Here is a 461373-nt window from a genome sequence, read left to right on the forward strand (position 1 = left end):
ATTGTTGAATACGATACAACATTTGACAATTATTATGAAACAATGGTAGAAGCGATTAATACAGGGGATGGAGAAACTTTAAAAGAAGGGATTACAGATTTGCGAGGTGAAATTCAACAAAATCAAAAGTATGCACAACAACTAATAGAAGAATTAACTAAATTAAGAGACTCTATTGGACATGATGTTAGAGCTTTTGGAAGTAATAAAGAGCTCTTGCAGTCAATTTTAAAAAATCAAGGTGCAGATGTTGATGCCGATCAAAAGCGTCTAGAAGAAGTATTAGGATCAGTAAACTATTATAAACAATTAGAATCTGATGGGTTTAATGTAATGAAGGGTGCTATTTTGGGTCTACCAATAATTGGCGGTATTATAGTCGGAGTAGCAAGGGATAATTTAGGTAAGTTAGAGCCTTTATTAGCAGAATTACGTCAGACCGTGGATTATAAAGTAACCTTAAATCGTGTAGTTGGAGTTGCTTACAGTAATATTAATGAAATGCACAAGGCGCTTGATGATGCTATTAACGCTCTTACTTATATGTCCACGCAGTGGCATGATTTAGATTCTCAATATTCGGGCGTTCTAGGGCATATTGAAAATGCAGCTCAAAAAGCCGATCAAAATAAATTTAAATTCTTAAAGCCTAATTTAAATGCAGCGAAAGACAGTTGGAAAACATTACGAACAGATGCTGTTACATTAAAAGAAGGAATAAAGGAATTAAAAGTGGAAACTGTTACTCCACAAAAATAGGGAAATATTAATTCTGTTGTAAAGTGAACTAAAACATAGAAAGTCTATGATTACACTGTTAAACAGAAAAGTAATAATTGATAAATCCTTATATAACAGAAAGGCGGAGTCTCATTAAAGACTTCGCCTTTCAATTATATATAAGTATGATTCGAATAAAAAATAACCTTGTAGTTTAATTGCTTTTTAAAATTTGCAACAGAATCGGTTAATTTGAAGTAGATTATATACATTTTCTTTAATACTTAATGATTTGAAGGCTGCTAAAGAAAGTTCAAACGATACTGATAAAAGATGTAGAACTCATTTTGAAAGACATCGCTGTTTAATAAGATTAGAACTTGAAACCATACCTTATATAGGAGGAATACGAAATGATGAAAAAAATCCCTAATAAACTACTCGCTGTATCAGCGTTTATAACTATAACAACTACTTATGCAGTCATACCAATAGAAACTTTTGCAATTGAAATTGAACAAACGAACATTGAAAATATATCTCTTTCAGCAAATGAAGAACAGATGAAAAAAGCTTTGCAAGATGCTGGTTTATTTGCAAAAGCTATGAATGAATACTCTTATTTGCTAATTAATAATCCAGATGTGAGTTTTGAAGGAATAACTATTAATGGAAATGCAGATTTACCTAGTAAAATTGTACAAGATCAAAAGAATGCAAGAGCACATGCTGTTACATGGAATACACAAGTAAAAAAACAACTTTTTGATACATTGACAGGCATTATAGAATACGATACAAAATTTGAAAATCATTATGAAACATTAGTAGAGGCGATCAATACTGGAAATGGAGATACTTTAAAAAAAGGGATTAAAGATCTACAGGGAGGAATTCAACAAAATCAAAAGTCTGCAAAAGCATTAATAGAAGAATTAATTCAATTAAAAAATGCTATTGGAGAAGATGTTAGAACATTTGGAAGTCATAAAGAGACATTGCAATCGATTTTAAAAAACCAAGGTGCTGATGTGGAGGCGGACCAAAAGCGTCTAGAGGACCTTTTAGGACAAGTAAAATATCAGAAAGACATAGAATCTAAGGGGTTAGACATGGTGAAAATCCCCTTTATTCCAACCTTGATTGCTGGTGGCATAATGATAGGTGATGCAAGAGGTAAGTTAGGTTGGCTAGAACCTGAATTAGCAAAATTGCGTCAGACTGTAGATTATAAAATAACATTGAATCGTGTAGTTGGAGTTGCATTTCATAATATTAGTGATATGCATAGTATGCTTGATAGTGCTATCACTGCTCTTACTTATATGTCTACGCAATGGGAGGATTTAGATTCTCAATATTCGGGTGTACTGGGACATATTGATAAAGCTGATCAAAAAGCTGATCAAAATAAATATAAATTCTTAACCCCTAGCTTGAATGCAGCGAAAAACAGTTGGAAAACATTAAAAACAGATGTTGTCACTTTGCAAGAAGGGATAAAAATTGCAGAGAAAAAAGAACAGGATTTTTTGAATCAGCTTCGTCCATCAAACGTTTTCTACTTTTATAAAAAAATTCATAACGCATACACTTTTGAAATAAAGACTGGAACAAATGCGCCAAATGCGTCTTATAAAGTTATGAATTTAACGAAAAACACTGTTCATAATATGTGGAGTGGAGGGGCTAATACTAACATGTGGGCTGATTGGCTTTCATTCAATCCAAATGATGAATTTGCGGTAGTAGCAGTAGTGGATGGTAAAGAATATGTTGTGTATAAAGACAAAGTACAAAATATAATGAACTGAATCTGAAAGTAACGAAGTAATTGGAGCTGGAGAATAAACTAGACACCAAGTTAATCGAAAAATCTCCTTATATCCTAGAATATTTTGCTCAAGAAAAAGAATTTGTTCAGCGAAAAAGTAAATATTGAACCAAGGAGTTAGTTGTATTATGTGTATGGTTTTACCGAAAGGTTTCAAGTACATTACCCATACAATTATGTAGTTATCCTGAAGCATCTACAGGTGTTCTTATCGACCTTGAAGAACTACTTAGCTTCCTAAGTGGAGTGATTTTATGCAAAATTAAGTGAACGTTTTTGTACATAGATTAGTTGACATTCATATAGATTTTTTCCATTTTCAAAGATAGTTTTGTTTTTTATGTTATTTTTCAAAAATTACTGCTGAAATTTCTATATTCATGACTCAGCATATAATCATTGTTTGATGAAATGACATACCACGTCCCTTAGAGTTTCATACGTATTACGATAACTTAAAGAAAAAGATAATAGTAGTCAACGGTTACTATTATCTTTTTGAACTATTTTTCATTAAAATATCCCATCTGCTGTGTTCCTTATTTACTTTTCCAGATTTTATCCTAGTTTAAAATTTATGCATTTGAACTGTTTATACAATTTGTAGGATTTTTAGCTTTTTTGTCGAATACACTTAATGCAAGGAGGGACATTACATGATTATTAAAGATTATTTCATCAACCTTTCTATTTTTTCTTTATTAGTTAGCGCAGCAATATTTATTCAAGTGTTTACAATTAATTCTAGTCGATATTTCGAAAAGCTCTATGGAGGGATTATTGCAGTTACGTTAATGTTCTTTTCTTTTCCATACATGGGATTTTCCTACGATCTTCGAGTTGTTCCTCTTATTCTATCTTTTATTTACTTTGGTCGTATTGCTGGTTGGATTACGCTAATTAGCATAATATTAATGCGTATTTTTTACATTGGAGAGTATTGGGAACCTCCTGTGATTGCTTATTTATGTATGGGGATTCTATTTTCTACTTTTAAAATTTATGTAAAAAAACTACATCCTTTTAAAAGTGCATCGCTATATTTTTCTGTTTTTATTGGAATAAAGTGGTTAGTTGGGGTATTATTTAACACTACATTACTTTACACAGGAGGCTTATTATATATAGCGTTAGGACTTTTAATTGGGCTATTTCTTATGGAAGCCTACCAGAGATTGTATTATTTAACACAGGACTTATCTAAAATGAATCGAGAATTAAAAAAATCGAAGCAAGAACTTACAGATACCGTACATGAGCTTCAAGGAGGAATTTTTAAATTTAAAAAAGTGGATAAGCACTTTATACACACTTTATGTGATGGACAGTTTTATTATCAAAACGGATTTTATTCTGAACAGGTGGTAGGAAAAAGCTTACGTACTATTGATGCTTCTATTATTCCTCCACATTTAGTTCCACAATTGATGAAGTACTATCTCCAGGCATGGGAAGGAAAAGAAATTATATTTGAATTACCTTGGCCAAATGATAAAACTATTATTCTTATTGCGCTTAGGCCAATTAAACGAAATGGACAAGTTATTGAAGTTGTTGGTTCTACAGTTGATATAACCGAAAGGAAAAAGGTAGAATCAGAATTAAGCGCTACCAAAGAATTATTAGAATCATTTATAAAGCATAATCTAGATGCTATTACCATTTCTGATCGAGAAGGGCATATTTTACAAGCCAATAAAGCTTATGAAAAGATATTTGGGTGGTCATCACAAGAAATCATAGGTAAGAGATTACCTTGTGTACCGGATTTTTTAATGGAAGAATCGCTTGAAAATATTCAGAAAATTCTAACAGGAGAATCGGTGGTTACTAGATTAGAAACTGTTAGACAACGGAGTGATGGGAGTCTTCTTGATATCAGTCTGACAGTTTCTCCTATACTAGATGTAAGAGGAAATGTGATAGCTTTATCAGCAATATGTAGAGACATCTCTGAAAGAAAACAAGCAGAAAGAGAACGGCATCGATTACACCAGCAATTAAGAGATAGTGAAATGAAGTACCGTGCACTAATCGAACAAGCAACTGATGCGGTATATGTAGTAGAGCTGAATGAAGATAATGCTCCAAGTCGATTTATTGAGGTAAACCCTGTTGGGTGTAGAAGATTTGGATATAGTAGAGAAGAGTTGCTCTCATTATCATTTTCAAATATAGTACCACAAGATTCTCAAATAATCGTAAGGTTATTAGAAAAAATTAAAAAAGGACAAACTTCCTTCACTTTGCAAGATGAATATGTTTTCCCAACAGGAAAAGTAATAACAACTGAGTTTAGTGTTCGTGTTTTTAACTTAAATGGTAAAAAAGTTTTTCTAAGTATTTCTCGTGATATCACTGAACGGCTAAAAACAGAAGAATTATTACGAAAATCTGAAAAACTTGCTGTTGTAGGACAATTAGCGACTGTAATGGCTCATGAGATTAATAATCCATTAACTGCAATGAAAGGGTTCATGCAATTACTAAAATCAACGGAAAATGAGAATAATCAGGGTTATATTAATATAGTATCATCAGAGATTGAGCGTATAGAGAGCATAACAACTGAATTTATGGCGGTAGCCAAACCACAGGTAGTAAAAATGCAACTTAATAACATTAGTGTGCTAATGGATCAAGTTTTAATGCTACTACAACCTCAAGCAATGATGCATAATATAAAATTTAGAATCGATCTTAACCCTGGTATTCCATTGATTTCATGTGAAGGAAATCAATTAAAACAAGTATTTGTTAATATATTAAAAAATGCAATTGAATCTATGCCGATGGGAGGGGAAATTCTGATTCAAATAAATATACTTGATAATAATCAAGTAAGCATTCGTTTTATCGATCAAGGGTGTGGGATTCCAAAAGAACGTATACCATACCTCGGAGAACCTTTTTATAGTATTAAAGAAGAGGGGATTGGCTTAGGATTAATGATCTGTTATAAAATCATTGAAACACATCAGGGAAAGATATTTATTAAGAGTGAAATGAATAAGGGGACTACAGTTGAAGTCACTCTCCCTATTTGTACACTTCAAAATTAAGATATTCTCTTACTGAAATTTTTAAGAAACCATACAGAATGTAATGCCAATGTTACTTAATGAAATAATAAAGAGAAGAACACTGGTAAATGTACCCTATAGAATAGACACTTGAAAAGCCTGTTATAAAAACATCCTTTCTTTAGAACCAAAAGAAAGGATGTTTTTAATATTGTAATTTTTCTTGGAGACATTTTAAATTTTTACTTGTAATACATTTTTAACTAATTTTGGTTAAGTTAGTTAAAAGGCATTATTTTAAGGAGCATATTGACATATAAATATCCTCATTTTTAAAATAGAAATTTCTAAAAACTATATATAGGTTCTTTTTGAAAGGAAGGGTATTATCAATTGAAACCACATGAAAAAGTACCTGTTCACTCTATAAAATCTTTGCAGGAATTAATGCAATTACTAAAAAATCTAAAGATTTTATAACGTTGGAGATCGCTTCAAACAAATCCTCTATAGTCATTTCATATTTTAGAACCTTAATCGATGTAAATATATTTCATGAAGAGGTTTTAACTTATATAAAAGAGAAGAGCTTCGATTCATTACAAGATATTCGGTCTGTCTTACCCTTTGAAAATTCAAAAATAACAAATCAAATGGAAGATATTCAGGATAGTATTTTAAACGGCTATATACTTATTCAGTTCGATACAGATAAATTAAATGGCTTGTTAATCAATGTGGCAAAGAAAGAAAAAAGAGATATTACAAAAGCTGAAATTGAATACAATATCGTGGGTCCACAAATCGCGTTTGTTGAAGATTTAGATGTAAACTTAAATTTAGTACGTAGAAAGCTTCCAACACCTTATTTACAAATGAAGGAATTGAAAGTAGGCTCTCTATCTAACACAACCGTTGCGATTGTATATATTGAGGGAATTGTAAATGATCAAAATCTACAAGAAATTATAAAAAGGGTGAGTCTAATAAAAACAGACCACGTTTTGGATAGCACGTATTTGATGCAGTTAATTGCAGACAACCCGAATTCTATATTTCCTCAATTTTTGAATACAGAACGACCAGACCGTGTAGCAGCTGTATTGGCAGAAGGGAAAATTGCACTTTTTGTAGATGGCTCACCTTATGCAATCACTCTTCCAACAACATTAATTGACTTTTTTTCTACGACAGAAGATTACACCATGCCTTGGATTATTGCCTCTTTTTTTCGTCTATTAAGGCTTTTTGCTTTTATGTTTTCTGTCTTAACGACTCCATTATATGTTGCAATCTTAACATATCATTACGAGCTTATTCCAAAAGAACTTCTTGAAACGTTAATCATATCGAGAAGTAAAGTACCTTTTCCTCCATTAATTGAAGCGCTTTTTTTAGAAATAACGATTGAATTACTGAGAGAAGCGGGGGCACGTTTACCAACTAAAGTGGGTCTAACTGTCGGTATAGTAGGTGGTATTGTAATTGGACAGGCATCTGTAGAGGCAAGCCTTACAAGTAATGTACTTATTATTATTGTTGCACTTTCAGCGCTTAGCTCATTTACAGCACCAATATATCGAATTGGTAATACAATTCGAGTAATTCGTTTTCCTTTTATAATATCTGCACACCTGTTGGGTTTATTAGGAATTGTTTTAACAAGCTCTTTGCTTTTAGCACGTTTATTACGTACAGAATCATTAAGACGTCCTTATTTGTTTCCTTTTTATCCTACACGCCCTACAGATTGGAAAGACAGCATTATCCGTTTGCCGATCTCAGCGATGTTTCGACGTCCTATTTTTTCAAGATCTAAACAGCGTTTTCGTTTTAATCCAGAAGAGGTAGAGAAAAATAAAATTAAATCACGAAATGATTTTGATGATTGAAATTAACAGGGAGGAGCATTATGAAACAGATCCCAATTGAGTATCAAGTCTCTCCATATATGGTGTTTTTTTTAATTATTACTATACAGATGGGGGTTGGTATGCTTGGTTTTGAAAGGATTAGTGCAAAATTAGTTGGAAATGATGCGTGGATTAGTACGCTGCTTTTTGGAATATCTGTTAATCTTATGATTTGGATTATATATCAGATTTTAAATCAGGGTAATGGAGATATCATTGCAATCAATCAAGACGTACTTGGAAAATGGATTGGTGGATTGTTCAACTTCATTTTTTTATCCTATATTGTATTGTTAGGTGCAACAACACTACATACTTATATCGAAGTAGTACATGTTTGGATGTTTCCTTCCATTTCATCTTGGATTATAGCAGGGGCTTTTTTGGGTCTATGTTATTACATTGTGACTGGAGGATTTCGTGTAGTTGCCGGAATTGGCTTCTTTGGAATCGTTATCCCAAGCATTCTAATCTTCACATTTTTTTATCCTTTGCAGTATGCAGATTTTCAGAATTTATTTCCAATTGCACAGCATTCATTCCTAGAAATCATGAAAGGAATGAAAGGAAATATGTTTAGTTTTTTTGGATTTGAAATGTTATTGTTGTACTACCCATTTATTAAAAAGGCAAGAACCTCTCAAAAATATGCGCACTATGCAAATTTAGTAACGACTATTGTCTACACATACCTTATGATTTTAACTCTTGCGTTTTTTAGTGAAAAACAACTAGCGAGCGCGATATGGGCATATTTAAGCATGATTAAAATTATACAATTTCCCTTTATAGAGCGGTTTGAATACATTATTGTTTCTGTTTGGGCTTTTTTTATATTACCCAATGTTTCCTTTACATTATGGGGAGTAAGTCGTGGTATAAAAGAGGCACTGGGAATAAAGCAAAAATATGTTTTGCCAGTTATCATCCTGTTCATCTTTGTTTTATCATTTTTCTTGAATAACCGTAATAAAATTAACTTATTAAATACTTGGACAGGTCAAATTGGCTTTGTATATATATATGTATACCTACCTATATTATGGCTAATTCAAACCGCCAAAATAAAGTTAAGGAGATAAACATGAAGCGATGGATACTTTTCCTTATAGTAAGTGTCTTCTTAATAGGTTGTGCTAAAACGAAAATTGTGGATGACATTGACTTAGTTCAAGTTGCGGCATATGATACCGAAGCAAAAGGTAAGCTAAAAGGAACCTTTGCGATTTCAGCTTATAAAGGAGGCGGGGAAGGTGAAACGAAAATCTATTCAGCATCAGGCCAGACTGGTAGAGAAGTTCTTGCAAGAGCATCCGAAAAATCTTCTGGACCTCTAGAGTTGGGGCAATTGCGTGTTATTATATTTAATGAAAAAATAATTGATAAGGGAATGCAGGAAATTTTAGAGACTTTGAACCGAAATCCTAGTGTAGGAAATGCAATTTATTTAGCAATTACAAATGTAAAAGGGGAATCACTATTAAAGGGGAATTATTCTGAAGAAAAAGAAATTGCTTCCTATCTATCCTCTTTACTGGAGCAAAATATGGATAATGGAACGCAGCCAAAAACAAATTTTTTTATGTTTTTAAACCAACTTAATGATGATGCGAGAGATTCATATTTACCGATAATATCTAAAAAAGGTAATGTGTTGGAGTTAGATGGAATAGCACTTTTTAAAAGATGTAAAATGGTTGATAAAGTAAACCCTAAAGATTTATTTGTATTTAAATTGTTGACAGATAATTTTAAACAAGGTACATACCAATTCAAACTACCTGGTTCCTCAAATACTTACGCCACGATAGAGAATATAAAAGCTAGAACAAAATATAAGATGGAGGGGAATAGTAAGCATCCATTCGTAAATGCTCATATTCAAGTTAAAGCTGAAATTCAAGAATTTACAAAAACAAAAATCTAGATAATCCTAAAGAAATAAAAAATTAGAAAAAATTATGGAAAAAGAAATAGAAAAAAAAGCAACTACATTGATAAAGAGATTTATTAAAAAAGACACAGATCCTATAGGACTTAGAAAGCTTGGTAGAACTCACGTAAGAAAATGGAACAGTCAAGAATGGGAAGAATCCTATAAACATTTACGTTTTCGTGTAACAGCTGATGTAAAAGTAACCCAATCTGGTGTTACAGAATAAATCAAATAAGATATGGTAAATTTCAACAAAAAAATATAGTCTCGCAGGAGATTAGGGAGAAGAGAAACGATTAACAAAGAATTTCATAAACATTAAGATGTTTTGTTAATCGTTTTTATACCTGTAGCTTTATCACTTATAGTAATCATAATTATAATAAAAGAACACCGAAACAAATTCCCGATACCACATAATTATAAGAGGACAATAAAGCATCAAGATATAATGTATGCTTTGTCTGGAAAAAAGAATTTAAGTACTTCAAGGTTAAACACTTAACTTTAAAGTGGTAAATTCGTTGCTTGTAGCACTTCAACTAGACTGTGCCCCCGAAAGTTAGAAAGGTCGGTTTATTAAGTAGCCTCTAGGGAATGAGCCTAGTACAATACTGGATTCATTTCCTTTTATTTTTCCTTGATTTTTCCTTGATTCTTTCATGATTATAGTATTTTATATACTTTGCTAATTCTTGTTTAAATTCTGTTATACTTTCAAATTCTTTCGATACAGAAATAGACATACAAAAACGCCATTCTTTCTTATAAATTTACAGAAAGAATGGCGTATTCTTCAAAAGTGAGTTCCTTTATTGAAAAGTTTTAGTTCTATATGACAGATAAAAGGGCAAGCAACGCTAAAATAGCGAGAAATCCTTGTTTCATGATAATTGATTTATTGGATGTGAAACCTCCGGAAATAGCTGCTACCACTACACAAATGATGAAAAATAATTGAATCATATAACCAATGGGATTGTTTCCAAGTATAAGTCCCCGAGTGAGGCCAGCTGCTAAGAATTCATTATATAAACCGTTTGCAAATTAATTGTCTAAGTATTTCTGAGTTTAAAGAGTACAGTGTCTTCGTTTTTTATTGAATCAACTTTTACATGTTGGTTCAATATTTTCTATTCTCTTGGAACTTAGTTCTCGTTTACTTCTCACAAAAGCAATAAAATCTATTATCTCTTCTGTTGACAGTGCTTCTCCATCTATTAAAAGTGTTGGATCTGGATCGTTTAGGAGTCTTGTAATATCAATTACATCTTTGTTTTGATGTGAATGTTCAATTCGACCTAATATATAATCTACAGATGTATCAAATAAATCGGCTATTTTTGATAAAGATTGTAATGAAGGTAATCTATAACCATTTTCATACCCGGCATAGGTGCTTTTCGCAATCCCAAGTCGATCTGCTGTCTCTTGTAAGGACCATTTTTGATTTTTTCTTAATTTAGATAAACGTTCCAGCATTCGTCTCATACCCCATCTAATTTTATTAAATTAATTATAACATAGAAAAAGAATCAAGAATAGAAAAAAGTACGCGTATTGAATACAAAATCTTGATTAATTCAAATTAAGTTCTATAATGATAAATATAAATACGCATTACGCGAACGATATATCGTTGTTTATTTTATGGAGGGGTTGTGTATGAAGAAAATTTTATTACTTGCAACTGGTGGGACAATTGCATCTGTGGAGGGGAATGAGGGGCTTGTTCCAGGATTGTCCGCTGAGGAATTATTGAATTATTTTTCGAAGTCTTCTCGAAACTTAGAAATAGATTGCAAAATCTTAATGAATATTGATAGTACCAATATGCAACCTGAGCACTGGAAAGAAATAGCTAATGCTGTTTTTAATCACTATGATGACTATGACGGGTTTGTGATTACACATGGAACGGATACGTTAGCTTATACATCTTCTGCGTTATCTTATATGCTGCAAGGTTTAAGAAAACCAGTTGTTTTAACAGGTTCACAAGTACCTATTAGTTTTAAAAAGACAGACGCAAAGAAAAATGTAGCTGATGCTCTTAGGTTTGCCTGTGAGGATGTTGGCGGTGTGTTTATTGTTTTTGATAGTAGGGTGATTATTGGGACGAGAGCAGTTAAAATGCGAACAAAAAGTTATGATGCATTTGAAAGTGTGAATTATCCATATGTTGCTGAGGTAAATGAAGATGAAGTGAAATATCATTGGAAGCCGACTTCCTCACATAGTGAACTTTCAATAAATACTAATTTATGTACGGATGTTTTTCTTATGAAATTGTATCCAGGTACAAAGCCTGAGGTATTTGATTGTTTAAAAGATTTGTATAAAGGGATTATTATTGAAAGTTTTGGAAACGGTGGATTACCTTTTGAAGGAAGGAACTTGCTTTCGAAAATTCAAGAGTTGACTGAAATGGGGATTGCTGTAGTGATTACTACTCAATGCCTGGAAGAAGGAGAAGACATACTTCTCTATGAAGTAGGACGGAAAGTGGCGCAACATCAAGTAATATTGTCTGGAGATATGAATACGGAAGCCATCATAGCAAAATTGATGTGGGCGCTTGGGAAAACTAATAAATTAGAAGAGATTAAAAAAATTATTGAAGAGCCTTTAGCCTACGATTTAACAATAAAATCTGATAAGGATTGGTAATGACTTCATATGATTTATTTAGGTTTTACATTTAATATGGGGGAGAAATTAAAATGGCAATGACAAACAAGAACGTGCGAGTGGAGAATGATTTTTTGGGAGGAAAGGAATTACCTATTGAGGCATATTACGGAATTCAGACTTTACGCGCTGTTGAAAATTTCCCGATTACAGGGTATAAAATTCATGAAAGTTTAATTAGAGCGTTCGCAATTGTAAAAAAAGCAGCAGCGCTTGCGAATACAGATGTAGGAAGATTGGAATTGAACAAGGGCGGCGCGATCGCAGAAGCTGCTCAAGAAATTCTTGATGGAAAATGGCATGATCATTTCATCGTAGATCCAATCCAAGGCGGAGCGGGTACTTCAATGAACATGAATGCAAATGAAGTCATTGCCAATCGTGCGCTTGAATTATTAGGGATGGAAAAGGGAGACTATCATTATATTAGTCCAAATAGTCATGTAAACATGGCGCAATCAACAAACGATGCATTCCCAACGGCGATTCATATCGCAACGTTAAATGCATTAGAAGGCTTATTACAAACGATGGGTTATATGCATGATGTATTTGAATTAAAAGCAGAACAGTTTGACCATGTTATTAAAATGGGTCGTACACATTTACAAGATGCGGTGCCAATCCGTCTTGGACAAGAATTTAAAGCATACTCTCGCGTACTTGAACGTGATATGAAACGAATTCAACAATCGCGTCAACATTTATATGAAGTAAATATGGGGGCAACTGCAGTTGGTACAGGCTTAAATGCAGATCCAGAATACATTGAAGCAGTTGTAAAACATTTAGCTGCAATCAGTGAATTACCGCTTGTTGGTGCAGAAGATTTAGTAGATGCCACGCAAAATACGGATGCTTATACTGAAGTATCTGCAGCACTGAAAGTATGTATGATGAATATGTCTAAAATTGCGAATGACCTTCGCTTAATGGCATCAGGTCCACGTGTTGGTTTAGCAGAAATTATGTTACCAGCTCGTCAACCAGGTTCATCTATTATGCCAGGGAAAGTAAACCCTGTTATGCCAGAAGTTATTAATCAAATTGCGTTCCAAGTAATAGGTAATGATCATACAATTTGCCTTGCTTCAGAAGCAGGGCAATTAGAATTAAACGTGATGGAACCAGTACTTGTTTTCAACTTACTGCAATCGATTAGCATTATGAATAACGGTTTCCGTGCCTTTACAGATAATTGCTTAAAAGGAATTGAAGCGAATGAAGATCGCTTAAAAGAGTATGTTGAGAAAAGTGTAGGAATTATTACAGCCGTGAACCCTCATATCGGTTATGAAGCAGCAGCTCGCGTTGCGAAAGAAGCAATCGCGACAGGGCAATCTGTTCGAGAACTTTGTGTGAAAAATGGTGTATTGTCACAAGAGGACTTAGAGTTAATTCTAGATCCATTCGAAATGACACACCCAGGGATTGCAGGAGCAACTCTTTTAAAGAAAAATTAAAAGAAGAGGGGGGACAAGTCCCTCCTCTTTGTTTACAATATAGGGATTTTATATGTGAATAGAGGTAGGGAGATTATAAGTAAGTAACAGTGGCGTTTAATAGTTCATAGAAACAAAATTAAGAGGAGCAGCAATATAATCAACATCACTTTTAAATAAAGAGGATTTATTAAAACATCTTATCATGTTAACAACAAGTTTACATGAATCTTTATAAATAACTATGACCAACCATGAATCAATAGTTGGCCATAATGATCTTAAAGATCCATATCTTTTAATCCGGGACTATGCTCATTTGGCATTTCAGGAAGTTCTGGTACAGGAAAACCTTTTGGCGGGTCCGTTACTGCTAATGTTCCTTTGTTTCTACTTGGTGATTCACCTTGGAATATTTCTCCCATTCTTGTTGGATCTAAGCTAAAATTAAATTGTGCGTTATGGAATCCCATGTCTACATACTTTCTGCACTCTGGGTATTTATTAATATCATAGTTCGGCACAGGGAAGAGTTTCCCCCATTCAACACCCAATGTCTCTAAAGCCTTTGCGAAAGCATTTTGATGTGCATTATCACGTACAATTAAAAATGCAAGTGTTTCTCTAAAAGTTTGATTGGAACTCATTTCATAAATTCTAGTTTTTTGAAGTACACCTGTAGATTCAAGTACTACGTTATCTAATAAATCGCTAATTAAATTCCCATGGCTATATACCCAAGATCCATTCCATGGGTTGCCAGCTGCATCAACGGGCAATGAACTTTGAGCACCTACAATAAAGTGATGAGGATTGGCATGTTTAACCGCTTCATCAAGTGGTGCTGTGTCAACACCTGCATTTCCTGGTGTAGGTTCACCAGATCCAGTTAATAGTTGATTAATTGTATGTTGTACAAGTTCTACATGGCTTATTTCTTCTAAAAAAACACCTCGAAGTAAATCACGATATTGCTTCTCTTTCCCTCTAAAATTTGAGCTTTGGAAGAAGTATTGCATCATTGTACGCATTTCGCCATAATGCCCACCTAATATTTCTTGTAAAACTTTTGCGGCAGCTGGATCTGGCTTGTCCGGCTTGATAATATTAATCAGTTCTTCTTTATAATAAAACATGAAGTACACCTCTTTTAAGTTAGTTAACATTGTTATCGTGTCCGCTATTTGGTTACTTAATACTTTAATTCATGTTTTTACCAATTATTTATTACCTCAAAATGCAAAGTTTTTGAAAATAACTATTTTAGATGTGAGATGAAAATAGGGATAGATACTTAGCATTTAATAAAAAGATAAGATTACGAAATGTAATCTTATCTTTTTATTAAGAATAATGAATTGTAGCTTTAAGGCTTCAGAATGACTTTTATACAGTCGTCTTCACGATTATTAAAAATCTGATAACCATAACTCGCTTCTTCAAGGGGAATTTTGTGTGTAATAATCTCTTTTGGATCAAATTCTTTATTTGTTATTTTTTCAAATAGTTCCGGCATAAAATGAATGACAGGTGCTTGTCCCATTTTAAGATTAATATTTCTAACCCAAAATGCACCGAGTGGAAAGGCGTTATAATTGCCACCATAAACGCCGGTCATTTGAACCGTTCCATATTTTCTTACGGCTTTCGTAGCGATTTGAATAGGACCGAGAGTTCCACCTTGTAATTTTAATTTTTGTTCCAGAAATTCTAGAGGCGATTTTTTTCCATCCATCCCCACACAATCAATAACTACATCAGCACCGCCACGTGTAATTTCCTTTAAATGTTCTCCCATATCGGGGAATTTTGTAAACTCAAATACCTCAACATTGTTAATCTTTTTTGCATAATTCATCCGATAATCTAAGTAATCCACTGCAATTACACGTTTAGCACCTTGCATCCAAGCGAATTTTTGTGTCATTAATCCAACAGGTCCACAACCAAGGACGATAACAGTATCACCTGGCTTAACGCCTGCGTTTATTACACTCCAATAGGCTGTTGGTAAAACATCTGATAGAAATAGTAGGGATTCATCTTCAAGTTCGCATGATTCCGGTATAACAAATGGAGTGAAATTTCCAAAAGGAACTTTTAAATATTCTGCTTGTCCGCCCGGATGATTACCAAATTTCTCTGTATAACCAAAGTATCCACCAGAATCGTAATGAGGGTTTGAGTTATCACATTGACTTTCCATTTCATGTTGGCAATAGAAACAATGTCCACAAGAAACGTTGAATGGGATGACAACACGATCGCCTTTTTTCACTTTAGTGACATCTGGCCCGACTTCTTCAACGATTCCCATTGGTTCATGGCCGATAATGTATCCTTGAGGTAAGGGCATGTTGCCTTGATATAAATGTAAATCAGAACCGCAAATAGCGGTTGAAGTAATTTTTACAATAATATCATCTTTTTTCTCTAATTTTGCATCATCCACTTGTTTAACCTGTACTTGGTTTGGTCCTTGATAGGTTACAGCTTTCATCTCATATCTCCTTTTGGATTATGTCTCAAAACATAATTTTATTTAATCTCTTGGTGAAATAGAAATCTTTCTTTTGTTTACTGAAGGGAATTAGAAAGTATACATAGTGTTGTTATGAAAGTATGTTATATCAGTTATTCTTTCTTATATGTTTTGCCCTACTTTAAGAAAAAATCAATTTTTATTCATAATCTAATTTCCATAAAAGGATAATTATTATTTCATAATTTGTAGCATATTAAAAACATCGGAGGTGAAACAATATGGGAAAAAATAATAGTGGAAGTCGTAATGAAGTATTAGTTCGAGGCGCTGAACAAGCTCTTGATCAAATGAAATATGAAATTGCACAAGAGTTTGGTGTACAACTTGGTGCAGATACAACAGCTCGTTCAAACGGATCTGTTGGTGGTGAAATTACAAAACGTTTAGTAGCAATGGCAGAACAACAACTTGGTGGTAGAGCTAACCGCTAAGTAAATTGGCTTAAAATATAGCAAATATGTAAATCAATTTCTTTTGTGTATTCATAAAAATAAAAAACCTTATATTAAACAGATTCTCACTCAAAGATTATTGATAATCTTCTTTCATAATCTTTGAGTATTTAATTTGTAAACTACTTTCCTAAACAATAAACACGCAGTGTTGGAAAGGTGTTTTCCATGCATAGTAGAAAATCTTTTGCAGGAAAAAGCATACTTAAAAATTTGATTTCAATATTGAAATCAATATTTATTATGATATTTTCGAAAGGTAGGAATTTAAAAATGGGTATATTAAGTGGAAATCCTCAAAATGAACCTTTACATTACGGAGAAGTATTTGACATTTGGAGTTATCTTCTTGCTGCACAGGGTGCAATTGCAAGCCATCAAGTGTTTATGAATCACACAGGTGATGAAGATTTGAAGAAGTTTTTAGAAGGCTTAATTGAAAATGATATGAATTCGGAAATAGAAGAATTAAAAGCTCTTTTAAAGATTAATGGGGTCGCTTTACCGCCTGCTCCTCCAGAACGACCAGTTGCATCTATCGAAGACATTCCTCCTGGAGCACGTATTAATGATGTTGAAATTGCTGCAGCTGTTTCTACAGGATTAGCAGCTGGACTTGTGACATGTAGTCAAGTAATGGGAAAATGCCTTCGAGAAGATGTAGGTATGCTATTCGGACAATTTCATATGAAAAAAGCGCAGGCAGGTGTAACTCTGCTACGTTTAAGTAAGAAAAAGGGATGGGTAGTTCCACCTCCATTACATGTAAGAAATTCTGACCAAGCGTAATAAACAAAAATAAAAAAGTGGCGTTGGCCACTTTTTTATTTTTTAGGTGTATCCTCAAGCTTGGACTTATTTATTGTGGAAGAATCCATATATTCATCTGATATCTCCATAGCGTATTTATCATGGGGAATATGATTATGTTCTCTTAATTCATTGTCATTACGCAGTACTAACTTCTGCATATAAATGTGGAAGAAAACTTCTATTCCGCCAATAATTAAAGCAGCTAAAAATGAAGAAAATCCAATATTATGAGTAGCATCTAAATTAGTAAACAAGGATGTTAATAACCAAATTCCAAAGAAGCTTAAACCGAAATCTGCCATTGTAGCAATCGCATTTCCGTATTTAGGTAAAATGAAGAGATCTCCGATTAAATAGGCAGTTCCCGTAAGGAAAAGAGAAATTAATAATACTTTAGGAATTGAAATGCCTTGAAAGATACTGAGCATGATTAGCAATACTGCAGTTATCGCTGTGTACTTAATTAATAAGGCAACAATATGTTTCATTATTTTCCTCCATTGTTTAAATGTATATGGAATACAATATTTCATTAAAAACGGATTATGCTTTTATATAGCGTAACCCGTTTTAATCACCCTTTAATGGTAAGAGGTACAACCTGGGTAAGAAGCAGGCTTATACTATGGATAGTATTTGCGGAATATCGAGCTTTATTCACAAAGGATAGTTCCATTCTTATAATAGAGAGGTTGCCTAAGTACAGTTTTTTTCATATTAAACTTAATATTTTTTGGTGTTTTGATTTTGTATCATATTCTGATTCGTTAATATAAAAATAAACAAAGTATTCCCGCGTTTAATGCATCTTTTTATCTATATATTTTCCGTAATCAGGTACAGCAATTTTATCAAATTCTTGAACGAGTGTTTTGAGGCTTGTTGATAGCAATTCACCCGACATCGGTATCCCGTGTCCAGTAACGGCGGTTAGAGGCTTTAACTTTTCTAGCTTAAGAACTGACTCTTTAGCGGCTTTCCAGTCTGTTGTTAAATAACGAGGCGGACCGCTTATTTCCTGTTCTTGAGTTATTACTTTATATAGATACTCCTGTTTCACTGTAACAAAAGCGTCCCCAGCGATTAAAGTTCGGTCTTTTTCTCGGAATAATGAAATATGCCCTGGAGTATGTCCTGGTGTATGAATCCATCTAAACTCTGGCATATGGGGAACAGTTCCATCGGTAGGTAGCGCTTTTACGTTATTTCCTAAGTCAATTGGTTCGTTTGGGAACAGAGGAGACATTTTCGCTACCATACCACCTTCAACTGTAGGGTCTGGTTCTGGATAGCTTTGTTGTCCAGTCAGGAACGGTATCTCCATTTGATGTGCATAGACGTGAACATCCCAATGCTTGATGAGTTCAATTATTCCCCCAACATGATCAAAATGGCCGTGAGTTAAAATAATTGCTTTTGGGCGACTATTGGTACCAAATCGATCCTCAGCGATAGAGATAATTTCATTTGCACATTTAGGCATTCCAGCATCAACTAAAACAAAATCATTGGTCTTAGGATTTCCAACAAAGCATATATTGACGATTTGAATCGTGTAACAAAATAAATCAGGCAATACTTCGATGCCGTGACCACTTTCAATTGAAGTTGCTGGAATAAACTTGTAATCACTTCCATAATTCATTTCATTGTCCAATTTTTCTCCCCCTTAATATATTTTAATACGACATTATAGTTCCCTAATCTTGAAAATTCATTTTGGCGAATTTGAGAAAAGAATTAATGCGGGATTAAAAAACAATAATTTAGTCCTAGAATTAAGAGGATTCATATCAATTTATATAAAGTGCAAACAAAAATATTGCTTTTAAAGTCACAGATTCTACTATTTTTTGAGGCGAATTTATGGCTTAATAAAAGATTTATAAAGATATTACAATATATATTTATATAAAAACACATAACAAATGTCGATAGAAATCCATTATGTCTAATGATTGTTTTTCATAATAAAAGAATGTTTAAGTTTGGTAATGTAATTGAAGTGAATTAGAGGGGAAATAGAAGTGATGATCACTTCCTAACTTAATTATATCATGTAATTTACGTTCGAAATAGACTGTTTCTTCTCATTTACTACTGTTACAATCAAGAACACATGAATAGTAAGGAGAGGTGCCAAATGAGTTCTTTCGTTCTCGATTTTCAGGAAATAGAAAAAACGCAGCTTTTTCTCGTTGGTGGAAAAGGATTGAATTTAGGGGAGTTATCCAATATTCAAGGGATACAAGTGCCAGAAGGGTTTTGTGTTACAACGGTAGGGTATGAACAGGCCATCGGAAAAAATGGAGCGTTTCAAACTTTATTGAATCAATTAGCAATGCTAAAAATTGAGGAACGAGATCGAATTGGTGAAATTAGTAAGAAGATTAGAGAAGTCATTATGGCGGTGGAAATTCCAGTTGATGTAGTGGAATCAGTAGCTCATTATCTCTCGCACTTTGGCGATGAACATGCATATGCAGTGCGTTCGAGTGCTACTGCTGAAGATTTACCGTATGCCTCGTTTGCTGGTCAACAAGATACGTATTTAAATGTTATTGGAAAAGAAAACATTTTGCAGCATATTAAAAAATGCTGGGCTTCTTTGTTTACAGATCGGGCGGTTATATACCGAATGCAAAACGGTTTTGATCATAATCAAGTTTCTATATGTGTTGTCATTCAAAAAATGGTTTTCCCTGAGGCTTCAGGGATTTTATTTACTGCGGATCCGATTACTTCGAATAGGAAGGTGTTGTCAATCGATGCCAGCTTTGGACTTGGCGAGGCGCTAGTATCTGGATTGGTTTCTGCCGATAATTATAAGGTAAAAGAAGACGAAATCGTCGAAAAGGTCATCGCAACGAAAAAATTAGCCATCTATGGACGAAAAGAAGGCGGAACAGAGAGAAAGAAAATTTCTCCTAATCAGCAAAAAGTTCAAACACTTACTGAACAACAAATTTTACAACTAGCACGCATCGGAAGACAAATCGAAGCTTATTTTGGTTGTCCGCAAGATATTGAATGGTGCTTAGTTGATGATACATTTTATATAGTCCAAAGTAGGCCGATTACGACTTTATATCCAATTCCAGAAGTAAATGATGGGGAAAATCACGTATATGTATCGGTCGGTCACCAGCAAATGATGACTGATCCTTTGAAGCCATTAGGAATGTCTTTATTTCAGTTAACATCTTTCGGACCAAGGTTTCAAGCTGGGGGAAGGTTGTTTGTTGATGTTGCACAAAGATTGGCTTCACCTGCAAGTAGGGAGTTTTTATTAAATACAATAGGTGAGTCGGAGCCGCTTATTAAAGATGCATTAATGACTGTAATAGAGCGAGATAATTTTATCAAATTGTTACCGGATGATGAAAAAGAAAATAGTAAGAGAATGCCGCCTGCAGGCTCACAACCACAAATCGAAAATGATCCAGCAATCGTTACGGATTTAATAAAGAATAGTGAAGCATCGATCGAAGGGTTAAAACAAAACATTCAAATGAAATCAGGATCAGATGTACTTAGTTTTATTTTAGAAGATATCCAGCAATTAAAGAAAATATTATTTGATCCGCAAAGTATGGCTGTAATTATGGCAGGTATGAATGCTTTATCATGGATCAATGAAAAAATAGAACAATGGCTAGGGGAAAAGAATGCAGCAGATGTACTTTCACAATCTGTACAACATAATATTACGTCAGAAATGGGGCTAGCGTTATTGGATGTGGCAGATGTGATTCGGCCGTATCCGGAAGTCATTGCGTATTTACAGCATGTAGAAGATGACAGCTTTTTAGATGAATTAATTCAGTTTAAAGGCGGGGAAAAAGTTCGGGATGCAATCGATGCTTTTCTAAATAAATATGGAATGAGATGCAGCGGAGAAATCGACATTACGAAAACGCGCTGGAGTGAACAGCCAGCTACAATTATACCGATGATTTTAAATCATATAAGAGACTTTGAATATGGTGCTAGTAAGCGGAAGTTTGAAGAAGGGCTGCAGGAAGCTTTGAAAAAAGAAAAAGAGTTGTTAGAGCGATTGCAGCACTTGCCGGATGGGGAACAAAAAGTAGAAGAGACGAAGAGAATGATTTGTAACCTCCGCAATTTCATCGGTTATCGTGAATATCCGAAATACGGCATGATTCATCGTTATTTCATATATAAGCAGGCATTACTGAAAGAAGCAGAGAAACTTGTGCAAAATAATGTTCTGGATGAAATAGAAGATATATACTATCTAACTTTTGAAGAACTTCACGAAGTCGTCCGCACAAATAAACTAGATTACAAGATTATTCATAAACAAAAAAATGCGTACAAATTATATGAAAAACTAACACCTCCGCGTGTTATCACGTCTGATGGAGAAATCATTACAGGTAAGTACAAACGCGAAAATCTCCCGGCTGAAGCAATTGTAGGTTTGCCTGTTTCTTCTGGAGTGGTTGAGGGGAGAGCACGCGTTATTTTAAACATGGAAGACGCGAATTTGGAAGATGGAGATATATTAGTTACGGCATTTACCGATCCTGGGTGGACACCTTTGTTTGTTTCTATAAAAGGGTTAGTCACTGAAGTCGGCGGGCTTATGACGCACGGAGCAGTGATTGCACGTGAGTATGGCCTGCCAGCAGTTGTTGGAGTAGAGAACGCTACGAAACTAATAAAAGACGGGCAACGGATTCGGGTACATGGAACAGAAGGATATATTGAAGTGTTGTAGTTGTATTTTAGATAAATAAAGAAATCGTCCACTAAATATAGTGGACGATTTCTTTATGATTTTAATAGTTTTATCAACTTTCATCAATATTTTCTGAAATATTGATGAATCAGAATGTATGTTCATCTAAAACAAAGGATTTTTTCAAAAATATTACAAATTCAGACAATGCATTGATAATTTTCTGAATTTTCCGTAATATATAAACGTTGTATCGTATTTAATATTGGGGAGGAATAGGGATGAAGAAAAAACCTTTTAAAGTGCTGTCTACGCTTGCGGCGGCAGCTGTGCTTAGTTGCACATTTGGGTATGGGGGTCAATCTGTTTATGCGGCAACGCCGTCTAATGGTGGAACTTTAAGTCCGATTGATGAAAATTTAATTCAAGAGGAGCGTTTAGCAGATGCGCTCAAGAAACGCGGTGTAATTAATGAATCTACGTCGAAAGAAGACACATTAAAAGCTGTTGAAAAATACGTAGAGAAGAAAAAAGGAGAAAATGCGGGAAAAGAACCAGCAGCGGGGGATAGTGTTACGAGAGAAGCGGCTGACTTTTTGAAAAAAGTTAAAGATGCAAAAGCAGATGAGAAAGAAAAAGCAGATCAACCTGCTAGTGGTCCAGTAGCGGGACAAGAGCCGGTTAAAGGGGGATTAAACGGCCAAGTACCAACTACTTCAGCGAAGCAAAAACAATATAACGGTGATGTTCGTAAAGATAAAGTTCTCGTATTGCTAGTAGAGTTTGCGGACTTTAAGCATAACAATATTGATCAAGTACCAGGTTATATGTATTCAAATGATTTTAATCCAGAACATTATCAAAAAATGTTATTTGGTAATGAGCCATTTACACTCTTTGATGGTTCAAAAGTACCAACATTTAAACAATATTATGAAGAGCAATCTGGTGGTAGTTATACAGTAGATGGCACAGTAACAAAGTGGTTGACAGTTCCTGGTAATGCGGCAGATTATGGCGCAGATGCAGGAGATGGCGGTCATGATAATATGGGACCAAAAGGACCTCGTGATTTTGTAAAAGAGGCATTAAATGCGGCTGTAGAAAGTGGTATTGATTTATCTGAATTTGACGAATACGATCAATATGACAATAATGGTGATGGCAATAAAAATGAACCAGATGGTCTGATTGATCACTTAATGGTCATTCACGCTGGAGTTGGGCAAGATGGGGGCGGTGGTAGACTAGGTGATGATGCAATTTGGTCACATCGTTGGCACCTTGGAACACCATATCCAATTGAAGGAACAAAAGCAAAAGTTGATAACTGGGGCGGTAAGATGGCAGCATACGACTACACAATTGAGCCAGAAGACGGAGCGGTTGGTGTATTCGCACATGAATTTGGTCATGATTTAGGTCTTCCAGATGAGTATGATACGAAGTACACAGGAGCAGGTGAGCCAATTAACTCCTGGTCTGTTATGAGTGGCGGTAGCTGGGCTGGTAAAATTGCAGGAACAACGCCACCGAGTTTCTCTCCGCAAAACAAAGAGTTCTTTCAAAAGAACATAGGTGGAAACTGGGCCAATATTGTAGAGGTTGACTATAATAAATTAAATCGTGGTATTGGCTATGCGACGTATTTAGATCAAAGTGTAACGAAATCAAATCGTCCTGGTCTGATTCGTGTTAACTTACCAGATAAAGAGGTGAAAGGTATTCAGCCTGCATTCGGTAAGAAGTACTACTATAGTACAAAAGGTGATAACCTTCATACAACATTAGAAACGCCAGTGTTTGATTTAACAAATGCAACAAATGCGAGGTTTGATTATAAATCAATGTATGAAATTGAAACGGATTATGACTTCCTTGAAGTACATGCAGTGAAAGAAGATGGTACGAAAACGTTAGTGGATCGAATTGGTGAAAAAAATGTGAAAAATGGTCTAGACACAACAGATGGTAAATGGGTAGATAAGTCTTATGACTTAAGCAAATTTAAAGGTCAAAAAGTAAAATTAGTATTCGAATACATTACAGATGGTGGTTTAGCGCCGACCGGTTTTACTTTTGATAATGCTACATTAACTGTAGATGGAAATGTTGTGTTCTCTGATGATGCAGAAGGCGAAACGAAATTTAAATTAAATGGTTTTGTTGTAGCAGACGGTTTTGATAAGAAGAAGCATAACTACTATTTAGAGTGGAGAAACTATGCTGGTGCTGATCAAGCGTTAAAATATAGCAGTGGTGTACCATATAATACAGGTCTGCTAGTATGGTATGCAGACTCTAGCTTTACAGATAATTGGGTTGGTTTACATCCAGGTGAAGGTTTCTTAGGAGTTGTTGACTCTCACCCAGAGGCAATTGTTGGAACACTAAACGGCAAACCAACTGTTAAAAATAGTACACGATTCCAAATCGCAGATGCTGCGTTCTCCCTTAACCAAACGCCAGCATGGAAAGTGGTATCTCCAACACGCGGAACATATGATTACAAAGGATTACCAGGTGTAACGAAGTTTGATGACTCTAAATTGTATATAAATGATTTAATCCCAGATGCAGGACGTAAATTACCGAAATTTGGATTGAAATTTGAAGTAGTTGGACAAGCAGATGATAATTCTGCAGGTGCAGTTCGTTTATATCGTTAATAATGTAGAAGCTGTTGAAGGAGAGTCCTTTCAACAGCTTTTTTTACAGAAACATAAATTTCAAGTTATTAATAAAATAATAGAAATTACTAAGCAAGCGGGCTTATTTCTTTAAGCCAGCAGCATAAAAAGGTCCATGAACTGCGATTGTTGATAAAAAGCGAGCAATCTCCTCAGGTGTTTCTTTTTGTCCATTATTTAACCATTGTTGGATGACACCTATATGTGCAGATGCCATATAAGAAGTTAAATATTCGCTTGGAACAAGTAAATTCTCCTTATTAATGAGAGGACCATTCGTATCTTCAAATAATGTTTTCCACATAAAGTCTTTCAGTTTTGTTTGGAAAGATAAATCTCCTTTCGGACTTAGTACAGCTCTCATAAAATCACTATTTTCATTTAGAAATTCAAGAATAGAAGTGATAAGTATAAATGGCATTGTTGGAGAAGGATTTGATCCAAGGTCAGCAATAACTTCCGGGAATTTCTGTTTAGCAATGCTAGAAAACTCGTACATAATGTCTTCTTGGCATTTTGTCATTAAATCAAATTTATCTTGATAGTGCGCATAGAAAGTACCGCGATTAATGTTTGCTTTCGTTGTAATATCTTTCACTGTAATGGCGTCAAAACCTTTTTCTTCAATTAGCTCCACCAATGCATTTCGTATGGCAGTTTTCGTACGAACAACACGCAAATCTAAATTATTATCGCGCAAAGCATATCCCTCCTTAATTTTACTCAACACATTTGGAAAATGTGTCTTATAACCAACACATTCACGATTTTTGATTATTGTATAAGGTTCAACTCGAACATATAATTCAAAATATAAATAAACAACACGTTGTTGGTTATTATAGATCAAATTAAGGGAGGAGAAAAGAAAATGTTTAAAAATAAACTTTTATTTTTATCACCAGTTATTGCACTACTTGTGGTTTTTATTTTTTCATTAACGCTATTTCCAACTGTTCAACCGCAGCCGAAAAACTTGCCAATTGCAATTGTAAATGAGGATCAAGGTGTAGAAATTCCAAATCAACCGAAAATGAATATGGGGCAAACGATCGTTGATAACATGAAAAAAACAGCGAAATCAGAGGAAGAACCCGCAGTGAAGTGGGTAGAAGTAAAAAATAAAGAAGCCGTTCAAAAGGGATTAAACAATAAAGAGTATTACGCGGCATTAGTCATCCCGAAAGAATTTAGCGCAAAACAAGCGTCGTTACGAACACCACAGCCATCTTCACCTGAGATAGAAATATATATTAATCAAGGAATGAATACGGCTGCATCAACTATGGCAGGGCAAATATTACAGGCGATTGTTGATAATATGAACAATACTGTTCGTACACAAATATTAGAAGGGTTGAAAGCAAAAGGAGCTACTGTAACAACAAATCAAGCTGAGAAATTAGTAACACCTATTGTAAAGAACGTGAAAAATGTGAATGAGGTCGGCAAAAATAGTGCGAACGGTAACTCACCAATATCATTATTCCAGCCGTTATGGATTGCAAGTTTAGCTAGTGCAGCGATTATTTTTATTGCGATTAGTAAAATGCCAGTAAGCTCAAGAAAAGAAAACTTTCTGTTAAAAGTAAAACAAATCGTAACAGGAGCTATTGCGACACTTGTAATTGGGTTTGGTCTTACATGGATTGCAGATGGGATGGTAGGGTTAAATATTTCGAACTTCACGGATACAGCTCTATTCTTATCCATTACTTCTTTTAGTTTCTTCTTAATGATATCTGCAGTACTATCATTAGTTGGGTTAAAAGGAATCGGTTTATTCGCTTTATTACTATTCTTCGGGGCACCGTTATTATCATTAGCACCTGAGATGTTGTCTCCGTTTTATCAAGACTGGGTTTACTCATGGTTACCAATGAAATTTATGATTGAAGGCCTAAGAGAAATCTTCTTCTTCGGAAAAGGGTTAAGCTGGAATACACCTGTTACTGTACTCGTTTGGATTGGTATAGTAAGTATGGTTACTATATTAGCAACTGCACTCAAACGTAGTGTAGTAAAAGGGCATAAAACAGAATTGAACGCTTAAAAACAAGCCGTTTCACTAATTAGTGAAACGGCTTGTTTGTGATTTTTTCTCAATGTAAATGCCTGATTGTTGAAAAGTGTAGTGTTTAGAATTAAGGCGAAATCTTTAAAGATCGCGTACGTTCCAAACAATCTCACCACGTTCATCATCCCACGTACTGTGATGTCGCTTAAATCCTATCTTTTCTAGTACCCGGAGGGAAGCGATATTCCAAGCACCTACAGTCGACCAAAGTCTTTGGCGCCCAGTAGCAATCGCCGCGTCCAGTACAACAGATGCGGCCTCAGTCGCATAACCTTTACCATGAGCGCTGCGGAACAACTCGTATGCAATCTCCGGCTCTTCAAGTGTGGAACGACCGATAATTAAGCCACAGTACCCAATGAAATCGCCTTCGTCTCTCCTTCGAATAGTGAGAAGGGAAATACCATTTTCGTCTGCCTTCTTGCGCATCTCAATAAGCCGGTTACGAACGGAATCAACGGCTGGAATGTCCACGCCACGTTCGCCAATTAATTTGCTCAGCCAAACGGAATCGGATTCCTCCCACATACTAAGCTCAAGTCTTTCGGTTTTCAGCTGGAAGGCCATAGTTTTAAATAAAGATGGCATAGTGGTACCTCCTAGTTATATGACTGGATTCATAATAGCTTCGCATCTCAACACCACATCTGGTTGGAAACCTGATTCATTCGCGAATTTATAGCAACAGCGTACAAAAAAATAGTGATATTTTATCCGCTATTTGCCGTGTAGTAAAATCCCCACTGATTATAGTTTCACTTTATGAATAAGCAATTCCTTTACAAAATAGACCCTTTTCTCAAACTTTTCTTTCAATCTAAAGCCGTCCCGTTATATACACAGGCTCCTACTATTTCTAAATGCATAAAATGTTAAGCGAAAGTATGGGGGGATATGATGTATAATTCGAATTATTATGATTGGTATAGGCAGAATGATAAGTTAATTAGTGATATTGAAAAAGCTATAAATGGAGAGTATAGCGCTATAAGCTGCTATGCAAAATTAGCGAATATGGCTCCAAATCAAGTAGAACAAAAACAAATTCTTGAAATTCGTAATGATGAAATAAAGCATTTCCACAACTTTGTACAAATTTATATGAACTTAACTGGTAGGCAGCCAAAACCACAAATTACTGAAGACTGCCCAAATACGTATTTACAAGGATTAGAGTTCGCTATACAAGATGAACAAAAAACAGTAGATTTTTATTTGGAAATTTCAGATGAGACATCGGATGTACATTTGAAAGAGTTGTTACGGAGAATAGCTGCGGATGAACAAAATCATGCAGTATGGTTTTTATATTACTTTGTAAAGTCGAAGTGAGCATTAAGAATGACTGATGTGGTGAATATATTAGAAGTTATTTTAAAACGCAGTGCAACGATTGAATAAGATATGTAAATGTAAGTAGAAGGAAACCGTTTCGCTAGTAGTGGAGCGGTTTTTTTATGATGTACTTATGTATCGACACAATATAGTAATTACATTTCATATATAATGTATAGAACAAAAATAAATAAGCTAGGAGCAGACATATGAAAAGAGGGATTACAGTAGATATTCTAGATGGATATGATAATTTACTTTGGAAAGTATTAAAGCCAATTGATATTACTGTATTTGATTGGCGAGTGAGGGATGAGGAGTCCTACTTAATAGCACGTGGTGAATTGGATGAGGCATTATTTCCAGAAGAACCAAGTGTAGTGGAAGGGTTAGCGTTGAAAAAGTTAGTTAAAGACAACATATATTATCTTATTTTTGCAGATTTAAAAGCATATCCTAAAGGAGAAATAGCGATAGATATTGAAACATACGAAGAGTTTAAGGAAAGCAAGTGTGAGGTAGTTGTATTAGCGGTGGATGCTCAATACATACAAATTTATGCGAAAGATCAAAAATCGATTGAATTAATGTATGAAAACGCAGTGAATCAAGGATTTTATGTAGAATATATTACAGATGAAAATGATGGAAGGACTCGTTTGTCAGTATGGTAGCAATTTGAAAGGGGAAAGGCAATATGGAGAGAAATATAAGTAAAGAATATGCAATTCGAATTGCTACTGAAAATGAAAGTGATAGTATTATCCTTTTATTAAAAGAGGTAGCACAATGGCTACAATATAAAGAAGTGGATCAGTGGCAGTATCTTTTAGGAGAGGAAGCTACGGCTGAAATACTAGAATGTATAAGAGAGAAATATACATATGTTGTTCTGAAAGAAGCTGAAATAGTTGGTACGGTTACAGTTTCTCCTAAACAAAATGAATGGGATGAACATATTTTTGGTAAAGAGGAAGTTTCTAATTCATTATATATTCATAGATTTGCGGTGAAACGGAAGTATAAGGGAAATGGAATAGGAGAATGGATTTTACGGTGGGTAGAAGAGAATGTGCAATGTGATAAAGAGTATTTGAAGTTAGATTGCGTGGGGCATAATCGTACGTTGAATGATTTTTATAAGAAAAATAGTTTTGAATATGTTGGAAGTACGGATGGGCTTAGTAAGTTTCAAAAGAAAAGGAGAATGTGAATGCATCCAATTAACGTAAGTTTAGTTGAAAAGTTAATACAGGAACAGTTTCCTGAATGGGCCCATTTAGAAGTGAAACCTGTAAAGTTTAGTGGGCATGATAATAGGACGTTTCACTTAGGGGATGAGATGAGTGTAAGATTGCCAAGTGATGTGGCATATGCACCGCAAGTAGAGAAAGAAAATAGTTGGCTTCCTATATTAAATAAGGGGCTTTCTTTACCGATTTCTACCCCACTTGCGAAAGGAAATCCGTCTGAAGCGTATCCATTGCCTTGGTCTATTAATAAGTGGATAGAGGGAGAAACAGTTACGAAACAAAACGTTCGGGATTTAAATGAATTTGCGGCGGACTTAGGATCTTTTTTAGTAGAATTGCAATCTATTAATGCGAGTAACGGACCTTTAGCTGGAACACATAATTTTTACCGAGGCGGACTTATATCTGTATATGATGAAGAGGCGAGAGTTGCTATTGAAAATAATAAGGATGTTTTTGACGAGGCATTATTAAAGCACCTTTGGAATGTAGCACTTAGTTCAATATGGGACCGTAAGCCAGTTTGGATTCATGGAGATGTAGCACCGGGGAATTTACTCGTTAAAGATGGAAAACTTTGTGCTGTAATTGATTTTGGTATTTTAGGTGTAGGAGATCCTGCTTGTGATGCAGCGATGGCTTGGACGTTTTTTGATGAAAATAGTAGAAATGTATTTAAAGAAGTATTACGCATGGATGAAGAAACGTGGAATAGAGCGAGAGGATGGGCACTTTGGAAGGCGTTAATTACATATGATACGAATAGGGATAGTAATGAAAAAGTAGCAGAAGAATCTTATCGTATCATTCAAGTGCTTGTGGATGATTATGAGAGGTAATAGAAAAGCCTATTTTAAAATAGGCTTTTTCATATGATTAAATAGTAGAAATGGAAAGAAGGAATACAACATTATTATACAGAATATTTAGATAATAGGAGGTGTCGAATTTTGAGTGAAATTGAATTAAAGAGTAATGTAATTAAGACAGGGCGAGAGAAGGGGATTATTCTTCGGTTTATACTTGCTAGTCTCGTTGGGGTGTTTATGTTTTTCGTTCCTGTTACGATAAATGGTGCATCGTCTATTATGATTGATCATATCGTATCGTGGATTAGGGCTTCGGTTCCTGGCGTAGTACCTTATTATGCATTATTTGTTATGGCGATTGGTGCGATTTATCCATTTTATACGAAGAAATGGAATGCATCTATCGTAGACATTTGTTTTTCTATTTTAAAAGTAGTTGGCGTTGTTTTTGGCATATTATATTGTTTAAAAGTAGGACCAGCTTGGTTCTTTGCGCCAGATGTTGGACCGTTTTTATATGAGAAGCTAGTCATATCAGTAAGTTTGCTCGTTCCAATTGGCTCGGCGTTTTTAGCGTTATTAGTCGGATATGGATTACTTGAATTTATCGGTACATTTTGTCGTCCAATTATGAGGCCATTATGGAATACGCCGGGGAGATCGGCGATTGATGCAGTTGCGTCCTTCGTTGGAAGTTATTCGCTTGCTCTCCTTATTACGAATCGCGTGTATAAAGAAGGAAAGTATACGACAAAAGAAGCGGCGATTATCGCTACAGGATTTTCTACAGTATCCGCTACATTTATGATCATCATCGCAAAAACATTAGATATTATGCATTTATGGAATGTTTATTTTTGGACTACACTTGTTGTAACATTCATCGTGACTGCTATCACCGTAAGAATCCCGCCCCTTAGTAGAAAACCAGATACATATGTAACAGAAGAAGGGTTCCCAGAGCCTGTTTATAAAGAGAAAATGTTAGAACGTGCTTGGGAAGATGCGTTAGAAGTATCAAAGTCTGCACCGAGCATTATGAAAAATATTGCAATGAATTTAAAAGACGGATTTATTATGACAATGGGAATTTTACCATCCATTATGTCAGTAGGATTAATTGGTATCGTCTTAGCGAAGTTCACGCCAACATTTGATTGGATTAGTTATATTTTCTATCCGTTTACATGGCTATTACAATTACCAGAAGCAGACTTAGCTGCTAAAGCCGCATCAGTTGGCATTGCAGAAATGTTTTTACCGTCATTATTAGTAGTAAGTGCACCACTCGTGACAAAGTTTGTTATTGCAGTTGTTTCCGTATCATCTATTTTGTTTTTCTCCGCTTCCATTCCTTGTATATTATCAACAGATATTCCGTTAAAAGTATCTGAACTCATTATTTTATATGTGCAGAGAACGATTTTAACGTTGCTTATTATTACGCCGATTGCTTATTTGTTGCTTTGAAGTTTTAATAAGATAAAGTTAAACAAAAGAAGCCGTCTGTAAAAAGAGGGCTTCTTTTGTTTAAAAGCGGGATATTCTTATTTATTTTTCGTATATGACGTAACGCTTCTTAAGAAGATTCCTAGTCCTGCAAAAAAGAATCCTAAGCATAATAAGCTGCCTGGCGTTCCCCAAGTAATTTGATCTAGCATTTTTTATCCCCTCCCGTTTATCATTATATAGAATTTATTGGAAATTATCAAAAAATTCTATATAATGATTACTGATGAGTCTTCCTACCTTATACGAGAAGAATATATTTGAAAAGAATTCTTTTCTTTATATTTTTTTATTCTTATAATGCGTTTTTGATTCTTATGATATAGTAACAACAAAGGGGGCTTAAAAATGGAAATTATTCACGAAAGAGCAAAGTTGCGGTTAATGGATAATACTGATGTCGAAACTTTGTTTTTGATTGTAGAAGGAAATCGGGATATTTGGGCGTATTTAATCTCTAAAATGGATAGTGTGCAAGATATGCAACAATACGTTCAAAAAGCTATAAAGGGTTACGGAAGAGGTACTCAAATACCTTTCATAGTCGTAGATCAACAGTCGAATAAGATTGTAGGAAGTACACGTTTATATAATATTTCAGTAGAAGATAAGACAGTTGAGTTAGGGCAAACGTGGTATCATCCGAGTGTGCAACGTACGAGTATAAATACAGAGTGTAAGTATATGCTTCTTCAGTATGCTTTTGAAAAATTGCATATGCTGAGAGTGCAAATTAAGACGGATGCAAGAAATGAAAAAGCACAACGAGCAATTGAAAGGTTAGGCGCAGTAAAAGAGGGTGTGCTTCGAAATGAAAGAAAATTACCGAATGGTTATGTGAGAGATGCGGTGGTGTACAGTATTATCTCGAGTGAATGGCCAAGCGTAAAAGAAAAATTGTTAGAAAAATTAGAGTTGTATAAAGAAAAGTTATAATTCGTGTTTTGAAAGGTATATTGTTCGTGAGATATGAAAAATATACCTTTTTTCTTACAAAATGCTACTTTATTTTAATTCCTTTTGTTTCATCGTTCCCTTCTGAGAAAAAATTCGTTACAATGTAGTTGTATGGTAATAAACTTATGAATTTAAAAATGTAATGAAAACCGCAAATGAAAATGAATTGATAATCCTCAATTTTAAATGAAAACCCTTTTATACATAAATAACAAGTAAAGTTCCTTCTTTTAAATAAACTCAAACAAAACGATTTGATATAAATGTTTTTTATAGAAGTATGGATGATGTACGGAGGCAATTACAAATGAAAGAAAATAAGAAGAGTAAGAAAAGACGAATCTTTCAAGTATTTTTACTAATGATTTGTTCTGCTATTTTATATGTAAGTTATGCAGCTTACGATATTTGGAGTTATCGTTTTAAAGCAAATGATGACGTGAAAACGGATGCTGGTATCGTACTAGGAGCAGCTTCATGGAACGGAAAACCATCTCCTGTATTTAAAGAAAGAATTAATCATGCGATTTCTTTATATAAGAACGGAAATATTAAAAAGATTATTTTTACAGGTGGTACAAAGTTCGAGGCAGAACTCGAGGAAGCACGTACTGCAAGAGTATATGCAATGAAACAAGGTGTAAAAGAGGAAGATATTTTAATTGAAACTAAATCCCTTTTCACTGAAGAAAATTTAAAAAATGCGAAGCAAGTTGGAATAGAGAACGGCATACAAACATACACGATTGTAAGTGATCCACTTCATATGAAACGCGCAATGAGAATCGCAAAACATATTAATATTGAAGCGTATGCTTCACCAACGCCGACATCAGCATATAAAACGTTAGATACAGAAATACCATTCTTCTTTAAAGAATTATTCTCGTATATTGGATATGTAACCTCTTTGCCATTAAAAGCATTGAAGGGGGACTAATATAAGAAAAGGATCTATCCTTAAATAGGAACTTTTCTTATTAGTCAAAAACATTGTATTTTTATCGGAATAGTGAAACAATAGAGAGGTAGCTTCATATAATCATAATGACAAAATGAACGGTTTATGAATCGAGCATAAAGGAGATTATAGTATGGCACTCTCATTTGTTGAAACAGAAGAACAGTCTTTAATTATTGAGAAAATAAATAAATTGATTCCGAAGTTCATGGAAAGGGAGCATCAGCTAAGTGAATTAGGATCATTTCCGTATGAAAATATAAATGATTTGAAAGATATCGGATATACGAAATTAACGTTACCGAAGGAATTTGGTGGTAGTGCCATTTCTTTATATGACTTCGTTTTATTTCAAGAGAAAATCGCGGAAGGCTGTGGAGCTACTGCATTATCGATTGGCTGGCATCTTGGCATTGTGAAGGAGCTAGCGGAAAATCGCTCTTGGAATGATGAGATGTTCAAATGGTTTTGCGAAGAAGTACGTAATGGTGCGCTCTTTAACAGGGCAGCAACAGAACCGAAAACAGGGAGTCCGACGCGTGGCGGCAAACCAGAAACAATAGCGGCTCAACAAGGCGAGAAGTGGGTTATAAATGGAAGAAAAACTTTTACAACGATGGCGCCAGTACTTGATTATTTTATTATTTCAGCAAGTATGGAAGGCCGTGAAGAAGTTGGTGAGTTTGTTATTCCAAGAAATACACTCGGTGTATCTATTGAAGAAACGTGGGATAGCGTTGCAATGCGAGGGACTGCTAGCCACGACCTTGTCTTACAAAATGTAGAGATAGACAACCGCTTTTTTACGGATGTAAAAGGCGGGAAAGTGAAACAAAAGGGTATTGGCTGGTTGCTACATATACCAGCATGTTATTTAGGGATTGCACAATCAGCAAGAAATTATGCAGTTCAATTTGCGGAATCATACAAGCCAAATAGTTTAAATCATTCTATTAGTTTATTGCCGAATGTTAGAAAATTAGTTGGAGAGTTAGAACTTGAGCTTATGCAAGCTCGTGTCTTTTTATATCAAATTGCGAAAAAGTACGATGAGGCAGAAGATAAACTATCACTGCAAGCAGAATTAGCAGCTGTGAAATATGCTGTAACAAATGCGGCGATATCTATAGTGGATAAATCGATGCGCATCGTAGGAGCAAAAAGTTTATCAGAAAAAAATCCGCTCCATCGTTACTATTTAAACGTCAGAGCAGGATTACACAATCCACCGATGGATGATGCAACATTGTCTATGCTGGCGGATGCGGCGTTTCGGTCGTGATTTTTGAAGTTTACATTTTATTGTTTATGGATATTATAGTTGTTTTGAAAGCACGGGTTTGATTAGTAATCAAACCCGTGCTTTTTATGTGTATGAAGTACTTAATGGAGATGTAGGTTTTTAATATAAATGATTATCATGGTGTTGTGATTGTTTCTTGTTGAAAAATTCTTATTGTAATGCCAGTTTGGAGGCTGTATAAACATTTTTCGTATTTAATCCCAAATTAAAGGTCTTTCCAAGTTAACCATTCGCAAATATTGTAAAAATTGACCCGCATGGACCGCATCATGATAGGCAATTCGTAATAGCATATCACCTAAATATCGTTGATAGCCAACATCACTTCTATCAATAAGTCTTGAATCTAGCTCGGCTATGCTTATTGATTGAACATATTCTATGAAGTCAGTAAAGTGTGATTGTGCCAATTCAATTTCTTTTTTTACACAAGTAATTGGCTCGTCATCATACGGGGTACGTATGTCGTTTATTGAACCGTTGTTTTTTATAATCATATGATAGTAAAAAGTTGAGCTCCATACGTGACGAATCATTTCACCAAAGGACATAGCCTCAGAATCAGGCTTCCAATTAAGAAAATTATCGGGAAGAGAATTCCATAATTTTTCTGAGCGCCTTCTCGTTTCTTTTAAATTTAATATACTAAGATCAATTGCATTCATAATACATTCTCCTTTACTATTAAACTTAAAATAATTGTATCAATTTAATAGTTAGGGTATCATCGAAATATGAATGTATATCCGAATATCTCATATATAGCTAAACTAATTGCTGAACCTACAAGAGCAATCATCTTAGATTGTCTAATGAATAATCAGGCACTACCTGCTAGTGAATTGGCTTATATGGCAAAAGTGTCACATCCAACAATTAGTTCGCATCTTTCTAAATTAGTAGAAGGGAATTTACTTACAGTTGAACAACATGGTAGACATCGTTACTATCGACTTGCTAATCAAGAAGTTGCAGAAGTGCTTGAAAAGTTAGGGACAATTGCACCAACAGTTCAAGTTCGCTCTTTAAAACAATCAAGCCAACTAAAACAAATTCGTTATGCTCGAACTTGTTATGATCATCTTGCAGGCAAACTCGGTGTAGAGATAACTGAAAAATTACTAGATAGGCAATTTATAATTTTAGAGGATGGAGAATACATTGTAACGGAACAAGGCAAGAAATGGTTTCTGAATTTTGGAATAAATGTTGATGAGGCAGATACAAAAAGGAGGGTATTTGCAAAACCTTGCCTTGATTGGAGTGAACGGTGTTACCATATTTCTGGTTGGTTAGGGTCTGCAATTGCAAAACTGCTTTTTGAACAGGGATGGATTACGAAAACGGATAAGAACCGAGCTGTCCATCTTACAAAGAAAGGTGTAAAGTTATTGGAAGATCAATTAGGCATTGATATGAAAACTGAGGAAAGAAAAGCTTGAAATTAGAAAAATCCGTCAAAATGAAGGGCTTTTTTCATTATGGTAGGAGTGTACATGAATAATAGGATGTTACCAATAATCGTTGCCAATAAAAAATCTTTCTTTTCATTCTTCTTTTTTAAGTTTTAAAGGAGAAAGCTAGGCTTCTTATTTTTACTAATGTTATAATAAGAAAAAAGCACGAAAAGAGGTCATCTCATGCTAGAGGTTATTGCAACATGTTTAGAAGATGTAAAACGAATTGAAAGTGCTGGCGGGAAGCGGATTGAATTAATTTCATCTTATACAGAAGGTGGTTTAACACCGAGTTATGCTTTTATAAAAAAAGCGGTAGAAGTGGTAAGTATACCAATTCATGTTATGATTCGTCCGCATGCGAAGTCTTTTACATATACGGAAGAAGAAATTGAAATGATGAAAGAAGATATTATAGTTGCACAGAAGTTAGGAGCAGCTGGGGTAGTATTAGGCGTATTAAACGAACGAAATGAAGTGGATGAAGAGAAATTAGCGGATTTACTATCTGTTGTAGATGGAATAAATGTAACGTACCACCGTGCGATAGATGATATAAAAAATCCAGTAGAAGCGATGAGCACTTTAAAGAAGTTTCATAAAGTGACTCACGTTTTAACTTCAGGTGGACAAGGAAATATAGTAGAGAATATTCCGGTGCTTACAGAAATGCAAAAGGTAAGTGAGGGTCAAATTCAGCTTGTAGCTGGAGCTGGCGTGACGAAAGAAAATATAAAGCGATTGCTAGATGAAACTGGAATCACGCAGGCGCATGTCGGTACAGCGGTAAGAGAAGGAAAATCATGTTTTTCTGAAATAGATCCTAATTTAGTACAAGAATTAGTTGAAATAATAAAATAAGTGCTTAAGAAAGAGGAGAAACGATGAAGGAAAATACGAAGAAAGAATTATTCTCTTGGGCTAAAACGATAGGTTTTACCCTTGTATTAATTGCTATTATTCGCGGTGTTTTATTTACACCTTCTTTAGTACAAGGTGAATCAATGATGCCCACTTTAAAAAATAACGAAAGAGTTCTCGTGAATAAGATTGGTTATAGTATAAGTGGATTAGATCGCTTTGATATTATCGTCTTCCACGGGAAAGAAGGATACGATTTAGTAAAACGAGTAATTGGTTTGCCAGGCGATACAGTTGAGTATAAAAATGATGTTTTATATGTAAACGGAAAAGCGATGGAAGAACCATATTTAAAACAGTTTAAAGAAAAAGCAGTAGGCCGTGTATTAACTCCAGACTTTACGTTAGAACAAATCACTGGGAAAACGAAAGTGCCAGAAGGCCAAGTATTTGTTTTAGGGGATAATCGTGAAGTTTCTAAGGATGGTCGCATGTTTGGCTTTATTTCAGAAGATGAAATTGTCGGAAAAGGACAAGCTGTTTTCTGGCCGTTGGAACAAGTAAGAGCGTTATAAAGTGTGGTGAAGTATGGGAGAGATATTCTTCCATACTTTTTTATTTGCTTAAAATCTATTGATTGAATTGAAAGAATATTTTATAATTTTAAATTATATGTTTGTTTCGAAAAACGGAATTTAAGTTCCGTAATTCGGAACGAAAGGGAGATAGAATGAGTATAAATAAAACGGCAGTTAAGACAATGGATATTTTGGAGTTGTTTTATGAGCATGAAGAGCTAAGTTTAACAGAGATGGTTCAGCTTACAAATATGCCGAAAACATCTGTTTATCGTTTAATTGGCTCGTTGGAAGAGATGGAGTTTTTACAAAAAAACGAAAAGGGGAAATATCGTTTAGGGGTCGTATTTTTACGGTTCGGTCAACTTGTTTCACAACGATTATCAGTAAGAAATATAGCAATTCCTTATATGAAAGAACTTAGAGATAGTTTAGGACAGGCAGTTAATTTAATAATTCAGGATGGAAATGACGCAATTTATGTTGAAAAAATGGAAGGTGTTCAGCCGGTACGCGTGTATACGGCGGTTGGAAGAAGAGCACCGCTTTATGCTGGCGCATGTCCAAGAATTTTACTATCGTATTTCTCTGAGGAAGAGAAACGGAGATACATAGAGGAAGTGGATTTAAAACAGTTTGCAGATGGAACAATCGTGGATAAGAAACAATTGTTAGAAGTGTTGCAAATGGCAAAAAAGGAAGGCTACACCATTAGTTATTCTGAGTTAGAAAATCATACAGCCGCGATAGCAGCACCCATTTTCGCGAGCGATGGAACGGTTGTAGCAGGCATTAGTATTTCGGGATTAGCAATTGAGTACAACGAAAGTAACATTTCATATTTTATTGCGAAGGTGAAAGAAACAGCGCATCGCATTTCGAAAGAACTCGGCTTTTTGGCATAGAAAGAGGGAGTAGGATGAAATTTTCTGCGTTAGGGGATCAAGCAATTATTGTTACATTTGGTGAAGAAATTAAGAGGGATATATATGAGAAAGTACAGCGGTTATTTCAAGCACTGCAGCAACATCCGTTTGCAGGAATGATAGAGTGCGTTCCGTCGTTTACTTCATTAGCTGTTTACTACAATGTATACGAAGTATGGAAGGGAAATGAGAGAAGTGAAAGGTCACATGATTACGTTCGCCAGTATATAAAGGAGCTGTGTGATTCTTATAAAGAAGAAGTAAAACAGGATGTGAAACATATTTCTATACCAGTGTGCTACGGGGGAGAATATGGACCTGATTTAGAAGAAGTCGCGCATTATCACGGTTTACAAGTAGAAGATGTGATTCGAATACATAGTGAAACTACATATTTTGTATATATGCTAGGTTTTACACCAGGGTTCCCGTATTTAGGAGGACTTTCAAAAGAATTAGAAACACCTAGAAAAGAAACACCACGGTTACAAATCTCTCCTGGTTCAGTAGGTATTGGCGGAAATCAAACAGGTATATATCCGCTTGAAACACCAGGAGGATGGAATATTATCGGCCGAACTCCTATTTCATTATTTAATCCGGAAGAAGAAATACCGACATATATTCAAAGTGGTATGTATTTACGATTTATTCCAATAACGAAGGAAGAGTACGTATCGCTTGAGGGGGCTAAAAAATGGATGTAGAGGTTTTGCATGCGGGAATGTTTACAACAGTCCAAGATTTAGGGCGATCTCATTATCAACAATACGGTGTGCCAGTTGGCGGGGTGATGGATCAAAGTACACTTCGGATGATCAATATGTTAGTTGGTAATGAAGAGAATGAAGCGGGACTCGAAATGACGATTATGGGACCTAAATTGTTAATAAAGAAAACGACTTTACTTGCGATTGGCGGAGCAGATATGGAACCGTTATTGAATGGAGAACGTATCCCCTTATGGCGTCCCATTTTAGCGGAAGAAGGTAGTATGCTTTGTTTTGGAAAAGTGAAAAGTGGTTGCAGAGCGTATGTGACCTTTGCGGGTGGAATACATATTGAGCGTACAATGGGAAGCAAAAGTACGTACATACGTGCTGCGATTGGTGGTATAGAAGGAAGAATGCTGAAAAAGGGTGACTACTTCCAAATTGGTGCACAACCAGAAATGGCGAGTCGTTTCATTCTAGACTTACAAAAAGATGCGAGAATAAAAACGAAATGGGCAATTAGCAACAGCGTACTACCAAAGTATAAGAAACATCCAAAGCTTCGTGTCATAACTGACTTTGAATACGATCAATTTACAGAAGAAAGTAGAAAGGCATTTTTTACGAAAGAGTATAAGGTATCTAATTATGCTGACCGTATGGGCTATAGGGTTGAGGGAGAAGTATTAAATAGGATTGAAGAAAAAGAGATTTTATCGAGTCCTGTTACATTTGGAACCATTCAAGTTCCTAATGGTGGACAGCCGATTATATTAATGGCAGATAGGCAAACGACAGGTGGCTATCCGAGAATGGGAAATATCATTTCAGTAGATTTACCTCTTCTTGCCCAGCTAAAGCCGGGGGACTATGTTTCTTTTGAGAAAATTACGCTTGAAGAAGCGGAACAATTGTACATAGAACAAGAAGTAAATATGAATTTATTAAAGAAATTCATCGCTTTACGAAGCTGAAATTAGGAGGAATACATTATGACTACAATCGATTTAAACTGTGATTTAGGAGAAAGTTTTGGCGCTTATAAAATGGGGAATGATGATGAGATTCTTCCGTTCGTTTCCTCTATAAACGTTGCTTGCGGTTTTCATGCGGGTGATCCGTCTATTATGCGTCAAACTGTTGAAAAAGCTTTGGAGCATAACGTAGCAATAGGGGCGCATCCTGGATTTCCTGATTTAATTGGATTTGGTAGAAGAAACATGAATGTTTCAGCAAGTGAAGTATACGATTATGTTCTATATCAAACAGGCGCATTAGACGCATTTGTGAAAGCGGCAGGCGGGAAAATGCAGCATGTAAAGCCGCACGGTGCCTTATATAATATGGCGGCGTCTAATCCGGAAATTGCAGATGCAATTGCAAAGGCAATTTATCATATAAATCCAAGTCTATTACTTTATGGATTAGCAAATAGCGAGGCGTTTATACAGGCTGCAGAAAAATACAAAGTAACTCTTGTACAAGAGGCTTTTGCGGATCGTACATATAAGCAAGATGGTACATTAACGAGCCGTACAGAAGAAAATGCGCTTATAAAAGATGAAGACGAAGCGATAAAGCAAGTACTTCAAATGGTGAAAGAAGGCTATGTAAATTCGGTGAATGGTGAGAAAGTAGCAGTTCAGGCGCAGACGATTTGTTTACACGGTGATGGGGAAAAAGCAGTACAATTTGCAGAAAGAATATACAGAACATTCAAACTCAATGGTATTTCTATTTGTGCACCGAAATAAAAAATAGGGGGAAGTGCTAGAAATGATTAAATTAATCGGAATACTACTTGTTGCAGTGGGCTTTTTATTTAGATTAAATACACTTTTAGTAGTTATGGTTGCAGGTATTGTTACTGGTATGGTTTCAGGATTAAGTTTTTATGATGTGATCAGCATGTTCGGTAAATTTTTCATAGAGAATAGATATATGTCTATGCCAATTATATTAACTTTACCGGTAATCGGAATTTTAGAGCGTTACGGTTTAAAAGAAAGAGCCGAAGCACTTATAACGAAATCAAAAGGAGCAACAACTGGAAGAGTATTAATGTCATATTTTACGATAAGAGAATCATCAGCAGCACTAGGGCTTAATATTGGTGGGCATGCGCAAACAGTAAGGCCGCTCGTTGCACCGATGGCAGAAGGGGCCGCGCAAGGTAAATACGGTAAACTTCCTGAAAAATTAAGAGAAAAGATTAAAGCAAACGCAGCGGCTGCGGAAAATACAGCTTGGTTTTTCGGAGAAGATATTTTCATCGCAACTGGAGCTATTTTATTAATGAAAGGATTCTTCGATTCAGTAGGTATGCATGTCGGAGTATGGGATATGGCACTTTGGGGCATTCCGACAGCAATATCTGCACTTATTGTAAGCTGGATTAGATTTAGAAGGTTTGATAAATATATAGAGAAAACAATGAAGGCAGAAGGAAAAGAAGAGAAGGAGGCAATCTAATATGAACATCATCACAATGGATACAATCTATTATGTATTAGGGATAATCGTTGCTTTTATCGCTGTTCGTATCGCATTCGATTGTAAACATCCAAACAGATTCGGTTCTAGTTTATTTTGGGCATTGTTTGCAGTTACATTTTTATTTGGAAATGTAATTCCTTCGTTTTACGTTGGCTGTATCGTGCTCGCTATGGTCGTTTTAGCCTCGCTAAATAAAGTAACAAAATCAGAGGAAAAAGAAGTTCCAGTACAAGAACGTGTGAAACATGCTGAGAAATTAAAAAATAAAATTTTTATGCCTGCACTATTAATTCCTATTTTTACAATTATCGGTACGTTGACCTTAGGGAAAATTAAATGGGGAAATGTCTCTCTTGTTGATCCAGATAAAGTAACATTAGTTGCACTAGCGCTTGGTGCATTACTCGCATTTGTTGCGGCGATGCGTATTACAAAATCAAAAATAACAACACCTGTACAAGAAGGAAGCAGACTATTACAAGCTGTTGGCTGGGCTGTAATTTTACCACAAATGTTAGCAGCACTTGGCGGTATATTCGCGAAGTCTGGCGTTGGACAAGTTGTTTCAGACTTAGTCGGACAAGTGCTACCGACAGAGTATCCGTTCGTTGCCGTTATGGCGTACTGTTTAGGCATGATGCTATTTACAGTCGTAATGGGAAATGCATTCGCAGCGTTTGCTGTTATTACTGGCGGAATTGGCTTACCTTTAATAGTTCAAATGCACGGCGGAAACCCAGCAATTATGGCAGCACTCGGTATGTTTGCTGGATATTGCGGAACGCTGCTTACTCCAATGGCAGCAAACTTTAATATCGTACCTGCGATGCTTTTAGAGCTAAAGGATAAAAATGCGGTTATTAAAGCGCAAGTACCAATTGCTCTTTCAATTTTTATCATAAATATGTTTATTATGTACGGCCTAGTATATCGTTTCTAATTAGGAGGATAAAACTATGAAAACAGTATTATTAACAGGGTTTGATCCGTTCGGCGGAGAAAATATCAATCCAGCTTGGGAAGTAGCAAAAGGTTTGCATGAAAAAACAATTGGAGAATACAAGATAATAAGCAAACAAGTACCAACTGTATTTCATAAATCAATAAGCGTATTAAAAGAGTATATAGAAGAACTAGCGCCGGAAATTATTATATGCATTGGACAAGCTGGGGGCAGGCCAGATATTACGATAGAACGTGTCGCAATTAATATTGATGATGCAAGAATTGCTGATAATGAAGGCAATCAGCCGGTAGATGTACCAGTTGTAGAAGAAGGAGTGATTGCATATTGGTCTACACTTCCGATTAAAGCAATCGTGAAAAAACTTCGCGAAGAGGGTATACCGTCATCTGTTTCACAGACGGCAGGCACATTCGTTTGTAATCACTTATTCTATGGACTTATGCATGAACTAGAGAAACATGATAAGAAAATAAAAGGCGGATTCATTCATATTCCGTTTTTACCAGAACAAGCGAGTAATTATCCAGGGCAACCGAGTATGTCACTTTCTACTATTCGTAAGGGGATAGAATTGGCAATCGAAGTAACGACGACAGTTAAGGTAGATATTGTAGAGGTTGGGGGCGCAACGCATTAAGTAAAATGAATTGTACAACACCTCCTGTAAACAACTGGTATAATAAGAATAGGAAAATACATAGAGGTGATTTTTGTGCAACAATTTGAAGAAGTACGTTCAATTTTAGAAAAAGCGAAGAAAATTACAGTATTAACAGGCGCTGGTGCAAGTACGGAAAGTGGTATTCCAGATTTTCGTTCAGCAAATGGATTGTATGCTGATGCGAATGTGGAGATGTACTTATCAAGAGGGTACTATAACCGAAGTCCGAAAGAATTTTGGAAGCATTATAAAGAAATCTTTCAAATTAATACGTTCCATCAATATAAACCAAATCGTGGCCATCGCTTTTTAGCTGAGCTAGAAGAACAAGGGAAAGATATTACGATTTTAACGCAAAATATTGACGGTTTACATCAATTAGGTGGCAGTAAGCATGTCATTGATTTACATGGAACACTTCAAACAGCACATTGTCCAAAATGTAAATCAGGCTATGATTTACAGTATATGATTGATCATGAAGTACCGCGTTGTGAGAAGTGTAATTTCATTTTAAATCCAGACGTTGTTTTATACGGAGATACACTGCCGCAATATCAAAATGCTATCAAACGTTTATATGAAACAGATGTGCTTATCGTTATGGGAACATCACTAAAAGTACAGCCTGTCGCTTCATTCCCGCAAATTGCAAAGAGGGAAGTAGGAGCAACAACTATTTTAGTAAATGAAGAGTTAACAGGACAGGAATATAACTTTGATTTTGTTTTTCAAAATAAGATTGGTGAGTTTGTTGAAGGGTTATCTTCAATGAAATAAGTTATCGAAAAAACTGAGGTATCTGCCTCAGTTTTTTATTTGAGTAATCACTGTTTTAAGCCATATGAAAACATTTTGATAACGTAGTAACAACATCTCTATAATTTATAAAAATCAATTTGCCCCATTTTTCTTTTAGAATAATATTCATGTTATTGTGCATTAAGGGAATGGTAATAAATAGGATGTAAAAACAAAAAACTGAAAATTAAATCTTTTATTTCTTTTATAATTAATATAAAATTCTATATATATCATATAAATAAATTTGATACATAATGATTTTGCGTAGAAATGTTAATAGAATGAAGCGAGGGAGCGAAATGAGACAGAAAAAGGAGCAGAAAAAACAATCGAAAAGAAAAAGACTCATATTCCATTTCGGTTAAATGTACTATTTTTTATTGTCTTTCTTTTATTTTCAGCTATTATAATTCAATTAGGTAAAGTACAAATCATTGATGGAGAAACGTATAGAAATGAAGTAAACAAAAAGGAAGATGTAACGGTAAGTACTCCCGTTCCTAGAGGGAAAATGTTTGATCGGCAAGGTCACGTTATTGTAAATAATAAACCATTACGAACCGTTACATATACGAAAATGAGAGGAGTAGACTCGAAAGAAGTTTTACAAGTAGCAAGAGATTTAGCTAAGCTAATTGAAATGTCGCAAGAGGACATGGATAAGTTAACAGAGACAGATAAGAAAGATTTTTGGATGCAGTTAAATGAAAAGCGGGCAGCGGCGAAAGTAACGAAAGAAGATGAGAGTAAATTTAGAAAGCAAGAAATAGAAGGAAAAGAGTTAGATAAAAAAGTAGAAGAACTGCGCCGGGAAAGAATTACACAAGAAGAACTAAATGAGCTTTCAAAGGAAGATATAGAAGTATTAGTAATTAAAAGCAAAATGAATGCGGGATATAAAATGACGCCGCAAATCGTTAAAAAAGATGTAAGTCAAAATGAATATGCTGTCGTTAGTGAAAGGTTGGCAAGCTTACCAGGGGTAGATACGACAGTAGATTGGGAACGTGAATACCCAAATGATAAAATACTGCGCTCTATACTAGGTAGCGTTTCTAATGAAAATGAAGGATTGCCAAGAGAACAATTAGATTATTATTTAGTTCGTGATTATAATCGAAACGACCGTATTGGTAAAAGTTACATTGAAAAACAATATGAAGATGCACTACATGGAACGAAGGAACAGTCTAAAAATATTATGGATAAAGCAGGGAAGATTGTTCGAACAGAAAAAGTGACTGAAGGAAAAAGTGGAAATAACTTGATGTTAACAGTCGATATGGATTTACAGAAAAGAGTAGAGGGCAGCCTTGAAAAGAATTTACGAGCCTTTCATGCTGCAGAGCCGATGATGGATCGTGCGTTCGTAGTAATGATGAATCCGAAAAACGGTCAAATTTTATCAATGGCAGGAAAGAAAATTGTAAATAAAGATGGCGGTATGCAAATAGAAGATTATGCATTAGGAACGATGACAAGTTCTTATGAGTTAGGGTCAACTGTAAAAGGGGCTACTTTATTAACTGGATATCAAACAGAAGCGATTAAGCCGTATACACATTTCTTTGATGCGCCAATGTATTTTAAAGGAAGTTCTAAGCCGAAGAAATCGTGGAAAGAATTTGGGGATATTGATGATTTAAGAGCTTTGCAAGTGTCATCGAACGTTTATATGTTTAATACGGCTTTAAAAATGGCAGGCATTAATTATGTCCCAAACAATCCATTAGACATTAAACAAGAAACATTTAATAAAATGCGCTACTATTTTAGACAATTTGGCCTAGGTGTGTCGACTGGTATTGACCTGCCAAATGAATCAATTGGTCAAGTAGGTAGAACTGATAACATACCCGGATTTTTACTTGATTACGCGATTGGACAGTATGATACATATACGCCGCTTCAGCTTGCACAATATATTTCAACCATTGCAAATGGCGGTTACCGAATGAAACCACAAATTGTACAAGAAGTTAGAGAGCAACCGAATAGACCAGAGGATGTAGGAAAAGTCGTTCGGTCGATTGAACCAGTTGTATTAAATAGAGTGGATATGGACACTTCGTACATTAATCATGTAAAAGAAGGATTTAGAAGAGTTTTTCAAGAAGCTGACGGAACAGGTACCGGAACGTTTAAAGGTCTACCATATAAACCAGCGGGAAAAACAGGAACAGCTGAGACAGTATATGGTGGAGAAAGTGATATTGGAAGAGATGAGAACAACAACCGAAAAAAATGTTATAATTTAACTCTTGCCGGTTATGCACCATATGATGCTGATCCGGAAGTAGCTTTTTCAGTTGTTGTACCATGGGTGAATGATGATAAATCAGGAATTAATTCTGCGATTGGTAAAGAGATTTTGGATGCGTATTTTGAATTAAAAACAAATAGATCAAATGCAAATTCAATTCCAGTAGAACAACCGAACAAGGCACAGTAAAAATAGTATCACTGCATGGAAACATATTGTGCAGTGATATATTTTTTGAGTTAAAAAGCGCTTTATAAGGTGGGAATGGATATGAAAAAGGAGATTAAGAGAGGCTGGGGAAAGTACATACTATTTATATTGGTGATAGTCATAGGCTACCATTCTTTTACTTTATGTAAGGTGGAAGGGGAATCGATGCAGCCGACTTTATATGAAGAAGACTACGTATTTGTAAATAAAGCGGTAGTACGTCTTTCTAATTTACAACACGGAGAAATTGTCATTATAAAAGAAGAGGATGAATCGAAATATTATGTGAAACGTGTAATAGGGCTTCCTGGTGATGTAATTAACATAACGAACGGAAAGGTATATGTGAACGATAAAAAGCAAGAAGAACCATATACAAACAAAGATTTATTTAACAACACACAAGTGTTTTATAATTTTCAAAAGACAAAAATTCCGCCAAATAAGTTATTTGTAATGGGAGATAACCGCGAAGTAAGTAGAGATAGTCGAAATGGCTTAGGATATATTGAAGAAGATAACATAATAGGCAAGGTGGAATTTGTATATTATCCTTTTTCAAAAATGAAAATGATAGAATAAGTGGGGGATGAGCAAAACCCCACTTATTAAAGTTTCACTTTATTTTCTTTAAAAAACCTTTTGGATTAAATGATATGAAAAATTTATGTTTAGACTCGTCGATTATGAAGTTATTATTTTTAGTTAAAAACTCATCCACAGCTTCCATCGGGCCAGGACCCCAATCGGGAAGAAGCGGATTTCCATTAATGGAGGTATCTTCTACAATCATATAACTGCCAGTAGTGACGATAGATTTATATAGTAATAGTTCTTTGGAAACATGTTCTTTACTATGATCAGAATCTAAAATAACTAAAACCACATCATCAGGTTTGCGCATGCTTACAATTGTTTGGATGGCCTGCACAGAAACAGAAGATGCTGTTAAATACGTAATCCGATTATGTGATGGCCGATTTGGCTGCGGAGTTATATCGATAGTAAGTACGTGACCTTTTCCAATTAAATCTAACATAGAAGCTAAATACAGTGCACTACCACCGTGAAAAGTCCCGCATTCAATAATTAAATCGGGCTTTAATTCATAAATAATTTCTTGATACAAAAAGAGATCAGAGGGAAGTTTACAGATTGGAACCCCGAACCAGTGTGTATCGTTTAACCACACGAGGCTGTTGTAATATTGGTTTAGAAATTCATTGCTTATATTATCGATTTTAAATTCTCCTTTCTAAAAAGGATTCTCTCGTTTGACGTAAAGTGTTTACGCATGAAAGTTGTACTATATATTATGTAGTAAGGAATTGTAAGGCGAGTGTTTTTACTTGAAAATAAGCCAAATAACTCATGTGGAAAATGAAAGGAAATGATCGTATGTACAAATACACAATTTGTTTTATTAGAAAAAGCGATAAAATACTGCTATTAAATAGAAATAAAAAGCCGAATATGGGGATGTGGAATGGTGTTGGAGGAAAAATAGAAGAGAATGAAACGCCATACGAAGGAATAATTAGAGAAACGTTTGAGGAAACGGGTATAGAACTTTCAAGTGTAACGTATAAAGGGACTGTTGTTTTTAAAGGTAAAGATGAGCCCCAGGCTAGTGAAGGAATGTATGTGTTCGTTGCTGATTTTCCAGATGGAATGCAAATGAATACACCATTACGTACGGCTGAAGGATTATTAGAATGGAAAGAAATTGATTGGATATTAGATGGTGATAATAGAGGTGTAGTTAGCAACTTACCAAAATACTTACCGACAGTAATAACAGAAGAAAATAAGTTAAAACATATATTCACGTACGATAACCGGAATATTATTAATTACACAACTGCATGTTTGACAGAAGATGATGCGAACATGCGATATGAAAAACAACTCATTTCTCAATAGAAGAGGATAGTGAAAAATCACGTTTTGTTCTCATTATATATACGAAGTGATTATATGTTTCAGAAATACAATTTATTGGTCAGAATTGTAATATGTATGATATAACTTTTCTTATGGTGAAAGCGTAGAGAACATACGTAAACGGAACAAAAAAGAGGTGGCTTTGCCGCCCCCTTTTTGTTAGCTGTGAATCGCCTTAATCATAAATCGATGTTGCTTCACATCAAAATATCCTTTTTGCAAGATGATTTCATGTATACGATATAGTTCCTTATAATACCTTTCGACAGTAAAATCAGGAATTTGCCACGGAATCGCTTTTAAATAATAGACAATAGCGCCAATATCATAAAAGCGTTGGAAAGGGAATTCTTCTTTTGCATCTAAGATAGTAAATCCATTTTCCTCTAACTCACTACATGCTGCTTCAAGTGACCAACTTGCAAATTCGTTATTTAGCGGTGCGTTAAATTGCTCATTAAGTTCCACACAATCGAGACCACCAACTTGTTGTGTAAGGAAAACGCCATGTGGAGAAAGAATTCGTTTTACCTCAGAGGCAGCATAGGATTCATGTTGATTTATAATGAAATCAAACTGCCCATCTTGAAATGGTAATACAGTATCATTAATCACTTTGACGACTGTAACTCCTAAAGGCTCTAATTTCTTCCGAGCAATTGGCACATTTGGAGCATAACCCTCAGTAGCATAAATAGTTGACGGGAACGGTTGTAACATAGATAAAAACTCTCCGCCGCCAGTACCCATATCGAGCATTGACTTTGCACGTTGCATAAGCAGGAAAGCAATGCTGCCGTACGACCATGATAAAGGCTCGCTCTTCATTCGGCCCGTTTCTGAAATGAAAGAAAAATCCCAACCGCTAAAATGTGTATTTGCACTTTCTAATAAAGTTAAAAATAATGGATCACGTTTCATAATTATGTCCTCCTATTTTTCAATGAATGATATGATGAGAAAGGAGAACGGAGAACGGGAGGACCTCTCATGAAAGAGAAGCGGTTTTACGTTTCGTGTTCGAATAGATTCATATAAATTTGCTCCTTGTGAGAATGGTTATTTATATATTCGGGATAATCGAGTGGGAATCCTTTGAGGGTATAAAAGAAGGCAGTTGTTTAATGAAAAAATAAATTGAGTTATCTAATTTTATAGTGTAATTGTTCATCCATACGCATAAAAAAATTATTCTCTCCATAAAATAGTAAAATTATATTGGAGGTTGAATTATGAAAAATTTAGTGTATTTTCAATAACATTGATGACTTTTGGAATGTTATTATTTGGATTAAATAGGATAATAGATAGCTATTCTGAGCCTATTATCCTATTAGGTATATTTTTTTAATTGGAGTGGTTCTGAGTATTATAGCGATTGCTAGACGTGAAGATGGAAGATTAAAATTCATATCACTTATCTCTTTCTTTGTTCTCCTGTTTTTCATTACTTGGTTTGAGTCGTTTCAGGTACTACGAATTATTACTTGGCTAAAAATATCTATTAAAATTTAAATTGTTGGTAAAAATGGGAAAACTTAAATTTAGGTTTCTTTTATTATATTCGATTATCAATATTAAAACTTATTAGAGCCATTAATAAAAGAAATAGATATATAAACCGAGTGTAAAAATATTTTAATTCTTTGAAAACATTCAGCGATTTAGTATTCTTTATATATGGAATATTTTGTTTATGCGAAAAGAGGGCAAGGTGCTATATGAAAAGAATGAAAAATGTAATGTTACTATTGTTATGTTTCTTATGTTTAAGTGGGTGTAATTATAAAGATGACGATCAGGTGAAAAAATATGTGAAAAAAAAGCACGGAATTGATGTGATTGTAACACATTGGGGTGCTATAAACGAAGGGAATATGGGGCATACATATCATACTGTTCAAGCAAAAAATAACAAAAATATTCAATTTAGAGTAGAGGTAGATGGCTTCTTATATTCAAGAATAAAAGGTGATGAATATCAATACGGAAAAAACATATGAGGAATATAAGAAATTTAAACCAATGCTAGAAGAAATTAAAAATTAGGTTACGTGGAACCTGAAAATAAAAATGTTTTTCAATATATAGTGGATGATGATATAGAGGAGAAACCAACGGATACGTTATTATTAACTTTAAAAACGAGTGACAAGATTGATTACAGTCAATTTGAATCAAAAGAATTAGATCGTTTATATGCTCTAATCCAATTCATTCAGAAGAGTAATAGAAAGATAACAACACTTGAAATTGAGGATTATAATGGTGAATCTATAGGCTTGCCTTTTCAAAATGTGCAAAAAGCTATAACGAAAGAAGAACTGCTTTTAACAATGAAAAACACAGTAAGCGGTTATTGGACATATTTGGTTCAAACTGAAACAAAAGTAGGCGTAAGGTTAAATGAAATTCAAAATGATCGTTTTGAAATTGAGGATATTACTTGTCCACACCCGAAAGACGGCAATTGTCTAGAGTATGAATTGACATTAGTTTTCAATGACAGTGAGATAAAATATAGAAATGATCCATATGTAATAGATGATTTGAGAAAGGTAGTCACTATTCTTAAAGAAGAACTATATAATAAGGAATTTAACATATATTTAAGGAACAAGGATGGAACAAGTTATTCACTCTGGCTATCATCCGAAAAAATTAAGGAAAGTAATAACATAGAAGAGCTAGTAAAATAATGATATAAAGAAGAAATTTAAAGTGCTTTTTACGTTTGTTATTTCTGTATTCAAAAGGAAAACCGCTTATACTTCATTTTTGAAGCATAAGCGGCTTTGTTTAAAATATTTAAAAACAAAAATCTTTTGGTAAATTACCATTTTTAATAACTGTTCTTAACCCATGTTTTATAATCCAAGGATTAATAGGATGCTGTTTATCACGTAATTGCTGTAACCACTGAAAAACGAGTTCTTTATCTTCTTTCGTAATATCGTTAATATGATTGGCTACAGATTTTTGAACATATTTAGAAGGGTCATTCATTAATGGTTCAAGAAGTTGTAAATTGTACTGAAAATCACCTTTTAGAGCTCCTATTTTTTTAGCCCAAGGAAGCCTTGGTCTTGTACCTTCAGAAACTAATCTCCTAATGTGGCTGTTTTCGTCATGAATCCACTGTTGTAATATGTTTAGTGTATCTTCATGGTATGTTTCAAGAAAGGGCCGAATGGCATATTCAGCAGTATTCCTTTTCGTTATTTCATACATTGCATTAAACGAGATTTTAAAATCGTTAAGCCCATATTTTTCAACGTATTTTGCAACAGGCATGTACATATATCCATTTGTAAATGTGCCTACTTCTGTTGTATTTTCTGGTCCTAATGTTTTCAGTAATATATGTATTGCGGCATTAAAATCTTTTTGTAAAGCATTGTGTAATTCATCTGCAATTACTTCAATACGCTGTTTTAACTCTAAATTTTCAACTTTACAAGCTACAGAATCTACAAAGATGCTTTTAGAGAAACAAGGATCGTGTTTACAAATAGAATCAGCTATTTTTTCTGCTAATTCTTCATTAAATAAAAATTTTAACGGAACATATTTACCCATTTTTTCACCTCGGTGGTCAAATGAAAACAATTTTTATTTTTTAATCGACAATCCATAAACCAAAGTCTCACTCGGAGTCGTAATACTAAAACCTGTCGTCTTATAATCAAGCTTCACTGTATCACCAGTGTAGTCTTTCGTAAATGAATCCATTTGTACGATAAGCTCCGCATCTTCATATACAACATCATCTGCGTTAAATGTATCCCAAATTAAATCGACATCAACGAAAATACTACAGGAGTTTGTCATTGTTCCTCTAATGCGAATGATCTTTTTGTCTTCACGTTCTAATCTATGTATAGCTGCTTTTGCTTCATCAGTAATGCGAATGTTCATTGTATCCCAACCTTTTATTTATATTTCTTCTATTATGGCAAAAACAGGAGCAATAGGGAAGGAAAGAGGTTTGCAACAAAAAACGAGCAAACAAATTTGTTTGCTCGTTTCACTTTATTTTAGTTCACATTTATCAAGTGGAATCACTTTTGTTTTTTTCGTAAATTTATATCCTAACCATAGTACTAAGAAGAGTGGTAAACCGATGTAAGAAACGAGTACGCCATTCCAATCGATTGATTCACCCATAAATGCGCCGTAGTTTTGTCCTAAAATTACGATGATACAAAGTGTAAATGCGAAGATTGGACCAAATGGGAACCATTTTGCTCTATATGGTAAGTCATTTAAATCTTTTCCTTGTGCGATATACGCTTTACGGAAACGGTAATGACTAATTGCAATGCCGACCCAAGCGATAAAGCCAGACATTCCTGATGCATTTAATAACCAAATGTATACAACACCGTCACCGAATAAAGAAGCAATGAAAGCGATACTACCGACAATTGATGTTACGATTAATGCGTTAACAGGTACACCGCGGCTATCTAATTTACCAAGAAACTTTGGTGCTTTTCCTTGGCGAGCTAAATCCCAAAGCATACGAGTTGATGCATACATACCAGAGTTACCAGCAGATAGTACTGCCGTTAAAATAACAGCGTTCATAACAGAAGCAGCAAAGGCAACGCCCGCTTTTTCAAAAATAAGTGTAAACGGACTTACTGTAACATCACTTGCAGCAAGGCTTTCAGTTGTATAAGGAATTAATAAACCGATAACGAGAATTGCAAGGATATAGAATAAAAGAATACGCCAAAAGATTGAACGAATCGCTTTCGGAATATTACGCTCTGGATCAGAAGTTTCACCAGCAGCTACTCCTAATAGTTCAGTACCTTGGAATGAGAAACCAGCTGCCATAAACACACCGATAATTGCCATGATACCGCCGTTAAATGGTGCATCTGCAACAGTGAAGTTTTTAAATCCAACCGTTTCACCGCCCATAATTCCAAAAATCATCATGAAACCAACAATTAAAAAGATAATAATCGTAACTACTTTAATAAGTGCGAACCAATATTCAGATTCACCAAACCCTTTAACAGATAAATAGTTTAAAAGGAAAATAATAGCTAAACATAATCCGCTCCAAATAAGAGAAGGGGTATCTGGGAACCAAAATTTCATAATTAATGTTACGGCTGCAAGTTCAGCAGCAATCGTAATTGCCCAGTTATACCAATAGTTCCATCCAAGTGCAAAGCCAAGTGATGGATCAACAAATTTTGTTGCATACGTACTAAAAGATCCAGTAACAGGCATGTAAGCTGCAAGTTCAGCTAAGCTTGTCATTAAAAAATAAACCATAATTCCAATTGCGGCGTATGCAATTAATGCGCCACCAGGTCCAGCTGTATGGATGACACCACCACTGGCAAGAAATAGTCCGGTACCAATTGTACCACCGAGAGAAATCATCGTAAGGTGACGAGATTTTAATCCGCGTTTTAATTCACCTTGTCCTTGTGTAGTTTGCGTTTTAGAGGTAGATTGATTTGTTGCGCTATTCATGTTCAACACTCCTTTTCTTGTAGGTTAGGAAGGAGCGGGGGAGAAAAATACAAAAAACCGCCAAAGGAATTTGGCGGAACGTTTCACAAATAACCACCCCATCATACCCTTCCGTTAAGATAGCACCCCACGTTTACACGGTAATTTTGTAAACGTGACAGTTCTGTTCCTTTCGGAGACAGCCCCAGCTCATATTTCCAGAGAAGAAATATAAACTTCGGCAACTTTTCCTTTCAAACGGAGTCAGCTGACATTCTCTGTGTCTCGTCCGTTTTACTATTAAAAGTCGCAACCTCTACCTCATCGGATTGATGAGGATTTATATATTGCTAAGATTTTTAATATATGGCAATTGTAATGACTTTCTGAATATATTGCAAGATATTTTGTTAGGAAAAGTCAAAAAATATCGGTTATTGTATAGGAAACGCTTGCAAAACTCCACCCGAACCTACTATTATGTAGCAATAAGCAAAGAAAAAATTGTTATACAAATGTTTCGCAAAAAATATTGAAAAACCCTCTAAATTAAAAGAAAATTCAGAAAAATATAATTCGACATTCATAATAAAGTCATATTATTTGTTATAATTAGGGTAACGTTTAAGCAAAAAGGGGAAATCAAAATGAAATTAGAAACAGAAAGGCTCTATATAGTGCCGTGTACAGAAGAGAGGATTCAAGTCGCTAACGAGCAAGGATATAATAGCGGTCCGCATATTGTAGGGCATGTAAAGAATGTAAAAAAAGATGCAACTTTATTACCATGGGGGGCGTGGTATGTTCTTCGAAAAGAAGACGATAGCGTTTTAGGTGATATTGGGTTTAAAGGGAAACCAAACGAGGATCAAACAGTAGAAATTGGCTATGGATTCATTGAGAAATATTGGAATCAGGGCTATGCAACAGAAGCTGTAAAAGAACTAATCGATTGGGCTTTCAAAACAGGTGAGGTAGAAACAATAATTGCAGAGACACTTCTAGATAATTATAGTTCGATGCGTGTTTTAGAAAAGTTACATATGAAGAGAGTAAATGCTACAGAAATGATGATTAATTGGAAAATAGAAAAATAAAAAATACCGCTCTAAATTGAGCGGTATTTTTTATAGTTATGGTAGCATTTGCTTCTGATCATTCGGATACTCAGCCGTTGACGTATTAGGACGATTGGAATGATTACGAACAGCAATGAAAATAGAAATAATAACGACAAGACCAACTGCAACGTAAGAAAGTGAAATAATAGTTGGATCCACTTTAAATGTAGTAAGCAGTGTACGAATGTTTGTAAAGATAATAAGACCACCAACTAATACGCCAAGTAAATGAGAAGGAACGATGCGAACTAGCCATGCCGCGATTGGTGCCGCTACGATACCACCGAGCATGAGAGAAAATACCCAAACCCAGCTTACTTGTTCCCAGCCAAGTGAGATGAAGAAGCCGATTGTTGCAGCGAGTGAAACAGGAAATTCACTCGTATCTACAGATCCAATAACTTTTCTAGCTTCATTTCCTCTTGCTAGAAGAACAGGTGTCGTAATCGGCCCCCAACCACCGCCACCAGTTGAATCAACGAATCCAGCGAATAAACCAAGCGGCACAAGTTGTTTTGCAGACATACGCTTATTTGAAGTGACAATTTGTTTTTGAATGATGAATCGTAATAAAATATAAACCCCTAAAGTAAATAAAAATACGGAAATGTACGGTTTGATTACATCTCCAGGCAAATTACTTAAAAAACATGCCCCAACAAATGCGCCGATTGCCCCAGGTAATGTAAGCCTGGAAACTGTATATTTATCAACGTTTCCAAATTTGATATGAGATGCGCCAGAAGCTGCAGTTGTAACGACTTCAGCTAAATGAACCGATGCGGAAGCTACAGCCGGTGCAATACCAAACATTAATAATAGTGAAGTAGACGTTACCCCATACGCCATTCCGAGTGCTCCATCGATCAGTTGAGCGAAAAATCCAATAATAGCAAAGACAATTAATTTCTGCATAAATAATCCCCCTGTAATAATAAATGAAAAAGACACTTTTCCCGTATGAGAAAAGTGCCTTTGGTTTTTCCAATCAGCAATAATTAAATTTGTTTCATTATAATACATATTAATCGTATAAATCAACTAGGTTTTAAAGTTTTTGAATTGAATGAAAGAAAAATAAAATATACAATAAAAGGATGGAGAGAAAGGGGAGAAAGACATGTTACGATTTGATCATCTTGTTCACGCAGTTCATGGTACACCGGAGGAAGCGGCAAAACAAATGCAGGAACTTGGATTTCATACTGTATTAGGCGGAGAGCATACGAATTGGGGTACTTGGAATAGTTTAAGTTATTTTGATTTATCATATATAGAATTTTTAGCAGTTCAATATGAAGAAAAAGCGAAAGAAGCAGAAAATCCATTAGTACAAGAAACAGTGGTGAAACTACAAAATGGAGAAGGAATGCTACAAATCGCGATCCGAACAGATGCAATTGAGGAGCTAGCAGTTAACTTTAATAAGTACGGCTTACATACGATAGGGCCATTTGAAGGGAAACGCATGAGAAAAGATGGCCGACTTTTAGAATGGAAAATGTTATTCGTTAAGCAAGAAGAGAACGGACCGAAATTACCTTTCTTTATACAGTGGAATGAAACGGACGAAGAAAGAAGAAACGATTTACGTAACAGTGGGATGATCACTGAACATAAAAACAAAGTGCAACAAATTGAAACGATTCATTACGCAGTAAAAAACGTTCGAGAAACAGTACGGAAATGGAAAAAAGTAATGGGACTATCTACAAGCTCAGTTGTGAAAAATGAAAAATGGAATGCTGAGTGTCAAAGTGTAGTATTTGGAGATGTTCATGTGCAGTTTTGTGAACCGAGTGGAGAAGGGCTAGTACTAGAACATTTGAATAAGAATGGCGAATATCCATTTGCAGTAGAGTTTAAAGGTGGAAATAAACGAGAGCATGAAGTGCTAGGTAGTTTGTACATATATTAATAGAGGTGAACGTTGTGAAAGAAATGCTTAGGGAGATAGAGAGAATACTAGAATGGCCTCGTATGTTAAAAGCGACTGTTATTTCAAAAGGCTTTTCATTCGATGAGAAATATAAAATTGAATTAGAGAGTGGGGCCTCGTATTTTATTAAAGTATGCGATTCATCATATTTTGAACGGAAGCAGGAAGAATATGAATATATGCAGCAGCTAGATTCTTTACATATTCCTATGCCAAAATTAATTCATTTTATTAGTCTTACTAAATTCAATAAATGTGTACAAGTTTTTGAATGGATTGATGGATTAGATGGTGAAGATATATTAAGAACGTTGTCTACAGAAGAGCAGTATAGGGCTGGAAAAAAGGCTGGAGAAGTACTAAAAAAGATTCATTTAGTTGAAAAAGAAGATAAAAGTAATTCATGGGAAATCTCTATATGGAGTAAATATGAGAGATACTTAGAAGCGTTGAAAGAATATGAAGTAGACTTTTTTCGTTTAAATACAGTGATAGATTTTGTAGGAAATCATAAAGATTTATTAAAAAATCGTCCCATCGTATTTTTACATGACGATTTTCATCCGGCTAATATAATGATTGACCAAAATGAGTTTCGGGCTGTCATTGATTTTGCTAGATTCGATATTGGTGATCCTATTCATGATTTTTATAAAGTAGCACTATTTACAACGAATATAAGCAAACCATTTGCGGTTGGACAAGTTCACGGTTATTGCGGAGGAGAACCTGATCTACATTTTTGGAAACTGTACTCATTATATGCAGCAATGATATTCCCGGCTGATATCGTATGGACAAACCGAAGCACACCATATTTATTAGATGATATGAAGGAAAGATTAAATGGAATTTTAGAAGATCATAATGATTTTTCATCCTATATTCCAAAATGGTATCAATCAAGCGAATTTAATAAATAAAGGAGTAATTTATATGGATAAAATAGCAGTAATTTCAGATATTCACGGTAATATTCAAGCATTAGAATCCGTGTTGAATGATATTAAATTAAGAGGAATCGAGCGCATTATTTGCCTTGGAGATTTAGTAGGAAAAGGACCTCATTCCAGTGAAGCAATTGAAATCATTCGTAAAGAATGTGAAGTAGTCGTAATGGGAAACTGGGATGATTTTATTACAAAGCCGACTGAATTTGAAGCATTAAAATGGCATCAAAAACAATTATCGGAAGAACAAAATGATTATTTAAGAAGTTTACCATTTTCAATCGAATTTTTTATGAGTGGAAAACTCATTCGTATGTTTCACGCTTCACCGAGAAGTTTATATGAAAGAATTCAACCACACGCTTCAAGAGAAGAACGTATTAGTATGTTCGAAAATAGTGATCTGACAGAAAATATAGAAGGAGAAAGAAAACCAGATGTCGTTTGTTACGGCGATGTTCACCAAGCGTTCGTTCAAAATTTCAGAGGGAAAACGTTATGTAATGCCGGTAGCGTAGGAAACCCACTTGAAATAACGCAAGCTTCCTATTTAATATTTGAAGGAACATATAATGAAAAAGAAGCGGCGAGCTTTTCTATTCAACTTGTACGAGTACCGTATGATATTGAATTAGCTATCAGATTAGCAGAAGAACTCGAAATGCCAGAAATTGAAGAGTATAAGCAAGAGTTACGGACGGCCTTATATCGGGGGTTTAAGGGGAAGTAAGCTAATAATATATCAACGATTTTTCAAATATATCTATCATAACTTAAAATATATCAACGATTTTTTCGATATATCAACGATTCGACAAAGGATATCGATTTACCGACAAATAGTGACATGAATTGTTACTTATAATTATATTATGTAAACTAATTATAAAGGGAGATATCATGAACCGAAAACAACGAATCAAAGAAATTGCAGATCATATTGTAAAGCTAAACTTAACCTATCCAACAAGAGTTGGAGTAAGTGGTATTACAGCATCAGGAAAAACAACATTTGCAAACGAACTAGCGGAAGAAATAAAAAAACGAGGACTACCAGTAACACGCGCCAGCATTGATGATTTTCATAATCCAAGAGTGATTCGCTATGCAAAAGGAAAAGAATCTGCAAGAGGGTATTATGAAGATGCACACGATTATACAGCTTTCAAAGAAAGATTATTAATGCCTTTAGGACCTAACGGGAATTTACAGTATGAAACGATTTCTCATAACTTAATAACGGATATGTCTGTACATAATGAGCCGCTATTGGCCACGCAAAATATGATATTAATAGTAGATGGAACGTTTCTATTGAAAAAAGACGTTGCGTATTTATTTGATTACAAAATCTTTGTAGATACAAATTTTGAGATTGCGAGAAAACGTGGTGCTAAGCGGGAAACTGAAGCTTTTGGAAGTTATGAAGAAGCAGAGAAGATGTTTTTGAACAGATATCATGCGGCCTGTAAGTTGTATATAGATGAGCATAATCCGAAAGAACTTGCAGATGTTTTATTTGAAAATAGTAAATTTGATGATCCAGTAGTTCTATTTAAAAGACATTAATACAGTTTATATAGGGGGAATGAACATTTGTTTAGATGGTTTCAAAAAAATAATAAAGTGAATGAAGAGAAGGATGGACAATATTTAGAAATTAAAAATGAACAGATAAATGAACAGTTAAAACAAAAAATAATGGAACTAGAGAGTATAAGTGAAGACATTTGCAGTAAGTATCAAAAAATATATGAAGAACGTTTTGCGCAAAATGGTAAATTAAATTTGAAGCTGTCAATTAAAAGAGATATAGACGGTGATGAATTAGAAGAACTAACATCTAAGAATTGTTTAGAGTATGAATATAGATCAGAAATTAATTTTGAATATGATGCTTCAAAATCATGGGAAGTCTGTACTATTTCGCTTTGGTATTATTACCAAGGATATCGAAAAAGTAGTAGCATAGGAACACTTTATAGCGGAACGATTAATGAATTAGAAGAAGAAGTTAAAGCAACATTGGAAGAACTGTTACATAGTGAAGATAATTAATGATTCCATTTTATATTGCGTTAAGAATGGGTTTAATTTTATGATACTAATAGGGAATAATTTAGGAAGAGAAATTTAAAGGGGATAAAAAAATGACAGAAGTACTAGAACTAAAAGAAGAACTACTACAAATTAAAAATAATAATTATGCTGTACCAGAAGACGTAGATGCATATCCGTATGCGCAGTGGATGCTAGATTATATCGGATCACCAGATGCTGAATTACGTGATGATTTAATTTATAGTACGCTTCATACATGGATTACAAATGATGTGTTTAGACAAAAAGAATTACGAGGGTTAATGCTACAAGCAATTAGTCCTGATTATTTATTTTATAAAATTGGTGAAAAGGGAACAGACTCTGTATTTAAACGTGCATTCTCCGTATTAATTCCACCACTTATTTTATCTGTTCATGAAAGAGAACCGTTGTTATCGGAAGAACAATTGTACAGTGTGGCAGAACAAGTGTTGGAATATGTATATTTAGAAGAAGATGTAAGGGGCTACGTAGAAGGAAAAGGCTGGGCACACTCTACTGCACATGCAGCAGATGCGCTTGATGCTTTAGCGCGTACAATCCAAAATCGTGAGTTCTCATATGCAATACTAGCTGCCGTTCGTCAGAAGGTACGCTTACATGACTATGTATACATTCACTTTGAGGATGAGAGATTAGTAGCACCAATTATGTCGTTACGTAACCAAAATCTTTTAACTGAAGAAGAGTGGAGCAACTGGTTACATAGTATAGCAATTGTTGAAGACATCCCGCATCCTCAATATGATATTTTAGTACAAAATATTAGAGCTTTCTTAAGAAGTTTATATTTTAGAGTTTTAGAGACAGAGGGTAGCACAGCCTTTACAGATGATATATTGGAGACTTTGAAAGGGTTGCGTAGGTATTAAAAATACGTTTTTCTAAGAGAAAAGTACATAAAACCACTACCTCCCAACCATACTAATAAAATGTGTTGGAGGTGAGTTTAATGGACAAAGAAGACTTTGAAAAAGTATATAATGATTATTTACATCAAGGAGAAGAGCAAGCTCAATTTGAAGTAGGCCATGAAGTCAATACAGGAGCAGAACAAATTGTTGCTGTTCGTAAAAATGATGATGGAGATTTAATAGCGTTTAAAACAAGTAGCGGGAGAGAGTTAGATTATATGACTGCTCTTAATGAAGCAAAATCAGGGAAGTTAGCTCATGTGGACGTATTTCATAAGTATGGCAGAGATATTATACGTAGTGAACCGGATGGAATAAAAGAAAATAACTTAGATAATTTACCTTCATTTTAAACGGGTAAACCTCAAGAAGAGAATGTTCATTACGATATTCTCTTCTTTGTTTTGCGAAGTTTTCCTAGCAAATAGACGATTCATTTTTAAAGTGAGATCATACTTTTAAAGAGTGCTCTAAATTTCTCCTTATCTTCTGCTGTAAATGGTTTCGGTCCTTTTGTACGTTTACCACTTTTTCGAACCATTGCACTTAAATATCGTGTTTGTAACAATTGTTCAATGTTATCATTCGTATACTTATAGCCTTTATGGTGTAGAACGATACAGCCTTTTGCTAAAGCGAGCGAAGCAAGACCGTAATCTTGTGTTACGATTAAATCTTCTTTTTTTGCTAACTGCATAATTCGGTAATCAGCAGCATCTGCTCCGGAATCAACATATATTGTTTCCACACCTTTTGGTTGTTCCGCATTAGAATAATGAGAAAAGCTAGTAACGAGGGTTACAGGGATTTCTGCATTCGTAGCTTCAAAAATAATTACATCTTTTACAGGACAAGCATCTGCATCAACGTAAATTTTCATTTTTATCACTCCTATAACTAGGTTCGTGTTGATAATAATGGTAGATTTTTCTTTTGTCAAACGAGAAAGCTTTATCTCACGTTATTTTTCACAAACCAAAATAGCCTCCCGCAAACGAGAAATACCTTCCTCAATTTGATTAATATTCACTTTTCCATAAGATAAACGTATATAACCATCTTTTGCGCCGAAAATACTACCTGGCATAAAAGCAATTTCTTGTTTTAAACTTTGCATAATAAGTTGCTTTTCGTTTATCGGTTCTTTTAATTTTCCCCATATGTATATTCCACCGGTCGGATTTGAAAAAGAGATTTTATCATGAAGTTGCTCGTTTAGAGCGTGGACGATAACGTCTCTTTTTTCTGCTAGTTGTTTTCGTAACGGTACGATATGCGACTGAAATGGTACAGTTTCAAAAAATTGTTGCATAAGCCACTGCGGGAAAATACTCATTCCTAATTCCATTTGGTGCCTTGCGTCGGATAACCTTTCTACTACAGACTGCGGGGCAACGAGCCAACCAACTCGTAAGCCTGGTGCAATCATTTTTGATAAAGAATGTACATAAATGACAGTTCCATTTTCATCAATTGATTTCAAAGTAGGGCAAGGTTGTTTCTTTTCTAGCGTAAGTAAACTAGACGGATCATCTTCCACAATCGCAATTCGTAAGTCTGCACAAAGTGATAATAGTTTTTTTCTACGGTTTGGATGAAGCATCGTCCCCGTAGGGTTTTGGAAATTTGGATTTAAAAAAATCATTTTAATGCGGTGCTTTCTATATAACTCCTGTACATCATCTGGGTTAATGCCGTGTTCATCAACAGGTAATGGGAAAATACGAATACCTGCTGATTGGAATAGAGGCAGGGAATAACAGTGTGAAGGACTTTCGAAAGCAACAGCATCACCTGGATTTAATAAACATTGCACGATAAGGTGAAGTGCTTGCTGTGCGCCAGATGTAATCATAATGGATTGTTCAGTCGCCTCAACTTTTAAATATTCCTTCATATATTTTACGACCGCTTGTCTTAGCGAGAGATAGCCTTGCGGATGATCGTAACTTAATGAATGCGTTAACGGTTGTTCACGTAAAATCGCTTGTAGTTGATCGTGGGGATAAAGATTACAACCGAGCTCTCCGTTTGCAAAATCAATAATATTTTCATTTTGTTGTACTTCTGCCCGAATATGGCGGAGTAGTGGTAAGTTTGGTAAAAAAGTACCACCTTCTACGAAATTTCTCCAGTTGGGTGTTAATGTTGGAGAAACACCCCACATATGTGTACTCACGCGTGTTCCTTTACCAGTCGTACTCTCTACAATTCCCATAGCACGTAGTTCATTATAAGCAGTCGTTACTGTACTTCTGTTTACATTTAACTGCGTAGCTAATTTCCGTTCTGAAGGGAGGAAGCTTCCTGGAGGAAGTTCTCCATATGTAATACGTTTTTCAATAAAGTCAACAACTTGCTGATAAATAGGGATTTTACTGTCACTATCTAGTTTCCATTCCATAAAAAACGCCTCCGTATCTCTTATATACATCAAGTATAGCAAATTGGCTGGGTAAAAAAACAGCCAATTGGACGGTGTTATATCCAGCCAATTTTACTATGCTAAATAGGGAAGGGGAGATTCGGATGAAACGATGGCAAATGGAATGGCTCCTAGTATCAGTTGCATTAGTATGGGGAGCAAATTATACAATAGGAAAGTATGGAGTGGCATATATGTCATCCATTCAATTTAATAGTTTACGATTTTTAGTAGCATCACCGGTATTATTACTTATTACATTTTTAATGGAACGCTCATTACGTATTGAAAGAAAAGATTGGTTACGATTAGTAGCAGTCGGTATCGTTGGTACGACAATGTATCAAACGATGTTTATGCTATCTGTGAAATATACTTCAGCAACGAACGCCTCATTATTAATTGCGATGTCACCTATTTTTACAGGGATATTAGCAGTATTGCACAAACAAGAACGTTTTTCGATGAAAGTACAAATTGGTTCAATAGTAGCGTTTATTGGTGCAGCATTCGTTTTATTAACAGGACATACAGGAGGAACTACTTACGAATATGCGTGGCTCGGAAACATAATTGGATTAGTCGCAGCGATTGCGTGGGGATGGTATCCAATATTAGCGCAACCTCTTATTACAAAATACTCCGCAATGAGAGTCACATCTTGGTCTACTTTAATTGGAATTGTACCTCTCGTTGTATATTGTTTATTCAACGTAAACACATTAACGTGGCCAGTAGACATGCCAAGTTGGGGGGCACTAGCATATTCAATCGTCTTCGCGACAATCTTCGGACTTGCGATGTGGTATGTCGGTATTAGTCAAATAGGCTCAACGAAAGTAATGGTATATATGTATCTTGTACCGTTGTTCGCAGTTATTTTTGCGGCAGTAACAATAGGGGAGCAAATCAATATGATGCAACTGGTTGGCGGACTTATTATCTTTGTGGGTCTATATGTTGTAAAAAAAGGTGGAATCAAAAAGCCAGCTCTCAATTTGAAAAAAGTAAGTTAACAGTAAAAATGATCTCTTTCATATAGAAGGAGATCATTTTTTGTTTCGTAATAAAAGCGCTTGTTCAACAGCCCATTTTTGATGATCATGAAGTAAATATTCTATAGCATGTAATGGAGACATCCACCGCAAAACATGATCTTCCTCACAGTTTTCAGTTTGTGTCTGCACCATGTTCGCAATATAAAAAAATCCATCGTTTAAATAATATGTATCTTCTTTTTCCGCATAAAAATATCGCATTGCATTACCGATATATTGATTAATTTCAATTGCCCATCCTAATTCCTCTAGTAGTTCACGATGTAAGCATTCATCTTTTGTTTCGGTACCTTCCATACCGCCACCAGGTAAAAAATAACGGTCTCCTTTTTGGATAATAGCAATGTTTGAAGAAGTTGAGTTAAAAATAATTGCATAACAACTAGGCCGTAATACATATTGCTCAGTAGGCTTTTTATAACCAAAAATAAGTTTAGATATCATAAGACACGTCACCTCTCTATAAAATACACAAAAGGAATAATAAGGTAAAAATAGAATTGTATAAGTATAATCTTACGAGATTGGAGTGATAACAAAATGATAAATCGAAAGTGTTCGCGCTGTAAAGAAATTACAGGTACATTGCACGGTGGTAAAAAAATTAAGGAAGAATTTCTATGTGAGGACTGTTTGCAAAAAGGAATTGCGAGTGGGGAAATCGAATTATCACAAGTGGAAGAAAAACAAACTTCATATCTTTCTATAAAAATATTAAAAATAATGAGTGTGATTTATTTAATAGGATCAATTTTAATGGCTTTTTCAACTGGTCCATTTATACATAATCTTGGGTTTGATGAAATATCTATTTCGGGATCGGAATTAGGTTTAATAAGTATTGTTATGTTAGGTTCTATATTTCAGTCAGTTCTTGTATTTTGCGGGATATGGGTATTTATCCTTTTAGTAGAAACAGTCATTAAAATTTATGAAAAAATGAAGTGAGTGAGAGGGAGAAACATATGCGAGTAAGAAACATCCAAGGGGAAGATTATGTAAAGATTCATTCTGTTTTAAATGATTGGTGGGGCGGGAGAGACATGGCTGCCATGTTGCCAAAATTGTTTTTCGTTCACTTTCAAGAAACGAGTTTTATCATTGAAGAAGATGGCGAAACGTTAGGTTTCTTATGCGGATTCTTTTCGCAAACGCATAAAGAGGAAGCGTACGTTCATTTTATCGGGGTAAATCCGAAGTATAGAAGAAGAGGCATTGCATCGACATTGTATTCGTATTTCTTTGATGTCGCACGTGCAAATAATTGTAAAGTTGTAAAAGCAATTACGTCACCAGTTAATAAAAAATCGATACAGTTTCATCAAGAAATCGGTTTTCGAATTGAGGCTGGGGATGATGAGATAGAGGGTGTATCGGTACATACAAATTATGATGGGAACGGCGGTAGTAGAGTTTTATTTTTGAAACATGTGTAAAAGTAGGCTAGCGAAAAGTTAGCCTTTTTGTTGTGAGGAGCTAGAAATATGGAGAGTAAACAAAGTAGAAATGAATACTTACAACGCATTTATAAAGTGCAAGATTATATAGAATCAAACATGAATGATTCACTTTCAATTGAAGAGTTAGCGGATGTAGCAGGATTTTCAAAGTTTCATTTTCATCGGATTTTTAAGGGGATAGTAAACGAGTCATTATCACGGTATGTAAACCGATTGAAGTTAGAAAGGGCAACACATCTACTTACATATCGGACAGATATGACGATTACAGATATTGCGTATCACTTCGGATTCACAGATTCAGCAGTTTTCTCCCGAACATTTAAGAATTATTACGGCGTAAGTCCATCTCAATATCGAAACGACAATAGCAAGAATTGCAAAGACGTAAGAAGAACTTCTCAATACAATGAATGTAAGAAGGTTCGAGGAAATGTTGAAATTGTAACAGCGGACGATATAAACGTCGCATACATAAGACATATCGGTACATATGGAGAGTTAACTATAGCTTTTCCAAAAATGATAGAAAAACTATTTCATTACGCAGCTAAGCAAAACTATCATGTATTTGATGATATTAAAGTATTAACCATTTACCACGATCATCATGAATTTACTGAGGACTATCATTTAAGAACAAGTTTATGTATAACAATTCCGGAGGCGTCCGCAATAGAAACGAACGACATAGGAATAATGGTAATACCTTCAGGCAAGTATGTAGTAGGACATTTTGAAATATTTCAAAATGAATATAAAGGAGCATGGGATTTCTTATACGGTGAATGGCTGCCAAATAGCGGATATAAACCGAGAGACTCGTATCCTTTTGAAGTATATAGAAATGATCCAAAGCAGCACCCGGAAAATAAACATATAGTTGATATATATGTACCTATCGAACCTTTTTAATTATAGGTTAAAGGGGAAGGAATAATGAAAACTGCTGAAAAGTTAGATCAAATTATACAAGAAGAATATAAAAATATGAATGGCATGTTAGTAGTGCAGAAAGGTAATGTTGTTTTTGAAAATTATTATAATGGTTACAGTCCAGATAATGCGTTTCATGTAGCGTCAGTTACAAAAACGATAATCTCTGCGTTAATTGGGATATGTATAGATAAGGGCTATATAAAAAGTGTTGATCAAAAAGTAATAGAATTTTTCCCGGAATATAAATGTAAGGAATCTGAAGTAACCGTACGCCATCTTCTAACAATGACAGCGCCATATCCTTTTGTAGACTGGCAGGAACCGTTAGAAGAACTATGTACACAAGAGGATTGGGTACAGCATACACTTAATAGAATGGGGAACGGTGGAGAAATTGGATCTTTTAAATACTCATCTGCAGGAGCGCATGTACTATCAGCAATTATTACGAATGCAACAGGGAAAAGTGCACGTGAATTTGCGAATGAGTACTTATTTCAACCACTGGGCATGAGCGAAATTCCAAACTACAATACGAAAGCATTTGGGTTCGATGACTTATTCGGAAAAGATGTGAAAGGATGGGTTCACGATCCAAATGGTATTTCGACGGGCGGCTGGGGAGTAACGTTAACGGTTAGGGATATGGCTAAGTTTGGACAGATGTATTTGAATGAAGGTATTCATAATGGAAAACAAGTTCTATCAAAATCATGGATAAAAGAATCGACAGAAATGAACCAAAATCAATATGGTTACTTATGGTGGTTACGAGAAGAAGAGGGTGTCTATTCGTATTGTGCAATGGGTGATGGTGGGAATATGATTTGTTGTATTCCGAAGCAGGATTTGGTTGTAGTAATTGCTTCTGAAATTATGCCGAATGCACGGGATAGATGGGAATTGATTGTGGAATATATTCTTCCTTGTATACGGTTAAATAAATAATTTTAGTAAAAAGATGGTGTGAATTGGAGCTTCATACCATCTTTTTGTTTTATGACGGAAATTTCAGGGGAATGTAAGAATTGCGTGAATAAATGTAAATATTAAACTTTATCGATATATAGTTATTTTTTTTATGTATAATGAGGACAAGGCCTAAAAATACTTAAATATTTAAGTGAATATTTTAAAAAGGGAGATTAAGAATATATGAAAAGCCTACTTCAAAAAACTTTAGCTGTTATAGGATTAACTGCTTCTTTATTAGGTATGGTTTCTTCCGTTTGATTTGCTTCGATTAGTTGGGATAATAATGCAACGTGGACAGGAAGCGGAGCAAAAGCTAAGGCAACTGCCTATACTGCGAAAAAGAACGAACCTCATTTTTACAAGATGACTGTAAGAGCTAGCTTTGATGATGGGACTTCTAAAGAGTTAGCATTGTATGATGCTAAAACTTCAGATCGTATAAACGTTAGCGTTGCATCCAAAGGACCGGTGACCAGAGGTTATTCGGGTCATGAATGGATAATGGTAGGGGATAGTGCGTACACTTCTAAGGAAATGGTAATTAAATAAAAATCAACAAAAACCGTGAAAAAGGATAAATACCATTTTCACGGTTTTTAAAATGAGGAGGATATATGAATCTAGTATTAAAAGAAATAGTGGTGAACAAAACAATATTCATTATGTTATTTATTGGATTTGTATTGACAATATGGCCAATCCTGATTGCAATATCGACGCGAGATTATTATGATGAGAAATTTTATGATAGTAAGAATGGTTATTTTAATTATTACTATTCTGTTCGACTTACTAATATGGGGGAAATCAATTTCGAACAATTTCAGACGTTAGTAGAATCTGATTTTAAAAACGCTAGCGTTATTACAAATGATATTCGTATTACTATTCCGGATATCGGCCACGTAATAATGAATGGTCTCCTTAATAAAAATTGGTCTCCACCTTTACTAAAAGGTTCTCAGATGGGACAAGATGAAAAAAATAGTGTAATAGTGGGGAAGAAAATTTATAAGGATATGGAAACAATAAAATTATTTAATAAGGAATATACAGTTAAAGGCGTAGCTGGAGAAAATACTGGATATGAGTATAATATTAAAATTTACGTCTCTCTAAATGACATGCCAGATGAAGTGAAACAGATGATACAAAAAGATAATACATTCCAAATGATTGTTCGTTCTAACGAAAACCCTATCAAGGAAATAGAAACTTTCATACAGCATATGAAACAGAACAATAAAGATATAAATGCCAAAGTAATTAGTGAAAAAGAGAACTATGAGAAGGAAAAAAACTCAAATGAAGCCGTAGAAGAGTTACTCAGTTTTCCATATAGGCTTTTATGTATAGCTTTCATTACCAGTATAATAGTAAGTTATTATTGGATTTATACGAAGAAAAAAAGTTTGTCGTTAAGGAAAGCTTTGGGAGCAAGTAATGTAAATCTTTTTATTTTTATATTTAGTCAATTATTTTTATGTGCAATCACTGCATCAGCCTGTGCAATATGCATACAATGGATTTTTAGCATTTTGAGTGAAAGTATTATAGAGTTTACAAGCTATAATATTAGTTTACAGTCTACTCATATTGTAATGTGTGTATTTTTTCACTTACTATAGCTTTCATTCTCTCTGTAATACCATTTGTATATGTGCTTAAAAGTGAACCTGCTAAAGCATTAAAGGAGTAAAAACGATGAGAATAAAAAGTGCGTTCCTAGCATTAAAAGAGGTTTCTATTTTCCGTATTTCTTCTAATACAGATTACATTTGGATTAGCAACTATAACGAGTTCAATTAATGTGTTTTATAATTTACACTATCTAAACGATAAATCCAGCTCGGTATTAAATGGGGATAAAACATATTTAGTTACTTTTGAAATGACGACAGATAGATTACAAAGCAATCAATTTAATAAAGAGAAAATTCAAGCGGTTTATAATACAATTTATCAAAATAAAGATGTGATTTCGTATGGTACATACGAGGAGCGAGTTATTGAAATAGAGTCAAGTAATAGACCATTTCAAAACAGTATGATTACTGATTTGAAAAATAAAACGTTTCATGACGAAAGACCTACTATTAAAACAATTTTTGTAGATGAAAATTACTATAAAATGTTACATTTACCTTTAAAACCTGAAGAAGGTTTCGCGCATGATGACTTTCAAAAAATAATGAAGAAAAAACAAAAGTTTTAATGGGTTCTTACTTTAAGAAATATTTTCAAGTTGGGGATACAATTAATAATCAATATACAATTACAGGGTTTTTGCCAGAAAATAAATTTATCGTAAATAATAATACGACGAACACATATTTGAAGTTGGATTACGCAATGATAATGCCTATGTCATTTGATAGATTTGAAAAATATGAAGCAATGTTTTTAAGGCTACATCAAAGTACAGTTTTATATTTACAAAAAGGTGCAGATGTAAAGAAACTAGAAGAATCAATTCAACTTAAAGGAAACGGCGGTACGTTTCATTTAAAAAGTTTAGGTGATGAAATAAATGAAGATGTTACTCTTAACGGCTATTCTGAAATACCTCAACTTATAGTAGGAATCTTATTCATTGTATTCTCGATTGTCGGAATTGTAGTAACGACCATTGTTTCTATCTTGATGAGAAAGCGGGAATTTGGTATAAAAATAGTTTTTGGCGAAAGTAAATTTGGAATGTTTATTCAAATTGTTATAGAAAACATTATTGTAGCAATAGTTGGCTTAGGAATGTCAATAGCTTACTTTTCATGGAGGTATGGGGTTCTATTACAAATGTCGAAGGATTTAAAGGAAGCAACGGTATTAGACTTTAAATTGGATATGCCTATATTGTTTTTAGTATTTCTTTTCTTATTATTGATTATCATTGTCTCGAATGTAATTGTCTTTTTGTTTATTAGAAAGCTCGAACCGAAAACATTAATAGGTGGGATGGAATAATGGGGTTAATTGAACTAAAAGATATTAAGAAGGTGTATAGTAATAAGAATTACAATACGTTCGCGTTAAACGGTATAAATTTAACGATAAATAAGGGCGAAATTATAGCGGTAATGGGGCGATCAGGCTCAGGGAAGAGTACATTACTAAATGTTATCGGGCTAATTGATATGCCAAATGAGGGTGAATATACGTTAAATGGAAAATCATTAACTGAAATTAGAGCAAATAAAGTTCATAAAACAAGAAATGAAATGATCGGATTTATTTTTCAATATTTTGCATTGTTAAAAGAACATACTGTACTGGATAATGTAGTGCTACCACTCACATATAGAAAGTTAAAGCAACGGGAAAGAAAAAATAAGGCGAAGTTCTATTTAGAAAAAGTAGGTTTAAAAGAACATATGCATAAAACACCTGACGAGCTATCAGGTGGACAACAGCAGCGAGTCGCAATTGCAAGAGCGTTAGTAGGTGAACCAGAAATAATTTTGGCTGATGAACCGACAGGGAATTTAGATAGAAAAACAGGAGAAGAAATTATGGATCTATTATTACAACTGAATGAAGAAGGACGAACGATTATTATTGTAACGCATGATATTGAGGTAGCAAATAAGTGTAATAGAATTATTGAGTTAGTTGATGGGGAAGTTGTGCGGAGTTAGTAATTCAATAATTATATCTAATGTAAGAATCCGTATTGATTAATTTTTCAAAATGGATTCTTTTTATTTGTAGGATTAAAGTAAAATAACAAATCCCCCGTAACTTTTTATGATAGAAATTCGTTTAACAAAAGAAAGGGTTTTTAATGATGAATGGGGGAGAACCATGAAAATTCTAATTCTAGGTGGTACACGTTTTTTAGGAAGAGCATTAGTAGAAGAGGCTTTAAAAAGAGGGCATGAAGTTACAATATTTAATCGCGGAACGAACAAAGAAATTTTTCCTGAAGTAGAGCAATTAATCGGTGACAGAAATAACGATGTATCAAGTTTAGAAAATCGAAAATGGGATGTTGTCGTGGATACATGTGGGTTTTCTCCACATCACATTCGGAATATTGGAGATGTCTTAAAAGATAATATAAAACATTATATATTCATCTCAAGCCTTTCCGTATATAAAGATTGGATTCCGCATGACATAAAAGAAGACTATATATTACAACCTGAACCAACGGAAGAGCAAATAAAGGGTGTAGAGAATGGTGAAATATCTCCTTATGAGCATTATGGCGCACTGAAAGTATTATGCGAAAAAGAAGCAGAGAAGTATTGGCCGGGGCGTGTTTTACACGTAAGAGCGGGACTTCTTTCGGGAATGTTTGATTATACGGATCGACTTCCATACTGGATTGGGCGTATAGCAAAGGGAGGAGAAGTGTTAGTTCCAGGAAGAAAAGACCGTCCAGTGCAGATAGTTGATATAAAAGATGTTGCATACTTTGGACTCAACATGGCAGAAAACAATAAAGCAGGTATATTCAATGTAACAGGTCCGAATGATGAATTGACGATGGAAGAGCTATTAAATACGTGTAAAAAGGTTACGAATAGTGATGCTGAATTTGTTTGGGTAGACGAATCGTTTATGAGTGAACATAATGTGCAGCCTTGGACAGAAATGCCTTTGTGGATTCCAGAAACTTTCCCATTAGATGGTGAGACGAAGCCGTGGAGAGGCGGGTTTTCTATTTGTATCGAAAGTGCGGTTAATGAAGGGCTTACTTTTAGAAGAATAGAAGAGACAGTTACAGATGTGTATGAGTGGATGGAGAGTACAGACGAATGGGAATTAAAAGCAGGTATTTCAGGCGAAAGGGAGAAGGAATTGTTAGAAAGATGGTATCAATAAATTTAGCGGAGTTCTTTGAATATGCTTGATTGCACATAAGGAGGAAAAGGTGATGTGGAAAGACACCATTCACAGTATCTCATCAAATTTAAGCTTGAAAAACCCAGCTACGAAGGATGAACTTACTGATATACAAAAATGTTTACATGTGGAGTTACCGAATGATTTATATCAATTATTACAGGAAACAAACGGTATAGAAGGTGAATACGGCGACTTTATATGGTCTGCTTCAAAAATTAAAACTGAAAATATGAATATGAGAAATATAGTTGATTTTAAGGATTTATACATGCCTTTTGACTGTTTATTATTTTTTGCTGATGGGGGAAATGGTGATTTGTTTGGCTATTCTATTTTGAATGGAAAAGTACAAAGAGATGATATATATGTATGGAACCATGAAAATGATAGTAGAACGTGGGTTGCTCCTTCTTTAAAGACTTTTATGGAGTGGTGGGAGAGTGGAAAGATAATAATTTAAATATAGTATCAAAAAAAGTGCCTTGTTACTAAAGAAACAAGGCACTTTTTCACGAATAATTAATCTACCACTCAATTGGTTCTTCCCCATACATCTCCCATAGCTTAGGAAACATCTTTTTTAAACCTTCCTCATCGTCTTCATCCCAATCTAACTCGATATCAACTTCCTCAAACTCTTCATTTGTTAAGACATGGTATAGTGTAAAGTATGTATCATCTTCATCCCCAGTCTTCTCCATGTAAGCTTCTTGCCCGAAATATAGAGTAAGCTCTTCAATCTCTGGAACGTCATACTCACACAAATTTTCTAATACAGAAATTAATCGTTCTGGATCTTCAATACAAGCTTCGTATGTCTCTTTTCCTTGATATAATAACCATCCGCGGAAGTAATCGAAAGTATCATCTGAACAGCCACCCATAATAATATAGGCTGCTGCCCATAAACGGGAGGTATAGGATTCTTTCAAAAGACGGTGCATATGCGTATCAAAAGCTACAATTTCATGTACTGTACGTTTAGCAAGGTGAGAAGTAAGCCATTCTATTTGTTCTTCTTGGTCCTCACCTTTCGTTTTTGCACGATTAAGTAGTTCCCAAAATTCTTCTTCGGTTATCGTTTTTTCTTTTATGTAATCTTCCCCTTGAATAGGGTCTATATATCCTTTTTTACGTTTGGAAGCAACTAGTTTAGTAGCTTCATTCATACATTCTTCTTCTGTTTCAAACTCTTTCGCTTTCACACTGCCAGCTGTGCCAATTTTTCCGTAAAACACAACATAGTCTTTTTCTTTCACAACGATTTTCCAAAACTTATTTGATTTCTCAGTTTGCTGGATTAATAACGTTTCCATTCGTACCCCCATAATGTTTTCTAGTGTGCAATGTGATTGTAACATATGTATATACACTTGTAATGATGGAAAATAATAGTTTAGAAAATTCAAAAACCGTTGAATGGAGTGGATAAATTTAGTAACCTTATTTGTACAGTAATTACATAATTGTTTTGTAATAATTCGATATTTATATAAGGGGGCGTTACGGATGGATCTTACGTTTAAAGTTGAGGAAACATGTTTTAATTACCGCGTTGGAGCAATTTGTAAACAGGATAATAAAATACTTATTCTGCAAGGTGACGGTGAAGATTTTTGGTACGTACCCGGTGGTAGAGTAAAAATGCTAGAGAATAGTGAAGATGCATTAAAACGAGAGCTTGCGGAAGAGATAGGTGTTCCTATTAAAAGGAAAAGGTTAATATGGTCAGTAGAAAATTTCTTTACACTTTCTGAGCGAAAGTTTCATGAAATTAGTTTTTATTATGAAGTAGAGCTACATGAGTTACCTGCGAGTGGAGCGGATCAATATATTTTGGAAGAAGAGGGTAGAACGTATTTGTTTAGATGGGTGCCAGTAGAAGAACTGCATACATATAACTTACAGCCTGCATTTATAAAAGAGAAAGTAAAGGATGTATCAGTTCACACAGAACATATCGTATTACAAAAGTAAATGTATTCGGAGGGGAAAATGGTGAAGGGAACTAAAAAAGAGATACATATAAATGACAAAGTAATTTATTACACACATATCGAAAAAGGTTCTAGTACCGTTTGCTTTATGTTTTCAGGTTCAGGATACAATTATGATAAGCCGTTATTTTATTACGCGACGATGCTTATGCTTGAACATAAAATTGATGTTGTACATATTCATTATTCTTACGACGAACAAGTAATGAATAAACCAATGGAAGAAGTAACGAAAGTAATGATGGATGATATTAATCCGGTAATAAATGAAGTATTAAAAGATGAGCAATACAACGAGACTATGTTTTTAGGGAAGTCACTTGGAACAATTCCGATTGCAAATGATTTAATGAGGAGAGACGATTTTTTACAGTCAAAAATGATAGTACTTACACCTTTACTAACTTTTGATTCCATTTTTGATTCTATTTTACATAGTAGTCACGAAGGGCTTTTAGTAATTGGGGATAAAGATCACCAATACAATGCAGGTCAAATTGATCAGTTATATAAAACGAATTTACAGATTGAAGTTGTCAAAAATGTAAATCATTCTGTAAATGTTGGGGGATATGAAACGGAAAATTCAATTGAGGCTATAGCGAAAATAATAGGAAAACTTAAAGAAGTTGTTAGGACAAACTAACCTATTAATACATGCAAAAGAGGTGCGAATTGCACCTCTTTTACTTTAATAAGCCTTCAAAACATGAAGTAAATAATCCTTACGATTCAGCGGATTATAATCAACACGTTTTCGAGTAGGGAAGGGAGCCATAAGCTTTGTGAAACCAGCTGGCTTCGTTGTAAATATGCCTTCTCCTTCTGTAAATGAATGAAGCATGCGTTTAAAATTCTCTGTTTTCGCAACAGGTAATGATCCTGTTAATTGGTAAGAATCATTATATAATATAGGCTCTGCAAAAGTTGCTGGAATAGTAGCAAGTTTATACATTGCGGTACTAATTGCTTGCTTCGGTACAGTTAATTCAAACTCGTTTACTGGTTCATATACATATGTTTCAGCTTTCTTTAAGGCATCCATTAGTACGAGTGGTGTTAAGTTTCTAAAATCACTCGCTGTTGTAACAGGACTAGCATAACCAGTATGTGTTAACGTGACAGAAATGTCCGTAACTTCCCATCCGTATAAACCTTGTTTTAACGTTTGAAATACAGTATCTTCAATTGCTTTATGAAATGCTAAAGGTAGTGAGCCAAGTTCAACGCCTAATTTATATGTTATGCCAGAATTAAGTTCACCACGTTCGACTTTGAATCCAACTGTTGCGTAAAAAGGATTCGCTTTTTCACCCATGACTTCAACGGAATTCCCAATGCCAATTGGTTTCTCCATACATACAACTCGCGTACTTGAAAAAGTAACCTGCAAATTATATTTCTCATAAAGTGTTGTTTCGATAACCTCTTTTTGTACTTCACCGAAAAGGCGAATATAAAGTTCATTATGAATATCATCTTTCCACACTTTAATGAGCGGATCTTCTTCACATAGTTCCATAAGTGCAGCGTATAAATCATGAATTCGTTCTTTTGGTACTGCATTGATGGCTGCTTCCATTTGTGGTTCGGCAAAGTGAGTATCTTTTATATAATCCGTACGTTCACCGATAATATCACCAATTTTAATATCATTCAGTCCCCACACTTTACAAAATTCACTGCTAGGAACGGTAGTAGTTTGAACGGCATCTCCATTATGAAATATGCACATTTTTTTTATCTTTTCCTTATGTGGTAGAGACTCATCGCGCTGTATATCAACATATTTTCTAACATGTAAGCTACCTGAAAAAACTCTTATATACGCAACCTTTTCTCCAGAAGGTTCACGTTCAATTTTAAAAACAACACCAGATAATGGTTCCTCTTGTGCCGATGTAAGAGCTGGCATTAGGGCCGGAAGTTTTTCAAGTATTTCAGTTACTCCTATACCTGTCATTGCTGAACCGAAAAAGATTGGATACACATTTGCTTGCTGTATTTGTTGTTCTAGTTTTTCTCTTAATAGTGCGTCCGGTATTATTTCGTTATTTACATATGATTCAAGTAACGATTCATTAAATGGTGTTAACAGTTCCATACAATCGTCATATGATTTGTATTCAATGATCCGGGCTTCTTTCGTTCCTTCGTTTAGAACAGAGTAGAAGGGGAATGCTTCATTTGAAAGAACCTCTTTTATTTGTTTCATAACTTTTTCAGTGTTTGCGCCACTACGATCAATTTTATTAACGAATAAAATAGTCGGTATGTTTAGTTTCTGTAATGTTCGCATTAAAATTTTTGTTTGTGCTTGCACACCTTCAACGGCAGAGATAACTAAAATCGCACCGTCTAGAACGCGGAATGATCGCTCCACTTCAGCGATAAAATCAGCGTGTCCAGGTGTATCAATGACATTTACTTTTACATCATCAATAAAGAAAGAAACGACAGATGCTTTAATCGTAATGCCGCGTTGTCTTTCTAATTCCATTGAGTCAGTTTGTGTATTACCACTATCTACTCGGCCAATTTCTTTAATCACATTCGTTTCATAAAGAATACGCTCAGTCAAACTCGTCTTGCCAGCGTCTACGTGCGCGACAATCCCTATATTTATTGTTGTCATTTGTGAATATCCTCATTTCATTTTCCATTTTCATTTCCTCATTTCTATTTGTGTATTGCCGCATTATCAATCACTCTCCAGTCATTTAAATTATTACTATTATAGTGCAATTAACATTATTTGTAACGCTACAAAGCGCCTTAATTTGGAAAAAATAAAATAAAAACAAAATGCTTGCATTCTAAATCGATATAGATTATATTAATTGACATATCAACTATTGATACATCAAATGTTTTTATTTTGATTGTAAAGGAGGGTTAATTTGACAAGTTCATGCTCAAAAGAAGCGATTATTTTATATAAATTACACTTTCTAAATAAAGAAGTAAGTTCGAAATTTGAAGGGTGTACGGGTATGAGCCAGTCTCGATTAGAGCTTATACTTCAATTATTTGAAGTAGGTGAAATTAGTCAAAAAGCACTTCAGCAAGAAGTGAATATTGATAATGCTGCGATAACAAGGCATTTAAAGCAGCTTGAGGCCAATGAAATGATTGTAAGACGTAAAAATCCAGATGATAACAGAATTACGTTAGTTTCTCTTACTGAAGAGGGGCGAAATAAAATTCAGGCGTTTCAAGAAGAAAAAGAACGTTTTGCAGCATCTGCATTTAAAGGATTAAGTGAGGAAGAACGCGATAATCTTTTAAATATGTTAAATCACATTCAAGAAAATATAAAAGAATTATAAAAAAGGGAGAATACAACTATGACTAACTCAGTAAAAACAAATGATTTTAACGAAATTTTAACAGGACGTCGTTCAATTCGTAAGTACGACCCTTCAGTGAAAATTAGCAAAGAAGAAATGACAGAAATTCTTACAGAAGCAACACTTGCACCATCTTCAGTAAACATGCAACCATGGAGATTCGTAGTGATTGAAAGTGACGAAGCGAAAGCAACACTTGCGCCACTTGCGAAATTCAATCAATCTCAAGTAGAAACGTCTTCAGCAATGATTGCTTTATTTGGTGATTTAAACAACTTTGATAACGCAGAAGAAATTTACGGTACAGCAGTAGAGCGTGGACTTATGCCAGCAGAAGTAAAAGAAGATCAAATGAAAAAACTTTCAGCTTACTTCTCTATGGTTACACCAGAAGTAATGAAAGATACGGTATTAATTGACGGTGGTCTTGTAGCAATGCAATTTATGCTAGCAGCTCGTGCGCACGGTTATGACACTTGTCCAATTGGTGGATTTGAGAAAGATCAAATCGCAGAAGCATTTGGACTAGATAAAGAAAGCTACGTACCAGTTATGTTAATTTCAATCGGGAAAGCTGCAGACAGTGGTTACCAATCAGTACGTCTTCCAATTGACAAAGTTGCTGAGTGGAAGTAATCTAATTAGGTCATAGAAATATATGGAATATGAAAGGGGAAACACCATGATTATTATTCACGCAATATTTCAAGTAGACCCAGCAAAACAACAAGCATTTTTAGAAGAAATTCAGCCACTCATTCATGGTTCAAGAGAAGAAAGTGGAAATGTATCTTATGACTTATATAAAGATACAGAAAAAGAAAGTGTTTATACGATGGTAGAAGTATGGAAAGATGAAGCAGCAGTTGCGAGCCATAATACGAGTGAACACTTCACATCTTTCGTTAGTAAAGCAGCACAATTTTTAACTGCTCCGCTTAATATAAAAGCTTATAATGGAGAGTTAGTAAAATAATAAGGTAGAAAAAGATGACTTTAGCATATGGCTGAAGTCATCTTTTTTGTATAAGTAGAATCCATTTTGGACTCAGTTATGTTGATAGATAAGCGTTGCTCGTATCCTCAGTAACAGTGCTGAATTGTATGTTAAATTCGAACATTCGGTTTATTGGGATATTTTTCCGTGGTATAATTTTCTTGTAAATAAAAGGTAGAGAGGAGCAAGTAATGGGAGAATTTCAAAGTAATTTGCATACGGCAACGCAACTTGCAACGAAAATGAGAAATGCTTCAGATAGAATGAAAAGTGCTACTAGTCGCTCTATAAATAAGGCAACGCGTACTACACTATCTGTGAACTTCAAGGCACAAGAAGCAAATCAACAAAATTTACAGATCACGAAACAATTTTGTACTGCTTTTCAACAAACAATTGATAATATCCATTCCGTAGCAAATGAATTTGAGAAAATGGATACAGGACTTCAAAAGACTTTTCAATAATGTAACAACCTACGTAAAGGGGAAAAGGTAGGGGGAAAAGATGAGTCAAGGAATTGAAACGAGAATCAATCAATGTAATCAAAAATTACGAATTATATTTGAAGAACAAAATGAAAACCGAATCGCGCTGCAAAATCAAGAACGAGCTGAGGCTAGTTTTCATGAATGGAAAAATAGAAGTAATCGTTTATTTAACCGAATACTAGAAACTTGGCACGGCGACAAAGAAGTGTTTCACCTTTTTACGAATATGCGGCAAGAAATCGGACAGTATGAAAGAAAACTTACATTCGAATTAGAAAATGAAAAAGAGACGTTGCTTAAAGAAAAACGGCATCTCAGTGAGAAAGAAAACGACCTTTCCTATGAACAGCAGCAACTACAAAGGGAGGCCAATACATGAGTTTAAACATGTATTTGGGAGAAGTACAAAGTCAAACTCAAAGTATGAACGCTATATGTAATGCTACGATTCAAAGTATGGAACAAGTCATTCAATCTATTGATGCCTTTGCGATAGACACAGTATTACAAGGACAAACATACAGTAGTGCAAAATCCTACCTTGTCCAAACATTTCGGCCATTAGCGCAAGGAATTATATGCTTATGTGAAGAATTAATTCGCCAAAACGAAGCATTTCCAAATGAGTTCCAAGCGAAAGTTGCTTCGACAGATGTGATTGAACAAGAAATAAGAGAACAAATAAGGGGAATTAATCAATCGATTACAAGTATAGAAGCAATAGAAGTACTTACACCAATGCCCGGAGTAGGTGCAATTGTAACGGTATTAGGTGCAATGAGAAAAAAACTGGAAGAAAAACTAGAGCATTTATATGAATTCAATCATTCATCCAGCAACAACTACAGCACCGCTCTCCAATTAGCAGCTAGCATCACAGCCGGACTCGCTGAAGTGCAAAGCGGGAAAGGATTTAGTCCTGTGAGTGGGACGTTTAGTACACAAGGGTTGAATATGGATTGGGTGAGTTCGATTCAGGGGATTATAGAAGAACAAGCTCGAAAAAATGATCAGTCAATTAAAGATATAGAAACAAATAACATAATTGAGAAGAAATCTCCGGTTAGAAATGCTTGGGACGATGCGACAGACAGTATAGTTGGCACGTTTGAAACAGCGAAAAAGATGTGGGAAGCTATTCAAAGAGGCTCGGGGAAAGCTATTGGTGATGAAATCGAGTCCGCAATAGCTTTAAGTAATATGGACATAGGAACTTTTATTAATGTAACCTATGCACTTTTCCATTTGGATGAAACTGCAAAAAATATGTGGCATGCATTTTCAAATAAAATAAAACGAGATATGATAGAGGGAGATGCAGAGAGTCGTACAGAATTGACTACCTATGGATTAACACAAATAGCTACCACAATATTAGGCGATAGGGCACTAAATAAAGTAGGCCATATCACAAAAGGAGCAAAAGCATCAAGTGGAGTAAGTACATTTGCTAATGCAGTAAAACTAGCAAAAGAATTGAAGCCTACGCTTGAAATGTTACAATCATTTAAGAGAGAGGCTTCCTATGCATTCTCTAGTGTTGGTGGAACTATCATAACCAAAATACCACAAGGTGAATTGATAGAAGCTTATTATAAGTTTGCGAAGTCTAAAGATGGTGGTAAGGGTACGGTTAAAATTGATTACGATTTAGCTAAAGATTATATTAGAGATGTAGAGTCAAAAACAGGATTGAAGCTTCATAAAAACCAAGTAGAACAATTAAAGGCTGCTCTAAGGGAACATAAGTATGAAAAAATGACGCCATTGGAAACGTTAAAACACAGAAATAAATTTAACAGTGTGAAAAACAAATTGATAAGTGAATGGGAAGAAAAAACAGGGCAAACATGGCCAAGATATACTGAGGAAGTTTATGATAAAAAAGGTAGAGTAGTAAGGGATATTGGGCAACCCTATGATGCGCATCATATTATAGAGAATAATTTTGGTGGGCCTCATGAATGGTGGAATATACATCCAGCTAAATTTCCTGATGAACATCAGGCAGGAATTCATGGTAAAGGGTCACCATCAAATAAATTATTTCCAAGGAGGTAGTTTTAATGGCTACATTTGATTTTATAAGAAATAGTCATCATAAGTTTTTTAAATTACAAGAAAATGAACTTATAGTGGCAGAAGAGAGACTTGGATTTGCATTTCCTAATGAACTTAGAAATTTTTACTTAGAAGTTGGCTATGGTTTCATAAAAGGAAATAATGTGGATGCAATAAATAGAATAATGGATCCAGATACTATAGCAGATATTACATTGAGAGAAGGTATTTACGAGTTTGATCCAGATTTAGAGGGGATATACGAGGAAGAAGATAAATTGGTTTTTTATGAAGTAAACGAGGGTGTATATTTAACACTTGATTTGAATACTCCTCAACAAACTCCTGTATATTTTTTTGAGACTCAAATAGCTGATTCATTGGAGGAATTTATACGAAAAATTAATCAGGATACTGAATACTTTGTGAATATGGTTGATTAATACTCTAGTATAGATTAAAAGTCTACAGTAATAAGTAAACAAACGAGATTGGTTATAGTAACTTTATAAGTATTATAGTCATACTTACTACTCAATGTATACTTTACACACGAGAATGACAAAGTTCGTGGTGCTAAAGTTAAATATACACTGACACATAAGACAAGCAAACGAAAAAGCACTTATTTTTGAAGTGGACAGAAAAAGAATAGGCTGTTAAAAAGTATATACTTCATGATGGTTGTACCATCATAGAGTATTACGTGCAATGATAGAATAGAAAATGAAGTACGAGCTTAGGCGAGAAAACATTTTACTGTGCGACGAATATAAAGACATGGAATGGACATTAAATTAACGAACTCGTACAAACTCGTAAGTTTTAACATAGTAGTTGTCACGACATATAAAAGGTGTCATACTGTTACTATAAAACTTACAAATTTATGCTACTTAAAAACATATGAACTTAAAGCACTTGATTGTCAATTAAAGGCAACAAGTGCTTTTTTGCGTTTTAGGATAGAAATGAGTAGACACATTATAATTTTATAAGTGTGCTAAGTATTAAATTTTTATAGATTGTAATGGTTGTGAACAGGGTACGACGATAGTAGAGGAAAAAATAAAGGGTTGTGTTACTTTTTGAAGTCATCGTAAAGTACGTTTTAACGGATGGACGTTATGCACACGTTATCCGCAAAAAAAACGGGTAAACGTTACATGGATTGTAATTACTGTAACGGGAGAGGACTCAATATGGAAGAGAAAGTAGTTGGTTATGTACGAGTTTCAACAGAAGGGCAAGTACGTGAAGGGTACAGCTTAACATATCAAGTAGAAGAAATTGAACGGTACTGCATTGAAAATGAACTACAACTGCTTCACATATACGAAGATAAAGGAATTAGTGGAGCGACAGTAGATGAAGATGGATTAACAGTTGAACGTGAAGGTTTACAAGAATTATTGTCAGATATGACATATCATCAAGTGAGCCACGTGATTGTACTAAATACATCTCGGTTATGGTGCTCTGATATGGCAAAAGTGTTAATACAACGAGAGCTAAAGAAATACAAGGTAGATGTGAAAGCAATTGAACAACCAAATTACAGTATATACACACATGACCCGAATGACTTTTTAGTAAATGGCATGTTAGAACTACTAGATCAATATCAACGTCTTGAGATTTCATTAAAGCTAAGTCGAGGTAGAAAGAAGAAAGCGGAACAAGGTGGATATGCAGGTGGCGGTGTGATGTTTGGTTACAGGGCAAACAAAGGACAGAAAGTATTAGAAGTAGATGCGGAGAAAGCGGTGGTTGTGCGTAGACTATTTGAGTTACGATACTTTTTTAGGCATTGGTCACTCTCTCAATTGGCAGAACGACTGAATGTAGAGGGTTATCGTACGGAGAAAGGAAAACAATTTACGAAAGTACAAGTGAAACGCATGTTAGACCGAGAGAGTTTTTATCGAGGGATATACACATATGGTCAAATACAGGCAAATGGGAAACATCCAGCAATTATTTTATAAACTCACTTAAAAAATTAGCTCATTTTACTATACATACTACTAGAGTGATGAAAAATGGATAGGCTTGCGTACCTATGCGCATCGGAAGATGAACGCTCGAACTAAGGTTGCCGACATTTTTATATATGACTAAATCATTGAATAGAGGGATGAGTTATGCATAATAGGCAGAACTATTTGTATGTAGGAGTAGATTTACATAAGGAGCATCATACGGCTGTTATTATTAATTGTTGGCAAGAGAAACTAGGAGAAATACAATTTGAGAATAAACCATCTGCATTTTCGAAGTTTTTATTAGAAGTAGAGACATATGTGAGTGATGGATTATCAGTTGTATTTGGTTTAGAAGATGTTGGTGGTTATGGAAGAGCGTTAGCGAAGTATTTAGTAGATCATGAACGAGTGGTGAAAGAAGTAAATCCAGCTTTATCATTTTTAGAACGTAAAAGTGAGGTAATGATTAAAAAGAACGATAGCTGGGATGCAGAATGTGTAGCACGCATATTGGTAAGCAAATTTAATCAACTACCAGATGCAAAGCCGCACGATTTATTTTGGTCGATACAACAACTAGTTTCAAGAAGGAATGCATTAGTAAAAGCACAAGCAGCTTTGAAAAATCAACTACATATTCAATTGAACCACCATTATCCAAGTTATAAAAAGTTTTTCTCAGAGATAGATGGCAAAACGACATTGGCATTTTGGCAGCAATATCCGTCACCTTCTTGTTTAGAGGGGACGAATATAAAGCGATTGACAGCTTTTTTATTAGATGTTAGCAACAATACATGCTCAGTAAAGAAAGCAAGTGACATATTAAAGCTTGTAAAAGAAGATGGACAAACAATGAAGGAGTATCAAGAAACACGAGACTTTTTAGTGAGAAGTATTGTTAGGGACATTGTATTTAAAAAACAGGAAATGAAGTACATTGAGAGAGAACTAAAACAGTTAATGAATGTATTAGATTATCAATTAGACACAATGCCGGGAATAGAACTTGTGACGGCATCAGCATTAATCGCAGAAATTGGGGATGTAAGGCGATTTCCAAATGCCAATAAATTAGCACGGTTTGCGGGGATTGCGCCTGTTTACTTTGGTTCTGGTGGGAAAGGTAAGGCACATAAAAGTAAACAAGGAAACAGGGCGTTACACGCTTTATTTTATAACTTAGCAGTACAGCAAGTACAAGTAGCAAAAGGAAGTAAGATGCCACGAAACCCAGTGTTTCATGCATACTATCAAAAGAAACTTAAAGAGGGGAAAACAAAAGGACAAGCATTGGTATGTATTATGAGAAAACTTGTAAACATTGTTTATGGAATGATGAAACATAAAACAGCATATGAATTGCCGGTAGTACAAGAGAAGGAAGTAGTTTAATAAGGTTTTATATGGTTTGTTTTTTTATTGTGAGAGTTTAAGATTACAACATAGGGTACGGGTGAAACACTATCTAAAAAGAAATCAATACCGGACTTTGTGAAAAAGCAATGGGAAGCAGGGAATAGATTTAATAAGGAAAATCGTCCTCGATATCCTTATAATGAAGTAGAGTTAGAGGCAAAGGAAATCAATGGGAAGAAATATGTTGTAGATTCTTATATTCCGGGTGAAGAAATTGTCTCGAGGAAATTTACCCAATTGGCTGAAGTAAAAGAAAAGACGGCATTAAGTTATCTAAGTGAGTTTACTAAAAAGTATTCTTCCGGTTCAGAAATTTCTTCAGGTAAATTTAATCCTAATGCTTTAAAAGGTGGTCGACTAGATGGAGAGTTAATTTTGGAAATCCCTGTACAAACAAAGCCAGTTCCACAAAAAATTATTGAAGAGGCGAATGAGAAAGGGATTATTATTCGTGATATTAATGGGAAGGTGTATAATTAATGGAAATTTATTATTGTGATAAGTGGTCTAATATAAAAAAGAAGCCTTGGAATATTATTGATGAGAATGCAGCCAAGACACTTCATGAAAATCGTCATTCTTATACTGCTGTTCTTAGTGATGGAGAGCAGCCAAAGTATTTAGTAAATGTCACTGAGAAATGGGTATCGGTAAGTTTTTTGGATGATTTTCTTCGTAAATATTTACACTACGATTTTATTGTTAAAGAAGATAATAGACTATTCCTAAGGACAATAATGTATTGGGAATATGACGGGGATACACAGTTAAAAAGTATGATTTTGGGGTATCAAGAAAATGGTCATATTGCTATGGAGCAAAAAGATTCTAAAACTGGAGAAGTAGAAGAGCGAGAGACAAAAGATGATGTATCTAGAAATTGGGATACATTCCCTGAGTTTGGCCAATACTTATATTTGTGCAAAGAAGAGAGATAATTCTTTTGAATATAAGAACAATAACTAGGCGAGATAGCTATTAGTGAGCTAAGAATATAAATAAATGGAATAAACATGAAACTAATGAATTCCTAAGTTTTAAAGATATTGTAAAGTTAATTGAAAATCCCCTCAAATGATCCTACTTAATAAGCAGATGAACTTAAAGCACTTGATTGCCGACTAAAAGCAACAAGTGCTTTTTATTTCGGAATTACAATATTTGGTGAATTATATATCCAAAAATACCAAAACAAAAGTTTCAAATGATGAAGTGCTTCCACAATTCTCTTTCATGATATGAAGAAGTTTTCAACGACTGGATTATCGTAGCAGAAGTAGGAACTGGGGGGGGAGCGTCACAAATTGTTATTCCATTAGATATAGCAGCAACAGCTACTGGGGCAAGTCTTTTTGTACATGGTGGATTTGTTTGGAATAAATCGATTCAAAATACTAAGGATACTATTCAAAAAATCCAGTCTTCTGGTGGAGGTAAGGGTGCGAGTAATCGAATACCTTCTTATGGAAAAGATTCTGTACCTAAAGGCCCATACCGTGAAGTAAATGGTTATCCAATAAAAGTGAAAGCAGGAGCTCAAGAGAAGCATATTCCCGATACACCGAACTATAAACAAGAATTAGCAAATGGAAAAAATAAGAGCATTTTCTATGGAGATAATAAAATAGCACAAGAATTGCTTGATAAGTTCGCCGGGAAAGGTCAACTACTACCAAACGGTAAAAAAGAAAGAGTAGACTTTGGTAAAACAATTGGAAAATACTATGATCGTGATACTGGTGAATACCTTGAAACTACTAGAGGAATGATTCATTATGGAAAAGACGGAGCACATATAGTGCCTTCAGAACCACTAAAGAAGTAATAAGAGGGGGATATACATGAAATATGATCCTTTAATAAAAACGTTAAAAGAGTATAAAGATAGAGACTTGATAATAGAGTGGGAAAGTGGATTGAAAATTATTGGTGAACCAGACACACTTTTTGAAACAGACAATGGGTTAGATGACGATGATGTGAATTATACCGAATACTATGCCGTTACATTTCAAGTGAATGATATTTTAGCGCATCCTACTAGGGAAGAAAATAGTTTATATAATTGGTTAATACAAAAGAAAGGCTCGTTAGTTGAAATTTCTCTTTATGATGATCCACCAATTGCAGTATTTTTAACTGACGGAAAAAGAGTATGGGAAAGAGAAATATGTAAATAATAGGTGGTATTTAAAATGAGACCTTGATTGGCATATATACCAATCAAGGTTTTTTTCTATGTTTTTACACCTGTAAAGGGTGTTCATCGGTGGTATAAAATTGGCTATAAGAAAAAGAGACGGGTGGGAGTATGAGTGTACTTAGGATATCTAATAAGAAATCTCAATGCCGATTTTGTGAAAAAACAATGAGAAGAACTTAGGGGATTATAGAAGAAACAGCCCAAAAAATGATCAGTCAATTAAAGATATAGAAACAAATAACATAATTGAGGAGAAATCTCCGGTTAGAAATGCTTGGGACGATGTGGCAGACGGTATAGTTGGCACGTTTGAAACAGCGAAAAAGATGTGGGAAGCTATTCAAAGAGGCTCGGGGAAAGCTATTGGTGATGAAATCGAGTCCGCAATAGCTTTAAGTAATATGGACATAGGAACTTTTATTAATGTAACCTATGCACTTTTCCATTTGGATGAAACTGCAAAAAATATGTGGCATGCATTTTCAAATAAAATAAAACGAGATATGATAGAGGGAGATGCAGAGAGTCGTACAGAATTGACTACCTATGGATTAACACAAATAGCTACCACAATATTAGGCGATAGGGCACTAAATAAAGTAGGCCATATCACAAAAGGAGCAAAAGCATCAAGTGGAGTAAGTACATTTGCTAATGCAGTAAAACTAGCAAAAGAATTGAAGCCTACGCTTGAAATGTTACAATCATTTAAGAGAGAGGCTTCCTATGCATTCTCTAGTGTTGGTGGAACTATCATAACCAAAATACCACAAGGTGAATTGATAGAAGCTTATTATAAGTTTGCGAAGTCTAAAGATGGTGGTAAGGGTACAGGTGGATTCAGTAATGGAACTAGTCGGGCTAACAAGGTTAATATACCCGAAAGTAGCATTAAACATTCAAATGTAGGTGACTTTACAACACATCCTAAAACAGGAGATATTTCAAAAATGAAGGGTGGAGGACATGGACAAAGTAATATTGAATTTTTGGAAAAAAATAATGTAGATTATAATATAAATAAAGTATACGAAAACGGTGTTAGGGTAGGTAATGTGCCTGGACACAAGGTGAAAGCAAAAAGAACAGGTTCCAATCAATCATGGTTTCCAGAAAGCTGGACAGAGTCTGATATTACAGCAGCAGGTGCTAAGATTGCTGAATTGCCCGGATTTGCGAATACAGAAAATGGTGTGGCTATTTTTGGAGAGTATAATGGGGTTAGGGTTGGAGTTATAAAAACAAATGGAGAGATAGGGACTATTTTTCCAGATGCGACTAAACAACCGTAGATAGAGTTTGGAGGATTAATATGGATATAGCAAATAAAATGGAAGTTATATTAAATGAAAGAAAAAAATTAAATTTGAATGATGACTATGGGATACAAAAAGTTGGAATGAAATAATAGAAGTTCTCTCAGAAAATGAGGGAAATACTATAAGATATTTAGAGAACTGTAGTAAAGAAGAGTTATATTGGATAAGTGAAGTTTTGGAAGATATAGTAGAAATTATACAAAGTAAAGAACTAATTAATTGCTTAAGAAAATTAGATGGAAAATTTCCAGAATTAGAAATGACAAATGATATTGATATTGCAGAAAGTTATATAGAAAATCCTTAAATTAAAGGAATAGTTGGTGTGCTTAAGTATAGAACCATGGGATATAATGATACTTTCTTGAAATTCATAGATCATGATGGTTGTACCATCATAGAGTGTTATGTGCAATGATAGAAAATAGAAAACGAGGTACGAGCTTAGGCGAGATGACATTTTACTGTACGACGAATATTAAAGACTTGGAATGGGAAAAATTTACAAATTTATGCTACTTAAAAATATATGAACTTAAAGCACTTGGTTGTCTATTTGAGACAATAAGTGCTTTTTTAATTGAAAGGTAAGCTATAAATTTATCGAAATTATTTTTATGAATTAAAACTAACAGAATATGCACATAGGCTTCAATTGCAGGTATATAGTTTGTTTTTCAATGTCAAAAAACATTAATAAAAACAGGGCAAAATTATTAAATAGCCGGGTCCATTGTAGAAATGTTTGAAGGTATCTCGCTCATAGGCGAATCTAATTTCTTAACTATCGTGGCAGAAGTAGGAACTGGTGGGTTAGCATCACCAATTGTTATTCCATTAGATATAGCAGCAACAGCTGCTGGGGCTAGTCTTTTTGCACATGGTGGATTTGTTTGGAATAAATCGATTCAAAATACTAAGGATACTATTCAAAAAATCCAGTCTTCTGGTGGAGGTAAGGGTGCGAGTAATCGAATACCTTCTTATGGAAAAGATTCAGTACCTAAAGGTCTATACCGTGAAGTAAATGGTTATCCAATAAAAGTGAAAGCAGGAGCTCAAGAGAAGCATATTCCCGATACACCGAACTATAAAAAAGAATTAGCAAATGGAAAAAATAAGAGCATTTTCTATGGAGATAATAAAATAGCGCAAGAATTGCTTGATAAGTTCGCCGGGAAAGGTGAACTATTAAAAAACGGTAGAGAAAGAGTAGACTTTGGTGAGCCAATAGGAAAATATTATGACCGCAATACTGGTGAATACTATGAGACTACTAAAGGGTTGATCCATTATGGAAAAGATGGCGCTCATATAGTACCATCAAGACCATAAAAATCATAAGAAAAGAGGATGCAAATGGGGTACGATTCTTTAATTGGAACATTAATAAATTATGAACATAGTGACATGATACTAGAATGGAAAAGTGGATTGAGGATTATTGGAGAACTAGATACAGTTTTTGAAACAGACAATGGACTAGATGAGGATGATATAAATTATACAGAATATGATGCAGCTGTATTTAGAGTAAATAATATTTTATCTCGACCTAATACAAACGAAGGTACTGTATATAATTGGTTAAAACAAGAAAAAAGTTCATTGGTTGAAATTTCTCTCTATGATGATCCGCCAAGTGCAGTGTTTTTAACTGACGGAAAAAGAGTATGGGAAAGAAAAATGTGTAAATAATAGGTGGCATTTAAACTGTTACCTTATTAGTCAAATTAGATCTAGTTAATTTTGATATATGGTTTTTAAAGGAATCAGAACAGGCTACTAACATATACTCTGGTATGAAGAAAAGATATCCTAATCGTAAGCTGATTCCTTTTGCTAAAAGAGTTGATAATGATGATACTGCATGTTTTGAAATCGGCAAAGGAAGTAAAGTTCAACTTATTCATGATTTTGCTTCTGAAGGCTTTGAACAAAGAAAAGATAAGCATCCTATTATTTTAGAAGTTAATACTGAAAAAGCTAGAGAAGAAGGCGTTAAATTTTATTTAGGAAATGAAAAAGTTTGGTTAGCAGATGAGATTCCTAGTGAGTTTATCGCAATTAATAAGAATTAATTGAATCTATTCTACTAGCTTATGAAGGCAGGAAAAATTTTTTCTTTAGGATATATTTGAATGAACCATGTTATCTGTCTTAAAATAAACAAATAAATGGCGAGTTACTTATGGAAAATAATCAACAAGAGAGACTTCACATTTGAGGTCTCTTTTGTTGATTTAAATTGAAAATTATTATTTGAGCGAATGCACTTTCGTACCTTGCATTTCACAGGCACATAGGCTTCAATTGATGCTATATAGTATGTTTTTCAATGTCAAAAAACATTAAAAAAACAGGGCAAAATTATTAAATAGCCGGGTCCATTCTAGAAATGTTTGAAGGTATCTCGCTCATAGGCGGATCTAATTTCTTAACTATCGTGGCAGAAGTAGGAACTGGTGGGTTAGCATCACCAATTGTTATTCCATTAGATATAGCAGCAACAGCTACTGGGGCAAGTCTTTTTGTACATGGTAGATTTATTTGGAATAAATCGATTCAAAATACTAAGGATACTATTCAAGAAATCCAGTCTTCTGGTGGGGGTAAGGGTACAGGTGTTGATGGTCAGGGAGCCAGTGTAGCAGGGAACATTGGAAAAAATGATAAACTAGCAAGTCAAGGGCATGTTGATGCTGGCGTTTCAGGTGCTCCAAAAGTTGATGCAGGAAAACAGGGTAAACATGTTCCTGGTCATGGGAATAATGTCTCAACCAAATCGCAGTGGGGAGGAGGCAAAAATGGAGTAGTAGAGACACAAGAAGCATGGGTGAAAGGAACACCAGTAAAGCCAGACGGAAGTGTTAGAGTGCATGATTTTGGAAAGCCAATAGGTCCAAATGGAGAAACGAGGGTAAAGGTTCATATGGATGGTAAAGGAAATATACATGGGTACCCTGTACAATAAAGGAGAATAATTATGAGTGATGAGATACTAAAAGTTGTTAATAAATTATATAAACAAGGTGATTTCCAATATGTTTTGGGGAAATTTGTTGATAAACATTTTTGGGATGGAGAAATTAATAAAATATCAAATATAAACGTTGATAATATTACTGATTTTAGTTATTCAACATGTTTTTCTTACATTCTTCTACCACTAGATGTGAAATTTCGTTTTGGTAGTGTAGAATTCAGTGAGTACGTTCGGAAGCAATCAGAAATTAATTGTGTAATGCTAATGATTTCGGCAATCGCGCCATATGCAGTGGTTAAATATTTAAGATATAGATATACTAATGGTACAATCGAGCTAGTTGAAGAGTCCTCGCCATACAATGATGAATCTAAGAAAATAGGAAGTAGTATTTTAAAATTATTAGATAGTAACGGAATAAAGAATCTTGATAAAGAAACGTTAAGTATTGAAGTGGAGGATGTTTCGTTAGAGTTAAAGGAAACAGGTGTTACTATATATAATTGTCTATTTGAAGATGAGTATTAAAAGAAACATTAATGATTGTGCAGAAACCAAAGAAGGGATATAAATAATAGAGGTAGATTAGTAGTTGTTAAGAAGTGATTACAGTTCGAAAATGTAGTCTCATTAAAAAGAGTGACCCTCTTTAGAAAACTTTTATGAGTGTACTCCATAGGGTAAATGTCCGAATATTTGCTAAAAATCGTTACGAAAATTACAATTTATGTAATAGGAAGATGAAAGTTAAAAATTTCTAGGGATAAACCAGTTTCAACACTAGGGCAAGTTAAAGGTGGATGTAGCTTCAGATATTAAAAAGATGAAATTAAAGTATACTGTGAAGAACAAGGATTGTACTCGATGTATATTTTTAGAGATAAAGAAATTAATTGCGCAAAAATGAATGAAGAAGCATCAGAAATAGACAGGGTGGGCTTGCGAGAAATGTGGGCTCACCTTTCGTCTGTTCAAATTGATTATGTGGTGGTGCTAAACTAAGTAAAACTAAAGATGGAAGACAAATGTCAAATGATTGGTTGAATGGTGCGAAGACCCGAAAAAGTAGAATATTGAAGGCAGTTGATGGAGATGCAAAATTAGCATCAAAGATTACGAAAGCATTACAAGATCAGGAAGTTGAGAGAGTGTTATCAAAGGTTGATAGTAGTGGAAATGTGAAAACATTTAGAATAGATGCAAAGGGAGACATAATTGGAGAATGGCCATAATTTAAGGAACTAGGAGGAATTGAATAGTATGAGAGATCCTTTATGTATAGAAGAAAAATGTAGAGAAGGAATAGAATATAATAAAGAGTTTATTGAGGAAAATAGAGAGGAGATTAAAAGTTTTGAAGAAGATGAAAGGAATGGTATTCAAAGAAAGGCTAAAGATAATAAAAGTCTTATAGAAGGAAGGTATCTATTAAATTTTAATTATGAGTTAGAGGATATTAACGCAAAATATTCCCTAGGAGAAGCTATCCATACAATAGAAGGAGATTTTGACAAAGCTCTTATTGATTTGAGGCATATAGGGGAAAATGAAGTTGGATATTTAAATCTAATTTGGATGATATCTCTAGGGATTTTATTAGAAACAGATAAAAAGAATCTTGTAAGTTTAGCCAAGCTAGTTGAGAAGGAAAATATGAACGACGCAGTAATCGATTTCCTCTTATGCGCTAGTGATATCGGATACACAAAAATGACGAATGTTTATTTTAAAGAAAATCCATATGCAAAAACGAGAGAGATTATAGAACTTGCACAAACAGATAAAAAAGAAGCGTCTAAAAGATTACAAACGTATATGGAGAAAGAATGGTTTAGAGGCCATTATGATTATGAATGGAAAAATGCACATAAAGAACCTGGATATGTGGGGTATTGGAGCTTTGAGACAGCTGCAATAGTAAAGATACTCGGACTTGATGATACAAGTTTAAAAGATAATAATCATTATCCATATGATTTGGCACATTATAAAAATGAAATGAAATTCAAGCATATAGACCTAAGTGAATATCACTATGAAGATGAGACAGAAGAAATAGAGGATATAGTAGAAGGAATTGAACATAATCCTGCATTGGAAAATATTATTCCGCCAAAATGGCATTCATTGGTCAATGAATTAATACATGATTATGAGAATATGGATGATAGTAGTTTTTATGAAAAATACAAAAAAACAATAGGAATAGGTCAAGTGTGGTTCTTACCACAAGAGTATGAAGAAGAAAATGAGCAAAAAAATCTATTAGGAAGTTTAATTGTGTTTGCCCTGACGGTAAGAGATTATATATTACAACTGGACTATAAAGACGATTTAGAAGACTACATTGATAATCTTAAAAATTTCTGGAATGTTTCAGAAACAAAGTTAGTTCAATTTATATTAGAAAATGATCAAAATTATTATGCATGGGTACCAAAAGAAGCAAGCATCCCAAATATGTATGAAGTGAAGATTGAGAGTGTCGATGTACAGGAAGTTCTATAACGAACAAATCGAAATGGTTTTTATTATATGTAATATTAGAATGCATTTTACTAGTTAATTGAAAACAATGTATGCGTGGGAGTAAAAAGGATGTATTGTTACTAAAAATTAGAGGGAAAGAAGGCTGTTGGATTGAGTTAAGCACCTCATTGTCAATATACGACAATAGGTGCTTTTTTGCGTGCAATGAAGAAAAAATAAAAGATTCATTTTCACTCTATTTCATCTTCGAATTACATGTTATAATTTGGAAAAAGTATATTCTTAATTTTTAGATAATTAAAAGGTGGTAGATACTATATGAGTACATTAAAGAAAATTACTAATAATATTTCGAAGGTTATTATAGGAAAAGACGAATCGATAGAACTAGCAGCCATTGCTCTAATAGCAAGAGGACACATTTTATTAGAGGATGTACCTGGGACAGGAAAAACAACATTAGCGAAAAGTTTGGCTAAAAGTGTGGACGCTAAATTTCAAAGAATACAATTTACAGCGGATACTTTGCCTGGAGATGTTATTGGCCTTGAATATTTTGATGTGAAGGAATCGGATTTTAAAACGAGGTTAGGACCCATTTTTGCAAATATCGTATTAGTGGATGAAATTAATCGAGCTGTACCGAGAACACAATCTTCGTTACTTGAGGTTATGGAAGAGCGTACTGTTACAATTGCGAAACAGACACATTCATTACCAGACCCTTTTTTAGTTATAGCAACGCAAAATCCACTCGAATCAGCGGGCACATTTCCTTTACCAGATGCTCAGTTAGACCGGTTTTTACTCACAATACGCCAAGGTTATCCTACGAGAGAAGCTGAAAAGGAAATGATGAATCGGCTTCAAATGAATGATCCGTTAGAAACGTTACATTCTATTATTTCAAGTGAAGAAATTATTGCGATGCAAAAGCGTGCAAGAGAAGTGTTAGTAGGGAATGATGTGCAAGATTATCTCCTTGAAATTATTGAAGCAACTCGTAACCATGAGTTAATTGAAATTGGTGTAAGCCCTCGGGGAACGTTGGCATTTATGAGAGCAATTCAAGCACGGGCAATATTAAATGAAAGAGATTACTGTACGCCAGATGATATTAAGACGCTGGCTGCATCCGTTTGTGCTCATCGTTTAACGTTAACAATTGAGGGAGAGATGAAAACGACGAAAGAACAAATTATGAAAGAAATTCTTCATACGATTAGTGTGCCAGTGGAGAATGTACGATGAATCAACAGCTTGTGTATACACCTTTAGCGGAGCCTTTCGTAATGGGGGTTATGTCAGTTGTAGCCGTTATTTTAAGTGTATTTTCAAGTAATCTACTGTTTTTATCTCTCGTATTTTTATATGTAATTTTAATAGGTGCTATGCATGTATATATACGTAAAGTATCTCGTGTTGAATGGGAATACAGTCAAGGGAATTCGAATGTTTTTATAGGTGAAACGAATATGTGCAAAATGAAAATTTCAAACAAGTCGATATTTCCTATTCTTAATATCGTATTTCGATTTAAATGTGAAAATAAGCTAACTTGGAATCATGATGAAATAAACAAAAATCATAGTACAGGTTCAAATTATTATATGAATTTTAATTTAAAAGGAAGGGAGTCAGTTTCATTTGATTTGCAAGCTGTAGCGTTAAAAAGAGGCATCGCGAAATGGGAAGAAGTTGAAATTGTTATTACTGATCTCTTTGGATTTATAACGAACCATATAACATATAAACAAGTTGATACGCCCTCTTATTTAGTCTTACCAGCTGTTCCGAAAATACAAGTTCCTGAATTACAAGAATGGTCACGAGGATTTCGAAAAGCGATGTCTTCACCCTTATATGATGAAACGAAAGTAATGGGAGTAAAGTCTTATGAAAATGAAGATTTTCGTTCCATCCACTGGAGTGCAACAGCGAAAACAGGGACGATAATTGCGAAAAAGTATGAGCGAACACAATGTGATAAATACGCGATTTATCTCAACTTGCAAAATAAAAGTGGTGTTTCTTTGCGAAATGATATAGAGGAACTAATTGAATTAACAGCAGGTATATGCAAACAACTTCTTATGCAAAACTGTTCGTTTGAAGTATGGATCAATAGTGTAAAAGATAACGGTTTGCTACATATAAAAAATGGGGATAATCGGAAACATTTGCAAAATGTATTAAGGGTACTTGCCTCGATATCAGACCAAGATACGCCTATATCTTCTTCTTACTTTTACACAGCAGGCTTTCGTCGAAAGGAACTGGATGCGGTTCCTTTAATTATTGGTACTTCACCAAAGAAATACAGTAGAACGAATAAATGGATTGTAATGAAAGAATAAGAAGGGGCTTATGTCATGGTGAATAAAAAGCGACATATGAAAGTGAAGTTATGGAGTGTGAGAACTTTAATCATACTTTTCTTTGCGATTAGTGCGATAACGTTATCACAAGGTATTGTGTATGTACAAGACATAGTAAAAGAGCGTTTTTTCAGTAAGACTAAGACAATATCGGAAAGAAATTATGACTTTACTAGTATAGGTGAAAATTTTGATGATTCCAAAATAGATGAAGATGAATATGAAGAAGTAAAAGATACGGGTATAAGAACGAAAACGGGTAAAAAATTTCAACCTTTCGAAAGAGAAAGTCTATGGAGTGACGTGCTTTCTGTTCTTTCAAATGTATGGATTACTATAGTTTTTTATGTGATAATCGCAATATTAATTATATATGCCATCTACAAGTATATTAGGAACAAATTGATGAGAACAGAAATAGTACAGGAGAAAGAATCGATCACAAAGCAAACTGCGGTAAGAAGCATAAAGAATGAAAAAGTCATTCATCAGTTAGAACGGCCGTTACCGACAGATAAGATAAGAAAAACGTTAGTTGAATGGGAAAGAACATTACCATTTCATGAACAGAGAAGGTCCTATGAAACGATACAACAATGGTTAAAAAGAATTTGTAGAACAAGGGATATTATCTCGTTATATGAGTCTGTTCGTTATGGTGAAAAGACGTATACGGATTTAGATGTGGAAGAAATAATGAAGTGGGTAGAGGGAGACGGGAAGGTGGATACATAAATATCCACCTTTTCTATTTTTATACGGAAATTTGATTAACATGAATTATTTTCTTATATGAAACCGTCTTCAAATAGGTAAACAAAATTAACTTTATTTACTTATACTTCATTACATGTTAACCTATACTTAATTTTTATAAATTATAATTAATTTTGATTTTTAAGGGTGTGAAAATGTAATGAAATCGGTATTAAAAGCATACTTATTTCCTTTGTTTTTCAGCAGTAGGTATGTGTTGGTTACTGTACGTATTATTCAAAGGAGACGGAGACTGGTTATTGTCTTGGATAGGTGTATTAATGGCATATTTATCTTTATATACTTTAATAGATTTATATTGTAAAAATACATACGATAAAAAATAAATAAATGGCTTATAAAAACATCGGTGACTAGTTTTAGTTTTGCTGTATTAGGAATCTCATTTTGTATCATACATGAGCTATTAACACCGTGGAGTCTTAGTTTAATGGTGTGGTATTGGTTGCTAATGTTAGTATTATTTTTAACAACTATAATATCATTAATCAGTTTAGTATTTGTTAATCGTAAAAATCACAATTTCACCGTTGGATATAGAATGCTCATACTTCTAAATATATTTCTTACACTAGGACCAGTATTATGGCCGCTATTACTTTCTATTATTGGAAATGGTATGAATGCTAGTGCGGGCTGGTAAAAGGAATATAAATTAGTTGTGTAAAGAATAGGATGAAAAGTTGATATAGAATTTTAAATGTTTAAGAGAACATGTTTACATAAAAAATGAAAACATGTTCTCTTTTTATTTGCATGCATAACTCTTCCTCAGTTTACCGTATTTAAATTTAAACGTAAGTATTTCGTAAGGAATGGATAAGAAAAAAGAGAGATTTATCATATAGGATGAAAGTATAGCTTGAATCAATCCGATATTAATGGAGGAGAGAAAGCCTTATGAAAAAATGTAATTCAATTAAGTTAGCAAGTTTTGCAGTTTTATTAGCGGGTACTGTTCTATTCACACCTGGTTTTACTGTGACTGCAGAGTCAACTCAAAATATTTCTAGTTCGTCACAAGTACATGATCAAAAGAATCGTAATGGCTGGAAACAAGTAATGCAGGAAACAGTACAGCTTGGTGCTGTAGGAATATTAGCTAAGGCGTCTAACAACGGAAAAACTAGTAGTTTTACTGCTGGCGTGGCGGACTTAAGTACAAAGAAACCGGTGAATTCGGATTATCGCTTTCGGATTGGTAGTGTGACGAAGACGTTTACTGCGACGACTGTGCTTCAATTAGTAGGAGAAAATCGCTTACAACTTGACGATCCAATTGAAAAGTGGCTACCGGGTCTCGTGCAAGGAAATGGGTATGATGGTAATCAAATTACGATACGACAACTTTTGAATCATACGAGTGGTATCGCTGAATACTTAAAGTCAAAAGACGCGGACATAATGAATTCGAAAAAAACGTATACAGCAGAAGAAATAGTGAAAATAGGCCTTTCGCTGCCTCCAGATTTCTCGCCGGGTAAAGATTGGTTGTATTCAAACACAGGATACGTAATACTAGGAATGCTTATTGAAAAAATAACTGGAAATAGTTATGCGGAAGAAATCGAAAAGCGAATTATTGAACCTTTGGATCTATCAAATACGTTTTTACCAGGAAATTCACCCGTCATCCCAGGAAAGAATCATGCTCGTGGATATGTGAAAATGGAAGGGACAGGCGAGTTCAAAGATATTACGTATTATAATCCGAGTTTAGCTAATGCAGCTGGAGATATGATTTCTAATGCGGATGACTTAAATAAGTTCTTTTCATCTTTACTTGGTGGTAAGTTACTGAAGGAACGCGAGCTAAAAGAAATGCTTACTACAGTTCCTATAGAAGGCAAAGGGGTTGGTGACGCATACGGTCTTGGAATCTATGAGACTAAACTTCCAAACGGTGTTTCAGTTTGGGGGCATGGAGGAGGAATTCCTGGATTTGCAACTTTTGCTGGGGGAGTAATTGGAGGCAAACATACATTAGCTATCAGTCTTAACTCAATAGGTGGGGTCGATATTGTTCCACAGTTAAATAAAATGATGCAAATTGAATTTAATAAATAGATGAAAAGAAAATGAATAGAATTTTGTTATAGTTGTATTTAAAAGAGGTGCTTTTTTAAGTTCGCAACTATGGACAGTAGTTGCATTTATGATATGACATCAAGTGTATTCCAAAGTGAAAATCAATCTTAATGCTTACGACAAAATAAAAAGGATGTCAGTTACATGACATTCTTTTTATTTTGGATAAAAGAGGTATGTATATAGTTCTGAAAATTGTTATTTTTAAATTTTTACATATAATGAAGGGTATAGGGGCACCAATAGGGAGTTATGAATGGAAAATACTTTAGTTAGTTAAATATTACTCGTTTTAATCAAAATAATTATGAGTTGATTTGGAGTTGAATACAATGGGGAAAAATCATTATAAATGGAGTAATAAACAATTACGAGAACATGTTGAAGTACTAGATGGTAAGAGAAGCACACACATATTTTTAAAGAATGCAACATATTTAAATTCTTATATGCGCGAGTGGATGACAGCGAATATTTGGATATATAATGATCGAATTGTATACGTAGGGGAGCAGCTGCCAGAGCAATTAACGGAGTGTGAAGTTGTTGATTGCGAAGGAAAGTATGTCGTACCCGGTTACATAGAACCACATGCACATCCGTATCAGTTGTATAACCCAGAGACGCTAGCGAATCATGCGATGCAGTTTGGGACAACAACTTTTATTAATGATAATTTAACTTTATTTTTCACATTAAAGCGTGAAGAAGCATTTCGTTTATTAGATGAATTCAATAAGATTCCAGCAAGTATGTATTGGTGGTGCCGTTTTGATGGACAGACTGAATTGCAAAACGGAGAATCTTTGTTTAATCGTGAAGAAATAATAGAGTGGCTGCAGCATGAAGCGGTTCTTCAAGGCGGCGAGCTAACAGCATGGCCAAAACTATTACATGGCGATGATGAAATGTTAACTTGGGTGCAGGAAACGAAGCGATTGCAAAAGAAAGTAGAAGGACATTTTCCGGGTGCATCTGAAACGACTTTAGCGAAGTTAAAACTGTTAGGTACAGATTGTGATCATGAAGCGATGACAGGGCAGGAAGTTTTCACTCGTCTTATGCAAGGTTACACTGTTTCCCTAAGAAATTCTTCAATCCGCCCAGATTTAGAAGTTTTACTGAAAGAATTGTTGGAACTAGGCGTAAAGCAGTTTGATAGATTCTTTTTTACAACAGACGGCTCACATCCTTCGTTTTATGAGAATGGAATGACAAACGTTATGATTTCTACCGCGATAAAACAAGGAGTGCCAGTAATAGATGCATACGATATGGCAAGTTATAATATTGCTCGCTATTATAATATGGAACATGTACATGGTTCGATTGCGACAGGTAGAATTGCTAATATCAATATTTTAGAAAGTAAAGAAAACCCAGTACCAATCAGTGTCCTTGCAAAGGGGAAATGGGTGAAGCGTGACGGTGTAAATACACATGAAGCATTACATATAGACTGGAGTAAACATAAAGTAACTCTATTATTATTAGATTGGTCAATAGAAAAAGAGGATATGATTTTCTCTAATAAAACGGGGATACACTTATTAAACAACGTTATTACAAAACCATACACTAGTGAAATTAATATAGACTGTGATGAATTGTCCACAGATCATGATGAATGTTTCTTTATGATGATTGCTCGTGATGGCAGTTGGCAAGTGAATATAGCTGTGAAAGGTTTTGCGAAAGAACTAGGTGGGCTTGCTAGCTCTTATTCTGGTACAGGTGACATCATTCTTATCGGAAAAAGAAAAGAAGATATGCTCACAGCTTTTCGTAGAGTAAAAGAGCTCGGTGGTGGAATGGTCGTAGCAGAAAACAATGAAGTGTTACACGAAATAGCATTACCATTGCTCGGGATTATGTCTAATTTAAAAATGAGAGAATTAATACAGGAAGAGAAACAGATGGTGAAATTACTACAAGAGCGTGGCTACGCGCATGATGATCCAGCATTTACAATTTTATTCTTTTCTGCGACGCACTTGCCTTTTATACGAGTAACACCTATAGGATTATATGATGTGAAAAGTAGTAAGGTAGTTGCCCCGCCCGTGAATTTGATAAAGCAATATTAAAAGGAAAGATCCTATAAAAATTTTATAGGATCTTTCTCATTATTAGCATAAGAATATTGTAAGCCTCAAATGATATAGTATCTAAATCATTTGAGGTGATATGTAAATATGAAAAAAATATTTTACATTTTAAGCGTATTTATTCTGTGTGTATCGATACAACACGTTGTACATTCCCAATCAGATGCACCAGAATTATCTTCGGATTGTCTCGAAGAAAGAAAAGTTAGAGATGAAAAGCATGTGAAGAATATAATACAGGACATTAAATCCACATTTAATTTAAATATTGATGAACATAGTTTTTGGGAAGTAAGTAAAAGAAATCTGGAGGCTGCTCATTTGATGTATGGTGGAAAGGAAAATGATTCTTATTATAATTCGCTAACTAAAATTTATGATAGTGGTGGATTTAGCGAACAGCCCAGCTTATTTGTGAGGGCACAAGAAGCATTTTTACTTTATAAAGAAAAAGATAATATCAATGTAATGAAACGCCTAAAACTAGACGTTGAAAAAGGGGAATGGCTCGTTATAAAAACGAAAAAGAAGAAAGGGAAAAAAGTGAAATTCAAGCTGTTGCAATGTGAAAAAGATTATATGAAAAAGAGAAATGAATAACAAAATACTTATTCATACTGTTTTTATTCAACGATATTTTGCTGTTGATGTGAAATAGAAAAGGTAAACGAACATATTAGCTTTATGGAATATGTTTGTTTACCTTTTTGAGAGATTTAATAATTGGGGATTATTTACTGGCTAATGAACTTATAATATTCAATGAATTTGTTCTTCATAAACATTAGATTTTGTGTCAAATGATTTATACATTACCGAACCACCTATGTATATTTTATTCTACAGTATTTATAAAAGAATGTTGGCTATTCATAAGAAATATGATTGGCACGGTTTTTGCTTGTATTACATGTAAGGAAGGAGATTGTATGTAAGGAATCTGTACTCGTAATAGTATAAAACAAGCTACTATTGCATTATTAATCATAGTTGTATTTATAGCGGAACTGTAAATACATACAAATAAGTGGTTTTTTTGAATTTAAAATTCTGAATTTTCTTTTAAGTTATTAGGGGGCAATGGGATGGTTAAATATTCGAAAATTTCTAAGTGGATTCTTGGTGTTGGATTAGTGACAATAACATGTAATGGTTTGCAAATTCAAGCAGAGACAAAAGAGCAAAATGTGAAGAACGTATTACAAATGGAGCCGGTAGGAATACAGAAATCTGTTGATGAATTGGCGCACCCTTCAAAAGTACAAGAAAATGCATCTTTTACAAAACGGTTAAAATTAGCGGATTTATCACAGCGTCCACTAGCACCAACTGATAATATTAAATCGTTAGCTGAAGAAAAAAAGTATTCAATGGCTGAGTTAAATCAATTAAATAATAAACAATTAACTGATCTTCTTGTGACAATTAAATGGTATCAAATTCCGGAATTATTTCAGTTTAATAGTGATAGTCTTAAATTCTATCAAGATGATAGCCGAATGCAAGCAATTATTAATAAACTAGCAGAACAAGGACAAGCTTATACGAAAGATGATTCAAAAGGGATTGAAACATTAGTAGAAGCTCTACGTGCAGCATTTTATTTAGGTTTTTACCATGATGAATTAAGCAAACTAAATGAGCGTAGCTACCATGATAAGTGTTTACCAGCTTTAAAAACAATTGCAAAAAATCCAAATTTCAAACTTGGTACATCAGAACAAAATAAAATAATTGCATCATATGGAAAATTAATTGGAAATGCATCAGCAGATGTTGAAACGGTTTTATATGCAGGTGAAATTTTTAAACAATATAACGATAATCTTGCAACTTTCATTGAAGACCGAACAAAAGGAGACGCTATATATGAGTTGATGAAGGGAATTGACTTTGATATTCAGACGGATATGTACACGACTGGAAAAGAGCCAAAAGATACGATGTGGTTTCGGAATATCGATAACTTTATTAATGAAGTAAATCGTTTTGCACTACTTGGTACAGTAACAAATAAAAACGGATGGTTAATTAATAATGGAATTTATTATGCTGGTCGATTGGGCAAGCTTCATAGCACGCCGACAAAAGGACAACAAGTTGTTACAGATGCAATGCGAATTTACCCATATTTAGGAGAGCAATACTTTGTTGCGGCAGAACAAATTACTACAAATTATGGAGGAATAGATGCGAATGGAAAAACTGTAAATTTAGATCAAATTCGAGAAGAAGGTAAAAAGAAATATTTACCGAAAACGTATACGTTTGATGATGGAGCAATTGTCTTTAAAGCTGGGGATAAAGTTAGCGAAGAGAAAATTAAACGTCTATACTGGGCGGCAAAAGAGGTGCGTTCTCAATTTTATCGTACAGTTGGTAGCGATAAACCACTTGAAAGTGGACATGCTGATGATGTGTTAACGATGGTTATTTATAATAGCCCAGATGAGTATCAATTTAATCGTCAACTGTACGGATATGAAACGAATAATGGTGGGATTTATATTGAAGGGACAGGAACTTTCTTTACATATGAACGTACACCAGAGCAAAGTATTTATAGTCTGGAAGAATTGTTCCGCCATGAATTTACGCACTACTTACAGGGAAGGTACGAAGTTCAGGGATTATGGGGCCAAGGGGAAATGTATCAAAATGAACGTTTAACATGGTTTGAAGAAGGGAATGCAGAGTTCTTTGCAGGTGCAACTCGATTAGATAGTGTAGTACCGCGAAAAAGTATAATTGGCGGGTTATCTAATGATCCTGCAAAACGTTATACAGCATCACAAACGTTAAATGCGAAATATGGAACGTGGGATTTTTATAATTATTCGTTTGCGCTGCAATCATATATGTATAATAAGCGCCCAGAAATGTTCGATAAAGTACATGATTTAATTCGCGCAAATGATGTTTCAAGTTACGATGCATACCGTGCTACATTAAGCAAAGATAATAAGTTAAATGAAGAATATCAATCTTATATGCAAATGCTTATTGATAATCGCGATAAGTATACGATTCCACAAGTATCAGATGAATATTTAACTCAACATGATCCAAAATCGCTTTCGGACGTTACTTCAGATATTACGAATGAAGCGAAATTAAAAGATGTGAAAGTAACAAAGAATAAATCACAATTCTTTAATACATTTACACTACAGGGAACATATACAGGAAGTGTGGCTAAAGGAGAAGTTGAGGACTGGAAAGTGATGAATGAAGCAACAAATGATATGTTGAAACGTCTTTCAGGAAAAGAGTGGACTGGATATAAAACATTGACTGCTTATTTTGTAAATTACCGTGTAAATAATGCTGGGCAATTTGAATATGATGTTGTGTTTAGCGGAGTGAATACGGAAGAAGGTACGGCTGTAGAAAAAGAACCAAATAATTCATTTGAAACAGCAAACCCACTATCTTTGAATATTTTGTTAAGAGGAACCTTGAGCGATCAAGATCAGGGGGATAAATTTGTTATTGATGTAAAGGATCAAAAAGATTTACAAATTTCTGTTACGAACGAACAAAATCTTGGACTGAACTGGGTATTATATTCTGAATCAGATTTAAATAATTATGTAGCTTATGCAACAAAACGTGATGGAAACAAATTGCTTGGAAATTATAATGCAAAGCCAGGGAAATATTACTTAAGTGTATATAAGTATGGTGGTGGAACAGGGAATTATACGGTACAAGTAAAATAGTTTACTATAGTTTGTTTTGAAAGGCTACTTATCGCATTTTTTAGCGAAATAAAGTATGTAATGTTAAACATTAAACTAAGCCAACATATCCCTGTTCTAATTATAGAACAGGGATATGTTAACTTTATATTTTCAAATTAAATAACCTCATTGGATTTTGACAAGAAAATAATTAATATAGATTTGAATTCTCATTCGTAAAGCATGTTTTAATCTTCTTAATGCTCTTTCATTTTTGTCTCAATGCTTGTTTTCAAATCAGTTGATACTTGATTGAAATACCCCAAAACGATCTCCCTAATATCATCGGATATAACTTTCAAATCACTAGCTAAGTTTTCAGCGAGATGTTCTTTTTCTATTGGCTGTAACTTCGTATAAAATTCACCAGCCTGCGTAAAGTCATCCTGTTTCATTATAGAAGTTCTTTCAAGTTTACCTTCAACGTACCTTCCTTCACCGGTTGTAATTTGATTAGCAGGTGTCCAATCTTGCTGCTGGTTAATCGTTAATTTGCGAAATTCTGGACCAATTCTTCTTCTTTGTGAATCACTGTAAATGTTAGCGCGCCCTTGCAGCATTTTATCATCTGATAGTTCTGCACCATCCAGTAAATTAGAAGGAGAGAATGCGACCTTTTCTACTTGTTCCATAAAATTTTCAGGATTTTTATTTAATACCATTTTCCCGACTGGTATGAGAGGATACGTCTGTTCATCCCATACTTTTGTGTCATCTAAAGGATCATAAGAAAGATGCGCTTCATCTTTCGGATCCATGAGCTGGACGTATAAACCATACTCCACTGGTTTACCATTTTCAATTGCATCATATAAATCTTTCCCGCTATAATCAGGATTTTCGGCAGCTAGTTTAATTGCTTCTTTACTAGTAATGTACTGTACACCTTCAAACGGGTACCAATGATACTTTACATACTTTCGATTACCTTCCGCATTTCTCCATACATATGTATTAACACTATGTCCTGGAATGTGGCGAAGACTTTTGGCCGTACCATTATTAGAGTATAAACGGACAACAAAATGAATAGATTCAGGTGCTTTAGCGACAAAACTCCAAAATCTATTAGGGTCTATTAAGTTATTTTTAGGTGAAGGCAATAATGCTTGAATCGTTTCAGGGAAACGCATTGGATCACGGACAGAAAAAACAGGAATGTGATTACATAAAAGGTCAAAAATGCCTTCTTTTGAATAAAATTTTGTGGAAAAACCGCGTACATTTCTAGCAGTATCCGGTGTTCCTTTCGTACTAACAGCTAACGAAAATCGAACCATAACAGGAACTTTCTCATTAGAATTTTGTAAAAAACTTAATTTAGTATGTTCAGACATCGAATATATCGTTTGAAAATAACCGAACGCACCAAATCCTTTTACATGAACAGGTCTTTCTAAAATTTTTTCATGAATAAATTGTTGTAATGACTCATGCAGTACACTATCTTGCTCTAGTACAGGTCCACGTGAACCAACTGTTTGAGAGTGAAATTTAGCTGGTTCAGTAAGTTCTCGATGTTTATTAAAGTCTTCTTCTAATAATTCTTTCCTATGTTTATCATATTTTTCATTCATCGATATAGCCTCCAAATTTTTTCGTCGATTGTTACTAAATATGATTTTATAGTCTCGATTATGTATGACATACAAAGTTCAAAGCAGTAACATACCGCTAGATGAAAAAAACACATATGTAGTGGACCTGTTGAAATAGAAGAAATTATGGAAAAATGAATATCGGGAAGAGAAAGCACACGTTTTAATAAAAAATGTGGAAGAAAACCACTATTAAAATTTCAATCTTAAAACTTAATTTATAAACGATTATATAGAGAATAAACGTTAAAAAGGAAAAATAACTAGGAGGAATTTAACATGTCGGATTGGTTTCAATTAGATAAAGAATATATGATGTCTACATATTGTCGGACAGAGGTTGCAATGGAAAGAGGAGAAGGATGTAAACTATATGATGTAGATGGTAAAGAGTATTTAGATTTATTTTCTGGCGTAGGAGTAAATGTACTAGGATACAATCATCCTAAAATTGTACAAACGACAATGGAGCAAGTTGTGAAATCGTTGCATTTACCGTTTCATTTCTTAAACCCAGTTGCAATTGAGTATGCAAAGAAATTAGTAGAGTGTACTTTAAAAAGCGGAAAAGTCTTTTTTACAAACTCTGGTACGGAAGCGACAGAAACGACATTAAAATTAATTGATAAATATAGATCTATTGCGAATGAAGAGCGTGACGGAGTAGTTGTGTTAAAAGATAGTTTTCACGGGAGGACGTTAGGGGCACTACATTTTACGAGACAAGAAAAGGTATATCAAAATTTCCCTAAAACATCTATTCCTGTATACGAAGTAGAGCGTGAGAATATAGACCAATTAGAGGAGACCATTATTAAAGAAAAACCAATTGCGATTATGCTAGAGCCTGTTTTAGGCAGTGGGGGAATTTATCCTTTATCAAGTAAATATTTGCATGGTGTTCAAAATTTATGTGAAAAATATAATGTACTTCTTGTCGTTGATGAAGTTCAAAGTGGTATGGGTCGAACGGGAAAACTATTTGCTTATCAAAATTTTAATATCACACCGGACATTATTCAAATTGGTAAAGGAGCAGGAGGCGGGATACCGCTAGGAGGGATTATTGTAGGTGAAAAGTTATGTGATGTATTTTCACCAGGAGATCACGGGACAACGTTTGCTCATTCATCAATGGGAACAGCTTTAGGTTTAACGGTATTAAATACATTACTTGATGATGGGTTAATGCAAGAAGCTTATGAAACGTCACTATATTTGAATGGCAAACTGCAAGACATTCAGAAAGAAAATTCTTATTATATACAGGAAGTGCGTCATGCTGGCATGATGTTTGGAATTAGTCTGAATGATACGAATGAAAATGTGAAGAAATTACAGGTTGAGCTAATGAATAAAGGAATGTTAGTCGATGTAACAAAAGGGAATATTATTCGATTACTTCCGCCGTATATTATTACGAAAGAGGAAATTGACGCATTTATGAATCAGTTTATTATTTGTTTAGATAAAGTTGCTGCTGTAGTAAGTGCTTAAAAATTAAAGCTATATTTTATATAAAGTGCACTCTAATTGTTGGGGATAGTTTACAATTGGGGTGCATTTTTATAGTTGAATTTTGTAAAATACAGTCGTTTTTATATGATAACGGAAAAATAGAAGGAATTTCGTTATATTTGAGTGGTGAAGAAAAGGGAAAGTAAGTATAAAGATAGTAGATAAAGCGGGTGGTTTAAATAACTAATGATAGAACGTTTTGAAAATAATAGCATACGAATATATAAATAATAAGAATGAGGTGATATATTGGAAAATAATGATATTCAATTTACTTCTTTACAAATGAGAACGGATAAATATGGTTGGGCTAGTATTCAATATACAAATAAAAAGCAGGCTATCTTATATACTCAAAATAGAGGAGTAGAATGGGATATTGTCAATCCTCTTAATTCAATTGTATTATTTGGGTATCCAATAAACGCTCGAAGCTCTTGGGCATATGGTTTAACAAAAAAGAATGACGATTTATTGCCAGCTATATTTTATACAGTTAATAGAGGAGAAAGGTGGAGTGAGTTTATTTTACCGGTTGAAGAAGATTGGGAGAAATCGACTGATGTTCAAGTACAATTGCATGCTACGAATATGGATAGTATATGGATTGTATTATCTAGAAAGCTTGCATCAAATAAATTTGAACATAATTTATACTATTTGAAAACGAAAGGGAAAGTTTGGAAAGTAATAAAAATATAAGTATTAGTGATAGTATTTCAGGGATAACATTTATAAACGATCTAATTGGGTTTATTTCATTACAAAACATTATGAAACATCAACGGTATTTAAAACAATAAATGGTGGGAAAGTTGGCATCCTACAAAAGATATTCCAAGTATTGAAGGAATTAACAATGGGACTGCTATGGCTTATAAAGCAATCTATAAAAATAACTTATTAGTAATACCAACTAAAAGAATGATGATGTATTTTTAATGAATTACTCATTTGATAAGGGAATTCGTGGCATATTTCAAATAAAACAATAAATACTAGTAAAGTGGCTGTTTCGTTTTTAGTTCCTATTATGGCTGGGTTATAAATAGTGAAAATGGAAGTGTGTATCAAATAATAAAAAAAGCAAAATGGATTAAAGTATCAAGTAATCCATTGTTAAAAATGTATTTTGTTTGCATTTTTAATCGGCGTAAAGGTTGGGCGTGTAATAAAAAAATATTTACTACAAAAGATCGCGGTATAACATGGAAAAGGTAGTATATAAAATTAATAATATTGATAATTTATTTAAAAAGTCCTAAAGAAATTAGGACTTTTTTTTTTATGGTGAGAGTTGTAACAAACAATGATAAGAGAAAGGAGGTAAGTGCAGAATTATATTTTTAAAAATAGACGTTTGTTTTCACACAGTATAATTCACTTTTGAATATGTTAATAAAGTAGCAAATTCATAGGAAATGGTAATACTTAATATTTTATGTCACATGATGTGTAAAGGGGCGTGTAATGAAATCGTTAACGGTTATTATTTTGTACAGTGAAAGAGAGCAAATATTAGAAGAGTCAATTCAATCTATATGGAAGCTAAATCCTCTTGAAATTATAATTTTCGTTCCTAACGATAGAAGTAATTTGTATGAAATAGCAAAGAAACATAAATGTCATATTGTTTTTATGGACAAATATAATAAGCATTATGATGGATATGGAGCTTGTATAAAGGCAGCAAAAGGAGAAGTTTTATTATTTTTAGATGGCAATTTTTCGTTATCCACAAATGAAATGCAGAGATTTATTGAGCCAATTGTTACAAATCAAGCCGATGTAGTTTTAAATAAAATAGATAAATTGATAGAAATAGGTAAATGTCCAAATATGGATATTGTATGGAGAAAAATGTTAAATGAAATTTTAAGTCGACCAGATTTAAAAAGCAATTCAATACTTTCGTTACCATATGCGCTTACGAAAGAAGTAGTGGAAAATATCGGCTTTAATTATATGGAAGATATCGTTCTATCTCATATGAAGATTGTGAATCAAGGGTGGCGGATTAACGATCAATATGCAATCAATACGTTATCTAAAGATGAGACTATAGAGGAAGGAGGATATTTAATAAAAAAAGAGTTATCCAAAAATGAAAAAGAGAAAGTAGAAAGATATTTACGCGGTATAGCTAAATGGATAGAGAAAAAAGGAAGAAGAGTAGGGTTTACTGATGCAGGAAAAAGAAGAGATATTGTTCAAAAACTAGGTGAATGTAAGCGATACCCTTCCTATCATCAAGGGTGGGGAATGCATTCTTCAATTTATGATGGGAAGCAACTTTCTGTCATTATACCAGTACAAAATGAAGAAGAGACTATAGAACAAGTAATACTTGAGGCGAGAAAAATAGAACCACTAGAAATCATCGTCGTTGTAAATGGTTCGACAGATCAAACGGCTAATATTGCTAAAAGACTTGGTGTTACTATTATTGAATATAACGAACGACTTGGTCATAATGTTGGACGTGCTATTGGAGCGCTTGAAGCTACAGGAGATATTCTTTTATTTATTGATGGTGATTTTAGTGTTTCAGGAAGTAATTTGCATCATTTTACAAAAGCAGTTTCAGCTGGTGTAGACATAGCATTAAATGATTTGAATCCGATGTTACACCCTCCGTTTTATGTTGTAGACGTCGTAAAATATATGCTTAATTTAGCATATAATCGTCCAGAATTAAGCAATGGCTCATTAGTAGCAATTCCACATGCTATGAGTAGATCATGTTTAGATGCAATAGGCTGGGAAAGCTTACTATGCCCTAGTCTTGCACAAGTAAAAGCAATATTACAAGGGTATAGAGTAGAATGTGTACATTACGTTGATGTTGTAAAACCGAATAGAATTCGTTTAATGGAGAATGTAAGTCACAATGGGCATCCTCCGGCAGTATTAAGAATCATTGGTGATCACGTTGAAGCTCTCTCTTACTTGATAGAACAACTTGAAATGGATGGAAAGGGTGATTAAACTGTTAGACCAGTATAAAATAATTAACATTTCATATGAACAATTATGGCAAATGGATTTTCAAATTACAGAACCATTTATACTCAAGGTTGATTGGGATAAAGTAACGTATGAATTTTTAATTCGTATTAAGCCCGATGCTTCTAACACTATTGTTTTTGGATCCGGAGCAGGTGGGTTTCAAGAACAGCCAATTGGTCCACCTATTTTTCATCGACATTCTTGGATGGATGAATTTGAAGATACTGTTATATATTATAATGACCCTACGTTATATCTTGGAAAATTATCTTTAGGTTGGGGACAGGGAGAGTTAAATAGATTTTATTTACAAGATATAGCAAATATTTTAGAAATAGTATTTGTAAAGTTAAAAGTTGATTCGAAAAATGTGTTGTTTTATGGCAGCTCTGGGGGAGGATTTATGTCTTTAATTTTAGCTGGATTCGTTAAGGGCTCCACAGCTTTCATTAATAATCCTCAAACAAATTTATTAAAATGGATACCTGTACCAATAAATCTAGTTTTCGATTTGTCTTATCCAAATTTATCAAGAGAAGAAGTTGAAGAGAAATTTGGCGAAAGAATTAATGTTGTGAAATTTTTTAATCACATTAAATATGTACCGAATATTTATTTTTTGCAAAATTTCGCGTGTGAATTTGATGTGCAAAATCATTTGCTACCATTTATTTCCGAATTAGAGCAACTTGATAAAGACACGGAAGTAAATCAAATTATAATTGACTTATATTTTGATAAAAAAGCAGGGCATGCAGCTGTAGGGAAGAGTGAAACAATTGAATATATAAAAAAAGTAAAACCTAATCAGACTGTAAAAGAAGAACAAAAAGAAGTGGACCTATCAGTTGTTATAGTTTTAGGAGAAGAAAAATCAAAATTGAATCAAATTTTAAATAAAGTGCAGCATATAAAACCACTAGAAATTATTATTGTAGCTGATGATAGAATGAGTGCGATACAATCTATACCAACATTTGTTGAAAATAACGTTGTTGTGATTGAGGAGAAAAGTAAATGGAAAGCACCAGTTCATGGGGCAAAAGTCGCCAATGGTGATGTAGTCTTATTTTTAAATGGAGAAGATGTTATTTTTTCGGTAGAATTAGAACGATTTATAGAACCGCTACTAAAAAAGGAACAGGATGTAATTTTAAATAATATAGACTCGTTTTGTTTTGAAAAGATGAGAGTAGAATGGCCAAGCATTGCTATGGTGTATAGAAAAATAGTAAACGATGTATTGGGGCGTATGGATTTAAAATATGATTCGATGTTATCTATGCCATATGCTATTACTAAAAAAGCAATTGAAGACATTGGATATGATATCTTGCAGAATCCTATTCTGTCCCAAGTAACTCTTATTGAGAAAGGGTGGCGACTACAATCCTCGTCAGCCATCACTAACACCTCCTTGAATAATATGCCTGCAAACAAAACCTCTTTCTATAAAAATGGATTAACTAAATTAGAAGTATATGAGATTAAAGAAAATATAAAAGCTTTGGAGAGTTGGTTACAACGAAAAGATGATAGAGGTAATTATACAGATGGAGGAAGAAAAAGAGAAATTATAGAGCAGTTAAAAAACCAAAAGAATTATTCACGTTTCCATAAAGGATGGGGAATGAATTCCTCTATTTATAATGGAAAACAGTTATCAATTATTATACCAGCACAAAATGAAGAATCAACGATTAAAGAAGTTATTCTTGAGGCAAGAAAAATTGAACCGAAAGAAATAATTGTTGTCATTAATGGGTCAACAGATCAAACAGAAGCAATTGCTAAGCAATCAGGGGCAACAGTAATTGTTTATGAAGAAAGATTAGGGCATGATATAGGTCGGGCAATCGGTGCACAAGAAGCGACAGGAGATATACTTCTCTTTATTGATGCTGATTTTGCTATTCCAGCAAAAGATCTTCATCCGTTAACGCAAGCTGTTGCGGATGGTGTTGATATGGTTTTAAATGATTTAAATTTAAATCTTAGATTTCCTCTATATATTGTAAGTTTATATAAATATATGTTGAATATTGCTTGTAACCGTAAAGATTTAGGGGTAGGATCTACAATTGCTGTTCCCCATGCTATTAGTAGAAAATGTTTAGAGGGAATTGGCTGGGACACTCTTCACACAGCGTGTGTTGCACAAGTAAAGGCAATATTAGAAGGGTATAAAGTCGAATGTGTCCATTTTGTAGATGTAATGAAACCAAATCGTATTCGGCCACAAGAGCATTTTGCGACGATAGGACATCCACCAGCTGTATTGAGAATTACTGGGGATCATTTAGAAGGACTTTCATATTTATTGAAGAATAAGGATTTTAAAGATTTATTTTAAAAGGTAAATTTGTCTATTGAATGAGTAACTTAAACATTTCATTTATGCAACTTGACAATATTTAGTATTGCAATGAAACTAAAATCAAAAATTTTTATTATTTTTAGCTCAGGTACAAGTGAAGAGCATGTTTCACTGACTGATAGTAAATGAACAAGTAACTAAAGGTAAAGGCTTCTTTATATATATGAAGAAGCTTTTATCTTTTTATTTTAAGTATGGAAGGTAAAGAGTAAATAAAGTTGTAACGGTATTTTTATTTTTGGATAAATTGATATTAGATATAAGAAAGGAGGAATATCTTGTCTTGCATCAATAAAAGTTGTTTTCATATTTCTTTAGAAACTAAAGTCAATCCAAATGGTGGGGCAGAAATATTCGTAAGGTGCAATGATGAATGTTTATCTAATTTTAATGTAATACCGTTTATTGCATGTGTTTCTATTTCAGTAAAGGATGATTTGAGTTTTTAGTTGATTTAGATAGTTTAATAAAACGTTAATTTTCTATGCAGTTAATAATAAAATAACATCTAATTTATAAGACTTAGTAAGAGAGTCGTGTCCGAATTTAATTAACTGCATATATTGTTAAAAGAAAGGAGGGAGAGTTATGGCATGTACTACGAATAATGTTTGTTTAGATGTGTGTCTTAAAATTACAATTACCCCTGGTAGTGGAATTGATGCAGTAGTCGATTGTGGAGGCACATGTGGGACAAGTCCTACTATTGTAATTAGTCCTAGTGGATCAATTGTTATTACTTTACCATTAGTTGCATGTTTCTCAATTGCACTAAAAGATGATTTAAGTGTTGACTCTTCATTAACAAGCCTCTATTTTCAAACTTCTTAAGAAAGATACAGAAATGAAAAGCCTGCCTGCTACTTTTCTTTTGATCTAATGTAAAAATAAAAAAGATGGTTACAACCATCTTTTTTTATTTTGCTATATATTTAAAATGAATTCATATATTATTTGGTGGTAAGAATATACAATTAAAAGTATTCAGTGTTTCTTTTTTGTTCAATGAGGTAAGAAATTGCTTCTATATGATCACCAATGATTTGTTGCGTTGCTAATGAAAGGTAGCCTTCCTGCGAGAAGTGTTTTTCTGGTCGAACTCGATTTATCTTGTCAACGTCGATAGAATGAACATTTTGTACATGCAATCCTGCTAAAATTGTTTTAACTTGACTTAAGGTTGGTGAAAGAAGAGAATCAAACCCAATTGTATCAATGCATTTTCGACTAAAAGCATGAGGGACAGCAGTTGTGGAGCCCATACCTAAATCTTTTCGATTACATGCTAAATTAACAACATGCTTACATGCAGTTACGATAGTATAAGGAACACGATACATGTAGTAGTGCTCTAATTTATTTAAAGCTAAATCGGTTCCATTTTGAACAGATTGTACAAATGGTAATAAATCAGAACTAGGAATTAAGAAATCACCATCAATAAATAATAATATATCACCTTTTGCAAAATATGCACCAACGGCACGTCCGGTATCAATGCCGAGTGCTTCTTTGTAAGTAATAACTGTTGCACCGCAATTCTTCGCCAATTCCTCTGTTTTATCTGTTGATCCATTAACAATAATGATGATTTCTAAAGGTTTTAATTTCTGCACCTCAAAAATGATAGATTCTATCGTTTTTTCTTCATTTTGAACAGGGATAATGATGGATAATTGTTTATTTCCATAAGTATTTGAATAAAACTTTTTACCTGTAATTATTTTGGGTATAGCTCTTTGTTCGCCGTTTTGAAGTTCTAAAATAATATCTCGCCTTCGATTATTATCAGTATAGTTTCCTCTTGAATTTTGTAATATATTTACCCAATTTTCAATTGCTTCTAGGTGATAACGAATGAGTTGTTTTGAGGGGAAGGAGGGAATTTGCGGTATAGAAATTTTAAAATGATTGCTAATGCGAAATTTATTTTTAATAATTTTCATTTGTGCCAATATCGGATTTAATAAACTTTCTGGAGTAATTGCATCAAGAATCTCTTTTGTTATTGCATAGGGAGGAAATAATAGTGAGTTAACATGTAAATCTGGACGATGAAAAAAATGATTCGTAACCTGCTGCCAAATCATTTCTATAGTTGGCTTTTGCTTTTGATAAAAAAAGTCATCTAAATTGTTTAATACTATGTCAGCTGATTCGTCTAGTAATGGTTGAAGAAATTGTGTAAGTAAGGAAGATTGGATAATGTAATTTGCATCTAAAAATAAGAGGTACTTACCCTTTGCTTTTGTGGCACCAATTACATAACAATTATTTAATTCTGACGGTTCTTCTAATGTGATAATTTTACAATTGTAAGATTGTGCAATATCAATGGAATCATCGATATATCCGTTAATAGTAAGGATGATTTCTAAAGGGTGTAGTTGTTCACAGGCTTTCAAAATTTCAGGTAAAACTTTTATGTTATGCTGTATACGAATAATAATAGAAATCGGATTTTTACACATAAGTAGTCTCCTTTTTAATCAGAGGTAGTTATTAATAAGATTAGATAAAATAGGAGATATATATTTTATTAAATACGTAACGACTATTTAGTTTTCTCAGACTTAGAATTTTCATTACCTGAATTAGTACCTTTATTTATTCCAGAAGCCAGTAAATTATTGAGAACGCTCAGGTCTAATTGCATAGGGATTGAGTTTTCGGATGTAGTTTTCTCATTTTCTTTTTGGTAGTTAATATAGTCTTTATATTTTTATTTCTTTATATTGTTTTAAGGTAATGAAAAATCCAGAAATAATGAAGAGAAAAGAAATAGTAGCAAGTAAAAGTATTATTTCCAACATAAAACACCCTCCTTTAAATCTATAATAATACTATATTTGAATGTAATAAGACAAAATTCGAGCTAATGAGTTCACTTTTTAAATATATGCAAATCTTTAGTAAAAGTTACTAATTTCTAGGTTAAAGGAAGCAATTACAGAAACGTATAGATATAAATAAATTAAAATTTCATTTGTAGTGTAAAGGTATGTGTTATATAAGCTGAACGTCATTCTATAACAAGTTAAACAGGGTTTAATTTTATATAAAAGAGCATTTAATTGGACAAATAATTAATTATGTGAAATAATAATAACAGATAAGGAGACGTTGCTTTTCCTTAAGTGCTTCGAATTAATTTTATTCAATAAGAGAAGGTGTGCTTAAAGAAGTTAAATTAAATAAGGAGCTGTTTTATTATATGCAACAAAATAATGATTTAAATTTTGAACCTCAAGACGTTAATATTGTTAATCCTAAACAAGCCAGGAAAGCAGTAATTGCTACTGGTATAGGGAACGCAATGGAGTGGTTTGACTTCGGATTATACGCGTATTTAGCGGTAATTTTAAGTCAATTATTCTTCTCTGGTGTTGATAATAGTGGATTGCAACTTGTACTTACATTCGGTACATTTGCAGCAGCCTTCCTCGTTCGACCAATCGGAGGTGTATTCTTTGGTAGAATAGGAGATAAGTACGGCCGAAAAATCGTGTTAAGTACTACTATTATTTTAATGGCACTTTCTACATTATTCATCGCATTACTACCAACCTATGAACAAATTGGTGTATGGGCACCAATACTACTTTTAGTTGCCCGAATGATTCAAGGCTTCTCTACAGGCGGCGAATATTCAGGAGCAATGGTTTATATCGCAGAATCTTCTCCAGATAAAAAGCGTGGTATACTCGGTAGTGGTCTTGAAATTGGAACACTCTCAGGTTACATTGCTGCATCGGTAATTGTTACCATTTTGACGTTATTGTTAACAGATGAGCAAATGCTCAGCTGGGGATGGCGTATTCCGTTCTTAATAGCTGCACCAATTGGTTTGGTCGGTTTATACTTACGCCGTCATCTAGATGAATCTCCAATCTTTGAAGAGATGGAAAAAGCACAAGAGGAATCTGAAGACAATGAACAATTTTCATTCATGGATATTATTAAATATCACAAAAAAGACTTCTTATTAAGCACAGTAATTGTCGCCTTCTTTAATATTACAAATTATATGATTCTTTCGTATATTCCTTCTTATCTAACTCAAGTACTTAAAGTCGAAGAAACAACAGGCTTATTAATTATTTCTATTACGATGGCACTTATGATTCCACTAGCACTATATTTCGGTAAATTAAGTGATAAAATTGGTAATAAACGCGTTGTGCAAATTGGTTTACTTGGTTTAACTGTATTTGCAATTCCAGCATTTTTACTAATAGGTAACGGACATATTGCAGCTATATTTGCAGGTATTTTCGTACTAGGTTTCTTCTTAAGTGTATATGAAGGAACATTACCTTCATTATTACCATCACTCTTTTTCACTGATGTACGTTATCGAGCACTTTCGATCTCATTTAATATTTCTGTATCGATATTCGGTGGAACAACACCGCTTGTATGTTCATACTTAGTTCATGCAACTGGTAACCCGCTCGCACCGGCATTTTATTTAGCAGGTGTAAGTATTATTGGATTAGTTGTATTTAGTGTACTATTCGTTACAACTTCAGGGCGTGCGCTAAAAGGTTCATATCCTACAGTAGAAACGAAAAAAGAAGCACACCAAATCGCTAAAGAAGACCCTGAAGAAACACTTTGGTGGCATGAAGAGTCATTAGAAATTGAAGCAGGGAAGAATGCTTCCATTTAAAAAGCAACGTAGAAGTACAAAAAGACTCCTATGAATATAGGAGTCTTTTTGTTACGTTATTTCTTTCGTTTCTTCAAACTTTTTTGATATGCATAAAGCTTATGAATCTCTTCCTTAAATTCATGTAGAAGTACAGTGTTTGCACTATTTGAATAACGCACCGTATTATAAGTATCTATAATAATATCACTTTGAATATTTACATCTTCTTCATCGTTTATTCTTTCTAGCCAAGCCTCAACAGTTTCTCCCCGTTTTCTATTTAAAGGAGGGGTTAACTTACTCTCTAGCTTAAAAATTTCCTTCCGAATTTCGTTATGTGGCGGTTTATTTCGTTTAAAACGATTTTGGCTCATTCCTTCTTTATCAGTAATGATAGTAGATTCGAAGGCGGGCATATTTGGTAAACTTAAATGTTTTCGTTTTTTTACTATTTTCCAAACGACGTAAATAGCGATAGCTGTACAGACTATTATTGTAGTGCTATTTATGAGTATTGGATCAAAATCAGGAATTTTTTTTCCGTCTTCAATTTTTGGTTTTAAGAGATGTCCTTTATTTGCCCAAACATCTTCAGTATCTTTTAATTCCGCTGCTTTAATTAATGGCATTAAAGCATAGCCGAAGCCTAATGCGACTACTTCCGTTATAAAACCAAAAATAAGTCGAATGAAAGGAAATACTTGAACAATTAATATACTCATTAAGCCAATCGTAATGATAGAAGAAAAACGTAATAGTTGTTGTTTGCGATTGGCCCCGGTTAACCAAAATGTAATCATAAGATGCAAGGCTAACATTAATAGTTTCCACAACGGTGGAAAGGGTGCATAAAATATAGCTGAAACGACAAACCATACAATACCACCTAAAGATTTTTGAACTGGATATCCAGGTCCGACCACATGTACGATAAAGAAAAATAGTGGTAATATGATTGTGCCAAATAGAGAAAAAGGTAAAAATAAAGAGAAAAGAACGATTTGAAGAACTAAAAGTATTACAAATCCTGTTGTTTTTTTCTGCATAAATTTATGAATAAGAAATACTCCAATATAGCCTGTTGTTAAAAATATTGCAATACTAATTAGTTCATCTCTTTCTGTTAATAATGAAAGCAGAAGGAGCAGAATGAAATCATGAATGTGATATAGCCAAGTTTTCAACTGGTTCCACCATCCCTTCACTAGTAATGAGAAACGTTGGCTGCGAGAGAAGAGGGAGTTCATTTCTTTGTAAACCAATGTATATCATTGTAGACGATCGTTCTCTTTTTCTCTTTACATAATGAAGGAATCCTTGTTTCGGAAGTAACGTACTATCATCTGAAATACGGGCTAATTCTTCTAAAGCTTTTGCATATTGTGTTTGTCCTTCATTTAACGGTACATGTAATGCACCGCCTTCTGCTAATACACTAATAAACAATTCAAACGGAATGTGGTGCTTCGTTGCATACTGGAAAATGTATGTTGCATATGAAATAAGTTCTTCTACATTATCTTTCCAACCAAATCCACGATCGGCAGCTAAAGAAAGACAAATCGTCCAACTATAATTTTTTACAGGTTCATATTGCTTCGCCTGTAATTGTTGCATTTTAGCAGATGCCTTCCAATGAATAGAGCGGAAAGACTCACGCTCATATCGCTTTACACCGATAATAGATGTTTCATCATTGTAAAAAGAAAAATTCGTTCGATAAGATCCATTCAAAAGTTGCTGAAGTTCTTGCAAACCTGCTACTTCTTTAGGAGAAGGATACACAATAATTTCAGTCCTTAATTTATCAAAAACAGGTAAATGTACAGTTAATAGATGAAATGGATCTTTTAATACACATTCAAATTGTTCAATTTGAAACACGCCACGCTTCGTGGCGGTTAATGTTAACCCCCATTTTTGTGCCGAATGTGCAAGTTGTGAAAATGGGAAAGAGAATAACGTTTTTGATATTTGTTCAATGCCTTGCTCTTTATGCGGTATAAGGGACGAATTTAAATGAAAGTAACAAACACCATTAACGATTGGTATGCTGGCTCCATTTTTTAAATGAATAAAAAACTGTCCAGATTCCTCAGGAAAAATCCGTGTAGTTTGTTTCTCATTTATGATTTGAAACTTCTTCTCTATGAAAGCGACATATTTATAAATAAAAATCGCAAATAAATAATAGAAGAAAAAGAGAAACATAAGCATTCGTTGCGGGAAAAAGAATGTGAAAAGTAATGCGATTGGAACGGTTAGTTGAATAATATGGAGTTGAAAAAATAAAGGCACAGTTACAACACGCTGTCCATTCATGCTTGTTCAATCTCCACAGGTACGTCAACTTCTTTTAAAATACTTTGCATAATATCATTCTTTGTCGTACGCAGGGCACCTTCCATTGATAAGACGATACGGTGATTCCAAACAGAAGGAACTAACAATTGTATATCTTCTGGTGTGCAATATTCTCTCCCGTGTAAAAAGGCTAAAGCTTGAACAGCACGTACTAAAGCTAATGTGGCACGTGGGCTTACACCGTTAGCGATATAATCATGATTTCTTGTAGCATGAGCAAGTTTAATAATGTAATGTTCTAACGGTTCCGAAACAAATATTTCTTTTACTCGTTTTTGAGCTTCTAAAATATCTTCTAATGAGATGACAGATGTGACACTTTCTAATGGTAAATCGTTCCGAAAACGTCGCATCATTTGTAACTCATCTTTAGGAGTTGGATGACCGATTGAAATCGTCATTAAAAAGCGATCAAGCTGTGCATCTGGAAGAGGGAAAGTCCCTTGTGATTCAATTGGGTTTTGCGTCGCAATAACAAAGAACGGTTTCGGAAGAGGAGTTGACTGCTTCTCCAGCGTCACTTGTCGTTCTTCCATCGCTTCTAACAAACTCGACTGCGTTCTCGGCATTGCACGGTTAATTTCATCTGCTAGCAAAATGTTTGTCATAACTGGTCCAATTCTTAATTCGAATTCGCTTGTTTTTGGGTTGAAGTATTCAATACCTGTTACATCACTTGGAAGTACATCAGGGGTAAATTGAACGCGAGAAAAACTACCACCAATACTTTTTGAAATGGTTTTCGCCAGTAACGTTTTCCCAGTACCAGGCACGTCTTCGAGTAGTACATGTCCATCAGCAAGAAGTGAAACGAGCAGTAGATCAATAACATTTTCTTTACCAACAAACACAGATCCGATGTTTTCTTTCAATTTATTTATCATATGTACCATTCCTTTCATTATAAAAGAGCTAATATTTCTATATTTTAACAAATTATTCAGAAAATTGGTATGATTTTTTAATTCAAAGAAATGGATATTTAATTATTAAATTACTCTTGCATATTTTGGAATATAATTATACAATATCGATATACGATGTATCGTGAATCGATATATCATATATCGATGTATCGGAGGTAGTTATAATGAATGCGAAGGCGCAAAAATATATTCCGTTAACTGAGGCGACATATTACATATTATTGTCACTCGTGAAGCCGTTGCATGGCTACGGAATTATGCAAATGGTAGAAGAGATGACAAATGGGGAAGTAAAGCTCGGCCCTGGTACTTTATATGGAAATACGACGAAATTACTAAAAGAGAAGTTAATTGTTGAAGTTGCCTCTACAGACAGAAAGAAGTGCTATGAGTTAACGCCGTTTGGGAGAGAAGTGTTAGAGCTCGAGTATAACAGATTGCAGAGATCTGTAAGGAATGGAAATAGTATATTAGGGGAGTGAATGAGAGATGGAGACAAAGAAGGTATTTAAATTTTTCATGGCATGGAGTTTAGAAAAAGAAGAAGCTTTTTTACGGAAAATGCATCAAAAAGGTTGGGCGTTACAAAGATATAATTTGTTGTATACGTTTAAGAAAACAGAACCGAAAGATGTAATATATAAAGCGGATTTTAGATTGGTTTATAGGGATTCAAAAGAAAAACAACAGGAGTACTTTGAAATATATGAAATGTCTGGTTGGAAACGTGTCACAAGTTTTACAAGATGGAATTATTTTTGTAAGGAAGTAGAGAAGGGAATTGAGTTACCTGACATATATTCAGAGAAGGACACGAAGGTACAAAAAATGAAGGAATTATTACAATTTTTCGCATTGATTTCAATAACTATATTACCCTCAATGTATAGCGTATTTTTAAGTTCAACAGAATCAAGGGTGCCAATTTGGGCGAAAGTTATGACAGGGTTTGTAGGTTGTATGTATGCTTATTTCTTCATGAGGATTTTTTGGAAAATCAAGAAATTGAAAAGTGAAATATTATAATAAAGATTAGACCCTAGAAGAAGATAATGATGACAATGAACAATGACATATTATCTTCTTTAATTTTTATGTAATTCTATTTTGTTAACTATTTTTATATAATAAAACATTATATATTTAAGGCATAGAACTAACAGTTACAAAGATAATACCAGTAACAATACCTAAAAAATCATAAATGAAGAAGTAATTAATAATAACGAACTAGCAATGAATATCACTTTATTAGATTTTTGTTTTTGTAAAGGAAATAAAGTAAAAGACTACAAACAGTAGAAAGTATCCATATAGCTAAACCGTAAGAAGTCGAGATTTTCTTCCAATCGGAAATCCAAAAGTAAAAGCTTATTATGTGACAAGTTAATAGTAGAAATGTTGATGGAAGCATTATCTTTTTATTTAAAATCATTTGTTTCACCTCCCTTATGTAAATATTACTAAAATGGTGTGGATTTTAACATATAATAAGGAAGAAATACATTTTTAATTAACGTATTAAACGAAAAAATCCCTTATAGAAAAATCTATTTCTACAAGGGATAATCATATTTTTATTAGAAAGACTGATTTTGCGCAGGTTTAATAAATTGTTCAGGGTTTTCAACAAGTCCGCATACAGCACATTGGACACGGTATGTAGGTCCTTGATAAGCCATATGAAAAGCATTCATCGTTTCATTTGTGTATTCTTCTTCCACTTGACCAGTTTGTGGATTTATTTTGACTGGTTTTACTTGTTGCTCAAGAATATTAAAGCGAGTACGGTTCGTTTTACAACTTGGACATAGCATTGGTTCCATATGTATACACCTCCATTTGTATCATTTCTTAAAATCTTTAATTTTATGCAAGCAAAAAACTTTCTCAATATAAATAGGTGTTTAATGTATTTAAAATTCAGAAAAAATAAAATATAATAAAAGTACGAACTGGTTATGTCCAAACCAAATCTCCTGTTTTATGCCAATAAGCTGGGGGGCCGAGAAATCGGCCTCATTTTTTTTGCTCATTACTACAAGGAACAATGTTTTATGAGACTTTTGTCGAAATTTTAGGGATAGATACAAAGGGGGATGTAAAATGAATTTGAAAATGAAGTACATCATTTTATATGTAGAAAAGTTTGAGGAATGTTTAAAGTTCTATAAAGATATTTTACAGTTACCTATAAAAGCAGAGCACGGCACATATATTGAATTTAATACTGGAACTACCATTTTAGCGATGAATACGCGGCAAGATGTGAAAGAATTAACAGGACTACCGCTTACAGAAGGTGAATTACAGTCTTCTCATTTCGAGTTAGGATTCGTTGTTGAGAATGTACAAGAAACGATTGAGCAATTTAGAGAGCAAGGTATTAAAATTTTAGTGGAGCCAATTGTAAAACCGTGGGGACAAACAATTGCCTACATTGCTGATCCAGATGGAAATTATATTGAAATTTGCAGTTCATTAGAATAGAGGGAGAAAGAGAGATGGGATTTCCGAAACTAGAAACAGAACGTTTATTCTTAAGAGAACTTACACTATTAGATGCAGAAACGATGTTCCAATATTTTTCGAAAGAATCAGTTATACGTTATTTCGGAATGGATTCTTTCCAAAATATTGAGCAAGCGAAAACAACGATTCAAACGTTCAAAAATCGTTATGAAGAGGGCAGTGTATTTCGCTGGGGAGTCGAGAAAAAAGGGACGGGCCAATTAATCGGAACGTGCGGATTTCATTTAATTAATAATCATCATAAACGAGCTGAAATTGGTTATGAATTAGATGATACATATTGGGGACAAGGATATGCATTGGAAGCATTACAAGCAATTTTAGCTTACGGATTTGAAATACTGCAACTAATAAGAATCGCAGCGGTTGTATATGTAGAAAATAAAGCTTCTCAAAAATTATTAATAAAAGCAGGATTTCAAGAAGAAGGATTACTTCGAAAACATATGATTCAAAATGGAGTTGCTCATGATACCATTTTATATTCTTTATTAAAAGAAGAGTGGAAGAAGTAATGAGTACAAACGAACTTATAACGATTATGAAGAAGCATAGGGAAAATAGATTCATTTTAGGTATAGATGGTTTAAGTCGATCTGGAAAAACAACATTCGTAGCCAATTTAAAAGAAAATATGAAACAAGAAGGCATTCCGTTTCGTATTTTCCATATTGATGATCATATAGTGGAGCGTAATAAACGATATCATACTGGATATGAAGAATGGTATGAGCATTATTATTTACAATGGGACATTGAATGGCTAAGGCGGAAATTTTTTCAAAAGCTACAACATGAAACAAAATTGAAATTACCTTTCTTTCATGAAGAAACAGATATATGTGAAATGGAAAAAGTACAGATTCCTATTGTAGGCGTAATTGTTATTGAAGGAGTTTTTCTGCAGCGAAAAGAATGGAGAGATTTTTTTCATTATATGGTCTATTTGGACTGTCCAAGAGAGACAAGGTTTCTACGTGAGAGTGAAAAAACGCAGAAAAACCTTTCAAAGTTTGAAAATAGGTATTGGAAAGCAGAGGATTATTACTTAAAAACGGAATTGCCGAGGGATAGGGCGGATTTAGTCATTGAATGATTTGAAAATAGAAGGTGAATAGAATGAATATTTTATGGGATTTTGATGGGACGTTATTTGATACGTATCCTGCATATACAATGATGCTTTCTGAAATATTAGGTGATTCAGTAGAAAAACAAGAAATATACAAAAACTTAAAAATATCATACTCTCATGCAATTCAGTATTATAATATTTCATGTGAGCAGGAAGAAAAGATTAAAGTTTTGAAGGGGAAATTCACGCCAAAAGATATGAAACCTTTTGCAGGTGTCGAAGAGGTTTTGAAATTTGCAAATAAAAATGTGATTATGACCCATAAACATAGGGAAGGGGTTATGGGCATTTTAAAATATTACGGCTGGGAAAAATACTTCGTAGATATGGTTACAATTGACGATGGCTTTCCTCGAAAGCCAAACTCTTTAGCTTATAATCATCTGCATAAAAAATACAATATTGATTTAGCTATTGGAAATAGAGAATTAGATTTATTACCTGCAAAAGAATTAGGTATTTCAACATGTATGTTTCAAGGTGATTGTGATGTAGCGGATTATTCTTTATCACATTACTCGGAGTTTTTTAAGATAGTGAGTGATAGAGAGTTTTCTTTATAAAAAAAGTTATTAATAAAGACTGAATCTTTCATTTTAAAGGTACAGTCTTTATTTTTTAGAACTCTTTCATTTTATTCCGCATTAACGGGTAGCCTGATTGGTTCAACTAATAATCAGTGAAGGGTGAACAAAACCTCCACTGATTAAAGTTTCACTTTATTTTCTGTATATAATAATTACTAGAGGTTAAAGAATGATCGTCCATCTTTATTAAGGAAGTAGCCAGGTTAATTGTTAGATAGAAATAAACCGAAAGATAAAGTGATAGCGTCTACTTTATCTTTTTTATATTTTAACCAAATTATGGTTATTCATGTTAATATGAATTCATAGCTATATAGAAGGGGTGGGGTTAGTATGAAAACTGAAATAGTTCCTAAAAAGAAGTACAGTATAATAAGCTATGTATCTTTACTCATCGGCATTTTGTGTTTTCTATTCGTTTTTATAACGCCAACAAGGATAGCCAATGCAGGTAATATAGTTGGAGATTATATTACAATTGCCCTGACAGGTGTAGGTATCATACTTTCAATAATCACAATGACGAAAAGAACAGAGAAGAAGGGAATTGCTATTCTTTCATTAATACTGTCCGCATCATTTTTTATATTTTGGATCATAGCAATTATCCTATTGTTTACTGGTCAAATTAGTTTTGCACCGTAATGTGTAATAAAAAGAGTCCTTCTCGTATGAAGGACTCTTTTTACTCGGTATCTTCAGGTTGATATTCTAAAATATCCCCCGGTTGGCATTCTAATGCTTTACATATTGCTTCTAAAGTTGAAAAACGGACTGCTTTTGCTTTTCCATTTTTCAAGATAGAAAGGTTAGCCATTGTAATTCCAACCTTCTCCGAAAGCTCTGTTACACTCATTTTTCTTTTTGCTAACATTACATCAATATTAATAATAATTGCCATATTATTCACCTCAGACCGTTAAATCATTTTCTGATTTTATATCTATAGCATCTTTTAATAGTCTTTGGAGAACGGCAGCAAAGACCGCGATTACCATTGAAGCAAAAATCATAATCATTCCGATAATAATAATGCCAGGGGCGTCATCTCTCTCTGCCACGAGATAGAAAAGTGGCATACCTAATACATATAATACACTAATTGCCAATGCGCTGTACTTAATATTTTTTAAAGCTTGAACAGATAACTCTGAGAATGCGTTATTTTTATCAATATAGTTTAAAAGCTTAAATGTTTGGTACAGTGCGAAGTAATAAGGTATTGCTGTTGCATATAAATTGATAAATACAAGATATTTAATATATGCAATATCTGGATATAATTCTGCAGCGAAAGCTCCTATTTTAGGGACTAAAAAAATGCACATAGCAAGAACGGGGATTCCGATCAGAATCACAACGGTCTTTAAAAAGAGTGTGGATCCTTGTTTCATAAAAAGCACCTCATTTATTTAATATCTTATTAATTTAACACGAAATTTATTGTTTAACAATAAATTTTTATTTCTTTTGATCGAGGATTTATTGTTAAACAAGTAATTAATGAAAAGGATGTTAAATCTTTTTTATAAGATAGATGATACATACCGATATTTAATAAAGGAAAGAAAGGGAAAGTAACTATTGTTAGCTTTATGAGAATTGGGAACTAATAAAACATATGTAGGTTTTGGTATGGAAAAGGAAATAGTGTGTATTTAAAATGAATGCAAAGTTTATGGAGGAACAATCATGTTGAATTATGGTGTGAAGATGAAAAAGTTGCTATTAGTGGCAGCTATAATAGTAAGCGTATTAAGTACGGAAAGTATGATGAATTATCATGCGGCCAAAGCTAAGGTGAAAAAAGTAGAACATCAGCCTAAAAATATAATTATAATGGTTATGGACGGAACGAGTTCAACGGCGGCAACATTGGCTCGCTGGTATAAAGGGGCACCGCTTACGTTAGATCAAATTGTAACAGGAGGAGTTCGTACGTTTTCGGCGGAATCAGCTATTACAGACTCAGCGCCAGCAGCAACAGCATTAGCAACTGGAAATAAATCAAATTCAGGATATGTAGGTGTATTACCTTCTATTGTAAGTTCGCCTAGCTTAGAGCCAATAAAAGAAGAGGACAAGTTACGGCCGGTCGCAAACGTATTAGAAGGTGCAAAACGTACTGGTCGTGCAACTGGAATTGTTGCTACATCTGAAATTCAGCATGCTACTCCGGCGGGATTCTCGGCTCACCATGTCAATCGCAAGCAATTTGACGTAATTGCGAAGCAGCAAGTATATCAAAATATAGATGTCGTATTAGGCGGGGGAAAAGCAGCGCTGCTACCTATGCAAAGTAATGGAATCCGAAAAGATGGTGAAAATTTAGTGAAGGTGATTCAAGACAAAGGATACGATTTCGTTGAAACGAAAGATGCGTTATTGAACTCCAAATCTAATAAAATTTGGGGCTCTTTCTCACATCATGCTCTTGCGTTTGATATGGATCGTATAGCAACAAACCCAGAACAACCAACACTTTCTCAAATGACAGAAAAAGCAATTCAAACATTATCAAAAGATAAAGATGGCTTCTTTTTATTCATAGAAGGTAGTAAGCCTGATTGGGCAGCCCATGCTAATGACCCAATTGGGATGATTAGTGATATATTGGCATTTGATGAAGCGGTAGCAAAGGCGTTACAATTTGCGAAGAAAGATGGGGATACGATGCTCATCGCTTTAACTGATCATGGTAACAGCGGCATCTCTATAGGGAATAGGAATACGACAAAAGGATACAATACTACACCGGTTTCTGCATACATTGATCCATTGAAAAAGGCGAAAATGACACTTGAAGGAACTATAAATAAACTGAAATCTGATTTATCAAATGTAGAAGATGTAGCTAAACTATATGGTTTGGATAATCTAACTCATGATGAAAAAGAAAAATTAAAAGCGGCAAAAAAGAAAATGGATGTAGGACGAATTCTTACTACATTATTGGCTAATCGTGCAAATATCGGCTTTACGACAGGAGGACATACAGGTGAGGATGTATTCTTACATTCTTATGGACCTCAAAAACCAGAAGGCTTAATCCAAAATACAGACATTGCGAAGACGATGGCGAAAGCGATGGGCTTTAACTTAGAAGAAGTAACGAATAAAATATTTTTAGAGAGTGAACAAGTCTTTAAGAAAATCGGTGCAACTGTAACAGCCGACAAAACCGAAGGAGCAAACCCGTTACTCGTAGTAAAACGTAATAAAGTAGAAGCACAATTATTTGGTAACAAAAATATAATTCGTATCAATGGTAAAGGACATGAATTAAGAAGTATTATTGTAGAGAGTAATGGAAAGTGCTATGTACCAGAAGAAGCAATTCAACTATTTGTAAAGCATTCTCGTTAAAAAATTGCCAACCAGTTAAGCTAACTGGTGGCAATTTTTTGTGTTTATTCTAAATATAAGGGTTCGGATTGTTTTGGAAAGTTTTCCAGATGAGACTTGTATAAATGTGAAAGGGGAGTTATATTTTTTCTTACATTAAAAAATTTCGTTTTGTAGAATAGAGAATTTATACATATAGTAAAGTCTAATGTGTTATCAATTAATATTTACGAAAAATATATTAATACTTTAGAATTTCTTTAATTTTCATTATTTTTATTTAAGGTTATCCGTTATATTTATAATGTATTTATTTCAATTTATTGTATTTCAGCGCAGTTTTATATAATTATAAAGCAATCATCAAAATAAAATCTCCACTAGAGTAAATTTATTATTTTTTTTGCGAAAATTATTATGCAGCTAAGAAAACTGTAGTTTATTGAATTAGAAATATATTAGAATTTAGTTGAAGAAAGAGAGAGGGAATAAAATGAATATAGTGCACTTACGTCCTAAACAGCGGTCTAAGTATCGCATTATGCTAGGGAAGTGGTATTACTCTACAAAGAGGTACATTCAGTGGTTAGCAGACGGAAAAACATATGCAAAAAGGTTCCAACAAGAAAAGCTACCTTGTACAGCAATTCAGCACCAAACGATATTACTTCGTAAGCTTAAAGATGTAGATATGTGGTATCAACAGAATAAGGTTGTTAATTTGAAAATTGCTGTTAAAAAACTAAATGATATCGTCATTAGACCGGGAGAAACATTTTCTTACTGGCGTTTAATAGGTAAGCCAACGAAGAAAAAAGGGTATGTAGAAGGTATGGTATTACACTACGGATCTTTTCAAACAGGTATTGGAGGAGGTCTTTGTCAGCTTTCGAATTTAATATATTGGATGACTTTACATACACCACTGACAGTAACCGAACGATATCGTCATAGCTTTGATGTCTTTCCTGATTCTAGGCGAACTCAACCGTTTGGGAGTGGGGCGACTTGTTCCTATAACTATTTGGATTTACAAATTAAAAATGAAACGGACCAACCGTATCAACTTCACCTTTATATGACAGATGAACATTTAGTTGGTGAATGGAGAACAGTCTATCCGCAACTTTATCAATATGAAGTGTATGAGAAAGAACACTCAATTCAACCTGCATACTGGGGCGGTTATATACGACATAATGTGATTCAACGTAAAGTATATAATCTACAGAAACAGTTAATAGAAGATCAATATGTAACAGAGAATCACGCTATAATGATGTACGAACCACTATTAGCTTGTAATAATGAGAATAGTGAGTAATATGGTAACCCATAGATTAAATAGTATAGAGAATATTTAATTCTTATTTTTACTAAAAAGTTCACTGTTATTTATAGGTGAGTTTGTTTTTCTATCGTATGTATTTCACCCTTCATAAAAAATATTTCTCAACATTTTATTTGTTGAAAAAGATTGAATATTCGTATTATAACGAATATTATGTTGTTATCGGCAAAAAACGATAATTTGCAGACACTGGGGAGGAAATACATTGAAAAAGAAAAAGAAATTAAAACCATTAGCGGTATTAACAACAGCAGCAGTACTAAGTAGTACGTTTGCTTTTGGAGGTCACGCAGCGCATGCTGAGACACCAACATCATCTCTACCAATAGATGAGCACTTAATACCGGAGGAGCGCTTGGCTGAAGCGCTAAAACAACGGGGGGTAATTGATCAATCTGCATCGCAAGCTGAGACGTCAAAGGCTGTCGAAAAATATGTTGAGAAAAAGAAAGGGGAAAACCCTGGGAAAGAAATTTTAACAGGAGATAGTCTTACGCAAGAAGCTTCTGATTTTATGAAAAAAGTAAAAGATGCAAAAATGAAGGAAAATGAACAGGCGCAGCAGCCTGAAGTAGGCCCAGTAGCTGGACAAGGTGCAGCATTGAACCCTGGGAAATTAAATGGAAAAGTACCTACTACATCAGCGAAGCAAGAAGAATACAATGGAGCTGTTCGAAAAGATAAAGTACTTGTTTTACTTGTAGAATTTAGCGATTTTAAGCATAACAATATTGATCAAGAGCCAGGATACATGTATTCTAAAGACTTTAATCGTGAACATTATCAAAAAATGTTATTTGGTGATGAACCATTTACTTTATTTGATGGATCGAAGATTAACACATTTAAGCAATATTATGAAGAACAATCTGGTGGTAGCTACACAGTTGATGGGACTGTAACAGAATGGCTTACTGTTCCAGGAAAAGCATCAGATTATGGTGCTGATGCGGGTACTGGGCATGATAACAAGGGGCCTTTAGGACCAAAAGATTTTGTGAAAGAAGCATTAAAAGCAGCGGTAGCAAAAGGAATCAATTTAGCAGACTATGACCAATTTGATCAATACGATCAAGATGGTGATGGAAATAAAAATGAGCCAGATGGCATTATTGATCATTTAATGGTTGTACATGCTGGCGTTGGTCAAGAAGCTGGCGGCGGTAAATTGAAAGATGATGCGATTTGGTCACATCGTTCAAAACTAGGTTCAAAACCATATGCAATTGATGGCACGAAATCTTCTGTTTCGAACTGGGGCGGAAAGATGGCTGCATATGATTATACAATCGAGCCTGAAGACGGGGCAGTTGGTGTGTTTGCACATGAGTATGGCCATGATTTAGGCTTACCAGATGAATATGATACAAAGTACTCAGGACAAGGTGAACCTGTTGAGTCATGGTCTATTATGAGTGGTGGTAGCTGGGCTGGAAAAATTGCAGGAACAGAGCCAACGAGTTTCTCACCACAAAATAAAGAATTTTTCCAAAAGAATATGAAGGGGAACTGGGCGAATATCCTTGAAGTAGATTATGACAAACTTAGCAAAGGAATCGGTGTTGCGACATATGTAGATCAAAGTACTACAAAATCTAAACGACCTGGAATCGTTCGTGTTAACTTGCCGGACAAAGATATAAAAAATATCGAATCAGCGTTTGGTAAGAAGTTCTATTACAGTACAAAAGGAAATGACATTCATACAACACTTGAGACACCAGTATTTGACTTAACAAATGCAAAGGATGCTAAGTTCGATTATAAGGCATTTTACGAACTTGAAGCGAAGTATGATTTCCTTGACGTATATGCGATTGCAGAAGATGGAACGAAGACACGCATTGATAGAATGGGCGAAAAAGATGTAAAAGGCGGCGCGGATACAACTGATGGTAAGTGGGTTGATAAATCATACGATTTAAGCCAATTCAAAGGAAAAAAAGTAAAACTGCAATTTGAGTACTTAACAGATATTGCAGTAGCTTATAAAGGGTTTGCGTTAGATAATGCAGCATTAACTGTAGATGGAAAAGTTGTTTTCTCTGATGATGCAGAAGGTCAGCCAGCAATGACGTTAAAAGGCTTTACTGTGTCTAACGGATTTGAACAGAAAAAACATAATTACTATGTAGAGTGGAGAAATTACGCTGGTTCTGACACTGCGTTACAACATGCACGTGGCCCAGTATTTAATACAGGAATGGTTGTATGGTATGCGGATCAAAGCTTTACAGATAACTGGGTAGGCGTTCATCCAGGTGAAGGGTTCTTAGGAGTAGTAGATTCTCATCCAGAGGCAATTGTAGGGACATTAAACGGACAACCTACTGTGAAGAGCAGTACGCGTTACCAAATTGCCGATGCGGCATTCTCATTTGATCAAACACCAGCATGGAAAGTAAATTCACCAACTCGCGGTATCTTCGATTATAAAGGATTACCAGGAGTGGCAAAATTTGATGATTCTAAGCAATACATCAACAGCATTATTCCTGATGCAGGACGTAAGTTACCGAAACTAGGACTGAAGTTTGAAGTGGTAGGCCAAGCTGAAGACAAGTCTGCAGGTGCAGTGTGGCTTCATCGATAAAATAAGGTAAAACGAAGAGGAGCTGCGATAAGTCGGTGAAACTGACTTATCGCAGCTTTTTTCTTCTTGTGAAAAAACTTGCTGTTTTTTTATGTACTTATTGGAAAAATTCGAAGTTTCTTTTATAAATAAAATACTCCGCCTGTCCAATTATAGAAGCTATTTTGGGCGTAAGTAATTTGTAAGTAATGAGTAAGAAAAAAGAGATTTTCATAGTATATAATATTTATTATAGCTACTTTTAACACCTGATACTAATAGTATGCTATAATATGAATTAGCAACAAAAAGGAAAGGAATTAGAACAATGACCTTAGAAAATACTAAAAATTTAAAAAAACAAGTTGCTCCTTTTGAAAAATCAACGATTAAAAAAAGTGTTTGGCAACTGATCAACACAATCGTGCCATTTATTATTTTATGGTACCTTGCTTATAAAAGTTTGTCAGTTTCTTATTGGTTAACATTAGTTCCAGCACTGTTAGCCGCTGGATTTATGACAAGAATTTTCATTATTTTTCATGATTGCACCCATTATTCGTTCTTTAAAAGTCGACGTGCAAATAGAATAGTTGGAACGTGTATGGGTGTTTTAACATTATTCCCATTTGATCAGTGGGGGCATGAACATTCTATTCACCACGCTACGAGTGGTAATTTGGATAAGAGGGGTACAGGGGATATTTGGACGCTTACAGTTGATGAATATGTAGCTGCACCATTTAGACTTCGTTTAGCATATCGCTTATATCGCAATCCATTCGTTATGTTTGGATTAGGTCCGATTTATGTTTTCTTGCTTAAAAATAGATTTAACCGAAAAGGTGCAAGGCAGAAAGAACGTATGAATACTTATTTGACGAATATTATAATTGTTGCTGTAGTAGCTATACTTTGCTGGGCAATTGGGTGGCAATCGTTTCTGTTAGTACATGGTACTATATTCTTAATAGCAGGTTCAGTAGGGATTTGGCTGTTTTACGTACAGCACACATTTGAAGATTCTTATTTTGAAGAGGATAAAGATTGGGAATATGTGAAAGCGGCAGTGGAAGGAAGTTCTTTTTATAAGCTTCCTAAAATTTTGCAATTCTTAACTGGTAATATTGGATTCCATCATGTTCACCATTTAAGCCCAAGGGTACCTAACTATAAACTAGAAGAGGCACACAATAATACGCTTCCGTTAAAAAATGTACCAACGATTACGCTTGCTACAAGCTTACAATCACTACGTTTCCGTCTTTGGGATGAGAAAAGTAACAATTTTGTTAGCTTTAAAGATGTCAAAAATATAATTAAAAATAATGTTTCTGTTCGAGTGAAATCTGAACTATAATTGCATCGTATATAAAACTCCCCTTAATCATTTTCGATTTAAGGGGAGTTTGTGTTTAAAGAGTAGATGCCAGACCAGATAAGAGGAAAATTTACATAATTCAAATTGTAATTGAAGCAGATTAGGAATTGCTCGTACGTAAGTACAAATATAAGATGACAGTAAATGCATTATGTTAACAAATTCATAGTAAAAGGGGGGATCGTACAACATTATATCCAAAAATAAGAAAAGACTTGAACGAAAATTCCATTCATTTTTCTTGGTGTTCCGCATTCCATACACTTAAATAGGACGCATATTCTAATTCATCTGGATTCTCATGTAACATAGAAATGAATTCTAATTTGTTTCCATCACAATCTAGAAAGTATACACTTGCAGCAGGCATCCACCTTTGGACAATTGGCTTTTGATTTCCTTTTCCTTGACTTCCTATCACTGCTATTCCACGTTCCTCTAGCCACGCTTTAGAAGTCATTAAAAACTCTAAATTTACACCAAAAGCAAAATGTCTCGGCTCAAAGTCTTCAATGTTATGTACTTCCCATAGTCCAAGCATTTGTTGTTTATTTTCTCCGACCCAAAAGAAAGCCACTCTTCTTTTGGAGAGTTTTCTTGCTAACGTTAATCCTAGCTTGTTTTGATAGAAATTTATTGCCTTCTCTAAATTTCTTACATGTAAATGAGTTTCGTATATGTTCTGTATTATTATGATCATTCCTTTCTTTCTTTCTTTATTGGTAACTACCAATTCAATAGTGAATATAATTCTAAAGTTGAAATATGTATAAGCCTAGTAATGTACATCTATATCCGATATTCCTATTTACTATTATATTGAAATTGGAATGTGATAAATCCCACTGAGGTAGTAAGTGTTTAAATGAACACTCTACTACTTTTGTAGGAAAGGGATATATTCATTAAATTCAGATGAAATCATATAAAAATGATAAAAAAAGACCACACATGAAGTGAAACGCCATGTGTAGTCTTTTATGTATAGTCAAATATTACGAAGTCTCGCTAATTTTAGTTTCACTATGAGTGTTAGTAGAATTTCTTTTCTTAACTTTAAAGTGATAGTAAGTGTAGCAAAAGATGATAAATGGGACAGTGCAATAGATTCCAAGTCGTTGTTCTGGGATAAAAATAAGACTGATTAATATAATGCCATACAATCCAAAACCAAGAATTGGTACGAGTGGATAAAGTGGCGTTTTAAATTTTAAGTCTTCTAATTTTCCGCCGTCTGCTAAATAATGTTTGCGGAAAAAGAATTGAGAAACACAAATTGACATCCAAACAATAATGGTAATGACTCCGGAAATTGAAATGAGCCACAAGTAAACAGTTTCAGCAGCTACTACACTTGTCAAAAGAGAAAAAGCAGAAATAGCTATTGTCATGATTAAAGCGTTGAGAGGAATCCCACGTGATGATAATTTCTTTAAAAATGCTGGAGCCATTTCGTTTTTTGATAAAGACCAAAGCATTCGAGTAGCAGCGTATAGTCCTGAGTTTGCGACAGAAAGAACAGCAGTAAGAATAACAAAGTTCATAATATCAGCTGCATATGGAATACCGATATTATCAAAAACAGCAACGAATGGACTCTTTGTTAATCCAGCTTCTTCCCAAGGAATTAAAGCAACAAGAACAAAGATTGCTAAGACGAAGAAAAACATTGTGCGCCATATAATATTTCTAATAGAACGAGGTAAAGTTTTTGCTGGATCTTCACTTTCACCTGCTGCGATTCCGACAAGCTCTGTACCTTGGAAGGAATAATTGACTGTAACCATTGTTAATAGAATAGCTGCAAGTCCATTCGGAAATAAACCACCATGATTTACGAAATTTGAAAGAAGTGGAGCTGGTTCATCGCCTTTTAAATCAATAAAACCGAACATAGCGGCGCCACCAAGAATTATAAAAGCTATAATGGCAGATACTTTTATACTTGAAAACCAAAATTCTGTTTCTGCATAACTACGAGCAGATAATGCGTTAATAGTGAAGATGGTAACGCCAAATATTAAACACCAAACCCAAACAGGAATATCAGGAAACCAGCGCTGCATTGTAATACCGGCAGTTGTAAATTCAAGACCGGTCGTATTCGCCCAGCTTAACCAATACAACCATCCGATTGTAAAGCCAGTTGCAGGATTGATGAATTTAGTAGCATATTCCTGAAAAGAACCTGAAACAGGCATGGCTACAGCAAGTTCACCAAGACATAGCATAACGAAATACATTAATAATCCACCAGCAATAAAGGCAAGTACGGATCCACCAGGTCCAGCCTGACTTATAATAAAGCCAGATCCGTTAAATAACCCGGTTCCAATCACACCACCGAGTGCAATCATGAATAAGTGTCTACTTTTCATCGTACGTTTTAATTCATTGTTTGTATTGCTTACTTGCGCCATTGTTTTCCTCACTTTCGTAGTTGATAGAATAACGTTTGATGTTTTTCCGTATTATGGAATGTATTCCGTGATGTGAAATCTTGTTATAATTTTCAGATAATTAAAAAGAAAAGTCAATATTTTTTTGTTTGCGTTTTCAATTCGTTGTTAGTGATATGTTTTTATTGTTAGAAAATTAAATAAATAGATTGATTTCATTTCGAATGTTTGCTAAATTGATAGTTAATTAAGCGTACTAACATATTACGAGTAAAGTTGAGGCGAGTTATGGTACAGTCCATTGATCGAGCGATAAGTATTATTAAATTATTGAATTCTACAAATGAAAAAGAGTATTGGGCTATTTCTGATATAGCTGATGGAACACATCTCCCGGTTAGTACAGTACATAGATTACTTAACTCTCTAATGGAGCATGGGTTAGTTACACAAATTACAGAGACAAAACAGTACAAAATTGGACCAATGTGGATGGAAATAGGGTTGCGTCAATTGGAGAAGGTAGACTATAGATCTGTTGCAAGAGAAGTGATGAAACGTTTGGCTTCTGAAGTGGAAGAAAGTGTCTATTTGAATATTCCAAACGGAACACATTCTATTATCATTGAAAGAATTGATAGTCCTTTAAAAATTCGAGTTATCGATAATCTAGGAGAACAAATTCCACTTTCAATTGGTGCTGCAAATAAAACGATGCTTGCCAATATGAAAACGAATGAAATGGAACATATTGTAGAGTATTTACTTCCTTCATTACCAGAACAAAAGCAAATTCTTCTTAATCAAATAAAGCAAATAAAAAATGAAGGATATGCTGTCAGTTATGGTGAAAAAACAGAAGGGACAGCTTCAGTAGCTGCACCTATTATCGGATTTAATCATAAAGTAGTAGGAGCATTAAGTGTTGGGTTAATTAGTCATCGTATTAATGATGATCGACTATCTTTTCTTATTAGCAAGGTAAAACAAGCGGCTCATGAAATATCAATAAAAATCGGCAGTACATCAGAACTATAATTTTGATAGCTGTCGTCATTTTTTATTCATATACTGGAATTAGTTTTCATAATGCGGAAAATAGGGGGATTTATATGTCAAAGTGGCAATCAAAAGAACAATTGGTTCAATTATTAAGCAGTCTTGTTGAAATTCCTAGTATTACCGGTTCAGAAGCTGAAGTAATATTGCCAGACTTTGTTGTGGAACAATTATCTGACTTACAGTATTTCAAACAAAACCCGCACCATTTGCAAAAAAATCCGACAGGGGACGGACGATATTTTGTTACAGCACTAGTAAAGAAAAGCGATAGTACAAAAAATACTGTAATTCTAGTAAGTCACTTTGATGTTGTAGATGTACAAGATTACGGAATGTGGAAAGAAGATGCATTTAATCCTAAAAAGTTAACATCTATGTTTTATTCTCATAAAGATGAACTTCCAGACCATGTACGTGAAGATATAGAACATGGAGAATGGCTGTTTGGTAGAGGAACAATGGATATGAAATGCGGCCTCGCATTACAAATGGCAATGATTGAGCAAGCTTGCGAAGAAAGATTTGATGGGAATGTTCTTTTATTGGCTGTACCAGATGAAGAAGTAAACTCTGTAGGGATGAGAGCTGCTGTTCCAAGATTACTAGAGTTAGCAAGAGAACATGATTTAGAGTATAAAACGGTACTAAACTCAGAGCCTATGTTTTCAAGACATCCTGGTGACCAAAATAAGTATATTTACACTGGCTCTATTGGTAAAGTGTTACCTGGTTTTCTTTGCTACGGAAAAGAGACACATGTAGGTGAACCTTTTGCAGGGTTAAATGGGAGTTATATGGCTTCATTAATAACAGCAGAATTAGAGTTAAACACAGACCTTTGTGATATTGTAGAAGGGGAAGCGAGTCCTCCGCCAACTAACTTACTTCAAAGGGACTTAAAAGAGGATTATTCTGTACAAATTCCGCATCGTGCAGTTACATTATTTAATTTGTTTTTATTAGAAAAATCAATGACAGATGTAGTTTCATTGTTACGTCAAAAAGTAACGAAAGTAGCAGAGAAAATAGAAGAGTCGTATGAAAAACATGCATATCGTTTTTCTAAATATAATCCATTTATACCACCTAATCTCAAAGTAAATGTATTAACTTATGAAGAGCTTATCACATATGCAATTGAGCAACATGGACGAGAAAAAATAAATCATATTCAATCTAATATTATAAAAAATAGAGGAGATAAAGATGATCGTGCGGTAACCATTGATTTAGTAGATAAATTAGCGATTTTATGTAAAGAAAAGGCACCGATGATTGTACTTTTCTTCGCTCCGCCGTACTATCCAGCTGTGAGTTCACGCAACAATCCTTTAATAAAAGAGGTAGTTGTAGAAATGGAAAAGTATGCACACTACAATCATAAAATTACATTTGAAAACCAAAATTATTTTGGGGGGATTTCAGATTTAAGTTATGTAGGCTTGCAGTATCCACTGGATTCAATGAGTTCGCTTGTAGACAATATGCCATTATGGGATAAAGGTTATTCAATTCCGCTTCAGGAATTAGAAGAGTTTGATGTTCCAGTATTAAATATGGGGCCGGTAGGAAAAGATGCACATCAATGGACAGAACGTCTAGATGTAAACTACGCATTTGAAACGCTATTAGATATGTTACCGAAGTGCATTGAAAAATTATTAGTTTCTAATAAAATTACACAATCATAGTAGGGAATAGGTAAGGGATAAAACAGAACCTGTAAAGAAGATTTGAATGAAATTATTTTAATATAATTAAAACTGAAACGGCCAAACTCAATTATATATGAGTTTGGCCGTTTATCATGTAGTGAATTTCTAATTAAATTCATATGAATTCATAGCTAACGCGATCTCTTTTACAGTTTTACTTTTTAGTTTGACCAGATAGTTCAACAGACTTTTGCGTACAACGCTGCATAGCTGAAATAATCGCTGTTCTCAGTCCTTTTTCCTCCAATGTTGCTACAGCTTCTATTGTCGTTCCGCCAGGAGAACAAACCATATCTTTCAATTCACCTGGATGTATTCCTGTTTCTAGTACCATTTTTGCAGAGCCTAACACAGCTTGAGCAGCGAATTTATATGCTTGATTTCTTGGCATACCATCTAGTACAGCAGCATCTGCCATCGCTTCTATAATCATATATACATAAGCTGGTGAAGAACCACTTACGGATGTGACAACATCCATTAATTTTTCACTTACGATCTCTGTTTGACCAAAACTATTGAAAATGTTTAGTACATCTTCTAAATCTTTTTCTGTCACCATTTCATTCGGGCATAATGCAGACATTCCTTCTCCAACAAGAGCAGGAGTATTAGGCATTACCCTTACAACCTTTACTTTTTTATTAAAGGCATTTTCAGTACTTTCAATACTTTTCCCAGCAGCGATCGTAACGATGATAGCATCGTTTTTGATTATTTCTTTTATTTCATTAATTATTGACGCGTATAGGTCTGGTTTGATTGATAAAATTAAAATATCAGCATTTTTAGCTACTTCATTGTTGTCGGTAGTTGTAGTTAGCCCATATTTTTCACTAGCATTTTTTAAATTAGCAGTGTTTAAATCTGAACAAATAATTTGATTTGAAGACACTATATTTTTGTTTATCATTCCGCCAATCATAGCCATTCCCATATTTCCGCAACCGATGAATCCAATTTGTTTATCCATAATAACTCAATCTTGCTCCTTTTATAATCAATTATATCGGTTTGATATTATTTTCTTAGAATAAGAATAACATCCCTGTGCAATATAAAGAAACATTCTAAGAGAATATATTCCTTTTGCAACACTAAAAGATAAAAATTAATTATATTCGACATTATGTAAATATATACACTATAATGTAAGGTTTTATGTTTATGAATATGAGTTAAACTTATATCATTTTGTATTTTCATTCAGTAGGGCGATAATTTCATACAAATAACTTGCGGCTCTATTTATTTTTAAAAATACCTCTTGACACCGAATCGAACTATATCGCATAATATAAAAAAATTAGATTGAAAATCGTTGAAGGGAATTAGTACATATGTCTTCTTGCGAAAGAGAGTGGAATTCACCGGCTGAAAGATTCCTCGTATAGAATATATCGAACCTATCCCTGAGTCTTAAATGAAAGTTTAGGCGTTCGCCTGCGTTATAGGCACCAAGTGGATATCTATGTATATCAATTAAGGTGGTACCGCGGAACAATGACCGTTTCGTCCTTTTTATTTTATTAAGGGCGAAGCGGTCATTTTTATTTTGCTCTTAAATACCTCATTGCAGCATTGATGAGAATAGATATAGTTACAAAGTGAATGAAGTGTAATTTATAAAAAACTTTGATTTTAGACTTGGGGGATAAAAAAGTGAAAAAACAACGAGTTGTTGTAAAGATTGGGAGTAGTTCCTTGGCAGATAGTCACGGAGGCATCTCTACAGAACAGCTTTCAGATCACGTTGCCGCATTGGCTCGGTTGAAAGAAGAGGGGCACGAGGTTGTGTTAATTACATCTGGAGCCGTCGCTGCAGGTTTTTCAGCGCTAGGATATCCTAGCAGACCTGTAACGATTAAAGGGAAACAGGCTGCAGCAGCTGTCGGACAAAGTTTGTTAATGCAGGCGTACACGGAGGAATTCCGTAAATATGGCATCGTTACTGCGCAACTTTTGCTGACGAGGAGTGATTTTTCTAGAAAAGAACAATATAGTAATGCTTACGCTACGTTAGGAGAATTATTAAACCGCTCCGCTCTTCCAATTATTAATGAAAATGATTCCATCTCTTTAGAGGAGCTGACGTTCGGTGATAATGATATGCTGTCAGCTTTAGTAAGCGGGCTTGTTTCGGCGGATATGCTTATGATCTTTACGGATGTGAACGGGTTATATGACAAAAATCCTCAGAAAAATCCGGATGCAAAAAAATATTATTTTCTTCCTGAAGTTACGGAAGAAATTTCTTCTCTTGCAGGAGATGCTGGCTCAAAACTTGGGACTGGCGGTATGAAATCAAAAATCGACGCTGCAAAGACAGCGCTCTCTCTTGGTGTGAGTGTATTTATCGGAACAGGACGTGGACAGGAAAAGTTTGTAGATGTTTTGAAGGGTAAGGGTGATGGAACGTATGTTGGTAATGCTCCTCAAAAAGAAATGAAGATGAACAAGCAATGGATTGCCTTACATTCGCTTGTTAGCGGACAAATTGAAGTAGATGCTGGGGCAGCTACTGCCATCATTCAGCATGGTAAGAGTTTACTTCCAGCTGGTGTTACGAATGTATCAGGATTTTTCCAAGTGGGTGAAGTTGTAGAGGTTGTAACGCAACAAGGGCGCGTAATAGGAAAAGGACAATGCACATATAGTGCAGAGGAACTAATAGATGTAAAAGGTATGCAAAGCCAAGATATTCAAGTAAGAGGCGAGAGACATAGTTATGAAGTCATCCATAGGGATCATTGGGTTTCACTTTAAAAAGGAGGAAATAAAAATGAATGAAGTGTTGGCAAAGGGGATAAAAGCAAAAGAGGTTGCTAGAGAGCTTGTGCTTAAATCTACAGAGCAAAAAAACGAAGCACTTTCCGCAATAGCTGATCAGTTAATATTAGAAACAGCTTATATTTTAGAAGAAAACAAGAGGGATATTGAAGAAGGTAAGGCAAAAGGATTTTCTGATTCACTCCTTGATCGTCTTCTGCTAACTGAAAATCGTATTATTGATATGACAGAGGGGATTAAGCAGCTAATTGAATTACGTGATCCTGTAGGAGAATGTGTAAGTGCATGGGAAAGGCCAAATGGACTATCTATTCAGGAGATGCGCGTACCACTTGGTGTTGTCGGGATGATTTATGAGGCAAGACCGAATGTAACTGTTGATGCTGCTACAATTTGTTTAAAAACAGGAAACGCAGTAATACTACGTGGTAGTTCTTCTGCTATCCATTCTAACAAAGCCATCGTTAGCGTTATTCACCGGGCGCTTAAGCAAACTAGCTTGCCTTCAGAAAGTGTACAGCTCATAGAAGATACAACGAGAGATAGTGCAAAACAGTTGTTTACATTGAACGAGTACTTGGATGTTCTTATACCAAGAGGCGGTAAACAATTAATTGATACAGTAGTGAGAGAAGCGTCTGTTCCAGTACTTGAAACAGGTGCGGGAAATTGTCATATATTCATTGATGAAACAGCAGATAAACAAATGGCGTTTAATATTATTATAAATGCAAAAACACAGCGTCCATCTGTATGTAATGCAATTGAGACGATTGTACTTCATGAGAATTGGGTAGAGCAATATGGTAGCGAGTTGTTTTCTTCCTTGAATGAAAGAGGAGTGGAGCTACGTGGTGATAATAAAGCAGTGGCGATTGATTCTTCTATCTTACTTGCGACAGAAGAAGACTGGGAAACTGAGTTTTTATCTCTCACACTAGCAGTGAAAGTGGTTTCCACTGTTGAAGAAGCGATTCATCATATAAATACGTATGGATCTATGCATTCTGAAGCAATTATTACTGAAAACGAGGAAAACGTCAGCAAGTTTTTTACTTCTGTAGATGCCGCGGCACTTTATCATAATGCATCGACTCGTTTTACAGATGGATCCGAATTTGGATTCGGAGCGGAAATTGGTATCAGTACACAAAAGTTACACGTAAGAGGACCAATGGGGCTTCCAGCATTAACTTCTACAAAATATGTGATTCGTGGAAATGGACAAATTCGAAAATAATAATAAAAGACACTCAATTGGCTTGGGTGTCTTTTATTATTAAAATTAATTACCATACAAATAGCCCAACGAGCATAGCACTTAATAAAGAAACAGCCATCCCGCTAACAAGAAGCTTCCAAACATTTTTACCGATGACTGATGATTTTTCTCCGCCAAATAATGAATTGTAAGTTCCGTAAATCATACCTACTGTACTAAAGTTAGCAAAAGAAGCTAGAAATGTCGTTGCAACCGCAACCGTATGCGGTTGTAGCGACTTTAAGTTTGATTTTAAATCCATCATTGCAACAAATTCATTCGTCGTTATTTTGATCCCCATTAATTCAGCTACATACATAGCATCACTGCCTGATAAACCGAGTAAAAATGCAAAAGGACTAAAGATAATGGAGAAGATTTTTTGAATTGTTAACCCCGTTACAAAAAATCCTAAAATCCCATTTAAACATGCTGTTAAAGCTACATAACCAATTACCATAGCTAAAATAACGATAACCATATTCATCCCAACTAACATACTGTTTGAAATAGTAGAAAAGAAATCCTTTTTTTCATGTTTTGAAGGTGTGTAAACAATGTCTTCTTCTTTCGAAACTTCCACAGGATTTAATACATTGGCTAAAATTAATGCGTTAATACAGTTTAATGGGATTGCGCTGAAAATATATGTTGCTGGAACCATTGATAAATAAGCACCAAGAATGGATCCGCTAACGCTACTCATACTCATAATTCCAAAAGTTAATAATCGATTTTCTTTTAAAACAGATAATTGATCACGAACAACCGCAAGTGCTTCGGTGTTTCCTAAAAACATCATTTGAATCGAAAAGAAACTTTCTAACTTTGGTAAACGAGAAATCTTTGAAATAACTGCACCTACTTTATCAATAATCCAAGTTAAGATTCCGAAATAAGAAAGAATATCGAAAAAAGTAATAACAAAAATGATAGGAAGTAACGCACTAAAGAAGAAATCAATGTGCTGACTTTCCATAGCTGAAGGAAATGCAAATCGAATACCTTCATTCGCACATGCTAGTAGCCAACTGAAAAATGACGCAATTTTATTAATGATAATACTGCCGAGCTTTGTGCCTAACATAAACCACGTAATAAAAAGCTCCAATAGGATGAGAATTACAATTGGTCTCCATTTTATATGTTTTTTATTAGGCGAACATAAGAAAATGATTAATATGACAACGAAAATCCCTAACATATTCAATATGAAATGCATGTCAACAACTCCTTGAGAGTTATTATTTGTATATAAAAAAGCATCTATTCTTCCAAATTTGGATTATGATTAGAAGTTATGAAGCATGTAAGTTATGTTAGGAATCAATGTATTTTAATTTGCTTTATTTTGAGCAATCGCAGTAATTATCGAACAATTAGCTGTTTTCAATTGTTTTGTTGGATATTAAACGTATGCGATTTTAAACATCGTTTATTCCGGATTAACGGACAGTAAGATTTTTACCTCAAAATTCAAGGAAAACAAAGAAGTGAGGTGGGGACGGGCTGCCCGCAAAATCCCGATTGGTAAGAGCTGATTAAAATTTCACTTTATAAATAAGAACGGTGAGTTGGCCATGAACCTTGAAGTTTCCGAAGCTGTATAATTTGTCCTGTATGATAAGCATCATGCAAAAGGATATTCATATATTGTTGCCAAACTGGTAGAGAAGGACTTAGTTGATCTAGTTCTGCTTCTTGAAGGGCGGTTAATGAAGATTGTAAGGCATCATGTACTTGAAGCGTTCGCTTTACGGTTTGCTGCCAAGCGGCATCATCATTAGGTCCACCTTGGATAAACGTCTCATCATTATTTTGTGGAGCAACAAATGTGTCGTCTTCATGTAAACGGGAAAGTAGGCGTTCTTTAAAGATTAATAAATGGTTCACATTTTCCCAAATCGTATTACTGGCAGCACCTTCTGGTTGCCAACATGCTTGTTCAACCGTAAGATTCTTTAACGCTTCTGATATTGGTGGGTACCATTCTTCTTCGTAAAAAACTTGTTGGACTCCATTTTGCAACATTTCTTTTCTTCCCATTCGTATAGCCTCCTGTTCATTTTTCTTAATAAAACCAATTCTCTTTTCTCTTCAATAAACCTTTTCTATAGTTGCACAAGAGGGTGAAAGACAACTTATAACAGAGCCATTAAAAAACTTCTTTTTAATATGATACTTAATAATCAAGGCTTTAATTGAGTCAGAATGAAAAAGAGTATAACCTTTTCTCTATTTGCTCATGGATTAGAGTTTTTTTGAAGTCGCAAAATAATTCTAAAAATATAGAAGGTTAAATTCGATAAAAATAGAATTTGATATATAGCAAACAAGGAGGGGATAAAAATGGAGGTCTATCACATAACGAGTAGAAAGAGGGAAACGTATAACGTTCAAGTGAAATATTCGATACTTTTCGAATGTGCGCTTGGCATTGCAGCAATTACTCATAAGAGGTTAATTGATACACTTGAAAAGAGTCAAAATGAATGGGAAGAAATTAAGAAATCATTAACAGAAGAAATGAGAGAGCACTTACAATTTGTCGAAGAAAATAATACGTGGAAAGCATTGCTTCAGTTGTTGTATGAAGAAGACATACAGGGTGTATCGCAGTTTCATGCTAAAATCGATTCACTTTCAGAAGAAGATTTGAAGTATACATGTTTACCGTTTTTAGGGGAGAAATATGAGAAAAAAAGACGTTTAGCCGCAAGTAGAGATGGAACTGCAATACATGAACTAAAGGAATTAACACATGATCATCAGTTTTTCTCTACGTACATTCGCTTTATATGTGATGTAGATGTACAAGTGCTGAAATCTCATTTAATCGCTGTAATGACAGGGTGGTATGAGAGTGTAATTAAGAGTGAGGAAGAAGAAATACTTTCTATATTAAAACGAGATTATGAAGCAAAAAATGAAATGAATAAAAAGATGAAGCCGGAAGAGTTTGTCGAGTGGGCGACTGGCGGAGTGAACTATATGCCAGAGCCAAGTGTTCATCACGTACTTCTTATTCCGCAAATGACGTACAGACCGTGGAATATTGAAGCAGATATTGATGATACGAAAGTATTTCATTATCCAGTTGCGAATGAAAGTATTCATCCTGAAGATCCGTATGAACCGAATTATTTTTTAGTTCAAAAACATAAGGCTCTTGGGGATGAAGCGAGATTGCGAATTGTAAAAATGTTGTTTGAAAAAGAACGTACATTACAGGAAATAACGGAAAGATTGCAACTCGGTAAATCGACTGTACACCATCATTTGAAATTGTTACGTGCAGCGAAGTTAGTTGATATACATGACGGAAAATATGTATTAAGAAAGAAAGCAGTACAGTCTTTAGCGAAAGAATTAGATATGTTTTTGAATAGATAATTAACAACGAGAATGTACATAAAGGGAGGAATATAAAAGAAAAGTTGGTGTGTGAAATTGAAAAATATATTGAAAAATCGTTCGTTCTTTTTTATGTGGATTGGTAGTGCAATCTCTGAATTAGGAGGGGCTTTCGGAACGTTATGTAATTCAATTCTAGTATATGAGTTAACAGGATCAGAAATGGCTTTAAGTAGTATGTGGTTATTATATTTCATCCCATCACTCATATTGCAATTAATAAGTGGCCCATTTATTGATAAATGGAGCCGGAAGTGGATTATGATATTTTCACAATGGATACGAGCGTCCGTATTTTTATTACCTTTGGTGATGCTAGTTTCGGGTAGTATAGAAGTTTGGCACATTTATGTTGTTCAAATTGTAGTGGGACTTATTACACCACTTTATACACCTGCAAGTCAAGCAATTACACCGAGCATTGTAGGGAAAGAACAACTTCAAGATGCAAATGCGTACATTGATGGAATGACTCGCCTTATGATGTTTCTTGCGCCAGTATTAGGCGGAGTAGTCATTCATTTGATTGGAACAGAACTTACATTATCTTTCGTATGCATATGTTTATTTGTTAGTGGCACTTTCTTATTTTATATAAAAGAAAATAGAACGTCGCAACCTATTCGGAAAACGTGGCTAGAACAGTTTTTTCACGGTTTTACATATTTTTTCACAAAACCAATCATCGTTTGGCTCGGTATATTTCTTACTTTCGTGCAGTTTGGAGTAGGGGTAACGATGGTCACAAATCTTCCTTATATAAAAGACGAGCTGTCAGCGGGATATGCAGAGTACGGTTATTTCATGGCAGGTTTTCCACTTGGCTACGTAATTGGCTCAGTATTAGTCGGAAAAGTAACATATAAAAGCCGGCGTATACTGATGCTTGGAGGATTGTTTATAGGGGGACTCACATACATTTCATTAGGATTCAATCATAGTATTATCATTGCAATAATAATTGAAGTAATAGCAGGGATTTGTATTGCATTTTTCAATGTTCATAACACGACAATATGCCAACAAACCGTCCCAAATAATATGATAGGACAAGTATTTTCAGTGCGTTTATTTTTTATACGATCCGCTATGCCATTAGGTGTGTTAGTAGGGGGGATATTGAGTGAAATGTGGGGAGTAAGAGCGCTATATGTAATCATCGGTGCAATTATATGTGTTACATCTTTAATAGGGATGTTACTTCCATATTTCAAATTTTTAGATGAGGCGATAGAAAAGAAATCAGCATAATTCAAAAAATTAAAACTTTACAATTGAAAATAATTATCATAATCAATTATAATAGAAGAATACTAGTATTCGTATAACAAAGAGGGAGTGGGATATATGTTTATCGAAACGAAAACATTTACAGTAAAAGAAGGTACATCAAATATAGTTGTAGAACGTTTCACTGGAGAAGGTATTATTGAAAAATTTGAAGGCTTCATCGATTTAAGTGTTCTCGTGAAAAAAGTAAGACGCGGCGACGAAGAAGTTGTCGTAATGATTCGCTGGGAATCTGAAGAAGCATGGAAAAACTGGGAAACAAGTGAAGAACACTTAGCTGGACATAGAGCGGGCCGTGGTAAACCAAAGCCAGATCATATTATTAATGTGGATCATGCAGTTTATTATGTGAAATCATCGAAATCGGCTTATCAACAGTCGTAATATATAAGTAGAGGATACATGTTGTAGAAGCAATCATGTATCCTCTTTTTTATGACTGGGGGGATGGGAATGATAGGAAATCTTTCATTCATTTAAAAAAACGTTCTAGGCTATGGAGAAAAGTATTAGACTTATAAAGCATAGTCTTAGACGGAACGCTTGAATATCTTGCCTTACATATTTAAGGGTTATGAAAATGAGTCTATATCCCTTCTTTTTAAAAGGAGATGAGTACATGAAGCTGAATCATTTAAATTTATGTGTTGATGACTTATCAGAAGCGAGACATTTCTTTGAAACATTTTTTGATTTTCAATTTTTAGAGCAAAAGGGAAAGGCATTATTAGTAATGAGTGATGAGAGTGGATTTATACTGGTGCTAAGCGACCCCAAAGCATTTAAGGGAAATAAGGAAGTGATGTATCCTGAAGCTTTTCATATTGGTTTTTTAGTGGATACTTCAAATGAAGTTGATCAAGCGTATAATCGTTTAGTAGCAGGCGGCATTGAAATAGATAAGGAACCTTATTCGATGCGAGGTAGTAGTTATGGTTTTTATTTTACAGTATTTAATGGCTTATTAATTGAAGTGTCTTGTCTTGATTATAGAGAAGGTATGAAAGTTTCACTGTAAAGTAAAAAAGACAGACTAATAAATAGTCTGTCTTTTCACATTAATTCTTCACATCATCATAAAGTTCAAGTGCCTCTTTCACATTCAATCCATTTTTCACAATGCCATGTATTGCTTGGATCATCGCAGCTGGGTGCTCGGATTGCCATATGTTTCGGCCCATGTCTACTCCAATTGCTCCTTCTTGCAATGCATTGTACGTAATGTTTAATGCGTCTTCAATTGAATCTAGTTTTGGGCCGCCCGCGATGACGACTGGGGCAGGGCATGTGCTCGTTATTTTTTCGAATCCTTCGCAGTAATACGTTTTAATAATATCAGCACCCATTTCAACACATACGCGGGAAGCAAGTGCTAGAAAGCGAGCTTCACGTTTTTGTAATTCCTTTGCGACTGCGGTAATGCCGAGTACTGGTAGGCCGTAATCATGAGCTTCAGAAACTACATTTGCGAGATTTGTAACAGTTTGTGTTTCATAGTCTGATCCGACAAAAACAGAAACGCCAACGCCAATTGCGTTTTGCTTCACTGCTTCCTTCACAGGTGTAACAATTGTTTCATTCGCTAAATCTTTACCGACGACAGTAGCGCCACCAGATACACGCATAACCATCGGTGTGTTGCAGTTTTCAGGAATGCAGGAGCTAAGTACACCGCGTGTTAAAAAGAGGGAGTCTGTATAAGGAAGTAAGTTTTTAACTGTTTCAAGTGGTTGTTCTAATCCGTGAATTGGTCCTAAGAAATAACCGTGATCTATTGCTAACATAACCGCTCTACCATCAGGTAAAATTGTATTTAATCGATTTTTAAATCCCCAAGTCATTCAAAATCACTCCTTCGTTAATGTTGGATTTTCCGTTTGTACCGTATCTTTATTTGGTAAATGTGGTGACTTTATAAAAACAGCTTTAAAAGGTTTGTCAGAATGGTTAATCAGATAGTGAGATTCATGAGGGCGAACTTGCAGGACATCACCTTGTTTAATCGGAACTCTTTCGTTATTTACATAGAAGTCTATTTCACCTTCTAATGCATAAAAGACCTCTTCGCACGTCGTATGATAATGGTTTTGAAACTCCTGGCCCGGTTGAATGACAACAAGGCCAAGATCAATATTTGGCCCTTGTATTAAATATTTCGGCCCGTTATCACCGAAGCGATAGGAGAAGTCATTTTCATTCGCTTTTAACATACAGTTCACTCCTTTATGTAATGTGTTACAGTGCACCAGGCGCAATCCACATATGTGAGGTGAGCCCTTTATCAGCTAAAGCGAGCTGACTGTCATATACAGTTTTCCATGTTTCATAGAACTCTTTATATAGTTCGTGATTTTCAGTAACTGGTTCGAATGTTTGCTCCCACTGTACAAACTCTTCGGCAGTTTCTTCCATAGATGAATATATGCCAGCACCAACTCCAGCAGCAATCGCAGTTCCTAAAGCAGCTGCTTCTTTCACAACAGGTACTTTTACAGGAATACCGAGTACGTCTGATAGAATTTGTGGCCATAGTTTTCCTTTAGCGGCACCGCCAGCAAAAATAACTTCAGAAGGGAATGTGCCAGTTAGATTTTTTATTAATTTTAAGTTTCCAAGTGTAATGAAGGCTGCATTTTCTTCAATAGCACGAAACAGTTCTTTTTTTCCGCATTTGTCAGCGTCTAAACTTAAATTTAAGAATGAAGGTGCGGCATGACGCCAAGAAATGTAGTTCATAACGTTTGAAAAAGTAGGGATAATGCCATGTGAACCGACAGGTACGTCTTTCGCTTGTTCTTCTAGTAATTCATAAGCATCTACACCAAGTTTATCAGCAAGTTTCTTTTCTTCTTGGCAAAAAGCGTCTCGAAACCAGCGCATAACGAGACCTGGGAAAAAGGCGATTGTTTCATATTGCCATAGGTTCGGAACGACGTGACAATTTACTCGAATCGCAGCATGTGGATCTGTTATTGGCTCAGTAACATTCACTTCTTGTTGCCAAAAGCTACCCCCGCATATTAACGTTTGATTTGGTTTCACGATTCCTGTTCCGAGCGATGCCATTTGAGCATCTCCACCCCCGGCGACGACAGGAATCCCTTCACGTAATCCAGTTAATGCTGCACACTCTTTTGTAACGTTGCCAATTACTGTACCAGCTTCATTTACTGTTGGTGAAAATGGCAAAGATAGACCGCACTCCTTAGCGACATCGTTATCCCACACTCTATTTTGTAAGTCAAAAATACCTGACGTACATCCGTTTGAAGGATCGATTTGCAGCACTCCGCTTAATTTATATAAGATCCAATCGTTTAACATTGTAAAAGAGTGAATAGTATTATAGACGTCGGGTTCATGTTTTTTTATCCAGAGTAGGCGTGGTAAAGCACCTAATGAAAAAGTTTGACCAGACTTTGTATATAAATCTTTTTCAAGATGTGACCGAATTTCTTTTAATTCACTAACTTCGACGGATGCGCGCCCATCAACATTTGCACACGCCCATATTTCTTGCCCATCTTGATCATATAAAACAAATCCTTCTCGCATACTTGTAGCGCTAATAGCAAGAATAGAAGAGGCAGGAGTGTTGCTTTTTTGAAGCACCTCTTTCGTACATTCTTGTACTAGCTTCCAATTTTCTACTACATCAAAGTTCATAGAGCCTGGATAACGAAGGTCAGATTTGTGAATCCATTCTTTTTGACTTACTGCAATTTGATTACCATGTAAATCAAAAAGAACTGCTCGAATGCTCCCTGTACCAGCATCGAAAGCTAATAAATGGGACATTAACAATCACCATCCTTTCGTAATAAGGAGAGGGCAGTTTCCTCATCGGTAATTAATGAATGAATAAACTTTCCTTTTAAGGCACCATAAATTGCATCTATCTTTTCAGTACCTCCAGCAACACCGACGACATGCTTCATATTGCGCAAAATAGAGAGGGGCGTGCCAATTAGACGATTGTGATGCGAGAGTTCTAATAAATCGCCATTTGTATTATAAAACTGTCCTAAAATATCGCCAGCACCGTTTTGACTACGAATATATGTCATCTCACGTAGTGTTAATTTTTCTTCTTTTACAATCGTAGCGTCTTGAGATAATCCCCCAATACCGACAACAGCCGTATGAGCAAGTGAAGCGACTTGAAGCATATCTTTTACACTCGGTTCTGATAGAATACTTTGTGCCATTTCGGTTGTAGACGCTAGAAACGGCGTAGGGATAATGTGAAGTTCGCCTTGCATGTAGTGTAAATAGTTTTGTTTTCTCGGGAGATAGTGATTTACCCCGCCTGTGAGCGTTACGATTGAAAGGTTGATAGAACTTTCAAAATGAATGTTTTCTAGCATTTTGCTAATTGTTTCTCCCCAGCCAATACCGAGTAAATCGCCTTGCTGGAGATGAGTTTCTAAATATTGTGCAGCAGCTTTTCCGAGAGAAGCGTGATAATTGTTTACTGGGGTAGGGATAATAAAAGCATCTTTTAAGTGGAATTTTTTCATTAGGTCACGCTCAATACTTAAACAGTGCAAACCAGTCCCTTTTACGTGAAATGTAACGATACCTTCACTCCGCGCTTTATCTAATAACCGGACGACTTTATTTCTTGAAATATGAAGAAGTGACGCGATCTCCTGTTGTGTTAATTGGTCTTTATAATAGTACCAAGCTACTTTAGTTAATAAATTTTCTTCAAAGTTCAGCTGAGTCATACTCTTCATCCCTTTCAACAATTGACCACAGCTTAAACATATGTACCATATATTTTGTTTATTCCAGTTGAAACGATTAATAGTACGTAGAAAAAAGTGTTCTAGATATAAAAAAAGGAATATACAATGCTACAAAACAAGTAGAACAAATAATCATTTTCTCAAAAAATGTTCTGGATAAAGGCAGGTGACATCATGTGGAGAACGTACCTTTATTACAAGTAAAGAAAATGAGTAAGGCGTTTTTAAATCAACTTGTATTAAAAGAAGTGAACTTACAAGTAGAGCGCGGAGATATATACGCTTTAGTGGGGGGAAATGGCGCCGGGAAATCAACATTAATGAAAATATTAACGGGGTTATATTCGTATGATGATGGAGAGATGTATGTAAAAGGAAGGAAGCAACAGTTTTCAAATCCATCAGAAGCACACCGAAAAGGTATTTATTTAATACCGCAAGAACCACTCATTTTTCCGCATATGACTATTGAAGAAAATATATGTATCGGGTTAAAAGAAAAGAAAAAGAAACTAAAAGTACAGATTCAGCAATTGATTAGCAGCTTAGGATGGGATATTGACCTTAATAAACTAGGAGGAACATTATCGATTGCGCAACAACAGTTAGTAGAAATCGTTAGAGGATTAATAAGAGAAGCTGAGATTCTTATTCTAGATGAGCCAACATCGACATTAACAACACACGAAATTAAGAGTCTTTTTGTGTTGATGAAAAGTTTACAAGAAAAAGGAATTGGGATGATTTATATTACGCATCGTTTTCCAGAAATCTTTGAAATTGCCAACAAAGTAGCAATACTACGTGATGGAATGGTTGTAAGCCAAGGTGATGTATGTGACTATACATATGACATGCTGATGGAGGGACTATTGCCAAAAGGATATAAACAGAAAGAGAAAATAGAAGTAGTTCAAGAGACAGTAAAGACGAAAAAAATATTAGAAGTGGTTGATATAAATGGTCACGCATTCGAAAATATATCATTCACTGTACATGCGGGTGAGGTTGTAGGTGTTGCTGGCATTATAGGATCTGGCAGAACGGAATTAGCAGAAGCAATATTTGGATTGAAAACTATAAAATCAGGGTCTATCTTATTGGGTGGAAAATCAATTGATACGTGTTCTTTGCATAAAAGGCTAGACGAAGGACTAGTTTATGTGCCAGAGGATAGGGCGAGGAATGGAATTTTCTCAATTGCTTCTGTTAAAGAAAATATTGCAGCAGCAAGTTTATATCAAAATAATCGCTTTTTTATAAATCAAGAAAAAGAAAGCGCTTTAGTTAATTCATTTATAGAACAGTTCCGAATTGTTGTACAGAATATGAATAAAGAACTGGCATCTTTATCAGGAGGTAATCAGCAGAAGGTCGTGCTTGCGAAGTATCTTGCATGTAATCCTAAAATTATTATTCTTGATGAGCCGACTCGCGGAATTGATGCGAAAGCAAGGCTTGAAGTGTATGAGACGATAAAAAAAATGAAAAGGGAAGGACTCGCAATTTTATTAATCTCTTCAGATGTTGAAGAAATTGTCCAATTAGTAAACCGTGTATATGTAATGAGAAATGGGCGATTTGTTTCTCATATGGAAAAAGAACAACTGAGTGTGAATGAAGTTACACGCCTTGCATACGGAGGTGTAGCGGAATGAAACATATGTTAAAAATGCATGAAACGTCTATCATACTGTTACTACTAATGTATATAGCTATTGTAGGAATGATAAACCCTAGTTTTATTCAATTTAACTCGTTATCTTTACTGATGAAATCAAGCGTTATTTTAGTCGTGCTAGCAATCGGTCAATCGTTCGTCTTATTTACGAAAAATATAGATGTATCAGTTGGTTCAAGCATGGGGTTAAGTGCAGCAGTTTGCGGAATGATGTTAACGAATGGGTATAGTGCATTCTTGTCGATATTTGTAGCTATTATACTTGGGGCCATTATTGGTTTCGTAAATGGTATTGGAGTTGCGAAGTTTCGGGTACCAGCCATTATTATGACATTAGGCATGTTAGGAATTATTAGAGGTACAATGTTAATTTTCACAGGCGGGAAGTGGATTGAAGATATTCCAAACGATTTTAAGCAGCTGTCATCTATCATCATTCTTGGTTTACCTATAACTGTATGGTTCGTTCTTATTATTTTACTACTACTATACTTCTTTTTAAGAAAAGTGCCATTGGGAAGATACTTTTATGCGGTAGGTGATAATGAAGATGGCGCGAGGCTTATTGGTATACCTGTAAATAAAGTGAAGATATATGCGTTTATGATTTCAGGCATAAGCGCTGCGCTCGCTGGTTGCATATTTGTTATGAATATCGGTTTCGTGCCAAATCAAACAGGTACAGGATTAGAATTACAAGTAATCGCAGCCGCTGTACTAGGAGGAATTCATTTAAAAGGAGGAACAGGATCTTTATTTGGAGCTGCATTAGGAGCGTTATTTTTAGAAACAATAAGTAGCTCACTCGTCTTTTTAAAAATACCAGCATTTTGGAATAATGCTATTTCAGGTTTTTTATTATTACTTATCATCATATTAGATAGTGTTATGAAAAAGTGGAAGGCAGAAAGGAGGATGAATCTATGAAGTATGTATATAGATGGGAAGGGGTTCTAATTGTATTACTTCTTGTAGAATTCATCCTTTTTAGTTTAATGAATAGTGATTTCTTAAATATTAGTAATCTCCTTTTTAGTACAAATGATTTCCTATTTATCGCAATTGCGGCGATACCAATGACTTTTGTTATAGTAACAGGAGGAATTGATGTATCGATCGGCTCAATAATGGGGCTCACTTCAATCTTAATCGGTGTACTTTGGATGAACGGAATACCTATTTTGTTTGCTGTTATAATCGCCCTAATAATTAGTTGTTTAGCAGGCGCTTTAAACGGACTCATTATAAAAATGACGGATGTAGAACCACTCGTCGTTACACTCGGAACGATGTTTTTATACGGGGGAATTGCCCTCGTCATTTCAGGAGGGGCAGGTGCTTCTGGGTACGAAGGAATAAGCGGTTTACCTGACACATTTGTACAACTGGCAAACGGTAGTTTTATAGGAATACCGAATTTATTATGGCTACTGATCGTATTAACAGTTTTATGTACTGTATTATTTCACCGAACTATATACGGGCGCCATGTAAAATTAACAGGTGCGAACGAAAATACAGCAAAATACACCGGGATTAAAACGAAAAAAGTAGTCATTATCGCTTACATACTTTCCGGGTTAGGAGGTGGATTAGGAGGTGCTTTCTTAACCGCATATTTTGGTTCCGCACGTGCTGATATGGGAAGTGAAACAATTTTACCAATCATTACAGCAGTCGTATTAGGCGGGACACTTATTACGGGGGGAAAAGGAAGTATTATTGGTACTGTACTGGCGAGTATTTTCATTGGGCTCATGCAGTATGGCTTGCAAATGACGGGTTTAACAAATGAACAATCCAATGTAGTAATAGGTATTATCCTTATTCTTTCAATTATTATGAGACATTTCAAATTACATCAATTCTTAGCGGAGAAAAGAAAGAATTTGCATAAGGGGGAAATGTCATGAAGAGAAAACTGGGGATTGTATTGATTGTATGTATTTGTTTAATCGGTTTAATTGCGTGTTCTAGCCAAACGGCAGATAAGAAAAAGGTTGATGATGTGAAATTTGCATTTATTCCGAAATTAACAGGAGTTGGTTTCTTCACATCGGGTGGTGAAGGGGCAAAAGAGATGGGAGATAAGTTAGGCGTGCAAGTGAAGTATGATGGACCGTCTGAAGCGAGTGTTTCAGGGCAAGTTAAATATATAAACAATTTCATTAATCAAAACTATGATGCGATTATGGTTTCATCTACGTCAGTGGATGGGTTATCGCAATCACTGCAACGTGCTAAGAAAAAAGGGATGACGGTGTTAACATGGGATTCTGATGTGAATCCGAAAGACCGTTCCTTTTATATCAGCCAAGGAACACCAGACCAACTTGCTAATTTATTAATAGAAATGACTTCAAAGCAAATTGGAGATAAAGGAAAAGTAGCCTTCTTTTATTCTAGCCCGACAGTAACGGATCAAAACCAATGGGTAACGAAAGCGAAAGAAATTATTAAAAAGAAATATCCGAACTGGGAAATTGTAACGACGCAGTACGGTGAAAATAATGCGCAAAAGTCTTTGTCAGTAGGAGAGAATATTTTAAAAACGTATCCTGATATTAATGCAGTCATTTGTCCAGATGCAACGGCACTTCCGGCAATGGCACAAGCAGCTGAAAATTTAAAAATGGATAAAAAGGTTGTCGTAACTGGCTTCTCTACACCAAACGTTATGCGTGATTACGTAAAACGAGGAACAGTAGCACAATTTGGTTTATGGGATGTAAAACAACAAGGTGCTCTCGCAACGTATGTAGCAAATGAAATTGTTGTAAAAGGGAAGAAGTTAAAAGTAGGGGATAGCTTCGAAGTAAAAGGAATTGGAAAAGTGAAGGTAGAGCCAAACTCCATTCAAGGATATGATTATGAGGCAGAAGGGAATGGAATTATCGTATTACCAGAACGAGTTGTATTTACGAAAGATAATATTGATAAGTATAATTTTTAGTAGACAAAAAAACGTCCGAATATATCGGACGTTTTTTTATTTCTTCATTAATTATGAACAGTTTCTTTTTCGTTTAATCCAAGTGTACGACCAGTAGAAGTGTGAAGATCTTGGAACAATCTTGGATTTTCAGTTAGTGAAATGCCATATGAAGGAATCATTTCTTTTATTTTTTCTTCCCATTCTACCATGCGGCTTGGGAAACATTTTTCTAATACTTCAAGCATGACGTGAACAGCAGTAGAAGCACCTGGTGATGCGCCTAGTAATGCGGCGATTGAGCCGTCAGCTGCACTTACTACTTCTGTACCAAATTGAAGTGTCCCTTTACCACCAGCATCAGTATCTTTAATTACTTGTACACGTTGCCCAGCAACTACAATATCCCAATCTTCACTTTTCGCGTTCGGAATGAATTCGCGTAATTCTTCCATACGTTTTTCATGTGATAACATAACTTGCTGAATTAAGTATTTTGTAAGTCCCATTTCTTTTACACCAGCGGCTAACATCGTTAAGACGTTATTCGGTTTTACAGAACCGATTAAGTCAAGATTTGAACCTGTTTTTAAGAATTTAGGTGAGAAGCCTGCGAATGGTCCAAACAGTAAAGCTTTTTTATTGTCTATATATCTCGTATCTAGATGAGGTACAGACATTGGCGGAGCACCAACCTTAGCTTTACCGTACACTTTCGCATGATGTTGCTCTACAACTTTTTGGTTTTTACATACCATAAATAGTCCACTTACCGGGAATCCACCGATATGTTTTGATTCAGGGATACCAGTCTTTTGAAGTAGAGGTAGGCTACCGCCACCGCCGCCAATAAAGACGAATTTAGCAGTATGATGCTCAATTTTACCACTATTCATATCGTGTACTTTTACTTCCCACAAACCATTTTTCGTGCGCTTAATATTTTCGACACTATGCTTGTAGTTTAGCTCGACATTTTTTGTTTTTAAGTAATCAAACAACATACGTGTTAATGCACCGAAGTTAACATCTGTTCCAGAGTCAATCTTCGTTGCCGCCATCGGTTCATTAGATGTGCGGCCTTCCATAATGAGTGGAAGCCATTTTTTTAATGTTTCAGGAGCATCAGAAAATTCCATTCCTTGAAACAGTGGATTTTTTGAAAGCGCTTCAAAACGGTTTTTTAGAAACTCAACATTTTTTTCCCCTTGTACTAAACTCATATGAGGTAGTGGCATAATAAAATCTTGTGGATTACGAATTAATTTGCTCTTTACAAGATATGCCCAAAATTGTCTTGAAAGCTGGAATTGCTCATTCACTTTTACAGCCTTACTAATATCTATAGATCCGTCAGCTTTTTCGGAAGTATAGTTCAGTTCGCATAGCGCAGAATGCCCTGTACCTGCATTATTCCATTCGTTAGAGCTTTCTTCCCCGGCACTTGCGAGTTTTTCAAAAACTTTAATTTCCCATTCTGGTGCTAATTCTTTTAGTAATGAGCCTAATGTTGCACTCATAATTCCTGCACCAATTAAGATAACGTCTGTTTTTTGCTGCATGTTGCTCATGATAATCTCTCCATCCCCTATATTGGCAAAAAAGTGTAGGTGTTTTCTATGTCTAAGCCGTAAAAGAGAAACACCGCCTAGGCCCCACCTAGGTGTATACCTTTTTTGTCTCAATTATATAACCATCTCATACTCTATTATAATAATTAATAGACTAAAATATCTAGTGTTATCTGATAATTTTAAACTATTTAACGTTTTATTCGCTAAAAATCTTATTTAACAAGCTCTTTTAAGGTGATAAATAGAAAAAAATTACAGTTTGAAATTATCTCGAAAAAGCTTACGTATCCTTAAGGGACTAAATCGAGTACCTTTTTATGGAATTATTCTTTCTGTAATGGTAAGATTATTCTGAAAAATAAAAAGGAGGGACTCTAGTGTGTACAAAAGAACAAATTTCAAACTTATTTCGAAACTTTTCAATAAAGGAATGTAAAGGGTCAAGTGATTTATATGAATATTTATCAATGAAAATTGCTGAAGATGAGGAAGTACTTACACTATCGTCCTATGCTCAGGTAGGTCAACCAGTCCCAAACTTACTATTAGGTGCAGTACATTATTTATTGCTAGCAGGGAAAGAACATCATTTAAAAACGTATTATAGTAGTTTAGTTGAAAATGCTGATACAAATTTAGATAAAGCTTTTAATCATTTTAAAGATTTCTGTAAAGAGTACCGAGAAGAAATCATTACTTTGTTACAAACGAAACTCGTTCAAACAAATGAAGTAAGACGGTGCGCATACTTATACCCAAGTTTCTGCTACATATTTAACAAAGTGAAGAAGCCGTTAGCGTTAATTGAAATTGGGACAAGTTCTGGGTTGCAACTGTTCTGGGACCAATATAGTTATTCGTACGGGACGGATGAAATGTACGGAAATATAAATTCAAATGTGCATGTAACTTCTGAAATAAGAGGGACGAATGTGCCGCATTTTCTAAAAGAAAGCCCATCTGTCGTAGAAAGAATTGGACTGGACTTACATGTGAATGATTTACATAATAAGGAAGATTATTTATGGTTACGTGCTTTAATTTGGCCAGAACATAAAGAAAGGCTTGAGATGTTTGATCAAGCTGCATCTTTAGTGAAAAATGAATCTGTCCAATTAATAGAAGGAGACGGTGTAGAGCTATTATCATCTATTATTGAACAAATAAGTGAAGAAGCTGTTATTTGTATTTTCCATACACATGTTGCAAATCAAATACCAGAACAAGTAAAACATAAGTTAGAAAAACAAATACAAGAAATTGGCGCAAAACGTGATGTATTCCACCTGTATAACAACATGTGGGATCGTGACCTTCATATTGATTATTATATTAACGGAAACGAATATCGTGAAACGGTTGGAGAAACAGAAGGGCACGGGAGATGGTTTAGCTGGAAGATTGGAAATGAGACGATTTGTTAATATTTGAGAAATTTTTATTTTCAAGAAATTAGATAATGAAATTCCAGAAAATGAAAGTAACTAGTTACTTTCATTTTTCTTTTGTGATAATATGTTAGTAATTACTTACTTACATATTGAATGGAGGAATATAGATGGGGAAATTAACAGCACGAGAAAAAGTTATGGAAGCTGCTACTTTATTATTCGGGGAAAAGGGGTATACAGCGACAACCATTCGTGAAGTGGCAGAAAAAGCAGGAGTAAGCGAATTAACGATATTCCGTAATTTTAAAAATAAGGAAAATCTTTTTAGGGAGAGTATTATTTTACGGACGACACCAGTTGCTTTGCTAGAGGAAATAGAAGAGCAATTTACTGGTGATTTACATAAGGACCTTACGAAAGTGGCGGAAACATATATTCAAACCAATTTACCAAAGCTAAATTATATTTGGGCTGCATTAATAGAATCAAGACAAAATAGTGAGATGAAAGCATTACTACATGAGTTGAATTCACATCTAGTGAATCACTTAGAAAAATATTTAAAGCAACTTGGTGAGAAGGGACACATTTCTACCTGTAATTACCGTTTGATAGCGAATATGTTTTATGGACAATTGTTTTTATACATTATGAATGTAAGTATATCGGAAGAAGAAATTCAATTAGAAGAGTATATAGAGACATGTGTAAGTTTATTTGTGAGTGGCATTTTAAATCAATAAAACGAATAAGGGTGGCAGAAATGAGGAATAAATTTGCATTAATAGCTTTAATTGCAGGATTTTTTATGGCGATTTTAGATTCAAATATTGTGAATATCACATTACCAGAAATGACAAAGACATTTCATACTTCAATTGATACAATTTCTTGGGTTGCTAATACTTATAATGTTGCCTTTGTATCGTGTTTATTAATTGCAGCACGTCTGGCGGATCAGTTTGGTCGCAAGAAGCTATATATTATTGGTTTATTGGGATTTTCTATTAGTTCGTTTATGTGTGGTATAGCCACTTCTTTTCATACATTAGTAGCTTTTAGGATAATACAAGGAATTTCCGCAGCAGTTATCGTACCAGTTGCTATGCCGCTAGGTCTTAATTTAGTACCGAGAGAGAAACAAGGTATGATAGGAGGCATCATGGGAGCTTTTGGGGGATTAGCAGCGGCAATTGGCCCTTCACTTGGAGGCATTTTAACTGACAAATTGAATTGGAGCTGGGTGTTTTTTATTAATGTTCCAGTTGGTATATTATCTTTCATCTTCGTGATTCTTTGTATTAAGGAATCCTATGATCATGCTGCAAGCTCTAAAATAGATTGGGCAGGTATGATTACTTCAGCATCTGCACTATGCTTACTTGTATATGCACTCATACAAGTAAATATAAACCATTTAAGCACAATAGGCTTAATATTTCTTTTTATGCTCTCACTCATAGGTTTTATATTATTTTTTATCATTGAAAAGAAAAGTGAAAATCCAATGTTGCCATTAAAGTTATTCACAAATAAAGAGTTTTCAATCTCGAATTTTTCTTTATTCTTTGTTGGAATGGGATTAATGAACTTTTTGTTTATACTTGCTTTTTATTTCGTTCAAGTAGAAGGTATGTCTGAATTACAGTCAGGTTTAATAATTAGCACACTAGCGATTGTTTCAATGCTTGTTACAGTAATCGTAACACCAATTGCAGCAAATCGGGGAAGCTCATTAGTAGGTAGTATAGGGCTATTAACATTTATCGTAGCATCATATTTATTTAGTCAAATAGATTCAAATTTTACTACATGGGATTATATTTGGCGATTAATAATCGTTGGGATTGGAACTGGGTGCACATTAGCACCGTATACAACAACAGCAGTTTTAAGTGTACCGATTGAAAAGTCAGGTGTTGCTGCAAGTATATGTAATATTTCTAGAACAGTTGGAAGTATTGTTGGGGTAGCAATACTGGTGATGTTTCTGAATCATCAGTTGTTAGTTGAAAAAGAGAAGATAAATAGGGAAGTAGTGACGGTGATTAAAAAAAGTGATTTGTCAAATTTAGAAAGGGAAAAAGTATTGCAAGCAATAAATAAAAAACAACAGATAGTATTAAAAACTGATGAGGAGAGCAAGATTTACAAACAACTAAAGGAGAAATATAAGCAAGGAATTATTCGTAGTTATAATGAAGTGTTTCTAATGGGTAGTATTATCTTTTTATCGCTTTTGCTTTTAATATAGGAAGAGTAATTATAAGTAAAAAGAGAAGTAAAAGAGTAATATCTTATAATCCTTAATATTATTATGTAAACAAAAGAGTCTTTATACTAAACTGCTAAATAAACAATATAAAATGAATGTTTATTTAGCAGTTTGAAAAAATATTTAAACAGTTAAAAAAGCGGAATACTTTGCGGAAAGTTAAAGACATTTTTCGCAAAGTATTCCGCTTTTACTTCCATTAATCGGTCAAAGTTGCAACTGAAGTATGCATCTGGCCAATTTTTAATGGATAGGTCAGGAGTATTAACATAGACACCTTTTGTAAATGGAAGCATTGCTAAGCGGAAGTCTTCAACCCATCGAATACTTCCACCAGAACCTTCTGGCTGTTCCCAAGTAGCGAATATTGGCATGTTTGATAGTGCTTTTCGGTAAAAGTAAGCAGTTGCCTCATTTGGCACCTCAACAACAGCACCGCCTAATCTGTGGAAAAATACGGAGGTGGTGGAAAAGGGTAAGTTAAATCGTAATTTCTATTTGATTGCCTTCTGGATCGCCTATTACACTTTCATAATAGCCATCTCCAGTAAAACGTGGTCCATTTAATAAAGGATAACCAGCATCTTTTATCACCTTTGTCAGTTCATTCACACGTTCTTCACTACCGACAGAAAAAGCCATATGAGCATAGCCAGTTATGTTTAAATTAGGCTTATTTTCAATCCCTTTTTTACGCATAAGTTCAAGTCTTGCTCCAGATTCGAACGTAATAAAATAAGATTCAAATTGTTTCGTTTTATTATGATATAAAGAGTTTGCTTTACCATTAAAGTATTTCATATAAAAATCACGCATACATTCTAAGTCATTTACCCAAATTGCAATATGTTCAATTTTCATAGGTTTCACCAATCCTATCTGTATCAATTAGGCTTCCACTGTATTAAATTTGCATTTGCATTGCAACAATTTTGCTTCGCTATTAAAGCTAGTTGTTAATTTTTGATTATGTACGTACATACAATATGTAATTAAGTGAATGACCATCATAGTAATTACAGAAAAGGGTGAATGAAGCATATGAATCAATTTAAGCAAATGATGTACGTTGGTGTCATCATGTCTATTGTACTATCCGTAATGATTTTAGGGTCCTTATATTATAATCCTCGACTTTCGTTAACTGATTATCCGAAAGATATTCAAAAAGTAGTTTTTCCAAAATCGATTCATGAAAAAAGCAAACCATTTATTTTAATATTGTATATAATACTATTCTTTTCGGTACTCCTTTCATTTCTACATATATACTACATAAGCATGAAAAGTTAATGTATATGGATGCCTATTTACACACTTTTGGTATTTTAATGATTTTCAATTTAGTAGATTTACTTATAATTGATTGGCTAATTTTTTGCTGGATTACTCCAAGGTTTGTTGTGATTCCTAGTACGGAAGGTATGAAAGGATATAAAGATTATAAGTTTCATTTAAGAGGGGCTATTGTCGCTACTCAAATTTTAGCAATCGTAAGTTTATTTTTGGCGGGAATTGCCACAACTATTTAGTGTGAAGAAGGGCATGGAGCTTTTATAAAAGATAAGGAGATTTATAATATATAGAATTAGAAATGAGAATTTGATAGTATTGGAGTAAGGAGTTTTAATAACAGTATATTAAACAATATTAATATACTGTTGCAAATGTTTTGATATTATGTAAAATTATACAATTTTACGGAGGCATTTGATAAAATTCAAAAAAATTTAATGGAGGCTAATATGAAAAAAGTAATTGGCGCAGCAACAGCAACTGTTTTTGGATTAGGAGCGTTTACCACAACTGCTACCGCAGAAACAATCGTAACAGCAGATGTACTTAACGTACGTGAAAAACCGACTACAGAATCAAAAGTGGTTGAAAAAGTAAAGAATGGGCAAGAGTTAAAAGTCATAAATACCGAAGATGGCTGGTCAAAAATTGAGTTGAATGGTAAAGAAGTGTTTGTAAGTTCGGAGTTTACAAAAGATGTATATCATGTAACGGCGAATTTGTTAAATGTACGTACTGAAGCAAACACAGATTCAGAAATTCTTGGCAGACTAAAAAAAGATGATGTAATTGAATCAACGCATCAAGTAAAAGACGGATGGCTGCAATTTGAGTATAAAGGAAAAACTGCTTATGCAAACGTTTCTTTCCTATCAAGTACAGCACCAACTGAAAAGAAAACTGAAGAGAAAACGAAGCAAGTAGCGAAAGTACAAAAATCAGTTAAAGAAAAGAAAGAAATAAAGACGCAGAAAGTAGCAAAAGCGAAAGAAACAACGAAAGCACAAGAAATAGTAAAGCCTAAAGAAGAGGCAAAAGTAGTAAAAGTTAAAGAAGAACTGAAAGCGCAAGAAATAGTAAAACCTAAAGAAGAGGCAAAAGTCAAAGAAGAAGTAAAAGTTAAAGAAGAAGAAAAAGCGCAAGAAATAGTAAAGCCTAAAGAAGAGGCAAAAATCAAAGAAGAAGAGAAAGTGCAAGAAATAGCAAAGGCTAAAGAAGAAGAAAAAGCGCAAGAAATAGCAAAAGCTAAAGAAGAAGAGAAAGCAAGAGAAATAGTAAAAGCTAAAGAAGAAGAGAAAGCACAAGAAATAGCAAAAGCTAAAGAAGAAGAGAAAGCGCAAGAAATAGCAAAAGCTAAAGAAGAAGAGAAAGCAAGAGAAATAGCAAAAGCTAAAGAAGAAGAGAAAGCAAGAGAAATAGGAAAAGCTAAAGAAGAAGAGAAAGCAAGAGAAATAGCAAAAGTTAAAGAAGAAGAGAAAGCAAGAGAAATAGCAAAAGCTAAAGAAGAAGAGAAAGCAAGAGAAATAGCAAAGGCTAAAGAGGAAGAGAGAGTAAGAGAAATAGCAAAGGCTAAAGAAGAAGAAAAAGCGCAAGAAATAGCAAAGGCTAAAGAAGAAGAAAAAGTAAGAGAAATAGCAAAAGCTAAAGAAGAAGAGAAAGCGCAAGAAATAGCAAAGGCTAAAGAAGAAGAGAGAGCGAAAGAAGCATCTAAAAACAACATACAGTCTGCTAAACGTGAATTAACGGTAGTAGCGACAGCGTATACTGCTGATCCAAGTGAAAATGGTACATATGGTGGACGCGTTTTAACTGCGATGGGGCATGATTTAACGGCAAATCCGAATATGAGAATTATCGCAGTTGACCCGAAAGTAATCCCATTAGGATCTAAAGTATGGGTAGAAGGCTATGGAGAAGCGATCGCTGGTGATACTGGAAGTGCAATTAAAGGTAATCGTATTGATGTTTTAATGGGTTCAAAAAGTAAAGCTATGAATTGGGGAAGACAAACTGTTAAAGTGAAAATTTTATAATAACAATAATTATCCAAATAGAAGTCAGTTCTCTTTATTGAGGCTGGCTTTTATTTTGTTAGTAGAAGGATAATAGGATTTTTAAAGGGCTTATTACTAAATCTGTAATTAAGTTACCAGCTTCATTACCAAAAACAACGGTAAAGCTTATAAATATGAAAAATGAAGATATACCTACAGATGAAGATAGTTACTGGGAAGCTTTTGACTTGTTCGGTTCTGAATATGTATGTAGATTATTAGACGTACCATTATATGATGATCTTCCAAAGGATTTGGCGTGTCCAACTTGTGCGAAAGAGATGAAATATGTTGCTACAATTACTCAAGATATTGAGGAACGTGGACTTATTTCAGTAGTTGATTTCCAGTTTGGGGAAATGAATATATACTATTATTTATGTATAGATTGTTTAATTATAAAAACTGAAATACAAAATACATAACAAGCCTAACATATTATGTTAGGCTTGTTTTTCGATCGCAACATCATTAAGAATTGCATCAAATATATCTTTTTGCGTAAAGTTATCTGTAAAAATAGTTTCTGTGGCAACCTTAATAGTATCGTGCGGATTATACCATTTTTGTAGGGAATCCTCACCAAATTCATGTCGTTTGTCTCTTGTGTTATGTCGTCTAATAGTTTCCTCTAATGATAAATCAAAGTAATATGCAAATGCATTTTCATCAAAATAACGAATTAATTCTTTTAACATCTCACCATACCTATGACTGTTCAATATACCTTCTAAAATAACAAATTCACATTTTCCTTTTCCGTACTTCGTAATTTCAAATAGTAAATCATGTGATAAATTACCCATTGTGTCGTGTACTCTAAGCATATCTCTACGTACAACATCCTGTGATACTAAAAGTGTTCCTTGTCCGAAATGTTCTTGTAGTTGTTTTGCAATCGTTGTTTTACCACTTGAGGAGTTTCCTCTAAGAATGATTAAAGTGGATGTAAGTATAGGATTAGACATAATGTATTTCCCCCCAACAGCATTAATTATATAGAAAATTTTAACAAATAAAGTGAGGAAAGTGTATAATTAATATGATGGATATTTAAGGAGGGGGTAAGATGGGAGATATATTAAAAAATGCACAACCTATATGGAAACGGACTTGGTTTCGTTATCTAGGCGCATTTTTTATTGTTCAGTTACTGTTTACCCCGCATTAAAGGGCAGTAAGACCCCCACCTCAAAATTCAGCGAAAGCGAAGAAGTTAGGTGGGGGGATCAACTGCCCGTAAAAGCCCGATTGGTTCAACTAATAATCAGTGGGGGATGAACAAAACCCCCACTGATTAAAGTTTCACTTTATTTTGTGTGAAATCACTGCGTGGGCGCCAAACTTTAGGCCAGGCGGAGAGTTTTTTAATAGAATATTAAATTCTCAATTTTTCACTGAATGGTTCACACTCTATACAATCCCGCAATTTAACGTATTTACAGCATTTTTTGTGATTACATTACTACCATATGCATTAGTAGGTGCAATGAAAGATGTAACAGCAAGAAAAAATATAAAGAAATAATAGAGGTATAATATGCTTTTTCAAAAAGAAGGTTTATTGATTAGATACGTAATGGAAGATGATGCATCTATCATTTCTAAATGGTTAACGGACCCAGCAGTCCTGCGGTATTACGAAGGACGAGATAATCCGCAATCTGTAGAAAAGGTGCTTGATCATTTTATACATAGTCCAAACAGTAATGAAAAAAGATGTTTAATAGAATTTGATACCATTCCGATTGGTTACATACAAATGTACCCAGTGGATTCAGAGTGGAAAGCGTTATATGGCTATAAAGAATCGCAAAATGTATGGGGTATGGACCAATTTATCGGTGAACCAGCCTATTGGGGAAAGGGAATTGGAACAAAACTCGTTCAGGCAGCAATTACATATATTATGGGTGAAATGGGAGCAGAAGCAATTGCAATGGATCCGAAAGTAAATAATGAACGAGCAATAAAGTGTTATGAAAAAAGTGGATTTAAAAAAGTAAAGATTTTAAAGGAACATGAGTTGCATGAGGGGAAATTAGAAGATTGTTGGATGATGGAATATAAACAATAATAATGGCTTATACAAATAAAGGGGGATGTGTGAAATGAAAAAAGCATTAATCGTAATTGATGTGCAAGCGGGTATGTATACAGCTGGAATGCCAGTACATAATGGGGGAAAGTTTTTACAAACATTGCAAGAGCTTATTAGGGAATGTCGTTCAAATGATATTCCAGTTATTTATATCCAACATAACGGTCCTAAAGACCATCCGTTAGAAAAAGGTACGGATGGATGGCGAATCCATGCGGCCATCGCTCCGCAAGAAGGAGATAATATAGTTGAAAAGACGACTCCAGATTCATTCCATAATACAAACTTAAGCGAAGTGTTACAAGAGAAAGAAATTGAACACGTTATTCTTTCGGGAATGCAAACAGAGTATTGTGTAGATACGACAACGCGCAGAGCATGTAGTGAAGGGTATAAAGTAACGTTAGTGAGTGATGCGCATAGTACATTTAATACAGAAGTGTTACGTGCTGAAGATATTGTGAAACATCATAACGCAGTATTGGGAGCGTTTGCGGATGTTGTTGCAGTAAAAGACTTAAAAGTGGCTGCCTCTAAATAAGAGGCAGTTTTTTATTAGAAAAAATAGCGTCAAATATTGTTAGTAAGTCGGTATTTTGAAATAATCACTTATATAATTTCACGTACCATAATGAAAAAATACAAAAAAGGAGCACCACATAATTAAAAAGGGCGCTCCTGCATTAAAACGTTACTTTTTCTTATCTTTATCCAATATATTTTGTTCTTCAGCAAACTCTGTACCATATGCAAAGCGGCGATTAATACGAATGTTATCATTGTTGTGCCTTGTATGAGAGTTAGAGAAGCGATGAACGATTACTTCAGATAAAGTGAAGACGATGGCAGAAAGGATACTGCCCCATGCAATTTGCATATAGTTGTCTAATAAAATATTACCGAAAATCCATACGCTTAAATATGTTAATAAGAAATCCGACATAATGGCACCAGTATTGCCAATTCGATTTAAAATAATTTTATCAACGAACATGTAGGATACGATTGTAACAAAGAGACTGAATGAAATAATTTGAACAAACGTTGCAGGGAAAAATAAAGCAAGCCCAATACTAAATGCGATAATGCACGATATAAACTTGATAAGCACTACTGTGAAATCATTCAAAATTTACACCTCCGATTTATACATAGTTTTTCAATAAATTCTGGAGTTCATACATTGTAACGGATTTATTTACATAAAACTTTTTCATGTTCGGAATTTAGTCTAAATATTATAAAAACAATGAAAAAATGTTATAGTAAAATGAGAGTGTATGACATTTTTAGGTAAGGGGGAATCCAAAATGTGGATTACTTCAGAAGTAGAAATTCCAGATGAGTTAATTGATCACCTTGAGCAAGGAAAGTTAGTGTTATTTGTTGGAGCGGGAGTTTCTATGAAAGGGAAATCAAACTTACCGAATTTTGATGATTTAGTTGATGAAATTGCAAAAACGTTATATGTCGAAAAACGTGAAATAACAGAGCCACATGATTATTATCTTGGTAAAATTGCGAAAACAAAAGATGTACATCAAGTCGCAAGAGATCTCGTTCATATAGAGAAATCAAAACCGAATCCATTGCATTATGCAATTCCAAGGTTATTTCCTTTAGATACAGATATCCGCATTGTAACAACAAATTTTGATCAACATTTTACAACTGCAATTAAAGAAATAAATAGAGATATCAATGTTTATTACGCTCCAGCTTTACCGACTGGGAGAGCTTTTAAAGGTCTTGCTTACATACATGGTAATGTAGAACAGGAGAAAGAGGCTTTAATTTTAACAGACGGTGATTTTGGAAGGGCTTACTTAACAGAAGGGTGGGCAAGAAGATTTTTAGTTGATCTATTCTCAAATTACACCGTTTTATTCGTTGGATATAGTCATAATGACCCAGTAATGAAATATTTAGCAACTGGTTTACCACCAAGTACAAGACGATTTGCTTTTGTCGCACAAGGAGAAAATACATACCACTGGGAACATTTAGGGATAAGACCAATTGTGTATCCGAATAAGGTGAATAATCATCAATCCCTTGTAAAAGCGGTAAAACGCTGGGCTGAATTAATGGGTGATAATTATATTACGAAAAGAATGCGTATTCGGGATATTGTAACGGTTCCCCCGTCAGTAGAACAGGAACAATTATCATACATAAAGCAATCAATTAAAAAAATTGAAACAGTACGTTACTTTGTGGAATTTGCTCATGATTATGAATGGGTCGAATGGTTAGAAGCAGAAGGTAAATTACAAAATTTGTTTATGCTTACGCCAAACTATAATGAAGTAGATGAATTACTTGCAGAATGGTTAGTGGAACAATTTCTTTTTAGTCATCAGAAAGAATTATTTCAATTAATTTACAAAAACTATTCTAAAATATCACCGTTATTATGGAGAACAATTTGTAACTACTTAAACGAAACGAGGAGTAAGATGGACCCGTTGTTGTTTGCAAGGTGGACACTCCTTTTATTAGAAACAGCTGAAAAAGATAGTAGCTCTATAGAAAAGATTTCTAAGTTACTGCAAAAATGTTCTTTTCCTGAGCATAAAGAAATTGCCTTATTGTTACTAACTTTTATTTTAGACGGAAAACTGAAGTTGAAACGTGTAAGGAAATGGGGAAATGATACGCAAGAATCAATAGAACTCGAGGAATCGAGTCGCTTACCAGTATCTACATTTTCTCATGTGGAGCAAATTTGGAACGAAAAGATGAGGCCATATATCGCTTATTATGCTGTTCCAATTATGATGATTGGATTAGAAAAATTGAGAATGTTGTCGTTAAGACAAACGGCACTGAAAAAAAGAAATAAGGAAAATGTAGAGAAAGAGTTTCATCAAAATGACCTTGCATTTTTAATACGAATTGTAAAAGAGTGTCTAACTTATTTATGCGAAAACAATGAGAAAAAAGCGGATTATTATATTACAGAAATGATAGAAGCAAATAGTGTACTTCAAAAGCGAATTGCAATTGATGCGATGAATAAAAATATTTTTGTTCGTGTAGATGACAAAATGAAATGGTTGTTACATGAAGGACTTCTTTTAGATTTCACTTATAAACACGAAGTTTTTCAACTTTTAAAAAGGCATTATGCACATTGTTTAGAAAAAACAAAAGAAGAAGTCACTCGAACTGTAATAAAGCATCTTACAGAAGAGAGGGTATTTGATGCATGTCTCGTATTAGACTTATTATTCAAGTGTGATTCGAATAGCCCATCTACGGCAAATGGGTATGAGTTAATGAAGCAAAAGCATCCTCATTTTCATTCTGAACGATACAGTGTACAAAAGAAAGAGGATACAGAGCAAAGCATTACTTGTAATGTAACTGCTGACGGATTATTGCAGCTGAAAGATGTTGAAATTATGAAGCAAGTTCAGCAATTTTCGCAAGATGGTGTTTTTGAACAACGCCATTTTTTAGAGATGTTATCAAAAGCATGTAAATTAAACACAGAGTGGAGTATTTCATTTGCATACCAATTAGTAGGAGTGCAAGAAATAAGTAATGAAGTATGGTTTGTTTGTATTAGAGAATGGCGAAATAATCGGGGATTGACGAATGAGCAAATCCAAAAAATTATTCCGCTATTGCAGAAATTTATTAGAAATACTGCTTTTCATTGGTTAATTAGTAGTTTTCTATATGAAATTAGTAATCGACTAGAAGAGTTAGAAGAGAATAGTATACGTGTTGTAAAACGATTTGCTTTTTCAGTGTTTCCTCAAGTTATGAAGAGTGATACAGACTTTAAGCTTGGGAAACAAGATTTTTACAATGAATCAATTCAGCATCCAGTTGGAAAAATGACAGCTGTATTATTAAAGTTGTTATCATATGATCATTTATACGATCGTAATGTATATGAATATTTATTTTTATTTGAAGAACAAGTAAGAGTTAATTCGGAACGAACAAACTTTATGTTTGCTCGTTTAATAGCAGATATTACATTCCTATATCATATTGAAAAACAGTGGTGCCGAAAATATTTGTTACCATACTTAGATTTAAAAAAACAAAATGAGATTACGGAATATGCATGGGCCGGCTTATGTTACACGCAAATAAATCTACCTTTATTTACAGAAATGAAGCGATTTATTAAGTATGCGATAGAACATTTGGAAGTATTACATCCGCATACGAGAGAAGCTTTCTTGAAATGGCTTAGCTTTGTATTTATTAAATGTGTACTATATTGGGAGCAAAAAACAGATTGGTTATACCCGTTACTCATACTAGAAAATGAAGAAAATAAAATTAAGTTTATGCAGTTTTTATGCTATTACGTCAAAACATTAAGTGTAAAAGAACAACAAAAATTTTGGACAGCTTGGCTCAGTGTATTTTTGCGAGAACGACCAAAAATGGGTGAGATAACTGCAAGAGAATATATAATGCTTTTACGTATTATTTTATACATGGATGAAATATTAGAAAAAGGATTATGTATTATGTCTCGTGCATTTTCAAGTGTACATGGTAAATGTGCAGGTGAGGAAATGAAGCAGTTATTGATTGAAATGCTTCATAAAAAAGAAAGTATGAAAGCGCATAAAGAAATATTTGCAAATGTGTTTTTTATTTTACTACAAACATGTCACGAAGCCGTTTTATTTGAAAAGAAATCATAAAAATAAAAGAATTATTAGTTCAGTATGAAGTAGAGGATATGTTTTACATTTACTAGAAAATGAAATAATTCGCATAGGAATTGTAATGGGTGATTTACAAAAAGAATTATAGGACGAAAGTGGAATTTTAAAAAATATATAAAAAGTTGTTGACAGTGTTTTGAAAAGCGTTCTATAATACGAATCATACTTATTCAATTTCAAAAACATTTGAATAAACAAAGTGCAATGAAGAGATCACAGTAGTGGTTAGTCTTACTGTAACAGAGAGCTGGTGGTTGGTGTGAACCAGTACAGGGATAATCATGAATTACAGTCTTGGAGCATCTTTTTCGTAATAAAGATAGTTTTTCTTTATGAGGAAAAAGCGGTCAATTGATCGTTAACAGTGAAGAGAGGTAGACGGAAAGTTAGTCTACAACTAGGGTGGTACCGCGATAAATATCGTCCCTACTGATTTATTCAGTAGGGACTTTTTGTATTTTAGTGGTCCAACTTGAAAATTAAATAGTCATGCATTGAAAGGAAAAGCAGTAGTTGTTGTTTCCCTGTAACAGAGAGCTGGTGGTTGGTGCGAACCAGTACATAAACAAGAGCGAATTACAGTCCTAGAGCATCTTTTTCGTAGTAAAGATAGTATTGTCTTTATGAAGGGAAAGACGGTCAGATGATCGTTAACAATGAAGAGAGGTAGACGAAAGAAGTCTACAACTAGGGTGGTACCGCGATAAATATCGTCCCTACTGATTGGATCAGTAGGGCTTTTTTGTACAAAAAAGTGGATTTTTAACTAGTAGTTTATGTCTGTGTACGAATTATTAGTTTAAAATAAGAAGAGGTATCGATTCCACTATAAATTTGTATAATTAGTCAGTTCAGAAAATAGAGAATTTTTTATTCTCTTACTATACTTTTAAAACATTAGAGGAGGATTTCCAAATGGCAAATCATGAATTAGATCAATTACGTAAACAGGTAGATGAAATTAATTTACAACTATTACACCTTTTAAACAAACGTGGTGAAATTGTTCAAAAAATTGGAGAGCAAAAGCAAGTACAAGGCACGAAACGCTTTGATCCAGTACGTGAGCGTGAAGTACTTGATATGATCGCAGAGCATAACGAAGGACCATTCGAAACATCAACAGTTCAACATATTTTCAAAACGATTTTCAAAGCAAGCTTAGAGTTACAAGAAGATGATAACCGTAAAGCGTTACTAGTATCACGTAAAAAGAAACAAGAAAATACAATCGTTGATGTAAAAGGTGAATTGATTGGAAACGGAACACAAACGTTCATCATGGGACCTTGTGCAGTAGAAAGTTTAGAACAAGTTCGTCAAGTAGGGCAAGCGATGAAAGACCAAGGCTTAAAATTAATGCGCGGTGGTGCATTCAAACCGAGAACTTCTCCATATGATTTCCAAGGTTTAGGAGTAGAAGGACTTCAAATTTTACGTCAAGTAGCAGACGAGTTTGACTTAGCAATTATTAGTGAAATTTTAAATCCGAACGATGTTGAAATGGCATTAGACTACGTTGATGTAATTCAAGTTGGCGCACGTAACATGCAAAACTTCGATTTATTACGAGCTGTAGGTAAAGTTAACAAACCAGTATTATTAAAACGTGGATTAGCAGCAACAATTGATGAGTTCATTAACGCAGCGGAATACATTATTGCGCAAGGTAACGATCAAATTATTCTTTGTGAGCGCGGTATCCGCACATACGAAAGAGCAACACGTAACACATTAGACATTTCTGCAGTACCAATTTTAAAGAAAGAAACACATTTACCAGTTATCGTTGATGTAACACATTCAACTGGACGCAGAGATTTATTATTACCAACAGCGAAAGCGGCACTTGCAATTGGCGCAGATGCAGTAATGGCTGAAGTTCATCCAGATCCAGCAGTTGCATTATCAGATTCTGCACAACAAATGGACATTCCAGAATTCCATAGATTCATGGATGAGTTAAAAGGTTTCAAAAATAAATTATCTTAATTCCATATCATATATGCGTTGAAGAGGAAACAGTAGTGCTTATCTCACTGTTAAAGAGAGCTGATGGTCGGTGTGAATCAGTACAAAGGTAAGCATGAATTACAGCCTTGGAGCATCTTTCCCGACAACTTTTGGAGGGGAAGACGGTCAAACGATCGTTAAAGAAGAAGAGAGGTAGACGAAAGAAGTCTACAACTAGGGTGGTACCGCGATAAACATCGTCCCTACTGAGCGCTCAGTAGGGACTTTTTTGTACAAAAAAATAGTAAAGGGGCAAGAGAAATGAGATACATTACAGCTGGAGAATCACATGGACCGCAGTTAACAGTTATTTTAGAAGGTGTACCAGCAGGTTTGACACTTACGGCGGAACATATTAATAAAGAATTATTAAGAAGACAAAAAGGTCATGGACGCGGAAGACGTATGCAAATTGAAACAGATACAGTTGAAATTGTAAGTGGTGTTCGTCACGGGATGACACTTGGATCACCGATTACGTTAATTGTAAAAAATGATGATTTCAAACATTGGACGAAAGTAATGGGTGCAGAGCCAATTTCGGAAAAAGAAAGTAAAGACATGAAACGTACAATTACAAAACCACGTCCCGGACATGCAGATTTAAATGGAGCAATTAAATATGGTCATCGTGATATAAGAAACGTATTAGAGCGGTCATCTGCAAGAGAAACGACAGTTCGTGTAGCTGCTGGTGCAGTTGCAAAACAAATTTTAAGCGAATTAGGCGTGGAAATTGCAGGACATGTTCTTGAAATTGGTGGAGTAAAAGCAAAACATATTTCAAACTTATCAATTGAAGAAATTCAAACAATTACTGAAAACTCACCAGTTCGATGTTTAGATAAAGAAGTAGAGCAAGAAATGATGAATGCGATTGACAACGCAAAAAGTAGTGGAGATTCAATCGGTGGTATTGTGGAAGTCATTGCAGAAGGTATGCCGATTGGCGTCGGTAGTTACGTCCATTACGATCGTAAATTAGATGCAAAACTTGCTGGTGCAATTATGAGTATAAATGCATTTAAAGGTGCTGAAATCGGCGTAGGTTTTGAAGCGGCACGACAACCAGGAAGCAAAGTGCATGATGAAATTCTGTGGGATGAAGAAAAAGGATACACGAGAAGAACGAATAATGCCGGCGGTTTAGAAGGCGGTATGACAACAGGTATGCCAATTATCGTAAGAGGCGTGATGAAGCCAATTCCTACTTTATACAAACCGTTAGCAAGCGTTGATATTGATACGAAAGAAGCATTCCAAGCGAGTATTGAAAGATCTGATAGTTGCGCAGTACCAGCGGCGGGTGTAGTAGCTGAATCTGTTGTGGCATGGGAACTTGCAGATGCACTAGTCGAACAATTCGGAAAAGATCGTATGGAATTATTAAAACAAAACATTATGCAACACAATAACTACGCAAAAGAATTTTAATAAAAAGGTGGGTTTAACGTGCAAGTAAAAGATCAACTATCATCATTACAACCATATAAACCAGGTAAATCACCAGAACAAATGAAAGAAGTGTACGGAGATCATTCGTTTGTGAAATTAGCATCGAATGAAAATCCATTCGGCTGTTCGTCACGTGTTTTAGATGAGTTGCAAAAATCGTGGTTGGAACATGCTTTATATCCTGACGGAGGTGCTACAACGCTCCGTCAAACAATCGCAGATAAGTTACATGTGAAAATGGAACAAGTACTTTGTGGTAGTGGTTTAGATGAAATCATTCAAATAATAAGCCGCGCCGTATTACGAGCGGGAGATAACATTGTAACAGCAGGTGCAACATTCCCACAGTATCGTCATCATGCCATTATAGAAGGTTGCGAAGTGAAGGAAATTGCGTTAAATAACGGTGTATACGACTTAGAAGAAATTTCTTCAGTAGTAGATAACGATACAAAAATTGTATGGATTTGTAACCCGAACAATCCAACAGGCACATATGTGAATGACCGAAAATTGACTCAATTCATTGAAGGTATTAGTGAAAATACGTTAATTGTCATTGATGAAGCGTACTATGAATACGTAACAGCAAAAGATTTCCCAGAGACATTACCGCTTTTAGAAAAACATAAAAATATTCTTGTACTTAGAACATTTTCTAAAGCGTACGGATTAGCTTCTTTCCGCGTTGGATATGCGGTTGGACAGGAAGAGTTAATCGAAAAATTAAATGTCGTTCGTTTGCCATTTAACGTATCTTCATTAGCGCAAAAAGCAGCGACGATTGCTTTTGGTGATGACGAGTTTATTGAAGAAATAGTTCGTGTGAATACAGAAGGATTACAACAATACGAGAGCTTTTGTAGGGAAAATGATATTCCATTTTATCCATCGCAAACAAATTTCATCTTCTTGCCAGTTGAGAATGCTGGAGAGATTTATGAAGCTTGTGCACACGCAGGATTTATTATTCGTCCGTTCCCGAATGGTATCCGTATTACAGTCGGAACAAGGGAGCAAAATGAAGGGGTGATTTCAGTGTTACAACAACACTTTGAAAATAAAAAAAGAAAGTCTCGAGATGAGGAAAATGCGTAAAAAGGTAGTATTAATTGGAACTGGTTTAATCGGAGGCTCTCTCGCATTAGCAATTAAGAAAGAGCACGATGTAACGATAACAGGTTATGATATATTTCAAGAACAAGTAGAGCGTGCAAAAGAATTACACGTAGTAGATGAAATAGCAGTTGATTTACAGCTTGCATGTGAAAAGGCACATTTAATTGTTTTTGCTTCTCCAGTTGAAGAAACGAAGAAGCTATTACACAAACTTGCGTCATTCCGTTTACGAGAAGATGTTATAGTGACTGATGTTGGTAGTACAAAAGGCACGATTATGAATGAAGCAGAAACTTTATTTTCAAAGGAAGTATCTTTCATTGGTGGACATCCAATGGCAGGTTCTCATAAAACGGGAGTTGAAAGTGCAAAAGCGCATTTATTTGAAAATGCATTTTACATTTTAACACCGATGCATCATGTGCCAAATGAACAAGTGGAAGAGTTAAAAGATTGGTTAAAAGGAACAGGGTCACATTTCCTTGTTTTAAATACAGAAGAACATGATTATGTAACAGGGATCGTTAGTCATTTCCCGCACCTTATCGCTGCAGGTTTAGTGAAGCAAGTAGAGAAACATGCAGGAGATAATCCGCTCATTCATCAGCTAGCTGCTGGAGGGTTTAAAGACATTACACGTATCGCATCTAGTAGTCCGAAAATGTGGAGTGATATTGTAAAGCAAAATCGTGAGCATTTAATGGTATTATTAAAAGAGTGGATCTCTGAAATGGAAGATTTATATAAAACAGTTTCTACCGGAGATGCAGGCGAGATTCAAAACTATTTTGCAGATGCGAAAGAATACCGTGATTCTTTACCAGTAAGAAAGAGAGGGGCAATTCCTGCCTATCACGACTTATACGTCGATGTATTAGATAAGGTGGGGGCATTGGCTCATATTACGAGTATTTTGGCGCGCGAGGAAATTAGTATTACGAACTTGCAAATATTAGAAGCGCGTGAAGGACTGCTTGGGGTATTACGTATTAGCTTCCAAAGGGAAGAAGATCGTATGAAAGCAAAACTAGCGCTTGGAGAAGAAGAATACCAAACTTATGAAACAATTTAAATGAGAAGGTGAAAAACGTGAAAGAAAGAACAATACAACCTGTTAATAACGGATTGAATGGCAATATTACAATCCCAGGTGATAAATCCATTTCACACCGTGCTGTTATGTTCGGTTCTATTGCAGAAGGGAAAACAACAATTAAAGGTTTCTTGCCCGGTGCAGACTGTTTAAGTACGATTTCATGTTTTAAAGAAATGGGAGTAGAAATTACGCAAAACGGTGATGAGGTTACTGTAGTTGGTAAAGGATTAGAAGGTTTACAAGAACCGAAAGCTGTATTAGATGTTGGTAATTCTGGTACAACAATCCGATTAATGTCAGGTATATTAGCTAACACACCATTTTTCTCTTGCGTACAAGGTGATGAATCTATCGCAAAAAGACCGATGAAGCGTGTAACAAACCCATTAAAACAAATGGGCGCAAACATAGACGGCCGAGAAGAAGGAACATTTACACCGTTAACAATACGTGGCGGAGATTTAAAAGCAATTGAATATATTTCTCCTGTTGCAAGTGCACAAGTAAAGTCAGCTATTTTACTTGCAGGTCTTCGTGCAGAAGGTGTAACAGCTGTTACAGAACCACATATTTCACGCGACCATACGGAAAGAATGCTCGAAGCATTTGGTGTTAAAGTAACTCGCGAAGGGAAAACAGTGAAGCTGTCAGGTGGACAAAAATTAACAGCAACAGACATTCAAGTGCCCGGTGACGTATCATCAGCAGCATTTTTCTTAGTAGCAGGTGCAATCATCCCAAATAGTAAACTAGTATTACAAAATGTAGGAATGAATCCAACCCGTACAGGTATTATTGATGTTTTAGAAAAAATGGGTGCTACGTTCACTGTAGACCTAATTAACGAAGGGGCATCAGAACCAGCTGCAAATATTACAATCGAAACATCTTCATTAAAAGGAATTGAAATTGGCGGAGATATTATCCCTAGATTAATCGATGAGATTCCTGTAATCGCATTAGCGGCAACGCAAGCAGAAGGAATTACAGTAATTAAAGATGCACACGAATTAAAAGTAAAAGAAACAAACCGTATTGATACAGTCGTTGCTGAGTTAACGAAACTAGGAGCTCGAATAGAAGCAACTGATGACGGTATGATCATTTACGGAAAATCAGCTCTAAAAGGCAATACAGTAAATAGTTATGGTGATCACCGTATTGGAATGATGCTTGCAATTGCTGGCTGCCTAGCAGAAGGAAAAACAATTATTGAAGATGCAGAAGCAGTAGGTGTATCATATCCTACATTCTTCGAAGAACTTCAAAAGTTAGCTAAATAAAAAGGGTGAAAAGCAGATACGTGATGTATCTGCTTTTTTGTTAAAACGTCCTTGTAATTTCACTTACCGAACTATAATAGTGAGAATTATGATACAATTCAAAAAGGGAATGGAGGAGAATTATATGAATGTCATACAATTAAAAGAAGATAAATTCAGAGAAGCATTACGTTTATCAGAATACGCTTTTCAATATAAAGTAGATGAGGAACGATTACAGCAGCAACTTACAAAAATGAAGGAAAGTCATGAAATATACGGCATTATGGAAGGGAAAGACTTAGCTGCAAAACTACACCTCATCCCGTTTCATATTTACATAGGTAAAGAAAAATTTAAAATGGGTGGCGTTGCAGGAGTAGCGACGTATCCAGAGTACAGAAGAAGTGGGTATGTAAAAGAGCTACTTCAACATTCACTTCAAACAATGAAAAAAGATGGCTTTACAGTCTCTATGTTACACCCATTTGCTGTTACATTTTACCGTAAATACGGCTGGGAACTTTGTGCGAATCTTCTCGTATGTCATTTGACAAAGAGTGATTTAGTTATGAAAAAACAAGTGAATGGTACTGTGAAACGTTTCAATAAAGAAAATCACCCAGAAGAGGTCGAGAAGCTTTATGAAACATTTGCAGAACGTTTTTCTGGTATGCTAGTTCGCAATGAAAAATGGTGGTTACAAGCTGTTTATGAGGATTTAACATTAGCAATTTATTACGATGAAAATAAAACTGCAGCCGGCTATATGTTATATAAAATAGAAAACTATAAAATGACAGTAGATGAATTTGTTCCACTGCATAATGAAGCACGAAATGGTCTATGGAATTTTATTTGCCAGCATGATTCTATGATTAAAGAGCTTGAAATGACAGTAAGTGAAAACGAACAGTTGTTATATACATTGCAAGAACCACGTGTGAAAACAGAAATAAAACCATATTTTATGGGAAGAATTGTAGATGTAGAGCAGTTCTTAAAACAGTATGAGTTAAACTGGAACAATGTACAACAAGAAGTCATTTTACATATTACAGATTCATTTGCACCGTGGAATAATGTATCGGTGAGACTTGCAAATTATGAAATAGCAATTATAGAAGAACCAATGGATAAAGGGATCAACCTAGATATAAATGCACTATCTACAATACTGCTTGGATACAAACGCCCATTAGAACTAAATGAATTAGAATTAATTAGCGGAAGCGAAGAGGAAATACGGGCATTTGAGAATGTAGTACCAGTGCGCAAGTCGTTTATTTATGATTTCTTTTAATTTGCATATAAGATGGAGTTGTTTCGAACAAAATTTTGGGATAGCTCCATCTCATTGTATTAATTTTTGTCGGTAAGTTGATATATCCTGAAAATCGCTGATATAATTTTATTCACATACAAGAGAATAGAATCGCAACTATACGTTGTCACGCACTTGACTTTTATTCCCTGTAATTTATAATTAAAAACGGAATGAATTTTCATTCCTGAAAATAGAGGTGGAAAAAATGGCTAAAAACAAACAAGAGGATATTTTTGATGCTGCGATGCAACTTTTTGCAGAGCGTGGTTACGATGGTACGACAATTCCAATGATCGCTGAAAAAGCAAATGTCGGTGCGGGTACTATTTATCGCTATTTTGAAAATAAAGAGGCGCTTGTTAACTCATTATTTTCAAAAAGTATGTTACAGCTTTCTGAAATGATAAAAACGGATTTTCCTGTTGAAGCAAATATTCGTGAACAGTTTAGTCATACGTATAACCGTTTATTTGAATTTGCGAGAAACAATGTGGATGCTTTTTTATTTACAAATTCTCACTGTGATAGTTATTTTCTTGATGAGCAGAGTAAGAAAATATTTGACGATTTTATAGGCTTCTTTATGAATATTATTGAAGATGGAATCGCAAAAGGTTTGCTTCGTCCATTGCCTCCAGTTGCTTTAATTATTATTGTATATCAACCGTTAGAAAAATTAACGAAAGTAATTGCAACAGGGCAATTAGAATACTCGAAAGAGTTAGTAAAAGAATTGGAAGAAAGCTCTTGGAACGCTATTAGAATCATTTGATTCTATAGCTTTATAAGGACAGGAATGAATATTCATTCCTAAATAGAATTAAAAAATGAGAGTAGGAGAGGGTATTTGTGCAACTAAAGGAATGAATATTCATTCCGGAAAGACTAGTTTAATAGAGTTTACAAATAATGTAATAGAATAATAGGAATGAATATTCATTCCGTAACAAACGTAAATTTTAATCGCGGGAGATGATGCAAATGAGCAAGCTGAAAAATTGGAGAAGTTTATCTTTTCTATTATGGATAGTTATTACCATTACAATGATCGTAACGATGCCTAATATGGATAAATTAGTGAAAGAAAAAGGGCACATTACGATTCCTAATACAGAACAAAGTAGTATTGCTGACAAAATGATAAAAGAAATGGATAAAGACGGGACAGAAAAGTATGACATTATAGTTGTTTTTAATAGTGACAGTAAAACAGCTTTAACGACTGAGCAAAAAGAGGAAATAATAAAAACAATCAACGCTTTGCAAAATGAAAAAGAACAATTAGGAATTAAAGAAGTTGTTTCACATTTAGATAATAAAGAATTAGAGAAACAATTAGTTTCTAAAGATAATACGACTATTTTAACGCAAATATCGATAGATAAAAAGTATGGTGAAATATCGAAAGTTACAAATAACCTTCATAATAAAGTGAAAACGAAAGGGGTAACAACGTACTTAACAGGAAGTGATTTAATAGCAGGAGATTTCCTTACATCTTCTCAAGAGGGAGTGAAAAAGACTGAAGTTATTTCAATCATTTTCATTCTTGTAATATTAATCATTGTATTCCGTTCACCTATTGTTCCAATTGTTTCTCTTCTTACTGTTGGGGTATCATATTTAGTTTCAATGGGGATTATTGCTCATTTAGTAGATCAATTTAATTTTCCATTTTCTAACTTTACACAAGTGTTTGTCGTTGTTGTCCTGTTTGGGGTTGGAACAGACTATAACATTTTATTATTTACGAGATTTAAAGAAGAATTAAGTAAACAAGAAAACGCATTTTTGGCTACGAAAGAAACATTTAAATCGGCAGGAAAAACCGTTTTATATAGCGGGATAGCAGTACTAATTGGTTTTGCATCTCTTGCTTTAGCGAGTTTTAAACTATATCAATCTACTTCAGCGGTAGCAATTGGTGTCGCAGTTTTATTACTAGTATTAACTACGTTAAATCCGTTTTTTATGGTGCTTTTAGGAAAAGGGATGTTTTATCCCGTTAAAACATTTAAAGGTCATGAAGACAGTCGTCTATGGGGATTCTTTGCGAAAAACTCAGTAGTGAGACCATTTGTAGCTTTAATTATTGTATTCGTGATATCAATTCCTTTCATATTAAAGTATTCTAATACACTTAATTACAACGATTTATTTGAAGTAGACAATAAATATGAGTCGAAAATGGGGATTAACGTAATAGAAGAACATTTTCCACCTGGTTTTTCTTCACCAAGTACGTTAGTCATTCAATCGAATAACAAGTTAGATGAGGCGAGTTCGCTTCAAGCTTTAGATGAACTAACTGATAAGATTTTGAAAGTAAAAGGTGTTTCAGAAGTATATTCACCGACACGTCCAACTGGTGATAGGATTAAAGAACTATATATAAATAAACAAGCGGGTGAACTAAATACAGGTTTAGGAGATGCCAATGGTGGTATAAAGGAAATTAATGATGGATTAACTACTGCGAAAGATAAGATGGGTAATAAGGACTCAAATAGTCTTGCGAACGTTCAAAAGTTAATTGATGGAACAAATGAAGCGAAAAGTGGTGTATCAGCATTAGGAACAGCTTTAAATCAACTATCCAATGGCATAAATGACGGAGCACAAGGTGCGCGGCAAATTGAGAGTGGGTTAACTTCAGTAAATGAAAATATAAGTGTATTATCTCAAGCAACTTCACAACTTCATGCTGGCTATACACAGTTAGAAAAAGGTTTAAGTTCTTACGATCAATACTTCGGAAGTATTTCTCAAGCGATTGACGGTGCGAAGAAAGGTTATGAACAAATTGAAATGTTAATGACCAATTTCATTCAAACGAAACCAGAATTAGCAAATGATCCTAACATTCTGCAGACGATAGGAATTGCTAAAGAGGCTCAAAAGCAATTAGGTGGGCTTTCAAATGAATTAAATAAATTGAAAGCGCAGCATAATGCGGCGATGGGATCATTTAAAGAAGCGAATCAATCGTTATTGAAAGTGGATAATGGCTTAAAAGAAATGAACAATGGAGTTACTAAGTTACAAAAAGGAGCAGCTGATCTTAAAAATGGATTAAATGAAGGTGCTTCAGGTTCAAAACAAATTGCGAACAAGTCATCTGAGTTACAAACCGGATTAACGAAAATAAACGATGGGCAAGGTCAGCTATTAACCGGACTGAAAGACTTGCAAGAACAGATGGGTCAATTACAATCCGGACTAACTAAAAGTACAGAAGGCCTTGAAAAGGTAAGTAATGGCCTAGGGGATGCTCAGAAATATTTAGGAGAACTGAACGAATCAAAAAGCTCTGAGAAATTCTATATTCCAAAAGAAGTTTTGGAGGGAGAAGATTTCCAAAAAGCTTTGAATACGTACATGTCACATGATAGAAAGACTGCTAAAATGACAATCATTTTAGACGTAAATCCGTATTCAAAAGAAGCGATGCCAATTATTCAAGAAATCAATAACACAATAGATGGTACTTTGAAGGGGTCGGAATTAAATCATGCGAAAACAGCAATCGGAGGAACGACAGCTAGAAACGTTGATTTAAAAGAAGTAACTGGGCAAGATTTCTTACGTACAGCTACAATTATGTTAATTGGAATCGCGATTGTATTAATTGTGATTACACGTTCATTATTAAACACCATCTTTATTATTGGATCGTTACTATTAGCTTACTTTGCATCATTAGGGATAAGTGAACAAATTAGTACGCATATTTTACATGTAGATTCATTAAGCTGGAATGTTCCATTCTTTAGTTTCATAATGATTGTCGCTTTAGGAGTGGATTATAGTATTTTTGTAATGATGAGATACAATGAGTTAGAAGGGGACCCAGCGACGAAAATTGTAACTGCTTCTCGTCATATCGGAGGAGTCGTATTATCAGCGGCACTTATTTTAGGTGGTACATTTGCTGCATTAATCCCTTCAGGTGTATTAACGCTTATACAAGTAGCATCCGTAGTTGGCGTTGCACTTCTTCTATTAGCTTTAATTGTGATGCCGATATTATTACCGGCGTTAATAGGGTTAACGAGTAAAATGAAGAGTTACAAAGAGAAAATAATAAATACGAAATAAGAAGAGACTGTAGGGAATGATTTCTCTACAGTTTTTTCGGTATATAATATTTCAGATGAAAATGAATCCGATATATGACAGAATGAGCAGTGAAAGGTTATATGAGAAAGAGGTCGATGATATACATATAATAGCTAGGGGAATGGACAAAAACTATCCGATTTCATTGTAGAAAGGTAATCAACCGTTGCTATTCATCCAGCTTCTACTATATAATAGCTATAGTCTACAATAATTGAGTCGTAATATGCGATTTTTTAAGACAATCGGTGAGAAAACGCTGAAATAAGCGGTATTAGTAGGAGGACACAAATGATTACAGTAAGTAACGTTAGTTTGCGTTTCGCGGATCGCAAATTATTTGAAGATGTTAACATAAAATTCACGCCAGGTAACTGCTACGGTTTAATCGGAGCAAACGGTGCTGGTAAATCTACATTTCTAAAGATTTTATCTGGGGAAATTGAACCATCAACAGGTGACATACATATTACGCCAGGTGAGCGTCTAGCAGTATTAAAACAGAACCATTTCGAATATGAAGAGTTCCCAGTATTAGAAACAGTAATTATGGGTCACACGCAACTTTACAAAGTAATGCAAGAGAAAAATGCTATTTACATGAAAGAAGACTTTAGTGATGAAGATGGAATGCGCGCTGCTGAACTTGAAGGTGAGTTCGCTGAGCTTAACGGTTGGGAAGCTGAGTCAGAAGCTGCAATTCTTCTTAAAGGTTTAGGTATTGGTGAAGATCTTCATGATAAGAAATTGTCAGAATTAACTGGGGCAGAGAAAGTAAAAGTATTACTTGCTCAAGCTTTATTCGGTCAACCTGACATTCTATTATTAGATGAGCCTACCAACCACTTGGACTTAAAAGCGATTCAATGGTTAGAAAACTTCTTAATGAACTTTGAAAACACAGTTATCGTAGTATCCCATGACCGTCACTTCTTAAATAAAGTATGTACGCACATGGCTGACCTTGATTTCGGTAAAATTCAACTTTATGTTGGTAACTATGACTTCTGGTATGAGTCAAGCCAATTAGCTTTAAAATTAACACAAGATGCTAATAAGAAAAAAGAAGAGAAAGTAAAAGAGTTACAAAACTTCATTGCACGCTTTAGTTCAAACGCTTCTAAAGCGAAACAAGCAACTTCTCGTAAAAAATTATTAGACAAAATTACATTAGATGATATTAGACCGTCATCACGTCGTTACCCATTCGTTGGCTTCACACCTGAGCGTGAAGTAGGAAATGACTTATTAACTGTTGAAGGTCTTTCTAAAACAATTGATGGTGAAAAAGTGTTAGATAATGTGTACTTCACTTTAAATAAAGGTGATAAAGTTGCATTTATCGGCCGTAACGATATTGCGATGACAACATTATTTAAAATTCTTATGGGTGAAATGGAGCCGGATAGCGGTTCATTCAAATGGGGTGTTACAACCTCTCAATCTTACTTCCCAAGAGATAACTCTAAGTACTTTGAGAACAGTGATTACAACTTAGTTGAATGGTTACGTCAATTCTCTCCACAAGATGAGTCTGAAAGCTTCTTACGTGGTTTCTTAGGCCGTATGTTATTCTCAGGTGAAGAAGTTAAGAAGAACGTTTCTGTATTATCTGGAGGCGAAAAAGTTCGTTGTATGTTATCTAAAATGATGTTAAGTGGTGCGAACGTAATCACACTTGACGATCCAACGAACCACTTAGACCTTGAGTCAATCACAGCATTAAATAACGGTTTAATTGCATTCAAAGGTACAATCTTATTCACATCTCATGACCATCAGTTCGTGCAAACAATTGCAAACCGCATTATCGAAGTAACACCAAACGGCGTAATCGATAAAGAGGCTACTTATGATGAGTTCTTAGAAAATGAGGAACTTCAAAAACAAGTAGATGCAATGTACAAAGGTCAATAATATATAATGAAAAAACTCGCTCTTTTTAGAGCGAGTTTTTTTGTCGAGAAAACGTAACATCGCTGGTCGGTCAAATGAATAATTATTCAAATATAATATTAATGAACAGGAGAATTTTTTCATGTATGAAGGGATGTAATGACTTTAAGATTTAAAGAGTTAGTTGAAGAAGGGAAATGTAAGTGGAGTAATATAATCAAATCGTATTATTTTGTCATGTGAAATATGTACCAAATTTGGAGATAGAATAGTTTGCGAATGAGTTTATAAAGGTATATAGTATGGGGTGTCATAATTAGTGGATGAATCTTGGGGAAAACAGGAAATGTTACAAATTTATTTTGTTAAATAGAAACCAAGGTCAAAATGTCTAGAAAGAAATAGTTGAATAAATACTAGCTTCAAATTATAATTACTAATATTCTTCATATAGTTAAATAAAGATAATCTATTTGAAGAAGAAAATTTGAATAGAGAGACAGACTTATAAAAAAATAAGCCTTGGATGATCAAAAGAGGTGGAGAAATGAAACAGTTCTTATTAAAGAGCAAAAGCGTGTTAAGCAATCATTTTGGATTCTTTCTGTTTGCCGTTATTTTATTGTGGCTCAAAACATATGCAGCTTATGTAACGGAATTCAATTTAGGAATTTCAAACACAATTCAAAAATTCTTGCTGTTTTTTAACCCGCTTAGTTCAGCAGTTCTATTTTTAGGACTTGCATTATTTGCAAAAGGGAAACGATCTTATATTTGGTTAATTATCATTAATTTGTTATTGTCGATTCTTTTATACGCAAACGTAGTATACTATCGCTTTTTCAGTGACTTTATTACGTTCCCGACATTAACACAAACGAATAACTTTGGAGATTTAGGTGGTAGTATTCTTGCGTTGCTACATCTTTATGATCCATTATACTTCTTAGACACGATTATATTAATTGTGTTAGTCGCAACAAAATTTGCAAATCCAAAACCAATTCGTGTTGCGAAGCATAAATTATCTCTAGTATTTGTAGCAGGTATTTTATTATTCAGTGTTAACTTAGGTCTTGCAGAGTCTGACCGTCCTGAATTATTAACAAGAACGTTTGACCGTAATTATATTGTGAAATATTTAGGTGCATACAACTACACAATTTATGATGGAATTCAAAGTGCGAAAGCATCGACAGAACGAGCATTAGCTGATGGCGATAATATGACAGAAGTACGAAATTATTTAACATCAACTTATGCAAGTCCAAATCCTGAGTATTTCGGTAAAGGAAAGGGAATGAACGTAATTTACATTCATTTAGAGTCATTCCAAAACTTCTTAATTGATTACAAATTAAATGGTCAAGAAGTTACACCGTTCTTAAACTCATTTACAAAAGATGCGAATACACTTTATTTTGATAACTTCTTCCATCAAACAGGACAAGGGAAAACATCTGATGCGGAGTTTATGTTAGAGAATTCAATGTTTGGTTTACCGCAAGGTTCTGTCTTTACAACGAAATCTCATAATACGTATCAATCAGCACCAGCTATTTTAGGACAACAAGGATACACATCAGCAGTATTCCACGGTAACTACAAAACATTCTGGAACCGTGACGATATTTATAAATCATTTGGTTTTAATAAATTCTTTGATGCGTCATACTACGATATGAATGAAAAAGACGTAGTAAACTACGGGTTAAAAGATAAACCGTTCTTTAATGAATCTATTCCGTTATTACAAACGTTGAAACAACCGTTCTATACGAAGTTTATTACGTTATCGAACCATTTCCCTTATCCAATCGATAAGGCAGAAGCAACGATTGAACCAGCAACAACAGGTGATTCATCAGTAGATACGTACTTCCAAACAGCACGCTATTTAGATGAATCTGTAAAAGGCTTCATCGATTACTTGAAACAATCTGGTTTATATGATAACTCAATTATTGTTATGTACGGAGACCATTACGGTATTTCAGATAATCATAACGCAGCAATGTCAAAAGTAATGGGTAAAGAAATGAACTCATTTGAAAATGCACAGTTACAACGTGTACCATTAATCGTTCGTGTACCAGGAGTGAAAGGTGGCGTACAACATCAATACGGTGGTGAAATTGACGTTCTTCCAACGCTATTACACTTACTAGGTACAGATACAAAGAATTATGTTCAATTCGGTTCTGATTTATTATCACCAGATCATAAACAAGTCGTTGCGTTCCGTAACGGTAACTACGTAAGCCCAACAGTTACTGCACTAAACGGCAAATACTATGATACAACTACTGGAAAACCTGTAGAATTTACAGATGAAATAAAGAAAAATGAACAAATGGTTCAAAACTCACTAAAATACTCTGACCAAGTCGTGAATGGTGACTTATTACGATTCTACACACCGGAAGGATTCACTCCAGTAGATCGTTCGAAGTATAACTATAACAACCGCGATAAAAACAAAACGAAGGTAAAAACGACTCCGGAAGGGGAAGCTAAATAAATAATAAAAGGCGCTATTCATATGGATAGCGCCTTTTATTTGTAAATATACCATCATTATGAGACAGAACCAGCTGTTGCTTTTTGTTTAGCCTTTCCGAAGAAAACTACACCGATGATGATAATAATGATAAATGCCCATTTAACGAAAGGGTTACTTTCGAAAAATCCAGCGAACCATTTCTCATCTACAATCATTTTCGCGGCAGTATAAGCTAAAACGGCTGCTCCAATCGTAATGATGACAGGAAAACGATCTACCCATTTTAAAATCAATGTACTGCCCCATACGACTACTGGAATAGACACTAATAATCCGATGATTACTAAAGAAAAGTTACCATGGGCAGCTCCTGCAACAGCGAGTACATTATCGATGCCCATTAACGCATCAGCAATAATAATGGTTTTAATAGCAGACCAAAATCCTTCTTCGGCCTTAATATCATGATCTTTGCCTTCAGCAATTAATTTATAAGCAATCCATATAAGGAGTACACCACCAATTAGAAGTAGCCCTGGTATTTTTAACAACCAAACAACAACTAAGGTAGCGAGGGCTCTAATCGCGATTGCCCCGATAGTTCCCCATATAATAACTTTCTTTTGCTGATCTTTCGGTAATCTTCTTGCTGCTAATCCAATTACAATGGCATTATCACCGGCTAACACTAAATCAATTACAATGATGGCAAGTAGGGCGGACAAATATTCGGCTGAAAGAAAATCCATATACACATCACTCCTTAAGAGTAATATGTGCTAAAGTGTTGATAATATAAAAAATAGGATTGAATTTGTATATTCAATCCATAATTTCTTACTGTATTTTGATATATGTTTTAATTTCGTATAAGTCGCTTTTGTATTCTTTTTTGTTTATCGGTTCGCTTTCTTAATTTTCGATTCATCTTTTTAATGCGGTTTTCTTTTCTATTATCCCAGTTATCACTTCGAATTTTACTAATAGACTTATCTGTCTTAGCACGAAAACGTCTTACTTTTTTCACGAAGGAAAGGGGTGTTTTGCCGATAACACCTTGTTTTTCTAACGAATCCTCTTTACCTAGACACCAATCAGGATGAGATAATAAATAGTCGAAATCAAATATTATCCCGTATTCTTTATCCATATATGTATACCATTCATCTAAAGTACACTTATTTTTTGTATGTAAATATGTTGATCCATCAGTCATAGCACAGCACCAATAGTCAAAATAGCTCCATAGTACCCATTCTTTCGGTACATCTAGTGTTAAAATTACCATTTTTGAATTTGTTCTACCCCAAGCTTTATGATTTCGATTTGGGTAATTATTTGCTTCCCAGACCCAAATAGGATAGTTACCTTCGTAATGAGGCAATCTTGTTTTAGCGACGCGCACCATCCAGTCATATGAATATACATCGTCTGGATCGATGAATTCTTTATTACCTTCTAAATAACCAAGTTTCTTAAATTGTTTCCATGCTTCTTCAGTTTGTACTGTATATACGATCATATGGCACCTACTTATTTAAACTAAATTATAGTATAACATGTGATTTTGAATTTTTATTGATATTAGAGAAGGGGGAGTTTGAGTCGAATATACGAGGAGTAATTCCCAAAATGATAAAAAGACTTGATTCCCAGCTAAAGGAAATCAAGTCTTTTCATTACATACGATTATCATGCCAGAAGTTTAATGGGAAGTGTTCGTTCTCATTATATGCTTCTAATTCATATCCTTTTTCTTTCAGTCCTTTAATAATTCCAGGAACTGCTTTTACTGATTGTGGATGAATATCATGCATAAGGATAACTTCTGTTGGATTTGTAGCACCATGTAACACGTTTTCTACAATTTTAGCAGATGCAGCATCAACTTGCATTTTGTTATATTTCCAGTCTAAAGAATCAATTGTCCAATCCCAAACTTTTAAGCCATTTTCTACAACTTTGTTGCGAAGAGCTTCGTTTAATCCTGGCATAGAGCCGTAAGATGGACGAGTTAATACTGGTGATTTACCTAAAACACCAGCGATTAAGCCTTGGTCTTCCTTCATTTCATCTACGTAATGACCTTCAGTGTAAAGTTTCTTGTAGTTATGAGTCATACTGTGCATCCCAACGTAGTGACCTTCAGCATCTTCGCGTTTTACAAGATCAGGGAAAGCTTTTACGTTTGAACCAATTAGGAAGAATGTTGCTTTTGCATTTTCTTTCTTTAACATATCTAAAAGCTCAGCTGTGTATTTTCCAGGACCGTCATCAAATGTTAAATAAGCGACTTTTCTAACTTGCCCGTTATAATGTTTTGGAGCTTCTTTCGGAGCAAGAGATGTTTGAATCTCACTTACAAGTTGAACAGATTTTGCTTCATCCTCTGTACTAGCTAGAGCAGTATGTACTGATCCAAAAGCCACTTCGTATGTGAATAATACCCCCGCACAAACTAACATAGCCCTTTTTACTAAAGTTGTCATTCGAATTCCATTGTGCATAATTTTCCTTCTCTCTATAAAAGTTCTACTCTACTATATTAGCAATTATAGGTAGGGAAATGCAAAAAAACTTTTTTACAAGTGTAAAAAAGTTTATTCAAAAGTATGCAAGATTTTATATCAATTGCAGTTTTGAAAAATAGGATGAATTTAAACTTTATTATTTAAACTTTCAATCACCAAATCATACTTTCGTATCATTTCATTTTCGTTCCAATTATTGATTCGAATATTTTTGTTTTTTATTAAAATATTGGTAAAGAAACAATTACATGAAAAAAGGAGTGGGAATATGGATAATTATATTTGCACTACATGTGGAGTACAGTATCCCGAAAATGAAGAAGCACCTTCTCGCTGTAAAATTTGTAATGAGGAAAGACAATATGTTAATCCAATTGGGCAGTCATGGACAACATTAGAAACGATGCAAAATAGCAATTTATACAAAAACGAAATAATAAAAGAAGAAAGCGGTTTGTATAGCATTACTACTAAACCTAAATTTGCGATTGGACAAACAGCATTTTTAATACAAAGTAAAACTCTAAATGTTATGTGGGATTGCATTAGTTATTTAGATGATAAAACGATACAACGTATATATGATTTAGGTGGTATTCAAGCAATAGCACTTTCTCATCCACATTATTACTCTACACAAGTTAAATGGGCGGAAACATTCAATGTACCTATTTATATTCATGAAGATGATAAAGAGTGGGTGGTTCGTCCGAGTAAGCAAATTAAATTTTGGTCTGGGGAGCATCTGATATTATCAGAAGAACTTACATTGCATCGCTTAGGAGGCCATTTTAAGGGTGGAACTGTTATACATTGGAAAGACGGTAATGAAGGGAAAGGTATTTTGTTATCAGGTGATATTATACAAGTAGTTTCGGATCGGAAATGGGTAAGTTTTATGTATAGTTATCCCAATCTCATTCCATTACCAGCGAATAAAGTTAGAGATATGGCAGAGAAGGTAAAAGATATCCAATTTAGTCGACTATATAATGCATTTCATGGTGTGGTGGAAGATGCGAATAAAGCTGTACAAAGATCTGCTGATCGGTATATAAAGGCCCTGCAAGGAGAACTATTTCATACGTAATAGCTTGTAATTCATCTCTATATTTATATAGCTAATTTTATATGAATTTTATACTAAAGTCCTATTGTTTATTAACTAATAGGTCTTTCAACTTAGGAAGTTCACACTAATGAGGGATGTTAAAGGGAATATATGTAACCTATACTAATTACTATAAAGCTTTGGAAAATGAAAAGGAGGAGATTTGCATGAAGAATTGGGTTCAATTTAGAATTGCAAGACCAACAGATAAATTTGAAGAAGTGATAAGTTTTTATGAAACAGGATTAGGTTTAAAACGTATAGGGGAATTTCACAATCATGAAGGATATGATGGGGTTATGTTTGGCTTACCAGATGAAGAGTATCATTTGGAGTTTACTACACATGTTAATGGAAGTCCATGTCCGGCACCGACAAAAGATAATTTACTAGTTTTTTATATGCCTATTAAAGATGAAATTGAAAAGATAGTGAATCGATTAAGTAATATGGGCTATCATGAGGTAGAACCTGAAAACCCGTATTGGATAGAGAAAGGAACCACAATAGAGGATCCAGACGGTTGGAGAATTGTGCTTATGAATGCATCTGAATAAGAAAACTATTTTCATATGAAATAGAGTGTAACAAAATGATTTAGACATAAATCCCTACAGTGTTTGTAGGGATTTTTATATAAGAAATTTTTATTGAGAGAGTTATTAAAATGTAGAAAGTATTTTGGCTAAGAACAAATGTAGTAAACATAATTTATGAAGGAGGTATAAAAGTATGATAGTAAACCATTTTGAAGCGTTTTCTAAACATGTTGGAAATACACATCTTATTAAAAGTTCTTTCGTAGTTTATATCTTATTCTACGCAAAATTGATACCATCAAAAAACTGTATGTTTAACATGTACAGTTTTTGATGGTATAGCTGTGCAATGTTTAAAAATTTCACATACCGTATTTTAAAAATAAATATAGGAAAACCAAAAAGTAATGTAGAATATATCGTACATACATATATACAGTCAACATAAAAGATAAAGAGGTGGGTATATGTTACTTGAGGAAGTAATGCGGCAACTAGAGGAATATGGAACAGAACAAAATCGAAAAACGTATAAAAACCACGGAGCGAAAGAGCCGTTATTTGGAGTTAGTTTTGCGAATTTAAAATTGTTAAAAAAGAAGATAAAAAAAGATCACGATTTAGCAGTTGAATTGTGGGAAACGAAAAATATGGACGCAATGACATTAGCAACTTATATTTTAGACCCGAAAAAAATAACGACAGAACAGCTTAATAGTTGGATTCAGGATGTTGATTATTACTGTTTAATGGATGTTCTGATGACATCTATATGTACTTCGCCAATTGCAATAGAAAGAATGGAAGAGTGGACAAAGTCTAATGATGAATGGATTGGAAGAGCTGGCTGGTCTTTATTAGCAAATATAGCGATTAAAAATAAAACGTTACATGATGATTTCTTCTCTCCGTACTTAGAAGAGATTAAAGAAAATATACATAATGAAAAAAATCGAAAAAAAGAAGCGATGAATAGTGCTTTAATCGCAATAGGAATTCGTAATGAAGACTTAGAGCGACAAGCGATTGAAATTGCAAGTGAAATTGGAAAAATAGAGGTTGATCATGGTGCAACATCATGTAAAACACCAGATGCAGAAAGCTATATAAAAAAAGCGAGAGAAAGAGCTGAAAAAAAGAAAGTGAAATAAGAAAAGAGGATCGGTTATGAAACCAATTGAAGCAGCACAAAACATAATTACATTACAATTTCCGAATTGTGATGTAGCTTTACTCGGCGGAAGCGTTGCACGAGGAGAAGCGACGAAAACATCTGACCTTGACATTGTAATAGTCGATCAAAGTTTAACTTCTTGCTATAGAGAATCTTTCTATAGTAATGGATGGCCTGTTGAGGTGTTTGTTCATAATTTCGAAACATATAAAACCTTTTTCAAAATGGATTGTGATCGAGGGAGGCCGTCGTTACCACAATTAGTTTCAGAAGGGATTGCCTTAAAAGGGGAACAGGAAATTGTTGAGAAATTAAAAAAAGAAGCGAATGATTTACTACATAAAGGACCAGCTAAATGGACCGAAGAAACGATTAAGCAGAAGCGATATTTTATTACGGATACTTTAGATGACTTTATTGGTGCAACAAAAAGAGAAGAAGAATTGTTTATCGCTAATTTATTAGCCGATTTAGTACATGAATATGTATTAAGAGTAAATGGTAAGTGGCTTGGGAGTTCAAAATGGTTTATTAGAGTGCTAAAAAGATATGATGAGCAATATGCAAACAAATTTGTAGCCGCTTTTGATCATTTTTATAAAACGGGAGGGAAAAATGAATTAATTCATTTTATAGAAAAGACGTTAGAACAGTATGGTGGAAGAGTGTTCGAAGGATTTTCTATTGGTAAATAAAGAGAGGAGAAAAAAATGAATGTACCATATGTTCAATTAAGAGAATTGACACTAGATGATGTAGAAGATCGCTATCAATGGTCATTAGATAGAGATGTAACAAAGCATTTAGTCGTACCAGATCAATATCCTCCGTTCACTCGTGGAGATACGAGAAACTGGATTGAAGCTTGTATAAGCCGAAAAAATGGTTATGAACAAAGGGCAATCGTTACTGAGACAGGTATACATATTGGATGGGTAGACCTTAAAAATTTTGATAAAACAAATAAAAATGCTGAACTAGGAATTGCGATTGGAAATAAAGACTATTGGGGTAAAGGATTTGGAATGGCAGCTCTAAACAGCATGTTACAAATAGGTTTTTCTCAGTTTGAATTGGAGAAAATTTGGTTACGTGTAGATGAAGATAATACAAAAGCTAAAAAGAGTTATGAAAGTGCCGGATTTGTATGCGAAGGGTTAATGAGAAATGATCGATTGAGACAGGGAAAGTTCATTCATCGCTATCGTTACAGTATATTAAAAGAAGAGTATGAATCAAAAAAATAATAACCTATAAAAATATTATGTAAATTAAAAAGGGGAAAATAAAATGATTCGATTACTTACAAAAGCGGATGCAAAAAAATATTGGGAGTTGCGTTTACAAGCACTACAAGTAAATCCAGAAGCATTTATAACGACTTATGAAGAAGCAGTACGTCAAGAAAACCCTCTTGAACGAGTTGCTAGTAATCTTTCATCCAACAGTAGTTTTACATTTGGTGCTTTTAATAATGAAAATCGTTTAGTTGGGGTTGTTACTTTATTAACAGAAGAAAAAGACGCATATAAGCATAAAGGACATATCGTTGCAATGTATGTGGATACTGAAAATCGAAGAAGTGGTCTTGCACGTGATTTAATACGTAAAGCAATTGAAAGGGCAAAAGAGATGAAGCTAGAGCAATTGAATTTAGGGGTTGTGTCAACGAACGAACCAGCCAAACGATTATATGAGTCAATGGGATTTAAAACATACGGAATTGAAAAAAGGGCTATAAAAATGAATGGTGTGTATAGTGATGATGAACATATGGTGTTGTTCTTTTAAGAGAGGAAGTTTTGTATGAAAGATCTCCATTTAGAAAGTAAAATGGACCCTCAAGTAGCGATTTTGTATGCGACGGTTGCTGATACGTTTAATAGATTGCAAAGGTTAGTCGAAGGTACTGAAGAGAACGAACTATCCTATAAAGGGTCTGAAAATAATGAAAATAGTATTGGGCAGTTACTTCAGCATTTAGCAGTTGTTGATTTACATTGGGTGTATCGTTTCAAGGGAGAAGATGTTCCGCCAGCATTTGAAAATAAATATGGTCCTATGTTAAATGAAGTAGGAGAATTACCAAGTTTAAGAAAAAACACATTGCAAGAGTTAATGCAAGATTATGAAGCAGTGCAAAAATTGTTTTATGAAGAATGTATGAAACTAACAGAAACTGATTTAACGCGGGAAGTTTTGTATGAAAAAGGGGAAAACGCGACAATAAGATGGGGAATATGGCATATAGCAGATCATAATCGGTATCATCAAGCTCATATAAGTCGATTGAGGAAATTATACAGAGAATATAAACTACATATTCTTTAATTTTTGAATGAACGAACGCCCCTAAATAATAATTAAAGGAGGCGTTTGTTTTTATTCGTTCGCTTTTCTTCCCAAGCTATCATTAAATTTTTATGATAATCTTTTGGTTTCTCAATAGAAAACCAGTAAATTGAATGTGCAATAGTTGGTAGCCATCTTTTATAGCGGATGCGTATATTTTCATGGTGAGTATAGTGGGTCGAGATTAAAGTAGATTTTGACCCTTGAAAATTTTGATATGTAATGGCCTCGATTTCATACCAATGCACTTTATTCCCATGTAAATCTACTACAATTCCTTCATCATCCTAAAGTGAAATGTAAGTTTGAATGTAGATTTTTCATCGCGTATACTAAAATATAGGTCATAGAGATAAAAAATTAAATACAAGGGGTTTTACAATGAAAGCAATTGTTATAGGAATACTGGCATCATTTTTCTTTGCCTTTACTTTTGTTTTGAACAGGGCAATGGACTTAGAAGGTGGAAGCTGGATTTGGAGTGCATCATTACGGTATTATTTTATGGTTCCAATGCTATTACTTATTGTTATGTATAGAGGGAACTTAAAGCAACTCTTTCAATATATGAAAAACAATCCGAAAGAATGGTTAGTGTGGAGTATCGTTGGATTTGGTCTCTTTTATGCACCGCTTAGTTTTGCTGGAGCGTTCGGACCAGGTTGGCTCGTTGCATCAACATGGCAAATTACAATCGTTGCAGGGATTTTTTTAACACCATTTTTTGCGGTGGATCCACTACATAAAAAACTTCCGATGAAGGAATTAGTAATGTCGGGCATTATTTTATTCGGTGTCGTTCTCATGCAAGTAGAACATGCTTCTTCATTAGGTATTCGTGAAACCGTTTTATGTGTAGTTCCTGTACTTATTGCAGCATTTGCGTATCCTCTTGGAAATAGAAAAATGATGCAAGTTTGTAAAGGGGAATTAGATGTATTTCAGCGAGTACTCGGTATGACATTAGCAAGTTTACCATTTTGGTTTTTATTATCTGGTTACGAAGTATCAACAGGCGGATTACCGTCAAATAGCCAAGTTTTTCAATGTTTTATTGTAGCAGTTAGCTCTGGGTTAATCGCGACAGTATTATTTTTCTTTGCAACAGATCTTGTGAAAGATGATCCGCAAAAATTAGCAACAGTGGAAGCGACGCAGTCTGGTGAAGTTTTATTTGCGCTAGTAGGAGAGTTGATCTGGTTATCTGCACCAATCCCATCATCATTATCTTGGATTGGTATGAGTCTCGTTATTATTGGAATGATACTTCATAGTTATGTGGCTGTCGTTGTAAAAAAAGAAGAAAAAATAACGGCGTAATGAGATTAGCTCTTTTTATTAAGAGCTAGTCTTTTTTCATAGAAAGGGATGAAAGTATGAATTTACAGTGTGTTAAACAAATTGAGAAAGATTCAATATTAAATGTGCTACAATATGCCGTCGGTCCAAATGAAATAAGCTTAAAGAAGGCAGTAATATTTTATCAAAGTAATAAAGGGACTTTGTACAAATATGAAGAAAAAGCTTGTCTAGGTATTGAAATAATCGGAGAAACTAAAGCACGCATATGTCATATAGCAGTGGCTCCAGATTATCGTCAAAAAGGAATTGCACTGCAAATGATTAAAGAAGTGGTAAGGATATATCAATTGACTTATATAGAAGCGGAGACAGACGATGGGGCGGTAGAATTTTATAAAAGAATTGGTTTTCAAGTTAAAAGTTTAGGAGAAAAATATCCAGGGATAGAAAGACTTCATTGTTACATGGAAAAATAGTATAAAATATGCATATGGAGTATAGTTTGAAAAAATAGGATTTACATTTTTCTTCATTTCAAAAAAACTCTCGCTCATCATTATCTACGATTTTAATAGAGTTTTGAGGCTTCAGTATAATAATATACATATTTTTGTAGTAATGAATATGATTAAGTTAAAAATTAAGAAAAATATGATAATATATTTATATAAAAGTTTAAATTTACGTGGCTAGTGGGGGAACCAATATGAAAATGAATGAAATAGTAGCAAGTACACAATTTCCAAATACAATCGAAACAATAACAAAAGATTTAAAAGCATTAGGAGTCGAAAAAGGAATGACAATTATCGTTCATTCATCACTAAGTTCTATCGGGTGGATATCTGGTGGTGCCGTTGCTGTAGTAGAAGCATTAATGAAAGTTGTTACGGAAGAAGGAACGATAATAATGCCAACGCAATCTTCGGATTTGTCCGATCCGAAACATTGGTCAAGACCACCTGTACCGGAAGACTGGTGGCAAATTATCCGAGATAACGTCCCAGCATTTGATTCACGTATAACCCCAACAAGGGGAATGGGTGAAATAGTTGAATGTTTTCGTACATATCCGAATGTAGTACGTAGTAATCATCCGTTAGGAAGTTTTGCTGCATGGGGAAAACATGCAGTAGAAATAACAATGAACCATTCGTTATCAATGAGCTTTGGAGAAGAATCTCCATTAAGAAAAATATATGATTTAGACGGGTACGTATTATTAATTGGTGTTGGATATGATTCCAATACGTCTGTTCATTTATCCGAGGTGCGTTCTGGTGCATGTGAGTTAATACAAGTAGGAGCACCTATTATAGAAAACGGTGAAAGAGTGTGGAAAGAGTTTGTTGAAATGGATTACGAATCTGAGAAGTTTGTAGAAATTGGTGTGGAGTTTGAGCGAAAAGGAACTGTAAAAAATGGGAAGATAGGGAATGCAACGTGTCGTCTAATGAAACAGCGTGATATAGTTGACTTTGGAACAGAATGGTTTCGTAAGAAAAATTAGTAAGGGATGGTTACAATGAAGGGGAAAAAGGTATTAATTACGAGCGGTGGTTGTCTAGAAAAATGGGATCAAGTACGCGGGCATACGAATATGGCCAAAGGTACAATCGGAAGGATAATCGCAGAAGAACTTCTAGCTAAAGGGGCACATGTTATATATTTACACGGTTATTTTGCGGAGAAACCGAGTGATGTACATAGAGGGTTAGAATTACATCCATTTGAAGGAATCGTTGATTTACAAGATAAAATGAAAAGTATCATATCACATGAAAAGGTTGATGCAGTCATTATGGCAGCGGCTGGATCAGATTGGATTGTAGAGAAAATTTGTGATCAAGATGGTAATGTTCTTAATATGAACGGAAAAATTTCAAGTGATATAGCACCGATTATTCACTTTCAAAAGGCTCCAAAGGTATTAAAACAAATAAAAGAATGGGACCCAGAAACAGTACTTGTTGGTTTTAAACTTGAAAGTGATTTAAATGAAGAAGAACTGTTTGAAAGAGCAAAAAATAGAATGAAAGAAGCAAGGGCGAATGTAATGATTGCGAATTCACCACATTCTTTATATTCGCGCGGGGCTGTGCATTATGTAATTGGACAGGATGGTAAAGGGAAGTTGTGTAATGGGAAAGATGAAACAGCGAAAGAAATTGTCAAAAGCTTAGAGGTATTATGTAATCGTGTCACTGCTTTTTAAAATTAAGTTTTTAGATGAGAATGAATCCGCATAGTAATAAGTAAGCGAAACTTTAATTGGTGGGAATTTTACTTTTACACGAATGTGAAGCGTATACCAATCAAGAGCTATACACAGAATAATTGGTGAGGAGTGGATTCTATGGAACATTTATTAAAGCAAGCTATTAAACTTAGAAATGAAAAGAAATATGCGCAGTCTAAAGAGATGCTTATAGGATTAACAAACTTTACAAAGGATGCAGAAGTACTGTATCAGTGTGCGTGGATACATGATGTAATGGGGCTAGAAACAGAAGCAGTTCCGTATTATGAGCAGGCAATCGCAAATGGACTTGATGGCGAATCGCTTTGCGGTGCTTATATTGGTTTAGGAAGTACATATCGTTGTATAGGGGAATATGAAAAGGCAATTACAGTATTAGAAGCTGGGGTGAAAAAATTTCCAGAGAACGCTCCGATGAAAGTATTTTTATCATTAGCAAAATATAACGTAAACGATCACGAATCAGCGATGAAATTATTACTTGAAACTGTCGTGAAAGTAGAGGAAGTAAAAGAATTTGAACGTGCCATTTCATTTTATAAAGACCATTTAAATGAGGTTTTTAAATAAAGGAGTGAACGTATGAAGGTTACACTATCACGAAGGCGAAAAGGTATTTGGATTGGACTCGTCTCTTTAATTATGCTATCAAACTATTTATTGTATGCCCTTCCAATTGTACCAGTTGCGCCGAAAGAAGTTGTGCTTGGATCATTATTAGATTGCATGTTTGTCATTCCAATCATCACGTATTTCTTCATTATTCGAAAAAGATACTCGTTAACATATATAGTTCCTGTTGTAATAGCTGGTTATATTTTTGCAAGATTTATTATTCCAAGTGATTATTTACAAGCTTTTTCATTCATCTCTTATATTATTGTTGCGGCTGAAATTGCATTTGTAGGTCTAGAATTATTCCTTCTCTATAAAATTGTTAGAGTGCTTCCTAAAATAATAAAAAATATAAAGAATATAGAAGAGAAAATTATTCCTTTTCTTATGCAATTGATGCAGCGTTTGACGCTACTATGAAAAGAGGTAAGTTAATAGATGTCATTCTAACAGAGTGTAAGTTAATCTATTATGCGTTTTTATCGTGGCGTGAAAAAGTACCAACAGGTAAATCTGTATACTCATATCATAAAAAGACTGGTGCTATAGGTGTGTATATCATGATTATTCACGCAACAGCAATTGAAAGCATTGGTTTTCATTATTTACTACATCAGTGGAATCCAGTAATAGCATGGATTTTACTTATTTTAAATGTATACGCGATGATTTATTTTATAGCTGAAATACAAGCGATGCGCAAAAATCCACTTGTCGTAACAGAAGAACAAGTAATCATTCAAATCGGATTAGGAAAGAAAATTGTTATGCCATTTACACAAATTGATAATATTGCGTTCTACAAGGGTGAATTGCTAACGGAAAAAGAAGGGAAGCAGGTATTGGATGCAACTGTTATGGAGTTCATAAAAGAACCTGCTACTTTTGAAATAACATTAAAAGAGCCAGTGAAAGCGCAGTTGTTATACGGCTTTTCTAAAACAGTAAGTCGTGTTTACTTAAATGTTGATGAAGAACGAAAATTTTATGATGCGGTTAATGAAAAGTTAAAACATGAGTAATAGTACTGTTAGTTGCATGAAAACAAATGAGTTTCCGTTAGAAGTGAAAAAATATGAAACATGGATAGTGAAAAACTCTTTCTAAATAAGAAGGAGTTTTATTATGTACTTGTATAAATCATTATATAAAAACTATACACTTCTTTATCACTACATAAATAGATATAATTGAGGATAGAACTAGCATAAGGGAAACAAAATAATGAATAAGTTACTTACATCGAAAATTGAAATTATAGAAAGAAAAATCCGGTATAACTCAACAATAGTAGATCACAATTGCTTATTACTTGAAAAGCAATCACAAAGTATCGTTTTATTTCACGAGGTGCAGTATTCATTTACAATGACTGCAAATGATACTAAGTTAACAATCCCAAAAGGGAGTTATACAATCGCATATTACTGGAGAGATCGTCCGTACAATTTATACGTATGGAGAGATATAAAAGGAAAGTATTTAGGTTCCTATTTTAATATCGTAAAAAACACACAAATAAAAGATGAAGTGGTTTCCTTTGAAGATTTAATCATCGATATTATGGTACTTCCAAATGGAGAATACTTCATATTGGATGAGGATGAATTACCAGAACCATTAGGAAATTTCGAAGGTGGTTATGTGAAGAAAGCTCTTTATGGATTAAAAGAAATCATTCAAAAAGAGCTGCCACCAATAGTTTTGGAGACAGCCAGGGTGCAGAGGAAATAAAATTTAATTACATAAATATTTTGAATGGGAATGAGTAGTCTCAAGTTATATGATCTAACTTTTTTGATAAATCTAAGGTTAGTAGCATATCTCTTGAGATTACTCTTTTTTTGTAGAAATTTCGTCGCTTAGTTATTAAATCGATTTTAAATTTATGAAATAATATTGACTGAATCAAGTTCAGTCGTTTATGATTGAATCAGATTCAGTCGTGGTGAAAACAGTGTAGGAGATGACGTATGAAAAGAATATCAAAAGAACCAGATGTAAGACGCCAAGAGTTAATGGATATTGGTTTTGAACTATATATGAAAAATGGTATGAAAGGATTTGGCATAAAAGATGTTGTGAATCATGCAGGTGTAGCAACGGGCTTATTTTATTATTACTTCAAGTCTAAAGAGAATTTTGTTGATGAAGTTTTAAATGACTGTATTGTGAAAAATATGGAGTTAATTGAAGAAATACTTGTTTCAAATGAAAGGTCTGTCATGCAAAAGATGAAAGATTCACTAGATATATTTTGGACATTTATTGAAAAGTTAGCACCCTATAAAAATGTGAGTTCGTTTCAGACGGAACAACATTTTCAACTGGAACAGAAATTATTCGCACGTATGCAACCGTTAATTAGACAAGTAATTGAAGAGGGAATAAACATAGGGGTTTTTTATACTGATAACTCATTATTAGCTTCTGGGTTTATTCTATACGGTCTTAGCAGTATTGCTCATTCAGAAGTAAAGTTGAATCTAGATACAAAACATGAAATGGTTAATTTAGTATTAACTACACTACGATACAATCAAAAGGAAGGAGAAAGTTTATGAAAATTATTATCGATGGAAATAATATCTCACAAGAGCAACTTATAAAATGGAAAAGAGAACGGATAAAAAAGTATTATATACATTAGGACATAAAGAGCTTGAAATAAATGATACAGACGTCATGATAAAACAGCTAACGGAAATAAAGTTGCGATATACATACAATGAAATGTACGAAAAGTTGAAATCAAAACTTAGATTAAGTGCATTAGGTATGCGTATCTGTACTCTTTTATCTGGTGATAGACGAAAATTTTCAAAAACTAGTATTTATTTAGACGGGATTACAGCAGAAGTAGCTATACATGGAATTGATAGTTTGATGCTTGAACAATCACGTGAAAATAACAAAGTGAATTTATCTGCTTGTCCTGATCACTATGTACTAAGACCCTTTGGGGAAAATGAATTAGAGGTTATCGAAACTACTGGTAATTCTCCGTTTCCAGTTCAATTTTTCATTGTTTTTGGTGACGAAACCGGATTGAAAACACCGAGAGATAAATCTTATCAATACCAATCAACAGGTGTTGCACGTATGAAAGATGGTACTACTATTGGTGGAGTTCGACATCAATTTAAAGATACTGATAAAGGGATAGAAGTAAGTCTAGTTGTTGAGTTCCCAGTCCTTTGTCCTAATAGTCTAATTAAATCCCATCAAATGCATTTAGCGTGTGAGTTTTCTTATTGGTTACAGTGGATTAAAGATCAGAAAAAATAGTAAGTAAACGTCGTTTAAATAAACAAAAGTAAAATGTTCAAACAAATCATATGTATGTTTTAATAAAACCTAGTTGACTTATCGGAAATATTTGTATAATATGTACTTAATTCCATAACGTATTGCTGATTGGAGAAACCAAAGGCATTTTATCAACAGATAAAATGCCTTTGGTTTTTTTATTGCACAAATACTGAATCTGTTCATTTATATGAATCATTTTAAGGAGGGGAAGAAATGACTGTTTCAATTGATGGGGTATCAAAATATTTTTTGAAACAAACTGGTACGGTTCAAGTGCTAGAGAATATTAATTTTCAATTAGAGGAAGGGGATTTTGTTACAGTAATTGGTCCGAGTGGGTGCGGAAAAAGTACATTACTAAAAATTGTTGCAGGTCTAGATAATGATTTTGAAGGTGAAGTTGTTATTGACGGGGAGCCTATCTTAAAAACGAGCAAGAAACAAGGTTTTATTTTTCAAGAACATAGGCTTTTTCCATGGTTAACAGTTGAAGAAAATATAGCGGCAGATTTGTCGTTAAAAGATAAGTATGTGAAAGATAAGGTGAGAGAATGGGTTGAAATCGTTCGGTTAGATGGCTTTGAAAAATCGTATCCGAAAGAAATTTCAGGCGGGATGTCACAACGTGTTGCGATAGCGAGAGCGTTATTAAGAGATCCAAATGTATTATTACTTGATGAACCTTTTGGAGCGCTGGATGCTTTTACTCGAAGTCATTTACAAGAAGTATTGCTAAATATTTGGGGGCAGAAGAAAACAACAATGATATTCGTTACACATGATATAGACGAAGCGATATATCTTTCAAACCGAATCATCATTATGAGTGCAAAACCAGGGAAAATACATAAAGTGATTGAAAATAATTTGCCTTATCCGCGAAATAAAACTTCTCAATCGTTCCAACAACTTCGAACGAAAGTATTACAGCAGTTTGAATATGGAGGGTTGATTCAAACAAGTATATAGGAAAAGGGTGATTTTATATGTATAAAAAATTTAAAATTCTTTCTTTTGCTTTAGCTATATCAGTATGTTTATTAGGATGTGAAAAAAGTACAGCAAGTAGTAAGAAAGAAGATGTAACAATACAAATTGGTATACAGCAAGGGTTAAGCCCGCTATTACTAGCAAAGAAAAAGGGGTGGTTTGAAGAGGAGTTTAAAAAAGAAGGAGTTAAAGTGAAATGGACAGAGTTCCAAAGTGGACCTCCTTATTTTGAAGCAATCGCATCAAACCGATTAGACTTTGGTGAAGTAGGGAATTCTCCAGTCATTTCAGCGCAAGCAGCAGGTATTGGATTTACCGAAATCGCCAATACAAGTTATGCGAGAAAAGGAACTGGAATTCTCGTTCAAAAAGATAGCAAGATTGCGAGTGTAAAAGAGTTAAAAGGTAAAAAAATTGCAGTAGCAAAAGGAAGTAGTGCCTTTAATTTATTGTATCGAGCACTTGATAAAGAAGGGATTGATGCAAAAGAGGTAAATGTCATTCAATTACAACCAGATGAAGCGCAGCCTGCATTCGAATCAGGATCAGTAGATGCATGGGCGATTTGGGACCCTTTCATATCATTACATACGTTAAATAAAGGTGCGAAGGTGATTGCAGACGGTGAAACATTAAATGTCTCTTCACCAGAATTTTTAATTACGAGAACAAAATTTGCGAAAGAACATCCAGAATTAGTTGAGAAATTCCTCAAAGTTTATGAGAAAGCACGTGTATGGCAAGATGCTAACTTAGATGAAGCAATAAAAGTATATACTTCTGTAAAAAAGATAGATGCGGAGATCGTAAAAGAAGTGTTTAATCACGACAAACCAATTTTAGTTCCGGTAACGAAGGAAATAATAGCAGAACAACAAAAGACAGCGGATTTTCAATATAAGCTCGGTTCTATAAAGAAAGAAATTAAGGCGGAAAAAGTTTTAGATAATTTTTTCGTAGAAAAAGCATTGAAAGCGAAGTGAAAAGAGGTTTTGTAAAGTGGAAAATACGAAAGCTGTTATGAAACCAGCGAGTATAACGATTGAGAAAAACAGAGTTAAGAATGTGCGAAAGTTAAATGTAAAAGTTTTAGTAAGGGCGATTACTATACCGGTTATTATATTAATAATTTGGCAGTTAGCTGGCGTATTCGGCCTTGTTTCTAAAACAGTTTTACCAACACCATTAGATATTTTTTTAGCTTTCCAAGAGCTTATTAAAACAGGAGAGTTATTCGGCCATTTAAGTATTAGTGTATTCAGGGCTGCGGCTGGTTTCTTTATTGGTGGGGGCTTAGGAATCATTTTAGGAACGATTGTTGGATTTTCAACGAGAAGTGAGCAATATTTAGATCCATCTGTGCAAATGTTAAGAACTGTACCTCATCTAGCTGTTGCGCCACTTTTCGTATTATGGTTCGGTTTTGGTGAAACATCGAAAGTGTTATTAATTGCAGATGGTGCATTTTTTCCTTTATACGTAAACGCATTTTTAGGTATTAGAGGTGTGGATTCAAAGTTATTTGATGTTGCGAGAGTGTTAGAGTTTAGCAAAAGAAAACTAATTACGAAACTCATTTTACCATCTGCATTGCCTAACCTTTTACTAGGAGCAAGGTTATCGTTAGGTGTTGCATGGGTGAGTTTAGTAGTAGCAGAACTTATGGGATCTACAGAAGGTATTGGTTATATGATTATGGATGCAAGGCAATTTTCAAATACAGATATCGTATTTGTCGGCATAATTATCTTTGCATTTGTTGGGAAGTTTTCTGACTCTCTAGTACGTTTACTAGAAGCGAAGTTTTTAAGATGGCGAGATAATTTTAAAGGTGAGACTGGGAATTAACATATAAATTATTAGGGGTAATTTATATAGAATGTGTTAGTATACGATTCAAAATAAATAAGGGGTGTGTAAAGGCATGGAATTATTATGGTTTATTCCGGCTTATGGAGATGGTCGATATTTAGGAACGACAAAACGAGGAAGAGCAGCTGAATATGGTTATTATAAGCAAGTTGCTGCGGCAGCTGATTATTTAGGATATACGGGTGTTTTACTTCCAACTGGTCAAGGATGTGAAGACCCTTGGGTGTTAGCTTCAGCTCTTGCTGCTGAAACAGAAAAATTAAAATTTTTAGTAGCAGTGAGACCAGGACTAATGTCCCCTACAGTTGCAGCGAGGATGGCATCTACATTTGATAGAATTTCAGATGGGAGACTGCTTATTAATGTAGTAGCTGGAGGAGATCCAGTTGAACTACAAGGAGATGGATTATATCTTGATCATGATGAAAGGTATGAAGCAGCGGATGAATTTTTAAAAGTTTGGAAATCGACATTGCAAGGTGAAACGATCTCTTTAGAAGGAAAACATATTCAAGTTACAGATAGTAAAGTTGTATTCCCACCAGTTCAAACGCCATATCCTCCTATATATTTCGGAGGATCATCAGCTGCTGGAAAAGAAGTAGCAGCTGAACATAGTGATGTATATTTAACGTGGGGAGAGCCGCCAGAGCAAGTAAAAGAAAAAGTAGAAGAAGTAAGAAAACTTGCAGAAGAGAAGGGGCGTACAGTCCGATTTGGCATTAGATTACACGTAATTGTAAGAGAGACAGAAGAAGAAGCATGGGAAGAGGCCGAACGTTTAATTCAATATGTAGATAATGAAACAATTGAGCTTGCTCAAAAGACATTTGCAAGATATGATTCGGTTGGTCAAAAACGGATGACACATTTAAATAAAGGTACGAGAGAGTCGTTAGAGATAAGCCCTAATTTATGGGCTGGTATCGGACTTGTAAGAGGTGGGGCAGGTACTGCACTTGTAGGCGATCCGCATACAGTAGCAGAAAGGATAAAAGAATATGAATCGTTAGGAATTGATACGTTTGTTTTATCAGGATATCCGCATTTAGAAGAAGCGTATGAAGTGGCAGAATTGTTATTCCCATTATTGAAAGACAAGAAGAAAGAAGAAAATAAAATTGTTGGTGAAATGATTGCTGATGCATATGCATTAAAAAAATAGTGAGAAATAAAGTTTCACTTATTTATTGCTTCATTTTGTTTACTGCCTGTTAATAGGGTATAAAAAATCCGCAAGTTATTCGCTTGCGGGTTTTCATCGTAAATTATTAGAAAATATGGTAAAATCAAAGGGTAACTTAAGGTGCGGTTGGTTGTTCAATTATCACTTCTCCGAGTAGGAGGGGGGTGATAATACGTGAGTGAAATAGCGTTGCTACTGCAGGGTGGACTGTTTCTCGTTGCATTGTTAACGTTCGTCGTCGTTTTAATAGACAAGCTCAAAAAATAACAACCCACCTATGCCTATAGAATGTGGGTTGTTTTGTTTGTAAGAAACAAATAGGATAAATGAACAATCCAATCTGCTAAGTTACGTGGACTAGTGTGTAGCCGCACACTAGTCTTTTTTATTTATATACAATTTATAATTGGTTTATGTGATTGTATTGTTCTTTTCATACTCATTATAACACAGTGTCTTTTCATCAAGAAAGGAGACCGTATGTTCTGGTATCTATTATATAGTAGGTGCTTTTTCTTTGAACAGCCCATCCATATACTGTTTTAAACTTTGGACATAAAATTTCTGTGTATTCACATTATTTACACCGACAATGGGTGATGGAAGGTCAAATCTTTTTTCTGATAAATGAACGACAACATCAAAGATGTCAAACAAGCGAATGAAGCAAAACAGACCGTCTTTATCGCTAAGTAAAATAAAGTAATGATTTTCACTACTTGTATTTAGCGTATTCCATAAAGAACTTTTGCTTAAATCACGTACAATGCTTTTTTCTTTTAGTTCCACGAAATCTGCATTTGAGAGAATGGTAGAAATATCAATTGCATCTTGATCTTCAAAGTAGCCATCAACTGCTTGTACAGCGAATGTATAAGCCATTTTTAATATACTCATTTTATATTTACGGTTATCTAATAGTAATTCACGTTGAATAGAACTCGCTACTTTCGTTACACGTTCCTCTTTCCAAATTTCATTATGTAAGGAAATATCGTGCTTTTTACATAGTTTCATAATTAATGCATTAGAATAAAGAATTTCGTCGCTTACTTCGACAACATCAGTCTCAGCAGCCGCAAGTTCCTCACCGTGCTCATTCGTATAGAGTGGGGAATCAATTTGTCTTTTCATTTGTTCAATCTTAAATTGACTCAATTTATGCCTAATTAAAGGGCGATCAATATTTGTTGTCATTTGTTCATGACAAGTATCACAAATTGAGTTTGTGAAATAATATCCACATAATATTTCTGGAATGACATATTGTTCACTAAGTTCTTTCGTATCTTTTCTGCAAATGATGCATTGTGTCATTTTTATCACCTTTACCTGCAAATTTGTATGTAATCTCATTGTAGTGTATTTATTGGTATTTTGGAATATTGTAAAGGAAAATATTATGTGAAATTCATACTTATTTTGGTACAATGAAGAGAAGTGCTAGTTTAAAGGAGGCCATTTTTTTGAAATCAAAAGTGCACTTTTGGACATTAGAAGTGCTAATGGTTGTAGGAATCATATTTATTTGCACAAAAATATCATTTTTATTTCAACCGATTGGTATCTTCATATCAACATTATTTTTCCCAATCTTAATCGCGCTTTTTTTATACTTCATATTTAATCCTGTATTAATCTTTTTGGAGAATAAAAAAGTACCTAGAAATTTAGCGATATTGCTGTTATATCTTTTTATCATAACATTAACTGCGGTTGGCGTTGGAGTAGTTGTTCCTACGATTTCACAACAGCTAATGGACTTAGTAAAAAATATGCCAGGCTACATAAAAGAGGGAAAAGTATACATACAAGAATTATCACATCATAGGTTGTTTGAATGGTTATCTACACAAAACTACGTTTCCATTGAAACAATTGAAAAAAATGCGATTGAATACTTAAAAGATATACCAAATACAATTACGTCGAGTGCAACGGCTTTATTTGGTATTATCACGAACGTTGCATTAGTTGTATTTACTGTACCGTTCATTTTATTTTACATGTTTAAAGATGGACATGCCTTTCCAGGAAAAGCGGTAAGTTTATTACCAGAATCTTACCGTGAAGAGGGGCTTCGTATCATTAAGGAAACGAACGAAACATTATCTGCATATATTCAAGGGCAAGCGCTCGTTTGTATATTTGTAGGTGCGTTTACTTTTATCGGTTATTTAATTATTGATTTACCGTACGCTTTCGTTTTAGGAATTATCGCAGCATTTACAAACATCATTCCTAACTTAGGTCCATTTATCGGGGCAGCACCAGCTGTTATTGTAGGACTGTTCGTATCTCCGATGCAAGCCTTATACGTAATTATTATCGTAACAATTGTACAACAGTTTGAAAGTAATATTATTTCACCACGTATTATGAGCTCGAAATTAAACATCCACCCATTAACAATTATTATCCTAATTTTAGGGGTAGGAAACTTTGCTGGAATCATCGGAATGATTTTAGCAGTACCAGTTTATGCAGTAACAAAAACAGTTGTTTCGAACTTAGTGAGATTGTTTAAGACGAAGAGAAGTAACCGAAAATAGTAAAAACTGAGGAAGATACACCGCTTTTTAAGTGGTGTATCTTTTGTTTATAAATAAATAATTAACATTGGGTTGATTTGATTTTATTATATATTTTTTATACATCAAATTCAGTGATAAACTTGTGTGGTATAAGCTCTATAAAACTATGTGGAATCCCTCTGAACTATCCAAATCATTTCCTTACAGCGTGCTATCAACATCATAATCGACTCCTTTCAATTCCATATAGTTAAACGATTAAAGGTGAGTGTAGTATTTGCTTCTACGATCTCGAATTTCATTAATAACTTGTTTATATTGTCTTTCTTGTTTTAATTCATTTTGAGATATTGTTTCTTTTTGAATGATAATGGTTAAAAAGAAAAGGTGAAACTTCATATGTGAATTCCTCCTTTCGAATTGGAATTACAGATGACTACAGTAATGACTTTGTCTTTCTTTTACAGAATTCATAGCCTGATTAATTTGTCGTTCATGAAGCATTTCAGACTCAGAAAATTTATTTTTTTGAATGGTAATGGTTAAAAAGAATACTTTAAATTTCATAAAATAATTGCCCCTTTATAAATGATTTAGAAAAAACGAGTGTAATAAGAAATTATAGGTGACTACAGTAATGACTTTGTCTTTCTTTTACAGAATCCATAGCCTGATTAATTTGTCGCTCATGAAGCATTTCAGACTCGGAAAATTTATTTTTTTGAATGGTAATGGTTAAAAAGAATACTTTAAATTTCATAAAATAATTACCCCTTTATAAGTGATTTAGAAAAGACGAGTGTAATAAGAAGATGGGCGCTCTTTTACTTCGTCCATAATGCTTTGGATGTGTTGTTCACGTAAAATCTCTTTCTGTGAAAGCTTACGTTTTTGAATGGTGATTGTTAAAAAGAATGCTTTAAATTTCATGAATATATTACCCCTTTAAAATATATTTTTAATACATTTGAGTGTAGTATGAACTTTTAATGTCAGTTATTTTATCAGTCAGTTGTTTTAACTGTTGTTTACGATTGATTTCAGTTTCAGATAAAGTATGTTTTTGAAGCACAGTCGTAAAAAAGAAAATATGAAAAGTCATAAATGAATTCCTCCTTTCAAAAAGGAATTACAGGTGATCACAGTAAAGTGCTTGGCGCTCCTTAACATCATTCATAGCTTTTTCAATTTGCTCATTATGAAGAATTTCATCTTTGGAAATTGTATTTCTTTGAATCGTAATACTTAAAAACAATACGCTAATAGTCATTGAATGTTGCTCCTTTCTTAGAAAAATAATGTAAGAGACTAAAAAATCGCGCAAAAAAACCACAGGAAGATACAGTTCTCCTATGGCTGGGCGTGAAAAAGCCACAGGAAAGTATACGACCTCCTGTGGCGAATTTATGAATTAAATGAAATAAAGTACGATTTTCAATTCTCCATTAGGGTGGTCGAATTCATATTTAATTGTCCAGAAAACACAGGTGCAGTTAACGCTAAAGTTAATGCATGTAATTGTAATTTCATCATTTCCTTCGACCTCCTTTTAGAATTTTTTTCTTACGTTAGTAAGTATATACAATTAATGGATAATTGTAAACATAAAAATGAAAATTTTTAATTTTGATTAAAATGCGTATATTTAAAAAGGGATTTGAAAGTAAATATTGTAATTAACGAAATATCGATAAAAATGGGGATGCTAAATGAAATATATGCATCATAACATAATCGTTATGCTAACAATTTTTTTATTCATTACGGCTTGTTCTAACGGGGAAAGAATAAAAGATATATATGATGTTAGGTCAGATGATTTTAAGAAATATACTGGGACATACGTTGGTAATAATTCAGATGTGGTTGCAATTGTTAATCATTTACCCGGTGGTGGAACAGTTCAAAGTATAAGTTTAGAAAAGTTTGGCGGGAAAATAATAATCATGCTATATGAAAACTTCTCATTTGAGAAGTTTTTTTATTTTTACAGGTAAGCAAAACAAGTTGTTGAAGGGCAGGCTGTCATAGAATATGATACATATTATAATGAGGAAAAGTTGAGGGGATAAAAATGCGTACAATTTTACTTTTTCTAAACAACATGTTCATTAGCGAAATCGAGGACATTAGGCAAAAACATGATCCTTTATTTGGATTAATTTCACCGCATATTACAATTGTATTCCCATTTGAAAGTTCGATTTCAAATGATGAGCTGAAATTACATATTATAAATGTATCAAAACCGATACAGAATATAGAAATTGAATTTACGAATCAAATTACAAGTGAAAGAGAATATTTGTTTTTACGAGTTGAAAAGGGGAAAGAACAAATAGAGGAACTACATAATATTCTATATACAGGACCTTTATTACAATTTTTGAAAGAAGACATTCCGTACATCCCGCATGTAACAGTCGGAAGAAAAGAAAGTGCCGAATTAGCTGCTGAAGTAGTGAAGGAGATTCCTAGTTTTCATGGGAAGTTAAATTGTGTGATTGATAGAATAAGCGTGGAGCGAATTGGAGAGAACGGGGAATCAATTATTGAATTTGAAGTGCCATTTCTAAAAAGCTGACAAAAGTCAGCTTTTTATTTCGTAGCATGAAGTAATGCACCAATTGCACCGCTATTACCACCATCTTGTAAAAAGATTGGTGTTTTATTTTGATATTCGGTGTAGCTACTAATAATATGTTGAAGTTGTACGTTATTACATAAAGTCGAACCAATATAAATAATATGTTCAATGTTTTTTGTTTCAGCGAATTGAAGGCTTAATGCAGTAACGACTTCACCAACAAGTCCTTGTACAGTAGCTAGTATATCGGAGCTACTATTATTTGATTCTGTAATGGCTGCTTTTCCGAAGTTACTAGCAGTTAAGTTATTATCGATAGGGGAAAGAATACCACCATAAATATCTCCAACCGTAATATCTAGTTCTTTTCTAGATCCTACCTTTGTTAGAGGGATTACATCTTCAAAATGATCTATATTTGTTAACAATTTTGAAAGTCCCATAATAGTCCCACCGCCAACTCCGGTTCCACCAGCGCGAATATATTGTTCATTATAAACATAATGGATAGAAGTACCTGTACCGATATTGGTTAAAATAAAATTGTTTATAGTATGTTGTTCTTCTTTTAATATGAATTGGACACCTGCAAGAGTAGCTTCAAATTCGCTTAGCTCTATTATTTTATATGAACCTGTAAGCAGTTGCTGTAATAGTTTCGATTTACCACCCGTAATACATATTTGTTTTATGCCATTGTTGTTTTTAATCCAATCTATTATTTTATGTTGTTCATGCGAATAAAATTTTTCAAAAGTTAATAGCTTTTTTTTGTTAAAATAAGCTATTTTCGTTAATGTGCCTCCAGCATCGATACCGATAGTACGTTCCATTTTCCTGCTCCTAACTACGTAATATGTTTTCCTATTTACTTAATCGGTTGAGAATAGATATTTCCAACTGATATAAGGAACACTTTAATCTGCTTGATATATTAATAGTTTTTCTATAGTTACAATAGGCTGGTCGTTTACAGTTGCAATACCTTTACCAAGAACAAAACCTCGGCGATTGCGCGTTAGCTCATAATGTAAATCAAGTTTATCACCGGGATATGCTTTTCCGTGGAATTCAACTCCATCTAAAGAGGAGAGGAATCCTAGTCCTTCAGAATCACTTGTATGTACAAATGCACTAAGCTGAGCAAGTGCTTCTACAATTAACATATGAGGCATATGTTTGTGACTATCATTTATAAACCATTCGTTATTTGTAATGAGTTTATATCCTGTAACGAATTCATCTTGTTTTACATTTGTTACTTTATCAATCATTAAAAATGGATAACGATGGGGAAGTGTGTCTTTAATATGCATATGAAAGTACCTCCAATTAATAATACCCCTGCTAAAGTTAAGCAGGGGAGCCGGAATTAATTTTTAACTAATTCATTTACTTTTTCAAGGACGAAAATGCCGCTATTTCTAATGTTTTCAACAACTTGTTGCAACACTTCTTTATCTTGAACGAGTGCAATACGTACGAAGCCTTCTCCGTGAGGTCCAAATGCATGACCAGGTGTAACAACGACATTCGCACGATCCATTAATGCATAAGCGAAGTCTAGAGAAGTCCATCCTTGTGGAATTTCTGCCCAGACAAACATACTACCAGCTGGCTTATCGACATTCCAGCCAAATGTTCGGAATCCATCGATTAGTGTATCTCTACGTTCTTGATAAATTTCACGGTTTTTCTCACAAAACGTAGCACCGTTTCTTAGTGCAGCACATGCCGCTTTTTGAATTGGTAAAAATACACCGTAATCGGTATTAGATTTAAATTGAGTAAGTGCACGAACAATTTCTTCGTTTCCAATCATATATCCAATACGGCTACCTGCTAAACTATAACTTTTTGACAAAGAATTGATTTCTACGCCAACTTCTTTAGCACCAGGTACAGAGAGGAAGCTAATTGGCTTATTACCATCAAAATAAAATTCGGCATAAGCAAAATCATGGACAACGATAATATTATGCTTTTTCGCGAATGCGATTACTTCTTTAAAGAAATCTTCATGAGCCATTGCTGGAACGGGATTCCCTGGGAAGTTTAAAATCATCATCTTCGCTTGATCGGCAATTTCTTCAGGGATGACTTCTAAGTCTGGTAAGAAATCATTCTCTTTCTTTAAAGGCATGTAGTAAGATATTGCACCAGCCATTTGAATACCTGTTTCATAAGCTGTATATCCTGGATCAGGAACTAATATAATATCACCTGGATTTGCATAAACCATAGGTAAATGAACGAGCCCGTCTTGTGAACCCATTAATAATAAAACTTCTTTATCCGCATTTAATAAAACGTTATGAGTATTGTTGTAATATTCAGTTACAGCTTCGTGAAATTCTTGAATACCTGATAATGTATACCCGTAGCTCTCTTTCTCACTCGCTGTATGTACCATTGTTTCTCTTACAAAATCAGCGGGCGGCATATCAGGATTTCCGATGCTCAAATCAATCATGTTATGACCTGCTGCAATTTTTTCTTTTTTATAGGCTCCTAATTCACTAAATATAGAAGATTGGAATGCTTTCATTCTAGTTGCTAACGTGTAAGTCATCAAAACCCCTCCTAAAACAGTGCTTTCATTCTGCATTTTTAATTATTCTGAAAACACATGTTTATATTTTATCATTTTTTTATGAAAATTAAAATGATTGACAAATTTAGAGGAAGGATTAGCCTATTTTGAAAAGTATCGATGTAAATAGCGTAGATGCGTTAATTGAAATGTCTATTATAGGATTCATTTTATATAACTTAAGGTATTCTCTAGTTTTTATTAAGTATATTTCTCATGTTTTGAATGAAAAAGAATACGAAAACAAGGGCTATTTTTGTGGCCGATTTCTAAAGTGAAATAACGCAGAAAATATTTTCTGCGTCTCCTCTGAAATGTAATCATTTCTTTTTATATGTGCATAATTTTTCGGCTGTCAAAAAGTATACATTTAGTGTACCGTCGGCAACTTTTAAAGTTTGGTCCGATGTAAATGAATTACCATAATCAATGTGATATACATTAGAATTTTTGACAAATGAGCCTTTATATAAATCGTCTTTATTCTTTGTTGTTTGCATTTCTACTAAATTTTGCACAATTTCCTCTTTATTTTCTTTTTTGACAACTGTTTCAAATTTATAATATACAGGGCATTCACCATTTTTATTGTCAACGACTTCCCAAGAACCGTATATATCGTTATTGCTGCATCCACTAAGTAGGATGATTAGTATAGGAATTGTAAGTAGAACCTTTTTCATTTTGTGCTCCTTTCTTTTAAATTTGAATAAACGTGCGAATACGATAGGGATATTATAATAAATAAAGTTTAAATTTTGTTAAAGAATTATTTAATTTCATATAAAAATTTAGGAGAAATTAAATAAGCATGAATCTAGTGTAAAGTCAGATTCATGCTAGTACCATAGCCTATGTTATGTCTTTTTTGAGCATAAATAAAGAGGAAAGCAGAATCACTATTCCATTTAATATATATACGCTTGCGATCATAAAGGCTAACGTACCTGCGCCAAATCCTGCTTTATCGAATATAGAAGCAAATGTTGCGATAGTCAAAAAGATAATGGGAGTCAGTAGTAAAAATATGAAACCTGCCACGATTCTTTTTTTAAAACTATGTCCAGATAAGGAAATGGCTAAAAAGTTTAGGATGCTAAACAGAGCAATTGCAAAGAGAAGGACAATAAATACTTCGATGCCATCAGACATTTTACCACTCCTTTTATAAAGAGTACTTTTTATAATCTATTCGAAATTAAAGGAGGATACTCCTTTAGGTAATTTCAATAAACGTAATAAATAGGCGTATTATAAAACAAAGAAGTATGGATTCAATATTAGATCCATACTTCTTTGTTTATTTTATAAATTCGCAGATTGCGAATGCTGTTTTTCATAATGTTTCTGCTTAGAGAGGGAAATAGAAATAATCAATAATGAAACGACTCCGAAGATGAGAACCATATATTGTAACCCAATTGTATCTAAGAAGAAGCCTGTGCCAAGTAAGACGATTTGGAACATAACCCTCTCAAACATATTACGGAATGAGAAGAGGCGACCGTGATAACTTTTTTCCACTTTCGTTTGGAAAATCGTCGACATAATAGGGAAGAAGCAGCCAACACTAAACCCAAACAACCCAAATGATGTAAGAGCCATCCATTTTATATCGCTAAAGAACAATGACAGATGTGCAAAAGCAGTACAAACTGCAAAGAAATATAGTAATTTTTCAGGTTTGAAATGATCAGATAGACGTTTAATTACGAAGGCACCTATCATAAATGCGACACCTTCAATTGTATATATGAACCCTTTAATCGTAGGATCATGTTGCATTTCGCTAATGTTAATAACCATTAAATTAAACCCAGCTATAAATAATAGAGGGATGATACTTAATATAAGTGCTGTAAAAGCAATAGGAATTCCTTTTAAAATACGAAATACTTCCATAAAGCTATTATCTTTTGCAGCTTGTTTACTTGGTGTTGTTGATTTCTTGTCTTCGAATTGTAGGAAGAAAGTCGAGAGGAATAATAAGGCGTATGCTGCCATTGAGAAGGCATACATGTACTGTAAACTCATCACAACTAAAAGAATTCCACCTAGTGAAGTACCTGCAATACGAGCAATTGTACCAACATTCATATGTACACCGTTCATTTGTAATAACTCATGCTCACGTACGATGAGTGGAATTACAGATTGTAATGCAGGGAAATAAAATGCTGCTGAAATTTGAAGAGCAACCATAAATGCAATCATAAATGCGATACTTTCAAATTGAATAGCAAAAAACATGAAAATAACACTTAAAACTCGACCAAACCCAGCGTAAAGAAGAACTTTTTTCTTTTCATACTGATCGATGACACGGCCAGCCATAGGTCCAACTAGAACACCGGCTAATAGTCCGATAAATAATATAACTGATTTCATGAAATCAGAAGGGACATATTTTTGCATAAATTCAAGGTTCCCAAGAATACCAAGCCATAATCCTAGACCTGCAATAAACTCCCCAATTAAAACAATCCAAACGTTTTTATTACGCCACATAACATTAAAACCTCTCCGTCTTTTAAAATGAAAAACTCGTATATAAAACCTCCTTATTTATGTAGTGTTTTTATACGAACTTTTTTAGAGTCAGAGTCTATATTACGTGTTTCATAAGTGGATTTCAATCTTTTTGATTTGTCAAAAATTTGATGTGTTAAGTGCTGAAATAAGTGAATCAAAACGTAAAAATTTTATGATTAAAGCTAATAGAAAGTAAGAATATATATAAAAGCAAGAACGTATAACTACGCCTCGCTTTTCTCAAGTACAAAATTAAATATTAGATTCACTTAGCAACATTTTTGCTCTTTTCCAATAGCTAAAGCGCTAAAAGATAGAGGACCAACAACTTCTGCACTAGCACCACTAGTAAGGTTTTCTACAGTTAATGAATATTCGTGTGTTCCACTGCTAACGTTTTGATCTATAGCTTGAAATGTTTGTACATAAAATTGTTCAGAATCTGTAGATTCAATATCTACTTGTGCATTAAAAACTTCAATATTATCACGGAAAATTCGGAATAAAACTTGTGAAGTCCCAGTTATTCCTTCTACACCAATTGTAGCGATTAATTCTACTCGATTATTACGTGAATCTCTACTTGAAATTCTTAATTTCAAATTTGCTAAAATTGCTTTATTTGGAGAAGAGGGGATTGCAAAAGTTGTTTCACCAGTTTTACTAATAGGTTGAGTAGCTTGGTAATCAATGATATGAGTCATATTCTTAACTATTTTCATATACTAGAATATAAAAATAGTTAAGAATTAGCTTGGACAAATACTAGATTATTTAATAGAGTCAACAACAATTATTGAAAAGAAGAAATTCACATAAAAGCATCAAGAATATATCAAAATAAGATGATATTTTCTTAATGCTTTTTGTAATTAAGCAGAATATTCTTCTTTACGTACTTCAAAAATTCATTACGTCGTAAGTAATTATAAATTTTCTCGGAAACTTCTTCTTCTTCAGACACTAAGAAACGATGATCAAAAGCATAGAATGATTGACCTTTAATTAATTTCACATAGTACATTTTAAACACCTCCTTTGACAGGATTATTAGTTGTCCCATATTATGATGGCCTATTTGTCTGCTAAAAATACTTCGAGTTTCAAAGGGGGGAAAGAGCTTACAATTCTGTAAGGTTTATGTCACCTTTTTCGATAGTTTGTATTTACCAATTTCTTCTATACTACAAATAGTTATATAAAATAAGGGGGTAAAAAGATGGATGAAATAATTGGAGAAGTTGTAGCTGGTATTTATGAGTTTGTAGTGGAAGTAACAGCGGATGCTATAGGAAGTTTAGTTTCCGGAAATGATGAGGAAAAAGAAACATTATAATAATTTGTAAAAGTATAAAGTTGATCGAATTATAAAGGCTGATTTCTAAAGGAATTCAGCTTTTTATTTTACATTATATTAACTTAATTTGAATATTCGTTTGTTATCATATTTAAGAAGCCTATATAAGGAGGTGAATAAACAAATATGTCGAATTCAGGGCTTGATTTATCTGTTTCTCGTTTGATTGTGGTAAATATAGAGGAAAAAGAATATCATTTTATTGTTCGTGAACATCCGATTGTAGGGAAATTTATATCGCTATTTGAAAATGGAAAAGAATATGGTTTAATAGATAAACAAATCGCTAATAAAGATAAATTTATTACATCGGAGCTTACTAAGTTAGATTATTTTAATATAGATGTTTTATATCTTACACCTGGGTGGATATGGATTGGTATGGATCAATTTGGTTTACATGCTCGTGAGGCTACTTATAACGAAGTAGATGTTATTATGAAGTTGAAAGAGGATTTATATTATATAGATATATACGAAGAAATAAAAATGTAGTAAATATTTAGTCAGGTTAGGGAAAGTTCCTGTAGCCTTTTTGTTTAATGCAATAACGTATAATCATATTATTTTGATTATAAGGAATGTGATGAGAAGTGAGATGAAAAGAGGATTTGAAAATACATGAAGAGAATTGTAATAATTATATGAGTCGTATATGTAAATAACAATAGAAAGAAGATGATAATATGAGTAAAGAAGAGCTTGTGAAAAAACAGTTTGGCAGTAATGCAGATAAATATGTAAATAGTAAAGTACATGCTAAAGGACTGGATTTACAATATGTAGTTCAACAAGTTGAGTCTCGTCATAATAATCGTCTTCTTGATGTTGCTACTGGTGGTGGACATGTGGCAAATATGTTAGCACCTATGTTTGAAGAAGTAGTTGCACTTGATTTAACAGAACAGATGTTAGAAAAAGCAAAAGTTTTTATAAAGCAGAATGGGCATGAAAATGTATCTTTTGTAGCAGGAAACGCAGAGGATTTACCATTTGCAGACCATTTTTTTGATACAATCACATGCCGGATTGCAGCCCATCATTTTACGAATCCGGCTCAATTTATTTATGAAGTAAATCGTACATTGAAGGATAATGGATTATTCATCTTAATAGATAATGTTTCGCCAGAAAATAATGAATATGATACATTTTATAATTTTATAGAAAAAAAGCGAGACCCAAGTCATGAACGAGCTCTAAAAAAGACAGAATGGCTTACTTTATTAGAAAAAAACGGTTTGCAAATGCAGTCATGTCTTACTTTTGATAAGAAATTTGATTTTGACTGGTGGTGTAATATGATGGATGTCCCTTTACAAAAGCGTGAAAAATTAACAGAATGTATGATGAAAGCACCAAACGAAATGAAGGGATATTTTAATATTCAATTTAAAAATAATAAAGTAGAGTCGTTCTATACTGAAATGGCTATGTTTATATGTAAAAAAAGTACAACATTAAAAAGATAAATGTGTTGCAGTCTTTCTGAAGTACGATATACTTAGTACAGAGAAACTGAGAATTGAGGAATAGATATAATGATTCGTGTACGCATTGAAGGTACTGAGGAAGAAATGCTTGAATTTATGGAGAAAATGCCGGACATTCCTGGATTTGAAAAGACACATTTGAGAGAGCCGAGAAAAGGAAATAACCCGAAATACGATTCAAGTAAAAATGTACTTGCATATTTGTCTTATAAAAAGATTGAAGTCGCCAATAAATAGGCGGCTTTTTTAGTTTGCGCTGTTTCACCGCCTTGTCTTTTTCACATAATAATAATAGTAGATTATGCTTAAGAGGGGTGAGAATAGTTAATAAGAAAATTATCTTTTTTGGAGACTTTGGTATTGATGACGCCGTAGCGTTAATTTATGCAAATAAAACATGTAAATTAGATATTCTAGGTATTGTTGCTGAGTACGGGAATGTATCACGAGATATCGTTACGGAAAATGTTTATTTTTTAGAAAGGTACTATGCTACACAAGTGAAAATTATTGAAGGTGCGAGTAGACCGATGACAGCTGAAGAGCCTTTGTTTTTCCCTGAAATCCACGGGGATCACGGTTTAGGTCCTATTATTCCACCTGAGATGAGAATTTGTAAACGAGAAAATTTTTGTGAATTAATCAAATTAATCGAACCTTGTCCAGAAGATATTATAATTGTGGCGACAGGGAGACTAACGACGCTTGCTACGTTATTTTTATTGTATCCAAATATAATGGATCGTATTTGTTCGTATTATATAATGGGCGGCGCTTTCCTATTTCCAGGTAATGTTACACCAGTATCTGAAGCGAATTTTTATGGTGATCCAATTGCAGCAAATATTGTTATGAAATATGCGAAAAACGCTAGCATATACCCGTTAAATGTAACACAGGGCGCGCTTATTACGCCTGAAATGGCGAATATAATAGATAAACAAGGAACTGGACAGGCGAAACTCATTAAACCAATGATTGATTTTTATTATGAGAATTTCTATAAAAAAGAATATCCGGGTATTGGTGGAAGTCCTATACACGATTTACTACCGTTTATCTCGTTTATAAATGACAGTATTTTCGAATATAAAAAATCGGCAGTGTGGATTAGTACGACAAATGATGTGACTAGGGGCCAAAGTGTAGCAGACTTTAGAAAAATAGCTGAGCCAACAAGGTTTGATGATCGGCCGATTCAAAGAATTGCTGTTGGTTTTAACTATGCAGCTTTTAAAGAAGAGTTTATGCGAACAATATTGAAGCCAGATTGTTCTTAATGTGTGTAATAACAAGTCGGATAAATCGTTAGTTCAAAAAAAGGTTTAATCTGTGTGTATTATTCTCAAAAATCTTAAAGTTGAACAACATGAATAACTTATGAAAAATGTCACATAACTAATGGTAAGCAATTGTTTCTAATTATATTTTGATTGGTGAAATGTAAAGGAGGTTATTATATGATTTGGTCTTTAATCGTCGGTGGTATATTAGGATGGCTTGCGAGCTTAATTACTGGAAAGGACGTACCTGGTGGTGTAATTGGTAATATTATTGCTGGTATTATCGGTTCTTGGGTTGGTTCGAAATTACTTGGTAGTTTTGGTCCAGTCATTGGCGGATATGCAATTATTCCAGCTTTAATCGGTGCGATCATTTTAATTTTCATCGTAAGCTTCTTATTACGAGCAATGCGAAAATGAATGTAAGGACTGTTTACATTTGTAAGCAGTCCTTTTTATATGTTATGCTAGTATTATACAATCAGGAGGTGTCAGCATTGAAATCATTTACAGTAAATTTCCATCAAGAAGATAATGCAAAAGCGACAACAGTACATAAATTAAGTGAAGAGGACTTCAATAAAGCAACTGAAAAAGGTACTCGTCATTTATTTGATTTAGATACAAACGTTGGCTTCTTCGTATTCTTTGATGCAGAAGATGCAGAAGGAAATGATCAATACTTAATGTTACAATATGAAGGGGATCATGAAGAACCAACTGCATGCTACGGATTTGATTTAAAACTATACTATCAATTTTTAGCACTATACTTAAACGATCTTGAATTCCAAGGCGAAACAGATGAGGAAGAGGAAGAATACGGTCCAATTCATCATTTAGCGCATTTACTTTATCATATTGTTGAAGATGGTAAATCAATTGAAGTGTAATATACATATTTGAAGCTGCTCTTTTTGGGCAGCTTTTTTATATGACATTGAAATGGTGTACTGTAAGCTAAATAAGGTGAAATTTTAATCAGTGGGGGTTTTGTTCATTCCCACTGATTATCAGCCCTCACCAATTTAGCTTTTACGGGCAGCAGGGCCCCCACCTAACTTCTTTGTTTCCGCTGAATTTTGAGGTGGGGATCTTACTGCCCAGCAAATAGCGGGATAAATTAATAATAGAAATTTATTTATTACTTTCATGTTAGCGTCGTAAAACACCTGTTATAATGATTGTAATTAAATTCTTGGAGGCTAATTCTATGCTTGTAGATGTAAAAGCTTTTATTAAAGCTGCAGGTTTAACATGTATTTCATCATTAAGTGGAGATAACACGTTTGCTTATAATTTTGAAACAGTAAAAAACACTATCGCTACATTTTTTAAGAAGCTAAGATTTACCGTTTAATTTCATTTCAACCAGTAGGAAAAGAGTAATCACTTCCTACTGTTTTTTTTGTTTCAAGGAGCTGTTGTGACAGCATGTTTTAAGTTATAGATAGAGGATATTATCATCGAGAAGAGAAGGTTTAAAGAAGGAGATGAATACGATGATTAACAATATAATTCCAAGTTTTTTTTAATTATGGGAAAGTGACGATTTAGAATTAGAAGTCCTTAATTAATACTATACTTCGCATCCGGTTGATTATCGAAATGAATAAAATACAATAGGGGGTAAAAATGATGAAAGTATATTTCAAAATAGTTATGTTATTTCTTACTTTTACATGCACATTTGCATTAGCAGCATGTAAAGGGACAGACGAAAAAAAGGAAGCAAATCCAGCCTCGGAAAATCATAAAAATGAACAAAGTAATTCTTCAGAAGAAAAGAAAAATCTTGAAGCAAAACCAAGTAATGAAAAAACAACAAAACCATCAGCTGAGCAAGATTCGAAAGATAGAACACTTAATCAAAAATCAATTAACCACGTTAAAGATTTGTTTGAACTAGCAAAAGAAGGAAAGGTACCTAATGTGCCATTTGGAGCCCATACAGGGGATATTGAAGAAATTGAAAAAGCGTGGGGGAAAGCAAATAAAACCGAATATGCAGGGAATGGAATGTACGCAACTTTTACAAATAAAAATGTTGTTTTCGGATTTAATAAAGGGTCACAAGTTTTTGATGTACGCTCATATCATGCAGAACTAAAATTGATTACATTACAAGAAATTGAAAAAGCATTAGGAAAACCATCTTCAGTTAAAGAGAATGGTGAAGATAAAATATATGTATACAAAGTAAATAACCAGTATGAATTGAAATTTGTCATTCCAAAATCGACTGGTAAGGTCGATCATATTTCCGTATTTTCGCCAGAGGATAGTATTAATAAAATGGCAGGATAAGAAATTAAGTGATTTCAAAAACACCTCACTTTCTTGAAGTGAGGTGTTTTTAGTTGTAAACAAGGAACGTCTCCTGTCATATAAAACATACTTTCATATGCGAAATACTTCACTTTTATTTTTTAGCATTTATCCAATAAGAAATGTTGATCTACTGAAAAAGTAGTAACCTATAAATTATGTGTAGGATGGTTCACGATTTTTTTACGTTCCAAACTTTGAACAAATAGCGCTTGAACAATACCTCCAACTAATAAGAAGCTAGCACAAATATAAAACAGCATACTTCCATTTAACTTACTTAATATAACTGCACCAATAACTGGTCCACACGTTCGAGATATATCCCAGTGTATACCGTAAATTGAAAAATATAAACCACGTTTATCATGAGGTGCAATTTCTGAAACGAATCGTAATAAATGGTTTAGAGCAATACTTTCTCCAATGACTAAAAAGAGTAAGGTGAAGAATAACGACAATATCGTCGTTGAATAACTAAAGCCAACTGCAGCTATTGTATAGCAGGCGTAAGAAATAAGGATGATTTTCGCCATAGAAAATCGTTCAGACCATTTTACGAGGAAGATTTGTAGAATGATTTCCAAAATGGCTTTGCATGTTGAAATAAATGCGAGTATGAATACGAGATTAGGAAATACATGTTCTGCAAAAATACGATAATTCGTCTCAGTTTGTGCATAAAAAAAGCTAATAGGAAGTGTAGAAACCATAAGACCGAATATGGCGTAATGTTTAAAAACAAATTGCTTTGGTGAACTTGCCTCAACTGTTTGTTTCGACTTACTTATAGGTGGAACAGTTTCTGGGAGCTGGGTCCAAACAACAACAGCATATATCGTAAGAGTTACACTTTGCACGATAAATAAATATTCTGGGTGAGTATTATAAAAACTTGCACCGATTAAAGGGCCGACTACGGATCCGATTGCTCCCATCGTTTGTAGGAGAGCAAAAATCTCTGCTTGCTGCTCTTGTTTTGTTAAATCAGCAATTTGTGCACGCTGAGCTGGAATGTATAAGGAACGGCCAATACCATTAATGACATATAACAGTGCAAATATAAAAACGGATTGAGCGAAAACGAAACTACCGATTGCAACACCTTGTAGTAATAATCCGAGTAACATAATCTTTTTTCGGCCATATTTATCAGTAATTCCTCCAGCAATAAGTGTAAATAAAATGTCTGAAAGTGGCTGCAGTCCGAAAATTAGCATAGTTATTATTACATTGCCGTTTAACATTTTATTGACGTAAATAATCATAATGAGAGCTAACATAGATTCAGTCGTTCGGGTTAATAATTCACCGCACAGTCTAATGAAAATAGGTTTATTGTAACGAAGTAAGAGATAATTCAATATTAATTCCTCCTTTCTATATTGAAATGATAAGATGAAAGGAGAGTTGGAAAAAGGGTAGAAACAATAGGGAGTATTTTTCACCTTTTAGGGGGAGTATGATGTTTATTTTAGATCAATACATTGAACTATGGATTGCTTATGGAAAAGGGAAAAAAGAGGGAGAACGATTGGAAGTAACAGTGCAAAATATATCTAGAACACTATTTTGTACAGAGCGTAATAGTAAATTAATTATAAAAAAATTAGATGAGTTAAATTGGATTAAGTGGTTTCCAGGTCGCGGCAGAGGAAATCGTTCTAAGTTAATATTTCAAAAGCACCCGATGTCTTTAATTTTAGATAGAGGAAAAGAAATAACGAAAAAAGGGGATGTGAAAAGCGGAAGCATATTTGTGGAACGCTATAGCTCACATTTTCCATCGGTAAAGGGAGAATATCACTCCTGGGTGGATTCAATATTTGGTCATAAGGTTGAAATGACATCTGAAGGGAGAAGAGATGTACTCCGGTTGCAAGTACAAATGAATTTAGATATCACATTAGATCCTGTATACGCTACAATGCGTTCAGAATGCCATATGGTAAAACATATATTCGACACACTCTTGTATGTAGACGGTAATACAAACATTATAGAGCCAAGACTTGCATTTCACTGGGAATATAATGACGCTGAAAAAATATGGACGTTTTACTTACGAAAAGGAGTTCACTTTCATAATGGAAAACAACTTACTGCACATGATGTTATATACTCGTTGAATCGATTTATGAAGCTGGAAAATAATGCACACGCATGGATGTTACAACACGTTGAAAATATCCGTTCAGTGGATGACTACGTTTTCGAAATTCAATTACATACGGAAAATCGAATGTTTTTACATATGCTAAGTGCAGAACAGTGTTCTATCGTGAATGAAGATGAAGCAGGAGGGTTAATTGGAACAGGGCCTTTTCAATTATATAAAAGTAATGAAAATCTGTTCATTTTAGAAGGACATCCTTTATATTTTCGTGAAAGACCTTTTTTAGATCGTATTGAGTTGTGGAATGTAGAACAAGGTGTAAGTACATACGATGTTTTAGTAAAGGCGCAGTATAAAGATAAAGAAAAACATAATAAAGAATTGTCCCGGCTTGAGTCGAACGTGACATATATAACATGTAATCTTACGAAAGAAGGACCAATGCAAGATGCGTTATTTCGGAAAGCGTTATATCAAATCATTCATGGTTATACAATCGTTCAAGAACTCGGCGGAGAACGTGGAGAAGTGGCAAAGAAACTAATATTAGCAAATGAAAGCATAGTAGATATTGACGAAGATATCGAAAGTTTAATTAAAAGGAGTACTTATCATAGTGAAGTGCTACAACTCTACACATTTACAGGACGAGATCATGTTGAAGATGCACAATGGATACAAAAAGAGTGTGCGAAGTACGGGATTCGTGTAGAAAATAATTTTCTTGAGATAGAAGAGCTATTGGAAGTAAGTACGATACAAAAGGCCGATATGATGCATGATAGTGCCACAATAAGTGAACGAATAGAAGATAGTTTATTATATATGTTTCTTACAAAAAATAGTTTTATTCATGGACAAAGCAGCATGGACTTTCATGAAAAGTTGTCTCCTTATTTTAGACAAGAAGAATTAGAGAAAAGAGTTACACTGTTACGCGATATCGAGGATACTTTGTTACGTCAAATTCATATTATTCCTTTATATCGTAATAAACAAGAGGTAAGTACACATGAAAAAGTTCAAAATATAATGATTAATTCACAAGGTTGGATTGATTTTTATAATATTTGGTTTAAATCTTGATATATAAGGGCTTTTGCACATTTTCATAAGATGTGTAAGAGCCTTTTTGTATGTGAGAATAGGTTTGTTTTACACATTGTTACGCTACTTGTGATAAAAGTCTATTTACAGCGTAACAGTGTTATGTTACATTGTTATCAGGAAGGAGTGTTATACAGTTGAGTACAGATTTAATTTCAAAAAAAGATTTATTAGAACTAACTGGTATTTCATACGGACAGTTATATAGGTGGAAAAGAAAAAATTTAATTCCGGAAGATTGGTTTGTACGAAAATCAACGTTTACAGGTCAAGAGACATTTTTTCCGAAAGAAAAGATATTAGAGCGTATCGATAAAATCCAAACGATGAAAGAGGATTTATCACTTGATGAACTAGCGAACATGTTTTCACCGAGTGTGAGAGAAATTCTTTTAACAAAGGAAGAGATTTTACGCAAGGGGATTGCATCAGAACCAGTTTTACAATTTTTCATAGAACAAACGAATAAAACAGCAGAGTTTCAATTTGTAGACATTCTTTATGTGTACATGTTGGAAGAATTACTACAATCAGGAGAGATTAGTTTAGAAGAAGGAAAAATGGTCTTGCAAGTTTTACGTGAAAATTATGAAGCAATGAAACATAAAACTTGTGATTTAATCATTGTCCGAAAGTTAGGTATTTCTACATGTTTATTAGTTTCAAACGTGGACGATTTAATTTTTGAAAAAGGCACCAAAATCGTTTTACGCGAAGCGATTATGAAATATACCGAAGCATTAAAAACTAAATTGTTGTAGTGGAGGAGAAAGTATGCGTACAGATAATTTGATTATAAATGGTTACGGTTCATCGAATGGTGGCGAGTTTCATAAAGTGCAATTAAACGGAAAAGGAACTGTGAATGGAAATGTTGAATGTGAGCAATTTGAATGTAACGGTTACGGTGCAGTTACTGGCGATTTGAAAAGTAGCAGTGCACGAATTAGCGGATCTGGTAAAGTTGATGGCACAGTTCATGCTGAAACGATGCGAATTGATGGAAAAGCAACAATTACGCAAAATGTAAAAGCAAACAGTTTGAAAATTGCAGGAAAAGGTACGATAGGTGGAAATGTCACTGGTGAAGAATTTAAAGTCAATGGTCAAGCTACAATTGACGGTAATTGTGAAGTGGATACTTTTTCTTCAGAAGGACAATTTACAATCGGTGGTTTATTAAGCGCAGATGAAATTAATATAAATATTCACGGTACGTGTCAAGCGAAAGAAATTGGTGGTCAAACGATTAAAGTAAGACATAGATCAGGTACATTTAGTAGGCTATTTAAAACAGTATTTGGCTTGCAGTTAGAAGCTGAACTATTAGAAGGTGACAATATCGATATTGATTATGCTCACATAAGAACGGTAAGAGGAAACAATGTTACAGTAGGAGCAAACTGTGAGATTGAACTGATTGAATATACCGGTGTTCTTACTGTTGATAAAAATGCAAATGTAAAAGAAATTAAGCAAGTTTAACGGAAGGGAGAAATCAATATGGAACATCCACATAGTCTCACAGTAAATGGTTCTGGTAATTCAGCAGGCGGAGATTATAATAAAGTGAAGATTCGCGGTGAAGGAACAATTACGAATGATATGAGTTGCAATGAGTTTAAAACGTACGGAACGAGTGATGTACGCGGTAATGTGAAAGTGAAAAATTATGTCGTATATGGAGATAACGAAGTACAAGGAAATGTAGATGCGGAATATGTAAAAGTATATGGTAATACACAAATTCATGGTGATGCTCATATTGAAAAAACAAAAGTTAGAGGTATGATAGATATTGCAGGAAAGTTTTCAGGTGATTTCGTAGATGTAAAAGGTGCTTTAAATGTAAAAGGAGATATTGAAGTAGAAGATTTATCATTAACTGGTGGTCTTGAAAGTGATGGATTACTTAATGCTGAAAATATTCAAATCTCACTTCGTTATGAAGGCAGTAAGGTAAGAGAAATTGGTGGTAAAAAGATTACTGTTCGTAAAAAAGCGAGATTTATTCCTTTTACTAGTCATGCTGGAAACCTCCAAACTTCGATTGTTGAAGGAGATGATATCTATTTAGAACATACGATTGCTGAAGTTGTAAGAGGCAACAACGTCACAATTGGTCCTGGATGTGAAATTAGTGTTGTAGAATATCATACTAGTTTTAATCAAAAAGGTAATGCAGTCGTAAAAGAACATAAACAAATATAAGTAGTATGAGGGAGAGCAAGAGATATGGTTGAGAAGAATAATAAGCTCGGCTTTGTTGTGGCGGGCTTATTGCTAGGTATTTTAATGGCATCGATGGATAATACCATTGTCGTAACGGCGATGGGAACAATCGTTGGTGACTTAGGAGGCCTCGAAAACTTTGTATGGGTCGTTTCTGCCTATATGGTCGCAGAAATGGCAGGCATGCCGATTTTCGGTAAGCTATCAGATATGTATGGTAGAAAGAGATTCTTTATTTTCGGTTTAATTGTCTTTATGATTGGTTCGGCACTTTGTGGTACTGCTGAAAATATTACACAGTTAGGTATTTATCGTGCCATTCAAGGTATTGGCGGCGGGGCATTAGTGCCAATCGCGTTTACTATCGTTTTTGATATTTTCCCACCTGAAAAACGCGGGAAAATGGGTGGTTTATTCGGAGCGGTATTTGGATTATCTAGTATTTTCGGGCCATTACTTGGCGCATATATTACCGACTACATTAGCTGGCACTGGGTATTTTATATTAACTTACCACTTGGCATTTTAGCACTTATTTTTATTACATTCTTTTATAAAGAATCACGCGTTCATAGGAAGCAAAAGATTGATTGGTTTGGTGCAATTACTTTAGTTGGTGCAGTAGTTTCTTTAATGTTTGCGCTTGAACTAGGCGGACAAAAATATGATTGGGATTCTAGCTTTATTTTAAGCTTATTTGGTGGATTCGCTATTTTAATCATCGCATTCATTTTTATTGAACGAAAAGTAGAAGAACCAATTATTTCATTTGAGATGTTTAAGCAGCGCTTATTCGGAATGAGTACAATTATTGCTTTATGTTACGGTGCTGCATTTATGTCAGCAACTGTGTACATTCCGTTATTTATTCAAGGTGTATACGGTGGTACCGCAACAAACTCAGGATTATTACTTTTACCGATGATGTTAGGATCAGTCGTAACAGCGCAGTTAGGCGGATTTTTAACAACTAAACTTAGCTACCGAAACATTATGATTATTTCTGCGGTTATTATGCTAATTGGACTATTCTTATTAAGCACGTTAACACCAGAAACAAGTCGTGTATTATTAACAGTTTATATGATTATTATCGGATTTGGAGTCGGTTTCTCATTCTCTGTACTAAGTATGGCAGCTATTCACAACTTCGGTATGGAACAGCGCGGGTCTGCGACTTCAACGAGTAACTTCATTCGTTCGTTAGGAATGACACTAGGCATTACAATCTTCGGAATGATCCAAAGAACAGGTTTCCAAGATCAATTAGAAGAAGCATTTAAAGGGATGAGCGGGGGAATGAATACAAACGCTTTAGGGGATTCAAGAGCTATTCTATCAGAATCGGCAAGATCTCAAATCCCTCCGCAAATATTAGATAAGATTATTGACGCTCTTTCTAGTTCAATTGTTCAAACATTCATGTGGGCATTGGTACCAGCTGGATTAGCATTCATATTTATTTTCTTTATGGGAAATGAGCGCATGGTAATTAAGAAACAACAAACGAATAAAAAGAGTGAAACATCAAAAGCGTAATGAAAAAGCTCCTTTCTAATTGGAAAGGAGCTTTTTCGTATGTACGGATTTAGATTAGCCTTCGATAATTTCGTATTCTTCGTCTGCTAATAGTAAAATTTGTGTTTTCTTACCTTTGTTTTGAACTTCGATTACATCGTAAGCACCTAAGTCTCTTACTTTGCTTTGAGAAGCGTTAACCATAACTTCAATAGAATCAATTAAGATATCTTCTTCAATGTATGATTCAGGCAATGCCATATCTTCAGTATCTAATACACATGCGTATAGATTTTGTAAGTTTTCAGCAGTTGGGTTTTGTTCCTCAACATCAATGATGTTTTTTACTGCTTCCATATTTTCCTCTTTTGCTTGGTATACTTTAATTTTAGCCATTGTTTTAATCTCCTTTATAACGTAATCGTAGAGGCTACACCTTATTATAACGTTTTTTTCATGAAAGATGAAATTGTTATATGTATTTATAGTAAAAATTATGTGTCCTTACTCAAAAATGGTGTGATTTCCATATAAATGTACGATTAGGTAACGATATTGCTACGTTAACGTTATATTGTCCAAGCTTTTCTTATTTTCTTCTCATATATATGTAGTAGCAATTCTATATAGAGAAGGGATGGAGTGTAAGTGGGGTGTGAACCGAAACGTGATTGTGGGTGTTGCCAAAATAGTATATGTGAGTTTTTACAGAGTCTAGAACCGTATACAAAAGTTGAAAGTATCATAATAGAAGGAAACGAAATTGCTGTATCTTATTTTCTTTCATTTAATAAGAAAACAGGTATCGTATCATTCGTACAAGAAGACAATGAGGTTATATTTGTCGATTGTTCAAAGATTGATGCAATTCGAATAGGGAAAGTATGTAGTTGCAAAACAAAAGTTAAATATATTGAAGAGGACTTTAGCTTGCTAGGAAATGTTTGCCCGCATTGTTTAACAGAGGGGAGTACAATCTTTTTCGATTTTAACAATCCTGAATTAAATGTGTCTTTCCAAGCAACAACAATTAATCCACCTAGATGTACTGAATTTACAGATGATCTCGGGAATGTAGTAAAGCAAATTACTATAGTAGGTGAGGCGAAAGTTTCTAGAGAGTTTGTTCAAGTACCTGAACTGGTAGGTTTTCGATTACTTTTATCACATCCAGCTGGAGACCCTTTAAACTACGGATTATTATTTATTAATTTTCCTGATACGATTTTTATTTTTATATTGGCATCAAGCGGATACCTTTCCATTTCGAACTGTTTAAAAATAGAGGGCGGAACTGGTGATGCCGAAATAGAAGAGGTGAAAAAAATGATAGAGGATGACGTTAACACGTACAAATCAGTTGTTAAATTGACTAAAGTATATAAGAACGGTGAGACGGAATCTTTTATTTATAAAAATGAGTTATAACACATGTATTTAAATGCACCCTCAAACTATTGTTGAGGGTTGTTACATAATTAATTATGTTGGTCCTTCAAACCGTTTGTTAACGGGTAAGAAATATATTTATTGTTGACTTATTTTATATGTTGATCATTTCATAGTTAGTAGATGTTATAATCATTTTATGTTTACTGATATTTTATAAATATTCGAAGTTTTAATTTAATAGTCAATTGCTTTTATGATGAACAGGTGGGTATGTATATGAATACGAATTATGGAGCGCTCATGAAAATGTTAAGAGTAGTTGATTCTAAAGAAGGCGGGAATGTAAATGATATATGAAGCGAATATACATACAAGAAAAAAACTAGTTTCTATGTTTGAGGATTTCAATAACGTTGTTTTACTTTCTTATTTACAAGGGCATATGGGTACTGCTTGGGTAAATGATCTTGAAAATCCAAAAGTAGCACAAGTTACGGTAGGGATTTTTACATTTTACGCTGGAGACCCAAATACGAAAGAAACAGAAGAGTTATTACGTAATATTCCAGAAAGAATTTTAGTTATCGTAAATAGTGAAGAGTGGAAACAACGCTTAGAAACATTCCATGAAAGAAAAATAGATAAGTTTTTACGTTATAAATTCAAACGAAATCCAGAAGTTTTTAATCGTTCAAAATTAAAATCTTTTATATCAGCACTTCCAAAAGAATATGAGTTAAGAAGAATAGACGAGCATATCGCAAATAGCCCTACATTACATAAGATATCTGAAGATTTCACAAGTCAATTTCATTCGGTAGAAGATTATATAAACCGTGGTATAGGTTATAGCATTTTATATAACGGAGAAGTTGTATGCGGTGCATCCTCGTATAGTATTTATAATGATGGGATTGAAATTGAAGTTGCAACTGATCACAATCATAGAAGAGAGGGCTTGGCAACTGTAGTAAGTGCAGCTCTTATATTGGATTGCTTAGAAAATGGAAAGTATCCAAACTGGGACGCAGCGAATACTACATCTGCTAAACTAGCAGAAAAGTTAGGATATGAATTTGATAAGGCATATGATACTTATTTTGTGGATAATAGATGAGTGAAGGGTTACATACTAAAAAATAAATGCGCCCTAGTACGTAAGTCTAGGGCGCATTTATTAGTTGGTAAATATCTTCATAACAATCATATCATATTTTATCTTTTGAATGTTTGGAATTAAAGATATTTATGTGACTTTTTGAAAAAATAAAAGAGCAGCTAGCAAAAGCCAACTGCTCCTCTCCAAGGGGGAATGGAGAAATACAATCATATTATCTATAGTATTGACGGAACATAGAGTTTTAATCAAAGCCCGATTGGTGAGAGATTTGATTAAAACTCCCACTGATTAAAGTTTCACTTTATTACATTTACAATTTAAATAGTAGAACGTGTTTATCGTAGTTCTCCAAACACCAATTATATTTTTTTAGAATAATTGGATGGACTGCTTCTGTCGTAGTATCGACTTCAGTATATCCATATTTCTTATAAAAGTTTTCTAATTCCTCAAAAGGAAGACAATATACATTTTGTATTTGTGATTTTTTCGCAGTTTCTACTAAAAATGAAACAAGCTCACCAGCTAATTGAAGCCCTCTAAATTGAGGCAGAATAAAAATCCCGCCCATTTCTAAAGTATCTTCATCTATTTGGACTAATCGGCCAACACCTGCATACTCGTTGTTATATGTAATAATTGCAACTTTATCTCTCTTTAAATCACTTCGTACAAATCCTATTGAGTCATATTGACTATTAATCCATTTTAAATCGTTAGATGTGGCCAATTGAATACTCATATATATCCTCCTTCGGAATACTAGCGCTCTCTTCATTATATAGAACATAACATACTATATCAAAGGAACCTTGAGGTAGCCCATTTGTTTAAGTTATTAGTTAAAAGTGTGGGGTTGCTGGCATTGAAATGATGGCTTCATCAAACATAGGATAATAATCTTGTGAATTTAGTGTTACATAGTCAAAATAAAAATTAATTCATGTGTTCGGTAATGCACGATGGTTTAAGTGTAGAGAAGATCATAGGGGTATTTTAATTAGTAGCTACTATATTCATTGAAGTTATTAAGGAAATGTCGTAATCCCTAGCCTTAGTGATACAAATCATATTAGGGTTTAGTAAAAAAACTCTTCCTGAAAAAGAGGGGGATTAAAGATAAGAGCACTTCGAAAAGTGCCCTTCAGTAAACGACTACTTATTCTAAAAAGAAAGGATGCAATATATTATATGAAGTTTAGTGTATTTAAGTATGGGGCTTTTATATAAAAGTTTTATTTTGTTCCGAATAAAAAGGCGGTTGTTTCCGCAACCACCTTTCAGTAAAACAAAGCACTTTTTATGAAATAAATTATGGATGGTCCCTAAAAAAGGTATAGGATATACCCACATTTTTATAACTAAAGTGACGAACTCAGGTTATAAGGAAGGAACAATTATATTGTATGAAATCTATTCTAGAGTAGTCACAAAGAAAGTTGTCTTCTTATTAGAAGGCAGCTTTTTTTATTAGAAAAAGAAGTAGAAGATTAAGTTACTTGTCCAAACAAATTTTTAAAAAATACATAAAATGCTATTAGTTAGTCAATATTTTAATATTGCTAATTTTTAAGACTAAAAGGGGTGATTTTATGTGTGAATGTGAAGTTTGTAGACGAAAGAAAAATCGGGATCCATTAAACCGGGAGTTTGAGCCGAAAAAACGAGTTCCTGAGCCAAAAAAAGAGGATTGTGAGCCAAAAAAAGAGGATTGTGAGCCAAAAAAAGAGGATTGTGAGCTAAAAAAAGAGGATTGCGATCCGAAAAAAGAAGATTGCGAATCATTAAATGATTATTCGTTTAGTAAAAATGCAAATTTTTTAGAGGAAGCTATACAAACAGATGAAATCGATCAAATTTCTGAGGAATATATTGAAATAGTTGATTCAGCAGATGTACAAGTTACTACTACAGATACAAAAGCTGCGCTATCTATCCAAGCGGCATTACAAGCAGCTATCGTAGTTGTAGTAAGTATTTCTATAGCAGATAGTGAAAAGGCAGATAAAATAACACAAGAATTATTTCAAAAATCAGCTATTAAACAAATTAATAGACAAAAAACATTTATTAAAAATTCTAGAAACGTAACCGTAACAACTACTGATACAGATATTGCAGTGAATATTCAAATTCTCCTTCAAATTTTATTAGCTTTATTAGTTAAACTAAACATTTTATAAAGTGTCTATCCTATTGATATTTAGCTATAAGTTTTCAATCTAAGTAAATGTTTTTGTTGTAATACGTGGTACAAGCTTGGACTTTTTATTATGACTGAATTAATATTCAAGATTAATGGTAAAGCAAGTGTGGAAAACTACAAATAAAGATAAAATACATGATTTAACAGTAATGAAACTTATATTTATGTGAAGTGAAGGAAAGCTGTCTTCTTATTAGAAGTCAGCTTTTGATTTTATTAGCAAAAAAGTGAAAATAGAAGATTAAGTTACTTGTCCAAGCAATTTTTATTTCATTACATATAATGCTCGTAGATATTTAAAATTTTTATAGAAAATTGATTGGAGTGACTATTGTAAATGGATGATTTAAACAAATTTTCTTCCTTTAAGTTTGATAAGGATCAAAAGAATATAATTATAGACCTTTTACTCTCAGATATTTTTAATAGGCATGGGATAAATGAAGAAAAATTAAAAAATTTATCACCAGAAAAAAAGCAGCAAATTAAAAGTATTGTTTCTGAAATACAATCACAAGTTAATAATTATTTAGATTGAAAGGGGGTGAACGCATGGACAAAACATGTCATTCAGATGAAAATAAAAAGTGGAGTGCATTAGATTCCTCGAATCCTCATCCATCTTTTAAAAATGCTAGCGTTTCAGAAGCAGCTGCGCAAGAAAGTAAAACGTATCAAATTTCTGAAGAATCTATTACAATTGTAGATTCAGCAGATGTAGAAGTTACTACTACAGATACAAAAGCTGCTTTATCTATTCAAGCAGCATTACAAGCAGCTATCGTGGTTATAATAAGTATTTCTATAGCAGATAGTGAAAAAGCTGACCGTGTAGCACAAGAATTGTTTCAAAAATCATCTATTAAACAAATTAATAAACAAGAAACTGTTATTAGAAATTCTAGAAATGTTACAGTTACGACTACGGATACAGACATAGCAGTAAATGTTCAAATTCTTCTCCAAATTTTATTAGCTTTACTAGTAAAATTAAATATTTTATAAAATGTTTAACTTGTTTTTATCTAGTGATTCTTACAGGTGAATATTCACTGTTTTAATTATAGTACAGGCTATAAATATTTATCATAACTGGACTAATATTCAACATCACCAAAGTATGAATGTAAACAAACAATTTGATGGAAAATAAAGTTTGGTTATTTTATGAAAATGTAAAAGCCATTTCCTTTATTGGATTTGGCTTTTCAATTTTAAACAGTATGAATTTGAAAAGATTATATTAAGATAAAGAATTAAAATATAATGATACAAAATACTTATAAAATTATTCGTGTTTTAGAAAAATAATAAGAAAAAGGTGTTTAAAATAGAATCATTTTCATTAACAGTTCAAGTTTTGAAGAATAGTGCATACAATATAAAGTGTTTTCCTTTCTTCATTTAAGTTTTACGTATATAATTTAAAAGTACTATTTTTATTTTATTATTTTATATTTATAACAGAATAGAGGTTTAAAAATGGGTGTTAAAATCATTACGGATAGTGCGGCGGATTTACCAGTAGAATTGCTGCAAGCATATGATATTGATTTAATTCCACTCCGTGTATATGATGAAGCAGAAACAGAGTATTTAGATGGAGTAACATTAGAGTCAGTTACATTATTGCAAAAAATGAGAGAAGGCGCTGTTTATAGAACGTCATTGCCTTCACTTGAAACGTTCCAAGAAAAATTTGTTTCTTATGCAAAAGAAGGTAATCCTTGTATATATTTAGCTTTTTCATCTGAACTGTCTGGTACATATCAATCATCAGTTGTCATTAAAGAGGAAGTAAAAGAAACATATGCTAACTTAGATTTAGAAATTATTGATACGAAATGTGCTTCGCTTGGTCAAGGTCTTGTCGTTTTAGAAGCTGCTAAAATGGCAAAAGACGGCGCATCAAAAGAAGATATTTTAAAGCGTGTTGATTTTCTAATGAGCCATATGGAACATATCTTCACTGTAGCTGACTTACAGTACTTAGTGAGAGGTGGACGTTTAAGTAAAGTCGCAGGATTTATCGGTGGTTTACTAAACATTAAACCGATCTTAAACGTGGAAGAAGGAAAACTTGTACCACTTGAAAAGGTACGAGGGAAAAAGAAAGTATTAAGCCGTATTGTTGATATTATGGAAGAACGTGGTAAAGACCTTAAAGGTCAAACAATCGGTATGACTCACGGTGACGATTTAGAAACAGCGGAAGCATTAAAATCATTAATTACGGAAAGATTTGGCTGTGAAGTATTTATCGTAAATACAATTGGTGCAGCAATCGGTGCACATACAGGACCTGGCGTTATAACGTTATTTTTCTTAAATGAAGTAGAGTAAAGGATTGATCTTTTGATCAATCCTTTTTTATTTTTTAATCTGTGATAATCGGTCGATATGGTATTGATGAAGATAAAATCTTTGAAGTTTTCCTATATCAAATGCAATCTTGTAGAGGGATTATTTTTTATATGTGTAATGATACTTAATGGTAGAAGAAAAGAGTATAAATAAGAATATATTTATAGGAATTTAAATATTTGAAGATATCAAAATTTTTCCATTTCATATATAATTGTGTGTGGAGAAATATCTGTAACTATTTGTAAAAATAGGAGGTGGCTATAAAAATGCAAGAAAGTGCTAGATGGGATTTAAATCGCTTGTATTTGAATGAGGATATTCTATTTCCGATTTTGGAGTTGAAAGAGCAATATTTTGTAACAAAAGATGTAGAGATTCTTTCAAAGCTTATACAAGTTATTGAAAAAGCAGAATACTATTTGTACTGTCGATCGGTTGAAGAAAGTGTTCCATCTGACCTTACTAAATTGACCGTGAAAGTGAAGGAACTAAAAAGTGAATTACAGCAAGTAATAAAACATAATGAAGTGGAAACTTCAGATAATACTAAGTTAATAAAAGATGAACTTAATGCGTGGGAAAATATGTACATACAATTACGGGATAGGATAGAAATAGAGCACAATAATAAACTATTATCCTTTGGACAAGCAAATACTATTGCAATGAATAGTGATAATGAAAAGGAAAGATTAGAAGTATTCGATTCATTAACATGTGCTTTACATAAGGAAAAAGAAATCTTTGCTACTGTATTAAATCAAGTAGGGAGATTGCGTAATGCAAAGAGTGATGAAATAGAAGATAGAGAGATTTTAACACAATCTTTTCATGCGAATGGCATTTCAGAAACTGTATTATTCCAAATGTGGAATGCGACAGAAGAAAACCTTGATAAATTAGTAAGTGCTTTAAACGTGTATAAGAAAGGGAAAGCTTCGATTACATGGCATGAACTTATGACAGTAAAGGAAAGTAATGAGGTCATGATTCCTTTTTCAGTAGCAATACAAAACGTTTATGATGCATGGAAGAATATTGATGAAGAATTAGCAGAATTTGCACGTAATGCGATAGAAAGTGGTTGGGTAGATGCTGAACCGAGAGAGAATAAACCACCAGGCGGGTTTTGTGCTCCATTTTTCAGTGAGAAAGAATCGCGAATTTCCATTCGTTATGATGGGAGTATAAATAGTGTAAGAGTGCTCGCTCATGAATTAGGACATGCTTGGCATTTTTATAATATGAGTTTTGAACAATCTACATCTTTTTTAGATGATTATTTGCCAATGAGTACGGCTGAATCAGCATCTATTTTCTTTGAAACGGTACTCTTAAATTATCTAATTGAAACAACGGATAGTAAAGATACGAAAAAGTCATTACTTAGCTGGAAAATAAGAAATAGTTTTAATTATGTAATGGCAATACGAGCATCGTATCAGTTTGAAAAAACATTTTATGAAAAATGTAAAGAGGGTCCTTTAAGTGCTGATGAAATTGAGAAATTATCTATAATTGCACAAAAAGAAGCTTATGGAAATGCTTTAAGTGAATACCAGCCGTTTGTATGGATGAAATATATTCAATTTTATATAGCAGATGTTCCTTTTACAATTATCCATACACGTTTGGATATTTAGTAAGTTTTAGCTTATTAGAAATAGCTCAAGAAGGTAAAAGTACTTTTCATTCGAAATATAAAGAGTTCTTACGAGAAACAGGAAAGGCTTCAGTAGAGGAGCTTATGAAAAACATTTTGAAATAGATATAAGAAATTATGAATTTTGGAATAAAGCTTTTATTCAAATTTCTAAAGACATTGATGAATATTTGCAGCTTATATAAGGGGAGAGTACAGTGGATCAGCAATTTATAAAAGGTATACCTTTTTCAACTTTAGAATATGCAAAAGCTATAAGTTTATTAAAAGGTTGGTTATATGAACAACAAGAGAAACCAAGGTTTGTAGTAACTGCAAATCCTGAAATTGTTATGTCTGCAAAGGAAAATACGGAAAAATCAAAGGAGTTTAAAAAGATGTTACTATCTGCGGATTTAATAACAGCGGATGGGATTGGTGTCATAATTGGCTCGAAAATATTAAAAGGAACTTTGAAAGAACGTGTTACTGGGGCGGATTTAACTCACGATTTAATAAAATATTGTAACGACAATGAATATCGTGTCTTTCTTTTTGGAGCTGCGCCAGAAAGTAATAAAAAGGCATTAGAAAAATTAAATGAGCAGTTCCCAGGAGCACAATTTAAAGGACAGCATGGATTTGTAAATGGTGAAGAAATAGAAGAAATAAAAATGAAAATTAAGCAATTCAAACCGCATTTATTACTTGTAGGACTAGGTTCACCAAAACAAGAAGAGTTCATTTATGAAAACATACAAACATTAAACGTTCCGCTATCTATTGGTATCGGAGGAATGATTGATATAATATCTGGTACTGTAAAAAGAGCACCGAAAATAATGAGGGATACTGGAACTGAATGGCTGTATAGGTTACTCTCACAGCCGAAAAGATTAAAGAGACAACTTGTACTTCCGAAATTTTTATTGTCGGTTATGTCAGAGAGGATTAAAGGGATTAATTAATAAAGGGGACTACATACATGAACAGAACCGGCATTATCGGAGCAATGCAAATTGAAATAGATTTACTTTTAGAAAAGCTAGTAATACAAGAAGAACAGACAATAGCGGGAATGCCATTTTATATTGGAGAATTCATGGGAACAGAAGTAATTATTGCACGTTCTGGTGTAGGGAAAGTAAATGCAGCTGCATGTGCGCAAACATTAATTCATAAATTTAATGTAGACTCTATCATCAATACGGGCGTTGCTGGTGGATTACATCCAGATGTAAAAGTTGGTGATGTAGTTATTTCAACGAATGTTACCCATCATGATGTAAGTAAAAATCAAATGAAAAAATTATTCCCGTTTCAAGAGGAGTTTATTGCAAGTAAGGAATTGATAGAGTTAGCACGTAAAGCATGTAACAGTAATAGTTCAAATATTCAAGCTCACCAAGGAAGAATTGTAAGTGGTGAATGTTTTGTTGAAGATTCAAAGTTAAAGGCAAAATTAATAGACGAATACGCACCTCATTGTACAGAAATGGAAGGTGCAGCAATTGGACATGTTGCCTACATAAATGATATACCGTTTCTTGTTATACGATGTATTTCTGACAGTGCAGATGATGAAGCTCAAGTTTCTTATGATAATTTCGCGAAAACTGCTGCAAATTATTGCTCAGAAATTATTATTGAGATTCTTAAAAATATATCTGGTAAAACTATAGTCCAAAAGGAGAGATAAGAATGTTACAAGCATTAATTTTTGATATGGATGGAACATTATTTCAAACAGATAAAATTTTAGAATTATCGTTAGATGATACTTTTGATCACTTAAGATCACTTCAATTATGGGATACGGTAACACCGATTGAAAAATACCGTGAAATTATGGGTGTGCCGCTACCGAAAGTTTGGGAAGCTTTATTACCGGAACATTCTATTGAAATAAGAGAACAAACAGATGCATATTTTTTAGATAGACTAATTGAAAACATAAAAAGCGGAAAAGGCGCTTTATATCCAAATGTAAAAGAAATATTTACATATATAAAAGAAAATAATTGTTCCATTTACATTGCTAGTAATGGTTTGAAAGAATATTTACGAGCAATCGTAACTTATTATGCTTTAGACAAGTGGGTGACTGAAACGTTTAGTATCGAACAAATACAATCGCTAAATAAAGGTGACTTAGTTAAAAGTATTATGAACAAATATGATATAAAAGAGGCAGCCGTAGTTGGTGACCGGCTATCTGATATAAATGCAGCGAAAGACAACGGTTTACTGGCAATTGGATGCAATTTTGATTTTGCGCAAGAAGATGAACTTGCTCAGGCTGATATAGTAATAGATGATTTAATAGATTTAAAGCGGATACTGCCTGCTGTACAGAGATAAATAAAGTGTGTGCATTTTTTTCGAGTCCTATATGTCTTATTTTATGGAGGGGAATATGCTTAAAAATATTTTTAAAATTAGTAATATTCCTGCGGTTTTGTGGGGAGATAAGAGTGAAAAAATTTTTATTGCAGTACATGGAAATATGTCAAATAAGGAAGATGCAGTTATTCAAATAGTAGCTGAAGAAGCCGATCGAAAAGGTTATCAAGTATTAAGCTTTGATTTACCTGAGCATGGAGAAAGAAAGAATGATAACACTCCTTGTAAAGTACAGTTTTGTGTTAATGAATTATCTATAATTATGAACTACGCAAAAGAACATTGGAAAGAAATAAACGTGTTTGCATGTAGTATGGGAGCATATTTTAGCCTTTTAGCTTTTCAAAATGATGTGATAGAAAAGGCATTATTTTTATCACCAGTAGTTAATATGGAACGAATTATAGAAAATATGATGAAATGGTTTAATGTAACACCGGAGCTTTTACAAAAAGAAATGACTATAGAGACACCTATTGGTCAAAAGTTATATTGGGATTATTTATGCTATGTAAAAGAGCATCCTATTAGTACATGGAATACAGATACATATATTATGTACGGAGCTAAGGATGAACTGTGCGAATTTGAAACTATTAACTATTTTACAAAAAAACATCGTTGTGAATTAGAAGTTATGGAGACGGGTGAACATTACCTTCATACTGAAGAACAGTTAAAAATATTTGAACAGTGGTTACACAAACATATCGATTAACAAATTATAATTTAACTTATACTTGCTAGAGAAGAATGGTGAATTTATAAACTGATATTATATTTGAGAGACATTATAAATGTATATGTATTCATTTAAGTAAACAGGTGCTTTAGTTCAATAAGAATTACACAACTTTAAAGAGCCTTACCACATACTAGATTGTAGCAAGGCTCTTATATTTTCATAATAAAATTAATTAACTGTATTATCGATTTACATATGAAGTGAATTATATGCATACTATGAATTAAATAGTAACAACCATAAAAATGCTCAGAATAAATGATTCTCGAGCATTTTTATGTATTTTCGTACTTAGGGAATGGACTTGAAAGATATACATATTCAACAAATAGAAAATTTAATGGAATATGAATTCAGTCATCTCGTTCAAGACAGTGAAGAAGAAGGGTTTAATTTCCTTATAAGACTAATAAATGGATATAAAAACAAAGTAAATGTATTCAATAAAACTGGAGAATGTTTATATGGTATTTTTCAAGGTGATATGTTAATTGGAGTTGGAGGTTTAAATGAGGATCCGTACACAAAAGACAATAAGATTGGGCGGTTAAGGAGATTTTATATTTCAAGGGATTATCGGCGTTTAGGGTTAGGGAACTTATTATTAAACCAACTATTATGTCATGCGGAAAAGTATTTTGAAGTGATTGTTTTACATACTGACACGAAGCAAGGGGATGTGTTTTATACTGCGAATGGATTTGTAAAAGGGGGATTATATAAGGGATCGAGTCACTACAAACTATTATAGAGATTGCTATCCAAATAATAGCTACGAACAGGTTTTTTGTTGGTAAATCGATATATCTTAAAAATCGCTGATATATGAAGTTGCGATCCTTATATTAAAAACCAACTTTTATAATTTCATTTACTAAATTGTTATTATAAAAAAGAGCACCTTAGCTTTTAAAATTTAGCTTATAAGGTGACTCCTTTTCAGTCAATTACGTTTTAACCTGCATTTGTTTCAATAATAATCCTGGTTTACCTTTTACATAATAAAAATGCGGATTATTTTCATCATCATAAAGCATAATATAAGGCTTTTCATTTAGTGGGAGCAGTATAAGTACTTCGTCTATTGTAGTGTGTAACCATTGATTAGTAATAGAAACCGGCTTAGATAATGGGATTTTTATCATATAGCCATCTTTTGGAACGACATTTAAGTTTTTAAATGGACCAGTAATTGCTTTAGCGTATTGAACTGCTTCTTTTTGGATTACTGGATCTAAAGATTGTTTTTGAATGACCATTTCTTTTTGACAATCAAATACTTCAATTTGTTGATTTGTATTTGCAAACACATTTGTTGATAATAGAAATAAAAGAAGAGAAATGACCCCGATTTTTTTTATCATAATACAACACCTCAACATTACTATCCCCTCAAAAGCTTTAAATATTTTTCTGTCACATTCATGTAACAAAGATGTTGTATGATACAATTGGTTTTTGTTTAAAAGCAATGGAGGAAAAAATATGAAAGTATTAATTGCAGATGACGAACAAGATATGTTAAGGATTTTAAAAGCTTATTTTGAAAAAGAAGGCTTTGAAGTATTATTAGCGAAAGACGGAGAGGAAGCACTTCAAATATTTTATGATGAAAAAATTGATTTAGCTATTTTGGATTGGATGATGCCAAAACATAGTGGTATTACTGTCTGTCAGGAAATAAAAAAGAATTCAAGCGTGAAAGTATTAATGCTTACGGCGAAAAGTGAAAGCGAAGATGAATTAGCAGCGCTTCAAAGTGGGGCAGATGAGTACGTGAAAAAACCATTTCATCCAGGAGTACTAATTACGCGAGCGAAAAAACTTATTCAGCACGATGATATTATTCAAGTACAAGATGTAAAGATAAATTTCGCCAAAAATAAAGTATATAAAAATGATATAGAGTTAGAAATTACAAAAACAGAGCTCGAATTAATAAAATGCTTTTTAAATCATAAAGGAACGATTTTAACTCGTAAAAAATTGTTAGACATTGTATGGGGATTTGACTATTTTGGAGAAGAGAGAACGGTTGATACACATGTAAGAAGGCTGCGTAAAAAAATTGGAGAAGATATTATTAAGACGCATCGTGGGCTGGGTTATAGTTTGGAGGAACAAAGTGAATAAACTTGGGAAAAAGCTATTTCTCAGCATTTCTTTAACCGTTATTCTTATATTTACAATTTCTTTATTATTAATTAACTTTCTCCTGCCGAAATATAATATTTATAAAACACGTGAAAACTTAAATGAATTTACAACTCAAATACAAAATGCGCCAGTCAATGATTTAGAAGATGTTATTCATACAATTGAAAGTGAAAATAATGTTACAATTGCGTATACGCCAATTAATCAGTCAGAAGATGCTATGAACGACGCGTTACGCATGCAACTTACGAAAAAGAAAGTAACGTTAAATAAGCTTTGGATTACGAAAGACGAAGTTATGAAAGTGAAGACGGAAGGGCAATCGAATAAACTGTACGATCAAGGAAAGGTAAAAGCGAGTTTTTTTGCTAAATATATTGCGAAAGATGATACGATAATTTTAATTGGGACTTCCATTGCGAATTCAAATGAAATTATAAATACGTTAAATACATTTTACTTATATATCCTATGTTTCTCGCTCCTTCTTATTATTTTACTTGTGTGGATACTTTCAAAAATAATAACGACACCACTGAAAGAGTTAAGTGATGTGGCTCAGGATATTTCACATTTGCAGTTTAAAAGAACGAAAGTGAAAACGAATGATGAAATAGGAGAGTTGGCCAATAGTATTAATATCATGAGTGAAAAACTACATGAAGCACATCAAGACTTAACTGATCGTAATGAACATTTAAAACGATTTATGGGTGATGTAACGCATGAATTAAAGACACCGATCGCATTAGTAAAAGCATACTCTATGGGGATTAAAGATGGATTAGATGATGGGACTTATGTAGATACAATTATTAAACAAACAGATCAAATATCAAACTTAATTGAAGAACTATTACGATTTTCTAAACTAGAAAGAGATATTTTACAAAAAGAAGAATTCCCCATTGAACCACTGGTTCAGAGTATATTAGATAAGCATCAGATTGAACTGGATTCGAAAGAAATTAACTTGCAAGTAAATTGTAATGCGGGCAATACAATCGTTTATGCAGATTTAAATAAAATGAGAATGGTGTTTCAAAATTTAATTTCTAATGCGATAAAATATACAGCAAATCAAAACATAATAATTACATTAGAAGATAGAAATAAAAGTATATATTTCCAAATAAAAAATGGCATTCCTACGGATAAAATTAAGGATATCGAGAAAATCTGGGAGCCTTTTTACGTACTAGAATCTTCTCGTAGTAAAGAAAAATCAGGTACAGGATTAGGACTAGCGATAGTGAAAAGTATTTTAGAAAGGCATGGTTTTGAATATGGAGTTTGCTCTATAGATGGAGAAATTCAATTTTATATAAATGTGAAAAAGGACTAATGAAAATATTAGTCCTTTTTGCAGCTTTAGAGATTAGCGATATAGGATGAATCACCATAATTTTCGAAATTGATGTATTAAATGGAGAATTAGCAAATGTTCTACTTTCATTAAATTCACGTGAAGTTCACAGGAAAACGTTATATTTACATAGTTATATTTGAATTTAATGAAGTGAGGTATTCAGATTTGAAAAGAAAGAAATTAGTAATTGGTAGCATTTTAATGGGTATGACGTTATCTTTATCTGCATGTGGTTCATCAGATAATATTGTAACGACAAAATCAGGAAGCATTTCAGAAAGTGATTTTAACAAAAATTAAAAGAAAACTACGGTAAACAGAATTTATCTGAAATGGTAGTAGAAAGTATTACATGATAAATATAAAGTTACGGATGAAGAGGTAACGAAACAACTAAAAGAATTAAAAGACAAGATGGGCGATAATTTTAATACATATATGGAATCCAATGGTGTGAAAAATGAAGCTCAGTTGAAAGAGAAATTAAAGCTTACTTTTGCTTTTGAAAAAGCTATTAAAGCAACCGTAACGGAAAAAGATATTAAAGATCATTATAAGCCAAAGCTTCAAGTTAGCCATATTTTAGTAAAAGATGAAAAGACAGCAAAAGAAATTAAAGAAAAATTAAATAGTGGCGAAGATTTCGCGGCATTGGCTAAACAATATTCAGAGGATCCAGGTTCTAAAGAAAAAGGTGGGGAACTATCTGAATTTGGACCTGGTATGATGGTGAAAGAATTTGAGGATGCTGCGTATAAGTTAGAAGTTGGTCAATTGAGTGAACCTGTTAAATCTTCTTTCGGATATCATATTATTAAGCTAACGGATAAAAAAGAGCTTAAACCGTATGAGGAAGAGAAAGAGAATATTCGTAAAGAATTAGAACAGCAACGTATACAAGATCCTCAATTCCATCAACAAGTTACTAGAGATCTGCTTAAAAATGCAGATATAAAGGTATCTGATAAAGACTTGAAAGATACCTTTAAAGAGTTAGAAAAATAATAAATGGAATGTAAGGCAATCGATAGAAATATTGGTTGTCTTTTTCTCTATTTATCCCGCTATTTGCCGGGCAGTAAGACCCCACCTCAAAATTCAGCGAAAGCAAAGAAGTGGCCCTGCTGATCGTAAACGTCCAATTGGTGAGGGTTGATTAAAGTTTCACTTTATAAAGAAGGTGGGAGTGGGAAAATAATTTCACACCTCCATTAAATTTTACTTAATAAGAAATCTTTGAGTTTCTCAACTTTTATATAAAAATAAAACTGAATTTTCAGTTATTTTGTTATATAGTAAAAGAGAACGAATAAGGGGAGGGAATATTTTGAGTAAAAAGAAAATGGCAATTACACTGTCAGCAATGCTATCTGCAACAATTATACCTAGCTTTACTATGGATGTGCATGCAGAGAAGAAGGAAGAGACTAAAAATACGAAAATTGAATTAGAAAATGGGATGACAAAACCGATTTATTCTCTCGATGAAGCTATTATCGAAAATTTATATGTAGAGACAGAAGTTGATAGTGATCAAGACGGTAAGAAAGACAGAGTATCGATAAAAGTTATGCGTCCAAAGACAGATCCGAATGTGAAAGTTCCTGTTATTTATGAAATGAGTCCATATCGATCTGGATTAAAAGATGTTCCTGTATATAATGTAGATGAAGAATTGTATGCGTATGAAGGAAAACCGTATGGAGCGATTAATCTTGGTTCGTATGGGAACTATTACGTGCCAAGAGGTTATGCAGTTATTTTAGGCGAAAGTATCGGTACTGGAAAATCAGATGGATGCCCTACAACTGGAGATGAACAAGAGATACTCGGGACAAAATCTGTTATTGATTGGGTAAACGGTCGCGCGAAAGCATTTACAGAACAGGGTGAGGAAGTTCAGGCAAATTGGTCTACAGGCAATGTAGGTATGACTGGAGTTTCTTATAATGGTACATTACCAAATGCTGTTGCGACTACTGGAGTTGAAGGTTTAAAAACAATTATTCCAATCGCAGCAATTAGTAGTTGGTATGATTATTATCGTGCAAATGGTGCAGTCATTGCTCCAGGCGGATATCAAGGAGAAGATACAGATAATATGGCAGAAGCAGTACTGACAAGGGAAAACCCTGAAGTTTGCGGACAAGTTATAAAAGAGTTAACGGCTGGACAAGACCGAAAAACAGGTAATTATAATGATTTTTGGGATAAACGTAACTATGTAAAAGATGCTAAAAATGTAAAAGCGAGTGTATTTGTTGTTCATGGTTTAAACGATTGGAATGTTAAAACGAAACAGTTCGCGCAATGGTGGGAAGCACTTGGAGAAAATAATGTTCCGCGTAAAATGTGGCTACACCAAGGTGGTCATGGTGGGACATCAAGTAATAACTGGCAGCAAACACAAAATAAATGGTTAGATTATTGGTTGTACGGAATTGAAAATGGAATTATGGATGAACCAATGGTTGATGTGCAAAGAGAAAATAAAACGTGGCAAAAGATAAAAAATTGGCCAGATCCAGCAGCTGTACCTTCAAAAATCCGTATGTATTTAAGCAATAAATCAGTCAATTTGCCACTAAGTATGGGATCGGCTAATAAAGTTTTCTCATTCTTAGATGATGCACAAATAAAATCAAACCAATTAGTAGCAAACCCAGAATTAGAAGTAGCAAATCGATTAGTATATACAATGCCTGTACTGCAAAAAGATACGCGTATAAGTGGTACACCAAAGATTTCAATTACAGGAAATATTGATCGATCTGTATCAAATTTAACAGCGTTACTTGTTGACTATGGAGGAGCGAAGCCGGAAATCGTAACGAGAGGCTGGATGGACCCACAAAACGTAAAGAGTATAGAAAATTCAACAGCGATTCAACCGGGCAAAGATTATACATTCACATGGGACATGCAGCCAGATGATTATGTATTTAAAGCGGGGCATCAAATCGGAGTGGTTTTAATTGCAAGTGATTATGATTATACAATTAGACCGAAAGCTGGTACAAAACTTACTGTGAAATTAAGTGAAGTGACATTGCCGATTGTGAAATAAATATTTTTTCTAAAGAGCTTACTAAAGTAAGCTCTTTAATTTGTAGTCTGAATTTTTAATTTTTATGTTTCAAATTGGAAGGTTATGTAATACAATATCATTATATTCTATGGAAAGTGAGTGATATATTATGACAGTCAGCTCTTTCGAAATCTCATTAAAATTAGAGGTACAGGAAGATTAGTTGAATTGAAATCTTCCGTACGTAAAAACGGAGGAGAAAATAAATGTTTAGCTTTTATAGTACACTTTGTACGGAACTGTATGATTACACAAAACCAGTCGGTTATTCTTTAAATGGTGATATTGAGTATTACAAAGAACGTTTAAAAGATTGTAGAGGAAGAATCCTCGAAGCTGCAGTAGGTTCAGGGCGTGTCATCATTCCGCTTCTAGAGGCTGGTTTTAAAGTGGATGGGATAGATTATTCACCTGAAATGCTAGATTCTTGCCGTAAGCGCTGTAAAGAGAGAGGCTTACATCCTAATTTGTATGAAGGAAGCTTGCAACAATTTTCACTTCCGCATAAATATGACGCAATTATCATTCCTACTGGATCTTTTTGTTTAATTGAAAATCGTGTGGATTCTATAAATGCATTAAAATGTTTTTATGAACATCTTAATCCAGGTGGACGATTAATTGTAGATATTATGCTCCCGCATAAATGGAAGACTGGGGAAATTCATACATCGACTTTCTCTTTGCCAAGCGGAGACGGAATCACATTAGAAAATAAATCAATTGAAATAGATTGGCTGAACCAAGTTACTGTATCATATTTGAAATATGAAAAGTGGAGTAAAGGACAGTTAGTACAAACAGAATTGCAACGCTTTGCGCTGCGCTGGTATGGAATAGAAGAGTTTATACTTCTTTTAGAAAGTATAGGTTTCTCAAACATTACTCGCTCTACTGAATATGTTTATGAAAAAGAACCGTCAAATGCAAATCAAACGATTACTTTTGAAGCTGTGCGAAAAGAATAGAACTAAAACTATGAATAAAAAATAAGGCAATCGTTTTAAAATCGGCTGTCTTATTTTTTATTTTATGTAATGGTTTATAGAGAAAGATTGGGGGAAATAAATGAAACTTATATTAATATTTGGCCCACAAGCAGTTGGAAAAATGACAGTGGGGCAAGAATTAGCAACATTAACCGGTTTAAAACTTTTTCATAACCACATGACAATTGATTTAGTAAGTCCAATTTTTGATTACAGTACGAAAGAAGCAAAAAGACTAGTAAGTTTATTTCGTAATGAAATATGTGAAGAAGTATCTAAAAGTGATTTATCTGGAATAATTTTTACGTATATATGGGCATTTGACCTCCAAGAGGATTGGGATTATATACATCATGTAGAAAATATTTTTGAATCAAAAGGTGGGACAGTGTATTTTGTAGAGCTGGAAGCGGAATTAGATGAAAGATTAGAACGAAATAAAAGCCCGAATAGATTAGAACATAAACCGAAAAAAAGAGATATTGAGTGGTCTGAAAATAATTTGAAAGAAACGATGAAAATGCATAGATTAAACTCTCTTCATGGTGAAATTGAAAAAGAAGAGTATATAAAAATTAATAACACGTATTTGAGTGCAAAAGAAGTAGCGGAAATGATTAAAGAGAAGTTTCAATTGTAAAATTCCCGAAGTCTATTTCGTTTCTATTGTCCAAGCATTCTCCTACTAATTACATATACTATTTATGTTAAAATCGGTCACTATTTTAGATGGTGCTATTTTAATATATATAACTATGCAGGGAAGAGGGGAGAATAAATTTGGAAAACGTAGAACAAGATAGAATTGAAAATCAAGTGTATTCAAATCGTGTAGTAAGATCAGAATTTGATGCGAATTGGGAAACTTGTATATCAAAGAGTGGTTATGTAATTTATGTAGCAACAAGTAATAATGCTGAAGTAATAGTGCTTCTTGCAGATGGTTCAAGTAAATTATTAATTTTCGAAAAAGGCGGTAAAGTAGTTGTAGGTGGCGGTGGAACAAGTCATTACAGTAAGCCGCATATTGCAAGAAATATTTAAGATAGAGCATGTTAATTAAGAAGAAACTAGAAAACGGTTGTCATTCATGTTTAGGGCATGATAGACGAACCGTTTTTTATTTGTTTATAATTTTAGAAGAACTTCATTGATTACAAATACATCAGGATGAGCAGCGAAATTAGAAGAAAACTTGGCGGGTAATGGTACAAAATATTATGTACATTTGCAAGAATCTTACAGCGATATAAAAAAGCATTTCCTATTTGGGGAAACACTACTTCTATGTTATAGTATAATAGTGTTTTTAGATGGTACTATTTTAATATATCTATAATTTTGTTATGTATTATTTTCATATTAAATTAGCACCTAAAGTATTTTTATATAAGGAGTAGTAATTAGAGAAATGAAAAATATAGACTTTATACTAGAAAGTGACGAAGCATTAAAACCGTCTGAACGATTAGTACTATTATTATTAGAGAAGCATAGAATGTTATATACGAACGATCTATTGGCATTATCAAATTTATCATATAAAACATTAACAGATTCATTAACGGCGCTAGTTTTAAAATCGTATGTGTTAAAGGAAACAGGTAAGGAAGAAGACAGAATTGCTATAGATTAGTATGATAAGGCAGCTGTTTTAGAAACTTTTACATATGTTTTTCAATTGTAAGGTGAAATTGTATTTTTGTTTTCGAACGAAAAACTTACTATAAGAGGGGCTAAGATAGTAGTGTTTCATTTTTGTAAATATAATTATTCTATCATTGAAAACACAAAAATAAAATAAACCGCATAAAACAGAAATAAAAAAACAATCCATTTTTAAAATGGATTGTTTTTTATTGGAATAATATTATTTGATATGTTGAAAGCATAAATAGCAGAATAAACATTACCTGTTTTAGTTCATGCAACTGAACAAATATGATGAAAACTATGTGTATAGTTTTTTGCTTGCTTTTCAGTCACTCTAATGAAATCATGGTCTTCATTGTTTAAAGGCAGTATTTTTAACATTATTGCTATTCAGCATTAAGCACAAAAAGTGATATATAATATTATTATGTAAACTTAAGGTTTTAAAAGGAAAATATAATAATGAATAGAACATGTAGAAGGAGATGCTTAAATATTTTGAAGGATGGGAGATTATTATGGAGCATTTACAATCAATAGCACAAGCTGTTATAAGTGGTAATAAGGAAAAAGTAGTGAAGTTTATAAAGGCGAGTCCAAGTATTGTTAACGAATGTAGTGAAGATGGATGGACACCACTTCATTTAGCAGCTTATTTTGGACAGAAAGAAATAGCGAGTTTTCTTTTAGAAAGTGGTGCAGATATACATAGTAGAGCGAAAAACGAAAATGAAAATACGCCTTTGCAAGCAGCAATTGCGAACAAGCAAAGTGAACTTGTTGCTTTCTTAATTGAAAAAGGATTAGATGTAAATATTATGCAAAGTGGTGGCTGGACAGGACTTCACGAAGCGGCATTATTAGGAAATGAAGAAATAATTATGTTACTCCTTAAAAATGGAGCTAATAAGATGATAAAGAAAAATGATGGGAAAACAGCGTATGATATTGCATTAGAAAAAGGATATGATCATCTATTACATCATTTGAAACAGGAAGTGAACTTATGATGAATAAATGGAGTGTTGGTATATTTTTATTTAATGAAGTAGAAGTGTTAGACTTTGCAGGGCCATTTGAAGTTTTTTCTGTAACTGAGGTGAATGAGGAAAAACCATTTACTGTTTATACAGTTAGCGAGAATGGGGAAATGATTACAGCAAGGAACGGATTGAAGGTACAGCCAGATTATAGTATTGAAAATTTACCACCAGTGGATATTTTAATAATTCCGGGTGGGCTAGGTGCTAGAGAATATGAAATAAAAAATGAAATAGTAATAAAATGGATTCGCCAACAAATGAAAGAAGTAAAGCTGATGACTTCAGTTTGTACAGGAGCGCTATTACTGGCGAAAGCAGGTTTACTGGAAGGTTTAAAAGCAACAACACATTGGGCTAGTATTGAAAAGTTTAAAAATGAGTTTCAAAATGTTGAAGTTATAGAAAATGTAAAGTTTGTAGATGAAGGACATATTATAACATCTGCCGGAATTTCAGCTGGAATTAATATGGCATTTCATATTGTGAAAAACTTGTTAGGTGTGCATGTTGCGGAGGACACAGCGAAGCGAATGGAGTATGATATTAGTTTCCCAAATTAAAAAGCCCGAATTGGGCTTTTTATATTGAATGAATATAGTTAAGCTCTTCATCACTCAACATAGGGCGAACAGATGCATTTGCATTTTCTTGTGCTTGTATTCCTGTTTTGGCACCAGGAATTACAACACTTACTGCCGGATGAGAGAGTACATAGCGAAGTGCAAGTTGCCCTAAGGTCTGATTTTTATTTGAGAGCAACCGAAGTTTCTTTACAGTTTGTAAGTCTTCTTGAAACCAAGTTTCATTTGGCCAATCTTTGCGTAAATCTCCATCCGGAAAAATTGTTTTATTTGTGAATTTTCCAGTTAAAATGCCCATTTTTAATGGACCACGAATAACAGCTCCTAAATTTTTCTCTTGTAAAAATGGTAATATATCTTTTTCTGGTTTTCGATTTAATATATTGTAATCAAGCTGTACGATATCAATTTCGTTGTTGTTATTGAAATGATGAATGTATTGTAAATCATGAGTCGAAACACCGACTGCCCTTACTTTTCCATCACGTTTTAATATGTCAAATGCACGTAGAAATGCTTCTGTTTCTCTACGATTATGCCACCAAATATGACAAAAATAAAGATCAATATAATCTGTTTGAAGACGTTGTAAACTTGTTTCAAATACGGCGATGATTTTTTCGGGAGTATCATATACAGGAACTCCATTAGGGTCGTAGTGGTGTCCGATTAAACCACCTTTCGTTGATAGGATAATATCATTACGATGTCCTTTAATCGCGGTAGCCACCAACTTTTCACTATGTCCTAAACCATACACATCCGCAGTATCAATAAAATTCACACCACACTCAATTGCTTTTTTTATAGCAGTTATAGATTGTTTATCGTTAACAGGTCCCCATTCATCACCACCGATTGCCCATGCCCCAAAACCTATTTCAGAAACAGTTATTCCAGTTTTACCTAATGTGCGGTAATGCATATTTCTCCTCCTTGTAAGCATGTTATAACATGGATATGTGGGGTAAGAATTTTGTGTGTGAAAAAACTCTTCTACAATAGTAGAAAAAGAATTACAGAAACTACTATTTTATAGCAGCATGTATAAAAAAAAACGGTGTAAATGTAGAAATGTCGTCGAATGCTATCTTTAATTGGTTAATTTATGGGATATTTTTGTGAAGGAGTTTATTTTATAAGAATAGAATTTAGTTTAGTAAGAAAACGTGCCGATGGTAGTGAAAAATATGGGTTAGGGGGATTTGAATGAGGAAACTCAAACGAGTAAATGTTCCTAATATACCAGAACAATCATCACAACCTAGTGACAAGCGTAAGATAAATAAAAAGAAGTTAAGGCGTCTTATTTTAATGGTCCTTTTTATTGCAGCAACTACTCTGTACGTTCAATATATTTTAACGAAACAACAAGAAGTAATTGATAAAAAGAAAGATACGATTACGGATCAAAAGAAACAATTAGTATCTTTAAAGAAAGATAAAGATTCTTTAAAGACTAACATAGAAAATTTAACAGACGATGAGGAAGAAATTTTGAAGTTAGCGAGAAAAGAGTATCAATTTTCTAAGTCAAATGAAACTATATTTGTGATGCCAAAGTAATAAAAAAACAGTTAGCCATTGAACTGCACCTCCAATTGTTAGGCAGCGTCTAACAATTGGAGGTGCAGTTTTTTATGTATGAATGTCATGGTACAAGGAACAATCACATATTGTAAAAATGAAGAGTTTAAGCTGTTTTCATAAATATGGAATATACACTAAAATAAATGTTGTTAAAATTCTGTCAATTATATTATAATACAAGGTAAGCGGATACATTTTTTAATCAACGTTGAGTTCCTCGCTCATACGACTATTAAGAAACCCGTTATCCTCGTATAAGAAAGGAAGATAGCTGTGTACGCTTCAAATACAATTTATATCGTAGGGGATGCGAAAGCACCTCAAAATAATCCCATTACTGAAAAGTTTAAAAGCTATTTCGTAGCATTTATCCTTGTTAAGGATACAGGGGAAATTGTAGATGCAGACTGCTCAGCGACAATTGCATTAACATCTCAATTTGTTAAATATTTATTTCTACATAAAAATATAAATGACCCGGCGTTAGTAATGGAAGTAAAGAACCGATATTTCGGTTCTTCTCAAAAAGCGTTACTTGTAGCGCTAAAAGATGCACAGAAAAAATATAATCAGCTTGCTGCTTTGTCTACTCAATCATAGACAAAATCCAGCCGTAAGAATCATTCTTATGGCTGGATTTTTTTATTTCACATTATCGTCCTACATTAAAAGTAAACGAAAATAAAGTAGAGAGATAGGAGAGTAAATGCCCAATGGGTTTACCTAATAATCCGTGGGTATAAATCTCCGGTGGATTAAAATTTCACTTCATTGGAGAACGAAAGGATGAACAAAATGAAAATTACAGATGTAAAAGTAAATCGTAGACGTGTAAAACTGCATACACCGTTTAAAACCGCGCTTCGTACTGTAACCGAAATTGAAAGTATAGATGTTTATATTCATACAGACGAAGGAGTGATTGGTAAGGGGGCTGCAGCCGCAACGCCAGTTATTACGGGGGATTTCACCAGCGGAATGGAAGAAGCGATTTTAGGGCCGATGCGTTCATGTTTAATTGGTCAAAATATCATTCAATTTCAGCAGTTACTACAGCGCATTCAAATGAGTTGTATTGGAAATTCAAGTGCGAAAGCAGCGGTAGATATCGCTTTATATGATGTATATTGCCAATATCAAAATGTGCCGTTATATGCATTGTTAGGCGGGAAGAAAGAAATTCATACCGATATTACAGTGAGTGTGGATGAGCCTGTATTAATGGCAAAAGAAGCGAAGAAACATATAGAAAAAGGATTTCAAATATTAAAGATTAAAGTGGGTAAAGAGGCGCATTTAGATTTGGAACGTATTGAGGCAATTCGAAATGTGGTACCAAGAAATACGACATTACGTTTAGATGCGAATCAAGGTTGGAGTCCAAAAGAAGCGGTTTCTATCATTCAAGAGATGGAAAATCGTAATTTAAATATAGAATTTATTGAACAACCAGTACACGCGAAAGATTGGGATGGGTTAAAGTACGTCAAAGATCGTGTGCAAACGCCAATTATGGCCGATGAAAGTATATTTTCAGCAAGTGACGCATTAAAGCTCGTTCAAGGAAGATATGCAGATTTCATTAATATTAAATTAATGAAATGTGGTGGCATACGTGAAGCATGGCGTATTGCTGATATCGCAGAAACAGCTGGTGTGAAGTGTATGGTGGGCAGCATGATGGAGTCTTCACTTTCCGTTAGTGCTGTTGCGCATTTAGCGGCAGCGCATCCTAATATTCATTATTTTGATCTTGATGCACCGCTTTGGTTAATGGAAGAGCCAGAAGGAATGACTTATTCTGGATCAAAGGTAAACCTTCAATCGACAGTGAATAGTAAATCTTAGGAGAAGAGACAAGTAAACTATCTTTTAAGGGGGATATATATGAAAAAAGTAGGAACTGCATTTTTAACAACTTTATTTATATTTTCATCGTTTACATCGGCAAATGCTGAAGAAAAGAAGGATAATAAAGCATTTATAGATGTATCTGCTGCAACGTTATGGACAGCACCTGATTCATTAAGACCAATCGATACACCGAGTGCAACAAATCCAGTGGATCTATGGAAATGGACGAAATCAATGACACTTGACGAGAAACTATGGTTAACAAATGCAAATAAATTAGAAACACAAGCTTTACTCGGTCAAGAAGTAACTGTTATTGATAAGAAAGGTGAATGGGTGAAGGTATTAGTGCATGGACAGCCAACACCACGAAATGAAGAAGGTTATCCGGGCTGGATGCCTGAAAAACAATTAACATATAATCAAGAATTTGCAGATAAAACAAATGAACCTTTTGTCTTAATAACTAAACCAACAGCGATTTTATATATAAATCCTTCTGAAAAACATAAATCACTTGAAGTCAGTTATAATACAAGACTGCCGCTATTAAGTGAAGACACAATTTCATACCGTGTATTGTTGCCAAACGGTCAGAAAGCATGGCTACGAAAAAATGATGGAACAGTTTACCGATCTCAAACTGATATTCCAACTCCGGCGGCCAATGATTTAATTAACACAGGGAAAATGTTTTTAGGCTTACCGTATATATGGGCTGGTACAAGTGGTTTTGGATTTGATTGCTCTGGCTTCACACATACGATCTATAAATCGCACGGCATTACAATTCCGCGAGATTCTGGACCGCAATCAAGAGCAGGGGTTGCAGTTGATAAAGAAAATCTACAAAAAGGAGATTTAATTTTCTTTGCACATGATCAAGGGAAAGGTAGTGTCCATCACGTTGCAATGTATATTGGTGATGGCAATATGATTCACTCACCAAGAGCTGAAAGGTCGGTAGAGATTATACCGCTAAATACACCAGGATATATAGAAGAATACGCTGGTGCTCGTCGTTACTTACCTTAAAAATAGAAGGGGGTTTTTAAATGAAAAAAGTTATTCGTTACTCATTAGTTAGTACTCTATTAGTTTCTTCATTTTTAGTTGGTTGCGCAAAAGAAAAAACTGCAACAAAGCCGAAAGATGAGAAGAAAGTATTACAGTTACTAGAAACAGGTGAAATTCCGTCGTTAAATTCAGGGAAAGTAACAGATGCGGTCTCGTTTAACGTTTTGAATAACGTAATGGAAGGACTATTCCGTCTATCGAAAAATGATGAAATAATTGAAGCCGGCGCACAAAAATATGAAGTGAGTAAAGATGGAAAAACATATACATTCCAATTGCGTGATGCGAAATGGTCTAACGGAGAGCCAGTAACCGCTCATGATTACGTATACGCTTGGAAGCAATTGATAAATCCAGATACTGCTTCTCAATATGCATACATTGCGTACGATGTAAAAAATGCTGAGAAGATAAATAAAAAACAACTAGGTCTAGATGAATTAGGAGTAAAAGCGAAGGATGATAAAACATTCGTCGTAGAGCTAGAACATCCTGTACCGTATTTTACGAAATTATTAATTTTACCATCCTTCTATCCAATTAACGAAAAATATGCGAAAGAGCAAGGTGATAAATATGGATTAGAAGCAAATAAAGCGGTATATAATGGACCGTTTACATTATCAGAGTGGAAGCATGAAGCTAGCTTTACAATGAAGAAAAACGATAAGTATTGGGATAAAAAAGAAGTGAAGTTAGATGAAGTAAACTATCAAATTGTAAAAGAAATTTCAACTGCGGTAAATTTATATGAAACAGATAAAGTTGATAGAGCTGTTATTTCTACAGAATTCGTAGATAAATATAAAAATAATAAAGAGCTAAAACAATATACAGATCCAGTTATGTACTTCTTCCGATTTAATGAAAATGTACCGATTCTTAAAAATAAAAATGCACGTCTTGCGCTAAGTACAGTTTTTGATAAGAAGGGACTCGCAGATTCATTTTTAAATGATGGATCGGTTGCAGCAAACTATTACGTACCAAAAGGATTTTTAAAGGGACCAGATAAAAAAGATTTTAGAAGTACGGCAGGTGAGTTTAATAAAACTGATGTAAAAAAAGCGAAAGGATATTGGGAAAAGGCAAAGCAAGAAACAGGTACAGATGAAGTGACGTTAGAACTATTAAATTATGACTTGGAAAACTTTAAAAAAGTTGGAGAGTACATTAAAGAGCAGCTTGAGAAAAACTTACCAGGATTAAAAGTGAATGTGAAATTACAACCACATACGCAAAAATTAGCACTTGAGAAGAAGAAAGAATATGAAATGTCGTTATCACGCTGGTTACCAGATTATCCAGATCCAATGACTTACTTAGAAGTATTCCTTTCTGGAAGTAGCGTCAATAATACAGAATATGCAAACCCAGAATATGATGCGTTAATTAAGAAGATTAAAACAGAATTAGGTAATGATGAAAAGGCTCGCTGGAAAGCAATGCAAGAAGCTGAAAAAATGCTACTTGATGATGCAGTAATTGCACCGGTATTCCAGCGCGGATTATCTTACTTACAAAAACCATATGTGAAAGATTTATATGTACATCAATTTGGTCCAGCTATAAGTTTAAAATGGGCAGATGTACAAAAATAAAAGAATGGAGAAACAGACTTCATGTATGTGATAGTCTGTTTTTCTTATTTAAAGTTAGAAAAATAGTTCATGGTATAATTTATTAGTCTGTAAACAGTATTTGGAGGGGAAATGATGTCTATGTTTGAAGAAGAGAAAGTAATTTATACAAAAAGATTATTTATGAGGAAACCAATTGTAGAAGATATTAATCAGTTTTATAACATATTAAAAAAAGATACTGTTGGCAAATGGTTGGCTAAATCAAGAGGAATGTCGAAGGAAGAAACAAATGATTATATTGGGCAACTTATCTTACATTGGGAACAGTATGACTTCGGGGTATGGTTGTTATTTAATAGTGAAACAGGAAAGCTTTTAGGACATTGTGGTTTAAGAAAGGTAGATGAAACAGGTGCAATAGAAATTATGTATCTCCTTGACCCAGAACATTGGAGGAATGGGTATGCATTAGAAGCAGCAGAGGCTTCCATTAAATATGCAATAGAGACTTTGAATGTAACAAGAATAATTGCTAGAGTTAAAGTAGCAAATGAGAGCTCGAAAAAACTTTTACGAAAGCTCGGGTTTATATATACTCATGAAGTTAATCATAGCGGGCGTTTATTATCATATTTTGAACTTCATACATCATCCGAAGAATTCTAGACATTTCATATGTTTTTTATTGTTAAAAATAAAATTATTACTAAAATTCCAGTGTGAAATTTATGTAGAATCTTGTATAATTAACATGTTTCTATGGAAACATTTTCTTGCGCTATTTATATAGGGCTTAATAGAACAAGGAAGGAAATACATACATGTATATAATAGATAAATAGAATGGAACATGTATAGAGACAAAGGAGAGAAAAGATGACGTGTCAAAAACAAGGGTTACAATTTAATAACGATAGAAAGAGGGACAGAAGATGAAAATGAAGCATGCTTTTGGTCCTATAATTTTAGCATGTGTGCTTTTTTTCATTATCATTCTAATCCCATCGAAAAGTTTAGTATCGCTTATTAGTGATAAGAAGGTAGAAGATGCGGCAACTTCTTTACAAAAAGAGAAATTACAAAGTGTTTTCTTACAGCAAAAAATGTTAGAGAATTCACAGTATTTACCGATGTACGGTTCATCAGAATTTTTACGAATGGATGCATATCATCCGTCTAATTATTTCAAAGTAAATCCAGCTGGTTTTACACCGTTTTTAATTGGAACTGGCGGTACACAAAGTTTAGCTCATATTTTAAATATGACATCTACTATGGATGAATTAGAAGGTAAAAAAGTAGTCTTTGTTCTTTCACCACAATGGTTTACAAAGACTGGTGTCTCACAAGGGGATTTCACTAATAATTTCTCCAAACAACAAGCATATCATTTTATTTTTAATGATAAGATAAATCCAGAAATGAAAAAGCAAATCGCGAAACGGCTATTAGATTATAAAGTTGTTCAAGAAGATGATATATTAAAAATTCATTAGAAGGTATTGTATATAATGATACGAAACATAACATAAAAGCAGGTTTAGTTAAACCACTTGCTTATATGCATCGAAATATTTTAGATCATAGAGATATATTTAACTCTTTATTTAAAATCGAACCGATGAAGGAGAAAACAAATATCGGACTTCGTTCAATTTCTTGGGAAGACGCACGTAAACACGCAGAACAAGAAGGGAAAGCTGAGTCTACTACAAATACATTCGGAATTGAAAATCCGTATTATCATAAGAATAATCTGAAGAAAAAACTAAAAGGTTTAAAAAACTTTAGAGCAAATGAAACATATGATGAATCACCAGAATACGATGATTTACAAATTATTTTAGAGTTATTTAAAGAGAAAAATGTCAAACCACTCTTTATTTCTGTACCTGTAAATGGGCCTTGGTATGATTATACTGGCTTCCCGAAAGAACGCCGTGAAGTGTATTATAAAAAAGTTCGAGAACAGGTTGAGAAAGCAGGATATCCAGTAATTGATTTCTCTGGTCATGAATATGATAAGTATTTCTTAAAAGATACGATTCATTTGGGCTGGAAAGGTTGGATTTATTTTGATGAAGCAGTGCAGAAATTTTATTCTGAGAAATAAAGTATAGAAATCGGAATGGCTATGAGCCGTTCCGATTTTTTTAGTATAGAGGATTTTGGTGAGGACAATTTGGGAATGCATGTATATCTTGAATCTGTCTATAATCATAATGTTTCATTGCAAACTGAGCTTGATAAAGGTATTCATACACATATAATTGACCATCATGCGCTGAACATAATACACCAGAAGTTCCTTGCCCATTTATGAAGGAAATGCCGATAGGGCGTCCGATTAAGTACGGTATTTTTTGCTGCCAATGCATAGGGGAATCACTCCTTTTTGAGATAATATACGAAAGAAATGATCAAATGGTTGCTTATCCATGTAAATGTAGATGGAAAGGTATTATATAATTCCTGAAGATTAATTCATATATAAATAAAAAACCGCTATAATTCCGAATGAATTTATAGCGGTTTTTATTATATTCTTAAGCGAGATTTTTACGCTTTTTTGTCCATTTTTTTATAACGAAGTATAAAAGTATAAGTACGACGCCACCAATTGCGAATGATTTCACATACGGACCAGCAATATCATTTATATTCTCCCAATTTTCACCTAGTTTTTCACCTAAATAAATGAAAATAATAGACCAAGGGATAATCGCAAGTGCTGTTAATGTAGTGAAACGTAGTAATGGCATTTTTGTAATACCAGCAGGAATTGAAATCGCATGACGCACTACTGGAATGAAGCGTGCTGTAAAAATGACGCCAGTTCCGTAACGATTAAACCAATCTTCTGCAGCATCTATTTGTTTTTTATGTATGAAAATATATTTTCCGTAACGTTCTAATATAGGGCGTCCGCCGTATCGTCCAAGCCAATAAATAAAGATTTGAGCAATAACACCGCCAATTGTACCGAATACAACAGCGCCTATAAATGAGATACTTCCATTGAATACTAAGTATCCTGCATAAGCAAGGACAATTTCACTTGGGATAATTTCAATCATAAGTCCAAGCATAATGCCCCAATAACCTAATCCTTCAAAAAACGTTAATACTGAATGAATAAAACTACTTAACATTGTTGCACCTTCTAGTTTATGAATTTTTGAGTATAAGGACCTTTTATTTAATGACGTAAAAGGTTCACTATATGTAGATTATACCTTATTTACATAGGGATTGCTATTTCAATTCTTTTATGTCTCTCATAATTATTATAGTAAAAGATATAAGCCACGTTTTCATGAAGGGTTAATGAAAAGATTATTAAAAATTTCTCATATATCAATGATAATAGACTGAAAATTAAGTATAATGGTATAGGTCTTTCATTTACAAAAATAGGAGGAGAACGTATGTATATTACAGATCCGATTTATGGACCAATCTCTATTCGTGATAGAGATATCCTTCGATTGATAGATACAAAAGCATTTCAAAGGTTGGCGAATATTAAACAACAAGGACATACTTATTTTTTACATGAGAACGCAATGCATACGAGGGAAGAACATTCGATAGGTGTATATGTGCTAGTAAATAAAGTGATAGAACATCTTACTGAGATTGGTGACATACGTTTATCGAAATATGAACGAAAGCTAGTATCTACTGTAGCCCTTCTACACGATGTTGGACATGGGCCATATTCACATTGTTTTCAGCAAATATCGGGTGAAGATCATGGTGAGTGGACGGTACGAATCATTCAAGAGGACGAAGAAATACGTACGATTTTAAATCAAACACATAGATTATTAGATGATGTAACGAAAGCTTTAACAGAAGATGGAGTTTTTCTAATTATAGATGAGCTCTTATTTAATTCATTAGGAATGGATCAATTAGATTTTTGGAATAGAGATTTATATTACTCATCGCTTGAATTAGAAGGTTTACAGATAGAAGAATTGATTGCTAACATGCGTTTAATTGACGATAAACTTGTTATTGAAGAATCAGGAATCCCCTTCATCGAACAATTAATGAAAATGAAAGAAGAGCTTTACAATAATGGATTTGGCCACCCGTTTGTGATAGGAAAAGACATATTGCTGCAAACAATTTTAAAAATGATAGAGGAGAAAAATCTTTCGTTCTATACTCCTGAACTTCAAAACTTCTTTCATAAAGGAGAGAAGTTAGAAGTAGAAGACTTTCTTCCGTTACAAGATGAAATGATTTTAAATGAAATAAAGTACTTTGCAAAATCAGAGGACGTACAATTAGCGACGTTAATTCACCTTTATTTTTCAGAAGCCAAAAGTTTATCTTTTGAAAAAGGACTAGAGGGTGATTTTAAAAAGGAAAATAGCACCTTAGCAGTAATAACTGAGAAAAAGGCGTACAGTTCATATGTAGGTGGTATTTACGTCTATAGTGAGGGGCAGTTAGAGGACATTTTAGAGAAATCAAATTTCATTCAAGAGATAGTAAAATTGCCTAAAAAAGAATATGCCTATTCAATTTGATTTGGTTCGAAAATAAAAAATGAATGAGATGGAAACGTAAGTTTAGATGTAAAATGATTTTTGTATTTTATATTGATTGAAAACAAGCATCCCCCCGTCATATACGTAGTACAGGGGGATGCTTGTTTTTTAAGGCTTCACATCTAAGTTCTGTAAAAATAAAGTTGCTGTTACGTAACGTTTTGCTAACATTTGTACATATGCGGTATGTACAGAAAGGGTCGCAATAATAATAGCGTTACGAATTGCTTCGCGTTGTTCGTTATTAATTTGATCGAACTTGCTTGCGATTTTATCAGCTTTTTCTTTTACGATGTTTTCAATTGTATGAACGGTATCTGTTGCATTTAATTGTAAGCAATTCCCTTGATTGAGTTCTTCAAATAGAGAAGAGTATGCTACATATAAATGAACAGGATTGATTAAATCATCACTTCGATCGGCTGGGTCATTTACAATAAGGCGTAATAGCTTACGAATGGATTCAAAATCAAGTGCTGTTTTTAAATCTTCGACAATAAATAGTAAGGCTGCTTGTTCAATTGAATATTTTTTCCCCTTTTGAGGAGAGCCAATCATTTCTTTTATATCTCGTTTCACCCAGTTTTGCATAGCAGTTACAGAGAAACTTGTGTTTTCAATCTGATTGCCAAGCGCAACTATTTCATTTAAAGAAAAACCGACATCAGTATCGTCAATTTTAATCAGCTTTTCAAAAATAGGTGAAAGTGCGGTAGTAATAAAAGCTGTAACGCTTTGTCCGCTTTCAATATCTTTTTTATGTGACTTTGCCCAAGCTTCTTGTAAAATACCGAGAGGCTTTTTCGTATTCCATCCTCTTAGTGATAGAAGAAGGGTAGCCATTTCGTTTCGTGTGAGATGAAATGTTTCCATCTTTTCACCTCCAAAATAATAAAAAGTTCTTATGAACTTATAATATGTTTTGTTTCATTTAAAGTCAATTCTGTTTTGCTTAATTTTTCCTTTGTCACCAAACTGTCGGAAGTAAATAATACTTGCATATTTCGACAAAAGTTCATATAATAAGTTCATAAGAACCTTTAAAATGTTCTTAAAAACAAATCTATCATTCTGAATTTACTAGAAAGATAGATTTCACATATATCTATATAAAAGGAGAATGGATATAATATGTTGAAAAAACTTGTAGCAGTAATGACAGCATTCATGGTTATCTTTGGGGCTAGCAGCTTTATGTTCGTAGATCATGCGGCAGCGAAAAGTTACAAATCTGGTAAAAAATCATTTACACCAAGTTCAGGTCAAAAGTCAAAAGTTGATTTAAACAAAAAAGACTCAAATGTAAATTCTCAAAAAACGACTCCAGATTCAAAAACGAAAGCAACAAATACAGCACCAAAAAGTAATAAAGGAAGCTTTATGAAAGGTTTATTACTAGGTGGTCTTGGTGGTTTACTAATGGGTAGCTTATTTGCAAATATGGGAGCTCTTGGTTCTGTATTAGCGTTTATGGTAAATATGTTAGTAATGGCTGGTATCGTAATGTTAGCGGTTCGTGCATTTAAATACTTCAAAGACCAACGTAAGAAGAAGGCAGATGAAGTAGCATGGAAACAATAAAAATTTCTGAACAAGAGCTTATAAATGCGCTTTGTATATATATCGCTGAAAAAAGACAAGTGGGTCCAGAAGAAGTATTAGTTGAACTTATGTATGATGATGACTACGGTTTCTCTGCGGAAGTAGAGGTAAATGGTCGCCAGCAAATTTTAATTCAAGCAAACTTAATCGAAGCTTTACGCTTATTGCTTGACAGAGAATATAATGTCAATCCATTCGCAGCGAGATTGCAACTTGAATTAGATGATGAAGAAGGAATTTACGCATTAGCGAAATTTAATAACTCAGATGAGTAGAGAAAAGAGCTGTTGAGAATAATCTCAGCAGCTCTTTTTAGTATGTGCATATGTAGAAGAATAATCACGCCAAATTTCATTCATTTTTCGTCTACCGATATCTACCATCGGATTAAACTGAATTGCAGCTTTCTGACGAACAAAGTGAACGTTTTGCATGGCGTGAGATAATTGTTGGTCGACTATATCACGTTTTTTACTTGCATATTTTGCGATAGATAGACCTGCAACTGTTCCTTGCGCCATCGCAATTTTTCCGCTTTCAATGCCTGTAATATTGCCAGCTACAAATAAACCAGGAAGAGGAGTTTCCATTGTTTCGGAATGGAGAGGAACGTGTCCGCCTAATTCTGAAATGTAATGGAAGGGACAACCGGCTACAGCTGCAAGTTCGGCAAGTGGGTATAATCCCCCGGCAATACATACAAAATCTGCTTCATATATTTTCTCTGTTCCATTAATAACATTTCCTTTAGAGTCAATATTAGCAATACGTACACCTTCAACTTGATCTGTTCCGATAATTTCAAGAGCTGCTTTCCGAAGGTGAAGTGGCGTTCCGTTTATTTTCATTCCGTTGTTTGGATAGAATGTTAATCCAGCTTTTCGAATCCAATCAAATTTCATAAAGTGGCTACCTATTCGCAAGAAAGCAGAAGGAGCGAGGTGAGCTGCATTTAAAAGAGAGTTTAAAACTTCTTCAGGTTCACCAGCTTTTTGACTTAACTCGCTTTTCTCAGGGAGTACAATATGATCCACTGTAATTCCCGCTAATTGCAATTCACTTAAAATGGCGAAAGACAAAATGTTAGCACCAATAATAATTCCTTTTTTTCCAACTTGCACGCGATGAACATTTGTCATAACTTGAGCTGCTCCAATTGACATCACTCCTGGAAGTGTCCAGCCAGGAAGGGGAATAGAATATTCCGCAGCTCCAGTAGCAAGTAGTACGAAAGGTGCTTCTAACGTACCGATATTAGTATGTACAAACCAATTGTTTTCATCTCTATCTAAATTATAGACCGAAACACCGCACCTGATATGTACTGAAAGTGATTCTGCTTCTTCATGAAGTCGCTTCGATTCTTCTATTCCGTTCCACCATTCTCCAGTAGGCTCTTGATGCAACTGTCCTAACAATCTCCCGCCCGGCTTCATAAATTCATCAATAACGAGCACTTTTAGTCCGAAACGAGCACAAGAGATAGAAGCAGATAATCCCGCTGGCCCTGCACCTATAATAATTACATCACTCATCGCTTTTTCACCATCTCTCTCACGATATTCGGATGCTGTTTCCCGCTTTCAACAATCATGTTTTCTTCTACAACAGTTAAGCATGCGCGTACATTTGTTTGATTATTTACTGTCACGCGGCATTCGGAACAGTGCCCGATATTACAATAAATACCTCGCGGTGTTCCGCTATCTTCATGAACTCTTAATGTTCGTATTCCATTTGCTAACAGGGCAGCAGCTATCGTTTCATGTTCATATGCTTCGTATTGATGACCGTTAAATTGAAAGGTAATACGCTCACTACTTTGTAAAGTACCTAAAATAGGGTGATGTGTAATTCTACTCATTTACTTTCACCTACTGATCCAAAAGTAACTGCACGTATTGGTGGTTGATATTTTAACGGTAGTTCATTAAGATTTACGTCAGGATTCGCATTTTCAATCATTCGATCTATCATTATTCTGCATGTGCGCCCACCGCAAAATCCCATGCCAGCACGTGTTCTTAGTTTTAATTCTCTTGCCGAGCAGTTATATTCAGCAATTGTCGATTGAAGTTGCCCATATGTAACCTCTTCACAACGACAAACGATTAAGTTGTTTTTATTTGTCATGTGTATTCCTCCTCTAGTTCGATTTTCACAAATTATATAAGCAAAAATCATGCCAATATAGAGAGGAGGTGGCTACCTGTAAACGCCTGATTGGTGCATAATGATTCTTTATTGAAGTCCAAGTTTCTTTAAACGGTTATATAAAGTAGCCCTTGTTACGCCAAGTTGTTTTGCGCATTCTAATTTATTCCCATTTAAAATTCGTAAAGCCCTTTCAATAACTTTTTTCTCATGCTCATCCATCTCTTCTTGTAAAGAAAGGATTGTATTATTGTTGCTGAGTAATAGGGAATGAGCTGTATGGTTGTCTAAAGTTTCAGTCGTATGAAATGGTAGATATTCTTGTTTTATAATTCCGTCTGTTGCGAATACCACAAGCCGTTCAACAACGTTTCGAAGTTCGCGAATATTACCTGGCCAATTGTAATGAAGCAGTTCATGCATAATGCTTGAAGGTAGGTCACGAATTGGTCGGTTATAGTTGATTGAAAAATCATTTAAGAAAGAATAAGTTAATTCAATAATATCCTCGCGTCTTTCGCGCAGCGGTGGAATATGCAAGCTAACTACATTTAAGCGGTAATATAAATCTTCTCGGAAAGTTCCTTTTCTCATTTCTTCTTGTAAATCACGATTTGTAGCAGCGATAATGCGGAAATCAATATTAATTTCTTTTTCACCACCAACTCGGTAATACTTTCGCTCTTGCAGTACACGTAACAGTTTTACTTGCATATCAAGTGGCATTTCACCTATTTCATCAAGAAATAAAGTACCGCCTTGCGCGAGTTCAATTTTCCCTTTTTTTCCTTTACTATTTGCTCCAGAAAACGCCCCACGCTCGTAACCAAATAATTCACTTTCAAATAACGCTTCTGGAATTGCCCCGCAGTTAATCGAAATGAAAGGCGCCTTCGCTGCCTCACTTGCTTCATGAATTGCTTTCGCAAATACTTCTTTTCCAACTCCGCTTTCCCCAAGTATTAAAACAGTTGATTTTACCGAACAAACTTTTCTAGCTAATTGTATCGTTCTTTGTATAACAGGACTTTTCCCATTCATCGCAAGGAATGGATCGGATTCATCTTTATACTTTGCCACTTCTTGTTCTAAACGGTGCATTTCATGTGACATATTAAATAGTTTTTCATTTAAAGCGACTTGATTTGTAACATCTGTTTCTGAAACGACTGCTCCTATAATTTCATCATTACAATAAACTGGATTTGAATTAATTAATACGAATAAATCGGGACGAGGCTGATGGAACTGAGCGACTATGCTTTTTCCATCATGTAAAGATTGTAAAATTTCCAAGTCTTTATAATCAAAAAAACGAGTAATCGGTTGCCCAATAATCTCATTATGATTGACTGAAAATATTTTTTCAGCGCCATCTGTCCAAGTTCGAACGTATTCTTTACTATCAATGACTGTAACAGAAGAGTCAGTTGTTTGTATTACAGTGTCATAAAATGACTGTAGTTCATTGTAGGACTTATAAAGAAATGGAATCATTTGCTGAGAAGTTATACAGCATAGCGGCTCATCGTTTTCGTTAAGGATGATAACAGCTAATTCATAAGAAAAAGCGTCAATTAATGCAGTGAATGAGTCATCTACATAAATAATTGCGCAATTATATTCTTCTGTAGTAGAAGGGAGATAATAAAACCTTTCGTTTATTTTCTTAATGCGATCAAGGCTACATGTATGATTGATTAAAGCGCTTTCCAAAAATTCTTGTATAGTCGGAAATGAAAATGCCATAATGTCCTCCTGTTATGTATAAAAATTTTGACAGTGATAAAAAAATAATACACCTATTTACTATAAATTTAAAATATTTTTACAAATAAAAATATTATTTATAAAAATTGTATATGTACAGAATTGGCACGTCAATTGCATAAAAGAAAGTGAGAGGTTTAGGGAAAGGAGGAGTATAGTGTGAGGCACTGCGACGTTTTAATTATAGGTGGTGGAATAATAGGGTGTTCTATCGCTTATTACACTTCAAAATACGGAAGAGACGTAACAATCATTGAAAAAGGAGAATTTGTCAGCGGGACGTCTTCACGGTGTGATGGGAATATTTTGGCCATTGATAAAGACCCAGGGTTTGATAGTCAAATGTCTTTAGTAAGTCAAAAATTAGTAACTGATTTAAGTGAAGAATTAGAGCATGCATTTGAATATAGGGCACCAGGAAGTATTCTCGTATGTGAGTCAGACGAAGAGATGGAAGCTGCGCAGCAATGGGTAAATCGGCAAAAAGAAGCTGGATTACCGTTTCGAATGCTTGATAGGCAAGATATAAGAGAAGAGTCGCCTTTTTTTGCTGATGATTTATTAGGCGGTTTAGAATGTGCGACGGATTCAACTGTGAATCCATATCTCCTTGCATTCTCGCTTCTGTCAGAGGCACAAAAGTTTGGCGCAAAAGCTTTTAAACAGACCGAAGTAAAGAGTATAAACATAGATACGAATGGTTCATTTGTTGTAGAAACTACGAATGGAACTTTTACAGCACAACAAGTTGTAAATGCAGCGGGTGTGTGGGCTCCTAAGATTGGTCAGATGTTAAATGTAAATATACCAATTGAACCGAGAAAAGGGCATATTATTGTAGCATCAAGACAACAACACGTAGGGTGCCGTAAAGTAATGGAATTCGGTTATTTAATTTCTAAATTTGGCGGAAAACGAAAAGTAGATGCTTTAACTGAAAAATACGGGGTTGCGCTCGTATTTGAGCCTACTGAAAGTCAAAATTTCTTAATTGGAAGTAGCCGTGAATTTGTAGGGTTTCATACGAGAATAAACAATGAAGTCATTAAATGTATTGCAAATAGAGCGATTCGCTTTTATCCGAAAATGGCAGATATGATGGTAATTCGTTCTTACGCTGGTTTACGTCCGTGGACAGAAGATCATTTACCGATTATTTCACGAGTGGAACATATTCCAAATTATTTCATTGCCGCTGGGCATGAAGGGGATGGGATTAGTCTTGCAGCAGTTACTGGGAAAGTAATTGAAGAGTTATTAAATGAAAAAGAGACAATTATTCCTATTGAACCACTTCGTTTGAGTCGTTTTACAGAAAGGGTGTTAAACGGATGAAGTCACAAAGAGTCTTTACGACAATTGATACACATACGGGTGGGAATCCAACGAGGACATTAATTAGTGGACTTCCAAAGTTGATTGGAGAGACGATGGCAGAGAAGATGTTACATATGAAAAAGGAGTATGATTGGATTCGGAAATTGTTAATGAATGAACCGCGTGGTCATGATGTAATGTCAGGGGCATTATTAACAGACCCGTGTCATCCTGAGGCTGATATAGGTGTTATATACATAGAGACAGGTGGATATTTACCGATGTGTGGTCACGATACAATCGGTGTATGTACAGCGTTAGTTGAATCAGGTTTAATTCCGGTAGTTGAACCAATTACTTCTTTAAAACTAGATACACCGGCTGGCTTAGTTGAAGTAGATATTGCTGTTCAAGATGGAAAAGCAAAAGAAGTATCTTTCTGTAACATACCAGCTTTTTTATTAAAAAATATTACTGTACAAGTGAAAGATATTGGAACTATAGAAGCTGATATTGCGTATGGAGGGAATTTTTATGCCATTATTGATGCGAAATCAGTAGATCTAGAATTAGTACCAGAAAATGCATCTACAATCATCGATAAGGCGATTCATATAAGAAACACAATTAATGAGAAGTTTGAAATCACTCATCCAGAGTATTCGTTTATAAGAGGATTAACACATGTTGAATTTTATACAGATCCTACTCATGAATGTGCGCATGTGAAAAATACAGTTGTTGTACCACCAGGCGGAATAGATCGATCTCCATGCGGTACAGGAACATCTGCGAAGCTAGCTGTATTATACGCTCAGAAAGAAATCGAAATTGGTGAAGAGTTCATTCATGAGAGTATCGTTGGTTCTTTATTTAAAGGATATGTCATGAATACGACACATGTTGAAAATATTGAAGCTGTCATAACGAAAATTACGGGATCAGCTTGGCTTATGGGTATGCATAGATTTTTTTACAATGAAATGGATCCACTTAAAGAAGGATTTTTGCTAATTCCGCCGATGGAACATGAAACGGAGGATATAAAATGAACATTCAAAAAATGTATACAGCAGTAGACGTACATGTAAATGGCGAGGCATTTCGTGTAATGAAAGACGTACCATGCAAATACTACTACAGTTTGGAGCAATTAAATGAACAATTTTCAGGTGAATTAGCAGAAGAGATGAAGCTTTTATTAAATGAACCACGTGGTTTTATCGGTTTGAATGGGTGTATTGTCGTTCCATCTATCCATAATGAAGTGGATGCAGCTGTATTATTTTTTAATCATGAAGGTTCGATTCCGCTTCATTATGGAGGCATTGTTGCAGTAATAACGATGTTACTCGAAAGTGGGTATTTAAAAAAGAGAGAGTCCAATCAATACAAAATTGAAACGTTATCTGGAATATTTTTAGTTCATGCGTATGTAGAGAATGATGAAGTTATATCGGTTTCGTTTGAAAGCAAACTATGCTATTTGATTGAGGAAAATTTACAGGTTGGTAATGTAAGTTATTCTCTCATACAAGCAGATAAAGTATATGCAGTTGTAGAAAAAGGTGCGTATTCGCCAGAAATTCGTGTTGAAAACATTTCAGAATTGAAAAGATGGGGAGAAGCTACACTGCAGGCTATACAAAAACAGTCGCTAATAAAAAGGCTTATTTTAGTAGATCCTTCGCAAAAAGAAAAGAACCATATAAAGTCGATTACATTTCATGAAGATAACTTTATCGTACGTTCGCCAGGTTTTGTTTCTACTATCGTTTCCTATGTTCATGCGTTATTTAAAAATGATTATATGGCGGATAAACCTTTTAAAAATGAAAGTATATTTAATAGTTTTATAACTGTGGAAAAAGTGAAGAAGGAGGAACTAGGATACATTTTCCGTTTTGAAAGTAGAGGATTTATTACAGGAATGCAGACGTTTCTATTAGACCCTACGGATCCATTTCCGGCAGGTTTCTTATTAAAATAAAATGTGATAAGGAGAGATAAATATGCAAAAAATTAAAGGGGCATTTCCAGTATTAATAACACCGATGGATGAATTTCAGGAAATTAATTGGGATGGGGTAAAACAAAATGTAAATTACTTTATCGAACAAAAGGTTGCAGGTGTCATCATTAATGGAAGTACAGGAGAGTTTGTAAGTTTATCAAAAGAAGAACGATTTAAAATGGTAGAAACCGTGTTGAAAGAAATTGATGGCCGTATTCCAGTCATTGTTGGAACTGCAGCAGAGACGACGAAAGAAACAATTGAATATACGAAACATGCAGAAGCGCACGGAGCGGATTGTGCATTAATTATAAACTCTTACTATTGTAAACCGAAGGAAGAGGAGATTTATTTTCATTTTAAAGAAATCTCAAATTCTGTAAATATACCAATTATGCTATACAATAACCCATTTACTTCTGGTGTTGATATGAGTACAAAGCTAATGCTCCGTATTGGAAAAGAGTGTGAAAATGTTACACATATTAAAGAATCTAGCGGAGATATTCGAAAAGCGAGAGATTTAGTAAGACAAAGTGAAGGGGCTTTCCAAGTCTTCTGTGGTTCTGAAGATTTAGTTATGGAATCATATTTAGTTGGTGCTTCGGGATGGGTTTCAGTAGCAGGAAATATCGTTCCCGGTCTCGTTACAAAAATGTATGAGCATTTTCAAAATGGTGAATTAGAAAAGGCGTGGGAAATAAACGATGCTATTTTACCACTTTGCGAGTTTCTTGAAGGATCAGGGAAATATGTTCAAATCGTTAAACGTTCCATGGAATTACATGGGCAAGCGGGAGGACCTTCTCGCTATCCAAGACTAGGATTAACTGTTGACGAAGATCAAAAGCTTCAAACGATTTTATCAAATATTGCAGCTCATGTAGCTGTTTAAATAAGGAGGAGAACATAATGTTAAAGACAAATATTGAGCTGAAACCAAAAGTGGAAGCGTTTTTAAATGAAGAAATTAAAATGTTTATTAATGGCGAATTTGTTGCTGCTATTGGGGGAAAGACGTTTGAAACGTATAATCCAGCTACAGAAGATGTTCTAGCTGTCGTATGTGAAGCGCAAGAAGAGGATATTGATGCTGCAGTAAAAGCGGCAAGATCTGCATTTGAATCCGGTCCGTGGGCAGAAATGACTACTGCTGAAAGAGCGCATCTTATTTATAAATTAGCAGATTTAATTGAAGAACATAGAGAAGAATTAGCGCAACTAGAAGCTTTAGATAATGGAAAGCCATATCAAGTAGCACTTGATGATGATATTTCAGCAACTGTAGAAAATTATCGTTATTACGCAGGATGGGCTACAAAAATTATTGGGCAAACAATCCCAATTTCAAAAGATTACTTAAATTACACGAGACATGAACCTGTAGGTGTTGTAGGTCAGATTATTCCGTGGAATTTTCCGCTCGTTATGTCTTCTTGGAAAATGGGAGCTGCACTGGCGACAGGTTGTACGATCGTATTAAAGCCAGCAGAGCAAACGCCTTTATCTTTACTATATACAGCAAAACTTTTTAAAGAGGCTGGATTTCCAAACGGTGTTGTAAACTTTGTACCAGGCTTTGGTCCTGAAGCAGGAGCAGCAATTGTAAATCATCATGACATTGATAAAGTTGCTTTTACAGGATCTACTGTTACAGGAAAGTATATTATGCGTCAGTCTGCAGAAATGATTAAGCATGTAACGTTAGAGCTTGGCGGCAAATCACCAAATATCATTTTAGAAGATGCGGACTTGGAAGAAGCAATTAATGGTGCATTCCAAGGTATTATGTATAATCACGGTCAAAATTGTAGCGCAGGATCACGTGTATTTGTTCATCGTAAACATTATGAAACTGTAGTAGATGCACTTGTGAAAATGGCGAACAACGTAAAACTTGGAGCAGGTATGGAGAAAGGAACGGAAATGGGTCCACTCGTATCTAAGAAACAACAAGAGCGTGTGTTACATTACATTGAGCAAGGGAAGAAAGAAGGCGCTACAGTTGCGGCTGGTGGTGAACGTGCACTTGAAAAGGGTTATTTCGTTAAGCCAACTGTATTCACAGATGTTACAGACGATATGACAATCGTTAAGGAAGAAATATTTGGACCAGTTGTTGTTGTTCTGCCATTTGATTCGACAGAAGAAGTAATTGAACGAGCGAACAACTCATCCTATGGCCTTGCTGCGGGTGTATGGACGCAAAATATCAAAACGGGTCATCAAGTGGCAAATAAATTAAAAGCAGGAACAGTGTGGATTAATGATTATAACTTAGAAAATGCAGCTGCACCATTTGGTGGATACAAACAATCTGGTATTGGCCGCGAATTAGGTTCATATGCGCTTGATAATTATACAGAAGTGAAAAGTGTTTGGGTAAATATAAAGTAATAGGGTGTTTTACTGACAAAAATTGAGGGATGAAATAATGAAAGATGCGGACAACTAGAAAGTTTGATAATAGTTGTCCGTTTTCTTATATACAAAATTGCTTTTCCAAAGAATGATAAGGGGGATTTGGATGGAGAATTTAGTAGAATGGTTAGTAGGGCAAGTGTGGAGTATCGGTTTAGTTGTTTTTGCATTAGGGGCAGGCGTATATTTCACGATTGCAACACGTTTTTTGCAAATTCGTTATTTTAAAGAGATGATTAAACTATTATTTGAAGGAAAGAGTTCCGAGACGGGAATATCATCTTTTCAGGCATTTTGTTTAGCCTTATCAGGAAGAGTTGGAATTGGTAATATTGCAGGGGTAGCGACAGCGATCGCTTTCGGCGGGCCTGGAGCTGTATTTTGGATGTGGGTAATGGCTTTGTTAGGGGCAGCGAGCGCGTTTGTAGAATCAACATTATCTCAAGTATACAAAAGTAAAGTAGGGAATGAATATCGCGGCGGTACTCCATATTTCATTGAGAGAGGTTTAAAAATGAAATGGTTTGCAGTCATTGTAGCGGTAGTTGTAACACTTTCATATGGCGTGTTATTACCAGGTATTCAATCTAGTAGTATCGCAGTTGGATTCGAAAACTCTAATGGTATTAGCAAATATATAACTGGTATATTTTTAGTCGTGTTACTAGCAGCAATTATTTTTGGTGGTGTAAAGAGAATTGCCGGTGTTTCTCAAATGCTTGTGCCATTTATGGCAATTGGTTATGTAATTGTTACATGTATCATATTAATTGCGAATGTAACGGAGATTCCAAGTATGTTTGCTTTAATTTTCTCTAGTGCATTTGGTGTAAATGAAATGTTTGGTGGAATTGTTGGTGCAGCTATTGCATGGGGCGTAAAACGCGCTGTATTTTCAAACGTTGCTGGTGTCGGAGAAGCGACGTATAGTTCGGCGGCTGCTGAAGTATCGCATCCTGCAAAACAAGGATTAGTTCAAGCGTTTTCCGTATATATCGATACAATTGTCGTATGTACAGCGACAGCTCTTATGATTTTAATAACAGGTATGTATAATGTTATACCTGAAGGGAAAACCGCTATTGTACAAAATATAGGAAATGTGGAAGCTGGTCCAATTTATACACAACAAGCAGTTGAAACTGTGATAACAGGGTTTGGTCCAATATTTATTTCAATTGCGATTTTCTTTTTTGCATTTACAACGTTACTCGCTTATTACTATATCGCTGAAACGACACTTACTTATTTAGATCGTCAATTGAAGTATGGCTGGTTAAAACCAGTTTTAAAATTTGGATTTTTAATTATGGTTTACATCGGTAGTGTTGAATCAGCGTCGCTTTTATGGAATCTCGGAGATTTAGGAATCGGTAGTATGGCATGGTTAAACTTAATCGCGATTCTATTATTAAGTAAAATCGCATTAAAAGTGTTAAAAGACTATGAAAGGCAGAAAAAAGAAGGGAAAGATCCAGTATTTAATCCTAAAAATGTGGAGATTGAAGGATTAACATTTTGGGAAGAAAGAAGTAAAGAGGTTGAAAGAAAAAGTTCTAGAGAAAAAGTTATTGTAGATGATAATTTAAAATTATAACGTAAATTAACTGAAAATTCTTAATTTAAAAGAAGGTATATTGCCTCCATTTCATCACATACTACAATAGGTATGGATAATATGACTGGAGGGAATAAGATGGAACATGAGCAACATAGTTCGATAAATGATATTCTACATCATTATAAAGAAGGTATAGGTAGTTTTACAAATCAAATTCCTGAAATCGCTGAGACATATAATGCGTTCACGCAAGCTTGTTTTCAAGAGGGTGCTTTAACAAAAAGAGAAAAGCAACTTATTGCATTAGGAATTAGTTTAGCAACGCAAGATGAGTATTGTACAATTTATCATACAAAAGGTTGTCTTGATCAAGGATGTTCAGATAAAGAGATTCTGGAAGCATGTGGTGTTTCAGCAGCATTTGCTGGCGGAGCTGCGATGAGTCAAGCGGTAACTTTAGTGCAAGAGTGTTTAACAGAACTGAAAAATCAAAAGCATTGAATAAAAAACGTTTTAAACTTTATGTTTAAAACGTTTTTTATTTGAAATTAAATTTGTATTCAATTTAATATTCTATATCTTCATAAATAGATTTTTCTACATCAGGAAGAACTGTGTATATACTCTTACCGATTAAAGCTTCTAATTCTTTCTTAATCGCATAAAACCCTTTCCAATGTAAAGATGTATGAGATGTTGTACCATGACGCAAACCAACAGAAATTAATCTTCTTTCCAGCGTAGTAAAGCCACCCGCATCAGCAAGAGCGTCACAAAGAGTAATTACTTTATTGTATAAGTCGTAGTTACAATGTTCATTTAATATTTCAACTAACCGGCTTCTCATATGGTCAGGAACGAGACTCCATTCCGCTGCGATATCTATATGTTCATTTTTGCATGGGAATGAGTGTGTCACACAAATAACAGCGTTTCCTGTATACCCTAAATCATTCATATACATATAACCATCATAGGAATGAATGACCGATTTGGTAAAACCTTTGTATCTTCCGATATCATGCAAAAGGGCAGCGTTATATGCTATGTCAGCATCTAGGTTATACCCATTTTTAATAAGTTCTATAATTATGTTTTCAGTTGCATGAGCAACATGTAGTGAATGTTCAAACCAAGGGCCCGGGTTTTGTTCATATGCCCATTCGAGTAATTCTTTTGCGTACGTTCTATCTAATATATATTTCATATCGTTATCCTTTCACAAAAAGTCATATCTTTCTATAAATTCATCTTATTATTTCATTATTCCTTCTTTAAAAATTGTTACAATGAAACAAAAGGGGGAAAAGTAATGCGAAATTTAGTAATTGAAGAAATAAAGCAACTAGAAAATGATATGGAAGAACTTTCGAAACTTTTGAAAATGGTTGTAAACGATGGGGCATCAATTGGTTTTTTGCCTCCACTGGAACAAAAAGACGCAACAAAGTATTGGCAAACAGTATTAGCGCCAGAAGTGATATTGTATGTGGCTAAAATAAACAACGAAGTAGCAGGGAGTATTCAATTACAATTAGTTACTAAGCCTAACGGAATTCATAGAGCCGAGATTTGCAAATTAATGACTCATCCAAACTTTAGACGTAACGGTATTGGACGATCACTTATGCAAAAAGCAGAGGAACGAGCAAAGCAAGAAAACAGGTCTCTTTTAGTATTAGATACTAGAGAAGGAGATCCTTCCAATAAACTGTACAAATCACTAGACTACCAAGAAGTTGGAACAATACCAGGGTATGCAATTTCCCCGAATGGTAAGTTAGATGCTACGGTTATTTATTATAAAAACATTTAAGGTATAATCAAACGGGGAGAGTGCTTAATTATTAGTAAGTGAATAATAAACGACTATTTTTAACACCGTCTATATTTTTCTGGCGGTGTTAAAATAGTTAATTATAATCTAATTAACGCACTAAATGAATTTGAGAAATTTTTTAGAGGGTTCTTTTAGTAATGATTCTCGTCTTATAATAAATGTAGAGAAGATGACTAGCCAACTATAGTTATTTTCGCTTTATTATCGGAAGGGGATGAAAGTATGAAAAAGAATAGTTTACAAAAGATGAAGAAAGTTATTTTAAGTGGTGGAGTATTACTTACGGGATTATTAACATTTGGATTTTCAGAAAAGGCTTCAGCTCATGGATATGTAGAATCACCAGCGAGCCGATCTTATTTATGTAAGCAAGGGGTAAATGTAAATTGTGGACCGATTCAATATGAACCACAAAGCGTAGAAGGGATAGGTGGATTTCCGCAACTAGGACCTTCTGATGGACAAATTGCAGGGGCTGGTCATTTTCCCGCTTTAGATGTTCAAACTGTAGATAGGTGGAAGAAAGTTACGTTAAATGGCGGGACGAATATATTCAAGTGGAAACTAACGGCTCCTCATAGTACAAAAGAGTGGAAATATTATATTACGAAAAAAGGTTGGAATCCAAATAAACCTTTAACGCGATCAGATTTAGATTTAGTGCCATTCTATGTGAAAAATGACGGTGGAGCTAGACCAGGGACAACAGTAACGCACGAAGCAAATGTACCAACTGACCGTAGTGGATACCATCTTATTTTAGCTGTTTGGGAAATTGCAGACACTGGAAATGCGTTTTATCAAGTTATAGATGTAAACCTTTTGAATAATGGTTTATCCTCAAATTTCGCTTTTAACAATGTAGTGCAAGCTCCTACACTATTTTAATTGAAACATACATTTCGATCATCTAATTCATTTTAGATGATTTTTTTTATGAAAATGATGAAAAATATAGAAGAAAGTGCAATTATTTATAAAAAAATATGCTTTAAATATTGTCATATTTGCTTCTTTAAGATATCCTTTTCATGAAGAGGTGGAAAACATGGAAAAAGTACTAGTTTTCGGGCATAAAAACCCAGATACAGATGCAATTTGTTCTGCAATTGCTTATGCAGAATTGAAAAAAGAATTAGGAATGAATGCTGAGCCTGTACGTTTAGGCGAAATCAGCGGTGAAACTCAATTTGCGTTAGACTATTTTAAAGTAGAAGGACCGCGTTTTGTTGAGACAGTAGCAAGCGAAGTGGACAACGTTATTTTAGTTGACCATAACGAGCGTCAACAAAGTGCTAACGATATCGAATCAGTTCGTGTGTTAGAAGTTATTGACCATCACCGTATTGCTAACTTTGAAACAAGCGATCCTATATACTATCGTTGTGAGCCAGTTGGCTGTACAGCTACAATCTTAAACAAAATGTACAAAGAAAATGGCGTAACAATTCGTAAAGAAGTTGCAGGTTTAATGTTATCTGCAATCATTTCAGATTCTTTACTATTCAAATCTCCAACTTGCACAGAACAAGACGTAGCAGCTGCTCGTGAATTAGCGCAAATCGCTGGTGTAGATGCAGATAACTACGGCTTAGAAATGTTAAAAGCTGGTGCTGACTTAAGCGGAAAAACAATGGAGCAATTAATCTCTCTTGACGCTAAAGAATTCCAAATGGGTAATGCGAAAGTTGAAATCGCACAAGTAAACGCTGTTGATACAAACGACGTTCTTGTACACCAAGCGGAACTTGAAAAAGTAATCTCTGCAGTAGTAGAAGAAAAAGGTTTAGACCTATTCTTATTCGTTGTAACTGATATCTTAACTAATGATTCTGTCGGTCTTGCGATCGGTAAAGCAGCAAACGTTGTTGAGAAAGCATACAACGTATCACTAGAAAACAACACAGCTACTTTAAAAGGTGTTGTATCTCGTAAAAAACAAATCGTACCAGTATTAACAGAAGCATTCCAAGCTTAATCGTATTGCGTACAGATGAACAGTAAGGACAAGTAGTCAGATTGGCTACTTGTCCTTTTTTACCTCTAAAAAACAGAAAATTAAAAACGGGAGGATTGTGTATGTTTAATGATTTGGAGAGTAAATTACAGTCACTTTTAGAACGAAATATTACGTCGGTTTCAGAATTAGAGAGCTGGCTCTCGGAGGAGCTACCTTTAAACGCTGAAATACAGAAGTTGCGTTTGACTTTTTAGAAGAAAGGATATAAAGTACTGCAAGGGTCATTTTAAATTTGATTAACGAATTAAAATAAGGATAGCGTTAGCTATCCTTATAATCGTTTATTCGTAAGATTTTTTCTTGTTTATATAAAATGTAATTATAGCAGTAATGAAGAAAATAGGTATCGCATACACTTGCCCAACAAATAACTTCCAGCCGACATAATTATAGCCTTCAGATGCTGGGATGATAACGGAAATAACGCAAACAATAAAATAGACTAATAGTGCAGGGATAATATTTTTCATTTTTATGGACCTCCTTCCTAATTTAATTTATAAATCATAATATTTCAATTTAATTATAAAATTTGAAGAAAAAATGCAAAAATTTTTATGGTATTATAATATTTGCAATGAGAGTGATCCATAGTACATATATGGTAAAATGTGTAATTTAAACTTTTCAGAATTATTATATAGTATTTTGAGAGAAAAATGTACAAAATAACGAATTTTATTTACCAAAGTAAAGGGAGTAGAAATATATATGAAAAGGATATGTATAATTCCATGTGGAAAAAAGAAAATTTGGGATAAACATTCAGACTACGGACCGATGGAAGCAAAAGATGTGTATATTAGTCCGTTCGGAAAAGCATGTCAGGCGTACGCAACTATGTTTTTCGAAAACTGGGTTATATTATCGGCGAAACATGGATTTTTAAGACCAAATGATATTGTATTAGAAAACTATGATCTTGCATTTGATTCAAAAAGCGATGAGGTAATAAATATAGAGCAATTACAAAAACAGATGGTAGATAAAAGTTTATTACAGTTTGACGAAATCGTCTTACTAGCAGGGAAGAAGCATAAAAAAGTAGTGACAAAGTTATATCCAGAAGAAATGATTACATATCCGCTAGAGGGGTGTAAAGGGATTGGATATATGTTGCAGAGGTTGAAAGAAGCTGTGAAGGAAGGGGAGGAAATATAGGTGTAGTTTCAGTGATTTTAAACTCTATTTATTTAGGGAGCTGAAAAGTAAAATAGAGTTTTTAGGCATCGCCGAAAGGGTGATGCTTTTTTGTTCGTGTCGTCATTCATGTAAAAGTAATTTAGAGAATAAATCATTCGATTTATGAAGCGATAGCTTTTTTATATCGAAAACAAATTGCTTCACTTCTAGAAAATGTAGGACATATGGGTACAGTTAAAATTGTAAGTGGGAATAGCAATAAGACAAGTTTTGAATAGGATATTAAGAAAGGAGATGTTGATAAATAATGGCCAGATATAGTTTGCACGGAGGACACAATAGTATTGTTCAAGGTGCTAATTTTGGGAATCGGAAAGAACACGTTTTAGATAGGCAAGTTAAAGATGCTGTGGCGGCTAAGTTAAGATCCCTAGGACACACGGTTTATGACGATACGGACGAGGTAGGGGCAACTCAATCACAAAATTTAAATAATATCATTCGGAATAGCAATTCCCATGCTGTGGATTTAGTTATTTCTTTTCATCTTAATGCAAGTGATGGAAATGGACAGGGTGTTGAGGTTTTGTATTATGATCAGAAAGATTTGGCGGCTAAAATCTCAGCTCAACTAGCAAAAGATATTGGATGGCGTGATCGAGGTGCGAAACAGCGTACAGATTTAGCGGTATTAAATGGGACGAAAGCACCTGCTATTCTTATAGAATTAGGATTTATTGACAATGAATCTGATATGGCAAAATGGAATGTTGATAAAATCGCTAATTCTGTTGTATTTGCTCTTACAGGACAAACTGGAGGAGGTGCAGCGGATTTGCTCAAAGTAAAAACTGGTGGTGTAGCATTTAGTAATTTACAAGCTTTGGCTCAAGCTATGGTAGATGCGGGTATTGATGGACAAATTGTCGTTCAGAAAGATGGCATTGGTTATGCTATAACGAATGGCTATCCGTCTGGAAATATCGATAAATTTACAGCTTGGTTAGATGCACGAAAATGGTACTATGAGTACGTGAGATAAAATGAAAATTAGTTTGATTAAAAACTAAAAATTGTCTTATTTTTAGTTAACAAGTATATTAAGTAACCAATAATTATGTAACTATAAAAATATGGACAATGTATATGTAAATTAGTACACAAAACCACCTGTCAGAAAGGTGGTTTTATTTATCAAGCTATTTGTGGGTAGTAAAATTCTCACCTCAAAATTCGGATGAAGCTAAGAAATTAGGTGGGAATTCCACTGCTCGTAGCCTCCTACTAATTATAGTTTCACTTTATATAGTTTAGAGTTTTGTAAACCCCTACTTATTCAACCCGTAATAATATTTTGTTTTCTCAATACATAAGCCGAATTTTAAATTATTACCCAATAATATAATACCTCTCATACTATTTATTAGTTGATAATAGCAAAAAAACAAGCTTTGAATATAATAATGAAAAAGGAGATGTTAAATAATGGGTTATATTGTAGATATTTCGAAATGGAATGGCGACATTAACTGGGATATCGCAGCACCACAATTAGATTTTGTAATTGCACGTGTGCAAGATGGTTCAAATTATGTAGATCCTTTATATAAAAATTATGTACAAGCAATGAAAGCAAGAAATATTCCGTTTGGTAATTATGCGTTCTGTCGTTTCGTTTCAGTAGAGGATGCACGGATAGAAGCAAGAGACTTTTGGAACCGTGGTGATAAAAATGCAACAGTTTGGGTAGCTGACGTAGAAGTAAGAACAATGAACGATATGAGAGCAGGTACACAAGCTTTTATTGATGAATTACGCAGATTAGGAGCTAAGAAGGCTGGTTTATATATTGCTCATCATATGTATGCTCCATTTGGAATGGCAAATGTCAATTCTGATTTTGTATGGATTCCTCGTTATGGTGGTAACAAACCGGCATATCCATGTGATATTTGGCAATACACAGAAACAGGCAATGTGGCTGGTATCGGCAAGTGTGATTTAAATAAGCTGATTGGAAATAAGCCGTTAGCTTGGTTTACAAATCAAATTGTTGAGCCGATAAAAAAACAAGAAGGGGTTGGAATTATAGTGAATAAATATAACAAAGTAGTTACTTATGAATTTGGTGTAAATTTAGTTCCTGACATGATTCAAATGATGGATAAGCTTGGATATACTTCTAAAATAATATCTCGTGGAGATAACCAAGGGCTTGTGTATTTCGAAACAGATTATCGTCAAGGGAACGAACTGGACAAAGCAACTGCTTGGTTAGATACGAAAGGAATTAAATATTTTTATACAAAAGAGTAGTTTGCTAAATAAAAAGCCGTCATGTGACGGTTTTTTATTTTTATGTAATCTTTTAACTCTACTTATAATATGGAGAAAATAGACTAATAAACAAGCCTTTGTATACTTTCAAACATAGAATATGATGAATTCTATTAAGGAGGAAGCAGATTCATGGGGAATACTTGTCATTGTGGGCATTCCCGAAATTGTAATACATTTTGGGATAATTTAATGTTTGGGAGATGTAGATGTAAACGCAATGATTTTCACGAATGTTGTTGCAAAGAGAAACCGAAATGTGAGTGTGAAAAATGTCATTGTAAAACAAAACCGAAATGCCATTGTATTCATGAAGAGGAAGGGTATTAATAATAAAAAAGAGTACGATACGTACTCTTTTTGGGTGATTATATTCCATCTTGAACAGATTTCTTTACAATTACCCATGTGTCTTTCTTTTTAACCGTTATAGCTACATTAGTTCCATTAGATTCCTTATAAAAGATATATCCATTGTTTGAGTTTACATATGTTACTGGTTCGCCTATGCAATCTCGCGAGCAGGATTTGTTGACCAGTTCAATTAGGGATAGTTCACTTGGATCGGTTTTGCTTGCTTCTATAACAGCATCAAGGCTTGTTTTTCGATAACCTTGCAAGTTTATATGAAAAAGCTGCTCTATTTCTCCTGTAATGCTAGTGTTCATTACTTCTACTGAATTCTTTTTTTCTTGAAGAAAGCCGTTTTCATAAAGTAATTTTGTATAGCCAATCCATGCTATTAACACTAGCAGGAAAAACATACCCGTCATTTTAAGTATTCGAAGTCGTTTGCTTATAATTGTTTCTGAGTATTTCATTCACTCTAATCCTCCAATGTTTTTAATTTAAAATATGCTTGGATACATACTTTTAGAAGAGGATGAAAGTTAATGAGTTTTCAATAAAAAAGAAAACATCCAGAGTTAGATGCTTTCTTTTTTTGTATTTTTGGCTATCTGTTCGTTACTTGTTTCATAAGTGGTCTTATTTCTTTAACTGGTGGTTTCTTATCATAGGCATCAACGTAAGAAAAGTAGTAGTTTAAGTTTCTTAGAAGACCTTTTCCTATTTTTGCACTTAAGAAAGGAAATACTTGTCCGGTATAATCATCGAGAGATTTACAGTAATATTTTTCATCTAAATATATACTGTATTTACATGTTAGTTCTACTAAAGGATTCCCTTCATCATCAAATACTTCTTTAGAATCAATAATATCTATTAGTGCAAATTTTTCATTTAAGTAAACTTTCTTTTTTTCTCGTGTTTATTTGTAAGTATAAAAACGAGACCAATCGCGTTAATCAAACTATTTCCTCCTATAAAAACGGATATTAATAAAATATATCGATATAAGCTAAATGTAAAGAGGAGAGGTGAAATATCATGGAGAGAAAACTAAATAAGCCGATTTATGTTTGGAAACCGACTTATTTTTATCAAGTATTACTTAGTAGTAATACCTACTCTGATTAAAGTTTCACTTTATTGAAATACTTGCGGGAATTGTTTTACGATTGCGTTTGTTATCATGTCGGCCATTTCTAATGCTTCTTTTTCAATTTTATCGTAAAGTTTTACTCCTGCTTCATAATCTTTATTTAGGAAGGCAAGTGCTTCTGCTTTCGTTAGTGCTAAATGTTCATAAAACATTTTTCTAAATTCTTCTTTATCTATATATGGGTTGATACTGTTAAGAAATTCAATAATTTCATCACCATTAGCGTACCATTTTTTCTCTATAGTGGCCGCTGCATTTTGATTACCAGCTTTTGCGGCTTTAACAAGATCCGCTGCAATTACTAAGTGATCTTTAATTAATGCACTATATTTTTTCACTGCATCCTCACCGTAAAATGGTTCAAGTGATAGTCCCATATGTGTTGCGTTTTGTAGAAGTCGTCCAACAGTAACGTTAACATCTGGTAAATTAAAGACTATACTTATAATAGCCAATCTCGTCCAAGCGACGTGTTGTTCCCATAAAGAACGCATATACCCTTTTAAAAAATTCTCATTTTTACTAATTCGGTAGTTCCGTACGGATAAATCATAGTTTACATAAGGGTTATGGTAGGGGGAGTAATACGATTGCCAATAAGAATACATAAATAGTAACACTCCTTTGAACATGTATAACTCAAAGTATGATGAAGATTTATTTTTAGTTACGTGTCCTAGATTATTTTTAGGGAATTTGAAATGGAGAAATTCAATGAATGATGTTGTGGTATATATGAATAAATTGAATATAAAGTAAAAGAGGGTCTGCAAGGGAAGTTACAGACCCTCAAAAGGGTATTGCCGAGATGTCGGACTCGACTACGTAATGTTATCATAAAATTCTTTTGAAAAACCCTGGTAAATGTGTCCAAATGAAATTAGGACCTTCATACAGTCAAAGGGACCTGCTTCCCGCGGCAGGCCCCAATAACTAGATAATGTCGATGAGCAAAAAACTCATCTGGAGTACTTTTATAGTAACAAGTAAAATGTCTTTTGTGTATTGAGAAAGAAGAATTGCATAATTATATGTGAACAATTTAACTCCCAACAATTCATGATTATCATGAATTGTTGGGAGTTAAATATGGTTATAAAATGGAGAAAAGACTTGGAAGTGAGATCGAGGTACACAGAAGTATGTAATCATGAAAAAGACCTGCTAATATAAGCAGGTCAACTTAAGGGGTTTATCCAACAGATTATTATATATGGTAACAACTGAATTCTAGTAAGTCTATACATTTAATATTGAGAAAAATTCTGTGAATGATACATTTTTTGCGCATATATTAACGTCTAAAAAGTTGAGAAAGAAAATGTAAAAGCTTTTATAAGAGAGTAATGGCTGGTACTTATAGTATGATTCATATTTCCACGCTTCATTATTTGAGAATTGGAGTTTTTGTGTTTTCGTTTTCGCTGTGATGGAACTCATATTACAATGCTTCATATAGTAACCTCCTGAATTTATATGTATACGATTAGTAGTATTCAAGAAAGGGAAATAAAATGAACATTTAAATTGAAACTCTTTCTTCTTGTGTACTGGATTTACGTTATAAATGTTGTAAAACATATATAACACGGATGCTAATTCATATTAAATATAGAATAATGAAAAAACAATAAGCGTTTATCCATCCCTTTCAAGTCGCATAAGTGCTTGATATAATAGAAGTAGATGAAAGATAAAGAAAAGCAGGTGACTCTTTTTTGTTTACTAAAGCACAAGAACTTTTAGCGTCCTACTTTGGTTATTCTTCGTTTCGAAGAGGACAAGATGAAACAATTAAAAATGTACTAGATGGGAAAGATACAGTTTGTATTATGCCAACGGGTGGCGGTAAGTCAATTTGTTATCAAATTCCGGCATTAGTGTTTGAAGGCACGACGTTGGTTATATCTCCTTTAATATCACTTATGAAGGATCAAGTAGATACATTGGTACAGAATGGCATTTCAGCTACATATATTAATAGTTCTATTTCTATTGCTGAAGCAAATCAGCGAATTCAATTAGCGAAACAAGGACATTACAAATTACTTTATGTCGCGCCTGAGCGTCTTGATTCGATGGAGTTTGTTGACCAACTTATCGATATGAAAATCCCTATGATTGCGATTGATGAAGCACACTGTATTTCACAGTGGGGACATGATTTCCGTCCAAGTTATTTACATATACATCGCATATTAGATTATCTTCCAGAAAAGCCGCTCGTATTAGCATTAACAGCAACAGCAACACCGCAAGTACGTGATGATATTTGTAATACACTTGAAATTAATAAAGAAAATACAATTATGACAACGTTTGAGCGTGAGAACTTATCGTTTTCTGTCATTAAAGGGCAAGATCGAAATGCATATTTGGCGGATTATATTCGTCAAAATCAAAAGGAATCTGGGATTATATATGCAGCTACTAGAAAAGTAGTCGATCAGTTATATGAAGATTTAATGAAGGCAGGAGTTTCTGTATCAAAATATCACGCTGGTATGAGTGATAGTGATCGAAATGAGCAACAAGAACTCTTTTTACGAGATGAAGTAAGTGTAATGGTAGCAACATCTGCATTCGGGATGGGTATTGATAAATCGAATATTCGTTACGTAATTCATTATCAGCTTCCAAAAAATATGGAAAGTTACTATCAAGAAGCAGGACGTGCTGGTCGTGACGGATTAGATAGTACATGTATATTGTTATATTCTTCTCAAGATGTACAAGTACAGCGTTTTTTAATTGATCAATCAACTGGAGAATCACGTTTTTCAAATGAACTTGAAAAATTGCAAAATATGACCGATTACTGTCATACAGAACAATGTTTACAATCATTCATTTTGCAATACTTTGGAGAAGAACCGAAAGAAGATTGTGGACGCTGTGGTAATTGTACAGACAATCGCGAGAGCATCGATGTGACAAGGGAATCACAAATGGTTTTATCATGCATGATTAGAACGAACCAACGCTTTGGAAAGCAAATGATAGCGCAAGTATTAACTGGGTCGAAGAATAAGAAAGTTATTGAATTTAATTTTCATACTTTACCAACGTATGGGCTTTTATCGAACCGTAGTGTAAAAGAGGTCAGTGAGTTTATTGAGTTTTTAATTTCAGACGAGTTAATTGCAGTTGAGCATGGCACTTATCCGACGTTAAAAGTAACTGAAAAAGGGAAAGAAGTATTACTTGGTAAAGAGAATGTTTTACGAAAAGAACGAGTAGAGACAAGACAAATTGTTCAAGACCATCCTTTATTTGAAGTGCTTCGTGAAGTACGTAAAGAAATTGCGCAAGGAGAAGGTGTACCTCCGTTCGTTATTTTCTCTGACCAAACATTAAAAGATATGTGTGTGAAAATGCCGCAAAGTGATTCCGAATTGTTGACGGTAAAAGGTATCGGAGAACACAAACTTGTGAAATATGGCTCGCACTTCTTACAAGCAGTTCAGCATTTTATTGAGGAAAATCCAAATTATGCTGAAACGATTAAGACAGAAGTAGTTTCAGAGCGTAAAAAGTCAGGAAAAGCGTCCGCAAATTCTCATTTAGAAACGTATGAAATGTATAAACAAGGTATTGATTTGAATGAGATTGCAAAAGAACGTAACTTATCAAGACAAACAATCGAAAACCATTTAATTCGCTGCTACGAGGATGGAATGGAAGTAGAGTGGCAAAGTTTTGTTCCATCAGAGTATGAATCTCTTATTGAAACTGCCGTTCAAAATGCAGAGGGTGGTCTGAAATCTATTAAAGAACAGCTTCCGAATGAAGTGAGTTACTTTATGATTCGTGCTTATTTACAAATAAGAAAGTAGAGACATATAAAGGGGATAAGAATTTATGTATCATGTTTTCGTTTATGGCACGTTAAGAAGAGGACAAACGAATGCTCATTATATGTTAGGTGCAACATGCATTGCAGACAGAGCTTGGACATATGGAAAATTATTTGATACGAACGAAGGATATCCGGCCATGACTTATTCGATTGAAGAAAAGGTGTATGGAGAAGTTTATGTAGTAAATGATGAGATATTGTGTAAGTTAGATGAACTAGAAGAATATACAGGTAATGCGGAGACTGATTTATATGATCGAATCACGCAAAAAGTATATGTTGCTGATAGGAAAATAGAGGCATATGTGTATATCGCTCAAGATAAAAAGATGATATTAAAAGTTATTGATTCTGGTGACTGGGTGGAGTATCAAAAAGAAAAATAAGAGTAGCTAAAGAGTAGATAGTGGAATAATCCATTATCTATTTTTATACTTTCACTTTCAAAATTCTTATTATTTTGATAAATTGTAAATATAGGGAAATCAAAAGGAGGATTTTTCATGGGGATTAGAAATTTAGTTTCTCACCTGTAACAGTAAAATAATTTGCAGGAGGAGAATAATAATGAACGAATTAAATGTAAAAGAATTTTATAAAAAACAATTTGAACTAATAAGCTATGATATAAATAATGAAAATTGGTTACAGGAAGTTGCTAAAGAAGTGCAAGAACAAGTTGGATATCCAATTCAGACGATGTTAGAACTAGGGGCTGGAAATGGCGGATTTGCAAGGGCGATGTCTAATTTGAATGTAAAAATGACTACTGTTGAGCTTGTACCGGAGTTAGCTATGTTTGCAAAAGAACATTCTACTAATGACATTGAGGTTCATTGCGCCGATTTTTATAAAATTAACTTTAAAGAAAAGTTTGATGTTATTTGTTATTTAGACGGATTTGGTGTAGGAACCGATGAAGAACAATTATTTTTATTAAAACGTATACATAACTGGTTGAAAGATGATGGATGTGCACTTATTGATATTTATCAACCGTTATATTGGGAAAAGGCCAATGGACAAGAAATGCCGATAGGTTCTGCAATGCGAAAGTATGAATATGATAGTGAAAATGCAAGAATGCTAGACCATTGGTGGGAAATAGATTCTTCAAATGATATCGTGACACAATCTTTACGCTGCTATGCTGTAGATGAGATTAGTAATTTATGTGCCGAGGCTCATTTAAGTATAGTTGGGATTTTCCCAGGAGGAGCGTATGATTTTGAAGCTGGGAAATATGAAGAGCAATCATCTTTAAATGAATGTTTATCATATCGAGTAAAAGTGAAAAAGAGTAGGGATTAATGAACTGCACCCCAATTGTTAGACACAGTCTAACAATTGGAGGTGCAGTTTTTCTATGGCTAAATTTACAGCTGATGAAAAAGTACAAATCGTTCTACGTTATTTGAATGGAAATGAAAGTTATCGAGAAATGGGTAAATCGATTGGTATAAGTGACACAATTATTTTGAATTGGGTAAACCAATATAAACAGAATGGTATGGAAGCTTTTCTAAAACGATGTACAAATTACACACAACAATTTAAACTAGACGTACTAAACTTTATGATTGAAAACGGTATGTCCTTATTTGAGACGGCAGCTATCTTTAACATTCCTGCCCTTCAACGATTTCTGTTTGGAAAACAGCTCGAAACACAAGGAATTGATGCCCTTCAATCTAAGAAAAAGGGGCGTCCATCCATGAAAAAAGATTCAAATAAACAAGTAAAACAAGCTTTAGCTGAAGGGTCAGTCGAAGCACTTGAAGCACGTATTCAACAGCTTGAAATGGAAAATGAGTACTTAAAAAAGTTGAATGCCTTAGTTCAAAACAAGGAAAAATCACGAAACAAGACAAGGCACAAGTAGTCTATGAATTAAGGCATAAATATTCAGTGAAGGCACTCGTGGAGCTAGCTGGTATTCCACGGAGTACGTATTATGATTTAGTAAAGAAAATGAATCGTCCGGATCAAGATGCCGATTTGAAAGCTGAAATTAAAGCAATTTATGAGGAAAATGAAGGTCGTTATGGCTACCGTCGCATTCGTGATGAGTTAACGAATCGTGATCAGAAAGTGAATCACAAGAAGGTTCAGCGCATTATGAAAGAGCTTGGATTAAAGTGTGTTGTGCGTATGAGGAAATATAAATCCTATAAAGGGAAAGTCGGTAAAATTGCACCTAATATTTTAGAGCGTAATTTTTATACAGATGCCCTGAATCAAAAATGGGTAACGGACATCACAGAGTTTAAATTGTTTGAGAGAAACTGTATGTATCACCTGTATTAGACTTGTATAATGGTGAAATTATTACCTATACAATTGGTTCTAGACCGACGTATTCACTTGTTTCAGAGATGTTAGAGAAAGCATTAGAACGCTTACCTGAAAATCACCAGCTACTAATGCATTCGGATCAAGGATGGCATTATCAAATGAGACAGTACGTCCGGACACTTGAATCAAGAGCTATCGTCCAGAGTATGTCTCGAAAAGGCAACTGTTACGACAACGCAGTAATAGAAAATTTCTTTGGGATTATGAAGTCAGAGTTCCTATACATAAAAGAATTTGAAAATGTAGAGCACTTTAAAATAGAATTAAAAAAATATATAGATTATTATAATACGAAACGGATTAAGGCAAAATTAAAAATGAGCCCGGTACAATACCGGACTCACTTTTATCAAGCTGCCTAATGAAATAACCGTGTCTAACTTTTAGGGGTCACTTCATAAATCCTTACTCTTTTTACTTTTATTGTGTGAATAATTGTCGTTCTCTTTTTATTCTTATAGTTCTTAGTACGATTCCAATTCCGAGAAATAAAACAGTAGCAGCGACCCCGCTAATAGGATTTAACCAAAAATCACTACTGTTTGTAAGAGTAATAATCCCTGTTATTGTGACTAAAACAGTAGGAACAGCATCCTCAATCGCATGCATGATAACGCATGGCCAGACGGATTTTGTAAGTCTATATATTTCAACATACATAATGGACCAACAAACCATAAGGATACAGCCAGATAAAAGCATATTTAATCTTGAGATAGATTCAAAATATTCATTTGGCAAAAAGACTATATAATATGCAGCATGCCAAAGTGCCCAAATTACACCAGAAATAATATAAATGTACCAATCGTTTAGATTTAGTTCAATCAACTTTGGAGTTAAATAACCACGCCAAGAAAACTCTTCAAAAATATTTTTAATAAAGTTACCAATAGTAGACATGACTATGAGTGACAATAACGTGGATATATCAAAACTAGAAATATGAGCTACTCCAAAAATGAGCGATATGCTTATCGTTATTACTGTAACGAATGGATAAATAAGTAGTGCAGTGAAATACCATATAAAGTTTCCTTTCAAATTTGGCTTGATGCCAAAATCATTCCAATCTCGGCTAATAACTCTAAGTAAAATGCTTACGAGGAAAGGTAATATTAGCCATAACCCCATACCTAAAGTATTTCCTTCAGGTTGATTTGTTAGAAGAGAATCTAGAAATACCCCAATCCATCCACTGGCCAAAACAGTTAATACAAAAATAAGTAAATATAACTTTAGTGATTTCTTTTTCGCGAATTTCATTTGAATAGACTCCTTTACTTTTATTTAGCCTACTATTTGTGGGCAGTAAAACCCCCTTATAAAATTTTCACTTTATGTATCTTTGATTTTTACATTGTTTGTCAATATATAAATTAAATAGGTCACAAATAGAAAGAGGTATCTTTTGTATGCATCACTATACTATATGTGTAGTGATGTGATTTAGATGTTGTATATATCTTTAAAATTAGAAAGATAAAAAGTAAGTTTTTTCGGAAAATTTAATTGGAAACTATTGACTTTACGATTGAATTTTTAATACAATGGTATTTCGACTGAAAAATTAGAACGGACAGGAGGGAATCGTCGAAATGAGCAACATATTTGAAGATGAGTTACAAAAAATGAAGGATACTTTACATACGATGGATGAGCAATTGGATAAGCTTGAAAAAATCCCAGTTTATTATGGAGAAGATTTTAAAGAGCAAATTCTTGAAAGTATGAGAGAGTCTAATAGACAAAATTTACGTATTGGTGTGCAAGAGCCGTACTTTGGAAGGTTAGATTTTCAGGAAGATGGTAAAGAAGCAGTTATGCCGATTTATATTGGAAAAGTAGGGGTTTCGGATATGGACACGATGAAACCAATCATTATTGATTGGAGAGCACCTGTCGCAAGTATGTTTTATTCATTTACCGGTGGAGAAGAATTAGCATTTTATCAATCACCAGATGGGTTAGTAGAAGGTGATGTGTATTTAAAACGAAACATTTCCATTCGAAAAAGAGAACTTGAACGTGTTGTTGATACATATGTAAAAGGAAATGAAGATGTATCGCATGCCGATGATTTTCTTCTATATCGATTAGGTGAAAATAAAGATAATAAGCTAAAGGATATTGTTTCAACGATTCAATCGGAACAAAATGATATTATTCGTGCGGAAAGAAACTTGCCATTATTAATTCAAGGGGTTGCAGGGAGCGGAAAGACAACAATCGCTTTACATCGCCTTGCTTTTTTAATTTATGAATATCGTGAACAACTAGAAGCAGAAAGAATGATCGTATTTGCGCCGAATAGTCTGTTTTTAGACTATATTTCGAGTGTACTTCCTGAATTAGGTGTAGGGAATATTAATCAAACAACGTTTCCGGATTGGGCATTACGTACGTTAGATGATTCAGTGAAACTAAAGCAGACAGAAGAAAAATTGAAAGAAGCATTTTCAATTAGTCGTGATGAAAAGAAGGTAATGCTAGGTAAATTAAAGGGTACGTTGGAATTTAAGACGTTTATTGAAGAGAGAATGATCCAATTTGAAAATGAGTTAGTTCCGACAAAAGATTTTGAGGCGTGGGATAGAGCAATTATTCCAGTAGAAGATATTAAAAAATGGATGCAAGTTGAATATAAACATTATCCTTTACAGAAAAGAAGAGAACGATTAGTAGGACGAATGAAGCGCTGGATTGAAATTGAACTTAAAAAATTCGGGGAAACAAACGAGAAAAAATTACTTAAAAAAGAAGCGACTAAGAGACTGAACGCATATATGAAGTTTTGGCCGAAAATGAGTGCTCTTTCACTGTATAGTTCAATAGTAAAAAGTAAAGAAATACTTGAGGTATTACCTGAAGAACTTGTTAAAGAAACAGAAAAGAGTTGTCGTAAAAAAGAAGTGTATGTAGAAGATTTACCAGCTTTAATATACATACATCATCGTATAACAGGGATTGAAATCGGGCAGAAGTTTCATCACGTTGTTATTGATGAAGCGCAAGATTTTTCGCCTTTCCAAGTTTATGTATTAAAAGAAATTACATTAGGTAATTCTTTCACTATATTAGGTGATTTATCGCAAGCGATTTATGATTACCAAGGAATTGAAGATTGGAATGCTTTTAAGGAAGTATTCCAAGAAACCGGTTATTATGAATTGACAAGAAGTTATCGTTCTACAAAAGAAATTATTGAATTTGCAAATGAAATAATTAAAAATGCAGAAATCCCAGTAGGACTCGCAACACCAGTCTTCCGCAGTGGAGAAGATGTGAAAGTAATTCATGCAGAAAATCAATTTACTGAAATTGTGAAGACGGTAAAACATTTGCAAAATGCAGATGTGAAAACAATTGCGGTAATCGGAAGAACAGAAGATGAATGCCGTGATATATATGTGAAATTAACAAATGCAGGATTAACGGTCAACGTAATTGAAGCAAACCAAAGTAAATATGAAGGTGGTATATCAGTAGTACCTGTCTATTTAGCGAAAGGTTTAGAATTTGATGCGGTGCTTTTAATTGATGTGGATGAAGAACATTACAAAAACACAAAACATGATGCAAAATTACTATATGTCGGATGTACGAGATCACTTCATGACTTATGGATTTTCCATAGTGGGGAAGCGTCACCTTTAATTAAAGGATTAAAATAAAGTGGAACTATAATCAGTGGGGAGTTTTACTGCAAGCTAATGTGGGATAAATATAAAAAGAGGATTTTCTAGTACAGTATGAAGATCCTCTTTTTTATATTAAAATGGTAGACGAATTAATGACTTGAACTGTTGTTTAAATGATATACGATGCTTTTTTCTAATTCCTTAGTTTGTTCTTTTCCCATGTACGAACAGCATCTACTGGAATTTGTGTATGTTTTAACCAATCTAGAATTAAGTGTAGTTGTTCTTGTATTTGACCAATGTTTTGCTCCTTTATGTTCTTATTCTGAATTCTATTAATTAATTGAAGCATATAGGGAAGTTTTTCTATACATTCGCTTAAATCTCCGCAATAACCTGAAGGGAATTCATGTGTACCAAATTCTAAAGTATGGATGTAATTAGAAACTAGGTATATCATAGCTTCTTGTTCGGTATCACCACCTAATTCAATCGCTTTTCGAAGGAATTTTTCTAAATCGTCATCTTTATTGCTAGAGTCCATATAAATTCCTATCCATCTAAAAGGTCTTGAATCAATCGGGTTGTTTTCTGTCCATCTATATAGAATGTCAATTAGAAAACTATTTAGTGAGAAAGTTAAGACCTCATCTTTTTCGTTTAATGCATCTAAAATAGTAAACAACGAAATGGCAAACTCTTCTTGATCTTTTGATTCCCATTTCTTTGCATTTGAAATAAATGTCTCTAAATGTTTATAAGCTAATTTTCGAAGTCCCGCTTCGCGATGCTGACAGTAACAAATAAAATCATGCCAATGTTCATTTGTATTCATATGTATAATAATAGTTTGTAATGCAGTGAGAGGTTTATCCATTATAAGTCCCCAATCTATTAAGCACGTGTTGAAAATTTAGTGTTATTATATCATTACATAAATTAAAGTGGGAAGAATTTAAGATGGATTTTATTGGTCGCGGGATCCAATTGATTGGTAATGTAGCAGTTCTAACAGGACTCATTATAGACTTTGAAGATGAAACGTAAAAAAGTTATTATATTTATCTGGATATTAATATAATGCAATATTAGTATTTATTTAATTTTTAGAAAACATAGACTACAACATTAATAAATGGTATAATTTCCTTGTTATTGGAATTAAAATGAAAATATTAGAAGAAAAGGATTGGGCTGGTTTTAATGGGGATTCTGATCACAAAGAAACAAAGGCAATATTAAAGTTATGGTTTATTTATATACCACTTGCATTTGGAGAGTTTGTCTTTTCGAATATCATAGGTTATTTAAAAAATAAAGATTTTGCATTTGAAAAACAATTAACCTAATTTAATTGTTTTTTATTTTACTTTAATAAACCAAATAAAAATAGAGATTTTGAACAAGATGAAGTTTATGAAGGAAATAACGTTGATTAGGTGCTGAAAACAGGGTGAAATCAACAGTGCCTAAAGAATAAAACAGGAATCATTCAACCATGGTAATTTGCCGTTTTAATAGCTTCCTATAGTGAGATGTTATGTTCACATCATATGTATACGATATTTGTAACATAGCATTACTAGAACTTCAAAATTAGTAGTTAAGGTGCTACCTTTTAGAGTGCTATAGATATATAACTTAGCTAAAAAGCAAAAATCATATAATTTGCGCTTTTTATTATCCGTTTTTTGGTAAATGATTATAGTTTTTGTCACATTAATACTGTACGATACATAGTATAAAACACATACTGTATGACATATAGTAATGGAAATGAGGTGAGTGAATGGATACTTTATTAAACTCGTTAATTACTGAGTTAAGAAGAGGGACATTAACGTTAGCTGTTTTAAGTCAATTAAGAACGCCGCAGTACGGATATTCACTTGTCCAGTTATTGGAGCAATCAGGGATTACAATTGATCAAAGTACTTTATATCCGCTACTTCGCCGATTAGAAAAGCAGGAGTTAGTGACGAGTAGTTGGGATAAAACAGAGAGTAGACCTCGTAAGTATTATGTTTTAAGTGAATATGGATTAGAGATATTTTTACAATTGAAAAAGCAGTGGGTAAAGGATTCGAAAGAACTTTATAACTTATTAAAGGAGGAGGACGAAAATGAGTTTGATTGATATGTATGTCCATGAAGTTGCGAAGAGATTGCCTGAACAAAATCGTGAAGATATTACACTTGAACTACGGTCAACAATAGAGGATATGTTACCAGACGATTATAATGAGGAAGATGTGAAGAGCGTACTCGAAAAATTGGGAAGTCCAGTTTCATTGGCTAATGGGTACTTGGATAGACCAATGCATTTAATTGGACCACGTTATTTTGATGTATATACGACGCTATTAAAAATGATTATACCAATTGCAGCTGTTATTGCGCTCATTTCAATGGTTGCAGAAAATTTTATAGGCTATAATGGTGATCAAGCGGTATTAAATGTTATTTTACAATTGATAGGTAAAGGTATAGGGGAAATTTTTGAAGTGGGTCTCCATGTATTTTTCTGGTTAACACTTGTATTTGCTATTTTAGAAAGAACTGATAAAGAAAAGGATCCACACCCATTAACAACAAGCTTAAAAAAATGGACACCAGATGACTTGAAAAATGTTTCGTATATCCCGAAGAAAAAGGCGATTTCAAAGTTTGAAGTTTTTGGAGGTTTAATGTGGACAGCAATATGGGCTACACTTTACTTTTATGCGAATCATCTTGTAGGCGTATATCATGGTACAGAAAACGGATTGAAGTTTGTCGCGCCAACGTTTAATCAAGATGTTTTGCTTCAATATTGGCCCCTAATTTTGGTTATGATCGTTTTCGAAGTAGCTATATCACTTTATAAGTTAGTACAGGGACAATGGACGAAAAGGTTGGCAATTGGAAATGCTATTCTTCAAGTAGTCGGAACAATCATATTCATTGTAATTGTAGTAAATCCACATTTATTAAACGCAGGATTTATTACGTATTTGGCAAATGCATTTACTATTTCCCCAGAGGAGTTTAAAACGTGGCTCATTGGGGGAGGAATTTTCTTCTACATGTTATCTGCTGCAATAAATATACTTGATGGTTTCCGAAAAGCTAGTATTCGTATGTAGATAAAAATCGGAAATTTCGATAAAATAAAACTATTGAAAAGATAGTGAAATAAGATGAACATGATGAAAGGAAGAAAACAATGATAAGGGAAGCAACGAAAAGAGATTTAGCATACATTTTAGATATTTATAACGATGCGATACTTTATACAACAGCTGTATATGCGTATAAACCTGTAACCCTTGAAAATAGAATAGATTGGTATGAACAAAAAAAGGCTGAAGGGTATCCAATTTTCGTATATGAATTAGATAATAAAGTAGTAGGATTTGCGACATTCGGCCCATTTAGAGCGTGGCCTGCTTATAAATATTCAGTTGAACATTCTGTGTATGTAGATAAGGCATATAGAAAAAATGGCATTGGGTCTTCATTAATGAAAGAATTAATCAAAATTGCAAAGGAAAGAGAGTATATGACCTTAATTGCTGGAATTAATGCAGAGAATGAGAAAAGTATTGCCTTGCATCAAAACTATGAATTTATTCATGCAGGAACAATAAAAAAAGCTGGTTATAAGTTTAATAAATGGCTAGATTTAGCTTTTTATCAGCTGGAACTTAACGGTCCTGAAAATCCTATAGAAGAATAAATATTTTTCGGTAGCAAGAAAAAATTCATGCTACCTTTTTCTTATTTTAATAGCTAATGAAAAGTTTTTACATTCAATGTTGAAATATTAGAAGTTAATATAACGATATAAAAAGAGGGATGGAAATGGAAACTGTTATAAATAAAATAAAAGAGGTACAATCTAATTATGTGGGAATGGCAATTTATTCTACAAAAGATAATCGGATAGTTGCTTCATATAATAATGAATTAAATATTCCGTTAGCATCAGCAGCAAAATTAGTCATTGGATTTGTAGTAACGCAAATGGTGAAGGAAAATAAACATAATTGGAATGATATACTTCATCACATTAAATTTAATCCGCATGAAGATAGTGCGCAGTTATATCCGCATTTACAAGGAAGAACTTCTTTAACACTTAGTCAAGCGGTAGAGGTAATGATTGCTTGTCATGATAGTTGCGTTGCACAGTCAGTTGTAATGCACTGTGGTGGATGGGATGCTGTGAAAATGTACGCACAAACGTACTTTTCAAAAATTTATATACAAGAGAATGCTAGAGATGAGAAAAATGTTGGAGAATTAAGTGAAGTTCTTGCCCTTTTCATACAAACCTTTCAAGGTTATAAATCAGAACCAGAATTATGGGAACCAATTATTAGCGGCATGGTAAGACAGCAAGGAGAGTATGAAGAAATCCCATATTATCATTTAGCTCATATGACAGGTGGATTACTCACAGCTACAATAAATATTGGTATTATAGGAATGTTTAACGAATTTCCGCTTCTTTATGTGATGGGGGGAAAAGATTTACCGAATCGACGTGAAAATAAAGAGGTAGATGAAGCTTTTGCAGCAGTTTTAAAGTACATATACAAAGAATATAGTGAAAGCATGCTAGGAGTGAGCGATTGAAAAGAAACTTAAAGACTTCAACAATCATTATTTTAATTTTAACGATTATTGCTCTTGAAGTTGGAATCGCACTATATGATCACAATTTGTCATTAGATACAATTTACTTTGCAGCGATCCTTATTTGTATTGTATTGCTTTTTGGCACACGTGTTTCTGGAGAGAAAGAAAGTACATCGCAACGAGGAAGAAGAAAAACAGCTCTTATATTTTGGCCATCTATTTTATTGTCTATCGTTTGTTTTGCGGTTATAAGTTACATAAGGGTAGGATATGTCTCTGTACCAGGTATAATTAGCTTTTCATGCTTTGTTACATATGGTGGATTCGTATGTATTAGTATTTTAAAGAGAAAAAATAAAATGTAGATTACTAAGCTGAAAGGAAGCAATATAAATGAAACATATAAAGAACGGTACACGTACTGAAGGAGAATATATTAAAAATAAAGTTATTCAATATAATATGTCCATCTTAACAGATGAGGCAAGACAGACGATGGAAGAAGTACGCCTCGTAGTAAAAAATGAAGAAGGAAAAATTTTTGGTGGCGTAACAGGTACGATGTATTTTTATCACCTTCATATCGACTTTTTATGGGTTGATGAATCAGTTCGTCATGACGGTTATGGCAGCCAACTTTTACATGAAATTGAAGGGATTGCGAAGGAGAAAGGGTGTAGATTAATATTGCTAGATTCATTTAGTTTTCAAGCACCAGAATTTTATAAAAAGCACGGTTACAGGGAGTATGGTGTCGTTGAAGATCATCCGAAAGGTCATAGTCAGCACTTTTTTGAAAAGAGATTATAATAATATTATGTATACTGATTGATGGAGGGAAGCATATGTACACGTATAAATTGCAACAAGAACAACCAATCTGTGCAGAAAAAATAAAGAAGCTTTATGATTCTGTCGGTTGGTGGCCAGAAAGAAAAGAAGTCGATATTGAAAAAATGTTAAAGAATAGTATAGCCATTGGAGTATGGGAAGAAAATGAATTAGTTGGATTTGCTAGAGTCGTTTCTGATGGTATTTTTCGAGCATACATTGAAGATGTTGTCGTACATGAGAGTGTAAGAAATAAAGGTATTGGAGAGAAGATGCTTACAATGTTACTCGAGGAAATATCTCATATTCATATTGTTAGTCTATTTTGCGGAGAGAAGCTAATAAAGTTTTACGGTGAGCAGCAATTTCAAGCAACGAAGCAAATTGTGATGCATCGTAATCAAACAGGGAAAGAATAAGAGGTGCCAATTAAAATGAATGCAACAAGAGCGTACTGTTTATCGAAAAGAAAGGCGACAGAAGATTCTCCAGATGGTTGGAGTGCAACATGTATGAGGCTTAATAATAAAATATTTGCGATAGTAAATCATGAAGAAGGCGAAAAAGCTGCGATTACATTGAAGTGTGATCCAGAAGTCGCATTAAGAATAAGAGAAGATTATCCAGAAACCATTATTCCAGGGTATCATATGAATAAAAAACATTGGAATACTGTTTATATTCATAAGGATATAGTGCAGGAGCAAATTAATAAAATGATTGATTGGTCGTATGATTTAGTACTACAATCATTTTCAAAGAAAAAGCAGCAGGAGTTAATGGATTAATATGTATTAGGAGTGTGTGTAATGAAAGATTCGATTAAAGATACGTATGATAAATTAGCGAGTACATATAAAGAAAATCTAGATTTCGCAAATCCATATAACAGTTATTATGAAAGACCGGCGATGATGGAGCTTATTCCAAAGGAACTAGAAGGAAAAAAGATACTAGATGCTGGATGTGCAGCTGGATGGTATACTTCTCAATTCATAAAAAGAGGAGCAAATGTTACAGCAATTGATGTAAGTCCTGAAATGGTAAAAGCAGCAAAAGAAAATATAGGAGAAGAAGCAACGTTCCTTTGTCATGATCTGCAAGAAACATTGCCATTTAAAGATAATACATATGATGTGATTGTAAGTTCATTAACTCTTCATTATATAGAAAATTGGAATCAAGTATTTCAAGAATTTCGTCGTGTATTGAAGCCAGGTGGAGAACTTATATATTCTATTCATCATCCTTTTATGGATTTCACAAAGTTTCCATGTGAAAATTATTTTGAAAAACAGTTATTAATAGATACTTGGGTTAAACCGAATATTACTATTGAAGTCAAGTTTTTAGAAGATCATTACAAGACATACTAAATGAAACTACAAATTATTTTGTATTAGAAGAGATAGTAGAACCGAAGGCAATTGAAAAAATGAAAGAAGTAGACGAAAAATCATATTATTATCTAAATACGAATCCACATTTTCTTATCATTAAAGCAACTAATAAATAGCTAGTAAAATAACTTTGTTTTACTAGCTATTTACAGTTTTACATTACATATTAGGGACTTTAAAATGAATACGAAACGAAATAGAGTAGTATATGCACTATTTACTATAGTTGTTATTATTTTAGGTCTTAGCTCAAGAAAGTTTTCTTTTGCACTACCACATCTATTAAATGATTACTTAGGCGATGCTTTATGGGCATTAATGATTTTCACTGGCTTTGGATTTTTGTTTCCTAAAACAGAGACGAAGAAGTTGGCTTTTATTAGTTTAATGTTTTGCTACGGGATTGAAGCGAGCCAATTGTATCATGCGGAATGGATAGATAGCATGCGTGCAACGACTTTGGGCGGACTCGTGTTGGGATACGGTTTTTTGTGGAGTGATTTAGTGGCCTATACAATTGGTGTTGGAGTGGGAGTACTGTGTGAGGTTATTTTTCGGAAGACATAAGAATTGTAAAAGGGGTATTTGTAAATGGAACAAGCACTGGAAATTGCAAAGTTTTGGTTTCAAAATGAACATGTCACAGCTACTGTAATTCAACAAAAAGTAGCGAAGGTTATATGCAAGAATAAAGAGTATATTTTAAAGAAAACAGGATCAATAAAGCAACTTCTAGTTGAATTCGATGTTTTGAAGCAACTGTATGAAAAGGGAATTAAGGTACAGAGAGTAGTAAAGACAGAAAATGATGAACAATATGTATTATATAAAGAAAAATATTATTGCTTATATGAGTATGTTGCCGGAAGTGTTTTAGAAATAAAAGATACGAATAAGCTGGAAAGGCTAGCAAGTACAATTGGAGAAGAAATAGCTAATCTGCACAAAGCATTACATTCGGTGAATAGTGACCATGAGTTAATAAAAAGAGATTTATATAAGATGGTATTTGAATGGGCTATACCGATTTTAGAAAAGAATGAGTATGTTCATCGAGAGGTAATTCAAAAGATGGAGCGAATGCACGCAGCTTTCAAGGAAACAGTCCATCCATTACCGAGACAAATTATTCATCGTGATATGCATCTATCAAATGTAATCTTTAAAGATGATAAACTGGAAGGGTTTATAGATTTTGAGATTTTAGAAAATAATGTAAAAATATTTGATTTATGTTATTGCTGTACAAGTATATTAAGCGAGCTATTTAGTGATGAAAGATTAAGAGGGAAATGGTTACATATCGTTAGCAAAGTCTTTGAAGGTTATTATAAACAAAATGATTTAACGAAAGAAGAACTACAAGCCATTTGGTATGTTATGCTTTCAATTCAAATTATCTTTATTGCTTATTTTGTCCAGTTACCAGATTCATTAAAGTTAAATGAAGAAATGTTCTTCTGGATTTTCGCTAATAAGGAAACTATTGAAGAAGTTATAGAAGGTATCGTAAAGGTATGAAAAAAATAATATTAATTGGTTCTGGTGGTTCAGGAAAATCTACATTAGCAAGGCAGTTAGGAAATAAATTAAATATTAAGGTGCATCATCTTGATGCATTATTTTGGAAACCGAATTGGGAAGGTGTTCCGAGAGAAGAACAAATAACAGTTCAAAATAACTTAATTAAAGATGAGAAATGGATTATTGATGGGAATTATGGCGGGACGATGGGTATAAGACTGAATGCAGCTGATACAATTATCTTCCTTGATATTCATAGAACAATTTGTATTTATCGTGCTTTTAAAAGAATTGTAAAATACCAGAATAAAACAAGACCAGATATGGGCGCGGGATGTGAAGAAAGATTTGATTTGCAATTTTTTAAATGGATATGGGAATATCCTAATGCTAAACGACCTACAATTTTAAAAGGGTTAGAGCAATTGCCGGAAGAGAAAAAGGTTATTGTTTTAAAATCTCCAAATGAGGTTCGGAAATTTTTAGAGCACATATAATTATAGAATGTAACACAAAAATTCTTTGTGAATCTTACCGATTAGTTTAATAAAACTAATCGTTTTTTATTATGAAAAATTTAACGCTTTTTGAAAATTGTATTTTGTAATGAGTATATGACTTTAATTTCATATAAAATGAACGTTTGGAGGAATAGAAAATGACTAACGATTTAATTCAACTAATCGATTCATTAATGGTCAATATTCCAGCTGGAGAGGTAGTATTAAGAGATGATCGAATAAAAAAAGAATGGCTAGTACAAATTCAACCATTTCTTCTTGCAAAGTATGCTGTAACAATGGAACTATATGATGCTATTACAAATAGTACATTAAATAATTTTGATAAAAATCATAAACCAGTTGTCAATATTTCATGGAAAGATGCCATTGCGTTTTGTAATGTACTTTCAAAAAAAGCGGGATTAAAAGAATATTATTCTATTAGTGATGGTGGTCAAATTGTGAAATGTAATTTAGATTCAAATGGCTACCGATTACCATCTGAGGTGGAGTGGCAATATGCATGTAAAGCAAGTACAACCGGATATACATACGGGAAACTTCATGATATAGCGTGGTATAATGAAAATTCAAATGGAGAGATTCATGACGTTGGCCAAAAAGAACCGAATGCATGGGGACTTTATGATATGCTAGGGAACGTTTGGGAATGGTGTTATGATTTGTATGATGAAACAGTGTACGGATCATACCGCATTTTTCGTGGTGGTAGTTGGGCTGAAACAGCGAGAGGGTGCGGCGCTACTTGTCGTCGTCGAAGCCATCCTACATTTCATATAGATGATCTCGGTTTTAGACTTGCTAGGTCAATTTAGTAGGAACATGATACGAACAGCTAGGAAAAGAGTATGGAGAGAATCCGTACTCTTGCCAACATAGAAATGATTTAACGTAAGGAGTGTTTATTATGGCGCGTGTTTTATTTATTAATGCTGGATCAGAAGGACATATAAATCCAACTTTACAAGTTGTAGATGAATTGATTTCTCGTGGTGAAGAGGTCGTTTATTTTTCAATAGAAGCTTTCAGGGAGCGGATTGAGAAGACAGGTGCTACTGTACGAACGATTGATGATCAAAAATTTATAAAAGCGTTTCTATCTGGAGGCAGAAATTATTTACAGGAAAGAATAAATGGCCTTCTACATACAGCGGATATTGTCATACCTAGCGTTCTAGAACAAATTGAAGGTGAACATTTTGATTACATAATTCATGATTCTATGTTTGGCTGTGGCCATTTAATTGCTCAAATCCTTAAACTTCCAGCCATAAATTCATGCACATCTTTTGCGCAGGATGAAAAATCCTTTGAGCAAATGTTAGGTCATCTATCAAAAAATATCCCAGTAGAAATTTATGATAAAATACAGAATGATTTTCAAAACTTAACGAAGGGAATTGCTGAAAAATATGGTGTTGAAATAAAATCATCGTATGAAGTTTTCTGTAATCCTGCACCCCTTACTATTGTATATACAATTAAGGAGTTCCAGCCTTTTGGTGATACGTTTGATGAAACATATAAATTTGTAGGACCATCTATCTCTGCACAAATGAAAAACAGAGACGTTGATTTTACTTCAATTGAAGAAAAAAGTCCGCTTTATATTTCATTAGGTACTGTTTTTAATGAAGCGATTGACTTTTATAAACTGTGTATGAAGGCCTTTGAGAATAGTGAGCATACAATTGTTATGTCTATTGGTAGTAAAACAAAAATAAGTGATCTAGGCGAAATTCCTAAAAACTTCATTGTGAAAAACTATGTACCCCAAACTGAGCTGCTTACATATACGAAACTATTTATTACACACGGCGGGATGAACAGTGCGCATGAAGGACTGTATAACGGGATTCCGCTCGTTGTAATACCGCAAAGTGCAGATCAGCCAGTAGTCGCAAAGCAAGTGGAGAGTCTTGGAGCAGGAATAAAATTACAAATGCAAGGATTAACTGCGGATCAACTAAGTGAAAGTGTAGAAATGGTATTAAATAATCCGTCATTTAAAGAAGTTGCTTTGAATTTGAAGAAATCTTTCCAAAAATCAGGTGGATATAAGGAAGCTGTTGATGAAATTTTTATATTTGTAGGTCAGTGAAAAAATGAAATTATACATTAGAAAAGCATCTAAATAGGATGCTTTTTATTTAACTTTATAATTTTATTTTTAATATCTAGTATGGTTAAAACTAAGGCACTGAGAGATATAAGTATAAGAATAAAAGTTAACCAGTTAAATGTATTGTCAATTATGAAGTAAAGATGATAGATAAATATATTCGAATTTTATTTTAAAATGTTAGGACTTAGTTTTACATGTTAGTAATAATTTCACTGTTTCTGCACAACTTCTGCACATACTCAGGTAATTTCTATGTCATGATATATTCATAAAGTGAAATATTTCATAAGAAAAATATAATTTCACTGCGGTGTATGCATAATTCACACATACATCGGTACAAGTTTGTCTCTTGTTATTCTTTTACATCAAAGCCCACATTCCACTACAAAGTATAACAAGAAGGAGACATGAACATGAATAATCGATTTTTAAAACAACTACAAAATATGAAAATGAACAAAAAAAGTTTAGGAGCTGTAGCATTAACAGCTGGAATTATTAGTACGACACTTATTCCTCAAAATGCTTATGCGCACGGTTTTGTTGAAAAGCCCGGTAGCCGATCCGCTTTATGTAGTTCAACTTATGGTGCGCTAAATGTAAACTGTGGAAGTGTTATGTATGAACCACAAAGTTTAGAAGCTCCAAAAGGTTTCCCACAAGGTGGTCCAGTAGATGGACAAATTGCTTCAGCAGGCGGAAAATTTGGTGGTATTTTAGATCAACAAACAGCAAATCGTTGGTTTAAAAATACAATCACTGGTGGGGAAAATACATTTACTTGGAAGTATACTGCGCCTCACTTAACGAGTAAGTGGCATTACTATATTACTAAAAAAGGATGGAATCCAAATAAAGCGCTAACAAGAGCAGATTTTGAACCAATTGGAACTGTACAACATGATGGTTCTGCAGCTTCAAATAATTTAACTCATAAAATCAATGTACCTACTGATCGTAGTGGATATCATGTGATTTTAGCAGTATGGGATGTAGCTGATACAGCAAATGCATTCTATAATGTAATTGATGTTAATCTTATTAATGATGTGAAACCAGACATAGAAGCGCCAAGTATTCCAAATGGACTTCAGACGCAAAAAGTAACAGCAAATAGTGTAGAACTAACATGGAACGCTTCTACGGATAATGTAGGGGTAAAAGGATATCAAATCTTCCGTAACGGAGAGATGATTGATACAGTAATAGGCACTCATTTTATTGATAAGAAATTACAACCAAGCACAGAATACTCTTATACTGTAAAAGCAATTGACGCAGCTGGCAATGTATCGAAGGGAAGTACAGCGCTTACAGTAAAAACAACAGTTGAGATTCCAGATACAGAAGCACCAACACAACCAAAAGGATTACATAGTATGGGAACGACAGCGTCAAGTGTGGATTTAATGTGGAGTCCATCTGACGATAATATTGGTGTAGACCATTACGATATTTATAGAGAAACAGAAGGATCAATGAAAAAGATTGCAACATCCAATACAACTTCTTATATGGATAAAAATCTGCTCGCTAATACTACTTATAAATATGTAGTAAAAGCTGTTGATGTAGCTGGAAATGAATCCGTACAGAGTGATATATTCACAATTACTACAAAAACCGAAAGCGCTTCATATGAAGCGTGGGATGCAAAAAAAGCATATAAAAAGGGAGATAGAGTTCTACACGAAGGAAAAGTATATGAAGCAGTCCAGAGTTATCAAGGAAATGGTGATCCGAACTGGATTTATGCATTATCATTATGGAAAACAGTGTAAGCTTTACCTAGATATGAACTAAGAGATGATGGGCTTTGATTTCAAAAGAGAATCTGGAGAATTCACTTTTCTATTTATAAAAAAGGGTAGTGTATGAATACATAAGATTCATATACTACCCTTTTTATTATGATAACATTTTCGTCATAAGTATATGCGGAATGCCATCTTCCATAAATATATCAGAAGAAGTTTCATAACCTAATTTTTTATAAAATCCTTCAGCTTGTGTTTGCCCGTGTAGTTTCACTTTTGTAGCTTGTTCGTTACGAGCAATTTCTTCTAACGTTTGAATGATGACTTTACCTAATCCGTATGTACGATAATCTTTTAAAATGCAAATACGTTCTAATTTTCCGACGCCATCAACAAATCGTATACGCCCTGTACCTACAGGAAGCTCATGATAATAAACTAAAATATGTTTACATTGCTCTCCGATTTCATCGAATGTATCGAATTCATCTGTAAGAGGAACACCTTGTTCTTTTACAAATACTTCTTTTCGAATATGAAAGGCAGTTTCTAAATCAGCAAGTTCTGTTATAAGTTTGGATTGCAAAATGTTCAGTCCTTTCTAGTGTAATCTGTTTGCGTTTTCCTAGTATATCATAATAAAGCACTATTAAGAGAAGAAGAACATACTAAAAAGCCAACTTTAAAAAGTTAGCTTTTATTACAATTTCTTTATCCCATTTTTAGTACCAATAATTGCTGTACTCGTCATACTTATAAACAACCCTGTTTCAACTACACCAGTAATCATTTTTAATTGGGTGTGTAAATGGACAGGATTAGAAATATGATTAGGGAATATACAATCGATAATCATGTTATTGTTATCGGTTATATAGGTTTCATTGTTTTTCAAACGTAATGTTGTTTGACATCCTAAAGACTGAATTTTATTTTCGGTTTGTTTCCATGAAAAAGGGATGATTTCAATAGGTAATGGAAAAGTACCTAAATGTGTTACAAGTTTCGATTCATCAGCAATGATAATTAGTTTTTTAGAGGAAGAGGCAACGATTTTTTCACGAAGTAATGCACCGCCACCGCCTTTTATAAGTTGTAAATTTGAATCAATTTCATCCGCTCCATCAATTGTAAGATCAAGACTTTGTACGTCGTTTAACGAAATTAGGGGGATATTTAGTTGCTGTGCTAATGCTTCAGTTTCCTTTGATGTTGGTACAGCTTGAAATGATAATCCTTCTTTTACACGCTCACCTAATTTTTGTATTGTCCAATATACAGTAGAACCTGTACCAAGCCCAATTTTCATGCCATCGTTTACAAAGTTAGCAGCATATTCGCCAGCGAGCTGTTTTAAATTCATCGCTTTACTCCGCCGGACGTGGCCCAGCATCAAGACCTGAATTTTCAACTGTAAGTACCGGACGAACGACTATATCTTTATGTACACGCATTTGACAAGATAATCGTAAATGATCTTCAATTCCTTTTTCCGTCATTGCATGTTTCTCATTCGCACTCGCTTCACAGAAATCACCTGCTAGTATTTCTACTCTACAAGTTGTGCAACGTGCATTCCCGCCGCAACGATGAAGAATGTTGACACCGCTATCTTCAATTGCTAATACTAACTTTGTTCCTTCTTTCACATCAAAAGTTCCCGCACCTTCAATTGTTAATTTTGGCAAATTTGTTCCTCCTCACGTAAAATTGTACATAACATATTTATGACCGCGAATTATTGAACATAAACATTATTTTTTTATATCCCCGTAACTTTTTTTAATGTTGAATCGTTTATTAAGTAAGCGCTGAAAAGGAGTGGTTATTTTGTGCACAAAAGTAACTCATGTTTTAAAGAACCCTATCGATATGAATCATTCAAATATAAACTTTTTAATTGAACAATATGGAGAGTTAAAAAGATACTGTACTTTTTTAACGAAAAACAAATGGGATGGGGAAGATCTCGCCCAAGAAACAGTGTGTAAAGTGCTTCAAAAATATAGAAATAAAGATATTTGTATGACACTCGTCTATAAAATAGCAAGAAATCGTTGGTTAGATCAGATAAAGTCTAAGTCTGTTCATGAAAAAATAAGAGAACAAATCACTTTTGAAGAACCACATGAGAACATTGCAGATTTGCATGAAATGGTAGGGAAAGTATTGTCTTCATTAAATGTACAGCAATCCGCAATTTTATTATTAAAAGATGTTTTTCAATATAGTATCGCTGATATTGCTAAAGTGTGTTCTGTATCAGAAGGTGCAGTAAAGGCTTCTTTATTTCGGAGTAGAAATAGGCTGAAAACTGTAAGTGAAGAAGGGATTGAGATAGTCGAATTCACAGATGATATGGAAGTTGTAGTAACGTCTATTCGAGAAGAGAGACCGGAATTATTAACGAAACTGCTTCCGTCAATAGATTTTACTAAGTTACCATCTAAACAGTCAGTGTTATTATTTAATGTGAAAAACCCTTCTTCCTACAGTTGTATGCTTTGCGCAGCATAACAAGTATTGGAGGGATTTAAAATGAATGCAATTCCATATGTAGTAGAACAAACAAAATTAGGAGAACGTTCCTATGATATATATTCAAGGTTATTAAAAGACCGTATTATTATTATCGGCTCAGAAATTAACGATCAAGTAGCGAGTAGTGTCGTAGCGCAATTATTATTTTTAGAAGCAGAAGATGCAGAGAAAGATATATTCTTATACATCAATAGCCCCGGCGGTTCAACGACAGCAGGTTTTGCAATATTAGATACGATGAATTTAATTAAACCAGATGTGCAAACACTGTGCATGGGCTTTGCAGCATCATTTGGTGCATTGTTATTATTATCAGGTGCAAAAGGAAAACGGTTTGCGCTCCCTAACAGTGAAATTATGATTCATCAGCCGCTTGGTGGTGCACAAGGGCAAGCAACAGAAATTGAAATAACTGCGAAAAGAATATTGAAGTTAAAGCATGATATTAATAAAATGATTGCAGAAAAAACAGGCCAACCGATTGAAAGAGTAGCACATGATACAGAAAGAGATTATTTTATGACTGCAGAAGAAGCGAAGGTATATGGGATTGTAGATGATGTTGTTACGAAAAAATAAGATGAAAAAGGCTAGAGGATATGTTAATTCTCTAGCCTTTTTATTAATCCTTTACCCATTCATTAACTAGCGCTTGATTGTTCTTAATCCATTTTCGTGCCGCTTCTTCGGAATCTTTCGTTTTATTTAACTCGACCATTAATGTACCAAGCTGCTCATCGTTCATTTTCCATTTATCAAAGTATTTTATGATATCCGGGTGATCTTTTTCGAAACCTTTACGAACGGAGTAATAAATGTCATCTTTTTCACCATATACTTTCTTAGGGTCTTTTAAATATTTTAAGTCAAATTCTGAAAAACCCCAATGCGGATTCCAAAGCGTAACAGCGATTGGTTTCTTTTTTGTATATGCTTTCTTTAGTTCACTCATCATCGCAGCTTCAGAAGATTGGACAAGTTTTAGTTTTATATCATATTCTTTCATTGCTTTATTCGTTAAATTCATAAGACTACTACCGGGTTCGATACCGACAATTTTATTATCTAGTTCATCTTTATGAGCATTTAAATCTTCGATACTGTTTATGTTTTTCATATAAGAAGGGACGACTAAACCTAGTCCAGTACCTTCGTACCATTTTGATTTTAAGACAATATCATCTTTATAACGATCGTTTAGCGGTTTATCTGTAACTGGTAGCCATACTTCTAAATTCGCATCAACATCGCCACGAGCGACACCAGTCCAAATTGCGGCTTTTTCTAAATACATGAGCTCAACTTTGTAGCCTTTTTCTTCTAATAAAACTTTCCACATGTTTGCAGTTGCAATATTTTCTTTCCAACTTGTTACACCAAGTTTAATTTTTCCTTTCGAATTTGCATTTGTTGCATTACATGAAGTGAAAATCATAGTAATAAATAATGCAAGGCATATAAACCAAATTTTCTTTCGCATCGAAAACCTCCTAAGTAACGTTTGCCTTATAAAATAAATGTATAAGTAAGCATTCTTATTATGAACGGAAACGAGAATTTTAAAGAAATCTTATGAATGTCATTTTTATGTAATATTTCTTTGTAAAATCGCAACACTATGTGAATAGATGGGTAGAAAAGGAGTAGTGACATGGATAATACAAAGGTGCGTGTTGAAAACGTAACAAAAGTATTCGGGAAACATCCGCAAAGAGCCCTTTCCTTATTAAAAGAAGGAAAAAGTAAATCGGAAATTTTAAAAGAGACAGGAATGAACGTTGGGGTGAAAAAAGCAACGTTTGAAGTTTACTCTGGAGAGATTTTCGTTATTATGGGTTTGTCTGGCAGCGGGAAATCTACGCTAGTTCGTATGTTAAATCAATTGATTAAACCAACTGCAGGTCATATATACATAGATGGTGAAGACATCGCAACGATGGGAAAAGAAGAGTTACGGAGAGTAAGAAGAACGAAAATGAGTATGGTATTTCAGAAATTTGCTCTATTTCCGCATCGTACAGTTATACAAAATGTTGCATATGGTTTAGAAATACAAGGAGTTCCGGTTGAAGAGCGAGAGAAAAAAGCGTTAGAATCGCTACAGTTAGTAGGACTCGATCATCATAAAGATAATTATCCAAGTCAACTTAGTGGTGGTATGCAGCAGCGCGTTGGAATCGCAAGGGCACTAACGAATAATCCAGATGTATTACTAATGGACGAGTCATTTAGTGCATTAGATCCACTTATTCGAAAAGAAATGCAAGATGAATTGTTAGAGTTACAAGATAAAATGGAAAAAACGATTATATTTATTACGCATGATTTAGATGAAGCGCTTCGAATTGGAGATCGTATTGCATTAATGAAAGATGGAGAAATCGTCCAAATTGGAACGCCAGAAGAAATTATGATGAGCCCCGCAAATGAATTTGTAGAAAAGTTTGTTGCGGACGTGAATTTAGGAAAAGTAATTACGGCTGAGTCTATTTTAAAACGACCAGAAACTTTATTAATTGATCGTGGACCTCGTGTGGCTCTTCAAATTATGAGGAATGCAGGCGTCTCAACTGTATATGTTGTAAACAAAAAGTATGAGTTTTTAGGTATATTAACTGCGGATGATGCGAGTAAAGCAGTACAAAAACAGTGGCCGATTGCTGATTTATTACTTAATGATATTCCGCATGTGTATTTGGATACTTTACTGGAAGAGACATATGCAAAAATGGCAGAGATGAAATATCCCTTACCAGTAATCGATGAGAAGAAAAGGCTAAGAGGAATTATTAAACGTGAAAGTGTCATTCAAGCTCTTGCAGGAAACATTGAGGAAGAGGTGAAAGACGATGAATAGTATACCACGTATTCCATTAGGGGAATGGGTCGACTCATTTGTTGCAAGTTTATATGAGCACTTTGAAGGCTTATTCCGAGGGTTCTCTTATATTATCGGCGGATTCGTTGATTTACTCACTAATTTTTTAACAATAATACCAGCCATATTGATGATTATCATCCTTTGTTTCCTTATTTGGTACACAACGAGAAAAGTATCTTTAGTCATTTTTACACTGATCGGGTTATTATTTATTTTAAATATTAACTACTGGGCACAAACGATGCAAACATTATCACTCGTACTTACTTCCGTTATTATTTCAATTATTGTCGGAATTCCAATTGGGATATTAGCATCTCAAAATGAGCGTTTCTCAAAATTTTTAAAACCAACGTTAGATTTTATGCAAACAATGCCGGCTTTCGTATATCTTATTCCCGCGATTACATTTTTCGGAGTAGGTGTAGTACCCGGGATTATTGCATCAGTAATCTTTGCAATGCCACCGACAATTCGTTTTACTGATTTAGGAATTAGACAAGTTCCAGAAGATTTAATTGAAGCAGCGAATGCATTTGGATCCACTGCATCACAAAAACTATTTAAAGTACAATTACCACTTGCAACCGGAACAATTATGGCTGGTGTGAACCAAAGCATTATGCTTTCGTTATCGATGGTTGTAACAGCATCACTTGTAGGAGCTCCAGGACTTGGAGTTGATGTATATCGCTCTGTAACACAAGTTAATATCGGAATGGGCTTTGAAGCTGGATTAGCTATCGTAGTAATCGCAATTATATTAGACCGTATTACACAAGGGTTCCATACGAAAAGAAAATAATGACCAAAAAACACACTTTTATAATACAAAGTGTGTTTTTTATTGCATCCAGATCACATACGAACGATAACAGAACCTCCAGCTGGTGCGCAAACTTGGTTTTGTTGTTGTTCCATTGATTTGATGAATTGATTATTTTCCTCGATTAATGAGATTAATTTAGTTAATTGATTTTCAAGACTTGCGATACATTGCATCATATATTGTGAATCATGATGCAATGTATTCCTTACAGGATGGGGGGAACGATTCCAATGAGGATGCATTTGAATCGTTCCCCCTTCAATAAATTACGGATCTTTCTTATAGTAAATGCCTATATATATTTAATGGTTACTTGAAATTTTTTCATTATAAAAGGAGTATGTACAGAAAATGGAAAATATTATATATGAAGTTAAAGTGCATTTTTTGAAAAGATTCAAGCGAGATAGTGCGTATATTAATACATTTAAGTGAATGCATGTTGTTTAGGGAGAAATGATGGGAGGAGATGCAATTTTGGCTAAAAATAAAAAAAGAAATGATGCTTTGGCAATAGGTGTCGGTATAGGGGTTGTAATTGGTGTATTTCAAGGGCACTTTACAAATAATTTAGTAATCGGAATTGTGATTGGGATTATAATTGGGATTGCGTTTTTGAAGAAATAATGAGGTGTAAATTCGTTTCAAAAATTGCTGTATCAAAAGAATGAAAATTCGGAATACAAAACCTGTTTTTCCTTTTTTTGTGATATTATATATGAAAAGGAAGGTGATGGACATGTCAACAAACAATCAAGTAGAACAAAACTGCTTCATTTGCAAAAAGCATAAAGGAAATATTATAGTTCCAGGTGGAGCTATTTACGAAGATGAACTCATTTACGTTGGACATGTCCACTGGGATAGTGAAGAAACATAATTCCGCGTTATCCGAATACACCAAAAGAGTTTTGGTCACCAAGCGAGATAGCGAAATGGACTGGCGCACCATATGGTGACGCAGCGAAAATCAAAAAACTATGCGAAAGAATACGAGAGTATATGGTGAGTGAATATGCATACAAAAAATAATAGACAACATTCATGGGTTGGAAGTAGAGAAATGTGTTTAGACGAAATTTCGGTAAAGCAATATGGTGATATCGTGCTCGGTGCATATGGTGGGAATATTAGTGCCGGAGCGAAAAAGAATGAAGATGGTGCATTAGTTTGGTCAAATGGTGAGTGGGAATTTGCAGCTATATTAGATGGACATAATAGTGCAGAAAGTGTTGATTTAGTAGTAAATACAATCGAAAAAGAATATGAAAATATAAAAGTAATTTTGAATGAACCAATTAATTCAGTATTTCAGTCTGTTGAAAATCATATACTTACAATTTTAAGTCATCTTCATTTAAGGAAAAGTGTAAAAAATTAAAGGTGAAACAGCTTGCTTACTATGTGTAAGGAAAGAAAATTATATATGGTGGCTTTCTATCGGTGATTGTTTAGTGTATGTATTTCATGAAGAGTTACATAAGTTAGGACAATATGCATTAAATCAACGTCATTTTTACGAATGGATTGGAAATGTAAACACATTTGATTTACCTGTGCCTTGCTATTCATCAGGTATTCGTGAATTACGTACTGGAAAGAACCGAATTGTGATGGTGACAGATGGAGTATTAGAATGCGGGGAACGCCGATATGAAACACCTGTAAATTTGTATAATGCTATGAACAGAAATGATAAAACACTTAAAGAAAATATTCACAATGTTTTAGAACACGTGCATCATCAGTTGGGACGTGATAGTGCGACAATTATTAGTTGGGACGTAGAAAATAAAAGGAATGCCACGTATCCGAGTGATCAGCCGGAGAAAATGCAAGTAAGAAAATAAAAGGATAGGGTTTTCTGTCAATTATAAAAATAACTCTATTAATTTTATCGGTACTATCTATATTCGTTTTTGAAAAAATAGAAAGAAAAAGGATTAAACATCCCGAAACAAAAGGGATGGGAAATAGATTGTTGTTATACAATACATAAAACATGTCTTGATAAAACTACTACTAAAGAAGATAAAGAAAATGAATACATTATCTATATATTAAAAATATATAATCCATTTTGTTACGAAAACATAATTAATTTAATAGGAGGGAATGCAATGGGCAACTCTACTATTTGGATTATAGTTATTATTATGATAATTGGAGGATATTTTTTAGAAAAGTTTTTAAGAAAAACTAAATATGCCAAAGGGCAATGCTTGATATATAAGCATGTAAATAGTTTACATGTAAAATTAGAAATAGGTCTTTTATCGTATATCTTATAGTAAGTTTTATTTATCTGTTCAAAGTAGAAAATGCTAATATAGGAATTGCTGTACTTACTTATTTTGGAGCAATTTCCTTATTACGCGTATGGATGGAATGGAAGTATAGCAGAGAGACAAAGGAATATATTCTTTCTATAATTGGATTCTTTGCATTTGTTTTTATGGTTTCAATGTTACTTTATTTTGATCCTCTTTCTACATACTAATGTCGTTTTGGTTTTTCATGATGAATATTTAAAAAGAGTAGCTACCATTATTTATCTTGATAGTTACTCTTTATATTTACATCTTCTTAAAGCTTCTCAAAACAAGGTATTCCCACAATCTCCAAGGAAGAATCTTCTTCGTAAAGATCATAAATTTTACACCTTTTCCAAGAGGATATCGTAAAGTAGTACGCTTTGTTTCAGCAATTTCAACGATTTTATTAGCAACATCTATTGGATTACCAAATGTATCACTGCCGCTATTAATATGTTTTTGTATTTTGTCCATATATTCTTTGTAAGGAGAAGTAGTATCAGATTGGTTTGTAGCTAGTTGTTTACCAACCTCCCATATATTTGTGTTGTAAGAACCAGGTTCAATTAAAGCGACATCTATTCCGAAAGGTTTTAATTCTAAGCGAAGCGATTCACTCCAGCCTTCTAATGCATATTTTGAAGATACATAAGGAGATAAACCAGGGAATCCAACTTGGCCGCTAATGCTGCTTATATTAATGATTTTTCCACTTCTTTGTTTTCTCATATATGGTAAAACAAGCTGGGTAATTGATATAGCTCCAAAAAGGTTCGTTTCAAATTGCTTTCGATATTCGTCTACTTGGATTTCTTCTACAAAGCCCCCATTTGCATATCCTGCATTATTTATAAGGAGATCTATTCTATTAATTTCTTTTAAAAATAATTGGAAATTATGTATAGAATTTTGATCTGTTACATCTAATTGTTGAACTTTTATATTTTGCTGTAAGTTAAGTTGAGTAACTTGGGATAGTAAGGTTCCTTGTTTTTCAAGGTTTCGCATTGTAGCGATAACTAAATAATCTTTTTTTGCGAGTTCGAGTGTAGTTAATAGTCCAAATCCACTTGAGGCTCCAGTAATTATTGCGATTTTTTTATTCATTTTTCGCCAGCTTTCTTTTTCTTTTATCATAACGAGTTATGATAAGAAAATCTATTATTCTTACATTCATTATGAAACCAATTTGTATGTAAAAAAAGGGGATTATAGGGAATCAGCGTATATAGAGTAGTGTATATTAATATGATAATGAAATGAGGGAAGAAAAATGGTCCATGTAAAAGCTGTATTAGCAGATCAGCTATTAGCGAATGCAAATGATCCCAGTTGGTATATGCCATTTTCAGATGCAGTTAAGGATTTATCTGAGAGGGAAGCTTTCTGGAAACCGAATGAAGAGAGTAATAGTATAGCTGAAATCGTACAACATTTACTGTATTGGAACTCTACGTGGCAAACTAGGTATAAAGAATCAAATGTGAATGCAGTACCCGCTATAGGAGATAATAACAAAAGTTTTATGCTCTCAGATAATCAAACTTTCGATGAATTACGGGAAAAACTACTAGAAAAACTGTTACAATGGCAAAATCTCATAAATGAAGAAAAGGTTGAAAGTGATGTAGTGGGATTTCCTGTTTCTGCAAAGTGGTGGGAAGTGCTAGCGAATGTAACAACTCATAATGCATATCATATTGGTCAAATTATTTACATCCGAAAATTACAGAAGAGCTTTGATAATGAATAAAGTAACAATTCTCTTATTAAGGGAACAAAAGTGGACAAAACGAGACAAACGTCTCATTTTGTCCACTTTTTTATTGTTAAAAGATAGAGAAAACCTATTAAAACAAGGATTAGAATTTGGCACGGTACTTGCAATATAAAAGACGAACAAGAAAATAGGAGGGCTGGACATGTTAAAAACAACTGAAAGTAAAGGGAATGAAATTACGAAAGAACAAGCTCGTTGGATGTACGAAAAAATGTTAGAGATTCGTAAGTTTGAAGATAAGGTGCATGAATTGTTCGCGCAAGGCGTTTTGCCAGGTTTCGTTCATTTATACGCAGGTGAAGAAGCGGTAGCAGTTGGTGTATGTGCCCACTTAACAGATAGTGACAGTATTACAAGTACACATAGAGGTCATGGACATTGTATCGCAAAAGGTTGTGATTTAAATGGTATGATGGCTGAACTTTTCGGGAAAGCGACAGGATTATGTAAAGGTAAAGGCGGTTCCATGCATATTGCCGATTTAGATAAAGGAATGCTTGGTGCGAATGGCATTGTAGGCGGGGGGTTCCCACTTGCTTGCGGTTCAGCATTAACAGCTAAATATAAAGGAACAAAAGATGTAAGTGTTTGCTTCTTCGGTGACGGAGCAAATAATGAAGGGACATTTCATGAAGGGGTTAATTTAGCGGCGATTTGGAAGTTACCAGTTATTTTTATCGCAGAAAATAACGGTTACGGTGAAGCAACTACATTTGAATATGCTTCAAGTTGTGATTCTATTGCTGATCGTGCAAAAGCTTATAATATTCCAGGTGTTCAAGTAGATGGAAAAGATCTTCTAGCTGTATATAAAGCTGCTGCAGAAGCAGTGGAACGTGCACGTAATGGTGATGGTCCAACAATTATTGAATGTATGACATATCGTAATTATGGTCATTTCGAAGGTGAAGCACAAACATATAAAACATCAGAAGAAAAAGAAGAACATTTAAACGAAAGAGATGCAATTGTGAATTTCCGTAAGCATTTAATTCATGAAGGTTTATTAACAGAATCTGAACTTGTTGATATGGAAAAAGCAGTAGATGATGCAGTACAAAGATCCATTGAATTTAGTGAAAATAGTCCATACCCAGACGATGAAGAATTATTAAAAGATGTATACGTTTCTTACAAATAAGAGGAGGGTGAAAAATTATGACTAGAACAGTAAGTATGTCAACTGCAATTAATGAAGCGATGAAAATCTCAATGCGTCGTGATGAAAATGTAATTTTAATAGGTGAAGATGTTGCAGGAGGTGCACAAGTTGATCACCTGCAAGATGATGAAGCTTGGGGTGGTGTTCTTGGTGTTACGAAAGGACTTGTACAAGAGTTTGGCCGAAATCGTATATTGGATACACCAATTTCTGAAGCGGGTTATATGGGAGCTGCGATGGCAGCTGCTGCAACTGGGTTACGTCCGATAGCTGAGTTAATGTTTAATGATTTTATCGGTAGTTGTCTTGACCAAGTATTAAACCAAGGTGCGAAATTCCGTTATATGTTTGGAGGTAAAGCAAAAGTACCCGTTACAGTACGTACGATGCATGGCGCTGGTTTTAGTGCAGCAGCTCAACATTCACAAAGTTTGTACGCATTATTTACGAGCATACCAGGTATTAAAGTTGTTGTTCCTTCCACACCGTATGATGCAAAAGGCTTATTATTAGCGGCAATTGAAGATGATGATCCAGTAATCTTCTTTGAGGATAAAACACTTTACAATATGAAAGGTGAAGTGCCAGAAGGATACTATACAATTCCATTAGGAAAAGCAGATATTAAACGGGAAGGTTCTGATGTAACAATTGTCGCAATCGGAAAGCAAGTTCATACAGCGCTTGCAGCTGCAAAGCAATTATCGAAAAAGGGGCTTGAAGTAGAAGTAATTGATCCACGATCTTTATCACCACTTGATGAAGATACTATTTTATCATCTGTTGAAAAAACAAATCGTCTTATCGTCATTGACGAAGCGAATCCTAGATGTAGTATTGCAACAGATATTGCGGCAATTGTAGCGGATAAAGGTTTTGATTTGTTAGATGCACCTATTAAACGAATTACAGCACCACATACACCTGTTCCGTTCTCACCACCACTTGAAAAGTTGTATTTGCCAACACCAGAAAAAGTAATTGAAACTGTATCAGAAATGATTGGAGACCAATCTTTATTACATGTGTAATAAAACGATGAGAAGGGAGAGAGAGACATGGCTGTAGAAGTTGTAATGCCGAAGTTAGGTATGGCGATGAAAGAAGGTATTATTACGAGCTGGAATATTAAAGCAGGCGATAATGTAGCAAAAGGAGAACTAATTGCTAGTATTAATTCAGAAAAAATTGAAACGGAAATTGAAGCGCCAGCTGATGGTACGGTACTTGATATAGCTGTAAGTGAAGATGAAGGAGTGCCGCCTGGTACTGTAATTTGCTACATCGGTAAACCGAATGAAAAGGTAGAAATGCAGGAAAGCACACATGTTGTAGAAGAAAAAACATCTAATATAGAATTACAAAATGTACAAAATCAAGAAGCAAATGGGAAAGAAGTATCGAAGCAAAGAATTAAAATTTCACCTGTAGCCAAGAAAATTGCAAAGTCTGAAAATCTGGATATCAAGGCATTAGTTGGTACAGGTCCTGGCGGAAGGATTACAAAGGCAGATGTATTAAAAGCACTTGAGGTAAGAGGAATCGTTCCGGAAATATCTGAACAAGAAGAAAGTAACGTGATTCCTGTTACTGGTATGCGTAAAGCGATCGCAAATCGTATGCACGCAAGCTTAAAAAATAGCGCACAATTAACGTTAACGATGAAAGTAGATGTAACAGATTTAGTTGCTTTACATAAAGAAATAGCGAAAATTGTACAAAAAAGATATGATAATAAATTAACCATTACGGATTTTGTCTCGCGTGCTGCTGTATTAGCACTTGGAGAGCATAAAGAAATGAACAGCGCTTATATAGATGATGCAATTCATCAATTTGAACATGTGCATTTAGGCATGGCAGTCGCATTAGAAAAAGGGTTAATCGTTCCAGCTATTCGCTTTGCAAATAATTTATCTTTAGTAGAGTTGTCTAAAGAGATTAAGAATGTGGCACAAAAGGCGCGAGCAGGTAGCTTAAGTAGTGATGATATGCACGGAACGACATTTACAATTAGTAATTTAGGTAGCTTTGGTATTGAATATTTCACACCGGTATTAAATACACCTGAGACTGGCATTTTAGGTATTGGCGCAATTGAACATGTTCCTGTATATAAAGGGAAAAAATTAAAAAAAGGTAGTATGTTACCTTTAAGTTTAACATTCGATCATCGTGTACTAGACGGTGCACCAGCAGCTGCATTTTTACGCACAATTAAACATTATTTAGAAGAACCTATAACAATTCTTTTATAAAGAGAAGGTGAGAGAATGAGTAAACTAGTTGTAATTGGAGGCGGACCAGCTGGCTATGTAGCAGCAATTACCGCGGCTCAAAATGGCAAAGATGTCACTCTTATTGATGAAGCTGACCTTGGCGGAACATGTTTAAATGTTGGGTGTATGCCGACGAAATCACTGTTAGAAAGTGCTGAAGTACATGATATTGTGAGAAAAGCGAATGATTATGGAGTTACGCTTAATACAGGAAGTATATCAATTGATTGGGATCAAATACAGGCGAGAAAATCACAAATCGTAATGCAACTTGTCCAAGGAATACAATATTTAATGAAGAAAAATAAAATTAAAGTTGTAAAAGGAAAAGCGAAATTCGAAACGGATCATCGTATGCGAGTTGTACAAGGAAATAAAGAAGAAGTAGTTGATGGAGAGAGCTTTATTATCGCATCTGGTTCCGAACCTACAGAATTACCATTCGCTCCGTTTGATGGAAAATGGATTTTAAATAGTAGCCATGCCATGTCTCTTGAGAGTGTACCATCTTCATTGTTAATCGTTGGTGGTGGTGTAATAGGATGCGAGTTTGCAAGCATTTATAGTAGACTTGGCACAAAAGTATCGATAGTTGAAATGGCACCGCAATTACTACCTGGTGAAGATGAAGATATCGCGAATACTTTAAGAGAGAAATTAGAAAAAGATGGGGTGAAAATTTTTACGGGAGCAGTTTTAAAAGGTTTAAATAACTATAAGAAGCAAGCTTCATTTGAATACGAGGGAATTACTCATGAAGTAACTCCAGAATTTGTTCTTGTTTCTGTAGGAAGAAAACCACGAGTGCAACAATTAGGATTAGAAAAGGCAGGGGTTCAGTTTTCAAATAAAGGGATTGCTGTGAATGAACATATGCAAACGAACGTATCGCATATTTACGCAGCTGGTGATGTGATTGGTGGAATTCAGCTTGCTCACGTTGCCTTCCATGAAGGAACGACAGCAGCATTACACGCAAGCGGAGAAGACGTGAAAGTAAATTATCACGCTGTGCCCCGTTGTATATACACAGCTCCAGAAATAGCTAGTGTCGGGTTAAGTGAAAAAGGTGCAAGAGAACAATATGGTGATATTCTCATCGGAGAATTTCCTTTTACAGCGAACGGAAAAGCTCTTATTTTAGGAGAACAAGTAGGGAAAGTAAAAGTCATTGTAGAACCTAAATACCAAGAAATTGTAGGGATTTCTATTATCGGTCCTCATGCAACTGAACTTATTGGTCAAGGAACCGTAATGATTCATACAGAAGTTACCGCTGATATAATGAGAGATTATATTGCAGCACACCCTACTTTATCAGAAGCAATTCATGAAGCGTTAATGCAAGCGGTAGGACATGCTGTACATGCTTAAATGGAAATATAATAAACCACTATTCTCTAAACAAATAAGAGAATAGTGGTTTGATTTTTTATTAATAGAATATCTTATTATTTTTTAATTTCAATCGCTGAAGTAATATCGTTCCAATCAGGAGCTAAATTAGCAGTTTTACCATACCAATCAGCGTGTTTAAATATAACACCTTTTCCATATCCTTGTGTTGAAGTGTGCTCCCAAAGTGTCGTTGAATAACTTGCAGAAGGTGAGGCTGTACTTACAGAAGAAATTCTGTCATTCCAGCTAGATGGTAAGTTTTTAAAGCCGCTGCTCCAGTAAATATATTGACCACCTTTATCTTTATGTTCGTAAAAATCAGTACTACCAGCACCGCTACCTAAAGGATTAATATTATTTTTAATTGCTTTTTTATCCTTTGCAATATACGCATCCAATGTTTCACGGCTAGTAAAACCATAAGCTAGCCAATCTCCATTTTCATTTTGCTCTGGTAATACCATAGTAATTTGGATATCTTTCTTATCCTGATCACTTAATTTTGCAAAGGAATTAACATTTTGTTCATCCACTTTTAAATAATCAAATGACTTAATTGTGTTACTTTTTTCTTCAGCACTTACCGCACCTAGTCCTCCAGTTAGTGCAAAACCCGCTACTAATGTCCCTGCTACTAATTTCTTCAACATATAACCATCCCTTTTTGTTTGAATTTTTGTACAGGTGAATCTTGTACAGCTAAAATGTATTCTAATTTTATACTTTTGTAAATATTCTGAATTTTTAGAAATAATAGACGGAATATTTACATTTTTACATTATTTCTTTAGAAAAAATGGTTATTGGAATGATATAATAAGTGGATGTATTGCTTTTACTGGATGTAAAGATATTTTAGGAGAGGTGTCATTGAAATATTTTACAAGAGAATGGTATAAAAAATGCAAGTTTTAGAATTTGTAAGTTTTATAGAGTCTATAAAAGAATGGTCGGAAATGGATATACAAAGTTTAAAGGAAGAAATAGAGGAAAGGAAAATAGATTTATTAAAATTCCTTCCTGAATCGATATACTCAATTATACAAAACATCACAATTAATTCAGAATATCCATCAGGTGAACTGAAAAAACGTATGCAAGAGTGGACAACAGATTATGAGAAAAGAATGGCACAATTAGATCAATCATACGTAGAATATTTTAATTCCATTGAGAAAAAACTTCCGTCAAATGTCGCTCAGTTACACAAGACATCACTACACGATAGTGTAATTAAAGTAATAAAGAGAGAATCAGAAGATACTTTGTCTATCGTATTAGATTGCAGTGGTACTTTTAGTGAATTTGATAAACTTGAAGTAACCTTTATAGGAGTAACAAATTGTTCTATGCCGGAAAACTTTGAAAATGCTTGGTGGTTATATCATGAAATAGCTCTTACTGAAGATGGTTTTGAACTAGGTGTTTTATTTGACTGTCCATTTAGAGAAGTGACGATTTGTGCGACAGATGTATTACTTGTGAATAAATAATTTTTTATGGAGCATTACAAACGTTTGACATAATAAAAAAATAAAGTTATTGTAGATACATGAAGTCTACAATAGGGGCTGTACTATGAAATATTCTAAAGCTACAAATTATGCTCTTCATACAATACTTTTTCTGGCAAAGGCTACACCAAATAAGTTAGTTAGTGTTCACCAATTAGCAGAAATGCAAAATGTTTCACCAACGTACTTGTCTAAAATACTAACTAAGTTGACGAAGGAAGGGATGATACATTCATCATCTGGTCCAAAGGGCGGTTACTCGCTTAGTAAGAATTGGGAAGATATTTCATTTTTAGATATTATACATGCAATTGAAGGTAAAACATCATTGTTTGAATGTTGTTTACATGACAAACCGGGATGTTTAATTAATGAAGTAATGCTTGCAGCAGAAGAGAAAATGGAAGAAGAGTTACGAAATCAAAAAATCGTAGATCTTGCGAAAAAAATAAAAGTGGATTTTTAATCTGCTTTTATTTTTAAATTAATTAAGGATAAAAAGACTCTTTGATATCTTTAATTGTAGTTAGAAAATGATATGAAGAAGGAGAGAAGATGATGACTAAATTTTGGAATGATCGATATAAATCAGATGAATATTTTTACGGGGAAGAACCTAATACATTTATTAAAGAACAAGCATTTCGTTTAGCAAATCACAATAAAGTAATAGCTTTCGCGGAAGGAGAAGGTAGAAATGCTGTATTTCTAGCAAGACAAGGGAACGAAGTAACAGCTATTGATTATTCGGAAGATGGATTAGAGAAGACAAAAAAATTGGCAGAGAAGCATAACGTAAACGTGCATACAAAAAAAGTAGATTTATTAGCTGATAGTTTGCCAGAAAATGAATATGATGCAGCAATTATGGTATTTGGACATTTTCATGATGATTATAAAAAAATGATATTAGGTAAAATGATACAAACGATAAAGCCTGGTGGTTTAATTATGTTTGAAGTTTACTCAAAAAAACAAATAAACTATGGTACTGGTGGACCAAAAGATGTTGATATGCTGTATGATCCAATTGATATCCTTACTTGGTGTGAAGAACATAAGGTAATTCATTTCTTTAATGGCGAACAAGAGCGAATTGAAGGGAAAGGGCACACTGGTTTAGCTGATGTTATTCAAGTTGTTATTAGAAAATGAATATAAGTGTTAATGAAAGTTAAATGTATGAATGTAAAAGACCAGTCATGTAAGACTGGTCTTTCTATTTAGATACTAAATTATCAAGCTTCCAATATGTATCTGTTAACGGCGCTGCTTTGCTATCTATGTATAAATACATATTATTTAAATCTTTTGGTGAAGTTTTCAGTTCAAATACAACGTCAGTAGTTAAAGAGAACTCGTGTGGAACATTTTTATAGTGCTCGTCATCTATCGGATGAGCTTCACCTTCATATTTCTCACCAGTTTTTTCATCTTGTATGAAATATTTTATTTCCGAAAGATCAATAGTTTGTCCATCGTCTCGAACATTATTAATCATAACACGAGTAGTAAGGCGCCGCTCTTTGTCTATTTTTTCAAACTTTGCATTCTCAACTGTCGCTCTATAGTATTCGTTTTTAACTATTTCTCCATAGTGCATTGCATTCTTTTCGAGAGCGCTCTTTTCTTGTTTTGATGTAGTATTGCTATTACATCCTGTTAATATTCCAGTAAATAACAATGCTGTACATGTCGTTTTGATTAATGATTTCATAGTAATCCCTTTCTATATTAAAAAGTAAAACATAGGAATAATTTTACATCAATAGGAAGGTGAATGGAAGTATTTTTGCGTAATATACAGATATACATTTATTTGGTTGTCAAGTTAACAGGATAGAAAGAGGGAGAAGACTGTATAAAACGGAATAAATAAGAATTGAAAATATTGTAAAACAGAAGAGGCATGCATATAATTAAAATAAAGTTTAAGTTTCTGAATCTTCAATAACGGTGGTGATAACATGTTTACTGAAGAGCGTCGAGAGAAAATTTTAGAACTACTTAATACAGCTGGAAGAGTAATCGCAAAGGATCTTGCGGAAAGATTTGATATGTCTATTGATTCTATAAGAAGAGATTTGTCTATTATGGAAAAGGATGGTTTATTAAAAAGAACGCACGGAGGTGCAATTGAACTTACGCGAGTGAGAAATTTAGCCGCGGAACCAGCTAAACGTTATAGTGATAGCTCAATATATGAGGACACAATTGCAAGAGTTGCGGTATCTTATATACAAGAAGGTGATTCAATTTTTATTGGCGGGGCTCCCGTTCATAATGCGATGCTGAAATATTTACCGGAAGTATCATTTACGGTTATTACGAATTCTATAGAAATAGCTGGTTATCTACGAGAATATAAGAATATTGATACGTATTTAATTGGCGGAAAAGTAAAACCTTCAGGGAATATTACTGATACACTTGCCTCTGAATTGATAAGTAGATTTTCTATTGATCTGTATTTCTCTACAGGTGGAGGCATTTCATTACAAGGTATTAGTACCGCAACACCTGAAGTTGCTTATTTTGGTAAAAGAGTAAGTGAAATTGCTAGAAGAAATATTTGTTTAGTTCCGCATAATAAACTTGGAATAGATTGTTTTATAAGAGGAGAGTCTCTAAAAAAAATTGACATTATTATAACTGACGAAGAGGCTAGTAAAGAAACTGTTCAGGACTTTGAGAAGCAAGGTAAACAAGTTGTAATAGCGCCATTATATTCATTTGAAAGGAGTTTGACATGATTGTAAAAGAGCAAGAGTTTCATATAAATGGATTAACTTATACAATTCGTTCTGCAGCTGAGAAAGATGCTGACCAGTTATCGAAAATTAGAGTTCAGATTGATGGAGAAACTGAAAATATGGATAGAGATGCTGGAGAGGGATTTATAGATGACCTAGGGTTTCAAAAAATAATAAAAACAGATAGTGAAGAGACGAAGAATCTCTTTTTAGTTGCAGAAGTGCACAATCGAATCGTTGGATTTTCAAGGTGTGAAGGATCAAATTTTAAGAGATTATCTCATAAAGTGGAGTTTGGCGTTTGCATTTTAAAAGAGTTTTGGGGATATAAAATGGGTAAGAGCCTATTACAACAATCTATTAAATGGGCTGACGAAAATGCAGTAAATAAAATATCTTTACAAGTATTAGAGACAAACGAGAAAGCTATTCATCTGTATAAAAAATTAGGTTTTGAAGTAGAAGGCATTTTGAAAAATGACAAAAGACTATCGGATGGAAAGTATTATAATACGGTATTGATGGGAAGATTTACTAATACTTTTCATGAAAGAGGTGAAGAAGTATGTTTTACAGAAGGAAGTACTATGTAGTGAAAAATGAATTCATAGAAGTATTTAATGATCATTTCAATAATACGAACTTACCTAATCAATTAAAGCATGGTTCTAGGCTAATAGGACGCTGGATGAAAGATAATAAGAATGGTACGTCTGAAGTATTTGCCATATGGGAATATGATAGTTATGAACAGTATAATGAAATAGAATCGAAAATTAGAAGTGACGAGAGGCATATTAAAGGAATACATGAATGGTATGAAAACCATGGCGGGAAAGAATATGTTTTACAGGAGTACATAGTAGAGATGAAAAATGAAGAGTTAGTATGTACTGTAAAGTAACAGAGGGGTGAGGGATAATAGAAATTAAAACAAAATTATATTTTAGTTTAGCATCCGCTATTTTATTTGCAATAGCCGTGATTGTTTTCTTTATAAATGGTAATCCACAAAAGTGGTTTTGGTTATGTATTTTGTTTGCGTCCATTATACAAAATATAGTGCTACTAAAAAGAATAAAGAAGTGCATTAGGATATTCAAATTATTAACATATTTGTGTCGTATTGCTAGTTGTATTGAAAACGCTTTTATTCAGTTTTATAATAAAAGTATGTTTTATAAATCTCCAAAACAATTAAAAGGGAGATGATACAATGTTAGCTTCACCGTTTTACTTACATGCATGGAAAAAGTTTGTTAATGAAGGTGTTCTTGATTCAAATCGCATAAATGAAAGAATTTCAGAATCGTGGCATCGATGTAAACAGGCTAATGTTAATCCTCACATGAATAAAGGTCAGAAAGTTTTGTCTTCTAATATTTTTCGAGAACAAAAGAAAAAGAGTGAAATTTTCCTTGATATAGCATTACCCCAAATACAAAATTTGAGAAAAACCATTGATGAACTACAAATGATGGCATTATTAATCGATCCAGATGGTTATGTTCTATCCTTAAGTGGAAATAAACAAACGTTAAAGCGAGCGAAACATATTAATTTTATTGAAGGTGTAAAATGGACGGAAGCAACTGTGGGGACAAACGCAATAGGAACAGCGCTAGAAATTGAAGAAGCTATTATGATAAGTGGTACTGAACATTACTCCGTGGCATCTCATAGCTGGAGTTGTGCGGCTGCTCCCATTCATAACGATGACGGGAAATTAATTGGTATTCTAGATTTCTCCTGTCCAATTGAATTTTCACATCCATATATGCTCGGTATGGTAACTTCAATTGCACATGCGATTGAACGTGAATGTAGCATAAGAGTTCATCAAAATGAATTACACTTAATCCATCGTTTTTTAGATGTCATTGATAGTGATGAACAAGTAGTTATTTGTAATCATCGTGATGTTATCGTTTCTGCGAGTAAGAGCGTTCGGGAACGAGTAACTAATTGGTCAAGAATGAAACTTGAAGATTTAGTGCACCATGGATTGGAAACTAAATTAGAGATACCGGTATATAGTAATGAAAGAATGATCGGGAAATGTATGTATTTAAAGGAAAACAAACAAATGAATACATATTCTGCTTTCACATTTATAAAAGGAATTACTTTTCCAGGAGTTACCGGGACAAGCAAAGCATTTCAACACACACTAGAAGAAATTAAGCTTGTTTCACCGACTGATGCTAGTGTGTATGTATGTGGTGAGACAGGAGTAGGAAAGGAATATGTCGCGAGAGCGATTCATGAAAATAGTCCAAGAAAAGACGGGCCCTTTATAGCTGTTAATTGTGGTTCTTTGCCTAAAGAATTAATGGAAAGTGAATTGTTCGGTTATGCTGAAGGTGCGTTTACAGGTGCGCGACGTCAAGGGTATAAAGGGAAATTTGAACAAGCGAATGGAGGAACATTATTTTTAGATGAAATTGGTGAAGTACCACCAGAGATGCAAGTAGCCTTATTGCGTGTTTTACAAGAACGCACAATAACTCCAATAGGAAGTTCAAAAGAGGTACCAGTAAATATTCGTATTATTACTGCCACACATAAAGATTTACTAAGGTTAGTAGAAGAAGGGAAATTCCGTCAAGATTTATATTATCGTTTACATGTTTATCCACTATATGTTCCATCGTTAATAGAAAGAAAAGAGGATATTCCATATTTTATACAACACTTTTGCGAACGGAAGAATTGGAATGTTGTATTTCCGAAGAGTATTTGTAATCAATTTTTACAACATACATGGCCCGGAAATATTCGAGAACTAGTAAATGCATTAGAACGCATTTACATTTTGTCGCAAGGACGGGAAATATGCGAAAAACAAGTCGCTTTTTTGATACAAACAATGATGGGAAATCAACAACAACTTGAGTTACAAGTTGAAAATAAAACCGAACATACATTGAATTTTCGCGAAAAAATACAGCGTGATAGCATGATTGAAGCATTACAAAAGACAAACGGAAATGTTTCATTAGCTGCAAAACTATTAGATGTACCCCGTAGTACATTTTATAAACGAATGCAAAAATATAAGTTATAAAGTAGATTTTTGTAATCTACTTTTTCTTTGTGGGCTCATGTTCTGTCGGAATGTGCGCTTACCGGGGAAATAATAGAATTGTTAGAAGGGAAATTTCCTAATGGGGGTTAGTGTGTGAAGTACATTGAAATTGGAATCGGGAATAGGTGGTTCGTTCGAACGGAAACTGAAAATAAAGATGGAACTGAATTTGAAGAACGAGGAATTATAAAACCTATTTATTTTGAGTCTTTATACATACGTATTTGGTTTCGGAAAACTTGTTTTATTTTTGATACGAAAGAGGGGTTTAAGAAAGATAAGAAGAGGAGGGTTGAATATAAATTTATAGTTGGAATTGTCAGTAGACTGGATAAAGAAGAAGTGGGCTAACATACGTAGTTATATTGGACAGGAAATTCTTTTGACTTATATCAAATTCATGAAAAGCACATTTACTAAATATAAATTGTTAATAAAACCACTAAAAATTATTATCAAGACCTAAAAGCTAAAAATCCTAAAAAAATAAAGGTGAGCGCATATTAGACATGACTAATATGTACTCACCTTTATTTTATTGTTCAATTAAAGGGCCAGATTGTTGAGGAAACAGGAATAATAAGAATACTCAAAATATTGTTTGTGAAGTGTTACACTTAAACTAACGGGCAGTTTAGCTTAAGTACATTTTTTCACAAATTTAAATGGGGAAATTTCCCCATTTTTTATACCAGCTTAACGTTGATTCGGGAATATTGAACTTCGCTACCTGCTAATTGAATTCTACTTCATCTGGAGACCTTTAAATTAAAATGCTTCCTTTCTTCTGACAGACTTATTAAATTTCGAAAACAATCAATTCAATCATCTTTTCGTATAGAAAAACTTATTAAGAAACATGCACTAGAAAAAATATAAATCATATATAGGAGATATCCCGTTTGAACGCTTGAGGAGGATATTATGAAACCTATGTTACCTAGTGAAAAATATTTCGGTAATTTAGAACTAGTTTATGCATTTTATGGGGCTATGCCTACAGGTGTTACTGTTTCAGAAACCGGTCGTATTTTCATTTGCTTTCCGAAATGGGGAGACGATGTTAAATTTACGGTGGCGGAAATTTTTGAGGATAAATTGCAGCCTTATCCTAATTTACAAACCAATTTGGCTAACCCCGAGAATATCCCAATGACTTTCATCAGTGTCCAAAGTGTAGTTGCTGATGGAAGGGGAACGCTTTGGATATTAGATACAGCGGCACCCAATTTTTCTGAACCTATTAAAGGGGGAGCAAAATTAGTCGCTGTTGATTTAGAAACCAATACAATAAGAAAAGTATATACCTTTACAGAAGATATTGTCCTGCCTACAACTTATCTGAATGATGTCCGTTTTGATTTTCGTGTTGGAAAAGCAGGTTATGCCTATATAACGGATTCTTCTTCGAGAGGACCAGGAGCTATTATCGTCGTAGATTTATCAAATGGAAACGCGTTTAGACGGTTAAATGGAGCAAATTCAACTTCACCCGACCCCTATTTTTTACCGAAAGTAGAAGGTCAAATTTTAATGAATCGAAACAAAGACGGTTCAACTTCTCCATTTAGGTTGGCGTCTGATAGTCTTGCGATTTCTCCCGATGGAAAGATATTATTTTTTGCTCCACTAACCAGTCGGCATTTGTTCTCGATCTCAACAGAAGCCCTGAGAAACAGAACGATACCGGACATGAATTTACCTTATCATGTGGAGTATTGGGGAGAAAAAGGTGCGTCTGATGGAATGATCACTGATGCAAAGGGAACTGTTTATGCTGGAGATTATGAAAACAACAGTATCCGTAAGATATTGCCAAATGGCATAATGGAAACTATCGCACATGATCCGAGAATTTTGTGGCCGGATACTTTTTCAATTGGTCCGGATCAATATTTGTATGTCATTGTGAACCAATTACATCGACAGCCTAGATTTCATTATGGAAAAGACTTACGACAGAAACCTTATAGTTTACTTCGTATCAAAATTGATGAATTTCCTGCTCCGACCTTTTCATAATAAAAATAGTCAATTAATTGTTTTCATTGATAGAAAATGATCAAACTTTTTTATAAAACCAAAACATAAACCTGCTGGATAAGAATCCATTTTGATCAATCTTTTTCAAAATGGATTCTTTTATTTACCATAGAATACGGGTTAACACGATATTTTTAATCAAACTTTATTTTAAAATTACGAAGAAACTCATGAATGTTTTAAAAATATGGTGAAGTAGTAATACCCGAACTTATGAGTGAAATTAATGAAAAGTTAAAATGGGATGTTGTTAGTTATGTAGATCATAAGGAGTATGCTTTATGGCCACTACTAAAATATTTTAAAAAGATAATTAAACAAGATTCACAAGAATGGAAAACGCGAGGTTTAGAACTGTATAAATTATCTAGTGTAGCAGATATAAAGGGGAGTAATTTTCTTATCCTTTCTATATAGAAATTGCTATTGGTATTATTATACAATAGGTGTCAGAAAATACAGTTGTTTATTATTGGAGTGGGAGAGAATTATATGTCGATGTCGCTATATTATAAAAAAATCCGTGAGCAATTAGGCCATGAACTAATTCTAATACCGAGTGTAGCTGCTGTTATAAAGAATGGGCAGGGAGATATTTTGTTTCAATATCCTGGCGGGGAATACTGGAGTTTGCCAGCTGGAGCAATTGAACCTGGGGAAACTCCAGAAGAAGCAGTAATTCGGGAAGTATGGGAAGAAACAGGATTGAAAGTACGAGTAAAAAAACAAAAAGGGGTATTTGGAGGGGAAAGGTTCCGTCATATATATCCGAATGGCGATCAAGTAGAATATATTGTTGTTGTGTTTGAATGTGAAATTACTAGTGGAAAACTGAAATCGATAGATGGTGAATCTTTAAAACTACAATATTTCTCATTTTCTGAAAAGCCTACTTTAGCGCTACCATACCCAGATAATATATTTTTATAGATGTAAAATAACACACCTTCCTTATTGAAGGTGTGCTATTTATATAACCCGGTCGTATACATCTCCGTTAACGTATACACAATTTCCTCTAAGTTAATCTTTTTATCATTTTGCGTAATAGTCCAAAGAAACGATTCATTCATCGCGAACCAACTGCGTGCTACAATCTCTTTATTTAAATTAGGTTGTGCTAATCCACTTTCTTGAGAGTGAGTAATATCCTGTTTAATACTTGTTATAAAACGTTCCCGAATCTCATCCCATTTTTGCCGTATTTCTCTTGATAATCCTATCGCTTCCTCTACAACTTGCAAAATAGCGCGTTCTTCATCTGCTAATTGCAGGAATGCTCTAACTTGATTTTGGATCATTATACGTGCTTCCTCTTTTGTTTGTGGAGAAAAAGAGCGCTCAGCGATATTATAAAAACGATTCATAACATCTTCCATTAAACTAATTAGGAGATCATCTTTGTTTTTGAAGTATACATATGCTGTTCCGTAACCAGTTTCTGCATGTTTAATAATTTGTGTAATTGTCGTTTTTTGAAATCCATTATTTATAAAAATAGTGTAACCAGAGTGTAATAGTTTCTTCTTCGTTTCTAAGGAGCGGTGTTTTCTTGATGAAAGAGTAGGGTTTTTCAAAGAATCACCTCTTTATACTGAAATATCTGAAAATATAACTGTATTGTAAAAGAAGTTCATATATAAAGTCAACTGACATAATATCATTGACGTTGTATCAATTAAGGTGATATATTTCAATTAGTTAGAATAAAAAGAAAATTAAGAGAAGGTGACACCATGTATAAAGAACCATTTCAACCAACTTATGAGTATGCGCTTGAATGTGATAAACATGATGAACTGAAAGATTTTCAAACTGAATTCTATAAAAAAGAAGGTACTATATATTTAGATGGAAACTCATTAGGGCTACTTTCAAAAAGAGCAGAGAAATCATTACTTACGTTGCTAGATTCGTGGAAAGATTATGGCATTGACGGCTGGACAGAAGGTGAGCACCCGTGGTTTTTCCTTTCAGAGAAATTAGGTAAACTTACAGCCCCTCTTATTGGTGCTTTACCGGAAGAAACTATTGTAACCGGTTCTACAACTACAAATATACACCAAGTTATTGCGACGTTTTACGAACCAAAAGGAATACGTACAAAAATACTTGCGGATGAATTAACTTTCCCATCAGATATTTATGCACTTCAAAGTCAAATTCGTTTAAAAGGATTAGATCCAGAGGAGCATTTAGTAAGAGTGAAAAGCCGAGATGGTAGAACACTTTCTGAAGAAGATATTATCCATGCGATGGAAGATGATATCGCTTTAATTTTATTACCTTCTGTTTTATATAGAAGTGGTCAAATTCTTGATATGAAACGTTTAACAACGGAAGCTCATAAACGCGGCATTCACATTGGATTTGATTTATGCCATTCAATAGGATCTATTCCGCATCATTTCAAAGATTGGGATGTCGATTTTGCTGTTTGGTGCAATTATAAATATTTAAATGCAGGACCGGGTAGTGTTGCAGGCCTTTATGTAAATAGTAAACATTTTAATAGACTGCCAGGATTGTCTGGATGGTTTAGTTCTAGAAAAGATAAACAGTTTGATATGGAGCATACATTAACAGCTGCTGATCATGCAGGTGCTTATCAAATTGGTACACCGCACGTATTAAGTACAGCACCATTAATTGGTTCACTTGAAATTTTCAAAGATGCTGGTATTGAACGTTTACGTGAGAAATCTTTACATATTACGAGATACATGCTGAATTTAATTGGACATGAATTAAAAGATTTCGAATTTACAATTGGAAATCCATTAGAGGATGAAAAACGAGGCGGGCACATTTATTTAGAGCATGCAGAAGCAGCACGTATATGTAAAGCACTAAAAGCAAATGGAGTAATTCCAGATTTTAGAGCGCCAAATGGGGTGAGACTTGCGCCGGTCGCTTTATATAACACATACGAAGAAGTGTGGAAATCTGTACAAATATTAAAGAAAATTATGAAAAATGAAGAGTATAAGCAGTTTGAAAATAAGCGAGAGGTTGTGGCATAAATATGAAAACATCAGAGTGGATTGATATTTCACAACCGCTAAATAATAATATTGCAACGTGGCCAGGAGACACACCGTTCTCGTATGAAGTTTCATGGTCAAAAGAAGAAAGTGGCTCAGTAAATGTCGGAAAGTTAACGATGAGTATTCATACAGGCACTCATATTGATGCACCATTTCATTTTGATAATGATGGAAAGAAAGTATTGGATTTAGATGTTCAAGTTTATGTTGGACCAGCACGGATTATTGACGTTTCTAATCTTGAAAGCATCGGGAAAAAGGAATTAGAAAGCTTTCATTTAGAAGGTGTAGAACGATTATTATTACGTACATCTTCACATGGAAAAGCTGAAGAATTTCCAGAGGTGATCCCTCATTTACGTGCAGACATAGCGTCGTTTCTTTCAGAGAAAGGTATTCGTTTAATCGGAGTAGATGTACCATCAGTTGATCCGCTAGATGATAAAGAATTAGCAGCGCATCATCAATTATTTAAACATGGAATTCATATTTTAGAAAATGTCGTACTAGATCATGTAGCAGACGGTGATTATGAACTTATTGCATTACCACTTGCATTAACTGATGCAGATGGAAGTCCAGTTCGAGCCGTTATTAGACCAATATAAGTAGAATCATATAAAAGGGGCGTTTGGCTAATATGAAAGAAAATGAAAAAGTAATTATGGAAAAAGGGATTCATACGGATTTTAAAGAGAATATGACGTATGGGGAGTATTTACAATTAGATAGTTTACTATCTTCTCAAAAAAGATTATCGGACCATCATGATGAAATGTTATTTATCGTTATTCACCAAGCAAGTGAGCTTTGGATGAAGCTCATTTTACATGAGCTAAATGCGGCGATTGAATCTATTAAACAAGATAAATTACAACCAGCTTTTAAAATGTTAGCACGTGTATCAAAAATTCAGTCTCAAATTATTCAATCTTGGGATATTCTTGCGACATTAACACCATCAGAATATATTGAGTTTCGTGATTCACTCGGTCAAGCTTCAGGTTTTCAATCGTATCAATATCGTATGATTGAGTATGCACTTGGCTATAAAACGCCACACGCATTAAAAATTTATGAAAAGGATCCAGAATTACATGCACGACTTCATAAAGCGCTACATGCACCAAGTCTATATGATGTCGCGATTCAAGCATTAGTAAAAGAAGGATTCCCTATTCATAAAGATGTATTAAACCGTGATATTACGCAGCCTTATGAAGAAGATGCAACAGTAGAAGCAGCATGGTTGGAAGTGTATGCGGATGTGAAAAAATATTGGAATTTATATCAGCTTGCTGAAAAATTGATTGATATTGAAGACTGGCTACAACAATGGCGTTTCCGTCATATGAAAACAGTAGAAAGAATTATTGGACATAAAATGGGTACAGGTGGATCCTCCGGTGTTTCTTATTTAAAGCGAGTACTTGATCAACAATTCTTCCCAGAGCTTTGGAATGTTCGTACGAAATTATAAAAATAAACCTGTCAGTTCATTATGGCTGACAGGTTTATTTTTATTTGAGCGCAATTATGTTTAAAATGAAGGAACAAGATATAATAAATGGAGTAACTATTTAAATGGAGGTAAAGTTTTTGGATTTCAAGCAACTAGAAAATAAATTCGAAAAGAAAAAAGTGAATACATTTCTTGTTTATCAAAAGGGAATTAACAACGGAGTATTATAAAACACCCGAATGTGCAAATAACTTATATAAAATAAATTCGATTACAAAAGTATCGTATCTTTATTAATTGGTATTGCAATTGATAAGGGCTATATAAATGATATACATACATCAATTACAGAGTGGATTGAAAATGTACCTGGGGAAAAACATGATTTAACGCTATATCACTTATTAACAATGACTACTGGTGAGGACTGGAAAGAGTTTGGGAATGGAGTAGTATTCCCAAATGACTTTGTAGAATCAGAGAACTGGGTACAGTACATATTAGAAAAGCCAATAATTGAAGAACCTGCTACAAAAATGAATTATAATTCAGGTTCTTCTCATTTACTGAGCTATATTATTCAAGAAGCTACTGGAATGTCGACAGAGCGGTTTGCAAAGAAATATTTATTTGATCCATTAAAAATTAACGAATACGAGTGGCAACAAGATCCGCAGGGTATATATGTAGGTGGCTTCGGTATGAAAATGAAATCTACCGATTTATTAAAATTAGGAAAATTATGTTTGCAAAATGGATATTGGAATGAAAAAGAAATTGTATCAGCGAAATGGTTAGAAGAGTCAAGTAGGGCGCAATTTGAAACATATGAACATGTCGGCGCATATGGATATCACTGGTGGGTATTACATAACGAAAGATTTCACATACCGTATTGTATATATTTCGCTATGGGATACGGCGGACAATACATCGTTATCATTCCTCAATTAGAAGTAGTATCTATTATAAGTAGTCATATGCCAAAACGTGGGCTCGTTCCGTTAAATTTATTTATTGAGCATGTACAGGGAAATTCTAATTATATATAAGAAAAGGAGGGAATGTATGAAAGATGAAAAAATTTTATCTTTATTTAGACTATGTTTAAGCCTTCTAGCATTTAGTGCAATCATTACGCAATTTATAATACGGGCACAAGTGAAACCGTTCAATCCAGTTAACTTTTTTAGTTTCTTCACGATCGAAAGTAACATTTTAGTTGCATGTATTCTCCTTTTAAGTAGTATCGGAACAGCTACATTTGGTCGATCAGAACAGTTTGGTATACTTCGTGGTGCAGCAACGGTATACATACTTACGACTGGACTCATTTATTTTTTATTATTAAGAGGGTTAGAAGAATCACTTCAAACGGCAATACCATGGGTAAATACGGTGTTACATTATATCATGCCAATTGCTATGCTTTTAGATTGGATATTAAATCCACCAAATAAGAAAATCACTTGGAAACAAGCTTCAAGTTGGCTCTTATTCCCGTTTTTTTACGTTGTATATAGCTTAATTCGTGGTCCAATCGTGAATTGGTATCCTTATCCATTTTTAGATCCGAGAATAGGTGGATATGGTAGAGTACTTTTATACAGTATAGGGATAGCAGTTGTAATTGGCACTATTTGTATATTGGTAAGATTTTTAGGGAATCGATATTTTAGAAAAGAATTTTAGAAATGAAAGAAACCCGGCTGTTATGAATCTAAATAGCCGGGTTTCTTTCATTTTATCTACTCATCTTCTGAAACGACATTTTAATAAATTTCTCCGTCTTCGTTTCAAATTCCACATCAACAAAAACACCATATTCTTTTCCGTCTTCACGTAGCCACAATTTGAATTTTTCAACTGTTATTTGAACGGTTTTTGGTTTTCTACCTATATGAAGGTAATCAATAATCTCTGCTTTTGGGTACTTTTCTTTCGTTTTCTCTACAGCAAGCTTACCCCATTTTGCATACGGCGGCTGCGCATGAACAATTGATGAGCCTGTATATACATTTGAACATGTTGTTAGGAACAGAAGGACGAGTGCGACACGCTTTAACAAATTCTTCATGATGAACTCCTTTTATCCTTTTTTTATATTGTTTACATTTTCTTTCTACGATATTAGTTTGGATTTTTTTGTCTTCTTTACATAAAAGCGAGGCTTTTACAAAACATAACCAAGAAATCATTTACATAATTAAGGAGGGAAAATTATGCGCCAAAAAGCTATTTTTAAAATAGCGGTTTTACTTGCGTTCATAGGACTGTCTTTAATGGTCAGTAGTATACAACTAAAGAATGTAGAAGCATTTTCTAATCAAGTCATTCAAAGAGGAGCATCGGGCGAAGATGTCATTGAACTGCAATCTCGTTTAAAATATAACGGATTTTATACGGGAAAAGTAGATGGTGTTTTCGGATGGGGTACATATTGGGCACTTCGGAATTTTCAAGAGAAATTTGGATTACCCGTTGATGGTTTAGCTGGAGCTAAAACGAAGCAAATGCTCGTGAAAGCAACGAAGTATGACAAGTCAACTGCTAATAAAGGGACGACAACGAATAAAGGAAATAGTGGTGGCACTGCACAAGAGAATAAACCACCTCAAAATAAAGGGACAAATGTTCCGAATGGTTATTCTCAAAATGATATTCAGCTTATGGCAAACGCAGTATACGGAGAATCACGCGGTGAACCATATTTAGGACAAGTTGCAGTAGCTGCTGTTATTTTGAACCGTGTTACAAGTGCGTCATTCCCAAATACTGTTTCAGGTGTAATCTTTGAACCTAGAGCATTTACAGCGGTAGCCGATGGACAAATATATTTAACACCAAATGAAACAGCAAAAAAAGCAGTTTTAGATGCGATTAACGGATGGGATCCAACAGGAAATGCTTTATATTATTTCAATCCAGATACTGCGACTAGTAAATGGATTTGGACTCGTCCACAAATTAAAAAAATCGGTAAACATATTTTCTGTAAATAGAGCGGAGGTGGGACAATGTTACGAGGTATTATCATTGTATTATTAACAGTCGGTGTAGTAGGAACAGGCTATTGGGGCTATAAAGAGCACCAAGAGAAAAATGCGGTTTTAATTCGAGCGGAAAATAGCTATCAACGTGCATTCCATGATTTAGCATACGAAGTCGATTTATTACACGATAAAATTGGCACAACACTTGCGATGAATTCACGATCATCTTTATCACCTGCATTAGCGGATGTATGGCGTTTAACATCTGAAGCTCGCTCAGATGTAGGACAACTACCTTTAACATTAATGCCATTTAATAAAACGGAAGAATTTTTAGCGAATATCGGTGATTTCAGTTACCGTGCAGCCATTCGTGATTTAGAAAAAGAGCCGTTAAATGAGCAAGAATATAAAACGCTACAAACTTTATATTCAAATGCAGGAAATATACAAGATGAACTAAGAAAAGTACAACATCTTGTTTTGAAAAATAATTTACGCTGGATGGATGTAGAAATGGCACTTGCATCAAATCGCGATCCAGCAGATAACACAATTATTGATGGATTGAAAACTGTAGAGAAAAACGTAACATCATATTCTTCTACAAACTTCGGACAGACCTTTACAAGTGCGCAAAAAAATAAAAAAGGTGGATTTGAAGCGGAAGGAAAGGCAATTTCTAGAGATGAAGCGGCGAAAATTGCCAAATCGTTTTTGAATTTAAAAGGAAATGAAAAAGTAGATGTTGAGAAAAGCGGAAAAGGTGCGAAAGAATCCTTCTATAGTGTGAAAATTAAAGATGAAGCAACGAACAATGAGTTCTATATGGATATTACCGGAAAAGGCGGATATCCAATTTGGGTTATGAATAACCGCGAAATTAAAGAACAGAAAGTTAGTTTAAACGATGCAGGTAGTAAAGGTTTGAAATTTTTAAAGGACCATAAGTTTAATAATATGGAGCTTTATGATAGCTCTCAATATGATAATGTTGGTGTATTTACGTATGTAGTAAATGAAAATGGAGTACGAATTTATCCAGAAGCAATCCAAATGAAAATTGCTTTAGATGATGGTTCTATCGTTGGGTTCTCCGCAAAAGAATATTTAGCGTCACATCAAAAGCGAACAGTTCCATCGGCAAAGCTAACTGCAGCAGAAGCAAGAAAGAAAATCAATCCGGATGTAAAAGTCATGGAAGAACGTAAAGCTTTAGTAGTCAATGATTTGCATAATGAAGTGCTTTGCTATGAATTTGTAGGCACTTTAGGAAAAGATACGTACCAAATATTCATTAATGCTAATAGCGGGGCCGAGGAAAAGGTAAAGAAAATGCAAGCTGTTGAAAAAATTTATGATTAAACCTTAATAGTGAAGTGGTGAAAATAATGAAAACTCTAATATATATATTGATGCTTTGCTTCGTTATAACTGGATGCAGTATTGGAAAAAAAGACAATCCAAACGAAAAGCCGGAACAAAAAAATGTTTCAATGAAAAATGTTAATTATACGAATAAATCAAATAAGCCAAATGAAAAAGCAGCAGATCATTTAGCATCTTTAGCAGCAAGTGTGCCAGGTGTGAATGATGCAACAGCGGTCGTTGTTGGAAAATATGCTATTGTAGGTATTGATGTAAAAGCAAAACTTGATCGAACTCGAGTTGAATCAATTAAATACTCTGTTGCAGAAAGTTTAAAAAATGACCCTGACGGTGCTAATGCAGTCGTTGTAGCAGATGTTGATACGTATGAACGCCTCAAACAAATCGGAAAGCAAATTAAAAAAGGAAAAACAGGTGAAGGTATACTAGATGAATTAGCCGCTATTGTGGGCCGAGTAATGCCACAAGTTCCAAATGATATGATAGAAAATAGAGAAACGAATCCAATTAAAGATAATGATAAACAATTACCAAAAGATGAAGAACAAGAGTTAAGAAAAGAACAGGATGATCAATCAAATAATCATTTGAATAAATGAAATTAGCCTCGTACTTAATTGTACGAGGTTTTTAAATATAATATTAAATATTCAGTTTATTTTTAAGGGAATATATGGTTTAATTATCATGGGAGGGACAACTGTTATGATGAAAAAAAGCGCATGTATATTGTTTAGTTTATGCTTAGGTTTCAGTATGACAGCGTGTGAACAGAGAAAAGAAGTGAAAAACCAAACAGCAACTTCTTCTACTGTGATGGAAAGGGAACAGAAAGAGTCTATCAATATAAATCATTTCTCGAGTATAAATGAAGGAATGACTTATACAGAAGTGAAAGATTTAATTGGTTTTGAAGGAGATTTACTTATAGAAGAAGGGGTAGAGCATTCTACACAAATTAAACAAATTTTTGCTTGGAAAGGGAACGATCCAAATTCATTTGTTGAAATTACCTTTTTAGATGGAAGAGTGCATTCAAAAGCACAGCAAGGTATAAGTTAATAAGCTGAAAAATGGGAGAGTTTAGCATGAACATACACACAGGGGAAATTCAATTAGCTCCGTATAAGGAGAAATATAAAGAAGTTATACAAACATTTACTTTACCAAGTGAACAAGTTCAGTTTACATCAGATCCAAGCGCATTACTGGAGAAAGCAAAAAGTGATTATACAAAAAATGTGATTGTTATTTTAGATCACAATGGGGTACCGGTGGGTCTTTTCGCATTGGAAACGGGAGATAGAGTAAAGGAGTTCACAGATAATGAGGATGCTTTACTTTTAACGTCATTTTCTATTAATCACAATAGACAAAGAAAAGGATTCGCTAAAAAGTCATTGTTATTATTAGAAGAGTTTGTAAAACGTTATTTTCCAATAAAAAATGAAGTTGTACTTGCTGTGAATGAAAGAAATATTCCTGCACAAAATTTATATGCAAAAGTTGGTTTCCAAGATAAAGGTTTTAGAAGAATGGGACCAATTGGCCAACAAATAATAATGCATTTACCTATAATGAAATAATGAGATAGAAAACTTACTCTTGAATATTCAAGTAGTAGGTTTTTATTTTAACAATATATAATATATGTATATAAAATGAAACAGGAATGAAGGATATAAAAAATGAATCAAGATAGAAAATGGAATATCGTTGGAGGAAGAGTGATTAAAACTGGGATTGCAGTTTTTCTTACAGTGTTAGTTTGTGATTTTTTTAACATCCCAACTATTTTTGCTGTAATAACAGCAATTGTTACAATTGAACCAACTGCAACAGACTCAATAAAAAAAGGACTTATTCGCTTTCCGGCCTCAACAATTGGATCGGCATATGCCATGACTTTCACATTTTTCCTAGGCCACCAAGCAATTTCTTATGCATTAGCTGCAATGTTTACGATCGTTACATGTCAAAAACTAAGGTTACATGCGGGAACTTTAGTTGCAACTTTAACTGCCGTAGCAATGATTCCAATTACGGCAAATCATTATTTTACTGCATTTTTAATTCGTTTAGCTACTACATCTACTGGTATTATAGTATCTACTTTAGTGAATTTTTTCATTTTTCCACCCCACTACACGAAAATGATTTTTGGATGTACAGAGGATCTATTTGCTAAAACAGCAAATATTATGGAAGAATGGATTACTGCATTAGTTGCAGGAAAAGGTGTGAAAAAGGAGACTGCTCAGGATTTATCTAAATTGACTTTATTATTGCATAAGGCGATACAATTTGTTCAATATGAGCAGAAAGATTGGAAATATCATCAACATACAAAGAAGGAAATGAGAAGCTTTTTAACGATGCAGAAGCAACTTCATATATTACAGCAAATCATTTACCATATAGATAATTTAGCTCGGGTATCAATTGAGACTTGTGACTGGTCACAAAGTGAAAGAGAAATATTACAACGAACAATTCATTCTATAATTGCTATATTGAGAAACCGTTGTAATGAAATTGATGAGGAACATTTCAAACTTATTGCTGAATTAGACAAGCAATTTTGGAGTTATAAAAATGATTTAAAAGATTATAAACCAAATCATTATCATCACCATTTTTCAAGTGAATCTATTATTTTATTTGAGGCATTATCTATTCATGATATGTTAGAAGAATTAAAACAAATATCCGAGAAATATGAGTGGGAAAACCGATTCAATTGATAAGTTCATTTTACTGTGGGGGGGATAATATGACATTTTATATTGCATTACTAAGAGGAATCAATGTCGGTGGCCATAAAGTAATCAAAATGGCTGATTTAAAACGAGTGTTTGAATCAATAGGGTTAAAACAAGTGAAAACATATATACAAAGTGGTAATATTGTGTTCGAATCTGAGGAAGGTATAAACTTTCTAAAGGACCAAATACAATCTGAAATAAAAAAAGAATTTGATTTCGATGTTCCAGTCATGCTAAGAACACATGATGAATTTATAAATATTATTAAACAATGTCCATATGAAGTTCATTCATTGTTAGAAGGAGAAAGTGTTCATATTGCTTTTTTAGCTAATGTACTTTCTGAAGAAGAGAGTAGTCAATTGCTTACATTTAAAAGTGAACTTGAAGATTGCTATATAGATGAGAAGGTCGTTTATTTATTTTTCAAAAATAGCATTCGAAATTCTAAATTAATGAACCAGTTTCAGAAGTTACATACACCAGCTACAGTTAGGAATTGGCGGACTGTGAATAAATTAAAAGCAATTGTAGAGATTATGTAAATATAAAAAGATGAGGTTTTCTACATGTAGAAAACCTCATCTTTTTACTTATATTGTTTTGCAACTATGAGTTCGACAATAGGATAAATAAAGAATGAAGAGCAAATTGCGATGAACAGGGGGAGGTTTTTTACTCCATCTAAATTAGCCCCCATAGAAAATCCTTCGGAGAAGATTAATAAAAGGAACATTACAACTACAAGCACAAAATACGCAATTTTAAAGCTTTTATATGTAATTTGTTGTCCCATCTCATCTTGACTTTCTTCTGACACACCGTGGGGATCTCCCCAAGTAATGTGATTAATTAAATTACTAAGTATTAACGAAATAGCAAAAATCGTACCACCTAAAATAGAACCTTCAGTTATGTATTTATATGTGCCATGTACTAGTATTGCAATTAATGCTAAAACAATGATTATAAAAATAGTTTTTTAGTATTCAATAAATAATTGCCCCCTCGATTGTAAAAACTCTTTACAAATATAAGTATAAAATTGGAAAAGTGTCATGTCAAATACTTTTTACACACAATATGTAAGTATGCAATATTTTGTTTTTATGATAAATAAAAATTACAATACATTTGAATGTAAAAGAATGGGCTCGCATATATTTGGAAGGGATGTCAGATTAATTTAGGGGGTAGTTATGTCTATACTTTTAAAAGCTGGTGCAGATGCAGGAAACAACGGTTTGAAGTTAATGGTGAAAGGGCAAGACCCTATTTTTATTCCGAGTATTTATTCTTTATATATAGGTGAGCCTACAGGACTCTTAGATGAGGTAGATGTTTCATTATCTGAATTAGAAAACCACATTGATGTGACTATAAGTTCGCCATCGTTAATGCTAAATAATGTACGATACATCGTTGGAGAAAAAGTTATTCAAGATCAATTAAAAGGTACTGAGGTAGAGAAGAAATCGAATAAGTCAACGGATGAGTTAATGGTTATTACAATACTATCAGGTTTGGCGGTAAGCGCTATGCGTCAAAGTCCAACTTCTAGCCATATTAATATTCGTTATGATTTATCTGTCGCTCTTCCTATGCAGCTTATTACACAAGAAATAGCTGCTGAAAATGCAAAACGTTATATGGGAAATCATAAGGTTATTTTCCATTATCCGAACGGACGCGATGTGACAATTAATGTTTCAATTGAGTATTGTAAATGCCTGCCTGAGGGCGCTTCTGGTACGTGGGGCATTGTATACGATGAAGAAGGAAATGTTGTGAAACATAAAATAGAATGTGAGCAAAATCAAGTTTCTGAAATTGATTTTGTAGATAAAACTCTACTCTCTTTTGATATTGGTGCAGGGACGACAGAAGAAGTCGTTTCATTAGGGGTGAATTTCCGTCCGCAACTAAGTAAAGGTTTATCTTATGGTGTAAAAGAGACGTTACTACAAATCATTACGAGATGGAACCGGAAGTATCCAACTAAAACGATTGATAGTATTACAGAATTCAATCAAATTTATTTAAATGATAAGCATCCGAGAAATACCTTATTAGTTGAGGAATCACAGCCAGCGCTATTAGGTTTAGCAGCACGTGTTGCAACAGATATTATAAATAAAATTGATGATATGAAAGACGATCCATACGTGTTTATTTATGGCGGGGGTGCAGTAATTATTAAAAACAGTTTAAAAATGATTTTAAAGCAAAAAGGACGACTCAAAAATGTAATCTTTGTAGATAATCCGTTATTTACAAATGCACGAGGATTATTAGTTTATACTTGTTCGCCAAAATATAGAGAGCATAAGCAAAAAGAGTTAGGATTTACAAACTTAACGATAAGTTAGTTGGTGGAAGTATGCGATCTAGGCGATATAAACGTGGTGATCGAGTAAAAATCAATATTCATAAATCGGTATCACCTGAAATGCTTGCGTGGCTGAATAAACAATCAAATCCAACTAATTTCTTCTTTTTTGCTGCGCAGCAACTATTTAAACAAGTTGGAGATATTGACGTTTCAAAAGCTTTACCAAGCAGCCATGTTTTCTCATTATATGTGGAGCCTTCATCCTTATTAAAAGTCGAAGTAAACCCTTTTAAAAACATGACACTAGACACAAATACATCCACCGAAAATGCAAAAAAAAAATTATGGGAATCTGTTGATCAATTAGATTGTCCATTTTTTTAAACATAGAAAAATATAAAAAGTCCCCATCACTATACATACGAATACAGTGATGGGTTTTTGTTTGTAACTAGAAGGGGACACAATTTGTGCCCCCTTCCATTAGTTATTTATCTAAATTTTAGATGTATGTTTAGAAACAGCGTTAATTATGCTTTCCCAGTCATCTGGATGGTTTTCATGGCCTGCCCCTTTAAGGGTTAATAGTACTGAGTTTGGAATTTCATCAATTAGTGCGAGGCCATGTTCAAATGGTAGTGCTGTATCGTCTGTTCCGTGAATAACTAATGTAGGTGCTTGTATGGATTGAAGTACACCTTCATATGCATCATCACCTTGAAGTAAAGCGTGATTAAACATACTTAGTAAATTGTTTGCGCGTTCTATTTCTTGTTTTACTTGTTTATAAACTCTATTTTCATCAAATATTCGTTCTGATCCACATAATAGACGAGATCCTGAAACTAAATACTCTGCCACATCATTTTTATTTGTCCAATCTATACTTGCGCTCTTTACATGATGTGTTAAAATCCTTTCATCCATTGGGGGTAAATCGCGAGTATTATTATCAGATCCTATTACACTAGTCGCTAGTAAAGTTAGCGCCAAAATTCTTTCGGGATGTTTTACAGCGGCAATTTGAGCAATCATACCACCTAATGACATACCAAAAAGATGGGCTTTATCAATATGATAAGCGTCTAATACCCCGATTGCATCTTCAGCCATATCTGTTACTGAATAATTTGAAGTGCCAGGTTCATATGTAACAGAGCGTCCAACATCGCGATTATCAAAGCGAATAACAAATTTTCCTGTGTTCGCCAACTGTTCACAAAATTCTTCATCCCAATATATCATTGAACAAGTAGCTCCCATAATTAATAAAATAGCGGGATCATTAGAGTTACCGAAGCTTTCTGTACATATATCAATACCGTTTATTTTAAATATCTTTTCACTCATAACGTTAGCCCCATTTCTTTTGAATTTAATTAATAATACAGTTTTGAATCATTCTAAGATGTGTGTAAGATTCTTTTTGAAATTCATCCCGCTATTTGCCGGGCAGTAAGAGCCCGATTGGTGAGGAATGATTAAAGTTTCACTTTATAATGCTTTTTGCATAATTACCCCCAAAAATAAGTATATGGTAATTCAAGGCAAAAAATTTTGAGAAATAATTGTATGTTATTAAAATAAACAGCAAGGAGGAGAGGAAATGAAAGCAATCGTTATTGATCGATATGGCAGTGTTGAAGAATTAAAAGAAAGACAAGTTTTAAAACCGGTTGTTAAGAATAACGAAAAAGCTCAACAATAGATAATATCCCATACTATACATTTTCATTTGCGGGCATTATTTATTGTTGGCTAATGTGATATTGCTTCTAACAAATACTTTTTCGTATTGTATCATGTAATTTCTCTAATCCAATTTCCATATCTTTCTCGTTTAACATTGAATAGCTAATTCTTAATTGGTTATCATTTGTTTCGTAGTTTAATAGACAAGCTGTTCCTGGTAAAAAAGAGACATCTACTTCATTTGCTTTTTGTAATAAGGTAAAGGGATCTATCGAATCAGGTAGTGTCACCCATAAATTAAAACCTCCATTTGGTATTTCAAAGTGTAGTTCTTTTAATGGCGATAATATATCAATTGTTAAATCACGTCTCATTTGTAAAGCTGTACGTAATTTTTCTAAATGGTTTTTCATACGTTTTGCACGTAAAAACGGTAGAAGTGCCTTTTGTGTTAATAAAGGACTACCGATATCCATTGAACCTTTTACTGCATATAGCCATTCAAAAATAGGACCATCGGCAATAAGCGCCGCGATACGCAGTCCTGGTGCTAACGTTTTACTAAATCCTTTTATATATATTACGTGGCCATCCTTATCAAAACTTTTGATTGGGGGCGGGATTATAGCATCTTCAAAATATATTTCTCCGAAAGAATCATCTTCAATGATAAAAAATTGATATAGCCCCGCTAGTTCTATAAGTTCCATTCTTCGTTCTTTACTCATTACTATACCTGTCGGGTTTTGGAAGGTCGGATTCGTATACAATAAAACGGGATTTTTACTTTGACAAATATCATCAATTAAGTCGGAGCGAACTCCATGATTATCAAGAGAAACAGGAATGATTTGAACACCTTTATTGATGAAAACATCAAGCGCGGCACTGTAACACGGACTTTCTACTAATACAGTATCTCCAGGTTTTAATAATGTTTGAGCAATTAAATCAATTCCTTGTTGTGCTCCGCTTGTAATTAATAATTGAGATGGGTCCGTCACTAATTTCTGGTGTTCATTTAAGTAATTTGCTATTTCAACTCGCAATTCATAATCGCCTTGAACTGGCCCATAAGTTGCTAACAACATCGGATTTTTATCCAGCAATTTATGCATTTCGTCTGCCAAAAATGGATTTGGTAACAGACGGGGATACAGAATTGCTTGTGAAAAATCATAATATTTACGGTGTTTATTCATTGCATATTGAGAACGCATAACATTAATAGATCTTGATTGTTGCCATTTATACGGTATCGGTTTGAAATCTTTCTTTACACGTTTATATATGTAAGCACCTTTTCCTTGTTCGATGCGTATATACCCTTTCGTTTCTAACTGTTTATAAGCTTTACGAACAGTTAATACATTGATTTGTAAATCTGTGGCCATACAACGTAAAGAAGGAAGGGATTCACCATGTGAAAGCATACCACTTTGTACTCTTTCAACAATTTGCATATATATTTGCTTGTAATACGGTATGTTTGATTCTTTACGCAATACAATCTTCATAGGTTCACCTATTTTTCTTTTTAATTTAATTAAAGCGAAAAATATATAGGGAATCAACTACAACTTGAAGTAACTGTTATATGTACCGATACACTGTTATACACCATAGCCTCTATACTCATTTTAAGAGTAAAAAGGAGGAAGTAAAATGGTCATTTTTAATTACATTTTAGTATGTATTATTTTCGGGACAACATTTTTAACGATTAAAATTGGAATTGAAGCAGGAGCGCCACCGTTGTTTTCAGCAGGAATTCGTTTCTTTTTAGCGGGTATAATCCTTATGATTCTTTTTAAATTAAAGCGAAAAGAAATTATGCCACATATATTTTCAAAACGTATTATGTATGCTGGATTTTGTTTAACATTTATGACATTCGCAAGTTTATATTGGTCAGAACAATATATTTCTTCGGGATTAGCTGCTGTTCTTTCTGCTACGGGACCAATGATGATTTTATTAATACAAGCAAAGAGGAATAGGGAGAAATTACAAAAGGAACAACTCGTTGCTTTAGTTATTGCACTAATAGGTGTTATATTTGTTTCTTTACCAGGAATGCATCAACAAGTAAGTTTCATATGGAGTATTGCTTGTATTGTTTTAGTTATAGGGGAGCTATTTTACGGAATAGGCTCTATTCGTTCGAAAGAAATACTGTCAGATTTATCAAATGTATCACCATTTCTTATTAACGGTATTCAAATGTTTTATGGAGGGATTTTACTACTCATCGCATCTATTATTGTAGAACAACCAAATGTAACCGTATTAACTTCATGGAGTGTGCAATGGCCTATTTTATATCTCATATTTATCGGATCGATTGGTGGACACGGATTATATTACTGGCTCTTATCAAAAACAAATCCAGTATTTCCATCGACGTGGTTATATGTATCACCATTAATTGCAATAATTGTGGGATATATCATTTTAGGAGAGCCTTTAAATCCTACAATGGGAATGGGGGCTTGTCTTATATTGATTGGTGTATTTTTGGCCAATTGTTCAACACTACGGACTTATTTCAAAAAAGGGCGGTTATTAGAGAAGGAGATGTAGTTTAATAAAGCAACAGCCCTGTATATTACAGGACTGATAAAATCAAAAACACAGTTGGAAAAATAACCAACTGTGTTTTTGATAATTAATTCACTTTTTTAATAAAGCCTTTATAATGACGTTTTACAAGCTGGCTTTCTAACGTCTTCATAGTTTCTAGTGCTACACCGACAATGATAAGTAAGCTTGTACCACCAATTTGAGCAGAAGGTGGTAACGTAGCAATTTTCGTGAATACGAGCGGTAATATAGAAATTGCACCTAAGAAAATTGCACCGATAAATGTTAAACGGTATAAAATTTTAGTTACATATTGTTCAGTTGCTTTACCAGGACGAATACCAGGAACATATCCATTTTGCTTTTTCAAATTCTCAGCCATTTGTTCAGGATTTACTTGAATAAATGCGTAGAAGTATGTGAAAGCAACGATAAGACCGACATAAAGTGTCATTCCAATTGGATGTGCGAAATCAAGATTTGCAACTAACCATTTTGATACGCTTGAATCAGGGAAGAGCTGCGCAATTGTACGCGGCGTCATTAAAAATGCAGAAGCAAAGATAACTGGTATAACACCAGCACTATTTACTTTAAGCGGTAAATGAGTGTTTTTTGCTCCTTGATATTGATTGTTTCCTGAAACAGCTTTTGCATATTGGATCGGTATTTTACGTACAGCTTGTTGAATGTAAATAACACCAACAACTATCGCTAAAATTACGAGTCCAATTAAAACAATTTTTATTATGTGCATAAATAGCTGATCGCCAGCATTTTGGAATTGTTGTAAATAAATTTGATTTGCAACATTTGGAATCGCGGCAACGAGACCTGCGAAGATAATCATCGAAATACCATTACCAACTCCGTTAGCGGTAATTTGTTCGCCTAACCAAAGTAAAAATGCAGTACCTGCAGTTAAAACTGTCGCAATAAATAAGTATGTAGTCCAGCTTTGATCTGTTATTAATTGTCCACCTGCTATATTATTAAAGCCATAAGACATTCCGATGGCCTGTATGAATGCGAGAATGATTGTAAAGTATCGAGTGAATTGAGCTGATTTCTTACGGCCCATTTCTCCTTGCTTTGCCCATTCCGAAAATTTAGGTATAACATCCATTTGTAGTAACTGTACTATGATGGAAGCTGTAATATATGGTGTAATACCTACAGCAAAGATTGAGAAGTGTTGCAATGCTCCTCCACCAAATACGTTTAACATACCTAGAACGTTAGCTTGATCTTGTACTTTTAATACCTCTGCGTTAGTATGAGGAACTGGAATAAACGTGCCAATTCGAAAAACGATTAACATCGCTAGTGTAAAAAGGATTTTCCTTCTTATCTCAGCTACTCTCATGAAATTTGAAATCGTACGAAACATTATGTCGCCTCCTATATTTTTATCAGTAAAAAACTGATTATTATACCCTATGAAGTAACCACAAACCTCCTTCCGCACTAAATTCATTTGACAAATGGATTTTCATACACTTTGTAGTTTTCACGGATATAAAAATATAAGGTGTTATATAAGCGACCTATACACTTTACGTAATCATTCAATACCCATAATATATCGAATAAATTAACAAATGTACATACATACGCATTAAAAATGAATAAATAGGGTCATTTTTACATTTATTTAATGATAAATTGATAGGACATTATTATTCAAGATTGTTATACATGTTATAAAAATAAAAGCGAGCCATTATGATTTATAACTAATATTCATTCAAATGTGTCAGCTAATAGCGTCTCCCAATCTTTAAAGGATAATTTATCAGTTATATGTTTTAGTGCGTTAGGTACAACAATATGACAAATAAGTTCTAAGCTATTACCATCTGGATCAATAAAATAAACAGATGCATTACCTTGATGTGGACGGACAAAGGGTTCAATAGATTCATTACTCCCAAACGGAACAGCTTTAATTTGAAGTGAGTGTAACCAATGTAATGATTCTTTTAAATCCTCATAGGAAACTCTAAATGCAATATGACGTAAAGAAGGATGATATTTTGTTTCGTATTCAGAGCCCGCCCATAATCCTAGCCAACTTTTCCCTTCCTCAATCCAAAAGAATGCTGTTGATTCATCGCTCCAGGCTAACTTCAACCCTAGTTTTTCATAAAATTCGATAGATTGTTGTAAATTACTCACTGGTAAATGCGCTTCGTATATTCCTTTAATCAATTAAAATCCTCCACCTTTTTATTTTCTTACAATTAATATATCGATTTAAAAAGAATGTAAAATCAAATAAAAGTATGAAAGTACATACTACTTTAGTAGTAATAGTAATCAATTATATTTCAATTCAAATTCATCTCCCGCTGATTAAAGTTTCACTTTATATGATTAGAGAATTCTTTTTATTTAAGAAGGAATAAATGTTAAAGAAAGCTAATTAAACTGTGTACATATTTATAGGGGAGAAGATATAAATGAAAGTTGTTATAAAAAAATTACCACCATTAGAAGTAGCGTATATAAGACGAACTGGTAGCTACTTTGAACCGCAAGATCACTGGGGAAAGTTACTGAATTGGTCAATTGAAAATAAACTGTATCCACCAGAGCAATCATTTATCGGAATATCATTGGATAATCCTGAACTTGTTGCAAGTCATAAGTGCCGGCATGATGCATGTGTTACGATTCCTGAAAACTTCGATAAAGAAAAGTATCATGATGTGCAATTTAAAAAATTAGATGGAGGTACATATGGTCTATACCAGTTCTATGATGAACCTCATAAATTAAGTGAAGCGTATCAATACATGTATGTAGAGTGGCTACCAAATAGTGAGTATGATGCAGATTATGATAGAGATAATTTAGAGTTTTGCTTAAATAATGTTGCTGAAGATCTAGACGGAAAGTTAAAGGTTGATTTATTTGTGCCAATTAAAAAGATATAAAAAAACAAATAAGTTCATTTGTGGCTTTAAAATAAAATTGGAATAGTAGTGAAAGAAAAACTTTTTTTGAAGATAATATCTCTAGCGTAGAAATTTAAGTATGTAGGTTGCAATGAAAGGAGAATCCACATGGATACATTTGTAAATGACAAGTTTTATGAAACGAGAGATCAATTATTTGAGGAAATTACTTTGTTGAGTGATGCTCAATTTAATAGGAAACCAGATAAGGATAAATGGAGTATTGCACAAGTTTGTCATCATTTAGTTTTATTAGATGAGAGAGTGATAACAGTTATTTCCTCAGGGTTAAAAAAGTTAGATAGTACCCAAAATGAGCGTAAAGAAATTCACACTATTTTATTAGATAGAACGAAAAAGTTTATAGCTCCAGAAATGATTGAACCAAGTATAGAACCATTTGAAGTGGAGCAAATGCTCAATATGCTAAACGAATCAAGAAAAGAATTGATGCGTTTCCTGAGTACAATAGAAGATGAGTCTATATTAGCGAAAAAATCAGTGATGCATCCAGCTCTTGGAGAATTATCCCTTGATCAGTGGATAGAATTGATCTATTTACATGAACAGCGTCATATTTCACAAATAAAAGAGATAAAATTGCTTTGTGAAATTGAAAAGTAAAAATTATTCCCTATTTATTGATACGTATTATAAACAGGGGAAACGGTTGATTCATATTGATTCAGAAGAAAACAAAAATAGAATGAAATTAGTTGAAAGTGACCAATAAGCTTAAGAAAATATGAAACTATCCGATTTTCTGTATAAGTGTAACCCCGTCTTAAATGAAGAGCGGGGTTATTTTTTTGAAAGTACACTTCACACGCTTAAGGAAGGAGTATTCTGTCAGAAAACGATAAAATACAATTCTGTTAGGGGATGTATGCAATTTATTCTCTTTATTCTCTTTATTTTTGCAACAGAACCACCTTCAAAATTATCTTTTGTAGTTGAAGTTTCCTGAATAATAAGTTACATTTTTAAAGTTCAAGCAACTTTATGAAAGTACAAAAAGGGGAGAAATATTATTATTATGCAAAAAATGAAATGGAAGAACTATGTATGTTACTTTGTAATTTTATTACTGCTTGGAACGGCAGTAATAGTCAAACCATCTATCTCTAAGGCTGAGGAATCTGAAGTTAATATTACATTGTTAGGTACTGCAGATATTCATGGTAGATTTATGCCTTGGGATTATGCGCTTGATGGAGCAAATATGAGTGGAAGTTTGACGCAGCTTTATACGGTTATAAAGAAGGTCCGTCAAGAAAATCCAAATACCATATTAGTAGATGCCGGGGATACAATTCAAGGAAACTCAGTAGAATTATTCAACGATAAGCCACAATCGCCAATGATGGTAGCGATGAATACAATGGGATATGATGCCTGGGCATTTGGAAATCATGAATTCAACTTTGGATTAGATACATTGAAAAAAGTTAGTGAGCAATATAAGGGAAAAACGTTAGCAGGAAATATTTATAAGGAAAATGGAGAGCGCTTTCTTCCTGCATATACAATTGTAGAAAAAGGTGGAATTAAAGTTGGGATTATTGGTATGAATACACCAATGATTAGTGATTTTGAAAAAGGGACAGATCACTTAAATGGTTTAGTGGTGAAAAATCCAGTAGAAGAGACGAAAAAGGCAATTAAGGAATTAGAAGGTAAAGTAGATGTAATGGTAGGAGTTATGCATATGGGATTAGAAAATGAGAATGGTATCCCTGGTACTGGTGTTCAAGATATTGCAAATGCTTGTCCGGAACTAAGCGCTATTTTTGCGGCTCACATGCATAAACTTGTAAAAAAAGAAGTTGTAAATGGCGTAATTATTACAGAACCAGATAAATATGGAACACATATTTCACGTATTGACCTTACTTTTACAAAGCAAGATGGGAAGTTGGCTTTAAAAAATAAAACTGCTACCGCTATACCTGTAAAAAATGCTGATGGGACAACGATATTATCCGATCCTACACTTGAAGAAACATTAACACCTTTTCACGAATATGCGAGAGGAGATGCAAATGTTGTAGTCGCTCAATTAAAGGGTAGAAATCTTGTTCCTGAAAATGAAATAAAGGGTATTCCAAGTGTTCAGATTCAAGAAACACCTTTATCAGATTTCTTTCATGAAGTTATGCTCTACTACAGTAAAGCAGATGTAGTAGCCCATCAAATTGATAATGATTATGCCCGTTTAGATACAGGCCCTATTAAGAAAAAAGATATTGCGTACAATTACCAATATGCCTTGGGAGAAATTACAGTATATAAGATTTCTGGAAAAGATTTAAAAGACTATATGGAATGGGCAGCAGGATATTTTAACTCATCTCGTGCCGGAGATGTAACCGTTAGCTTTGATAAAACCCGCCGTGCATCTAAATACAGTACGAACGATTTCTTTGGAGGCGTAAAATACGAAATTGACTTAACAAAACCATATGGAAGCAGAATTACAAATTTACGCTCTATTCGTACAAACAAACCAATCAAAATGAGCGATGTTATGACGTTGGGAATGAATGCATATAGAATGGAGGCTCTTCAGGCAAAAGGTGGAGCTTTAGAGGGGCGTAAGTTTGAACAAATTTGGTCATCTAAACAAGAGAATGCATTTGGAGAAACAGGCGGAACCATTCGTAACCTTGCTATTACATATTTAAAAGAGGTAAAGAACGGTGTATACACACCAAAAGTTATGCATAATTGGAAAATTACTGGTGTAGATTTACATTCTTCAGAGCATAAGGCGGTAGTTGATCTTGTGAATAAAGGGATTTTAGAAATTCCAAAAACAGAAGACGGAAAATACACAAATATAGCATCTATAAATACGAAAGACTCAATTTCAAAAGAAGAGATTATATTACTCTCACAAAAAGCAAATATTAATCCAAATCAGTTTAATCATGTAAAGACAAAAGGTGAATTTTACAAAAACTTAGTAGGATTACTAAAAAATATAAATTATAAAATTTCTTATAGTAATTGTTATTTTAATAACATTAAACCCACTCTTACAATAGTAAAGAGTGGGTTTTTATGTTGTTATTTAGAGGTAAGTATACTTTTATTACAATGAATATAGATAATTAATAACTAACCAATTGGGTGAGCACCTATAAGGACTCTCTTTTATTCAAATTAATGTACATATGTGTTCCGTTCATTATTTATAATATTGACCACAATTTATGTAATTTTGCATAATGTTACATAAATTGTGTATTTTCTCTTTTTTTAGACATTAATAGACAGTATACTTTGTACAAGCTTTCTATTTCAAAAATTATACGAGGTGAAATAATGAAAAACAAAAAGACATTAACTAAGGTAGCATTAACAACAGGATTAGCTTTAACAGCTGTGGCACCATATGGGGTAGGTCATGCAGAGGAAACAGATCAACTACAAGTTCAAATTCAGGAGGAATCGTTCCGTTCGGGTGAACTTACACAGCCGTCACAAAAGGCACCAGAAAATGTAGTAAAGGATGCACTTAAGGAGAAAACAGAACAAGCTCTGTCCCAAAAACAAGTCAATGGAGAAGCAGGAGTAGATTATAAAGTCCTTCAAAAACGTGGTTCGTATGATGGAACTACACTTGTGCGTATGCAGCAAACATACGAAGGAAAAGAAGTATATGGACATCAATTAACTGCACACGTAGATAATAAGGGTGTTATTAAAAGTGTTTCAGGTGATAGCGCGCAAAATTTAAAACAAGAAGAATTGAAAAAACCTATTAATCTATCAAAAGATGAAGCAAAACAATATATTTATACGAAATACGGGAACGATATCAAGTTTATTTCTGAGCCAGAAGTTAAAGAGGTTATTTTTGTTGATGAAAATAATGGACAAGCTAAAAATGCATACCAAGTTAAATTTGAAGCTGCAACACCAAACTATGTTTCTGGTACTTATTTAGTAAATGCACAAAATGGTGATATGTTAAAAAATATGGTACAAGAATCTAACTTAAAGGCCAGTGACAAACTAGTTGGAGCTTTAAAGAAAAGTAAACAAAGCAGTCTTACATCATTAACCGGAACAGGAAAAGATGATTTAGGTATTAATCGTTCATTTGGTATCTCTAAACAAAGTAATGGCAAATATGCTCTTGCTGATTATACAAGAGGGCAAGGCATTGAAACATATGATGTGAATTACAGAGATATTACTAAAGAAGAAAGCTATTATCCTGGTACATTAGCGACAAGTACTTCGGCAACATTTAACGATCCAAAAGCAGTAAGTGCTCATTACTTAGCAACAAAAGTATTTGATTTTTATAAAGATAAATACAAGCGTAATAGCTTTGATAATAAGGGACAAAAGGTAGTTTCAGTTGTACACGCTTGGGATTCTGAAGAGACGAATGATCCGAAAAATTGGCAGAATGCATTAAGTGCTAATAATGGAAGTATGCTTGTATATGGCGATCCTATTGTTAAAGCATATGACGTAGCTGGACATGAATTTACACATGCTGTTACTTCTAGCGAATCTAATCTTGAATATTACGGGGAATCCGGTGCGATTAATGAGGCGCTATCTGATATTATGGGAACATCTATTGAGAAATACGTAAATAATGGAAACTTTAACTGGACAATGGGAGAACAAACGGGATCTGTTTTCCGTGATATGGAAAACCCAGCTTCTGTTCCATCTTCACTTGGAGTGCCTTATCCAGATGATTACAGTGAATTTAACGATTTTAATGGATGGGATCAAGGCGGTGTTCATTTTAATTCAAGTATTATTAATAAAGTTGCGTATCTGATTGCAAAAGGCGGAACTCATAACGGAGTAACTGTTAAAGGAATTGGTGAAGATAAAATGTTTGATATTTTCTATTATGCAAATACAGATGAGTTAAACATGACTTCTAATTTCAAAGAATTGAGATCAGCATGTATTCGAGTGGCAACTAATAAATATGGTGCAAATACAGCTGAAGTTCAAGCAGTTCAAAAAGCATTTGATGCAGCAAAAATTAAGTAATTTAGAAATATAGTTATCATTCATATATTAATACATTATGAAAAACAGCTAATGTCATTTTAAGGATATTAGCTGTTTTTACGTGGCAATGTATCGTTGAAAATAAACTGACTAAGCAATAATGAGGCACTTTATCTGTAAGAAGTTGTGACAAATAAATAAGGTTTAAAATATATAAAAACAGAAAATTAATAATATATTGACCTCTTGATAGAAAGTCTATAAAATGAAAGCGATAACAAACGATTGCTTTAAAATGTTTTCCCTGATCTTTTAGTATTTACAAATATATGAAGGCATAAACAAATCTATTTTTTAAGTACTAATGCAAACGTTTTCGTATTAAAAGGTCATTGAAATACATACGTGAAAATAGCCGATATGGAGGTGAAGTAAAAGAGATTTCTAGATTAATTTAAGCAGTGTTATTCAGTGTAAGCATAATAAATCGTTAGTAATATTTGAAGAAAGGGTGTATGTGATGCAAATTACAAAAAGATTAATTAACAAAACAGTTTTATTACTTACTTTAATCGTTATGTTATCATCTGTTTTCTCCTTTCAGAGTGTGAAGGCAGTTTCAAATTCGAAAACAACTGAAATTATCATTCATTACAAAGAAAAGCTTGGAAATACAAAAGACTGGAATCTTTGGTTATGGGGAGAAAATGCAAATGGTACATCTTATCAATTTACTGGTGAAGATGAATTTGGAAAATACGCTAAGATAAAAATAGACGGTGACTATAATCGTGTAGGATTTATAGTTCGAACAAATGAATGGGAAAAAGATGGTGGGGATCGTTGGATTGAAAATATAAAGGACGGTCGTGCTGAAGTATGGATCCTTTCGGGTGATGAAAAAGTATATAACTCTAAGCCTTCATCGGATCTCTCAATTCAAAAAGCAACTATTGATAGTTTCCATGAAATTACTGTAACGACTAATGTCCCGTTTCATATTAAGGAAAAGAAAATTGAAATTGAAGGCATTAACATTAAGAATATTACTCCTTATGATATAAACAGTGGCGATATTACTAATAAGGTCAAAATAATTACGGAACAGAAAATTGATTTAAAACAAACATACAAAGTTAAAATAGAAAACTTAGCTGATACGAATACTGAAATTGGTAAAGTCATTCGTAGCGAAGAATTTGATAATTTATTTTATTATGGTGGTAACGATTTAGGAAATACATATACTCCGCAACATACAAAGTTCCGTTTATGGGCTCCTACTGCAAGCGAAGCGAAGTTAGTTACATATAAAAAATGGAACGATAAAATAGGTACTGAAATAAACATGCAACAAGGTGAAAAGGGAACTTGGACAGCAGAACTAAAAGGGAACCAAAAAGGGCTCTTTTATACGTATAAGGTCAAAATTGGTGATAAGTGGACTGAAGCGGTTGATCCATATGTGCGTGCTGCTTCTGTAAATGGGGATAAAGGTGCAGTCGTTAATTTAGAAGAAACAAATCCGAAAAAATGGAAAGCAAACAAAAAGCCAAAATTTAAAAATCCGGAAGATGCTATTATTTATGAGTTACATGTACGCGATCTTTCCATTCAACCTGAAAGTGGTATTAAACAGAAAGGGAAGTATTTAGGTGTAACAGAAAAAGGAACAAAAGGGCCAGAAGGTGTAAAAACAGGACTTGATCATATAAAGGATCTTGGTGTTACTCACGTTCAGTTTTTACCGATATTTGATTATGCTTCTGTAAATGAAGAGACTTTAAATGAACCACAATATAACTGGGGATATGATCCTAAAAATTTCAATGTTCCAGAAGGCTCCTATTCTACAAATCCTTATGAGCCGACTGTGCGAATAACTGAATTAAAGCAAATGGTTCAAACACTACATGATAATAATCTTCGAGTGGTGATGGATGTAGTATATAACCATATGTATAACGCTGCTGAATCTAATTTCCATAAGTTAGTTCCAGGTTATTATTATCGTTACAATGAAGATGGAACATTTGCAAATGGAACTGGAGTAGGAAATGATACTGCTTCAGAAAGAAAAATGATGAGGAAATTTATGATAGATTCCGTCACATATTGGGCAAAAGAATACAATTTAGATGGATTCCGTTTTGATTTAATGGGTATTCATGATTATGAAACGATGAATGAAATACGTAAAGCTGTTAATCAAATTGACCCTTCTATTATACTACACGGAGAAGGATGGGATTTAAATACACCTCTTGCAGCTGAGCTGAAAGCAAATCAAAAAAATGCAGAGAAAATGAAAGGGATTGCTCATTTTAACGATAATATACGTGATGGGTTAAAAGGTAGTGTATTTGAGGAAAAAGAAAATGGTTTTATAAATGGAAAGGAAAACATGGAAGATCGTATTAAAAAAGGTATTACGGCAGGTATTGACTACGATACAAATTCGTCTACCTATCAAGATCCAGAGCAGGTGCTAACTTATGTGGAAGCACATGACAATCATACATTATGGGATAAACTTGAGTTAACTAATCCAGGTGACAGCGATGAAGTGCGAACACAAATGCACAAATTGTCTTCTTCGATTTTATTAACATCACAAGGAATTCCATTTTTACATGCAGGGCAAGAGTTTATGCGGACGAAATACGGTGATCATAATAGTTACAAATCTCCAGACTCAATTAACCAGATGGATTGGCTGCGCCGTGCAACGTTTAATAATGAAGTAGATTATATGAAGGGTTTAATAGAATTACGCAAAAAGTACTCAGCTTTTCGAATGACATCTGCAGAGCAAATAAAAACACACGTATCATTTATTGATGCTCCAAAAAATACTGTAGCTTATATAATAGAGGGGAATAAACATGAATACTTTACAGTGGCTCACAATGCAAATAGAGAAGCGGTTGAAATAACACTTCCATCGAAAGGGCCTTGGAAAGTACTAGTAGATGGCACGCAGGCGGGAAGTAAACCACTTTATGTTGTCCATGACAATAAAATTAAGGTTCCTGCATTAAGTTCCATTGTTTTAAAATCAGAAAAAACGATTAAATAAAAGCGAAGAGTGTAGAAATAAATACTGAATTGAGCAAAGTTAATAAGGATTGCAAATGAAAAAGCGAAGTAAAAACAACCTTTACTTCGCTTTTAAAATTAATATAGCATAATTTCACATACTGTAATTAAATTACAATTCAATAAAGAACAAACAAAAAGAGAAGAACTCATTAAGGTTCTTCCCTTTTTAATGTTTCATTAGGGATCTTTCATTTTTATTGTGTATGGATTAGCATGACAATGATTTATATATGTAATTGGTTAAAATGAAACATTACAAGTATAAGATTATGTGCTTAGTAATCTCGCGATTTAAGGCACGACATTAGATAAGTGCGGGGAGTTCAATCGATTTTGAATAAAATTAATAGTATCAGCTGCAATTTTTTTACGTTTAAGAACTATCCCAGCATGCCCACATGTATAAATATATCGTGTAGGTCTTTCCCAAGATTCCCACAAGTAGTCTGTATCCTCAGAATACACATATAAATCATACTTACCTGAAATTAATAAAATATTTTCTTTTTTTACTTTTGGCAATGCTTGACTCGGTTCAGTGATTTTCCAATAATCTATTAAATCATCATACGTAACACCATGATGTTCCAAGTCTTCTCTAATAAATTTACCCGGAATTGTATTCCAAATAGAATAAGAAAGTCGATTTGCATAGAAAATGGATGCTAACACATCAATTTCTTCTTCAACAAGAGAGGTTAAGTTAGTAATAAATCCGCCTAAACTAATTCCTATTAGAATCAGGGGCCCATTTTTATTTGTTTTAATCCATTTAATCAAAGCTCGTAAATCAGCTACCGCTTGTCTAGTTGCTTGTACTGTTCGTTCAATATTTGCACTTACCATATACTCTCCACTGAATAAGGATTGATCGGGTTTTCTTTCAAAATGATAGGGTAGAGTGAAATAATACATATTCCACTTCAGGCTGGTCATATGATCGTGGAATATTTTTTTCACACGTTCGTTAGAATCCATTCTCCAACCGTGAACAAAGATAACATGAGGTGCATTTTCATTTTCATGTAAGAATAATTCCCCAGTTACAGAGTCGTTGCGTGAATCACCGGATTGAATCGAGCTTTTATAGTTGAATTGTCCAAGCATGTATTCATTTTCCTGCTTTGAATGCTTAATGTCAAAATGAAGATGTGATGGTTTTACTTTATAAAAAGATTCTATGTCCTTTATATTTAATGAAGTGTTAGAAAGGGAAGTAAACTGAAACGCTACACTTCTTTTTTTGTGTAAATCATATAAGGCGTACCGATCAATGAGTTTTGAAAAAATCAAATTAACCTCCTCCAAAGTACATATTGTTTAAAACATAGACAAAATTTATGTTTTAAATTAATTAGAAATATTCTCTTTCCTAATAGTAGGTGCTTGAATTATAAAAACAGGTGATAAATTTGCATATTATATTATAAAGCTTACAATAAATAATTTATACTAAAATTTAAGAAGCAAGTTAATATTTTTATCCATATAAAAGAATGTTAACTTGCTTCTTTTCGTATTAAAAGATGTAATTTCTATGAGGAACAACTTAAATTCCCATATAGATATTCACAAATAGGTTCTCTATATTTATTGTGTGGAAATTATATAATAAATATATTTTTATGTTACATACATTAAATCAATCTTAACCTCTCTTTTTCTATAAGTTCCTTAAATTGACTAACTTCTTACCAATATTCAACAACGACTGCGTTTTTGAATTTGTTTTCTAGCTTTTCTTGAACAGGTGAAATTTGATTTATCATAAAATCAAGCCATAATCAAAATGGTCTCCCTGTACTGAATGTTAAAATAGTTTGTTGTTCCCGTTTTAATAATATTTGAAAAAGAACTTGTAAGATATTCTACAGGTTCTTTTTATTATAATCGGTTACTTATATCATGGGATAATCACACATAAAAAACGGGACATTACCTAGATGTATGACCTAAATATCGTCCCGTTTACCTACTCTGTATAGTTATTGCAGAATTAAACCTACAATCATAATTAAACTAAATACTATCATCCAACCAAACGCACAATAGCCAAAAACTCTAATCCATTTAGGTAATTGATGCATATTAATTTTATTTGTGGGAACTCCTTGCATAGAAAACATCATTTTTTGATCTCTATCTCTATTATTTTGTTGTTCATACATAATATCATCACCTTTCCAGAACTATTGTGTTTATAGTATATCAGCCTAAATAAAATTATGTACAGAATAAGAGGGGATAACATATATATTATGTGGTGAATTTTATAAATAAAGACATTTAATTGCCATGGTTCTAAGCGCTAATCCGTTATAAATTCTGAAAAAGAGCCCTACATAAATAGGACTCTTTTTCTTCAAACATTAAGTTGCTGGATATACATCAGAACCAAGGTAACGTTCTTTTATAATTTGAAGATGATGAAGCTCATGACCAGCAATGATGTATGCTAATGCACGAACTGTAACTTCAGAATTATTCGCATTTCCTCTTTGTGACCAAGCTTCTTTATCTAAGCTTCTAAGTAAATACAGGGTAGATTGGCGAACAACTATTAAATTCTCAAGAAGATCTTGCATAGATTGCTTATCAAAAGCAGCTTTAAGAACATACATATCATCGTTATAGCCTGGAAGTTCCGCTGTCTCGCCTCGAGCAATAGATAACAAGCGATATGTCATAATACGTTCTGTATCTGCAATATGGCCGATTACTTCTTTTATACTCCATTTAGTAGGAGCGTATCGAAAAAGTCCCTCACTATCAGAAATTCCCTTTAATAAAAGATTTGTTTCCTTCATTTGTTGTTCTAGAATATATATGATATTTCCGTCTGATACCAAGTTGGTATACGTTGCATAATAGGAGTTATATTCACTTACCTTTGGTCTTATTTGCATATGAATCATCCTTTATATTTAATCTTTAAGTACAGCTTATCACAAAATACCTTCGAATTAATCTGAAAATTAGAAATTACAATTAAAAATTCACCTACTACCTTAGTTGAAATCGTGTACTTTCACATCAATTAACAAACAGAAGAAGGATTTTGATTTAACTCTTAGAATATCGTTCTATTATGAGTTCTTTGATATGAATTGTTTTTTGATTACTTTTGATGATTACTAGGAAATATAGAAAGGTTGTGAAATGATTTGATGGGTTATAAAGCGATGCTGTTTGATTTAGATGATACATTACTTGATAGGGATAAAGCAGTAGAGGCATTATTTTTAATTGTTTTAGAAAAGTGTTATGAAAATGTAGATGGTGCGGCTAAAAGCAACATGTTACAGAAATTCAAAGAATACGATAAAAGAGAATATGGCATAAGTAATAAAACGACAGTTTTAGAATCATTGTTTGATGAATTCACGCCAAGGTATAGATTGCCACGCAATTACATCCAAGATTTTTGGAATAATAATTTCCCTAGATGTTTTTCAATAGACCAAAATACTATTCATTTCTTAAATCAAATAAAGAAGCACTGTAAAGTTGGAATTATAACAAATGGCTCAACTCAGAGGCAAAAAGCTAAAATATTTAACACGAATTTAAATAAGTATTTTGAAACAATCATTATTTCTGAAGAAGTGGGATTTAGTAAACCTGATAAACGTATATTCGAACTAGCATTAAATAAGTTAAATTTACAACCGGAAAATACTTTATTTGTTGGGGATGACTTAGAAAAGGATATTGCTGGTCCTCAAAATGCAAATATAAAAGGTGTGTGGTTTAACCCTCAGAAAATCAAGAATACTACCAAAATACAACCATATGCCGAGATTAACACTTTGGATAGTTTGTTAAGTTATGTTACTCCACAATATTTTTATAACAAGTAAAAGTAATCCCATATATATATTAAAAATATAAAAAGAGAAACTATCATTAATTTCATTGACCGTATTAGTAATAAAAATAGATATTTACAACAAAAATAGAAGCGATTTTAATAGCTGTGGCTAATTTAATCTATGATTAATACGAAGTTTTGTAAAACAATTTTACTCATACTGTGTAAATTATAAAGGGTGGTGTATAGTGATAATAAAGTTATTGAATTTTGATTAAAAAGATAAGAGACTTACTACATTCTATATGCAGCAAGGCTCTTTAAAGTTGTTTCAAATTATATCCATCTGCTTATGTAATGCTTAAAAATGAATAATAAAGTTGTTTACTTCTTATTAAACTAACGCCCCGTTAGTTTAAGTGTAACTCTTCACAATTATTTGATATTATATAGATAAATAGAAATATAAATCAGAGTTTAGTTTATAGTTATAAAAATAAGTTATTTATACCCTTATAATTCTTCAGAAAGGAGAGTGTATGAAAAAGACTATTGTTTTTGTATTAACGATATTTATATTATTCTCAGGATTCGCAACACAAAGTTATGCGTTGTCAGATTCGAAATCTGTGGCAATACAAGCATTGCTAGATGATGCCTGTCGTACGTCAGGTGTGCCTGGAATGTCACTCTCAATACTTGCTGATGGTGAAGTGTTCTACTTTTCTTCTGGGTATGCAGATCTTGAAAAGGGACTGTCTGCAAGTGAAAATACACTCTATGAGTTGGCCTCGGTGAGTAAAGCTTTTACTGGTATGGGGATTTTGCTATTGGAAGAGCAAGGGCTGCTATCAATGACTGACCCTATCCAAAAATATTTACCTTGGTTTACGTTAAAGTATCAAGGTAAACCTGTTGATATGCAAAACCTTACACTAAATAACTTTCTTCACCATACCAGCGGCCTAACAAATATTAGACATCTTCAAAATATTCCACAAGGTAATACGCCTGATATGTTGCAAAAGACTGTGAAAACGCTGGTAGATGCAGAATTGGCGTTCTCTCCTGGTGAACAATATAACTATGGAACCGTTAATTATGACGTATTGGGTTTGGTTATTGAGATTGTATCACGACAAAGCTATGAAGACTTTATGAAGGAGCAAGTATTTCTACCCTTAGGTCTTCACCAGACGTATGTTTATAAAGAAGATGCTCAAGCCACTGGACAGTTAGCACAGGGTTACCGTTCTTCCTTTTTTATAACAACTCCATTTAACGCTCCGTATTATACCGGGAATAAACCTGCCGGCTATATCATTTCTAATACAAAAGATATGGCGCGTTGGATGGGCATACAGATGGGTATCGTGCAGGACATACCCGAAATATTTCACAGGGCCATCGAAAAATCACATAGAGGTGATATGTCTGTTTCGGCTGTCAATGATATGTATTATGCGGCAGGTTGGTCGGTAAACGTCGAACAAACGTTTATAGAACACACTGGGGGTAATCCAAATTTTAGTACCAAAGTAGCCATACTACCAAATGAAAGAACAGCCATCTGCTTACTGAGCAACGGCGCAAATACCAATATAAACCTGGTACTACAAGTTAAAAATATATTAAACGGCAATCTAACTCAGTCATATGAGATAAGTGGCACACAGCTTTTGGACATCATTTTGTCGTCTACCACAATTATTCTTTGCCTATTAGCCGTTCTGTTATTTTTCTTAGGATTAAGAAAAGGGAAAACGAATGAGCAGCAGCCAATGACAAAAAAGAGAACAATCGTAACAATTATTTTCCTAATCGCTACGATTGCCCAGTGTATAATGTTTTTTGCCTTCGATTGGTCAACGATACTTATTTGGCAAACATATAGTGTTCTTACAGCTTTAATTTCGTCAACATTATTAACAGCAAGCATTACTTGGTTTGTATATACTCACCGATTAGATGCCTCGGTCCGAAAATAAGTACAATGTTAAGTAAATAAATCTTAATTTATCGATATCCTTAATTTAAAAAACAGAAGACACTTCTCCTAGTTAAACCCACTTGCTATTTCTTCCACTAACCTGCCTCGTTAGTAGAAGAAGGATTTTTAAACTACTATATTATTTTTTAAATGACTTTATTGTAAATTAAACAACTTTATTATCTCTGTACAGGTGGGACTATGGAAATAAAGAAAGTAGTAATCGATGGAATCAATATTGCGGTCATTAGAAACGATAAGGTATTAATATCGGATGTTCAGTCTGCATTAGATACTATGGCAACAGTTCAAAATGAGGTAGATGCGAAACATATTATTATCCATAAATCTTTAATAAGTGAAGATTTCTTTGACCTAAAAACACGGCTTGCGGGTGATATCCTTCAAAAGTTTATAAACTATAAGGTAAAGATTGCTATTGTTGGAGATTTCTCTATGTATACTAGTAAAAGCTTAAAAGATTTTATTTATGAATGTAATAAAGGAAATGACATTTTTACTTAGCAACTGAACAACAAGCAATTGAAAAACTAAGTACATTAAAGTAATAATTATATCCTGCTAAATTCCCCATTTCACTTAGTTCATAATTATATACGATATAGAAGAACTGATGTTTGTGGTAAACTAAGAGATGAATAAAGGGAGTTTTTTGAACAATTTTAATATTATAATCCAAAATTTAAATAATATAGTTTACAAACCTAACAACTTAATGATTACGAATCTAAAAGAAGAAAAGCAAAACGCAGAATATGCCGGATGTTTATTCCACTTAAATAACAAAACCATTCGTTTTAGAAAATCAAAAGTTACACCTAATAAAATTGGTCAATTTGTTTCTTTTTGGGAGAAAGATGAAAATATGCGAAATAGAGCTTTCTCTTATGAAGCTGCTCCTGATTTATTAGTAATCACTTGTATTGCTGATAATAAACTAGGGCAATTTATTTTTCCTAAAGAGATTCTTCTTAAAGAAAAAATATTGAGAACACAAAGTCAAACAGGGAAAATGGCAATGAGGATTTATCCTGTTTGGGATACCACTGTTAGTAATCAAGCTAAAAAGAGCCAAACGTGGCAACTTCAATATTTTGTTGATTTAAGTGATAGTAATAATTTGCCTATAGATAAACTATTAAATTTATATTCGTAGCTTTTGATTTGCCACAAAAAGAAGCAATTACAGAAAAGACATTTGTAATGACGCCTTCTATTAATTTACCTCGTGAATCGTAATTTTTGTACCGGTACAGTTAAATGAAATGTACATTGTTACAGTGCCCCTTAAAATTTACAATCAGCATATATTATTTAAACTTATAAATTTTTAAGGGGTGCTAAATATGACAAGTTTACAAGATCAGCTTTTCACAAGATTAAATCTTAAAAAACGTAATGATGTAACGTTTGAAGAATTACCTACCATACTCTTTTCGTTTGCGCATACTATACCATTTGAGAATTTAGATGTTATAGCACGAAATACGAATCAAATCTCTCTGGAAAACTTACGAGAGAAAATTTTAACTAGTTCCCGTGGTGGACTTTGCTACGAATTAAATACTCTTTTTTACTATTTCTTAAGAGACTGTGGCTATGATGTACAACTGGCATTAGGTACGGTGTATAAAAACGATATAAATGCATGGGCACTTGAGGATGGCCATATAACAATTATTTTAACTTATGATAATGTACAGTATTTAATTGATATAGGTATAGCTTCGTTAGTACCTCTTGTTCCTGTACCTTTTACTGGCGAGTCGGTTTCTTCAAAAAATGGTTCGTACCGGGTGAGACGGAAAGATACGAATAAAGGAAATTATGTTTTAGAAAGAATAGATGCTGCTGGAGAATGGAAAGTTTGTCATGCTTTTTATAAACATATTATTGATGAGATAGTAGTAAATGATGTTCAAAGAAGAGTGATAGAAGATGAGAAGTCTATTTTTAATAAAGGACCAATTACAGTAAAGTTGACGAACTCTGGCCATATTTCATTAACGAATACAAGTTTAACCGAAATTATTCATGGGGAAAAAACTAAGCGTGAAATTACAGAAGATCAATATAAAGAGTTTTTATATACTTTATTTGCTATTAAGTTATGAATAATAAAGATAGCCGGTTCTTATTCAGAAGCGGCTATCTTTATTATTTTTGGTGTAAATGGTTTTCTTCTAATATGTTTCGGAAACTGCGGTATAGTTAATGTTTTTAATGTTTCCTCAGCTTCTTCATATGTATGAAAAATTGGTTCTTTTCCATCATCCCCTTGTAAAACTAGCCCTTCATCTCGGATTACATATGGCATAAAACCACCCCATCTAGTAAAGAATTATGTTCTTTTGCAGCAGAATAATACGATTTAAAGTTTGATTTTCTTAATACATATAATACACTAGAACAGTACGAAAAAGTATGTACAATGAATTTTGAATGTAAAGGAAGATTATTATGTCAGTTATTGATAAATTGAAACTTAATAAGTATACAAATATGGTCGTTATTAACGAACCAAGTGATTATGACATTTTTACAGGTAAAGAAACTGCATTCTCAAAAGGACACGATGCTATCTTTATATTTGTAGAAACGCTTGATGAAATGGTGAAACAAACGAATTTTATTATTAGTAATGAAGAATTACTAATTGAAAAAGGTTACGTATTCTTCGCATATCCGAAAAAAGGTAATGCTCGTTATAGTACGTTTATTCACCGTGATGAGATGTTTCCGGCATTAAACGTTGGAGAAGATGGTTATGTGGGAGAAAGCGATATTAAATTTGCACGAATGGTAAGTATGGATGAAGTCTTTACTGTTGTTGGTTTAAAACGTGAAAAGAAAAAAACAACAAAAACATCTGCTATGAGTCAATGTGTTGCCGATTATGCAGATCGAATTAAAGATGTTGAAGCATTATTAGCTAATCATCCGAATGAACTTAAGTTTTATCAAAGTTTAACGCCTGGATACCAAAAAGATTGGGCACGTAATCTTTTTTCTGTGAAACAAGAAAAAACACGTGAAAAACGTCTAGAGAAAATGATAGAAATCCTTTCACAAGGCTATAAAACAATTGAATTATTCCGTAAGAAGAAAAAATAATGATTAAGGAAGTCACAATGCTGCAACAATTAATTGTGATGAGTACATTGAAAAAAGCATTCCTTCCATTATACTAAGGAATGTTCTTATATTTATATAATTAGCAAAAGAGAAAAGGTGTTTGAAATGAAATCATATATTGTAGTTGGATCTGGAATTTTAGGAGCGTCTACTGCTTATCATCTTGCTAAGGCAGGTGCGAATGTTACTATCGTGGATCGCCAACAATTAGGGCAAGCAACTGATGCAGGAGCAGGTATTGTATGTCCATGGCTATCACAGCGTCGTAATAAAGCATGGTATAAAATCGTTAAAGGTGGTGCACGTTACTATTCTTCGTTAATTCAGCAATTAGAAGAAGACGGTGAAACTGACACAGGATATAATCGTGTAGGTGCAATTAGTTTACATACTGACGAGAAAAAGTTAGATCAAATGGAAGAGCGAGCTTATAAACGACGTGAAGATGCCCCGGAGATTGGTGAAATAACTCGCTTATCAGCTGAAGAAACAAAAAAATTATTCCCAGCATTATCAGACGAATATAATTCTGTTCATATTAGTGGTGCTGCACGAGTAAATGGAAGATTATTACGCAATGCATTAATAAGTGCTGCGAAAAAACATGGTGCAACTTTCATAAAAGGCGATGCTATATTAGTCCGTGAAGGAAATCATATTACGGGAGTTACAGTAAACGATGAAACAATTTTAGCGGAAAAGGTTATTGTAACTGCAGGCGCATGGGCGAATGAAATCTTGAAACCATTAGGAATTAATTTCTTAGTTACATTCCAAAAAGGACAAATTGTTCATCTGCAAATCGAGAATACAGCAACAGAAAATATGCCAGTTGTTATGCCACCGAACGATCAATATATTTTAACGTTTGACAATGGGCATGTCGTAATTGGTGCAACACATGAGAATGATACTGGTTTCGATCATCGTGTAACAGCAGGTGGTTTACATGAAGTATTTCATAAGGCATTAACAGTTGCACCTGGCTTAGAAAATGCTACAATGCTTGAAACGAGAGTTGGATTCAGACCATTTACACCAGGATTCTTACCTGTTATCGGACCGCTACCTAACTTTGAAGGAATTCTCGTTGCGAATGGATTAGGAGCTTCGGGTTTAACAGCTGGTCCATATCTAGGAGCGGAACTTGCTAAACTAGCGCTCGGACAAACGATTGAATTAGATTTAAATGATTATGATGTTGCTGGCGCAATTGAATAATATAGGGTACTGCTAACATTTAGGAAAAACCATGCTAAACAAATTTGACAGAGAATAAGTAGTTTTTCCTCTGTTAAGAGTAAGCCTGTTTATGAAAAATAAAACTATTTAAAAATAGAGGGCCGACATTATAAACCTGCATTAATAATGTAGAATTGTGATGGCGGCTCTTTATTCATATTGATTTAAAACGTATTTTCGAGAGGAGGTTAAGTAATGAGAGCACCATATCAAGTATTGATATTTCCTTATATAAAAACTGCCGATTCTATTCAATATGCCATTTTTAACCGAAGTGATTATGGTTATTGGCAAGGAATAGCTGGCGGCGGAGAAGACGGTGAGATTCCTATTGAATCAGCAAAACGGGAAGCGTTTGAAGAGGCTGGTATTACAAGAGAATGTCCATATATACAATTAGATTCTGTGTCTTCACTATCAGTAGAAGATGTAGTTGGAGGATTCCTTTGGGGAGAAGAGGTTTATGTAATAAAAGAATTTTCTTTTGGAGTTAAAGTCCCTACAAAAAACATATCATTATCTAAAGAACACTTCAATTATAAATGGTTATGCTTTGAGGAAGCAGTAACGTTTTTGAAATGGGATAGCAACAAAACAGCATTGTGGGAATTAAACAAAAGACTATTAAAACAATAAAAGTTTTAGCTAACAAAGATAGTAGTGGAACAAGAATTGAACCATTAACAAACCTTTGCTACACTTCTAAACAATGTTTTATAGATTTGGCATGGGTAATGAACGAAGAGAACTTGTACTAAGAAAAGCCCTATACAGTTGACTCTGAAAAAATGAAAATAATTAGAAATATTTTTATATCGTACGGTTTTTGGCTATGAATAACGGAATAAATATTAAGTATTCAACAGTTTAAATAAAACGAGTTAGCTTTTTATTTTAAGAAGAAAGATGACTCGTTTTATGCTAAAATTCGCTTAGTGTATATTTTCGTTAAAATGTGGGTGGGCCCCCTTTTAGCAAAACCGGAGTGGGAATGATGAGTATAAATAGTTTTGTGGGATTGATAAATGACGAATTATTAAAAGAGGTAAGCATCCGAAGTGAGGATGAATTCGAGCCTGTAGTAGTTAAAGATATTCCTAGACTTTGGAAGTGTTTAGGAACAGGTAATTATGCCGCAGTATTCATGCACAGAGAATACAAAGATTGGGTAGTGAAAGTTTACGTGCGAGAAGGAGAAGGAATTGAAAAAGAGTCAGAAGTATACCGAAGAATTGGAAATCATCCTTCTTATTCAAAGCTTATATATAAAGGAGAAAATTTCATAGTATTGAAACGTTTAAAAGAAATTACCTTATACGATGCTATTCATAAGGGTATTAAAATTCCTAAGCAAGTAATACTTGATATTAATGAGGCTTTAGAGTATGCGAGGGAACAAGGGTTAACTCCTTGTGATGTGCACGGGAAAAATGTGATGATGGAAAAAGGAAGGGGATATGTAGTCGATGTATCTGATTTCTTAAAAACAAAAGAAGATAGTAAGTGGAGAGACCTAGAAAAGGCATATTTCACCTTTTATTTTCCTTTCATATATAAATTACCTTTCCCGGTTAAAATACCGTATTTTATGTTAAACATTGTTAGACGTTCGTATAGAAAATATAAGAAGCTTAAAAAGAAATTCAAATTGTAAAGGACCACATACTTATCTTTAAGTTAGATAAGTGAATCAATAGTAAAATTAGTACCGTATATTTCAGATATGTCTAATATGTACGGTACTAATTTTATAACTTCATGAAGTAATCAGTAGGCTTTATTTTCTTCTTCAAACTCTTTATTCTTTTTCTCTAACTTTTCAATTATTGACTTTAATGTAAAATCAGCGGTAGTCTTTGACAAAAAAATAAAGTACTAGATTGCTGCTGGTTAACTAGACTAGCGTAATCACTTATCACTTATCATTGTTTCACATTCATTATTTTATCTTCCATATCCTTATCCCGAGTATTGGTATAAGCGACATAACTGTATTCTATTTTGCTCATTTTTAGCTCCGTGTTATGTTTAGTCTGCTCCTCTCTCTTTGACGAACATCCATAATCCAATTGCAAAGAAAAACAAAATATAGGTGATATCTATCGCTAACGACATAAGTAAGCCAACTAATTCCGATTTATATTGTGACGTGCTCCAATAGACACTTAAATCATCATGATGAATGAATAGAATGTGTGTCCATGATGTAGATAAGAGACTACCTCCAAATATCATTTGTAAAAAGTATAGCACTAAGCTACTGCCTACTGCGATAGCAGCTGATCTCGTCCACACGCCAATCAAGGATGCTAGACTTGCATATAGGCAACATTGCAATGCGATTGCTCCAATAGAATATATAACATCCGTCATGTCGCCCCATTGTATGTTTTGGGGAGCCATCAGAAGATTCGCTAACAAAGAAACAATGCATATATTAACAATACCCGTAATGATGAGCAAAATCATCGCAGCAATTTTTGCAACATACAACCGTGAGCGCGAGGACGTATGCAGGAACAGTTGTTTCAAAGTTCCATATTGATACTCATCCGTCCAAATAAGAGGTGACAAAACAATCGCCCAAGGTAGAATAACAAGCATTCCCGATAGGCCAAGCAAAGCATTTACTATTTGAGCCACCGTATCATCAGCCTTGAGATCACTGGTGTATGCCCAAGATAACAGTACCGTCATCACAATAAAACCAATGTGTGAAAGAATAAAGATTCTTTTATTCACTATCTTCAAACATTCATTCCATAACAACTTAACTCACCTCACCACGCGCAGTTGTCCATTTTAAAAACTTATCCTCTAAACTCGTATGTGTCGACAACACCCGATGAACTTCCACCCCGGCAGCACACAATGCTCGAATCAACATTGGAACTTGCCCTTCATCAATAGCTACTGTTATAGTATGCACACCGTTAGATAATTTCTCTGTCTGCATATAATCCAATGCATGATGATCTTCCCCAAACAAGTTAACCAAAACTTCGCTTGTAAGCTCAACATTATCAATGTGAAGAGTGATACAGAATTTCCCATCATTTAAGCCATCATCAATCCTTTGCTCTGTCACTAAGCAACCATTCTGCATAATAACCACTCGACGTGCCATCTGCTCAATCTCAGACAGTTGATGACTGGAAATCACAATTGCTACGCCCAAATCTGTCGCAATTCTATTTAAATAGTTCCGGGTTTCACGGACACCAGCAGGATCAAGTGCATTCATCGGCTCATCTAACACAAGCAACTTTGGCTTTCGCAGTAGTGCTTGTGCAATTCCCAAGCGTTGTTTCATTCCCATGGAATACGTGCCTACTCGCTGATCAAGCGCATGTTCTATGCCGGTTAGACTGGCTACCTCCAGCAACCAGTCCTTACTTGCATTTTTGTGCAAACGCTGATATTGTCGTAAATTTTCATACCCACTCAAATAAGGATAGAATGCAGGTGCTTCAATCACAGCCCCTACATTGAGGATTGCTTTAGAAAACTGACTTTTAATACTGTAACCTGCAATTTGCACGTCCCCGGCACTTATTGTGCTTAGACCAACTATCATCTTCATCGTGGTTGTCTTGCCCGCTCCGTTCGCACCAAGTAGTCCAATAATTTCTCCCGCTACCATATCGAACGATATGTCTTGTACAATCAACTTGCCCTTGATTTCTTTCGTTAGGTGTTGCACCGATAGTACTGTTTTCAATAGTCCCACTCCTTACAATATAAGTACAATCCCATTTCATGAATTCATTAAGAACAGCCTGTAAAGAAAAATCAGATTTGTCGCAACCGCACCTTTTGATTGATAAAATTTCGTTAAACCTTTTACTTCATTAACACTCATTTTCATATCATCTTATTTGTTTTCTTCTTATCCTTACTATAGAAAAAATTGGCGAATGAAACGAGTGATTTCCCTTACAAAATAGTTCGTTATCTTACAGTTTTGTCATTTTTCACATCATTTTGTGATACCTGGGATACTATCCACATCGTCATCAACTTAAGAAATTGATTCTTCCCCAAAACGGAAAAACGAGCCGAATTCTCATAAATAATTGTGAAAATGTAAAGTTTTCGTTAAGGGGGTGTCTTAAAATCTTAGCTTACTGGGCATATGGTGTTACCTCAAAAAATAAAAAGATTAGGAGTGAATCCTAATCTTTTTATTTATACATATTTTTGTTAGTTATATCACTATCAATTCCAAAACGGGATATTTTGAATAAATGAAACCGTCAAAATAAGTGTTGATGCGGAACCAGCAGTTACTAAAGTTACTATTTTTCGTCCATTCTGTTCTTTTGAAGGTTTTATAAGTTCTGTAATTAACAAAATCCATATTATGATAGATACTATTGAAATAATATTTATAGACATATGTAACACATCCCTTCGTGTTTTTACATAAATATTTCTGCTTTTATAAAATAAAGCAATTTAACAAGAAAATATGTAACGCATTACAAATCAATATTTTCCTGTTAAACCACCTTTTTTAAATAGAAATACGACTGATAAAACGATAACAACAGCCTTCAAACTGCCCCAATATGGATAAATAGCATGATCTGTTAGACTAGCATATTGAAAAATATTCTCTAAACCGAAAATTCCTATCATGACTGCTAAAATGAATGAAGCTGATCCATACGTCCCGTTATGATAGAGGGTAAATAAATAGACTGCGAAAATTAGTGGTAAGATGATTTGTAGTACGATTATCATAGTTCGTCCCCCATATTATTTATAATTATATTATATACAAAATTGTAATAAAAAGGAATGCGACTTATTTGATACTAACAAAACTACTCTAATCATATTCTTCTATAAAAAGAAGAAAAAGGGGTGTACAGTTAATTGACAAAAGTTAAAGTTAGTTTACGACCCATTGTTCATAATATAAATTTACCAACCGTATTGAAAACAACAATACTTCCAGGCGAATCGACCGAAAGACTATTTATCGCAACCCAATTAGGAGAGATTTTTTACATAGGGAATGGAGTTATAAAGATATTTTTAGATATTCGTCACCTAATTATTAAATTAGGTACATTTGAAGAAGGTGTTTCTAGTAGCGGTTATGATGAACGCGGATTGCTTGGACTTGCGTTCCATCCACAATTTTATCAAAATGGGTTATTTTATCTTCATTATTCAGTAGCTGGAACTCAAGGACCAGGTGCATTTTCTGAGCAATTTAAACCGAATCCTTGTGACCCTAAAACGTTAAATTTAAAGTGGGTTAATAGAAATACGCAATATGATCACATTGATACAGTAGAAGAATGGACTTTACAATCTAATGGTCAAGCTCAAAAGCGACGAACATTACTGAATGTAAGAAGACCATTTTTTAATCATAACGGAGTCAATAGTTTAAACTTTTCACCTGAGACTGGAAAACTTGTTTTTACAAATGGAGATGGCGGATCAGGTTATGATCCATTTAATTTAAGCCAAGATGATTTAGAAATAGCAGGTAAAATAATTGAAATCGATGTAAGTAAAAATACATTTATAAATAACCCTCCTGTAGTTACACGCTTTAATGAACTCCCTTTATCTATACAAGAAACACTTACAGTAATTGCAAAAGGAGTACGTAATATAACCGGCATTTCATTTCAAAGGTTTTATAATCAATATATCAAATACGCCGGAAATGTCGGACAAAATATTGTAGAGTCTATTTTTTCATTTGTTCAATATAAACCTATACCGGTTACAGAACTTGTTCAAATGCATTTTATGAGGCTCACTCCCAATCAAGATGGGTTTATCAATTTTGGTTGGAGAGGATGGGAAGGGGATTTACCTACTTCTTTTATACGGCATTGTTCCGAAAATCAGACTTTGGATGAAAGAACAATGACTTATTATGATGAAACAATACAAACTTCAGCGAGGCGTATTCTGCCTCTACTTAGTTATTTTCATCAAGATTCCAGACCCGATAAGTTTGGAGGAACTTCCCTTACAGGAGTTCAGCCATATATGGGAAATGCAATTCCAAATTTAACAGGTAGCGTAGTGTTTACTGACCTTGCTAAGAAAGAAGATTCTCGACCGCCAGTTAATGGTGTTTTAGCCTATACTAGAGCAGGTACAGACGGTAAACATGCTGACTTTCATGCTATTGAAACCAATTATGATTTTGGTACGCAAGCAGCTTATTATATGAGTTTAGGAACAAATTTGAATCAAACTAAATTATATTTAGGAGTTTACGGTTCTATGAAAGTAACAGATTTTAACAAAGGTACCATTTTTGAAATTATTCCCTGATACGATATACACTCGTAGTTTAATAATCCAAGGAATTTATTTTGTTTTAAAACGCACAATTTATCCCCCTAAAAGCCTTTTATTATATAGTAATTCATAACAAGTAGAAAGCAGCTCATAAACCACTAGTGTATGAATAATATAGAAAGTAATGAATGAGGCATCTTTAGGGGGAGATATTGATGAATTGGTTTGTACGTTATTGGTATCAACTGATGATAGAACATGATACGAGCTTTGTTCATAAAAGAAAATTGTCCCTTGCGAATAAGTTAGTACTTACAGCTTTGATGAGTACATTAGCCACCATGTTTCAAGCAGCAGGAAACCTAGTTCCTGGTATAGGTTTGCTCATTAGTCCATTTTCGACATTACCGATTTTTTTTGCTATTTTCTATTCTATTCGTGAGGGAATACTTTCTTATATTCTTACTATTTTTCTATTATTTATTATTGAGCCAAGTGAACTAATTGTCTTTCCTTTTACTACAGGCTTATTAGGTCTAGCCTTAGGAGTATCCTTTTTAAAATTAAAGAGGAGAATTTGGATTGTTTCCTTTTCAGCAACTTGTCTAATTATTGGTATTATGATTGTTCTCGATGTTTTCCGTTTTCCGGTACTTGGTCCTGCTGTTCATACAACTATGGATATAAAAATTATTTTATCAATATCTATAATGAGCTTTCTATACTGTTGGATTTATGCAGGTTTTTGCAGAATAATGATGAATAGATTATATAAAGTGTTGTATTGACAATGGCATAATGAGGATTGGAGATTGAATTCATGACTAACGTTGCAGTTAGAAGACCGAATTTGAATGATGTAGATGAACTATATTTATTTTTCCGTATCGTTATTACGAATACATACAAAAATGAAGGATTGTCACAATCATTGGATGACATAGAAAATGAAATTAACTCAAAAAAGCAGTATTTGAAAAGTGATTTTGATAGTAACGGAGAAGGTCGTTACTTTTTATTAGCAATTGATACAAGTAACGATAAAATCATTGGAACAATCGAAATCGGTCCAGCAAGTACATTGATTAATAGTTGTACAGGTGGTGTACTTAAAAATTTGTATGAAATAGGAACTGTATTCATACTTCCGGAGTATCAGAGAAAGGGAATAGGGAGTTTATTACTACATACAATGTTTCTTACATTACTTAGCAGAGGGATAACAGAATATTGTTTAGATAGTGGATATAAAAATGCGCAAAGTATATGGACGAAAAAGTTTGGAAAACCTAGCTATGTATTGAAAGATTACTGGGGAGAATCCAGCGATCATATGATTTGGAAGAAAAGTTTACATGATACACCTATAATATTTGAATTATAAAATGAAATATGCCTCTGAACATAGCTTTTCTTACTTATGTATGCTATTATTTATCTTTATAATAAAAGAGGACGTGAATGAACTTGATTAAAATTAATATTCCTGAAGCTGATGTTTCAATTACTGAACGTAAACAAGTTATTAAAGGAGACGAGCCAATTATTACTCCAATTAATGGATTTATCGATTTCCACTTGTTCCCTAGAGATAAAGGCGGCATTTTTATGTTTTACAATATTAATGACGAACTTCTTTTCGTAGGTAAAGCTCGTAAAATTAGACAACGTATTAAGAAGCATTTTGAAGATAATGTTTCACCAATTAAAAATCACCGTGATGAAGTATACCGCATTGATGCATGTATCGTAGAAGATCCAACAGAAAGAGAAATTTACGAAACATATATCATTAATGAATACAAAGCGAAATATAACGTTGATAAAGTATTCTACAAATAATCAACATTAATAAAAGCAATCCTAGCTAATATGCCAGGATTGTTTTTATTTAGATTTATTCTTCATATCTTTCTCCTTTTTCAAATGATTAGCAGCAACAAAACAGATTACACCTATAAATATAAGTACAATACCAACCGTTTTATGTTTTCCCTCAAAGAAAGGAATATCTGAAATAACATTTGTCATACATAGTCCTAAAAATACAAGGATAGGGCCCACCCAAAGTAATACATTACCGAATTTTGTGTGCTTCCACATAATAACCCTCCTTAACCCTCTTTACATATATATCCATAAATGAAAAGTAAATTCATAGAGAAATATAGTTTTTTTCATATCGAAAATTTAACCCTCATATATTGGTACAAGCAAAAGAGAAAGGAGACCATCATGAATTGGTTAGAAGCTTTCATACTAGGTATAATTCAAGGTTTAACAGAATTTTTACCAATCAGTAGTACCGGACATCTTTATTTAGGAAGGCATTTGTTCCGATTAGATGAGGCTGGCTTATTTTTAGATACGATGCTGCATATTGGGACTTTACTTGCGGTTTTTATTTATTACAAAAAAGAATTTATATATTTAATTAAAAAACCATTTTCAAAGCTCATGTTATTACTTATCGTTGGGACAATACCCGCAGTTGTAATTGGTTTATTGTTTAAAGATTTCTTTGAAGATATTTCAAAAACAGGAATCACGATCGGTTGGGAGTTTTTAGTGACCGGATTCTTTCTTTACGCGGCAGATAAACAAAAGAATGGTCGTAAAAAAATGGATGACATAACATATAAAGACGCATTAATTATCGGTTCATTTCAAGCTGCTGCTATTTTTCCAGCCATTTCTCGTTCTGGAATGACAATTGTCGCTGCATTATGGAGAAAATTAGATCGTGAAACAGCTGCTTACTTTTCTTTTTTACTTTCGACACCAGCCATTGTTGGAGCTATCATTTTGCAATTTGTAGACGTTTTTCAAGGGAAAGCAGAATCTATTTCTAGTACATCTTTAATTGTCGGAACGTTATCAGCAGCATTTTTTGGATACATAGCCGTTTCATGGATGATTCAATATTTAAAACGTCACTCTTTAAAAGTATTCGCGTATTACGTATGGGGATTAGGTATTTTAATTTTAATGTTGCAATTTACTGATGTATTTTAAGTATAATGATAAAGAAGTTAATTAGTTTAAGATCCTGTTTCATTCATACAAGGCAGGATCTCTTTTTATTAAGGGGGAAAATATGTTTAATAAGGCTATCGTTATTGGTGGAAGTATGGCAGGAAAGTTTGCAGCAAAAGCATTATCAACTTCTTTTAAAGAAGTAATCATTATAGAAGCTGGTGAAAGGTGGGATGGAAAGTCTTCGAGAAAAAGAGTTCCACAAAGTAATCATCCTCACGTGTTATTAAAAGGTGGAGAAAACGCAATTGAAGAATTGTTTCCTACTATTACGAATGAATTAATAGAAGCAGGTAGTATCGTAAATAACTTTACTCGTGATTTAAAATGGCATCAATTTGGTTTATGGAAACAGCCATTCATAGGGGAAGTACATATGATTCAACAAAGTCGTCCTTTGCTAGAATGGCATATTCAAAAACGAATACATCAAATTTCAAATATTACTATTAAATATGAAACATTGGTTAAAGGGTTATTGGTAGATGCAAAGCTTAACAAAGTGTGTGGAGTAAAAGTTAAATATTTAGAGACAGACATACAAGAAGAAGTTCATGCAGACCTTGTAGTTGATGGGAGTGGATTTGGCTCAAAAAGTATAGAGTGGTTACGAGAATACGAAATTGAAGTACAAGAAGAGAAAGTTCGTATTGATTTATTTTACGCAACGAAAATGTTCAAACTTAAAGAAAATGAGAAATTAGACTGTTGTAATATGTTAATGTCTCCGAGTTTCCCTGATAACCCTTATGGCGTTCTTATTCAAACGATAGAAGATAATCGTTATTTTGTTACTTTCAGTGGATACGCAAACGAGAAAGCACCACAAACAGATGATGAGTTTTATGATTTTGCTGAAAACCTATCAATTTCTAATGTTACAGACTTCCTAAACAAGGCTGAGGGAATTACTGATATAAAGACATACAAAATTCCTTATCAAGTACGCCGGCGATTTGATTTAGTGAATAATGTACCAGAAGGCTTATTAGTTGTTGGAGATGCGCAATGTCGTTTTGATCCCGTTTTCGGCCAAGGCGTATCAGTTGCTGCTATGGAGGCTCACCAGTTGCAATTACTTCTGCAAGGTAGAAAACAACTTGATAAAACATTTACACAACAATTTTATAAAAAGGCAGCTACTATAATAGAAACCCCATGGGATATGACAACAACGGAAATATCACGTCATCCGCAACTAAAGAGAGAATTAACTACAAAACAAAAATTTCAGCTATGGTATACGAAACAAATATATCGACTATCCGCAAGTAATTCTGATGTTTATATTCGGTTAGTACGAGTTATGAATTTAATTCGTAGTCCATTTCATCTTTTTCATCCGAAAGTGCTACTATCTGTATTACTTAATCGAAAGTAATAGCAGGAATATAATTGATTAAAAAAGAATGTATAACAGTTAGTAAATCTAGAAGGAGAATACGGGATGGAAATATACATAGAGCAACTAAAGAAACAAGATGCTAAGGATTTATTTACGTTTGAACTTACGAATAAATCTTTTTTTGAAACAATGGTACCAAATCGTGGCTCAAAATATTTTGAATTTGAATATTTCCAAAAACTACTAGACGATTTATTAATAGAACAAGCAGATGGAGATTCTTATTTTTATTTAATTCGTAATGAAGAAAAAGAAATTGTAGGGCGAATTAATTTAGTAGATATAGATACGGAAACTCGAATTAGTTCGCTCGGGTATCGGGTCGGAGAAAAATTTACTAAAAAAGGAGTTGCAACAGCAGCCGTAAAATTAATTTTAGATGTAGCGAAAAATAATGAAATTACTGAAGTTCATGCTAAAACAACGACTAATAATCTCGCATCACAAATTGTACTAGAAAAAAGCGGATTTTCTTCTTACCAAAACGAATCAGATATAACATCTGTAGAATTACATGGAGAACATGTGAAGTTTGTACACTATATTTGGAGAAATACTTCGCGCTTATAATAAGGAGGACTTATTCATGAATGATTTACGTTATCCAATTGGCCAATTTACATACAAACGTCCTATAACTGAAGAAATGATTGATACATGGATTCAAGAAATTGAAGATTTACCTAATGAACTAACAAAGGCAATTAAAGATTTAGATCAGAAGCAGTTAGATACACCATATCGCGTTGGAGGGTGGACTGTCCGTCAAGTTGTTCATCACGTTGTTGATAGCCATATGAATAGCTACATACGCTTTAAATTAGCACTGACAGAAAAGAATCCAACTATTAAGCCGTATAAAGAAGAGAAGTGGGCAGAGTTACCCGATTCAAAATTACCGGTAGATGTTTCACTAGTAATGCTAGATTCATTACATAAAAGATGGGTTAACCTTTTATATTCTCTAGAAATTGAAGATTTAGAAAAGACATTTAACCATCCTGAAACTGGTGAAACAAAACTTGCTGTTGCAATAGGACTATACGCATGGCACGGACGGCATCATACAGCTCATATAACTTCATTAAGAAAGCGACTAAATTGGTAACATGGAGATTACATTAGAGAAGGCGACAGAAAGTGATGCAACAGATTTATTTCAAATGCAAATAGACTCATTTAACCCTTTATTACATAAATATAAAGATTACGAAACAAACCCAGCAAATGAACCTATTGAAAAAACTATATTTAGAATAAATAATCCCAGCAGTAATTTTTATAAGATGATAATAGATTCGAAACTTGTTGGGGCGATATGTATATCCCAAAAAGAACTACCTTATAAATTTTGGATCAGTCCAATGTTTATTCATCCAGTCTATCAAGGGAAAGGAATTGCTCAGAAGGTACTTATTTTAATTGAAGAGATGTTTCCAGAAGCACGAAGCTTTGAACTTGCTACGATTTTAGAAGAAGAAAGAAATTGTTTTCTATACGAGAAAATGGGGTATAAAAGAACAGAAGTAATAAAGAAATTAAATGATAAAACTACACTTATTTATTACAAAAAAGAAAGGTAAAGCATATAAAATACGCTTTACCTTCTTATGTTATTTTAGATTAAATATACAAAAAAGATGTATGTTCTTCCAAAATACTCGGGTTAGTAATTTTAAAAATGAATAAAAATACAAAATCCACTACTTGGTCGTAAAGGTTACTAACGCTTTTTGAATGCTTAAAATACTATCGTCACCTTTAAATTCTTTCGTAATTGGATCCTCCATACTAGACACCCAAATTTTAAGTTCTGCATCTAAATCAAAATGCCCAGCCGTTTCGATGCTATATTGTGTAATACTTTTATAAGGAATAGAATGGTATTCTGTTTTTTTGCCAGTTACTCCTTGTTTATCTACTAAAATAAGACGACGATTTGTAAATACGATTAGATCACGAATTAATTTATAAGCATGCTCTACTTTTTCATCGTCTAGCATAATCTTCTCTAAATCACGTTCTACACTTTCAGAACTCGTATTTGATGCATTTCCTAAAATACCGCTAAATAAACCCATATTAAATTCCTCCTTTAATATATGTGGAATGAATTACTTATATTGTAACATGTTACTCACAAAGATATTATGACATTACTTTAGTAGTTTCTGGTTATTGTTGTAATTAGTTTATAAAACCTCATCTTAAAATCTTATGCTAATATGAAATTAAGAAAAAAGAAGCAGAGGGATATAGCATGAAGAATATTGGTTTAGTATTAGAGGGTGGAGGAATGAAAGGTTTATATACTGCAGGTGTACTCGAATATTTCATGGAAAAGAACTTATTCTTTCCGTATGTAGTCGGCGTATCAGCTGGAGCCTGTATGGGAGCAACCTATTTGTCACGTCAAAAAGGTAGAAATAAGAAAGTAAATACAGAGCTAGTATCAGATTACAGGTATATATCTTATCGAAACTTAATTCGAAAACGTGAATTATTCGGAATGGATTTTTTATTTGATGAAGTACCTAATAAAATTGTACCATTTGATTTTCAAACTTTCTTAAACTGTAATGAACAGTTTGTTATAGGGACGACTGATTGCGAATCAGGACAAGCCATTTATTATAATAAAGCAGAACACGGAAATGATATTTTAAAAATCATCCGTGCATCCAGCTCTGTGCCGTTTATAGCACCTGCTGTAGAATATGATAATCGAAAATTACTAGATGGAGGAATTATAGATCCTATACCAGTTTTAAAAGCTCAAACTGATGGTTATGAAAAGAACGTTGTAATTATGACAAAGCCAGAAGGATATGAGAAGCAGCGGAATAAATTTTCAGGCCTGGCTAAAATTTTATATAGAAAATATCCGAAAATCGCAGAGAATTTAGTAGACCATTATCGTTTTTATAATGAGACGATATCTTATATGAATCGAGAAGAACAAAAAGATAATTTTTATGTAATTCAACCAAGTGTACAGCTTCCTATAAGCGGAATAGAAAGAAATAAGGAAAAGCTTGTTAATCTATATAATCTTGGGTATATCGATGCTCAATATCATTATGAAAACTTATTAAATTGGATAGAGAAATAAAGGAGGAGAAAGTTGAAGTTAGGAAAACAAATTATTTTTAAGGAATTGCAGAAAATGCATAGTCCACTTCATAAACCGTTTCCTTATCGTGCTACAGCAAAATTGCAGCGAGACTTAAAAAGTAAATTTACCGAAGATGATTGTATAAACGCTGATTTTAATCATTATTGGATGCATACAGCAGCTACTTTAAATTCTATACTAAATGGAAACGAACTGAACATTACGTTTCAACAAATAAAGTGGTTAAAAAAATCGTTTTTTGAGTGGTTTCCGCAATATCGTTTTATAGAAACAGAAATTGTGAAGTATCCTATTTTGTATAGAGATTTCATGAATTATGAGAAGACCAGGAAGCTATTACTTTATTACCTTACTGAATAAAAGCGAAAACGTACAGGTTACATTACTTGTACGTTTTTTTGTTCATAAAACATTCAATATTAACAACTAGTTTATATAGGAATTCTAATGAGAAGAAAGAAGTACATATAATAGAATGCTACAGGGGAGGAGAGAGGAATAGCTGTTTTGCTTTAAGTTATTGTCCAACTCGAATACAGTTAGTTATTTATGTTAAAATATTTCGAGTGAAATCAAGCTTTTAAGGATTTCATTAAACATTAAACAAAACAAGTTAGCAACGTAGAAGGGATAACATTAACATGAAAAACGTATCAAATATAGATAAAGTAGAATCAATAAAATCTTTACAGTCAACAATTAGTAAACTTGAAAATGCCTTGTCACAGATGACTCAAAAAGGATCAAATACTACTTTAGTGAAAAAAAGACTCAAAGCAGCTAGTATCGGCTTAGCTATGTTAGAAAGTGTTTGGAAGCAAGAAACTCATCATTATACTCAGGAAGATTTAGCGGAAGCTCGTAATGTTCTAATTGGTTTGCTTCCATCAATTGAACAGATTTACGTTAAGTCAAAGCTTGGGAGTCCTCAAAGAACGCTTTTAGAAAGAAGAATAAAATCATTAGAACTTTCTATTCAGGCAATTGATTATTTTTCTAATAAATAACTTCGCTAAACAAATAACTTACGACTACTTTTATATAGGGATTCTAATGAAAAAAACTACATATAGAATACTACAAAGGAAGAAGAGAGGTGACTACAATAATCAGTCCTAAGTTAGAGAAGCTTAAAAATCAATTAAAGAATGGAAACGAAAAAGCTCTTTATACTTTTTTGCATGAAATAAAGTCAAATCACACGCCACTAATAGAACAATGCCCTGCAGATAATCAGTATAAGCTTATAACGTATATATGGTTAGGGGATCAAAACACTGAAAACGTTTATGTATTCGGTAGTTTTCCTGGTTGGGATTTGTCTGTAAATCAATTACAACGATTGTTACAGACAGATATTTGGTATGTTACGTTTAGAACAAATAAGAGTTTTATTTCAACTTATTATTTTACAGTAAATGATTTTTTCGAAAATAATTGGATAAAGCGTAGTGAACAGTATCGATTAGACCCATTTAATAAAAATACATTTGGAGAAGGTACCAATAAAGCGTCTGTGTTAAAAATAAGTATGGACATGCAGTATAGCAGTCGTTTCCCTTCAAATCATTATCCATCTGGGAGAATTGAAACATATTCTTTTCATAGTTCGATTTTAAATAACACACGTAAAATTCATATTTATACGCCTCATGATTATTCTCACACTCCACATCCTCAAGAACTTCTCATTGTATTTGATGGGAATTCATTCAGAGCCTTTCAATTGAAAAAACACTTAATTATTTAATTTACGAAAAAGAAATCCCATCGTGTATTGCTGTTGCTATAGATCCTGTCGATCGATTAGAAGAGCTAACTTATAACGATAAAATGAATACATTTTTAACGAAAGAATTACTTCCGTGGATTCAGGCTAAGTATCGTGTGCATCAAAAAGCGAAACATACAACAATTGCAGGTTTCAGTCTTGGTGGCTTAGCAGCTTTTTATGCAGCACTTCAAAATCCGCATATTTTCGGGAATGTGTTGTCAATGTCTGGATCCGTACATTGGAAAAAGGATAATTATGAAAATACAATTCCTTGGATTGAAAATCAAATTTCATCAATAAATTCTAATGCGACTCATCTACATTCTTACATAGCAGTAGGCGAACTCGAAAACGAACCTCTTTTAACGGCTAATAGACGGCTATATAAAGCTTTAGAAGCAAAGAAATACCAAACCACTTACGAAGAGTTTCAAGGTGGACATGATAGCGTATGGTGGCGAGAAAAGCTATTCGATGGATTAAGGGCATTAGAAATTACAAAAACGACATTAGAAAATAAAAAGGAGAGAGAATCTATGAATCAAGAAGAACTAGATAAAAAACTAAAAAAACAAGAGATTTTAGTAAAAGATGAGAAAGTTTGGTCTTATACGTATGAGGATCATATTAGTTCTATCGTTAAACAAGCAGAACAGAAAGGAGCTTTTGATCATTTACCTGGTAAAGGGAAACCTCTTAATCTTGATAAAGATCTTTCGTACAATCCTGAAAAGCAACTTTATAGAACTTTAGCAAATAATCACGTTTTACCTAGGTGGATTGAGCTTTCAAAAGAAATTGATGATTTAAAAGAAAAGCTAAAAGAAAATACAAATACTGCAGAAGTAGCGGATTTAATTCGAACTATTAATAAAAAGGTATTAGAACATAATCTACTTTGTCCACCAAGCGCGCAAAAAATGAGGGTGAAAATGGATTTTTAACGATTTTCAATTAAGCTATCGCTTACTATATAATTAAGTTAGGTATTTTCAATTCATTACTAAAAGGAGGCAAATATAGTGAAGAATACGTATCAACTTCAAATTCCGAAAGAACTAGAACAGTATCGTAGTATTTTAGAAGAAAGTGTGAAACCGTATGTTAAAGTGTCTGGAACATTAGCAGAGACAACGCTTTTTGAAAGTAAGTTTGGTGGATATCCGTATTTACCTATAGATCAAGAGCATCCTAAAGACTCAAACGGACAACCTATGATGCTACTTGCGCAGTTAAACCTTGAAGAAATACCAAACATTGAACATATGCCTCAACATGGAATGTTACAGTTTTTCATAAGTGCTGAAGAAGATCTTTTTGGAGCAGATTTTGATCATCCCACAAGCCAAAAAGACTTTCGAATTGTTTATCATTCTACAATCACAGCGGATTTAACTAAGGTGATTACTGATTTTAGTTATTTAAACACTTTAGATTTAGAGAATTTTATCATACCCAAAGCAGCAAAACTAATGTTTGAGTTGGCATATCAACCAGTAACACCAAGAGATTATCGATTTGAAATGATTTTTAATGATAACATTGATTGGGAAGAAATTGTTGATGAAGAAAATAATACAGAATTAGGCGAACTGTATGATGATTTATGTAAGGATCAAGGACATAAAATTGGTGGTTATCCATTTTTCACACAGACAGATCCAAGGGAATGGGAAGAAAAATACCAGCAACATGACATATTATTGATGCAAATCGATACAGACGATTCATTAAATATTATGTGGGGCGATTCTGGGGTTGCTAATTTCTTTATACGTAAGGAAGATTTGTTAAATCTAGATTTTTCCAATGTCATTTACAATTGGGATTGTTACTAGAAGATATAAATAAAATAATAGCAAACAAAAAATCTTCCTGAAGGTGAGGAGGATTTTTATGTTAAAAATAAGCGTTATGTTAACTAGAATAAAAACAATGAGTGTAATGAAAGTCAAGCCTAAATAACAGAAATAACAACAAATAATGTAAAGTTGTAAAACATGTGCAAATAGCAATTAATTCATTAAGTAAAACATAAAATAAAATTATTAATTTATATTTTGTATAGAAATAATTTTTCTGTATAAAAATTTCTTGCCAATCAAAAATGTTTTTAATTCGTTAAATCTTAAGCGATTATTGATTAAGATTTGCTGTGATGAATTTATAACAAATAAAAACGATAAAAACTGAAGAAGTTTGTTTAGATAAGATTTAATGTAAATCTCACCAAAAATCTCTGTTTCGTCTCATTAAGTATAGTTTACTTGGGTTTTGATACCTGGTATTGCTTTGTTTCTATAACTGCCTATAATATATATTATGTTAACTAACTTTAAATAATAAACTTATTATAGGTAAGTTAGTTTTTGTGATTAGCCTCCTCGTTCTTTTTAATCATTCTGTGTGATGGATTGTTTAGTTATTTGTTTTATAAGTTGTTGATGAAAATGTCTCCAGATATAAATTATATTTAAGACAATAAAAATGCAATTCGTTTTAACTGAACACATTAAACGAATTGCATTGATATGATTCATAATAAGTTTTAAAATTAGTTTGCTACAGCAATTGCTTCGATTTCAATTAAAAAGTTATCGTTAATTAACTTTCTAACTTCTACAGCTGAACTTGCTGGTGGATTTTTAGTATCAATGTATTGATCTCGTATATCTCTAACAGTGGCCATTTGAGAAATATCTGTTAGGAAAAATGTTAATTTTACTACATCATTAAATCTTAATTCCGAAGTTTCTAATGCACTTTTAATATTTTCGAAAACTTGTCGCGTTTGTGTAGCTAAATCACCAATGCCAACTATTTGACCATCAGTGTTAATCGCTACTTGTCCAGATATGTAAATTGTTCGTTTAGCGTTACTAACTTCCACTACATGTGAATATCCAGAAGTTGGTGGCATCGTTTCTGGATTGATAAATTTCTTTTGCAAGGTGTCTCTCTCCTTTTTTATCAAGACAATTGTAAAATCTATGTATTTACTATATTCAATCAATAAAATTAAGAATCCTTTATGATTTAAAAATAAAACCTTAGAATAGGTATGAAGATACCTATTCTAAGGTTTTAGATTTTATATTTAGTTATCGCTAGTGGACATTGTTAAATTAATCTTTTCATAATCTCTTTTAAATTGATTATCATTTTTAGCCAACGTTTGAAAGCCGATTCGCTTATTTCTAAATTTGAACAAGTTATAGCATTACATTTATTTTTCATATATTCTTCAAGGAAACTTTGTTTTCTTTGCTTAACAGCAGTTTGAGTTTGTTTTAATTTTCGATCTTGTAATTGATCTAAACTCAGACTTTCTTTCTGAAACACTTCATATTTTCTATGCAAATAAATATCTTTGTCTTTATAAATCCAATTTGAAAATAGTTGTATTGATTTTCTTCCAGATAAAATAACACGATAATGTTTGTTTTGATTTAGTAAATCGGCTCGTAAATTGCGATTTTGAAGAATTTGATGTAAAGAATTCATAAAGTTATATGATCCACCTACGAAATTAACTGTATAAGTTTCATACTTGACGTAACCATCCCCATCAAAATATCCACGAACAAAATGATGTAAATATTCTTCTGGTACTAAAGGAAATTCAATGTTAAAAGATTTACATGGCATGATTCCGTGAATATTCATTAGATCGTCTTTTATTACTTTACTATTAATGTTTAGCATATATACGCCTGTTTTTTTGTTTTGATAAAGTGGCTGGTTTGTTTTTAGTTCTTTTTTTATATCTTCTAAAATATAACTTTCTTTTTGAGATATACTGACACATTGATTTTCTTTCTGTATAACACCATCTGCTGCTATAAACCCTAAAATATAAGCCATATTGTTTGACCACGTTTTAAAATAATCTTCTGTTATGTCATACTTTCTCTTCCAACTCCCTATAGCGCGTCTTGGTACGTTATTGTCTGATAAAACCATACGAATATACCTTGCAGACACATTAGCAAGCATGGCGATTTCTGAGGTGCTCTTCCCTTCTGCATACAAATGAATGATTTCCGATTTTGATAGTTTACATTTTGAGTTCTTTTTTCTCTCTATTTGCACTTACGTCCTCTCCTTCCTTTCTTTTATTAGAGACATATTTTCTTCTATAACATACAACGAAACGTATGTTCTTTGTTGCGTATAAGAAGGAATTTACTAAATAAAAACAATTTACATGTACTTAATATTTGTTTTAGCTGCCACTGTGCAATTTGTACTTTATAGATACAAATAATGAATTTGACGAATTTATGAAATACAAGGCAATTTAGATGAAAGGTAAAATAATATAGTTTAAACTACAAATAGCTACAATAACAACATACGTAAATTGTTAATCGTAAAAAGGAGAACGAATGAATAAGAAATATACAAATCAAATTCATACTGATATGAGTTTTAAACCGAAAGATATTATAAGTTTAATGACGGATTACTTTAAAATAAAATCAAAGCTGCGTCCTATAAAGGATTTGCCTATCGTTTTATCAAATAAAGATAATGAATCGTTAGAGAGTGTTACATGGTTTGGCCATTCTGCTTCTCTTTTGAAAATAGAAGGTAAAAAACTATTATTAGACCCTATGTTTGGAGATGCCTCTTCCCCATTTCCTTTGTTTAATAGTAAACGCTATAGTGGTACTTTTTCTTTAGAACGTGATGACCTTCAAGAAATTGATGCGATTATCATTTCTCATAATCACTATGATCATTTGAATTACAAAAGTATTATGCAGTTAAAAGATCGCGCAAAGCACTTTTATGTTCCAACTGGAGTTGCACAATATCTTATTAAATGGGGTGTTTCGCCTAGTAAAATTAGTGAACATAATTGGTGGGACGAAATTACGTTTGATAACATTAAGTTAGTATGTGCGCCTGCAAGGCATTTCTCGGGACGTGGTATGACAGATAGAGATCGTTCATTATGGTGTTCATGGCTTATTCTTGGTAAAGAGACTAAAATTTTCTTTAGTGGTGATAGCGGTTATGCCCCTCACTTTAAGGAAATTGGTGATAAATACGGTCCATTCGATCTTACATTAATGGAATGCGGGCAATATGATCCGAGGTGGTCTGCTATTCATATGTTGCCTGAAGAAACGGTACAAGCTCATATTGATGTTAAAGGAGAATTACTTCTTCCGATTCATTGGGGGGCCTTTACGTTAGCATTACACGAATGGAGTGACCCGATAGAACGTATTACGAAAGAAGCTAACCGTTTAGGAGTTAAAATTACAACGCCTCAAATTGGTGAATCTATTACGTTAAAATCTACAAATTATCCTTCATCCGCTTGGTGGAAGGAAATTTAATTTTAAAATATAAAAAGAGCGAATCCTCTTATAAAGAATTCGCTCTTTTTTCTGTATTTAAACTTATTTCACAATATTGGATTTCCCACTATCTAAAACTCTATTTGCTGGTACACTGGACATTTCAATCACTGTATTCATACTTTTATCAGTTAGTTCAATGAGTTCGTTTTCATGTTTTATTTTATTTAAATCCCACACCATCCCATGAAATTCATTATACTGACCACTTACTTTTATAATGCTTTTTGTTTTATTTGAAGGCTGTATTTGAAGATTTGTAAATTGATTCCCACTAATTTCATTTGGCGTAGTTACTTGACTATCCATATAAATCATATTCACACAGTCTTCTAAAGAAAAGTTCATAAAACGATTGGCATTTATCCAAGCTTGTCCGGTGCTCGGTTTTTTTGCTACTAATTTTAGTCCGGTTTCCATTCCTACAATTTTAATGTTTTCGAAGTTAACAAACGAAATTTCATTTTCTTTTCCAGCGGAGTATAAAGAAATTCCGGTACCTTTATTCGTTTCCGTCCAATTGATAATATTTATATCTTTTATTTGTGTTTTGTTCCAAGTGTTATAATATTTATTTTTACCGTCTAAATAAATAACTTCAGAGCTAAATTTAGGATCGTCAATAGCTATATACGCTCCTTCAATGGATGCGTTGTTCTCCAGTTCTAGAACTCTAAAGTTTCCCTCAACTACAAATTGGGATCCATAACCAAATAATAATTTCACACCTTTTTTAACAATGATTGGTGACGTAATTTTATACTTCTTATCATCAAGTAATACCGTTTTAATTTTACTAGATTCTGCTTTATTAATAGCAGATTGTATTTTTATTGAATCATTTTCCCTTTAAAGTTTTCTACATACAAGTTAGTACTTTTAGCTGCATAGTCTTTTTATTGTATTGATAAAAGCAAAAGTAATTAAAGCTATACCAATGAGTAAAACAATTATTTTCTTCATCATACTCACCCCATATCGATTAATCTATGGCTTTTATATTGAGGTTATTATTATTTTGCTTTGTATTTCAGATTATCATTGCTGCTTTGTCTATGATTGAATTATATTATGTAGGATTTAGTAAACTGTTTGCTTTACTAATACATCATTCTTATAATGTATTGATTTATGATTTCATAAATCAAAAGTCTGCTTGTACATAATGTAATTCCTTCCTCTATCCCTAATAAGCTCTTACTGGTGAAATAAGATGTACTGCTGCAGATTGTTCTCCTGCTTCAATCAATATCGGTCTCATAGAACCGCCAAAGCTTAAAGTAATCGTTTCTTCTTTTATTGCTCGTAAAGCATCAACCATAAAACGCCCATCGAAAGATATATTTAATTGTTTTTCACCTTGAATCGCATCTATTTGTTGCGTTTCGGATATTTTCCCAATTTGAGAAGCGTTTGAAGAAATTTTAATTGTGGATTCGTTTATGATTTCTAAGTTAACATTGTTATTGGCCCATTCACTTGCTAATAAACTTGATCGGTCTACACCTTGTAATATCTTTTTTCTATCTACGTTAATAATCGTTTTAAAATCATTTGGAATAAGGTTAGAAATATTAGGATATTTCCCTTCAATTAGTCTTGAATATAATGTAGTTGTTCCAAACGTAAATATAATATGACTCTCCGAAAAGTAGATATATACGAATTCCGAATTGCTGTTCATTAATTTTAGAAGTTCATTAATGGTTGCGCTTGGTACAATACAATTTGCTTTTACATCTGAGGAAAGTAGCGTTTCACGTATCGCTAGTCTATGTGAGTCAGTTGCAGCACAAATTAACTTATTATTAGATAACTCTATATGCACCCCAGTAAGAACAGGTCTAGATTCATTTTTTGCTACCGCAAAAACTGTTTGTTTAAATACTTCAATCAATTGCTCTGTCTCTACTTTAATTTCTGCATGATTGTCTATAAGTGGTACATTCGGAAACTCATCTGCAGGAAATCCATTTAAACTTAATGTGATTTCTTCTGATTGTATCTTAATAATTTGCTCATTCTTACTTTTTATTGCTATATCACTTGGCATTTTCTTTATTATTTCAATGAAATACTTTGCAGGTACAACAATAGTTCCTGCCTTTAAAATAGTTGCAATCTTTTCGTCTTCAATTAAAACAGGAATGAATTTTTCAATAAAAATATTCGAGTTACTTGCAATTAAAGTAATTCCAGATTGATCTGCAGTTATTTTTATACCAGATAATATAGGAATTAAAAATTTTGTTGATATTGCTTTGTTGACTTCTGAAAGTGCTTGAGTGAATTGTTTGTGATTAACGATAAACTCCATGTTTTCCCCGCCTTACATGAGATAATATTTTTATGAAGATTGATGAACGATTGTTCCGTTAAAAAAATAAGGTACTGTTTCTTTCTTTTGTAATAAATCTAGTAAATGTTCTGGTATGCGTAAATATGGAGCTGCTATATGTAATTCCATCCAAGTAATCTCTTCAATTTCTTTTGGCCTTGATATATATGTCTCTCCGCCAATTATTTCACCTAGAAAATTAAAGAAAATTGCATGATGATCTCTTTCCTCGAAAAAGGCTTCGCTGATAGAACAAATCCCTTTTACGTTTATATGTAACCCTGTTTCTTCTTTTACTTCTCGAATTACTGCTTCTTCCAATGTTTCTCCTAATTTAACTGCGCCACCTGGTAATGTATAATAAGAACCATTTTCCCCTTTGTTTTTTACCATTAAAATCTTTTCATTAGTTTTATCGTACAAAATCGCGTATGTAACATTAACTTTTTCATATGTACCTCCTCTATTTTTAATAAAAGGAATTTTCTGTCTTCTATTCATTCTACCATTAACTCCTTTTAATATATATAAGTTAGTTAAGTCTTGCCTTTACCACTATTGGTGGAGTTAATAAGAATAGGCTACTGATATAAAAAGAACGTACCTTAGGAAGATTATCCAAAGTACGTTCTTGCAGTTTTAGAATAAAAATTGATTCAATTAATACTGAAATTAATAATAACCTCGCCCTTATTGCATGTGTATTCCAAATACTAATGTTAACAAATTCTATATACTTTTTAGCCGTTTTTCTAAATAATAATGATTATGTCCTTTCGGATGATCTTCACTTACTCCGATTACTTTATATCCATGCTTCTTATAAAAATCAGGCGCCTGAAAACTAAAAGTATCTAAATTAATTAACCTACACCCTTTTTCAATTGCAAATTCTTCAATAAGTTTTATTAACTTGGTTCCATAACCTTCGTGTCTATATTCTTCAGAAACCCACAGGAAATCAACATGTACGTGGTGCCAAAATGTAATTGCAGTTATTCCACCTACAATTTTTCCCTTTTCATTTCTCACTATAAAACTAATTTTTTCTGAAGGCTTTTTCTCTTCATCTGAAATATGTTTTTGGTTATATTCAATTACTTTTTCTCTTATGTAATCACTATCTTCTTGGACCCATTGTTTTACTATTTTCATTTTAATTATCACGCTCCTTTTACGATAGCTATTCAACTTCATAATGCTAATGTCCTGTCTAAATAATAGTCGTAGATCACTAATACAATTGTTTCATTTCACTAAAATAAAAAAGCCCTACTACATTTCATCTGTAATAAGACTTATATACGTTGTGTAGAATCTAATTAATCTCAATGAATATAATTGCTCAAAAAATATTAAAATTGTTCAATTCTTTTTATGAAAACTTCCGTTATTTCAACACCTTAGGAGAATAGTCCAATTGTACCACTACGAAAAAGAATGAACATTCCTAAACCAATTAGAACAATTGGAACAATAATATGACAGTTTTCCTCAAGTACTTTAGCTAGTATAGGAGCTTTTATCAATTTGTAGCTAATAAAACACCATATCGCTATCATGGAAAAAAAGATAACTAATGTAACGATATTTGTTTCAAGAGTTTGACTAGCAAACATTGGTATATAAATCGAAATATTGTCAGCTCCATTAGCTAATGTAATTGAAGCTACTTTAAATAATGAAACAGTAACGTTATCGATAACTTCATTACTTTTATAAGAACGAAGTGACAATAGTCCTTTAACCCCCATATAAATTGGCACGAATCCTAATAATCCAATCCACGAAACAGGAATGAAAAAAGAGCTTAAAGACCCAATGATACTTAGAAAAATAATCATACTAAATCCTAAATATTGTCCAATAACAATATAAAGTTTTTTTCTCGTAGCTTTTTCGCGGACAGCTCTTCCTTCTTTCCTAATTACTTCTGTTCTTACTTGTGAAAATAAAACAAGTAGTATAAAAATGTCATCAATATTTGTTGTAGCGAATGCCACAACAGAAGAAATTATGGTTGTAATCAATAAAAGCCAACTACTTTCATTGTAAACTGATAAGAAAATAATGGTCTATGAATGAAGTGCACGTTCCATCACAAAGTTTGTTAACTGTAATTTTCTAAATGTTTTTAGCAACATGTTAGTTCCTTTATAAAACAATATGAATATTCTAAGTATCTGCTACTCATTTCATTTTAAATTAAATAACTCTATTCTCTCTACACAAAAAATGTTTTGTACTAAAAAGAGCCCTATATTAGGACTCTTTTTAGTATTACGCCACTTTCCGATGTAAATGTTTTAGTTCCTTTTTCTTTTCTACATTTGGTGGACGGATTAATATTGAAATAATGAAGGAAATAACACTTAAAACACCGATTATAATGAAAGTTGGTTGAAATCCCCCGAGTATCGCTCCAATAAATGATCCTGCAAGCGCACCAAATCCGAAACCTTGGTAGACAATCCCGTAATTTGTACTATGGTTTTTTAATCCAAAGAAATCTCCGACAATAGCTGGGAATATAGTTATATTACCGCCGAAGCAAAAGGCGACACTTGCTACACAAGCAAAATAGATTCCGTAATTTAGCGGAATAAAACTTAAAGTAAAGACTGACAATCCTATAATAATAAACGTTGCAGAGACAATTTTCATTCGCCCGATTTTATCTGATAACGTCCCAAGAATGATTCTACCTACTGTATTAAAGATTGCAATCATAGCAACGGCGTTTGCAGCGGTTGCTGCGCTAAGTCCAACAAGTTGTACGCCGATATCTTTTACCATACTGATTAAATACAAACCACCCATACACGAGGTGAATAACATAAAAAATAGCAGATATACTTGTTTCGTTCGCATCATTTCACGCGGAGTATAGTCATTGTGTAATGTTTCAGTTACAGCATTACTTACAATTGCCTCACGTAAGAAGAACGATCCGATTAACACTAAAAGTAACACGATAATACCCCAATATAAGAATGCTTGTGATACACCAAGGTTATCGATAAGATTTCCGTTTATATATCTAAAGATTAAGCTGCCCATTCCATACGCTGATACAGATATACCTGAAATAAGCCCTTTCCGATTTGGAAACCATTTAATTAAATTAGATAGTGATGTAATATAAGCTGTTCCATCCGCATAACCAACAACGACACCAGCTAATAAATATAATAGTGGTAAGGAAGAAACTTGTGAACTAAGTATTAAGCCGAGTCCTAAAACAATTCCTGCAGTAGCAATAAGTTTCCGAAGTCCTAATTTTTTCTGTAACTTTGCTGCAAATAAAGTTGAGAATGATAAAGAAAAACTTGTTATGGAGAAAGTTATCGCTACTGCATTAAGATTCCATCCAAACTTACTTACAAGGGGTTGATTAAATAAACTCCATGTATAAATTGTTCCAAGGCCAATTTGAACAATGATTGTACCTAGAACAATTAGTAACGGATTTATAGAAGTTTGTTTCATACTAACTGTCCCCTTCTTTTATCTTGACATGAATTTTCACAGTTAGTATATCCATCATAAATTGCAAGATACTGTACGGAAAATGGTAATTAAGTTCATATACACAAAAAGACACTTCATAAAGAAGTGCCTTTTGCAGGTTATATCAGATATTTCTAAAGAAAGCTTTGTTAAGATAAGACATTTTCAAATGCTTATGTATATATGTTATCAAATAATTTCTTAAATGTTATGAGACTTAAGACGTATTTTTCATTCATCATATAGTCGGATGAAAAATTAATATTCAATTTCATCAAAATCTTTCGGCTGCGGTACAGTTTGCATATTAGCTGCATCTTTAGGATCGCTATAAATTGCATTTTGCTCTATATTTACATCTTTTATATTTTGCTTTTTATTTTTGTTCACTTTATCTTTCACTTCCAATCACTCCTTTTCGTTATAGGAGTAATTATGCCCTATTACCGTTACTAAATGTATCTGCGACTAAATTACTAAATTCACGTAAATAATATAAGTAATTATCACCACCGTAGTTATATCTTTTATTATACATTTTTGCAACAACTACATTATATTCAGGTATTACTAAAATGGTCGATCCAGTAATCCCTAATATTTGATACGACCCTTTTGGAACACGTTCACCAAGTTCGCTTAATTGCGCAGGCTCATTTTGGATGAACCAAAACAATCCATTTTGTGGTAGCTCTTTGTTTATATATGTTGGACTCTGCAAACTCGTAGCGATTTTTATAACTTCTTTTGGAACAATTTGTTTACCATCTATCCCACCTTGATTTAAATGAAGATTGCCCCACTGCGCAAATTCTCTAGCTGAGACAAACAAATTTTTTTCAGTACCGTCATCTACCGTACCAATTTCACTAATTGCGTCTTCATTTGGATTATTAACAACGTCAACTAAATTTTCATCTCGCTGAACTCTCCAACCTGTTTCTTGAAAATTAGCAGGCTTAAACACACGCTCCTTTAACAATTCAGGAAAACTTTTGTTATATAGCTGATAAATAAGACGTGTCATCATTCTTACATTAATATCTCTATACGCCCATGATTGCCCCGGTGCAAATTCACGAAAAATTGTCCTGTCATTCGTTTCTTCTAATCCATGCGAATGTGTTACTAAATGTCTTATCGTCGTTTTACTAAGCAATGCAGGATCAAAGTCTTTAAAATATTTTATCGCTTCATCATCAATAGAGTTTATTTTCCCCTCATAAAGCGCATACGCTATCATTAATCCTAAATAACTTTTTCTAGCAGAAGCAACGTTAAATTGTGAAGATGCTGTTACTCTCTTGGTTGTAGATGTATTTGAGTGATAACCACTATAATGCTCTAGTACGATTTTATTATCTTTTATAATACAAAGTGCTGTAGCAGAACTATGATTTTTTTCTTTTATATCCTCTACCCAAGAAATCAACTTATCATATGTATACAAATAAATCCCCCTTAATACACATCAAAATTACAGCATGAAAGAAAAGTGCAAAATAGTTTTTACACCTTTCTTTCATATAAAATAACCTGAATTTTCTATACTTAAATAATCCACCAGTTCCAGCAATTAAAGCAACTGAAACATCCTGCGCATCCTATGCATCCGCCGCAACGACCTGCACAACCACCACATCTACCGCCACATCCACCGCAACGTCCACCACAACCGCCACATCCACCGCAACGTCCACCACAACCGCCACATCCGCCGCAACGACGTGCATCGTCTTGAATGTAATAGTATGGATATTGACTTTGTTGTTGATCCCAATACACAACATTGCCAGTTTGATAATCATTAAGGTTTAATGATTGTAGTTCTTGTTGAAACTGATTCATTATGAAACCCTCCATTTATAAATGTAAATTCCGTCCAAATATTAAAGTTAATAAATTCTTTTAAACAAAGTAGAAACAAGACTATAGACTAAATGCGTACATCAACAAAATATGAACTTACACTAGGTGATGTACCTTGTTTTTCAGCCTATTTTCTTTATATTCATTCGATGGACGTATTTACTATAAATAAAGTGATTTAAAAATTACTAATCCAACAATTTAGTAGTTCATCACTTAACTTTCTTTCTAGTAATTCCTTCACTAAAGGCATTGGCATGATTTCATAATGATTTAAGGCTTCTTTATTATAATCTATCCAGTGAAATGCTAAATGAGACTCGCTAGATTTCGGTGTTAAGTCCGTATGTAAATCTTGTGACTCTACTTCAAAAATGTGGTTAATTTCATGATGAAGCACTTCTTTATCTTGCCATTGATTTTCTATGACGCCTAAAAATTGTTGTATACTACAGTTTACTCCAAGTTCTTCTCTTAACTCTCTTTTTAATGCATTCTCTGCTGATTCTCCAATTTCAACATGGCCACCAGGTAAAAAATAATGATGGCCGATATATTCAGCAACTAATAATTTTTCATCTTTTATCATGACTGCTCGTACAATATGATGAAATTTACTTTTCAATTGATATTCCTCCTAGTTATTTAATGTATAGTTTCTCAAAATAGTCATTTAGTATTGGTATAATATAAATCATAGGTGTTTCATACGGATGAATATCATTAATAACTTCAAGAGCATCTTTTACAAGTTCTCGTTTACACTTTATTTCAACTTTACATTCTTGTCCTTCGCATATTTGACCAATTTCTCCATTAAAAGGAGATGCCTCTTCTAAAGGTCTCCAATATCCTTTCACTGAACTATAGGAAAGACAATGGTCATATTCGCCCGTTTTACATGCTCCAATTTTATTTAATTCATCCCTTAATGTTTCAATATATTCTTCAGGAATGAACACTTCAATTTTCACTTCAGTAAATTGCATATTTCATTTCACACCTTTACTTCTTAATAGTTAAACAAATAAACGGTATACTTGCTCACCATCATACTCCTGTCCTAATGATATGAAACCATATCGTTCATATAATTTCTTTGCAGAGAGATTATCTTTATGTACGGTTAATCTTATTTCTTTACACGATTTAAAAGTATTTTTTATTATATCAATACTTTCTTGTAATGCTGCTTTTCCATAACCATTACCTTGTTGCGATTGATCAATAATAAATCCGTTAATCCAATACATATCCGATGTCTCTATTACAACAGCATGCATAACAAAACCAACCATAAGGTCACCATCGTATATAGCGAATGGTATGTACTCTACATTGTCACCATCTGGTTTTATATATACTTTAGCAAGTGAAACTGCTACAGCGGGGACAAATTTTCTTTGATCTTCTTTAACTTGTAACATATTCACCAGAAACCCATTGATTTCCACCAACATTATACCAACCATCTTTATATCCAAACGATTGATATTTTTCACCTTGGTACACGTTTTTCACAATGCCGTAATTTGTTCCTGGGCCGGTACGAACACGCAATACATCAGCGATTATAGTAACTACACCTACACCATCGTTTGATGATTGTGAAGTTGCTGGTACATTTCCTCCCGTATAACGAATATATGATGGATCGTTATAAACCCACTGATCGCCACCTAGATTTAACCAACCATTTGTTTGTCCAAATACTTTGTAGGACTCACCTTTCCCTAATTGACGAATAACGCCATATCCAGTACCAGGTCCTTTTCGTAAATTTACATTACTACCGTTAATATAAGCAACCCCTACATTATCATTCGACGTGGGAGGAGTCACTACGTTTTGAGCACCTTTTCCAAAAGTATCCGTTCCATACCCTTTGTAGTTATATTGCAAATGCGGGCTATCCACAAATCCTTTCCAGTCACCGCCCCATTCGAAACCAATTTGTTTAGCATAACGAATTGCTGAAGCCCACGGTTCTTTATTATAGCCATTCCAATCTTCTGTACCATTCGACTGAATTGGAACAAAATCTAATGCCTGTCCTACTAAGTGATATGAGCGCATCGTTTGTGATGCTCCTTTACGAACATATTCACGTTGTTGCTCGACTGTACGGATTGTTTCATAAATTAATACTTCAATTCCATTGTCGATACAGTACTGATACCACTTAAAAGCTGCAGCTTTCGTATTATCCGCTAATTTATTCAGATTACTTACATTTCTATTGTGGTATTTCAATATGCAACATCTCCTTTTCTATTATCCTATGCAAAACTCGTCTCACGGGTTGTACATATACCTAGAACGATACGAAGTACAAATACATAGGAAGCCAATTCAGCTAAAAAGGTTTTCACTTCTAGCTTCAAACTTTGTAAGTTGAAATCGAAGCAATAAAAAAACCACAACCTAAGTCTTCAAGTTGCGGTTTTTGGTATTTTCTTTTTATATGCTACATGCCTTCTTGCATTGATAATCCTAATATGCAGGTTTTGTAAATTTTTCCTTTATGAATAACACTTCTTATCCATGACTTTTCAAATCCAATAATATTGAATGTAAACGATCCGGATAATTAGTAAACATCCCATCGACTCCCCATGAAAGTAACTTTTTCATATCTTTTTCATTATCTACTGTAAATGGATGAACTTCTAATCCGCTTTTCTTTATTTTCTTTACGTAATCTGAATCAATATATTTGTAATTCATACCAAGACCTATGCAGTACGTTTTATACTTTTCTATCTCTAATTCTGTTAATTGAACTGCTTTTTATAAGGTAATAATTGTACTAAGGATATATTACTATTTAAGCCATGAATCTTTTGTAGACTTTCTTCACTAAACGATTGAATAATAACTTTATCCTGTATTTCATAATGATTAATAATTTCTAATAATTTTTCTTCCATTCCTGGATATTCATTAGGTGATTTTGTTTCGATATAATAGTTCGCATTATGCCCAAACGTTTTAATAATTTCTGTTAATGTTGGGACTTTAACATTTTCAAATTCTTTCTTTGCTAAGTTCGGATATTTTTCATTAAAAAAAGAACCTGCATTTAGTTGCTTTACTTCTTCTAATGTATGCTCTTTCACTAGCCCTGTACCATTTGTTGTACGGTTTAAGGTTTCGTCATGCATAGCCACTAAATGTCCATCTTTTGTCATTTGGAGATCAATTTCTATATAATCTCCATTCATTTGTTGGCCTAATCGATATGCTGCTATTGTATGTTCAGGCGCGAACGCAGAAGCACCTCTATGTGCGATATTTTTTATATGATTTGATTGATTCATAGCTTTAGTATACTTATGTTCATTAATTTTCTGAAAAACAAAGATACTTATTATTATAAAGGCACAAATTATTGTAACGAGATATATCTTTTTCATAACGATTTATAAGCTCCTATATAAAGACAATTTAACTTGAATGATTTACTCAATTAAATGTCGATTTTCCAATACAGTCATTTTGCCGATAGCTTGAAATCCCGATTTTTTATAAATATTGATTCCATCGGTTGAAGCTTGTAATACACAATACGTATTTTTAAATTTATGTGCTTCTTGCAGCAGGAAATTGAACATAGCAGATCCGAACCCTCGTCCTCTCATTCCTTCTTTCGTTGCTATGTCATAAATACCAATACTATCTTTTGAACATATCAATGAACCAACAGTTACGACTTCACCTTCATATAACCCTAAAAATAATTTCAGATTCTCACTGTTACATATATCAAGATTAGAAATTTGATTATAGAATGCTTGTACATGTATACCTTCTTCTGATGTACCGAATAGATCAGCTAACGTTTCTCCAAATTTATTTATTTGTCCAGGTGAAGATGCTTGTTGAATAGTAAAACTTACTGGCATGTGTATTGTTGGGGAAATTGTTTTTAAGTCTGCTACCATCGCAATATTCTGTTCCACTTCTTTTAAACCGATTTTAATTAACTCACTTTTTATATCCCGCTCTTGCTCCTCATCCCATAACCAAACACTCATTGGAAAATTTCTTTGATAATAGTATTCTACCTCTTTATATAATTTCTCGATCCCTTCCGTTAAATTATTGTTTAGTAGAGTGATGATATTAAATGTATCGGCAGGTAATCCACAATCAACAGCAATATAATCTTTCGTTTTTTTTATACTCATTCCGGGCACAAATTGTGCAACATATGAAGTTTTAAATGCAAAGTTTTCTAGTAGTAGTTGTTTATAATTCATCAATAGTTCTCCTTTTCATAAAAAGTAACACTCGAATTTTTCTATATTAAATATAACATATTAGAAATTTACCATTTTCTATAAAAAGTACCTCTTTAAATTGTGCTCTATAGTTTAAAATAATTAAAAATGATATAACGTTGTCGGAATGAAAAAGTGGTATATAATAAATATTAACATTACTAGTAATTATTTTAGGTATTCCTAGAATAAAGGAGCGATACATATGAAAATTACTATTTATTTCGGAAGTCATGAAGATCAAGATGTTCGTACTATGGACTGTCATTTAGATGTAGAAGATACAGAAGAGATTGTTTCTGTATCATAATATAAATAGTTAGGGTAAACCCTATCCCTTACAGCGTTTAAGGCACCTTTTATAAGGTGTCTTTTTTGTTATATTTTCATCAAAAACCCTTTACTTTATAGCGTTTTAATAGTAAAATATAAATATACGAACAAATGTTCTTTTTTATTTTAAACGTACATGAAGGGATGATTTTAACAATGGCTCCATTAAAGCGCAGAGGAAGAAAAAAGCAAGCACCTATTATTTCAAATACAGGCTTTATCGGCTCTGTCTTTATTGATACATTGGAGTTACAAAAGAAATCCTATTATTTCGCTCGTAAAAAACTTCAAATTGTTCATCACGTATTAGATGGTCTCTCTGGAGCAACAAGCGCTTTGTTTAAAGAACATAACATTTCAGCATACATGTCATGTGTATATTTACATAAACAAAAGAAAATTGGCTTTGTTCTTTCAACGAAACCATTTGAACAAAGTGATGGCGTTGCTTATTTTGTAAATTATTTAATCGAAAAGAATTTTTACGGCGGCCATGACGAAGATGTAGAATATCAAGAAGTATTTAATACAGGTTTTATCGGTGTAGTATTCGCTGATTTATCTAGTATAGATCGCTTTAATTTCGAGTTTGAAATGGGTATGCTAACGAAATTAATGAAAGATATGATTATTCCGGTTAAAGAACTCTTTTTACGCCATAATGTACCGGCTTACATCTCCACTTCTCACTTAGAAGAACAAAACAAATTAGGTTTCGTTCTCTCTGTAAAGCCATATGACGAACGCGCTGAAGCAGATTTATATTTTGAAGCATATTTAAAAGAACGAGGATTATTTATTGGTGATGAAGAAGATGAAATTGATAAGATCGTTATTAGAAAAACCGCTGAATTACGATAGAAAAGCGCAGGATGCTGATCCTGCGCTTTTTAAGTTACGTTAAACACTATAATCTTTTGAATGAATTTCTAAATTAAACTTATTTGCTAAAATTTTATTCAAAGTAAAAAATACAATCCCCCCTGCAATGGGAAGCGTGTAGGCTGGAATGAAATTTAATAATAGTCCTGATATTGCAAGTGCTATTGGTTGCATTATTTTACCTAAGCTTAATCCAATACTAAGAACTCTTCCTCTATATTCTTCAGGAATCTCATTTTGCATGAAATACATTAAAGGAATATCAATTTGTGCTATCATAAATCCTAAAAAGAACATAATCATGCAATACGTAGTAACATATACCAAATTATTTACTACAATAGATTTAAATAAAACAGGTATCCCTGAAACTATCATAAAATTGCCAACATAAAACTTATTTTTTCAATAGATAAGAATAAGAATAACAATCAGTTATCTTTTTCACTAATATTGCACCAACTATCATACCTATCGGAAAAGTCCCTTGAATCATACCAAATTGCTTAGAATTAAGATTGAGAACTGTGTTAATAATGTATGGCAACGGAACGGTTACAGCAAAGCCTAAAAAGAAATTAAGGAAATTAAAATACTAAAAGTATTTTTAAGCTTTTCCGCTCCAATAAGTAAGAGTATCCCTCCTTTATATCTTCAATAAAATTAATTTCTCTAATTGAACATTCCTCATTTATGTTTTGCTCGCACAATTTAAAGTTTATAAACAATATGGATATAGCCGAAAGGATAAATGAAATACCGTTAATAATTATAAAAGTTTTCATATCAAAGACTGCAAAAACAATGCCCCTAACATAGGCCCTAAAATTAAAGATATAGAATCGATAATTTTACTTATAGAATTAATACTCATTAACCGTTCTTTAGTAACCATATTCGGTTTTACGGCCTCTAATCCTATTCCAAAAAACGTTGTAAATACGGTCATAAGAAAGGTAGTAGTATAAATAATGAATAAGTTTAATCCATAATAGTTGCTCAATATATAAACAGTTATTAATAAGCACCCGCTTAATACATCCATGCAAACGACGAGTTTCTTTTTATCAACCTTATCAGCAATGACACCGGCAAATGGATTCATAACAATCATTGGAATCGTCCCTAAAATAAGCGTAATCGCGAAATTTAAAGCAGATCCGGTTATTTGTAATACATACAATCCTAATGCGAAACTATAAATAGAGCTACCGAATATTGATACTGTTTTTGCAATTGAATATAAACAAATATTCCTTAGTTCTTGGTTTCTTTTTTTATTTTCTATATGTAACCGTAAACTTGTCATAACTTTTCCCCCTGCCTAATTTTGTGTTACGTACATTGTAAGTTCTTGGGTCAACCCAATCGCAATATGTACGATTTGAATAATTTTAAGGGGAAATAAATAAAAGATGGGGTTAACCCCATCTTTTTCCGAAAAATGAATATGTATAAATTTCTTCACCTTGAACAAAGAAATCCTCGTACTTTCCGCCTCGTTTCAAATAATTTGAAGTACTTTCATCAATGGATTGAAACTGTAGATTTTGGAGTTCTTTCTTTATTTTTGAAAGTGTAAAATTTGCTCGAAAGTTAATTGTAATTTGGCTATTTGAGCTGAAATTTTTAAATAAAATAAATAAGCTTAATAAATAACAATTAGATTTAAAAAGTGGATTTAATTCGTGAAGTAAAAAATTCTCATGCTCAAAACTATAATTACTCGTACCAGAATGATCAATTACAATATCAACAGACCGATTCTGAATAGGGATGTTCAAAAAATCAGCACAGATAAAGAGAATGTTTCTTTTTGGATTTCTTCTCGCTAATACATCTTTTAAAAATAAAAGTTTATTTAAATCTCGATCTACTGCGATGTATAGGCAATCTTCGGGTAGTTCTTCATAAATGCTCCTCAAAAAGAACCCAAGTCCTGATCCTATATCTAGTATTAATTTGTTATTTAAATCTAAATGTATTAGTTTCTTTTTCGCCCATTCCCCTTCTCTATGCATATTTTCCAAATATGCATTATCAGTTTCATGAATATAATCCGAAATAATATTTTCAAGTGACGTTTGCTCATTTGCTTTAAATAATTTACCAGCAGATATAATTCCTGAAGTAATCATGTATTCTTCTCCACAATTACAAATTAACTTTCCTTCAATAATTTGATTGTTATTAATAATTCCATCTTGAAGAATTAATTTTTGCTGCACTTAGAACATGTCAGTAAATGTAGTACACTTAAATCTATCCCTATAATTGTATTGGAAGTTTCATTTGTTAATAATAAATCATGTAACACTCCCTTTAATTTATCCTGTTTCTTCTCCAAAAGTTCTATTTCCTGTTCCATTTTGTCATATTTTAGTTTAAATAAAGATTGGTAAAAGATATCTTTTTCGTAATTCATAGATTTTGCTAAATTTTTATAAAAAATAGTTCTTTGATTTCATTCAAGCTAAATCCTAGATCTTTGTAATGTATTATAAGTTCTAAATCTGATTGACAATACTCATCAAAAAATAGTGTGCCCCTTTTTTCAGGAATAATGAGACTGAGATCTATATAATGTCTAATTGTATCAATACTTAAGTTATTTACTTCTCCAAACTTACCGATTTTCATAATATCCCTACCATTTAAATATTTTTTATATAGATTTCTATTTTTACCTTTAAAAATCCTTTCTCTTTTTATCAACAGTATTTACGGAATAAACAAATGGTATTATTTATATTGTTGTGCCTAATAATATAACATGCAACTTTTGGTTTTATGTATGTTAAATTGTCAGTATCAAAATTATTAAACCTAAATAGATTTATTACTCTCTACTTAATGAAATGTACCTATAAACGGACATTATAGCATCGCTTTATTGAATTGTTGGAGTAGGATTACTGTAGAAGGTTACATAGGGGGAGCGTCAGGAAAATGCCGATTTACAATGATAAGGGAATTCCAAATTAAAAAGCGCAATTTCTCTGCAAATCAAAACAGAGAAATTGCGCTTTTTAATTATTTCATTTTTTTATTGAATTCATTAACTGGAAGAAGTATTCAGGTTTATGAGTCTTATTTAGGTTATACCATGAATGTAATGCATCTGGTGTAAATACATCTATTTTTTTCAGTACCTCCCTTGCAAATTCCAGAGGAGCTATTCCTGATGCAGTAACTAAATTCGCATCAGATACCGCAGATCCCAACTCATAAAACTTTTCTCCTTTATAGTTAGGACATACCATTTTAGTATATTCTAAGTTATTACTTGTATGCTTTCTAGTATCCAAGTATCCCATATTCGCTAGGGCATCAGTTGCACCACAAATTGCAGCAACAATAGTGCCAATCTTTAGGGCTTGGCCAATTCTTTCCAAGATAGGTTGATGAATTTCTTCGCTCCAAGTAGTCCCTCCTGGTAAAATTAAAAGATCTTTACTCTCAAGAGTACATTCATCAAGGGAAATATCTGGTTTTATGCTCAGTCCTCCCATAGTAGTAATCATTTCTTTATTAGCTCCTACTGTAATTACTTTTAAAGGTGCTAAATCTTTTTTGAAATATCTTCCTGAGTTTAGTTCAGCAATTAAATATCCATATTCCCAGTCCGACATTGTATTAAATACATATAGAAAAACTTTTTGTTTGCATCCAATAACACTCCAATCACAATTTATATAGCTATTATAATATAACTTCCTGACAGTTAACGTCAGGAAGTTATCATACTGATGAAATTTTATTAATTCCGACAGAACTTCAATAAGTCTTTTCTTAAGACTTATTGGCTCAATAACTTTAATAGATTTATTGTACGGTAAAAGTAAATAAGGTACATAGGTATGTATCATATCTTTTCAAGAAGAAAAACAGCTTGATTTGAAGTCCGTTCTTGTAAATAATGTCCTAAAAACCAATGTTGGCAAATATCAGCTAATACATTTTTATCCCCATTAATAACCAAAGAAATAATATCTTTCTTATCTTCTATAGTTGGAAGAAGACTTTTTATAAAAAAGTCCCGTGCCGAAAAATTTTCTGGCCGGTTAAACTTATTTTCCGTTAACATTAAACTTTCAATTCGATCTACTCTAAAACTACGGATATCATTCCTAAGATGACAAAATCCAATCACATACCATTTATTATTCCAATAGATAATTCTGTATGGATCGACCAATCTATAATTTAATTTCTTTTCACCATTTTTATGGTAAAGAATTTTTACTGAGTACCCGTCAGCTACGGCCTGCTCCAACTCCTTCAAAAAAGTTTCTATAGAGAGCGGACTTAATCGACTTATTACTTCAAGACTAGTTAAATGTTGATTTATCTTTGTTTCCTGCTCTTGATTTGAGTATTTACTTAGTTTTGAAATGGCCCTATTTAATGCTTCACCTCCATAATACCCGGCTTCTTCTGCAAAAACAGCAGCATGAAATAGTGAAGTTTGCTCCTCAAAATCAAAAAAAAGAGGGGCTTCAATAAAATTGTTCAATAAAGTGTATCCGCCGTTATGTCCTGGTTCTGAAATTATAGGTACTCCACTAGTTGAAATTGTATCAATATAACGATACACAGTCCTTATATTCATCTCTAACTTTTCTGAAATTTGTTTCGCAGTAATTTTTTCACCTGAACGAAGCATCCAAAGAATTGCTAACATATTGTCAATTTTAGGCATATAATTTCACCTCTATATGAAACTTATTTTCTATTATAAATTTCCGATTTTCGGTATAACTCATCAATTGTTCCTTAAACTTTTTCTTGAAAAATAATATCCATTCTGATTTCGTTCAGTTGCTGAAATTGCCTTGAAGAATTCTGGTTAATTGAACTGACACGTATAATAGCATAAATGGTACTGCAAGCATAACTAGTTTCCTTACTTTTATATTAACCTTTCCCTTGAAACTAAAGATATATCTTTTATATACTATTGGTTAAATTTGGATGTATGAATATTATTTTATATTGAAAAAATAAATACGTCAAAATTATTTTACGGAAATTATAAAAATCATATTATATATAGATTAGTAAACTACTGAAACAATGCCCCCTAAAAGCGAAAAACGTGTTTCTATCTGTGAATTTATAAGAAAGGATGACGTTTTTATTTCTATTTGTATGTGTGATAAATTACACCTATTTCCTTGAGAATTTTAAAAATTCTCATCCCCAATACCATACGAGTTGTTGCTACGGGTCTTGGTTTTGTACAAAAAATCGACAGAAACCAAGAAAATGATTTTATATCTTTTTATGTTTAGAGGAATTAAAAAATCACTACACCTCCTTCATATACGTGTAATATACAGGGATTTATAACTTGATATAGAACATAAAAAGGAGATGTTTATATTATAAATAAAATGATATACATAAGTGGAGGGTTAGAAAATGAAAATTGCAATAGTCTGCTTCGATAACTTTACTGATATAGATGTTTTTCTACCATGGGATTTATTAAATCGTGTACGTTTAGTCGGTGGTCTTTCTGATTGGGATGTACAGCTTTTAGGAACGGAAGAAACTCATATATCTATGTCTGGCTTGCGTATTCCCATGACAGGAAGCATATCTGATATCCCTTTTGCCGACGCTGTAATATTTGCAAGTGGTAAAGGTGTAAAGGATTTATATAAAAATCAACAATATATTAATAGCATTCATGTAGATCCTCAAAGACAATTAATAGGATCTATGTGTTCTGGTTCACTACTATTAGGGGCTAAAAAATTACTAACTGGTAAAAAAGCTACTACATATCCTTCAGCAGTAGAACAACTTAAAGAATTTGGTGTAGACGTTATTGAGAAAAGTTTCGTAAACGAAGGAAATATCTCGACTGCTGCAGGTTGTTTTGCTGCTCAAGAACCATCAGCTTGGATTATAAGGACCCTACTTAATGAAGAAATGGTTGATATTGTACTAGAAACTGTTCAGCCAGTAGGAAAAGGTTTATATTTTTAATCTCAAATCAAGTCAAGAAATTGTGGTTGCTCCCCAAAAATGATAAAATAAGATTTTTGTTTCGAGTTAACACAAATTTCGTTCTAGAGCGCTATAAAACTTCAACTTGATGGTGGCGTGGTATGCACCATTTATAAATAAAAAAACCCGCGTATCATTCACGGGTTTTCTTCTTAATAACTAATTGCTATTGTACCTTCACCTGCATGAACTGCAAATGAAATTGGTAATGGATATAATTTGAAATCCATTTCAGGGAATGCTTGTCTAATATCTGCAATCCATTCTTCAGCTCCATCTTTATCGTTAGCATGGAACATGTGAAGTACTTTTGGTAATTCTTTTTCAAGTTCATTTTTAATATATTCTCGACATTTTTGGATTTTACGAACTTTCTTTTCAAGTAAAAGCTCTCCACCTTTTACTTCTAATATTAAGTTGACACTTAATAAACTTCCAAGTAAAAATTGAATGCCCTTTACACGACCACTTGCATAAAGGCCTTTTAAACTTTTCGGGAATACGTGGAAAGGTCTTCTTTTTTCATCTACTAATGTTTTGTGTATATCTTGTAAAGTCATACCATCATTGTATAACGATTTCGCTTTTCTAATTAGTTCATCCATTGGATAACTTGTTGTTTCACTGTCTAATACCGTTAATGGAAAACCTGCCATTTCTGCAGCTAGCTTCATATTTTGATAGGTTCCACTTACTTTTCCGCTAATAGCAACTGCAAATCCTTCTTCATATTCTTCTTTGCATTTCGAAAATAAATCTACCATTTCCCCTATGTTAGGCTGTGATGTAGTGACAGTTTTACCTTCATTCAAAGCATTATAAACGCGCTCACGCACACCTTCTTCACAATCTTTGTACGACACACCATCAATAATAACTTCAATTGGGATAACAAAGTTATCTCCTTCTGTTTTAAAACTCGCAGTTGTACTATCAGTAATCCAAGCAACACGCTTCATGTTGTTCCTCCCTTAATTCAATTCCTCTTTTCTGACTTTTCTATATATTTATGTTACGAAAAGAGAATATCCCTGTAATAGTAACAGGACTTTATTGTTTTGGCTATAGTAGATGCATATTAATTGTGACTATTTCTTGTCTATTTCACAAATAAAAAAGAAAATCAAGGAATTTGCTCGATTTTCTTCTTATCATATACTATTTAAAAGTTTCATTATCTAAAATTACTACATAATCATTCGTTAATCGTCCAGCTTCTTTTGTATAACTAACAAGCCTTTGTATATTATCACAGCAAATTTTTGCTCCCCATACGAGTAACGGTACGCCAATAAAATCAATATGGAACCTTCTAGAAAACAGCCCACCGAAAGTCATCGGTAAAGGCACTGTTGGTGATGTATTAGAAAATATAATCTTTTCATGGCTTTGATAATGTTTTTGCAAGATTTCTCCTAAATGCTTCATCGCAGGTACAACAACTTTTGATGCGCCGCATCCAATCGTATATACAGGATGACCATGTTCATCGATTCCATGAAAAATAATTTTTCCCATATCTTCTGTTTTCAATTTATTAAAGTAATCTACATTCAAAATTTCTTCTTTCGTTAACTTACGATCCGTTGGTAGTTTATTTAAATGATACGCTGCAGCTAGTGAGGTAGTATGTGTTCCACCAAAATCTGTGTAAATGTATATCATATTATCATCCCTTGTTGTAAAAGTTCAATGTTAATTAGTATTACCGTTCTTAGCAATGTTAAACAAGGGATGTTATTTGTCCCATATGAATAATGGACTGGATTGTTACAAAGCACAACAAAGCCGGAATGAGCCAAATACGGTTTATTTTCACTTTTCGTTCTTTACTTTGCATCAAAACAATAATAAGAACAACAAGTAAAATATCCATTTAGAATCCTCCTATAAACTTGCTTATCTTTAAAAATTATATTCTCCTCTTTTCACTCCATACTTGAAATACGATAGCTACTTTCAAGTGTAAGATGAAAATGTGATTTCTCATCAGCCTTAAGCATTATTTATAAAAATAAAAAGACGTACTTTTACTCGTCCGCCTTTAATAACTCGTTTAAACTCCTATTTATCAACTAATTCCACACCTTTAGAATTAGTTTTACCCAATACTCGAATGTTAAATTTATTAATGGCTTTTAAAAGATATTATAAATACAATATCCAAAAATAGAACCTAGAACATTACAAATCACATCATCAATATCAGTAATACGTCCCACTCCACTAAATAAAGACTCAATTAATTGTAGCAATTCAATACTAGCTGATATAGAAAATCCTAATAAAATTGTATTTTTGAATTTCTTATATTTATCCCATAGGATAGGTGCTAAAAATCCTAAAGGCATTAATAATAAAATATTCCCGCCTACATTTCTTACAATTAGCCCAATCATAAATAGGGCATCTCCATCATAAGCACTACCAATTTGATTGATGTCTTTAATAATTGATGCAAATGGTATTATATTGACCGAGCGATTCAGATTTTCAACATTAGAAGGAAAACCGATTGGTAAAGGGAATAAAGTTACTGCAACAACCATACAAATGTAAACCACGAATAAAAAACTTACTATTTCTTTCCACCAAATCACATGTTTTTTATTTTTGGTACCAATTAATATTCCACGTACAATTAAATAACAAATAACCCTAAAATAATAAACAAACTACCGTTGATCATATACAAATTGTTAACACATCCTTTCATATGAATTAATAATTTAAATTTACAATTATATAGTAATATTTTTAATTTAAAAATCCATATAAACATATGTAATTGTGCAGAATTACAAAAACCCTTATTTAATAAATAAAGGGTTCCTCGTTAACTAAAATATTTTTCAGAACAGAAACAATCATAAACCCGTTTAAATTATTTTCGTATCTCTTCTTTTATATCCATATAATTAAAAAGCTCTTTCTATTTCTGTCATTAATTTTTCAGGTCCTGCCTCTTTATTCGATGGAATAACTAAAGTGATTCCTAATTCTGGATATATGGCCGAGCGAAAACTGACGCCTGGATCATATCCCATTACATGATATTTGAATACCTTGTTTTCTCGTGTTTCAATCCATATTCCATATCCGTAAGACTGTTTATCATTTACATAAATGTGGGGAGTTAAAAGTAACTTTGTATATTCCTTTCCTAAAATTTCATTATTAAATAGTGCCGCCCAAAATTTCAACATGTCTGGTGCAGTAACATATGCACCTCCATCAGCCCCTCCTTTTATTGGTATAGAGTAAGCGTTTGTTCTCCAATTTTGGTTGGTTTCGTCCTTTATATATCCTAGAGCTGTATGTCTTGGTAATTTATCTAATGAAAAATAGCCAGAATCATTCATGCCAATCGAATTAAAAATGTTTGTTTCTATATACTCCGTAAATTTAAGTCCCGTCTGTTCTTCTATTATTAATCCAAGTATGATAAAACCTGCGTTGTTGTAGTGAAACTTACTCCCAGGTGCAAACATCATATTATTGTTTTGAAATAATGGTAAAAAGTCTTTTAAGCTCTTTAATAGATACATAGGTGTTTGTTTCCAAAGATCCTCGAAGTTATCTATAATACTTTCATCAAAATAATCTGGTATACCAGAGCTATGCGTTAGTAGTTGATGTATTGTAATATCTTCATCGAAGTTTGGAAGTTTTATCTCTAGACAATCCTTTAATTTTGTATGAAAAGAAATAACACCTTTTTCAACAAGTTGACAGATGCCAATTGCAGTGAAGATTTTACATCCTGAGGCAATGCCAAATCTTGTTTGTATCGTATTGTTTATACATTCACTTTTGTTTGCGTAACCCAATGCTGTTTCATAGACTAAATCTTTTTCTTTTTTTACTAAAACTACTCCAGAGAAATCTATTTTCTTTTGTATTTCTTTTACAATTTTATCAATTTCATCTTTTGTTTTTATCACGACAACCACCCTTATCTTTCGGTATTGTTCTTTCCTCTTATTAATTTTTCCATATAAAGAGGAAGGAACCCTCTTATTAAATACGATAAATTATTAATGAAAACACAAAGTCCATTTCAAATTTATCCCGCTATTTATGAGCAGTAAGACCCCCACTGATTAAATTTTCACTTTATTGACTCAGTAGAATACAACTTAGATTGTGATGGGAATAAAGTAAACACACACAAGACGATAGTAATAAATAACATTATTAATGACCCTACAATAACTACAAGTTGTATAGAAATGAACTGAGTCGCAACACCAGATAGTATTGTAATAAAGATTGTTACTAACGCAATAACAAGTCCATATATACTCCCGATCCGTCCCATTATATGAACGGGAACATTATTTTGGTAAAATGTATAAAATCCTGTATTTGCATATGCCATAGAGAAAGATAAAATAAAGAATCCAATAGCAGCTATTAAAAATACATTTGAAAAAGCATAAATTAAATAACCAATTGCGATGAATAATGATCCTATTCCAATTAGAAATGAAGGTGCTAATTTTTTTGACAAAATTGTATTTGTTATGGCACCTAAAATAAATCCTGCACCAGCTATACTAACTAGAAAACCATATTCACTATCTGTTAGTAGTAATACATCTTTCGCAAACGATAGTTCAAGTGAATCAGTAGCAGTTGCTAATACGAACATACTTTGAAATAAGAAATACACACATACGACATACACATGTTTTCTACTAAAATTTATAACAGTGTTCCAATCTTTTTTTAATACTGTAAGTGATAATGTATTACTAGTTGTATCCAAATCTTCTTTCTTATCAAGATTCGGTAAAAGTAATGTAATGAATCCTGATAAGAGAAATGCTATAGCATTCATATATATAGCAAACTCTGGTGTACCTGCAATTAATAAAACCCCCGCTATCGCTGGACCAATTAAAAATGCACCAGATCCTATTAAACTGCGTAATGAGTTGAAACGTTGTCTTTGCTCTACTGGAATTAATTTCGTCATATATGTCATAGCAGTTGGCTCATAAATTGCACTGGCCATACTTATAAAGAATACGAATACATAAACAATCCAAAGTGACGGAAGTAAAGGTAAAATAGCGATAAATAACGCACGATATATATCGAGGTGAATCATTAATTTCCGTTTATTTAAACGATCAATCATACTCCCAGACCAAGCGTTTGTAAATAAAGTGGCTAATGGTTTTATTACATATAAAGTAGCAACAGCTAAGGCTGAGCCACCCATATTATAGACAAGTACATTCAGTGCTATTAAGTAAATCCATGCCCCTAAATTCGCAATACCAACTCCGGACAATAGTAATAAAGGATATTTCCAATCTTTAAGTAAATTTTTCATTTTTGGCCCCCGCTTTCAAAATTGTTTTACAACAATAAAAAAATCCCACCCCCAAGACTTTTAATCTTAGGGACGAGATTTATCATCGCGGTGCCACCCTAGTTTGTTAATATGTCACCATACTAACCTTATTAGGTACTGCATTCTAATTCATGCTTATACCATAGCTCTATAACGGGAGCTCCCGTCACACCATCCCCTAATAATAGGTTCCGATGTGCTGCTCAGAGGCTTGGTTCAATAAAGAATTTTTACTCCTTTTCAGCTACATGGAGCTCTCTGTGAAAAATTCATTTTATTTACTCTTCTCTTCACTGCATTTATTTTTTCCATATTATCACATATGTATTTAACTGTAAATAAAAAATAATCAGATATTTAACAACTTATCATTTATTATTTTTTCTAAAAATTACGGTGCGTGAAATTACTCGCAACTCTAAAGAAAGAGCTATTTGCATATAGCTCCTTCCAAATGCCCGAATTAATTCGTATTTGCCTCAGCTAACGGTTGTAACGGCGGTTCTAATTCTAGTTCTAGTGTATCTCCTTCTCGTAAATCTTGTCCTTTTTCAATACTTTGGCTCGTTACATAACCCGTACCCGAAGTTTTCAAATCTAATTTCAAAAGCTTGGAGAAATACATAATATCACGCATGGACCAACCTTTTACATTTGGCATTTGTGCGTTATTCCCTAATAAAAATATACGATCACCTTCACTCATTACCTCGCCAGACTGTGGATATTGTTTTATTATTTTTCCTTCTCCTAAAATTACTGGCTGTAGCTTCTCTTTTTCTACACTTTTCTCTACTGTACCCATCGATTGATTTACATAATTTTGTACTTTTAATTGAGATTGTTTCGTTGCATCAGCTATTTGTTTTTCTGTATACGGTTTCACCTTTAAATATTCAAGGCTGTTTTTTATAACAGGTTTAAATATTTCAGCAAGAGGCTGAGCTCCATACTCATCTCCTTTTAACTTTGGCTGCTTAATAGCTAAGTATACGATTAACTCCGGATCATCAATTGGAGCCATTCCTAAAAAGGAGAAAATGTAATTCTCTTTCCCTTCCATATATCGGCCGTTTTCAGGATTCGGTATTTGTGCTGTTCCTGTCTTACCTCCAATTGGATAACCATCCACTTTATACATTGTACCAGTTCCTTTTGAAGATGTTATAACACGCTCCATTAAGCTTCTAACTTTGTCCGCTGTTTCTTTTTTTATCGGATTCCCAATTTCTTTCGGTTGATTTTCCATAATAACTTCCTTGTTTGTTGGATTTACAACTTTATCAACGATATATGGTTGCATCATTTTCCCGTCATTTGCTATAGCAGTAGCCGCTTGGATTAATTGAATTGGAGTTACTGTAGAACCTTGACCAAAAGAAGTTGTAACCTGTTGAATTTGCGTATTTAATAATAAAGTATTTTTACTTTCTCCAGGTAAATCTATTCCTGTTTTTTGATTGAATCCAAATTTATTCATATATTGCTTAAATTTATTTGGTTTCAGTAACTGATCTTCTAAAATAGAAAAAGCTACGTTTGATGACCTTTCAAAACCTTCATCAAATGTAATTGATCCCCATCCAAATCCACCATTATGATCTTTTATATCAGATGAACCAACGGAATATTTTCCAGATTGAAAATATTCTTTGCCGTTATATACACCTTCATTAATGGCAGCTGCTAACGTAAAAACTTTCATTGTTGAACCTGGTTCATATGCATTTGCAATCGGATCATTTAAAAAATATTCGATATCACCTACATTAGGATTGTAACTAGGTTTACTAGACATCGCTAAAACCTTTCCTGTTTTTGGATCAGCAATAATTCCAATTAACATAGACGGATCATAATGCTCTTGCGCTTTGTTCATCGCTTCTTCTAAAAAACTATTAATTTGTTTATCAAGCGTTAAATATACGTTATTTCCATTTTTAGCAGGTTCTACTTTACCTATATCATTTGTAAGCGGAATCCCTCTTCGTGTACCCACATATTCTATATTCCCGTTTGTAGAGCGCAAATATTTATCCAAACTTTTTTCAAGCCCAAACTTTCCTTCCGTATTCCCTTTATCATCTGGTCTAGCAAAACCAAGTATATAGGATGCAAAGTCTTCATTCGGATACACTCTTGCTTTTTCCGACATAAAAGATACACCTGGTATTTTTAAATCATTAATTTTTTCCTTCTTTTCCCTAGATAAGTTCCGACCAATTTTCCCAATTTCAACTTGCGTACGCCCTTCATGAAAGTTTTTTAATACTTCTTCTTTATCAATTTCAAGCGCATCGGCTAATTGTTGTGCGGTTTCATCTTTATTTTTCACTTTATCTTTTCCTTTTAAATTCACAACAACTCGATACGTTGTAGAATCTTGTACTAACACCTTTCCGGTTTGATCATAGATAGTGCCACGATTCGCTTCTAAAACACCTTTTTTATTATGTTGTTCATTCGCGAGATCCTTTACATTCACATTATGCACGACTCCTACTGCCTGAATATAGAATATACGCAAAATCATAATAAGAAACAAAACAATAAAAGCAATCATCATATATCGAGCGCCTTTATTCGTTTGGAGTTTTTGCATACTTATCTCCTCTCTTTTGGAATGGATTCGTACGAAGATCCGTTTTAAAATTTGTAGTTTTTGTTTACGATACTATATGTTTCGAAGTTTTCTTTTTAATTCCTTTAAAACAATGCAAAACTAACTGTTGTTATTTTGTGTCATTATTTTATATATTTTAAATACGGTGCGTGAAATTTCAGAATATTAATTAGTACAACTTGATTACAGAGCACTCTAAACTCTTTTCGTATTTCCTATAAAAAAATTCCCCTCTGGATGTCCAAAGGGGAACTTTTTATAGGAAAATTATGCGATATGGTTATATTTCGCTAAGAAAGGAATTCGTCTCGCTACTAATGCATACATTTTGAATACAAGTTTCGCTATTGGTTCAAACATACGTGTACTTTGCATTACTAAAGCACTCGTAATAAGTGTTAAGAATGCTGCACCAAGTATATCTAAAGGATAATGAACACCTACGTACATACGTGATATACCGACTAGTACTGCCCATAATAGCGCGATATATTTCAGTTTTTCTCCCCTAAGAATAAATACGAAGGCGATTGAAAATACAAGTACAGAATGATCACTAACGAATGATGAATCTGCTGCATGTGGTACTAATTGATGTACATCATGTGATACGAACGGACGCGGATGGTAATATACCGCGTGTATAAGAACATTTACTAATAATGCAATAATAACCGAAAGCGTCGTATATAAAACTGTATATTGTTTTCTAATTGCCTTTTCTTTCTTTCCATTATTAAACCATAAGATAAACATAAATAGAACGGCTACGTATGCAGCGCTATTTGTAATAGCAATCATTAACGTATCTAATAGTTTGGATGAATCAGCAAAATTATTAAACCACTGAAATACTGTGTAATTCATTAAACTCTCTCCTTACATACAAGTGTTCTTGATTTACACAGTATACAATACCATTATGAAAATAGGCTTAAACTTTTTCATCTAATTCTCATTTTACTATTACTCATGTGACAATTATAAAACAAATTTTATACGCTATTTATGTATAAAGCCGGTAAGCCTTTATAATAAGGCGGTTCGTATTTTTCATATTTGAAATACATAACATGTTCATTTAAATATACTAATTGCAAAATCATATTTTTTAATTCATTTGAAGTACAATATTTCCGAATTGTTCCCCATGTTCCATACGGCTTAGTGCTCGAATTGCTTCTTCTAACGAGTAAACCTTATCAATAATTGGTTTAATTTGATATTTTTCAATAAACTTTATCATCTCATTAAATTCCTCACGGCTACCCATGGATGTTCCCATAATATCAATTTGATTATAAAATAATGCGCGTAATGGTAATTCAATTTTATCTCCTGAGCTTGCACCAAAATTCACGATTCTTCCATTTGGTTTTAATACATCAAAATATTTCAAGAAAGTTGCCGGGCCTATACTATCTATTATTAAATCTACTTTTTCACCTTGTAAGCTCTCTTCCCAATTTCCGGTACTATTAAAAGAAATATCTGCACCATATTTTTCAGCAAGTTCCCTTTTATTCTCTACCCTTGAAGTAACACTCACTTTTGCGCCGATTGCTTTCGCGAATAACATGGCAAATGTAGCTACACCACCTCCTATTCCCGGAATTAAAACGTGTTCACCGCACTTCAATCTACCCTTTGTAAAAAGTGCTCTATATGCAGTTAATGCAGATAAAGATAAAACACCTGATTCTTCCCAAGTAAGATATGACGGCTTTTCTACTACATTTTCAGCTGGTACAATTACATATTCAGCAAACGTTCCATCTTTCGGCCCACCTAGTACTTCCGGTAACTCCGGTACTTCAGTAGCATGTTCCCATCCAATACTAGGATTAATAATAACTTCTGTATGTAGTGTAATATTTGAAACTCCTTCTCCTATTTCTGTAACAATTCCTGAGCCATCTGAACCTATTACTAATGGTAGATCCATTTCTTTTCTATTGTTTATAATAAATAAATCCCTATGATTTAACCCTGCAGCTTTTAACTTTATTTTTACTTCACCTGCATTAGGACTTATCTCAGGTGAAAATTTATATTCTAACCCCTCTAATCCTTTTTCATATTGATGTACAATAGCTTTCATTGCTTAATTCCCCTTAATATTTCCAATGTACTAGAAATATCAAAATAAATAAAATAGTTTGCCTCCAATAATTAGAAATTATATATTTTGTTATGAAAAATCCTCTCCTATAAAAAGTATAGGAAGAGGTTTCAAAACTAGTTAGATAAGAATCTATAAATTTATTGAATTCTAGCCAATTCTAATATTTTTCGAATAAACGGCGCTTTTGCCTTTGTATATGAAACACGATCAAAAGCATATGTAATAGCAAGCATCTCTTTTAATTCTCTATATTCTTTACGTGCCCATTCATTGCTTATTAGAAAGTCACGAAATAAAATATTGTTTCTCCACTCGTCACTATTATAAATATAAACATGCAAATGATGAGTACCTGCTCTCCACTTTCCTTTTCTAAAAAAACGCCAATTCGTTGCATCTTTTGGAACATACTCATATTCAATTTCCGATAGAACTTCAATCCACTTTTCAGTTATTTGCAATTCTGTTACGCCAATCATCATATCAATAAGAGGTTTAGCTCCTAATCCTTCTACTGCTGTGCTTCCTATATGTTCAACAGCAATTATTTCTTGTCCTAACAAGGAACAAAATTTCTCTTTTTCTTTTATATACTCTTCACCCCAGTCTTTTTGATATGCTTTAATAACGATTTGTTGATCCATTGTATTCACCTCTTTATAAGTATTTATCATTATATTTATAAAATTTTATATTATTAGCATAGGATTTCCATAAAATATGTCGAATAGTGGAATGTACAACTTAATTATATTAAATGTGAGGTAATCTATGAAAGATAATTCAGTCGAAATTCAGTTAAATAACGTAACATTCCAATTAAAAGAATATCATAATTTTGATTGGCTTATTAAATTAGGGACCGTATTTGCAGTTTTTGACCAGCAAGATTCAGGGAATATAAGTTTTGGTGTAGAAAAAGATGGGCATAAGAAATTTATCAAATACGCAGGAGCACAAACAATTACATATGAAGGAACAACGGGTGATGCTATTAAAAGGCTAAAAAATTCAGTTACTATCTATGAAGATTTAAAGCATAAATCGCTCATAAGACTAATTAATCATTTTCCAGTCCAATCTGGATATGTATTAATTTTCGATTGGTTTGATGGTGAATGTCTTCATTCGCATTGGAGTTTCCCACCTCCTGAAAAATATAAAAATCCAAACTCACCATTTTATAAATTTAGGCATTTATCTGCTATAGAACGAATTCATTCCTTACATTCCATTTTTTCTTTCCATAGTTATGTAGAAAAGAAAAACTATGTAGCAATAGATTTTTATGACGGTAGTATTTTATATAATTTTAATACAAACGAGACAAAAATTTGTGATATAGATTTATACAGTAAGAAACCTTACATAAATAGAATGGGCCGGCTATGGGGTTCCTCCCGTTTTATGTCACCAGAGGAATTTGAACTAAACGCAACAATTGATGAAAGAACAAATGTATTTAATATGGGAGCAATGGCTTTCTCACTTTTAGGCGGTGAAAAAGATCGTTCTTTTATAAAATGGGAAGCAAGTAAGGAATTATATGAGGTAGCGTATCGTGCTGTAAATGCCAATCGAGCAGAACGGTATGCATCAGTTATAGAATTCTATGAAGCGTGGTTAAAAGCGGCTAATGCGGAAAGGATATAACCCTAAATTATTAAAAGAAATATAGAGTTTATACTATTATCATGTATAATACATATGAAAAGGAAATTCAGAATAACGAGGCAAATATTATGGACTTTGTTTATATTAATCAAAACGTGTTAAATAATCTTCTATACATTTTATGTAGTATATTTGTTTTTTATTTCATATATGATAGCCGGCACTATTTAAAGAAATATAAAATACTACTGATTACCCTTTGTTCTAGTATTCCGCTTATTTTATGTATGCGATACCCTATCTATATGGATGAAAGTTGTATTCATGATTTAAGACAAATTCCGGTCATAATAGCTACGCTTTATGGTGGATTCCCTGTCGGTATCATATTGTTTACAATTTTATTAATTACAAGATTTATATTTTATGGATTTAATATGCTAACAGTCGTTGTTTACGGAATAATGTTCATCGTTACAGCACTCGCATCTTCAAAATTTAATACATATAATAGAAAACTTAAAGTAGCTTTTCCATGTTTTTAACCTTTTCCTAGCAATATTTACAACTTTAATTGTATTAACTTTATCAGATTTTGAAGTGAATAATTTGTATATTATTTATTTCATGGTATTACCGACTACTTTAATGTTATTTATTGTTTATATAAATGAAGTTATAAAGGATGCTGTATTAATGCGCTCTAAATTAATTAAAATGGAAAAAATGGAGATTGTTAGCCAACTCGCTGCAAGTATATCGCACGAAGTAAGGAATCCCTTAACGGTTGTAAAAGGATTTACACAGCTTTTAAAAACACAAAATTTAACTCCTGAATCAAGAGACGAATATATTAAACATATACTTGAAGAGTTAAATCGTGCCCAAGAAATTATCGATGATTACTTAACGTTTGCCAAACCTGCTCCAGAAAAATTAGATCAAATTTCAGTAAAACAAGAGTTAAATCGAGTTATTAATATGATATTGCCATTGTGTAATATGAATACGATACATATTACACAGGATTTTTCTGAGGCAACCATTGTTGGTAATAAACAGCACTTTCAACAATGTTTTTTAAACTTAATAAAAAACAGTATTGAAGCAATGCCTAATGGTGGTACCTTAAATATTTCCTCATCTATCAATAATAGTAAAGTTGAAATACGAATTGAAGATAGCGGAGTTGGAATGTCACAGGAGCAAATACATCGATTCGGTGAACCGTATTTTAGTACAAAAACAAAAGGAACTGGTTTAGGTACAATGGTTGCTGTTAAGATTATTGAGACGATGCATGGAAGTTTAAAAATCCGAAGTATCGTTAGTAAAGGAACGACTTTAACGATTACGTTCCCGAAATATAGTGAGAATACGCATTTAAACAAATAAAAAAGGAGCATAGTTGCTCCTTTTTTATTTGTTTCGATACATAAGTATCTTCAATGTTTTTTTAGTTTACATTTGTGAAGACTAATTAAAAATTAGTATCCTCCGCCCCAGCAGCTGCATCCTACAATTATTAATAGAATGAATAACACAACTAGCAAAGCGAAACCTCCACCAAAACCACAAGAACCACCGTAACTCATATTTTCTCCTCCTTTTGGTTTGAAAACTAATAGGTAGTTGATCATTTTAACTGGTTCGTATTATACATTATGTATATATCCCTTTTTTGAGCATGTCTACATAAAAATAAGTAAAAGCACTCGTTTAAAGAGTGCTTTAAAATGGATACCAAAAGTTTTGAAATACGTTTAATTTTAAATATACCGCAACAATAAATATGAAAATACCGGCAAATAAAGCGATGAAATCTTCACGTTTCGCCTTACTTGTATAAAACCATGTACGTTTATCCTTCTTTCCAAATCCTCTTAAATCCATTGCATTTGAAACCGTATCTATTCTTTCTAGAGAATGAATGATTAGTGGCCAGAAAATTAAAACACGGTTCTTCATACGAACCCATAAACTTGCTTCTCCTTTTTCAAAAGCCACTCCTCTCGCTTCTTGCGCGTGTTTAATAATTTTATACTCAGACTGGATGTCAGGAATATAACGTAGTGCAATATTTATTGCATATGTAATCTTATAATGAATACCAAGTTTACTTAAGCTACTTACAAATTCGCTTGGATCTGTCGTGTAAATAAAAAGAAGTGTAAATGGTAATAACGTAAAATACTTTAATGAAAGTGTAGCTGCATAAAATAATGTTTCATATGTAATCGTTGCATATCCAACATGTAAAAACGCGGTATATGATTCAGTTAATTCAGATCCATGAGTTGGTGTAATAAATAAAATCATGACAGAGTTTAATAAACTAAATGTAAATATGACACTAAAAACAATTAAAATTTTACGAAATGGAATTTTAGCAATGCTGAGTCCGATACACCCAATAATAAATAATATTAGCAACACCCGAAAATCAAAAAACAAAAAAGTAAGCGTCATACAAAAAATAAATAAAAACAATTTCACTACCCCATCCATACGATGAAAATATGTACTATGCACCTTCCTCCCTCCTAGTACTGTCTAAATAAAGCTCCATAAATTTTTCTGGACATGCAATCCCACTAAATTTAATAAGCTTGGTTAAAGAACTCTCTCTTAAGTTGGCTCTTTGTAACGTTTCTTGATTGCCTAATATATCAAACACTGTGTTATCCGCAATAATTTTCCCTTCATGTAGAACTACTGCACGGTCTGTATATTCTAGCGCGAGATTCATATCGTGAGTGATAACAACAAATGAAATTCCCTTTTTAGCTAGGTTTTTAATAAACGACATAAATTGTTTATAATGATAATAATCTTGTCCCGCTGTCGGTTCATCTAATATGATAAGCTTAGGATTTGTTGTTAATACAGATGCGATTGTTAGTCTCTTTTTTTGCCCATAGCTTAGTGCTTGAATTGGCCAATTACGAAATGGATATAAGCCACAAATTTTTAAAATCCCTTCTACTTTATTCTTAATTTCTTCCTTAGAAAAATTATGTAATGTTAATGTAAATGAAACTTCTTCAAAAACAGTAGGCTGTGTAATCATATGATTTGGATTTTGCATCACGTAAGATATGATTTCCCCACGTTTACGAATAGACCAAGAACTAATATCTTCACCTTTTAACGCAATTTTCCCATTTTTCATTTTATTTATACCTATAAGACTATGAGCTAATGTTGATTTCCCTGCTCCATTATGTCCTAACAGTGCCACAATTTCTCCTTCATATATTAAAAGGTTTACATTTTCTAATACTTTTTGTTTATTAGGGTATGAAAATGATAAATTCTCCACTTTAAGTAATTCCTTGTTTTTAGCATTCCTTTCTAATATGACTTGTTTCTCCATCCACTCTTTTATAACGTTGCTTACCTTTTCTTTTTGAAGGTTTTCCATTGGATATATTACGTCATTATTACAATCAAAATGTAATCTCTTTAATGCTTCGATGTAAATAGGCTCTCTTAAGCCAATACGTGGTAATATATTTGACGCTAAGATTTCTTTTGGTGTTCCCATCGCAATGACTTTACCTTCATCAATTAATATAACTTTGTCTAAATCCAGTTTTAAAATTTCTTCTATCCTATGTTCGATAATAACAATCGTTTTATTATACTGCTCATGTATATCTTTCATAAGTTCTATCGTATGTATGGCGCTTAGTGGATCTAAGTTCGCTAATGGTTCATCGAACAATAATATATCCGCATTTGTTGTTAATAAACCAGCAAGAGAAACTGTTTGCTTTTGACCTCCTGATAATTCATGTGGACTTTGTTTATGAAACGTATGCATCTTCACCTTTCTTAATGAGTCCGAAACAATCTTTTTCATGTTATCTTGCTTTACACATTCATTTTCTAAATAAAAAGCTACATCTTCTTCTACTGTCAGACCAATAAATTGAGCATCTTGATCTTGTAAAATTGTTCCTACCTGTTTACTTTGTTCAAAAATACTTCCTTCCTTTGGGTCTTTACCGGCAATTAAAACGTTACCTGTGCTATTCCCTTCGTAAGAAAATGGGATTAGCCCATTTATACAATGAGCTAATGTCGACTTTCCTGAACCACTTCGTCCAGCAATTAGCACTTTTTCCCCAGGGTATATATGAAAGGTAATATCACTTAAAGTAGGCTGCGCAGCATGCCCATATTGAAAGGTGAATTGTTCAAACGAAATAATTGGTTGCATGTTAACATCCCTACTTTTCAATTTTTAAATGTGTATGTTTCTTATTGGATTTCGCCAAACCAATTGTAAGTGGCAATCCAAGTACTAAGAAAACGATGACATCGGAAATTGTTGCTCCTAATACTTGTATAACAATTTTGTCAAATGGTTCTCCCATCACAATAATATCGAATGCCCCAGCAAATATAATAGCAATGACAATACCAACTAGCCCAGTAATTGCTAAATAAGAAATATCCCCCTTGTTAAACGACCCGTTTTTCACACTAAAACCAACTCTTTTTTGAATAAGCCCCATTGAAAAACCAATAATTCCTGAACTAATAACCCATCCCCACCAAATACCCCATCCAGCAATCGTATCTGTTACGGTATGACCGATAAGTCCGATTAACAGTCCTGCCACTGGACCAAATAATGCTCCAAAAACAGTTAATATAGCTAATGCTGGTTTAATAAATGTATTCGGTGCAATAGAAAATCCCCAAAGTCCTAATATCCCGTATAATGCTGCTCCAATACCGATTGCTACTACTAACTTTGTTGATAATTTATTCATGACAATTCCCCTCTCATATTAGTCAACTTTTATTACTCTATATTTAATTTAAAAATGAATTATGCATCGACACTCCCTTTCTATACAACAAAAAAATGACCTCTTACATAAGAGGTCACTTTCTTTCACTTTCAAGAATCCTCTTATCTTTCAAAAAACACATCGTGTCCTCTGCGGAATTAGCACCTTCCTATAAAATTGCATAGGGGTTGCTGAGGTTTCTTAGGGCCGTTCCCTCCACCTCTCTGGATAAGTATTAATTTGTAATTCGTATTATGGCACTAAAGAATGTAAATTTCAACACTTTTCTTACTATTTTTATTTTTTATTAAATAGCGCATTTAAATCATTGTATTCTTATCGGAATTATGAAATAATGAATTCAAAATCGTTTCGGGGAGGAATGCATTATGAAAGTTATTGGTTTGATTGGAGGATTAAGTTGGGAATCTACATCATTATACTATAAACATATTAATACACTTACACTCTCTCAATACGATCAAAATGCGAAGCTAATTTTATATAGTATGGACTTTGGTGAAGTAACTACTTTATTACAAAACCATCAATATGAAGAAGTGAAAAATGAACTAGTTACAGTTGCAAAGAAAGTTGAAAAATCTGGGGCTGAATGTTTATTAATGTGTTCAAATACTGTACATCTATTTGCCGAGGAGGTAGAACAAGCAATATCTATCCCGCTTCTTCACATTGGTGATGTAAGTGCTAAAGAAATGGTAGAACAGAATATAAAACGTATCGGACTATTAGGAACAAAACAAACGATGGAGCAAGATTTCTATAAATCACGATTAGCGAAATATAACATTGAGACAATTATCCCAAATGACGAGGAAAGAACTTTTATCCACCATGTCATATTAGATGAATTAAGTAGAGGGATCATTTCAGAAACATCTAAAGAAAGGTTATTACAAATTACAAAATCATTAATTCAAAACGGCGCTGAAGGTATATTATTAGGCTGCACTGAAATACCTTTACTCATCTCCCAAAATGATCTTACTGTTCCCGTTTTTGATACTGCTTTTTTACATGCAAATACTGCTGTACAATTTGCTGGATAAGAATACACAAGCATAAAGGTGAGAACCTCTATGCTTGTATACAGTTACGACTATTTATCCCGCTATTTGCAGGCAGTAAAGCCCCACCAATTAAAGTTTTACTTTATTTAAAAGAGATTCAATAACTGCAATGGCTTCTTTTGAACCACCACATTCTAAAAAGCTATCATTAAGTTTTCTTATACCATATTTATACTTTTCATTTGAAAGTACATCTGTTACGGCCTCTTTTAAAGTGTGTACATTAACATGTTCTTTCAATAATCTATGTGCCGCTTCAAGCTCAGTTAATCTTTGCGCTATCATTGGCTGATCTTTATCATGCGGTATTATTACAAATGGGACATTATAATGAATGGCATCGTGTACACTATTCATACCGCCATGTGTAATAAAAACATCTGCTTCATTTAATACTTCTGATTGAGGTACGTATGGAGCAATTATAAAATTATCTGGTGCTTCCTTAATTTTAGAAATATCATTTCTATCACCAATTGCCATTACAACTATCCCATCAAAATCTGAAAAAGTATCAATACAAGTATTAAAGAATGGTTCGAGTCCTTCAAGCAGTGTTCCCATTGAAATATAAATAACTTTCTTTTCTTTAAGTGATTCCAGTGGAAACTTTATATTTGTTTTACGCTTTGAAATACTCGGTCCAATAAAAATGTTATTTTCCCCGAACGATTCGCTATTAGGTTGGAAATAACGACTTGTGTATACGAGACAAACATCACCCTTATTATTCATAAATTGAAGATTATTCTTTGGTTTTACTCCAAATTTATGTTCCATCTGATTTAGTAATTTTTCAGAGATTTCCTCTGGTTGAAATGGCATATCTGCATTTGGATGAAAAGGTAATGTCTTCAAAAATTCTGGCGGAATTAAAAATATAGGTGAGGACACTACACCTGGAACTTGTAAATATTCCTTTACTAACTCTCCTGCGCCAAATATATCATAAATTACGAAATCAAAATTTATACTTTCATATAATTGTTTCGTAATTTCTAATATATATAAAGAAGTTTGAACATGCACATGAAAGAAAGCATTTAACCCAGATGAGGTTTCAGCATCAATAGAAATCTCTTTTAATAGATCCGGATGAGTATGTACAGTAGCTCCTAAATCTTCAATTCTATCCTTAAAGTTTGCCGTTGTAATATAATGTACATTATCCCCTCGTTCAGTAAAGGCTTTTACTAAATTTAATGTAGGGTTTACATGCCCCTCTGCTGGAAAATTAACTACTAAAATATTTAGCACTTATTCCTCACTCCTTACATTTCACTGTTTTAATTAAGCATACTGTTATTTGTACAAGTAATCTCCCCCTAATAGTCCTAATATGCTTGCTACATTATATTGATAAATAATTTTCAGTCATCAACATAAAAAAAGCATCTACCTATGTAGATGCCTAACCGTGATAAGGAGTGTTCTGTGAGGTTAGAACAAGCTTTTCTGCTTGTCCTATGCTATCAATATATGATTGATTTTATAAAACGTGAATCGTTAATAGAATTATTTTATCCATTTTATATGATCAAATGGATAAAATACCATTTCTTTACCTATTATATTTGACTCATCAATAAGTCCAAGTGTATTCCTACTATCTTTACTATGATTACGATTATCACCTAACACAAATAATTTATGCGTAGGAACTTTTATTTCTCTAAAATTTGAAAAACGATTGGATACTTGTGACATATCTAAATGTATATACGACTCATCACGCTTTTTACCGTTAATAAATACCTCATCCTCTTTTAGTTGTATGTTATCCCCCGATAATCCAATAATTCGTTTCACATAGTAAGTAGGCGCGTCTTCTTTTTTTATAATGACAACATCTCCATGATGAAAAGACGATAAACAGACGTTTACCTTATTAACAAGTATATAATCTTTTTCATTCAAAGTAGGTTGCATCGAAATTCCTTCTACCATACAAAATAAAAAGGACTTATTAATAAAAATAACCCCTATTATAATGAATATGTAGCCACATATGTTCCTCCAATATTTTAGAATAAACAGCTTCATATATACCTCATTTCTAATCTATTCCCAGATAAAAACGCCTCTAGTTTACAGGAATGCTAGAGACGTTTCGTACATTTTAATTCTCTTTAGAGGCATCTGTTTTTGGCGCTTCACCAGTTAATCTCTTATTTTTTAAATCAAAATAAGCATCTAAAACTTCTTTTCCAATATCGGAGTTAATGCCCGATTTATCATTTTCAACCCATGGTACTACAACAGAAAATGCTACTTCTGGATCATCATATGGCGCATATCCAGCCAATGTTAAGTTATAACATTCTCTACGATCACCTTTCGCATTTCGCCCAATTTCATTTTCTCCACCATATACAGTTTGTGCGGTCCCTGTTTTACCAGCTGGTTTATATGGTGCTTTTTGGAATGCTCTTACTCCCGTTCCATCTCCCTCTTGAAATACTTTTCTAAATCCTTCTTTTACTTGATTAATATATTCTTGTTTCATATCGATTCTATTTAAAACAACGGGTTCTATTGATTGTACTACTTTACCAACCTCATCTTTTTGAACGGTTTGTTCTCTAATCTCTTGAACAATTTGTGGTTTCATTCGATACCCTCCATTTGCGATAGTCGAAATATATTGTGCAAGCTGAAGTGGTGTATACGTATCATATTGTCCAATAGAATAATCTAATAAGAAACCAGGCTGATTATCTTTTCTTCCAATTTGTCCTGCGGTTTCATTTGGTAAATCAATACCAGTTTGTACGCCTAGTCCAAATTGCCTGAAATAATACCTCATTTTATCAAAATATTCTTGTTTAATATCTAGTGAACTATTTTTCACATAACCCACGCCAGCAATTTTTAATGCTATATTAAACATATAAACGTTTGAAGAAACTTGTAACGCTCTTAGATCGTCTATATCACCAAAATTTTTCCAAGACTTCTTTTCCTTAGTTCCTTTAAATTTCATAGGTGCATCATAAAAATGTGTTCCAGGAGTTATTGCATTTGTTTCAAACCCTGTTAATACTGTCGCACCTTTAACCGTTGATCCAAGCTCATAAGAACTAGTCAGCGTGCCTAAAGCGTAATCTTCTACTTCCATTTTCCCGTCTTTTTCTACAAGCTTTTTCCCAGCCATTGATAATACTTGACCATTTTTTGGATTCATCATCACTACGAAAGCACGGTCTAACATTGATTCTGATCCTTTATATTGTTTTAATATTTTTTCTATGCTCTCCTCTACTTTTTTTTGCAATTCCATATCTATTGTTAAAGTTAAATTTTTACCGCTTTTCCCTTCCGAAACCGTTTCCGTTCTAATAGTATTTCCTTGTTTATCAGCAATGCTTCTTACTTCTTTTTTTGTACCATGAAGTACATCTTCGTATTGCTGTTCGATATAACTTTTGCCGACCCTATCATTTCGGCTATAATCACGCACTAAATAATAATCTAATCGTTCACGTGGCAATCCTTCATCAGCATTTGAAACGTTACCAAGGACAGAACGGAATAATCCATCATTTACATAGATTCTCTCCCAATCAACTGATGCGTCTACTCCTGGAAGGTTCGCTAAATTTTCACTAATCACCGCATATTCCTGTTCACTAACGTCCTTTTTAATAATTTGAGGTGCCATTTGAAAACCTGAGGTCATTTTACTTTTAATAGCTAACACTTCTATATCTTTAGCCGTTAGTTCTTGAAGATTTTTATCTGTAACGCGTTTCCTTTTTAAATCTTCTATTTTTTTGTCTAGCTCTTTTCCGGTAATATCCTTATCTCGGAACTTATCTATTTCTGTTTTTGATACTAAGTCTTGAGCAAGTTCTGGATTTAATTGCATCCAAAAGTCTTTCTTATCAGTCTCAGTTAACTTATCTATATCTTCTTGTGGCATTTCAATAATATCTGCAAGTTGTCTTGCTGATTTTAATATTTCTTCTTGTTTTACACCTTTCACCTTTGTATATGTAATCGTACGTAAAGACTTATTATCAACTACTGGATTTCCTTCACGATCAAATATTTTCCCACGTGGTACAGAAAGGCCCACGGTTGCATTTTCTCTCTTTTCTACTTCATTTTTATATGTTTCTCCATCAAAAATTTGCACTTTCCCTAACTGAATAATAATGCCAGAAAATAATAAAAATACACAAAGGAATAAAATATTTAACCGGAGAGGTACTACTCTACCACTTTTCTTCTCTTGCTTTTTCACCTTGTCATAATCTCCTCCTTACAATATTTCAAATAATAATCACATTTCTATATTAAAAGTAATGTACAATTTCTATACATTGCTTTGTACAAATATTAATATAATGTTTAAAACTTAATAGAAATTAAAACAAAGGTAAAGAAAAGGTAAAGTTTACTAAATTAAATATAAAAAATACCCAATAACAAAAAGCTTAGTTTTCACTAATCGCTTTGTTATTGGGTATTAATTGATTTAAGAATTACTACTAGTGCGTATTGCTATACATTTGTCGTCACAATTAGAAAGAGATTGTTTACTTAGTACTTTCGGTAAGTAAATAGTTACCGTTGTCCCGACACCAACCTCGCTCATGATACTAATTGTCCCTTGATGACTTTCAATAATTTTATAACTTAACATTAATCCAATACCAGTCCCTTTTTCTTTCGTACTATAAAAAGGTTCACCTAATCTCTTAATTCTTTCTTCAGGTATTCCTATTCCTTCATCTATTACATGAATGATGACACCATTATCATTTATTTCTTTTATGTGAATTGAAATTTCCCCACCATTTGGCATAGCTTCGATTGAATTTTGCAAAATATTAATAAATACTTGTTTCAATTGATTTTCTGAGCATTCAATAATTATATCTTTGTCATCCGTAAATAGTTCAACTTGAATATTTTTCATAATTGCTTTTGTATTCATTAACGATACGACATTTTTAAAAATTCGATAAATATTTTTCTTTTCTGTATTTATCTCATCTGTTTTAGCGATTGATAGAAATTCTTGCAGGATTGCTTCTATCCTTTCAATTTCAGAAAGCATAAGATCAAAATATCTTTCTTGATCTTCTTTATTAATTTGAAATAACTGTATAAAACCTTTAATTACAGTTAAAGGATTTCTTACTTCATGAGCCACGCCAGCTGCTAATTGACCAATTGCTGCAAGCGTATCTGATTTATTTAGCAATTCTTCTGTCTTTTTTCGCTCTGTAATGTCGCGTACAATAATCATAATTTTATCATGTAATAATGGTAAGCACCTAGCCTCAAAGAAATCAATACTTCCATTAAGTGTGAGTGGATATTCTACAATTACATTCGTTCCTTTTTCCTTCACTTGATTAATGGCTTCCTGAAACTGCTGTGCTACTGACGTTGGTAATACTTCATAAAACTTTTTTCCCATAAAAGTTTCTGCGGGTACGTAAAACTTTGTAGGAGATCCTGCCTTGTAATCTATAATTGTGCCATCATCTTCTGTTAAGAAACATAAATCTGGTAAAGCTTTAAAAATTAATTCCAGTTCAGATGTTTGTTGTTTTAACTGCTCTTCTATCGCTTTTAAATGTGTAATATCTACACCAACAGCCCAATAACTATATCCTGTTACAGGAAACTGTTCTGATATATTCGACCACATTATTGTTTTGATTTCACCATTTTTACATGTTAAGTGCATTTCCCAATCTCTGAAATTTTTTCCACAAGTTAAAAATTTCTTTTGTATTTGATGGCGATAATTATGATCAGGATACAATAATTGCAGTGCATTGGGATTTCCAATTATTTCTTCAGCGGTATAACCTGTTACAATTTCGCATTCTCGATTCCACAAAACAAAATCTCCATTATAATCAAGCGCATCGACCATAACAGGCATGTTTTGTAAAATCGTATGTAGTTCCTCTTCTTTCCGAGAAAGCAACGTTGTATTTTTACTTTGAAATACTTTTATTGCACCATCTAAAATTAAACTTGAGAGCATTTCAAAGTATTTTTGACAACTGAAAATTTCACTTTTTTTGGACCATACAACAAAAGATCCTAAATGTTGATTGTATAAGAAAATGGGGATTTCAATCTTTGGAAGTTTACTCTTTTTTATCTCATTCATTCCGAATGAAAAAACACACTCTTTTTCAGCATCAAGAAGTTGATGTGATATGTTAGTTAATTTATAAAATTGTTCTGCCATGGTTTCTATTGTACTCACATCAATAAGTTCCATTAGCCGCGAATTCATTCCTTTTTCACCTCAATATGTAAAATTAATACAAATCTAAAATTCATACTTCTCCATTATACGAAGAAAGCTAGTGTAGGTATATAGCTGTAGAATAATTATTCGAACAAATTTTATTTTCAATTAAAACAAGAAAAGAATATATATACTGAATATACCTTTAATTAGTATATATTTCGTTGATTCCTCACTTATTATCTAGATAACTTGAATTCCTTCTTACATTCACTGAATTTTTACTCGAGAGTCATACACGTTACTAATAGCGATATAAACATGCAATAAGTATAAAGTTCATAAAATATTCACAATTTTTATGAAAAATATAAACATTTATTCCAATATATTCTATATAATAAAATGTAATAAGGCTTCTATGAATCTCATAGAATACCTTACCCTAATAAAAGAAAAAGAATCCAAATGGATTCTTTTTCTTTTATTTACATTACATATTTATATAAAGCATGTGCCACACCATGTTCTTCATTTGATAACGTTTCGTATTTACACATTGCTTTTATTTCTTCTACTGCATTCCCCATTGCAATTGATATGTTCGCTTTTTCCATCATAGAAACATCGTTTAGGCCATCACCTATCGCTACAGTATTTTCAACCGGAATATTAAGATGTTCTGCTAAAGTATATAATCCATTCCCTTTTTGAGCATCTCGATGATTAATCTCTAAATTGTGCCAATATGAAGATGTAATTGCTAAATCTGTATTATGAAGAAATGTTTCTTTTAGTTTTTTTAATTTCTCAATATCATAAGAAAATGGTAATAGTTTATGCACATGTATATCTGTTTCTACAATTGGTTTACAACTTTCCGCACTATGAAACGCTGTATGCTCAAGATATAATGCTGCGATTGTTTCTAACTCTTTCAAGTCGAAATTTTCTTTTGAATTCTTCACATACTCAATTTCATTACGTACACTCTCTACTCCATAATCCGGTACATACACACCTTTATCAGTATAAAGCTGATAATATAAACCATTCTCTTCAAGATATTCTACAATTTCAAGTGCCTGCATATTTTGAATTGGATATCTCTTCATCATTTTTTTATCTTTATATATAAGAGCCCCATTTTCCGCAATGATTGGACACTCTAAATTAACTTCTAACAATAATCGCTCAATGTCAACAATAGAACGTCCTGTACAAATTGCTACAACATGGCCAGCTTCTTGACATGTTCGAATTGCTTCTGCATTTTCTTTACTTATCATTTTATTCCCCGAAAGAAGAGTTCCATCTAAATCAATTGCGATTAATTTCATTATTTCTTCACCACTTTCTATAAATACACGAGTTCTAATTAATTATTAGGTATCGTTTTCATACAATCCTCGTGAGGTACTTCTTATTTATAATTTATGAAAAGCGTTTCAGGTCAAGAAATAATTAAAAATAAAATCCAAAGCTTTTCTTTTTAAAAAAGCTTTGGATTTTAAACTATGAATTATAACTAATGTATTTTGTCTCACACATGTACACATTTTTTTCTTCAGTTGGGATATATACTTTAAACTTTTCTAGCCGTTTTCCATAGACATGAATCGTAATAACGCTTTCATTTTTGCTAATTTCAAGAATATGACAATCCGCTGGTGGAATTACTTTATCTGTTTCTCCTTCTCCCAAATAAAGATTTCCTGTATGTGTTAAATAAACAAGTGAATTTCCAAGTTGTTTCGTTTGTATAAAGTTCTTCACCATAATCCTTCCTGAAAAAACGCCTTCTACTCCCCATGTGCCGTCATGGTCATGTAAAGGTGTAGATTGTCCATCTTTCCATACGAGAGCTAGTACTTCAAAACGTTTGAGCGGATCTTCATACAATAAATGTCGTGCATATTGAGTCAAATTGGCCTTCTGTTTATCTAACGGAAGCCATGTTTTCTTTTCTAAAAGTTCTTCTAGTAACTTTTCAATGCCACACACTATTTCTTCTTCAAATAAACCGTTTTCCATAAGATTTGTAACACCTTTAATAAACTTTTGAAATGATTTACTTCCATTACAAGTCAACATAAGAATCCTCCTCTACGTTTTATACAATTCCATATTAAGGTAATTATCGAAAACTCACAATTGAGAAACAAAAAAACAAGATGCAAATGTATGCACCTTGTTAAGATTTTTATTTGGCTTTCAATCGAATAGGTAAGTATTTTAATGTTTGTTCATTTTCCAATATACATTTTTCTAAACAGAAAGATGGAGATAGCTCTATTTTTTCAAAAGCATTTATAAAGGTAGTTAATGCAATCTCAGCTTCTAAACGTGCAAGTGGTGCTCCTAAGCAAAAGTGAGGACCTTTCCCAAAGGTTAAATGCTTTTCATTTCCTGTTCGATGTACATTAAATTGAGAGGCTTGTGAAAATTTTTTCTCATCTAAATTCGCTGCACTAACCCACGCAACAATCATCTGATTCTTTTTCATGAAAGGACCAAATATATTTGTATCCTCTTTGAGACTCCCACGACTAAAGTCGCAAGCCCTAATCCTTACGGATTGACGGGTGGGATTCTTGAATGACTAAACGTTCGCAGTCCATTTCTGTTTTGAACAGACTTCAAGATGAGGGCATCTCATTGCCCCCTCCTAAGACAGTGCGTATAGCATCTTAGGCTGATTGACTGTTACCATCAATCACAGTTGCGTAGCGAATATTCATCGCCCCAACAATATCACGATGTTTCTCAAATCCACATCGGCACTTGTATTTTCTGTCTGGTGCTTTGTTCTTTTCAGAACATTTCGGACATGTTTGACTTGTATAAGCAGGGTTCACATATTCTACCTTAATACCAACTAAATTCGCTTTGTATTCAATGAATTGTGCTAAACGATAGAATGACCAAGTGTGTAGATTTTTCTCGTTTTTACGGCTTGTTCTTGCCGTCTGTCTAATATTCGTTAGTTGTTCTAAACGAATAACAGAAATGTTATTATCAGTTGCAAAGTCAATGATTTCACGACTTACTTTGTGGTCTTGGTCTTGCATCCATCTTTGTTCTTTATCATCAAGTTGTCGAATGGCATTTAATTTCTTATTTTCACCTAACTTCTTACGAACACTACGAAACTTACGTTTCATATATTTGTTTTGTCTACCATTGCCGAAGAAACGAACTTTCTCATCGTCTGTGATGGCTACCGCAGGGACTTTAAGACCTAAATCTACCCCTAAAATCTTCGTTCCTGTTTTTTCATTTGTAGGAATTGTGACAGATATTTGAGCAATCCACTTATTAGATTTCTTCGTGATACGAAGTGTACCTAACTTGTGTGTTAACAAATTAAAATTGCGATTATATTTATCAGTTAATAAAGCACGAACCTTTAAGCGAGTTGATTTTCCATTTACCATGAGTGGAACTGAAATGTGCGTGAAGTCAAACGAATAGTTTTGATTGTTCCATACACAAACAGGTCTCTTTAGAATCGGAATAACTTTGTATTTACTTTTTTTCACCTTTGTAGAAAACACACTTTTAGCGTCTTTAATTGCTTGGTTCTTCACTGCGCTTGGAAGATTCGCTTCAACATCTTTTGTACTTTTCTTAGTGCTCTTCTTCGCTTCAGCCATTTCAGATACAAGTGTATTAATGACTTTGATATACTCATAGCTACTTTGTTCCAATAACTGAATTTGTTCTTTTGTTGGAAGCAATTTAACTTTGACTGTGATTGTTTGTGACACAATTTTCACCCCCTCGTCTTTTGATTTTCAACATACTGTTTAATTGTCTCAGTCGATACATTTCCAGCAGTAGAAACAAAATAGGAACGTGTCCATAGACTTGGCAAGTGTTGAAGATGAGGAAACTCTCCTCTCAAACGCTTCGATGTCACTCCTTTAATTTTCGCCATTGTGTCAGCAGGACTAAGTGTTGGTAGTGTATTTAAGAACAAGTGAACGTGGTCTTTGTCGCATTCCATTGCGACAATAGCAACATCCATTTCTCCGCATATTTCTTGAACCAACTCTTTGAAACGTTCTTCTACTTTTGTGTTAAGAAAAATCTTTCTTCTGTATCGCGGGCAAAACACAAAATGGTAGTTAATTAATGACACAGTTGTTTTGGTTCTTCTATAATCATTTATCATATTCACATTGTATCAGTTTTACTTTTAAACTACACCACAAAAGATACCAATATTTTGGATACTTAAAGTACCACAAACTTAGCGATTTTTAGTGGTACTCCGTATCCAACCTCACTTTCATCCCATGCCTAAAGGCGATGGGCTTTCCCGTTCGGAAAGGGCTGTAATCCTCCGGGTCAATGTAACAGGAAAGCGATAGCGTAATACTTCCTCAATCGCTTTTAAAATTAAGTTAGGTTCTTTTCTTAACTCTTCATAAATTCCAGGTGAATCTACTAAAAAGCAATAAAAGCTATTAATAATTAAATTTGTAGTGGTTTCATTCCCAGCCGCTAGTAAACCTAATGCAAAGGTTACAATTTCCCCATCGGTTATTACTGAAGTCATTGAATTTAGTAAATCACGAATTGAACATGAATTGAGTTGGATTACATCACTTATGAAAAAAATATGAAAAAATAACAAGAAAAGTTAAAAACAATGAATGAAAATGATATTTATTATCAATACTATAATTAATAAAAGGGCAACCACGATTTGGCTACCCTTCAAACATTTACACTTCTGGATCGAAAGTTTTGCAATCTGTTTCTTCCGTTGTAGATGCATGTTTACCTTTATGACTTACTACGTAAATTGCCTCTGCACTACATTTATTACCGTTCGCCCAAAATTTACAGTTATTTACTTCACATAAAACGTCTTGTGCCATAGTATCACACCTCCTTGTTCTATTATCATTAACAAAATTCGGAGGTATGATACTCTTTGTCATGCATTTTTTATTCCCTTTTTAGCTTTCTTAATGGTTCAATATCTCCTCGTACAATCACATCTATATTTTCAGTTATTTTTTCAATGTCAAAATGCCACCATTGAATTTGTAATAATTCTTCTATTATTTCATTTGAAAATCTCTCTTTTATTTTATTTGCTGGATTTCCACCAACAATTGTATATGGTGCGACGTCTCTAGTCACAACAGATTTAGCTGCAATGATTGCACCATCTCCTATTTTTATTCCGGGCATAATAGTTGTGTCCATACCAATCCAAACGTCATTTCCTATAACTGTATCGCCTTTGTAAGGTAAATCAGACAAACTAGGTGTATACTTCTCCCACCCATTTCCAAAGATATTAAATGGATATGCCGAAAATCCATCCATCCGATGATTCGCTCCGTTCATAATAAAGTTAACTCCAGATGCAATACAACAAAACTTTCCAATAGTAAGGCGATCCCCAAGAAATTCATAATGATGTAATACTCGATTTTCAAATGTTTCTCCATCTTTCGCATCATAATAAGAATAGTCACCAACAAGTATATTAGGTTTTGTTATTGTATTTTTTATAAATTGAACGTGTTGATTTCCTTCAATAGGGTATTTAATATTTGGATTAGGATTCATTTTGTACAGCACTTCCTTTACCACTTATTTCACTTTCTACCGCTATTACTGGCTTTAAATTGTATATAGGTAAAATAAACAATAATCCAATTATAAAAAGTAAAGCCGTCCCTTCATACATCATACTTAATGAAAACATCTCTTTTAATGAGCCAGCTATACTCATCGTTACTACCATTGAACCGGTAAATAGCGGACTTAAAATACCATTTACACGACCTATAAAATCGGTATCGCTATTTTGAATAATAAGCGTATTAATACCAATTTGGATACAAGGAAGAGCTAAGCCACTAAAAAGCTGAGCTGTAAGTGTCACCCATAAATTTGTAGAATATCCTATAATGCCAATACCAATTGCTTGACCAAGCATACCGATAATTAACATCTTTTGCGGAGCAACGTTTTTCGCAAATACCATTGCTAATGCTCCGCCAACAATCATTCCCGCACCATTTACTGTTAGTAGCCACTGTAAACTCTCTTTTGATAATCCTAGCTGCTCAGTCACAATAAATATACCTAATGGTTGAATTAATCCTATACCTAGTCCTGCAGCCATAAAGCAAAGCCCTAGCAAAGTTAATGCTTTTTTCTTTTTGACATACTTAATACCATCCTTCATCTCCTGCAGCAGAGTGATATCTTTCTTTTCTACGTCGTTTTCAAGATCTTTCGGAAGAAATAACAATACAACTGCCGCAAGTAAAAACGAGATTCCTGTTATGATGATTGAAATATAAATTCCAAAACTATGAAAGATAAATGTCCCTAGAATTGGTCCTAATACCATAAATATTGCAAATATCGTTTGATATATAGACATCGCTAATTGAATTTGTTCCGTTGATAAATGTTGTTTAAACAACTTCATTCCAGATGGTTGTGAAAACTGTGAAAGGATTACAGAGATGAGTGTCACAAAAAACACAATTTTCCACGTTCCAAACATAAGCGTAATTAATACAGCGAATACTGAAATGGAACTTAACGTTTCACACCATATCATTGTCTTCTTTGGCTTCCACCTATCAGCAAAGGTACCGCCAATAAATGAAAAAATAAAAATTGGAGCGAATTCAGCAACTGAAATCATAGAAATAGCAAAAGCATCACCTTTTGTCATTTCCATTACATATAGTAATACCGCAAAGTTTCGAACCCATATTCCTATTTGTAAAAATAATGCTGATGCTAAAATCCCTTGTACAAACCGATTTTTTAATACTTGTGATACCCCATTGTTTTGTTTCGTTACTACATTTGTCGACATAAAAAAGCCTCCTATTTCATGTTCTGAACAGGAGGCAGCACAAATCATATAAAAAGACTATATATTCGCAGAGCGAAATACATCCCTTTTCTATAAATGTACAGACTAACCCTATTCAGAAGAATATTTCGTTTTTTAACGAAGATCTCTTACAAATAGAATTAGTTGATCATTGGGATGTCTTCACCCTTCCGTTTCGAATTTAAATAACACATACATACTCTATGTAAATCATTTTCGATGTATGCATGTCTCCTTTTAACTATTCTAGAAAGTTAAAGGTAATTCCTCTAAAGAACGCATTAAATAGTTACCTTGCCATTTAATTTCTTCACGATTCCCTTTTATTTGTAGTTCAGGCATTCGATTAAACAAAGTAGTAATAGCAATCTTTGCTTCTAACCTCGCAAGTGGAGCTCCTAAGCAGAAATGACTACCATGACCAAAGGCAATGTGACGGTTGTTCTCCCGTGTAATATCAAATATTTCTGGATTTTCAAATACTGTTTCATCACGGTTCGCTGAAGCCAATGCAATAATAACCATATCTCCTTTCTGTATTGTTTGATGGTGAATTTGAAAAGGTTCCGCTGCCCATCTTGCAGTTGTAACCTCAACTGGAGAATAATAACGCAATCCTTCCTCAATAGCCGAATCAATTAGTTTGGGATTATCTTTTAATAACTGTAATTGATTTGGATTTTCAAGAAGTGCTAATACCGTATTTGTAATTAAATTCACTGTCGTCTCATGTCCTGCGACAATTAATAGCATTATCATTGAATATAGTTCCCGAGCGCTAAGTTTATGCCCTTCACTCTCTGCAAGTATTAAAGCACTCACCAAGTCTTCTTTTGGCTCTTTTCTTTTAATATCAACTAAATATTGAAGATATGTAATAAACTCAGATAGTTGTTTTTCGGTCTCTTTTATTTCTTCAGGTGTTTCTGGTGATGCAATAACAGCATGAGACCAAATTCTAAATTTCGCTTGATCTTCTTTTGGAATACCGAGCATTTCACTTATTACAATGATCGGTAAAGGGAATGAATAATCATCCACAAGATTTAATGTACCTTTTCGCTCTATATTACTTATCAAATCATCTGCTATTCTCTGAATTCTTCCGTCTAATTGTGCAATCATCTTCGGTGTAAAAGCTTTTTGAACTAAAGATCGTAAACGACTGTGGTTAGGTGGATCTGAATTTAGCATATGTGTTGTTAAGTGGTCACTATTATCAACGGAAAGATACATGTTCTTTGTATCTTGAGAAAATACATTTGTCCAATCTTTTTTTAAACGATTATCTTTTAAAAGTGGCAGAGCATCTTCATATCTAGTAATGAGCCATTCTTTACCAATTTCAACTTGGTTTACAAATAATATAGGTTGTTTTTTTCGCGATTCTTTATAAATTTCATACGCATCTTCTTTAAATTGAGCTGAAGCTAAATTAATGCCATCCTCTATGCTTAACACAACTTTGTTTTTCATTGACATTGTATTCCCTCACTCTCATTTGTTTTTGAAAACCAACCAACATATGCATTATACTCTAATAAAAACGTGAAAATTGTAAATTTTTAATCAAAATCTTACTTCGTATATTGAAAAATAAAAAAGTGAGAAAGTAAAATCGTTTCACTCTCCCACTTCTCTTTATGCGAAGCACATAAAATTACTAATTTGTTGATAGCGATAACTTACTTTACGACGACGACCACCCTGCCAAGTGTAACCTGATACTCCGTTTCTTCTCACTTCAGTCGGAAAGAACCATAAATCTCTTCCAAAAGGCCCAGGACGATGTAAACGTAAATAGCCCCATCTTCCTAAACAGTTACACATCCATGATTTCATATTGCCTGGTTGTGCCGGAGAAGCAAATGTAGACGGTAACGATGGCGCTTGTGACGGTGGTGGTGACGTTGGAGCATCCTCCGCATCATCTGGTCTGTAATCTTCTTGTTCAATATCTCTCACTTCATTTGTAGGTTCATACCCGTAGTTTTGTGGATTATAATACATCGCTTGATCATATGGATAATTTTGTTGGTTATACATATTAACAAATCACCTTCTTTTCATTCATTACCTTTACCATTCATATGTGATATGCCCTCTCTAGGAAGCTTATGTATAGCCCAAATTCAACTTAAAAAGCTCGTATTATTAAAAATACGAGCCTTTCAAAAATAGAATGTGTTTATTATTTCCTTAACTTCACACTATAAAAACGCATTTCATCTAACGAACCTTCAAATTCAAATACTTCTTGTTTAATTAATTGTTTCAAGCGATATTCTAAGAATGTATCTCCAACCAATTGTTCAACAAGACCAAGTGCTTCACCAATTACTCTAGGAGCTTTGAGGAACTCTCGATCAGCACCCACACTTTTCGCGCATTCAATTATAAATTGATCAAAATAATCTTCTTGTACAAAATGCACTTCATTTTCTTTCCACACTCTTAAACATTCTATGCTTTCCGAGAATCTATCCCACTCATGTTCAAACTTCATTCGCTTCTCTTCAGTTAAATAAGGTAACTTTATAAAACTTTTTTGGAATAGAGCTAAACTTTCAGGTGGTAATTCTCCCGTTCCACGAATATCATACTCTTGTTTTAATATTTCTCTACTTGCTTCAGACGTATTAATAACTCGAATGTTTTTCTTATCCTTTAATTGTGCTATTACAAAACTTAGGCCTACATGTTCATGTGCATTATCAGCCTTCCAAATTGTAATAGGTGTTTCAACAGGAATAGTATGTAGTTCTTCTATAGTTGCTATAAATCTTGATAAATATTCTTCTTCAAAATAACTATCATAAGCAGTTAAGTTATTTATTAACCACTCCTGTCTTGCTAGTTGCCCCTCATTCGTATGCAACCTATATATCGGTCCAATTGAAAAAAATTCCGAAAAAGCAACAACACTCTCTTCAAATAATTCTTCTTGACTTAACATATATTTTAAGCAACCAGCCGTTGAATCATCAAAAGCAATATGTACGTGCGTACTTTCTTTTACATTCCTTTTATAAGTAGGATTACTTGTTAATTGTTTCGGAATATCCATCAAATTTTTAATTGTATCTTCACTATAGTTTTCTTCTAATAAGTTTAACTGTATGAGAATACTTTGAAGTAAATCTTTAGCCTCATCTTCGTACATATCCTCTACAGCATTTTTAATTTTATCTATCACACAAATCCCTCTATTCATTTCAAAAATAACGTAGATTATAGTGTATCATTTTAGTATAGTTCTTTAAAGTCAAATCCAGATTACTACAGCAATCTGAATTTTCAACAAAAGCTCTCCTTATATTTTTGAATTGCTAAATATTTTTACTTTGAAAATCTTTGTATCTAAATGTATAATTATATAAAAACAAAAATATAGGAGCTATATTTATGGATAAAGTACTTACAAATTATAAACATTACTTAAAAAATTGGAGATTTATATTTATTTGCATACTACCTGCTATTGCCTTATTCGTTACTTTCGATGTCATCTTTGAACTACTGTTTCATCAAAATTTCTACTTATCTAACTTAATTTCTGCTATCATATTATTTTTAATATTTATTAACGTTAAAGATAAATTTAAAATTAAAGGCTAAAAACACTATTTCAAAATAGCCCTTTATTATTGCATCCTACTATAAAATAAGGCTCATAGTAGATTTTCATAAAAAATAAGAGCACCCTGCAATTAGCTGCTCTTATGTGATTAGAGGTTTTTTCTGAGTATTAAGTAGGACACGAAGATCTTGTCCTACTACATAATATATGCTTGTACTTATTATTTCGTGCATGTATTAAGCACCATGTTCAGGTACTTAATATATGCACAGTCATTGCTAAAAAATCTACTCAAAATTTCACTGCACAATTTCATATTTATAAATTAAAAAACATCCTCAATGGATGTTTTTATCTAAAGATTTTAAGCTTCCATAAACTTAGCCGGTACACCAATTTTTTCAACTACAGAAGATATATTAGTAGGATTAATCATTACATTTTCAATACATACTAATTTATTTTCTAATATCCCATTCTCTGTAGTAATAAGTTCTTCAAACCGATCTAAAGTCATTGAGAATTTATGTTCACTTCCACCATTCATACTAACTTTTACATACTTCATAGTGTCACCGCCTTTCATAATAATTTACATTTCGACAAGAAGGCGCTTACATCCTTTTTATTTACTCTTAGATTTCTCACGTTTATATATTTTTTGAGAAAAGAAACTACTATTATTCACTCACAAAATTATTGCTAATAAGAAAGATAAAGATAAAAATGCACAAAGTGGAATATATAAACCGGTATCCATTCTTGCAAAGTGCGTATCTTTTTGTCGTTTAAAGATACCAAAATAGTTAAATTCACCAATTACTCTAATAGAAAAGACGATCATACAAATCCAGGAACCGACTTGAATAATAACATTAGGAACTGCAAAATGAACAATATTTGCTTGTTGCAACAAAATTATTGCTGCCATACTTAATAATAATGCAATGACCAATGTCATTCCGGCACGAGGTGTAAACGCCTTTTCCCCTGCTTTAGTTGGAATAACACTATTTGTCCCCCAATTACCTCCGAAAGCCCAATATACATGTAAAAAACTAACTAAGAATAATATACAAGCAGATATATATGTAATGATAAGCATTTTATCCTCCCCTTATTTCATTTTGGTTCCCACCTATAAAATATGCTGTTCCCCCCCACATTAGCAACCTTCATTTAATTACATAAAAAAACCGTAATGATTTATCAATATTAAGATAAGTCATTACGGGGTTATTAAACCTCATTATGCATTATACCTATTTCTTCGGCGTTCCATCCTTGTTTGACCTTGAACTGCATTTTCTTTGTATGGATCTATTTGCTCTGTCATTTCATATGTTGCAACTGGTTCTTCGTATTTATACTCATGGATCTTTTCTGGCATTTTACTTTTAGATTCTTTCCCACCAAACTTAAATAGTTTCATCTTTAATTTCGGCAATCTTGGAAGTCGAATCTTAATTGATAATCTTTTGCGTTTCTTTTTTGGTCCAAGTAGATTTATATTTTCTTGATTATCTTTCTCTTTGCGGTGAATGAACATCGCAAGTAATCCTCCTAATACAAGTCCTCCAATTAATAGTAATATATATACATAATGGCTTGTCATTAAACTCGTTATGCGTTCAAGTATGACTAACGACTGTACTTCTTTTATATCCCATAGTAAAGCGGCCCATAATGAGAATAAGCCCAAAGTAAGTCCATATGTACGAAAACGGAATAAACATGGAATTAACGCGACACATGCAGCAATTTTCGCATTTGCTATGATTGAACTTGTTGAAATATCCTGATGCCAAATAACTAACAGTAATGTTATAAATGGCGCATACGCTATCCAGCTGCATATACGTGAATACATCTTTTTAGCAAAATAACTACCGAAACTAGTAAAAAATAAAAGCCCTCCAATATATATAGATTGTTCTAGAGGGATTTGCTTTGTAAGTCCTGCAATTGGAAAGAGGCCGCTCAATAGCATTAAGAGCACATCTAATTTCTTCACAATTCCCCATTCCTTTCAATTTTTTTCAATTAATAAAAATCTTTTTCCATATGATATAGTTTTTGTATTTCTAAAAAACATATTAATCCTGTCTGCACATAAAGTAAATATGTAAACGAAAAGATACTTGACAAAGGATATCCTTATTTACATAAAAAAATGACAAATCCTAATCGATATAACGAGCAGGATTTGTTTACTAGTATTTAAAGTAGAGTAATTGAATCTTTCTTTTCTACCTTTACTACATCTACATCCAATTCATCATCAAATTCTTTAAACTCTCTTGCATCTATGTCAGTAATATAAGTCTTCATTACCTTTTCCATATGTGCGGAATATGTCATGTGTACATTCTTTTTCGAAAGCATACTAGAATTACAGCACATGTAATGTATCATTTTAGCGATATAATCCCTTTCTACAGGTTTTACACCCAATGGTAAAATTTCAAGTATATATCGTTGAAAAATCCCACTACAATTAAGTGAATATTCACCAGTGCTATAATACATCCCTTTTTGATCTGCATATAAGCCAATGCTATCTAGAGCATCATCAGATTCTATTACACCGTAACTTGGTACATCAAAACCTGTATTTATTCTAATAATATTTAAATTTGGAACCTTTAACACCTCTGGAACAATATCAGGTAAAATATCTATATTAATTTCTTTATTTTGTAACTCTTTTATCCAATATTTTCTCAAATTTGCATCTACAATGAAGTAAACTTGTTCATTTTGGTCTTTTGCATATTGTACAATTTCCATTAATGTTTCGAAAACATATTGTTTAAAAAGAGCCCCATATCATTTCTCTTTGATGGTTGTGGTAAAATGCATTATGTTTATTTATATTTAATAATACGTAATCAATCGTTTGCCACTCTGTACTCCCATATAATTTATATAAAATTTCTTTTCCTTTTATTTTTGAAAAAATAGGTAAGAAATCGAATTTCGATATTCGTTCAATTGATAAACTAACATATGTACAAGGTAAATTTATCTTATTCCAACTACGCCTCAAAAATCCTTTTTGTTCTAATAGACTAAAAATACTATTTACAATTGTTTTACGAGATACATTTTGTCCTATAAATAAATTAATAAATGTTGAAATACGGTTTGTTCGTGCAAATCCCTCTCTAATGATTTGTTTTGGATCAATTTTTTCGCGTCCATCACAATTCTTCATCGCGATTAATGCTAATGTCGCATCACTGCGCTTACCCGCGGTAGTATAGACAGCTTTCTTAACATCATCTACAAGATTTGTTTTATATTTTTGGCAATATTGCATTTTATATGGATTTTGTAACACCTTTTCAATATTGTATCTCACAATCTTTAATAACACTGGAAAATCTGTATTCAATACATACGAATTTTCACCAACTTTAGTCAAAACAATTTCGCTATCAAGTAATGCTTGTTCTATTTCCAGCGCTATATTTTCAGACCAAACTTCTAATGTTAATGTCTCTAATCCTTTTGGTGCAAATAAAGGAAATAATTCATTTTTGTTATTTGTTGCTACCTTTTTACATTCTGGAAGTATTGTGAAATAAGAGAATTTACGCTGAAATTCTTTAAATAAATACTCTCTTTCCTTTACTGTTATACCCGGTTCTATTTTAGTACCTTGAACTTTATAAATTCTCTCATTGTATGGAAATAACACCCTTTTATTTTCTCCTACAATATAATCTTTCGGATATTGGAGAATATGGTCTAAATCCACCTCTCCCCCTATTTGAAAATCATCTTTTAAATTTCTAAATATCTTAATCCATTTCATGCCGGTTGTAGCTTGTTGTATTTTTAGTTTTACAAACCGTATTTTTTTATTATTTGACGCAAACTCTGAGGTAGAAATCAATATCATGCCTCGTTTTCGTCTTAAAAGTAAAGGAATATCTGGATGATTATATTCTTGATAAAATCTCCGAATCCCTATTGAAATATTTAATAATGGAGCGTTCTCACCACCGCGGGTTATGCATTCGAATCGATATACATAGGAGAAAAAATCTTGTGTTTTTTCATCTTTTATCGGCCCTGACATCGCCTCACAAATATTTTGTAATCTAAGAGGGGAAAAATAGATTTCTTCTGCATTTGTATTTTCTAAATATATAGGACGCTCACAAAAAATATGTGAGATTAAAGCGGGCACCCACTTAGAATACGTTTCATTATCATGTAGTACTGGCAAATGAGAAATCAAATCGGATTGCCATTCATATTTTGGTGGTTCTACTAATCTATTTGGTTTCCAATCATGAATAATCTCATACCAACTTTGAAAAATATAATCGAGCTGCTCTGGTCTAATAGGTTCTTTCGATACAATCCATGGTGTATTTTCATTTAATACGTACGGGTTATGCTGAATAAACAATATATCCGAAAACATATCATACAATCTTTCATTCAAACGTTTCAACTTACTCGTTAATAAAAATGTCTTATAATGTATCTCTACGATGTCCAGCCATTCAATAGGAAAGTATATAAATGATACCTTTTCATTTAAAAGGGGTTCTACTATATTTTCAAATGTTAGCAGCCTTAATTTTTCATAAAATGATTGCTTCCTTTCTTCAGTTGTCTTGATTATCAAAAAGCTAGAACAATAGTTACTTAATCTAATCCATTTAAACCAAGTATTTAAAAAAACGTAAAAACTGTTTATCTACATAAATTATTATCAAACCGACTCTTTTAAAAATTCAAAGTAATTATCATGTATAACACCTCTATTATATTTGAATTTCAATACATTCGAATTATACATTATACTTAATGCATTGTACTTATCATTTACAATATCTTTACAAAAAACCAAAAAGAACACCTTAATTCGGTGCCCTTTTTACAAATATCAACCTTTATGTAATTGAACATATAGATAACAGTAATCCCCCAAATGAAATTGCTCCTAGTAAACCTACTACAACTCCTGTTAAACAAATACAATCAGCAAGACAAATAGAAGACTGCGATAATGGAACAAATGACCTACTTGTACTCGAACCATATTGTTTTATTTTCTCATAATTCACATCTAACATTAGATGTAAACATGTTACACCATCCTCAATAGTATGTAGAGGTTCTTTTTCTAATCGCTCCAATAATTTACTATCAAAAGCAACTGATAGAGGATACTGCTTATCTAATTTCATATTTTGATAAATTAGTTGCAAACGAGATAATATATTGTTTTTCTTCTTTTCAGATGTTACTGTACATTTCATTTTATTAAATTCATTTAATAACAGTGTCAATTCATCTCTTTTTCCGTATAAATCTTTAGCTATTTTTCTCTTTAGTTTATACGAATGGATAATAGATTTTAGTTCAATCATATTCATACACTTCCTAATTACATATTATTTACCCGATTATTGTATAGATAAACAGTACTTTTTAATCTTATTTAAATTACACTCAAGCATCTTCATTTACTATCGATTAACATTACATTAACCTTACAAAGTTGTAATAAATTCATTAGCTAGAAGAAATCAATCCTAAACCAGACAGATATTTGATGATAAAACCATAAGAAAAAAGCAATGATTAGATTTTAAATCTAGTCATTGCTTTATCCATCACCTGTTAATTACATCTATATATCTTATTGTTACTCTTTCACTTGAATGACTGAATATATCCATTAATAATGGCTATATTCTTTGTCGGCAAGTACATATATAAAACTAATGTTTTTTAATTGATAAAGTGAAGCTTTAATCAGCTCTCACCAATCGGGCTTTTATGGACAGTCCGCCACCTAACTTCTCTTTGCTCTCTCTGAATTTTAAGGAAGATTTTATTGCCCGCAAATAATGGGATAAATGTAATTAATATTCATACGTTACAATAGTACCGGTAGTATCAGTAAAACCATCAAAACAGTTAGAGCAACCACCACAGCCGCCACAACCTCCGCAACTTCCGCAACCAAAACAACCGAAGCAACCAATACAACGGAATCCACCACAACGAAATCCGCCACAACGACCTCCACCACAACCTCCACAACGACCACAACCGCCACAGCGACGAGCAGCATCTTCAATATAGTAATATGGATATTGGTTTTGCTGGTCCCAATAGACAATATTTCCAGATCGGTAATCATTAAGACTTAGCGCTTGTAGTTCTTGTTGAAACTGATTCATTTTCATAACCTCCGTTTATAAAATACAACCTCATCGATGCTTCCCTATGTTTCTGTTCGTTACATCTAAGTAGAAATAGCGCTATAAACTAAGTTCAATACGTACACCAACAAAGTATGACTTATCACTAGATGATGCACCTTGTTCATATACCTATTTTTACTATGGGCTCATTTTTATAAAGTGAAACTTTAATCAGTGGGGTTTTGTTCATCCCCTACCTAACTTCTTTGCTTCCGCTGAATTTTGAGGTGGGGGGCTTACTGCCCGGCAAATAGCGGGATAAATAAAAATTAAAAAATATGAATTCTAGCGTCATATCTTCATACTTACTAAGTTCAATTAATTTCTCAATAATTATGATGCCATGTCCTATATATTTCCGTCTGCTGCTTAGATTTTTCTGTACTGTAAATGGCTTTCGCTATAACACCTCCAAGTGACCGGTTTCTATGACGGATATGAAATTCCAACAAAAAAAGCCCTAATTAGGGCTTTTCATTCTATTTCTCCAGCAAAACTCTCTATGAAATTGCTAATTGAAAAAAGACACACTTAGATTGATGCGTCTTTTTGTGATGCCTCTTTTGTGAAATCATATAAAGCAATTGCGCCTAAAAGAACAAGTATACCTTGAGGAACATCTAGCAAAATAGTTTTCCAAATTTCTGGAATTACCCATTTGATATCTGCTGCTGTTTCAAGATATGTTTGGAAATAGCTGATTGTAAAATTAATGATTCCTAAAAATACAAACAACGATAAACCAAATCGAATTAATTTCTTATTTGTAAACATATAACACCTCTCAAAATTCATTGGATATTCCTGCTTTTGCTTCTTTATATTTTCATATCTTTATATCTAATTTTAACACATAAAGAACTCAAAAAATACGATATGCATATTTGCATATCGTATTAACAACACTCCATGATAATATAGAAATTCCTGCAAAGAAAAAACAACTCCGTTACAGCTAACAGCTCGGGTTTCTTTTCTTATTTAACTTCATACCACCAACATTTACGTTCTTTGATTGTAAAATAAATGTGACAGAAGTTTATCCAGTTAATGCGTAGACAAGTAAATGAGCTAAATTATCGATATTCTATTTCGCCATTTCCGTAGCACTAATGACTTTACGCAAATTTGACAAGAAAAAATATATAGATAGGTATGATCCATACCTATCTATAACATTACTTCTATTCTTTATCCAATTACGTCTTTTACGTCTGTATCCACTGGCCACTTTTCTAATGTATAAGCCATTTCCCAAAATGAATATTCATATTGACTGCTAATAATAAAATGCTGTTTCATACGTTTGCGATCTGCCTCTGTTACTTTTTCAGCGATAGTATCTAAACGTGTAATTTGTTCTTCAACTAGCGTACGGAACCAATCAGATCCATAAGCAGAAATCCATTCGTTATAAATTGGCTCTTCCGGCTGGCACTCTTTTAAGCGTTCGCCAATTTCATAATACAACCAATAGCAAGGTAAAATTGCTGCAATGGTATCTCCTAAATGCCCTTCATACGCAGCACGATACATATGTGAAGTATACGCATATGCAGTTGGCGCAGGAATAAAATTATCTTTTTCTTCTTTCGTTATCCCTAGTTTTTTAGCAAAATTCTCATGTAAAGATAACTCGGCCTCATATGTATTTTGAGCATGATGTGCCATACGAGCTGTCGTCTCTAATTCAAGAGCTTTTGCAGCTCCTAAAGTTTGTACTCTAGCAAAATGACTCAAATAATATGAATCTTGAAGCACATAATAGCGAAAACTAGCTAAATCTAATGTTCCTTCACCAAGTTTTTTTACAAAAGGATGGTTAAAACTCGCTTCCCAAATTGAATCTACTTCTTTACGTAATGATTGTGAAAAAGTCATTTAAATCCCTCCAATAATGTATAAAATATAAGTATTTATCCACAATTATTAAAGCTGTAAAATAAAAAACTTTCTTTACAGGCGTAAAGAAAGTGAAATTGACAGTATTTATTTACTCATTAAATAGCAACGTCTTTCCCACTTCCCTACGCTGGCATTAACCAGATCAGGTACTAAGAGTCTCAAAATCACATTTGATCTCAGCCTATAAAAGGCCCCCCTAGTGGATAAATATTTTGTTTTTAATAATGTATTCATCATAGCATACTTCGTGAAACTGTCAAAAGAATTCGTTATATAATTCTCTTAAAACCCTTCTTCTTTTCTAACTTTTAATGATGTTTCAATAATCATATCTAATAGTTTGCTATAACTAATCCCCGCTGCTTCTGCACTTTTTGGCAATAAACTTGATTGTGTCATCCCTGGTAATGTATTAATTTCCATTACATATGGAATTCCGTCCTTCACCATCATATCAACTCTTGCATAAACACTACATTTTAATGCTTTATAACAAGCAAGTGACGCTTTATTTACACGTTCCTTAATTTCTGCTGGAAGTTCGATAACTTCCTCAACTGTACTAGTATCATCATATTTTGCATTGTAGTCAAAGAACTCGGCTGCATGTCGAATTGAAACTATAGGTAACTGTTTTCCATCCAGAATTGAACATGTAATTTCATCACCTTTTATATACTTTTCAATTACTACTTCAGAATCCCATTCGAATACAGTTTCTAGCATTGAGATCAATTCATTTTTATTATAAACGATTTTCACTCCGACACTCGATCCGCCAGAGTTTGGTTTTACTACTAATGGAAATCCTAACTTATCTAACTCATCAAGATTTAGATCCTCCATTTTTGTAAGTTCAATCCAATCTGGTGTTTCTACACCTTCATAACGTAAAATCTTTTTCGAAATATTTTTATCCATACATATACTGCTAGATAACATATTACTTCCGCTATAAGGAATCCCTAAACTCTCCAGTGTTCCTTGAACTGTCCCATCTTCTCCGTATTTTCCGTGTAATGCGAGCAACGCAAAGTCAATGTCTTTCGCTTTTTCAACTAAATCTATTTTTTCATTTAATGTAATTGGAACTATTTCATACTTATTTTTATCTAAATGAGCAATCATTTCATTCCCCGTCATAATTGAAACTTGTTTTTCAGACGATACCCCGCCCATAATAACACCGATTTTCATTTTCTCAACTCCAAATTTCATTTTTTAATGTATCACCAATTATTTTAATTCCCCGAACTATTTCTTCTTCTTTCAAGCGCGAAAAACCTAATCGGAAAGTGTTCGCTCCTTCTCCATCAGAGTAAAAAACATCTCCAGGTGAAAACGTAACGCCTTTCTCATAACACTTTTGTAAAAGTGTGCGGGCATTCATATGCTCTTCTAGCTCTATAAATAAATGCAGCCCACCATCTCCAGTCATTCTTTTAAAAGGAATGTACTGGTTACATGCCCCGACAGCTAACTCATATTTTTTCTTATAAACAGATCTTGCCTTTTTTAAATATTTTTCAAAATATCCCTCATGTAAATATTGAAACAGAACAGCTTGATCTAGCGTAGATGTGTGAATCGTTCTTGCTCTTTTTACGCTTTCTAAATAATGAATCAGCTCTTTATCTGCAATAATCCAGCCTACACGTAAACCAGGGAAAAGTACCTTTGAAAAGCTACTAATATAAATCACATTATTGCCAGCTCCCGCAAAAGTTAATAATGGAGCTAAATGTGAACCTGAATAACGTAATTCTTCATTAAATCCGTCCTCTATAATAGGAACGTTGTATTTTGAAAATAACCTCATCAATTCCGTTCTTTTCTCTGAACTCGTAACAATACCGGTTGGATTATGATAAGAAGGAATTAAATAAGCAAAATCAAAATCTTTTTCACGCAAACTTTTTTCAACTTCATTCGTATCAATACCATCCTCATGCATATCAATCCCATGAACTTCAAGTCCATGTAAACGGAAAAGCTTAAGTGCAGCATGGTGAGTTGGATTCTCACAAATGACACGACCGGATTTTTTTGATAAAGAAGAGAGTACAATATCCAATCCTTCTGTAAATCCATTTGTAATTAGAATATCTTTATTCGAAATGTCTACACCTTTCATTTCCATGTAATGAAGTAAATAATTCATTAACGGTCTATATCCCTTTGCATATCCGTAGTTCAATACGATGTCCCCTTCAATGGACATACGAGTAAGAAAAGCTCTTTTGAAATTTTCAACATCAAATAGCTTCTCATCCGGGGCTATACTATTAAAAACAATCATTCCCTTTTCCCAACGAACACCATGTTTCATTAAATCTAATTCGTCCGCTAATGCGGTCACTGTATTAAGTTTATTTTTCCAATCTATTTCAACAGACGAAGTGTTAGATATATCCACCTTCGCAACAAAGTTCCCTTTTCCTTTAACTGCATAAATGAGTCCTTCTTGCTCTAAATCTGCATAAGCAGCGAGTACAGTGTTTCTACTCACACTTAGTAATTCACTTAGTTCCCTTGTTGATGGGATTTTTTGATCCCCGAGCAAATGCCCTTTCATAATCATTTTCTTCAAATAATCTTTCAATTGAATATAAACGGGACGTTCTTTAACAACTTTAAAATCCTTAAACAATTTCTTACCCCCTGCAATCATTTTTGCATATTTATTTCATTCTCAAAAGGTCCACGGCATATGTATTTTTTATAAAGGGCGGTACGGTCTTACAAATCTTTTCGATATAAGTTTATTACATCTTTTAAAGCTGCAGCTGCAGCGCCTCTTGGATTAGAAGCCCCACCAATTGTAGTAACTTGTCCCATCGTATCTGTAAAGAACGTAATTCCTTTTTCGGTTCCATTTACTTTTGCTAATGGATGATCTTTTTCTATTTGGCACGGTTCAACATTTAAATTCACATTGCCTCCCTCATCCTTATATATTGATGCTATTAATTTAATAATTTTATGTTGTTCCTTAGCATTTCGAATTTGCTGTTTTGTAACGTGCTCGATTCCTTTTATATGTATATCAGTAAGTGTTTTCTCTGTTTCCATTAAGCTGTTTGTCAAAAGTAACAATTTACACGCACTATCTGAACCACTTATATCTAATATAGGGTTTGTCTCAGCAATTCCTTTATTTTGTGCTTCTTTCAATGCTTCTTCAAACGTCATATCTTCCTCATACATTTTCGTAAGAATATAATTAGTTGTTCCATTTAATATTCCTTCTATTTTTTCAATACTGCAACCGGCTAAACTAAATTGTCCGATATCTAGTGTCGGTAGTGCAGCGGCTGTTGCACCGCTATATCGAATTCGTATATTTGCGCCTTTTGCTGCTTCATTTATTTCTCTCCAATTTGTAACGAGCGCACCTTTAGAAATTGCTACTATATCCATCTGTTTTTCAATCGCTTGTTTCATATATTGTTTCCCTGGATTTCCATCTTTAAGATTTGTAACTGTTGATTCTACCAATACAGTACCACTTATGCTAGTTGTTGCACGTTCCTTCGGATGATACTCTAAATATTTTTCAATTGCAGCGGTACCGCCACCATACATCAATAAATGATGAAGAGATAAGCCTTCTTCATTATGTATTGCGATAT

Annotated in this window: 435 protein-coding genes, 55 pseudogenes, 3 riboswitches and 5 other annotated features (2 of these 498 only partly in view); of the genes and pseudogenes, 321 read left to right on the forward strand and 169 right to left on the reverse strand. The window is 33.6% G+C overall.

Features of this window, described 5'->3' with window-relative positions; translation table 11 throughout:
* The 7 genes and pseudogenes from hblA to IQ781_RS00530 all read left to right on the forward strand — a co-directional run.
* Positions 1-759 carry the 3' portion of a hemolysin BL binding component B gene (gene hblA, locus IQ781_RS00500; protein WP_000591975.1) on the forward strand. The gene continues 369 nt to the left of window position 1, outside the view, so the window shows 759 of its 1128 coding nt (coding positions 370-1128); the start codon falls outside the window, past its left edge; the stop codon is at positions 757-759.
* Positions 760-1133: 374 nt separating this feature from the next.
* Positions 1134-2534, forward strand: a complete 1401-nt coding sequence (hblB, locus tag IQ781_RS00505; protein ID WP_016122779.1) for a hemolysin BL regulatory component HblB — start codon at positions 1134-1136, stop codon at positions 2532-2534.
* Between the two features lie 20 nt (positions 2535-2554).
* Positions 2555-2782, forward strand: a pseudogene (locus IQ781_RS00510) (hypothetical protein); the annotation flags it as partial.
* 428 nt (positions 2783-3210) lie between these two features.
* Positions 3211-5616: a PAS domain S-box protein gene (locus tag IQ781_RS00515; protein ID WP_000584283.1), complete on the forward strand. Its 2406-nt coding sequence runs from the start codon at positions 3211-3213 to the stop codon at positions 5614-5616.
* Positions 5617-6059: 443 nt separating this feature from the next.
* Entirely contained in the window at positions 6060-7469 is a 1410-nt protein-coding gene (locus tag IQ781_RS00520) for a spore germination protein (RefSeq protein ID WP_429697014.1), read from the forward strand.
* Between the two features lie 20 nt (positions 7470-7489).
* On the forward strand, positions 7490-8572 hold the full coding sequence (locus IQ781_RS00525; RefSeq protein ID WP_000809697.1) for a GerAB/ArcD/ProY family transporter: 1083 nt from the start codon (positions 7490-7492) through the stop codon (positions 8570-8572).
* A 2-nt stretch (positions 8573-8574) separates the two neighbouring features.
* Positions 8575-9652, forward strand: a pseudogene (locus IQ781_RS00530) (Ger(x)C family spore germination protein).
* A gap of 394 nt (positions 9653-10046) precedes the next feature.
* Here the strand turns inward: IQ781_RS00530 and IQ781_RS28375 are convergent.
* The 3 genes and pseudogenes from IQ781_RS28375 to ansR all read right to left on the reverse strand — a co-directional run.
* Positions 10047-10154, reverse strand: a pseudogene (locus IQ781_RS28375) (IS3 family transposase); the annotation flags it as partial.
* A 103-nt stretch (positions 10155-10257) separates the two neighbouring features.
* Positions 10258-10473, reverse strand: a pseudogene (locus tag IQ781_RS00535) (DUF1304 domain-containing protein); the annotation flags it as partial.
* A 57-nt stretch (positions 10474-10530) separates the two neighbouring features.
* Positions 10531-10908: an HTH-type transcriptional regulator AnsR gene (gene ansR, locus IQ781_RS00540; protein ID WP_000893569.1), complete on the reverse strand. Its 378-nt coding sequence runs from the start codon at positions 10906-10908 to the stop codon at positions 10531-10533.
* 183 nt (positions 10909-11091) lie between these two features.
* On the opposite strand from ansR, the gene ansA reads away from it, so the two are divergent.
* Positions 11092-12096, forward strand: a complete 1005-nt coding sequence (gene ansA / locus IQ781_RS00545) for an asparaginase (RefSeq protein ID WP_000722302.1) — start codon at positions 11092-11094, stop codon at positions 12094-12096.
* A gap of 53 nt (positions 12097-12149) precedes the next feature.
* Complete coding sequence (gene aspA / locus IQ781_RS00550) at positions 12150-13580, forward strand: aspartate ammonia-lyase (RefSeq protein WP_001251924.1); 1431 nt, start codon at positions 12150-12152, stop codon at positions 13578-13580.
* Between the two features lie 260 nt (positions 13581-13840).
* Here the strand turns inward: aspA and IQ781_RS00555 are convergent, their stop codons facing one another.
* Entirely contained in the window at positions 13841-14695 is an 855-nt protein-coding gene (locus IQ781_RS00555) for a manganese catalase family protein (RefSeq protein ID WP_000500358.1), read from the reverse strand.
* Positions 14696-14925: 230 nt separating this feature from the next.
* Positions 14926-16059 (reverse strand): zinc-dependent alcohol dehydrogenase, encoded by a 1134-nt coding sequence (locus IQ781_RS00560; protein WP_000649086.1) that lies wholly within the window; start codon positions 16057-16059, stop codon positions 14926-14928.
* Between the two features lie 263 nt (positions 16060-16322).
* On the opposite strand from IQ781_RS00560, the gene sasP reads away from it, so the two are divergent.
* Both sasP and IQ781_RS00570 read left to right on the forward strand, forming a co-directional pair.
* Positions 16323-16535 (forward strand): small acid-soluble spore protein, SasP family, encoded by a 213-nt coding sequence (sasP, locus tag IQ781_RS00565; protein WP_000517671.1) that lies wholly within the window; start codon positions 16323-16325, stop codon positions 16533-16535.
* A gap of 294 nt (positions 16536-16829) precedes the next feature.
* Entirely contained in the window at positions 16830-17345 is a 516-nt protein-coding gene (locus tag IQ781_RS00570; RefSeq protein ID WP_001986359.1) for a DUF3231 family protein, read from the forward strand.
* A 35-nt stretch (positions 17346-17380) separates the two neighbouring features.
* Here the strand turns inward: IQ781_RS00570 and IQ781_RS00575 are convergent, their stop codons facing one another.
* Both IQ781_RS00575 and IQ781_RS00580 read right to left on the reverse strand, forming a co-directional pair.
* On the reverse strand, positions 17381-17857 hold the full coding sequence (locus tag IQ781_RS00575; protein ID WP_063220499.1) for a YndM family protein: 477 nt from the start codon (positions 17855-17857) through the stop codon (positions 17381-17383).
* Positions 17858-18168: 311 nt separating this feature from the next.
* A complete protein-coding gene (locus IQ781_RS00580) occupies positions 18169-19026 on the reverse strand; it encodes an MBL fold metallo-hydrolase (protein ID WP_139847094.1) in 858 nt (285 codons plus the stop codon).
* Positions 19027-19512: 486 nt separating this feature from the next.
* On the opposite strand from IQ781_RS00580, the gene ppsA reads away from it, so the two are divergent.
* Positions 19513-22113 (forward strand): phosphoenolpyruvate synthase, encoded by a 2601-nt coding sequence (gene ppsA / locus IQ781_RS00585; RefSeq protein ID WP_139847093.1) that lies wholly within the window; start codon positions 19513-19515, stop codon positions 22111-22113.
* Positions 22114-22355: 242 nt separating this feature from the next.
* A complete protein-coding gene (locus tag IQ781_RS00590) occupies positions 22356-24743 on the forward strand; it encodes an immune inhibitor A domain-containing protein (protein WP_000728991.1) in 2388 nt (795 codons plus the stop codon).
* Between the two features lie 103 nt (positions 24744-24846).
* Here IQ781_RS00590 and IQ781_RS00595 read toward each other — a convergent pair whose 3' ends face one another.
* A complete protein-coding gene (locus IQ781_RS00595) occupies positions 24847-25464 on the reverse strand; it encodes a TetR/AcrR family transcriptional regulator (RefSeq protein WP_001205505.1) in 618 nt (205 codons plus the stop codon).
* 171 nt (positions 25465-25635) lie between these two features.
* On the opposite strand from IQ781_RS00595, the gene IQ781_RS00600 reads away from it, so the two are divergent.
* Complete coding sequence (locus IQ781_RS00600) at positions 25636-26817, forward strand: YhgE/Pip domain-containing protein (RefSeq protein WP_000475844.1); 1182 nt, start codon at positions 25636-25638, stop codon at positions 26815-26817.
* A gap of 105 nt (positions 26818-26922) precedes the next feature.
* Here the strand turns inward: IQ781_RS00600 and IQ781_RS00605 are convergent, their stop codons facing one another.
* Positions 26923-27429 carry a GNAT family N-acetyltransferase gene (locus IQ781_RS00605; RefSeq protein ID WP_001139523.1) on the reverse strand — a complete coding sequence of 169 codons (507 nt, stop codon included), beginning with the start codon at positions 27427-27429 and terminating at the stop codon, positions 26923-26925.
* Positions 27430-27738: 309 nt separating this feature from the next.
* Here IQ781_RS00605 and IQ781_RS00610 point away from each other — a divergent pair, with 309 nt between their 5' ends.
* The 8 genes from IQ781_RS00610 to IQ781_RS00645 all read left to right on the forward strand — a co-directional run bounded on the left by IQ781_RS00610 (position 27739) and on the right by IQ781_RS00645 (position 34947).
* A complete protein-coding gene (locus IQ781_RS00610) occupies positions 27739-28173 on the forward strand; it encodes a ferritin-like domain-containing protein (protein ID WP_000282829.1) in 435 nt (144 codons plus the stop codon).
* 212 nt (positions 28174-28385) lie between these two features.
* Positions 28386-28850, forward strand: coding sequence for a DUF2691 family protein (locus IQ781_RS00615; RefSeq protein WP_000820201.1), 465 nt, complete (start codon positions 28386-28388; stop codon positions 28848-28850).
* A gap of 23 nt (positions 28851-28873) precedes the next feature.
* Positions 28874-29389: a GNAT family N-acetyltransferase gene (locus IQ781_RS00620; protein ID WP_000440749.1), complete on the forward strand. Its 516-nt coding sequence runs from the start codon at positions 28874-28876 to the stop codon at positions 29387-29389.
* The gene (locus IQ781_RS00625) at positions 29390-30268 is read left to right on the forward strand and encodes an aminoglycoside phosphotransferase family protein (RefSeq protein WP_063220501.1); all 879 of its coding nucleotides are present in this window, start codon (positions 29390-29392) and stop codon (positions 30266-30268) included.
* 111 nt (positions 30269-30379) lie between these two features.
* Positions 30380-31708: a YjiH family protein gene (locus IQ781_RS00630; RefSeq protein WP_001289418.1), complete on the forward strand. Its 1329-nt coding sequence runs from the start codon at positions 30380-30382 to the stop codon at positions 31706-31708.
* A gap of 387 nt (positions 31709-32095) precedes the next feature.
* Positions 32096-32683, forward strand: a complete 588-nt coding sequence (locus IQ781_RS00635; protein ID WP_000402579.1) for a GNAT family N-acetyltransferase — start codon at positions 32096-32098, stop codon at positions 32681-32683.
* Positions 32684-33011: 328 nt separating this feature from the next.
* A complete protein-coding gene (locus tag IQ781_RS00640; RefSeq protein WP_000662215.1) occupies positions 33012-33644 on the forward strand; it encodes a YdcF family protein in 633 nt (210 codons plus the stop codon).
* A gap of 154 nt (positions 33645-33798) precedes the next feature.
* Positions 33799-34947, forward strand: coding sequence for an acyl-CoA dehydrogenase family protein (locus IQ781_RS00645; RefSeq protein ID WP_001218360.1), 1149 nt, complete (start codon positions 33799-33801; stop codon positions 34945-34947).
* A 215-nt stretch (positions 34948-35162) separates the two neighbouring features.
* Here the strand turns inward: IQ781_RS00645 and IQ781_RS00650 are convergent, their stop codons facing one another.
* Positions 35163-35633 (reverse strand): DinB family protein, encoded by a 471-nt coding sequence (locus IQ781_RS00650; RefSeq protein WP_000991275.1) that lies wholly within the window; start codon positions 35631-35633, stop codon positions 35163-35165.
* Positions 35634-35702: 69 nt separating this feature from the next.
* On the opposite strand from IQ781_RS00650, the gene IQ781_RS00655 reads away from it, so the two are divergent.
* The 13 genes and pseudogenes from IQ781_RS00655 (at position 35703) to lepB (IQ781_RS00715) (ending at position 47486) form a co-directional block, all read left to right on the forward strand.
* Complete coding sequence (locus tag IQ781_RS00655) at positions 35703-36410, forward strand: ArsR/SmtB family transcription factor (RefSeq protein ID WP_074047546.1); 708 nt, start codon at positions 35703-35705, stop codon at positions 36408-36410.
* Positions 36411-36608: 198 nt separating this feature from the next.
* Positions 36609-37286, forward strand: a complete 678-nt coding sequence (locus IQ781_RS00660; protein WP_000895121.1) for a copper homeostasis protein CutC — start codon at positions 36609-36611, stop codon at positions 37284-37286.
* Positions 37287-37309: 23 nt separating this feature from the next.
* Positions 37310-37861: a signal peptidase I gene (gene lepB / locus IQ781_RS00665; protein WP_000662501.1), complete on the forward strand. Its 552-nt coding sequence runs from the start codon at positions 37310-37312 to the stop codon at positions 37859-37861.
* A gap of 155 nt (positions 37862-38016) precedes the next feature.
* On the forward strand, positions 38017-38769 hold the full coding sequence (locus IQ781_RS00670; protein ID WP_000026367.1) for an IclR family transcriptional regulator: 753 nt from the start codon (positions 38017-38019) through the stop codon (positions 38767-38769).
* Positions 38770-38783: 14 nt separating this feature from the next.
* On the forward strand, positions 38784-39497 hold the full coding sequence (gene pxpB, locus IQ781_RS00675; RefSeq protein ID WP_000672280.1) for a 5-oxoprolinase subunit PxpB: 714 nt from the start codon (positions 38784-38786) through the stop codon (positions 39495-39497).
* Positions 39488-40477, forward strand: a complete 990-nt coding sequence (locus tag IQ781_RS00680) for a 5-oxoprolinase subunit C family protein (protein WP_061457394.1) — start codon at positions 39488-39490, stop codon at positions 40475-40477. The genes pxpB and IQ781_RS00680 overlap by 10 nt, the downstream gene beginning before the upstream one ends.
* Positions 40478-40495: 18 nt before the next feature.
* A complete protein-coding gene (gene pxpA, locus IQ781_RS00685) occupies positions 40496-41257 on the forward strand; it encodes a 5-oxoprolinase subunit PxpA (RefSeq protein ID WP_000207320.1) in 762 nt (253 codons plus the stop codon).
* 22 nt (positions 41258-41279) lie between these two features.
* The gene (locus IQ781_RS00690; RefSeq protein WP_000593392.1) at positions 41280-41975 is read left to right on the forward strand and encodes a DUF969 domain-containing protein; all 696 of its coding nucleotides are present in this window, start codon (positions 41280-41282) and stop codon (positions 41973-41975) included.
* Between the two features lies 1 nt (position 41976).
* On the forward strand, positions 41977-42939 hold the full coding sequence (locus IQ781_RS00695) for a DUF979 domain-containing protein (RefSeq protein ID WP_001021642.1): 963 nt from the start codon (positions 41977-41979) through the stop codon (positions 42937-42939).
* A 16-nt stretch (positions 42940-42955) separates the two neighbouring features.
* Positions 42956-43603 (forward strand): pyroglutamyl-peptidase I, encoded by a 648-nt coding sequence (gene pcp / locus IQ781_RS00700; protein ID WP_139847092.1) that lies wholly within the window; start codon positions 42956-42958, stop codon positions 43601-43603.
* Positions 43604-43678: 75 nt separating this feature from the next.
* Positions 43679-44407 carry an NAD-dependent protein deacylase gene (locus IQ781_RS00705; RefSeq protein WP_001183803.1) on the forward strand — a complete coding sequence of 243 codons (729 nt, stop codon included), beginning with the start codon at positions 43679-43681 and terminating at the stop codon, positions 44405-44407.
* Between the two features lie 323 nt (positions 44408-44730).
* A pseudogene (locus IQ781_RS00710) lies at positions 44731-46883 on the forward strand (peptidoglycan D,D-transpeptidase FtsI family protein).
* A gap of 81 nt (positions 46884-46964) precedes the next feature.
* Positions 46965-47486 carry a signal peptidase I gene (gene lepB, locus IQ781_RS00715; protein ID WP_002094069.1) on the forward strand — a complete coding sequence of 174 codons (522 nt, stop codon included), beginning with the start codon at positions 46965-46967 and terminating at the stop codon, positions 47484-47486.
* Between the two features lie 34 nt (positions 47487-47520).
* Here lepB (IQ781_RS00715) and IQ781_RS00720 read toward each other — a convergent pair whose 3' ends face one another.
* Positions 47521-48144, reverse strand: a complete 624-nt coding sequence (locus tag IQ781_RS00720) for a cephalosporin hydroxylase family protein (RefSeq protein WP_265736937.1) — start codon at positions 48142-48144, stop codon at positions 47521-47523.
* Between the two features lie 158 nt (positions 48145-48302).
* On the opposite strand from IQ781_RS00720, the gene IQ781_RS00725 reads away from it, so the two are divergent.
* Positions 48303-48827: an NUDIX hydrolase gene (locus IQ781_RS00725; protein WP_139847091.1), complete on the forward strand. Its 525-nt coding sequence runs from the start codon at positions 48303-48305 to the stop codon at positions 48825-48827.
* A gap of 180 nt (positions 48828-49007) precedes the next feature.
* Here the strand turns inward: IQ781_RS00725 and IQ781_RS00730 are convergent, their stop codons facing one another.
* Entirely contained in the window at positions 49008-49769 is a 762-nt protein-coding gene (locus IQ781_RS00730; RefSeq protein WP_000817566.1) for a class I SAM-dependent methyltransferase, read from the reverse strand.
* Positions 49770-50112: 343 nt separating this feature from the next.
* Here IQ781_RS00730 and IQ781_RS28250 point away from each other — a divergent pair.
* Together IQ781_RS28250 and IQ781_RS00735 are read left to right on the forward strand one after the other, a co-directional pair.
* A pseudogene (locus IQ781_RS28250) lies at positions 50113-50363 on the forward strand (hypothetical protein).
* A 206-nt stretch (positions 50364-50569) separates the two neighbouring features.
* Positions 50570-51547, forward strand: a pseudogene (locus IQ781_RS00735) (hypothetical protein).
* Positions 51548-51656: 109 nt separating this feature from the next.
* On the opposite strand, the gene IQ781_RS00740 reads toward IQ781_RS00735, so the two are convergent.
* The 3 genes from IQ781_RS00740 to IQ781_RS00750 all read right to left on the reverse strand — a co-directional run bounded on the left by IQ781_RS00740 (position 51657) and on the right by IQ781_RS00750 (position 54347).
* Positions 51657-52427 carry a DNA alkylation repair protein gene (locus tag IQ781_RS00740; protein ID WP_000521693.1) on the reverse strand — a complete coding sequence of 257 codons (771 nt, stop codon included), beginning with the start codon at positions 52425-52427 and terminating at the stop codon, positions 51657-51659.
* A gap of 33 nt (positions 52428-52460) precedes the next feature.
* The gene (locus IQ781_RS00745) at positions 52461-52766 is read right to left on the reverse strand and encodes an iron-sulfur cluster biosynthesis family protein (RefSeq protein ID WP_002026004.1); all 306 of its coding nucleotides are present in this window, start codon (positions 52764-52766) and stop codon (positions 52461-52463) included.
* 114 nt (positions 52767-52880) lie between these two features.
* A complete protein-coding gene (locus IQ781_RS00750; RefSeq protein WP_001083397.1) occupies positions 52881-54347 on the reverse strand; it encodes an amino acid permease in 1467 nt (488 codons plus the stop codon).
* 112 nt (positions 54348-54459) lie between these two features.
* Positions 54460-54653: riboswitch (Lysine riboswitch) on the reverse strand.
* 320 nt (positions 54654-54973) lie between these two features.
* Between IQ781_RS00750 and IQ781_RS00755 the strand changes: the two genes are divergently transcribed.
* Positions 54974-55423, forward strand: a complete 450-nt coding sequence (locus IQ781_RS00755; protein ID WP_000764604.1) for a GNAT family N-acetyltransferase — start codon at positions 54974-54976, stop codon at positions 55421-55423.
* Positions 55424-55459: 36 nt separating this feature from the next.
* Here IQ781_RS00755 and IQ781_RS00760 read toward each other — a convergent pair whose 3' ends face one another.
* Complete coding sequence (locus tag IQ781_RS00760) at positions 55460-56470, reverse strand: sulfite exporter TauE/SafE family protein (RefSeq protein WP_002024365.1); 1011 nt, start codon at positions 56468-56470, stop codon at positions 55460-55462.
* A 97-nt stretch (positions 56471-56567) separates the two neighbouring features.
* Here IQ781_RS00760 and IQ781_RS00765 point away from each other — a divergent pair, with 97 nt between their 5' ends.
* The 7 genes from IQ781_RS00765 (at position 56568) to IQ781_RS00795 (ending at position 61706) form a co-directional block, all read left to right on the forward strand.
* A complete protein-coding gene (locus IQ781_RS00765; RefSeq protein WP_065382379.1) occupies positions 56568-57365 on the forward strand; it encodes a VOC family protein in 798 nt (265 codons plus the stop codon).
* 14 nt (positions 57366-57379) lie between these two features.
* On the forward strand, positions 57380-58309 hold the full coding sequence (locus IQ781_RS00770; RefSeq protein ID WP_072770002.1) for an aminoglycoside phosphotransferase family protein: 930 nt from the start codon (positions 57380-57382) through the stop codon (positions 58307-58309).
* Between the two features lie 13 nt (positions 58310-58322).
* A complete protein-coding gene (locus tag IQ781_RS00775; protein ID WP_000357656.1) occupies positions 58323-59066 on the forward strand; it encodes a metallophosphoesterase family protein in 744 nt (247 codons plus the stop codon).
* 170 nt (positions 59067-59236) lie between these two features.
* On the forward strand, positions 59237-59905 hold the full coding sequence (locus IQ781_RS00780) for a nucleoside/nucleotide kinase family protein (RefSeq protein WP_001080563.1): 669 nt from the start codon (positions 59237-59239) through the stop codon (positions 59903-59905).
* Between the two features lie 27 nt (positions 59906-59932).
* The gene (locus tag IQ781_RS00785) at positions 59933-60394 is read left to right on the forward strand and encodes a hypothetical protein (protein ID WP_000490271.1); all 462 of its coding nucleotides are present in this window, start codon (positions 59933-59935) and stop codon (positions 60392-60394) included.
* Between the two features lie 92 nt (positions 60395-60486).
* Positions 60487-61311 carry a DUF2785 domain-containing protein gene (locus IQ781_RS00790; protein WP_000141231.1) on the forward strand — a complete coding sequence of 275 codons (825 nt, stop codon included), beginning with the start codon at positions 60487-60489 and terminating at the stop codon, positions 61309-61311.
* 80 nt (positions 61312-61391) lie between these two features.
* Positions 61392-61706 carry a DUF3892 domain-containing protein gene (locus IQ781_RS00795; RefSeq protein ID WP_063220510.1) on the forward strand — a complete coding sequence of 105 codons (315 nt, stop codon included), beginning with the start codon at positions 61392-61394 and terminating at the stop codon, positions 61704-61706.
* A gap of 86 nt (positions 61707-61792) precedes the next feature.
* Here IQ781_RS00795 and IQ781_RS00800 read toward each other — a convergent pair whose 3' ends face one another.
* Positions 61793-62233, reverse strand: a complete 441-nt coding sequence (locus tag IQ781_RS00800; protein ID WP_000708762.1) for a YaiI/YqxD family protein — start codon at positions 62231-62233, stop codon at positions 61793-61795.
* Between the two features lie 81 nt (positions 62234-62314).
* Complete coding sequence (gene pdxR / locus IQ781_RS00805; protein ID WP_139847089.1) at positions 62315-63757, reverse strand: MocR-like pyridoxine biosynthesis transcription factor PdxR; 1443 nt, start codon at positions 63755-63757, stop codon at positions 62315-62317.
* 125 nt (positions 63758-63882) lie between these two features.
* On the opposite strand from pdxR (IQ781_RS00805), the gene IQ781_RS00810 reads away from it, so the two are divergent.
* Positions 63883-64794, forward strand: coding sequence for a DMT family transporter (locus IQ781_RS00810; RefSeq protein ID WP_074047551.1), 912 nt, complete (start codon positions 63883-63885; stop codon positions 64792-64794).
* 33 nt (positions 64795-64827) lie between these two features.
* Here IQ781_RS00810 and IQ781_RS00815 read toward each other — a convergent pair whose 3' ends face one another.
* Entirely contained in the window at positions 64828-65280 is a 453-nt protein-coding gene (locus tag IQ781_RS00815) for an NUDIX hydrolase (protein WP_074047552.1), read from the reverse strand.
* Between the two features lie 96 nt (positions 65281-65376).
* Between IQ781_RS00815 and IQ781_RS00820 the strand changes: the two genes are divergently transcribed.
* The 10 genes and pseudogenes from IQ781_RS00820 to IQ781_RS00865 all read left to right on the forward strand — a co-directional run bounded on the left by IQ781_RS00820 (position 65377) and on the right by IQ781_RS00865 (position 73521).
* On the forward strand, positions 65377-65784 hold the full coding sequence (locus IQ781_RS00820) for a DUF3980 domain-containing protein (protein ID WP_042990604.1): 408 nt from the start codon (positions 65377-65379) through the stop codon (positions 65782-65784).
* A gap of 17 nt (positions 65785-65801) precedes the next feature.
* The gene (locus IQ781_RS00825; RefSeq protein WP_016122751.1) at positions 65802-66272 is read left to right on the forward strand and encodes a GNAT family N-acetyltransferase; all 471 of its coding nucleotides are present in this window, start codon (positions 65802-65804) and stop codon (positions 66270-66272) included.
* A gap of 48 nt (positions 66273-66320) precedes the next feature.
* Positions 66321-67211, forward strand: a complete 891-nt coding sequence (locus IQ781_RS00830) for an AraC family transcriptional regulator (RefSeq protein WP_063220513.1) — start codon at positions 66321-66323, stop codon at positions 67209-67211.
* 24 nt (positions 67212-67235) lie between these two features.
* Positions 67236-68183 (forward strand): serine hydrolase domain-containing protein, encoded by a 948-nt coding sequence (locus tag IQ781_RS00835; protein ID WP_063220514.1) that lies wholly within the window; start codon positions 67236-67238, stop codon positions 68181-68183.
* 294 nt (positions 68184-68477) lie between these two features.
* A complete protein-coding gene (locus tag IQ781_RS00840; RefSeq protein WP_224742150.1) occupies positions 68478-68759 on the forward strand; it encodes a hypothetical protein in 282 nt (93 codons plus the stop codon).
* Positions 68760-68824: 65 nt separating this feature from the next.
* A pseudogene (locus IQ781_RS00845) lies at positions 68825-69909 on the forward strand (FtsX-like permease family protein).
* Positions 69910-69914: 5 nt separating this feature from the next.
* Positions 69915-71174 (forward strand): annotated as a pseudogene (locus IQ781_RS00850) (ABC transporter permease).
* A complete protein-coding gene (locus IQ781_RS00855; RefSeq protein WP_063220517.1) occupies positions 71174-71845 on the forward strand; it encodes an ABC transporter ATP-binding protein in 672 nt (223 codons plus the stop codon). Before IQ781_RS00850 ends, IQ781_RS00855 begins: the two are co-directional and overlap by 1 nt.
* 166 nt (positions 71846-72011) lie before the next feature.
* Entirely contained in the window at positions 72012-73037 is a 1026-nt protein-coding gene (locus tag IQ781_RS00860) for an SDR family oxidoreductase (protein ID WP_063220518.1), read from the forward strand.
* Positions 73038-73089: 52 nt separating this feature from the next.
* A complete protein-coding gene (locus IQ781_RS00865) occupies positions 73090-73521 on the forward strand; it encodes an SMI1/KNR4 family protein (RefSeq protein WP_063220519.1) in 432 nt (143 codons plus the stop codon).
* Positions 73522-73585: 64 nt separating this feature from the next.
* Here IQ781_RS00865 and IQ781_RS00870 read toward each other — a convergent pair whose 3' ends face one another.
* On the reverse strand, positions 73586-74377 hold the full coding sequence (locus tag IQ781_RS00870) for a DUF4240 domain-containing protein (RefSeq protein WP_065382346.1): 792 nt from the start codon (positions 74375-74377) through the stop codon (positions 73586-73588).
* A 193-nt stretch (positions 74378-74570) separates the two neighbouring features.
* On the opposite strand from IQ781_RS00870, the gene IQ781_RS00875 reads away from it, so the two are divergent.
* On the forward strand, positions 74571-75038 hold the full coding sequence (locus IQ781_RS00875; protein ID WP_063220521.1) for an NUDIX hydrolase: 468 nt from the start codon (positions 74571-74573) through the stop codon (positions 75036-75038).
* Positions 75039-75704, forward strand: coding sequence for an alpha/beta hydrolase (locus tag IQ781_RS00880; RefSeq protein WP_167316397.1), 666 nt, complete (start codon positions 75039-75041; stop codon positions 75702-75704). It begins immediately after the preceding gene.
* A gap of 45 nt (positions 75705-75749) precedes the next feature.
* Here the strand turns inward: IQ781_RS00880 and IQ781_RS00885 are convergent, their stop codons facing one another.
* Positions 75750-77693 (reverse strand): elongation factor G, encoded by a 1944-nt coding sequence (locus tag IQ781_RS00885; RefSeq protein WP_063220522.1) that lies wholly within the window; start codon positions 77691-77693, stop codon positions 75750-75752.
* Between the two features lie 265 nt (positions 77694-77958).
* On the opposite strand from IQ781_RS00885, the gene IQ781_RS00890 reads away from it, so the two are divergent.
* The 31 genes and pseudogenes from IQ781_RS00890 (at position 77959) to colA (ending at position 105432) form a co-directional block, all read left to right on the forward strand.
* Positions 77959-78387 (forward strand): MarR family winged helix-turn-helix transcriptional regulator, encoded by a 429-nt coding sequence (locus IQ781_RS00890; protein WP_000204162.1) that lies wholly within the window; start codon positions 77959-77961, stop codon positions 78385-78387.
* 18 nt (positions 78388-78405) lie between these two features.
* Positions 78406-79044 carry a nitroreductase family protein gene (locus IQ781_RS00895; RefSeq protein WP_000185392.1) on the forward strand — a complete coding sequence of 213 codons (639 nt, stop codon included), beginning with the start codon at positions 78406-78408 and terminating at the stop codon, positions 79042-79044.
* Positions 79045-79090: 46 nt separating this feature from the next.
* The gene (locus IQ781_RS00900; protein ID WP_000583805.1) at positions 79091-79384 is read left to right on the forward strand and encodes a putative quinol monooxygenase; all 294 of its coding nucleotides are present in this window, start codon (positions 79091-79093) and stop codon (positions 79382-79384) included.
* A gap of 212 nt (positions 79385-79596) precedes the next feature.
* Complete coding sequence (locus IQ781_RS00905; protein WP_000503635.1) at positions 79597-79872, forward strand: TIGR04197 family type VII secretion effector; 276 nt, start codon at positions 79597-79599, stop codon at positions 79870-79872.
* Between the two features lie 40 nt (positions 79873-79912).
* Positions 79913-80275, forward strand: coding sequence for a DUF3958 family protein (locus IQ781_RS00910; RefSeq protein ID WP_000077520.1), 363 nt, complete (start codon positions 79913-79915; stop codon positions 80273-80275).
* Positions 80272-81957, forward strand: coding sequence for a T7SS effector LXG polymorphic toxin (locus tag IQ781_RS00915; protein ID WP_065212577.1), 1686 nt, complete (start codon positions 80272-80274; stop codon positions 81955-81957). The genes IQ781_RS00910 and IQ781_RS00915 overlap by 4 nt, the downstream gene beginning before the upstream one ends.
* Positions 81958-81962: 5 nt before the next feature.
* On the forward strand, positions 81963-82400 hold the full coding sequence (locus IQ781_RS00920; protein ID WP_000190068.1) for an SMI1/KNR4 family protein: 438 nt from the start codon (positions 81963-81965) through the stop codon (positions 82398-82400).
* 348 nt (positions 82401-82748) lie between these two features.
* Positions 82749-82955 carry a hypothetical protein gene (locus tag IQ781_RS28255; RefSeq protein ID WP_306292718.1) on the forward strand — a complete coding sequence of 69 codons (207 nt, stop codon included), beginning with the start codon at positions 82749-82751 and terminating at the stop codon, positions 82953-82955.
* 204 nt (positions 82956-83159) lie between these two features.
* A complete protein-coding gene (locus tag IQ781_RS00925; protein ID WP_063220893.1) occupies positions 83160-83945 on the forward strand; it encodes a recombinase family protein in 786 nt (261 codons plus the stop codon).
* 156 nt (positions 83946-84101) lie between these two features.
* On the forward strand, positions 84102-85337 hold the full coding sequence (locus tag IQ781_RS00930) for an IS110 family RNA-guided transposase (protein ID WP_242808212.1): 1236 nt from the start codon (positions 84102-84104) through the stop codon (positions 85335-85337).
* A gap of 99 nt (positions 85338-85436) precedes the next feature.
* Complete coding sequence (locus IQ781_RS00935; RefSeq protein WP_000745181.1) at positions 85437-85841, forward strand: hypothetical protein; 405 nt, start codon at positions 85437-85439, stop codon at positions 85839-85841.
* Complete coding sequence (locus IQ781_RS00940) at positions 85841-86299, forward strand: hypothetical protein (RefSeq protein WP_000409336.1); 459 nt, start codon at positions 85841-85843, stop codon at positions 86297-86299. Before IQ781_RS00935 ends, IQ781_RS00940 begins: the two co-directional genes overlap by 1 nt.
* A gap of 326 nt (positions 86300-86625) precedes the next feature.
* A pseudogene (locus IQ781_RS00945) lies at positions 86626-87186 on the forward strand (polymorphic toxin type 50 domain-containing protein); the annotation flags it as partial.
* Between the two features lie 16 nt (positions 87187-87202).
* Complete coding sequence (locus IQ781_RS00950) at positions 87203-87541, forward strand: hypothetical protein (protein WP_000872895.1); 339 nt, start codon at positions 87203-87205, stop codon at positions 87539-87541.
* A 203-nt stretch (positions 87542-87744) separates the two neighbouring features.
* A pseudogene (locus IQ781_RS00955) lies at positions 87745-88856 on the forward strand (EndoU domain-containing protein); the annotation flags it as partial.
* A gap of 20 nt (positions 88857-88876) precedes the next feature.
* Positions 88877-89190, forward strand: a pseudogene (locus IQ781_RS00960) (hypothetical protein).
* Between the two features lie 413 nt (positions 89191-89603).
* A pseudogene (locus IQ781_RS28380) lies at positions 89604-90218 on the forward strand (polymorphic toxin type 50 domain-containing protein); the annotation flags it as partial.
* A 24-nt stretch (positions 90219-90242) separates the two neighbouring features.
* Complete coding sequence (locus tag IQ781_RS00970) at positions 90243-90581, forward strand: hypothetical protein (protein ID WP_000540189.1); 339 nt, start codon at positions 90243-90245, stop codon at positions 90579-90581.
* Positions 90582-90637: 56 nt separating this feature from the next.
* Entirely contained in the window at positions 90638-90964 is a 327-nt protein-coding gene (locus IQ781_RS00975) for an RNA 2'-phosphotransferase family protein (RefSeq protein WP_336458635.1), read from the forward strand.
* A gap of 317 nt (positions 90965-91281) precedes the next feature.
* Complete coding sequence (locus IQ781_RS00980) at positions 91282-91857, forward strand: hypothetical protein (protein WP_013142011.1); 576 nt, start codon at positions 91282-91284, stop codon at positions 91855-91857.
* Positions 91858-91869: 12 nt separating this feature from the next.
* A complete protein-coding gene (locus IQ781_RS00985; protein ID WP_001278748.1) occupies positions 91870-92397 on the forward strand; it encodes a hypothetical protein in 528 nt (175 codons plus the stop codon).
* 497 nt (positions 92398-92894) lie between these two features.
* Complete coding sequence (locus tag IQ781_RS00990) at positions 92895-93101, forward strand: hypothetical protein (RefSeq protein WP_000063993.1); 207 nt, start codon at positions 92895-92897, stop codon at positions 93099-93101.
* A 28-nt stretch (positions 93102-93129) separates the two neighbouring features.
* Positions 93130-94377 carry a PoNi-like cognate immunity protein gene (locus tag IQ781_RS00995; protein ID WP_001205551.1) on the forward strand — a complete coding sequence of 416 codons (1248 nt, stop codon included), beginning with the start codon at positions 93130-93132 and terminating at the stop codon, positions 94375-94377.
* 300 nt (positions 94378-94677) lie between these two features.
* A complete protein-coding gene (locus IQ781_RS01000; protein ID WP_000105657.1) occupies positions 94678-95610 on the forward strand; it encodes an AAA family ATPase in 933 nt (310 codons plus the stop codon).
* Positions 95607-96716, forward strand: a complete 1110-nt coding sequence (locus tag IQ781_RS01005; protein ID WP_001075941.1) for a DUF58 domain-containing protein — start codon at positions 95607-95609, stop codon at positions 96714-96716. Before IQ781_RS01000 ends, IQ781_RS01005 begins: the two co-directional genes overlap by 4 nt.
* Positions 96717-96731: 15 nt before the next feature.
* On the forward strand, positions 96732-97472 hold the full coding sequence (locus tag IQ781_RS01010) for a hypothetical protein (RefSeq protein WP_000247497.1): 741 nt from the start codon (positions 96732-96734) through the stop codon (positions 97470-97472).
* Positions 97473-97658: 186 nt separating this feature from the next.
* Positions 97659-98157, forward strand: a pseudogene (locus IQ781_RS01015) (DUF3902 family protein).
* Between the two features lie 257 nt (positions 98158-98414).
* Positions 98415-99581 carry a serine hydrolase domain-containing protein gene (locus tag IQ781_RS01020; protein ID WP_000710640.1) on the forward strand — a complete coding sequence of 389 codons (1167 nt, stop codon included), beginning with the start codon at positions 98415-98417 and terminating at the stop codon, positions 99579-99581.
* Between the two features lie 353 nt (positions 99582-99934).
* Positions 99935-101689, forward strand: a complete 1755-nt coding sequence (locus IQ781_RS01025; protein ID WP_139847201.1) for an adenine deaminase — start codon at positions 99935-99937, stop codon at positions 101687-101689.
* A 108-nt stretch (positions 101690-101797) separates the two neighbouring features.
* A complete protein-coding gene (locus tag IQ781_RS01030) occupies positions 101798-102310 on the forward strand; it encodes a hypothetical protein (RefSeq protein ID WP_000719375.1) in 513 nt (170 codons plus the stop codon).
* 485 nt (positions 102311-102795) lie between these two features.
* Entirely contained in the window at positions 102796-105432 is a 2637-nt protein-coding gene (gene colA / locus IQ781_RS01035) for a collagenase ColA (protein ID WP_000241894.1), read from the forward strand.
* A gap of 218 nt (positions 105433-105650) precedes the next feature.
* Here the strand turns inward: colA and IQ781_RS01040 are convergent, their stop codons facing one another.
* Positions 105651-107030 carry a catalase gene (locus tag IQ781_RS01040; protein ID WP_001003610.1) on the reverse strand — a complete coding sequence of 460 codons (1380 nt, stop codon included), beginning with the start codon at positions 107028-107030 and terminating at the stop codon, positions 105651-105653.
* 300 nt (positions 107031-107330) lie between these two features.
* On the opposite strand from IQ781_RS01040, the gene IQ781_RS01045 reads away from it, so the two are divergent.
* The 6 genes and pseudogenes from IQ781_RS01045 (at position 107331) to IQ781_RS01070 (ending at position 114786) form a co-directional block, all read left to right on the forward strand.
* Positions 107331-108548 (forward strand): aspartate aminotransferase family protein, encoded by a 1218-nt coding sequence (locus tag IQ781_RS01045; RefSeq protein WP_001286475.1) that lies wholly within the window; start codon positions 107331-107333, stop codon positions 108546-108548.
* 270 nt (positions 108549-108818) lie between these two features.
* Positions 108819-109834: pseudogene (locus IQ781_RS01050) on the forward strand (beta propeller repeat protein).
* A 205-nt stretch (positions 109835-110039) separates the two neighbouring features.
* Positions 110040-111557, forward strand: coding sequence for a glycosyltransferase family 2 protein (locus IQ781_RS01055; protein WP_000839298.1), 1518 nt, complete (start codon positions 110040-110042; stop codon positions 111555-111557).
* A 52-nt stretch (positions 111558-111609) separates the two neighbouring features.
* Positions 111610-113931, forward strand: a complete 2322-nt coding sequence (locus tag IQ781_RS01060; protein WP_002025986.1) for a glycosyltransferase — start codon at positions 111610-111612, stop codon at positions 113929-113931.
* Positions 113932-114233: 302 nt separating this feature from the next.
* A pseudogene (locus IQ781_RS01065) lies at positions 114234-114433 on the forward strand (hypothetical protein).
* 110 nt (positions 114434-114543) lie between these two features.
* The gene (locus tag IQ781_RS01070; RefSeq protein WP_000752474.1) at positions 114544-114786 is read left to right on the forward strand and encodes a hypothetical protein; all 243 of its coding nucleotides are present in this window, start codon (positions 114544-114546) and stop codon (positions 114784-114786) included.
* Positions 114787-114929: 143 nt separating this feature from the next.
* Here the strand turns inward: IQ781_RS01070 and IQ781_RS01075 are convergent, their stop codons facing one another.
* Together IQ781_RS01075 and IQ781_RS01080 are read right to left on the reverse strand one after the other, a co-directional pair.
* The gene (locus tag IQ781_RS01075) at positions 114930-116426 is read right to left on the reverse strand and encodes a glycosyltransferase (protein ID WP_000335242.1); all 1497 of its coding nucleotides are present in this window, start codon (positions 116424-116426) and stop codon (positions 114930-114932) included.
* Between the two features lie 83 nt (positions 116427-116509).
* Positions 116510-116768 (reverse strand): annotated as a pseudogene (locus IQ781_RS01080) (hypothetical protein).
* A 401-nt stretch (positions 116769-117169) separates the two neighbouring features.
* Here IQ781_RS01080 and IQ781_RS01085 point away from each other — a divergent pair.
* Positions 117170-118627: an MFS transporter gene (locus IQ781_RS01085; RefSeq protein ID WP_001186926.1), complete on the forward strand. Its 1458-nt coding sequence runs from the start codon at positions 117170-117172 to the stop codon at positions 118625-118627.
* Positions 118628-118683: 56 nt separating this feature from the next.
* On the opposite strand, the gene IQ781_RS01090 is transcribed toward IQ781_RS01085, so the two are convergent.
* The 3 genes from IQ781_RS01090 to IQ781_RS01100 are packed head-to-tail and all read right to left on the reverse strand — an operon-like array spanning position 118684 to position 121857.
* Positions 118684-119793 (reverse strand): DUF4018 domain-containing protein, encoded by a 1110-nt coding sequence (locus tag IQ781_RS01090; protein WP_000860489.1) that lies wholly within the window; start codon positions 119791-119793, stop codon positions 118684-118686.
* Positions 119765-120931: a DUF58 domain-containing protein gene (locus IQ781_RS01095; protein ID WP_001014395.1), complete on the reverse strand. Its 1167-nt coding sequence runs from the start codon at positions 120929-120931 to the stop codon at positions 119765-119767. Before IQ781_RS01095 ends, IQ781_RS01090 begins: the two co-directional genes overlap by 29 nt.
* Complete coding sequence (locus tag IQ781_RS01100; protein WP_000608783.1) at positions 120928-121857, reverse strand: AAA family ATPase; 930 nt, start codon at positions 121855-121857, stop codon at positions 120928-120930. The genes IQ781_RS01095 and IQ781_RS01100 overlap by 4 nt, the downstream gene beginning before the upstream one ends.
* 206 nt (positions 121858-122063) lie before the next feature.
* On the opposite strand from IQ781_RS01100, the gene IQ781_RS01105 reads away from it, so the two are divergent.
* Together IQ781_RS01105 and IQ781_RS01110 are read left to right on the forward strand one after the other, a co-directional pair.
* Positions 122064-122381, forward strand: a complete 318-nt coding sequence (locus tag IQ781_RS01105; protein ID WP_000991882.1) for a PadR family transcriptional regulator — start codon at positions 122064-122066, stop codon at positions 122379-122381.
* A gap of 7 nt (positions 122382-122388) precedes the next feature.
* Positions 122389-122925, forward strand: a complete 537-nt coding sequence (locus IQ781_RS01110) for a DUF2812 domain-containing protein (protein ID WP_000448416.1) — start codon at positions 122389-122391, stop codon at positions 122923-122925.
* Positions 122926-123042: 117 nt separating this feature from the next.
* Here the strand turns inward: IQ781_RS01110 and IQ781_RS01115 are convergent.
* Positions 123043-123334: pseudogene (locus tag IQ781_RS01115) on the reverse strand (hypothetical protein).
* A gap of 145 nt (positions 123335-123479) precedes the next feature.
* Complete coding sequence (locus IQ781_RS01120; protein ID WP_000433602.1) at positions 123480-123725, reverse strand: hypothetical protein; 246 nt, start codon at positions 123723-123725, stop codon at positions 123480-123482.
* Positions 123726-124005: 280 nt separating this feature from the next.
* Here IQ781_RS01120 and IQ781_RS01125 point away from each other — a divergent pair, with 280 nt between their 5' ends.
* The 5 genes from IQ781_RS01125 to IQ781_RS01145 all read left to right on the forward strand — a co-directional run bounded on the left by IQ781_RS01125 (position 124006) and on the right by IQ781_RS01145 (position 126798).
* Positions 124006-124389: a glyoxalase/bleomycin resistance/dioxygenase family protein gene (locus tag IQ781_RS01125; protein ID WP_001049849.1), complete on the forward strand. Its 384-nt coding sequence runs from the start codon at positions 124006-124008 to the stop codon at positions 124387-124389.
* Positions 124390-124403: 14 nt separating this feature from the next.
* Entirely contained in the window at positions 124404-124946 is a 543-nt protein-coding gene (locus IQ781_RS01130; protein WP_063220880.1) for a GNAT family N-acetyltransferase, read from the forward strand.
* A complete protein-coding gene (locus tag IQ781_RS01135) occupies positions 124946-125527 on the forward strand; it encodes a kinase (protein WP_000106113.1) in 582 nt (193 codons plus the stop codon). The genes IQ781_RS01130 and IQ781_RS01135 overlap by 1 nt, the downstream gene beginning before the upstream one ends.
* A gap of 23 nt (positions 125528-125550) precedes the next feature.
* The gene (locus IQ781_RS01140; RefSeq protein ID WP_063220881.1) at positions 125551-126129 is read left to right on the forward strand and encodes an HAD hydrolase-like protein; all 579 of its coding nucleotides are present in this window, start codon (positions 125551-125553) and stop codon (positions 126127-126129) included.
* A 357-nt stretch (positions 126130-126486) separates the two neighbouring features.
* A complete protein-coding gene (locus IQ781_RS01145; protein WP_063220882.1) occupies positions 126487-126798 on the forward strand; it encodes a hypothetical protein in 312 nt (103 codons plus the stop codon).
* A gap of 40 nt (positions 126799-126838) precedes the next feature.
* Here the strand turns inward: IQ781_RS01145 and IQ781_RS01150 are convergent, their stop codons facing one another.
* Positions 126839-127054: a helix-turn-helix domain-containing protein gene (locus IQ781_RS01150; RefSeq protein ID WP_000974619.1), complete on the reverse strand. Its 216-nt coding sequence runs from the start codon at positions 127052-127054 to the stop codon at positions 126839-126841.
* 10 nt (positions 127055-127064) lie between these two features.
* Entirely contained in the window at positions 127065-127547 is a 483-nt protein-coding gene (locus IQ781_RS01155; protein WP_000809113.1) for a DUF2975 domain-containing protein, read from the reverse strand.
* 298 nt (positions 127548-127845) lie between these two features.
* Here IQ781_RS01155 and IQ781_RS01160 point away from each other — a divergent pair, with 298 nt between their 5' ends.
* The 4 genes from IQ781_RS01160 to desA all read left to right on the forward strand — a co-directional run bounded on the left by IQ781_RS01160 (position 127846) and on the right by desA (position 134781).
* Positions 127846-129519 carry an alkaline phosphatase gene (locus IQ781_RS01160; RefSeq protein ID WP_000935916.1) on the forward strand — a complete coding sequence of 558 codons (1674 nt, stop codon included), beginning with the start codon at positions 127846-127848 and terminating at the stop codon, positions 129517-129519.
* A gap of 472 nt (positions 129520-129991) precedes the next feature.
* Complete coding sequence (locus IQ781_RS01165) at positions 129992-130822, forward strand: VanW family protein (protein WP_001028241.1); 831 nt, start codon at positions 129992-129994, stop codon at positions 130820-130822.
* A 232-nt stretch (positions 130823-131054) separates the two neighbouring features.
* Entirely contained in the window at positions 131055-133442 is a 2388-nt protein-coding gene (locus IQ781_RS01170; protein WP_000727440.1) for an immune inhibitor A domain-containing protein, read from the forward strand.
* Between the two features lie 307 nt (positions 133443-133749).
* Entirely contained in the window at positions 133750-134781 is a 1032-nt protein-coding gene (gene desA, locus IQ781_RS01175; protein WP_000171504.1) for a Delta(5) desaturase DesA, read from the forward strand.
* Positions 134782-135034: 253 nt separating this feature from the next.
* On the opposite strand, the gene IQ781_RS01180 is transcribed toward desA, so the two are convergent.
* Positions 135035-135493, reverse strand: a complete 459-nt coding sequence (locus tag IQ781_RS01180) for a VOC family protein (protein WP_065382385.1) — start codon at positions 135491-135493, stop codon at positions 135035-135037.
* Between the two features lie 304 nt (positions 135494-135797).
* The gene (locus tag IQ781_RS01185) at positions 135798-137222 is read right to left on the reverse strand and encodes an amino acid permease (protein ID WP_000079991.1); all 1425 of its coding nucleotides are present in this window, start codon (positions 137220-137222) and stop codon (positions 135798-135800) included.
* Positions 137223-137489: 267 nt separating this feature from the next.
* Here IQ781_RS01185 and IQ781_RS01190 point away from each other — a divergent pair, with 267 nt between their 5' ends.
* Complete coding sequence (locus IQ781_RS01190; protein ID WP_000250758.1) at positions 137490-138239, forward strand: IclR family transcriptional regulator; 750 nt, start codon at positions 137490-137492, stop codon at positions 138237-138239.
* Between the two features lie 74 nt (positions 138240-138313).
* Positions 138314-139954 carry a M20/M25/M40 family metallo-hydrolase gene (locus IQ781_RS01195; protein ID WP_000049571.1) on the forward strand — a complete coding sequence of 547 codons (1641 nt, stop codon included), beginning with the start codon at positions 138314-138316 and terminating at the stop codon, positions 139952-139954.
* A 178-nt stretch (positions 139955-140132) separates the two neighbouring features.
* Here IQ781_RS01195 and proC read toward each other — a convergent pair whose 3' ends face one another.
* Positions 140133-140951: a pyrroline-5-carboxylate reductase gene (proC, locus tag IQ781_RS01200; RefSeq protein WP_000360723.1), complete on the reverse strand. Its 819-nt coding sequence runs from the start codon at positions 140949-140951 to the stop codon at positions 140133-140135.
* Between the two features lie 339 nt (positions 140952-141290).
* Positions 141291-141501, forward strand: a binding site (T-box leader).
* Positions 141502-141640: 139 nt separating this feature from the next.
* On the opposite strand from proC, the gene proB reads away from it, so the two are divergent.
* A complete protein-coding gene (gene proB, locus IQ781_RS01205; RefSeq protein ID WP_000744808.1) occupies positions 141641-142744 on the forward strand; it encodes a glutamate 5-kinase in 1104 nt (367 codons plus the stop codon).
* A 16-nt stretch (positions 142745-142760) separates the two neighbouring features.
* Positions 142761-144008 (forward strand): glutamate-5-semialdehyde dehydrogenase, encoded by a 1248-nt coding sequence (locus tag IQ781_RS01210; protein ID WP_001006612.1) that lies wholly within the window; start codon positions 142761-142763, stop codon positions 144006-144008.
* A 49-nt stretch (positions 144009-144057) separates the two neighbouring features.
* Here IQ781_RS01210 and IQ781_RS01215 read toward each other — a convergent pair whose 3' ends face one another.
* Positions 144058-145251: a NupC/NupG family nucleoside CNT transporter gene (locus IQ781_RS01215; protein WP_000545478.1), complete on the reverse strand. Its 1194-nt coding sequence runs from the start codon at positions 145249-145251 to the stop codon at positions 144058-144060.
* 332 nt (positions 145252-145583) lie between these two features.
* A complete protein-coding gene (locus tag IQ781_RS01220) occupies positions 145584-146075 on the reverse strand; it encodes a DinB family protein (RefSeq protein WP_000532733.1) in 492 nt (163 codons plus the stop codon).
* 303 nt (positions 146076-146378) lie between these two features.
* Between IQ781_RS01220 and IQ781_RS01225 the strand changes: the two genes are divergently transcribed.
* From IQ781_RS01225 to IQ781_RS01240, 4 genes are all read left to right on the forward strand, one after another.
* Positions 146379-147422, forward strand: a complete 1044-nt coding sequence (locus IQ781_RS01225) for an ArsR/SmtB family transcription factor (RefSeq protein WP_017673827.1) — start codon at positions 146379-146381, stop codon at positions 147420-147422.
* A 51-nt stretch (positions 147423-147473) separates the two neighbouring features.
* Entirely contained in the window at positions 147474-148694 is a 1221-nt protein-coding gene (locus tag IQ781_RS01230) for an MFS transporter (RefSeq protein ID WP_000769173.1), read from the forward strand.
* 96 nt (positions 148695-148790) lie between these two features.
* Positions 148791-149117, forward strand: coding sequence for a heme-degrading monooxygenase HmoA (hmoA, locus tag IQ781_RS01235; RefSeq protein WP_000469498.1), 327 nt, complete (start codon positions 148791-148793; stop codon positions 149115-149117).
* Positions 149118-149352: 235 nt separating this feature from the next.
* Complete coding sequence (locus tag IQ781_RS01240; RefSeq protein ID WP_000773074.1) at positions 149353-149751, forward strand: VOC family protein; 399 nt, start codon at positions 149353-149355, stop codon at positions 149749-149751.
* A 40-nt stretch (positions 149752-149791) separates the two neighbouring features.
* On the opposite strand, the gene lsrF is transcribed toward IQ781_RS01240, so the two are convergent.
* Genes lsrF through IQ781_RS01260 form a run of 4 tightly spaced genes read right to left on the reverse strand, consistent with a single transcriptional unit; the run spans position 149792 to position 153463 of the window.
* A complete protein-coding gene (lsrF, locus tag IQ781_RS01245; RefSeq protein ID WP_000219765.1) occupies positions 149792-150574 on the reverse strand; it encodes a 3-hydroxy-5-phosphonooxypentane-2,4-dione thiolase in 783 nt (260 codons plus the stop codon).
* A gap of 6 nt (positions 150575-150580) precedes the next feature.
* A complete protein-coding gene (locus tag IQ781_RS01250) occupies positions 150581-150943 on the reverse strand; it encodes a cupin domain-containing protein (RefSeq protein WP_000909986.1) in 363 nt (120 codons plus the stop codon).
* A gap of 25 nt (positions 150944-150968) precedes the next feature.
* On the reverse strand, positions 150969-152531 hold the full coding sequence (gene lsrK / locus IQ781_RS01255; protein WP_000018817.1) for an autoinducer-2 kinase: 1563 nt from the start codon (positions 152529-152531) through the stop codon (positions 150969-150971).
* Positions 152531-153463, reverse strand: a complete 933-nt coding sequence (locus tag IQ781_RS01260) for a sugar-binding transcriptional regulator (protein ID WP_000192709.1) — start codon at positions 153461-153463, stop codon at positions 152531-152533. Before IQ781_RS01260 ends, lsrK begins: the two co-directional genes overlap by 1 nt.
* Positions 153464-153660: 197 nt before the next feature.
* Here IQ781_RS01260 and IQ781_RS01265 point away from each other — a divergent pair, with 197 nt between their 5' ends.
* From IQ781_RS01265 to lsrB, 4 genes are read left to right on the forward strand one after another with little or no spacing between them, the layout of a single operon-like run.
* On the forward strand, positions 153661-155142 hold the full coding sequence (locus IQ781_RS01265; RefSeq protein WP_000432617.1) for a sugar ABC transporter ATP-binding protein: 1482 nt from the start codon (positions 153661-153663) through the stop codon (positions 155140-155142).
* Positions 155139-156092 (forward strand): ABC transporter permease subunit, encoded by a 954-nt coding sequence (locus IQ781_RS01270; RefSeq protein WP_000682148.1) that lies wholly within the window; start codon positions 155139-155141, stop codon positions 156090-156092. The genes IQ781_RS01265 and IQ781_RS01270 overlap by 4 nt, the downstream gene beginning before the upstream one ends.
* Positions 156089-157078: an ABC transporter permease gene (locus IQ781_RS01275; RefSeq protein WP_000878529.1), complete on the forward strand. Its 990-nt coding sequence runs from the start codon at positions 156089-156091 to the stop codon at positions 157076-157078. The genes IQ781_RS01270 and IQ781_RS01275 overlap by 4 nt, the downstream gene beginning before the upstream one ends.
* On the forward strand, positions 157075-158118 hold the full coding sequence (gene lsrB, locus IQ781_RS01280) for an autoinducer 2 ABC transporter substrate-binding protein LsrB (protein WP_000823660.1): 1044 nt from the start codon (positions 157075-157077) through the stop codon (positions 158116-158118). Before IQ781_RS01275 ends, lsrB begins: the two co-directional genes overlap by 4 nt.
* Positions 158119-158165: 47 nt before the next feature.
* Here lsrB and IQ781_RS01285 read toward each other — a convergent pair whose 3' ends face one another.
* A complete protein-coding gene (locus IQ781_RS01285) occupies positions 158166-159668 on the reverse strand; it encodes a malate:quinone oxidoreductase (protein ID WP_000069138.1) in 1503 nt (500 codons plus the stop codon).
* A gap of 380 nt (positions 159669-160048) precedes the next feature.
* Here IQ781_RS01285 and IQ781_RS01290 point away from each other — a divergent pair, with 380 nt between their 5' ends.
* The 3 genes from IQ781_RS01290 to IQ781_RS01300 all read left to right on the forward strand — a co-directional run bounded on the left by IQ781_RS01290 (position 160049) and on the right by IQ781_RS01300 (position 163316).
* Positions 160049-161095: a DUF2332 domain-containing protein gene (locus IQ781_RS01290; protein ID WP_000337440.1), complete on the forward strand. Its 1047-nt coding sequence runs from the start codon at positions 160049-160051 to the stop codon at positions 161093-161095.
* Positions 161096-161229: 134 nt separating this feature from the next.
* Positions 161230-161805: a TetR/AcrR family transcriptional regulator gene (locus IQ781_RS01295; RefSeq protein ID WP_000517411.1), complete on the forward strand. Its 576-nt coding sequence runs from the start codon at positions 161230-161232 to the stop codon at positions 161803-161805.
* 20 nt (positions 161806-161825) lie between these two features.
* Entirely contained in the window at positions 161826-163316 is a 1491-nt protein-coding gene (locus IQ781_RS01300) for an MFS transporter (RefSeq protein ID WP_242808213.1), read from the forward strand.
* A gap of 152 nt (positions 163317-163468) precedes the next feature.
* On the opposite strand, the gene IQ781_RS01305 is transcribed toward IQ781_RS01300, so the two are convergent.
* Together IQ781_RS01305 and IQ781_RS01310 are read right to left on the reverse strand one after the other, a co-directional pair.
* Positions 163469-163759 (reverse strand): BBE domain-containing protein, encoded by a 291-nt coding sequence (locus IQ781_RS01305; RefSeq protein ID WP_002183659.1) that lies wholly within the window; start codon positions 163757-163759, stop codon positions 163469-163471.
* Between the two features lie 58 nt (positions 163760-163817).
* Positions 163818-164198: a VOC family protein gene (locus tag IQ781_RS01310; RefSeq protein ID WP_000687534.1), complete on the reverse strand. Its 381-nt coding sequence runs from the start codon at positions 164196-164198 to the stop codon at positions 163818-163820.
* Positions 164199-164378: 180 nt separating this feature from the next.
* Here IQ781_RS01310 and IQ781_RS01315 point away from each other — a divergent pair.
* From IQ781_RS01315 to IQ781_RS01330, 3 genes and pseudogenes are all read left to right on the forward strand, one after another.
* Positions 164379-164869, forward strand: a pseudogene (locus IQ781_RS01315) (nitroreductase).
* Between the two features lie 213 nt (positions 164870-165082).
* Complete coding sequence (entB, locus tag IQ781_RS28135; RefSeq protein WP_282093700.1) at positions 165083-166666, forward strand: cell wall-binding protein EntB; 1584 nt, start codon at positions 165083-165085, stop codon at positions 166664-166666.
* Positions 166667-166776: 110 nt separating this feature from the next.
* Positions 166777-167112 (forward strand): annotated as a pseudogene (locus IQ781_RS01330) (hypothetical protein); the annotation flags it as partial.
* Positions 167113-167130: 18 nt separating this feature from the next.
* Here the strand turns inward: IQ781_RS01330 and IQ781_RS01335 are convergent.
* Entirely contained in the window at positions 167131-167655 is a 525-nt protein-coding gene (locus tag IQ781_RS01335) for a kinase (protein WP_000070150.1), read from the reverse strand.
* A 101-nt stretch (positions 167656-167756) separates the two neighbouring features.
* On the opposite strand from IQ781_RS01335, the gene IQ781_RS01340 reads away from it, so the two are divergent.
* From IQ781_RS01340 to IQ781_RS01355, 4 genes and pseudogenes are all read left to right on the forward strand, one after another.
* On the forward strand, positions 167757-167858 hold the full coding sequence (locus tag IQ781_RS01340) for a YfzA family protein (protein WP_000502345.1): 102 nt from the start codon (positions 167757-167759) through the stop codon (positions 167856-167858).
* Positions 167859-167996: 138 nt separating this feature from the next.
* Positions 167997-168215 (forward strand): annotated as a pseudogene (locus IQ781_RS01345) (YfzA family protein); the annotation flags it as partial.
* Positions 168216-168227: 12 nt separating this feature from the next.
* On the forward strand, positions 168228-168764 hold the full coding sequence (locus IQ781_RS01350) for a GNAT family N-acetyltransferase (protein WP_000898772.1): 537 nt from the start codon (positions 168228-168230) through the stop codon (positions 168762-168764).
* A gap of 34 nt (positions 168765-168798) precedes the next feature.
* Positions 168799-169329, forward strand: a complete 531-nt coding sequence (locus IQ781_RS01355; RefSeq protein ID WP_000709538.1) for a cysteine hydrolase family protein — start codon at positions 168799-168801, stop codon at positions 169327-169329.
* 150 nt (positions 169330-169479) lie between these two features.
* On the opposite strand, the gene IQ781_RS01360 is transcribed toward IQ781_RS01355, so the two are convergent.
* A complete protein-coding gene (locus tag IQ781_RS01360; protein ID WP_000997702.1) occupies positions 169480-169917 on the reverse strand; it encodes a YndM family protein in 438 nt (145 codons plus the stop codon).
* Positions 169918-170098: 181 nt separating this feature from the next.
* Between IQ781_RS01360 and IQ781_RS01365 the strand changes: the two are divergent.
* From IQ781_RS01365 to ltaS, 11 genes and pseudogenes are all read left to right on the forward strand, one after another.
* A pseudogene (locus IQ781_RS01365) lies at positions 170099-173579 on the forward strand (DUF4020 domain-containing protein).
* A gap of 107 nt (positions 173580-173686) precedes the next feature.
* Positions 173687-173922 (forward strand) — a binding site (T-box leader).
* 54 nt (positions 173923-173976) lie between these two features.
* Positions 173977-174212 (forward strand) — a binding site (T-box leader).
* Positions 174213-174406: 194 nt separating this feature from the next.
* On the forward strand, positions 174407-175483 hold the full coding sequence (locus IQ781_RS01370; RefSeq protein WP_001273575.1) for a bifunctional 3-deoxy-7-phosphoheptulonate synthase/chorismate mutase: 1077 nt from the start codon (positions 174407-174409) through the stop codon (positions 175481-175483).
* 9 nt (positions 175484-175492) lie between these two features.
* Positions 175493-175712: a binding site (T-box leader), on the forward strand.
* 53 nt (positions 175713-175765) lie between these two features.
* On the forward strand, positions 175766-176938 hold the full coding sequence (gene aroC, locus IQ781_RS01375; protein ID WP_001269425.1) for a chorismate synthase: 1173 nt from the start codon (positions 175766-175768) through the stop codon (positions 176936-176938).
* Between the two features lie 18 nt (positions 176939-176956).
* Complete coding sequence (gene hisC, locus IQ781_RS01380; RefSeq protein WP_001197280.1) at positions 176957-178057, forward strand: histidinol-phosphate transaminase; 1101 nt, start codon at positions 176957-176959, stop codon at positions 178055-178057.
* Positions 178050-179150, forward strand: coding sequence for a prephenate dehydrogenase (gene tyrA / locus IQ781_RS01385; RefSeq protein WP_088054272.1), 1101 nt, complete (start codon positions 178050-178052; stop codon positions 179148-179150). Before hisC ends, tyrA begins: the two co-directional genes overlap by 8 nt.
* A gap of 17 nt (positions 179151-179167) precedes the next feature.
* Positions 179168-180457, forward strand: a complete 1290-nt coding sequence (gene aroA, locus IQ781_RS01390) for a 3-phosphoshikimate 1-carboxyvinyltransferase (RefSeq protein ID WP_000664631.1) — start codon at positions 179168-179170, stop codon at positions 180455-180457.
* Positions 180458-180581: 124 nt separating this feature from the next.
* On the forward strand, positions 180582-181739 hold the full coding sequence (locus IQ781_RS01395) for a GNAT family N-acetyltransferase (RefSeq protein ID WP_139846745.1): 1158 nt from the start codon (positions 180582-180584) through the stop codon (positions 181737-181739).
* 229 nt (positions 181740-181968) lie between these two features.
* Positions 181969-182535, forward strand: coding sequence for a TetR/AcrR family transcriptional regulator (locus IQ781_RS01400; protein ID WP_001107309.1), 567 nt, complete (start codon positions 181969-181971; stop codon positions 182533-182535).
* 209 nt (positions 182536-182744) lie between these two features.
* Positions 182745-185861, forward strand: coding sequence for an MMPL family transporter (locus IQ781_RS01405; RefSeq protein ID WP_139846746.1), 3117 nt, complete (start codon positions 182745-182747; stop codon positions 185859-185861).
* Positions 185862-186173: 312 nt separating this feature from the next.
* Positions 186174-187799 (forward strand): ABC-F family ATP-binding cassette domain-containing protein, encoded by a 1626-nt coding sequence (locus tag IQ781_RS01410; protein WP_000633864.1) that lies wholly within the window; start codon positions 186174-186176, stop codon positions 187797-187799.
* 526 nt (positions 187800-188325) lie between these two features.
* A complete protein-coding gene (gene ltaS, locus IQ781_RS01415; protein ID WP_000808770.1) occupies positions 188326-190299 on the forward strand; it encodes a lipoteichoic acid synthase in 1974 nt (657 codons plus the stop codon).
* A gap of 56 nt (positions 190300-190355) precedes the next feature.
* On the opposite strand, the gene IQ781_RS01420 is transcribed toward ltaS, so the two are convergent.
* The 3 genes from IQ781_RS01420 to IQ781_RS01430 form a co-directional block, all read right to left on the reverse strand.
* Positions 190356-191030: a TerC family protein gene (locus IQ781_RS01420; protein WP_000346930.1), complete on the reverse strand. Its 675-nt coding sequence runs from the start codon at positions 191028-191030 to the stop codon at positions 190356-190358.
* 110 nt (positions 191031-191140) lie between these two features.
* A complete protein-coding gene (locus tag IQ781_RS01425; RefSeq protein WP_063220330.1) occupies positions 191141-191803 on the reverse strand; it encodes a DUF3841 domain-containing protein in 663 nt (220 codons plus the stop codon).
* Positions 191804-191960: 157 nt separating this feature from the next.
* Complete coding sequence (locus IQ781_RS01430; protein WP_000551452.1) at positions 191961-192788, reverse strand: peptidoglycan-N-acetylglucosamine deacetylase; 828 nt, start codon at positions 192786-192788, stop codon at positions 191961-191963.
* Positions 192789-193080: 292 nt separating this feature from the next.
* On the opposite strand from IQ781_RS01430, the gene IQ781_RS01435 reads away from it, so the two are divergent.
* The 21 genes and pseudogenes from IQ781_RS01435 (at position 193081) to IQ781_RS01535 (ending at position 209792) form a co-directional block, all read left to right on the forward strand.
* Positions 193081-193902 carry an MBL fold metallo-hydrolase gene (locus tag IQ781_RS01435; RefSeq protein WP_000371021.1) on the forward strand — a complete coding sequence of 274 codons (822 nt, stop codon included), beginning with the start codon at positions 193081-193083 and terminating at the stop codon, positions 193900-193902.
* Between the two features lie 188 nt (positions 193903-194090).
* Positions 194091-194480 carry a VOC family protein gene (locus IQ781_RS01440; protein ID WP_000800667.1) on the forward strand — a complete coding sequence of 130 codons (390 nt, stop codon included), beginning with the start codon at positions 194091-194093 and terminating at the stop codon, positions 194478-194480.
* A 449-nt stretch (positions 194481-194929) separates the two neighbouring features.
* Positions 194930-195613, forward strand: coding sequence for a DNA alkylation repair protein (locus IQ781_RS01445; RefSeq protein WP_000923471.1), 684 nt, complete (start codon positions 194930-194932; stop codon positions 195611-195613).
* Positions 195614-195629: 16 nt separating this feature from the next.
* A pseudogene (locus IQ781_RS01450) lies at positions 195630-196390 on the forward strand (nucleotidyltransferase domain-containing protein).
* Positions 196347-196883, forward strand: a complete 537-nt coding sequence (locus IQ781_RS01455; RefSeq protein ID WP_063220332.1) for a GNAT family N-acetyltransferase — start codon at positions 196347-196349, stop codon at positions 196881-196883. The pseudogene IQ781_RS01450 and the gene IQ781_RS01455 overlap by 44 nt, the downstream one beginning before the upstream one ends.
* 43 nt (positions 196884-196926) lie before the next feature.
* The gene (locus IQ781_RS01460; protein ID WP_000620314.1) at positions 196927-197427 is read left to right on the forward strand and encodes a GNAT family N-acetyltransferase; all 501 of its coding nucleotides are present in this window, start codon (positions 196927-196929) and stop codon (positions 197425-197427) included.
* Between the two features lie 15 nt (positions 197428-197442).
* A complete protein-coding gene (locus IQ781_RS01465) occupies positions 197443-197967 on the forward strand; it encodes a DinB family protein (RefSeq protein WP_063220333.1) in 525 nt (174 codons plus the stop codon).
* A 402-nt stretch (positions 197968-198369) separates the two neighbouring features.
* Positions 198370-199308: a DMT family transporter gene (locus tag IQ781_RS01470; protein ID WP_074047321.1), complete on the forward strand. Its 939-nt coding sequence runs from the start codon at positions 198370-198372 to the stop codon at positions 199306-199308.
* A 56-nt stretch (positions 199309-199364) separates the two neighbouring features.
* Positions 199365-199766, forward strand: coding sequence for a GNAT family N-acetyltransferase (locus IQ781_RS01475; protein WP_001053116.1), 402 nt, complete (start codon positions 199365-199367; stop codon positions 199764-199766).
* A 230-nt stretch (positions 199767-199996) separates the two neighbouring features.
* Positions 199997-200800, forward strand: a complete 804-nt coding sequence (locus IQ781_RS01480; protein WP_000783346.1) for an AAC(3) family N-acetyltransferase — start codon at positions 199997-199999, stop codon at positions 200798-200800.
* Positions 200801-200815: 15 nt separating this feature from the next.
* Positions 200816-201505, forward strand: a complete 690-nt coding sequence (locus IQ781_RS01485; RefSeq protein ID WP_000676726.1) for a phosphopantothenoylcysteine decarboxylase domain-containing protein — start codon at positions 200816-200818, stop codon at positions 201503-201505.
* A 141-nt stretch (positions 201506-201646) separates the two neighbouring features.
* Entirely contained in the window at positions 201647-202120 is a 474-nt protein-coding gene (locus IQ781_RS01490) for a tetratricopeptide repeat protein (RefSeq protein WP_000400636.1), read from the forward strand.
* 12 nt (positions 202121-202132) lie between these two features.
* Positions 202133-203187, forward strand: a pseudogene (locus IQ781_RS01495) (hypothetical protein).
* Positions 203188-203389: 202 nt separating this feature from the next.
* On the forward strand, positions 203390-203899 hold the full coding sequence (locus IQ781_RS01500) for a ribonuclease FAU-1 family protein (protein WP_001037884.1): 510 nt from the start codon (positions 203390-203392) through the stop codon (positions 203897-203899).
* Between the two features lie 239 nt (positions 203900-204138).
* A complete protein-coding gene (locus IQ781_RS01505) occupies positions 204139-204729 on the forward strand; it encodes a TetR/AcrR family transcriptional regulator (protein WP_063220335.1) in 591 nt (196 codons plus the stop codon).
* A pseudogene (locus IQ781_RS01510) lies at positions 204726-205453 on the forward strand (hypothetical protein). Before IQ781_RS01505 ends, IQ781_RS01510 begins: the two are co-directional and overlap by 4 nt.
* 237 nt (positions 205454-205690) lie before the next feature.
* Complete coding sequence (locus tag IQ781_RS01515; RefSeq protein WP_139846748.1) at positions 205691-206446, forward strand: ABC transporter ATP-binding protein; 756 nt, start codon at positions 205691-205693, stop codon at positions 206444-206446.
* Between the two features lie 17 nt (positions 206447-206463).
* Positions 206464-207450 carry an aliphatic sulfonate ABC transporter substrate-binding protein gene (locus tag IQ781_RS01520; protein WP_139846749.1) on the forward strand — a complete coding sequence of 329 codons (987 nt, stop codon included), beginning with the start codon at positions 206464-206466 and terminating at the stop codon, positions 207448-207450.
* Between the two features lie 16 nt (positions 207451-207466).
* A complete protein-coding gene (locus IQ781_RS01525; RefSeq protein WP_000432128.1) occupies positions 207467-208315 on the forward strand; it encodes an ABC transporter permease in 849 nt (282 codons plus the stop codon).
* 76 nt (positions 208316-208391) lie between these two features.
* On the forward strand, positions 208392-209504 hold the full coding sequence (gene ssuD, locus IQ781_RS01530; protein WP_025686896.1) for an FMNH2-dependent alkanesulfonate monooxygenase: 1113 nt from the start codon (positions 208392-208394) through the stop codon (positions 209502-209504).
* A 195-nt stretch (positions 209505-209699) separates the two neighbouring features.
* Positions 209700-209792, forward strand: a complete 93-nt coding sequence (locus IQ781_RS01535) for a putative holin-like toxin (protein ID WP_001289320.1) — start codon at positions 209700-209702, stop codon at positions 209790-209792.
* Between the two features lie 228 nt (positions 209793-210020).
* On the opposite strand, the gene IQ781_RS01540 is transcribed toward IQ781_RS01535, so the two are convergent.
* A complete protein-coding gene (locus tag IQ781_RS01540; RefSeq protein WP_000189709.1) occupies positions 210021-210842 on the reverse strand; it encodes an HNH endonuclease in 822 nt (273 codons plus the stop codon).
* Between the two features lie 149 nt (positions 210843-210991).
* Between IQ781_RS01540 and IQ781_RS01545 the strand changes: the two genes are divergently transcribed.
* The gene (locus tag IQ781_RS01545; protein ID WP_000837892.1) at positions 210992-212077 is read left to right on the forward strand and encodes an AI-2E family transporter; all 1086 of its coding nucleotides are present in this window, start codon (positions 210992-210994) and stop codon (positions 212075-212077) included.
* 240 nt (positions 212078-212317) lie between these two features.
* On the opposite strand, the gene IQ781_RS01550 is transcribed toward IQ781_RS01545, so the two are convergent.
* From IQ781_RS01550 to IQ781_RS01575, 6 genes are read right to left on the reverse strand one after another with little or no spacing between them, the layout of a single operon-like run.
* Positions 212318-212458: a YrzI family small protein gene (locus IQ781_RS01550; RefSeq protein ID WP_000668485.1), complete on the reverse strand. Its 141-nt coding sequence runs from the start codon at positions 212456-212458 to the stop codon at positions 212318-212320.
* A gap of 27 nt (positions 212459-212485) precedes the next feature.
* On the reverse strand, positions 212486-212626 hold the full coding sequence (locus IQ781_RS01555) for a YrzI family small protein (protein WP_000669806.1): 141 nt from the start codon (positions 212624-212626) through the stop codon (positions 212486-212488).
* 52 nt (positions 212627-212678) lie between these two features.
* Positions 212679-212819, reverse strand: coding sequence for a YrzI family small protein (locus tag IQ781_RS01560; protein ID WP_000669805.1), 141 nt, complete (start codon positions 212817-212819; stop codon positions 212679-212681).
* Between the two features lie 26 nt (positions 212820-212845).
* On the reverse strand, positions 212846-212989 hold the full coding sequence (locus IQ781_RS01565; protein WP_139846750.1) for a YrzI family small protein: 144 nt from the start codon (positions 212987-212989) through the stop codon (positions 212846-212848).
* A 28-nt stretch (positions 212990-213017) separates the two neighbouring features.
* Positions 213018-213161, reverse strand: a complete 144-nt coding sequence (locus IQ781_RS01570; RefSeq protein WP_000142712.1) for a YrzI family small protein — start codon at positions 213159-213161, stop codon at positions 213018-213020.
* Between the two features lie 27 nt (positions 213162-213188).
* The gene (locus IQ781_RS01575) at positions 213189-213329 is read right to left on the reverse strand and encodes a YrzI family small protein (protein WP_000156193.1); all 141 of its coding nucleotides are present in this window, start codon (positions 213327-213329) and stop codon (positions 213189-213191) included.
* Positions 213330-213768: 439 nt separating this feature from the next.
* Between IQ781_RS01575 and IQ781_RS01580 the strand changes: the two are divergent.
* Positions 213769-213999, forward strand: a pseudogene (locus IQ781_RS01580) (DUF4825 domain-containing protein); the annotation flags it as partial.
* Positions 214000-214133: 134 nt separating this feature from the next.
* Positions 214134-214643, forward strand: a complete 510-nt coding sequence (locus IQ781_RS01585; protein ID WP_001259199.1) for a 2'-5' RNA ligase family protein — start codon at positions 214134-214136, stop codon at positions 214641-214643.
* 14 nt (positions 214644-214657) lie between these two features.
* Here IQ781_RS01585 and coaW read toward each other — a convergent pair whose 3' ends face one another.
* The 8 genes and pseudogenes from coaW to IQ781_RS01625 all read right to left on the reverse strand — a co-directional run bounded on the left by coaW (position 214658) and on the right by IQ781_RS01625 (position 220795).
* Positions 214658-215479, reverse strand: a complete 822-nt coding sequence (coaW, locus tag IQ781_RS01590; protein ID WP_000442504.1) for a type II pantothenate kinase — start codon at positions 215477-215479, stop codon at positions 214658-214660.
* An 84-nt stretch (positions 215480-215563) separates the two neighbouring features.
* Positions 215564-215962, reverse strand: coding sequence for a 3-hydroxyacyl-ACP dehydratase FabZ family protein (locus tag IQ781_RS01595; protein ID WP_000547649.1), 399 nt, complete (start codon positions 215960-215962; stop codon positions 215564-215566).
* Positions 215963-216018: 56 nt separating this feature from the next.
* A complete protein-coding gene (locus IQ781_RS01600) occupies positions 216019-217218 on the reverse strand; it encodes an LL-diaminopimelate aminotransferase (protein WP_000222693.1) in 1200 nt (399 codons plus the stop codon).
* A 341-nt stretch (positions 217219-217559) separates the two neighbouring features.
* Entirely contained in the window at positions 217560-217922 is a 363-nt protein-coding gene (locus tag IQ781_RS01605; RefSeq protein ID WP_000757022.1) for a hypothetical protein, read from the reverse strand.
* Positions 217923-218091: 169 nt separating this feature from the next.
* Positions 218092-218391 carry a hypothetical protein gene (locus IQ781_RS01610; protein ID WP_001279463.1) on the reverse strand — a complete coding sequence of 100 codons (300 nt, stop codon included), beginning with the start codon at positions 218389-218391 and terminating at the stop codon, positions 218092-218094.
* Between the two features lie 153 nt (positions 218392-218544).
* Entirely contained in the window at positions 218545-219747 is a 1203-nt protein-coding gene (locus tag IQ781_RS01615) for an MFS transporter (protein WP_000269258.1), read from the reverse strand.
* 293 nt (positions 219748-220040) lie between these two features.
* Positions 220041-220475, reverse strand: a complete 435-nt coding sequence (gene exsC / locus IQ781_RS01620; protein ID WP_139846752.1) for an exosporium protein ExsC — start codon at positions 220473-220475, stop codon at positions 220041-220043.
* A 168-nt stretch (positions 220476-220643) separates the two neighbouring features.
* A pseudogene (locus IQ781_RS01625) lies at positions 220644-220795 on the reverse strand (YqbF domain-containing protein).
* A 459-nt stretch (positions 220796-221254) separates the two neighbouring features.
* Here IQ781_RS01625 and IQ781_RS01630 point away from each other — a divergent pair.
* The 8 genes from IQ781_RS01630 (at position 221255) to IQ781_RS01665 (ending at position 226211) form a co-directional block, all read left to right on the forward strand.
* Complete coding sequence (locus IQ781_RS01630; RefSeq protein ID WP_000071475.1) at positions 221255-221623, forward strand: hypothetical protein; 369 nt, start codon at positions 221255-221257, stop codon at positions 221621-221623.
* Positions 221624-221814: 191 nt separating this feature from the next.
* Positions 221815-222600 (forward strand): class I SAM-dependent methyltransferase, encoded by a 786-nt coding sequence (locus IQ781_RS01635; RefSeq protein ID WP_000031317.1) that lies wholly within the window; start codon positions 221815-221817, stop codon positions 222598-222600.
* 69 nt (positions 222601-222669) lie between these two features.
* Entirely contained in the window at positions 222670-222858 is a 189-nt protein-coding gene (locus IQ781_RS01640; RefSeq protein WP_000621878.1) for a DUF3970 family protein, read from the forward strand.
* Positions 222859-222935: 77 nt separating this feature from the next.
* Entirely contained in the window at positions 222936-223901 is a 966-nt protein-coding gene (locus tag IQ781_RS01645) for a nucleoside hydrolase (protein WP_001223682.1), read from the forward strand.
* 180 nt (positions 223902-224081) lie between these two features.
* Positions 224082-224324: a GlsB/YeaQ/YmgE family stress response membrane protein gene (locus tag IQ781_RS01650; RefSeq protein WP_000638306.1), complete on the forward strand. Its 243-nt coding sequence runs from the start codon at positions 224082-224084 to the stop codon at positions 224322-224324.
* Between the two features lie 77 nt (positions 224325-224401).
* Positions 224402-224797, forward strand: coding sequence for a hypothetical protein (locus IQ781_RS01655; RefSeq protein WP_000834883.1), 396 nt, complete (start codon positions 224402-224404; stop codon positions 224795-224797).
* Between the two features lie 320 nt (positions 224798-225117).
* Positions 225118-225264 carry a hypothetical protein gene (locus tag IQ781_RS01660; protein ID WP_000959548.1) on the forward strand — a complete coding sequence of 49 codons (147 nt, stop codon included), beginning with the start codon at positions 225118-225120 and terminating at the stop codon, positions 225262-225264.
* 275 nt (positions 225265-225539) lie between these two features.
* Positions 225540-226211 carry a YjgB family protein gene (locus IQ781_RS01665; RefSeq protein ID WP_139846753.1) on the forward strand — a complete coding sequence of 224 codons (672 nt, stop codon included), beginning with the start codon at positions 225540-225542 and terminating at the stop codon, positions 226209-226211.
* A 170-nt stretch (positions 226212-226381) separates the two neighbouring features.
* Here IQ781_RS01665 and IQ781_RS01670 read toward each other — a convergent pair whose 3' ends face one another.
* Entirely contained in the window at positions 226382-227596 is a 1215-nt protein-coding gene (locus IQ781_RS01670; protein WP_001108464.1) for an MDR family MFS transporter, read from the reverse strand.
* Positions 227597-227697: 101 nt separating this feature from the next.
* Here IQ781_RS01670 and IQ781_RS01675 point away from each other — a divergent pair, with 101 nt between their 5' ends.
* From IQ781_RS01675 to IQ781_RS01695, 5 genes are all read left to right on the forward strand, one after another.
* On the forward strand, positions 227698-229434 hold the full coding sequence (locus tag IQ781_RS01675) for an ABC transporter substrate-binding protein (RefSeq protein ID WP_139846754.1): 1737 nt from the start codon (positions 227698-227700) through the stop codon (positions 229432-229434).
* A 158-nt stretch (positions 229435-229592) separates the two neighbouring features.
* Complete coding sequence (locus IQ781_RS01680; RefSeq protein WP_000102257.1) at positions 229593-230216, forward strand: YhbD family protein; 624 nt, start codon at positions 229593-229595, stop codon at positions 230214-230216.
* 13 nt (positions 230217-230229) lie between these two features.
* Entirely contained in the window at positions 230230-230940 is a 711-nt protein-coding gene (locus tag IQ781_RS01685; RefSeq protein WP_063220341.1) for a bactofilin family protein, read from the forward strand.
* A gap of 18 nt (positions 230941-230958) precedes the next feature.
* The gene (locus IQ781_RS01690; protein WP_000400906.1) at positions 230959-231666 is read left to right on the forward strand and encodes a hypothetical protein; all 708 of its coding nucleotides are present in this window, start codon (positions 230959-230961) and stop codon (positions 231664-231666) included.
* A gap of 24 nt (positions 231667-231690) precedes the next feature.
* Positions 231691-233226: an MDR family MFS transporter gene (locus tag IQ781_RS01695; protein ID WP_000229620.1), complete on the forward strand. Its 1536-nt coding sequence runs from the start codon at positions 231691-231693 to the stop codon at positions 233224-233226.
* Positions 233227-233280: 54 nt separating this feature from the next.
* Here IQ781_RS01695 and IQ781_RS01700 read toward each other — a convergent pair whose 3' ends face one another.
* Positions 233281-233601 (reverse strand): hypothetical protein, encoded by a 321-nt coding sequence (locus IQ781_RS01700; RefSeq protein WP_001062733.1) that lies wholly within the window; start codon positions 233599-233601, stop codon positions 233281-233283.
* Positions 233602-233853: 252 nt separating this feature from the next.
* On the opposite strand from IQ781_RS01700, the gene IQ781_RS01705 reads away from it, so the two are divergent.
* Together IQ781_RS01705 and IQ781_RS01710 are read left to right on the forward strand one after the other, a co-directional pair.
* Entirely contained in the window at positions 233854-234633 is a 780-nt protein-coding gene (locus IQ781_RS01705) for a BC_2878 family exosporium-associated protein (protein WP_063220343.1), read from the forward strand.
* A gap of 310 nt (positions 234634-234943) precedes the next feature.
* Complete coding sequence (locus IQ781_RS01710; RefSeq protein WP_000638727.1) at positions 234944-235714, forward strand: GNAT family N-acetyltransferase; 771 nt, start codon at positions 234944-234946, stop codon at positions 235712-235714.
* A 313-nt stretch (positions 235715-236027) separates the two neighbouring features.
* On the opposite strand, the gene IQ781_RS01715 is transcribed toward IQ781_RS01710, so the two are convergent.
* Positions 236028-236459 carry a GNAT family N-acetyltransferase gene (locus IQ781_RS01715; RefSeq protein ID WP_000027166.1) on the reverse strand — a complete coding sequence of 144 codons (432 nt, stop codon included), beginning with the start codon at positions 236457-236459 and terminating at the stop codon, positions 236028-236030.
* 850 nt (positions 236460-237309) lie between these two features.
* Between IQ781_RS01715 and IQ781_RS01720 the strand changes: the two genes are divergently transcribed.
* The 10 genes and pseudogenes from IQ781_RS01720 to IQ781_RS01765 all read left to right on the forward strand — a co-directional run bounded on the left by IQ781_RS01720 (position 237310) and on the right by IQ781_RS01765 (position 245831).
* Positions 237310-237900, forward strand: a complete 591-nt coding sequence (locus tag IQ781_RS01720; RefSeq protein WP_000333031.1) for a spore coat protein — start codon at positions 237310-237312, stop codon at positions 237898-237900.
* A gap of 360 nt (positions 237901-238260) precedes the next feature.
* Positions 238261-238461 carry a spore coat protein W gene (locus tag IQ781_RS01725; RefSeq protein ID WP_000342253.1) on the forward strand — a complete coding sequence of 67 codons (201 nt, stop codon included), beginning with the start codon at positions 238261-238263 and terminating at the stop codon, positions 238459-238461.
* A 14-nt stretch (positions 238462-238475) separates the two neighbouring features.
* Positions 238476-238928 carry a spore coat protein gene (locus tag IQ781_RS01730; RefSeq protein ID WP_000361676.1) on the forward strand — a complete coding sequence of 151 codons (453 nt, stop codon included), beginning with the start codon at positions 238476-238478 and terminating at the stop codon, positions 238926-238928.
* Positions 238929-239405: 477 nt separating this feature from the next.
* The gene (locus IQ781_RS01735; protein WP_000538278.1) at positions 239406-240266 is read left to right on the forward strand and encodes a DegV family protein; all 861 of its coding nucleotides are present in this window, start codon (positions 239406-239408) and stop codon (positions 240264-240266) included.
* Positions 240267-240556: 290 nt separating this feature from the next.
* Positions 240557-242138 (forward strand): annotated as a pseudogene (locus IQ781_RS01740) (M3 family metallopeptidase).
* Between the two features lie 12 nt (positions 242139-242150).
* Positions 242151-242900: a WecB/TagA/CpsF family glycosyltransferase gene (locus IQ781_RS01745; protein ID WP_000372664.1), complete on the forward strand. Its 750-nt coding sequence runs from the start codon at positions 242151-242153 to the stop codon at positions 242898-242900.
* Between the two features lie 17 nt (positions 242901-242917).
* On the forward strand, positions 242918-243631 hold the full coding sequence (locus tag IQ781_RS01750) for a 5'-methylthioadenosine/adenosylhomocysteine nucleosidase (RefSeq protein WP_001082284.1): 714 nt from the start codon (positions 242918-242920) through the stop codon (positions 243629-243631).
* Positions 243632-243633: 2 nt separating this feature from the next.
* Positions 243634-244293 carry an HAD hydrolase-like protein gene (locus IQ781_RS01755; RefSeq protein WP_000938422.1) on the forward strand — a complete coding sequence of 220 codons (660 nt, stop codon included), beginning with the start codon at positions 243634-243636 and terminating at the stop codon, positions 244291-244293.
* Positions 244294-244348: 55 nt separating this feature from the next.
* Positions 244349-245053 (forward strand): alpha/beta hydrolase, encoded by a 705-nt coding sequence (locus IQ781_RS01760; RefSeq protein WP_000916629.1) that lies wholly within the window; start codon positions 244349-244351, stop codon positions 245051-245053.
* A gap of 331 nt (positions 245054-245384) precedes the next feature.
* Positions 245385-245831, forward strand: coding sequence for a GNAT family N-acetyltransferase (locus IQ781_RS01765; protein ID WP_000651682.1), 447 nt, complete (start codon positions 245385-245387; stop codon positions 245829-245831).
* Positions 245832-246027: 196 nt separating this feature from the next.
* Here IQ781_RS01765 and IQ781_RS01770 read toward each other — a convergent pair whose 3' ends face one another.
* Positions 246028-246444: a hypothetical protein gene (locus IQ781_RS01770; protein ID WP_000591778.1), complete on the reverse strand. Its 417-nt coding sequence runs from the start codon at positions 246442-246444 to the stop codon at positions 246028-246030.
* 121 nt (positions 246445-246565) lie between these two features.
* Here IQ781_RS01770 and IQ781_RS01775 point away from each other — a divergent pair, with 121 nt between their 5' ends.
* From IQ781_RS01775 to IQ781_RS01820, 10 genes and pseudogenes are all read left to right on the forward strand, one after another.
* Entirely contained in the window at positions 246566-247213 is a 648-nt protein-coding gene (locus tag IQ781_RS01775) for a response regulator transcription factor (protein WP_000865977.1), read from the forward strand.
* A complete protein-coding gene (locus tag IQ781_RS01780) occupies positions 247206-248582 on the forward strand; it encodes a sensor histidine kinase (RefSeq protein WP_059303740.1) in 1377 nt (458 codons plus the stop codon). Before IQ781_RS01775 ends, IQ781_RS01780 begins: the two co-directional genes overlap by 8 nt.
* A 189-nt stretch (positions 248583-248771) precedes the next feature.
* Positions 248772-249611, forward strand: a pseudogene (locus tag IQ781_RS01785) (peptidylprolyl isomerase PrsA).
* Positions 249612-249933: 322 nt separating this feature from the next.
* Positions 249934-251673 carry a Xaa-Pro dipeptidyl-peptidase gene (locus IQ781_RS01790; protein ID WP_000038291.1) on the forward strand — a complete coding sequence of 580 codons (1740 nt, stop codon included), beginning with the start codon at positions 249934-249936 and terminating at the stop codon, positions 251671-251673.
* 227 nt (positions 251674-251900) lie between these two features.
* Positions 251901-252662: a class I SAM-dependent methyltransferase gene (locus IQ781_RS01795; RefSeq protein ID WP_000490911.1), complete on the forward strand. Its 762-nt coding sequence runs from the start codon at positions 251901-251903 to the stop codon at positions 252660-252662.
* 100 nt (positions 252663-252762) lie between these two features.
* Complete coding sequence (locus tag IQ781_RS01800; protein WP_063220348.1) at positions 252763-253323, forward strand: AAA family ATPase; 561 nt, start codon at positions 252763-252765, stop codon at positions 253321-253323.
* A gap of 140 nt (positions 253324-253463) precedes the next feature.
* Positions 253464-253727 carry a hypothetical protein gene (locus IQ781_RS01805; protein WP_000432423.1) on the forward strand — a complete coding sequence of 88 codons (264 nt, stop codon included), beginning with the start codon at positions 253464-253466 and terminating at the stop codon, positions 253725-253727.
* A 367-nt stretch (positions 253728-254094) separates the two neighbouring features.
* Positions 254095-254324: pseudogene (locus IQ781_RS01810) on the forward strand (hypothetical protein).
* Between the two features lie 530 nt (positions 254325-254854).
* On the forward strand, positions 254855-255346 hold the full coding sequence (locus tag IQ781_RS01815; RefSeq protein WP_000400680.1) for an ankyrin repeat domain-containing protein: 492 nt from the start codon (positions 254855-254857) through the stop codon (positions 255344-255346).
* Entirely contained in the window at positions 255343-255939 is a 597-nt protein-coding gene (locus tag IQ781_RS01820) for a DJ-1/PfpI family protein (protein ID WP_000981423.1), read from the forward strand. The genes IQ781_RS01815 and IQ781_RS01820 overlap by 4 nt, the downstream gene beginning before the upstream one ends.
* A gap of 19 nt (positions 255940-255958) precedes the next feature.
* On the opposite strand, the gene IQ781_RS01825 is transcribed toward IQ781_RS01820, so the two are convergent.
* Positions 255959-256885 carry an aldo/keto reductase gene (locus IQ781_RS01825; RefSeq protein WP_000559360.1) on the reverse strand — a complete coding sequence of 309 codons (927 nt, stop codon included), beginning with the start codon at positions 256883-256885 and terminating at the stop codon, positions 255959-255961.
* Between the two features lie 284 nt (positions 256886-257169).
* On the opposite strand from IQ781_RS01825, the gene IQ781_RS01830 reads away from it, so the two are divergent.
* The 7 genes and pseudogenes from IQ781_RS01830 to dltD all read left to right on the forward strand — a co-directional run bounded on the left by IQ781_RS01830 (position 257170) and on the right by dltD (position 264177).
* On the forward strand, positions 257170-257526 hold the full coding sequence (locus IQ781_RS01830; RefSeq protein ID WP_001228738.1) for an FtsB family cell division protein: 357 nt from the start codon (positions 257170-257172) through the stop codon (positions 257524-257526).
* 297 nt (positions 257527-257823) lie between these two features.
* On the forward strand, positions 257824-258150 hold the full coding sequence (locus tag IQ781_RS01835; protein WP_000271313.1) for a DUF3870 domain-containing protein: 327 nt from the start codon (positions 257824-257826) through the stop codon (positions 258148-258150).
* A gap of 186 nt (positions 258151-258336) precedes the next feature.
* The gene (locus IQ781_RS01840; RefSeq protein ID WP_053082644.1) at positions 258337-259398 is read left to right on the forward strand and encodes a dipeptide epimerase; all 1062 of its coding nucleotides are present in this window, start codon (positions 258337-258339) and stop codon (positions 259396-259398) included.
* 39 nt (positions 259399-259437) lie between these two features.
* Positions 259438-260439, forward strand: a complete 1002-nt coding sequence (locus IQ781_RS01845) for a C40 family peptidase (protein WP_000755417.1) — start codon at positions 259438-259440, stop codon at positions 260437-260439.
* 20 nt (positions 260440-260459) lie between these two features.
* Positions 260460-262082 (forward strand): peptide ABC transporter substrate-binding protein, encoded by a 1623-nt coding sequence (locus IQ781_RS01850; RefSeq protein WP_139846756.1) that lies wholly within the window; start codon positions 260460-260462, stop codon positions 262080-262082.
* 114 nt (positions 262083-262196) lie between these two features.
* Positions 262197-262730 carry a GNAT family N-acetyltransferase gene (locus IQ781_RS01855; protein WP_000061617.1) on the forward strand — a complete coding sequence of 178 codons (534 nt, stop codon included), beginning with the start codon at positions 262197-262199 and terminating at the stop codon, positions 262728-262730.
* Positions 262731-262996: 266 nt separating this feature from the next.
* Positions 262997-264177, forward strand: a pseudogene (gene dltD / locus IQ781_RS01860) (D-alanyl-lipoteichoic acid biosynthesis protein DltD).
* A gap of 40 nt (positions 264178-264217) precedes the next feature.
* Here dltD and IQ781_RS01865 read toward each other — a convergent pair.
* Together IQ781_RS01865 and uptA are read right to left on the reverse strand one after the other, a co-directional pair.
* Positions 264218-264442: a hypothetical protein gene (locus IQ781_RS01865; protein ID WP_000558689.1), complete on the reverse strand. Its 225-nt coding sequence runs from the start codon at positions 264440-264442 to the stop codon at positions 264218-264220.
* 168 nt (positions 264443-264610) lie between these two features.
* A complete protein-coding gene (gene uptA / locus IQ781_RS01870; protein WP_000952913.1) occupies positions 264611-265216 on the reverse strand; it encodes an undecaprenyl phosphate transporter UptA in 606 nt (201 codons plus the stop codon).
* A gap of 276 nt (positions 265217-265492) precedes the next feature.
* Between uptA and IQ781_RS01875 the strand changes: the two genes are divergently transcribed.
* Positions 265493-266608, forward strand: a complete 1116-nt coding sequence (locus IQ781_RS01875) for an HD domain-containing protein (protein WP_139846757.1) — start codon at positions 265493-265495, stop codon at positions 266606-266608.
* A gap of 129 nt (positions 266609-266737) precedes the next feature.
* On the opposite strand, the gene IQ781_RS01880 is transcribed toward IQ781_RS01875, so the two are convergent.
* Positions 266738-267502 carry a DUF1836 domain-containing protein gene (locus IQ781_RS01880; protein ID WP_000447231.1) on the reverse strand — a complete coding sequence of 255 codons (765 nt, stop codon included), beginning with the start codon at positions 267500-267502 and terminating at the stop codon, positions 266738-266740.
* Positions 267503-267760: 258 nt separating this feature from the next.
* On the opposite strand from IQ781_RS01880, the gene IQ781_RS01885 reads away from it, so the two are divergent.
* Both IQ781_RS01885 and IQ781_RS01890 read left to right on the forward strand, forming a co-directional pair.
* On the forward strand, positions 267761-268210 hold the full coding sequence (locus tag IQ781_RS01885; RefSeq protein WP_000914478.1) for a hypothetical protein: 450 nt from the start codon (positions 267761-267763) through the stop codon (positions 268208-268210).
* Complete coding sequence (locus tag IQ781_RS01890; RefSeq protein ID WP_000447747.1) at positions 268198-268506, forward strand: YxcD family protein; 309 nt, start codon at positions 268198-268200, stop codon at positions 268504-268506. The genes IQ781_RS01885 and IQ781_RS01890 overlap by 13 nt, the downstream gene beginning before the upstream one ends.
* A 24-nt stretch (positions 268507-268530) precedes the next feature.
* Here IQ781_RS01890 and IQ781_RS01895 read toward each other — a convergent pair whose 3' ends face one another.
* The 4 genes from IQ781_RS01895 to IQ781_RS01910 all read right to left on the reverse strand — a co-directional run bounded on the left by IQ781_RS01895 (position 268531) and on the right by IQ781_RS01910 (position 272134).
* Entirely contained in the window at positions 268531-269766 is a 1236-nt protein-coding gene (locus IQ781_RS01895) for an NAD(P)/FAD-dependent oxidoreductase (protein ID WP_001286092.1), read from the reverse strand.
* Complete coding sequence (locus IQ781_RS01900) at positions 269763-270095, reverse strand: (2Fe-2S)-binding protein (RefSeq protein WP_000087064.1); 333 nt, start codon at positions 270093-270095, stop codon at positions 269763-269765. The genes IQ781_RS01895 and IQ781_RS01900 overlap by 4 nt, the downstream gene beginning before the upstream one ends.
* The gene (locus tag IQ781_RS01905; RefSeq protein WP_000182617.1) at positions 270092-270364 is read right to left on the reverse strand and encodes a (2Fe-2S)-binding protein; all 273 of its coding nucleotides are present in this window, start codon (positions 270362-270364) and stop codon (positions 270092-270094) included. The genes IQ781_RS01900 and IQ781_RS01905 overlap by 4 nt, the downstream gene beginning before the upstream one ends.
* A 108-nt stretch (positions 270365-270472) precedes the next feature.
* The gene (locus IQ781_RS01910; protein WP_000885732.1) at positions 270473-272134 is read right to left on the reverse strand and encodes a sigma-54 interaction domain-containing protein; all 1662 of its coding nucleotides are present in this window, start codon (positions 272132-272134) and stop codon (positions 270473-270475) included.
* Between the two features lie 180 nt (positions 272135-272314).
* Between IQ781_RS01910 and IQ781_RS01915 the strand changes: the two genes are divergently transcribed.
* From IQ781_RS01915 to IQ781_RS01945, 7 genes are all read left to right on the forward strand, one after another.
* Positions 272315-273490 (forward strand): NAD(P)/FAD-dependent oxidoreductase, encoded by a 1176-nt coding sequence (locus tag IQ781_RS01915; protein WP_001215236.1) that lies wholly within the window; start codon positions 272315-272317, stop codon positions 273488-273490.
* The gene (locus IQ781_RS01920) at positions 273487-274524 is read left to right on the forward strand and encodes a proline racemase family protein (protein WP_000842048.1); all 1038 of its coding nucleotides are present in this window, start codon (positions 273487-273489) and stop codon (positions 274522-274524) included. The genes IQ781_RS01915 and IQ781_RS01920 overlap by 4 nt, the downstream gene beginning before the upstream one ends.
* On the forward strand, positions 274521-275462 hold the full coding sequence (locus IQ781_RS01925) for a proline racemase family protein (protein ID WP_001025560.1): 942 nt from the start codon (positions 274521-274523) through the stop codon (positions 275460-275462). Before IQ781_RS01920 ends, IQ781_RS01925 begins: the two co-directional genes overlap by 4 nt.
* Positions 275463-275484: 22 nt before the next feature.
* Positions 275485-276381, forward strand: a complete 897-nt coding sequence (gene dapA, locus IQ781_RS01930; RefSeq protein ID WP_001169456.1) for a 4-hydroxy-tetrahydrodipicolinate synthase — start codon at positions 275485-275487, stop codon at positions 276379-276381.
* A 17-nt stretch (positions 276382-276398) separates the two neighbouring features.
* Positions 276399-277883 (forward strand): aldehyde dehydrogenase family protein, encoded by a 1485-nt coding sequence (locus tag IQ781_RS01935; protein ID WP_000920973.1) that lies wholly within the window; start codon positions 276399-276401, stop codon positions 277881-277883.
* A 130-nt stretch (positions 277884-278013) separates the two neighbouring features.
* Positions 278014-279504 carry an alanine/glycine:cation symporter family protein gene (locus IQ781_RS01940; protein ID WP_000429526.1) on the forward strand — a complete coding sequence of 497 codons (1491 nt, stop codon included), beginning with the start codon at positions 278014-278016 and terminating at the stop codon, positions 279502-279504.
* A gap of 72 nt (positions 279505-279576) precedes the next feature.
* A complete protein-coding gene (locus IQ781_RS01945; RefSeq protein WP_001999958.1) occupies positions 279577-279969 on the forward strand; it encodes a carboxymuconolactone decarboxylase family protein in 393 nt (130 codons plus the stop codon).
* 64 nt (positions 279970-280033) lie between these two features.
* Here IQ781_RS01945 and IQ781_RS01950 read toward each other — a convergent pair whose 3' ends face one another.
* Positions 280034-280675, reverse strand: coding sequence for an HD domain-containing protein (locus IQ781_RS01950; protein ID WP_000875112.1), 642 nt, complete (start codon positions 280673-280675; stop codon positions 280034-280036).
* 105 nt (positions 280676-280780) lie between these two features.
* Here IQ781_RS01950 and IQ781_RS01955 point away from each other — a divergent pair, with 105 nt between their 5' ends.
* The 4 genes from IQ781_RS01955 (at position 280781) to IQ781_RS28140 (ending at position 283522) form a co-directional block, all read left to right on the forward strand.
* Positions 280781-281284 (forward strand): GNAT family N-acetyltransferase, encoded by a 504-nt coding sequence (locus tag IQ781_RS01955; RefSeq protein WP_001245258.1) that lies wholly within the window; start codon positions 280781-280783, stop codon positions 281282-281284.
* Positions 281285-281530: 246 nt separating this feature from the next.
* Complete coding sequence (locus IQ781_RS01960; RefSeq protein ID WP_063220352.1) at positions 281531-282196, forward strand: lytic polysaccharide monooxygenase; 666 nt, start codon at positions 281531-281533, stop codon at positions 282194-282196.
* Positions 282197-282356: 160 nt separating this feature from the next.
* Complete coding sequence (ppaC, locus tag IQ781_RS01965; protein WP_000416873.1) at positions 282357-283286, forward strand: manganese-dependent inorganic pyrophosphatase; 930 nt, start codon at positions 282357-282359, stop codon at positions 283284-283286.
* A 101-nt stretch (positions 283287-283387) separates the two neighbouring features.
* Positions 283388-283522, forward strand: a complete 135-nt coding sequence (locus tag IQ781_RS28140; RefSeq protein ID WP_000481360.1) for a hypothetical protein — start codon at positions 283388-283390, stop codon at positions 283520-283522.
* A gap of 87 nt (positions 283523-283609) precedes the next feature.
* On the opposite strand, the gene IQ781_RS01970 is transcribed toward IQ781_RS28140, so the two are convergent.
* Positions 283610-283798: a DUF4017 family protein gene (locus IQ781_RS01970; RefSeq protein ID WP_000789485.1), complete on the reverse strand. Its 189-nt coding sequence runs from the start codon at positions 283796-283798 to the stop codon at positions 283610-283612.
* 241 nt (positions 283799-284039) lie between these two features.
* Here IQ781_RS01970 and IQ781_RS01975 point away from each other — a divergent pair, with 241 nt between their 5' ends.
* The 4 genes from IQ781_RS01975 (at position 284040) to IQ781_RS01990 (ending at position 287232) form a co-directional block, all read left to right on the forward strand.
* Positions 284040-284489, forward strand: a complete 450-nt coding sequence (locus IQ781_RS01975; protein ID WP_000820903.1) for a DUF6884 domain-containing protein — start codon at positions 284040-284042, stop codon at positions 284487-284489.
* 289 nt (positions 284490-284778) lie between these two features.
* Positions 284779-285513: an N-acetylmuramoyl-L-alanine amidase gene (locus IQ781_RS01980; RefSeq protein WP_000135290.1), complete on the forward strand. Its 735-nt coding sequence runs from the start codon at positions 284779-284781 to the stop codon at positions 285511-285513.
* A gap of 443 nt (positions 285514-285956) precedes the next feature.
* Positions 285957-286787, forward strand: a complete 831-nt coding sequence (locus tag IQ781_RS01985) for a GH25 family lysozyme (RefSeq protein ID WP_063220353.1) — start codon at positions 285957-285959, stop codon at positions 286785-286787.
* A gap of 217 nt (positions 286788-287004) precedes the next feature.
* Positions 287005-287232: a hypothetical protein gene (locus IQ781_RS01990; RefSeq protein WP_100651714.1), complete on the forward strand. Its 228-nt coding sequence runs from the start codon at positions 287005-287007 to the stop codon at positions 287230-287232.
* On the opposite strand, the gene IQ781_RS01995 is transcribed toward IQ781_RS01990, so the two are convergent.
* From IQ781_RS01995 to IQ781_RS02005, 3 genes and pseudogenes are all read right to left on the reverse strand, one after another.
* Positions 287177-287629 carry a hypothetical protein gene (locus IQ781_RS01995; RefSeq protein ID WP_000877569.1) on the reverse strand — a complete coding sequence of 151 codons (453 nt, stop codon included), beginning with the start codon at positions 287627-287629 and terminating at the stop codon, positions 287177-287179. The genes IQ781_RS01990 and IQ781_RS01995 overlap by 56 nt on opposite strands.
* Before the next feature lie 134 nt (positions 287630-287763).
* Positions 287764-288119: pseudogene (locus IQ781_RS02000) on the reverse strand (cytoplasmic protein).
* A gap of 177 nt (positions 288120-288296) precedes the next feature.
* Positions 288297-288920, reverse strand: a complete 624-nt coding sequence (locus tag IQ781_RS02005; RefSeq protein ID WP_000287732.1) for a hypothetical protein — start codon at positions 288918-288920, stop codon at positions 288297-288299.
* A 1110-nt stretch (positions 288921-290030) separates the two neighbouring features.
* On the opposite strand from IQ781_RS02005, the gene recQ reads away from it, so the two are divergent.
* The 4 genes and pseudogenes from recQ (at position 290031) to IQ781_RS02025 (ending at position 294888) form a co-directional block, all read left to right on the forward strand.
* On the forward strand, positions 290031-292148 hold the full coding sequence (gene recQ, locus IQ781_RS02010) for a DNA helicase RecQ (RefSeq protein ID WP_000494263.1): 2118 nt from the start codon (positions 290031-290033) through the stop codon (positions 292146-292148).
* A gap of 25 nt (positions 292149-292173) precedes the next feature.
* Positions 292174-292557: a gamma-glutamylcyclotransferase family protein gene (locus IQ781_RS02015; protein ID WP_000274899.1), complete on the forward strand. Its 384-nt coding sequence runs from the start codon at positions 292174-292176 to the stop codon at positions 292555-292557.
* 181 nt (positions 292558-292738) lie between these two features.
* Positions 292739-293482, forward strand: a complete 744-nt coding sequence (locus IQ781_RS02020; protein ID WP_069355748.1) for a class I SAM-dependent methyltransferase — start codon at positions 292739-292741, stop codon at positions 293480-293482.
* Between the two features lie 55 nt (positions 293483-293537).
* A pseudogene (locus IQ781_RS02025) lies at positions 293538-294888 on the forward strand (IS3 family transposase).
* Positions 294889-294946: 58 nt separating this feature from the next.
* Here IQ781_RS02025 and IQ781_RS02030 read toward each other — a convergent pair.
* Positions 294947-295792 (reverse strand): CPBP family glutamic-type intramembrane protease, encoded by an 846-nt coding sequence (locus tag IQ781_RS02030; protein WP_139846758.1) that lies wholly within the window; start codon positions 295790-295792, stop codon positions 294947-294949.
* Positions 295793-296124: 332 nt separating this feature from the next.
* On the opposite strand from IQ781_RS02030, the gene IQ781_RS02035 reads away from it, so the two are divergent.
* Positions 296125-298200 carry a HelD family protein gene (locus IQ781_RS02035; RefSeq protein ID WP_139846759.1) on the forward strand — a complete coding sequence of 692 codons (2076 nt, stop codon included), beginning with the start codon at positions 296125-296127 and terminating at the stop codon, positions 298198-298200.
* Between the two features lie 116 nt (positions 298201-298316).
* Here the strand turns inward: IQ781_RS02035 and IQ781_RS02040 are convergent.
* Positions 298317-299044, reverse strand: a pseudogene (locus IQ781_RS02040) (hypothetical protein).
* Between the two features lie 289 nt (positions 299045-299333).
* Here IQ781_RS02040 and IQ781_RS02045 point away from each other — a divergent pair.
* The 16 genes and pseudogenes from IQ781_RS02045 to IQ781_RS02120 all read left to right on the forward strand — a co-directional run bounded on the left by IQ781_RS02045 (position 299334) and on the right by IQ781_RS02120 (position 310978).
* A complete protein-coding gene (locus IQ781_RS02045; protein WP_242808322.1) occupies positions 299334-299516 on the forward strand; it encodes a hypothetical protein in 183 nt (60 codons plus the stop codon).
* A gap of 440 nt (positions 299517-299956) precedes the next feature.
* On the forward strand, positions 299957-300304 hold the full coding sequence (locus IQ781_RS02050; protein WP_000380296.1) for a PadR family transcriptional regulator: 348 nt from the start codon (positions 299957-299959) through the stop codon (positions 300302-300304).
* Positions 300291-301292, forward strand: a complete 1002-nt coding sequence (locus tag IQ781_RS02055; protein ID WP_000052353.1) for an HAAS signaling domain-containing protein — start codon at positions 300291-300293, stop codon at positions 301290-301292. The genes IQ781_RS02050 and IQ781_RS02055 overlap by 14 nt, the downstream gene beginning before the upstream one ends.
* An 80-nt stretch (positions 301293-301372) precedes the next feature.
* A complete protein-coding gene (locus tag IQ781_RS02060; RefSeq protein ID WP_100651710.1) occupies positions 301373-301885 on the forward strand; it encodes a GNAT family N-acetyltransferase in 513 nt (170 codons plus the stop codon).
* A gap of 125 nt (positions 301886-302010) precedes the next feature.
* Positions 302011-302787, forward strand: a complete 777-nt coding sequence (locus IQ781_RS02065; RefSeq protein WP_060852056.1) for a serine hydrolase — start codon at positions 302011-302013, stop codon at positions 302785-302787.
* Positions 302784-303155 (forward strand): hypothetical protein, encoded by a 372-nt coding sequence (locus IQ781_RS02070; RefSeq protein WP_078386548.1) that lies wholly within the window; start codon positions 302784-302786, stop codon positions 303153-303155. The genes IQ781_RS02065 and IQ781_RS02070 overlap by 4 nt, the downstream gene beginning before the upstream one ends.
* A gap of 28 nt (positions 303156-303183) precedes the next feature.
* On the forward strand, positions 303184-303600 hold the full coding sequence (locus tag IQ781_RS02075) for a GNAT family N-acetyltransferase (protein ID WP_000680537.1): 417 nt from the start codon (positions 303184-303186) through the stop codon (positions 303598-303600).
* 35 nt (positions 303601-303635) lie between these two features.
* Positions 303636-304040, forward strand: coding sequence for a GNAT family N-acetyltransferase (locus tag IQ781_RS02080; RefSeq protein WP_060852057.1), 405 nt, complete (start codon positions 303636-303638; stop codon positions 304038-304040).
* Between the two features lie 15 nt (positions 304041-304055).
* Positions 304056-304409, forward strand: a complete 354-nt coding sequence (locus IQ781_RS02085; protein WP_000994621.1) for an MmcQ/YjbR family DNA-binding protein — start codon at positions 304056-304058, stop codon at positions 304407-304409.
* Between the two features lie 21 nt (positions 304410-304430).
* Positions 304431-305137, forward strand: a pseudogene (locus tag IQ781_RS02090) (class I SAM-dependent methyltransferase).
* A 64-nt stretch (positions 305138-305201) separates the two neighbouring features.
* Positions 305202-305588, forward strand: coding sequence for a ribosomal maturation YjgA family protein (locus IQ781_RS02095; RefSeq protein ID WP_078386549.1), 387 nt, complete (start codon positions 305202-305204; stop codon positions 305586-305588).
* A gap of 24 nt (positions 305589-305612) precedes the next feature.
* Positions 305613-306542 carry a phosphotransferase enzyme family protein gene (locus IQ781_RS02100; protein WP_078386550.1) on the forward strand — a complete coding sequence of 310 codons (930 nt, stop codon included), beginning with the start codon at positions 305613-305615 and terminating at the stop codon, positions 306540-306542.
* Positions 306539-307042, forward strand: coding sequence for a DNA topology modulation protein (locus tag IQ781_RS02105; RefSeq protein WP_000720558.1), 504 nt, complete (start codon positions 306539-306541; stop codon positions 307040-307042). The genes IQ781_RS02100 and IQ781_RS02105 overlap by 4 nt, the downstream gene beginning before the upstream one ends.
* Positions 307043-307203: 161 nt before the next feature.
* Entirely contained in the window at positions 307204-307884 is a 681-nt protein-coding gene (locus tag IQ781_RS02110) for a formylglycine-generating enzyme family protein (protein ID WP_078386551.1), read from the forward strand.
* A gap of 92 nt (positions 307885-307976) precedes the next feature.
* Complete coding sequence (locus IQ781_RS02115; RefSeq protein WP_078386552.1) at positions 307977-309170, forward strand: macrolide family glycosyltransferase; 1194 nt, start codon at positions 307977-307979, stop codon at positions 309168-309170.
* A gap of 440 nt (positions 309171-309610) precedes the next feature.
* Entirely contained in the window at positions 309611-310978 is a 1368-nt protein-coding gene (locus IQ781_RS02120) for a lytic polysaccharide monooxygenase (protein WP_078386553.1), read from the forward strand.
* Positions 310979-311105: 127 nt separating this feature from the next.
* Here the strand turns inward: IQ781_RS02120 and IQ781_RS02125 are convergent, their stop codons facing one another.
* From IQ781_RS02125 to IQ781_RS02135, 3 genes are all read right to left on the reverse strand, one after another.
* Positions 311106-311540 (reverse strand): GNAT family N-acetyltransferase, encoded by a 435-nt coding sequence (locus tag IQ781_RS02125; RefSeq protein WP_065212632.1) that lies wholly within the window; start codon positions 311538-311540, stop codon positions 311106-311108.
* Between the two features lie 114 nt (positions 311541-311654).
* A complete protein-coding gene (gene rpiA / locus IQ781_RS02130) occupies positions 311655-312317 on the reverse strand; it encodes a ribose 5-phosphate isomerase A (RefSeq protein WP_001049992.1) in 663 nt (220 codons plus the stop codon).
* 4 nt (positions 312318-312321) lie between these two features.
* Positions 312322-312642 carry a 2Fe-2S iron-sulfur cluster-binding protein gene (locus IQ781_RS02135; protein ID WP_001125388.1) on the reverse strand — a complete coding sequence of 107 codons (321 nt, stop codon included), beginning with the start codon at positions 312640-312642 and terminating at the stop codon, positions 312322-312324.
* 142 nt (positions 312643-312784) lie between these two features.
* On the opposite strand from IQ781_RS02135, the gene IQ781_RS02140 reads away from it, so the two are divergent.
* On the forward strand, positions 312785-313471 hold the full coding sequence (locus IQ781_RS02140; RefSeq protein ID WP_139846761.1) for an RNA polymerase subunit sigma-70: 687 nt from the start codon (positions 312785-312787) through the stop codon (positions 313469-313471).
* A gap of 21 nt (positions 313472-313492) precedes the next feature.
* Positions 313493-314074 (forward strand): ATP-dependent Clp endopeptidase proteolytic subunit ClpP, encoded by a 582-nt coding sequence (gene clpP / locus IQ781_RS02145; RefSeq protein ID WP_000991613.1) that lies wholly within the window; start codon positions 313493-313495, stop codon positions 314072-314074.
* Between the two features lie 43 nt (positions 314075-314117).
* On the opposite strand, the gene IQ781_RS02150 is transcribed toward clpP, so the two are convergent.
* Positions 314118-314975 carry a glycine betaine ABC transporter substrate-binding protein gene (locus IQ781_RS02150; RefSeq protein WP_139846762.1) on the reverse strand — a complete coding sequence of 286 codons (858 nt, stop codon included), beginning with the start codon at positions 314973-314975 and terminating at the stop codon, positions 314118-314120.
* 171 nt (positions 314976-315146) lie between these two features.
* Between IQ781_RS02150 and IQ781_RS02155 the strand changes: the two genes are divergently transcribed.
* Together IQ781_RS02155 and IQ781_RS02160 are read left to right on the forward strand one after the other, a co-directional pair.
* On the forward strand, positions 315147-316352 hold the full coding sequence (locus tag IQ781_RS02155; RefSeq protein ID WP_000370606.1) for a quaternary amine ABC transporter ATP-binding protein: 1206 nt from the start codon (positions 315147-315149) through the stop codon (positions 316350-316352).
* The gene (locus IQ781_RS02160; protein ID WP_001084765.1) at positions 316345-317181 is read left to right on the forward strand and encodes an ABC transporter permease; all 837 of its coding nucleotides are present in this window, start codon (positions 316345-316347) and stop codon (positions 317179-317181) included. The genes IQ781_RS02155 and IQ781_RS02160 overlap by 8 nt, the downstream gene beginning before the upstream one ends.
* 53 nt (positions 317182-317234) lie before the next feature.
* On the opposite strand, the gene IQ781_RS02165 is transcribed toward IQ781_RS02160, so the two are convergent.
* Positions 317235-317447 (reverse strand): hypothetical protein, encoded by a 213-nt coding sequence (locus IQ781_RS02165; protein WP_065382618.1) that lies wholly within the window; start codon positions 317445-317447, stop codon positions 317235-317237.
* Positions 317448-317664: 217 nt separating this feature from the next.
* Here IQ781_RS02165 and IQ781_RS02170 point away from each other — a divergent pair, with 217 nt between their 5' ends.
* From IQ781_RS02170 to IQ781_RS02185, 4 genes and pseudogenes are all read left to right on the forward strand, one after another.
* Positions 317665-317832, forward strand: coding sequence for a glycine zipper domain-containing protein (locus tag IQ781_RS02170; RefSeq protein ID WP_000508401.1), 168 nt, complete (start codon positions 317665-317667; stop codon positions 317830-317832).
* 91 nt (positions 317833-317923) lie between these two features.
* A pseudogene (locus IQ781_RS02175) lies at positions 317924-318237 on the forward strand (hypothetical protein).
* Positions 318221-319055: pseudogene (locus IQ781_RS02180) on the forward strand (PP2C family serine/threonine-protein phosphatase). The pseudogenes IQ781_RS02175 and IQ781_RS02180 overlap by 17 nt, the downstream one beginning before the upstream one ends.
* Before the next feature lie 270 nt (positions 319056-319325).
* Positions 319326-319705: pseudogene (locus IQ781_RS02185) on the forward strand (DUF4181 domain-containing protein).
* 76 nt (positions 319706-319781) lie between these two features.
* On the opposite strand, the gene IQ781_RS02190 reads toward IQ781_RS02185, so the two are convergent.
* Complete coding sequence (locus tag IQ781_RS02190) at positions 319782-320627, reverse strand: oxidoreductase (protein ID WP_065382587.1); 846 nt, start codon at positions 320625-320627, stop codon at positions 319782-319784.
* Positions 320628-320793: 166 nt separating this feature from the next.
* On the opposite strand from IQ781_RS02190, the gene IQ781_RS02195 reads away from it, so the two are divergent.
* The 6 genes from IQ781_RS02195 to lpdA are packed head-to-tail and all read left to right on the forward strand — an operon-like array spanning position 320794 to position 326115.
* On the forward strand, positions 320794-321273 hold the full coding sequence (locus IQ781_RS02195) for a DinB family protein (protein WP_000233778.1): 480 nt from the start codon (positions 320794-320796) through the stop codon (positions 321271-321273).
* Positions 321266-321412, forward strand: coding sequence for a hypothetical protein (locus tag IQ781_RS02200; protein ID WP_001045414.1), 147 nt, complete (start codon positions 321266-321268; stop codon positions 321410-321412). The genes IQ781_RS02195 and IQ781_RS02200 overlap by 8 nt, the downstream gene beginning before the upstream one ends.
* Before the next feature lie 30 nt (positions 321413-321442).
* Positions 321443-322441 (forward strand): acetoin:2,6-dichlorophenolindophenol oxidoreductase subunit alpha, encoded by a 999-nt coding sequence (gene acoA, locus IQ781_RS02205; protein WP_000921277.1) that lies wholly within the window; start codon positions 321443-321445, stop codon positions 322439-322441.
* Between the two features lie 17 nt (positions 322442-322458).
* Positions 322459-323493 (forward strand): acetoin:2,6-dichlorophenolindophenol oxidoreductase subunit beta, encoded by a 1035-nt coding sequence (gene acoB, locus IQ781_RS02210; RefSeq protein WP_000198898.1) that lies wholly within the window; start codon positions 322459-322461, stop codon positions 323491-323493.
* A 27-nt stretch (positions 323494-323520) separates the two neighbouring features.
* The gene (locus IQ781_RS02215; protein ID WP_000257766.1) at positions 323521-324720 is read left to right on the forward strand and encodes a dihydrolipoamide acetyltransferase family protein; all 1200 of its coding nucleotides are present in this window, start codon (positions 323521-323523) and stop codon (positions 324718-324720) included.
* A gap of 15 nt (positions 324721-324735) precedes the next feature.
* Positions 324736-326115 carry a dihydrolipoyl dehydrogenase gene (gene lpdA, locus IQ781_RS02220; RefSeq protein ID WP_139846763.1) on the forward strand — a complete coding sequence of 460 codons (1380 nt, stop codon included), beginning with the start codon at positions 324736-324738 and terminating at the stop codon, positions 326113-326115.
* A 77-nt stretch (positions 326116-326192) separates the two neighbouring features.
* Here the strand turns inward: lpdA and IQ781_RS02225 are convergent, their stop codons facing one another.
* Positions 326193-326789 (reverse strand): hypothetical protein, encoded by a 597-nt coding sequence (locus tag IQ781_RS02225; protein ID WP_000914433.1) that lies wholly within the window; start codon positions 326787-326789, stop codon positions 326193-326195.
* A gap of 220 nt (positions 326790-327009) precedes the next feature.
* Here IQ781_RS02225 and IQ781_RS02230 point away from each other — a divergent pair.
* The 3 genes and pseudogenes from IQ781_RS02230 to IQ781_RS02240 all read left to right on the forward strand — a co-directional run bounded on the left by IQ781_RS02230 (position 327010) and on the right by IQ781_RS02240 (position 328808).
* Positions 327010-327632, forward strand: a pseudogene (locus IQ781_RS02230) (DUF4085 domain-containing protein).
* 85 nt (positions 327633-327717) lie between these two features.
* On the forward strand, positions 327718-328119 hold the full coding sequence (locus tag IQ781_RS02235; protein ID WP_000877642.1) for an Rrf2 family transcriptional regulator: 402 nt from the start codon (positions 327718-327720) through the stop codon (positions 328117-328119).
* A gap of 89 nt (positions 328120-328208) precedes the next feature.
* Entirely contained in the window at positions 328209-328808 is a 600-nt protein-coding gene (locus tag IQ781_RS02240; protein WP_002041261.1) for a class I SAM-dependent methyltransferase, read from the forward strand.
* Between the two features lie 64 nt (positions 328809-328872).
* Here the strand turns inward: IQ781_RS02240 and IQ781_RS02245 are convergent, their stop codons facing one another.
* Positions 328873-329370 (reverse strand): hypothetical protein, encoded by a 498-nt coding sequence (locus IQ781_RS02245; RefSeq protein WP_000838466.1) that lies wholly within the window; start codon positions 329368-329370, stop codon positions 328873-328875.
* 250 nt (positions 329371-329620) lie between these two features.
* Between IQ781_RS02245 and IQ781_RS02250 the strand changes: the two genes are divergently transcribed.
* From IQ781_RS02250 to IQ781_RS02280, 7 genes are all read left to right on the forward strand, one after another.
* Positions 329621-330406, forward strand: coding sequence for a DeoR/GlpR family DNA-binding transcription regulator (locus tag IQ781_RS02250; protein WP_061457326.1), 786 nt, complete (start codon positions 329621-329623; stop codon positions 330404-330406).
* The gene (locus tag IQ781_RS02255) at positions 330403-330999 is read left to right on the forward strand and encodes a GNAT family N-acetyltransferase (protein WP_139846764.1); all 597 of its coding nucleotides are present in this window, start codon (positions 330403-330405) and stop codon (positions 330997-330999) included. The genes IQ781_RS02250 and IQ781_RS02255 overlap by 4 nt, the downstream gene beginning before the upstream one ends.
* Positions 330972-331310, forward strand: coding sequence for an NIPSNAP family protein (locus IQ781_RS02260; protein ID WP_000499992.1), 339 nt, complete (start codon positions 330972-330974; stop codon positions 331308-331310). The genes IQ781_RS02255 and IQ781_RS02260 overlap by 28 nt, the downstream gene beginning before the upstream one ends.
* 312 nt (positions 331311-331622) lie before the next feature.
* Positions 331623-333473, forward strand: coding sequence for a sigma-54-dependent Fis family transcriptional regulator (locus IQ781_RS02265; protein WP_061457324.1), 1851 nt, complete (start codon positions 331623-331625; stop codon positions 333471-333473).
* A gap of 114 nt (positions 333474-333587) precedes the next feature.
* Positions 333588-333845, forward strand: coding sequence for a DUF3977 family protein (locus IQ781_RS02270; RefSeq protein WP_000873841.1), 258 nt, complete (start codon positions 333588-333590; stop codon positions 333843-333845).
* Between the two features lie 573 nt (positions 333846-334418).
* Positions 334419-335516, forward strand: a complete 1098-nt coding sequence (locus IQ781_RS02275) for an L-dopachrome tautomerase-related protein (RefSeq protein WP_000803863.1) — start codon at positions 334419-334421, stop codon at positions 335514-335516.
* 513 nt (positions 335517-336029) lie between these two features.
* Entirely contained in the window at positions 336030-336467 is a 438-nt protein-coding gene (locus IQ781_RS02280; RefSeq protein ID WP_000062936.1) for an NUDIX hydrolase, read from the forward strand.
* A gap of 35 nt (positions 336468-336502) precedes the next feature.
* On the opposite strand, the gene IQ781_RS02285 is transcribed toward IQ781_RS02280, so the two are convergent.
* Positions 336503-337114, reverse strand: coding sequence for a TetR/AcrR family transcriptional regulator (locus IQ781_RS02285; RefSeq protein WP_000795497.1), 612 nt, complete (start codon positions 337112-337114; stop codon positions 336503-336505).
* Between the two features lie 159 nt (positions 337115-337273).
* Between IQ781_RS02285 and kynU the strand changes: the two genes are divergently transcribed.
* From kynU to IQ781_RS02310, 5 genes and pseudogenes are all read left to right on the forward strand, one after another.
* The gene (gene kynU / locus IQ781_RS02290) at positions 337274-338560 is read left to right on the forward strand and encodes a kynureninase (protein ID WP_000276272.1); all 1287 of its coding nucleotides are present in this window, start codon (positions 337274-337276) and stop codon (positions 338558-338560) included.
* Between the two features lie 2 nt (positions 338561-338562).
* Positions 338563-339192 (forward strand): arylformamidase, encoded by a 630-nt coding sequence (kynB, locus tag IQ781_RS02295; RefSeq protein ID WP_000858074.1) that lies wholly within the window; start codon positions 338563-338565, stop codon positions 339190-339192.
* Between the two features lie 32 nt (positions 339193-339224).
* Positions 339225-340064, forward strand: coding sequence for a tryptophan 2,3-dioxygenase (gene kynA / locus IQ781_RS02300; RefSeq protein ID WP_000661957.1), 840 nt, complete (start codon positions 339225-339227; stop codon positions 340062-340064).
* A gap of 119 nt (positions 340065-340183) precedes the next feature.
* Positions 340184-341098: pseudogene (locus IQ781_RS02305) on the forward strand (serine hydrolase domain-containing protein).
* A gap of 16 nt (positions 341099-341114) precedes the next feature.
* Positions 341115-341738 (forward strand): Pr6Pr family membrane protein, encoded by a 624-nt coding sequence (locus IQ781_RS02310; RefSeq protein ID WP_000650955.1) that lies wholly within the window; start codon positions 341115-341117, stop codon positions 341736-341738.
* Positions 341739-341790: 52 nt separating this feature from the next.
* Here the strand turns inward: IQ781_RS02310 and IQ781_RS02315 are convergent, their stop codons facing one another.
* Entirely contained in the window at positions 341791-342123 is a 333-nt protein-coding gene (locus tag IQ781_RS02315) for a YqzG/YhdC family protein (protein WP_000793370.1), read from the reverse strand.
* 145 nt (positions 342124-342268) lie between these two features.
* Here IQ781_RS02315 and sleB point away from each other — a divergent pair, with 145 nt between their 5' ends.
* The 7 genes from sleB (at position 342269) to IQ781_RS02350 (ending at position 347738) form a co-directional block, all read left to right on the forward strand.
* A complete protein-coding gene (gene sleB, locus IQ781_RS02320) occupies positions 342269-343048 on the forward strand; it encodes a spore cortex-lytic enzyme (protein WP_001249053.1) in 780 nt (259 codons plus the stop codon).
* A gap of 15 nt (positions 343049-343063) precedes the next feature.
* The gene (ypeB, locus tag IQ781_RS02325; protein ID WP_242808214.1) at positions 343064-344404 is read left to right on the forward strand and encodes a germination protein YpeB; all 1341 of its coding nucleotides are present in this window, start codon (positions 343064-343066) and stop codon (positions 344402-344404) included.
* 26 nt (positions 344405-344430) lie between these two features.
* Complete coding sequence (locus IQ781_RS02330; protein ID WP_000854053.1) at positions 344431-345027, forward strand: YhcN/YlaJ family sporulation lipoprotein; 597 nt, start codon at positions 344431-344433, stop codon at positions 345025-345027.
* 106 nt (positions 345028-345133) lie between these two features.
* On the forward strand, positions 345134-345490 hold the full coding sequence (locus tag IQ781_RS02335) for a hypothetical protein (RefSeq protein WP_065382480.1): 357 nt from the start codon (positions 345134-345136) through the stop codon (positions 345488-345490).
* 11 nt (positions 345491-345501) lie between these two features.
* Positions 345502-346014 carry a GNAT family N-acetyltransferase gene (locus tag IQ781_RS02340; RefSeq protein WP_002025890.1) on the forward strand — a complete coding sequence of 171 codons (513 nt, stop codon included), beginning with the start codon at positions 345502-345504 and terminating at the stop codon, positions 346012-346014.
* Between the two features lie 102 nt (positions 346015-346116).
* Positions 346117-347172, forward strand: coding sequence for an aromatic acid exporter family protein (locus tag IQ781_RS02345; protein WP_065382481.1), 1056 nt, complete (start codon positions 346117-346119; stop codon positions 347170-347172).
* 29 nt (positions 347173-347201) lie between these two features.
* Positions 347202-347738, forward strand: a complete 537-nt coding sequence (locus tag IQ781_RS02350; protein ID WP_000145144.1) for a DUF1697 domain-containing protein — start codon at positions 347202-347204, stop codon at positions 347736-347738.
* Positions 347739-347782: 44 nt separating this feature from the next.
* On the opposite strand, the gene IQ781_RS02355 is transcribed toward IQ781_RS02350, so the two are convergent.
* A complete protein-coding gene (locus tag IQ781_RS02355; RefSeq protein ID WP_033686965.1) occupies positions 347783-348163 on the reverse strand; it encodes a hypothetical protein in 381 nt (126 codons plus the stop codon).
* A gap of 229 nt (positions 348164-348392) precedes the next feature.
* Here IQ781_RS02355 and IQ781_RS02360 point away from each other — a divergent pair, with 229 nt between their 5' ends.
* On the forward strand, positions 348393-349562 hold the full coding sequence (locus IQ781_RS02360) for a ParM/StbA family protein (protein ID WP_000025622.1): 1170 nt from the start codon (positions 348393-348395) through the stop codon (positions 349560-349562).
* 11 nt (positions 349563-349573) lie between these two features.
* Positions 349574-349909, forward strand: coding sequence for a hypothetical protein (locus IQ781_RS02365; protein WP_001257760.1), 336 nt, complete (start codon positions 349574-349576; stop codon positions 349907-349909).
* 111 nt (positions 349910-350020) lie between these two features.
* Here the strand turns inward: IQ781_RS02365 and mleBCA are convergent, their stop codons facing one another.
* Positions 350021-350875 carry a BCA family alpha/beta fold macrolide esterase gene (mleBCA, locus tag IQ781_RS02370; protein WP_065212646.1) on the reverse strand — a complete coding sequence of 285 codons (855 nt, stop codon included), beginning with the start codon at positions 350873-350875 and terminating at the stop codon, positions 350021-350023.
* A 425-nt stretch (positions 350876-351300) separates the two neighbouring features.
* On the reverse strand, positions 351301-352734 hold the full coding sequence (pdxR, locus tag IQ781_RS02375) for a MocR-like pyridoxine biosynthesis transcription factor PdxR (RefSeq protein WP_072770049.1): 1434 nt from the start codon (positions 352732-352734) through the stop codon (positions 351301-351303).
* A gap of 148 nt (positions 352735-352882) precedes the next feature.
* Here pdxR (IQ781_RS02375) and IQ781_RS02380 point away from each other — a divergent pair, with 148 nt between their 5' ends.
* On the forward strand, positions 352883-353800 hold the full coding sequence (locus tag IQ781_RS02380; RefSeq protein ID WP_100651701.1) for a DMT family transporter: 918 nt from the start codon (positions 352883-352885) through the stop codon (positions 353798-353800).
* A gap of 85 nt (positions 353801-353885) precedes the next feature.
* On the opposite strand, the gene secY is transcribed toward IQ781_RS02380, so the two are convergent.
* Together secY and IQ781_RS02390 are read right to left on the reverse strand one after the other, a co-directional pair.
* A complete protein-coding gene (gene secY, locus IQ781_RS02385; RefSeq protein WP_000490135.1) occupies positions 353886-355190 on the reverse strand; it encodes a preprotein translocase subunit SecY in 1305 nt (434 codons plus the stop codon).
* A gap of 353 nt (positions 355191-355543) precedes the next feature.
* Entirely contained in the window at positions 355544-356011 is a 468-nt protein-coding gene (locus IQ781_RS02390) for a VOC family protein (protein ID WP_000589640.1), read from the reverse strand.
* Between the two features lie 251 nt (positions 356012-356262).
* Between IQ781_RS02390 and IQ781_RS02395 the strand changes: the two genes are divergently transcribed.
* The 5 genes and pseudogenes from IQ781_RS02395 to pulA all read left to right on the forward strand — a co-directional run bounded on the left by IQ781_RS02395 (position 356263) and on the right by pulA (position 364831).
* Positions 356263-356739: an AraC family transcriptional regulator gene (locus tag IQ781_RS02395; RefSeq protein WP_000869612.1), complete on the forward strand. Its 477-nt coding sequence runs from the start codon at positions 356263-356265 to the stop codon at positions 356737-356739.
* A gap of 129 nt (positions 356740-356868) precedes the next feature.
* Positions 356869-357384, forward strand: coding sequence for a DinB family protein (locus IQ781_RS02400; protein ID WP_000379366.1), 516 nt, complete (start codon positions 356869-356871; stop codon positions 357382-357384).
* Between the two features lie 412 nt (positions 357385-357796).
* Positions 357797-359746 (forward strand): annotated as a pseudogene (locus IQ781_RS02405) (bifunctional metallophosphatase/5'-nucleotidase); the annotation flags it as partial.
* A 341-nt stretch (positions 359747-360087) separates the two neighbouring features.
* Positions 360088-361791, forward strand: a complete 1704-nt coding sequence (locus IQ781_RS02410; protein WP_000791446.1) for a M4 family metallopeptidase — start codon at positions 360088-360090, stop codon at positions 361789-361791.
* 481 nt (positions 361792-362272) lie between these two features.
* A complete protein-coding gene (gene pulA / locus IQ781_RS02415; protein ID WP_100651699.1) occupies positions 362273-364831 on the forward strand; it encodes a type I pullulanase in 2559 nt (852 codons plus the stop codon).
* Between the two features lie 314 nt (positions 364832-365145).
* Here the strand turns inward: pulA and IQ781_RS02420 are convergent, their stop codons facing one another.
* The 3 genes from IQ781_RS02420 to IQ781_RS02430 form a co-directional block, all read right to left on the reverse strand.
* Positions 365146-366147: an alpha/beta hydrolase gene (locus IQ781_RS02420; RefSeq protein WP_072770051.1), complete on the reverse strand. Its 1002-nt coding sequence runs from the start codon at positions 366145-366147 to the stop codon at positions 365146-365148.
* A gap of 692 nt (positions 366148-366839) precedes the next feature.
* Complete coding sequence (locus IQ781_RS02425) at positions 366840-367022, reverse strand: hypothetical protein (RefSeq protein WP_000273235.1); 183 nt, start codon at positions 367020-367022, stop codon at positions 366840-366842.
* 201 nt (positions 367023-367223) lie between these two features.
* Positions 367224-367760: a DinB family protein gene (locus IQ781_RS02430; RefSeq protein WP_065382559.1), complete on the reverse strand. Its 537-nt coding sequence runs from the start codon at positions 367758-367760 to the stop codon at positions 367224-367226.
* A gap of 261 nt (positions 367761-368021) precedes the next feature.
* Between IQ781_RS02430 and IQ781_RS02435 the strand changes: the two genes are divergently transcribed.
* The 5 genes and pseudogenes from IQ781_RS02435 to IQ781_RS02455 all read left to right on the forward strand — a co-directional run bounded on the left by IQ781_RS02435 (position 368022) and on the right by IQ781_RS02455 (position 372790).
* Positions 368022-368714: an HAD family hydrolase gene (locus tag IQ781_RS02435; protein WP_000540712.1), complete on the forward strand. Its 693-nt coding sequence runs from the start codon at positions 368022-368024 to the stop codon at positions 368712-368714.
* 490 nt (positions 368715-369204) lie between these two features.
* Positions 369205-370653, forward strand: coding sequence for a serine hydrolase domain-containing protein (locus IQ781_RS02440; protein ID WP_139846765.1), 1449 nt, complete (start codon positions 369205-369207; stop codon positions 370651-370653).
* A 203-nt stretch (positions 370654-370856) separates the two neighbouring features.
* Positions 370857-371224: pseudogene (locus IQ781_RS02445) on the forward strand (DUF4180 domain-containing protein).
* Positions 371225-371328: 104 nt separating this feature from the next.
* A complete protein-coding gene (locus IQ781_RS02450) occupies positions 371329-371832 on the forward strand; it encodes a MepB family protein (protein WP_001058786.1) in 504 nt (167 codons plus the stop codon).
* 190 nt (positions 371833-372022) lie between these two features.
* On the forward strand, positions 372023-372790 hold the full coding sequence (locus tag IQ781_RS02455) for an arylamine N-acetyltransferase family protein (RefSeq protein WP_000202747.1): 768 nt from the start codon (positions 372023-372025) through the stop codon (positions 372788-372790).
* 20 nt (positions 372791-372810) lie between these two features.
* Here the strand turns inward: IQ781_RS02455 and IQ781_RS02460 are convergent, their stop codons facing one another.
* Positions 372811-372993, reverse strand: a complete 183-nt coding sequence (locus IQ781_RS02460; protein WP_001147158.1) for a hypothetical protein — start codon at positions 372991-372993, stop codon at positions 372811-372813.
* A gap of 143 nt (positions 372994-373136) precedes the next feature.
* Here IQ781_RS02460 and IQ781_RS02465 point away from each other — a divergent pair, with 143 nt between their 5' ends.
* The 4 genes from IQ781_RS02465 (at position 373137) to IQ781_RS02480 (ending at position 376707) form a co-directional block, all read left to right on the forward strand.
* A complete protein-coding gene (locus tag IQ781_RS02465) occupies positions 373137-373790 on the forward strand; it encodes a YdeI/OmpD-associated family protein (protein ID WP_086385711.1) in 654 nt (217 codons plus the stop codon).
* A gap of 126 nt (positions 373791-373916) precedes the next feature.
* Positions 373917-375032 (forward strand): NAD(P)/FAD-dependent oxidoreductase, encoded by a 1116-nt coding sequence (locus tag IQ781_RS02470; RefSeq protein WP_139846766.1) that lies wholly within the window; start codon positions 373917-373919, stop codon positions 375030-375032.
* Positions 375033-375248: 216 nt separating this feature from the next.
* Entirely contained in the window at positions 375249-375689 is a 441-nt protein-coding gene (locus IQ781_RS02475) for an NUDIX hydrolase (protein WP_001202588.1), read from the forward strand.
* 358 nt (positions 375690-376047) lie between these two features.
* On the forward strand, positions 376048-376707 hold the full coding sequence (locus IQ781_RS02480; protein WP_000026539.1) for a protein kinase family protein: 660 nt from the start codon (positions 376048-376050) through the stop codon (positions 376705-376707).
* Between the two features lie 374 nt (positions 376708-377081).
* Here IQ781_RS02480 and IQ781_RS02485 read toward each other — a convergent pair whose 3' ends face one another.
* The 4 genes from IQ781_RS02485 to IQ781_RS02500 form a co-directional block, all read right to left on the reverse strand.
* Positions 377082-377822, reverse strand: coding sequence for an ABC transporter permease (locus IQ781_RS02485; protein ID WP_000964516.1), 741 nt, complete (start codon positions 377820-377822; stop codon positions 377082-377084).
* A gap of 1 nt (position 377823) precedes the next feature.
* On the reverse strand, positions 377824-378774 hold the full coding sequence (locus tag IQ781_RS02490) for an ABC transporter ATP-binding protein (RefSeq protein WP_000859759.1): 951 nt from the start codon (positions 378772-378774) through the stop codon (positions 377824-377826).
* Between the two features lie 497 nt (positions 378775-379271).
* The gene (locus IQ781_RS02495) at positions 379272-379451 is read right to left on the reverse strand and encodes a hypothetical protein (protein ID WP_000026314.1); all 180 of its coding nucleotides are present in this window, start codon (positions 379449-379451) and stop codon (positions 379272-379274) included.
* 90 nt (positions 379452-379541) lie between these two features.
* On the reverse strand, positions 379542-379799 hold the full coding sequence (locus IQ781_RS02500; protein WP_000587696.1) for a hypothetical protein: 258 nt from the start codon (positions 379797-379799) through the stop codon (positions 379542-379544).
* 135 nt (positions 379800-379934) lie between these two features.
* On the opposite strand from IQ781_RS02500, the gene IQ781_RS02505 reads away from it, so the two are divergent.
* From IQ781_RS02505 to IQ781_RS02520, 4 genes are all read left to right on the forward strand, one after another.
* A complete protein-coding gene (locus tag IQ781_RS02505) occupies positions 379935-381365 on the forward strand; it encodes a PQQ-dependent sugar dehydrogenase (RefSeq protein ID WP_072770056.1) in 1431 nt (476 codons plus the stop codon).
* Between the two features lie 182 nt (positions 381366-381547).
* On the forward strand, positions 381548-382120 hold the full coding sequence (locus tag IQ781_RS02510) for a YybS family protein (RefSeq protein WP_001103998.1): 573 nt from the start codon (positions 381548-381550) through the stop codon (positions 382118-382120).
* Positions 382121-382152: 32 nt separating this feature from the next.
* Positions 382153-382716 (forward strand): GNAT family N-acetyltransferase, encoded by a 564-nt coding sequence (locus tag IQ781_RS02515; protein WP_000185966.1) that lies wholly within the window; start codon positions 382153-382155, stop codon positions 382714-382716.
* 77 nt (positions 382717-382793) lie between these two features.
* Entirely contained in the window at positions 382794-383174 is a 381-nt protein-coding gene (locus IQ781_RS02520; RefSeq protein ID WP_001048941.1) for a nucleotide excision repair endonuclease, read from the forward strand.
* 45 nt (positions 383175-383219) lie between these two features.
* Here the strand turns inward: IQ781_RS02520 and IQ781_RS02525 are convergent, their stop codons facing one another.
* A complete protein-coding gene (locus tag IQ781_RS02525) occupies positions 383220-383435 on the reverse strand; it encodes a hypothetical protein (RefSeq protein WP_242784810.1) in 216 nt (71 codons plus the stop codon).
* 132 nt (positions 383436-383567) lie between these two features.
* Between IQ781_RS02525 and IQ781_RS02530 the strand changes: the two genes are divergently transcribed.
* The 5 genes from IQ781_RS02530 (at position 383568) to IQ781_RS02550 (ending at position 387356) form a co-directional block, all read left to right on the forward strand.
* Positions 383568-384347: an undecaprenyl-diphosphate phosphatase gene (locus tag IQ781_RS02530; RefSeq protein ID WP_139846767.1), complete on the forward strand. Its 780-nt coding sequence runs from the start codon at positions 383568-383570 to the stop codon at positions 384345-384347.
* A gap of 82 nt (positions 384348-384429) precedes the next feature.
* The gene (locus IQ781_RS02535) at positions 384430-385749 is read left to right on the forward strand and encodes an FAD-dependent monooxygenase family protein (RefSeq protein ID WP_139846768.1); all 1320 of its coding nucleotides are present in this window, start codon (positions 384430-384432) and stop codon (positions 385747-385749) included.
* A gap of 66 nt (positions 385750-385815) precedes the next feature.
* Positions 385816-386343, forward strand: coding sequence for a GNAT family N-acetyltransferase (locus IQ781_RS02540; protein ID WP_000409241.1), 528 nt, complete (start codon positions 385816-385818; stop codon positions 386341-386343).
* Positions 386344-386359: 16 nt separating this feature from the next.
* Positions 386360-386881 (forward strand): YfiT family bacillithiol transferase, encoded by a 522-nt coding sequence (locus tag IQ781_RS02545; RefSeq protein WP_000999070.1) that lies wholly within the window; start codon positions 386360-386362, stop codon positions 386879-386881.
* A gap of 1 nt (position 386882) precedes the next feature.
* Positions 386883-387356, forward strand: a complete 474-nt coding sequence (locus IQ781_RS02550; RefSeq protein ID WP_000406647.1) for a GNAT family N-acetyltransferase — start codon at positions 386883-386885, stop codon at positions 387354-387356.
* Between the two features lie 120 nt (positions 387357-387476).
* Here IQ781_RS02550 and IQ781_RS02555 read toward each other — a convergent pair whose 3' ends face one another.
* The gene (locus IQ781_RS02555) at positions 387477-387854 is read right to left on the reverse strand and encodes a PH domain-containing protein (protein ID WP_000522472.1); all 378 of its coding nucleotides are present in this window, start codon (positions 387852-387854) and stop codon (positions 387477-387479) included.
* 179 nt (positions 387855-388033) lie between these two features.
* Here IQ781_RS02555 and IQ781_RS02560 point away from each other — a divergent pair, with 179 nt between their 5' ends.
* The 5 genes and pseudogenes from IQ781_RS02560 (at position 388034) to IQ781_RS02585 (ending at position 392521) form a co-directional block, all read left to right on the forward strand.
* Positions 388034-388885 carry a patatin-like phospholipase family protein gene (locus tag IQ781_RS02560; protein ID WP_103622021.1) on the forward strand — a complete coding sequence of 284 codons (852 nt, stop codon included), beginning with the start codon at positions 388034-388036 and terminating at the stop codon, positions 388883-388885.
* A 12-nt stretch (positions 388886-388897) separates the two neighbouring features.
* Entirely contained in the window at positions 388898-389269 is a 372-nt protein-coding gene (locus IQ781_RS02565) for a YxiJ-like family protein (protein ID WP_063220379.1), read from the forward strand.
* A gap of 281 nt (positions 389270-389550) precedes the next feature.
* Entirely contained in the window at positions 389551-389916 is a 366-nt protein-coding gene (locus IQ781_RS02570; protein ID WP_065382398.1) for a hypothetical protein, read from the forward strand.
* Positions 389917-390005: 89 nt separating this feature from the next.
* Positions 390006-391627: pseudogene (locus IQ781_RS28265) on the forward strand (DnaJ family domain-containing protein).
* A gap of 78 nt (positions 391628-391705) precedes the next feature.
* Positions 391706-392521: a YwqG family protein gene (locus IQ781_RS02585; protein ID WP_139846769.1), complete on the forward strand. Its 816-nt coding sequence runs from the start codon at positions 391706-391708 to the stop codon at positions 392519-392521.
* 716 nt (positions 392522-393237) lie between these two features.
* Here IQ781_RS02585 and IQ781_RS02590 read toward each other — a convergent pair.
* The gene (locus tag IQ781_RS02590; RefSeq protein ID WP_001169716.1) at positions 393238-393633 is read right to left on the reverse strand and encodes a RidA family protein; all 396 of its coding nucleotides are present in this window, start codon (positions 393631-393633) and stop codon (positions 393238-393240) included.
* 147 nt (positions 393634-393780) lie between these two features.
* A pseudogene (locus tag IQ781_RS02595) lies at positions 393781-394775 on the reverse strand (LAGLIDADG family homing endonuclease).
* Positions 394776-395071: 296 nt separating this feature from the next.
* On the opposite strand from IQ781_RS02595, the gene IQ781_RS02600 reads away from it, so the two are divergent.
* Positions 395072-396034, forward strand: a complete 963-nt coding sequence (locus IQ781_RS02600; protein WP_139846771.1) for an MBL fold metallo-hydrolase — start codon at positions 395072-395074, stop codon at positions 396032-396034.
* A gap of 63 nt (positions 396035-396097) precedes the next feature.
* Here the strand turns inward: IQ781_RS02600 and IQ781_RS02605 are convergent.
* The 15 genes and pseudogenes from IQ781_RS02605 to IQ781_RS02675 form a co-directional block, all read right to left on the reverse strand.
* Positions 396098-397018: pseudogene (locus IQ781_RS02605) on the reverse strand (hypothetical protein).
* Between the two features lie 223 nt (positions 397019-397241).
* On the reverse strand, positions 397242-398372 hold the full coding sequence (gene dnaN / locus IQ781_RS02610; RefSeq protein WP_000394467.1) for a DNA polymerase III subunit beta: 1131 nt from the start codon (positions 398370-398372) through the stop codon (positions 397242-397244).
* Between the two features lie 30 nt (positions 398373-398402).
* The gene (locus IQ781_RS02615) at positions 398403-398894 is read right to left on the reverse strand and encodes an NUDIX hydrolase (RefSeq protein WP_282093701.1); all 492 of its coding nucleotides are present in this window, start codon (positions 398892-398894) and stop codon (positions 398403-398405) included.
* 228 nt (positions 398895-399122) lie between these two features.
* Positions 399123-399548: a GNAT family N-acetyltransferase gene (locus IQ781_RS02620; protein WP_000706723.1), complete on the reverse strand. Its 426-nt coding sequence runs from the start codon at positions 399546-399548 to the stop codon at positions 399123-399125.
* Positions 399549-399796: 248 nt separating this feature from the next.
* Positions 399797-400423 carry a cadmium resistance transporter gene (locus tag IQ781_RS02625; RefSeq protein ID WP_000633409.1) on the reverse strand — a complete coding sequence of 209 codons (627 nt, stop codon included), beginning with the start codon at positions 400421-400423 and terminating at the stop codon, positions 399797-399799.
* Positions 400424-400673: 250 nt separating this feature from the next.
* Positions 400674-401882 carry an L-lactate MFS transporter gene (locus tag IQ781_RS02630; protein ID WP_070180167.1) on the reverse strand — a complete coding sequence of 403 codons (1209 nt, stop codon included), beginning with the start codon at positions 401880-401882 and terminating at the stop codon, positions 400674-400676.
* Between the two features lie 279 nt (positions 401883-402161).
* Positions 402162-402305 carry a hypothetical protein gene (locus tag IQ781_RS02635; RefSeq protein WP_016122603.1) on the reverse strand — a complete coding sequence of 48 codons (144 nt, stop codon included), beginning with the start codon at positions 402303-402305 and terminating at the stop codon, positions 402162-402164.
* Between the two features lie 31 nt (positions 402306-402336).
* Positions 402337-403353, reverse strand: coding sequence for a serine hydrolase domain-containing protein (locus IQ781_RS02640; RefSeq protein WP_000288895.1), 1017 nt, complete (start codon positions 403351-403353; stop codon positions 402337-402339).
* Between the two features lie 101 nt (positions 403354-403454).
* Positions 403455-403751 carry a heterocycloanthracin/sonorensin family bacteriocin gene (locus tag IQ781_RS02645; protein WP_139365819.1) on the reverse strand — a complete coding sequence of 99 codons (297 nt, stop codon included), beginning with the start codon at positions 403749-403751 and terminating at the stop codon, positions 403455-403457.
* Positions 403752-403950: 199 nt separating this feature from the next.
* Positions 403951-404397 (reverse strand): NUDIX domain-containing protein, encoded by a 447-nt coding sequence (locus IQ781_RS02650; RefSeq protein WP_000836832.1) that lies wholly within the window; start codon positions 404395-404397, stop codon positions 403951-403953.
* 16 nt (positions 404398-404413) lie between these two features.
* Positions 404414-404761 (reverse strand): divalent cation tolerance protein CutA, encoded by a 348-nt coding sequence (cutA, locus tag IQ781_RS02655; protein ID WP_001160791.1) that lies wholly within the window; start codon positions 404759-404761, stop codon positions 404414-404416.
* A 30-nt stretch (positions 404762-404791) separates the two neighbouring features.
* Positions 404792-405199: a GNAT family N-acetyltransferase gene (locus IQ781_RS02660; RefSeq protein ID WP_242808216.1), complete on the reverse strand. Its 408-nt coding sequence runs from the start codon at positions 405197-405199 to the stop codon at positions 404792-404794.
* The gene (locus IQ781_RS02665) at positions 405186-406025 is read right to left on the reverse strand and encodes an SH3 domain-containing protein (protein ID WP_242808217.1); all 840 of its coding nucleotides are present in this window, start codon (positions 406023-406025) and stop codon (positions 405186-405188) included. Before IQ781_RS02665 ends, IQ781_RS02660 begins: the two co-directional genes overlap by 14 nt.
* A 285-nt stretch (positions 406026-406310) precedes the next feature.
* A pseudogene (locus IQ781_RS02670) lies at positions 406311-407188 on the reverse strand (glycerophosphodiester phosphodiesterase).
* A 45-nt stretch (positions 407189-407233) separates the two neighbouring features.
* Positions 407234-408034 carry a GNAT family N-acetyltransferase gene (locus tag IQ781_RS02675; protein ID WP_065212669.1) on the reverse strand — a complete coding sequence of 267 codons (801 nt, stop codon included), beginning with the start codon at positions 408032-408034 and terminating at the stop codon, positions 407234-407236.
* A 510-nt stretch (positions 408035-408544) separates the two neighbouring features.
* Between IQ781_RS02675 and IQ781_RS02680 the strand changes: the two genes are divergently transcribed.
* The gene (locus tag IQ781_RS02680; RefSeq protein ID WP_000035356.1) at positions 408545-409249 is read left to right on the forward strand and encodes a hypothetical protein; all 705 of its coding nucleotides are present in this window, start codon (positions 408545-408547) and stop codon (positions 409247-409249) included.
* Positions 409250-409288: 39 nt separating this feature from the next.
* On the opposite strand, the pseudogene IQ781_RS02685 reads toward IQ781_RS02680, so the two are convergent.
* The 4 genes and pseudogenes from IQ781_RS02685 to IQ781_RS02700 form a co-directional block, all read right to left on the reverse strand.
* Positions 409289-410579 (reverse strand): annotated as a pseudogene (locus IQ781_RS02685) (MFS transporter).
* 112 nt (positions 410580-410691) lie between these two features.
* A pseudogene (locus tag IQ781_RS02690) lies at positions 410692-411951 on the reverse strand (MerR family transcriptional regulator).
* 357 nt (positions 411952-412308) lie between these two features.
* Positions 412309-412902 carry a type 1 glutamine amidotransferase family protein gene (locus IQ781_RS02695; RefSeq protein WP_049108160.1) on the reverse strand — a complete coding sequence of 198 codons (594 nt, stop codon included), beginning with the start codon at positions 412900-412902 and terminating at the stop codon, positions 412309-412311.
* A 114-nt stretch (positions 412903-413016) separates the two neighbouring features.
* Positions 413017-413972, reverse strand: a pseudogene (locus tag IQ781_RS02700) (helix-turn-helix transcriptional regulator); the annotation flags it as partial.
* Positions 413973-414694: 722 nt separating this feature from the next.
* Here IQ781_RS02700 and IQ781_RS02705 point away from each other — a divergent pair.
* Positions 414695-415267 carry a DJ-1/PfpI family protein gene (locus IQ781_RS02705; protein WP_139846776.1) on the forward strand — a complete coding sequence of 191 codons (573 nt, stop codon included), beginning with the start codon at positions 414695-414697 and terminating at the stop codon, positions 415265-415267.
* Positions 415268-415440: 173 nt separating this feature from the next.
* On the opposite strand, the gene IQ781_RS02710 is transcribed toward IQ781_RS02705, so the two are convergent.
* The 10 genes and pseudogenes from IQ781_RS02710 to IQ781_RS02755 all read right to left on the reverse strand — a co-directional run bounded on the left by IQ781_RS02710 (position 415441) and on the right by IQ781_RS02755 (position 426045).
* Positions 415441-416247, reverse strand: coding sequence for a DegV family protein (locus IQ781_RS02710; protein WP_000831929.1), 807 nt, complete (start codon positions 416245-416247; stop codon positions 415441-415443).
* 199 nt (positions 416248-416446) lie between these two features.
* Positions 416447-416953 carry a DUF3189 family protein gene (locus IQ781_RS02715; protein WP_000639421.1) on the reverse strand — a complete coding sequence of 169 codons (507 nt, stop codon included), beginning with the start codon at positions 416951-416953 and terminating at the stop codon, positions 416447-416449.
* Positions 416954-417011: 58 nt separating this feature from the next.
* Positions 417012-417164, reverse strand: a complete 153-nt coding sequence (locus IQ781_RS02720; RefSeq protein ID WP_000353713.1) for a hypothetical protein — start codon at positions 417162-417164, stop codon at positions 417012-417014.
* A 188-nt stretch (positions 417165-417352) separates the two neighbouring features.
* A pseudogene (locus IQ781_RS02725) lies at positions 417353-417983 on the reverse strand (VanZ family protein).
* 223 nt (positions 417984-418206) lie between these two features.
* Positions 418207-419232 carry a serine hydrolase domain-containing protein gene (locus tag IQ781_RS02730; protein ID WP_000598049.1) on the reverse strand — a complete coding sequence of 342 codons (1026 nt, stop codon included), beginning with the start codon at positions 419230-419232 and terminating at the stop codon, positions 418207-418209.
* 167 nt (positions 419233-419399) lie between these two features.
* Complete coding sequence (locus IQ781_RS02735; protein ID WP_000793342.1) at positions 419400-420632, reverse strand: MFS transporter; 1233 nt, start codon at positions 420630-420632, stop codon at positions 419400-419402.
* A gap of 65 nt (positions 420633-420697) precedes the next feature.
* Positions 420698-420956, reverse strand: a binding site (T-box leader).
* Between the two features lie 160 nt (positions 420957-421116).
* A complete protein-coding gene (locus tag IQ781_RS02740) occupies positions 421117-423255 on the reverse strand; it encodes a penicillin-binding protein (RefSeq protein WP_001170948.1) in 2139 nt (712 codons plus the stop codon).
* Positions 423256-423543: 288 nt separating this feature from the next.
* Positions 423544-424143, reverse strand: a complete 600-nt coding sequence (locus tag IQ781_RS02745; protein WP_001110124.1) for an undecaprenyl-diphosphatase — start codon at positions 424141-424143, stop codon at positions 423544-423546.
* Positions 424144-424387: 244 nt separating this feature from the next.
* Entirely contained in the window at positions 424388-425377 is a 990-nt protein-coding gene (locus IQ781_RS02750) for a zinc-binding dehydrogenase (protein WP_000644512.1), read from the reverse strand.
* Between the two features lie 161 nt (positions 425378-425538).
* A complete protein-coding gene (locus tag IQ781_RS02755) occupies positions 425539-426045 on the reverse strand; it encodes a GrpB family protein (RefSeq protein WP_139846777.1) in 507 nt (168 codons plus the stop codon).
* A gap of 127 nt (positions 426046-426172) precedes the next feature.
* On the opposite strand from IQ781_RS02755, the gene IQ781_RS02760 reads away from it, so the two are divergent.
* Both IQ781_RS02760 and IQ781_RS02765 read left to right on the forward strand, forming a co-directional pair.
* A complete protein-coding gene (locus IQ781_RS02760) occupies positions 426173-427054 on the forward strand; it encodes a protein kinase domain-containing protein (protein ID WP_000654544.1) in 882 nt (293 codons plus the stop codon).
* Between the two features lie 89 nt (positions 427055-427143).
* Positions 427144-428410: pseudogene (locus IQ781_RS02765) on the forward strand (LytS/YhcK type 5TM receptor domain-containing protein).
* Positions 428411-428502: 92 nt separating this feature from the next.
* Here the strand turns inward: IQ781_RS02765 and IQ781_RS02770 are convergent.
* From IQ781_RS02770 to IQ781_RS02785, 4 genes are all read right to left on the reverse strand, one after another.
* Positions 428503-428610, reverse strand: coding sequence for a YjcZ family sporulation protein (locus tag IQ781_RS02770; RefSeq protein WP_000120182.1), 108 nt, complete (start codon positions 428608-428610; stop codon positions 428503-428505).
* A 136-nt stretch (positions 428611-428746) separates the two neighbouring features.
* Entirely contained in the window at positions 428747-429547 is an 801-nt protein-coding gene (locus tag IQ781_RS02775) for an energy-coupling factor transporter transmembrane component T family protein (protein WP_000556372.1), read from the reverse strand.
* On the reverse strand, positions 429540-431240 hold the full coding sequence (locus IQ781_RS02780; RefSeq protein ID WP_139846778.1) for an ABC transporter ATP-binding protein: 1701 nt from the start codon (positions 431238-431240) through the stop codon (positions 429540-429542). Before IQ781_RS02780 ends, IQ781_RS02775 begins: the two co-directional genes overlap by 8 nt.
* 10 nt (positions 431241-431250) lie before the next feature.
* Positions 431251-431799: an ECF-type riboflavin transporter substrate-binding protein gene (locus tag IQ781_RS02785; RefSeq protein WP_001038210.1), complete on the reverse strand. Its 549-nt coding sequence runs from the start codon at positions 431797-431799 to the stop codon at positions 431251-431253.
* 140 nt (positions 431800-431939) lie between these two features.
* Positions 431940-432055, reverse strand: a riboswitch (SAM riboswitch).
* A 154-nt stretch (positions 432056-432209) separates the two neighbouring features.
* Here IQ781_RS02785 and IQ781_RS02790 point away from each other — a divergent pair.
* Entirely contained in the window at positions 432210-432890 is a 681-nt protein-coding gene (locus tag IQ781_RS02790; protein WP_139846779.1) for an aspartate/glutamate racemase family protein, read from the forward strand.
* A 90-nt stretch (positions 432891-432980) separates the two neighbouring features.
* On the opposite strand, the gene IQ781_RS02795 is transcribed toward IQ781_RS02790, so the two are convergent.
* The 10 genes and pseudogenes from IQ781_RS02795 to IQ781_RS02840 form a co-directional block, all read right to left on the reverse strand.
* On the reverse strand, positions 432981-434168 hold the full coding sequence (locus tag IQ781_RS02795; RefSeq protein WP_000932158.1) for a macrolide family glycosyltransferase: 1188 nt from the start codon (positions 434166-434168) through the stop codon (positions 432981-432983).
* 258 nt (positions 434169-434426) lie between these two features.
* Positions 434427-434954 (reverse strand): signal peptidase I, encoded by a 528-nt coding sequence (gene lepB / locus IQ781_RS02800; RefSeq protein ID WP_242808218.1) that lies wholly within the window; start codon positions 434952-434954, stop codon positions 434427-434429.
* A gap of 76 nt (positions 434955-435030) precedes the next feature.
* The gene (locus tag IQ781_RS02805; protein ID WP_139846780.1) at positions 435031-437157 is read right to left on the reverse strand and encodes a peptidoglycan D,D-transpeptidase FtsI family protein; all 2127 of its coding nucleotides are present in this window, start codon (positions 437155-437157) and stop codon (positions 435031-435033) included.
* A gap of 234 nt (positions 437158-437391) precedes the next feature.
* On the reverse strand, positions 437392-439179 hold the full coding sequence (locus tag IQ781_RS02810) for a PAS domain-containing sensor histidine kinase (protein WP_139846781.1): 1788 nt from the start codon (positions 439177-439179) through the stop codon (positions 437392-437394).
* Positions 439180-439622: 443 nt separating this feature from the next.
* Entirely contained in the window at positions 439623-440474 is an 852-nt protein-coding gene (locus tag IQ781_RS02815) for a Cof-type HAD-IIB family hydrolase (RefSeq protein WP_000766393.1), read from the reverse strand.
* A gap of 175 nt (positions 440475-440649) precedes the next feature.
* Entirely contained in the window at positions 440650-441228 is a 579-nt protein-coding gene (locus IQ781_RS02820; RefSeq protein WP_000954442.1) for a cysteine dioxygenase family protein, read from the reverse strand.
* 109 nt (positions 441229-441337) lie between these two features.
* Positions 441338-441673, reverse strand: a pseudogene (locus IQ781_RS02825) (cytochrome P450); the annotation flags it as partial.
* 151 nt (positions 441674-441824) lie between these two features.
* Positions 441825-442904: an RNA-guided endonuclease TnpB family protein gene (locus tag IQ781_RS02830; protein ID WP_000084148.1), complete on the reverse strand. Its 1080-nt coding sequence runs from the start codon at positions 442902-442904 to the stop codon at positions 441825-441827.
* Between the two features lie 5 nt (positions 442905-442909).
* Positions 442910-443311 (reverse strand): IS200/IS605 family transposase, encoded by a 402-nt coding sequence (gene tnpA / locus IQ781_RS02835; RefSeq protein WP_000606465.1) that lies wholly within the window; start codon positions 443309-443311, stop codon positions 442910-442912.
* A gap of 162 nt (positions 443312-443473) precedes the next feature.
* A pseudogene (locus IQ781_RS02840) lies at positions 443474-443686 on the reverse strand (cytochrome P450); the annotation flags it as partial.
* Here IQ781_RS02840 and IQ781_RS02845 point away from each other — a divergent pair.
* Positions 443679-443765, forward strand: a pseudogene (locus IQ781_RS02845) (PadR family transcriptional regulator); the annotation flags it as partial. The pseudogenes IQ781_RS02840 and IQ781_RS02845 sit on opposite strands and share 8 nt — an antisense overlap.
* Positions 443766-443867: 102 nt before the next feature.
* On the opposite strand, the gene IQ781_RS02850 reads toward IQ781_RS02845, so the two are convergent.
* From IQ781_RS02850 to IQ781_RS02875, 6 genes are all read right to left on the reverse strand, one after another.
* The gene (locus tag IQ781_RS02850) at positions 443868-444023 is read right to left on the reverse strand and encodes a DUF1540 domain-containing protein (RefSeq protein WP_000046095.1); all 156 of its coding nucleotides are present in this window, start codon (positions 444021-444023) and stop codon (positions 443868-443870) included.
* Between the two features lie 70 nt (positions 444024-444093).
* Positions 444094-444726: a Vat family streptogramin A O-acetyltransferase gene (locus IQ781_RS02855; protein WP_139846782.1), complete on the reverse strand. Its 633-nt coding sequence runs from the start codon at positions 444724-444726 to the stop codon at positions 444094-444096.
* The gene (locus IQ781_RS02860) at positions 444716-445999 is read right to left on the reverse strand and encodes an MFS transporter (protein WP_139846783.1); all 1284 of its coding nucleotides are present in this window, start codon (positions 445997-445999) and stop codon (positions 444716-444718) included. Before IQ781_RS02860 ends, IQ781_RS02855 begins: the two co-directional genes overlap by 11 nt.
* Before the next feature lie 267 nt (positions 446000-446266).
* On the reverse strand, positions 446267-447502 hold the full coding sequence (locus IQ781_RS02865) for a cytochrome P450 family protein (RefSeq protein WP_139846784.1): 1236 nt from the start codon (positions 447500-447502) through the stop codon (positions 446267-446269).
* 159 nt (positions 447503-447661) lie between these two features.
* Entirely contained in the window at positions 447662-448066 is a 405-nt protein-coding gene (locus IQ781_RS02870) for a hypothetical protein (RefSeq protein ID WP_000282687.1), read from the reverse strand.
* Positions 448067-448211: 145 nt separating this feature from the next.
* The gene (locus IQ781_RS02875; protein ID WP_000565686.1) at positions 448212-449216 is read right to left on the reverse strand and encodes a DUF1835 domain-containing protein; all 1005 of its coding nucleotides are present in this window, start codon (positions 449214-449216) and stop codon (positions 448212-448214) included.
* A 209-nt stretch (positions 449217-449425) separates the two neighbouring features.
* On the opposite strand from IQ781_RS02875, the gene IQ781_RS02880 reads away from it, so the two are divergent.
* Positions 449426-449638 (forward strand): hypothetical protein, encoded by a 213-nt coding sequence (locus IQ781_RS02880; protein ID WP_000362067.1) that lies wholly within the window; start codon positions 449426-449428, stop codon positions 449636-449638.
* Between the two features lie 326 nt (positions 449639-449964).
* Here the strand turns inward: IQ781_RS02880 and IQ781_RS02885 are convergent, their stop codons facing one another.
* The 11 genes and pseudogenes from IQ781_RS02885 to IQ781_RS02935 all read right to left on the reverse strand — a co-directional run.
* Positions 449965-450168: a hypothetical protein gene (locus IQ781_RS02885; RefSeq protein WP_000878369.1), complete on the reverse strand. Its 204-nt coding sequence runs from the start codon at positions 450166-450168 to the stop codon at positions 449965-449967.
* 120 nt (positions 450169-450288) lie between these two features.
* The gene (locus IQ781_RS02890; RefSeq protein WP_000905568.1) at positions 450289-450705 is read right to left on the reverse strand and encodes a DUF3995 domain-containing protein; all 417 of its coding nucleotides are present in this window, start codon (positions 450703-450705) and stop codon (positions 450289-450291) included.
* 144 nt (positions 450706-450849) lie between these two features.
* Positions 450850-451614, reverse strand: coding sequence for a DUF3959 family protein (locus IQ781_RS02895; protein WP_000732187.1), 765 nt, complete (start codon positions 451612-451614; stop codon positions 450850-450852).
* Positions 451615-451820: 206 nt separating this feature from the next.
* A pseudogene (locus IQ781_RS02900) lies at positions 451821-454229 on the reverse strand (RNaseH domain-containing protein).
* 284 nt (positions 454230-454513) lie between these two features.
* Complete coding sequence (locus IQ781_RS02905; RefSeq protein WP_002041181.1) at positions 454514-454999, reverse strand: hypothetical protein; 486 nt, start codon at positions 454997-454999, stop codon at positions 454514-454516.
* 492 nt (positions 455000-455491) lie between these two features.
* Entirely contained in the window at positions 455492-455812 is a 321-nt protein-coding gene (locus IQ781_RS02910) for a heterocycloanthracin/sonorensin family bacteriocin (protein ID WP_001071366.1), read from the reverse strand.
* Between the two features lie 555 nt (positions 455813-456367).
* The gene (locus IQ781_RS02915) at positions 456368-456631 is read right to left on the reverse strand and encodes a DUF3937 domain-containing protein (RefSeq protein WP_002082716.1); all 264 of its coding nucleotides are present in this window, start codon (positions 456629-456631) and stop codon (positions 456368-456370) included.
* A gap of 396 nt (positions 456632-457027) precedes the next feature.
* Positions 457028-457717, reverse strand: coding sequence for a thiaminase II (gene tenA, locus IQ781_RS02920; protein WP_000144518.1), 690 nt, complete (start codon positions 457715-457717; stop codon positions 457028-457030).
* Positions 457718-457843: 126 nt separating this feature from the next.
* Positions 457844-457949: riboswitch (TPP riboswitch) on the reverse strand.
* 74 nt (positions 457950-458023) lie between these two features.
* On the reverse strand, positions 458024-458938 hold the full coding sequence (locus IQ781_RS02925; RefSeq protein ID WP_002025855.1) for a D-alanine--D-alanine ligase: 915 nt from the start codon (positions 458936-458938) through the stop codon (positions 458024-458026).
* Between the two features lie 4 nt (positions 458939-458942).
* On the reverse strand, positions 458943-460391 hold the full coding sequence (pdxR, locus tag IQ781_RS02930) for a MocR-like pyridoxine biosynthesis transcription factor PdxR (RefSeq protein WP_000471644.1): 1449 nt from the start codon (positions 460389-460391) through the stop codon (positions 458943-458945).
* Positions 460392-460480: 89 nt separating this feature from the next.
* Positions 460481-461373: the 3' portion of a homoserine dehydrogenase gene (locus tag IQ781_RS02935; RefSeq protein ID WP_000701770.1), read on the reverse strand. 133 nt of this gene lie beyond the right edge of the window; 893 of the gene's 1026 nt are visible here — the last part of the coding sequence; its start codon lies off the right edge, out of view; its stop codon occupies positions 460481-460483.

It is taken from the genome of Bacillus sp. N447-1, assembly GCF_022701035.1.
Lineage (GTDB): Bacteria > Bacillota > Bacilli > Bacillales > Bacillaceae_G > Bacillus_A > Bacillus_A cereus.

Excerpts from the sequence above, each read along its gene's own strand:
- IQ781_RS02330 (WP_000854053.1), top strand. The coding sequence starts at position 344,431 with ATGAAAACTCTAATATATATATTGATGCTTTGCTTCGTTATAACTGGA.
- IQ781_RS01185 (WP_000079991.1), bottom strand. The coding sequence starts at position 137,222 with ATGGCGCAAGTAAGCAATACAAACAATGAATTAAAACGTACGATGAAA.
- desA (WP_000171504.1), top strand. The coding sequence starts at position 133,750 with ATGACCTTAGAAAATACTAAAAATTTAAAAAAACAAGTTGCTCCTTTT.
- IQ781_RS00925 (WP_063220893.1), top strand. The coding sequence starts at position 83,160 with ATGGAAGAGAAAGTAGTTGGTTATGTACGAGTTTCAACAGAAGGGCAA.
- hblB (WP_016122779.1), top strand. The coding sequence starts at position 1,134 with ATGATGAAAAAAATCCCTAATAAACTACTCGCTGTATCAGCGTTTATA.
- IQ781_RS01980 (WP_000135290.1), top strand. The coding sequence starts at position 284,779 with ATGGCCAGATATAGTTTGCACGGAGGACACAATAGTATTGTTCAAGGT.
- IQ781_RS01815 (WP_000400680.1), top strand. The coding sequence starts at position 254,855 with ATGGAGCATTTACAATCAATAGCACAAGCTGTTATAAGTGGTAATAAG.
- IQ781_RS02745 (WP_001110124.1), bottom strand. The coding sequence starts at position 424,143 with ATGAATTACACAGTATTTCAGTGGTTTAATAATTTTGCTGATTCATCC.
- ssuD (WP_025686896.1), top strand. The coding sequence starts at position 208,392 with ATGGAATTATTATGGTTTATTCCGGCTTATGGAGATGGTCGATATTTA.
- IQ781_RS01565 (WP_139846750.1), bottom strand. The coding sequence starts at position 212,989 with ATGAAATTTAAAGCATTCTTTTTAACAATCACCATTCAAAAACGTAAG.
- IQ781_RS02515 (WP_000185966.1), top strand. The coding sequence starts at position 382,153 with ATGACTAACGTTGCAGTTAGAAGACCGAATTTGAATGATGTAGATGAA.
- IQ781_RS00865 (WP_063220519.1), top strand. The coding sequence starts at position 73,090 with ATGTGGAAAGACACCATTCACAGTATCTCATCAAATTTAAGCTTGAAA.
- IQ781_RS02615 (WP_282093701.1), bottom strand. The coding sequence starts at position 398,894 with ATGAATAGAAGACAGAAAATTCCTTTTATTAAAAATAGAGGAGGTACA.
- kynB (WP_000858074.1), top strand. The coding sequence starts at position 338,563 with ATGAAAACATCAGAGTGGATTGATATTTCACAACCGCTAAATAATAAT.
- IQ781_RS02680 (WP_000035356.1), top strand. The coding sequence starts at position 408,545 with ATGGCTCCATTAAAGCGCAGAGGAAGAAAAAAGCAAGCACCTATTATT.
- IQ781_RS02890 (WP_000905568.1), bottom strand. The coding sequence starts at position 450,705 with ATGCTTATCATTACATATATATCTGCTTGTATATTATTCTTAGTTAGT.
- IQ781_RS00780 (WP_001080563.1), top strand. The coding sequence starts at position 59,237 with ATGAACCGAAAACAACGAATCAAAGAAATTGCAGATCATATTGTAAAG.
- IQ781_RS01715 (WP_000027166.1), bottom strand. The coding sequence starts at position 236,459 with ATGAGTATTCAATTGGCCACATCTAACGATTTAAAATGGATTAATAGT.
- pulA (WP_100651699.1), top strand. The coding sequence starts at position 362,273 with ATGCAAATTACAAAAAGATTAATTAACAAAACAGTTTTATTACTTACT.
- IQ781_RS00995 (WP_001205551.1), top strand. The coding sequence starts at position 93,130 with ATGAGAGATCCTTTATGTATAGAAGAAAAATGTAGAGAAGGAATAGAA.
- IQ781_RS01995 (WP_000877569.1), bottom strand. The coding sequence starts at position 287,629 with ATGAAATACTCAGAAACAATTATAAGCAAACGACTTCGAATACTTAAA.
- IQ781_RS02915 (WP_002082716.1), bottom strand. The coding sequence starts at position 456,631 with ATGAATTTTGAGAGGTGTTATATGTTTACAAATAAGAAATTAATTCGA.
- IQ781_RS01635 (WP_000031317.1), top strand. The coding sequence starts at position 221,815 with ATGAGTAAAGAAGAGCTTGTGAAAAAACAGTTTGGCAGTAATGCAGAT.
- IQ781_RS02440 (WP_139846765.1), top strand. The coding sequence starts at position 369,205 with ATGAAAAAGACTATTGTTTTTGTATTAACGATATTTATATTATTCTCA.
- IQ781_RS00730 (WP_000817566.1), bottom strand. The coding sequence starts at position 49,769 with ATGAAACGTGATCCATTATTTTTAACTTTATTAGAAAGTGCAAATACA.
- IQ781_RS01470 (WP_074047321.1), top strand. The coding sequence starts at position 198,370 with ATGAAAGCAATTGTTATAGGAATACTGGCATCATTTTTCTTTGCCTTT.
- IQ781_RS01025 (WP_139847201.1), top strand. The coding sequence starts at position 99,935 with ATGGGGAAAAATCATTATAAATGGAGTAATAAACAATTACGAGAACAT.
- IQ781_RS00775 (WP_000357656.1), top strand. The coding sequence starts at position 58,323 with ATGGATAAAATAGCAGTAATTTCAGATATTCACGGTAATATTCAAGCA.
- IQ781_RS01985 (WP_063220353.1), top strand. The coding sequence starts at position 285,957 with ATGGGTTATATTGTAGATATTTCGAAATGGAATGGCGACATTAACTGG.
- IQ781_RS00605 (WP_001139523.1), bottom strand. The coding sequence starts at position 27,429 with ATGCCATCTTTATTTAAAACTATGGCCTTCCAGCTGAAAACCGAAAGA.
- IQ781_RS02250 (WP_061457326.1), top strand. The coding sequence starts at position 329,621 with ATGTTTACTGAAGAGCGTCGAGAGAAAATTTTAGAACTACTTAATACA.
- IQ781_RS00800 (WP_000708762.1), bottom strand. The coding sequence starts at position 62,233 with ATGAAAATTTACGTTGATGCAGATGCTTGTCCTGTAAAAGATGTAATT.
- IQ781_RS02365 (WP_001257760.1), top strand. The coding sequence starts at position 349,574 with ATGCGATCTAGGCGATATAAACGTGGTGATCGAGTAAAAATCAATATT.
- IQ781_RS02865 (WP_139846784.1), bottom strand. The coding sequence starts at position 447,502 with ATGTCAATGAAAAACAAAGTTGTGTTAAGCATAGAGGATGGCATTAAT.
- lpdA (WP_139846763.1), top strand. The coding sequence starts at position 324,736 with ATGAGTAAACTAGTTGTAATTGGAGGCGGACCAGCTGGCTATGTAGCA.
- IQ781_RS02500 (WP_000587696.1), bottom strand. The coding sequence starts at position 379,799 with ATGATAATCGTACTACAAATCATCTTACCACTAATTTTCGCAGTCTAT.
- IQ781_RS01905 (WP_000182617.1), bottom strand. The coding sequence starts at position 270,364 with ATGACAAATAAAAACAACTTAATCGTTTGTCGTTGTGAAGAGGTTACA.
- IQ781_RS00795 (WP_063220510.1), top strand. The coding sequence starts at position 61,392 with ATGGACAAAGAAGACTTTGAAAAAGTATATAATGATTATTTACATCAA.
- IQ781_RS02095 (WP_078386549.1), top strand. The coding sequence starts at position 305,202 with ATGAATACGAAACGAAATAGAGTAGTATATGCACTATTTACTATAGTT.
- aroC (WP_001269425.1), top strand. The coding sequence starts at position 175,766 with ATGAGATACATTACAGCTGGAGAATCACATGGACCGCAGTTAACAGTT.
- IQ781_RS00920 (WP_000190068.1), top strand. The coding sequence starts at position 81,963 with ATGGCTACATTTGATTTTATAAGAAATAGTCATCATAAGTTTTTTAAA.
- IQ781_RS00670 (WP_000026367.1), top strand. The coding sequence starts at position 38,017 with ATGAGTATAAATAAAACGGCAGTTAAGACAATGGATATTTTGGAGTTG.
- IQ781_RS01240 (WP_000773074.1), top strand. The coding sequence starts at position 149,353 with ATGAAGCTGAATCATTTAAATTTATGTGTTGATGACTTATCAGAAGCG.
- IQ781_RS02455 (WP_000202747.1), top strand. The coding sequence starts at position 372,023 with ATGACAAGTTTACAAGATCAGCTTTTCACAAGATTAAATCTTAAAAAA.
- IQ781_RS01570 (WP_000142712.1), bottom strand. The coding sequence starts at position 213,161 with ATGACTTTTCATATTTTCTTTTTTACGACTGTGCTTCAAAAACATACT.
- IQ781_RS01150 (WP_000974619.1), bottom strand. The coding sequence starts at position 127,054 with ATGGCAATTATTATTAATATTGATGTAATGTTAGCAAAAAGAAAAATG.
- IQ781_RS01710 (WP_000638727.1), top strand. The coding sequence starts at position 234,944 with ATGATATATGAAGCGAATATACATACAAGAAAAAAACTAGTTTCTATG.
- IQ781_RS01885 (WP_000914478.1), top strand. The coding sequence starts at position 267,761 with ATGTTGAAAAAACTTGTAGCAGTAATGACAGCATTCATGGTTATCTTT.
- IQ781_RS00515 (WP_000584283.1), top strand. The coding sequence starts at position 3,211 with ATGATTATTAAAGATTATTTCATCAACCTTTCTATTTTTTCTTTATTA.
- IQ781_RS00750 (WP_001083397.1), bottom strand. The coding sequence starts at position 54,347 with ATGAATAGCGCAACAAATCAATCTACCTCTAAAACGCAAACTACACAA.
- entB (WP_282093700.1), top strand. The coding sequence starts at position 165,083 with ATGAAAAAAGTAATTGGCGCAGCAACAGCAACTGTTTTTGGATTAGGA.
- IQ781_RS02350 (WP_000145144.1), top strand. The coding sequence starts at position 347,202 with ATGACATTTTATATTGCATTACTAAGAGGAATCAATGTCGGTGGCCAT.
- IQ781_RS02910 (WP_001071366.1), bottom strand. The coding sequence starts at position 455,812 with ATGAATCAGTTTCAACAAGAACTACAAGCGCTAAGTCTTAATGATTAC.
- IQ781_RS00640 (WP_000662215.1), top strand. The coding sequence starts at position 33,012 with ATGAAAGAAAATAAGAAGAGTAAGAAAAGACGAATCTTTCAAGTATTT.
- IQ781_RS02430 (WP_065382559.1), bottom strand. The coding sequence starts at position 367,760 with ATGCAAATAAGACCAAAGGTAAGTGAATATAACTCCTATTATGCAACG.
- IQ781_RS02060 (WP_100651710.1), top strand. The coding sequence starts at position 301,373 with ATGATAAGGGAAGCAACGAAAAGAGATTTAGCATACATTTTAGATATT.
- IQ781_RS02855 (WP_139846782.1), bottom strand. The coding sequence starts at position 444,726 with ATGAATCCTAATCCAAATATTAAATACCCTATTGAAGGAAATCAACAC.
- IQ781_RS02085 (WP_000994621.1), top strand. The coding sequence starts at position 304,056 with ATGAATGCAACAAGAGCGTACTGTTTATCGAAAAGAAAGGCGACAGAA.
- IQ781_RS01295 (WP_000517411.1), top strand. The coding sequence starts at position 161,230 with ATGGGGAAATTAACAGCACGAGAAAAAGTTATGGAAGCTGCTACTTTA.
- IQ781_RS02550 (WP_000406647.1), top strand. The coding sequence starts at position 386,883 with ATGGAGATTACATTAGAGAAGGCGACAGAAAGTGATGCAACAGATTTA.
- IQ781_RS01700 (WP_001062733.1), bottom strand. The coding sequence starts at position 233,601 with ATGGCTAAAATTAAAGTATACCAAGCAAAAGAGGAAAATATGGAAGCA.
- IQ781_RS02785 (WP_001038210.1), bottom strand. The coding sequence starts at position 431,799 with ATGAATAAATTATCAACAAAGTTAGTAGTAGCAATCGGTATTGGAGCA.
- IQ781_RS00950 (WP_000872895.1), top strand. The coding sequence starts at position 87,203 with ATGAAATATGATCCTTTAATAAAAACGTTAAAAGAGTATAAAGATAGA.
- IQ781_RS01350 (WP_000898772.1), top strand. The coding sequence starts at position 168,228 with ATGCTTTTTCAAAAAGAAGGTTTATTGATTAGATACGTAATGGAAGAT.
- secY (WP_000490135.1), bottom strand. The coding sequence starts at position 355,190 with ATGTTTCGTACGATTTCAAATTTCATGAGAGTAGCTGAGATAAGAAGG.
- IQ781_RS02905 (WP_002041181.1), bottom strand. The coding sequence starts at position 454,999 with ATGAATATGATTGAACTAAAATCTATTATCCATTCGTATAAACTAAAG.
- IQ781_RS02675 (WP_065212669.1), bottom strand. The coding sequence starts at position 408,034 with ATGAATTATAAACAACTACTACTAGAAAACTTTGCATTTAAAACTTCA.
- IQ781_RS02715 (WP_000639421.1), bottom strand. The coding sequence starts at position 416,953 with ATGATATACATTTACACAGATTTTGGTGGAACACATACTACCTCACTA.
- IQ781_RS01585 (WP_001259199.1), top strand. The coding sequence starts at position 214,134 with ATGCGTACAATTTTACTTTTTCTAAACAACATGTTCATTAGCGAAATC.
- IQ781_RS00790 (WP_000141231.1), top strand. The coding sequence starts at position 60,487 with ATGACAGAAGTACTAGAACTAAAAGAAGAACTACTACAAATTAAAAAT.
- IQ781_RS01165 (WP_001028241.1), top strand. The coding sequence starts at position 129,992 with ATGAATATAGTGCACTTACGTCCTAAACAGCGGTCTAAGTATCGCATT.
- IQ781_RS00855 (WP_063220517.1), top strand. The coding sequence starts at position 71,174 with ATGGGGTTAATTGAACTAAAAGATATTAAGAAGGTGTATAGTAATAAG.
- IQ781_RS01555 (WP_000669806.1), bottom strand. The coding sequence starts at position 212,626 with ATGAAATTTAAAGTATTCTTTTTAACCATTACCATTCAAAAAAATAAA.
- IQ781_RS01005 (WP_001075941.1), top strand. The coding sequence starts at position 95,607 with ATGAATCAACAGCTTGTGTATACACCTTTAGCGGAGCCTTTCGTAATG.
- IQ781_RS01880 (WP_000447231.1), bottom strand. The coding sequence starts at position 267,502 with ATGGAAACATTTCATCTCACACGAAACGAAATGGCTACCCTTCTTCTA.
- IQ781_RS01660 (WP_000959548.1), top strand. The coding sequence starts at position 225,118 with ATGCTTGTAGATGTAAAAGCTTTTATTAAAGCTGCAGGTTTAACATGT.
- IQ781_RS01540 (WP_000189709.1), bottom strand. The coding sequence starts at position 210,842 with ATGACACAATGCATCATTTGCAGAAAAGATACGAAAGAACTTAGTGAA.
- IQ781_RS01060 (WP_002025986.1), top strand. The coding sequence starts at position 111,610 with ATGGATTTTCAAATTACAGAACCATTTATACTCAAGGTTGATTGGGAT.
- IQ781_RS02240 (WP_002041261.1), top strand. The coding sequence starts at position 328,209 with ATGATGACTAAATTTTGGAATGATCGATATAAATCAGATGAATATTTT.
- IQ781_RS02740 (WP_001170948.1), bottom strand. The coding sequence starts at position 423,255 with ATGCAAAAACTCCAAACGAATAAAGGCGCTCGATATATGATGATTGCT.
- IQ781_RS02275 (WP_000803863.1), top strand. The coding sequence starts at position 334,419 with ATGAAACCTATGTTACCTAGTGAAAAATATTTCGGTAATTTAGAACTA.
- IQ781_RS01410 (WP_000633864.1), top strand. The coding sequence starts at position 186,174 with ATGATTACAGTAAGTAACGTTAGTTTGCGTTTCGCGGATCGCAAATTA.
- IQ781_RS02260 (WP_000499992.1), top strand. The coding sequence starts at position 330,972 with ATGTTTTACAGAAGGAAGTACTATGTAGTGAAAAATGAATTCATAGAA.
- IQ781_RS02425 (WP_000273235.1), bottom strand. The coding sequence starts at position 367,022 with ATGTATGAACAACAAAATAATAGAGATAGAGATCAAAAAATGATGTTT.
- IQ781_RS02255 (WP_139846764.1), top strand. The coding sequence starts at position 330,403 with ATGATTGTAAAAGAGCAAGAGTTTCATATAAATGGATTAACTTATACA.
- IQ781_RS00910 (WP_000077520.1), top strand. The coding sequence starts at position 79,913 with ATGAGTCAAGGAATTGAAACGAGAATCAATCAATGTAATCAAAAATTA.
- IQ781_RS02400 (WP_000379366.1), top strand. The coding sequence starts at position 356,869 with ATGGATACATTTGTAAATGACAAGTTTTATGAAACGAGAGATCAATTA.
- IQ781_RS01400 (WP_001107309.1), top strand. The coding sequence starts at position 181,969 with ATGGCTAAAAACAAACAAGAGGATATTTTTGATGCTGCGATGCAACTT.
- IQ781_RS02080 (WP_060852057.1), top strand. The coding sequence starts at position 303,636 with ATGTACACGTATAAATTGCAACAAGAACAACCAATCTGTGCAGAAAAA.
- IQ781_RS28140 (WP_000481360.1), top strand. The coding sequence starts at position 283,388 with ATGTTTAATGATTTGGAGAGTAAATTACAGTCACTTTTAGAACGAAAT.
- IQ781_RS02815 (WP_000766393.1), bottom strand. The coding sequence starts at position 440,474 with ATGAAATTAATCGCAATTGATTTAGATGGAACTCTTCTTTCGGGGAAT.
- IQ781_RS01420 (WP_000346930.1), bottom strand. The coding sequence starts at position 191,030 with ATGGATTTTCTTTCAGCCGAATATTTGTCCGCCCTACTTGCCATCATT.
- IQ781_RS01075 (WP_000335242.1), bottom strand. The coding sequence starts at position 116,426 with ATGTGTAAAAATCCGATTTCTATTATTATTCGTATACAGCATAACATA.
- pdxR (WP_072770049.1), bottom strand. The coding sequence starts at position 352,734 with ATGAAGATTGTATTGCGTAAAGAATCAAACATACCGTATTACAAGCAA.
- IQ781_RS02465 (WP_086385711.1), top strand. The coding sequence starts at position 373,137 with ATGTCAGTTATTGATAAATTGAAACTTAATAAGTATACAAATATGGTC.
- exsC (WP_139846752.1), bottom strand. The coding sequence starts at position 220,475 with ATGACTCATATCATTGATTACCAAGCTACTCAACCTATTAGTAAAACT.
- IQ781_RS01465 (WP_063220333.1), top strand. The coding sequence starts at position 197,443 with ATGAAAGATCTCCATTTAGAAAGTAAAATGGACCCTCAAGTAGCGATT.
- IQ781_RS01340 (WP_000502345.1), top strand. The coding sequence starts at position 167,757 with ATGGGAGATATATTAAAAAATGCACAACCTATATGGAAACGGACTTGG.
- IQ781_RS02535 (WP_139846768.1), top strand. The coding sequence starts at position 384,430 with ATGTTTAATAAGGCTATCGTTATTGGTGGAAGTATGGCAGGAAAGTTT.
- IQ781_RS02310 (WP_000650955.1), top strand. The coding sequence starts at position 341,115 with ATGAAAGATGAAAAAATTTTATCTTTATTTAGACTATGTTTAAGCCTT.
- IQ781_RS01720 (WP_000333031.1), top strand. The coding sequence starts at position 237,310 with ATGTGTGAATGTGAAGTTTGTAGACGAAAGAAAAATCGGGATCCATTA.
- IQ781_RS01945 (WP_001999958.1), top strand. The coding sequence starts at position 279,577 with ATGGATAATATGACTGGAGGGAATAAGATGGAACATGAGCAACATAGT.
- IQ781_RS01145 (WP_063220882.1), top strand. The coding sequence starts at position 126,487 with ATGAAAACTGAAATAGTTCCTAAAAAGAAGTACAGTATAATAAGCTAT.
- IQ781_RS00825 (WP_016122751.1), top strand. The coding sequence starts at position 65,802 with ATGCGAGTAAGAAACATCCAAGGGGAAGATTATGTAAAGATTCATTCT.
- sasP (WP_000517671.1), top strand. The coding sequence starts at position 16,323 with ATGGGAAAAAATAATAGTGGAAGTCGTAATGAAGTATTAGTTCGAGGC.
- IQ781_RS01105 (WP_000991882.1), top strand. The coding sequence starts at position 122,064 with ATGAATGCGAAGGCGCAAAAATATATTCCGTTAACTGAGGCGACATAT.
- IQ781_RS01160 (WP_000935916.1), top strand. The coding sequence starts at position 127,846 with ATGTTGAATTATGGTGTGAAGATGAAAAAGTTGCTATTAGTGGCAGCT.
- IQ781_RS01055 (WP_000839298.1), top strand. The coding sequence starts at position 110,040 with ATGAAATCGTTAACGGTTATTATTTTGTACAGTGAAAGAGAGCAAATA.
- IQ781_RS01925 (WP_001025560.1), top strand. The coding sequence starts at position 274,521 with ATGAACATTCAAAAAATGTATACAGCAGTAGACGTACATGTAAATGGC.
- IQ781_RS02050 (WP_000380296.1), top strand. The coding sequence starts at position 299,957 with ATGGATACTTTATTAAACTCGTTAATTACTGAGTTAAGAAGAGGGACA.
- ltaS (WP_000808770.1), top strand. The coding sequence starts at position 188,326 with ATGAAACAGTTCTTATTAAAGAGCAAAAGCGTGTTAAGCAATCATTTT.
- IQ781_RS01685 (WP_063220341.1), top strand. The coding sequence starts at position 230,230 with ATGCGTACAGATAATTTGATTATAAATGGTTACGGTTCATCGAATGGT.
- aspA (WP_001251924.1), top strand. The coding sequence starts at position 12,150 with ATGGCAATGACAAACAAGAACGTGCGAGTGGAGAATGATTTTTTGGGA.
- IQ781_RS01480 (WP_000783346.1), top strand. The coding sequence starts at position 199,997 with ATGAAAATGAATGAAATAGTAGCAAGTACACAATTTCCAAATACAATC.
- IQ781_RS01275 (WP_000878529.1), top strand. The coding sequence starts at position 156,089 with ATGAAGTATGTATATAGATGGGAAGGGGTTCTAATTGTATTACTTCTT.
- IQ781_RS02885 (WP_000878369.1), bottom strand. The coding sequence starts at position 450,168 with ATGAAGTATGTAAAAGTTAGTATGAATGGTGGAAGTGAACATAAATTC.
- IQ781_RS02510 (WP_001103998.1), top strand. The coding sequence starts at position 381,548 with ATGAATTGGTTTGTACGTTATTGGTATCAACTGATGATAGAACATGAT.
- IQ781_RS01485 (WP_000676726.1), top strand. The coding sequence starts at position 200,816 with ATGAAGGGGAAAAAGGTATTAATTACGAGCGGTGGTTGTCTAGAAAAA.
- IQ781_RS00690 (WP_000593392.1), top strand. The coding sequence starts at position 41,280 with ATGATTAAATTAATCGGAATACTACTTGTTGCAGTGGGCTTTTTATTT.
- IQ781_RS00835 (WP_063220514.1), top strand. The coding sequence starts at position 67,236 with ATGAAAACTGCTGAAAAGTTAGATCAAATTATACAAGAAGAATATAAA.
- lepB (WP_002094069.1), top strand. The coding sequence starts at position 46,965 with ATGAAAAAGGAGATTAAGAGAGGCTGGGGAAAGTACATACTATTTATA.
- IQ781_RS01910 (WP_000885732.1), bottom strand. The coding sequence starts at position 272,134 with ATGGCATTTTCATTTCCGACTATACAAGAATTTTTGGAAAGCGCTTTA.
- IQ781_RS02545 (WP_000999070.1), top strand. The coding sequence starts at position 386,360 with ATGAATGATTTACGTTATCCAATTGGCCAATTTACATACAAACGTCCT.
- IQ781_RS01020 (WP_000710640.1), top strand. The coding sequence starts at position 98,415 with ATGAAAAAATGTAATTCAATTAAGTTAGCAAGTTTTGCAGTTTTATTA.
- IQ781_RS02225 (WP_000914433.1), bottom strand. The coding sequence starts at position 326,789 with ATGTTGAAGAAATTAGTAGCAGGGACATTAGTAGCGGGTTTTGCACTA.
- IQ781_RS00940 (WP_000409336.1), top strand. The coding sequence starts at position 85,841 with ATGGAAATTTATTATTGTGATAAGTGGTCTAATATAAAAAAGAAGCCT.
- IQ781_RS00635 (WP_000402579.1), top strand. The coding sequence starts at position 32,096 with ATGGAAATTATTCACGAAAGAGCAAAGTTGCGGTTAATGGATAATACT.
- IQ781_RS00660 (WP_000895121.1), top strand. The coding sequence starts at position 36,609 with ATGCTAGAGGTTATTGCAACATGTTTAGAAGATGTAAAACGAATTGAA.
- IQ781_RS02870 (WP_000282687.1), bottom strand. The coding sequence starts at position 448,066 with ATGTATAACCAACAAAATTATCCATATGATCAAGCGATGTATTATAAT.
- IQ781_RS00815 (WP_074047552.1), bottom strand. The coding sequence starts at position 65,280 with ATGATATCTAAACTTATTTTTGGTTATAAAAAGCCTACTGAGCAATAT.
- rpiA (WP_001049992.1), bottom strand. The coding sequence starts at position 312,317 with ATGAATTTAAAACAGCTCGCTGGCGAATATGCTGCTAACTTTGTAAAC.
- IQ781_RS01935 (WP_000920973.1), top strand. The coding sequence starts at position 276,399 with ATGTTAAAGACAAATATTGAGCTGAAACCAAAAGTGGAAGCGTTTTTA.
- IQ781_RS00570 (WP_001986359.1), top strand. The coding sequence starts at position 16,830 with ATGGGTATATTAAGTGGAAATCCTCAAAATGAACCTTTACATTACGGA.
- IQ781_RS01010 (WP_000247497.1), top strand. The coding sequence starts at position 96,732 with ATGGTGAATAAAAAGCGACATATGAAAGTGAAGTTATGGAGTGTGAGA.
- IQ781_RS01920 (WP_000842048.1), top strand. The coding sequence starts at position 273,487 with ATGAAGTCACAAAGAGTCTTTACGACAATTGATACACATACGGGTGGG.
- IQ781_RS00590 (WP_000728991.1), top strand. The coding sequence starts at position 22,356 with ATGAAGAAAAAACCTTTTAAAGTGCTGTCTACGCTTGCGGCGGCAGCT.
- IQ781_RS02015 (WP_000274899.1), top strand. The coding sequence starts at position 292,174 with ATGTATCATGTTTTCGTTTATGGCACGTTAAGAAGAGGACAAACGAAT.
- IQ781_RS02075 (WP_000680537.1), top strand. The coding sequence starts at position 303,184 with ATGAAACATATAAAGAACGGTACACGTACTGAAGGAGAATATATTAAA.
- IQ781_RS00655 (WP_074047546.1), top strand. The coding sequence starts at position 35,703 with ATGAATGTATATCCGAATATCTCATATATAGCTAAACTAATTGCTGAA.
- IQ781_RS00905 (WP_000503635.1), top strand. The coding sequence starts at position 79,597 with ATGGGAGAATTTCAAAGTAATTTGCATACGGCAACGCAACTTGCAACG.
- IQ781_RS02215 (WP_000257766.1), top strand. The coding sequence starts at position 323,521 with ATGGCTGTAGAAGTTGTAATGCCGAAGTTAGGTATGGCGATGAAAGAA.
- IQ781_RS01285 (WP_000069138.1), bottom strand. The coding sequence starts at position 159,668 with ATGAGCAACATGCAGCAAAAAACAGACGTTATCTTAATTGGTGCAGGA.
- IQ781_RS01100 (WP_000608783.1), bottom strand. The coding sequence starts at position 121,857 with ATGATAAATAAATTGAAAGAAAACATCGGATCTGTGTTTGTTGGTAAA.
- IQ781_RS02755 (WP_139846777.1), bottom strand. The coding sequence starts at position 426,045 with ATGGATCAACAAATCGTTATTAAAGCATATCAAAAAGACTGGGGTGAA.
- IQ781_RS01770 (WP_000591778.1), bottom strand. The coding sequence starts at position 246,444 with ATGATAAAAAAAATCGGGGTCATTTCTCTTCTTTTATTTCTATTATCA.
- IQ781_RS02045 (WP_242808322.1), top strand. The coding sequence starts at position 299,334 with ATGAAAATATTAGAAGAAAAGGATTGGGCTGGTTTTAATGGGGATTCT.
- IQ781_RS02195 (WP_000233778.1), top strand. The coding sequence starts at position 320,794 with ATGGTCCATGTAAAAGCTGTATTAGCAGATCAGCTATTAGCGAATGCA.
- tnpA (WP_000606465.1), bottom strand. The coding sequence starts at position 443,311 with ATGATAAATGATTATAGAAGAACCAAAACAACTGTGTCATTAATTAAC.
- ansR (WP_000893569.1), bottom strand. The coding sequence starts at position 10,908 with ATGCTGGAACGTTTATCTAAATTAAGAAAAAATCAAAAATGGTCCTTA.
- IQ781_RS02530 (WP_139846767.1), top strand. The coding sequence starts at position 383,568 with ATGAATTGGTTAGAAGCTTTCATACTAGGTATAATTCAAGGTTTAACA.
- IQ781_RS02525 (WP_242784810.1), bottom strand. The coding sequence starts at position 383,435 with ATGTGGAAGCACACAAAATTCGGTAATGTATTACTTTGGGTGGGCCCT.
- IQ781_RS02065 (WP_060852056.1), top strand. The coding sequence starts at position 302,011 with ATGGAAACTGTTATAAATAAAATAAAAGAGGTACAATCTAATTATGTG.
- IQ781_RS02105 (WP_000720558.1), top strand. The coding sequence starts at position 306,539 with ATGAAAAAAATAATATTAATTGGTTCTGGTGGTTCAGGAAAATCTACA.
- ppsA (WP_139847093.1), top strand. The coding sequence starts at position 19,513 with ATGAGTTCTTTCGTTCTCGATTTTCAGGAAATAGAAAAAACGCAGCTT.
- IQ781_RS02630 (WP_070180167.1), bottom strand. The coding sequence starts at position 401,882 with ATGAAACAAACTTCTATAAATCCGTTACTAATTGTTCTAGGTACAATC.
- hmoA (WP_000469498.1), top strand. The coding sequence starts at position 148,791 with ATGTTTATCGAAACGAAAACATTTACAGTAAAAGAAGGTACATCAAAT.
- IQ781_RS02055 (WP_000052353.1), top strand. The coding sequence starts at position 300,291 with ATGAGTTTGATTGATATGTATGTCCATGAAGTTGCGAAGAGATTGCCT.
- IQ781_RS02850 (WP_000046095.1), bottom strand. The coding sequence starts at position 444,023 with ATGGCACAAGACGTTTTATGTGAAGTAAATAACTGTAAATTTTGGGCG.
- IQ781_RS01640 (WP_000621878.1), top strand. The coding sequence starts at position 222,670 with ATGATTCGTGTACGCATTGAAGGTACTGAGGAAGAAATGCTTGAATTT.
- lsrB (WP_000823660.1), top strand. The coding sequence starts at position 157,075 with ATGAAGAGAAAACTGGGGATTGTATTGATTGTATGTATTTGTTTAATC.
- IQ781_RS02695 (WP_049108160.1), bottom strand. The coding sequence starts at position 412,902 with ATGTCGGACTGGGAATATGGATATTTAATTGCTGAACTAAACTCAGGA.
- IQ781_RS01110 (WP_000448416.1), top strand. The coding sequence starts at position 122,389 with ATGGAGACAAAGAAGGTATTTAAATTTTTCATGGCATGGAGTTTAGAA.
- IQ781_RS01140 (WP_063220881.1), top strand. The coding sequence starts at position 125,551 with ATGAATATTTTATGGGATTTTGATGGGACGTTATTTGATACGTATCCT.
- IQ781_RS02435 (WP_000540712.1), top strand. The coding sequence starts at position 368,022 with ATGGGTTATAAAGCGATGCTGTTTGATTTAGATGATACATTACTTGAT.
- IQ781_RS02030 (WP_139846758.1), bottom strand. The coding sequence starts at position 295,792 with ATGAAATTCGCGAAAAAGAAATCACTAAAGTTATATTTACTTATTTTT.
- IQ781_RS01155 (WP_000809113.1), bottom strand. The coding sequence starts at position 127,547 with ATGAAACAAGGATCCACACTCTTTTTAAAGACCGTTGTGATTCTGATC.
- IQ781_RS01045 (WP_001286475.1), top strand. The coding sequence starts at position 107,331 with ATGTCGGATTGGTTTCAATTAGATAAAGAATATATGATGTCTACATAT.
- IQ781_RS00755 (WP_000764604.1), top strand. The coding sequence starts at position 54,974 with ATGAAATTAGAAACAGAAAGGCTCTATATAGTGCCGTGTACAGAAGAG.
- IQ781_RS01425 (WP_063220330.1), bottom strand. The coding sequence starts at position 191,803 with ATGATCGTATATACAGTACAAACTGAAGAAGCATGGAAACAATTTAAG.
- tyrA (WP_088054272.1), top strand. The coding sequence starts at position 178,050 with ATGCGTAAAAAGGTAGTATTAATTGGAACTGGTTTAATCGGAGGCTCT.
- IQ781_RS02165 (WP_065382618.1), bottom strand. The coding sequence starts at position 317,447 with ATGCATCCTCATTGGAATCGTTCCCCCCATCCTGTAAGGAATACATTG.
- IQ781_RS01490 (WP_000400636.1), top strand. The coding sequence starts at position 201,647 with ATGGAACATTTATTAAAGCAAGCTATTAAACTTAGAAATGAAAAGAAA.
- pcp (WP_139847092.1), top strand. The coding sequence starts at position 42,956 with ATGAAAACAGTATTATTAACAGGGTTTGATCCGTTCGGCGGAGAAAAT.
- IQ781_RS01755 (WP_000938422.1), top strand. The coding sequence starts at position 243,634 with ATGTTACAAGCATTAATTTTTGATATGGATGGAACATTATTTCAAACA.
- IQ781_RS00870 (WP_065382346.1), bottom strand. The coding sequence starts at position 74,377 with ATGGAAACGTTATTAATCCAGCAAACTGAGAAATCAAATAAGTTTTGG.
- IQ781_RS01190 (WP_000250758.1), top strand. The coding sequence starts at position 137,490 with ATGGTACAGTCCATTGATCGAGCGATAAGTATTATTAAATTATTGAAT.
- IQ781_RS02560 (WP_103622021.1), top strand. The coding sequence starts at position 388,034 with ATGAAGAATATTGGTTTAGTATTAGAGGGTGGAGGAATGAAAGGTTTA.
- IQ781_RS01300 (WP_242808213.1), top strand. The coding sequence starts at position 161,826 with ATGAGGAATAAATTTGCATTAATAGCTTTAATTGCAGGATTTTTTATG.
- IQ781_RS02335 (WP_065382480.1), top strand. The coding sequence starts at position 345,134 with ATGATGAAAAAAAGCGCATGTATATTGTTTAGTTTATGCTTAGGTTTC.
- IQ781_RS02880 (WP_000362067.1), top strand. The coding sequence starts at position 449,426 with ATGGATAAAGTACTTACAAATTATAAACATTACTTAAAAAATTGGAGA.
- IQ781_RS01730 (WP_000361676.1), top strand. The coding sequence starts at position 238,476 with ATGGACAAAACATGTCATTCAGATGAAAATAAAAAGTGGAGTGCATTA.
- IQ781_RS02470 (WP_139846766.1), top strand. The coding sequence starts at position 373,917 with ATGAAATCATATATTGTAGTTGGATCTGGAATTTTAGGAGCGTCTACT.
- IQ781_RS00895 (WP_000185392.1), top strand. The coding sequence starts at position 78,406 with ATGACTAACTCAGTAAAAACAAATGATTTTAACGAAATTTTAACAGGA.
- IQ781_RS02035 (WP_139846759.1), top strand. The coding sequence starts at position 296,125 with ATGAGCAACATATTTGAAGATGAGTTACAAAAAATGAAGGATACTTTA.
- IQ781_RS01430 (WP_000551452.1), bottom strand. The coding sequence starts at position 192,788 with ATGCACAATGGAATTCGAATGACAACTTTAGTAAAAAGGGCTATGTTA.
- IQ781_RS00765 (WP_065382379.1), top strand. The coding sequence starts at position 56,568 with ATGTTACGATTTGATCATCTTGTTCACGCAGTTCATGGTACACCGGAG.
- ansA (WP_000722302.1), top strand. The coding sequence starts at position 11,092 with ATGAAGAAAATTTTATTACTTGCAACTGGTGGGACAATTGCATCTGTG.
- IQ781_RS01900 (WP_000087064.1), bottom strand. The coding sequence starts at position 270,095 with ATGAGTAGAATTACACATCACCCTATTTTAGGTACTTTACAAAGTAGT.
- IQ781_RS02345 (WP_065382481.1), top strand. The coding sequence starts at position 346,117 with ATGAATCAAGATAGAAAATGGAATATCGTTGGAGGAAGAGTGATTAAA.
- kynU (WP_000276272.1), top strand. The coding sequence starts at position 337,274 with ATGTATAAAGAACCATTTCAACCAACTTATGAGTATGCGCTTGAATGT.
- IQ781_RS01250 (WP_000909986.1), bottom strand. The coding sequence starts at position 150,943 with ATGTTAAAAGCGAATGAAAATGACTTCTCCTATCGCTTCGGTGATAAC.
- IQ781_RS01395 (WP_139846745.1), top strand. The coding sequence starts at position 180,582 with ATGAATGTCATACAATTAAAAGAAGATAAATTCAGAGAAGCATTACGT.
- IQ781_RS01840 (WP_053082644.1), top strand. The coding sequence starts at position 258,337 with ATGAACAAAATGAAAATTACAGATGTAAAAGTAAATCGTAGACGTGTA.
- IQ781_RS01795 (WP_000490911.1), top strand. The coding sequence starts at position 251,901 with ATGTTTAGCTTTTATAGTACACTTTGTACGGAACTGTATGATTACACA.
- IQ781_RS01855 (WP_000061617.1), top strand. The coding sequence starts at position 262,197 with ATGTCTATGTTTGAAGAAGAGAAAGTAATTTATACAAAAAGATTATTT.
- colA (WP_000241894.1), top strand. The coding sequence starts at position 102,796 with ATGGTTAAATATTCGAAAATTTCTAAGTGGATTCTTGGTGTTGGATTA.
- IQ781_RS02380 (WP_100651701.1), top strand. The coding sequence starts at position 352,883 with ATGGTCATTTTTAATTACATTTTAGTATGTATTATTTTCGGGACAACA.
- dapA (WP_001169456.1), top strand. The coding sequence starts at position 275,485 with ATGCAAAAAATTAAAGGGGCATTTCCAGTATTAATAACACCGATGGAT.
- IQ781_RS00725 (WP_139847091.1), top strand. The coding sequence starts at position 48,303 with ATGTACAAATACACAATTTGTTTTATTAGAAAAAGCGATAAAATACTG.
- IQ781_RS01070 (WP_000752474.1), top strand. The coding sequence starts at position 114,544 with ATGGCATGTACTACGAATAATGTTTGTTTAGATGTGTGTCTTAAAATT.
- IQ781_RS02720 (WP_000353713.1), bottom strand. The coding sequence starts at position 417,164 with ATGGATATTTTACTTGTTGTTCTTATTATTGTTTTGATGCAAAGTAAA.
- mleBCA (WP_065212646.1), bottom strand. The coding sequence starts at position 350,875 with ATGAGTGAAAAGATATTTAAAATAAACGGTATTGATATATGTACAGAA.
- IQ781_RS02750 (WP_000644512.1), bottom strand. The coding sequence starts at position 425,377 with ATGAAAGCTATTGTACATCAATATGAAAAAGGATTAGAGGGGTTAGAA.
- IQ781_RS01520 (WP_139846749.1), top strand. The coding sequence starts at position 206,464 with ATGTATAAAAAATTTAAAATTCTTTCTTTTGCTTTAGCTATATCAGTA.
- IQ781_RS01600 (WP_000222693.1), bottom strand. The coding sequence starts at position 217,218 with ATGACTTACACGTTAGCAACTAGAATGAAAGCATTCCAATCTTCTATA.
- IQ781_RS01460 (WP_000620314.1), top strand. The coding sequence starts at position 196,927 with ATGATTCGATTACTTACAAAAGCGGATGCAAAAAAATATTGGGAGTTG.
- lsrF (WP_000219765.1), bottom strand. The coding sequence starts at position 150,574 with ATGACTTGGGGATTTAAAAATCGATTAAATACAATTTTACCTGATGGT.
- IQ781_RS01335 (WP_000070150.1), bottom strand. The coding sequence starts at position 167,655 with ATGTCTAATCCTATACTTACATCCACTTTAATCATTCTTAGAGGAAAC.
- IQ781_RS01615 (WP_000269258.1), bottom strand. The coding sequence starts at position 219,747 with ATGTGGCGTAATAAAAACGTTTGGATTGTTTTAATTGGGGAGTTTATT.
- IQ781_RS01575 (WP_000156193.1), bottom strand. The coding sequence starts at position 213,329 with ATGACTATTAGCGTATTGTTTTTAAGTATTACGATTCAAAGAAATACA.
- uptA (WP_000952913.1), bottom strand. The coding sequence starts at position 265,216 with ATGTTAAGTAGTTTTATTCATTCAGTATTAACGTTTTTTGAAGGATTA.
- IQ781_RS01650 (WP_000638306.1), top strand. The coding sequence starts at position 224,082 with ATGATTTGGTCTTTAATCGTCGGTGGTATATTAGGATGGCTTGCGAGC.
- dnaN (WP_000394467.1), bottom strand. The coding sequence starts at position 398,372 with ATGGAGTTTATCGTTAATCACAAACAATTCACTCAAGCACTTTCAGAA.
- IQ781_RS01120 (WP_000433602.1), bottom strand. The coding sequence starts at position 123,725 with ATGGAACCAATGCTATGTCCAAGTTGTAAAACGAACCGTACTCGCTTT.
- IQ781_RS00575 (WP_063220499.1), bottom strand. The coding sequence starts at position 17,857 with ATGAAACATATTGTTGCCTTATTAATTAAGTACACAGCGATAACTGCA.
- IQ781_RS02235 (WP_000877642.1), top strand. The coding sequence starts at position 327,718 with ATGAAATATTCTAAAGCTACAAATTATGCTCTTCATACAATACTTTTT.
- IQ781_RS01605 (WP_000757022.1), bottom strand. The coding sequence starts at position 217,922 with ATGAAAAAGGTTCTACTTACAATTCCTATACTAATCATCCTACTTAGT.
- IQ781_RS02925 (WP_002025855.1), bottom strand. The coding sequence starts at position 458,938 with ATGAAAATCGGTGTTATTATGGGCGGGGTATCGTCTGAAAAACAAGTT.
- IQ781_RS00560 (WP_000649086.1), bottom strand. The coding sequence starts at position 16,059 with ATGAAAGCTGTAACCTATCAAGGACCAAACCAAGTACAGGTTAAACAA.
- clpP (WP_000991613.1), top strand. The coding sequence starts at position 313,493 with ATGAATGCAATTCCATATGTAGTAGAACAAACAAAATTAGGAGAACGT.
- IQ781_RS01630 (WP_000071475.1), top strand. The coding sequence starts at position 221,255 with ATGTCGAATTCAGGGCTTGATTTATCTGTTTCTCGTTTGATTGTGGTA.
- IQ781_RS01845 (WP_000755417.1), top strand. The coding sequence starts at position 259,438 with ATGAAAAAAGTAGGAACTGCATTTTTAACAACTTTATTTATATTTTCA.
- IQ781_RS00915 (WP_065212577.1), top strand. The coding sequence starts at position 80,272 with ATGAGTTTAAACATGTATTTGGGAGAAGTACAAAGTCAAACTCAAAGT.
- IQ781_RS01960 (WP_063220352.1), top strand. The coding sequence starts at position 281,531 with ATGAAAAAGAATAGTTTACAAAAGATGAAGAAAGTTATTTTAAGTGGT.
- IQ781_RS02315 (WP_000793370.1), bottom strand. The coding sequence starts at position 342,123 with ATGAAGAATTTGTTAAAGCGTGTCGCACTCGTCCTTCTGTTCCTAACA.
- IQ781_RS02645 (WP_139365819.1), bottom strand. The coding sequence starts at position 403,751 with ATGAATCAGTTTCAACAAGAACTACAATCATTAAACCTTAATGATTAT.
- IQ781_RS01695 (WP_000229620.1), top strand. The coding sequence starts at position 231,691 with ATGGTTGAGAAGAATAATAAGCTCGGCTTTGTTGTGGCGGGCTTATTG.
- IQ781_RS01775 (WP_000865977.1), top strand. The coding sequence starts at position 246,566 with ATGAAAGTATTAATTGCAGATGACGAACAAGATATGTTAAGGATTTTA.
- IQ781_RS01125 (WP_001049849.1), top strand. The coding sequence starts at position 124,006 with ATGAATTTGAAAATGAAGTACATCATTTTATATGTAGAAAAGTTTGAG.
- IQ781_RS02480 (WP_000026539.1), top strand. The coding sequence starts at position 376,048 with ATGAGTATAAATAGTTTTGTGGGATTGATAAATGACGAATTATTAAAA.
- IQ781_RS02540 (WP_000409241.1), top strand. The coding sequence starts at position 385,816 with ATGGAAATATACATAGAGCAACTAAAGAAACAAGATGCTAAGGATTTA.
- IQ781_RS01560 (WP_000669805.1), bottom strand. The coding sequence starts at position 212,819 with ATGAAATTTAAAGTATTCTTTTTAACCATTACCATTCAAAAAAATAAA.
- IQ781_RS01445 (WP_000923471.1), top strand. The coding sequence starts at position 194,930 with ATGTTACTTGAGGAAGTAATGCGGCAACTAGAGGAATATGGAACAGAA.
- IQ781_RS01850 (WP_139846756.1), top strand. The coding sequence starts at position 260,460 with ATGAAAAAAGTTATTCGTTACTCATTAGTTAGTACTCTATTAGTTTCT.
- IQ781_RS01475 (WP_001053116.1), top strand. The coding sequence starts at position 199,365 with ATGAATTTACAGTGTGTTAAACAAATTGAGAAAGATTCAATATTAAAT.
- IQ781_RS01515 (WP_139846748.1), top strand. The coding sequence starts at position 205,691 with ATGACTGTTTCAATTGATGGGGTATCAAAATATTTTTTGAAACAAACT.
- IQ781_RS00830 (WP_063220513.1), top strand. The coding sequence starts at position 66,321 with ATGGAGAGTAAACAAAGTAGAAATGAATACTTACAACGCATTTATAAA.
- IQ781_RS02005 (WP_000287732.1), bottom strand. The coding sequence starts at position 288,920 with ATGTATTCTTATTGGCAATCGTATTACTCCCCCTACCATAACCCTTAT.
- IQ781_RS01000 (WP_000105657.1), top strand. The coding sequence starts at position 94,678 with ATGAGTACATTAAAGAAAATTACTAATAATATTTCGAAGGTTATTATA.
- IQ781_RS01095 (WP_001014395.1), bottom strand. The coding sequence starts at position 120,931 with ATGAATGGACAGCGTGTTGTAACTGTGCCTTTATTTTTTCAACTCCAT.
- IQ781_RS01970 (WP_000789485.1), bottom strand. The coding sequence starts at position 283,798 with ATGAAAAATATTATCCCTGCACTATTAGTCTATTTTATTGTTTGCGTT.
- IQ781_RS00810 (WP_074047551.1), top strand. The coding sequence starts at position 63,883 with ATGAAACGATGGCAAATGGAATGGCTCCTAGTATCAGTTGCATTAGTA.
- IQ781_RS01225 (WP_017673827.1), top strand. The coding sequence starts at position 146,379 with ATGGAGGTCTATCACATAACGAGTAGAAAGAGGGAAACGTATAACGTT.
- IQ781_RS02460 (WP_001147158.1), bottom strand. The coding sequence starts at position 372,993 with ATGCCATATGTAATCCGAGATGAAGGGCTAGTTTTACAAGGGGATGAT.
- IQ781_RS02790 (WP_139846779.1), top strand. The coding sequence starts at position 432,210 with ATGAAAGTTATTGGTTTGATTGGAGGATTAAGTTGGGAATCTACATCA.
- IQ781_RS02520 (WP_001048941.1), top strand. The coding sequence starts at position 382,794 with ATGAACTTGATTAAAATTAATATTCCTGAAGCTGATGTTTCAATTACT.
- IQ781_RS02820 (WP_000954442.1), bottom strand. The coding sequence starts at position 441,228 with ATGTTGACTTGTAATGGAAGTAAATCATTTCAAAAGTTTATTAAAGGT.
- IQ781_RS01085 (WP_001186926.1), top strand. The coding sequence starts at position 117,170 with ATGCAACAAAATAATGATTTAAATTTTGAACCTCAAGACGTTAATATT.
- IQ781_RS02020 (WP_069355748.1), top strand. The coding sequence starts at position 292,739 with ATGAACGAATTAAATGTAAAAGAATTTTATAAAAAACAATTTGAACTA.
- IQ781_RS02360 (WP_000025622.1), top strand. The coding sequence starts at position 348,393 with ATGTCTATACTTTTAAAAGCTGGTGCAGATGCAGGAAACAACGGTTTG.
- sleB (WP_001249053.1), top strand. The coding sequence starts at position 342,269 with ATGCGCCAAAAAGCTATTTTTAAAATAGCGGTTTTACTTGCGTTCATA.
- IQ781_RS02555 (WP_000522472.1), bottom strand. The coding sequence starts at position 387,854 with ATGGGTTTATTTAGCGGTATTTTAGGAAATGCATCAAATACGAGTTCT.
- IQ781_RS00740 (WP_000521693.1), bottom strand. The coding sequence starts at position 52,427 with ATGGGTAAATATGTTCCGTTAAAATTTTTATTTAATGAAGAATTAGCA.
- IQ781_RS02170 (WP_000508401.1), top strand. The coding sequence starts at position 317,665 with ATGGGAGGAGATGCAATTTTGGCTAAAAATAAAAAAAGAAATGATGCT.
- IQ781_RS01735 (WP_000538278.1), top strand. The coding sequence starts at position 239,406 with ATGGGTGTTAAAATCATTACGGATAGTGCGGCGGATTTACCAGTAGAA.
- IQ781_RS02660 (WP_242808216.1), bottom strand. The coding sequence starts at position 405,199 with ATGTTACAAGTTAAAGAAGATCAAAGAAAATTTGTCCCCGCTGTAGCA.
- lsrK (WP_000018817.1), bottom strand. The coding sequence starts at position 152,531 with ATGTCCCATTTATTAGCTTTCGATGCTGGTACAGGGAGCATTCGAGCA.
- IQ781_RS00695 (WP_001021642.1), top strand. The coding sequence starts at position 41,977 with ATGAACATCATCACAATGGATACAATCTATTATGTATTAGGGATAATC.
- IQ781_RS02600 (WP_139846771.1), top strand. The coding sequence starts at position 395,072 with ATGAATAAGAAATATACAAATCAAATTCATACTGATATGAGTTTTAAA.
- IQ781_RS00985 (WP_001278748.1), top strand. The coding sequence starts at position 91,870 with ATGAGTGATGAGATACTAAAAGTTGTTAATAAATTATATAAACAAGGT.
- IQ781_RS02410 (WP_000791446.1), top strand. The coding sequence starts at position 360,088 with ATGAAAAACAAAAAGACATTAACTAAGGTAGCATTAACAACAGGATTA.
- kynA (WP_000661957.1), top strand. The coding sequence starts at position 339,225 with ATGAAAGAAAATGAAAAAGTAATTATGGAAAAAGGGATTCATACGGAT.
- IQ781_RS00680 (WP_061457394.1), top strand. The coding sequence starts at position 39,488 with ATGGATGTAGAGGTTTTGCATGCGGGAATGTTTACAACAGTCCAAGAT.
- IQ781_RS01800 (WP_063220348.1), top strand. The coding sequence starts at position 252,763 with ATGAAACTTATATTAATATTTGGCCCACAAGCAGTTGGAAAAATGACA.
- IQ781_RS02155 (WP_000370606.1), top strand. The coding sequence starts at position 315,147 with ATGGATAATACAAAGGTGCGTGTTGAAAACGTAACAAAAGTATTCGGG.
- IQ781_RS01310 (WP_000687534.1), bottom strand. The coding sequence starts at position 164,198 with ATGAAAATTGAACATATTGCAATTTGGGTAAATGACTTAGAATGTATG.
- IQ781_RS02120 (WP_078386553.1), top strand. The coding sequence starts at position 309,611 with ATGAATAATCGATTTTTAAAACAACTACAAAATATGAAAATGAACAAA.
- IQ781_RS02340 (WP_002025890.1), top strand. The coding sequence starts at position 345,502 with ATGGGAGAGTTTAGCATGAACATACACACAGGGGAAATTCAATTAGCT.
- IQ781_RS01950 (WP_000875112.1), bottom strand. The coding sequence starts at position 280,675 with ATGAAATATATATTAGATAGAACGTACGCAAAAGAATTACTCGAATGG.
- IQ781_RS02860 (WP_139846783.1), bottom strand. The coding sequence starts at position 445,999 with ATGTCGACAAATGTAGTAACGAAACAAAACAATGGGGTATCACAAGTA.
- IQ781_RS00760 (WP_002024365.1), bottom strand. The coding sequence starts at position 56,470 with ATGTATTATAATGAAACAAATTTAATTATTGCTGATTGGAAAAACCAA.
- IQ781_RS02710 (WP_000831929.1), bottom strand. The coding sequence starts at position 416,247 with ATGAAGCGTGTTGCTTGGATTACTGATAGTACAACTGCGAGTTTTAAA.
- IQ781_RS01220 (WP_000532733.1), bottom strand. The coding sequence starts at position 146,075 with ATGGGAAGAAAAGAAATGTTGCAAAATGGAGTCCAACAAGTTTTTTAC.
- lepB (WP_000662501.1), top strand. The coding sequence starts at position 37,310 with ATGAAGGAAAATACGAAGAAAGAATTATTCTCTTGGGCTAAAACGATA.
- IQ781_RS00860 (WP_063220518.1), top strand. The coding sequence starts at position 72,012 with ATGAAAATTCTAATTCTAGGTGGTACACGTTTTTTAGGAAGAGCATTA.
- IQ781_RS00990 (WP_000063993.1), top strand. The coding sequence starts at position 92,895 with ATGTCAAATGATTGGTTGAATGGTGCGAAGACCCGAAAAAGTAGAATA.
- IQ781_RS02705 (WP_139846776.1), top strand. The coding sequence starts at position 414,695 with ATGAAAATTGCAATAGTCTGCTTCGATAACTTTACTGATATAGATGTT.
- IQ781_RS02495 (WP_000026314.1), bottom strand. The coding sequence starts at position 379,451 with ATGTCTATAAATATTATTTCAATAGTATCTATCATAATATGGATTTTG.
- IQ781_RS00645 (WP_001218360.1), top strand. The coding sequence starts at position 33,799 with ATGGCACTCTCATTTGTTGAAACAGAAGAACAGTCTTTAATTATTGAG.
- IQ781_RS01550 (WP_000668485.1), bottom strand. The coding sequence starts at position 212,458 with ATGAAGTTTCACCTTTTCTTTTTAACCATTATCATTCAAAAAGAAACA.
- IQ781_RS00650 (WP_000991275.1), bottom strand. The coding sequence starts at position 35,633 with ATGAATGCAATTGATCTTAGTATATTAAATTTAAAAGAAACGAGAAGG.
- IQ781_RS02100 (WP_078386550.1), top strand. The coding sequence starts at position 305,613 with ATGGAACAAGCACTGGAAATTGCAAAGTTTTGGTTTCAAAATGAACAT.
- IQ781_RS01760 (WP_000916629.1), top strand. The coding sequence starts at position 244,349 with ATGCTTAAAAATATTTTTAAAATTAGTAATATTCCTGCGGTTTTGTGG.
- IQ781_RS02280 (WP_000062936.1), top strand. The coding sequence starts at position 336,030 with ATGTCGATGTCGCTATATTATAAAAAAATCCGTGAGCAATTAGGCCAT.
- IQ781_RS00980 (WP_013142011.1), top strand. The coding sequence starts at position 91,282 with ATGTTTGAAGGTATCTCGCTCATAGGCGGATCTAATTTCTTAACTATC.
- IQ781_RS01260 (WP_000192709.1), bottom strand. The coding sequence starts at position 153,463 with ATGACTCAGCTGAACTTTGAAGAAAATTTATTAACTAAAGTAGCTTGG.
- IQ781_RS02245 (WP_000838466.1), bottom strand. The coding sequence starts at position 329,370 with ATGAAATCATTAATCAAAACGACATGTACAGCATTGTTATTTACTGGA.
- IQ781_RS00625 (WP_063220501.1), top strand. The coding sequence starts at position 29,390 with ATGCATCCAATTAACGTAAGTTTAGTTGAAAAGTTAATACAGGAACAG.
- IQ781_RS01675 (WP_139846754.1), top strand. The coding sequence starts at position 227,698 with ATGTTTATTTTAGATCAATACATTGAACTATGGATTGCTTATGGAAAA.
- IQ781_RS00875 (WP_063220521.1), top strand. The coding sequence starts at position 74,571 with ATGGATCTTACGTTTAAAGTTGAGGAAACATGTTTTAATTACCGCGTT.
- IQ781_RS02735 (WP_000793342.1), bottom strand. The coding sequence starts at position 420,632 with ATGAAAAATTTACTTAAAGATTGGAAATATCCTTTATTACTATTGTCC.
- IQ781_RS01370 (WP_001273575.1), top strand. The coding sequence starts at position 174,407 with ATGGCAAATCATGAATTAGATCAATTACGTAAACAGGTAGATGAAATT.
- IQ781_RS01270 (WP_000682148.1), top strand. The coding sequence starts at position 155,139 with ATGAAACATATGTTAAAAATGCATGAAACGTCTATCATACTGTTACTA.
- acoB (WP_000198898.1), top strand. The coding sequence starts at position 322,459 with ATGACTAGAACAGTAAGTATGTCAACTGCAATTAATGAAGCGATGAAA.
- IQ781_RS02810 (WP_139846781.1), bottom strand. The coding sequence starts at position 439,179 with ATGAATTCGCGGCTAATGGAACTTATTGATGTGAGTACAATAGAAACC.
- IQ781_RS01500 (WP_001037884.1), top strand. The coding sequence starts at position 203,390 with ATGAATAAGTTACTTACATCGAAAATTGAAATTATAGAAAGAAAAATC.
- IQ781_RS02200 (WP_001045414.1), top strand. The coding sequence starts at position 321,266 with ATGAATAAAGTAACAATTCTCTTATTAAGGGAACAAAAGTGGACAAAA.
- IQ781_RS01595 (WP_000547649.1), bottom strand. The coding sequence starts at position 215,962 with ATGCATATTAAAGACACACTTCCCCATCGTTATCCATTTTTAATGATT.
- IQ781_RS00900 (WP_000583805.1), top strand. The coding sequence starts at position 79,091 with ATGATTATTATTCACGCAATATTTCAAGTAGACCCAGCAAAACAACAA.
- IQ781_RS01875 (WP_139846757.1), top strand. The coding sequence starts at position 265,493 with ATGTATATTACAGATCCGATTTATGGACCAATCTCTATTCGTGATAGA.
- IQ781_RS01130 (WP_063220880.1), top strand. The coding sequence starts at position 124,404 with ATGGGATTTCCGAAACTAGAAACAGAACGTTTATTCTTAAGAGAACTT.
- IQ781_RS00615 (WP_000820201.1), top strand. The coding sequence starts at position 28,386 with ATGAAAAGAGGGATTACAGTAGATATTCTAGATGGATATGATAATTTA.
- IQ781_RS01455 (WP_063220332.1), top strand. The coding sequence starts at position 196,347 with ATGAATGTACCATATGTTCAATTAAGAGAATTGACACTAGATGATGTA.
- IQ781_RS01505 (WP_063220335.1), top strand. The coding sequence starts at position 204,139 with ATGAAAAGAATATCAAAAGAACCAGATGTAAGACGCCAAGAGTTAATG.
- IQ781_RS01210 (WP_001006612.1), top strand. The coding sequence starts at position 142,761 with ATGAATGAAGTGTTGGCAAAGGGGATAAAAGCAAAAGAGGTTGCTAGA.
- IQ781_RS01820 (WP_000981423.1), top strand. The coding sequence starts at position 255,343 with ATGATGAATAAATGGAGTGTTGGTATATTTTTATTTAATGAAGTAGAA.
- IQ781_RS00620 (WP_000440749.1), top strand. The coding sequence starts at position 28,874 with ATGGAGAGAAATATAAGTAAAGAATATGCAATTCGAATTGCTACTGAA.
- IQ781_RS00820 (WP_042990604.1), top strand. The coding sequence starts at position 65,377 with ATGATAAATCGAAAGTGTTCGCGCTGTAAAGAAATTACAGGTACATTG.
- IQ781_RS01825 (WP_000559360.1), bottom strand. The coding sequence starts at position 256,885 with ATGCATTACCGCACATTAGGTAAAACTGGAATAACTGTTTCTGAAATA.
- IQ781_RS01890 (WP_000447747.1), top strand. The coding sequence starts at position 268,198 with ATGGAAACAATAAAAATTTCTGAACAAGAGCTTATAAATGCGCTTTGT.
- IQ781_RS01690 (WP_000400906.1), top strand. The coding sequence starts at position 230,959 with ATGGAACATCCACATAGTCTCACAGTAAATGGTTCTGGTAATTCAGCA.
- IQ781_RS02570 (WP_065382398.1), top strand. The coding sequence starts at position 389,551 with ATGAAAAACGTATCAAATATAGATAAAGTAGAATCAATAAAATCTTTA.
- IQ781_RS00745 (WP_002026004.1), bottom strand. The coding sequence starts at position 52,766 with ATGAACATTCGCATTACTGATGAAGCAAAAGCAGCTATACATAGATTA.
- IQ781_RS01750 (WP_001082284.1), top strand. The coding sequence starts at position 242,918 with ATGAACAGAACCGGCATTATCGGAGCAATGCAAATTGAAATAGATTTA.
- IQ781_RS00555 (WP_000500358.1), bottom strand. The coding sequence starts at position 14,695 with ATGTTTTATTATAAAGAAGAACTGATTAATATTATCAAGCCGGACAAG.
- IQ781_RS00600 (WP_000475844.1), top strand. The coding sequence starts at position 25,636 with ATGTTTAAAAATAAACTTTTATTTTTATCACCAGTTATTGCACTACTT.
- IQ781_RS02150 (WP_139846762.1), bottom strand. The coding sequence starts at position 314,975 with ATGCGAAAGAAAATTTGGTTTATATGCCTTGCATTATTTATTACTATG.
- IQ781_RS02110 (WP_078386551.1), top strand. The coding sequence starts at position 307,204 with ATGACTAACGATTTAATTCAACTAATCGATTCATTAATGGTCAATATT.
- ypeB (WP_242808214.1), top strand. The coding sequence starts at position 343,064 with ATGTTACGAGGTATTATCATTGTATTATTAACAGTCGGTGTAGTAGGA.
- IQ781_RS01725 (WP_000342253.1), top strand. The coding sequence starts at position 238,261 with ATGGATGATTTAAACAAATTTTCTTCCTTTAAGTTTGATAAGGATCAA.
- IQ781_RS01135 (WP_000106113.1), top strand. The coding sequence starts at position 124,946 with ATGAGTACAAACGAACTTATAACGATTATGAAGAAGCATAGGGAAAAT.
- pxpB (WP_000672280.1), top strand. The coding sequence starts at position 38,784 with ATGAAATTTTCTGCGTTAGGGGATCAAGCAATTATTGTTACATTTGGT.
- IQ781_RS02115 (WP_078386552.1), top strand. The coding sequence starts at position 307,977 with ATGGCGCGTGTTTTATTTATTAATGCTGGATCAGAAGGACATATAAAT.
- IQ781_RS01865 (WP_000558689.1), bottom strand. The coding sequence starts at position 264,442 with ATGCATTGGCAGCAAAAAATACCGTACTTAATCGGACGCCCTATCGGC.
- IQ781_RS01040 (WP_001003610.1), bottom strand. The coding sequence starts at position 107,030 with ATGAATGAAAAATATGATAAACATAGGAAAGAATTATTAGAAGAAGAC.
- IQ781_RS00930 (WP_242808212.1), top strand. The coding sequence starts at position 84,102 with ATGCATAATAGGCAGAACTATTTGTATGTAGGAGTAGATTTACATAAG.
- IQ781_RS01895 (WP_001286092.1), bottom strand. The coding sequence starts at position 269,766 with ATGAGTGATGTAATTATTATAGGTGCAGGGCCAGCGGGATTATCTGCT.
- IQ781_RS02770 (WP_000120182.1), bottom strand. The coding sequence starts at position 428,610 with ATGAGTTACGGTGGTTCTTGTGGTTTTGGTGGAGGTTTCGCTTTGCTA.
- IQ781_RS02475 (WP_001202588.1), top strand. The coding sequence starts at position 375,249 with ATGAGAGCACCATATCAAGTATTGATATTTCCTTATATAAAAACTGCC.
- acoA (WP_000921277.1), top strand. The coding sequence starts at position 321,443 with ATGTTAAAAACAACTGAAAGTAAAGGGAATGAAATTACGAAAGAACAA.
- IQ781_RS00525 (WP_000809697.1), top strand. The coding sequence starts at position 7,490 with ATGAAACAGATCCCAATTGAGTATCAAGTCTCTCCATATATGGTGTTT.
- IQ781_RS02760 (WP_000654544.1), top strand. The coding sequence starts at position 426,173 with ATGAAAGATAATTCAGTCGAAATTCAGTTAAATAACGTAACATTCCAA.
- IQ781_RS02190 (WP_065382587.1), bottom strand. The coding sequence starts at position 320,627 with ATGAATAAAAAAATCGCAATAATTACTGGAGCCTCAAGTGGATTTGGA.
- IQ781_RS01405 (WP_139846746.1), top strand. The coding sequence starts at position 182,745 with ATGAGCAAGCTGAAAAATTGGAGAAGTTTATCTTTTCTATTATGGATA.
- IQ781_RS02780 (WP_139846778.1), bottom strand. The coding sequence starts at position 431,240 with ATGCAACCAATTATTTCGTTTGAACAATTCACCTTTCAATATGGGCAT.
- IQ781_RS01940 (WP_000429526.1), top strand. The coding sequence starts at position 278,014 with ATGGAGAATTTAGTAGAATGGTTAGTAGGGCAAGTGTGGAGTATCGGT.
- IQ781_RS02265 (WP_061457324.1), top strand. The coding sequence starts at position 331,623 with ATGTTAGCTTCACCGTTTTACTTACATGCATGGAAAAAGTTTGTTAAT.
- IQ781_RS01610 (WP_001279463.1), bottom strand. The coding sequence starts at position 218,391 with ATGTCTGATGGCATCGAAGTATTTATTGTCCTTCTCTTTGCAATTGCT.
- proC (WP_000360723.1), bottom strand. The coding sequence starts at position 140,951 with ATGGATAAACAAATTGGATTCATCGGTTGCGGAAATATGGGAATGGCT.
- IQ781_RS01830 (WP_001228738.1), top strand. The coding sequence starts at position 257,170 with ATGAGGAAACTCAAACGAGTAAATGTTCCTAATATACCAGAACAATCA.
- coaW (WP_000442504.1), bottom strand. The coding sequence starts at position 215,479 with ATGGAACGTACTATCGGTATCGATGCTGGAGGCACATTAACGAAAATA.
- IQ781_RS01975 (WP_000820903.1), top strand. The coding sequence starts at position 284,040 with ATGAAAAGGATATGTATAATTCCATGTGGAAAAAAGAAAATTTGGGAT.
- IQ781_RS00970 (WP_000540189.1), top strand. The coding sequence starts at position 90,243 with ATGGGGTACGATTCTTTAATTGGAACATTAATAAATTATGAACATAGT.
- tenA (WP_000144518.1), bottom strand. The coding sequence starts at position 457,717 with ATGACTTTTTCACAATCATTACGTAAAGAAGTAGATTCAATTTGGGAA.
- IQ781_RS00610 (WP_000282829.1), top strand. The coding sequence starts at position 27,739 with ATGTATAATTCGAATTATTATGATTGGTATAGGCAGAATGATAAGTTA.
- IQ781_RS00885 (WP_063220522.1), bottom strand. The coding sequence starts at position 77,693 with ATGACAACAATAAATATAGGGATTGTCGCGCACGTAGACGCTGGCAAG.
- cutA (WP_001160791.1), bottom strand. The coding sequence starts at position 404,761 with ATGCAATTTACTGAAGTGAAAATTGAAGTGTTCATTCCTGAAGAATAT.
- IQ781_RS02395 (WP_000869612.1), top strand. The coding sequence starts at position 356,263 with ATGAAAGTTGTTATAAAAAAATTACCACCATTAGAAGTAGCGTATATA.
- IQ781_RS01030 (WP_000719375.1), top strand. The coding sequence starts at position 101,798 with ATGAAAAAAATATTTTACATTTTAAGCGTATTTATTCTGTGTGTATCG.
- IQ781_RS01440 (WP_000800667.1), top strand. The coding sequence starts at position 194,091 with ATGAAGAATTGGGTTCAATTTAGAATTGCAAGACCAACAGATAAATTT.
- IQ781_RS01195 (WP_000049571.1), top strand. The coding sequence starts at position 138,314 with ATGTCAAAGTGGCAATCAAAAGAACAATTGGTTCAATTATTAAGCAGT.
- lepB (WP_242808218.1), bottom strand. The coding sequence starts at position 434,954 with ATGAAGCTGTTTATTCTAAAATATTGGAGGAACATATGTGGCTACATA.
- IQ781_RS00880 (WP_167316397.1), top strand. The coding sequence starts at position 75,039 with ATGTATTCGGAGGGGAAAATGGTGAAGGGAACTAAAAAAGAGATACAT.
- IQ781_RS02160 (WP_001084765.1), top strand. The coding sequence starts at position 316,345 with ATGAATAGTATACCACGTATTCCATTAGGGGAATGGGTCGACTCATTT.
- pdxR (WP_139847089.1), bottom strand. The coding sequence starts at position 63,757 with ATGGAATGGAAACTAGATAGTGACAGTAAAATCCCTATTTATCAGCAA.
- ppaC (WP_000416873.1), top strand. The coding sequence starts at position 282,357 with ATGGAAAAAGTACTAGTTTTCGGGCATAAAAACCCAGATACAGATGCA.
- IQ781_RS02620 (WP_000706723.1), bottom strand. The coding sequence starts at position 399,548 with ATGAAAATAGTAAAACAATGGGTCCAAGAAGATAGTGATTACATAAGA.
- IQ781_RS01955 (WP_001245258.1), top strand. The coding sequence starts at position 280,781 with ATGCGAAATTTAGTAATTGAAGAAATAAAGCAACTAGAAAATGATATG.
- IQ781_RS01435 (WP_000371021.1), top strand. The coding sequence starts at position 193,081 with ATGGATAATTATATTTGCACTACATGTGGAGTACAGTATCCCGAAAAT.
- pxpA (WP_000207320.1), top strand. The coding sequence starts at position 40,496 with ATGACTACAATCGATTTAAACTGTGATTTAGGAGAAAGTTTTGGCGCT.
- IQ781_RS01355 (WP_000709538.1), top strand. The coding sequence starts at position 168,799 with ATGAAAAAAGCATTAATCGTAATTGATGTGCAAGCGGGTATGTATACA.
- IQ781_RS01215 (WP_000545478.1), bottom strand. The coding sequence starts at position 145,251 with ATGCATTTCATATTGAATATGTTAGGGATTTTCGTTGTCATATTAATC.
- IQ781_RS01665 (WP_139846753.1), top strand. The coding sequence starts at position 225,540 with ATGATGAAAGTATATTTCAAAATAGTTATGTTATTTCTTACTTTTACA.